The sequence below is a fragment of the Pantoea allii genome, from assembly GCF_046529425.1.
Taxonomy (GTDB): domain Bacteria; phylum Pseudomonadota; class Gammaproteobacteria; order Enterobacterales; family Enterobacteriaceae; genus Pantoea; species Pantoea allii.
In genome coordinates this window covers 1-461,373 of sequence record NZ_CP125958.1, presented here as the reverse complement: position 1 = coordinate 461,373, position 461,373 = coordinate 1, and the positions used below count along the sequence as shown (strand labels likewise).

Below are 461,373 nucleotides of genomic sequence, written 5' to 3'. Positions count from 1 at the left end.
CCGGCACGTTGCTCTTTGCAACTTTGCGGACGCGTGGTTTGCGAACCAGCTGGTTAACTGTTGCCATTAAATAGCTCCTGGGATTTAGCTTTTTGCTTCGTAAACACGTAATAAATCACCTCGTAGAATTACGAGGAGGCAGAATTTTAGGGCTGTGTCAAAAGGGTGTCAAGAAATAACCAGGGGGTCAGCGAATTACCAGGCCATTTGTTGTCGATGTTTTACCGTTAACGCAACGAAAAAAGTATAGTCTACTGGCTGCACAATGGGAGAAATTTGCTCACTCAGCCCGCGTGCGCTCAGATCGTCTTGCAGCGCCCAGAGTTTTACACCGCAGGCGCTCAGTTTTTCCAGCGCCCTACTGCCCTGGATCGCTGCCAGCACGCCATCCTGCAACAATAACAGGTCGTCGTCCGGGCTCAACAGTAAGGACAGCGTATCAATGTCGCTGTAAGCCGGCGAATGAAATAAAGTATGCAGCATGACTCGCTCTTAAAAAGTCAGGATTCGGTCAAAGCCAGCCAGTTTTTGACGCAGTAACGGCGCATCTAAAATCTCAGCATCCAAAATACGCGGAGCACTTTCCGCTAAACCGCGAACCCGCAACGCGTCCCGACACAGGTAACATTGCTCGATATCATACAGCGCCAGCACACCAAAGGTCGCAGCATAATGACGACTGTGAATGTTTTCTGGCTGTTGCCCGCTGTTGAGCTGAAGTACACCGTCACCAATAAAAAACAGGCCGATGTCATCGCTTAATGCACCGGTCGCCAACGCAGCATCCAGCCCTTCACGACCTGCACTGGTGCCATGCGGCGCACGGGTAAAGACAAACGCAACACGATTCATCAGAACTGCACCATGCGTTCGCACCGCAGTGCCGCTTCAGCCAGCGCACCTAAGCCGGCCAGCGTGAAGCCGGGTTGCAGATTGGCGCCGGGCAAGGCCAGCCTTGACGCTTCCTGTTGATCGGTCACGCCGCGCCGTAATGCTGCTGCGACACAGATATTCAGCGCGACGCCCTGTGCCTGGCTCAGTGACTGCCACGCCCGGACCAGATCAAACTCATCACTGGCCGGTGCCGTCAGCTGATTCGCATTCAGCACGCCTTCCCGGTAAAAAAACACACTGTCCAGTTGATGGCCGGCTGCCAGCAACGCGTTGGCAAACAGCAGAGCGCTGGTCGCCTGTTGCGTGCCATAGGCGGGGCCCGTGACCAACAGCGCGTAACGCATTAGCGATCCTGCCCCTGGAAGTCACCGTTTTTAAACTGACGGATGTAGAGATACACGGTGTGCTTGGAAATATTTAAGCGGTCTGCAACCTGGTTGATGGCATCTTTGATGTCGAAAATACCTTTCTCATACAGGTTTAATACGATCTGACGGTTCTTGGCATTATTCGACACATTGCGATCGGCGCTCACTTCTTCAATAGTAAATTCCAGCGTTTGCATGACCAGGTCGTCTACCGAACTGGCAAAGTTAACGTTAGAGTCAACCTGCTGCATTTCAGGCGGCAGAAATGTCGACATAATCTGTGAAAACGGCACATCAAGGTTCATGTTGATACACAACAGCCCAATAACCCGCTGCTGACGATTGCGAATCGCGATTGTCACTGACTTCATCAACACACCGCTTTTCGCACGGGTAAAGTAAGCGCGGGAAACATTGCTGTCTGCGCCCTGCATATCATGCAGCATGCGCAACGCTAAGTCCGTAATGGGCGATCCGACTTTACGACCAGTGTGCTCACCGTTAGCAATACGCACAGCCGAACAGTTCAAATCCTCCAGTGAGTGCAGGACGATTTCACAATGCGAGCCGATCAGCATGGCAAGGCCATCTACGACAGCCTCATACGACTTTAAAATATCGTAATCAGTTTGCTCGAACGGATGCTGCTCCAGAAGATCGAAGTCGCTCAGTTCACCGGGATTGAATGGATTAGACATTGAAGACATCACCCTACATGGCTGGAGCCTGTCACAGCGGCTTACGGGCAGACTCAATATTGGGATAATTATGCAGGCGATAGTCTGGCAAATGTCGCGGGCTTATGCCAGAGGTTTGTCATAATGCGCAGAAACCGCCACCCGAAGGTGGCGGCAGACAGATTACTGGGATTTCTTCGCGTCAGCAGCAGGTGCCTGCGTTTTTTCATCTGCTTTTGGTGCAGGTTTGATATCAAGCAGTTCAACATCAAAGACCAGGGTAGAGTTCGCTGGAATACCCGGAACGCCGTTCTTACCATAGGCAAGATTCGGTGGGATAACCAGTTTGATCTTACCGCCTTTCTTAACGTGCTTCAGGCCTTCGGTCCAGCCTGGGATCACGCCATCAAGACGGAATGACAGTGGCTCACCGCGGGTGTAAGAGTTATCGAACTCCGTACCGTCGATCAGCGTACCTTTGTAGTTAACGACCACGGTATCGCTGTCTTTCGGCGCATCACCGGTGCCTTCTTTCTCTACTTTGTACAGCAGACCGCTGTCGGTTTTCTTCACGCCGCTCTCTTTGGCAAACTTAGCGCTGTAAGCTTCACCTTTCTCGGCATTTTCTTTCGCATCTTTTTCCATCTTGGCTGAAGCCGCGCCTTTCACACGCACTTCAAACGCCTGCAGTGTTTGCTCGATCTCTTCGTCAGACAGTTTGCTCTTGCCACCAAACGCATCCTGAACACCGGCAATCAGCTGCTGTTTGTCCAGTTTGATGCCCAGCTTCTCTTGTTCTTTCAGAGAGTTGTCCATATAACGGCCCAGTGACGCACCCAAAGCATACGCAGATTGCTGATCTTCATTTTTGAAGGCTGCATTTTTTGGAGCCTGAGGAGCAGTCTGAGGCGCATCGGCTGCTGCCGGTGCCGCTGCAGTTTCTGCAGCCATTGCCAGCGGAGCATTCAGCGCGACGGCCATGGTGGTAGCTAACAATGTGACTTTGAACAGTGATTTCATCCTTTCTCCAAAACCGAAGCCTGACACCTCGGGAATCATTGCGGACTGCGGGCCCACACTATAACTTTACGTGGCAGTGGCGAACACTCCCACAGCGTAATTATCTGGTCTACTTCCGACCTTTTTTGCGTCAGGAAGTTTCACCAGAGATGATGCCATCTGGGCCTTTTTCAAGCTAAACGCTAAATAAAACATAAAAAATAGGGCAATTCTGCAACGTCAGCCTTTAGAATTATGCGCTGAGTAGCACCTTAACAGGAGAACAGGTCATGCAACAGTCAGAGTGGGAACAACGTATTGAAACGCTTGAAAGCAAACTGGCTTTTCAGGAGATGACTATCGATCAACTGAACAATACCGTGGTCCAGCATGAACTTGAAATGAGTAAGATGCGCGAACATATGCGTCTGTTGCTTGAGAAGTTTAAAGCCAGCGCGCCATCGATGATTGCCGATCCGTCAGAAGAAACCCCACCGCCGCATTACTGATACAGGCCTGGGTCCCCGAACATCTGGCGCGATCCGAAAGACGCAAAAAAATAAGGCCACCCGGAGGTGGCCTTGAAATGCAGAGTCGAACTTAGTGGCTGCAACCACAACCGCCAGTACCGCAACCACCCTGACCGTGGTCATGATCGTGGTCGTGGTCATGGTCGTGATCGTGGTGATGGCCATCAGCACCGTGAACGTGGCCATGAGCCAGCTCTTCCGGTGTGGCTTCACGAATCGCAACCACCTCAACATTGAAATTCAGGTTCTGACCCGCCAGCATGTGGTTACCGTCAACCACAACATGCTCGTCTTCAACTTCGGTGATTTCAACCGGCACTGGACCCTGGTCGGTTTCCGCCAGAAAACGCATGCCAACCTGTAATTCGTCAACGCCCATAAAGACGTCTTTAGGTACGCGCTGTACCAGGTTGTCATCGTACTGACCGTAAGCGTCGTTTGCCGGGATATGCACGTCAAACTTATCGCCCGCTACGTGGTTTTCCAGCGCGTTTTCCAGACCAGAAATCAGGGAACCATGACCGTGCAGATAGTCTAACGGTGCACTCACCGGTGACTCGTCAACCAACACACCGTCTTCTGTACGTACCTGATAGGCCAGGCTTACCACCAGGTCTTTTGCTACTTTCATGATATCTCCTAACCGTTGAGAACTAAGATCCCGTCTCATTGGTCTATTCTTGCGTGCAATAACACCAACCAGAAAGGTTCGGGGCTGAGTACAAGAGGCTGTCTTTTTCTCTTGCGACCACAGCGTTAATGGCGTCAATTGTAACGGAATTCAATCCCGCTGTGTGGTTAAGCTTAAAAAAAGCTGGGCCATTTCGCTACTCTGGATGGAAAATGCCTATCACTTGCTCATTGCCACGAACCTGATCGCGCGCCTGTTTATCCGCTTCGCGCATTTGATGGCCGCACTTCACACACTCAACGACATCGACATTGTTTTCGCGCCACATAGCCAGCGTGTCTTTTTCCTGGCAGTGCGGACAAACCGCACCGGCAATAAAACGTTTACGCATGATGCTCTACCTGCCTCTTCTGATTACTCATCGTCGTCCCAGTCATGGATCTGACGCCTTTCGTGCTGCATTTCGCGCTGAAAAATATCTTCAAGTTCACGCCGAGCTTCACGTACCCGAGAAATCTGTGCCTTGTCAGATTGGGCGGGCACCAGTTCCCGCAACATACGCATATCCAGCCGACGGAAGTGCTGCTGCGCACGGTGCGCCTGATGCGGATGCATCCCCAGCGACATCAATGTCTTGCGGCCCAGCTCCAGCGCACTGGAGAAGGTTTCACGCGAGAACTGCGTGACGCCTGCCTGCAGCAGTTCATGGGCTTCTACGCGGCCGCGAGCCCGCGCCATGATATGCAGATGCGGAAAATGCTGCTGGCAGAGATGCACAATCGTCATGGCATCTTCAGGATTGCTACAGGTAATTACGATGGATTGCGCACTGGCCGCACCCGCCGCACGTAGCAGCTCCAGCTCGGTGGCATCACCATAATAAACCTTGTAGCCATATTTTCGCATCAGGCTCACTGCGCTGATATCCCGCTCCAGTACCGTGATACGTTTATTGTTCGCCATCAGTAAGCGGCCAACGACCTGACCAAAACGACCAAAGCCCACCACGATGACCTGGGGCTGATCGTCCTCGACGAACGGCTTTTCGGCATCTTCGTCAATTTCATTAAAACGACGCGCTAACAGCCGATCGATGACCTGCATCAGAAGTGGCGTGGTCATCATGGACAGGGTTACGGTAACCAGCAGGAGCGGCAGTTGATCGCCCGAAAACAGTTTGGCCGATGAGGCCGCAGAAAACAGCACAAAGGCAAACTCTCCGCCCTGGCTCAGTACACCGGCAAACTGCTGGCGCTCCGAGCTGCGCAAACCATAAATCCGTCCCAGCACATACAAGACCAGGATCTTCACCGCCACCAGCACCAGTACGCCCAGCAAGATCGCGATAATATGGGTATAGAGCACGCCAAGATTCAGCGCCATGCCTACCGAAATAAAAAACAGCCCCAGCAGTAAGCCTTTAAACGGCTCGATCGCCACTTCCAGCTCGTGCCGGTATTCACTTTCCGCCAACAGGATGCCGGCGATAAATGTTCCTAACGCCATGGATAAGCCCAGCGCATCCATAAACAGCGCCGAACCCAGCACCAACAGCAATGACGCCGCAGTAAACACCTCGCGTACGCCCGAAGCCGCGATATAGCGAAAAATGGGGCGCAGCAAATAGCGGCCCCCAATTAACATGCCGGCAAAGGCCAGCACCTTCATGCCCACTTTCATCCAGTCGATGCTGCCGCTGTCATTTCCTGCCAACAGTGGAATCAACGCCAGAGCCGGTATCACCGCCAGGTCCTGAAACAGCAGCACCGAAAAACCTAACTGCCCGGATTCGCTGCGATTCATGCCTTTATCGCGCATCAGCTGGAGCGCCATCGCCGTGGATGACATTGCCAGGCCAATACCGCCAATGACCGCGGCTCGCCAGTCAAACTTCGTCAGCCACAGCAGCGTGCCCAGAATCGCCGCTGAAAAAATGACCTGCGCCGCGCCAATACCAAAAATGGAACGGCGCAGCGCCCACAGCTTTGCCGGATTAAGTTCCAGCCCGATGATGAACATCAGGAACACGACGCCCAGCTCGGAAAAGTGCAGAATCTCGTCAACGTCGCTAATAAAACCCAGTCCCCAGGGTCCGATAGCAATACCGGCCAGCAAATATCCCAAAACAGCGCCAATACCGAGGCGCGCCGCTACCGGTACGATCAGTACCGCCGCGACCAGATAGATCACTCCCGCGGTCAGCAGCGTTTGTCCTTCCATTTATAACCCTCCATTCGGCAGCGGTGCTGCCAGCCAGTCGCTGTATGCGCGGGCATAATTTTTCAGTAAATCGGGGTGCTGGCGGCGGGCCCAGTAGATAATCATCGGCGGCATCCAGTGCATACGGCACATCTGCGCCGTCAGCTCAAAGGGGCGCAAAATGTCATTCATGGAATAACGGTTAAGCCCGTGCTTCTGGAACGCCGTTTCTGGCTCTCCTGTAGTCACAATGCTACGCCAGTATTTTCCTTCCAGCGCATTACCATCTACGCCGTTGGCAAACCCCCGCGACAGTACGCGATCCAGCCACTCTTTTAACAGCGCCGGACAGCTATAGGTATAGAGCGGATGTTGAAAAATAATCACATCATGCTCACGCAGCAGTTGCTGCTCGTGGTAGACATCGATAAAAAAATCCGGGTAGGCAGCATAGAGATCGTGAACGGTGACATGTTCTGTTTTCTCAGCCGCCTCCAGCAAAATGCGATTTGCTTTCGAATCCTGTGCTTCAGGATGAGCAAATAGCAGCAAAATCTTAGGTGGCTGCGACATCCTTTCCCTCCAAAGCGTCGTCATTGGTGCAGATTTCCGCTACCATGCACAACGCAACAAGAACCCAATTATGTTGCAGGTAAATTAACATATTCTGACGATACGGCGCTTATGATTGTCTTCTCTGCCCTACAAATTCGCCGCGGTATTCGCGTCCTGCTCGATAACGCGACCGCTACCATCAATCCCGGCCAAAAAGTCGGGCTGGTGGGTAAAAACGGCTGTGGAAAATCCACGCTGCTGTCGTTGCTGAAAGGCGAGATCAGCAGCGATGCTGGCTCCTTCACCTTTCCCGGCAACTGGTCACTCGCCTGGGTTAATCAGGAAACCCCTGCCCTGAGCCAGGCCGCCCTTGACTATGTCATCGATGGCGATCGCGAGTACCGCCAGCTTGAAGCGGAACTGGCAGAGGCGAACATCAGCAATGACGGAAATGCCATCGCCCTGTTGCACGCTAAGCTCGACACCATTCAGGCATGGACGATTCAGTCACGTGCCTCAAGCTTGTTGCACGGGCTGGGATTTAGTCAGGAACAGCTTCAGCGTCCGGTGAGTGATTTTTCTGGCGGCTGGCGCATGCGACTTAACCTGGCGCAGGCGTTGCTGTGTCGTTCAGACCTGCTGTTGCTGGATGAACCGACTAACCACCTCGATCTGGATGCGGTTATCTGGCTGGAGCGCTGGCTGAAAAGCTATGAAGGCACGCTGATTCTAATCTCGCACGATCGCGACTTCCTTGATCCTGTGGTGGATAAAATTATCCACATCGAGCAGCAAACGATGATCGAGTACACCGGCAACTACAGCTCCTTCGAACGCCAGCGCGTAGCCAAGCTGGCACAGCAGCAGGCGTTATATCAGAGCCAGCAGGAAAAAGTGGCTCACCTGCAAAAATATATTGATCGCTTCCGCGCTCAGGCGACCAAAGCGAAGCAGGCCCAAAGCCGCATTAAGATGCTGGAGCGCATGGAGCTGATTGCGCCTGCGCACGTCGATAATCCCTTTAGTTTCAGCTTCCGCGCACCGGAAAGTCTGCCTAATCCGCTGCTGAAAATGGAAAAAGTGACCGCAGGCTATGGCGATCGCATTATTCTTGATGCCATTAAGCTTAACCTGGTGCCCGGCTCACGTATTGGCTTGCTGGGCCGCAACGGTGCCGGTAAATCCACGCTGATCAAGCTGTTGGCTGGCGAGCTTAGCGCGAAGGCGGGCGAGATTGGCCTGGCAAAAGGCATTAAGCTGGGTTACTTCGCCCAGCATCAGCTCGAATTCCTGCGTGCCGACGAATCGCCTTTACAGCACCTTTCCCGTATCGCACCGAAAGTGTTAGAGCAGCAGCTACGTGATTACCTTGGCGGCTTTGGCTTTCAGGGCGATAAAGTCACGGAGATCACCGAACGGTTCTCCGGTGGAGAAAAGGCTCGCCTGGTGCTGGCGCTCATCGTCTGGCAGCGCCCTAACCTGCTGTTGCTGGATGAACCCACCAACCATCTGGATCTGGATATGCGTCAGGCATTAACCGAGGCGCTCATCGATTTCGAAGGGGCGTTAGTGGTGGTCTCGCACGATCGCCATCTGTTACGCGCCACAACGGACGATCTCTATCTGGTTCACGATGGCAGCGTCGATGTGTTCCCCGGCGATCTGGAAGATTATCAGCAGTGGCTGAGCGATCTGCAAAAACAGCAGACGCAGCAGGACGCGGCACCTAAGCAAGACAATGGCAACAGCGCCCAGGCCCGTAAGGATCAGAAGCGCCGTGAGGCGGAGCTACGGACGCAAACCCAGCCGCTGCGCAAAGAGATAGAGAAATTAGAAAAGCAGATGGCGAAATGGCAAAGCCAGCTCGCCGACGCCGAAGCACTCCTCTCGGACAGCGCCATCTACGAACAACAGCGTAAGGCCGATCTCACTGCCGCGCTACAGAAGCAGGCCGAGAGTAAATCGGCGCTGGAAGAGGTGGAGATGGCCTGGCTGGAGGCGCAGGAGCAACTGGAAACGATGCTCACCGCCTGATCCAGGCGGCTGCGCGGGGACGTCTTCATCTCATCTGAATTTACACCGCCGTACCGGCTCAGCGTCCGGTACGGTTTAATAGGGTTTATCGCCCAGCACCGTTGCCCGTTGCATCACCCGCCGTGTTGGATAATAGTCCGCATTCGCATAGTGCTGTGTGACCCGGTTGTCCCATATGGCCAAATCGTTTGGCTGCCAGCGCCAGCGCACCTGAAACTCCGGTTTCGTCACGTGGGCAAACAAGAAGCCCAGTAGCGCCTCGCTCTCTTTCTGACGGATATCCATGATTCGGGTAGTAAATCCCTCATTCACAAACAGGGCTTTTTTGCCGCTGACGGGATGCGTACGGATCACCGGATGGTACACCGGTGGGTTTTTCGCAACGGCCTGTTGCCAGCGCTGATGCTCCTCTGGCGTGTTGCGGTGCTTGTATTCGGGAAAGGATTTTGTAAAGTCATGTTCAGCCTGCAGTTCAGCCAGTAAGGTTTTAAAAGGCGCAGACAGCGCCTCATACGCCGCGATGCCGCTGGTCCACAGCGTGTCACCGCCACACTCCGGCAGCACTTTGGACGCAAGCAACGCCACGGCTGGCGGCGTTTGAATAAAGGTTACATCGGTGTGCCAGTTATCATTATCTGGCGGATTATCCTGGTGCGTATCCAGAACAATGATCTCTTCAACGCCTTCCGCATGCGGATAAACCGGATGGATATGAAGATCGCCAAAGCGAATCGCCAGCGCACGATGCTGTTCGGGCGTAATAACCTGCTCACGCAGGAACAGGACCTGGTGGCGCAGCAGCGCATGATAGAGCTGTTCAAACTGCGCGTCACTGAGCGGACGGGATACATCAAGGTTGCCAACCTGGGCACCAATAAAAGGCCCGAGTGGCTTAATCTCTAACTTTTCGTTCATTTTTGCTCTCCATTCCAGGGCGTCAGGCGGCGCTGCAGCGCACGCAGACTCAGCTCTAAACTAAACGCAACCACGGCAATAACCGCGATCCCCGCCAGCACCACATCTGTCGCCAGAAACTCACCCGCCGACTGCACCATAAAACCTAAACCCCGGGTGGCCGCGATAAGCTCGGCGGCCACCAGCGTTGACCATCCCACACCAAGGCCAATTCGTAATCCCGTCAGTATCTCTGGCAAGGCGCCGGGTAAAATGACCCAACGTAGCTGCTGCCAGCGGTTCGCTCCCAGCGATGCCGCCGCGCGCAGACGCACCTGCTGCGCATTGCGCACGCCAGCGACCGTCGACAGCACCACCGGGGCGAATATCGCCAGAAAAATCAACAATATTTTCGATGTCTCACCAATACCGAACCAGATGACCATCAGGGGCAAATACGCCAGCGGCGGCACGGGCCGGTATAGCTCAATCAGCGGGTCGACCAGCGCACGCACCACCGGGCTGATGCCCATAGCAATCCCCACCGGGATGCCGATCGCCGCTGCCGCAGTTAAGGCGATCAGCATACGTGTCAGGCTGGCGGACAAATGCTGCCACAGCGTGGCGTCCATAAAGCCTTGTGGACCGGCAACCAACAGCAGCTTTCGCACCACCTGCTGTGGCGAAGGTAAAAACAGTGGTGCAATCAGCCCCAGCGCGGTCACACTCCACCAGATGAACAGCAGCAGGAGCAGGCTTAGCGCGCTCAACGTAAACGGGGTGGAAAAAGGCCAGCGCAGGCGACGCTGGCGCACGCTTGTCGGCTCGTCATTGAGCAGCGCACTCATACAAATGCCTCCCGTTGTTCAAATACCCGACTCAGTACATATTCCCGCTGAGCAATAAAATCAGGATCGGATTTGATGCTGCGGCAGGGTTCGCCCTCCACAAAACGCTGACCGAAATTAAGCGTCAGTTTTTCCTGTACCCGGCCCGGCGCCGGAGAGAGCAGTACCAGCTCGCTGGCCAAAAAGATGGCTTCTTCAATGTCATGGGTGATAAGCAGAATCTGCTTACCGCTGTTACGCCACAGCGTTAATAGCAGCGTTTGCATTTGCTCGCGGGTGAACGCGTCAAGCGCGCCGAAAGGCTCATCCAGCAGCAATAACTGTGGATCGGCCGCCAGCGCCCGGGCGATACCAACGCGCTGACGCTGACCACCGGATAGCTGCCAGATCTGCCGTTTTTCCGCGCCTTCCAGCCCAACGCTTTTGATAAAGCGCCGTGCAATCACCTCACGCGGCTGGCGCGCCATGCCGGCGAGCTGTAAACCGAAAGCCACATTATCCAGTACGTTACGCCATGGCAGCAGGCCTTCACTCTGAAACACCACGCCACGCTCTGCGCCCGGCCCGAGAACAGGCTTTTCGTCCAGGGAAATCGCGCCGGATTCGACCGGTAAAAACCCGGCAATCAGGTTAAGTAAGGTGGTTTTGCCGCAGCCTGACGGCCCCAGAACCACCATCAGCGCTTTTTTATCAAGCTGCAGCGTGATGTCCTGTAACACAGGCTGACCGGCATAACTCGCGTTCAGGTGAGCGATACGTAACATGCTGTTCTCCTCAGGGTTTAACCAGGGGCGCAACAAAACGGCTGGTCACATAACTGCTGTAATCATTGCCCGCCTGCGGCACTTTGCCCTGCGCTTTCAAAAACTGCGCCGTATCCACAATGGCTTGATTAACAGGCTGTTCCAACTGCGTAACCTGTTGCGCGGCGGTGAGGTAGGTATTGCCCTTAACCAGCGCCGGAACCTGCTGTTCTGGCACGCCGCTTAAACGCGCGAGTTTGCGCAGATTGTCGGGCTGTTTAAGCCACTGCTCAGGATTGTCGAGATAGGCTTTCTGCGCCTCAAGGGCACTGCGGGCAAAGGCGGTAACGATATCAGGATGCTGCTGAGCGAAGTCTTTGCGCACGACCCAGACATCCAGCGTGGGCGATCCCCAGCGGCCAACCTGTGAAGAGTCCGTTAAGACGTGGCCGTCCTTTTCCAGCGCATTCACTGCGGGCGCCCAAACGTACGCACCGTCAATGTCGCCGCGTTGCCAGGCTGCCACAATGGCGGGCGGTTGTAGATTCACCAGTTGAACCTGGGAAGGCTTGATGCCCCAGTGTTTTAAGGCGGAGAGCAAGCTGTAGTGCGTGGTGGAAATGAACGGGACGGCGATGCGTTTACCTATCAGGTCCTGAGGACTGGCGAGGTTTTTTTTGACCACCAGCGCCTCTGAATTCCCCAACTGTGAAGCCAGTAAGAAAGCTTCGACAGGCAGCTGTTGCGTCGCCGCCACGGCTAACGGACTGGACCCAATATTGCCGATCTGGACATCACCCGAGGCCAGTGCCCGCAGTACGCCCGCGCCGCTGTCGAATTTGCGCCACGCAACCGTCGCACCGCTCTCTTTGGCAAAGGTGTTATCTGCCTGCGCCACTTTGGCCGGTTCCGCCGAGGTTTGGTAAGCCACCGTCACGTTGACCGCGCAGGCCTGGAAGGCCAGCAGTGACAGCACAGAAGCCAGAATCGTTAATCGCCCTTTCAACATGATTTTTTCCCATCACTTTTATGATGTGGGGAGTGTTGCTGGCGAGATTAATTTCACAAAGGAATTAAAAGTTATCCCTAATAGAAAGAAATTCTTAGATCATCATCTGCAATAGATTGCCGTTATATGCAAATTAAAATTCAGACAAAAAGCCATAAATTTGTCAGGCGCTCACATGCAGGTTGTGCTATTGATATGCGCTATTATTTACTCCCTGGTGAGGCCTGCGAGTTCGATGTCGATCGACAAAGTTGCCCTGTTAGCTGGCGTGTCTAAGGCCACGGTATCCCGCGTGCTTAACGCTCACCCAGGTGTGAAGGCGGATACGCGTCAGAAAGTGCTGGATGCCATTTCCACAAGCGGCTATCAACCCAACCTGTTAGCCCGTCAACTGCGTACCTCGCAAAGCCATATGTTGCTGGTACTGATTTCAGATATCACCAATCCCTTTTGCGCCCGGGTGGTGCAAGGCATTGAAGCGGAAGCAGAAATGCACGGTTACCACATCCTGCTGTGTAATTCTGCCTCACAGTTTAAACGTGAGGCCGCTTACCTGACGCTGTTAACAGGCAAAGTGGTTGATGGCGTCATTACGATGGACGCGGCGGCCGGCCTGCAAAGCCTTATTGATATCATCGGCGATTCGCCCTGGATTCAGTGCTGTGAGTTTGATCCACAGATTGCGGCCTCCTCGGTCTCCATTGATCATCTTGAAGCCGCCCGTGACACCATACATTACCTTGCCGCCAGGGGCCGCAAGCGCATCGCGCTGGTGAATGGCGACCTGCGTTATCTGTATTCCCAGTATCGTGAGCAGGGCTATCGCCAGGCCATCGAACAGTCGGATTTGGGCTGGGCAGAGGTGGTGTATACCGAAGGCATTTCCTGTGAGGAAGGCAGCCGGGCGTTACAGGAGATGTTACGCCTGCCAGAACGACCGGACGCCGTCTTTGCCGTTTCCGATGTGCTGGCAGTTGGCGTGGTCCATGCGGCGCTGGAAGCTGGCTTGCGCGTACCGGACGATCTCGCCGTGGTCGGTTTTGACGGTATCCCGTTTACCAGTAGCCTGAATCCGCCGTTGACCACCATAGAGCAACCGATGTATCAGTTGGGTGCCCGCAGCGTACAGTTGCTCCTGAAGAAAATTCGCCAGCCGCACGCGCCGGTTGTCAGGGAAGTGTTACCCTGGAAACGCCTGGAGCGTGCGTCCAGTTAGGATCAGTGCCAGATCAGCAGTACGCACGCCGCCGTTAACAGTCCCATGCTGAGGTTAAATATTTTCCACGCGCGCGGACTGCGTAAAATGCGGCCGATCATGGCGCCAAAGCCCATCCAGATAATGCCCGCCACCAGATTGACCATAAACATCCCCCCGCTGATTAACAGTACAGAGTGATGATAACCGGCACCGGCCAGGCTAAAGCTCGCTATCGCCCCCAGGGCCATTAACCAGGCTTTGGGATTGATCAGCTGCAACAATCCTCCCTGCCAGAAAGGCATGGGCGCGACCGGCACCGCATCGGTCTCGAGCTTTTCATAGGCCGCGGTGGCGATTTTCCATGCCAGCCACAACAAATAGAGGCTACCGGCCACTTTCAGAATCAGGTGCAATGAGGGATAGAGCAGAATCAATCCCCCTACGCCAAACGCCACCATGAGGAGCATCAGCTGCATACCAATCATGATGCCAACCATCAACGGAATGGTGCGAATGAAACCAAAGTTGGCACCTGAGGCGGTGAGTAACATATTATTAGGTCCGGGTGTAATCGCCGCGACCCAGAGAAACCCTAACAGTGATAAAAAAAGACTGAGTTCCATTTAACCGGGTTCTCCCTCCATTATGTAAAAACTTATCGAAGCTAACAGTGTGATATGGAACAGACAAGCCTTTACAACATGAAATTTTCGGGCCCGGATGGCGCGGCGTTTATCCCTGTGCGCGGCCTGGCGAATCCTCATCTACAAACCCTGCTGCCGCGCCTCATCCGCCGCACGATAAGAGTCACGCCTCACTGGCAACGGCTTGATTTACCCGATGGTGATTTTGTCGACCTGGCCTGGAGTGAAGATCCGCAGTTTGCACAGCATAAACCGCGCGTGGTGTTGTTTCATGGTCTGGAAGGCAGTTTCCACAGTCCCTATATCCACGGCCTGATGCAGGTCTGCAAACAACGTGGCTGGCTGGCCGTAGTGATGCACTTTCGCGGCTGCAGCGGCGAGCCGAATCGTCTGAACCGGATTTATCACTCAGGAGAAACCGAGGATGCACGCTTTTTTCTGAACTGGCTGACGACGCGCTGGGGCCGCGTTCCGACCGCCGCGGTGGGGTTTTCGCTGGGCGGGAACATGCTGGGTTGCCTGCTGGGGCAACAGGGCAATGATGCCGTCATTGATGCCGGCGTTATTGTTTCTGCGCCGCTGTTGCTTGAGCCCTGCAGCGCCCGACTGGAACGTGGATTTTCCCAGGTTTATCAGCGTTACCTGCTGAGCCAGCTTAAAAAGAATGCTCAGCGCAAACTGCACGCATGGCCTGACACTCTACCGATTGATCTTAAACAGCTCAGCGCGCTGCGCCGCCTGCGAGACTTTGACGACGCGATCACCGCCCGCGCACATGGCTTTGCCGATGCCACGGATTATTATCGCCGCGCCAGCGCCATGCCGCTGCTTCGCTCGGTGGCAAAACCGTTGCTGATCATCCATGCGAAAGACGACCCGTTTATGAGTGATGAGGTGATCCCGCAGAATGACCAATTATCTGCCACTATTACCTATCAGCTGACGCGCCATGGCGGTCATGTTGGCTTTGTTGGTGGCACCTTGCGCCAGCCTCAGTTGTGGCTGGAACAGCGCGTGCCACAGTGGATTTCCCCTTATCTGGATAGCTAACCCTGTGATGATTCCCTGGCAACAGGTTTCCCCCGAAACCCTCGAAAATTTAATTGAAGCCTTTGTCCTGCGCGAAGGCACCGACTACGGTGAACAGGAGCTCAGCCTGACGGAAAAAGTCGCCGATGTGCGACGTCAGCTGCAGCAGGGTGAGGTGGTACTGGTCTGGTCTGAGCTTCACGAATCGGTAAACATCATGCGCAAAAGCGAGTTTCGCGGCTGATGCACAGAATGAAAAATCGTGCTAACAATGCTCATCGCCCGACTTCACAGGGAGTTTTACTATGTCTGCACGCCATCCGATCATTGCGGTAACGGGTTCCAGTGGCGCGGGAACCACCACCACCAGCCTGGCATTCCGTAAAATTTTTCAGCAACTCAATTTGCACGCTGCCGAGCTGGAAGGTGACAGCTTTCACCGTTTTACCCGGCCAGAAATGGATATGGCGATTCGTAAAGCACGCGATCTGGGTCGCCACATCAGCTATTTTGGCCCGGAAGCGAATGACTTTGGCCTGCTGGAACAAACCTTTATTGAATACGGTGAGCACGGCAAAGGCCAGTCACGGAAATACCTGCACACCTACGACGAAGCCGTGCCCTGGAATCAGGTGCCGGGCACCTTTACGCCGTGGCAGCCGCTGCCCCCGGATACGGACGTGCTTTTTTATGAAGGACTGCACGGCGGGGTGATGACGGCTCAGCATAACGTCGCTGAAAAGGTGGATTTACTGGTCGGCGTGGTGCCGATTGTCAACCTGGAGTGGATTCAGAAGCTGGTCCGCGATACCGGTGAACGCGGCCATTCCCGTGAGGCCGTCATGGATTCGGTTGTGCGCTCAATGGAAGATTACATCAACTTCATAACGCCACAATTCTCACGCACCCATATCAACTTTCAGCGCGTCCCTACCGTGGATACCTCCAACCCGTTTGCGGCCCGCACCATTCCTTCGCTGGATGAGAGTTTTGTCGTCATTCACTTTCAGTGTCTGGAAGATATTGATTTCCCTTATCTGCTGGCCATGCTGCAGGGATCGTTCATTTCCAATATCAATACGCTGGTGGTACCGGGCGGAAAAATGGGGCTGGCGATGGAGTTGATTATGGCGCCGTTGGTGAAACGGCTCATGGAAGGCAAACGCATTGAATAAAATCAGAGGCCGCGCGGGCCTCTGAGAGATCACAGCTCGATAACCTCGTAGCTGTGGGTGATCGCGACCCCTTTGCCTAACATAATGGCAACCGAGCAATATTTTTCCGCCGACAGGTCGACCGCACGCGCCACGGCTTTATCTGAAAGTGCTTTTCCACTCACGATAAAATGCAGGTTGATACGGGTAAAGATGCGAGGGGCTTCTTCCCGACGCTCTGATTCGAGTTTTACTTCGCAATCAGCCACATCGTTGCGGCCTTTTTGCAAAATTGAAACCACATCGATTGCGCTGCAACCACCGGCCGCCATCAGCACCATTTCCATAGGACTGGGCGCTTTATCACCGGAATTACCATCCATTAAGACCTGATGGCCGGATGATGATTCGCCGAGGAATGTTAACCCTTCAACCCATTTGACTCTTGCCTGCATAATTTCGCCCCCAGAATACCCTGTTTTTGCGCCAGAGTACGCTTTTGCCTGGTAAACAGCAATCCAGAGAAATCAGCCTCATTGCTGAAGCGAGACAACACAAGACAGTCGGCGAAAGCTGTGCTACAAACAGTGCTGAAAATATTTTTTCGTCATCCGAAGATGAAGCCGGGAAGAATTATGCGCTCTGCGCCGAATGCAGCCCGAATAATTTCCTGAATGGAAACACGCTTAACGCTTTCATCGCCTGGCAGGGAAACAGAGCCCTGTATTTTGGGCACGATTACAATAGAGGATAATAGCGAATGGTTCTCGGCAAACCGCAAACAGACCCTACACTTGAATGGTTCCTGTCCCATTGCCATATTCACAAGTATCCATCCAAAAGTACGCTGATTCATCAAGGTGAAAAAGCCGAAACGCTTTACTACATCGTGAAAGGTTCCGTCGCGGTACTGATTAAGGATGAAGAAGGCAAGGAGATGATTCTTTCTTACCTGAATCAAGGCGATTTTATTGGTGAGCTTGGCCTGTTTGAAGAAGGTCAGGAACGCAGCGCCTGGGTACGTGCGAAAACGGCGTGCGAAGTAGCAGAAATTTCCTACAAGAAATTCCGTCAGCTCATCCAGGTTAACCCGGATATTCTGATGCGTCTTTCTTCACAGATGGCGCGCCGTCTTCAGGTGACGTCAGAAAAAGTGGGAAATCTCGCGTTCCTGGATGTCACCGGACGCATTGCACAGACGTTGCTTAACCTGGCTAAACAGCCTGACGCCATGACGCATCCTGACGGCATGCAAATTAAAATTACTCGTCAGGAAATTGGCCAAATCGTTGGTTGTTCACGTGAAACCGTGGGCCGTATCTTGAAGATGCTGGAAGATCAGAATCTGATCTCCGCACACGGCAAAACCATCGTTGTTTACGGCACCCGCTAAGCCTTATTATTCACGGCGTGATGGCAACATTATGCCGTGAATATCTTGTGTTGAGCCCATGTGGCGAAGAATAATTTATCACCCCGAAGTTAACTATGCGCTGCGCCAGACTCTGGTGTTGTGCCTTCCGGTCGCGCTCGGCTGGCTGTTTGGCGATCTGCAAAAAGGGTTGCTGTTCTCATTAGTTCCCGCCTGCTGCAATATTGCTGGCCTGGATACACCGCACAAACGTTTCTTTAAGCGCCTGATTATTGGCGGCAGCCTGTTTGCCTTTGGCAGTTTGCTGATGCAGTGGCTACTGCTCAAAGACGTCCCTCTGCCGTTGATTCTGTTTGCGATGCCGTTACTCCTTGGCGTCACAGGTGAAATCAGCCCGCTGCACGCCCGACTGCTGCCCGGTACGCTGATTGCCGCGATTTTTACCATCAGCCTGATTGGCCGTATGCCCATTTACGTGCCTCCGCTGCTCTATATCGGCGGTACGCTCTGGTACGGATTATTCAACTGGTTTTGGTTCTGGCTGTGGAAAGAGCAGCCGATGCGCGAAAGCCTGAGTTTAATCTACCGTGAGCTGGCAAATTACTGTGACGCAAAGTACAGCTTGCTGACGCAGCTTACCGATCCTGAAAAAGCCCTGCCGCCCCTGCTGGTGCGTCAGCAAAAAGCGGTCGACCTGATTAACACCTGCTACCAACAGATGCATATGTTGTCCGCAAGCCGCGATCACAGCCATAAACGTCTGACCCGGGCATTTCAGGTGGCGCTGGATTTACAGGAACATATCTCCGTCAGCCTGCATCAGCCGGAAGAAGTCCAGAAGCTGGTGGAACAAAGCCATGCGGAAGCCGTTATCCGCTGGAATGCCAGGACGATTTCAGCCCGACTGCGCGAGCTGGCCGACGATATTCTGTATCACCAACTCTCCAGCCGTTTTGATATGGACAAACAGCTGGGTGCGCTGGAAAAAATCGCCCGCCAGCATCCGGACAATCCGGTGGGTAACTTCTGCCTCTATCATTTCAGCCGCATCGCCCGGGTACTTCGTACCCAAAAGCCGCTTTATCAACGTGACCTGATGGCCGATCGCCAGCGTCGTTTGCCGCTGCTGCCCGCGCTGCGAAGCTATCTGTCGTTGCGTTCTTCCGCGCTGCGCACCGCCGGTCGTTTTGCCGTCATGCTGATGCTGGGCAGCGCCCTGGCGGTGTTTTTCTCCATTCCAAAGCCCTACTGGATTTTGATGACAATCATGTTTGTCAGCCAGAGCAACTACAGTGCAACCCGGGTTCGTATCCAGCACCGGGCCCTGGGCACCTTTGCCGGGTTGGTCATTGCGGCAGCCTCGCTGCGCCTGGATGTGCCAGAGCCGCTGGTGTTGAGCATCATGCTGGCCATTACCTTTATCAGCTATCGCTTTACCCGACAGTTTTACGGCTGGTCGATGGTAGGATTTACGGTCACGGCCGTTTATACGCTGCAACTGCTCTCCCTTAACGGGGCACAGTTTTTATTGCCCCGCCTGCTGGATACGCTGATGGGTTGCCTGATCGCCTTTGGTGGCATGTTATGGCTGTGGCCGCAGTGGCAGAGCGCGCTGTTGCGTCAGAATGCGCATGATGCACTGGAGGCCTGTCAGGACGCACTGCGGATGTTACTCGGCCCGGAGCAGTCTCCAGATAAGCTGGCTTACCAGCGGATTAAGGTCAACCAGGCCCATAACGCGGTGTTTAATTCCCTGAATCAGGCGATGCAGGAGCCGGGATTTAACTCACGCTACCTGCAGGATATGCGCTTATGGGTCACGCACTGCCAGTTTATTGTTGAACACATCAATGCCATGACAATTCTGGCGCGCGAACACACCATGCTGCCACCCACGCTGGCCGAGCACTATCTGCAATGGTGCGAGATTGCACTGCAACGTTGCCAGCAACGACTGGAATATGATGGGGAAAGTTCGCAGACGGATCTGCTGCAGGGCGTTGAAGATATTAACGAGGGGCCCGTCACGGTGCTGGAGCAGCACGTCCGGCGCATTCTTGATCATCTGAAAGTGATGCACACGATCTCATCTTTGGCCTGGAACCAGCGGCCTCATCATGGCCGCTGGCTGATGCGCAGTCTGCGCCGGAAATAACTCAGGCCGACAGCACCTTCTCTACCGCGTTGGCAAAGCGCGTCATGCCCTCTTCTATATCGGCAGGCTCGATAATCAGCGATGGCGCAAAGCGCATCACATCAGTCCCGGCCACCAGCACCATCACGCCTTCTGCGGCTGACGCATTCAGGATATCGCGCGCCTTGCCCGCATGTTGCGGTTTCAGGGCTGCACCAATCAGTAGACCTTTACCCCGGATATCGCTGAACAGATCGTGACGCGCATCAATCGCCTTAAGGGCCTCCACAAACTGCTGACGACGGATTTCCACGCCATTCAACACCTCTGGTGTATTGATGATATCCAGCGCGGTTTCTGCAATCGCACAGGCCAGCGGGTTTCCGCCATAGGTGGTGCCATGAACGCCAGGTGCCATGGTTGAGGCCACCTCATTCGTGGTCAGCATCGCACTGACCGGAAAACCACCGCCCAGCGCCTTCGCCGAGGTCAGAATGTCTGGCGTCACGCCATAGTGCTCATAGGCAAACAATTTACCGCTACGTCCCATGCCGCTTTGTACTTCATCCAGTACCAGCAGCGCCTGGTGTTTGTCGCACAGTTCACGTAAGCCCTGCAGAAACGCTGGCGTGGCCGGCATCACACCGCCCTCGCCCTGAATCGGCTCCACCACAATCGCGCAGGTATGATCGTCAATGACGGCTTTTACCGCATCCAGGTCGTTGAAAGGCACGTGAACGATATCGGCGGGTTTCGGACCAAAACCATCGGAATACTTTGGCTGTCCACCCACCGTTACGGTGAACAGCGTCCGGCCGTGGAAGGCATTATGAAAGGCAATAATTTTACTTTTAAACGGGCTGTGGCGTTTGCAGGCATAATAACGAGCCAGCTTAAAGGCGGCTTCATTGGCTTCCGCACCGGAATTAGCAAAAAAGACGCGCTCCGCAAAGGTCGCGTTGATGAGTTTACTGGCCAGCCGCAGCGCAGGTTCATTGGTGAACACATTGCTGGTATGCCACAAGGTTTCACCCTGTTTCTTCAGGGTTTCAACCAGCGCCGGGTGACAATGGCCCAGTGCGGTGACGGCAATCCCGCCAGAGAAGTCGATATACTCTTTGCCCTGCTGATCCCAGACTCGGCTCCCTTTGCCTTTTACCGGTACAAACTGTGCAGGTGCATAAACAGGCAAAATAACCTGATCGAACGTCTCCCGCGTTACCGCCATATTTTCCGCTGCCATTGACAACCTCGTTAACTGGTTCGTTGAGTCAAGATGAAATAATAATCATGAAATATGCATAAAAAATCACTTAAAGGCAAACACAACTTCATTGATTCAGGAAATTAGCTAACAGCAGGTGCCCCTGCTCACTGAGGATGCTCTCGGGGTGAAACTGCACGCCTTCCAGCGCCAGGGTTTTATGGCGAATCCCCATAATCTCATCCGGCTGACCATCGCGCACGCTCCAGGCCGTGACATCAAATTCATCAGGCAGCGTATCCGCTTTAACGATAAGAGAGTGGTAGCGCGTCACGGTCAACGGCTGATTAAGGCCACGGAACACACCACCACCATTGTGCTGTATCGCCGAGGTTTTACCATGCATCACGTTGCGGGCACGCACGATCTGCGCACCGAAAACCTGAGCGATGGCCTGATGACCCAGGCAAACACCTAACACCGGAAGACGACCGGCGAAGTGGCGAATGGCCTGCAACGAAATACCGCTCTGATCGGGCGTACAGGGGCCGGGCGAGATCACCAAATGGCTCAGCGGCAGGGCGCACATCTCATCAAGAGTGATGGCATCATTTCTCACTACCCGTACGTTAGCTCCCAGTTGGCAAAAATACTGGTAGAGGTTCCAGGTAAATGAGTCGTAGTTATCAATAAGCAGCAGCATGGTTATGGTTTCAGGCAGACCGGGAGGATGCGCGCATCGCTCGGCATCCAGAGTGATGTCCAGAGCGGCATCTTACCATGCTGTTCAGGGTGAGTGTGATGCGGGGAAGCAGGAAAGCCCATGTCGCACAGGGAGGCACACTGCTGGCGTCTCCCTTGTGCTGCAACGGTTCAGACAGCTTTGACTTCACTGACGATGCTGGCGAAAGCCTTTTCAAGCAGTTGCACATCACCGGACGCCCCGGCCTGATTTGCCGCAACCCATGCTTCCGCGCTCAGACTGTCCCATGCCAGCAGGTAGCCGGCATGCAGAGCCAACTGCTCGAAGAAAACACGCTGCGCCCTGCCGTTACCTTCGCGGAAGGGATGCAACATATTGATTTCACAGTAGTACCAGGCAATCCGCTTCGCGAAATCAGCCAGAGGGAGATCGGCCAGGCCCTTTTCGTCTTCCAGTGCTGCCAGCAACGCATTCCCCTCTTTTTCGATGTACTCGAAATGGCAGAAAGGGGTTTCGTCGCGCCAGATGTCGAGCGTACGCAGTTCGCCAGCCCAGCTGTAAACGTCCTGAAACAACGTACGGTGGATATGGCAAAGATAGGGTAATCCGGCGTTGCGCGGGCCCAGTTCAAGCGTGGCGAGTCGTGCGGCACTGAAGCTTAACTCGGCTTTACGCAGCTGTGCCGCATCGTGAATACCGAGACGGTTTTTCAACACAGTGTCGTTTTGCCACAGGTAGGGGTCCTGAGTAACGGCAGTATTAGCAGCCATATTGCCTCCTCAGTGAGGCCAGGCGCTCTTCTGCATCTTCACCCTTGATTTCAGGTTCTGTCAGGGTAAAGCCTTCGAGTCGGCAACTTGCCCGATAGCTGGCATGTCGCCGCTGTTGCCAGAGCACTGCTTTTTGTTTATCTGTGAGTGTGTTTGCCATACCGCCTCCTGCTCAGGTTTGCCCTAAGTATAAGAGCAAATTTCCCCTTTGCCGGAGACGAGATGGCATTACACCGAATTAGGGTAAAACTTTAGCCGACAGAATGACCACGGGCTTGATGGGGACATTCTGATAGGGGCCCACGTCTTTGGTCGGCACCTGAGAGATTTTGTCCACGACGTCCTGGCCTTTTACAATCTTACCAAACACGGCATAACCGAAATCGCGTTGACCATGATCCAGGAAAGCGTTGTCAGTAACGTTCAGGAAGAACTGGCTGGTTGCGCTGTCTTTATCGGCGGTACGCGCCATAGAGATAGTGCCACGCAGATTGCGTAAGCCGTTATCCGCTTCGTTTTTGATCGGCGCGTTGGTCTGCTTTTGCTGCATTTCACTGGTGAAGCCACCACCCTGGATCATAAAGCCAGGAATCACGCGATGAAAAATCGTGTTGTTGTAAAAGCCGTTGTTCACATAGTCCACGAAGTTTTTAACGGAAACCGGCGCTTTTTGATTATTCAGTTCGAGTTCGATATTGCCGGCAGAGGTGTTAAGCAGGACATGCGTATCACCTTTAGCCGCTAAAGCTGAGACGGAAACAGAAGAGAGCGCTAACAGGGCAACTGCCGCTGTCAAAGTACGTTTAAACATGAGTAATTCCTTACTTTGGAGAGCTAGCTCAAAAACGATATTGATTGTAAAGAGCATGTAATACAAGAGCCAGCGTTTTACCTATATTTACGCTAACAATGCGCACTATAGCTGGAATAAAGTTGCTTCCGCTTCGTGACTAAAATCACAGTATTGATGAAATGAATGACATCTGTTTTCACTGTTAGTTTATTAAGATCACGGTTACGTTTACAATTTCTGACGCTTCAGGCCCTCCGGCTTCTCAACAGGTTCAGAACATGACAAATCGTAATCGTATCGGCCTTACCTGGATTAGCTTTCTCTCGTACGCGCTTACCGGCGCACTGGTGATTGTCACCGGCATGGTAATGGGCGATATTGCGAAAGATTTCCAGATTCCTATCGACAGTATGGGTAACACCTTCACCTTCCTGAACAGCGGCATTCTGGCTGCGGTTTTCCTTAATGCCTGGTTGATGGTGATTGTACCGCTCAAACGGCAACTGATTTTTGGCTTTGTACTCATGGTATTAGCCGTTATCGGCTTAATGACCAGCCGTGATCTGTCGGTATTTTCACTGTGCATGTTCGTACTTGGCGTGGTCAGCGGCATTACCATGTCGATTGGGACGTTCCTGATTACCCACATGTATGAAGGCCGTCAGCGCGGTTCACGCCTGCTGTTCACGGATTCGTTCTTCAGCATGGCAGGCACCATTTTCCCTGTGCTTGCCGGTATTCTGCTGGCGCGCCATCTGCCGTGGTACTGGGTTTACGTCTGCATTGGTGTGATTTACGTCGGCATTTTCATCATGACGCTGTTTGTTGAGTTTCCCGTGCTGCGTAAGCCAGAGAACAGCCCGACCGTCGAGAAAGAAAAATGGGGCGTTGGCGTACTGCTGCTGGCTATTGCAGCGCTATGCTACATCCTGGGTCAGTTAGGCTTTATTTCCTGGGTGCCAGAGTACGCGACGAAGGTCATGGGCATGAACATCGACGATGCCGGCCAACTGGTGGGAAGTTTCTGGACTGCCTATATGGTGGGCATGTGGGCGTTCAGCTTCCTGCTGCGCTTCTTCGATCTGCAACGTATTCTGATGGTTCTGGCTGGCCTGGCGACGGTGTTGATGTACTGGTTCGTGAGCAGTCACGACGCGGGCATGCTGAGGTGGATCATCTTAACGCTGGGCTTTAGCTCTAGTGCGATTTACACCACGATTATTACCCTGGGCTCGCTGCAAACCAAAGTCGCCTCACCCAAGCTGGTTAACTTTATCCTGACCTGCGGCACGGTCGGCACCATGCTGACCTTTATTGTCACGTCACCAATTGTGAAAAACAGCGGCGTTCACAGCGCGCTGTTAACCGCAAATGGCCTGTACGCGGTCGTGTTTATTATGTGCGTACTGTTAGGTCTGGTGACTAAACACCGCACCCACGGTCACAACACGCATTAATCCCGTCGGGCGGCGTTACCACGCCGCCCACGTGTTTTAGCGTTTAAAGGTCACGTCTTCCCACTGTTCTAAACAGATGGCGCTGTTGGCAGGCTGTGTCGCGGCGATAACGTTTCCGCGACGAAGCGAATAACGCACCGGCACTTGCCTTCTCACCGCGTCGAAACCATTCTCCGCTGGCAGAATAATCAAGCTGGCATCATGACCGCGCTGAATGCCATATCCTGAAAGATTCATCGTTCTGGCACTGTTGTGAGTGATCATATCGAGCCCGGCATTGATTTGTTCATAGCCCATCAACTGACACACGTGTAATCCCATATGTAGCACCTGGAGCATATTTCCCGTGCCCAGCGGATACCAGGGATCGAACACATCGTCGTGACCAAAGCAGACGTTGATGTCCGCCTCCAGCAGCTCTTTGACGCGGGTAATGCCACGGCGTTTGGGATAACTGTCGAAGCGGCCCTGTAAATGAATATTGACCAGCGGATTGGCGACAAAGTTAATGCCGGAGAGCTTCAGTAGCCGAAACAGACGCGATGTGTAAGCCCCGTTATAGGAGTGCATCGCCGTCGTATGGCTCGCGGTCACCCGCGCGCCCATGCCGTCGCGGTGTGCCAGCGCAGCCACGGTTTCGACGAAGCGCGACTGCTCATCGTCAATTTCGTCACAGTGCACATCCACCAGCCTGTCGTAACGGTTAGCCAATGCAAAGGTTTTATGCAGGGACTCCACGCCGTATTCCCGGGTGAACTCAAAATGGGGAATGGCCCCAACGACATCGGCACCGAGTCGAAGCGCCTCTTCAAGCAATGCTTCGCCATTGGGATAAGACAGGATGCCTTCCTGTGGAAACGCCACAATTTGAAGAGTAATCCAGGGTGCCATCTCGGCCTTAAGTTCCAGCATCGCCTTGAGTGCCGTTAAGGTAGGATCGGACACATCGACATGGGTGCGAACACACTGTATGCCGTTGGCTATTTGCCACTTCAGCGTCTGCATCGCCCGCCGTTTGACATCTTCATGACTCAGCAAGGCTTTGCGCTCTGCCCAGCGTTCAATGCCCTCAAACAGCGTACCAGACTGATTCCAGGCAGGCTCTCCCGCAGTTTGCGTCGTATCCAGGTGAATATGGGGTTCAATAAAGGGCGCGAGGGCCAGGCCGCCTTCCGCATCCAGCGCTGCGCCGTCGGCGGCTATCTGCTGAGGCTGTGCCGAAATACGGGCGATTTTTCCTTCATCAATTTCTATCTGCCACAGGCCGTCACGCGTGGGCAAACGCAGATTATTGATCCAGCGAAGTGGTGCGGTTGTCATACCTGGCTCCTGATGAGTTAAGCGCTACTGATTAAAGCTAACACGTTAGCGCTGCCCTGCTCCAGATGACTTTGTGAACTGAACGCGCAGGACGCTGAATCGTGACACTCACCCTGAAGAGGTATATCGCATTACGATTGATGTACATCAATAAGCGCCAGACAAGCCGCGCTATTGTAGCCGCAGATATCGCAAATTTGAGGCAAAAATGAGCAATCACAGTGTCGTCATTATCGGTAACGGCATGGTCGGCCACCGCTTCATCGAAGAACTCATGGATAAAGCCGCGCCTGGTCAGTTTTCCTTAACGGTTTTTTGTGAAGAACCCCGTGTCGCCTACGATCGCGTTCACCTCTCCGCTTACTTCGCTCACCATACCGCTGAAGAACTTTCCCTTGTCCGGGAGGGCTACTACGAAAAACATCAGGTCAATCTGCTGCTGGGCGAGCGTGCCATGACCATTAACCGTGATGAAAAGCGGGTTCACTCCAGCACCGGGCGCGCCGTGCATTATGACACGCTGGTCTTTGCGACCGGTTCCGTCCCGTGGATTCCGCCTGTTGCGGGCGCAGAGGGCAGTGATTGCTTTGTCTACCGTACGATTGAAGATCTGAATGCCATTGAAGCCTGTTCGCGTCGTAGCCAGCGCGGTGCGGTAATCGGTGGTGGCCTGCTTGGCCTTGAAGCGGCAGGCGCGCTGAAAAATCTGGGCGTCGAAACCCACGTGATTGAATTCGCCCCCGTGTTAATGGCTGAGCAAGTAGACCAACAGGGCGGTGAGCTGTTACGTCATAAGATCGAGCAGATGGGCGTGCAGGTTCACACCGGCAAAAATACCCAGCAGATTGTGCATCATGATAACGGCGGCAAGACATTGCTGTTCGCTGATGGCAGCCATCTCGATGTCGACTTTATCGTGTTCTCCACTGGTATCCGCCCACAGGATAAGCTGGCCAAACAGTGCGGTCTGACGCTGGGTACGCGCGGCGGTATCGCCATCAACGACCAGTGCCAGACCAGCGATCCGGCTATCTACGCCATCGGTGAGTGCGCCGCCTGGCAAAATCGTGCCTATGGACTGGTGGCGCCAGGTTATAAAATGGCGCAGGTGGCCAGCGATGTACTGTTGGGGCGCACTAATGCGTTTGCCGGTGCCGATATGAGTGCCAAACTGAAACTGCTGGGCGTTGACGTGGCCGGTATCGGTGACACCCGCGCCAGCACGCCGGGTGCCCGCAGCGTTGTCTGGCTGGACGAGGCGAAATCCATCTACAAACGACTGATTGTGAGTCAGGACCACAAAACTCTGCTGGGCGCGGTGTTAGTGGGCGATACCGCCGATTACGGTAATCTGCTGCAGTTGGTGCTGAATGCCATTCCGCTTCCGGCCAACCCGGAAACGCTGATCTTACCCGCAGGCAGCGGTGAAAAACCGTCGATTGGGGTGGATGCCCTGCCTGCCAGTGCGCAAATCTGCTCCTGCTTTGATGTCAGTAAAGGCGATATCGTTAACGCCGTGAAAGGCGGTTGCCACACTGTCGCCGCGCTCAAGGCCAAAACCCGAGCCGGCTCCGGTTGTGGCGGCTGTATTCCCCTGATCACTCAGGTCCTGAACAGTGAGCTGAGTCATCAGGGCATTGAAGTGAGTAATCATATATGTGAGCACTTCCCCTACTCTCGTCAGGCGTTGTATCACCTGATTAAGGTAGAAGGGATTAAAACCTTTGATGCGCTACTGACGAAGCACGGCCATGGCTATGGCTGTGAAATTTGTAAACCAACTGTTGGCTCGCTGTTGGCGTCCTGCTGGAACGAGTACATTCTGAAACCCGAGCACGCCTCTCTGCAGGACAGCAACGACAACTTCCTGGGCAATATCCAGAAAGATGGCACCTATTCTGTCATTCCACGTTCACCGGGCGGGGAGATAACGCCACAGGGACTTAAGGTCATTGGCGACATCGCACAGCAGTATCATCTCTACACCAAAATCACCGGCTCCCAGCGTATTGGCCTGTTTGGTGCGCAAAAAGATGATTTACCCGCCATCTGGTCGCAGTTAATCGCCGCCGGATTTGAAACCGGTCAGGCCTATGCCAAAGCGCTCCGTATGGCAAAAACCTGTGTAGGCAGCAGCTGGTGTCGCTATGGCGTGGGTGACAGCCTTGGCTTCGGCATCATGCTGGAGAACCGCTATAAAGGCATTCGCACGCCGCATAAAATGAAGTTCGGCGTGTCGGGTTGCACCCGTGAATGCGCCGAAGCCCAGGGCAAAGATGTTGGGATTATCGCGACGGAAAAAGGCTGGAACCTGTATGTGTGCGGTAATGGCGGCATGAAACCCCGTCATGGCGATCTGCTGGCGGCAGACCTTGATGACGCGACGCTGATTGCTTATCTGGACCGCTTTATGATGTTTTATATCCGCACCGCCGATCGGTTACAGCGGACCTCACTGTGGCTGGAGAGCCTTGAAGGTGGTATCGACTACCTGCGCAGCGTCATCGTTGATGACAGCTTAGGGCTTAACCCGCAGCTCGAACAGGATCTGAGCATTCTGCGCGCCAGCGCCGAATGTGAGTGGCAAACGGCGCTGCAGGACCCGCAAGGCCTGGTGCGTTTTGCCCATTTCATCAATACACCTCAGCGCGATCCCAACGTTCAGGTCGTTGCCGAACGCCTTCAGCATCGTCCGGCGCGCCCGGATGAGCGTATCGCCGTCACGCTAATCGAGGAGAACACACTATGAGTGAATGGACCCGCGTCTGCCCGTTAGCGCAGATCCTGCCTGCCACCGGCGTCTGTGCCTGGGTCAGTGGTCATCAGATTGCCGTCTTCCGCCCCAGCGCTGACGATCGCGTATTTGCTCTCAGTAACCTTGACCCTTTTGCAGACGCCAGCGTTCTGTCTCGCGGGATTATCGGTGAACATCAGGGCGAACTGTGGGTCGCCAGCCCGTTGAAAAAACAGCGTTTCCGCCTGCGTGATGGATACTGCATGGAGGATGCATCACGCTCTGTGCCGGTGTATCCGGTCCGCGTCAATGCAGGCCAGGTTGAGGTTAAGGCACTGCCCGCGCGGATTTAGCGCCACCTGTTCCCCAAAACGATTATCATCGTTTATCCCTCTCAAGCCAGCCCGTGAATACGGGCTTTTAGCAGGACTGGCTATGGACTATTTCCCGCTTTTTTGTCGCCTGCAAGGCAAACGCTGCCTGTTGGTGGGTGCCGGCGACGTCGCCGAGCGTAAAGCCCGGCTGCTGCTGGCCGCCGGGGCCAGCCTCAGCGTGGGCGCACTGACCTTTTCTTCTGCGTTTCAGCACTGGGCGCAAGCGGGAGAGCTGACCTTGATACACGGTGATTTTCACCCGGACTGGCTGGCGGGCTGTTGGCTGGTCGTCGCGGCCACCAACGATGAGGGGGTTAATCAACAGGTCGCCGACGTGGCTGAAACGCAGCAAATCTTTTGTAATCTGGTCGATGCGCCCGAGCAGGCCAGTGCCATCATGCCCTCCATTATTGACCGCTCGCCGCTGATGATTGCCGTGTCCTCCGGCGGTCGGGCCCCCGTGCTGGCAAGGCTTCTGCGTGAAAAACTGGAGGCGATGTTGCCGCAGCACCTGGGAAAACTGGCCCAGCGAGCCGGAACCTTGCGCAGCAGGGTGAAAAAGCAGTTCACCGCGATGGCGCAACGTCGCCACTTCTGGGAACGTTTTTTTAGCAGCGACAGGCTGGCGCAAAGCCTGGCGAATGGCGACAACACACGGGCAGATGAACTAACCGAAACCCTGTTCGCAGAGGATCGGCGAACACAAGGTGAAGTGGTGCTGGTCGGTGCAGGGCCGGGCGATGCGGGGTTACTGACGCTCAAAGGTTTACAGCAGATCCAGCAGGCGGATGTGATCGTTTACGACAGGCTGGTTTCCGATGCCGTTCTCGATCTCGTGCGCCGTGATGCGGAACGTGTCTTTGTGGGTAAACGTGCAGGTCACCACTGCGTGCCCCAGGATGAGATCAACCAGCTGTTGCTCCAGCAGGCCCAGCGCGGTAAACGGGTCGTACGTTTGAAAGGTGGCGATCCCTTTATCTTTGGCCGGGGCGGTGAAGAGCTGGAGATTCTGGCACAGCATCAGATCCCCTTTAGCGTGGTGCCCGGCATTACGGCAGCATCGGGCTGTGCCGCCTACAGCGGTATTCCCCTCACCCATCGCGACCATGCGCAAAGCGTACGGCTGGTCACTGGCCATCTGCAAAAGCAGGGCTCACTGGCCTGGCAGACGCTGGCGGCAGAACAGCAAACGTTGGTGTTTTATATGGGCCTCACGCAGGCAGCAGAAATTCAGCAACAGCTTATTCATCACGGCATGCGCGCCGATATGCCCGTAGCCCTGGTGGAGAAAGGCACCAGCACAGACCAACGCGTTCTCACCGGTACGCTGCAAGCGCTCAGCGATTTAGCGCAACAGGTTACCAGCCCCAGTCTGATTATCGTGGGCAGCGTGGTCAGCCTGCGCGAAACATTACGTTGGTTTTAAAACAATAACGGCGAGCTTTCGCTCGCCGTTGAGGTTATGCCAGCACTGACTAAGGCTGAGAAACAAAACCCACGGCGGCATACACCTTTTTCAGGGTTTCCTGCGCCTGAGCACGGGCTTTTTGTGCGCCCTCACGCATCACCTGCTCCAGCAACGCTTCATCGTTACGGAAGCGATGATAACGTTCCTGCAGATCAGTCAGCATGCCAGATACCGCATCCGCGACCGCGCCTTTCAGGTGCCCGTACATTTTGCCTTCAAATTCCTGCTCCAGCTCCGCTACCGGCTTGCCGGTCACGCCGGACAGGATGTCCAGCAGGTTTGACACGCCCGCCTTCTCTTTAACGTCATAGCGAATGACCGGTGGCTCTTCAGAGTCAGTCATCGCACGCTTGATTTTTTTAACCACGGATTTGGGATCTTCCAGCAGGCCGATAACGTTATTGCGGTTATCGTCCGACTTAGACATCTTTTTCGTCGGTTCCAGCAGGGACATCACGCGTGCGCCAGATTTAGGAATGAACGGCTCAGGCACTTTAAAGACATCGCCATACAGGGCATTAAACCGGCTGGCAATGTCGCGACTCAGTTCAAGATGCTGTTTCTGATCTTCACCCACCGGCACCTGCGTCGTCTGATAAAGCAAAATATCTGCGGCCATCAGCACCGGATAGCTGAACAATCCCGCGTTAATGTTTTCTTCATAGCGCGAGGATTTGTCTTTGAACTGCGTCATACGGTTCAGCTCACCAAAATAGGTGTAGCAGTTCAGAATCCAGCTCAGCTGCGTGTGCTCTGGCACATGAGACTGAACGAAGACAGTGCTCTTCTTTGGATCAATACCGCAGGCAAGGTACAGCGCCAGCGTATCTAAGGTGGCTTTACGCAGTGCTGTCGGGTCCTGGCGAACGGTGATCGCGTGCAGGTCGACGATACAGTAAATGCAGTGGAAATCGTCCTGCATCTGCACCCACTGACGCAGCGCACCCATATAGTTGCCAATGGTCAGTTCGCCGGACGGCTGTGCGCCGCTGAAAACGATGGGTTTGCTCATGCTTATGTCCTGATAAATTACCGCCCGATAGCGGGCAAAAGTTCGTCAAAAGAGTCAAGGGTGAGATCGGGCTGGCTGGTGGCAATAGGTTCGCCATAGTTATAGCCAAAAGTCATACCGATATTGGGTACACCAGCCGACTGCGCAGCCAGAATATCATTGCGCGAATCGCCAACAAACAGCAGTTGGTCAGGCAACAGGCCAAATTTACCCAGCACCAGAAAAATAGCAGCAGGATGGGGTTTTTTAACCACCACATCGTCACCGCCAATAATCAGTGAAAACGCGCCATCGATCCCCAGTGAGGCCAGCAAGGGCGCAACGAATGGCGTGGGCTTATTGGTGACAATCGCCATCGGGATGTTCAGCGCCTGAAGTTTTGCCAGCGTTTCTTTAACCTGAGGAAACAGCGTACTGCCGGCGTCCACCGTATTGGCGTAATGTTTGTCAAATAATACTCGGGCATCGCGCTGCTCATCCTGCTGAGGCTCGCGTCCCAGTGCCCAGGTCAGGGCGCGCGACATCATGATATCCGCACCGTTACCAATCCAGGTGGACACGCGCCCGACGCCAGCAGCAGGCAAACGCAGGTCCGCAAGCGTCAGATCGATAGCATCAGCCAGGCCCGGCGCGCTGTCGACCAGCGTGCCATCAAGGTCGAACGCCAGCGCGTGAATATCAGTGAAATGAGCCATTCGCTTTCTCCAGCTCGTTCCGCATGTCGTCGATCACTTTTTTATAGTCCGGATGCCCAAAGATGGCTGAACCGGCCACAAACATATCCGCACCCGCGGCGGCGATTTGGCCAATGTTATCAATCTTCACACCACCATCCACTTCCAGACGAATGCTGTAGCCGCTCTGATCGATACGTTTACGCGCTTCACGAAGTTTATCCAGGGTGCCCGGAATAAATGACTGTCCACCGAAACCGGGATTCACCGACATCAGCAGAATGATATCCAGCTTATCCATCACGTAGTCGAGGTAGCTGAGCGGCGTGGCGGGGTTAAACACCAGACCGGCCTTGCAACCGTGCTCTTTAATCAGCTGCAGCGTACGGTCAACATGCTCGCTGGCTTCCGGGTGGAAGGTGATATAGGTGGCGCCGGCTTTGGCAAACTCGGGAATTAACGCGTCCACGGGCTTCACCATTAAATGCACATCGATCGGGGCCGTAATACCGTAGTCACGCAGTGCTTTCAGTACCATCGGTCCCATCGTCAGATTAGGAACATAGTGGTTGTCCATAACGTCGAAGTGAACCACGTCGCCTCCAGCCGCCAGTGCTTTCGCAGTGTCTTCACCCAGGCGGGCAAAGTCTGCCGAAAGGATTGAAGGGGCCAGCAAATATTGTTTCATCCGATTCTCCACTGTTGTGCGCCAGCATCACTGCTGGCGAAATACCCTGGCCGCGGACGAAACAGACTAGCGATAAAGTGCCAGTAGTTCGTCGACCTTGGTGCGGCCGGTTATGCTTCGGCTAATAGAACGCCGGACTTTAACCACATGTAACACGGCATCCTGATACCAGCAACGCGTCAGTTCAGTATCATGGTTAGAAATCAGCACCGGGATTTTACTCTCCGACGCCAGCTTCGCAGCCAGTTGCGCCAGATGTTGCTGCTCATTCAGACTGAAACTATTTGTATGGTAAGCCGTAAAGTTAGCCGTCGCGGACAGTGGCGCGTACGGCGGATCACAATATACCACAGAGCCTTTCTGGGCATTGTTCAGGGTAACATCGTATGATTCGCAGACAAACGTCGCTTTTTGCGCACGTTCAGCAAACCAGAGCAGCTCGGCTTCCGGAAAGTAAGGTTTGCGGTAACGACCAAAAGGCACATTGAACTCGCCGCGCAAATTGTAACGACACAGGCCGTTGTAACAATGGCGATTGAGATAGAGGAATAACAGCGCACGCTGATAAGCGTCTTTGCTGAGATTAAATTCAGTACGGAGCTGATAATAGCAGGCTTCGTTATTGCCTTCAGGCGTGAACAGCAAACGCGCATCGCGAATAAAATCCGCCGTACGCGTTTTCACGATGTTGTAGAGATTGATGAGATCGTTGTTGATGTCGGCCAGGTGATAGCGATCAAAATCGGAGTTGAGAAACACTGAGCCAGCGCCGACAAAGGGTTCGATCAGGCAATCACCTTGCGGCAAATAACGGTGGATCTCTTCGACTAAGGGAAATTTTCCCCCCGCCCATTTTAAAAAAGCGCGATTTTTTTTCATGCTGTCGTGGTATTTACATCTTATTGTGAGGCTGTGGTTGAACCGACAGCAGATCTGCGCTTAAAACGGGACCAGCAGCTGCCGGCCCCATATCATTTATTGGCTGGCTTCTTTCCTGACCTGACTAACCGGTTTCACCCATGGATTCTGTGCGCGCACTTCAGCAGGCAACGCAGCTACGGCACGTTTCGCGTCTGCCGGTGTTGCATATGCACCACTTACCAGCACATACCAGGGCTGGCCGTTACGCGTTGTTTTATACACGTGATACGCGCTCAGATTTTGTTTCTTCGCCCAGGCATTCAGGCTCTCTGCCTTCGACGCACCGCTCAGCTGCAGCGTATAATTACCGCCAGGCAGGGATTTACTCGCCGTTGCACCGTTGCCAGCGGCTTTAGCAGGCGCATTATTCACTGCGGTGTGCGCTGGCGTGGTGTGGGTTTTATGTTCACTGGCCGTTGGCTTAGCGGCGGTTTTCGCCGGCTGCTCACGCGTATGGCGTGGCGTCAATGCGGCCTGGCCTGCGTTGGTTCGGCCTGCTGCGGGCGCATTGGCTGTGGCGGCGGAACCGGCTTTGCCACTGACCGTTGCGGGAGCCGTAGGCAGTGAGCTGCTGTTTTCTGCCCCCTGAGCCGCGCCATCAACTTGCTGCTGTTGATTCGTCAGGGCGGTGTTCAGATCGCCAGGTAAAGTAACACGCTGCTGATTCGCCGGAGTTTCAACAGTCGCGGCCTGCGTCGGCGTGGACGCAACTGGCGGCATGGAAATGTCGCGTGGCGCATTCGTCGCCTCCGGAGAAGATGCCGTGCCAGGTGCATTCTGGGTTGTCGCAGACGGTGATGGCGTCCCGGCGGCATTCTGTCCACCGCTCATGGCGGTTGAGCCACTCAGGTCAATATTTTTTTCGCTGCCAGAACCTGTCGAGCCAGGAGCAGGCGTGCTCTTGTTGCCATTGGCCGAAGAAGACTTACTGTCGTCAGAACCATTCAGCGCAGAGCCAATTCCCAGCACTACCAGCAGTAACACCAGAATACCAACGCCCATCATGACATGCTGACGCGATACCGGTGCTTTCGTCGCAGAAGACGATTTACGTGGGCGCGAGGGACGGCGGTCGCTGGCGTCAGGTTTTAACTCATCATCCGGTTTGAATTCATCATCCGGTTTGAACTCATCCATTCTGCCTCCTCCGTAAAGCGGCATCCCGCACTGCGCACCCGCGCGCCGCGTCACCACTTACCTGCTTAATATCAAGATTTCTGGCAATCATTAATTGCAGCCATCACCATATCATGAGCTACGCCACCGCGCACTTCAGCACGTCCAATCGACAGCGGCAGTATCAGACGCAATTCACCAGCCAGAACCTTTTTGTCACGCATCATATGCGGCAAATAGTCTTCTGCCTGCATCTCTACCGGCCCGTTCACCGGTAAACCGGCACGTTGCAGTAAAGCAATGACGCGATCGCAGTCCTGTGCGCTGAACTGGCCCAGACGTTGCGCCGTGCGCGCCGCCATCACCATCCCAGCGGCAATCGCCTCACCGTGTAACCAGTTGCCATAGCCCATATGGGCTTCAATAGCATGACCAAAAGTATGACCAAGATTAAGTAATGCGCGCTGGCCGTGCTCGCGCTCATCTGCGGCGACGACCTCAGCCTTTAACTCACAGCAACGGCGGATACACCAGGCCAGTGCGGATTCATCCAGCGCCAGAAGACGATCAAGATTCTGCTCAAGCCACTGAAAGAATTCACCGTCCAGAATAATGCCGTACTTGATGACCTCAGCCAGACCGGAAGCCAGCTCACGCGGCGGCAGTGAGCGAAGACACTCGGTGTCGATCACGACAGACGCGGGCTGATAAAACGCGCCAATCATGTTTTTGCCAAGAGGATGATTAACGGCCGTTTTGCCACCAACCGAGGAGTCAACCTGGGACAGCAGCGTTGTCGGCACCTGAATAAAACGCACGCCACGCTGATAGCTTGCCGCCGCAAAACCCGTAAGATCGCCAATAACACCACCGCCAAGCGCCACCAGCGTGGTATCACGACCATGGGGTTTTTGCAGTAGTGCAGTAAAGACCTGATCCATCACGGCAAGCGTTTTAAATTGCTCACCGTCGGGCAAAATCACCTGATCCGTTTTCACCCCCGCCGCCTTCAGCAGAGCCGATACCTTATCAAGGTAGAGCGGTGCCAGCGTCTGGTTAGTCACCAGCATGGCATTATCACCCGCTTTTAACGGCCAAAAAGAAGCCGGATCGTTAAACAGTCCGGCGGCGATAGTGATGGGGTAACTACGTTCCCCCAGTGAAACGGTGATCTTCTCCATGGTGCTCGATACCTGTCAAAGAGCCTTCAAACGTTGGATCAACTTTTTTCCAACATGTTGATAATCTGATTCGCCACCACTTTTGCACTTTGATCGTCAGTGCGGATGGTAACATCGGCGATCTCTTCATAAAGCGGGTTGCGTTCATCTGCCAGCGCTTCAAGCACTTCACGTGGCGGCGACTCTACCTGCAGTAAGGGGCGTTTTTTATCACGCTGTGTACGTGCCAGTTGTTTCTCAATAGTGGTTTCAAGATAAACCACGACGCCGCGGGCGGAGAGACGATTACGTGTTTCCCGGGATTTTACGGAGCCGCCACCGGTCGCCAGGACGATGCCCTGCTTCTCGGTCAGTTCATTGATGATTTTTTCTTCACGATCGCGGAAGCCAGCTTCGCCTTCAACGTCAAAAACCCAGCCCACATCCGCTCCGGTGCGTCGCTCAATTTCCTGATCGGAATCGAAGAACTCCATATTGAGTTGCTGAGCCAACTGACGGCCAATAGTGCTTTTGCCGGCACCCATCGGCCCAACCAGAAAGATATTGCGTTTCTCTGCCATTTTGTCGGTATTACTAAGAATTCGTTAATGATACCCCGCTTTCAGCATTTTGCTGGCGGGACAGGAACTGAGACCTCATGAGCGTTAGCAAGAGTCAGACGAAAAATTATCTCAACACTCAAGGCTGTTTGGCAACCGATTATATTGCTAACAGCACATCCATTTCTGAATTGGCCCGTCGTTCGCGAAACTGTAATGCGTCAGTACAGCGTTGTGACATCACTGCTTACAGAGGAATTCTCTCATCTGTTTGCCTGGTTTTTCCAACACAGACGCTTACAACGTGTTAAAAATCGCTAAACCTTGTAAGCTAATTCCAGCCCTGCGTCAACGCAGTTGGACTTTATGGGCACATTTTCCGTTTTATCGTGCCGTAAGCGCTGCTTCCCTGACCAATCGCGGCGTCATAAAAATAACCAGCTCACGTTTCTTATGTTCTTCGGACTGCTGTCGAAACAGGTGGCCCACAGCGGGAAGATGACCAAGCAGTGGAACCTGGCGCTGCCCGCGCGTGCGCTGCTGATGGAAAATCCCGCCCAATGCCAGGGTTTGCCCGTCGTTGACGGTCACCTGGGTTTCAATTTCCTGCTTATCGATAGACAGGACCTGTGAATCACCGGTCTGAATCGCGCGCCCCGGTACGTTCTGGCTGATACGAATTTTTAGCTGAATGCGGCCATTGCCTAAAACGGTTGGCGTCACTTCCATGCCCAGCACCGCCTCTTTAAACTCGATACTGGTCGCCCCGCTGTTGCCCGCGGAGACTTCATAAGGGATTTCTGTTCCCTGTTTGATGGTGGCGGTTTGTTGATGCGAGGTAAACAGGCGTGGGCTGGCGATAATTTCGACCTGATTCTCCTGCTCCAGGGCGCTGAGTTCTAAATCCAGGAGTTTACCCCCAATTCGCGACAGTGTGACGCCAACCGAGACGGCGGGCGAATTCAGTCCTAACGGGATATCAAGCAGAGGATGACGTAACGCACGGTCAACGACGTCGCCCGCATTGTACAGCCGCCAGTTAACGCCCAGCTCATGCAGGTGATCTTCGCTGATGGTGACGATATGTGCCGCCAGTTCCACCTGCTCCAGCGGCACATCGAGCGCGCGCACCCAGCGCTCGGTTTCTTTCAGGGCCGCCGCGCTGTCGCGCAGCAGCACGCTGTTCGTCCGGCTGTCGACCGTGGCGCTTCCTCTTGCTGTCATCAGCGACTGACGTTCGCCCTGCAGGCTGCGATGAACCTCACTGGCACTGGCATAGTGCAGGCTTATCCTGCGCTGTTGTAGGGGCTGTTGCTGCAACACCTCTGCTTGCTTCGCCTGTTCTGCCTCGCGCCGCTGCTGTTGCCAGTGCTCTGGATAAACCAGCAGAACGTTGTCCTCTTCCAGCAAGGTCAGCCGCGCCATGCGGGCGACCAGCGACAGCGCCTGCTGCCAGGGCACGTTATCCAGCCGCAGTGAGAGCGTCCCCTGAACCTCGGGGGAAATCATCAGGTTGATCTGTTGATAATCGGCCAGTGCCTGTAAAACCCGCTCAATGGGCGCATCGTCAAAGGCCAGGCTCAAGCCCTCATCATGGCTGGCGCGGGCGGACGTCAGGCAGATCAGCAGAAACGTCAGAATCGATATCCTTATCATGCGGGCTTCCTTTGAGATGAAAGGTGAAATATTGAGACGAACAGCTACCGGGCACCGACAGCTTCAGTGTGCGCGACGTAAACTGGTCTGTTTGCCAGGGAAGCAGGGGAAAGGGTTGGTCGCTGAGCACTTTCACGGCGTTACCCTGCGGGGTCAGGAGCCAGCCCTGAAACCTCGGCGCGCGGCCGATAATTCCCTGTAAGCGCCATTCGCTGAGCGGTTCAACTTCTGCCACACAAGCCACGCCGGTAAGAGGACGAAACGGATCGCGCGCCTGCGCAACACCGCAGCAGAGCAAGAGCAGCATGACGCTAAAAGGTTTCATCAGCGTCCAGCCAGAGCTGCGCCACCAGGTGCGCCGGGTGTGCGGTGAGTTGAAAACGGCCAGGGAAAGCCGTCGCAGATTGGGACAGCGCTGTAAAAAGGGGCTGAAACTGCGACCACTCCAGGTGGAGCGTCAGCGCCCGCGGCTGTTCATCGCTAAGCCACGCCTCCAGTTGTGCGCCTCGCTCTGCGATAATGGCCTCCAGCGTCAGTTGCGCTGCGGGTTGCCTCGCCGCCGCCTGCGCCAGCTCAGCCTGTAACGCGTCAATGTCAGGATGCCGGGCCAGTTGCACCTGCTGCTGTTGCAGGCGTTGCTGCTGTTGTGCCAGCTGGTGCATGGCAGCGTCTAACGCTTGCCGCTGTGGCGCTAACAACGTCCACCAGGCAACAAAGAACAGGCCGGAAGCCGCCGCCAGCAGGCTGCCATAGCGAAACGGCACGGCTAACTGCAGCCAGAACTGAAACCCGTTACTCACTGTTCTCCTCCTTCAGCCTGATGCGCAACGTGAAGTGGTAATCCCCTTCTGACTGGCGCTGCACATTGCCCTGCCTAATCTGTGAAAAAAGCGCCACGCCCGTTAAACGCTGGCGAAAATGGCGGATATCCTGCATCTGCTGCGCCTTGCCCTCCAGAAGCAAATCCGTATTGCGCTTCTCCAGCCGGGTTAACCACAGCCCGTCGGGCAGCAAGCCGGGCAAGTCCAGCCAAAGCTGTTGCCAGACGCTAAACTGCCTGGCCTGCTGACGCAGCCAGCTGCGGCGTTGCTGTACCTCGGCCAGCTGTTGCAGCAGCAGTTTTTGCTGTTCCACGCGCTGCACAAGCGTCTCAAGGGCACGCGTAAGCCGGATATGCTGAAGCTCAACCTGAATGAGCGCCTGATGCCCTTGCCAGAACCGCAGTGCGACCGCTGACACTAAAATCAGTAACGTTATGGCCAGCGCAACAAGGCCCTGGCGTCGTTGGCGTTGCCAGCGCCAGCGACGCCAGGGTAAAAGGTTAACCGCGACCATTAGCGGTCCTCGTGTCGCAGCGCCAGGCCGGTCGCCAGTACAAATGCAGCGGGGTTGTCAGGCAAAGGCGGCGACGGACAGCGCAACAGCTGCAAAGGTGAAAAAGGAACCGTACCGGCGGGGGATGAAACGCTATCAGCATCACAATAAAAAACGCGGCTTGCCTGAGGAAAAGCCTGCTTATGCAGCGCCGCCAGCCCGCCCTGATCGGCAAAAGATGCGGCGTTGATGCCGTCACTCCACAGGTAGCGTGCATCCTGTCGCAAAACCACTACACTTCCCGCAGTTAATTGCGCCTGTTCAGTAACGATATTGAGCGCCTGGGTGGCAAGTTCAAATACGCTGGGTTTCAGTCCTGCCTGTGCCAGCGGAGCGTGCCACTGTTTAACCACATCCAGCCGGGCGGCCGTGACACACAGTTGGCCATGTGCGGGATCGAGACGGTAATCCAGCGCCAGTTCGCGTGGATCAACGGGAAAAAGACGTTGGGCAGCCGCCCGGACAAAACGGCTTAATGCCGGTTCTTTTAACGGCGGTTCGGGAAGCGAAAGCGGCTGCTGCAGTACCAACTGGGCAGGAAGCCCTACGCGCAGTGAGTAGCGCTGGGGTAAGCACTTTCGCCAGCGGTCTAACACTGACAGCAATTCAGGGGAAGATTGCAGCACGCCGTTTCTTAACGTATCTTGCGCCAGCCGCTGCTGCCACCAGTGGCATAATTGCCAACCCTGGCGGCGACGCAGGATGGCAAGGGCACAGCACTGCCTGTTCTGGATATCCAGCCCAATTTGCCAGGTGTGAAAAGCCATGCGCGCGATCTCCTTATCGTCCGGAAAAATGGACATATCAAAGCGTCTGGCTTGCCTTTATACTACTGCGCGGTTGCTTATAAACTGCCCAAACGACAACAGATGGGAAATCTCAGGTGAAGTTCGTAAAGTATTTATTAATCCTTGCAGTGTGTTGCATCTTGCTGGGAGCTGGCTCGATTTATGGTTTGTACAAATATATTGAGCCGCAGTTACCCGACGTTAACACGCTGAAAGATGTGCGTTTGCAAACCCCTATGCAGGTTTACAGCGCTGAGGGCGACCTTATCGCCCAGTATGGTGAAATGCGCCGTATACCGCTTAGCCTGCAACAGGTTCCGCCTGAGATGGTTAAAGCATTTATTGCAACGGAAGACAGCCGCTTCTATGAGCATCACGGTGTAGATCCCATCGGGATTTTCCGTGCTGCCAGTGTTGCGCTGGTGTCGGGCCATGCTTCGCAGGGGGCCAGTACGATTACCCAGCAGCTGGCACGTAACTTCTTCCTTAGCCCAGAACGCTCCCTGATGCGAAAAATCAAGGAAGCCTTTCTGGCGATTCGCATCGAGCAGTTGCTGAATAAAGACGAGATTCTTGAGCTTTACCTGAACAAAATCTACCTCGGCTACCGGGCTTACGGTGTGGGTGCCGCCTCACAGGTTTATTTTGGTAAGCCCGTTAATGAGCTGTCATTGAGCGAAATGGCGACCATCGCCGGTCTGCCTAAAGCCCCGTCGACCTTTAACCCGCTTTATTCACACAGCCGCGCCGTCGCACGTCGCAATGTCGTTCTGGCCCGTATGCTGGATCAGCATTACATCACCCAGCAACAGTACGATGAGGCGCGTAACACACCGTTAGTCGCCACCTATCATGGCCCTAAAATCGTCTTCTCTGCGCCTTATCTCAGTGAGATGGCACGCCAGGAGATGGTAAAACGCTATGGTAATAATGCTTACACCGATGGCTACAAGGTTTACACCACCGTCACACGACGTCTGCAGCAGTCTGCGCAGGAGGCCGTGCAGAACAACGTAATGGCTTATGATATGCGTCATGGCTACCGTGGCCCGACCAGCGTGCTGTGGAAAGTCGGTGAACCTGCATGGGGACAGGCGCAGATTGTTAAAGCGTTAAAAAATCTTCCTCTGTACGGTCCCCTTCATCCGGCCGTTGTTACTCATGCGCAGAGCGATGAAGCCACCGTCATGATGAAAGATGGTAGCAACGTGTCACTGACCATGGCTGGTGTTCGCTGGGCGCGTGCCTTTAAGTCTGACACGGTGCAAGGGCCAACCCCTAAAAGCCTGACTCAGGTTCTGCAGCCAGGCCAGCAGGTTTGGGTACGCCAGGTCGGCGATACATGGTGGCTGGGCCAGGTCCCGGACGTGAACTCGGCACTGGTTTCGTTAGATCCGACCAACGGTGCCGTGCGCGCACTGGTGGGCGGTTTTGACTTTAACCAAAGCATGTTCAACCGCGCCACTCAGGCACTGCGCCAGGTGGGCTCGAACATTAAGCCGTTCCTGTACACGGCCGCGATGGATCGGGGGTTAACGCTGGCATCCATTCTTAACGACGTGCCTATTTCCCGCTGGGATGCAGGTGCCGGTGCGGACTGGCGTCCGAAGAACTCACCGCCTACCTACGATGGCCCGATTCGCCTGCGCCAGGGGCTGGGTCAGTCGAAAAACGTTGTGATGGTTCGCGCGATGCGTGCGATGGGCGTGGATTACGCGGCCGAGTACTTACAGCGCTTTGGCTTCCCGGCACAGAACATTGTGCATACTGAATCACTGGCCCTTGGGGCAGCCTCGTTTACCCCTCTGCAGGTGGTGCGCGGTTATTCCGTCATGGCGAATGGCGGCTTCCTGATTGATCCTTACTTCATTAGCAAAATTGAAAATGAACAGGGACAAACCATTTTTGAAGAAAAACCGAGAATTGCCTGCCCTCAGTGCAACTTACCGGTGATTTACGGTGAAACCAAAAAAGCGCTGACGCTGAACGCCGAGAGCGTTGAGAACGTCGCGCCTTCGGCTCAGCAGCAAAACCAGACGGTGCCGCAGCCTGAGCTGGAGCAGGTACCTGCGCAGCCGCAGCCGGGTGGTGAACAGCAGTATGCGCCGCACGTGATTAATACGCCGCTGTCATTCCTGATCAAAAGTGCGCTGAACAGTAATATTTTTGGCGAACCGGGCTGGATGGGCACGGGCTGGCGTGCCGGGCGCGACCTGAAGCGTAATGATATTGGCGGAAAAACGGGCACAACCAACAGTTCCAAAGATGCCTGGTTCTCGGGCTACGGCCCCGGCGTCGTCACCTCGGTGTGGATCGGCTTTGACGATGCGCGTCGCGATCTGGGTCGCAGTACCCTTTCTGGCGCAATTCCCGATCAAATATCGGGTTATGAAGGCGGCGCGAAGAGTGCACAGCCTGCCTGGGATGACTTTATGAAGGTCGCTCTGGATGGCGTGCCGGTTCAGCCGCTCACGCCACCGGATGGCATCGTGACCGTCACCATCGATCGGAGTACGGGCAAACTGGCAAACGGCAGTGGTAATACGCGCCAGGAGTACTTTATCAACGGGACGCAGCCAACCGAGTATTCGGTGCATGATGCCGGCACCACCATCATGGACAATGGCGAGAGCCACGAACTGTTCTGATGATCCTCAGGGGCGGCGCGAGTCGCCCCTGGTTATCCGGCCTGTCTTGCGCGGATGTTAATAGCTGATACGTCCCTGCTTCACCAGCCACTCACGTACCATAAACAATGCACTGACGTTGCGCGCTTCGCGAAAATCAGGCTCCTGCAATAATGCCAGCATGTTGCTTAACGGCCAGTGATGCACCACCAGCGGCTCAGGCTCATCGCCTTCCAGCTTCTCCTGATAAAGCCCTTCTGCCACGACAATATTCATCTTGCTGGAAAAGTACGACGGCGCCATGGTCAGTTTGCCCAGGGTAGTCAGCTGGCCCGCACCGAATCCCGCCTCCTCTTTGAGTTCACGGTCCGCAGCCTGGTTTACGGTTTCACCCGGATCGATCAAGCCTTTAGGGAAGCCCAGTTCGTAGGTCTCCAGACCCACCGCATACTCTTCAATCAGCACCAGGTGATCATCGATAATCGGCACAATCATCACTGCTTCACGTTCCGAGGGCTTCATGCGCTCGTAAATACGCCGTGCGCCATTACTGAAGGCCAGGTCTACCGCTTCAACAGTAAACAATCGTGACCTTGCCACGGTTTCTACATTGAGGATGTCAGGTTTTTTTAACGACTTTTTCATATCAGCCTCAAACTTGCTGCGCCAGCACTCAGGAGCGAATTAGCATACCTAACGATCCGCCTTTGTGCGACTCTCCAACCGCACGCAGCGCGTATGCCGCTTTTTTCTACGATAACACTGGTTTCCTGAGTACAAAAAATTTGTGTTAGTCAATATCCCGCTTCAAAATTCAGATAATGCCGATACAATAACGGGTGCACTGTCGTTACTATTCTGGCAGTGTGTGATGTCATAACGCCTAATTAAATGATTTACAGAACTATTTCGTTTATTGTTAAACGTGTAAGAGTTGTTTAACCTCCCATAAATCGTCTTGCATCGTGGGCGAATCTGGGGATGTAAGTTTAAAGTGAAGGCAGTATTTTGGCTGAATTGAGCAAAGCATGAGCACAATAATTATTATATTGGCCGTAGTGCTAACCTGTTCAATTCTGGCAGGTATTGGATTTTGGTACGCTATGCGGCGCAGGCCCCCGTTGGCGAGACCGCTGCCATTCATTAGCCCGCCCTGCCGTAAGCTGTCTGAACGGGAGCGCAAGGCGGTTGAACAGTACCTTGCTGCCCTTGAAAAACAGCCCCGTATCCTCAGTCCCGGTGAATCCCGCCGTCAACATGACAAGCTGGTGCTGACCGCGCAAAGCAACAATGTCTATCCTGTCACGCGGGCGATTACCCGTTATGGCCTCTCCACCGACGATCCCCATAAGTGGCGCTACTATCTGGATGAAGTCGAAGTCCATTTGCCGCCGCTGTGGGAACAGTACATCACGGATGAAAACTACGTTGAGCTCATCCGCACCCAGTCCGTTCCATTAATCATCTCTTTGAATGGACACTCGCTGGTGGATTACGCCGTTGATCAGCAGTCGCTACCCAGTCTGATACGTCCGGCTTCCACCAACGCGTCGATCCGCAAAGCGGAAAGTGAAAACGTGGAATTAGTGCGGGTGCGCAAAGAAACGCTGGAAGAGTACCGGCTGTCTCGCCCTGACGGCACGCGGGAAGCGGTCATTATTTCTTTTGCCTTGATGTTGTTTTTTATCGGCTTGCTGTTGCCAGCCAGTCTGATGATCTGGCTGTCGGTGATTGCCGGCATCATGATCGTCGCCAGTCTGTGGCTGATGTATCGTGTGCCTGGTGAGAATGGCCTGCGTGAAATTCACTGTCTGCGCGGCGCGCCCAAGCGCTGGGGCTTATTTGGTGAGTCAAATCAGGAACAGAGCAACATTACGCTGGGGATTATCGATCTGGCTTATCCTGCCCACTGGCAGCCCTACGTTGCTCACGATCTGGGTCAGGTGACGGACGTCGATATTTATCTGAATCGCCAGGTGGTGCGCCAGGGGCGCTTTCTTTCACTGCAGGATGAGGTCAGAAATTTTCCGCTGCAACGCTGGCGTAAAAATGTCGTGCTGGCCTGTGGCTCGCTGATTGTTCTGGCTTTGTTAATCACCTGGATTCCGCTCAGCATGCCCATCAAGCTGAGTCTGGCCTGGGCTAAAGGCACCGACAGCCTGGATGTCAGCAGCGTTAACCAACTGAGTAGCGTGGATCTTAAAGTCGGCGACAGCCTGAAGGTCACAGGGACCGGCATGTGTGCGGTGCCGGACAACTACCAAAGTAATCGCACCTATACCTATATGCCGTTCGATTGCTCACAAATTTACTGGAATAACGCAACGCCCCTGCCGCTGCCCCACTCAGATATTATTGAGAAAGCCTCGGCGTTGCTGGATACCACGACGAAACAGCTGCATCCCGAAACCAACACCGATCCCAAACTGAATCCTCAGTTAGCCTCGGCAATCCAGAAATCGGGCATGATTCTGCTGGATGACTTTTCAGACCTGGTGCTGAAAACGCAGGCGCTCTGCAGCCAGGCACAGGACTGTATGCGCCTTAAAAATGCCCTGGTGAACCTGGGTAATGCCAAAGACTGGGACACCTTAGTCAGCCGCGCCGATTCCGGTCAGCTTAACGGGATGAATGTCCTGCTGCGTCCGGTCAGTGCTGAAGCGCTGGAAAACCTGGTGCACACCGCGACCTCCACCTTCTTCTTCCGTGAAACGCGTCGCGCCGCTGAGAACCTTAACAGCCCACCGCCGGGCGGATTCGTTATCGCCAGCGATGAAGGGCACCAGCTCGTCAATCAGCCCCAGCCTGCTGTTCCGCTGTTTGATCTGGAGGCGTCGTCACAGTGGCAAGAGCTGCAACGTCTGTCCTCACTGTTGCTGCATACGCCGTTCAGCGCCACCGGCATCATTACCAATATCTATACCGATGCAAACGGCACACGCCACATCGCCCTGCACAATGAGCCTGATGCCATGGCAAAATGGCGCTATCTGGGTGCCGCGCTGTTGCTAATGGTGCTGCTGGCCTGCGGCATCGTGAACGGCCTGCTGGCATTGCGGCGCATTCATCTGAATCGTCAGCGTATGCATGCTATCCAGCAATATTACGATAAATGCTTTAATCCTACGCTGAGCACTATACAGGGCGTGCGCTCCATATTTTGAGCCCCCTGCAACTGTGCTACCCTGTTGCGCTAACTGGCAACGGGTAAATTCACCATGATGTTCAACCGGTCTGACTTTGACACCGTGCTGCTCGATATGGACGGCACGTTGCTCGATCTGGCGTTTGACCACTTTTTCTGGCTGGAGCTTGTCCCTGACACCCTGCGTACCCAACGCGGTATTTCTGCTGCTCAGGCGCGTCAGATTATTGAAGAAAAATATCAGGCCGTGGCGCATACGCTAAACTGGTATTGTCTGGATTACTGGTCGCAGGCGCTGCAGTTAGACATTCATGCCATGACCTGGGAACAGCGCCATCGCGTCAGCTTGCGTGTTGATACGCTGCCTTTTTTACAGGCTTTACGTCAGGCGGGTAAACGCACCATCCTGCTCACCAATGCGCATCCCTGGTATCTGGACGTTAAACTGAAACAAACAGGTTTAGCATCACACCTTGATTTATTACTTTCCACCCATACCTTTGGCTATCCGAAAGAAGATCAACGTTTGTGGCAGGCGGTTGAGCAGCACACTGGCTTTGATGCATCACGGACAGTGTTCATCGATGACAACGAAACCATTCTTGATGCCGCCAAATTATGGGGAATCGGCTGGTGCCTGGGCGTCAGTAATCCTGACTCCGGTCGTCCTGAACAACACTTTCAGCGTCACGGTGCAATAAGCGACTACCGCACACTGATTCAGGCCTGGGAGCAGCAATGAAAGAAAAACCAAGCGAAGGCGTTCGTCTTGATAAATGGCTTTGGGCGGCGCGTTTCTACAAAACCCGTTCTATCGCACGCGAGATGATTGAAGGTGGCAAGGTTCATTACAACGGCCAGCGCAGTAAACCCAGCAAGCTTGTCGAGCGGGATGCTGAGTTAACCCTGCGTCAGGGTAATGATGAGCGCACCGTAGTGATCGCCGACATCAGCGAGCAGCGCCGTTCTGCCAGTGAAGCACAGCTGCTTTACCGCGAGACGGAAGCCAGTATTGAAAAACGTGAAAAAGTAGCCCTGGCGCGCAAGATGAATGCGCTGACCATGCCCCATCCCGATCGTCGGCCCGACAAGAAAGAACGCCGCGATTTGATGAAATTTAAGTTATCGGGTGATGAATAAGCAGGTTACTGAACCTGTCACCGCCCGCCAAAAGAGAGAAAATTATGTCTGAGCACGATCAACTGCGTCGTTATCTGTTTGAAAATGCGTCCGTTCGCGGCGAACTGGTCAATGTTTCAAACACCTGGCAAGCCATCCTGAAAAATCACGACTATCCGCCTGCGGTACAAACCCTGCTGGGCGAATTGCTGGTGGCGACCAGCCTGCTTACCGCAACGCTAAAATTTGATGGTGAAATTACCGTTCAGCTCCAGGGCGATGGTCCCCTGACGTTAGCCGTGATTAATGGCAACAATCAGCAGGAGTTACGCGGTATCGCACGGATGAAAGGTGACATTCCTGACGACAGCACACTGAAGAGCATGGTGGGCAATGGCTATTTGGTCATTACCATCACGCCTGAAAAAGGCGAGCGCTATCAGGGCGTGGTCGGTCTGGAAGGCGACACGCTAAGTGAATGTCTGGAAGACTATTTTATGCGCTCCGAACAGTTGCCGACCCGCCTGTTTATTCGCACCAGCAACGCAGGCGCAGCCGGGATTCTGTTGCAGGTTTTACCGGCTCAGGACACCGATAAAGAAGACTTTGCGCATCTGGCTACGCTGACCGAGACGATTAAAACGGAAGAGCTGATCGATTTGCCCGCGACCGATGTGCTGTGGCGTCTTTACCATCAGGAAGAAGTGACCGTTTACGACCCGCAGCCGGTTGTCTATAAATGCACCTGTTCGCGCGAACGTTGCAGCGAGGTACTGAGAACGCTGCCGCAGGAAGAAGTCGACGAGATTATTGCTGAAGATGGCAAAATCGATATGAACTGCGACTACTGCGGATCACATTACGTGTTCGATGCGGTAGACATTGCCGGGATTCGTAGCCACTCCCTTGAGAACAGCAATCGCCTTCACTGATCCGACCAGGGCGGTCAGGCCGCCCTGCCTGCCCCATCGCTATGCCCTTAATTTACTTAGCAAATTATCTTTTTTTACTTTCTTAACATCTTAAAAACGTTCGAAACATACCCTTAACGCGCCCTGAGTCTCATTTTTAACGAACAAGCCTTTCTCGCCTGACACAGTAGCGTAAACTGCGCGCGATCGTGTTTCCGCACCTGGCCGTGCGGCATGTTACAGACGCGATCCCACACTCTCTTTGCCCTACAGAACAGACACCGATTTAAGGAGCAGTAAAATGCGCGTTAACGGCCTGACCTCGAAAGCCCTTGCCGATCTGGGCATCACCGATACCACTGAAGTGGTTCATAACCCTGATTACGATACGTTGTTTCAGGAAGAGATGCGCCCGGAGCTCGAAGGTTTTGAGCGCGGCACCCTGACGCAAAGCGGCGCCATCGCAGTGGATACCGGGATTTTTACCGGGCGCTCGCCTAAGGATAAATATATTGTTCGTGATGACACCACGCGCGATACGCTGTGGTGGAACGATCAAGGCACCGGCAAGAACGATAACCAACCGCTGTCCCAGGAAACCTGGCAGGCGCTGAAAAAATGCGTCACCCAGCAGCTCTCCGGGAAACGCCTGTTTGTTATTGATGCCTTCTGCGGTGCCAACCCGGATTCACGTCTGAGCGTACGCTTTGTGACTGAAGTTGCCTGGCAGGCGCATTTCGTTAAAAACATGTTCATTCAGCCGAGCGCAGCCGAACTGGATAACTTCACGCCTGATTTTGTGGTGATGAATGGCGCGAAATGCACCAATCCTGACTGGCAGGCCCAGGGGCTGCATTCTGAGAACTTCGTCGCCTTTAATCTGACCGAACGTATGCAGTTGATTGGTGGCACGTGGTACGGCGGAGAAATGAAAAAAGGGCTGTTCGCGGTGATGAACTACCTGTTGCCGCTGAAGGGCATTGCCTCCATGCACTGCTCCGCTAACGTGGGTAAAGCAGGCGACGTTGCGGTGTTTTTTGGGCTTTCCGGTACGGGTAAAACCACGCTGTCTACCGATCCGGATCGCCAGTTAATCGGCGATGATGAACACGGCTGGGATGACGATGGCGTGTTTAACTTCGAAGGCGGTTGCTACGCCAAGACGATCAACCTCTCCGAACAGGCTGAGCCAGAAATCTATCGCGCTATTCGTCGTAATGCCCTGCTGGAAAACGTGGTGGTGCGTGAAGACGGGAGCATCGATTTTGCGGATGGTAGCAAAACCGAAAATACCCGCGTGTCTTATCCGATTAACCACATCGACAATATCGTGCAGCCGGTTTCCAAAGCAGGCCATGCGAAGAAAGTCATTTTCCTGACTGCCGATGCCTTTGGCGTGCTACCGCCGGTCTCCAGGCTGACGCCAGAGCAGACCCAGTATCATTTCCTGTCTGGATTTACCGCGAAGCTGGCCGGCACGGAACGAGGTGTGACCGCACCAACCCCGACCTTCTCAGCCTGTTTTGGCGCAGCCTTCCTGACGCTGCATCCCACACAGTATGCAGAAGTGTTGGTGAAACGCATGGAAGCGGCGGGCGCGCAGGCTTATCTGGTTAATACGGGCTGGAACGGCAGTGGCAAGCGTATCTCATTGAAGAATACCCGCGCTATCATCAACGCCATTCTCGCAGGTGAGCTGGACGATGCGCCAACGGAGACCCTGCCGGTGTTCAACCTGCAGGTGCCAAAAACCCTGGGCGATTTGGATGCCGAAACGCTCGACCCGCGTCGTACATGGGAAAGCGAGGAGAAGTGGCACGCTGCCGCAGATGATTTAGCACAGCGTTTTATCACCAACTTTGAAAAGTATACCGATAATGCGGCCGGTGCCGCGTTGGTAAAAGCAGGTCCACAGCGCTAATAACAACGGCGCGGCTTAACCGGCCGCGCCGTTGTTGCTCAACTCAGCGTCAGGTTGCCGCTATGTGGAACCACCTCAGGATTTTCCGCTAAGGGTAACCAGGCACGGATGCGTAATCCGCCTCGTTCACTGTCACCTATCTCCAGCGACCCTTGATGCGCATCGATGATGCGTTGCACTATCGCCAGCCCCAGGCCCGTGCCGCTGGTGCTTCGTGCGCTGTCACCGCGCACAAAAGGCTGAAACAGATGGGCCAGCTGGTCAGGCTTAATGCCGGGACCGTCATCTTCAACCTGGAACCAGGCCCGGTGCAGTTCCCGTCCACTGCTGACCTTAATCCAGCCGTTGCCGTAGCGCGCGGCGTTCACCACCAGGTTAGCCAGGGCGCGCTTGATCGAGAGCGGATTGATCTCCAGCATGAGCTCTTCCGCCATGACCGCATTTTCAATTTCGCGTTCGTAACCGCTTTCTGCTGCCACCACCTCACCCAGCACGCTATTGAGATCGGCCAGCTCAGTCTGCATCTCCTGCCCGGTGCGCAGGTAATCAATGAATTGCTCAATGATGGCGTTACACTCTTCGATGTCTTTGTTAATCGACTCGGCCAGGTAGCCATCCTGCTCATTCATCATTTCGGTCGCAAGGCGAATACGTGTTAACGGCGTACGTAAATCATGACTGACGCCCGCCATCAGCAGCGTTCTGTCATCGGCAAGCTGCTTGACGCCCGCCGCCATTTGGTTAAAGGCTCGCGTGACCGATCGCACTTCCGACGCGCCGTATTCACGTAACGGTGGCGGAATGATGCCTTTACCCACCTGAAGTGCGGCATGCTCTAAATCGACCAGCGGGCGGTTTTGAATTCGGATAAAAAGCCAGGCACCGCCTATCGCCAGCAACATAATCGCCAGGGTATAGCGGAACAGCGGGGAGAAGTCACCCTGATGGATTTCGGTTAACGGCACCCGTACCCAGATATCAGGCGATAGCCAGGTCTTTAACCAGACAACGGGGGAGTTTTTGTTTACCTCGACGCGAACGTCCGTGGGGCCGCCAAGCTGCTGGCCCATCTGATCGCTAAGAAACTTATAGTGCTGCGCCCAGCGCAGTCCGCTCTCCTCTGCTGCCGCATTGGTATAGAGCGAAATACCCAGTTCACGATAAATTTCGCGGCGAAAAGCGGGCGGCACTTCAAGCTGCGTGCCATCTTCCAGCTGTAAACGGTCTGTCATCAGCATACGCACTTCGTACGCGAGGACTTTATTAAACTGTTGCAGGCTGGGAAGAATGGCAAAGTTCAGCACCACCAGGTAGGTCGTTACCAGGCTGACAAACAGCAAGGTAACGATCAACAACAGGGTGCGGGCAAACGAACTTCGTGGCGAGAAGCGCAGCCGCCTCATGCTTTACTGCCGTCCGGAACAAACACATAACCCAGGCCCCAAACGGTCTGGATATAGCGTGGGTGAGCAGGATCTTCTTCCACCATACGGCGCAGACGAGAAATCTGAACGTCGATAGAACGTTCCATGGCGCTGTATTCACGACCACGGGCCAGGTTCATCAGTTTGTCGCGCGACAGCGGCTCACGTGGGTGGCTGACCAGCGCCTTGAGCACGGCGAATTCACCGCTGGTCAATGGCATAGGTTCATCTTCACGGAACATCTCGCGCGTGCCCAGGTTGAGTTTGAACTTACCAAAGGCAATGACCGCTTCTTCCTGAGAAGGCGCGCCTGGCAGTTCGTTGGCCTGACGGCGCAACACGGCACGAATACGCGCCAGCAGCTCACGCGGGTTGAACGGTTTTGGAATATAGTCGTCAGCACCGATCTCCAGTCCGACAATACGGTCCACTTCTTCACCCTTGGCTGTCACCATGATGATAGGCATCGGGTTGCTCTGACTACGCAGACGGCGGCAGATGGAAAGGCCATCTTCGCCCGGCAGCATCAGGTCAAGCACCATTAAATGGAAGGATTCGCGGGTTAACAGACGATCCATTTGTTCGGCGTTGGCGACACTGCGCACCTGAAAGCCCTGCTCGGTAAGATAGCGCTCCAGTAGTGCACGCAAACGCATATCGTCATCGACGACCAGAATCTTGTAGTTTTCTTGCATTTTTAACTCCCAAAGGCGCGATTGCCTGAGCCGATATTGTTAAAAAAAGATGCGGCACAGTGACAGTGTTTAATGGTTTATATTCTAGTCAAAATTGTTACAAAGCATATTAAACAGCAGCTTATATTTAAATTTCGGTCTGACTGCCTGAGAAGCTGTGTCATCACCACCTGCGTTGAACAGAATACGGCAAATCTGAAATATTAGGTAAAATTCCGCTATTGCCTGGTTTAAACAGGATGCACTGGCTGACAGAGCTTGTAAATTCAACTGCTTGCCAGAAAATTTGCCTTAAATTAAATCAGTGACGGATGACATATCTGGCATGTAGCGGTTTTCCCCTCTGATAACAGCATAATATCCCGCAAAAAAACAGGTTAATACGCGACCTCTCTCGGATTAGTTTGAGATCCACCCCCAATAAGGCCAGTTACAGGTAAAGAGAGATAAATCAATCAGTAAAGCCCGCTTTGCGCCCGGATAAATATCACCCAGACTGTAGCGACACCAATTTGCCGTTTTACGGGGAAACCATAATGAAAAAAACGATTTTACTGCTGAGCGCGCTGGCTTTATTCAGTGTGGGTCAGACTTATGCCGCAACCGCAACCGGTGAAGCTGCGGGCGCACAGGCCACCACCACAGCCCAGGGTAACTCAAATGCTATCGGTATTGGCGCAGTCGGCGCACTGTTAGGCGTAGCACTGGCAACGGCGGGCGGCGGCGGCGGTGACGGCAACGGAAGCAGCACCTCGACCACGACATCGACCAAGGCCGGTAAGTAAGACTTGCCCCTCAGGGGAGCGCATTGGTCTGACTAAGGCCGTGCCGTCCCCTGCAAAAGCCGTACAAGGGTTTTTTGATCCGTAAAAAACCCTTTTCCCACCTCTTTTTCGCCACGCCTGATTTGCTTTACACTGAAGCACTTTCGATTTTACCGGCTGCTGTACCATGAGAACCCGACTGATTACGCGTGAAGGTTTTAATACCTTAAAAGCAGAACTCGATCACCTGTGGCGTGAAGAGCGACCTGAAGTCACCAAAAAAGTGACCTGGGCTGCCAGCCTTGGCGACCGCAGTGAAAATGCGGATTATCAATACAACAAGAAGCGCCTGCGTGAAATTGACCGCCGTGTCCGTTATCTCAGCAAAAGCATTGAGCAACTGCGCATTGTGGATTACTCGCCGCAGCAGGACGGCAAAGTGTTTTTTGGTGCCTGGGTTGAAGTCGAAAACGACGACGGCGACATCAAGCGCTTTCGAATCGTGGGTTACGATGAGATTTTTGGCCGCAAGGATTACATCTCCATTGACTCGCCCATGGCCCGCGCACTGTTAAAAAAAGCGGTCGGCGACGCAGCTGTGGTCGAGACGCCAGCCGGCCCGGCATGCTGGTATGTTAATGAAATTAGTTATATTGAAGCCTGATTCAGAATATCGCTGAAAGCGGGCCACTTCTCTGGCAATTTCAGCCATCAATCCGTATAACTATCGGCTATTTCTCAACCCAGAAAGCAAAATAGTCCGATGATGAATGTTCTTAGCCAGCTAATTGCAAGTGAGCTACAGGCGCGCCCCGAGCAAGTTGATGCGGCCGTCCGCCTGTTGGATGAAGGGAATACCGTGCCGTTTATTGCACGTTATCGTAAAGAGGTGACGGGCGGCCTGGATGACACACAGCTCCGCCAGCTCGAAACCCGCCTCAGCTACCTGCGTGAATTATCCGAGCGTCGGCAGGCCATCCTGAAATCCATTGAGGAACAAGGAAAACTCACCGACGAACTGGCGAATGCCATCAATACCACCCTCAGCAAAACCGAACTCGAAGATCTCTACCTGCCCTATAAACCTAAGCGCCGTACACGTGGACAGATTGCGATTGAAGCCGGGCTGGAACCGCTGGCCGACACGTTATGGCAGGACCCGTCACAAGATCCTGAGCAGGTGGCGGCAGGCTATGTCAATGCAGATAACGGCGTCGCTGATGTCCGCGCCGCGCTGGATGGCGCGCGTTACATTCTGATGGAACGCTTCGCTGAAGATGCCGCGCTGCTGGCTAAAGTCCGTCACTATCTGTGGAAAAACGCCCACCTGGTTTCAAAAGTGGTGGAAGGGAAAGAGGAAGAAGGCGCTAAATTCCGCGACTATTTCGATCACCATGAGCCGCTGCACAGCGTTCCATCACATCGCGCGCTGGCCATGCTGCGCGGTCGCAATGAAGGTGTGTTACAGCTGTCGCTGAATGCCGATCCCCAGTTTGATGAGCCTCCGCGCGAAAGCCACGGCGAAACCTTGATTACAGAGCACCTGAATCTGCGACTGAATAATGCACCGGCCGACAGCTGGCGCAAAGCCGTGGTCAGTTGGACATGGCGCATCAAGGTTATGCTGCATCTGGAAACCGAGCTGATGGGCACCGTACGTGAGCGCGCTGAAGATGAGGCCATCAACGTCTTTGCCCGTAACCTGCACGACCTGTTAATGGCGGCACCTGCGGGCATGAGAGCCACGATGGGCCTGGACCCCGGCCTGCGTACCGGTGTGAAAGTTGCCGTGGTTGACGCGACCGGCAAGGTGGTTGCTACCGACACGGTCTATCCGCATACCGGACAAACCGCCAAAGCAGCCGCTGCGGTCGCGGCGCTGTGCGTGAAACATCAGGTCGAACTGGTGGCCATCGGCAATGGCACGGGCTCACGTGAAACCGAGCGTTTCTTCCTGGATCTGCAAAAGCAGTTCCCACAGGTCACGGCACAGAAAGTTATCGTCAGCGAAGCCGGCGCTTCGGTTTACTCTGCGTCTGAATTAGCCGCGCTGGAATTCCCGGATCTTGATGTCTCACTGCGTGGCGCGGTCTCGATCGCCCGTCGTCTGCAAGATCCCCTGGCCGAGCTGGTGAAAATCGATCCGAAATCGATCGGCGTAGGTCAGTATCAGCATGACGTCAGCCAGAGCCAGTTAGCGAAAAAACTGGATGCGGTGGTAGAAGACTGTGTGAACGCCGTCGGTGTCGATCTGAATACGGCCTCGGTTCCGCTGTTGACGCGCGTGGCCGGGTTAACCCGTATGATGGCGCAAAATATTGTGGGCTGGCGTGATGAGAATGGCCGTTTCCAGAACCGCCAGCAGCTACTCAAGGTCAGCCGTTTAGGGCCTAAAGCGTTTGAGCAGTGCGCGGGCTTTCTGCGTATTAACCACGGCGACAATCCACTGGATGCTTCAACGGTGCACCCGGAAGCCTATCCGGTAGTCGAGCGTATTCTGGCGGCGACCGAGCAGGCGCTGAATGCGCTGATGGGCAATCCCACCAGCCTGCGTAACCTGAAAGCGGTGGACTTTACCGACGACCGCTTTGGCTTACCGACCGTTACCGACATCATGAAAGAGCTGGAAAAGCCGGGCCGCGATCCTCGTCCTGAATTTAAAACGGCGCAGTTTGCCGAGGGCGTGGAAACCATGAACGATCTGATGCCGGGCATGATACTGGAAGGTGCCGTCACTAACGTCACGAACTTTGGTGCGTTCGTCGATATTGGCGTGCATCAGGATGGCCTGGTGCATATCTCTTCGCTGTCAGACAAGTTTGTGGAAGATCCTCATCAGGTCGTCAAAGCGGGCGACATCGTTAAAGTCAAAGTGATGGAAGTGGATCTGCAACGTAAGCGCATTGCCTTGACCATGCGCCTTGACGAGCAGCCGGGTGAAGGGAATGCCCGGGGTGGTAAGAGCAATACGGCACGTGAAGAAAAACGTCCGGCCGCCAATAAGGGCCGCCCACGTCCCGTCAGCCAGCCCGCAGGCAATAGCGCCATGGGTGACGCTCTCGCGGCGGCACTGGGTAAAAAACGCTAGATAAAAACCACGCAGTCACCTCTTATCCCTGCTGTCGGGGTGGAGGTGACTGTCATTGCTGCCCCCACCGTCATTATCCCCTGTCTCGCGGCTGATTCGGTTTACCTGAACGCGCTAAACCCAGCAACCAGACGTGGTTTACCGCGCGATGCCTGCAGTATTTGTGATGGATCGTCCGCTTCACGCTGACGGCTTTTCAGCGGTTTTTCAGACCGACCTTGCACGATTAAGTTGAAAATCCCCACCCTGACGCTACGCTAAAAAGACGCCCGTCATAATAACGACACCTGCTGTGGCACCCTTTTACATGGAAAAGATCACTGCTTTAATCGATAAGATTTATGACGATGCCTTTCCTGAGGCCATGCGTGAACGCCTGCTCGCCGCGATCGTCGAGGCCCGCGACACGAACAAGCTGCCAAGAAAGGCGCACTGGGATGAGCAGGACGTGGTGCTGATTACCTATGCCGATCAGTTTCGCGAGCCGGGTAAACCCACACTCAACACCTTTTCGCGTTTTTATCAGCAGCATCTGCAATCCACCTTTCCGCTGGTGCATCTCCTGCCGTTTTATCCCTATTCGTCCGACGACGGTTTTTCGGTCATTGATTACCATCAGGTCGATCCGCTGTGTGGCGACTGGCACGACATTGCCTTGCTGCATCAGGAAACACGCCTGATGTTCGATTTTGTCTGTAACCATATGTCGGCACACAGCGCGTGGTTTAAACATTATCTGGCTCAGGATGAGGGCTGGGATGATTTTTTTATTAGTCTGCCGCCCAGCACCGATCTCAGTGCAGTCACGCGACCCCGTACGTCGCCGCTGCTGACGCCGTTCACGCTGGCGAACGGTGAAATCCGGTTTATCTGGACCACGTTCAGCGCCGATCAGATTGACCTGAACTTTGCCAGTCCCAGAGTGCTCATGCGCATGGTTGAGGTCTTACTCGACTATCTGAAACGTGGGGCGGACTATGTGCGGCTGGATGCGGTGGGCTACATGTGGAAAACGCCAGGCACCCGCTGTATTCATCTGGAAAAAACCCATCTGCTGGTCAAACTGTTTCGCGCCATTGCCGATGTCGTCGCACCAGGCACTGTTATCATCACGGAAACCAACGTGCCACATAAAGACAACATCAGCTACTTTGGTAACGGGCAAGACGAAGCCCAGATGGTCTATCAGTTTTCTCTGCCGCCGCTGGTACTGCACGCCATTCACACCGGCTCGGCTCGTGCACTGCGTCAATGGGCCAGCACCCTGGAAGTGGGCAAGGGCAACACAACCTTTTTTAATTTTCTGGCCTCGCACGATGGCATAGGCCTGAATCCGGCTCGCGGAATTTTATCTGAAGTCGAGATTACGGCCCTGGTGCGCGATCTGGCGCTGGAAGGCGCACTGATTTCCTATAAAAATAACCCCGACGGCACCACCAGCCCCTATGAAATCAACGTCACCTATTTCGACGCGCTTAACCGTGAAGATGATGACGATGAAACGCGCCTCAGACGCTTTATGCTGGCACATGCTATTTTACTGGCCTTCCCCGGTGTGCCAGCGATCTATATCCAAAGCATACTGGGTTCACGTAATGATTATGACGGCGTGCGTGAGGCAGGGCATAACCGCGCGATTAACCGGCAAAAGTACCCGCTCTCCGTGATCGAAGACGCGCTGGTAAACAGCAGCGGCTTACGCCATCAGGTTTATACACAGCTAAGCAAACTGATTCAGCAGCGTCGGCGTTTGTCGGCCTTTCACCCAGATAATCCAGTGATGATATTTCAGAGCGACAATGCGCTACTGATGATGAAACGCTATCATCCAGACAGTGGTGAGGGATTGCTCTGTGTTTTCAATCTTAGTGGCAGGCAGGTCAAGGCGCAGTTACCGGAGGCGCACCTTTTTCAGGATGTGATAAGGGGTGAGAAGATTGATGGCACCCAGCCAGTAACGCTGGATGCCTGGCAATTCATGTGGCTACGATAATTACTTGTAAACTTCCGCTGTCGCACTGAACTTACCGTGCTCACGACCGGCGATCACCAGGAAATACTTGCCGCCCTTCTCGTCAGCTGCTTCGGACAGCTTCTTCTTGGCATCCATCGGCGAGGTGGTTTCTGCCGTGGTATTCACGGTGCCGATTTTGGTCAGGTTCATCTTCTGCACTTCTTCTTTGGTGACTTCTTTCGCCGCAAAAGCAGAGAATGACACTGCGCCCATCATCATTGATGCAACGACCCATTTCATAACCTTCATTTGTCTACCCTCATTCATGATCCATTGTTGAGATGTAAGCAGCCGCAAATCGCTTAAGGCTATATCGAACGGCATAGTCATCTCCCTGACTAATCGCATAGAAGTGCAGCGGCCTTGCTCACTCATGAAGTATTGTCGCTGTGCAGAAATTTGCCAGTTACGGCAGCGGTTATCTGTCTAATTGGCTGATAAAAGACACAATCTGCTGGCAGAACGCATCAGGATGCGAAATAAAGGGCGCGTGGGCGGCTTTGTCCATCACGACAGAAGGCGACATCGGCAGCAACGCGTCCAGTTGTTGCGCGATACGGCGCGGTACCAGACCATCCAGCGCGCCATATATCCGCAGAAAGGGCAGCCTAATGGCGGTAAGCCTGTCCCGTAAGTCGTCGTCGCTCAGTATTGTCAGCCCAGCGTTGAGTACCGCCACGTCAGGCACAGGCTGCGACAAAACAATGTCTTTGAGTTTGCGCGCATCGGCACGTGCGGTTTCTGTTCCCATCGTCTGCAGCGCCAGAAAACGCTCCACGGTGCGCTGAAAGTCGTGGCTGAGCTGCTGCTGGAAGTTATGCAAGGTTAAGGGAGCAATACCTGGCCAGTCATCACGGGCGGTAAAACAGGGCGAAGAGGCCACCGTGATCAGCGCACGCAACCGTTCTGGCTCGCTCAACGCCAACTGCGTGGCGACCAGCCCGCCAAGCGACCAACCCAGGACAACGGCGCGCGGCGGCAGACGGGGCAACAGTGCCTGCGCCATCTGTTCCAGCGACAGGGCGCTGAAGCCCTGGCTGCGGCCATAGCCTGGCAGATCGACCATGTGCAGACGATATTGTGCGCTGAGTCGCGGCACAATGTTTTGCCACACTTCCGCATTCAGTCCCCAGCCGTGCAGCAGCACAAGATCGTCATCGCCTTCGCCACAGGTATGCCAGTAAAGTGAGCTCATCCGTTACTATTCCATGATTGATAAGGAGGTCACTATGCTACCAATGCCTGCCCTGTGTTGGCTATGTCAGTTGCCGCTGCGCATCGCGCTGCATGGCCTGTGCTGCGTCTGTATGCGTCAGTTACCTCGCCTGCCGTCACGCTGTCCACGCTGCGGCCTGCCAGCCGCATCAGGCAGCCTGTCCTGCGGCCGCTGTTTGCGTAAACCGCCGCCCTGGCAGGCGTTAGTCTGCGTCAGCCATTATCAGCCACCGCTCAGTTCCTGGGTGAATCAATTAAAATTCTCGGGCATTACCGCACTTAGGGTGATGCTGGCCCGGCTGCTTTTGCTAAGCTGGTTGGATGCGTATCGCAGAGGACAGGCCATTCGTCCCGACTTACTGATGTGTGTTCCGCTGCATTCACAACGCTGCTGGTGGCGCGGTTACAATCAAACAGCCCTGCTGGCAACACCGCTGTCACGCTGGCTGGGCTGCGAATTCAGCCAGGCGTTATCCCGTCAGCGCGCAGCCGCCATTCAGCATCAGTTAAGTGCCCGTCAGCGTCGCCGCAATTTACGCGGCGCGTTTTGCCTTGAAACGGATGTGACCGGCCGCCATATTGCCTTAATCGATGATGTGGTCACGACCGGCAGCACGGTAAGAGAAATTAGCCGCCTGCTACACAGGCGAGGCGCAGCCAGCGTGCAAGTCTGGTGCCTGTGCCGTACCTTGTAGAGCCTGGATGATGGGCGTATTATAACCAACTAAATTAGTCAACTATTGAGCAAATGACATGATCCGAATTACTGATTCTGCCCAAGAGCATTTTTCAAAACTGCTATCCAAACAAGAAGATGGCACCCAGATTCGCGTATTCGTGATTAACCCGGGTACGCCAACTGCCGAATGCGGTGTGTCCTACTGCCCACCTGATGCGGTGGAAGCGACTGATACTGAACTGAAGTTTGAAAAGCTGTCAGCCTATGTTGATGAGCTGAGCGCGCCTTATCTGGAAGACGCTGAAATCGACTTCGTGACGGATAACCTGGGTTCGCAACTGACGCTTAAGGCGCCTAACGCTAAAATGCGCAAGGTGTCCGATGATGCGCCCATGGTCGAGCGCGTTGAATACCTGTTACAGGCTCAGATTAACCCGCAACTGGCCGGTCATGGCGGTCGCGTTTCGCTGATGGAAATCACCGAAGACGGTTTTGCGATTCTGCAATTCGGTGGCGGCTGTAACGGCTGTTCGATGATTGACGTCACCCTGAAGGATGGCATTGAGAAAGAACTGCTGGCGGCCTTCCCACAGCTGAAAGGCGTGCGCGATATCACCGAACACCAGCGCGGCGAGCACTCCTTCTACTGATGTATCCGCGCGACAGCCTCGCTGTCGCGCGTCCTGACACTATCCCGCCTTACGTCGTTTGGTCACGGTTTTCAGCAGTTTATTCACCTCTTCATCGGCAAAGATGCTTTCCAGCGGTTGGGCCAGCTTACGCCGCCAGTTGGGATATTGCTCCACCGTTCCCGGCACATTCACCGGCGTGGTCATCCCCAGCCAGTCCTCTGGCTGCAGCCCGAGCAGGGCACTGTTTGTGTCCGCCAGAAAACGGTGAACGGACTGATTCAGTTCAGCCGTCATCGCCAGAGAATCCGCCCGTTTTGCGCTACGCGCCGGCACGGCTCCCGCTTTATGCAGCGCGTCGAGTAACGCCTGTTTCTGTTTCATCCGCTGCTGCTGCAAATTGAGTACCGTTTGCGCGTCAGGATACAGCCCGATTTTCTCACCAAGCTGCAAATCGCCTGCACTCCAGAAGCCGGTCAGCGTAGGGAGATCGTGCGTACTGGCACTGGCGATGGACTGGCGTGGATAATGCTGTGGCGCGCGATAATCGCCCTGTTTTTCCTGCTCAAACCACAACACTTTCCAGGAAAACACGCCGCTGTCGCGGAGCAGACTGACGATCTCTTTGGGTACGGTGCCTAAGTCCTCGCCAATCACCATGCAGCGCTGGCGCTGGCTTTCCAGAGCCAGAATGCCAAGCAGGTCGTGCACCGGGTAAGCGACGTACGCGCCTTTATCCGCCGTTTCCCCTGCCGGGACCCACCAGAGACGTAGCAGAGCCATCACGTGATCGATACGTAATGCACCGCAGTCACGCATATTGGCGCGCAATATATCGATAAAAGGCTGATAGCCCCTGGCCTGCAATACGTGAGGGTCCATTGGCGGCAGTCCCCAGTTTTGTCCCAACGGGCCAAGTCTGTCAGGCGGCGCGCCGATGGACGCCTTGAGGCGATAAAGCTCGGGATCGTGCCAGGTTTCGGCACTGCCCTCCGCCACGCCGACGGCCAGATCGCGATACAGCCCCACGCTCATTCCCAGCGCCTGGCTCCGCGCCCAGCACTGAGAAAACTGTTGCTGAGCCAGCCACTGCAACCACTGCCAGAAGGCAATCTCATCCGCGTGCTGTGCGCACCAATCCTGAACGTCAGAAGACTGGCTGTTACGCCAGCCCTCAGGCCATGCCGGCCAGCCGGCGTGCGCGGCACCTTTGCCCTGCATTTCAATCTGCAGGCCATCATAGGCAGCCTGATAACGCAGGCTGTCCCCGCCCTGCTGGATAAACGCTGCAAACTGCCGCTTCTGCTCATCGTCTGCACCCCGGGCCTGAAACTGTGCCCAGCCGTGACGTAATGCCGTAATTTTCAGTGCCATGACGGCGTCGTAATCCACCCACTCGGTTTCGCGGGCCTGATTTAACGCCTTTTGGGTTTTGGCACTTTTCCACCACTTCTGACCTGCGCTGCTTTGTTGAAAATCGGCAACCTGTGACACATCGATGTAGATGATATTCAGCCAGCGACGCGATGAGGGGCTGTAAGGACTGGCAAAAGCGGGGCTGGCCGGATAGAGCGCATGCAAGGGGTTGAGTCCGACAAAGTCGCCGCCGCGAGCGGCAAGCTGCTCCAGCAGGGTTTCCAGATCGCCAAAATCACCGATGCCCCAGTTTTTACCGGAACGCACGGTGTAAAGCTGAACCAGCGCGCCCCAGCGTTTCTCTCCGGCGCGCAAGGCCGGAGGCAGATAGCAACGGCGCGGTGTAATGATCACGCGCGTGTGCCACTGACGTTTCCCCTTGCTCAGGGTAAGTTGGTGATAGCCCTGTCCCAAAGGGGAAGGCAACGTAAAGGCTTCACCGCCCGTCAGCGATCCGCTAAAAGTCTTTCCTTTTTCCGTCTGTAACTGCCAGTTTATGCTGCCGTCGAGCTCAGGCGTGAGCACGCGTTGACGATTGCCACTGAAGACAACGACGGGCGGCAGCGGGGATTTACCGGCTTTCTGCGGGTTCTCCATCACGGCCAGTAAGGCGCGCTTGGTGTCATCACTGATGGCTTCGGGTTCACCGTTCGCATCGAAATACGTGAGCGCGATTCCCGCCGCCAGTGCGGCTTTATCAAGTGACGTAGATTTCATCGCAATTCCTTAGCGTTGCGCCTGCCAGATGCGCTGTTGGTAGTCCCGAATCGATCGATCCGAACTAAAAATACCGGTTCGCGCCGTATTAAGAATCGCCGCGCGCGTCCAGGCTTCCTGATCACGCCACAAGGCCTCAACCCGTTTTTGCGCATCGATATAAGCCTGATAATCCGCCAGCACCAGCCAGGGATCGCCATTTTTTGTCAGGCTATCCAACATTAGGTCGAATGCATGCTTATCGCCATGACTGAACTTCCCTTTTTTCAGTGACGTCAGCAGCGCATCCAGTTCTTTGTTGTGCTTACGGACTTTTTGCGGCTTATAACCTCCGGCTTTCAGGGCTTTAACGTCATCCACGGTATTGCCGAAAATAAAAATATTTTCTGCGCCGACCTGCTCCGCAATTTCCACGTTTGCGCCATCCAGCGTGCCAATCGTCAGCGCGCCATTTAGCGCCAGCTTCATGTTGCCGGTGCCGGACGCTTCATAGCCCGCCGTTGAAATTTGCTCTGACAAATCGGCAGCGGGAATCAGATATTCGGCTGCCGTGATGCGGTAATCAGGAATGAAAACCACTTTGAGTTTGTCGCCGACAAGCGGGTCGTTATTCACCACCTCAGCCACCTTGTTGATGGCATAGATAATGTTTTTTGCCAGGTAATAGCCCGGTGCAGCTTTAGCGCCAAACAGAAACACGCGGGGGATAATACTGGCATCGTTGGGGTTGTCGCGGACGTTTTTATAGCAGTGCAGGATATGCAGCAGGCCGAGATGCTGGCGTTTGTATTCGTGCAGACGTTTGATCTGCACGTCAAAAATCGCGTTCGGGTTAACCACAATGCCGGTGCGCTGCGCAATGTAAGTGGCCAGACGCGCCTTGTTATGTTGCTTAACGGCACGAAAGCGCTGACGGAAAGCGGGATCGTCGGCGAAAGGCTCCAGCCCCTGCAACGCGGTCAGGTTATTGACCCATTCACGCTTCAGGGTTTCATCAATCAGCCCCGCTAACGCGGGATTACACTGCTTGATCCAGCGGCGTGGCGTAATGCCGTTGGTGACATTATGAAACTTCTGTGGCCAGAGCTGATGGTACTCGGGGAAAAGATCCGTCACGACCAGCCCGGAATGCAGTGCAGCCACGCCATTCACCGCAAAACCACTGACGACGCAGAGGTTGGCCATTCTGACCTGACCGTCGGCGACCACCGCCAGCTTGTTCCAAAGCGCTTTGTCATCAGGCCAGCGCTGCTTTATCTGCTGCTTCAGGCGACGATTGATCTCTTTGATAATCATCATGTGGCGCGGCAGCAGGCTGCGCATCAGCTTCTCATCCCAGCGCTCCAGGGCTTCGGGCATTAAGGTGTGATTGGTGTAAGCAAACACGCGGCTGGTGATATGCCAGGCTTCATCCCAACTTAACTGGTGCTCATCCAGCAGCAGACGCAGCATCTCCGGAATGGCGATAGTGGGATGCGTATCGTTAAGCTGAATCACTTCAAAATCCGGCAGGGCATGAATGCTTCTGCCCGCCTGATGATGGCGACGCAGAATATCGGCAACCGCACAGGCACACTGAAAATATTGCTGCATCAAACGCAGGCGTTTACCCTGGGGATGATTGTCATTGGGATAGAGCACTTTGGTCAGGCTGGCGGCATCAATCCCCTGCTTCTCAGCCTGTAAAAACTTACCGTCGTTGAACAGGGTCAGGTCAAAGGGATGCTCACTGGTGGCTTTCCACAGCCGCAACGGCAGGGTGACGCCATTGCGATAACCCGTTACCGGTAAATCCCAGGCTTCTCCACGAAGATATATGGCGGGCTCCCACACTTTACGCCCGTCATCCTGCTTTATGATTTTTCCGCCCATCGCGACGCGGACATCCAGCGCGGCGTTATGACGAAACCAGGGATAGGTCTCGCGCTCCCAGTCATCGGGTGCCTCAACCTGTTTCCCCTCTTCAAAGCGCTGACGAAACAAACCGTACTGGTAGTTAAGCCCATGCCCAGTGGCGGGCTGCCCAACCGTCGCCATCGAGTCCATGTAACAGGCCGCCAGCCTGCCGAGGCCGCCATTGCCCAATGCCGGATCGACCTCTTCTTCCAGTAATTCGCTTAATTCAACCTGATATTCAGCCAGCAGGGATTTGACCTCATCATACCAACCTAAATTCAGCAGGTTATTTCCCGTAAGACGTCCCAGCAGAAACTCCATGGAAAGATAGTTCACGTGGCGCTGTGGTGTCGCGCCCCGGACGGTCGGTTGCGCATTGAGCAGTTCACTTACTGTGGCACTGATAGCCTGCCACCACTGGTGGGATGTCATTTGCCTTGCGGAGGAGAAACCAAGATGCTGCCAGTGACGGGTTAACGCAGCCTGAAAACGGGATTTGTTGAATTTCTGCTGTGGCATATCACTCCCTTCTGTATCCATATGGGTGAAGCAAAAATGGAATGCACATGGGCCAGCAATATTGCCAGCGACCCTATTCATTAAATACGTGAGTGGAGAAAAAAGCGACAGGCAGGTTTGAAAAACGCCAGTTGTCTAACTGGCGTAGAGGGGTCAGCAAAGCTCAAGATGAACCTCATGCTGTTCAATAACTTTCATAATGCTGTCAGGCGGCATTTTATCGGTGTAGAGATAATCAAGCTGGCTCATGTTGCCCAGATTGACCATCGCATTACGGCCAAATTTAGAGTGGTCGACGACCAGCATGACGCAGCGCGAGTTTTCGATAATGGCGCGTTTGGTGCGGACTTCGTGATAGTCGAACTCCAGCAATGAGCCGTCCATATCGATACCGCTGATGCCGAGGATGCCGTAATCGAGGCGAAACTGTGAAATAAAATCGAGCGTCGCTTCCCCCATGACCGCACCATCACGGGTACGCACTTCTCCGCCAGCGATAATGACCCGGAAGTCTGGCTTGCCCATCAACAGCATTGCCACGTTCAGGTTATTGGTCACCACGCGTAAATCACTGTGATTTAGCAACGCATGAGCCACGGCTTCCGGCGTGGTACCGATATCGATAAACAGCGTTGCGCCGTCCGGTATCTGGCTGGCAACCCGCTGTGCAATACGCGCTTTCTCTGCTGACCACATCATCTTGCGATCCTGCCAGGCGGTATTCTCTGAACTGGAAGGCAAGGCCGCGCCGCCGTGATGGCGCTGAATTTTATTTTGATCGGCAAGGTCGTTTAAATCACGACGAATCGTTTGTGGGCTGACCTCAAAATGATCGACCAGCTCCTCAGTACTGACATATCCCTGACGCCGAACCAGATCAATAATGGCGTCATGACGTTGCGTCTGCTTCACATTCCTCTCCTGTTTCGGGCTTATTCTTATTCGTTGTGACTACCGTTTACGCTTGCGTGTGTCGACAAACGCCATTGCCAGTCCGACAAGCAGTCCACCAACGTGTGCTGCGTTAGCGATAGCCAGACCAAATGCACCAAACCAGCCCAGTACCAGCCAGACAAGTGCAAAACCGATTAACCCACGCTCCAGATAAATACCGCTGTCCGGATCGCGTTCGCCGCGCAGCCAGCAGTAACCCATCAGGGCATAGATCACGCCGGACAAGCCGCCAAACCAGATGCCGCTAAATTTCGACTGCAACCAGCCGCTGAGCAACGCTGAAATGATAAAAATGACAAAAAGCTTACCACTGCCCAGCCGTTTTTCTACCGCACCACCGAGATACCACCACCACATCAGATTAAACAGGATGTGAAGCAGAGAGAAGTGAAGCAGCACATGGCTGAACCAGCGCCAGACTTCAAAATGCTGATCGCTATCTGGCCATGCCAGCCAGTACATTACGGTGCGATCGCCCAGGACCTGCATCAGCACAAACACCGCAATACAGGCGAACATCACTACCATGGTCAGTGGCCCGGCACGCTCACGGATATTTGCCCAAATATTGCCTCGCTCATAGCGCAAGCCGCTGTCGGTTTTGCCACTGTGCCAGCTTGCAGCCTGATAGCGAGGATGGTTGGGATCGCGCACAAACTGCTGAAGTTCGTTTTCGACCATCGAAAGCTGACTTTCATCATCCAGCATAATGACGTACTGACTTTCACGCTCTATACGCAATTTCACGCCGCGCGTTGCCATGTAGTCAACAAAAGCCTGCGCAATGCGCGGCTGATTAAATTGGGTAATGCGCATTGCTCACTCTCCGTGTTACGCCTGACCAGTCACTCAGCGCCACTGATCACCTGTTGGGGGAAGGCGGCGCGCCAGGCATCAAACCCGCCATCAATACTGTAAGCCGTCGTAAATCCCTGGCTGTGCAAATAATCTGCTGCACTTTTACTGCTGTTGCCGTGATAGCACATGACCAGCACCGGCAGGCTCGTGTCGGTTGAGCTGATAAAATCATTGAGGTTGGCGTTCGACAAATGCAAGGCGCCGCTGGCATGACCAAGAGCAAAGCTTTGCGCATCGCGGATATCCACCATCACTGCGCCTTGTGCCAGACGCTGCTCAGCCTGATGAACATCAATACATTGGTAGGTTTCCATGGTGTCTCTCATCACATCGTCAAAATGACGTCTAGTGTAACCCGATAATCCTCGCCAATAACCTGACAATGACTACGGCTATTCACCTTTACGCCGACATAATGTTATCCATATCACGCAAAATTGTTTTTAGGTGGTTAAATACTGGCGTCAATGTTGGTTTGCGATTATGATTATGCTCGAAAACGAACATAAGTGAACTATTCCGAACATCGGAGGAGACAACGTGGAAACCAAAGACCTGATCGTTATCGGCGGCGGCATCAACGGTGCTGGCATCGCAGCAGACGCTGCAGGACGCGGACTGTCGGTGTTAATGCTAGAGGCGCGGGACCTGGCTTGCGCGACCTCTTCCGCCAGTTCAAAACTGATTCATGGTGGCCTGCGCTACCTTGAACATTATGAATTCCGTCTGGTGAGTGAAGCCCTGGCAGAACGCGAAGTGCTGTTAAAGATGGCGCCTCATATCGCGTTCCCTATGCGCTTTCGCTTACCGCATCGCCCGCATCTGCGTCCGGCATGGATGATCCGCACCGGGTTGTTTATGTACGACCATCTGGGCAAACGTACCAGCCTGCCGAGCAGTAAGAGCCTGAGCTTCGGTGCAGAGTCAGCACTCAAGCCCGAAATTAAGCGCGGTTTTGAGTATTCCGACTGCTGGGTGGACGATGCCCGCATGGTGGTACTGAACGCGCAGGAAGTGGTTAAGCATGGTGGTGAAGTGCGTACCCGCACGCGTGTGACCCGCGCCTGGCGTGAAAAGGGTTTGTGGATGGTGGAAGCTGAGGATATCGACAGCGGCAAAACCTTCACCTGGCAGGCTAAAGGCCTGGTCAACGCCGCAGGCCCGTGGGTTAAGCAGTTCTTTGATGATGGCCTGGAACTGAAATCACCTTATGGTATTCGTCTGATCAAAGGCAGCCATATCGTGGTGCCGCGCGTACACAATGAGAAGCAGGCTTATATTCTGCAAAACGAAGACAACCGCATTGTGTTTGTTATTCCGTGGATGGACGAGTTTTCCATCATCGGTACCACCGACGTGGAATACAAAGGCGATCCGAAAAACGTTGCCATTGACGATAGCGAAATCGACTACATCCTGAAGGTGTACAACGGCCATTTCAAAAAGCAGTTAACGCCTGATGATATCGTCTGGACCTATTCCGGCGTGCGCCCACTGTGTGACGATGAGTCAGATTCGCCGCAGGCTATTACGCGCGATTACACACTGGATGTGCGTGATGACAACGGTGAAACGCCGCTGCTGTCCGTTTTCGGCGGTAAATTAACGACCTATCGTAAGCTGGCCGAACATGCGATGGAGAAGTTGTCGAAGTATTATCCTGACGCGGGTGCGGCCTGGACTAAAAACTGCGTGCTGCCCGGCGGTAATATTTCCGGCAGCAGCGACGATTACGCTGCCAGCCTGCGCCGTCGTTACCCGTTCATTACTGAAAACATGGCACGTCACTACGCCCGCACTTACGGTAGCAGCACCGAGGTGTTGCTTAAAGATGCGACATCGCTGGAAGATCTGGGTGAAAACTTCGGTCATGAGTTTTATGAAGCTGAGTTGCGTTACCTGGTGCAGCACGAGTGGGTGCGTGAAGTGGATGATGCGATCTGGCGTCGTACCAAACAGGGTATGTGGCTGAACGAAGCCCAGCAGGCACGTATTGCCGAATGGCTGGCGGTCAAGGCGAAACCAACGCTTTCACTGGCATCGTAATAGCGCGTCAGCGCTGAGAAAGCGGTACAACGGGTTACGGCCTGTTGTGCCGTTTTTTTTTGCCTGCGCGGCATCCAGTTATGTAACTCTGAGAAGGTTTCGCTCGCCAGGCGGCGGGCAGTTTCAGTCCGCCCCGTGCGGGCGACCGACAAGGGGCCGCCAGTCGCCGCGGCCCCTTGACCCCGGGCTCCCGTCCTGCCCACCCGCCGCTGCGCGGTCCCTTCGCGGCTTCAGGATTTCTCCCGGACCGCCAGGACGCGCCGTCCCTGGCGCGGCCTGACTTTCGCCGACGTCCTGTCGGCTCATCCGGAAATCCTGCATCCGCTCAGCGGGACGGGAAGGCCGGCCCAACTCCCCCGCTTTGATAACTGTGTTAAAACCAACTCTTGTATCGCTTCAGATGCCAGAAAATATCGCTTCAGATGCCAGAAAAGCATCACAGCTTATTGCTGTTGATTTTTTCATTTTCGTCAGGCTTCCCTGTCTTCAGTTCTGATTGCGCACGTTAATAACAGGCGAAGCAGTATTTCGGAAAAATATAAGCCCTCACAGGCGGGGGGTTTCCGGAGGCATCCGGCGCGCTGAGGAAAGAACGGAGGCCAGGACGGCGCGGCAGGGACGCCGCGACGAGGACGGCTGCGCCACGGAGGGCGCATCCGGACGGTCCGTCAGGCCGCAGTGAGTGACGAAGGGACAGCGACGGCTGCCGGACGCCGGGATTGTTAAGGGGCTGGCGCGAGCCCCTTAACCCGACCGCCTGCTCGGGCAGGCTGAAACTCCCTGCCGCCTGGCGGGCGGAACCTGCACAGTGCAAAACCGCATCCCCACCGCCTCACAGGCAGAACATCCCTGAAGCAGGATCAGAGCGCCTCCCGCATGTCAGCCGGAACACGTCCGATACAAAACAATATTCACCTGCCCACAGGCAGAGCCAAACCAAAGGAGGAATAAGCCCTCACAGGCGGGGGGTTCCGGAGGCATCCGGCGCGCTGAGGAGAGAGCGGAGGCCAGGGCGGAGCGGCAGGGATGCCGCGACGAGGACGGCTGCGCCACGGAGGGCGCATCCGGACGGTCCGTCAGGCCGCAGTGAGTGACGAAGGGACAGCGACGGCTGCCGGGCGCCGGGATTGTTAAGGGGCTGGCGCTAGCCCCTTAACCCGACCGCCTGCACGGGCAGGCTGAAACTCCCCGACGCCTGGCGGGCGGAATCCTCTCAGAGCAGAAACGCTACCGCCAAACTACAACCTTACCGGCGAAATATTCCAAATCTCATCCGCGTACTCCTGAATCGTACGGTCAGACGAGAAATAGCCCATACCAGCAATGTTCATCGCCGCGCGGTACTGCCATTCATCCGGCTGGCGATACAGCTCATCAACCTTATCCTGGGTATCCACATAGCTGCGGTAATCCGCTAACAATTGATAGTGATCGCCGAAGTTAACCAGCAAATCGAACAGATTCCGATAGCGACCAGGGTCCTGCGGGCTAAAGACACCTGAGGCCAGCTGCGTCAGCACCTGATGCAGCTCGGCATCTTCTTCATAGTATTTACGCGGGTTATAGCCTGCTTTACGCAAGGCTTCGACCTGCGGCGTGGTATTACCAAAAATGAAGATGTTTTCTTTGCCCACATGATCAAGCATCTCAACGTTAGCACCGTCCAGCGTGCCGATAGTCAGCGCACCGTTGAGCGCAAACTTCATGTTACTGGTGCCCGATGCTTCAGTCCCTGCCGTGGAAATCTGCTCGGAGAGATCGGCGGCAGGAATAATAATCTGCGCCAGGCTCACGCTGTAGTTAGGAATAAACACGACCTTCAGTTTGTTTTTAACCTGCGGATCGTTATTAATGACCTTAGCCACATCGTTGATCAGATGAATAATGTGCTTGGCAACGTAGTAAGCCGATGCCGCTTTACCCGCAAAAATGTTAACACGCGGTACCCACTCGGCGTCAGGATCGGCCTTGATGCGGTTGTAGCGCGTAATCACGTGCAAAACGTTAAGTAGCTGACGCTTGTACTCATGAATGCGCTTAATCTGCACATCAAACAGCGCATTCGGATCGATAACAACATCCAGATTCTTCGCTACCCAGGTCGCTAAACGCTTTTTGTTTTCGAGTTTGGCTTCCGCCACTTTCTCAATAAACGCCGGGTAATCAACACACGTCTTCAGCTCGCTGAGCTGGCTTAAGTCTGTACGCCAGTTACGACCGATTTGTTCGTCCAGTAATTCTGACAGCGGCGGGTTAGCCAGCGCCAGCCAACGACGCGGTGTCACCCCGTTGGTTTTGTTACAGAAACGGCCAGGGAACAGACGGGAGAAATCAGCAAACAGGGACTGAACCATCAGGTTCGAGTGCAGCTCAGAAACGCCGTTAACTTTATGGCTGACGACCACAGCCAGCCAGGCCATACGTACACGGCGTCCGTCGTTCTCATCAATGATTGAAATACGCGCCAGCAGATCCCAGTCATCAGGGTAGTATTCCTGAATCGTTTTCAGGAAGAAGTCGTTAATTTCAAAAATAATGCTGAGGTGACGCGGCAGGATCTTACCGATCATATCGATCGGCCAGGTTTCCAGCGCTTCGCTCATTAACGTATGGTTGGTGTAAGAGAACACCTGGCAGCACACATCAAACGCATCATCCCAGGTAAACTTGTGCTCATCAATCAATAAGCGCATGAATTCCGGAATAGCCAATACCGGGTGCGTGTCATTGAGGTGGATAGCAATTTTGTCCGCCAGGTTGTCCCAGGTACGATGCATCATCCAGTGACGATTCAGGATATCCTGCACGGTGGCTGACACCAGGAAGTACTCCTGACGCAAGCGCAGTTCACGGCCGGAATAGGTCGAGTCATCGGGATAGAGCACACGCGACACGTTTTCTGAGTGGTTTTTATCTTCCACTGCCGCAAAATAGTCGCCCTGATTGAATTTACCCAGGTTGATTTCGTTACTGGCCTGCGCGCCCCACAAGCGTAACGTATTGGTCGAGTCTGTGTCGTAGCCAGGGATAATTTGATCGTAGGCCATGGCCAGAATTTCTTCGGTTTCCAGCCAGCGCACCTTGGCACCTTCGTGCTGAAGGCGACCACCGAAGCGGACTTTATAGCGGGTGTTGAAACGCTGAAACTCCCACGGGTTACCATATTCCAGCCAGTAATCCGGGGATTCTTTCTGCTCGCCATCGACAATGTTCTGTTTGAACATGCCGTAATCATAACGGATGCCATAGCCGCGTCCTGGCATGCCCAGCGTCGCCAGAGAATCCAGGAAGCAGGCAGCCAGGCGGCCTAAACCACCGTTACCCAGCCCAGGATCGTTCTCTTCTTCCATCAGCTCGGCCAGATCGAGACCCATTTCGTCCAGCGCCATATTGAGATCGTCGTAGATCCCCATGGCCAACAGCGCATTGCCCAGTGTGCGGCCCATCAGGAATTCCATCGACAGATAATAAACCTGACGAACGTCCTGAGAAAGTTGAGCGCGGTTAGAACGCAGCCAGCGCTCGACCATGCGATCGCGCACGGCAAGCAGCGCAGCATTCAGCCACTCATGTTTGTTAGCAATTGAAGGGTCTTTACCAATGGTGAACATCAGCTTGTAAGCAATTGAGTGCTTTAAAGCATCAACCGTCAACGTAGGTGAAGCGTAAGTGAATGGTGTAGTCATTTTCTGTTTCCCAGTCCGTTACAACAAACGTTGGTAAAGATCGCGGTAGGCTTGTGCGGCGACCTGCCAGCTAAAGTCCATGCCCATCGCCTGACGCTGCACGTAGCGCCAGAGTGAAGGACGAGACCACAATACGAACGCGCGACGAATTGCCCTCAACAGTGACCAGGCATTACTGTCTTCGAAACTGAAGCCGCTGGCAATGCCATCTGCCAGATTTTCTAATGAGCTGTCGTTAACCGTATCAGCCAGTCCGCCGGTCCGGCGAACCAAGGGCAACGTACCATATTTCAGTCCATACAGTTGTGTCAGACCGCAGGGCTCAAAGCGGCTCGGCACCATAATGACGTCGGCGCCGCCAACAATACGGTGAGAAAAGGCTTCGTGATAGCCAATCTGTACGCCTACGCTGCCGGGATGTTCCGCCGCCGCGGCCAGAAAGCCTTGCTGCAGCTCGGCATCGCCCTGCCCTAACAGCACCAACTGTCCGCCCTGCGCCAGTAAACCCGGCAGCGCTTCCAGCACCAAATCCAACCCTTTTTGCCGCGTCAGACGGCTGATAACGGCAAATACCGGTGCTTTGTCATCGACCTTCAGGCCCATCGCAACCTGTAACTGGCGCTTGTTTTCTGCTTTCGCTTCCAGCGTATCCCGGTTGTAACGGGAGCTCAGCAGGAGATCGTGTGAAGGGTCCCAAATCGCTGGATCGACCCCGTTCAGAATCCCACTCAGCCGGCCTTCGCGCATGCGTTGTGCCAGCAGCGTTTCCATGCCATAGCCATACTCTGGCGTGGTGATTTCATGTGCGTAGGTCGGGCTGACCGCCGTCACGTGATCGGCGTAAAATAAGCCGGCTTTCAGGTAAGAGATCTGACCGAAGAATTCGAGTCCAAACATATTAAAAAAGGCGCGCGGCAGTTGAATCTCGTCCAGATGGTGCGCTGAGAACAGTCCCTGATAAGCCAGGTTATGGACGGTGAAGACAGATTTGGCCGGTCGGCCGCGTGCCTCCAGATAAGCACAGGTCAGGCCGGCATGCCAGTCGTGCGCATGAACGATATCTGGCCGCCAGTAGCTATCCAGCCCGCAGCCCAGCTCACAGCCCATCCATCCCAGTAAAGCAAACCGTAAATAGTTGTCGACGTAGGCAAACTGCGATTCATCATGGTAAGGGCTTCCCGGCCGATCGTAGAGATCGGGGGCGTCGATAAGATAGATGCCCACCCCATCGAAGCGCCCAAAAAGCAGGCGAACCGGACCGGCAAAGGTTTGCAGCTCCGCGACCACCTGAGTATCCGGTATTCCTTTACGCAATGCAGGAAACGCGGGCAATAACACACGCGTATCTGTTCCACCCGCAATTTGTGCCTGAGGTAATGCTCCGACTACATCAGCCAGCCCGCCCGTTTTCAGCAGCGGGAAAAGTTCTGAACAGACATGTAAAACCTGCATCCTCGACCTCATTAAGTTACCAGGCACGATCCTCGTGCCGATTGGGTGTGTGCCGCTTGTCGTTTATGATCCCGCACTATTTAATTTGGCAAGCATGGTGCGGGTGACCAGTACAATGCCTTCTTCTGAACGGAAAAAACGGCGGCTGTCTTCATCAGGGTTTTCACCAATCACCATCCCTTCTGGCAGCACACAAGCACGGTCAATGACACAGCGGCGCAGACGACAGGATCGGCCAACTACCACATCAGGTAGCAGTACCGTTGAATCAATATTGCAAAATGAGTTCACCCGCACGCGGGAAAACATGACCGAATTCACCACCACCGAGCCCGAGATAATACAGCCCCCAGACACCAGTGAATTCATCGTCATACCATGGCTACCAGAACGGTCCTGGACAAACTTTGCCGGTGGCAAAGGTTCCATGTGCGTACGAATCGGCCAGGTGCTGTCGTACATATCCAGTTCAGGTGTCACTGAAGCCAAATCAAGGTTGGCGCGCCAGTAGGCTTCCAGCGTCCCAACATCCCGCCAGTAAGGCGGTGCCTCGTGATCGTTTTGCACACAAGAGATCGCAAACGAATGGGCGTAACCTTCACCACTTGCGACCACTTTGGGCAGAATATCTTTGCCGAAGTCGTGGCTTGAACCCGCCTCGTTCAGATCGTCTTCCAGTAAGCCATAAAGGTAATCGGCATCGAACACATAAATCCCCATACTGGCCAGCGATTTTGTGTCGTCACCCGGCATGGTCGGTGGCTTCGGCGGTTTCTCCACGAAATCGATTACTTTATTGTTTTCGTCTACGGCCATCACGCCAAATGCGGTCGCCTCATGCACCGGTACGGGCAGGCAGGCAATGGTGCATCGGGCTTCATTCAGCACGTGATCCAACAACATCCTTGAATAATCCATCTTGTAGATATGATCGCCGGCAAGGATCACCACGTACTGTGCGCCGTAGCGCCGAATAACATCGAGGTTCTGTGTGACGGCATCGGCTGTACCGCGATACCACTGCTCAGTGGAAAAGCGCTGCTGAGCCGGTAGCAGATCGACAAATTCATTCATCTCTTCGTTGAAGATAGACCAACCGCGCTGAATATGTTGGGTTAACGTATGAGATTGATACTGCGTAATGACCCCAATACGGCGAATGCCTGAGTTAACACAGTTGGAAAGGGCAAAGTCGATAATACGGAATTTACCACCAAAGTGAACGGCGGGCTTGGCACGCTTAGCGGTAAGATCCACCAGACGCGTACCGCGTCCACCAGCCAGTACAAGGGCAACAGTTTGTGTAGGGAGCTGGCGCGCCAGCATAAGATGTTCTGCTCTTTCTAATTTGACCATGTCTGACTCCTTATCATTGCTTTTGGAACACACACACAGCGTGTGCGGGACCATGCCAGACAGTTAACCGGATGGGGTGACTTTCCCCGGTGAAAGGAGGAAGGACTTGCCATTCTCCGTCTGGTAAGGCGATATCACATATCGAATCTGTCGCATTTATTGTTATTAACCAGCGGCCTGAGAGCAGAATTTGCAACCTGCGCACGCGCTGCTTCCAGCCATCTTCTTCTATAGGTTTACCCTGGTCGTCCAGCCACTGAACGTTGCCGTCATCGTTCTGCCACCAGCGATCCGAGGTAAGTGCCGGGATGCGCTTACGCAGTTGAATCAGTGATGCAGTAAAATCGACCAGTCCTTTTTCTTCTTCGTCCCAGTTGATCCAGCTCAGCGGGTTGTCCTGGCAATAGGCATTGTTATTACCCTGCTGACTTTGACCGCGTTCGTCCCCTGCCAACAACATGGGCGTTCCCTGTGAAAGCAGCAACGTCGTCAGCAGCCCTTCCATGCTGCGCCTACGGCGTTGTGCCACCTCAGCACTGCTCTCCAGACCTTCTGTACCATGATTGTGACTATAGTTGTTACCGTGCCCGTCACGGTTTTCTTCACCGTTACCTTCATTATGTTTGCCATTGAAGCTCACCAGGTCGCGCAGCGTAAAACCATCATGGGCGGTGATCAGATTGATGGTCGCGTGCGGCTTGCGATCGTCATGCTGGAAAAGATCGCTTGAAGCGGCAAACCGGCAGGCAACATCACCGTTAGTGACATCGCCATGCAACCAGGCACGCCGGGCTGTATCGCGAAACTGATCGTTCCACTCTGCAAAAGGCGAAGGGAATTTTCCCACCTGATAACCACCCGGGCCGATATCCCAGGGTTCCGCGATCAGTTTGACCGTTGACAGGATTGGGCAGGCGCGAATGGCCTCAAATAAGGCAGCGTCACGGTGATAGTCAGGTTCGCGTCCCAGTACGGGAGCAAGGTCAAAACGAAAACCATCAACGTGGCAGGTGCGTACCCAGTAACGCAGCGCCTCCAGTATCCAGTTCATGACCTGCGGATGACTGAGATTCAAGGTATTGCCGCAGCCGGTCCAGTTCTGATAAGCGCCTTGATCGTCCAGCCAGTAATAGCTGGCGTTATCAATGCCGCGAAAGGAAAGGGTTGGCCCGGTGTCATCCAGTTCTGCCGTATGGTTAAACACCACATCCAGCAGCACCTCAATACCGGCAGCGTGCAGGCGTTTGACCGCCTGTTGGAACTCCTGCAGCGGAGACAAGCCGTTCTGACCAGACGCATAACGGGGATCGACAGCCCAGAGCGCAAAAGGGTTATAGCCCCAGTAGTTGGTCAGGCCCAAACGCAGCAGGCGGGGTTCGCTGGCGAAGTGGGCGATGGGCAGTAGCTCAATGGCGGTAATACCCATCTTAAGCAGATAATCCACCATCACCGGATGGCCAAGCGCCGCATAGGTGCCGCGCAGCGCTGTTGGAATGCCGGGATGCTGCTGCGTCAGACCGCGTACGTGCGCTTCGTAAATGACACTGCGGCCCCATGACGTGCGTGGCGGCACATCGCCTTGCCAGTCGAAATCATCCGTCACCACCACACATTTCGGTGCCAGTGCGGCGTTGTCGCGACTGTCAGGTTCAGTGTAGCCACAGTGAAAACGCGGGTCATCGGGCACATCGCCCTGCACCGCTCTGGCACAAGGATCGACTAACAGTTTGGCAGGATTAAAAAAGTGTCCCTGCTGGGGCGCCCAAGGCCCGTGTACCCGATAGCCATAACGCTGTCCGGGTTTGAGTCCGGGAAGATAGCCGTGCCAGATATCGCCGCTCCGGTCAGTGAGTTCAACGCGCTGCTCAATGCCGTTCTCATCGAACAGGCACAGTTCAACGCGCTCAGCATGGTGAGAGAACAGCGTAAAGTTGACGCCCTTCCCGTCATAGCTTGCACCCAGCGGTTGGGGACGTCCGGCACCTAATGTCATTCCCCCTCCCGCACTAACCATACCGTAGAGAGCGGTGGTAAATTCAGGCTCAGTGACTGCGGGCGACCGTGGCTTTCCTGTTGATCGGTGTGCACCAGATGATTACGCACGTCACTGCCGTGGTACTCATGTTGGTCGGTATTGAGCACCTCGCGCCAGCTGCCAGCCTGATTAACGCCAAAGCGATAAGCAGGGCGCGGCACAGGCGTAAAGTTGCTGACAACGATCACTTCGTTGCCGTCGCGGTCACGACGAACAAAAGCAAAGACCGAATGTTCAGCATCGTCCACCACCAACCATTCAAATCCTGACGGATCAAAATCAAGCTGATGGAGCGGCGTGTAATATTGATAGGTGTGGTTCAGGTCGCGTACCAGACGCTGCACGCCGTGATGCCAGTTGTCCTCACCTTCCAGCAGGTGCCAGTCAAGACTGACATCGTGATTCCACTCTCTGCCCTGGGCGAACTCATTGCCCATAAACAGCAGTTTTTTACCTGGGAAAGCCCACATCCACCCGTAGTAGGCACGCAGGTTGGCAAATTTCTGCCAGGCATCGCCTGGCATGCGGTCAAGGATAGATCGTTTACCGTGCACCACTTCATCGTGCGACAGCGGTAATACGAAGTTTTCGCTGTAGTTATACATGATGCCGAAGCTCATCAGATTATGATGATAGCGGCGATGTATTGGGTCGAGCTTCATGTAGTCGAGCGTGTCATGCATCCAACCCAGGTTCCACTTATACCAGAACCCCAGACCGCCACCTTCCGGGGGCCGTGAGACGCCAGGATAGTCCGTCGACTCCTCAGCCATGGTTACGGAGCCAGGTGCGACATGCCCCAGCGTGCGGTTGGTATAGCGCAGGAAATTGATGGCTTCGAGATTTTCCCGACCGCCGTACTGATTGGGAATCCACTCACCCTCGGCGCGGCTGTAATCGCGGTAAATCATTGAAGCCACGGCATCGACACGCAGGCCATCAATACCAAAACGTTCCATCCAGTAAAGCGCGTTGCCCGCCAGGAAGTTACTGACTTCACGGCGGCCAAAGTTGTAAATCAGCGTATTCCAGTCCTGATGATAACCTTCGCGCGGATCGCTGTGCTCATACAGTTCGGTGCCATCAAACTTCGCCAGGCCAAAGTCATCGCTGGGGAAATGGCCCGGCACCCAGTCCAGTAGCACATTCAACCCCGCCGCATGGGCGCTTTCGATAAAGTAGCGGAAATCATCACGGGTGCCGAAACGTCGTGTTGGCGCATACATACCCAGCGGCTGATAGCCCCAGCTGCCGTCAAACGGATGTTCGTTGATGGGGAGCAGTTCGATATGGGTAAAACCCATCTCTTTGACGTAGGGCACGAGCTGCTCAGCCAGCTCTTTGTAGCTGAGCCAGAAGTTATCGTCGGTATGACGACGCCATGACCCCAAATGAACTTCATAAATGGAGATGGGTTTATCAAACGCATTCGCCGCTCTGCGCGAGGCCGGCATCTCCACCTTTTCTGGCAGGCCGCAAATCATTGAGGCGGTTTGAGGACGCATTTGGGCTTCAAACGCTAAGGGATCGGCCTTGATGCGTAACTGGCCATGCGCATCGATGATTTCAAATTTATAGAGTTGCCCGTTAATGGCACCGGGAACAAACAGCTCCCAGACGCCCATCTCCTGACGCAGACGCATCGGATGGCGGCGGCCATCCCAAAAGTTGAAATCACCGACAACGGAGACACGACGAGCGTTGGGTGCCCAGACAGAAAACCGCGTACCAATAACACCATCGATCACATCGCCGTGCGCGCCTAAGGTTTCATAAGGTCGCAGGTGAGTGCCTTCACCCAATAACCACAAATCCATCTCTTGTAACAACGGGCCAAAACGATAAGCATCATCAATCAGATTTTGCTGGCCATGCCAGTTAACCGCCAGTTGATAGCGAAAAGGATTTTTACGGCGAGGCACCACGCCACTGAAAAAGCCACGGGAATCATCGCACTTCAGTTGGACAAGTTTGCGCCCTGTTGAGGTTTCAATGACCCAGACTTCAAGTGCTTCAGGAAGCAGCGCCCGCACTTCGAGTCCGTTGTCTGTTTTGTGCATCCCTAGTAGTGAAAAGGGGTCGGAATAATTACCCGCAAAAAGGGCATTGATCGCCTGGCGATCGGGTAGCTCTGACATGACTTTCTTCCTGTGATAGTTGGCAGGCGAAAAGACCACGATGCAGATTTATCGCGAGTCTCGTGCGCTGCTCTTCATTGAGCCATGAGTACAGCGGCGTGGGTGCCAGAACGAAACGCCTGTCACCACGCGCCTCCTTGAATCACAACCAGTTCGCATTAAGCCTGTCTGCTTGATGCAAGGCCCGAAGTTGCGCCAGACACTTGTCCGGCAACGACCCAGACCTTAAATGATATTCACGCGACGTCTCAGGCGGATGCCGTCTACCTTAAACGTGATTTGCCCACTTGTGCTGCTTGCATTCCGTCCGGTTTAAGGTTGAAAACCCGTCACCGTCGTTTCTGCGCGAATCGGGTACACCATTAAAGGATATTTATGTATAGCGGATCTGCGTTTCACATTCTTTAATAAAATACGGCGTTTTTCTCCTGCAAGGATAAATCAGCACGTTTACCGCATCATTTTTGCCAGGAGAGGCCAGACTGAGAGAGGAACGTTTCACTGCCCGCCAGTCTGCCGTGCTGAGGCCTTCTGCCTCATAAGCATTTCACCCGTCAGTTTCAGCGCAGAGTAAAACAGTCACAGTTGTTGGTGTGCTGCCAGCGAGAGACGCTTTTTGTCGCCTCGCGAGACCGATGCACGTTGCTAAAAACGGCACCACATCATGTCTTGTCAACGTCTCTTTACCCACTACGCCAACCCTGTCGTTGATAAAACAAAATCCTTAACTCACGTTACGCCTTTGTTAAAGGATAGCTTGATGGCGGACGTTATCAGTGCAGAAAAGCAAAAATTTATTTCTAAACAGGCAAAAAGGGGAAGCGGATCACTTCGTGATCGTAACGGTAGAACGGTTTGCAGTGATTTGTGGGAAAAAGACCGGGAAAGCCCGGTCTTATAGGTAATTCAGATTTAGTCGATCAGCAGGCGCAACATACGACGCAGTGGCTCCGCCGCGCCCCAAAGCAACTGATCGCCCACGGTAAAGGCAGAAAGGTATTCTGGCCCCATATTCAGTTTGCGCAGACGACCGACCGGCGTGCTCAACGTGCCGGTAACGGCGGCAGGCGTGAGTTCACGCATCGTGATCTCACGGTCGTTAGGCACCACTTTCACCCATTCATTATGGGCGGCCAGCAGTTGCTCGATTTCCGCCAGCGGCAGGTCCTTTTTAAGCTTCAGCGTAAAGGCCTGGCTATGGCAGCGCAGCGCACCCACGCGGACACACAGCCCGTCGACAGGAATCACGCGTTGGGTTGCCAGAATCTTGTTGGTTTCAGCCTGGCCTTTCCACTCTTCGCGGCTCTGACCGTTTTCGAGTTGCTTATCGATCCAGGGAATCAGGCTGCCCGCTAACGGCACGCCGAAGTTATCCGTCGGCAATGTGCCGGAGCGAGTGAAATCCGTTACGCTACGCTCGATATCCAGAATCGCTGAAGCCGGATTTTGCAGAGAGGTGGCGACGTGATCGTGCAACATGCCCATTTGCGTTAACAGTTCACGCATATGACGCGCACCGCCGCCAGAGGCCGCCTGATACGTTGCCACAGACGCCCACTCCACCAGATCCTGCGCAAACAGGCCGCCCAGCGACATTAACATCAGGCTGACGGTGCAGTTGCCGCCCACAAAGGTTTTCACGCCGCTGTCGATGCCCTGACGGATAACCTGGTGGTTAACCGGGTCCAGAATAATGATGGCATCGTCTTTCATGCGTAATGTGGAGGCCGCATCAATCCAGTAACCGTTCCAGCCGCTGGAACGCAGCTTTGGATAGACCTCAGAGGTATAGTCGCCGCCCTGGCAGGTAATAATGATATCCAGCGCCTTCAACGCCTCAATATCAAAAGCGTCCTGCAATGTCCCCTGCTGTTTACCGGCAAATGCCGGGACCGCCTCACCGTGCTGTGAAGTGGAGAAGAAGACCGGATTGATCACATCAAAATCACGCTCTTCGCTCATGCGGGACATCAGCACTGAGCCAACCATTCCGCGCCAACCAACTAAACCTACATTCTTCATGTCATGTCCGTTTCAGGATGATCTACACCTGACTTTCTTATCGAAGGGAAAAGTGTCGTGGTACTCTCACGCCACTCTGCGTAATAATCAGCATTGCCTGTGTTGATTAACTCTACAAAATGCAGCTTTTCTGGCAAGTGAATTAATGTAATCAGGCCAACTTTTTCAGCAACAGTGCTAATAACCTGACTTTATCTATAACGAGAAGACCTAAAACGAATGACTGAAATGATCTCGGCAACAATATTATTGTTGTTAATAATGGATCCATTAGGCAATTTGCCGATTTTTATGTCGGTTTTAAAGCATCTGGAACCGAAACGTCGGCGAGTTGTGCTTATTCGCGAAATGTTGATTGCGCTCATTATCATGTTGCTGTTTTTGTTCACCGGCGAGCGAATCCTGGCCTTTCTAAACCTGCGCACCGAAACCGTGTCTATTTCCGGTGGCGTTATCCTGTTTTTAATCGCCATCAAAATGATTTTCCCGTCCCCTGAAAGCAGCAGCACAGGCTTGCCTGCCGGGGAGGAGCCTTTTCTGGTGCCGCTGGCGATTCCCCTGGTCGCCGGCCCCTCACTCCTGGCAACCCTGATGCTGCTGTCGCATCAGTATCCTCATCAAATGTCGCATCTGGTGGGGGCACTGCTGATTGCCTGGGGCGTGACGGTCATGATTCTGCTGTTATCGGGGCTGTTTCTTCGCCTGCTGGGAGATAAAGGCGTAAACGCGCTGGAGCGCCTGATGGGATTGATTCTGATCATGCTGGCAACGCAGATGTTTTTAGATGGGATTCGCGTGTATCTGAAGTTATAGCGATGGCCGGTTTCAACCGGGCAGCCCTGCCCGGTTGAAACGCATCAGGAAAGCAGCGTGAAGGCGATCATGCCCACGACGGCACCGACGGTGCCCAAAATGGTTTCCATGAGCGTCCATGTCTTTAAGGTTTCCCCTTCTGTCGCCCCGGTAAATCGCCCAAACAGCCAGAAGCCTGCATCGTTAACGTGGCTGATAATAATGGAACCGCCACCGATACAAATGGATAAGGCCGCCAGCTGCGCGCCGTTATAATGCAGCGGCTCAATCACAGGCATGATTAACCCTACCGTCGTCAGACAGGCAACCGTTGCCGATCCCTGAATCACACGCACCGCGCCTGACAGAATAAAACAGGCCAGCGCAACGGGCAGACCGGCACCGGTCAGGGCATTCCCCAGCACCGGGCCGACGCCAGAATCGACCAGCACCTGTTTAAAGACGCCGCCCGCACCAATCACCAGCAAAATAATGCCCGCAGGCTGCAGGGCGCTGCCGCATATCTGCATCACTTTCTCTTTGTCCATGCCCTGACGATAAGCCAGGCCGTAAATGGCAACCAGGCAGGCCAGCAGAATGGCGATGAAAGGATGTCCGATGAACTCCAGCCACTGGTAAAGCGTGGAGCCTTCGCGGGTGAAGCGCGCGCCAATGGTTTTAAGTCCAACCAACACCAAAGGAAACAGGATTAAGGACAGGCTGAAACCAAAAGAGGGCAGCTTGTTTTCATCAATATCGGGCTGATGATCTTCAGGTGGCGCGCTGAACGACACGCGCTTAGCAATAAAATTACCAAACAGCGGTCCTGCAATCAGCATCCCAGGCAGGGCGGCACACAGGCCGATTAAAATCATCCAGCCGAAATCTGCATGCATTTGCGAGGCTAACAGCATGGGCGCCGGCCCCGGCAGCAGAAAGGCCGCGGCTGCCGCCACACCGGCAAACAGCGGAATCACCAGCTTCACCAGATTGTCGCCCGTGCGTCGCGCAACGGCGAAAGCGATGCTGATGAGCAGCACTACGGCGACTTCAAAGAAGAGCGGTAAGGCGCAGATTAACCCGGCGATGCCCATGGCAAAGTGAGCGCGGTTTTCGCCAAAGGTTTTCAGCATACGAATGGCAATCTGGTCAACGGCCCCGGTTTCATGCAGGATTTTGCCAAACATCGCGCCCAGCGCCACCACGATAGCCAGAAAGCCGAGCGTACCGCCCATCCCTTTCTGCATGGTTTCTGCGATTTTCTCCAGCGGCATACCGGATAACAGCCCGGCCCCAACCGATACCACCATCAGGGCGAGAAAGGCATGCATACGGGCTTTCATCACCAGAAAAAGCAGCAGCAGGACAGAGCCTGCTGCGGTCAAAATAAGTGTTGCGGTATTCATGGCCTAGCCTTGATTGATAGCGTCCTTGATAGTCGCAACCGTAGCCGCCACAACCTCGTCCAGCGGGTTCGCGATATCCACGACCAGCACATCTGTCTCGTCACTGCCCGGCTCTTCCAGGGTGGCAAACTGTGTTACCAGCATTTGCGGCTTAAAGAAGTGACCTTTGCGCGCTTTCAGGCGGGATTCGATGGTATCGAAATCCCCTTTCAGATAGACAAAACGCAGGTTGTCATTGCCCTGGCGCAGAATATCGCGGTAATGCTTTTTCAATGCAGAACAGACGATGATCGAGATGGCCTGAGTCCGCTGCATGGCGAAAGCCGCATCGTTCAGCGCCTGTAACCATGGCAAACGGTCATCATCATTCAGCGGATGACCTTCTGCCATCTTCAGAATATTGGCGCGCGGATGGAGGAAATCACCATCCAGAAAAGCGGTGTTTAACTGGTGGGAAACCTGGTTGGCGACAACGGATTTACCGCTGCCTGAAACACCCATCAGAATAAAGACGTGATGTGGCGTGGATTGCGTTGTCATTTTTTCACTCCGGCAAGTTCAGCTTGCCATGTTACCGATAACAATGATGGATGACATTGTCCTGGCGGTATTACACGCTGGCAACCTTTTTACTTCACAAAGCGTTAAAGTGTGAGCTGACTCATAAAATCGTGTTAATCAGATACTGCCACCTTCCAGAATCTCAAATCCGATATCCAGCGGTTGGGTGACGCTGTGTTCACCGGCGATACGCGCCAGTAACAACGCGGCAGACTCACGTCCCATTCGGTCACGTGGCGTTAATACGGTCGCCAGCTGTGGCGTCACAACCTGACTAATATCATGGCCGTGGAAGCCAGCAATCGCCATCTGAGAAGGCACCTTAAGGCCCTGTCGCTGGCACTCAAACATCGCGCCAACCGCCAAATCATCATTGGTGCAGAACAGGCTGTCTGTTTGGGGATAACGGCGCTGCGCTTCACGCAGGAGATCGCCACCGGCACTAAAAGAAGAGGCTTCTTCCATCATCACGCTGCGCGGCGTTAAGCCGGCTTCACGCATTGCGGCTTCATAACCACGTTGCTTTTGCAGCGTACGCTCATCCAGGCGCGCGCCCAGATAAACGGTGTGCCGATGACCTTTGTTTAAAATCGCCAGCGTCATTTGCCGGGCCGCTTCGACATTGTCAAAGCCCACCGCCATATCAAGACAGGGGGTGACGCTGTCCATCATTTCAATAACCGGAATACCGGCCACTTCCAGCATGCGCAACGTTCCCGGCGTATGGGTTCGCTCCGTGAGAATAACGCCGTCGATGTTCCAGCCCAGCAGCGAACGGAGCTGGCGCTCCTCTTTTTCCGGGTTATAGCCAAAGTGCGCCACCAGCGTCTGGTAACCGGCTTCATCGGTAACGGCTTCAATGCCACGCAGTACGTCGGCGAAAACCTGATTGGTCAGGGAAGGCAGCAACACGCCAATGGCCCGGCTGGTCGCATTCGAAAGCATATCAGGGGCACGATTCGGGATGTAACCCAGTTCATCCAGCGCCACGGCAATCTTTTCCCCCAGCGCAACAGACACTTGATCGGGATTGCGCAGATAACGACTGACAGTCATTTTGGTGATACCGATACGATCGGCAACGTCCTGTAAAACCGGTCTTTTCTTCTTCATCGTAAGCGCCTGGGTAGACCTGAAAGCAAATTACGACGAGTCTATCACTTTTTTACGGCCAGATTGCCAGTGGGGCGAGATATGCCCGCCCCACACAGCCTTACACCGGCGGCAGATCAAACAGCAGAACTTCTGCGTCGCTGTCGGCCTCAAGCACAAGACGGCTTTCATCCCAGACGGCAAAGGCATCGCTGTTTGAAGCTGGCTGACCATTCACCTTCACCTCGCCCTTCACGACCTGGACCCAGATACGGCGGCCCGCATCAAGAGTCACGCTGTCGCTATCACCCGCAGCAAACACCCAGCGCGACAATGTCATGTCCTGCCAGACTTTGAGCGAGCCATCACGCGCGTCCGGCGTCAGAATAAACTGACGGCCCTGTACGTCCGGGAAGCGACGCTGAGCGTAGCGCGGCTCAATACCGGTGCGCTCTGGAATAATCCAGATTTGATAAAGGTGCAGGGGTTCGGTTTTGCTGGCGTTATATTCTGAATGACGCACGCCCGTACCGGCACTCATAATCTGAAATTCGCCCGCCGGAATCTGCTCTTTATTCCCCATGCTGTCCTGATGTTCAACCGTACCCGACAACACATAGGTCAAAATTTCCATGTCTTTATGGGGATGCGTACCAAAGCCCTGGCCCGGGTCGATCACGTCTTCGTTAATGACGCGCAACGCCGAGAAGCCCATAAAATTCGCGTCGTGATAGTTGGCAAATGAAAAGGTATGCCAGCTGTCCAGCCAGCCATGATTCGCGTGACCACGTTCTTCAGCTTTACGTAAATAGATCATGTTCAAATCTCCTCAATGTTTTTTATAGTGTGGTATCAGGTGGAAAAGATTGATAGCTGAAAAACTTCACCTCTCTGTTCAAAAATTATGAACATTGAATGAAAGGTTGTTGAAAGGCGCTGAAGAAGGTGTCGCGGAAGAGCGGGCAAAAAAAAGCCAGCACGTGGCTGGCTAAATAATACTGGAAGCAATGTGAGCAATGTCGTGCTTTCTAAAGTGTCGCTGACACCGGAGAACGCATGGCAATAATAATCATTATCATTCGCGTCTGTAAAGTCTTTTTGCGCATTATTTTCATTGACGCCCAACGTGAATTCCTTGATGTTTAAAGGGTTTATCGCGCCACCCACAAGGAAAACAGCCATGAGTCCAGTGACCATCCGTCATGCCATTCCCACGGATGCGCCCGCATTAACGCGCCTCTATAGTCAGCCGGAGACCCAGGCGGCGACGCTGCAGTTGCCCTATCCATCGCCCACGCTGTGGGAGCAAAAACTTAACCATCCGCGCGCGGGCGTCCACATGCTGGTGGCATGTCTCGATGAGCAGGTTGTTGGGCAACTGACGCTTGAGGCCATGACGGCTGCACGGCGTCGGCACTGTGCCACACTTGGAATGGGCGTCGATCCGGCGTTTCATCGTCGGGGCATTGGCAAAGCTCTGATGGCGGCCATGATCGATCTCTGCGACAACTGGCTACAGATTACGCGTATTGAACTCTCGGTCTTTACCGACAATGACAAAGCGATAGCGCTCTATCACGCGTTCGGTTTCCGGATTGAAGGCACCGCGCAAGGCTATGCCATGCGCGACGGTGCCATGATTGATACACATTATATGGCGAGACTGAAAGTATAGCGTGACGGGCAACCCCAAGGTTGCCCTTTTAAATCAATATCCTGCACTCAGATCGTCTACAGAGCGCGGATCAGAAGCCCCGTAGAGCGTCCCGTCAGGTCCAATCATAATACTTTGTGTACTGCCCATCGACGGCAGCACTTTCACATGCTGACCTTTGGCTTCCAGCAACCGCAAGGTATCCGGGCTGAAACCCTTCTCAACCCGCAGTTGATCAGGCAGCCACTGGTGATGGAAGCGTGGAGCATTGGTTGCCTCTGCCACGTTCATACCGTAATCAATGCTGTTTACCACCATCTGTAATACCGTCGTGATAATGCGGCTACCGCCAGGGCTGCCCGTTACCAGCCAGGTTTTCCCGTCTTTCGCCACGATAGTCGGTGACATCGAAGAGAGCGGACGTTTCCTGGCCTGCACGGCATTGGCTTCGCCACCCACTAACCCATAAACATTTGGCGTACCCGGCTTGGCTGAGAAATCATCCATCTGGTTATTCATCAGAATGCCGCTGTTACCGGCGACGATACCGCTGCCGAAGTAGGTGTTAAGCGTGTAGGTGACTGCGACCGCATTGCCACTTTTGTCCACAACCGAAAAATGGGTGGTTTGGTTGCTTTCATACGGGGCCAGTTTACCCGGCTTGATGTCGCTGGACGGGCGGGCTTTGGCAATATCAATCTGCTGCGCCAGGGACTTCGCATAAGCTTTACTGGTCAGCGCCTGCCACGGCACCTTAACGAAATCCGGGTCGCCGAGATATTCTGAACGGTCCGCGTAGGCATATTTCTCCGCTTCCGCCATGACCTGCATCGCGTCCGCACTGCCGAAGCCCATTTTGCCCAGGTCAAAATTTTCCAGGATATTCAGGATCTGCACAATATGAATACCGCCCGATGAAGGCGGTGGCATGGAGAACACCTCATAGCCACGATAGGTGCCGCTGACAGGCTTGCGTTCAACCGCGTGATAGGCTGCTAAATCGGCTTTATTGATTAACCCACCATGCTGGGCCATTTCGGCAGCGATTTGATCGGCAATTTTCCCTTTATAGAAGGCATCCGGGCCTTGCTGAGCAATCAACTGTAAGCTGTGGGCCAGATTTTTTTGTACCAGACGGTCGCCCTTTATCCACGGCGTGCCATCCGGCTTATAGAAAATGGCTTTGCTGTTGGGATGGGTGATCAGCACTTCCTTTCCGTAGGTTTTCAGATCATCAGCCAGCGCATCGTTGACGACAAAACCGTCACGCGCCAGTTTAATGGCGGGAGCCAGCAGCTTGCTGAGCGGCAGCGTGCCATATTTGTTGACGGCTAAAGCAAAACCCGCCACGGTGCCGGGCGTACCTGAGGCCAGATGTGAAGTGAGTGAAAGCTTGCTATCGGCATTTCCCTGCTTATCCAGGAACATGTCGCGTGAAGCCGCCGCCGGGGCCATTTCACGAAAATCGATGGCCGTGGTCTGTCCTGATGCCGTGCGCAGCAGCATAAAGCCCCCACCGCCCAGGTTGCCCGCCTGCGGATGCGTCACCGCTAGCGCAAAACCTACCGCAACGGCGGCATCCACCGCGTTACCGCCCTGGCGCAGGATATCAACGCCGACCTGGGTTGCCAGCGCATCCACTGAGGCCACCATACCGTTATGCGCCTTAACCGGATGAAACGTATCGCTGTCGATACCATAAGAGACTGGCGGTGCCTGAACCGGCGCGGCACCCGCCCCGGTCACAACAGTAAAACTCATCAATAATGACCAGCCCAGCTGGCGAAGTTTGCCTTGCATCATCATGTTGTTTCCACTCTCCACTTTTATTTACATTTCTTTATTCTTTATGTAACTGACTACAAACACAGTCGAATATCAAGAAGTAACGCAAATTCAGCGCACTCCTGGAGCAGTAATTTGAACTCGTGCATAAACTTATCTGCACGACCCCGTGACCCGATTCGGGCATGCGCACACAGCATCCGGTCGTTTACTGGAGGATAAAAATGAAAAAGTGGCTTATGGTTTTCGCCGCCCTGTTGCCGTTAACCGGCATGGCAAACATGTTGAATAACACCAACAATCCTAATCAACCTGGCTATAACCCCAGCCAGCAGCGAATGCAAACGCAGATGCTCAATCAGTCGCAGCAACAGCAGAATAAACTGCAGCAGGACCAGCAGCGTCAGAACCAGGATTTACAGCGGAAATTGCAGGAACAGCGGGACAGTGCCCAGCAGCGCGTAATTAAATCGCAGCCGGGCCAGCAGCAGAATCAACAGACTCAACAGAATGCGTATTAACTAAAATCGGGGCCAATCAGGTCGATGCTGTCGGTACAGATGGCATCGACGCCCCATTTCAGCAACGTTCTGGCCCGGTCAGGGCTGTTGACGGTGTAAACCAGAATACGCAGATCGGCCTCTTTTAGCTCTGCCACCCGCGCTTCGGTTAAAACCTTGTGATTCAGATGAATTGAGGTGCAGTCCAGCGCGCCAGTTTTCTCTTTCCATGCCGTATCCCAACTGTGAGATAACAGCCCACGCGGTAGCTGAGGCTCAGCCTGCATAGCGGCTTCCAGCGCCGCATACGAAAAAGAAGAAAGCAGCGGCAAGGTTTGCCCCTGCCATAGCGTTGCCGCCGCCTGAGCGATAGCGCGCCCGGTTTCCGCGTCCGTTCCTGTTGTGGGTTTAATTTCGATGTTTGCCATCATGCCATGCTGACGGCAGCGTTCTGCCACCTCATCCAGCCGGGCCAGTTTTTCGCCCTGGAAGACGTCACTAAACCAGCTGCCAGCATCGAGTTGCGACAGCTTGTCCCATGGCAGCTCACCGGCAACGCCCCAGCCGTTACTGGTGCGATCTAACGTATCGTCATGCAGCAGGAAGATGTGCGCATCGGCCGACAATTTGGCGTCAAATTCAATCATCAGATGGCCATATTTTGCCCCCACATCAATCGCCGCAAGGGTATTTTCCGGGGCGAGTTTGCCACCGCCACGATGGGCGACGATCGACGGATAAGGCCACAGTTTTTTGCTCATTCCAGACGTTTCCCGTGCGTTGAATCGAAGAAATGTAGCGACCCTACAGGCAGATGTAACCATAAGGTACTGCCTGCTTCAGGGCGCTCGCTGTGTGGCAAGCGTACCACTAAACGCGCCTCACCGATGCGGCCGTGTGCCAGATTATCCGCACCCAACATTTCCAGAGTTTCCACCCGGAACGGAATGCCGCCCTGCTCCTGGCTGGTGATCTGAATATGTTCGGGTCGGACGCCCAGTACCACAGGACGATTGGCCCACTTCGCTTTCCCCTCGCCAACGGCGATGCTGTGAGAGGCATCAACCGTAAAGCGTGAGCCATCCTGGCTGATATTGCCATGGATCAGATTCATGGCCGGTGAACCCATAAATGAAGCCACAAACTGGCTTGCTGGTCGTTCATAGACCTCAACCGGTGTGCCGATCTGCTCAAGAATCCCTTTATTCATGACCATAACGCGCTGGGCCAGCGTCATCGCCTCTACCTGATCGTGCGTCACGTATAAGCTGGTGGTTTGCAAACGACGATGCAGCTGCTGAAGCTCCAGCCGCATCTGAACGCGCAGGCGGGCATCAAGGTTAGAGAGTGGCTCATCAAACAGAAAGACGGCTGGCTCGCGCACAATGGCGCGTCCCATGGCAACGCGCTGGCGCTGCCCACCGGATAACTCGCGTGGACGGCGCGTCAGCAGATGATCCAGCTCCAGGCTCCGCGCGGCTTCCAGCACCCGTTGACGAACCTGTTCTTTGCTCATGCCGCGAATTTTCAGGCCATAGGCCATGTTCTCTTCAACGGACATATGGGGATAGAGCGCATAGTTTTGGAACACCATGGCAATGCCGCGATCTTTCGGCTCTTCATGGGTCACGCGTTTATCGGCTATATAGATATCACCAGAGGTTACCCGTTCGAGTCCGGCGACCATGCGCAACAGCGTGGATTTGCCGCAGCCGGAGGGGCCAACCATAACCATAAACTCACCGTCATTAATCGTGACGTTGAGCGGTTGGATGATCTGATTTTTACCGTCGTAAGACTTGGTCACCGCCTGAAGGGTTACGCCTGCCATCTCTATTTCTCGCTCTCAACCAGACCACGCACAAAGGCGCGCTGCATAACAAATACCACCACTACCGGTGGAATCAGGGTTAATAACATTGCCGCCATCACTTCGTTCCACTGGGTCGGCGAACCACTGGTGGAGATCATGCTTTTGATCCCGGCCACGGCGGTGCCCAGGTTTGCGTTATCGATAATTAACAGGGGCCAGAGATACTGGTTCCAGCCGTAGATAAAGGTGATAACGAACAGCGCCGCCAGGTTGGTTTTCGACAGGGGCAGCACAATGTCCCAGAAAAAACGCATCGCGCTGGCACCGTCAATGCGCGCCGCTTCGATTAACTCATCCGGCAGCGACATAAAAAACTGCCGAAACAGAAAGGTGGCGGTGGCCGAGGCCATCAGTGGCAGGGTCAGCCCGCTGTAGCTGTCCAGCAGGTTGAGATCGGCAATAACCTGCACTGTCGGGAAAATACGCACTTCGACCGGCAGCATCAGGGTGATAAAGATCATCCAGAAGAACAGTGAGCGCAGCGGAAAACGAAACCACACCAGCGCAAAGGCCGACAGAATCGACACCAGGATTTTGCCAATGGTTATCCCCAGCGCCATGATAACGCTGTTCATCAGCAGCACACTAAAGGCCGGACCGTTGCCGTTCACGCCCCGCGTCCAGATGTGCGAAATGTTTTCCCACAGGTGCGTGCCGGGAATCAGCGTCATCGGGACGTTATACACGGCGTCGTTATCCAGCGTTGCCGCCACAAAGGCAACATAGAGCGGAAACAGGATGGTCAGGATGCCGAGCACCAGCACCACATGGCTGAAAATGTCCAGCCCGCGACGATTTTCAATCATTGGTATTGCACCTTACGCTCAACGAAGCGGAACTGAATGACCGTCAGGCCAATAACCAGCAGCATTAACACCACGGACTGTGCCGCTGAAGAGGAGAGATCCAGGCCGGTAAAACCTTCCCGATAAATTTTATAGATAAGCGTCGTCGTCGCCTGTACCGGGCCACCGCCTGTCGCGGCATCAATGACCGGGAAGGTATCGAAGAAGGCATAAATCAGGTTGACCACCAGCAGGAAGAAACTCACGGGCGTGATCAACGGCAGCGAAATCGAGAAGAAGCGACGCACCGGGCCTGCACCATCAATGGCGGCAGCTTCAACCAGCGACTTCGGTATCGACTGTAATGCGGCGAAAAAGAACAGGAAGTTGTAGCTCATCTGTTGCCACACCGAGGCCAGCACCACCAGAAACATGGCCTGTCCGCTGTTCTGAGCAAAGTTCCAGTTATAACCCATGTGGTTAAGCAGATAGCTTAATAAACCCAGACCGGGGCTGAACAGGAACATCCACAACACGGCAGCAATAACCGGCGCCACCGCGTAGGGCAGCAGCAGCAGCATCTGATAGAGCTTACGCAGGCGCACCACGTAGTCCACCAGCGCGGCCAGCAGTAACGATGACACCATGCCAAAGAAAGCCACCATGCCGCTAAACTTGATGGTGGTCCAGAAGGTATCCAGATAAAGACCGTCGGCAAACAGCCGTTTGAAGTTGTCCAGCCCGACAAAGGTACTGGAGATACCGAAGGGATCAAGATTTTGCAGGGAATACCACAGGGCTTCACCGGCCGGCCAGACAAAGAAAATAGCGGTGATCAAGAGCTGCGGCAGCACCAGAAAATAGGGTAACAGTCGATTGCGAAACACCGGGCGAGAGGGAGACATAGCGTTCTCTGACTTTTAAGGAAAAAAGGCCAGCCGCAGCTGGCCCTGCAGAATGGATTACTTATTCTGTTGCTCGAAACGACGCAGCAGTTCGTTACCCCGCTTCACTGCACTATCCAGCGCGGCCTGCGGCGACTGCTTGCCGGTCCAGACGCCTTCCAGCTCTTCATCCAGGATGGTACGGATCTGCGGCATATTCCCCAGACGCATGCCTTTGGTATAAGGCAATGGCGGCTTGTTCATCATCTGGCGAATCGCAATATCGGCACCTGGGTTTTTCTCGTAGAAGCCTTCTTTCTTCGTCAGCTCATAAGCGGCAGTGGTAATCGGCAGGTAGCCGGTTTTCTGATGCCATTCCGCCGCAATTTTTGGCTCGGTGAGGAATTTCATAAATTCCGCTGCGCCTTTGTAGGTATTGGCATCTTTGCCCTTCATGACCCACAAGCTGGCGCCGCCGATAATGGCGTTCTGCGGTGCATTCGGGATATCCGCATCGTAAGGCATCATGCCGACGCCGTAGTTAAATTTGGCGTAATGGCGAATATCCGCCAGCGAGCCCGATGAGGCGGTGGTCATGCCGCAGTCACCGTTATAGAACTTGGCGGTCGATTCGTCTTTACGACCAAAATAGGTGAAGTCCCCTTTCTTGTTCATATCTTCCAGTAGCTGGATATGACGAACCTGAGCCGGTTTGTTGAACTCCAGTACCGCATCGGTGCCGTCGAAACCGTTGTTTTTGGTGGCAACCGGCAGGCCGTTCCAGGCGCTGAAGTTTTCAATCTGAATCCAGCCCTGCCAGCCGCTGGCATAACCACAACTCATGCCGGATTTACGCAGTGCGGCCGCATCCTTAGCCAGTTCCTGCCAGGTTTTGGGGGCCTGGTCCGGATTCAAACCTGCTTTTTTAAACGCATCTTTGTTGTAATACAGCACCGGCGTGGAGCTGTTGAAGGGCTGAGAGATCAGCTGACCTTGTGCGTTGCTGTAGTAGCCGGCGACCGCAGGGACAAACTGCTTCTCATCCATTGGGATGCCAGCATCTTTGAACACCTGGTACACCGGCACGATGGCTTTGGAGGCCATCATCGTGGCGGTGCCCACTTCATAAACCTGTAACAGGGCCGGGGCTTTTCCTGTGCGGACCGCAGCGATACCTGCCGCCAGACTTTGTTCGTAGTTCCCTTTGTACACCGGGACGATTTTGTAATCCGGGTGTTCCTGGTTAAAACGTTGCGCCAGTGAGTCAACCTCTTTGCCTAACTCGCCTTCCATTGAGTGCCAGAAAGAGATCTCAGTAGCGGCCATTGCATTACCACTGATCGCCAGACCGAGCAGTGCGCTCATCAGGCTACGACGAAAAGTAACAACGGACATAGAATTTTCCTGTTCAGGTAGGTACGCGCGTTATCACGCATTTTTTGCTCGCGAAGTAACATGACACGCTGAAATGACGGAAAAATAACAGTCAGATGACGGAAAAATGACAGCGGAATGTCAGAAGATGACAGGGATAAGCGGGATTAATGCATGAGGACGATACGACGAGGGTAGGAAAGTTGAGCCAGATAACTGAAGTGTGACAGCGCCCCACCCTCGAAACCCAAAAAAGCGATAACGAGAGTGAGCGCTGCCCGACATGCGCCAGGCCTGAGAGCCAGGCCTGCCACCTATGCGCCCAGATATGCGCTGCGCACGGCCTCATTGGAAAGTAACGCCTCGCCGCTGTCCTCCAGCACCACGTGACCGTTTTCCAGCACGTAACCCCGATCGGCCAGTTTCAGAGCCTGGTTAGCATTCTGCTCTACCAGGAAAATCGTCATGCCTTCGCTGCGTAACTGCTCAATCGTATCGAATATTTGCTGAATAATAATCGGCGCCAGGCCCAGGGAAGGCTCATCCAGTAACAACAGGCGCGGTTGACTCATCAGTGCCCGGCCAATCGCCAGCATCTGCTGTTCGCCACCCGACATGGTGCCTGCCCGCTGAATTTTACGCTCAGCCAGACGCGGAAACAGCGTATACACCCGTTCGATGCGTTGCAGATACTGCTGGCGGCTGGCAAAAAAACCGCCCATTGCCAGATTCTCTTCCACGGTCATGCGTGAAAACACGCGGCGTCCTTCGGGCACGATGGCAATGGCTTCGCGCATAATCCGCGCCGTTTGCCAGTCGGTGATGGCTTTACCGTCAAAGGTGATGGTGCCGCTGGTCGCACGCGGTTCACCGCATAGCGTACCCAGCAGCGTGGTTTTGCCCGCCCCGTTTGCACCAATCAGGGTCACAATTTCACCCTGGTCAATATGCAGGCTAACGCCGTGCAGGGCCTGGATTTTTCCGTAATGCGCACTGACGTTATCAATGGTTAACATGGCCATATTACGCCTCTCCTAAATAGGCACGGATCACATCCGGGTTATTACGAATCTCTTCCGGTGTGCCGTTAGCCAGCGGCGTTCCCTGATTCACCACATAGATACGATCGGAAATCCCCATGACCAGCTTCATATCGTGTTCAATCAACAACACGGAAACCTTATGCTCACCACGTAGCTCGGCAATCAACTCATCCAGCTCGTGCGTCTCTCGCGGGTTAAGCCCGGCAGCCGGCTCATCCAGCATTAAAATCTCCGGGCGCGTCACCATGCAGCGGGCAATCTCCAGTCGGCGCTGCTGACCATAGGCCAGATTACCGGCCTGACGATTGGCCATGTCCAGCAAGCCGACGCGCTCAAGCCAGGTGGCAGCACGATCCAGCGCGTCGCCTTCACTGCGGCGAAAAGCGGGCGTTTTAATCAGGCCTGAAAAGACGCCGCTTTTCAGATGCTGATGCTGCGCGACCAGCAGATTTTCAATCACCGTCATTTCGCGGAACAGACGTACGTGCTGGAACGTACGCACAATCCCCATGCGGGCGATCTTCTGCCCGGATAAACCGGCCAGATTCTTGTCACGCAGCGTAATGCTGCCGCCAGTGGGCTTGTAAAAGCCGGTCAGGCAGTTGAAGACGGTGGTTTTACCCGCGCCGTTTGGCCCGATAAGCGACACGATTTCCTGGGGTCGCAGTTCCAGCTTTACGTTGTTCACGGCTAACAGACCGCCGAAGCGCATCATCAGGCCCTCAACGGCTAACAAAGGCTGACTCATGCCTGCTCTCCTTGTTTACCCTGCCTGAGTTTCAGGTGCGGACGCTTCATGGGCAGTAAGCCCTGTGGACGCCAGATCATCATCAGCACCATCAATCCACCCAATACCAGCATGCTGTACTCATTGAGATCACGCATCAGTTCACGTGAAACCACCAGCAAAATGGCGGCCAGAATAACGGCGAACTGCGATCCCATCCCGCCCAGCACGACGATGGCTAAGACAAAAGCAGATTCGACGAAGGTAAAAGATTCCGGGCTGACAAATCCCTGACGGGCAGCAAACAGCGTACCGGCAAACCCCGCAAAGGCAGCACTGATGGTAAAGGCCGTGAGTTTAATACGGGTCGGGCTTAAGCCCAGCGAGCGACAGGCAATCTCATCTTCACGCAATGCTTCCCAGGCCCGGCCGAGCGGCATACGCAGCAGGCGGTTAATCACAAACAGCGTCAGCACCACCAACAGTAATGCCACCAGATACAGGAAAATCACCCTGTCACTGGGATCGTATTTCATGCCAAAGACGTCGTGAAACGTGCCCCATCCACCTTCACTGACGCGGCGGCCAAACTCCAGGCCGAAGAACGTGGGTTTGGGAATCTGGGCAATACCGTTTGGCCCACCAGTAATCGCGGTGTTATTCAGCAGCAGGATACGGACGATTTCGCCGAAGCCGAGCGTCACAATCGCCAGATAATCACCACGCAACCGCAACACCGGGAACCCCAGCAGCAGACCAAACGCGGCAGCCACTAAACCAGCCAGCGGCAGGCTCTGCCAGAAACCGAAACCATAGTAATGATTGAGCAGGGCAAAGGTATAAGCGCCTATCGCGTAGAACCCGCCGTAACCCAGAACCAGCAGCCCTGACAGCCCAACCACCACGTTCAACCCCAGGCCCAGCATGATGTAGATGAGCGTCAGCGTCGCGATATCAACGCTGCCGCGCGAGACCAGGAACGGCCAGATAACGGCGGCGGCGATCATCAATGCCATGACGAGCTTTTGCTTTGGCGTGGAACCATCAAAGCCGGGCAGCACCAGGCCGCCGCTGCGTTTCAGCTTGCCCTGAAACAGCGGGCGCAGCAGCTGGAACAGGAACACCACCGCACAACCGATAAATATCCAGTTCCAGCGCACGCTACCGGCATTCACCACCTGCAGCTTCGTACCATTCAGATCGAGGCGCATTCCCATAAAGAACGCGGCCAGAACCAGCAGCATGACCGTAGAGATCAGTGCATTGACCAGACCAAGGCGTTTCATACTTTCTCTACCTCCGGACGGCCCAGAATACCGGTCGGCATCACCAGCAGCACCACAATCAGTAAGGCAAACGACACCACATCTTTATATTCGGTTGAGAGATAAGCCGAGGTCAGGGCTTCAGCAATGCCCAGCACCAGACCGCCAATCATCGCGCCGGGAATACTGCCAATGCCGCCCAGTACCGCTGCGGTAAAGGCTTTCATGCCTGCCATAAAGCCGATAAACGGGTTGATCGAGCCATAAAACTGGCCTAACAGCACACCGGCCACTGCCGCCATCGCCGCACCAATCACGAAGGTGAGCGATATCACGCGGTCCGTGTTAATCCCCAGCAGACTGGCCATTTTCAGGTCTTCAGCACAGGCCCGGCAGGCGCGGCCCATGCGGGAATAGCGAATAAACAAGGTCAGTGCCAGCATGGTCAGGAACGTCACCACCCAGATCACCACCTGCATGGTCGACAGCGTGGCCGCAAAACCATTGCTTTCGCCCAGCGTCCACTGGCCGGTAATGAGACTCGGCAGCGCAAGATCGCGTGAGCCCTGGGTCAGGCTGACGTAGTTTTGTAGAAAGATAGACATCCCGATGGCGGAGATCAGGGCAATGAGGCGCTTGGAGGAGCGGACCGGCCGGTAAGCCACCCGCTCAATGCTCCAGCCATAGGCGCTGGAAATAATCACCGCCATCACAAAACCGGCGGCAATCATCAGCCATGTGGTATCAATGCCCATCATCATCAGGGCGGCAATCACGATAAAAGAGACATAGCTGCCGATCATATAGACCTCGCCGTGGGCGAAGTTGATCATGCCGATAATGCCGTAAACCATGGTGTAGCCAATGGCGATCAGCGCGTAGGTGCTCCCGAGGGTTACCCCGTTGAACATCTGCTGAATGAAATAGAGAAACTGCTCGGACATAGTGAGGACCTACTCAGGAACCAGAAAACCCCTCTCCTGCCAGCAGAAGAGGGTTAGCAAGGCGAAGGCGGCACGACAGCGTGCGCATGGCCTTCGCCTGCTTCCCCGATCACCGATCACCGATCACCGATCACGGGGAAGAGTCATTGCCTTATTTAACAGCGGTAGACGAACCGTCTTTGTGCCATTTGAAGACACCAAATTCAAAGCCCTTCAGATCGCCTTTCTGATCCCAGCTCAGGTCGCCCATAACCGTTGGAACAGGTGCGCCGGTTTTAAGGTTCTTCGCAATCGCATCGGGTTCATCGCTCTTGCTGCGCTCGATGCCGGTGACCAGAGACTGGATAGCCGCATAGGTGGTCCAGACGAAAGGTCCGGTAGGATCTTTACGGTTAGACGCGGTGTTGGCTTTAATGGCTTCAACAATCGCCTTGTTCTGTGGCAGCTGGTCGTAACGTTTTGGTAATGTGACGTACAGCCCTTCAGACGCATCGCCCGCGATGTTAGACAGCGAGGCATTGCCCACGCCTTCTGGTCCCATAAAGCCGGCCTTCAGGCCTGCGGCTTTAGCCTGGCGCAGAATCTGGCCCAGCTCCGGGTAGTAACCGCCGTAATAAACGAAATCCACGTTTTCTTTCTTCAGACGGGCAACCAGGGTAGAGAAATCTTTATCGCCTGCGGTGATCCCTTCAAACATCACCACGTTGCCACCTTTGGCTTTCAGGGTTTTCTGGACGGATTCCGCCAGGCCCTGTCCGTACTGCTGTTTGTCATGCACAACAGCGATACGTTTTGGTTTAATCACATCCAGGATGTAGTTCGCTGCGGTTGGGCCCTGATCAGAATCCAGACCGGTGGTGCGCATCACGTCTGCATAACCCCGTGCGGTCAGTTCAGGTGCCGTGGCGGCCGGGGTAATCATCAGCACGCCTTCGTCATTGTAGATGTCTGAAGCAGGCTGCGTTGAGGAAGAACACAGGTGTCCGATGACATATTTAATGCCGTCGTTAATCACCTTGTTGGCCACTGCAACCGCTTGTTTTGGGTCACAGGCATCGTCATATTCCACACCGACCAGTTTGTCGCCGTTTACGCCACCTTTGGCATTAATATCTTTAATCGCCTGTGCAGCGCCGGTAAATTCCATATCACCATACTGCGCGACCGGGCCAGTAGCGGCACCTACGATAGCTATTTTAATATCTTTCGCCATTGCCGCATGGCTCATCGCCAATGCAACGCATCCTGCCAGTAACGCGCGACCTGTCATTTTCATGCGAACTACCCCATCAGTTATGTCGTGTTTGTTGTGAGTGATGTTATTTTCTGCCAGATAAAGTGGAAAACTGATTTAACAATAATGAGTTAGCACGCTTTTCTGGCTTTTATTAGTAATAAGGCTTTATATTTCAGACTATTAAACAGGAAGTATATTCTGTAAAGCAACTGACATATTCATGATTCGCAATGTTAAGCAGCATAATCATCTGGAGGCAATGCACAGCTTTTGCTTACCAGGCCAGCGCGTTATGCTGTCTTTAAAATCGGAATACCTGTTTATCACTATTATCCTGGCACTCGGTCGCGGTTTTGACCTGTTTTATTGCTTAAAATGTGTCGGGGTTCCGGTTACGGGAATTGACTACATTATCGGCTTTTTACACATACAGGTGTTTGTTATGAAGCTCACCATTATGCGTCTGACCTCGCTGACGCAGCAGGACCGGACAGACCTGGGGAAGATCTGGCCTGAAAGGGATATCGCGCAGTTGGAGGCGTCGTTAAATGAAAGCCATCGTCTTTATGCCGCGCGCTTCAACGATCGTTTGCTGGCGGCATTGCAGTTAGAAATTTCAGGGATTCATGGCAAGGTGCATCATCTGACGGTAAGAGAGGCCACCAAACGGCGTGGTGTCGGTCAGTATCTCCTGGAAGAAACGATGCAGCAGAATCCATCGCTGAACGACTGGTGGATTGCCGATGACGGGAGTGACGATCAACGCATCCGGGCGGCGTTTATGCAGGCGTGTGGTTTTCGTGCGCAGGTTGACGGCTGGGTGAAATAACGTGCAGGCAGTAAAAAGGGCGACCTGAGGTCGCCCTGTCTCGTCAGGCTTCGATCGCCATTCGAAGTTTTTTCATCGCGTTCTTTTCAAGCTGTCGGACGCGCTCTGCGGAAACGCCGTAACGATCGGCCAGTTCCTGCAGGGTCGTTTTGTTGTCCTCATCCAGCCAGCGGGCACGGATAATATGCTGGCTGCGCTCGTCCAGGCCTTCCATTGCGTATGTCAGCTTATCGGCCGCATGGGATTCCCAGTTATCCTCTTCAATGCCGTCGGCAAAATCAGAGGTTTTATCCTGGAGATACAGCACCGGGGCCATGGATTTGCCTTCGCCGCTTTCATCGTCAGCGGACATATCAAAGGTCATATCCTGAGCCGCCATGCGCGATTCCATTTCTCGCACATCTTTGCTGCTTACGCCCAGCTCACGCGCGACCATTTCCACTTCATCCTGATTAAACCAGCCCAGACGCTGCTTGGTTTTACGCAGGTTAAAGAACAGCTTACGCTGTGCCTTGGTGGTCGCCACTTTCACGATACGCCAGTTACGCAGCACGTATTCGTGAATTTCCGCTTTGATCCAGTGAACGGCAAAGGACACCAGACGGACGCCAACTTCAGGATTAAAGCGACGAACGGCTTTCATCAAGCCGATGTTACCTTCCTGAATCAGGTCAGCCTGAGGCAGGCCGTAGCCTGAGTAGTTACGAGCGATATGAACAACAAAGCGTAGGTGAGACAGGATCAGCGTCTTTGCCGCATCCAGATCGCCCTGGTAATGCAGCCGTTCAGCCAACGCCTTTTCCTCTTCTGCCGACAACATCGGCCAGGTATTGGCAGCCCGAACATAAGATTCCAGGTTGCCCAGAGGAGCAATAGCTAAAGTTTGCATTTCTTTGGTCATTCAAACCCTCACAAAATCAGTGGAATTGCCGCATCTTTCCTTAAGCGCACGTCACATTATGTCAACGTCGCAGGAAAACCAAAAGCAATCTGTGCTACTTGGAAAACAAAGTTATCCACAAGTTCAATTATAGCAGTGTATATTTTACACACAGATGACAGCGGGGCAACATCCTCTGCACCCATTGTCGGCAGCAGAGGATGATTATAACAAAAAAATGTTGCAGCAGTTTACTGGGGCGTAAATCGGCGTAAATGTTGTACCGTCGCCAGCCAGGCCGCAATCCATCCGATGATGGCCGCAATCAGCAGCAGCAGTAGCGCCTCATCCCAGGAAAAACCTTCCAGAGAGAATGTCGTGCCAAACACCGACGCAACATGCGCCACGACGGACTGCAGACGCAGGACCAACACTTCAGACAGAATCAGCGATAATACCGCCCCGGTGAAACCTAATAACGCCCCGCCATACAGGAACGGACGCAGGATAAACCCATCGGTGGCCCCGATCAGCTTCTGTACGTTGATCGTATCGCGCCGGGCAAAAATGCTCAGCCTGACGCTGTTGCCAATCACCAGGAACACCGCCACGATCATTAAGATACCGATCATGGAGGCAATTTGTCCCACCAGCCCGGTCAGGGCCGCAAGACGGGCGAACCAACTGTCATCCATGCGTACTTCGTCTACGCCCTGCACTTTTGCCACCCTGTCGCGCAGGGTTTGCAGAGTGTCCGAATTCTGGAAGTTGAGCTTAGGCGTAATAATGACAACGGCCGGCAGAGGATTCTGCTCCAGCATATCCATCGCGCCACCAAAGCCTGACCAGTTACGGAATTCGTTCAGGGCCTCTTCACGCGTCAGATAGTTGACGTGCTCCACGCCATCGACCTGCTTTAGCTGGGCCGTCACGTTTTCCGCCGCGGTGTCGTCCAGGGTTTTAGAGAGATAAACCGTAAGCTGCGGAGCCGGATACCATTGCGTGGCGGCCTGGCTGACGTTTTTCCACACCATATAACACACGCTGGGCAGCGTCAGAGAAATGGCGATAACCATCACCGTCAGCAACGTCGCCAGTGGCTGACGCCACATGTCAGACAACGTACCGCGCAGCGCATAGCGCCACTGCTCCTGCATGCCGCCGCGTAACGCTTTGCTTTTCGACGGTTGCTTCGCCTTCGGCGCTGTCGCGCGTTTATTGCGTTTATTGACCATCGTGGCCTCCGTGCAGGCGTCCTTTGTTCAGCGTCATCACCCGATAATTTCGGCGACCGATAAGCGCCACATCATGTGTCGCCATCAAGACAGTCACCCCAACGCGATTAAACTCTTCAAACAGCCGCAGAATGTCTTCAGACAGGGCCTCATCAAGGTTACCCGTCGGTTCATCCGCCAGCAGTACCGCAGGTTTATTCACGACGGCACGCGCAATGCCGACGCGCTGCTGTTCACCACCAGAAAGTTGAATAGGATAACTTTTCGCTTTGTCGAGCAGGCCCACTTTGTCTAAGGCCGCAGAAACACGACGCCGGATATCCTCACCGCTGGCCCCGGATATGATCAACGGAATCGCCACGTTGTCGTACACGGAACGATCCATCAGCAGGTGGTGATCCTGAAAGATCATCCCAATCTGACGGCGCAGAAACGGCACCTCGCTGTTACGCAGACGTGAAATATCATGCCCGCTAAACCAGATTTGTCCGGCGCTGGGACGTTCAATGCCACAAATCAGCTTCAGCAAGGTACTTTTCCCTGCGCCAGAATGGCCGGTCAGAAACGCCATTTCACCAGGACGCAGATGAAAATCTACTCCCTGCAGCGCCTGACGTCCGCCGAGATATGCCTTACTGACCTCTTCAAAGCGAATCATCCTAATTAGTCCTCTCGGGCAAACAGTGCCTCAATAAAATCCTCGGCCTTGAAGGGCCGTAAATCTTCGATGCCTTCTCCAACACCGATATAACGGATAGGTATGCCAAACTGATCCGCCACCGAGAAAATCACGCCACCTTTGGCCGTGCCATCCAGTTTCGTCAGGGTAATGCCGGTCAGACCGACGGCTTCATTGAACAGTTTGGCCTGGCTGATGGCATTCTGCCCGGTGCTGGCATCAATTGTCAGCATGACTTCATGCGGCGCCTGCTCATCCAGCTTTTTCATCACGCGTGTGATTTTCTTCAGCTCTTCCATCAGGTGCGATTTGTTTTGCAAACGCCCCGCGGTGTCGGCGATTAAGACGTCAACGCCACGGGATTTGGCAGCCTGAATGGCGTCGAAAATCACCGAGGCAGAATCCGCGCCGGTGTGCTGTGCCACCACAGGAATGTTGTTGCGCTGGCCCCATACCTGAAGCTGTTCAACGGCCGCCGCACGGAAGGTATCGCCCGCCGCCAGCATGACCGACTTCCCTTCAGCCTGATACTGACGAGCCAGCTTACCGATGGTGGTGGTTTTACCCACACCGTTTACACCGACCATCAAAATGACGAACGGGGTTTTACCTTCAAGGTTGAGCGGTGCTTCGACTTTCGCCAGAATCCCGGCCATTTCGCTTTTCAGCAGGCCATAAAGCGCCTCTGCATCGCGAAGCTGTTTACGATCGGCCTGCTGCGTCAGGCTGGTAATAATGCGGCGCGTCGTTTCAACCCCCACATCCGCAATCAGCAGTTGCTCTTCCAGCTCTTCGAAAAGCTCATCATCGATCTTCTTGCCACGAAACAGGCCGATAAAACCCGAGCCCAGATTCTGGCGGGTTTTCACCAGGCTACGTTTCAGGCGGGCAAAGAAGCCTTCTTTCGTCGGACGATCCTGCTCCTGCGTCACTAGCGGCGCGGCGGCCAGGGGAAGATCGCTGACGGTATCGGTAGGTTCTGCCTGACCCGCATGGTGAGGCGCTTCCTCAACGGCATCCGCGCCCGCTAAAGCCAGCGCGGTCAGTTCGTCATCGCTCAGCGGTGCGTCGTCTGCAACAGGGGCAGGTTCTGACGCCACAGTTTCAGGTTCGTGAGGCGTAACCTCCACGATATCCGCATCGGCCAGCGCCAGCGCGGTCAGTTCGTCGTCGCTCAGCGGTGCGTCGTCTGCAACAGGGGCAGGTTCTGACGCCACAGTTTCAGGCTCGTGAGGCGCGACCTCAACGATATCCGCATCGGCCAGCGCCAGCGCGGCCAGTTCATCGTCGCTCAGCGGTGCATCATCTTCCGTGGGAACGGGCGCAGGCTCAGTGGTTTTCGCCGGTGCAATCCCGCCCTCCTGCTGAGTCAACGCACGTTCAGCGTCTGACGCAGGGGGCGTGGGCTCTACTGTGGCGCCGGGAGCGAGGGGGCGTTGCGGTTCAACGACGTGTTCAGGGGTTGCAACGGTCTCTTCCGCATGGGTTTTCGCCTGACTTATTGCCGGGGCTTCCTGTTCTGGCTGCTGGACTTCCGATTGTGCAGTCTGTGATGTCTGCTCTTCCGTTGAGGGTTGTTTCTCTTCTTCTTTGCCAAATCCCAGCCAGGAAAAAAAGCCTCGTTTTTTCTCTTTTGCCATTGTGTAACCACACTCCTCGATGGCTTCATCCCGGTAGCACAATGTACCCAGGGTTAAAAACAGTAATGGGTGATAAACGCCAGATGAGCGTCAAACCGCAGAATTATGCATAACAGCAGCAACGCTGTAGTCTAACACTTTCCAGCCAGCTCACCACAGCACCCTTTTTTAACGTTTCTTCTCATCGTTTCGCCCGTTAAACTACGCAACAAATTATGAAGATTTGTGAGCAAAATGATAAAACCTCCCCGTAAGACTGGTGGTGCAGGCCAAATCCGCATCATTGGCGGACAGTGGCGCGGCCGCAAATTGCCGGTGCCGGACAGCGCCGGGCTCCGGCCGACTACCGACAGAGTGCGCGAAACCCTGTTTAACTGGCTGGCGCCCTCTATTCAACAGGCCGACTGCCTGGACTGCTTTGCCGGTAGCGGCGCGCTGGGGCTGGAAGCCTTGTCGCGTTTTGCCGCATCGGCAACCTTACTGGAGCTGGAACGCCCGGTGGCGCAGCAGCTGTCAAAAAATTTACAGACGCTACAGGCTGCTAACGGCAAGGTTGTGCAGACAAACACCCTCACCTGGCTGGCTCAGGACGGTAAACCCTTTCATATCGTGTTTATCGATCCCCCCTTTCGCCAGGGCCTGCTGGAACAAACGCTGCAACTGCTGGAGAATAACGGCTGGCTGACTGCTGATGCACTCATCTACGTTGAAAGTGAAGTCGAGCGCGGCGCACCGCCAGTTCCGGCGCACTGGAATCTTTACCGCGAAAAAATTGCCGGCCAGGTGGCCTATCGCTTATATCAGCGCCAACAGGAGACACACGATGTTACTTAATTTAGGACGCCTGCTGATGCTGTGCGTGTGGGGTTTTTTACTGTTTAACCTGATTCATCCTTATCCAAAGCCATTGACCTGGTTTATCAATGTGGCCCTGATATTTATGATTCTGATGCATGGTTTGCAGTTGGTTTTGCTGCGCACCACACAAGGCAAAGATGCACCGCCGATCGATCGTGTCACCCAGATAAAGGTCTTTTTGTTTGGCGTTTTCGAACTGGTTGCGTGGCAGAAAAAAAATTTCCCACGTAAGTAATATCAGTAACATCGTCACGGCGGGCACCAGACCCGCCGTTAACGCTGGGTGGGCGTAAAACGAATAAAACGCGTGCCCTGCAGGGTAAGCTCCCCTTCCGTGCCCTTGTCCATCAAATGGTAGTCGCCCTCGCTCACCCGCATTTTGATATCGCTTTCGCCGTTCAGCGGATGAAACCAGGCTTCATAGCGCATTTCGTCTCCGGCGATAACTTCACGCTCACGCGACCGGCGGCTGGAAACCGAAAACTCACGTTTGGTTTTCACTTCGACCGCCAGCGTACGTACCGGCGAAGCATCGTTAACGGCGGCCTCACGCCGCTGCTTGATGAACTGGCGGGTCGCTAAAACCGCAATAACAGCCAGTACAATAATTAAAAGGAGCGGTGGTTTCATACTATCCCAGCTTTATCAGGTTACAGAGGGTGCAGGTTACGTGCTAAAGCATACAACCAGACTTCACCGATTGTCACATCGTGCTGGCGTAACCTAGACTGATAGGAGTTTTTCAGGAACTGTCACCATTTTTGGTAAAAAGGGAGAAGCAATGCTCTGGTCCTTTCTCGCTGTACTTTTCTCCGGCTGGCTGTATGTGGATGCCTCTTACCGGGGGCCGCAATGGCAACGCTGGTTATTCAAACCGGTCACCTTACTGCTGTTAGTCGGGCTGGCCTGGCAAGCGCCGACGCGTAGCACCTCTGACTATCTGATTGTGGCCGGACTGGTCGCCACCCTGATCGGCGACACGTTGACGCTGCTGCCACGGCAGCAAACGCTCTATGCGCTGGGGGCGTTTTTCCTGTCGCATCTGCTCTATACGCTGTGCTTTGCCGCCAACATGACCATGAGTTTCTACTGGCCTATTCCGCTGACCTTTTTGATTATCGGGGTTGTCGTGATTGGTGTGCTGTGGAGTAAGCTGGAAACGCTACGCTGGCCGGTCTGTACGCTTATCGGTATGACGCTGGTCATGAACTGGATGGCAACAGAGCAGTATTTTTTCCGCCCGAGCGATTACAGCTTCTCGATTCTTGTCGGTTCTGCTCTGCTTCTGCTGGCCAATATTGTGTGGTTTATCAGCCATTACCGCCGCCGCTTTAGCGCGGACAGCGCCATCGTCGCCGCCTGCTATTTTGCCGGTCACTTTATGATTGTCCGTTCCCTGTGGATCGCCTAAGAAACCGTCACAATAAATCTGGAGATGGATGAAACCGTCGGGTGTAAGATAAGTCGTGGGCATGTTGCCCACGACTTCCGGAGGTTATATGCATCAACATCATGCTTGTGGCTGCGGTAAGCCCTGCGGCACGCACCGTGCCGCGAAACCGCTTTGTGCAATTCGCCCTGTCCGTTCCGGCACTCTCTCTATTATTGCTGCGACGCCCGAAACCGCTGACGGTAACGGTGGTGGTAGTGACTGCCCGTGTGCTGGCTCATCCGGCAGCGAAGCCGATGACGAAGGTGACCGACGACGGTCCTCTGATGCCTTTCAGTTCAGCTGGCTGGTCAGCGGTATGGACTGCCCCAGTTGCGCCCGCTCCATCGAAACCGCCGTTCGCCAACTGCCCGACGTTACTCAGGCCCGCGTGCTGTTCACCAGCGAAAAACTGGTCGTTGACGCCCGTGCGCCGGTTCAGTCTGCAATAGAAGACGCCGTCAGAAAAGCCGGCTTCCAGCTCTCCTCAACCTCGGTTTCCGCCCCTGTGCCATCCCCATGGCAAACCTGTTTCCCCCTGATACTGCTTGCCGGGTTGATGCTAGCCAGTACGGCGCTCAGCCAGGTCAGTGCTGTGTGGGGCGATCGATTATTTATTCTGACCACGCTGGTTGGTCTGATTCCGGTAGCGCGTAAGGCATGGCAACGCCTGCGAACGGGTTCCGCCTTTACCATTGAAACCCTGATGACCCTGGCATCGGCAGGGGCGCTGTTGATTGGCGCTCATGCGGAAGCGGCTATGGTCCTGCTGCTGTTTCAACTGGGTGAACGACTGGAAGCCTATGCGGCAACCCGCGCACGCAGTGGTGTGAGCCAGCTGATGGCGCTGCGCCCCGAATCAGCCGTGCGCCTGCAAAATGGCATTCGCACTGAGGTTCCGCTGGCGGCGCTGCAGCCCGGCGACCGGATTGAGATTGCCGCCGGTGGTCGTCTGCCGGTAGATGGATGTTTAGTCGCTGAAAGCGCCAGTTTCGATGAAAGTGCCTTAACCGGGGAGTCGTTGCCGGTTCTGCGCTCGCGGGGCGAAAAGGTGCTGGCAGGCGCCACCAGCGTGGATCGCCTGGTGGAACTGGACGTGGTGTCAAAACCCGGCGAGAGTGCCATTGACCGCATCTTGCAACTGATTGAGGAAGCGGAAACCCATCGCGCGCCGGTGGAACGTTTTATTGACCATTTCAGTCGACTTTACACGCCAGCGATTATGCTGTTGGCCCTGCTGGTCATGGTGTTACCGCCCCTGTTCGGCGCGGGCCCCTGGCTGCCATGGATCTATAAAGGCCTGACGTTACTCCTGATTGGTTGTCCCTGTGCGTTGGTGATCTCAACGCCCGCCGCCATTACCTCCGGCCTGGCGGCGGCGGCACGTCGTGGCGCACTGATCAAAGGTGGCGCGGCACTGGAGCGCCTGAGTACGGTGCAGACGATTGCGTTCGACAAAACCGGTACGCTGACAGAAGGTAAACCGCAGCTAACCCAAATTTTGCCGTTCGGCGATCTCACTGAAGAACAGATTCTGCTGCTGGGCGCAGCCGTGGAGCAGGGTTCAACGCATCCGCTGGCGACGGCCATCGTGGCCGCCGCACAGGCCCGAGGCTTGACTATCCCGTCTGCCACTCACCAACAGGCGATGGCCGGAAGCGGTATCAGGGCAGAGATTGAAGGCCAGCGCGTTGAACTGCTGGCACCGGCGCACGTCAGCCTTCTGGACCCGCAGCAACAACGCCTGATTAGTGAGCAGGAAGCGCAAGGCGACACGCTCGTTATCCTGCTGCGTGAGGGCAAAGCGCTGGGTGCGCTGGCATTGCGCGATCGCCTGCGCAGTGAAACCCCTGCCGCTTTGCAGGCGTTAAAAGCGCTTGGCATCAACAGTATTATGCTGACAGGGGATAACCCACGCGCGGCAGCCGTGGTGGCGCAGCAACTGGATATCACATGGCACGCGGGCTTATTACCTGCCGATAAAGTTGAGAAGGTTCGCCAGCTCAGTCAGCAGCAGGTCGTCGCGATGGTGGGTGACGGCATCAATGATGCACCCGCCATGAAGGCGGCAACGCTGGGCATTGCGATGGGCAACGGCACCGATGTCGCGCTGGAAGCGGCCGATGCGGCTTTAACGCGCAATCAGCTTAGCCACCTGGCCCCGATGATCAGGCTGGCACGTCGTACCCGGGGCATTATTCGCCAGAATATTGGTATTGCACTGGGGCTTAAGGCACTGTTTCTGGTCACGACGCTGCTCGGTCTGACCGGATTGTGGCTGGCGGTGCTGGCTGATTCAGGTGCCACCGCGCTGGTCACGGCGAACGCGTTGCGGCTGTTGCGCTCGCGGGATTAAGCCTCTGACGGCGGCAAACGCCGCCGTTATTCGCCCATCCCTTTCTTGATCAAAAACTGATAGGGCAGCGTTTCCGTTTGCGCGGCCAACAGACGATGCTCCATAAAACGGCAAAAACCGGGAATATCCCGCGTGGTTGCCGGATCGTCAGCGACGATCAGCAGCGTTTCCCCCTCCTGCATGCCGCGTACGGTTTTGCGCACCATCATGACCGGTTCGGGACAGCGCAGGCCTTTGGCATCCAGTTGATGGTCGGCGGAAGAAAATACATCACTCATGACGATCTCAATTCAGGTTGGCGGGCGCCTATTCTAGCGCGTCGGCCCTCTGACGCAAGGCGGTAACGATTGCGTTAAAATTAGCCATTGCATTAATAGCACAACAGGGTAAGATGCGGCCGTTTTTTGTTCATGAAACCGCCGGGCGCTGAATCCTCTACGCACGGCAATGGGTTCCCTCACCCCACCATTAAAAAGGCTTATTATGCTCGCATTTACACCGCGTCAGCGCACCTACGCGCTTCTTTGGCTGTCCCTGTTTCACCTGTTGGTGATTACCTCCAGTAATTATCTGGTGCAGTTGCCCGTTTCCCTGTTCGGCTTCCATACCACCTGGGGCGCGTTTAGCTTCCCGTTTATTTTCCTGGCAACCGATCTGACCGTTCGCATTTTTGGTGCGCCGCTTGCACGACGAATTATTCTGGCGGTGATGGTTCCTGCCCTGTTTATCTCCTATACCATTTCCAGCCTGTTTTATCAGGGCGAGTGGCAAGGCTGGCAGGCACTGCAACAGGTGAATCTGTTTGTCGCCCGTATCGCCTGTGCCAGCTTTATGGCTTATGCGCTGGGCCAGATTTTGGATGTGCACGTATTTAATCGCCTGCGCCGTTTGCCGCAGTGGTGGGTAGCGCCGGGCTGCGCCATGTTTTTAGGAAATATCAGCGATACGCTGGCGTTCTTTTTTATCGCCTTTTACAAAAGCTCCGACCCGTTTATGGCGCAGCACTGGGTGGAAATCGCCCTGGTGGATTACAGCTTCAAGGTGCTGATCTGCATGGTGTTCTTCCTGCCCGCCTACGGCGTGTTGCTGAATGCGGCGCTGAAACGTCTGGCCGAACGCCAGGCTCAGCCACAGATACATTTCGGCTAACCGGCCATTCAGCCTTTCCTGACAATCCGCTAAAATCTTCTGACAATACTCAGGTTGCGTTTGCAACCTGATTCCTGTTGTATAAACGCCTGAGCGGAAATTTAAAAAGGGATTCTGATGCGTAATTTAGTGAAATATGCGGGAATTGGTTTGCTGGTCCTCGGCCTCGCGGCCTGTGACCAAAAGAAAGATGAAGCGGCAAACGACAACGGCGCATCTGCCAGTCAGTCGGCACAAACCGTGACGCTGATGGATGGCAAGTTAAGCTTCTCCTTACCACCGGGCATGTCCGACAAGAGCGGCAAGCTGGGTTCACAAAGTACCAACATGCACGTTTATGCTGATGAGAGCGGCGCGCGGGCAATTATCGTGATTGCGGGTGATCCCACCAACGAAGGTCTGGATGTTTTATCTCAACGTATGGAACAGCAGCAGCGTAACCGCGATCCGCAGCTACAGGTTGTCTCGAACAAAGCGGTGACGCTGGGCGGCGAACCTGCACAGCAGCTGGATACGGTGATTTCAGCTAACAACCAGACTTCATGGTCTTCGGTCGTGTTGGCCAAGGTGGACGGTAAGCTGATGACCATGCAGATTACACTGCCGGGTCAGAATCAGCAGCAGGCACAAAGTGATGCTGAAACGGTAGTGAAGAGCATTGCACTGAAATAATCGCGGACGGGCGCTTGCCCGCCCTGCGCGTTATTGCCTGTTCCTGAACGCTAAGCCACGCACCGTGCGGAAGACATCACTCCGCACGGTGCGCAATCATCCTGCCTGCTTTGGCTATCGCACCTGCTCGCGCGCCATGCGCCAGTATTCAATCAAACGCAGATAATTCTCTTTTACCGCCGTCACCAGCGCGTCGTCACCGATCTCATCCTGCAACCACTGGCGTGAAGGCTGAGCAAAGATAGTGCGTCCCACCGCGAAACCTTTTACCCATGGCGCTTGCGCAGCCTCGGCAAAACCGGCTTTCAGCTTCTCTTCTGGCGCATCCAGCCCAAGTAACAGGATGCCGCGACAGTGAGGGTCCTGCTCCTCAATCAGGGTGCCAATGGCCTGCCAGCTTGCCGTCGACAGAGGGGGTAATTTCCACCAGTCCGGCTTAATCCCCAGTCCATAAAAGTGACTCATCAGCATCAGATAAAAGGCTTCATTATGATCCGGCTGGCTGTCTGGCAGAATCACCTCAAGCAGCAGTTCGTGCCCGCTTTTGTTGCAGCTTCTCCAGACATCCAGTAACAGGGCATCCTGCTCTTCCCGCAGTTCTGCACTGTCGTGAGGATGATAGAACACCAGACATTTCACCACGTGCTCTAACGGCCAGCTAATAAGCTGGGTGCCGATATTGCCGTGTTCAAGACGCAGGGGGCGCGATCCCGGTAACTCTACCGGCCGCCCGATCCATCTGTTCTTGCCGGTAATGGCGTTAAGCGCCCTTTGACCAAAGGTCGTATCGGCCAGAATCCCGCTTTTCGTCTCTATGCCCGCCTGCTTTACCGCCTGCTCTGCGGCCTGCAACAGCAGAAGCTTGAGCTGCGAAATGCGGCTAACGTCAGCGCCCGCGGCCAGGGCCATATCGACCAGTTGCTTGCGATGGTCAAAGGCGAAAATATTGAGCTCAGGCCAGGCTTGCTGCCGGGACGTTACCCGGTGCAGGTGGGTCAGTTGGCTATCCAGATCCGGGCGTTTTACTGCCTTTTCACGGCTCAGGAAATCGTCCAGTTCCTCTCGGGTTGGCATCGCCGGGGCGCAACCGTGGCGTGAAACCACCAACGCACCACAGGCGTTGGCATAACGACAGGCCTGCTCCCAGCCCTCATCGTTTAGCCAGCCACGCAGCAGACCCGACATAAACGCGTCTCCGGCCCCCAACACATTTAACACCTCGACGCGTACGCCGCTGTGCAGCTTAACCTGATCCCAGCTTTCCGGAATCTCGTTTTCAAAGACAACGCATCCCATTGCGCCCCGTTTGCAGACCAGCGTGGCACGACTGACCTCGCGCACCTGTCTGAGTGCCGTCAGCGTGTCAGTGCTGCCGCCCGCAATATGAAACTCTTCTTCGGTGCCGACGATAAGATCGAAGTAATGGACGACCTCCTGCAGTTGCGCCGTCACCTCGGACGAGGCAATGAAACGTGTTTCACCATCACCCAGCGAGGTTAATCCCCACAGCACCGGGCGATAGTCGATATCCAGCGCCGTGCGCAGACCGTTTTTGCGGGCAAAATCCAACGCTTTCAGCACGGCGGCACGCGTTTGAGGATGCGATAAGTGAGTGCCGGTGACCGCCACTGAGCGTGAAGAAGCAATAAAGGCCTCATCAATGTCCTCTGGCACCAGCCCCATATCGGCGCAGTTATCGCGATAAAAGATCAGGGGAAAGGTCTCTTCATCTTTAATGCCGAGAATGACCAGTGCGGTCAGGCGCTTTTTATCGGTTATCAACGCATCCGTATTGCAGCCCACACGTTGCAGGCTCTCACGTAAAAACCGGCCATTATGCTCATCGCCAACGCGCGCCAGCATGGCCGATCGCAACCCCTGAATGGCCGTGCCGTAAGCGACATTACCCGACGAACCACCAAGATATTTGGCGAAGGACGTAGTGTCCTCCAGCCGCGCGCCAATTTGCTGACCATAGAAGTCGACGGCGATGCGTCCAATACAAATCACATCAAGACGCTTCTGTTGTGTACTCATACTTCTGGTTTCCTTCTGTGATGAGCAGACACTGCGGACAGGTTGGGGATCGAGGTCTGAAGGTGTCTGGTTAACGATAAATGCAGTATGAGGAACAAATATTCCAAATTCAATTCAAAATGAAACTTACAATGCGATTATGTGAACCAGTTAAAAATCTATTATTCCCTGACGACCGATCGTACAGCCAGGCAACTTATCTCGCGATGCCCGTGCCACAAGGCGAGCGGCTTTGCGCTCGCTTTCGTGACGCGACAGCGGGGATGAAATGAAACGCCATAAAAATATGTAACTATTACTAAACATTCCAGTTACCCCTGTTATCTGATTCGCCACAGATGATTCAGGAATGTAAATTTGATCCCACTCGCAAAATGAAATATTTCTTCTGTAATGGTGTTTTATGAAAAATGCATTTGTTTATAATCCACTGACATTTCAGTTTTCCAGATCGCGTTCTCCGTTCCGCCTCACCCGTTGCAGCGGATGGGCATAAACCGCCGGGCAAGAACGAGCACGGCATGTGGCATACGCATCTGGCGCAGGCCAAAAAAGCGTGATTTCCGGGCCGTTTAACGGCTCATGTGTCTTATCTCCGATTTAACCCTACAGGTGTAATTATGACGTTGAAACTTGGTGTGATTGGAACAGGTGCGATTGGTCAGGAACACATTCGCCGCTGCAACAATGTCTTACAAGGGGCAAAGGTAGTGGCGGTATCCGATATCAACGTTGAAGGGGCTAAGGCTGCGCTGCAACGACTGAATATTGATGCAGAAGTGCACCAGGATGGCTTTGACGTGATTCACTCACCCAATGTCGATGCGGTGCTGGTGACCTCATGGGACCCGACCCATGAAGAATTTACCCTGGCGGCCATTGCGGCCGGTAAGCCGGTGTTTTGTGAGAAACCGCTGGCGATGAGCGCAGAAGGCTGTCGTCGGGTGGTAAACGCAGAAATCCAACACGGCACGCGGCTGGTTCAGGTGGGGTTTATGCGACCTTACGATGCCGGTTACCGTGCGCTGAAGAAAGTGATTACTGACGGTGAAATCGGCGAGCCGCTGATGCTGCATTGCGCGCACCGTAACCCGACGGTGCCGGAAAATTACAACACCGAAATGGCCATCACCAATACCTTAATTCATGAACTCGACGTCCTGCGCTGGCTGACGAGTGATGATTACAAAAGCGTGCAGGTGGTTTTTCCACGCGTCACCGCCAAAGCCCATTCGCATCTGAAAGATCCACAAATCGTCCTGTTTGAAACGCAGAAAGGCGTGCGCATTGACGTAGAAATCTTTGTGAACTGTGCCTATGGCTACGATATCCAGTGTGAGGTTGTCGGTGAGGAAGGTATCGCCAGACTGCCAGAGCCTTCATCGGTGCAGCTGCGTAAGCAGGCCAAACTGTCCAACACGATTTTAGTCGACTGGAAAGACCGCTTTATTGAGGCTTACGACGTCGAGCTGCAGGCGTTTATCAACGACGTGAAAGCGGGCCAGTTAACCGGTCCTTCTGCCTGGGATGGCTTTGCTGCCTCGGTGGCTGCGGATGCCTGTATCAAAGCACAAAAGAGCGGTGCCATTGAACCTATTGAAATGCCCGCCCGTCCGGCATTTTACAACTAATCCCTATCGCCATAAGCAGGTAACCGATGAACAACGATAACGTTAAGCTGGCGATAGCGCCCATTGGCTGGACAAATGACGATATGCCGGAGCTGGGCAGCGAAAACACCTTTCAGCAAACCGTGAGTGAAATGGCGCTGGCAGGCTTTACCGGCAGTGAAGTTGGCAGCAAATACCCACGCGATCCTGCCATTTTGAAACCGATGCTCGACATTCGTGGCATTCAGATCTGCAATGCCTGGTTCAGCACTTTCTTTGCTCAGGGTGATAAAGCTGAAACCCTTGAGGGATTCACGGCCCACATGAATTTTCTCTATGACATGGGTGCCCGCGTCATCGGCTGTTCCGAACAGAGTAAAAGTATTCAGGGCACAACGCTTGCGGTGCTGGACCATAAGCCTGTCTTTAATGACGATGAGTGGCAGCGCACGGCGGAAGGTTATAACGAACTGGCCGCGCTCGCGGCCGCCAAAGGTATGCGTGTCTGCCTGCATCATCATATGGGTACGGCTATTCAGACGCCCGCCGAAATCGATCGTTTTATGGCGTTAACCCATGACGAGGTGGGCTTGCTCTATGACACCGGCCACATCTACTACTCCGAAGGTTCACAGGACGTCATGCTGACGGTGCTGAAAACCTACATGCCGCGCATTTTTCACGTTCATCTAAAAGATGTGCGGGATGAGATTGTTGCTGAAGTACGGGACAAGCATCTGTCATTTCTGGATGGGGTAAAAAAGGGCACGTTTACCGTACCGGGCGATGGTGTTATTGATTTCAAACCGGTTTTCAAAATTCTTGATGACTACGGCTATAAAGGCTGGATGGTCGTTGAGGCCGAGCAGGACCCCGCGCTGGCCAATCCGTTTGAGTACGCGGTTAAAGCCAGAAAGTATATTCGCGAGAACACCGGGCTGTAAGCCGGTATCGGTGCCTGAGCAACGCGTTATACGGTTATCAGGCTGCGCCCAATGTTGTCTCCGGGCGCAGCCTTTTCACGTCGGTAGAGCTGAAACCGCCGCTTTCGCCAGTGACGGCGAATCTGTGAGTCATTTCATAAACTAATGAAATAAATTCCGCCTATAAAACAAACAAATGAAATTTTCCAACCATCTGATATCATAACGTCCATTATCCAGCCACGCGTTACGCAAATGAGCAGACTTCATGAGCAATAATCCTTCCCAACTTTCACAGCTGCAGGACGAAATCCGCCGCCGTTATGAAACGCTGAGCAAACGGCTGAAGCAGGTGGCTCGCTATATTCTTGATAACAGTAACAGTATTGCTTTTGATACCGTGGCCTCCATTGCACAGCAGGCGGATGTACCGCCTTCTACCCTGATTCGCTTTGCCAATGCGTTTGGCTTTAGCGGGTTCAACGAAATGAAACAAGTTTTTCGTCAGCACCTGATGGAAGAAACCGTTAACTATACTGAGCGTGCGCGGCTATTCCGTCAGACAGCGGCCGATGATGCCGCCAACTCACCCGAAAGCCCAGCCGAAATCCTGAATGTGTTCACCATGGTTAACAGTCAGGCACTTCAGCAGTTGGCGATGCAGGTGAGTCCTGAGCAGTTAAACAAAACCGTAGAACTCCTGAATCAGGCCGAGAACGTTTACGTTATCGGCCTGCGCCGTTCGTTTAGCGTCGCCTCCTATTTGGTTTATGCCCTGCGCCATCTGGAACGCCGTGCTTTTCTGATTGACGGACTGGGCGGCATGTTTACTGAACAGCTTAATCTTGTGACCCCAAAAGACGTGGTGATAGCCATCAGCTGTTCGCCTTATGCCAGGGAAGCCGTAGAAGTGGTAGAACTGGGGGCGAAACGGGGTGCCAGCTTAATTGCGATTACCGACAGCCAGGTTAGCCCGCTTGCAGCGTTTAGTGACGTCTGCTTTGTGGTACGCGAAGCCCAGGTCGACGGCTTCCGTTCTCAGGTTGCCTCGCTATGCCTGGCGCAGACGCTGGCAGTGTCCCTGGCATTGGCTAACGCCCAGACCGGTCAAATCTCCTGACAGGCCGCCGTCTGCGACGGCATGGCTTGCCTGTTATACCTGTACGACTGACCCCACCTGAATAAAGCCGGGCGCATCCTGCCATCGCGCGTACAGCCTTTTGCGTCACAAAAAAGGCAGCCCGCAGGCTGCCCGTTGCTATCCGCAGTGATTAACCCGCCGGATAGTGATCGCTGTTAATCCAGGCGTGATCGCTTTCCCAGCTGAATTTCCACAAGCGAACCGGCCCTGCCATCACATTAAGATAGTAGTTGTTGTAACCCGCTATCGTCGCCACGGGATGGTAACCGCGCGGCACCGTGACCACATCCCGGTTGTAAACGGCCATGCACGCATCCAGCGAACGATCGTCCGTGTAAACGCGCTGCATAGCGAAGCCCTGTTCGGGTTCAAAGCGGTGGTAATAGGTTTCTTCGAGATAGGTTTCGTTCTCGCTGTTTTCCTGATCGTGTTTGTGACTCGGATAGGAACTGGTGTTGCCCTCGTCGGTAAACACTTCTACCACCAGCAAGCTGTTTGCCGGTTCACTGTCCGGCAGAATGTTATGCACCAGGCGCTGGTTGTGTCCTTTGCCACGCCGTTCAACGCCGACATCTTCTGGCGCAATCAAGCGGGCGGGCAGTTTGTCGCCCTGGCCCGGAGCCTGACACACGGCCAGTTCCAGATCGCTGTCAGCCGTTACCGTCACGGCATCATCATGCGGGACGTACACGGAATAAGGCGGTATACGTTCAAACGGCGACATCCGCTTGCCAAGCCCCGGAAAGGTCGCATGGCGCGTGGTGACGGAAGCCAGGCCCGCGACCAGCACCAGACAAAGTTCAGTATCGCCGCTAGTGAGGTTGAGCGTTTGCCCTTTTTTCAACAGGTAAGACTCGAAACCTACATAGCGCCAGCCCGCACTTTCCGGCGTCACCTGCTGTATGCGCCCCTGGTTATCAGGCTGTTTTACCTTCGAGAGTAATGACATCCGCCGTCTCCTTATCCGCCGTCCTTCAGAGTAAACATGCTGTTAGCCAGCGCCCACGATCAGGCTAACTGGCCCATCCACTTAACCTAACGTTGGCATACTAAATTCAGAAACCGTTTGCTGACCGCTCGGCCAACGTACGGTAGCCGTTTTCATGCGCGTATAAAAACGCACGCCATCTGGCCCGTGGACGTTGAGCGCCCCGAATACCGACCGCTTCCAGCCACCAAAACTGTGGAACGCCATCGGCACCGGAACCGGCACGTTGACGCCGACCATGCCAGCTTCGACATCCTGCACAAACTCACGCGCAGTGTGACCATTACTGGTAAAAATGGCGCTACCGTTACCAAATTCGTGACTGTTAACCAGTTTCAGCGCACTGTCGTAATCCGCCGCGCGCATGATGCTCAGCACCGGGCCAAAAATCTCTTCGCGCCAAATCACCATCTCTGGCGTGACATTATCGAATAGCGTGCCGCCGACGTAGTAACCGTCCTCAAAACCCGCGACCTTTTGGTTACGCCCATCGACGACCAACGTTGCCCCTTCCTGCTCGCCACTATCGATATAGCCCAGCACTTTTTTCTGATGGGCGGCAGAGACGACAGGACCCATTTCATTTTCGTCGCTGCCCTTGTTGATGCCGGGACCGATGCGTAATGCTTTAATCAGCGGCGTCAGGCGCGAAATCAGCTTATCCGCCGTGTCATCACCTACCGCCACCACCACCGGCAGGGCCATACAGCGCTCACCCGCAGAGCCAAATGCACCGCCCATGATGGCATTGACCGTGGCATCCAGATCCGCATCTGGCATCACAATGGCGTGGTTTTTTGCCGCGCCAAATGCCTGTACGCGTTTACCATGCGCACTGGCCGTTTTATAAATGTGCTCAGCCACACCCGACGAGCCGACAAAGCTGACGGCCGCGATACGGGAATCTTTGTAGAGCTGTTCTGCGTTGTCATTCGAACTGTGGACAACGTTGAAAACGCCGTCCGGCAAGCCCGCTTCCTTCAGCAGCTCCGCCATGCGTACCGCGGCTGACGGGTCCAGTGCCGGTGGCTTAAGAATGAACGTGTTACCGCAGGCCAGCGCAATAGGGAACATCCACAGCGGCACCATGGCAGGGAAATTGAAAGGTGTAATTCCGGCGACCACACCCACAGGCTGCATGAGCGAGTAGCTGTCTACCCCGCCTCCCACATTGGGTGAGTTCTCACCTTTAAGCAGGTGGGGAATGCCGCAGGCGAACTCAATCACCTCGATGCCGCGCGTCAGTTCGCCTAACGCATCGGACCAGACTTTACCGTGCTCAGACACGATCAATGCCGCCAGTTCATCACGATGTTGTTCCATTAAGGCTTTAAAGTTGAACATCACCCGGGCGCGACGCAGCGGTGAGGTTTTGGACCAGGCAGGAAAGGCAGCATGTGCCACGTCAATCGCCTGGGCCACTTCATCTGCGCTGCTTTGGGTCAGTTCACGGATAACCTTGCCGGTCGCCGGATCGAACACAGGAATGGTTTCGTTGCTGGCACTGAACGTGGTTTTACCGCCAATAAAATTTCCTAAGATAGTCATGATGTTGCCTCTTTGGTGTGTACGGTTCCAGCAGGCAAAGCACAAGAAGTGGCATGCTGGCTGGGCAGATGAAGCCAAAAGCATGCTATGAAGCTATTACAATGAAACAAATTTTTCAAATAAATGTTTTTGGAAAATTACTTTTTAGTGGAGCAGATCGCATTTCTTCATTTTATCTCCGATGAGCCGCCAGCAAAGGCTGTTCTTTTGCTCGCCGCAGCGTCACCTCTGCCGACGCGGCACATAACGAAACGCCCACCTGTTACGCTTTTTATCGATCTCTCAGCGAAGATGCCGGTTGCGGTCAGACAGACTGAAGCGAAAAAACACTCTTTTAAAATTTCAAATTTAACTAATTCGAAATAAAAGTTTCCTTTAGCGCCGTATTTCTTCCTTATCGGTGTGAGGAGATAAGCGTGCAGCATGCCATCGCGCTCCTTATGGATCGCCTCGTGACGCACTTCCATGGTGCAAAAAAACGGCTTAATGGCGATTTCATGAACCCATAATTTCTTACATGCCCAGTCAGGAATCATCTGTTTCATGTGCATCCGGGCGTAATGCACCAGGCAGAACCGCCCTATCCTGTTGATTTACTAACGTTAAAAGCATTCAGACATGATGAGTCAAAAAGCTGGCCTGCTTTATGCAACATCGAACAACTTCCCCGCACTGAGATGAGATAACCGTGTCTGACGAAAAAAACAGCGGCCTGCTTTACGGTCTGGACCAACGTATTCCGCCACTTCAGGCTTTTTTTAGCGCGTCACAGCATGTGCTGGCCGGCCTGGTCGGCATCATTACGCCCCCGTTGCTGATCGGCACGGCGCTGGGTCTGGACGCGTGGCTGCCGTATTTGATCAGCATGTCGTTGCTTGCCTCCGGCATCGGCACCTTCCTGCAGTCAAACCGCGTTTGGGGCGTGGGTGCGGGCATGATATGCATGCAGGGCACCAGCTTCGCCTTTCTCGGTGTGGCCATCTCCGGTGGCCTGTGGGTCAAAGCGCAAGGCGGCAAGCCAGAGGACATTATGGCGATGCTGTTTGGCGTCAACTTTGTGGCGGCGCTGGTTCCGGTTATCGTCAGCCGCTTTATCGACACCTTAAAGCGGGTCTTTACTCCCGTGGTGACGGGCAGCGTTATTGCGCTCATTGGTATCAGCCTGATTAAGGTCAGCGTCATAAACTGGTGCGGCGGTGAAAAGGCACCGGATTTCGCCAGCCTCAGCAACCTTGCACTCGGTGCGTTAACCCTGGGGGTGATAGTGCTGCTAAGTTGCGCCAGCAACCGTTGGCTGCGACTGTCCTCCATCGTAGTGGGCATCGTCACGGGCTGTATCGCCGCCGCGCTGAGTGGCAAATTTCATATTCAGGGTCTGGGTGACAGCACCTTCCGTTTACCGTCCCTGTTTCCGTTTGGCTTCCACTTCAGTAGCACCATTTTCATCCCCGTGGTGCTGGTCTCTCTGGTCTGTATTATCGAGGCGGTGGGCGACCTTACCGCGAACAGTTTGATCTCCGGCAAGTCGATTACCGATCGGACCTTCAGCGCCCGTCTCAAAGGGGGCATTCTGGCTGACGGGCTGAGCTGTATGATTGCAGCGATGCTCAGTGCCTTTCCCAATACCACATTTGCGCAAAATAACGGCGTGATCCAGATGACCGGCGTAGCAAGTCGTTTTGTCGGTCGCTATGTCGGTGTGATACTTATCCTGCTGGGGCTGTTTCCCCCCTTTAGCGAGGCGCTGCGACAGATCCCCACGCCGGTGCTGGGTGGCGCAACGATGGTGATGTTCGGCTGTGTGGTCACGGCAGGCATCCGCATCCTCAGCCAGACCGCGCTGACGCGCAGGGAGATGCTTATTGTCGGGCTGGCTTTTAGTTTCGGCCTGGGGATTGAATCCGTTCCTGCCTCGCTTTCCCATCTGCCGCCCATGATTGAGAACCTGTTTGGTTCGGCAGCCACCAGCGGCGGCCTTGTCGCCATTGTCCTGAACCTTCTTATTCCGGGTGGCGAAACCGCTGTGCGTGAAGAGGTAAAACAGGGTGAATCCGCGCAGTCGCTTTAACGCCGCATCCGCACCTACGCCAGCGTTGTCGTGGGTGCGTCGCCGTGCGCGCAGACGCACAGTGTCATAACGTGGCGTGCCTCACTCAGCGCCGATAGCGCGCTTTTATGCGCAAGCGTGAAGCCAGGTTATCGTGCCCGTAGCCAACCAGCCGCAGCGCCTGGTTTACCGTTTCCCTTAATGAATCAGACGGTTACTTTTCCTTCAGCTACACTTTCATCAGTTATTTATGCGTAGAGATAAAGAATGAACGCGTTGCAGCAGGAAAAAATTGGACAAAACATCTTAATTAAACTGGCGATGCTGGTGATTATTCTTGCGGGGATACGAGCCGCCTCAGACATTCTGGTGCCGCTACTTCTGGCGGCCTTTTTTGCCATCGTACTGAATCCGCTCGTGACGATACTGATGCGGCGCGGGCTACGACGCGGGATGGCGATCGGGCTGGTGATTACGGTGATTTTTATCGTCATTCTGCTGCTGGGAGCCGTGCTGGCCAGCTCCATGAGTGAGTTTTCCGATCTTTATCCTCAACTGCGCACCATCCTGGAAAAGAAAATGGTGGTGGTTCAGCACCTGGCGGCCAGCATCCATCTTAATATCTCGACTAACTCCCTGGTTCAACGCTTTGACCCTAACACCGTTATGAACCTGGCCAGCGTGGCGCTGAGTGGGTTTTCCGGTGCCATGACCAATACCGTTTTACTGGTCCTCACCGTGGTCTTCATGCTGTTTGAGGTGCACCATTTGCCTTATAAAATGCGTAACTCCTTTGTGAACCCCAAAATTCGCATTGCCGGATTACACAAGGCACTCAAAGGTGTGACGCACTACCTGGCACTGAAGACGTTGATCAGCCTGATCACCGGGATAGCAGTGTGGCTGACGCTCTACCTGCTGGACGTGAAGTTTGCGTTACTGTGGGGCGTTGTGGCCTTTATTCTTAACTTTATTCCCAATATCGGACCGATTATCGCCGGTATTCCGCCTTTCCTGCAGGCGCTGCTGCTCAACAGCGTCTTTGACGCGGCGATGGTGGCGGCGCTGTTCACTGCCATTCATATGGTATTTGGCAATATGCTGGAGCCGCGCATCATGGGGCGCGGCCTGGGTTTATCAACGCTGGTGGTGTTTTTGTCGTTGATATTCTGGGGCTGGCTGCTGGGCCCGGTCGGGATGTTGCTATCGGTTCCCCTGACCAGCATCACCAAGATCCTGATGGAAACCACGCCGGGCGGCAGCCGTCTGGCTATCATGTTGGGCACCGGCCGGCCCAAACCTTCGCGACTGTTAACCAAGTAAGCGCTGCTGCACATGTTGCAGATGATGCCTCATCGCCGCCTGTGCAGCCTGCTCATCCCCGGCAACAATCGCCTCAGCGATACGCTGATGGTCGGCATTCATTTCCTCCGCAAAGGTATTGTCTGCATAGTGACTTTCCAGTCGGCGGACATGCGCGCTCTCGCGTTTGTTCCACAAATTTTCCATCATCTCCCGCAGCAGATCGTTGCCGCTCATCTCGCTAATCAGCAGATGAAACCCCTTGTCCTGCTCAATAAAAGCCGCGTCGTTTTCATTAAATGCCTGCAGCGCTGCGCTGAGGGATAGCAGTTGCTGACGCTGGGCTTCACTGCCGTTTCGCGCCGCCAGCCCGGCCAGCATACTCTCATAGGCTTCGCGCGCCTGTAGCAGGTCCTGCAGGCTGAAACTCTCCGTTTCTTTGCCGGATGAGGGCTGGGGTAAGGTCTGAGCGACAAAAACCCCGGTGCCGGTGTAAATGTTGACGTAGCCTGTCATCTCAAGCGCAATCAGCGCTTCGCGCACCGACGATCGGCTGACGCCAAGCTGCTTAGCGAGTTCCCGCTCCGGCGGCAGCGCCCCGCCCGGCACGAAATCGCCACGATTAATGCCGTCAATAATGGCATTAGCAATCTGCCGATAAAGCCGCTCAGTTTTTAAGACCGGTAGCGCCATAACCCTCTCCTGTTGTCGACACGCTTTTAGGCTTTGGATGATACGTATTTACTATGCTGCGATCCGGATCACGGCCTTAATTTACGCGCTATCTTACTCTTGGTCCAGCGGCCTGACCACTGGGCCACACGTTCACCAAGGAGTAATAATGGAACATACATGGCGCTGGTACGGCCCAAACGACCCTGTGTCACTCGACGATGCTCGCCAGGCAGGTGCAACCGGGATTGTCACAGCACTTCACCACATCCCGAACGGCGAAGTATGGCCTGTCGCCGAAATCAAAGCACGTCAGGCGCTGCTGGCAGAAAAAGGGCTCACCTGGTCTGTCGTTGAAAGCATTCCCGTTCATGAAACCATTAAGACGCAACGCGGCGATTATCAGCACTATATCGCCAACTATCAGCAGTCGATTCGCAATCTGGCCGCGTGCGGGATTGATACCGTCTGCTACAACTTTATGCCGGTGCTGGACTGGACGCGTACCGATCTGGCCTGGTCACTGCCGGACGGTGCGAAAGCGTTACGCTTTGATGCCGATGCGTTTGCCGCCTTTGAACTGCACTTGCTACAACGCCCCGGTGCAGAAAAAGATTACAGCCCCGCCGAGCAAAAAGTTGCCGCAGAACGGTTTGCTGCGATGAGCGAAGAAGAAAAAACCACGCTGGTGCGCAATATCATCGCCGGCTTACCTGGCGCGGAAGAGGGTTACACGCTTGAGCAGTTTCAGGCTCAGTTGGCCCAGTATGACGGTATCGACAAAGCCAAACTGCGCGAACACATGGCCACCTTTTTGCGGGCCATCGTCCCCGTAGCGGAAGAGGTCGGCATTAAGCTGGCCGTCCATCCTGACGATCCACCGCGTCCAATCCTTGGCCTGCCGCGCATCGTCTCTACCCAAGAAGATATGCAGTGGCTGAAAGAAACGGTAGACAGTCTGCACAACGGATTCTGTTTCTGTACCGGTTCCTACGGCGTCCGTGAAGATAATGCCCTTGTCGCAATGGCAGAAGCCTATGCCGATCGCATTAACTTTGTGCACCTGCGGGCGACAAAACGAGAAGCGAACCCCAACAGCTTCCACGAGGCGGGCCATCTGACCGGCGATGTGGATATGGTTGGCGTCATCAAGGTGATCCTTGCCGAGGAGCAGCGTCGTCGCCGGTCGGGCGAGCAACGTGCCATTCCGATGCGTCCCGATCACGGTCATCAGATGCTGGACGATTTGCACAAGCGCACCAACCCGGGCTACTCCGCGATTGGGCGGCTTAAAGGGCTGGCAGAGCTGCGCGGTGTGGAAGTGGCACTGAAGCAGATTTATTTTCAGGATTAACAGGTCGTTGCCCCGCGCTGTTCAGGCTGTCGGGGCACACATCCGTCTGACCTCGTTTTTATTTCACGGTTATCGCCTTATCCGCGCCCGCTATTTACCCGATTATCCGACGGCAACCGCCCTCCCGCCGTAAAAAGACAGTGCGCATTTTACCCCGCCGGGTTTGGGTTTCGCTCTGTGTTGCCGCCCCACCGCGACCGTTTACAGGTCAGTCACCGTCCGTTCTTCCGCCTTATGCGATCACCGTTTTGCTGCAGCCATCAAACTAATCGCTGAACTTTCACCAATAGTATGAATTTTGTGTCAATTAAATGCCCACAAGGTCGATAATTGACCTTATCGGATGATAAGGGATTTCCGACCGTTCACCCGCGGCGTGAACTGGCGTGCTATGTTGCAGTGACCCTTAGCACCTCGCAAAACATCATAACGATTCAGAGGTTTTTACGGTGCCGCTAATAAAAAGAAAGCGCGATCACGCCAGATCGCTCATCGTCCTTGCAGGGCTTCTGCCCCTGCTTTTGGGTTTGCTATTTACTGCTATCGATGCCAGAAAGACAGTTAAAGAACAACAAGTGAATACGGCAGCGACCTTGCTGTCTCAGGCAGAAAAAATCAGCGATAACGCCTGGAGTATGATCGCTTCGCTTCGTCAATATGACGATCAATCATGCGATCAGGTCGAGAATACATTGCGCATCAATGGCACCCTTCATCCCTATTTTCGCGGTATCGGCAGGCTGGAAAGCGACATGGTCAGCTGCTCTTCCGCCTATGGCAACAAACCCGCGACCCTTGAAGCCATGATTGGTACTGCACCGCCGGTGACGGGCAAAGACCGGTGGAGTTTATCCCTCACCGGTTCTTACAGCGTGCCGGATCGGCCTGCGGTGATATTCGTGCGCCAGATTTCTGCGGACAAAGCACTTTGGGTGATGGTGGAAGGACAGTACCTGATTGATTTTATGAGTGCCCTGGGCAGCACACATGAGTACAGAATCACCATGCGTTTTAATAACGGCGCGCCAATAGTGTCAGGCAATAGCGAAATGCCAGGCAACCACTGGCTTTTACCACAGATATACAAGGCGGCTTCCTCTCGTTATCCCATTAGTGTCACCCTGATTGCGCCGAGCGCCGAGCGGGTCAAGACGTGGGCACAGTTGCTTTTCGTGTTTATGCCAATGGCGGCGATTTTTTCCGTTCTGTTTATGATTCTGACGACATCCTGGTTACGCAGGCGCTTTTCATGGGGAGATGAAATGCGTCGCGCTATCCGCTCCCGGCAATTCAGCGTGCATTACCAACCAACCTACAGCTGCACATTGCAACGCTGTTCCGGTGCAGAGGCACTGCTGCGCTGGACGCTCCCCAATGGTGACAGCGTGCGCCCTGACACATTTATTACCGCCGCCGAAGCAGAAGGCATGATTATCCCGGTGACGCACCATCTGATGGATCTGATTGTGGAGGACACGCAACACTGGAAGCCCAATCCAGGCTTTCATCTGGCGATTAATGTGGCAGCCGAACATCTGCAGCACCCAGACTTCGTCAATGACATGCTGAACTTTGCTAAAAGGATGGCGAAAACGGAGTTTAACATTACCCTGGAACTGACGGAGCGCAGCCTGATTAAAGAAGGGAACGTGGTCGCCACTAAGCTGGCTCAGCTGCGCCAGGCCGGGATGAAAGTGGCGATTGATGACTTTGGCACAGGTCATTGCTCACTTAGTTACCTGCAAACCTTTGCGCTGGACTATCTTAAAATCGACCAGGGTTTTATTAACGCAATCGAGTCGCTGGAGGGGGAAACGCCGGTGCTGGATGCCATTATCAGCCTGAGTCATAAACTGAAGCTGCAGGTGCTGGGAGAAGGCGTGGAAACGGCATTGCAGTTCCGCTATTTGCAGCAGCATGGCGTCACCTTCGTCCAGGGCTATTTTTATGCCCGACCCATGGATAATACGGCGACGATTGCGTGGATGGCGCAGTATGGTCATCTGCCCGTTGAGGTGGATAACCCCTGAGCCGCGGGCGCTACACGCAGAATCAGCCTGATGGCGACGGCGTTGACTGGCTTATTTTCGCTGCGACGCCCGTTGTTTACTCGCCGCCCGCAATGCCACCGCCACCGCGTCTTCCTGTTGGTCGCAAGAGGCAGCATCAGACGCACGCCCGGCACGCTGATTCAGGCGTTGCAGCGTCGGCATCGACTGCTGTAACAGCTGCTGGCACACCTCATAGTCCGAGCACTGCTTGCCCGTTACCGTCGACGTTTGCAGCGTCTCGCTCAACTGCGTCAGTCGATCAATCCAGTATTTAGCCCGGCAGCTTAGCCATCCTGAATGGAGCGGCGCGTGAGTGGCGACGTCAGTCTGCCGGGGAGCGCGACCCACCTCAGAAGAATCCATTAATTTTCTTTCTACACTATCGATCTGCGCCACCCAGGGGCTCTGGCAAGTGTTGGATGCTTTCCTTGACATTCTTCCTCCAAATCAAGGTGAAAGAGTATTGCCGAAGGCGCTCCATTAGGCAAGTTTCAAACCCCATCCCGAAAAATGCTTAAAATTTATTAATAACTTAAGCCAGGCGGTGACTGTCGTTCAACATCGAAGCGCTTATTTACCAGGCAAACGCGCGGGAAGCCTGACTTTTTTTCGCGTCGTTTCCTGCTACAAACCGCAGGTGAAACTGCTCGTTTTCAGTTCAAACATGACAAATATCACACAAAAACGTTATACTCTTCCGCCGATAAACCAGATGACGGCAGTATTGGTTGTATTGGTGAGTCGACAGAGAATGCTGTTTTACGGCTATGCTTAAATTTCCTCAACGAAGCGGTCTGAACGCTATTTTCGGTTCGCGCCGTTGAGGACTTTCATGTTCCATTACAGGGTAATTCTATGAAATTGCGTAGGAAGCGTGTAAAACCAATTGGGATAGATGATGTCACCATCATTGATGATTCCCGTTTACGTAAAGCCATTACCGCCGCCTCTTTGGGTAACGCCATGGAGTGGTTCGATTTTGGTGTTTATGGCTTTGTGGCTTATGCCTTGGGTAAAGTGTTTTTCCCGGATGTCTCGCCAGGGATTCAAATGATTGCCGCCCTGGCAACCTTCTCCGTTCCATTCCTGATTCGTCCTTTAGGCGGCCTGTTCTTCGGCATGCTGGGTGACAAGTACGGTCGTCAGAAAATACTGTCGATTACCATCGTCATTATGGCGATCAGTACCTTCTGTATCGGCCTGATTCCCTCCTATGCCTCCATTGGCATCTGGGCACCGATTCTGCTGCTGCTGGCTAAAATGGCCCAGGGCTTCTCGGTCGGCGGGGAATACACCGGCGCGTCTATCTTCGTCGCCGAGTATTCGCCTGACCGCAAGCGCGGCTTTATGGGAAGCTGGCTGGACTTCGGTTCGATCGCCGGTTTCGTGCTGGGTGCCGGCGTTGTCGTGTTGATCTCGACCATTATCGGTGAACAAAACTTCCTTGAATGGGGATGGCGTCTTCCGTTCTTCCTGGCGCTGCCGCTAGGGATTATTGGCCTGTATTTGCGCCATGCGCTGGAAGAAACTCCCACGTTCCAGCAGCATGTGGATAAACTGGAGCAAGGCGACCGCGAAGGTCTGCGTGACGGCCCGAAAGTCTCTTTCAAAGAGATCGCCACCAAACACTGGCGTAGCCTGTTAGCCTGTATCGGTCTGGTTATTGCAACCAACGTGACCTATTACATGCTGCTGACCTACATGCCTAGCTACCTGTCGCACAACCTGCATTACTCCGAAGATCACGGCGTTCTGATTATCATCGCCATCATGATAGGAATGCTGTTTGTCCAGCCGGTCATGGGGCTGCTGAGTGACCGCTTTGGCCGCCGTCCGTTTGTGATTATCGGCAGCATCGCCCTGATGATCTTCGCTATTCCCGCGTTCATGATGATCAACAGTGGCGTGCTGGGATTGATTTTCGCCGGACTGCTGTTGCTGGCCGTTATCCTTAACGCCTTTACCGGCGTGATGGCCTCATCACTGCCTGCCATGTTCCCCACCCATATCCGCTACAGTGCACTGGCCAGCGCCTTTAATATTTCAGTACTGGTTGCCGGTCTGACACCAACCGCGGTAGCCTGGCTGGTTGAGACCACCAATAACCTCTACATGCCGGCCTACTATCTGATGGTGGTCGCGGTGATTGGCCTGATTACTGGTCTTTATATGAAAGAAACGGCGAACAAGCCCCTGAAAGGTGCCACACCTGCCGCCTCTGACATGGAAGAAGCGCGCGAAATTCTTCAGGAGCATCACGATAACATCGAGCAGAAAATCGAAGATATCGACGAAGAAATCGCCCGACTGGAAGCGAAGCGTAAAAACCTGGTGCAGCAGCACCCGGATATCAACGAGTAACCTCCTCGTCTCCCGCCCCTGTGGCGGGAGACACATTTACTGTCTCGGCACACCGCACACAAACCTTCATCGCCTGCGCCTAATCGGAGTAGACTAGCCGTCTTATTTAATTTGGCCAGGTGAGTAACAATGTCTGATTTTTCCCTTACCCAACGTCCCAGAAGATTGCGCGCCAGCGCGTCACTGCGAGCAATGTTCCAGGAGTCCAGCCTTAGCCTGAACGATTTGGCGCTGCCCATTTTTGTTGAGGAAGGTATTGATGACTATAAAGACATTCAGGCGATGCCTGGCGTAAGACGTATTCCGGAAAAACGTCTGGCCTATGAAATTGAACGTATTGCTAAGGCGGGTATCCGCTCGGTGATGACCTTCGGGATTTCCCATCATACCGATGCGACCGGCAGCGATGCGTGGAATGAAAACGGTCTGGTGGCGCGCATGTCGAAAATTTGCAAAGACACCGTGCCTGAAATGATCGTGATGTCGGATACCTGCTTTTGTGAGTACACCAGCCATGGTCACTGTGGCGTGCTCTGTGATCACGGCGTCGATAACGATGCCACCCTGATCAACCTGGGCAAACAGGCCGTTGTCGCGGCCGCAGCGGGGGCAGATTTTATCGCGCCCTCTGCCGCAATGGATGGTCAGGTAAAAGCGATTCGTCAGGCGCTGGATGCCGCAGGCTTTACCCAAACGGCAATCATGTCCTATTCCACCAAGTTTGCGTCATCTTTCTATGGCCCCTTCCGCGAAGCAGCCGGCACGGCGCTGAAAGGCGATCGTAAAACCTATCAGATGAACCCGATGAACCGTCGTGAGGCCATTCGCGAGTCACTGATTGACGCCGCGGAAGGTGCTGATTCGCTGATGGTTAAACCGGCGGGTGCCTATCTGGATATTCTGCGCGATATTCGTGATCGCAGCGAACTGCCGCTGGCGGCCTATCAGGTCAGCGGTGAGTACGCGATGATCAAATTCGCCGCTCAGGCGGGTGCCATTGATGAACGCAACGTCGTGCTGGAAAGTCTGGGGGCGATTAAGCGTGCTGGCGCAGATCTGATTTTCAGCTATTTTGCGCTTGAGCTGGCTGAAAACAAGCTGCTCTAGAGGCTAAATGACGGGCCTTCTGCGGCGGTGCTTGCGCCAGCGCAGAAGGTGTTCTTCCCGTCCTGCAAGGCAATAAATTAACCACCCTCACAACGCTCATAATACAATAACATTACGCCTCGCCCTTCCTCATCTCAGAAACAAAAAGCACACATGCGGCTACCTAATATAATTATTCGACCTATAGTTCCACATGGCAGGAAATAACCATTCACTTCCTTAAGAATCTTTACGTTCGTAATGTTTTGAGAAACATAGGATAATTTACAATCGCCTTCAAAATTTAAGGGGGTGTTATGAATGAGAATAAATACAATGAGAGCGTGATTATTTCTGTTACCGAATGGATTAATAAAAATTTGGATCAGCGTTTAAGCATCGATGATATTGCCGAAAAAGCCGGTTATTCAAAATGGTATCTGCAAAAATTATTTTCCCGTTACAACAATGAAACTCTGGCGCGTTATATTCGCAGAAAGAAATTAATTGCCTGTATTAATGATTTAAAATACAGCCGCGCGCCCATCATCAGTCTGGCGGTGAAATACCATTTCGAAAGCCAGCAGTCATTTACACGTTCATTTAAGCAGATGATGGGCTGTACGCCGAGCGTATGTCGTAAAAGACAGCTATTGGACGACAGCAATCAGGATGCGAATACGCATCCTTGCAGCTTATGTAGTCGGGGGGAAAACAGCGCAAAAAAGAAAGGATCTGGCGGAATAAAGGAAACCCGCGGTTTCGACAATATAGCCCGCCTGCTTTAACAAAAACCGTTAACGCGCGTTATCGTCAGGTTGATAGTACTGTACGCCAATCTGAATCCGCTCGCGGCCACTGGCGACACGATGACGATTTGTATCACGCAAGGAGTAAACACATCCGCAATATTCTTGCTGATAAAAACTCTCACGCTTACTGATTTCAATCATGCGCGCCGATCCCCCGCCTTTACGCCAGTTAAATTCCCAGTAGGTCAGATCGGGATAGTGGGCGGCAGCGCGTACGCCACAGTCATTAATTTGCTGCATGTTCTTCCAGCGGGAAATCCCCAGGGAACTGGTTATCACCGGGAAGCCATTTTCGTAGGCGTACAGCGCCGTGCGCTCAAAACGCATATCGAAGCACATGGTACAGCGCTCGCCTCGCTCGGGTTCCCACTCCATGCCTTTGGCGCGTTTAAACCAGTCGTCACGATCGTAGTCCGCATCCACAAAGGGCACACCAAACTTTTCGGCAAAGCGAATGTTTTCTTCTTTGCGCAGCTCGTACTCTTTGAGCGGATGAATATTCGGATTGTAAAAATAAATGGTGTACTCAATGCCGGATGCCAGCATGGCCTCCATAACTTCTCCCGAACAGGGCGCGCAGCAGGAGTGCAACAGAACTTTCTTGTGACCGCCGGGCAGCGGTAGCGGTTCACGCTGGTAGGGCTGAGACATAAGCACCTTCAATCAATGGAATCAAAGAGGCAGTGTAATGCCGGGACGTAAATGTTGCAAAATTTCGCATAACAACGGGCTGACATGCGCCAGCCCGCCGGTCACGCCTGAGCGATGTGCTATCACCACTGCAGCGTTTTACCTGCATAGTCAAGATAGTGGTGGCCGCCATGTCCACGGTGGGTGGTCAGCTGGGTAAAGATGCCGTTGGCACTCTCTTCAGGCGTCAGTGGCGCTGCATCGCCGCCCATATCTGTTTTGACCCAGCCGGGATGCAAGGTGATTAACGTCCCGTTCTGGGCATCCACCGTTCTGACCAGCGAGCGAGTGAGCATATTCAGGGCCGCTTTACTGGCAGAATAAAGCGGCGCGTCTGCGCTGCGATTCTCATTCAGGCTGGCAAGTTGAGAGGAGGTGAGTGCGAGTACGCCGTTTTGTTGGTTCAGTAACGGCAGCAGAATTTCCGCACTCCGAATCGGTGCCACGGCATTGGTCATAAACAGCTGGGCCAGTTCAGCGTCGTCGCTTTCCGACAGCTTTTGATGGGACGGGCCATAAATACCGGCATTAATCAGAATGGCGTCAAAAGGCTGTCCGCTCAGTCCAACAGCAAAATGCTTAACCGCCTCGGTCTGCGTCATATCAAGCCGGTGCCAGTCAACCTGAGGGATATCACCTTGCGGTGGATGATCCCCGCGATGGGTCGCCGTCACCTGCCAGTCATGGGCGGCAAACGCCTTTACGACGGCCAGTCCTATGCCACGTGATGCGCCAATCACTAAGATTTTCCCTTGATAAGCCATACGGTTTCCTCGTTGATGAAGTCAGTAATCAGAGTAGATGTTGATCGACGAACACACTGCATCCTGAATGCTTTTTGGATTAACACAGCAACACTGGCGCCGCGTTAACGCCCAGCTGCATTCTCCCTGGGTTATTCGATTTGCTGATCTGGCGGTGATGACTTGTCACCTTCACGACTCTTCTCGACGCTCTGCGGATGGTCTTCCCCCATTGTGAGGGCGGTAGCGCTGGCGGGATCGAATAGCGAGAAGCTTTCAATCTGGTCCACCATAATGACTTTGCGGAATGCCATCGCATTCTTCGGCTCAGAATCCAGCGTAATGCCGTGCTCGGCGTACCAGCTGCTGTAATTGTGTTCCACCGACAGCTTCAGCGTATGGCTGTCGCGGTAGCCACTCAGCATCGGAATAAGCACGATATTGGCTGTGCTTTCGTATTCAAAGGTGGCGGCATGCACCATACCGATATAAATCCGTCGGGATTTTAAGGTGATCCACGCCAGCTCCCCCTCTTCCATACACTGAAACAGCATCTGTTCGACACCATTAGATCGAGAGAGTTTTTGATAGAGATCTTTTCGGCCTGAAACGTTCAGTTGCGCACTGCCCGCCCAGTTTGATCGATAAAGGCAAAACAGGATGGCAAAGGCCAGCATAATCACCACAGGTGCCTGGATACCCAGAAAACTCCAGTTCATAAACTTCATTTGCAGCTGCAGATGATCGCCGGGAAACACATACAGGAAATTAGAAACGGTTGAAATAATAAACAAGATAAACCAGATAAAGGCGGTGACGAAAACGCCCTGAAGCACAAAAATACAACCGTAAAGTGCGACCAGAAAATAGACATCCCAGCCTGAAGAACGGCGCATTTTAAAACGGCTGGACAGATCCCGGCTGGTATACCAGTAACCACTCACCATCAATACCATAAAAATTGCGGTTCCCACCTCAGACTCCTTTTAAGGTATTGACGTGTCGATTGAAATCGTCTTTCACTTCATCACTGAGAATATTGACGGCAGCATTGCCGTTTTCATCGATAATTATGCGTTCACCATCCGCAATGGAGTCGTTTATGTCCTGGCGGCTCATTATCTGGAGGAATTTATCCGGGCTGGCGAACAAAGAACGAACAAAGCTAATCATGGTGTGTCACTTAACGAGTTAAAAGAACAAGTATGTGACCGAATCGTGTTTACTGCCATTTTATAGTCGGTAAACATTCCTAAAAGATGATTAACGAAGCGGTAAAAAAGCATAATTATTGCGGCCAGTCATTTGTGCCACATTGATAAAATCCTGCTGAGAAACTCAATATTTCATTCTTGTTTCGATAATTGTGGCAGGCCCGTTTCTGTTAACACCGAGGCGTGCGCATCTCTGCATATTCATGAGAATCCTCGCGGTTTCAGCGTAGTGCCCTGCCGACTTGCCTTCCCTACGGTCAGTCAGCGGTTACCGCCCCGTGCGACCTCAACCTCACCGGCTCTGCGTTACGGTGGAAAGGCGCGTCGGTTTATCCACCTGCATCACATATCCTGGCGATATTGTTGCACTAGTGTGATGCAGGTTTTAATTATGTTGCACCCCAATTGCGCTTACCTGATGAACGGGATATCAACTTCTCGCAAACCCCTTTACTGAATCATCTGACGTGCGGCCTGTTTTTATGCACCTCAGAAAGATGGCATGCATTGTGCTTGTTACTTAACTAACAACATGGCGATCAATGACAGCCAGGTAACATTGAGGACGAGATGAGCGCTAACGCAGACCTGTTCAAAAAGATTGAGGCCGCTTTTAGCCTGCAAACGCCAAGCGAAAAGCGGATTAGTTCGTGGCTGTTAAGTCATCCCGAGCAAATACCGTTTGAAACGGCCGACAGCATTGCCCAGTCAACCGGGACCAGCGGTATTACCGTAGGGCGTTACCTGCGCAAGCTGGGTTTTAAAAATCTTGATGATGTGAAAAACCTGCTGCGCGATGTGCCTAACACGCCTTACAAGCAATGGGGCGTTATTGATCGTCTTGACTCATGGGAACAGCAACGCACGCTGCCCGATCCCTCCAGTCAGTCGCTACAAATGGAGTTAGATGCTATCCGCTATGTCTATCAACTGGCTCAGACAGATACGTTTCGCCATATCAGCCAGCAAATCGCGGATGCCGAAACGGTCATCGTGCTGGGTATTCAGTCTACCCGCGGTATCGCTAACACCTTTTTCAGTCATCTGGAATATTTACGCCCGCGCGTGACCTACGCCGATGGCAGCTCAGGCAGCTGGCTGGAGTCGCTGAATTCTGAGTCTGCCAAACCTTATGTGATTCTGACGGATACGCGCGCCTATTCCACCGTGGCAAGACAGTTTTGCCGGGTTGCCACCGAGCGCAAGGTTGCAACGGCACTCGTCACCGATATCTGGTGTCCCTGGGCACGTGATTACCCGGTGGATTTGCTTCAGGTCAAAACGGACACCGCCAATTTTTGGGACTCACTCGCGCCCCTGAGTTGCCTGTTTAACCTGCTGCTTTCCGCCGTTGTTGAACGCCTTGGCCCCGCGCTTTCTCAGCGACTGGCACAAAACCGACTGTTACAGCAGGAATTTGGTCAATTTGAACATTAATAAAACAGGGATCACCGCATGATGCAGGAAACAGAGTTGGTCGATATTGCAGCAGCCTTTCCTGAGCTCAGTATCGACCTCAAATATGCCACCGCCGACAACATCACGGGCCAGCCTATCTACAGCGTCGCCCGCTGCCTGCTGCACCCTGATGCCGTGAAAGCGCTGGAGAAAAGCATGGCGATTGCAAAAGTGGCCGGATTCACCCTGCTGGTGCTGGATGCCTATCGCCCGCAAAAAGCGCAGGAGCTGCTGTGGCACGCCTGCCCTGACCAGAATTATGTCGTGCCGTTATCGCAAGGCTCCAACCACAGCCGTGGCACCGCCATTGACGTCACGCTGGTCGATGCGACAGGACAGACGCTGGATATGGGCACCGGGTTCGATGACATGCAGGCGCTATCCCATCCTTATCATCCCGACGTACCGCTTGCTGCCCAACGCAACAGACTGCTGCTTAATGCCGTGATGTTTGGCGGCGGCTTTACTGGCATTGCCACGGAATGGTGGCATTTCGAATTACCGGAAGCGGCCCGTTACCCGCTTCTCAACGATGTTTTCACCTGCATATCCCCAGCCCAGACTGACGGAGTATTACCATGAAAATGACGCACACAGCCCCCGGCTATTTTCGCCCTTTGTTACTCGCCATCACCCTGGCCGCCACAACGACGTCCGTTTTGGCGGCGGTACCCAAAGATATGTTAGTGATTGGTAAAGCTGCCGATCCTCAGACGCTTGATCCTGCCGTCACCATCGATAATAACGACTGGACCATTACCTACCCTGCCTATCAGCGATTGATCAAATACAAAACCGAAGGCGGTAAGGGTTCTACAGACGTTGAAGGCGATCTGGCGGAAAGCTGGCAGAGCAGCGAGGAGGGTAAGGTATGGACGTTTAAATTACGCCCAGGCGCTGCGTTTGCGGACGGTTCAGCCGTGAATGCTGAGGCCGTTAAGCTGTCGTTTGAGCGCCTGCTGCGTATCAAACAGGGCCCTTCCGAAGCCTTCCCGGCCGATCTTAAAGTCGAAGTGGTAGATCCGCTAACCGTGCGCTTCACCCTGAGTACGCCTTTTGCGCCTTTCCTGTACACCCTCGCTAACGACGGTGCCTCCATCATTAACCCGGCCGTGCTCAAGGCTAACGCGACTGACGACGCGCGCAGTTACCTGGCGGAACATACTGCAGGCTCGGGCGCTTATATGTTGCAGCGCTGGCAGAAAGGTCAGCAACTTGTGCTGGTGCCTAACCCACACTTTGCCGGGCCAAAACCGGCGTTTAAACGGGTGTCGGTGAAGATCATCAGTGAAAGCTCAGCCCGACGCCTGCAGTTGGCCAAAGGGGATGTGGATATTGCTGATGCCTTGCCGGTGGACCAGTTTGCCGCGCTGAAAAAGCAAAATGATGTGGCCGTGATGGATTATCCCGCCCTGCGGGTCACCTATCTCTACCTGAACAACAGCAAAGCGCCGCTCAATCAGCCAGATTTGCGCCGGGCGATATCCTGGGCCACCGATTATCAGGGGATGGTGCAAGGCATTCTGGGTGGCAACGGAAAACAGATGCGTGGACCGATCCCGGAAGGCATGTGGGGTTACGACGCGAAGGCCATGCAGTACAGCTTCAATATCGCAAAAGCCAAAGCTGAACTGGACAAGGTTGCCAGTAAGCCACAGTCGCTGTCGTTTCTCTATTCTGACAGCGACCCAAACTGGGAGCCGATTGCCCTGTCAATGCAGGCCAACCTGCAGGCTATTGGGATCAAGGTAAAGCTGGAAAAACTGGCTAACGCCACCATGCGCGAGCGCATCGGCAAGGCGGACTATGACATTGCGATTGGTAACTGGAGCCCAGACTTCGCCGACCCCTATATGTTTATGAATTACTGGTTTGAATCTGACAAAAAAGGGCTGCCAGGTAACCGCTCGTTTTATTCCAACCCGGACGTGGATGCGCTGCTGAAAAAAGCGGTATCGACCCCGAATCAGGCTGAACGGACGACCGACTACCAGCAAGCGCAAAATATCGTGATTAAGGATGCGGCTTACGTTTATTTATTCCAGAAGAATTATCAGGTGGCGATGAATAAATCGGTTAAAGGCTACGTGTTTAACCCGATGCTGGAGCAAATTTTTAATATCGCCACCATGCACAAAGAATAACACCCCTCACGCCCGTTCATGCAGGGCCTGCCCGGCCCTGCTGAGGAAGACATGATGAGTTACTGGAGTTTAGTAAGACAGCGTAGCTGGGGACTGCTGTTGGTGGTCGCCGGCGTCTGCGTCATTACGTTTATTATTTCGCATCTTATTCCCGGGGACCCAGCCAGGCTTCTGGCAGGTGACCGCGCCAGTGATGAAATCGTCCAGCATATCCGTCAGCAGTTGGGGCTGGATTTACCGTTATGGCAACAATTTATTCGTTATGTGGAACAGCTGTTACATGGCGATCTGGGAACCTCTATCCGGACAGGCCGCCCTGTGTTAGAGGATTTACGGGCGTTTTTTCCCGCAACGCTGGAGCTGGCCAGTTGCGCCCTGTTGATCGCCCTGCTCGTTGGCGTGCCGTTGGGCGTGCTCTCTGCGGTGTATCGTAACCGCTGGCTCGATCATCTGGTGCGCCTGCTGGCGCTGACCGGGATTTCAACCCCGGCGTTCTGGCTGGGCCTGGGCGCGATTGTGCTGTTTTATGGCAAGTTAAACCTGCTGCCCGGTGGCGGACGACTGGATGACTGGCTCGATCCCCCCACGCGCATCACCGGTTTCTATTTGGTTGATGCCCTGCTGGAAGGCAACATCGAGGTCTTTTTTAATGCGCTTCAGCATCTGATTCTGCCTGCCACCACCCTGGCCTTTGTTCATCTGGGCATCGTGGCGCGCCAGATTCGCTCGGCCATGCTGGAACAACTGAGCGAAGACTATATTCGCACCGCGCTGGCCAGCGGCCTGCCGAAATGGACGATCGTCGTGCGTTATGCCCTGCCCAATGCCCTGATTCCCTCCGTGACGGTCCTGGGGCTGGCATTAGGCGACCTGCTGTATGGCGCGGTATTAACCGAAACCGTGTTTGCCTGGCCTGGCATGGGCGCTTATGTGGTGTCCTCTATTCAGGCGCTCGATTTCCCGGCGGTGATGGGCTTTGCCATCGTGGTTTCCTTTGCGTACGTATTGGTAAATCTGTTCGTGGATCTTCTTTATCTGTGGATTGACCCGCGCATGGGTCGGGGAGCGTAGGACATGATGATAACGCAAGAACAGCCTGCCGTGCGTCAGGTCAAACCCGGCCTGTTCGCCTGGAAACGCCGCCTGTGGATGCTGAGCAAAAGCCCGCTGACGCTGCTGGGAGCCGCCATCATCATTCTGATGCTGGGGTTAATGGTGTTTTCACCCTGGATTGTCCCCCACGATCCCAATGCCATCAGTTTGACCGATCGCCTCCAGGCACCCAGTGCCGCGCACTGGTTCGGTACTGATGAAGTGGGCCGGGACTTGTTCAGCCGGGTACTGGTCGGCAGCCAACAGTCGGTGGCGGCAGGACTGGCTGTCGTGCTGCTGGCAGGCATAAGCGGGTCGTTACTGGGCTGCCTGTCCGGTGTGTTAGGCGGTCGCAGCGATGCGATGATTATGCGCCTGATGGACATCATGCTGTCGATTCCTTCGCTGGTACTGACCATGGCGCTGGCTGCGGCGTTGGGGCCGAGCCTGTTTAACGCCATGCTGGCTATCGCCATTGTGCGCATCCCCTTTTATGTCCGGCTGGCGCGGGGTCAAACGTTAATCGTCAGGCAGCATACCTTCGTGGAAGCGGCAAAAACCTTTGGTGCCTCGCGCTGGCACCTGATTAGCTGGCATATCCTGCGCAATGCCCTGCCGCCGCTGGTGGTGCAGGCCTCGCTGGATATTGGCAGCGCGATTTTGATGGCGGCTACGTTGGGTTTTATTGGCCTGGGCGCTCAGCAACCCACAGCGGAATGGGGCGCGATGGTGGCTAACGGCCGCAACTACGTTCTGGATCAGTGGTGGTACTGCACCTTTCCCGGGGCCGCGATTTTAATCACGGCCGTGGGATTCAATCTGTTTGGCGATGGCATCCAGGACCTGCTGGATCCGAAAGCGGGAGGACGTAACTGATGCAAGAGAGAATCCTGACGATTGAGGATCTACGGCTGAGTTTCCCGGTTTTTCAGGGAGAGGTGAACGTGCTGAACAGCGTATCGATGCACATCAATCGTGGCGAAATTGTGGGCGTGGTTGGCGAATCGGGTTCGGGAAAATCCGTCACCGCCATGCTGGCGATGCGGCTGATTCCAGAACACAGCTATCACATCAAGAGCGGCAAGCTGGAGCTGGCTGGGCAGGATGTGCTTGCCGCCAGTGAAGTCGACATGCGCAAGCTGCGCGGTAATCGCGTTGCCATGATTTTTCAGGAGCCCATGACCGCCCTGAATCCGACCCGTCGCATCGGCAAACAGATGGTGGATGTGATTCGTCAGCATCGTCCTCTGTCTGCCCGTGAAGCAAAAGCCCGCGCGCTTACACTACTGGGCGATATGCAAATCGCGGACGCGAAGAACGTCATGGAGCGCTATCCTTTTGAACTTTCAGGCGGAATGCGTCAGCGCGTCATGATTGCCCTGGCTTTTTCCTGTGAGCCTGACCTGCTGATTGCGGATGAACCCACAACCGCGCTGGACGTTACCGTTCAGCGCCAGGTGCTGCGCCTGCTGAAACAAAAAGCCGAAGCGACCGGCACCGCCGTGCTGTTTATCAGCCATGATATGGCTGTGGTTTCCCAACTGTGCGATCGGATTTACGTCATGTATGCCGGGGCCGTCATTGAAAGCGGCGTGACTGACACCGTCCTGCGTTCACCGTGCCATCCCTATTCCATCGGCCTGCTGGCCTGCTCGCCGGACGCCATTGAACCGCGTGCGCCGCTGGCATCAATTTCCGGAACCGTACCCAATCTGGCCTGCTTGCCCGCAGGCTGTGCCTTTCGCGAGCGCTGTTTTGCGGCGGGAGAACGCTGCAGCAACCCGCCGCGACTTCATGCCACAGGCGACACCGCCCAGCAGGTCGCGTGCTGGTATCCACAACAGGAGACGCGTCATGTCTGATGCTCTGCTTACGCTGCAAAACGTGCATGTCACCTTCCCTGCCAAAAAGAACTGGCGCGGCAAAGTAACGGAACGGGTTCATGCGCTGAATGGCCTGGATATTCAGGTCCGACAGGGCGAAACACTGGGGATTGTTGGCGAATCCGGCTGTGGGAAAAGCACCCTGGCGAAACTGTTGATGGGCATGCTGAGTCCGACCTCAGGCCAGCTTGAACTGGCAACGGCCCCCGCCGGTCATCGGGGACGTCGTATGCAGATGGTGTTTCAGGACCCCCTCTTTTCCCTTGATCCTCGCCTGCCCGTGTGGCGCATCATCACCGAGCCGGTGTGGATTCAGTCGCGTCCGTCAGAAAAAGCGCGGCGGGCGTTGGCGGAATCACTGGCAAACCAGGTCGGTATTCGTCCCGAATACCTGGACCGGCCGCCGCATGCGTTTTCCGGCGGGCAGCGTCAGCGCATCGCCATCGCCCGGGCCCTGTCATCCGAACCCGATATTATCGTCCTGGATGAACCGACCTCCGCGCTGGATATTTCTGTTCAGGCGCAGATTCTGAATCTGCTGGTGGACCTGCAAAAACAGCAAAACCTCACCTACATCCTGATCTCGCATAACGTGTCGGTGGTGCGCCATATGAGCGATCGCGTCGCGGTCATGTATCTGGGGCAGATTGTGGAGCTGGGCGAAACACAGCGTGTTCTGGATGCGCCCCAGCATCCTTATACCCAGTTACTGATGGAGTCGGTACCACGCATCGGCGCGGCGCTGGACGGCGCGCCGACCAACACCGAGCTACCGGGTAACCGTCACCTGCCGACGGGATGCTATTTTCGCGATCGCTGTCCACAGGCAACACGCGGCTGCGAGTCGCCCCAGCCACTGTTATTACAGGAAAAAGGCAGTGCGGTGAGATGTTGGCAGGCGCAAAACCCCATCCAGGCCTAAGCCATACCGAACACAGACCGCGCGGACAATGCCAGCGCGGTTGAGCGATAACGCGTTCAGGATAAATATCAAGATGAAAATTATTGTACTCGGTAGTGGTGTCGTGGGCGTGACAACCGCCTGGTATCTGCAACAGGCCGGGCATCAGGTGACCGTGATTGAAAAAGAAGCCGGTCCGGCATTAGACACCAGCGCCGCCAATGCCGGGCAGATCTCCCCGGGTTACGCCGCGCCCTGGGCCGCGCCGGGTGTCCCCTTAAAGGCAGTGAAGTGGATGGTACAACGCCACGCGCCCCTTTCCGTGCGTCCGGACGGCTCCCGCTTTCAGCTCGCCTGGATGATGCAAATGCTGAAAAACTGCAATCCGCAAAGCTATGCCGAAAATAAGGCCAGGATGGTCAGGCTGGCAGAGTACAGCCGCGACTGCATCAGAGCACTGCGGGCCAGCACGGGCATTGAATATGAAGGACGTCAGGGAGGCACGCTGCAGCTGTTTCGCACCGCTCAGCAGTTTGACAATGCGGCACGCGATATCGCCGTGTTACAAGACGCCGGCGTTCCTTATCAACTGCTGGAAGCCTCACAACTGGCCGAGGTTGAACCGGCGCTGGCGGCGGTTAAGCATAAGCTGACCGGCGGGCTGCGACTGCCTAATGACGAAACCGGAGATTGCCAGTTATTTACCCAGCAGCTTGCGGCGAGGGCGCGCAAGGCTGGCGTCGACTTCCGTTATCACACCAACGTCGATGCGCTGCTGACACAGGGAGACAGGATAAGCGGGATTGTTTGTGGCGCTGAAACGCTGACGGCGGACGGATACGTCATGGCTTTGGGCTCCTACTCCACGCAATTGCTCCGGCCGCTGCTGTCTGTTCCGGTTTACCCACTAAAAGGCTATTCACTGACGATTCCGATTGTCGATGCGTCCGGCGCACCGGTATCCACGGTGCTGGATGAAACCTATAAAATTGCTATTACGCGTTTTGATAATCGTATTCGCGTGGGCGGTATGGCGGAAATCGTGGGATACAGCAAAACCCTGCTGCCCGCCCGGCGGCAAACGCTGGAGATGGTCGTCAACGATCTCTTTCCACAGGGCGGACAGGTGAGTCAGGCAACCTTCTGGACCGGATTACGCCCAATGACGCCGGACGGCACGCCCATCGTTGGTCCGACGCATTTCACCAACCTGTGGCTGAATACCGGGCACGGCACGCTGGGCTGGACGATGGCCTGCGGCTCCGGCCAGCTGTTGAGTGATGTGATTTCAGGCAAACCGCCGGCGATTGCCCATGCGGACTATGCCGTGTCGCGCTATGCCTGAGCCGCGCGGTTTGTGGTGATGTTACAGAGCCTGGGCGCAAGCCCAGGCCGAACTCCAGGCCCACTGGAAATTGTATCCCCCCAGCCAGCCGGTCACATCGACCACCTCGCCGATGAAATAGAGCCCCGGCACGTCGCGCGCTTCCATGGTTTTGGATGAAAGCTGAGTTGTGTCAACGCCGCCGAGGGTGACTTCGGCGGTGCGGTAACCTTCCGTGCCGTTAGGCTGCACCTGCCAGCCGTGCAGCGTCTGCACCAGTTCTGTCTGCTGTTTGCTATTGAGTTGCTTCAGCGTGACATCCGGCACGACTTTCATTTCCTGCAAGACTTCGACCAGGCGCTTAGGCAGAATTTTGGCCAGGCTGTTTTTCAGGCTCAGATTCGGATGCGCCTCTCGCTGAATCGTCAAAAAATCATCCAGACGGGTGGCCGGAGAGAGATCCACCGTGAGGAACTCGCCGGGCTGCCAGTAGCTGGAAATCTGCAACACTGCCGGGCCGGACAGACCGCGATGGGTGAACAGCATCGCCTCTTTAAATAGCGTGCCGTCCTTTGCCGCAATGGTCGTATCCAGCGCGACGCCAGACAGCGTCTGCAGTTGGTCTAATAGCGGTTTGTGCAGGGTAAAAGGCACCAACGCCGCGCGCGTTGGCAACACACTAAGCCCAAACTGCTCAGCAATTTTATAGCCGAACGGCGATGCGCCCAGGCCCGGCATGGAAAGCCCGCCGCTGGCAATCACCAGCTTCTCTGCCTGCACCGCGCTGCCGTTGAGCTGCAGATGGTAGCCCGCGTCATCCCGGGATACGCTCAGAATGTCGCTGCGCAGGCGAACGGTGACGCCACCGTTGTCACACTCTGCGATTAATAAATCCACCATCTGCTGGGCAGAATCATCGCAGAACAGCTGTCCCAGGGTTTTCTCATGCCAGGCAATGCCGTGACGATTCACCAGATCGATAAAATCCCATTGGGTATAGCGCGCAAGGGCCGACTTACAAAAGTGGGGATTATTCGACAGATAGGCGGCGGGTTCAGTGTAGAGATTGGTGAAATTGCAGCGCCCGCCGCCGGACATCAAAATCTTGCGGCCCGGCTTCTTGCCGTTATCCAGCAGTAATACACGGCGACCACGCTGTCCTGCCTGCGCAGCACAAAAAAGCCCGGCAGCGCCTGCCCCAATTACGATAACGTCAAACTGTTCCACTGCAATTGCCCACCTGGTAAGAGAGGGGCAGATTGTAGTGATCTGCTCCTGTGGATGCCAGTGTCAAAATTTTGCCGTAAATATGTCACAATGTAACTGGTTAATTTATATGGACTTTGTACCTGTTAACCGGGTTAATTGACATTTTTAGTCCAAATCATGACTATATTTTCCTTTCCCAGACCGCATGTTGTCGCGGATAATGCGCCGCGTTCATGTCCTCCAAAATGGCGTAACGTCTATGCTACATCTGTTTGCTGGTCTAGATCTTAGCACCGGCCTGTTACTGATACTTGCTCTGCTGTTTGTATTGTTTTACGAAGCAATTAACGGCTTTCATGATACGGCCAACGCGGTTGCGACGGTCATCTACACCCGTGCCATGCGTGCTCAGCTTGCCGTTTTGATGGCGGGGGTTTTCAACTTCTTTGGTGTATTGCTCGGCGGATTAAGCGTGGCTTACGCTATCGTGCATATGCTGCCTACCGATCTGCTGCTGAATGTTGGCTCGGCTCACGGTCTCGCCATGGTGTTTTCCATGCTGCTGGCGGCGATTATCTGGAACCTGGGCACCTGGTATTTGGGGCTTCCGGCTTCCAGTTCCCACACCTTAATCGGCGCGATTATCGGCATCGGCCTGACCAATGCATTAATGAACGGCACCTCGGTCGTCGATGCGCTTAACATTCCTAAAGTGCTGAATATCTTCCTGTCTCTGATCCTTTCTCCCATCGTCGGCCTGGTGATTGCGGGCAGCTTAATCTTTCTTCTTCGCCGTTACTGGAGTAACACCAAGAAGCGTGCGCGTATTCATATGACGCCCGCAGACCGGGAGAAAATTGATGGCAAGAAAAAGCCGCCTTTCTGGACGCGTACCGCCCTGATTATCTCCGCCATTGGCGTCAGCTATTCACACGGTGCAAACGACGGGCAAAAGGGGATTGGCCTGATCATGCTGGTTCTGATTGGCGTTGCGCCAGCAGGCTTTGTGGTCAATATGAATTCATCGGGTTACGACATCACGCGCACGCGCGATGCGGTTAACCACCTTGAGCAATATTACCAACAGCATCAGGCGTCATTGACCCACATCATCCAGATGGCCCCGCCTAAACTGCCCACGCCAGAAGAAGTCGCCCCGGCAACGTCAACCGAGTTTCATTGCGACAGCGCGCGTGCGCTGCAGGCCGTGCAGCGTGCTCAGGTGTTGCTGAACAATCTGCAAAGCTATGGCGATCTGTCCGTCGATCAGCGTAGTCAGATGCGCCGCCTGTTGCTGTGTATTTCCGACACCGCCGATAAAGCGGCGAAGCTGCCGGAAACCTCCGCTGACGATAAACGCTTCCTTGGCAAGCTCAAAGGCGATCTACTGAACACCGTTGAGTACGCGCCGGTATGGATTATCATGGCGGTTGCGCTGGCTTTAGGCATCGGCACCATGATTGGCTGGCGTCGTGTTGCCACCACCATCGGTGAGAAAATTGGTAAGAAAGGCATGACCTATGCGCAGGGCATGTCCGCGCAGGTAACAGCCGCCGTATCGATAGGCATTGCCAGCTACACCGGCATGCCGGTCTCCACCACGCATATCCTGTCCTCTTCCGTTGCCGGTACAATGCTGGTAGACGGCGGTGGATTGCAGAGCAAAACCATCAAAAACATCGCCATGGCGTGGGTATTTACGCTGCCGGTCTGTATTTTGTTGTCGGGTTCGCTCTACTGGATCGCGCTCAAGCTCATCTGAGACAGCGGCAAATCAGGGCGACTTCGGTCGCCCTTTTTAATGCCAGATGGCCAGCGCAATCAGGCTGATCACCACTAATCCGCACAGCGAACTGGCCAACATAAACAAGCCTCTCACCCGCTCACACCGGCGAATAAATTCGTCATCATGATGATCAAGATAGCGTCTTGCCCAGATATAGCGCACCAGCCTGACCTGCTTGCCGGGCTGACCATGGGCGGTGAAAAACCCTGCGCCGTCAACGTACTGATACAGCAACGGATCGCAGCCACGCAAAACTACCAACAGCGCACGCAACGAAGAGAAATAGCGCGCCATATTCACAATACATACCACACAGAGAGCCCAAAAAAGCGCGATAGTGCTGATCATCTACCCCTCCTTACCGGCACTGCAGAAAAGTGCTGAACGCGCACCCTGCTGAACAGTCCCTGCAGAATTAGCCAACAACCCCATTAAATGATTTGTAGTTTTATTTTTGAAATATCTGAACAGACGCAGCAATGTGACGAAGGCTGCTTTTTCAGTTTAGGAGCAATGTTCAATTTTTTACCAGCAAGGATTTTCGTTTTATACGAGTAAAAATCGTTCATCATTGATCTTATTCACAACCCAGACGGCTTCAGACGCATTTGTTAACACAGATGACTATACTTTCAGGTATAACAACATTATCGCCTGTGCTGTACGTTAACCATTTCGGTGGCGCGCATCGCCCGTTCGCGCAATGGATTTCGCAGCTATGACGCGTCTGGAAACCGCTGCCATTCTGAATCTCGTGGAAGGAGTTATATCATGGCTTACAAACATATCCTGATTGCAGTCGATCTTTCGCCAGAAAGCCAGTTGTTAGTCGATAAAGCTGTCTCGCTCGCGCGTCCTTATGACGCAAAAATTTCGTTGATTCATGTCGATGTAAATTACTCTGATCTCTACACCGGCCTGATTGATGTCAACCTGGGCGATATGCAAAAGCGGATTTCTGAAGAGACACATCAGGCGCTTAAAAGCCTGTCGGATGCCGCGGGCTATCCTATCACCGAAACCCTGAGCGGCAGTGGCGATCTCGGTCAGGTGCTGGTGGATGCGATTAAGAAATACGATGTGGACATGGTGGTGTGCGGTCATCATCAGGACTTCTGGAGCAAACTGATGTCGTCTGCCCGCCAGTTGATCAATACGGTGCATATCGACATGCTGATTGTGCCGCTGCGCGACGAAGAGGAAGAATAATTCGCCTGCGTTAAGCCGGTGCGGCTGACGTGCCCACCGGCTTCACAAACCCCGCTATTCAGCCAGTGGCGGATAGATATCGAAGCGGTGACTTTTGGTAAGCACCGCAGACTGCGTAACAACCCCTGCCAGCGGTGGCGCGTAATCCGGGCGTTTCACCACGATACGTTTCTTTGCCAGACGGCGAGCCGGTGCCAACAGAGCATCAGCGTCCTCATCCGCCCCAACCAGCGACTGAAAGACCCGCATCTCTTTTTTCACCATGGCGCTTTTTTGCCGATGGGGATACATCGGGTCGAGATAAACCACATCCGGCTGCAGGGTGATATCGGTTAAGGCCTGAACGCTGGAGGCATGAATCAGCGTCAGGCGCTCACGCAGCCAGTCGCCAATCTCTGCATCCTGATAACCGCGCGTGAGTCCATCATCGAGCAGTGCGGCGACCACCGGATGACGCTCCAGCATCCGTACCCGGCAACCGAGCGCAGCCAGCACAAAAGCATCCCGGCCTAATCCGGCGGTGGCATCCACGACATCGGGCAGATAATCGCCTTTTATCCCGACCGCTTTGGCTACCGCTTCCCCGCGGCCGCCACCAAAACGGCGACGGTGCGCCATCGCGCCAGAGACAAAATCCACGAAGATACCGCCCAGTTTAGGCTCATCCCGTTTACGCAGTTCAAGATGTGTGGCGGTTTTGACCAGCGCCAGCGTCGCGTCTTCACAGTGCGTCAGTTGCCAGCGCGCGGCTAAAACAGTTAAGGCGCCGTCACCGGCGCCTGTCTCATCAAGTAAACAGATTTTCACGTACGGCTTATCCCTGAATACCGTAGTGTTCCAGCATGGCATCCAGCTGTGGTTCACGACCGCGGAAGCGTTTAAACAGTTCCATCGGCTCTTCTGAACCGCCGCGCGTCAGAATGTTGTCGAGGAAGGACTGCCCGGTTTCCCGGTTGAAAATCCCTTCTTCTTCAAAGCGCGAATAGGCATCCGCCGCCAGCACGTCGGCCCACAGGTAGCTGTAATAGCCTGCCGCATAACCTCCGGCAAAGATATGGCTGAAGGCATTAGGGAAGCGGCCCCATTCCGGGCTGGGCACGACGGCCACTTTGCTTTTCACCTCACGCAGGGTTTCCAGAATCTGTGCACCTTTTTCCGGGTTGAACTCGGTATGCAGGCGGAAGTCGAACAGGCCGAACTCCAGCTGACGCAGAATAAACAGCGCCGCCTGGTAGTTTTTCGCCGCCAGCATTTTATCCAGCAGCGCTTTGGGCAGCGGCTCACCGGTTTCGTAGTGACCCGAAATAAACGCCAGTGCTTCTGGCTCCCAGCACCAGTTTTCCATGAACTGGCTTGGCAGCTCAACAGCATCCCAGGGCACACCGTTGATGCCGGAAACGCCTGCCGCTTCAATGCGCGTCAGCATATGGTGCAGGCCGTGACCGAACTCATGGAACAGCGTGATCACTTCGTCATGCGTAAACAGCGCAGGCTTACCACTTACCGGACGATTGAAGTTACAGGTGAGGTAAGCCACCGGTTTTTGCAGGCTGCCGTCCGCTTTACGCATTTGTCCAACGCAGTCGTCCATCCATGCACCGCCGCGTTTGTGCTCGCGAGCATAGAGGTCGAGGTAGAAACTGCCGCGCAGCTCGCCGCTTTCATCGAACAAATCAAAGAAGCGGACATCCGGATGGTAAACATCGACGTCAGTGCGCTCTTTGGCGGTAATACCGTAAATGCGCTTCACCACTTCAAACAGGCCGGACACTGCACGAGATTCCGGGAAGTAAGGGCGCAGCTGCTCATCGCTGATGGTATAAAGATGCTGCTTCTGCTTTTCGCCGTAGTAGCTGAGATCCCATGGGTTCATGGTTTCTACGCCAAACGCTTTTTGTGCAAAAGCGCGCAGCTGAGCCAGCTCTTTCTCACCCTGTGGACGGGCGCGATCGGCCAGATCGTTCAGGAAATCGATCACCTGTGCCGGGCTCTGTGCCATCTTGGTGGCCAGGGATTTATCCGCGAAGGAGTCGAAGCCCAGCAGTTGCGCCAGCTCGTGCCGCAGCGCCAGCTCTTCCGCCATAATCGGACCGTTATCCCATTTACCCGCGTTAGGGCCTTGATCGGAGGCACGGGTCGAATAGGCGCGGTACATCTCTTCACGCAGAGCGGCATTATCGCAGTAGGTCATCACCGGCAGATAGCTCGGGATATCCAGCGTCAGCAACCAGCCTTCCTGCCCTTTGGCTTCCGCCTGGGCTTTGGCTGCGGCCAGCGCGCTTTCCGGCATGCCGGCCAGCTCGCTTTCGTCCGTAATCAGCTTGCTCCAGCCCATTGTGGCATCAAGCACGTTGTTACTGTAGGCCGAACCCAGCTCGGAAAGGCGGGCCGCAATTTCGCCGTAGCGTTTCTGCTTGTCTTTTTCCAGACCAATACCGGAAAGCTCAAAATCACGCAGGGCGTTATCGACGGCTTTCTGCTTTGCCTGATCCAGCGAAGCATAGTGACTGCCTTCTTTCAGATTGCGGTAGGCCTGATAAAGACCTTCGTGCTGGCCAACCCAGGTGCTGTATTCAGAAAGCAGCGGCAACGTTTGTTCATAGGCTTCGCGCAGTTCCGGGCTGTTTTTGACCGAGTTCAGATGGCTGACCGGCGAAAAAATCCGGCTCAGGCGATCGTCGGTCTCCGCCAGCGGCTGTACCAGATTGTCCCAGGTGTAAGGTGCGCCTTGCGCCACTACTTTTTCCACCATTGCACGGCATTCATTCAAAACGTCGGTCACGGCGGGCACCACATGTTCAGGCTTAATCGCTGAAAACGGGGGAAGTGTGAACGAGGTGAGTAACGGATTGGTCATAGCGCAGTCCTTTAACAATGTGTGGGGCGCGATGAGTCGCGCAACGCAATTCAATTAACATGCGGTCGGATACCGCGAAAATCAATGGCGCGACTTGTCGTGATGTAAACAATGGCGCGGATTATGATCCTACAGACGATGAGATCAAGCATAGCTGAGGACAACGCAGGCTATCACTTTCCTGTCGCGGCATGGTTAACAGATGTTAACAGCCTGTGTCAGCATCCTGATTTGAGTGTAAAGCGGACTGAACAGCGCAGGCAGGACGCGCGGACCACGGCTGCGCGCGAAATGCCAGCAATTATTCCTGTCTGTCGTTATAATCGGGCCAACGTTATCATTTTTAGCTTCAACCGCGGACATCCCCTTTTTTATGCTGAGTTATCGCCACAGTTTTCACGCCGGCAACCATGCCGATGTGCTTAAGCACACCGTACAAAGCCTCATCATCACCGCCCTGAAAGAGAAAGAAAAACCCTTTCTCTATCTTGATACCCATGCCGGTGCAGGCCGTTATCAACTGAGCGGCGAGCATGCAGAGCGTACCGGCGAATATCTGGAAGGCATTGGCCGCGTCTGGCAGCAGCCGGATGCGCCCGCATTGCTGCAACCTTATTTTGATGCCATTCATGCCCTGAACCGGAGCGGTACGCTGCGTTACTATCCGGGCTCGCCGCTGATCGCCCGTCATTTGCTGCGTCCAGAGGATAAGCTTCAGCTTACCGAACTGCACTCCAGTGATTACCCCCTGCTGCGAACCGAATTCAGTAAAGACAGCCGCGCGCGCGTTGAAAAGGCCGATGGTTATCAGCAGTTAAAGTCAAAGCTGCCGCCGTTGTCACGTCGTGGTCTGGTACTGATCGATCCCCCATACGAAATGAAGAGCGATTATCAGGCGGTCGTCAAAGGCATTCAGGAAGGCCACAAGCGCTTTGGCACGGGCGTTTTTGCCCTGTGGTATCCGGTGGTTATGCGTCAGCAAATCAAACATATGCTGCGCGATCTGCAGGCAACCAACATTCGTAATATCCTGCAAATTGAGCTGGCCGTGCGTCCTGACAGCGATCAGCGCGGTATGACGGCTTCCGGGATGATTGTGATCAATCCACCGTGGAAACTGGCCGATCAGATGAATACATTGCTGCCGTGGTTGCACCAGAAACTGGTGCCAACCGGTACAGGCCATTTCAGCGTAAACCAGATCGTACCGGAATAACGCCCTTCTCAGATTAGCGCCGCCGCTTCTGGTGCAGCGGCGTTATATCTCAGGTCATTTTTATGTGGATCATCCTGGCAGGTGCACTGGCTGCCCTGCAACCGGCGAAACGCCTCTCACTGTTATTACTGGCACTGGCAACGGCGCTGGGGGTTTACCAGAACGTTCTCGACTGGCCTGTTACCCTCGTTTTTGCTGCTGTTGCCGCACTGGTCGCGTTTCGTATTTACGACCGTCGGAGCCAAGTGTGGCAGAGCATCAGCGAGGCGCTTCTGGTGTTGATTGCCCTCGCGCTAATGCTGCATCTTATTCCTGGCTTCAACAACCCACGCCAGATTGATGCCGTTCGGGCTGGCGCGCACAGCCTGCCCTTCTCTTTTTCATTTAATTTCGATAAAGCCCTGATTCCTTTCTTGCTGCTGGCCTGTATGCCAACGCTGTTTAAAGCCGAGGCGCACCCACCGCGCACGCCTGTGTTATGGCTGCTGCCCGTAGCGGCGATTCCACTGCTGTTAGTCAGCGCGGTATGGCTGGGTGGCCTGGCGTTTGAGCGACACGTTCCTGACTGGCTGGGGGCCTTTGCCCTGGCAAACCTGTTTTTTGTGTCGCTGGCTGAAGAAGCATTTTTCCGCGGCTACCTGCAGCAGCGCCTGCGCCAGAAATGGGGCAGCACAGTTGCCCTGCTGGTCACCGCCTTGCTGTTTGGCCTGGCGCATGCGCCAGGCGGCGTGCTGCTGATGGTCTTTGCCGGGCTGGCCGGGCTGATTTATGGCCTGGTCTGGCACTGGAGTGGTCGCTTATGGCTGGCCACGGCGTGCCATTTTGCGCTCAATATGGTCCACCTGCTGTTTTTTACCTATCCGGCACTGGCGCACTGACCATCACAGCCTGAATACCGCCAGGTCCTGGGCCATCTCCGTTTCAGGGAAGATGGCCTGGCACTCGGCCAGTAAACGGGCCATATCTCTGGCAAGATAGCGCGAACTGAAATGGGTGGCGATCATCCGTTTTGCACCGGCCTGCTTTGCCACTTTTGCGGCCTGCACGGTGGTTGAGTGACCGCGTCCGTTGGCTTTTTCAGCCAGTGCATCCTCCAGCGTGGTTTCGTGTACCATCACATCCACATTCGCGGCCAGCTGTAACGCCACCTCGGTAGGTGCGGTATCGCCAAAAATCGCCAGCGTTTTGCCTTTGGTGGGCGGCCCTAAATACTCAGCACCATGAACCGTGCGACCATCCTCCAGCGTGATGCTGTCCCCCAGCTTTAGCTGTTGATACCACGGGCCACGCGGCACACCTTCTGCCTTCAGACGTGCGGCATCCAGAAAGCCGGGCTTGTCTCGCTGCTCAATACGATAGCCAAAGCAGGCAATGGTGTGATTCATCGGCCAGGCCGTAACACGAAACTCGCCATCATCCAGCACCTCGCCCGCCTCGATTTCAATCACCTCCAGCGGATAGTCGGTGTACGAGCTGGACAGAGACAGAGCGTTATCGACAAAGGCTTTCAGGCCTTTGGGGCCATAAACCGTCATCGGCGTGGTAAGTCCCGCCATTGAACGGCTGGTAAGCAGGCCGGGCAGACCAAAAATATGGTCACCGTGCAGATGCGTAATAAAGATTTTATCGAGCTTGCCGGGTTTAAGATCGGAGCGCATAAACTGAAGCTGTGTCCCTTCACCGCAGTCAAACAGCCAGGTGTCGCCACTGTCTGCATGGGTAAAGGCAATGGCAGTGACGTTACGCTGCAAGCTCGGCGCGCCACCGCCCGTGCCAAGAAAAGTCAGGTGCATGCTATGCTTCTCTGTAAGTAGTGGAAAACAATGGCCTGTTACAATCATAGGCGCAATTTTTGCGACACCCTGCCCTGCGGCGTTACACTCTATGTCAATTTCCATGTAACCGGATGATACTTCAATGACCCGACATTATGACTATCTCGCCATCGGCGGCGGCAGCGGCGGTATTGCCTCGATTAACCGTGCAGCAAGCTATGGCCAGAAATGTGCCCTGATAGAAGCCAAAGCACTGGGCGGAACCTGCGTCAACGTGGGCTGTGTGCCGAAAAAAGTCATGTGGCATGCCGCGCAAATCGCCGAGGCGATTCATCTTTACGGCCCCGATTATGGTTTTGACACCACGGTAAACCGCTTCGACTGGGGCACGCTGGTCAAAAACCGTAGCGCCTATATCGACCGTATTCACCAATCATACGACAATGTGCTGGGGAAAAATAAGGTCGATGTCATCCACGGCTTTGCCCGTTTTATCGATGCGCATACCGTTGAAGTCAATGGCGAAACCATTACGGCCGACCATATTTTGATCGCCACCGGCGGACGTCCAGGCCATCCCTCTGTCCCCGGTGCGGAATACGGAATTGATTCAGACGGTTTCTTTGAACTGGACGCGCTGCCAAAACGCACCGCGGTGATTGGCGCCGGTTATATCGCCGTCGAACTGGCGGGCGTGGTGAACGCACTCGGCTCCGAAACCCATTTATTCGTTCGTAAACATGCCCCGCTGCGCAGCTTTGATCCGCTCATCACCGAGACGCTGGTTGAAGTCATGAACGCGGAAGGCCCGACGCTGCACACTCAGGCGACGCCAAAAGCGGTGGTAAAAAATGCCGACGGCAGTCTGACGTTACAGCTGGAAGATGGCAGCGACTACACCGTCGATTGCCTGGTTTGGGCCATTGGTCGTGTACCGGAAACCGACAGCCTGAATATCCAGGCGGCAGGCGTTACGCTGGATGAGAAAGGTTATATCAAGGTCGATAAATTCCAGAACACCAATGTGTCAGGCGTTTATGCCGTAGGCGATAACACCGGTGCCGTTGAGCTGACCCCGGTGGCCGTGGCAGCAGGTCGTCGCCTGTCTGAGCGTTTGTTTAATAACAAACCGGATGAGCATCTGGATTACAGCAACATTCCTACCGTGGTATTCAGCCATCCGCCGATCGGCACCGTGGGCCTGACGGAACCGCAGGCGCGCGAACAGTACGGTGATGATCAGGTTAAAGTCTACAAGTCGTCCTTTACCGCGATGTACACCGCAGTCACCCAACATCGCCAGCCGTGCCGCATGAAATTAGTCTGCGTCGGCCCGGAGGAGAAGATTGTCGGTATTCACGGTATCGGTGGCGGAATGGACGAGATGCTGCAGGGCTTTGCGGTGGCGTTGAAAATGGGCGCAACCAAAAAAGACTTCGATAATACCGTGGCGATTCACCCGACCGCAGCGGAAGAGTTTGTGACGATGCGTTAACAGGGCAATCCTGATTCGTTCGCGACTTACCCTGACTCACTGACCCAAAACGGGCAGTGAGTCAGGGCCTTAATTAAAATAGGTTTCCCGCAACGGCGTTAACGCCGCGCCCAGCGCCGAACTGTCCCCTTCGATCTCGCTCAGCAGGATATCCGGATATTCCGCAGAAATGTCCCAGCGTTTACCCGAACTCACCCGTGGCATGGCTAAAAACATTTCTCCCAGCTTACGGGGGATCTCTCCGCCTAATATAATGGCACCGGGATCGATCACCGCGTTTAGCGCATCCATCGCCCGATGCAGATTCGGAGTCACCTCTTCCACCCACTGCTGAGCGATCGGCCATGCCGGATCGAATTGATGATTGAGATCGCGAATATCTTTAATTTCAATGCCGCCGCTGCGTAGTCGATCGATCAAGATCCCCAATGCAGGACGCAGCTTGCCCTCTTCCGGCGTAAAAATACGGCTGATCTCCCCCGCATTACCAAAAGCCCCCTGAAACGGTTTACCGTTGATCACGATGCCGCCGCCAAAACCGTAATTAAAGGAGAGGTAGCCAAACGTATCGTATTTCAGCCCGGCACCTAAAAAAGCCTCAGCGTGCGCCGCCGTGGTGGCGTTATTTTCAATCCATACCGGGCGGTCAAATAACCCCGTAATTTCACGACGCAGATCGATGCCCATCCAGCTTTTTAACGGTTCAGGCGGATTAAAATATTTACGCGAGTCATAAAGAAAGCCCGCCATGCTGTATCCCACACCGCACACTTTTTCTGGCGAAATACCCTGTTGCTTTAAGGTATCCAGATAGTGGTGTTTGATATCCAGTAAGGTACGGGCAGGATCGCGGGGATGCGTATCCAGCACGCTGTATTCAGTAATACCGCCACGAAAATTAATCAGGCTGGCGGCAACGCTGTCCGAATTAATTGAAATACCATAGCCGTAACGTGCGTCCGCATTAAGCGATAATGACGGACTGGGCTTGCCTCTTCCCTGGGACGGCGATTCCCCCAGGCTGAGAAAGCCATTTTCGGTCAGCGTATCAACAATGCGGTGCACAGAAGACTGATTCAGAATCGTTTGTGAAACCAGAGAGGAGCGAGAAATCCCATCGTTACGGCGGACAAGTTCAAGAATAAGTTTTTCACTGCGATTAAGTTCTACTTCATGATGACCTGAATTTCCATGAACCACAGCATTGTCCTCACCGTATTTAATAATGGGTTCTGTTAACACCCTAGCATGCTTTTATGCATCACGAATAGTAAAGGGAATGGCCTTTACGTTTTAATAAAATGTGCTGAATAGCGGCTGATTCTGACTGACATGCCTCGATCATAAAATCGTCATAATAGTGAAACTTAACAGAGAGACACTCTAATATCATGCAGTAAGCATTATATTAAAGGCGATGCCTTATGTGGCGTATTTATACTCATGCTACATAAACGGATGGGTCGCACATCCCCTTCTTCTTTCTCTTTGCATCAGGTAAACAATGGATACGCGCTTAAAAGTTGCTGAACGCATCGCACAAGAAGCTGCACTACTGGCCCTGGATTATTTCAGGCAGCTGAGTGAATTAGCGATCTGCGAAAAAAGGCCACAGGATGTCTTCAGTGAGGCAGACCGGGAAGTGGAAAACCGTATACGCCAGCGTCTGGAACAGCATTTCCCCCAGGATCGTGTTATCGGTGAAGAACAGGGAGGCGAACTCAGCGCCAGCTACTGGTCAGTCGACCCCATTGACGGTACGAGCAATTTTTTACGCGGCTCGTCATTGTGGGGCATTTCTATAGGTTATGTGCATAACGGCGAGCCGCTAATCGGCGTCATCATCCATCCAGCATTAAATATCATGGTGAGCGGCGGTAAAGAGGCGGGCGTTTATCTGAATGGCGAGCCTTTTGAACGGCCCGTGATCGCTGAGGCGCTTAAAACCGTTGCCATTGGCGACAGTCCTTCATGGGATTTTACTCACCAGCTCTGCATTGAGAAAGCCTACCGGGATGATGGCTGGAATGTGGTGCGCTATCGTTGCGCCACGATCGGTTTAACCTTTAGCGTGCTCGGTTATGTGGACGGTTATCAGGAATGTTTTAGCAGCATGTGGGACGTTTCTGCGGGTTATGCGCTCTGTAAAGCGGCAGGCCTGGAAGCGCACCTTGCCGGTACACAGGAAAAAAGCATGACGCATGTCAGTGTCGGAACCGCAGAAATGAACCGCCTTTCTGCCCAGTTTATCCCCCATCCCCGCTTTACCCCCGCCTGAAAAACAGACTGCCCACGGCTTATCTCATCACTGCACGTTCAGGACAGCGTTTCGGCGCTGTCCTGCCCTCTTTTTTAATTTTGCCACTCAGCCATACCACACTGCCTCTGCGCTCAATATTATCCACTACGCATTAAAATAGTTAGCACGTTAAATGTAAGAACTCAAAGCATTAACCTATCTCAATGTTAAATATGGGTTTTAAAAACTTAACGAATTCTTAACCTGCCTGAAATTGCTTAAATTAACATCCGACAATTATTATGCACATCGCATTAATTGCAAGGCACACATGCAGACTAAGACGGGGCAGCCATACGTGAACACACTCGAGATCCATAATGCCATGCTGACGTTCGACGATTTTGTCGCACTGAACGGCATTTCACTTCAGGCCAAAAAAGGGCAGTTTGTCTCCCTGCTTGGCCCATCTGGATGTGGCAAAACCACGCTGCTTAAAGTTATTGCCGGCTTTCACAGTCTTGATAGTGGCGACGTGCTGATCCATCAACAGGACATGCATCATGTTAAGCCTGAACATCGCGACACGGCGATGTGCTTTCAGTCCTATGCGCTTTTTCCTCACCTTTCCGTTGCTGAAAATATCGGTTTTGGCCTGAAGCAGATGAAGATGGCAAAAACGGACATCCAGCAGCGCGTGGCGCAAACCGCCTCTCAAGTATCGCTCAATGCGCATTTGCCTAAGCTGCCTGCCCAGCTATCCGGCGGTCAGCAGCAGCGCGTTGCGCTGGCCAGAGCGCTGGCGGTACGGCCGGAAATCGTTCTGTTTGATGAGCCACTGTCGAACCTGGATGCCAAATTACGCGACAGCGTTCGGTTGGAGATCCGACAGCTACAGCGTTCACATGGCTTTACCGCTATCTATGTCACGCACGATCGTGCCGAAGCCCTGTCGATGTCTGACGTCGTGGTGGTCATGAATGCGGGAAAGATTGAGCAAACCGGCACCCCTGACGATATCTATTATTCGCCGGTGAACCGCTTTGTCGCGGGGTTTGTCGGTCAGGCTAACTTCATGAAAGCCCGCGTACTGGACGGGGACAGCAGCACGGGTATTTATCGTATTGCGTGTGTCATGGGCGAAATGGAAATACACAGTCACCAGCCGCCCGTCTCAGACTCTGTCTATACCTTCTGGCGTCCTGAGGATGCCCTGCTGAGCGAACACAGCACGGGGAAAAACACCCGCGCTTTCGAGATCGGTGCAGTGAGTTTTCTTGGCAATATTTCTGAACTCCAGGTCCATCCGATTGGGCATGAAGAAACGGAATATCAGTGGTGTATCCAGTTGGTCGGCAAAAACCACATACAGGAAGGTGACCGGGTTAACTTCTCCATTGCGCCTGACAGAATCCGTTTTTTACAGGAAAGCTGTTCATGAAAACGCGCAACCGGAACAGGCTGTGTTGGCTGTTGGTTCTGCCTGCCGTCGCGCCGGTGGTGCTCACGCTGGTGCTGATTGTCATCATGGCGTTGGCGCAGTCCGTTGGCCTGTTTAATTTTGGCGCTCCGGCCCACTTCACGCTTCAGTACTGGCAAACCATCCTGAACGACAGTCAGCTGTGGCGCGCGACAGGCTATTCACTCAAGATTGGCGTCATCAGTGCCGTTCTGTCCGTCGCGCTGGCGCTCCCGTTGGCGTTGTGGCTGAGAAAGCCCTTTCCCGGCTCAATGCTGATGGGCGGCTTGCTGAAAGCCCCGCTGATGGTGCACGGACTGGTCGCCGCGCTGCTGTTCATCAATCTGATCTCCTGGCAGGGCTTTATTAACCTGGGGTTGCTTAAACTGGGGATCATCTCTCACCCCATCAGGATGCAGAATGACCGCTGGGGAATTGGCGTGATTATTTTGCAGGTCTGGAAACAGCTTCCCTATGCCTTGCTGATTATTACCGGCAGCCTGCGCGCCATTGGTGATGAACTCTTTGATGCCGCGCGAGATTTGGGTGCCGGCAACGCTGCCCGGCTGTTACAGATCATTCTGCCTTTATCCATTAAATCCGTTCAGGTGTCGCTGGTGCTGATTTTCATCGGCGCATTGGGTGACTTTTCATTTCAGGTGGTTGCAGGGCCGACCAGCGTCTTTTCCCTGTCGCAATACATGCTGCGTTTCCCCGAAATCAGCGCCCAGGGCTGGAATCTTGCGGCGGTTGTCGCGGTTATTTTAATGCTGGCGGCTTTTGTCGGTGCGGTCGTGCTTGCCGGTCTGGCGAAATGGCTACAACAAGCCGGAGAAAACAAATAATGCAAGCCAGAGAGACCTTGTCCCCGCTGCGGGTCATCATGATGATCCTGATCACCGCCCTGTTTATGCTGTGGCTGGTTATTCCCTTTATGTTGACCGTACTGTGGTCACTCGTCGACAAAACCCATCCCTGGGCATGGCCAGATGCCCTGCCGCCCGTTCTCTCGCTGGGCCGTTGGGTCGAGGTATGGACCACGACCGCGCTACCTCAGGCACTCAGGAACAGCTATCTACTGGCGGCAACCGTGTCCATCTGCACCCTGGTGCTGGCCCTGCCTGCGGCGTGGGCGTTCGGCAGAATGTCATTCTCCGGCAAGCACCTGTTACAGAATGCGATTTTACTGCCGCTGATCGTACCAGGGTTTGTCGTCGCGCTGTTTTTTTCCATGCTGTTGAACGTCGCGGGCATCCACACCCGATTTGGCGGCATTTTGCTGGGACATACCATTATATTAATGCCCTACGCCGTGCGAATTCTGACCATCTCTTTCTCTCAAATACGCCAGGACACGCTCGATGCGGCACGCGATATGGGCGCCTCTGTTATTAATCGTTTTATTGTGGCTTGTTTACCCACCATCCGGCCCGGAATATTTGCCGCATTAATTATCGTCTTTACGTTATCAATAGAAGAATTCGCGATAAGTTTTATTGTCGGCTCACCCGATTTTATTACCGTGCCGACCATTCTGTATTCCTATCTGGGTTACAACTTTATCCGACCCAATGCTGCGGTTATTTCTTTAATGCTGGTTGTGCCAAATGTCATTTTAATGTTGATAGCAGAAAAATTACTGACTAAAAACCCTGTTGCCTCCTTTGCAGGAAAAGGCTGACAGCCATTATCACTCGTTATTGGGGACTATTATGTTCAGACTATTTGCCGCAATGTTATTGCTGGCCGGGGCTTTCTGTAGCCAGGCTCAGGATCTGACCACGATGAACTGGCAACAGATTGTCGAGCAGGCTAAGAAAGAAGGGACATTAACCTGGTATCACTGGTATTACCAGGATCGTTTAAAAGAACAGGTCAGCCTGTTTGAAAAACAGTATGGCATTAAGGTCACGCTCTCTGAAGGCCCATTGCAGGGCAATATTAATAAACTGATGGCTGACCGCGGACGTGAAGCGGGCGATATCGATCTGTTTTCCATTGGCGGTGGCGCCTTCGGTACAGTATCACCACAGCAGACGTTTTTTGGTCCGATTAATACATTACTTCCTGAAGGTAAAACCCTAAATTATTCGATTGAGGGAACCGACAGCAAAGGCTATGGCGTGGCGTTTTGGGGCAACCAGACGGGCCTGGCTTATGATTCCCGTCGCATGAAAGAAAGCGAGCTGCCCAGAACCCTGCCGCAGATAACGGCCTTCCTGCAAAGTCATCCACAGGAATTTGGTTTTAACGTCGAAAACGGTGGGTCGGGTCCGGCGTTTATTGAGTCAGTTACTCGCACGCTGGTGCCGGGTTTTGATTTTACCAAAGGCGATGCCGATGTAAAAAGCCTGACGGCGCTCCAGCCCGCCTGGAACTGGTTCAAACAGCAACGTCCCAATTACATCATTACCGCGTCTAACGCTGACAGCGTTACCCGACTGGTCAGCGGCGAGTTTCTGCTGGTGCCGGCCTGGGAAGATTATCTGGTGGGCTTAGAAAACCACGGTGAAGTCCCTAAAACCATCAAACTTTATATTCCTGACTTCGGCATGCCCGGCGGCGGAAATATGGTGGCCATTCCTAAAAACGCACAACACAAAGCCGCAGCCTTGCTGTTTATACACTGGCTGACGCTGCCCACCACCCAACGGCTGTTTCAGCAGGTTTATGGCATCACGCCGCAAAATAAAGAAGTGAATCGTGATGCCGGGCTAATCAACAGCAAAGAGCGCATTCATGGTACCCAGTTCATGCCTAAGCCGCTGGGTGATGAAGTCAGAACAGAATTTTCTAATCAGGTCTTACTCAAGTAGATCGGCGACACACCCATAACAGAAGGTAAAGCGAAGAATGTCGAAGAAAAAACATCCTGTGCGCGTGGTGAACTCGCACCTGATTGCCCACCGTGGCGCGCCCCTGTTAGCGCCAGAAAACACGCTGCCTTCGTTTCAGGCGGCCGTTGAACACGGGGCAACGTGGATAGAGGTGGATGTCAAACTGACCAAAGATATGCACCCGGTCATTATTCATGATGATGCTGTCGACCGAACCACCAATGGTAAAGGTTATGTGGCGAACTTAACGCTGGATGAGATCCGCTCGCTGGATGCTGGCGTGCGTTACGGTCACATCTTTAAAGGCGTCAAAGTGCCCACGCTGGCTGAAACAGTGGGCTTTGTGCTGGATAAAGGCATCGGGCTGCAGCTGGAAATTAAGCCGACCTCAGGACAGGAAATTGAAACGGCGGAGATTGCGATTACCCAGTTGAAGTCGCTGTGGCCCGCAGGCGAGAAGAAGTTATTTATTAGCAGCTTCTCTGAACTCTCGTTACAGGTTGCTGCAAAGATTATGCCGGACGTCCCACGTGGACTGGCGGTGTGCGTGCCGCCGAAAGATCCTGCAGCGCTGCTCGCCAGAACAGATTGCCAGATCCTGCATTTCCTGGGCGACTTCGCCACGGACGATGACCTGCAGCGCCTGTCCCATTCAGGGATTGAGTTCGCGATTGCCACCATTAATGACCCGGCACTGGCCCGCAAATATATCGACGCGGGCGCGCAAACGGTGTTAAGCGATATACCCGACTTAGCATTTTAATAAAAAGTATTTTAATAAAAAACCATAAGGCATTACCTGCCTGACGGGCTGGCACCAGGGAAAACCATTATAAAAAATGGCCATGTTATTTATGGCCAGATAATTAATTTTATTGTTTCGCTATTCGACAAAACGAATGTGACGTTGAAATAAATGCCGCCCTGCGCGGTCACATCCTCACGCTTCAATGACTAGATAAGGGTAGATGATATGCACAACAAAATAAAAACAGTCGCGCCGTATGCAATATGTTTTCTGGTTTCATTTTCTGCATGCTCCGCCGAAATTTATAATAAAGACGGTAATAAACTCGACCTCTACGGTAAAGTCGATGCACGCCATGTGTTTTCCGATAATATCGCGGAAGATGGTGACAACTCTTATGCACGTCTGGGCTTTAAAGGTCAGACGCAAATTAACGATAAGCTTACCGGCTATGGTCAATGGGAATATAATTTCCAGTTGAATCACAGTGAAGGCGCCACCGACGCCCAAACAGGTAATGCCACGCGGTTGGGGTTTGCCGGTCTGAAGCTGGATGACTTCGGTTCATTCGATTATGGTCGCAGCTTTGGCGCACTGTATATTGCCTCTGCCTACACAGACATGGCGCCAATCTACGGTTCTGGCACCATGACCACCAACGATAACTTCCTGTCAAAACGCTCGACCGGTCTTGCGACCTGGCACTCCCCGGACTGGGGCGGATTAAAGTTAACCCTGCAGTACCAAGGGAAAAATGATCGTTCAACCGCCAAACTGGCGAACGGGGATGGCTACGGTGCCGGTCTGACCTACAGCATCACCGATGGCCTGAGCATTGCCGCCGCGGGCATGAAAGCAAAACGTACCCTGACTCAGCAAACTGACGGCCAGGGAGACGAGGCGACCGCCTGGGTAACGGCGGCGAAATATGATGCCAACCAAATCTATCTGGCCGCCATGTACGGTGAAGCCAACGATGTGACACCTTATGGACAGCTGGCACAGGTCGCCGATAAAACCCATAACTTTGAGGCGATTGCGCAATACCAGTTCCTGAACGGCTTGCGTCCCTCTGTTGGGTTTGTGACACAGCGTGGCGAAAACCTGCAGGGCGCGGGGAATTTTGCCGGTGGTAGCCAGACTATGCAGAAATATATTGCGGTGGGCACCTACTACTATTTCAACAAGAACATGCTGACCTATGTGGATTACCGCATTAACTTGCTGAAAGAAAATGACTTTACGCGTGCAACCGGCATTACGACAAAAAACAGTATCGGTATGGGCCTGACTTATCAGTTTTAACAGGCGGCCCCTGCCTGCACACGTGCTTTAACCTGTATCGCTTCAATCCTGAGAATCGCTACTGTCGCGAGGCCGGCGAATGCCGGCTTTTTTTACGTCAGTCCGCAGAGAAAATGGCTAAAGGGCGGAGGTGGCAGCGTGCCTGACGGGTGACGTGCCCTGACCCAGGTTTTCCAGCCATTTCACGTAAGCCTGATCCCACAGGGCGGCAGGCGTACCGGCTTTACCCAGTCCAAAACCATGTCCACCGCTGGAAAGCTGGATCAGCTGTACTGGCACACGATTGCGACGGCAGGTGTCACGCATTAACTGGGTATTAAAGGGTTTTGAGGTGTGATCGTCGCCGGCCTGGGCCAGAAATGTGGGCGGATACAGATTCGTCACGTAGTTTTGTACGGACCAACTGGCTTCTTCCTGCGGGCTGGCGTCGTTGCCCACCATCATCAGGTGAGTATTGGTATGTTGATACGGCGCTTCCAGCGTAATCACCGGATAAATCAGCCCTACGCTGTCGGCTTTTGGCACTTCCTGATCCAGCCTGTCAACGGGCGTGTATGACTGAAACTCCGGGCGCGCCGCCGCCATGCCCAGTAAATGTCCACCGGCTGAAAAGCCTAAGACATGCACTTTACGTTCAAACGATCGTATCAGGCGCAGGGCACGCTGTGCATCCTGCAAGGGCGCAAGATTGCCCGCCTGCCATTTCTCGCGCGGCAAACGATAGCTCAGCACGTAGGCGGTATAACCATTGGCATTTAACCAGTGCGCGACGGGCCAGGCTTCGCGGCCCATGCCAATCCAGCGATAACCGCCACCGGCCGCGATTAATACCGCTTCGCCGTTGGGATTTTCTGGCCTGAAACGTTGAATCGCCGGGCTGACAATATTGGACCATGAACCCCATGCATCAACATGCAGGGTGCCAGACGGACCGCCGCCGCCGGGCGGTTCGTCCGGCCAGAGGGGAATAATATCATCGCGGGCAAACAGTTTGCTGGTAGCCAGTGAGAGCGCAAGCGCTCCTGTGCCGAAAATAAAGCGTCGACGCGTAATCATGATGCCTGTTAAATCAATGCCATAAAGGTTAGCCGACCTTTTCGGCCCGCTGCGTTGTTATTATGTATCGCACATTTGGTTAAGACGCTGGCGATTATGTACGCAATCGGTAGTGAAAATCCATTAAAAAACGCGCCATTTTAGCGCGTTTATTGACGATTTAACGGCGGTTAATCTTCTTGCTGAAACTGCGTCATTACCGTTTGCTCACACTGCTGTGAATTGGTACGCAGTTTGGCGCGTTCTTCATCGCCCAGTTGTAGCCATGCACTCGCCACTTCGTTTGCCAGCTCTTCATCAAATTCAGGCTTACTGACGGCAGAGGAGGACTGCGATCCTGCCACGCTGGCTTTCATTTTTTCGACATACTGGTCAGCTGTCGAAACGCTTTTTTCACTGCTGACAATATGGCACAGCTGGCTGGCATACACGCTTTCTTCACTGTTCTCTGCCGCCAGTGCACTGCCAGAAGCCAGCATGCTCAGCAACAGTATCTGAGATATCTTCATCATCTACTCCTGTTATCAGTTAACTCACTCTCATGACTGGCGCTGTTTCGCCTCCAGTCGCGCCTGGCGCCAGTTGAGCAGCGGCGTCACAGAAATACCGTGGACCACGATGCTGCACACCACCAGCGTCAGCGCCATATCAACCATTATCTTTGCCTCTGCCCCGACCATGCCATGGACCCAGGCAAACGCAATATAGTTAAGACTACCAATACCACGGATACCCAGCCAGCCAATCAGCAACCGCTGAGGAACCGGCATGCCGGTGCGCAGGGTCACCAGCCAGACGGCAAGCGGTCGCACCACCGCAAACAGCAACAGCCCAAGCAGGACGCCCTGCATGTTCCAGTGATGCGCCATGGTCACGCCAAGTACCACCATCATCATGGCAGCCAACAGGCGTTCGATAGTATCGCCAAAAGAGAGCGCATCGCCTACCACTAAACCGACCGATTTCACCATGCCACTGCTACGTTGCTGTAACCGTTTGTTGGGATTTACCAGCGCCTCGGCAGGCAGCAGCCGATCGTCATCGGGCATATCGTCTGGTTGGTAGCGTTTAAAGACGCCCAGCTCCGCGCGGCGCAGGCCCAGACCGGCCGCAAAGGTGGCCAGAAAGCCCGAGGCACCGACCCATTCGGCCAGCGCATAGCTGAGCGCGATCAGCGCCAGCGCGAGGAAGTCATTGGGTGCCACATCGCCGTGGGCATTGCGCAGCCGGGTGGCCAGCAGACCGATCAGGCGACCCAGTCCAAATCCCAACAGGATACCGCCGCCAATGGCCCACACGACATCGACAGCAGCCCAGTGCGCCACCATGCCCGTGCCCAGGCTTTCGCCGTTAAACAGCAGCAGCGCCAGAATCAGTAAGGGCAGTGCGGAACCATCGTTCATGCCCGCCTCACTGGAAATGGCTACGCGCAGGGCATCATCATCCTGAGCATCGCTCACGGAGATCAGGCTCGCCAGCACGGGATCGGTGGGCGCAACAATCGCGCCAAACGCCAGGGCAATGGGCCACGACAGCCCCACCAGCCAGTGAGACAGCAGCGTCATGGCCGCGACCGTCATCAACATCGCCGGGAACGCCAGTAAGCCGCCAGCGCGCCAGCTCCGGGCCTTAAGCGGCAGGCGCAGCTTTAGGCCGGTAATGAACAACGACGCGGCCATGGTGATTTCAGTAATGTGCGTGACCAGTTCAGCATGGCGAAGGATATCGATTTCGATAACATCAAATACCCACGGCCCGCAGGCTATCCCGGCTAACAAGAAAAGACCAAAAGAGGTCACCGGGCCACGGTGTATCCACCCTGATGCCAGCGACATTAATAACAGAAGACAGCCCGTCGCAGCTGTCCAGGCAATAAAGTTCATAACGCACCGTTTTAATTGAGTTTATGACTAAGCCTGGCACATTTGCTGACGGGCGGAAGGATCAGTCCTTGAGGTGGCGACTGGCGAGACGCACGATCAGGCTGACAGCCGCGGCCAGCGTCGACAAGACCACAACGCCATTCCAGCCCCAGTGAGCAAGCGCCAGACTGCCCAGCGCCGCACCGCTCGCCATGCCGATAAATACGATGGTAAACAGCAGGGCATTCAGTCGGCTGCGCGCGTCGGGTACCAGGCCATAAATCAGGGTTTGATGCGCGACCAGCGTGGCTTGCACGCCTAAATCGAAGCCAATGGTGCAGATAATGATTAATACCAGCTGACCGGGGAGCGGCAGCAGCGGCAACAAAAACATCAGAGCGAAAGAGAACGTGACCAGAGCGGCACCAAACTGGGTGACACGCGCCGGGCCGATACGATCGGCGACGTTACCTGCCAGCGGCGCGGCCAGTGCACCTGCTGCCCCCGCCAGGCCAAAGGCACCGGCGATAGCACTGTCAAAGTGAAAACGTTCGCTGAGCATGATCGCCAGTGTGGACCAGAAGGCGCTGAAGCTCACAGAGAGCAGCCCCTGAGCCAGCGCGGCTCGTCGCAGGGTTTGATGTTCACGCCACAGCTGCACCAGCGATAAAAGCAGACGGGGATAGCTCACTGACGTGCCGGGCGTAAAGCGTGGCAGCACGCGCCACAAGGTCAGGCTGATCAGCAATACGGCCATGGCCGCTATCATGTACATCGTGCGCCAGCCAAAATACTCCGCCACCACGCCGCTCACGACCCGGGATAATAAAATCCCCACCAGTAACCCCGTCATTACCGTGCCAACGATTTTACCCCGACGTTGTGCCGGAGCCAGCGCGGCCGAGGCCGGAACAATGTCCTGCGCCACGGTCGCCGTCAGCCCGGTCACAAAGCTGGCGATAAGCAGCGCGCTGATGCCGCCGGAGAACCCACACAACAGCAGCGCCATCACCAGCAGCAATCCCTTAACTAAAATGATGGTGCGCCGATCGTGGCGATCGCCAAGCGGGGCCAGCAACAGAATGCCTAAGGCATAACCGGCCTGCGTTAACATCGGCACCATGCCAACAGTACCGACGCTGATCTGGAACTGCTTACTGATGATATCCAGCATCGGCTGGCTGTAGTAAATCGAGGCGACGCTCAGGCCCGCGCCGGCAGCCAGCGTAAAGACCAGGGGCGTGGGCAGACGTTCGGTGGCAGGTGGGGTGATATTGTTTACCGCTGACATGGTGGCATCCTCAAAAAATAGTGTGACAAGTAAAGCCTGTTTTCGACATACGCGGTAGACTCATAAAAGACAAAACGGTTATACGTGGGACGCATGAGCAATTTCAATAACAGCGATCGTATCGAATTGATGCACACTTTTATTCGCATTGTCGAGAGCGGCAGTTTGACCGCAGCCGCGTTACAACTGGGCATTACGCAACCGACAATCAGCCGCCGCTTGCAGTCCCTTGAGCAGGGGCTTGGGCTGAAGCTGATTCTGCGCACCACGCATGCGCTGAAGCTCACCGATGATGGGGAACGTTGCTATGCTCAGGCCCGGCAGCTCATGGCGACCTGGCACGCGCTGGAGGATGAACTGACCGGCGCGGGCAGTGATCCGGTCGGGATATTGCGGGTGCGGGCGCCTCATGCATTCGGTCAGGATCAACTGGTCGCACCGCTGGTGACTTTTATGCGCCGCTATCCCCGTTTACGCATTGAATGGATGCTGAACGACAGGACGCCAGACTTCGTCGCCGAGAACGTGGACTGTGCGATTCAGGTTGGCGCACCGACCGATCCTTCTGTGGTGGCTGTGCTGCTGGCTGAAGTGCCACGCATTGTCGTTGCCGCGCCCGCGCTACTCTTGCAGCATCCGCCGGTCAGGCAGGTGGAACAACTGGGGGATTTGCCCTGGCTGGCGTTGACCAGCTTCTACCGTAACGAGATAGCGTTACAGAATCAGGACAGGGATGAACCGGTGAATCTGCCCATCGTTCCCGTGCTCAGTAGCGACAGCCTGTATGCCGTGCGCAAGGCCGCCCTGGCGGGCCTGGGTGCGGCTATTATGTCGACATGGGTCATACAGGAGGATTTGGCGCAGGGCAATCTGGTTCAGTTGATGCCGGAATGGCAGGCTCCCCCGTTGCCGGTGTGGCTGACCTATCCCTGGGCGAGCTACTATCCTGCCAAGCTGACCGCGTTTTTTGCCATGATCAAAGCGGTATTTCCGCACCTGACGGGCGCGCGCCCCGCGTCAGGCTGAACCGGGCTTCCCCCAACGGGGAAGCCGTATAACCGGACAGCGTTCGGCGATGTTGCGGTCGGTCAGACGTTTTTCTTTTCCGCTCGCGACATGTTGTCCAGCCAGCCCATCACGAAGGCCGACAGGACAAAGGTCAGATGGATGATGACGTACCACATCAGCTTGTCGTTTTCGACATTGCGCGCATCCATAAATACCCGCAGCAGGTGGATGGAGGAAATCGCCACAATCGAGGCCGCGACTTTATTTTTCAGCGAGCCGGAATCCATTTTACCCAGCCAGCTCAGCTTCTCTTTGCCCTCGTCAATGTCGAGTTTGGACACAAAGTTTTCATAGCCTGACAGCATGACCATCACCAGCAGCCCGCCCACCAGCGTCATATCCACCAGCGACAGCAGCAGCAAAATCAGATCGTTTTCTGCGATGCTAAAAATGTTGGGCAACAGGTGAAAAATTTCCTGGAAAAATTTGACGGTGAGCGCCAGCAATCCCAGCGAAAGTCCAATGTAAACCGGAGCCAACAACCAGCGCGATGCATACATCAGGTTTTCGGTAAAACGTTCCATAATTTCCCAATCATAATCAGTAAGGTCGCGCATTATAACCGATCATCTGTGAAGTTATTTCAAGCCTTCAGGAGAAATTTCAGGAACCGGTGGCAGCGGTAAAGAGAGGCGGAAGCAGGCACCGCCTTCCGGGCGATTTTCCGCCCAGATCTGGCCGCCATGGCTCTCGATAATCGTTTTACAGATCGCCAGCCCCAGGCCGACACCCGGCACCGCCGATTCTTTATCCCCGCGCGAAAATTTGTCGAAAATTCGCGTCAGGTCATTGTCGGCTATGCCTGGGCCACCATCCCAGATGGCGATTTCCAGCCGCGTATTTTCACACCAGGCCCGAATGCCACGAGGCGCGCAGTTGCCTGCGTACTTCAGGCTGTTTTCAATCAGGTTGGTAAATACCCGCTCCAGGAGCGTGCTGTCGCCTTTAATCAGAACGATATCCGTAGGCAGATCGAGCTCAACCTCCCGTCCCTTAAGCGACGGAGCCATGCTGCTGAGCGCGCCGCCAATCACCTCTTCCAGCGCCAGCCACTCTTCGCGTAAATTCAGACCACCCGACTGGATACGCGCCATATCCAGCATGTTACTGACCAGGCGAATGGTACTCAGGGTTTGTTCACGAATCTGGCTGGCCTGCGGTACATACTTTGAGTCATCACTGGCCAGGTCCAGCATCAGCATTTCGGCCTGACCAAACAGCACCGTCAGCGGCGTGCGTAAATCATGGGACAGGGCTGACAACAAGGCATTGCGCAGTTGTTCCCGTTCCGCAGACAGTCGCGAAGCCGCCTCACTTTGCGACAGCGCCATCCGCTCCAGGGCGTTGGCAATCAGTACGGTGAAGGTTTCCAGTAGCCGCTGCTGTTCCGGCACCATCAGCTGACGCACATTTTGCGGTTCAACGACCAGCAATCCGCGACACAGATCGCCCACTTTCAACGGAAGAATTTGGTAGGGCACCGCCGGTAAGGTATCCGTGCCTGCACCAGCAGGCTGGCCCTTACTGAAGCTCCATTTCGCAATTGCCCGATCCGGTTCATTGCCCGGCAGCGCATTGCCCAGGGTTTGCAGTTCACCCTGTTCATCGGGCAACAGCAGCAGGCAGCGCGCCTGTAACGTCGCCTCCAGCACCCGCTGGCTGGTTGCGGCGATATCTTCGGGCGTCAGGCCGCTTCCCAGTGACTTAGCCATTTCGTACAGATGCCGCGTGCGCTGCTCACGGTAACGCGCAACCCGCGCCTGATAGCGGACACCGGCCGTCAGATTACCCACAATCACCCCCACCGCCAGCATGACGCCAAAGGTCACTAAATATTGCAGATCCGACACCGCGACCGTGCCGGTTGGCGCGACGAAAAACAGGTCAAAGGCAATGATGTTCATCACCGTGGCAATGACCGACGGCCAGCGCCCATAGCGCAACGCGACGATCACCACCGCCAGCAGGTAGATCATCACACAGTTGGCCGGATCGAAGCTGATCAGCACCGACTGCCCTGCGGCGGTGACCAGAATACACAGCACCAGCGCCATCAGAACGCCGCGCAGCTGCAGCCGCCATTTATCGCTGTTAACCCGATCCTCGGCTAACGGATGGGGTGCATCCTGAATCGGCTCATTCAGCGCCACCACCAGCAGATCCAGATCGGGCCCCAGTTGCCCCAGACGTTCGGCAAAGCTGTCACGACGCCAGCGCCGCACCGGGCGTCGCCCCGTCACGATCTTACCGAGGTTGTGTTCACGTGCGTAACGCAGGACCGCCTGCGCCTCATCCGGGTCGGAGAGCGTCGCGGTTTCGGCCCCCATATCCTGCGCCAGCTTCAGCGTGCGTAAAATAGCCCGACGCCGCGCTTCCGGCAGCCGGTTGAGGCGAGGCGTTTCCACGTAAACCGCATGCCACTCGCTGCCCAGTCTGGCGGCCAGCCGCGCCGCCGTCCGCACCAGTTTTTCACTGCCGGTGTCATCACCAATACACAGCAGAATGGCATCACGCGTATGCCAGACACGATCCCGTCCCTGGCTGTCGCGCCAGGCGCGCATCTGGTCATCTACCCGATCGGCCGTGCGGCGCAGCGCCAGCTCACGCAGGGCAAACAGATTGCCTTTACGAAAGAAATTTTCGATGGCCCGTTCGGCGCGATCGCCAATGTACACCTTGCCCTCTTTCAGGCGTTGGCGGAGGTCGTCGGGGGGAAGGTCGACCAGCACCACTTCGTCGGCACCGTCGAAAAAGGGATCGGGTACGGTTTCGCGTACCTGAATGCCGGTGACGCCACCGACAACATCATTCAGGCTTTCCAGATGCTGAACGTTCACTGTAGTCAGGACATCAATGCCGGCCTCCAGCAGTTCTTCAATATCCTGCCAGCGTTTGGGATGACGTGATCCTTTCACGTTGGTGTGCGCCAGCTCATCCATCAGAATGACCGCCGGATGGCGTGCCAGCGCGGCATCAAGGTCGAACTCTGCGTGCCGCGAACGGCCAGTAGCGCGGCGCGGCAACAGCACCAGTCCATTAAGAAGCTGGGCCGTTTCCGGGCGGTCGTGCGTTTCCACCACGCCCACCAGCACATCCAGTCCCTGGGCACGCAGCCGCTGCGCTTCCTGCAACATGGCATAGGTTTTCCCTACGCCCGCGCAGGCACCAAAATAGATTTTCAGTTTGCCGCGATGGCTGTCACTGCTGGCCTGCAGCAGGGCATCCGGATCGGGGCGCAGCGGTTCGTGGTTCATAGCTTCCTTAAACTTATTTGAGGTCATTCAGCGCCAGGTTAAGCTGCAGCACGTTCACAGTAGGTTCACCGATGAAGGGCAACAGCGGACGCTGCGTCATGCTGTCTACCAGTGCGTCAACTTTCGCCAGCGGTAACTGACGTGCTGCCGCAATGCGCGGGGCCTGCCACAGCGCGGCTTCAGGCGAAATCTCCGGGTCCAGACCACTGGCGGATGTGGTAACCAGTTCCACGGGTACCGCGCCGTTGGCCTGCGGATTCGCCGCCCGTAACGCCGCTACGCGTTCTGCCACGGCTTTATCCAGCGCCGGATTGCTGGCGGCCAGATTACTGCCGCTGGATGCCAGCGGATTGTAAGGTTTATCACCGGTTGCAGAAGGCCGCCCCCAGAAATTACCGGGTTGGCTAAAATTCTGACCAATCAGCGCAGAACCCCGTTCTTCGCCATCCACTTTTAACAACGACCCGTTGGCCTGCCAGGGAAACAGCCACTGCGACAGGCCAGTGGTGAGCAAAGGATAAACCACGCCGCACACAATCGTTAGCAACAAAAGCAGGAAAACCGCCGGACGTAACTGACTCATTTTATTCTCCTCAGGCCATACCAGACAGCACGAGCAACATATCAATCGCCTTGATGCCCACAAACGGCACCAGCAGCCCACCTAATCCATAAATCAGTAAATTACGGCGCAACAGCGACGCGGCACTCAAGGGGCGATAGCTGACACCTTTAAGCGCTAAAGGGATCAGGAACACAATCACCAGGGCGTTAAAGATAACGGCCGACAGGATGGCTGATGCGGGTGAGTGCAGATGCATCACATTGAGCATATTTAACTGTGGATAGGTCGCCGCAAACGCCGCCGGGATGATGGCGAAATATTTGGCGACGTCATTAGCGATACTGAAGGTGGTCAGAGAACCGCGCGTCATCAGCATCTGTTTACCAATGTGTACCACTTCCAGCAGTTTGGTGGGGTTCGAGTCCAGATCGACCATGTTCCCCGCTTCTTTAGCCGCCTGAGTACCGGAGTTCATGGCAACCGCCACATCCGCCTGTGCCAGTGCCGGCGCATCATTGGTGCCGTCGCCGGTCATCGCGACCAGGCGCCCTTCCGCCTGATACTGACGAATCAGCGCCAGCTTGGCTTCCGGCGTCGCTTCTGACAAAAAGTCATCCACACCCGCCTCTGCCGCAATGGCGGCCGCCGTTAGTGGGTTATCACCGGTGATCATCACGGTTTTAATGCCCATCTTGCGCAGTTCTGCGAAACGCTCTTTGATACCGCCTTTCACAATGTCTTTCAGCGCAACCACGCCCAGCACTTTTGCGCCCTCGGCTACCACCAGCGGTGTGCCACCGGCCCGCGCCACCTCTTCAACCCGGGCGTTTACTTCTGCCGGAAAAGCACCGTGGCTGGCTTCAATATGACGGCGCACCGCATCGACCGCACCTTTACGGATCAGACGGTCCTGTACGTTGACGCCGCTCATGCGGGTTTGGGCAGAGAAGGGAATAAAGCTGGCGCCCATGCTGCTCAGATCGCGTTCACGCAGGTTAAACTTTTGCTTTGCCAGTACCACAATACTGCGCCCTTCCGGGGTTTCATCCGCCAGTGACGCCAGTTGCGCAGCATCTGCCAGCTGCTCTTCCGTTACGCCGGGTGCCGGTAAAAACTGCGTTGCCTGACGATTACCCAGGGTGATGGTGCCGGTTTTATCCAGCATCAGCACATCTACGTCCCCTGCGGCTTCGACTGCCCGGCCACTGGTGGCAATCACGTTAGCGCCCAGCATACGGCTCATCCCGGCCACACCGATGGCGGACAGCAGGCCGCCAATGGTGGTTGGGATCAGGCACACCAGCAACGCCACCAGCACCGTGATGGTAACCGGCGTGCCGCCCCAGGCTGAAAAAGGCCACAGCGTCACAGTGGCTAACAGAAACACGATGGTGAGCGACACCAGCAGAATAGTCAGGGCAATCTCGTTCGGGGTTTTACGGCGCTGCGCGCCTTCGACCATGGCGATCATCCGGTCCAGGAAGGTTTCCCCTGGGTTGGCGCTACAGGTGATGACCAGCCAGTCGGACAGAATGCGTGTCCCGCCAGTCACCGAGGCAAAATCCCCCCCCGACTCACGGATCACCGGTGCCGATTCGCCGGTGATCGCGCTTTCATCCACCGATGCGCCCCCTTCAACGACCTCGCCATCACAGGGGATGACATCACCGGCTTCCACCAGCACCGCATCACCTTTGCGCAGTTGGTCAGCCGCAACCTGCTGCCATTTTGCGCCGTAGTGCGCTGCCGACAGTTTTTTGGCGAAGCTGGTCTTTTTAACCCCTTTCAGACTGTTTGCCTGGGCTTTACTGCGCCCTTCCGCCAGCGCTTCTGCCATGTTGGCAAACAGCACGGTGAACCATAACCACAGGGCAATGGCACCGGTAAAACTGGCGCTGCCGCTCTGGTGTCCGGTAAACATCATTAAGGCCAGAATCGTAGTCAGGATGCTGCCCAGGTAAACCACAAACATGACCGGATTGCGAAACTGCACGCGGGGATCGAGTTTTTTTACGGCATCGATCGCTGAGGCACGTAACAGCGCTGCGTCAAACACCTGTTGTTGACGACTCATGATGATTGTCCCTGAATAAGTTGCAGATGCTCGGCCACCGGACCCAGCGCCAGAGCAGGAATAAAGGTCAGTGCGCCGACCAGCAAGACGGTACCGATTAACAGGGCGATAAACAGAGGCCCGTGCGTAGGCAGCGTACCGTTACCGACCGGTTGCACTTTTTTCACCGCCATGGCACCGGCAATCGCCATGACCGGAATGATGATGCCGAAGCGTCCCAGCAGCATGCACACCGCCAGCAGCAGGTTCCAGAACGGCGTATTGGCGCTCAGGCCCGCAAAGGCGCTACCGTTGTTATTGGCAGCCGACGAGACGGCGTACAGCACTTCACTAAAGCCATGCGTTCCCGGGTTTGCCATGCCGGCGCGTCCCGCATCGGTCATCATCGCGATCGCCGTGCCAATCAGCACCAGCGCGGGGGTGACCAGAATCGCCAGGGCGGTCATTTTCATTTCCCACACGTCGATTTTCTTGCCGAGAAACTCTGGCGTGCGGCCAATCATCAACCCGGCAATAAACACCGCCAGCAAGACAAACAGCAGCATGCCGTACAGACCGGCACCGACTCCGCCAAACACCACTTCGCCCAGTTGCATCAGCAACATGGGCACCATGCCGCCCAGTGCGGTAAACGAGTCGTGCATGGCGTTCACTGCGCCACAGGAAGCCGCCGTCGTAATCACCGCATACAGGCTGGAGTTAAGGATGCCGAAGCGCGTCTCTTTGCCTTCCATATTGATAGCGCTGTCAGCGCCGAGCGTCAGGAAGTGCGGATTACCATGCAGTTCGGCCCACATCACCAGCGCCGCGGCCACCACGAACATCAGCGTCATTGACCACAGCAACATATTTCCCTGACGACGGTCTTTGACGCTTTCGCCAAAGGCAAAGCAGAGAGCCGCCGGGATCAGGAAGATACTTAGCATCTGGACAAAATTGGTGAGTGCGGTGGGATTCTCAAACGGATGGGCGGAGTTGACGTTGAAGAAACCGCCGCCGTTGGTCCCCAGCATTTTGATTGCTTCCTGAGAGGCAACCGGCCCCATTGCCAGCGTTTGCTGCGCCCCTTCCAGACTGGTGAGGTTGTGATAAGGCAGGAAGTTCTGGATGCTGCCCTGGCTGACAAAAAACAGCGCCATCAGCAGGCTAATCGGCAGCAGAACGTAGAGCGTCACGCGCGTCAAATCACGCCAGGCGTTGCCCAGCGTGGCGATAGATCGATTCGCAAAACCGCGAATCAATGCAAACGCGATGGCAATACCGGTGGCAGCGGACACGAAATTCTGCACCGTCAGTCCGACCATCTGACTGAAATAGCTTAAGGTGCTTTCGCCCGCATAAGACTGCCAGTTGGTGTTGGTGACAAAACTGATGGACGTATTCAGCGCCAGATCCCAGCTCAGTCCGGGCAGATGCTGCGGATTAAGGGGCAACTGTCCCTGAAACATCAGCATGGCCAACAGCACAGCCATGCCCAGCAGATTGAACACCAGGATCGCCAGCAAGTATTGCTGCCAGCGCATATCGCCTTGTTGGGTTCCTGAGATGCGCCACAGAAAGGCTTCTGCACGCGTAAACAGGGGCTTGTCCGCGACTAACGCGGCCAGCCCGCGCCCCAGCGGCTGCGCCATCACCATCAGTAACAGCAGATAAACCGCTATCAGTAAAAACGCATTGGCCGCCATCAGAAGGCCTCCGCATTTAACAGGGCATAAATCAGATAGCCCAGTAACAACACCACCAGCACAATGCCGGTTATTACGCCTGCGCTCACAGCAACCTCCAGAGGTTTGGATTTGCTGAGTAGCTTGCGCCTGGGCACATAAAGAAAGGGTTAAAAAGCGGGTCGGGGATATAAAAAATGTATAAAAATAGCCGTACTATCAGGCGGCTTCCAGCTGCCAGATGCGGCTCAGATCCACGCCGTCCCAGCCACCGTTATCTTCGGCACAGACAATACTGTCAGTACAGAAACTGTCGCCCAGATCCAGTACCTCAGGTTTAATTTCCCGCTGCGCATGCAGTGACCAGAAAACATGCACCTTGGGTCGCTGTAATGACTTATCTCCGCCCTTCACCACCAACGCGATGCGGCCTGATGCCAGGCGGACCAGCGAACCGACAGGATACAGACCGATGGTACTGACAAAAGCGTGCAGTAAGGTGGTGTCAAAATGCCCCTGCCAGCTCAACATCATCTGCAGCGTTTTGGCGGGCGTCCAGCCTTTACGGTAGGGCCGCGTTGAGGTCAGCGCATCATAAACGTCGCAGATGGTCGTCATGCGGGAATACACGCTAATCTCATGGCCCTTCAGGCCATAGGGATAGCCAGTGCCGTCATATTTTTCATGATGATGCAGCGCTATATCGACCAGATCGTCGCCCGCATGGGCATCCATCAGCATCTGCGCACCGGCAATCGGATGTTCACACATCACCTGAAACTCATCGTCGCTGAGCTTATCGGGTTTATTGAGAATAGAGAGCGGCACCGCCGCCTTACCCAAATCATGCAGTAATCCGCCCATGCCGACCCGTTGCAGTTGCTGAGCATCCAGCCCCAGCTTTTTACCAAAGGCGATCATGAGCCCACATACCGCCATAGAGTGCAGATAGGTGTAATTGTCATGATCTTTAAGCTGCGCCACACGTAACAGCGCCGAAGGCTCACGTTCGATGGAACCGGCAATCTGATCGACAATCGCAATCATATCGCTGAGATTCAGGCCATAGCCCAGGCGTGCCTCGTTGAACATGGCCAGCACCTTTGGCTTGCCCTGTTCAAAGATATGCTGTGCCTGCTCCATTTCCTGAGAGAACGGCGCGCGGATGCCTGAATCGACTTTTTTCGGCGCAGATGGCGTCAATGAAATCGATTTCTCCATATCGATCCATAAACGCGTTATGCCTTCATGACGAAACATCAAAACCTGACGTTGATCGGTGATCAACATCTGGTTGCGAATGCGTTTGTCTTTAAACCACCAGACTTCGAGTTTGTGGACGAACATACCCGGTTTCAGTTCGTCGATTGTTATGAGTTTAATCACAATCTCCCTCCAGAGTATCAGCGGGTGATATCGTGATATCGGCAGGCACTCGGTTTTATGCAGGTCATTTTGTGCGAACTGTGGTGCAGCACAAATTTTAGACGCCAGAGGGAGAGTTTTCCCGTTCACCGGTAAAAGAAAACGGGCGTGGTTACGCTTTCTCAGTGAGCAATATTGCCATCATCACCACATCGTGAAGTTTACCTTCACGCAGCGATGCCTGACGACGGACGCCCTCACGCTCAAAGCCCAGTCGTTCATAGAGCGCTAACGCCCGATGATTATCGTGGAACACTTCCAGCTCCATGCGGGTGATGCCCAGCCAGTTACGGGCATAATCCATGGCGTTACGAATTAAATGCGCGCCGACGCCGCGACCGGAAAAGGCAGGATTGACGCCAATACCGAAACTGATGCAGTGCCGGGTACGCGGATTATGATTAGTGAACAGCGTGAGTTCGCCCACCATTTCACCGTCAACTTCGGCGATAAAATTGATAAAGCCTTCCGCATCCATCTTTGCAAACTTCTTCTCCCAGGTGGCTACGCTGGGAAAAGGCAACTGTAGCGTCCAGGGATAAACGTCCGGATGACCGTAAAGACGTTGATAAGCCGCCGCATCGTGCGGCTCACGGCCGCGCAGAGTGATATCCATATTTAATCCTTTTTAATCGGGCATACACATGCACTAAGCTGTAACTCTTATCGAACGGAAAGAGTGCCTCTATGTTGTATCGTCGTTTCGAACGTTTTATCAATATTTTTCAGGATGCACCGACCGACATGCCGCCCTCGCGGGTTTGGCCGTTTTATTTTTACTATCTGCGCCAGGTATGGCCGAGCTTTGCCGCGTTGCTGGTGGTGGGATTAATCGGCGCGCTGATTGAGGTAGCGCTGTTCAGTTATCTGAGCCGCATTATTGATTTGGTGAACCACTCTACACCGGCCACGTTGTTCCGGGATAACTGGCAAACGTTGTTGTGGATGGGCTGTGTTGCGCTGATACTGCGGCCGGTTTTTATTGCGCTGCACGATATGCTGGTTCATCAGAGCATCAACCCCGGCATGACCAGTATGATCCGCTGGCAGCATCATAATTATGTCCTGCGGCAGAGCATGAACTTTTTTCAGAACGACTTTGCCGGGCGGATTGCGCAACGTATTTTGCAAACCGGTAACTCGTTGCGCGACTCTGCGGTGCAACTGGTGGATGCGATCTGGCATGTGCTGATCTATGCCGCAACGGCGCTGGTACTGTTTGCAGAAGCCGACTGGCGCCTGATGATTCCATTGATTATCTGGATTGTGGCCTATGTTGCCGCGCTGCGCTATTTTGTGCCACGGGTTAAAGCCCGTTCGGTGGTGTCGTCAGAGGCCCGTTCGAAGCTGATGGGCACCATTGTTGACGGCTATACCAACATCGCCACCATTAAGCTGTTCGCGCACAGCGATCTGGAACGTCAGTACGCCCGCGAAGCGATTCAGGAGCAGACGGATAAGACGCAGCAGGCTAACCGGATGGTGACCAGCATGGATCTGACGCTGTCGACGCTGAACGGGATGTTGATTGTCTCAACCTCTGGCCTGGCACTGTGGCTGTGGAGCGAATCGCTGATTAGCGTAGGGGCGATTGCCCTGGCAACCGGCCTGGTGATCCGCCTGGTCAACATGTCCGGCTGGGTGATGTGGGTCGTCAACGGTATTTTTGAAAACATCGGCATGGTGCAGGACGGACTCAACACCATTTCACAGCCGCTCAGCGTGCAGGACGCTCCCAAAGCAACCCAGCTAAAGGTGGCGCAAGGTGAGATTCGTTTTCAGGACATCCGTTTTGACTACGGTGGGGGCCGTCCGGTCATTGATGGCCTGAATCTGACCATCAAACCCGGTGAAAAGATTGGCCTGATTGGGCCTTCCGGTGCGGGTAAATCCACCCTGGTGAACCTGTTGCTGCGCCTGTACGACCTCAACGGCGGTCGTATCCTGATTGACGGTCAGAATATTGCTGAGGTGACGCAGGAGAGCCTGCGCAGCCAGATCGGGATGATCACCCAGGATACCTCACTGCTGCACCGTTCCATCCGCGAAAACCTGCTGTACGGACGACCAAATGCCAGTGAAGAGGCGCTTCAGTTAGCCATCCAGCGCGCCCGCGCCGATGAGTTTATCCCGTTGCTGTCCGATTCACAGGGCCGTTTTGGCCTGGATGCCCATGTGGGCGAACGCGGCGTGAAACTGTCAGGCGGTCAGCGCCAGCGCGTGGCCATCGCCCGTGTGCTGCTGAAAGATGCGCCGATCCTGATTATGGATGAAGCGACGTCCGCGCTCGACTCGGAAGTGGAAGCCGCGATTCAGGAAAGCCTGGAATCCTTGATGAAGGGTAAAACCGTGATTGCCATTGCTCACCGTCTGTCCACCATCGCCAAAATGGATCGTCTGGTGGTGCTGGAAAAAGGCCAGATTGTGGAAATCGGTAGCCATCATGCGCTACTGGCACAAAACGGCCTTTATGCCCGTCTGTGGCAGCACCAGACGGGGGGATTTGTGGGCGCAGATTAATCGCCGCGTCGATAGGGCAAGGCGTCACGGGCTTCATCGGCCCACAGGTGGACGCCTTGCCGCTCCTGCTGCAAAAAATCCTCTACGGCGGCGCGCAGGCCGGGATGGCACAGATAGTGCCAGGAGTGGGTAATCTGAGGCTCAAAACCCCGCACCAGCTTGTGCTCGCCCTGCGCGCCAGCATCAAAGCGTTGCAGCCCTTCCGCTATAGCGAAATCCATCCCCTGATAAAAGCAGGTTTCAAAGTGGAGCCGGTCAAATTCCGCCAGGCATCCCCAGTAGCGGCCATACAGGCTTTCGCCATCTTTAAGATAGAAGGCCATCGCCGCAGGTTGCTGCTGTAAACGGGCGATCACGACGCGAATATTGTCCGGCATCCTCTCAGCCATCAGGCTGAAGAAGGCACGGGTCAGATAGGGACGCTGACCGCGCACCGCATACGTATTGGCATAGCAGGTATAGACAAAATCCCACTGATCCTCACGCAGTTGATCGCCGCGATACCAGTCAAATGCAAAACCGCTCTGTAGGACCTGCTCGCGCTCTTTACGCAACTGTTTGCGTTTACGCGACATCAGCGTATCCAGAAAGTCCTGAAAGTCGCGATAGCCCCGATTGTGCCAGTGATACTGGCAGCCCAGTCGTGCCAGCCAGTCAGGTTGCGCCGCCAGCAAGGCGTTCGCTTGCGGATCGGTGAAGTTGATATGCGCACCACTTAACCCCTGCTCCGCCAGCGCGTCCGGTAACGCAGCAAGAAGTCGGGCGGCGGCATCCGGTGCACCAAGCACGCGTGCGCCAGTGACCGGGCTGAAAGGAATCGCGCCCAGCCATTTTGGGTAGTAAGGAATGCCGGCACGCTGGCAGGCATCGGCCCAGGCGTGATCGAACACGTATTCACCCTGAGAATGGAATTTTTGATAGCCGGGAAGGACGGCGCGAAGCTCGCCTGCCTCACGCCAGAGGAGATGATCGGACTGCCAGCCCCTTTCTGGCCTGACGCTGCCGCTTTCCTCCAGGCTCAGTAGAAATGCGTGACGTAAAAAGGGCTGTTGATCGGTCAACAGGGCATCCCATTCAGCGGCAGGAATGTCTGAAAGCGAACTCAGGTGAAACAACGACATGCATAACTCCAGACGGCAACCGGTGACACAGTAGTCAAGCAGGTTTTAGGTTTCAGGGAAAGGAGGAGGGCACGGAATGCTTCATGCAGACCCCGCTCAGGCGCACGCGCTACCTGAAGCGTAGTTTGGTTTTGACGTTAATCCCGTCACCTGTTCAAATGCCTGCAGAATCTGACAAAAAACAGCGAAGGAACGGGCATGGCTAAAGCATTGGTGATCTTTCTACACGGCGTGGGCAGTAACGGAGACGATCTGGCCCCGATTGGCGACTACTGGACCACCCTGCTCCCGGATGTCGCCTTTGCGTCACCGGATGCGCCTTACGCCTTTGAACATGGCGCGGGCTATCAGTGGTTCAGCCTGGCCGATATTACGCCAGAAAATCGTCCGGGTCGGGTGCGTGACGCCCGCGAGGCCTTTGACAGCGTTATCCGTCATCTGATGTCTCAGAACGGGATGGCAGACCGCTGGGAAAACGTCATCCTGGTGGGCTTTTCCCAGGGGTCAATTATGGCGCTGGACCTGCTGGCTTCCGGGCGTTATCCCCTGGCGGGCGTGGTGGCGTTTTCGGGGCGACTGGCCTTTGACGGCCCGATCACGCCACAGGCTCACACGCCAGCCCTGTTGATTCACGGCCGGGCTGATACGGTGATACCGGCCAGTGAAAGTGAGTCGGCGGCGACTCGCCTGAAAGCGGTGGGCGTCCCGGTCGAAGCGGTGTTTGAACCTCAGACCGGCCACACCATCTCAGCCCAGGGCGCAATGCACGCCGCCGGATTTATTGCCCAGTGCTTACAGGACTAAACACGCTTTCGCCACCGCAGGCACGCCGGTTTCGCCGCTGCGTTAGCCCAACAGGTTAACGAGCGCAAAACCGGCAAAGCACATCAGCAATGAGCCAATGACATGAATCAGCGCACTGCTCATTGCCCACAGGTATTTGCCAGACTGCAACAATGTCATTAACTCCGCCGAAAACGTCGAGAACGTGGTGAGTCCGCCACATAAGCCGGTGGTAATTAATAATTTCCAGGCCGGGTCGAGCTGGGGATGCCTGACGAACCAGGCCATGGCACCGCCAATCACAAATCCACCAATCAGGTTCACTAACAGCGTGCCCGGCGGCAGATTGGGAAATAACGCGTTAAACCGCATGGCGAACCACCAGCGCAACACACAGCCAATACTGCCGCCCAGAATCACAGCGAATAGCGGTTTTAACATCACAGACTCCATTTCAGGATTGGCGCAGAAGACGGTGGAGGGCAAGAAAAAAGCATACACCTGACACACCGACTCCCGCGAAAGGATTAAGGATAATGTCAGGCGTCATCAGCCGCAGGTTACGCCTGCAGGCGGTTGGGAAAGGTGGAACGCCATCACCTTATGCGGGCCATCATACGATGCCTTTTTCTGGCTGGCAACCGTGGTTGAGCGGAGAGAATCGTTACGTGAACTGACGTCAGCGCAGCACCTTGTGCCGCCGCAAAGCAGAAGGTCCAGGCGGGCATGATTCAGGTTTCCCCGGTTGCCGTTTTGCGCTTAAATGTTTATCCGGCAGCGGCGTTGTAGAGCCGTTGAATGCCTTTCGCCAGCGGCGAAGGGGTAAACTCTCTTCTGGAGCGGCCTGTGCGAACTGTCATTTTTGATACTGATATCGGTGTAGACGATGCCTTTGCCCTGGCTTATGCCGCCCGCACCCAACATTTGCTGGGCATTACCACCGTGTTTGGCAACGTTGCCGTCGGACAGGCCGTGAGAAACGCCAGGCTGTTTTGCCAGAAAATGGCGATTGATGTGCCGGTTTACCGTGGCTGTTCCCGTCCGCTGGTCCAGGCACCCAGTGCGCCCGCCCGGCTGCACGGCGAAGATGGCCTGGGCGATGCCTTTGACAATCCCTTCAGCGACGAGGCACCCGGTGCGGTGCAGTTTATTATCGACAGCGTGCGGGCCAACCCAGGTGCGGTCACCCTTGTCGCCATTGGTCCGCTGACCAATATCGCCAGCGCAATCAATCAGGCACCCGATATCATTCCGTTGGTAAAAGAGTTGGTCGTGATGGGCGGCGCATTTGGCACGGACGGGCACTGCGGAAATGTGACGCCCTTTAGCGAATTTAATATCTGGAAAGATCCGCACGCCGCCGATCAGGTTTTTTCCTCCGCCTTACCGATCGTGCTGATCCCGCTTGATGTGACCCATAAAGTATTGATCCACAGTGAAGAGGTGGATCGGCTTAATCAGCCAGTGCTGCGTGCCATCTGTCGCCCTTATCTGGCCTACAGTCTTGAGAAAGAAGGATTTTCTGGCATGGCGCTGCATGACACGCTGACCCTCTCCTGGCTCTGCCTGCCAGAGGCGTTCACGCTGGTGGAAAGCCCGCTTCGGGTCATTACGGAAGGCATTGCCCGCGGTCAGACGGTGCGTCAACAGAGTACGCTGGCTTCCCGGCATAATCCCTTCCGCGATCTTCCCCGGCAGCGCATCGCATTAGGCGTCGACGCGGAGGCGGTGCGACAACACTTTTTTCAGGTACTCAGTCGATAAACCTGGCGGCCACCGTTAGCGATCAAAATCGATAACGCCTTTAATCAACTCACGATTGTTAATGACCGCTTCCTCAAACTGCTCTGCCAGCGTCGAGAAGGCGAAACGCCGGTTGAGCATCATTTCTGCACGCAGTTTCCCTGCGGCCATGAGTTCACGCACCCGGTCAAAATCTTCGCGTGTGGCATTCCGGCTGCCCATTAGCGTGCTCTCTTTTTTGTGGAATTCGCTGTCGGGGATGACCAAATCGCCTTTATGCAGGCCCACATAAACCACCGTGCCGCCGTGACGAATCAGGCTAACCGCCGCGTTCATCGCGGCCGGATTACCCGTGGCATCGATCACGGTTAACGCCAGTTGCCCGTTAAACCCGGCACGCAGTGCGGCAATAAAATCAGCTTCCGCCGGATTCAGCGCAAGGAGGCCGAGCTGCTGACTGACGTGCTGGCGACGGTAATCACTGGTGTCGGCCACGATCACCTGCGCGCCATTGGCTGCGGCGATAGCCGCCGCACCCAGGCCAATGGGACCGCCGCCCACCACCAGCACCTGATCGCCCTGTGCCACCGCTGCTCGCCGTACCGCATGGGCGCTGATCGCAAAGGGTTCGATCAATGCCGCCGCCTCGGGTGCCAACTCATCCACCGCCAGCAGGTTTGCGGCGGGCACGCTGAGATAGTCGCAAAAGCCGCCATCCTGATGCACGCCAATCACCGAAATTTTTTCACAGCAGTTGGTTTTACCGCTTTGGCAGGCATCGCACTCATAGCAGGAGAGGTAAGGAATCAGCGCCACCCGCTGACCGACGGCAAAACCCTGCATGGCGCTGCCCGTTTCAACAATGTCTGCACAGAGTTCATGCCCGAGTACGCGTGGATAGCTAAAAAAAGGTTGGTTTCCTGCCCAGGCGTGGATATCGGTGCCGCAAATGCCGGCACTGACGAGTTTAATCAGCGCCTCCGCAGGCGCAGGACGGGGGACGTCGCGCGTGGTCCAGACCATGTTGCGTGGTTCGGTGATGACTAGTGCTTTCATTGTTGTCATGGTAATTCTCCCGTTAGCGTTAGCGCAGTTATGGCGAATCTTGCCGCAATAACGGTTTTCCTTTGCTCAATCTGTGAAGCGTGACGGTTTTTTTGGGACTTCAATGGTTTTTAATGCTTAAAAAACCGGAGCCGCTCATGAGCCGTAGCCAGAATTTACGCCATAACGTGATTAACCATATGCTGGAGAGCATTGCCCAGGGCCATATCCAGTCGCCACTTCCGCCCCAGGCCGCGCTGGCTGAGATGTTCAACATCAGCCGTACCACGGTGCGCCATGCTTTGCGCTATCTGCATGAGCGTGGCGTTCTGGAAACAGTGAATGAGAGCTGGGTTATCGTACGCGAGCCTGAAGCAGAAGACAGCCTCAGCGCCGTTGCCCCCGCCATTGAGCAGCAGGCCAGCCAGGTGGAAAAACGCTTTTTTGATATGATCAATCAGCGACTGCTACAGCCCGGCGATACCTTCAGTGAATTACAGCTGGCCAGGCAGGCCAACGTCAGCCCGGTGGCGGTTCGCGAATTCCTGCTGCATTTTATGCGCTATAACCTGCTGGAGCCGGTAAAACGCGGTCACTGGCAGATGAAAAAGTTTTCGCAAGAGTACGCTGAAAAGTTATTTGAACTACGTGAAATGCTGGAAACCCATGCGCTTACCCGCTTCCTGAATTTGCCCAGGGAGGATGAGCGCTGGATTCAGGCGCGAGATCTGCTGGATCGGCATCGATCGATGCGCGAAACCATCGCCAGCAACTATCGCCATTTTGCTGCACTGGATAAAGAGCTGCACTGGCTGATTCTGTCGGCCGCCAATAACCCCTTCTTTAATCAGTCACTGGAGATTATTTCGGTGATTTTCCATTCGCATTATCAGTGGGATGAAAGCGATCTTAAGCAGCGAAATATCGTCGCGCTGGAAGAGCATATGGCGATTCTGTCTGCCTTGATTGGCAGCCGGGATGTGGATGCGCTGTGCGCGTTGCATAACCATCTGGCGACCGCCAAGCGTTCAATGGTGCGGAGTATTAATCAGTACAATTAAAACCCGATTAAAAACCACAAAGCATTAGCTCCCGCACGATTTTCAAACAACTTTACAACATCTCGCTTTTATTCCCCTTACTCTCAGCGCAACGCACCGACGGCCCTGTGCCGTTGGGCGACATTGCTACTCATCATAATGATAAATCGCCTGTCCAGGGAGATTGCCATGGAACACAGATCGGTTGTTGATCACGCGAATCCGCCCGACACCTCGCCCGGCGAGGCGTTTGTGCCGTTGCGCAGTGATATCGTGCGCTCGCCGCGCATTCGTAAAGTCCAGATTACCGCCATGCTGCTACTGCTGTTTGCTGCCATCATTAACTACCTGGATCGCAGCTCACTGTCTGTGGCCAACATGACCATTCGGGGTGAAATGGGACTCAGCGCCACCGAGATCGGCGTGCTGCTGTCGGCGTTCTCGCTGGCTTATGGGCTGGCGCAGCTGCCCGCGGGTGCCCTGCTGGATCGTAAAGGGCCGCGCATTATGCTGGCCCTGGGAATGTTTATCTGGTCGCTGTTCCAGGCCGCGTCCGGTCTGGTGCATAACTTTACCCAGTTTGTGCTGGTGCGTATTGGGCTGGGCATTGGTGAAGCCCCCATGAATCCTTGTGGGGTAAAGGTCATCAACGACTGGTTTAACATTAAAGATCGCGGTATGCCGATGGGGATGTTTAACGCCGCCTCCATGATTGGCTTGTCCATCGCGCCGCCCATACTGGCTGCCATGATGCTGGTTCTGGGCTGGCGTGGCATGTTTGTTACCATCGGTATTCTGGGTGTGTTTCTTGCCCTCGGCTGGTACCTGGTTTATCGCGATCGCGATAATAAACAGCTAAGCGCTGAAGAGATCCACTACCTGCAGGCAGGCAGCGTGGCATCGCGTAAAGAGCCGATCAGTTTTCGCGAATGGCGCGGATTGTTTAAACAACGCACCATGTGGGGCATGATGATTGGCTTCAGCGGCATTAACTATACCGCCTGGCTGTACATTGCCTGGCTGCCGGGCTATCTGCAATCGACGTATCATCTTGATTTGAAAAGCACCGGTTTACTGGCGGCGATTCCTTTCCTGTTTGGTGCTGCAGGCATGTTGCTAAACGGCTATGTGGTTGATGCGCTGGTCAGACGCGGTTGGGATGCGGTAAAAACCCGTAAAGCCTGCATTGTGAGCGGCATGATCCTGTCGGCAGGTTTTACCGCCATCGTGACGCGCGCCACCGACACCACCAGCGCAGTGACGCTGATCGGTATGGCGCTGTTTTGTATCCACTTTGCCGGCACCTCCTGCTGGGGCTTGATCCATGCCAACGTCACCGCCCGCATGACGGCGTCCGTGGGCAGCATTCAAAACTTTGCCAGCTTTATCTTTGCCTCTTTTGCGCCAGTCATCACCGGTTGGGTGCTGGATACCACTAAATCATTCAGCCTGGCGCTGATGATTTGTGCCTGTGTCACGCTGGTCGGTGCGCTGGCGTACCTGCTGCTGGTGCGCAACCCCATTACCGACGGCACCTGATTCAGGTCAGCGCCTGGAGGGTGACGCCGTGGCGCGCACCGTAACGCTGAATCCCCGCAATCACGTTATCGACACTGAGTGGCGGCGGGACAGGCAGCAGCGGTGCGCGTTCCCGGAGCGCCGAATCGAACCGTGAAAAGGTGGAAAAATCGTGAGGGAAGCGCGTTTCATCTACCCCGACGAATGCCCCCTCTTCCCTGGCAAAGGCTAACAGCTGTTTCCAGCGATCGATGTCCGCCAGGCCGATACTGTCAGTGCCATGGGAATAGAGCATCATGTCGATATGGTTAAAAGGCGGCTGCTTCTCAAGAAAGCGTTGCAGTGCATCCGCAGACGGCACGGACGGAAACATCAGCCAGAAGGGAATCGCGTGCTGCTGCATGCTGCACCAGGGGTCCATCAGTAAAAAGCTGTCTACCGTCAGCCGGGCTGGCAGTATGCCCGCCGCCAGATACCAGTCACGGTAAATTTCGGCGACCACAAAACTCAGCGCCTCCGGGTCATCGTAACGAATCTCCATCAGCGTCCAGCGCTGGGCTTCTGCCAGTTTTTTCAGCGGAGAAATCAGGTAGCCGTCCAGCCCCCATTCCGCGTCAGGGACATGATCGGTGATGGCAGGTGGCTCCCAGCGCGCGCGATCCACGCCTGCCCGCGCCAGGTATTCGGCGACTCTCGGCCCGCCGCGCAAATACTCGTTTTCGGTTGCACCGCCGGGTGCGCCAAACTGAAAGAAAGAGCGATCACTGGTGCGCGTTACCGGCCACTGTCGCGTGCAGTGATTAATGAACAGCGTTGCTCCCGCCGGTAATCCGCCCAGCAGAAACTCATTGAAGGCCAGCGGCATGTCGCGCAACTTAAGGCGAAAGTCGTGCATTTTCTCCAGCAGGAGGCGATCCTGACTCGGATCTTGCATGTGATGTACCGCCAGCTTCGGCCAGGTCGCCAGCAGTGCCGCCGCCACGGCCTTACCTTCTTCGAATCCTGACTGGGCATCATCCGGGTCGTTCTGCTGCATGCGTACCGGGCACAGAAAGGTTTGCGGCAGCCACGGCGTTCCCATCGCCGCGGCCAGGTGCACCAGGGCACCATTGGTGGCCCCCACAAACGCAGCCGGATAGTCGCGTTGAGGATAGGTGCTGACCATCCATTCGGCGATACCTTCTATATCCAGCTCGCTGGCCTGTTTATGACTGATGCCCTCGGCCAGACCGCTGACCGCATAGCCCCACTCACGCAACCGGGTCGGTAAACGATCAAACGAAGGCAATAAGCGGTCTAACATCGGTGACTGGCTCGGGCTGGCAAAAGGCCCATCGTGAAGTGCATTCGCTAAGGTCAGCAACATTGTGGCGGCTGAATCAAACCGGGCGATGCCCTTGGGCGGTTTACTCATGCTGGCTCTCCTGCTGAATACGCGCTAAAAAAGGCCGGATGGCGTGGCAGAAACTCCACGGATAAACGTAGTGCAGTCTGTGCGTCCCGCCGCGTAAGGTGATTTTTTCGCTGTGCGGTAACAGCCCCGCCAGCTCATCCAGCCAGCGCGCCGGGCAGACCGGATCGCGTGAGCCTCTCAGCAGTAAGGTTGGTGCAGTGACATAGGTAAGATGGTGTTCGATGGGATCGTTCAGCATGGCTCGCATCGTGCCAACGGCGCGCGGCAAGCCGGCTTTGGCCCAGTCGATCCGGGCCAGCGCGCCCGGCGAGCGATGCGCTTCCATCCGGCTGTTACGCCAGCCTCGCCACATCTGACGTACCAGGCTGCGCGCATGGCGATCGGCGGTGGGCCCCTGTAGCACCAGTCCCGCCACCGCTTCAGGGTATTTATCCGCCAGCGCCGCCAGTACCTGACAGCCAAAAGCGCTGCCCACCCAGATTGCTCGCTGAAAACCGTTGTGCTGCAACCACTGCCACAGGATATCGGCCAGTTCATTAACCGACAGAACAGGGGCCGATGCGGGCAATGCGCTGCCGCCGAAGCCCGGCAGGTCGGGAACCAGGACGTGATAATCCCGTCCCAGCGCCAGTGCGAGCGGCTCCATTGAGCGCCCCGACATCACCAGGCCGTGGATCAGTACAACAGGCAAGCCGTGGGGTTCCTCAGGCGTCACGCGGGTAAACATGCGCCAGTCGCCGATCTGTTGATAGTAACCCGCTAATCCTGCGTGATGGCTGCGTGGTGAAACGGGTGGCGTTTGCTTCATTTGCTGCCAGCGTTTCGTGCCCCATACGACCGCCGCGACACCTAAACCAATCCCGGCGGCTAGCGCCATGCCCTGCCGCTTTTTACACTGGATGGTACGCCTCATCAGCTGCTCCTGTTCCTGGGTATCCATTGAGTGTAGGACGGGAATCGCAGAGACAGGCGGTTAATGCATGCTGTCAGGCAATGGTGTTACGCAGGCGACCGATTTTTTCGATCTCCACTTCAATCACATCACCACTAAACATGAACAGCGGCGGCGTACGTTTTTTGCCCACGCCGCCCGGTGAACCGGTAATGGTGAACCGGTAATAATGACATCCCCTGGCGACAGCGGACTAAAGGCGGAAATGTATTCAATAATTTTGGCGACCGGATGCACCATGTTGGCGGTGGTATCGTTTTGCACTTCCCGACCATTCAGCACCGTTTTAATGGTTAACTGCTGTGGGTCAGGAATGTCGTCGGCGGTGGTCATCCAGGGCCCGAAGCCCCCGGTCTGCGGCCAGTTCTTCCCGGCGGTAAACCAGGTAAACTGCATAGCTGCATTACTGCCTCGTCATGGCTACGGGTGATAACCCTATGTTTTAAAAGAAATCGGTGCGCAGCGTAGCAAAAAACGCATAAAAATCGTACATCGATTGGCACAGTGGATGTCCAGATGTATCACGTTATGTCAGCAGGAAGTGTGTGGATAACGAAAGCTGAAAAAGTCGCCGTTACGGCGCTATGCAATCAAAGCGGGGAAGCGAAAACGGGGGTGATAATCACCGGTCTGTCCCTGACCGCGACTATCGAGGGTATTCGGTGGGCGCTTAGTTGAGCGCGCCGGGTGGTACGTGTTTAAAGGTTTCAACATAAGCGTGGAACACGTACTTAAAAAAACGTTTCATACATCATCCGGTTAAAATTTTGTTGAATAACTACAGGAAAAGTATAGCGCCTGCTGTTTTAATCAGCAATAAATTTTGAACCAGATCACAAAATTCACGTTTACACCCGTTACTGAAACAGGGCCAAATGCTCAATAAGGATGGTTGAACCGATAGCGATCAGAACCAGCCCGCCCAGGACTTCAGCCCATTTGCCTAAAACCGGCCCGATGAAACGACCAATCAGCACGCCCGTGGTCGCCATTACGGTGGTGGCGGCCCCGATAGTCAGCGCCGTGGTGACGATATTGACCTGCAGAAACGCCAGTCCGACCCCTACCGCCAGAGCATCAAGGCTGGTCGCGACTGCGGTGGTGGCCAGTACCATAAAGCCATGACTTTGCGGCGCTTCGCACGGCTCGGCGGCGGTTTTGCGGAAGCCTTCCATCATCATACGCGCGCCCAGGAAGGCCAGCAGGAAAAAGGCGATCCAGTGATCCCATGCGGCAACATACTGGCTGGCAGCCAGACCCAGCGCCCAGCCGATAAGGGGCGTCAGGGCTTCAATACAACCGAAAATCAGACCGGTCCGCACGGCTTCTTTCAGGCCAGGACGATGCAAGGCCGCACCTTTGCCCAGCGCGGCGGCAAATGCGTCCATTGACATTCCAAGAGCAAGAATAAGGGTGGCAATAAAGGTCATGATTTGTTCACTTGGGATGAAAAAGCACGGCTTCATGCTAAATCCATCACACAAATTGCTCGGTAATTTAAAAAGTGCGCGCAGTCTACCACGCGATTATCGTTATAAAAAGACAATAAAATCAGGGATTTAAGTATAGCCAAGGCTATAACTCATAACATACGCTATGAATGCAGCTAAGTTAATGTCATTTAAGCCTTTTCTGCGCCGTTTCGACATAACCATGACAGGCACAGACATCCCGTGATTGAACCCTGGCACGGAATACCGGAAAATATCGGGCTGATAAACAGGGAACACTGCTCATGAATAACCCTTTCGAGTCCTTAATCCTTCCCGGCGGCATTTTGCTGCTGGGCTTTCTGTCTGCCCTGCTGCTGCCCGCACCGGCTTTTAGCCTGACGGTAGCGCAGCATTTGCAGCAGATGTTCCATTTGCAGGATCTCAGCCAGCTGTACACCCTGGTATTCTGTCTGTGGTTCTTGTTACTGGGCGCGCTTGAGTTCTTTGTGATCCGCTTTGTCTGGCGGCGCTGGTTCCGCGTGTGAAGCTGACGCATCCCGGCACATCGGCCAGCTGAACCTGCGTTCTGGGGTTTAAGGCCCTGCGCTGTTTTCTCTTCTGAAGAAAATCTGAAAGTGGGATGAAAACCGCATGTCGTTCACCTCGGGGCGTAACGGTATCGCGGCGTCAAGGCCGCATCCATAGGTCACAAAAATGTAACATTTGTTTTACACAAACGGGCCCATTCTGCCTGCGAGTACAAATTCATCGACAGGAATAAAATTAAATAAAGTCTATTTTTCATTAATTTAAATTATTCCTTCCGCCTGGTGAAATTTTCAGCCTGCACCATTACAAAGCAATCCCGCAACATCTCATTTTATTTAACCTGCTAATCTACAAGGAAAAATCACTTATGGCGGACTTGCCATTATGATTATTTCTTATGCTGAATCATTTCTGCATTTAAAAAATAAACAAATGTTTAAATCGGATGCGAGAATGTTATATTTGAGCAACAAAGCATAACGTTCAGTTAACTCGTTATCGTCGCTTTAACCCATACCTGAGTCTTAACCCGGAAGTAGCGCAACGCGCTCATCAGAAGCGTGACTATTTCGCCTGCAACACTGTTGAGCTTCAGGTCAACAGAAGAGGAGATGTCGCCTCATGTGCAAATCAGCTGTAAATCTTGCGCTCACAATGAGTGTTAGCGGAAAGGACACCACCAGGGCGCAGGAGCGTAAAGACGTTGATGTACTGCTTATTGGCGCAGGCGTCATGAGTGCTACGTTAGGAACCTGGCTTCAGGATCTTGAACCAGACTGGTCCATTGAAATGGTGGAGCGGTTGGGGCATGTGGCTGAAGAGTCCTCAAATGGCTGGAACAATGCAGGTACAGGCCATGCGGCGCTGGCCGAGTTGAACTATACGCCGCAGAAAGCCGATGGCAGTATCGATATCGCGAAAGCGGTGGCGATCAATGAGTCATTTCAAATCTCTCGTCAGTTCTGGGCTTACCACGTTCAGAAAGGCAATCTGCACACACCAAAAAGCTTTATTCACAGCACGCCACATATGAGCTTTGTCTGGGGCGATGACAATGTGGCGTTTCTGCGTAAGCGCTTTAATGCCTTACAGAAAAGCACGCTATTCCGTGGCATGGCTTACTCTGAAGATCCGCAGCAAATCGCGCAGTGGATTCCACTGGTGATGAAAGGCCGGGCCGACAGTCAAAAAGTGGCGGCGACCTGGACAGACATGGGCACCGACGTGGATTTTGGTGAAGTGACGCGGCAGCTGATTAGCTCACTGGAGAAAAAAGCCAACTTCCGTTTGCGCATGAATCAGGAAGTCCGCGAAATCACTCGCCTTAACGATGGTCGTTGGCAGGTGACGCTTGTCTGCCTGACGGACGGGACGCGCCGCACGTTGACGGCCGGTAAGATTTTTATTGGCGCAGGCGGGGCGGCGCTGCCGCTGCTGCAGAAGGCCGGTATTCCGGAGGCCAACGGTTACGCGGGCTTCCCGGTCGGCGGTTCCTTCCTGGTCACCGAGAATCCTGAGGTCGTGAAACAGCACATGGCGAAGGTGTACGGCAAAGCGAGCGTGGGCGCACCACCGATGTCTGTGCCCCACGTCGACACGCGCGTGCTGAACGGCAAGCAGGTTCTGCTGTTTGGTCCTTTTGCGACCTTCTCGACCAAATTCCTGAAGCAGGGCTCGCTGCTGGATATGTTTGCCTCGCTCAACAGCACCAACGTGATGCCGATGATTAAAGTCGGGCTGAAAAGCTTTGACCTGGTGAAATATCTGATGGATCAGGTACTGCAAAGTGACCGTGATCGTATGGATGCGCTACGTGCTTATGTGCCGCAGGCGAAACAGGAAGACTGGCGCCTGGTGACGGCCGGACAGCGCGTACAGATCATCAAGAAAGATGAGAAAGAAGGCGCGGTGCTGCGTTTAGGTACGGAAGTGGTGTCGTCCGAAGACGGCTCAGTCTCTGCGTTGCTGGGTGCTTCGCCAGGTGCCTCCACTGCGGCACCTATTATGCTGGAGCTGCTGCATAAGGTGTATCCAGAGCAGATGGCTTCGCCGGAGTGGCAAAATAAAATTCGTGCCGTGGTGCCGTCCTGGGGACGCAGGCTGAATGGTGATGTGGCCCTGACCGAAAAAGTGCTGGCAGAAACCAGCCGCATCCTGCAGCTTGAGTACACGCCGGTTACGCCGGTGGCCGCAAACGATGAGGGCCGTGAAACCGCCTTTGTTATCGGCAAATAAGCCGCCCTTGATACAGAAGGCCTCGCACTGCGAGGCCTTTTTGTTTACCGCTTGCCTGGTTGACTGCCACATTCTCTATTAGGGTTAAATCTGCCTTAATGCAGGAGGACATGTCATGGCCCAACCGAACACTGAACACGAACTCGCCTTGCTTGACCGCTACTGGCGCGCCGCTAACTATTTGTCTGTCGGGCAGATTTATTTAATGGATAATCCATTATTACGCGAGCCGTTAACACCACAGCATATTAAACCGCGTTTACTGGGGCACTGGGGCACAACGCCCGGGCTTAATTTTATCTATGCCCATTTAAACCGCATCATTCGTCAGCGCGATCTGAACCTGATCTATATCTGTGGCCCCGGTCATGGCGGTCCGGGCATGGTGGCGAATACCTGGCTCGAAGGCAGCTACAGCGAAATCTATCCGCATATCAGTCAGGATGCCGCGGGCATGCAGAAACTGTTTAAACAGTTTTCCTTTCCGGGCGGCATCCCCAGCCATGCCGCGCCGGAAACCCCGGGCTCGATTAATGAAGGGGGTGAACTGGGCTACTCCCTGTCACATGCGTTTGGTGCAGTCTTTGATCATCCCGATCTGATTGCGCCCTGCGTAATTGGCGACGGCGAAGCAGAGACCGGTCCGCTGGCTTCCAGCTGGCACGGTATTAAATTTCTGAACCCGCAACGGGACGGCGCCGTGCTGCCAATCTTACACCTGAATGGCTATAAGATTGCCAACCCGACCATTCTGGGCCGCGCCAGTGACGACGACCTACGCCAGCTGTTTCGGGGCTACGGCTATGAGCCCCTGTTTGTCTGCGGTCATGAACCCGAGACAATGCACAAGCTGATGGCCGACACGCTGGATCGCGCATTTTCTGAGATTGCGGCATTTCAACAGGCGGCACGCAGCGGTTCGCCGACGCAGGCGATTCCCCACTGGCCGATGATTATTCTGCGCAGTCCCAAAGGCTGGACCGGACCCAAAACGGTCGACGGCAAGAAGGTGGAAGATTTCTGGCGGGCACATCAGGTGCCGGTTGCCGCCTGTCGGGAAGATGACGGTCATCGGGACATCCTGGAAAACTGGATGCGCAGCTATCACCCGGAAGACCTGTTTGACGAACAGGGACGCCTGATGCCGGAACTGCAGGCGCTGGCCCCTCAGGGTGAAAAACGCATGGGCGCGTCCCCGTTCGCAAACGGCGGCTTACTGCGCCGTGAGCTTGCCACGCCCGACATTCGCGAATTTGCCTTCGACACGCAGCAGCCCGGCTCACAGGCAGGACAGGCGACAGAACAGTTTGGCCGCTACCTTAACGTCATATTCCAGCGCAACCAGGATAATTTTCGGCTGTTTGGCCCGGATGAAACGGCCTCTAACCGGCTGACACCGGTCTTTGAGACCACCAGCCGCACCTGGCTCGAAGCCATGGAGCCTTACGACGAGCAGTTAGCTGCTGATGGGCGAGTGATGGAGATTCTGAGTGAGCATCAGTGCCAGGGCTGGCTGGAAGGCTACCTGCTTACGGGCAGGCACGGTTTATTTAACTGCTACGAGGCCTTTATCCACATTATTGACTCCATGTTCAACCAGCATGCCAAATGGTTGAAGGTGACGCGCAAACTGGGCTGGCGTAAGCCCATTTCTTCCCTTAACTATCTGCTCTCTTCCCATGTCTGGCGTCAGGATCACAATGGTTACAGCCATCAGGACCCGGGGTTTATTGACCACGTTGCCAATAAAAAAGCCGATATTGTGCGTATCTACCTGCCACCCGATGCCAACACCTTGCTGTGGGTGGGCGATCACTGCCTGCGCACCTGGGACCGCATCAACGTGATTGTGGCAGGCAAGCAGCCTTCGCCTCAGTGGCTGGATATGGACAGCGCCATCACCCATTGTGAGGCCGGGATGGGTGAATGGCGCTGGGCCGGAACAACCCCCGAGAACGCAGAGCCGGATGTGGTCATGGCCTGTGCGGGCGATGTCCCCACCATGGAAACCCTGGCGGCGGTAGATTTACTGCGCACCTTCCTGCCTGACCTGCGCATTCGGGTGGTAAACGTGGTGGACCTGCTGGCACTGCAAACCCAGAAACAGCATCCGCACGGTAAGTCAGAAGAGGACTTTGACGCACTGTTTACCGCCGACAAGCCCGTGATTTTTGCCTTTCACGGTTACCCCAGCTTGATTCATCGCCTGACCTGTCAGCGCAATAACCATCGTAATTTCCATGTGCATGGCTTTAATGAAGAGGGCACGACGACCACGCCTTTCGATATGACGGTGCTTAACGAGCTGGATCGCTATCATCTTGCCCAGGCCGCTATTCGTCACGTCCCGGGGCTTGCCGAACGTCACCCTGAGCTGCTCGACGACCTGGAGCAGCGACTCGCCGAGCATCATCGCTACGTGCGGATTCATGGCGAAGATGTCCCGGAAGTACAGAACTGGAAGTGGCCCTCAGCGACCGCGTCAGGCGCACCGGATTAAAAGGTCCTGAAGGCATCAACCAACATCCAGATCGTGGTTGCCACCAGCGACAGTGCCATCAGGCTGTTAAACAACTGACGTTTCCAGTGAATTTGCAGGTGACCGCGCAGGCGGTCACCCAGTGCGGCCCATAATAAAATGCACGGCAGATTCAGCAGCATGAAAGCGCCCATCACGGTCAGCACGCCACTGCTGGCGCTGTACAGCAGTGCCACGTTGCTGGCCATTAACCAGGCTTTGGGATTGATAGCCTGAAAACAGGCACCGCCCACTAAGGTCATGGGCTGCGGCTTTACCCGGGCTTCGGGTGCATTCGCCCTGAATATTTTCCAGGAGAGCCATAGCAGATAACCACATCCCACCAGCGTCAGCGGCAAACGCACAGAGGCCATCCAGTGCAGCAGAAGTTCCAGCGCCAGTCCTGCAATCGCGGTTTGCAGCGCACAGCCGATCAGAATGCCAAACACCATCGGTAGCGTACGCCGCATACCAAAATTGACACCCGACGTGGCAAGCAACAGGTTATTCGGCCCCGGTGTAATCGACATCACGGTGACATAACTGAAGAATGAGGGATCGAGCATAGTGGCGTTCCTGATAATCGAAAGTACCCTCATGCTACGATGAGAAAAGTTATGGTAACAGAGACAAGAAATCGCTATTTTGATGGGTACAATCACAACTGATTTCAACTGTACCTGTCGCGCCCGGAGGCAATTGTGTCCCCTGAAACCCCATCCGATCAAACGCTCTACCAGCAGTTGGCCGACAGCTTTGCCGAGGCGATTCATAAAGGCACATTGAAACCGGGAAAGCGTTTGCCCGCCATCCGGCGCGTCGCGCAGTCACATCAGGTGAGCGTGAATACCGTACTGAACGCCTGGCAACTGCTGGAAAACCGTGGGCTGATTGAGGCGCGTCCGCAATCAGGCTACTACGTGCGCGGCGTGCTGCCGATGGTGACGCGAAATGCACAGCACTCTGCCCGGGTGGTCCGCGATCCCAGTAATGAAAAGCTGGATTTGATTGATAAGGTGTTCGCCGCGCAAAATCACCCTGATTACACCAATATATCGCTGGCCTGCCCGCAGGACAGCGATCTGTTTCCGTCAGCCAGACTGGCGCGCATTACGGCATCTTTACTGCGGCGTGATCCACACCTTATTGGACGCTACGCGCTTCCGCCGGGTAGTGAGCGCTTACGGGAGGAGATTGCGCGTCGTGCATTGCATGCCGGGCAATCGCTTACCGCCGACGATATCACCCTCACGCATGGCTGTATGGAGGCGCTACAACTGGCACTCAGGGCGGTAACGAAGCCAGGCGATTGCGTCGGACTGGAATCCCCTACCTATTTCTTTCTGTTTCCCCTGCTGGCGTCCCTGGGCCTGAAGGCGCTGGAAATTCCTACCGATCCCCAGCGCGGCCTGTCGCTGGACGCGCTTGAGATGCTGCTTCAGGAAAACCGTCTTCAGGCGCTGGTCGCCATGCCTTCGGCGCAAAATCCGCTGGGATTTTGTATGTCATTGACCGACAAGAAAAGGCTCGCGAAGTTAGTGAATACTTACCAAGTACCACTGATTGAAGACGGTCTTTATGATGAGTTGCAGTTTGACTGGCCGCTCTCTCCTGCAGTTAAGTCGTTCGATCAGCATGGCTGGGTGCTCTACTGCACCAGCTTTACCAAAACCGTGGCGCCCGATTTTCGCATCGGCTGGATTGCAGCCGGACGCTTTCACGATGCCATTGCACGCCTGAAAGCCGTGTCATCAATGGCGGAATCGGCGCTGCTGTCGGAAACGCTGGCGGAGTTCCTTGCCAACGGGGGCTATGACCATCATCTGCGCAGCCTGCGCCGCAGCTATGCCAGCAATCTGGATGAGGCGCGCGGTTTGATTGCGCAGCATTTCCCTCAGGGCACCCAGGCCACATTACCGCGCGGTGGCTTTGTATTTTGGGTCGAACTGCCCGGCAAGGTGGATACGACGGAGATGTTTTCCCGTCTGTTGAAAGAGCAGATTTGCGTTACGCCCGGTGCGCTGTATTCGCTGAGCGAGCGCTATAACCATGCATTGCGCCTTTCATGCTGCTATCCGTTTGATCAGCGCTACGTTCGCGCCATCATCCGGGCCGGGAAGGTGGCCTGCGAACTCGCGGGCCTGCCGCCGGGTCAGGATCAGGGCGTGCCGTTACGTCCCCAGATGGTATAGCCATGGCGCTCGGTCAGGCGTTCGTAGTAGGTGCGCACGGCAGGCAGGTCTGGATGATCAAGCGGCGTTTCGAACCAGCGGTTGACGGCAAGACCAATCGGTATATCCGCCAGACTGAAGTTCCGTCCGGCAACATAGCGACCGGTATGTTCGAGCTGCTGATTGAGAATACCCATGGTGTGGGACCAGCCTTTGCAGGCAGCGGCCAACAGCCTTGGGTCCTGATGGGCCGGTGAATTGCGCACCAGCGACATGAACGCATAGCGCCATGAGGTGTTAAGTTCTGTCGATTGCCAGTCCATCCACTGATCCACTGGCGCACGTGAACGCGGATTGTCGGGATAGAGCCAGTCGCCACCGTAGGCGGTCGCCAGATAGCGCAGGATGGCATTGGATTCCCACATAATCAGGTCTTGATCAATCAATACCGGGATCATGGCATTGGGATTCAGCGCGATAAATTCGGGAGAGTGCGTGGATTTGTACCCTTCCCCCCACTCTTCACGTTCGTAGAGCAGGTCCAGTTCGTCACACAGCCAGAGTACTTTGCGCACGTTGATTGAGGAGGCGCGTCCAAGAATTTTTAACATAGCAGGCTCCATCCAGTTGCTTAACTTATTCATAGCCCTGTTAACTGACATAAGCAATTGCCCGGGCAAGAAAAAACATCTTTACCTTATTCAAAAGGAGTGACAATGAACGTTGCGTTTAAACAAGTGGATGTGTTTACCTCGACCGCGTTTAACGGTAATCCACTGGCGGTCATCATGGACGCACAAGGTCTGGACGACAGCCAGATGGCGGCCATCGCACGCTGGACCAACTTATCGGAAACCACCTTTGTCCTGCCGCCGCAGGATAATCAGGCTGATTACCGCGTGCGTATCTTCACCGTTGAGGGCGAGCTGCCTTTTGCCGGTCATCCCACGCTCGGTACCGCTCATGCTTTACTGGAAGCGGGCTTCCAGACAAAAACGCCGGGGGTGATTATTCAGGAATGCGGCGTGGGCAACGTGAAGATAAAAATTGCCGACGATACCACCCTGGCCTTTGCCGCCCCGACGGCCACCTTAACGCCTTTCCATGATGCACTCATTAGTGCGGCACTCAACAGTAACGCCGTCGATACAGCCCAGGAGGCCGTCGTGGTTGATATGGGCATTCGCTGGCTGCTGATCCCTATGGTCAGTGCAGAGGCGGTCCTGTCGATTACGCCTGATATTGCCGATTTACAGCGACTCATCCATCACGCTAACGTGAGCGGCATCATGCCATTTGGTCCGCTGCCTGCAGGGGAAGCTGAGCACTATGAGGTTCGTGGTTTGCTGATTGAGCACGGAAGCCTGACCGAAGACCCGATCACCGGCAGCGCCAATGCCTGCCTGGCACGCTACTTCGCTGCTCAGGGCAAGACGCAAGATTACCGCGTCCGTCAGGGCACCCGGGTAAACCGAGAGGGACGCGTGACGGTGGAATATCAGGGCGATACGATCTGGATCGGTGGCAAAACCGTGACGGTGATAGAAGGCACGATTAAAGGCTAGTCGAGCGCTGAAATAAGGGCGACGGCGTCGCCCTGAATAGCTACAGCGCCTGACCGCCCGATGCTTCGATACGCTGCGCGGTGATCCAGCCAGTTTCATCACTGAGAATGGCACAAACGGCATCGCCGATATCGTCAGGCAGACCAACCCGGCCCAGGGCGGTAAAGGCCGCGATGGTGTCATTAACGGCTTTATCATCGCGCACGCGCCCACCGCCAAAATCGGTCTCAATGGCGCCCGGAGCCAGAATATTCACGCGAATGCGTCGCTCGCCCAACTCTTTGGCCTGATAGCGAGTGAGCACTTCCATCGCACCTTTCATCGACGCATAAGTTCCTGAGCCGGGGTAAGTCAGGCGCGTTAATCCGCTGGAGATATTCAGAATGCGCCCGCCGTCCGCGATCGCTGGCAACAGTTTCTGGGTCAGGAAGTAAGGCCCTTTGAAATGCACATTCATCAGCGCATCAAATTCAGCCTCGGTGGTTTCACTAAAAGGTTTATAGTGACCCTGTCCGGCATTGTTCACTAAATAATCAAACGTCTCACGCTGCCAGTGCTGCTGCAGTGCATTTTTTACCTCAGAAATGAAACGATCAAACTGGCTCAGGTCGCCCACATCCAGCTGTAGCGCCAGCGCGCGGCCACCTGCCCGTTCAATTTCCCTGATCACGTCCTGCGCTTCATGTTGATGGGTGCGGTAAGTAAAAATAATATCCCGGCCTTTAGCTGCCAGTTTTACCGCTGCATTCCGGCCTAAACCGCGATTAGCCCCCGTAATCAAGACGATTTTACGACTCATGTTGGTTTCCTGTTGCAAAATTGAACACAGGTTGAGGATATTCGTTAATAATTGTTCTATAAACGCCTGAGAACGTGCAGCACTGTTCCACTTACAACAACAATCGGCAGGCCATATGGATAAAATTCACGCAATGCAGGTTTTCGTCAGAGTTGCAGAGATGGGCAGTTTTACTGCAGCAGCAGAAAGTCTTGGGCTCCCGAAGGGAAGCGTATCGCGGCAAATTCAGGCGCTGGAAAATCAGATGGGCACGCGCCTGCTTCACCGAACCACACGGCGGGTGCAACTGACTCAGGATGGCTTAGTGTATTACGACCGCTGTCTTGATTTGCTGGCGATGATTGGTGATATGGACAGCCTGTTCCAGCACGATCCCGCCACCTTAAGCGGCAAGCTGCGGGTGGATATGTCCACAGCGATGGCGACCGACCTTATCCTGCCCCGCCTGCCGGAATTTCTTCAGCACTATCCCGGCGTTGAAATTGAACTCAGCAGCAACGATCGCCAGGTGGACGTTATTCGCGAAGGGTTTGACTGTGTGATTCGCGTTGGCGAGCTGAAAGATTCGGGGCTTATCGCCCGCCGAATCGGTACACATACCTTGATTAACTGCGCCAGTCCTGGCTACCTTTCGCGTTTTGGCCGGCCGATTCGGCTTGAAGAGCTGTCGCAGCATGCCATGGTGCATTACAGCCAGCAGCTTGGTCAGCCTGCTCAGGGCTTTGAATACTTCGATGGTAAGCAGTGCCACTACGTGCACACCGGCGGTGTCGTCACCGTTAACAGCACCGAAACCTATCGCGCGGCCTGCCTCGCAGGGCTGGGTATTATTCAGGTGCCGACCGTGGGGATTCATAAATATCTGGAAAGCGGTGAGTTGGTGGAGGTGCTTCATGCCTTCCCGGCCAGGCCGATGCCGATTCATTTACTTTATCCCCATCGTCGTAATGTGGCACGGCGCGTTCGGGTATTTATGGAGTGGTTAAGTCAGGTGCTTCAAGAGTATGTCACCTGACAGGCTATAATGTGTTTTTTACGTTTAACAGGAAGTGAATGTCTATGACAGACGAGCAGGATAACGCAAAAGACGCAAAGTCCCCCAAACCCCTGATCGACATCAAAACGGGCAACAAGTCCGTCGATCGTTCCATCGTGCGCGTTTCACGTTTTGCCACCTGGTTTCAGGCGATACCCGCTGTGGCCCATTTTATCCGCGCACTTGAGCGGTTTAACGATCGTCTCGGCAGCCAGTTTGGCGCTGCCATTACCTATTTTTCTTTTTTATCGTTAATCCCGATTTTAATGGTGTCTTTTGCAGCCGTGGGTTTTGTGCTGGCATCGAATCAGGATCTGCTGACCGATATCATCAACAAAATCGTCAGCAGCATCAGCGATCCTGCCCTGGCAACGACGCTGAAAAACACGGTGAATACGGCTATCCAGCAGCGTGCTACCGTCGGTATCACCGGTCTGCTATTGGCGCTTTATTCGGGACTGAACTGGATGGGCAATTTGCGAGAGGCCATTCGCGCCCAGTCGCGTGATGTCTGGGAGCGACAGCCCGACGATCAAGAAAAGTTCTGGAAACGCTACATTCGCGACTTCTTATCCCTGACCGGCCTGATGCTGGCGCTGGTGATTACCTTGTCACTGACCTCTGTCGCGGGCTCCGCCCAGGCCATGATTGTGAGTGCGTTAGGGCTGGATGGCATTGAGTGGTTACGTCCTGCGCTCACCATTATTGCGACCTCCATTTCTGTCATGGCGAACTATCTGTTGTTCCTGTGGATTTTCTGGATTCTGCCTCGCCATAAACCCCGTAAAAAGGCGCTGCTACGCGGCACCCTGCTGGCGGCAGTGGGTTTTGAAGTGATTAAATTTGTGATGACGCTGACCTTACCAAAACTGGCCAGTTCGCCGTCGGGCGCTGCGTTTGGATCGGTGCTGGGGTTAATGGCTTTCTTTTATTTCTTTGCGCGCCTGACGCTGTTTTGCGCTGCGTGGATCGCCACCGCGAAGTACAAAGACGATCCGCGCATGTCGGAAAAAGGTTCTCTGACCACCAGCAAATAAAATCACGGCGCTAAACCAGCGAAAAACACCGCCCTCCGGTTATTTATTCGTCAATTTACAGGATGAATAACTGGGGGGTCACTTTTCTTCAGCGCTTTCTCAGAGTATCTCGCCATTTTTGCGCCACTTCACCCTGCCATTCCCCAACATTTAACACATGACAAAAATTTTCCACTTTTGACGGCGCAACACCACTGACCACGGGGTTTTCAGCCATTGAATGCCGTTATACAGGTGCGTAAGATTCCCTATCTGTCATTAAAAATAAGAAACATTTATGCAAGCCTCTTTCTCTGAACCGCTTGATCAGCAAAACGATCCCACGCCAGTCAACTCACGGAGTAAAGTGGTGGTCGCCTCGCTGGTCGGCACCGCTATCGAATTCTTCGATTTCTATATTTATGCCACGGCTGCCGTGATCGTTTTTCCTCATATCTTCTTTCCTCAGGGTGATGCCACCGTTGCCACACTGCAGTCGCTGGCCACCTTTGCTATCGCGTTTATCGCACGCCCAATCGGCTCTGCCCTGTTTGGTCACTTTGGTGACCGCGTAGGCCGCAAAGCTACGTTAGTTGCCTCACTGCTGACCATGGGCATCTCAACCGTGGTCATCGGTTTGTTGCCCAGCTACCAGAGCATTGGCGTACTGGCGCCGCTGCTGCTGGCGCTGGCGCGCTTTGGTCAGGGTTTAGGTCTGGGCGGTGAATGGGGCGGTGCAGCCCTGCTGGCCACCGAGAATGCCCCCGCCAAAAAGCGTGCGCTATATGGCTCCTTCCCGCAGCTCGGTGCGCCCATCGGCTTCTTCTTTGCCAATGGCACCTTTCTGTTGCTCTCATGGCTGCTGACCGACGAGCAGTTTATGCAGTGGGGCTGGCGCGTGCCGTTTGTCCTGTCTGCCGTGCTGGTGTTGATTGGTCTGTATGTGCGCGTATCGCTGCATGAAAGCCCGGTGTTTGCCAAAGTGCAGAAAGAGAAGAAGCAGGTGCGTGTCCCGATTGCTTCGCTCCTGAGTAAACATCTGACGGCAACGATACTTGGCACCTTCATCATGCTTGCCACCTATACGCTGTTTTACATCATGACCGTGTACTCCATGAGTTACGGTACCGCCGCCGCGCCTGCCGGCCTGGGGATCTCACGTAACAGTATGCTGTGGATGCTGATGATGGCGGTCATTGGGTTTGGCGTGATGGTGCCGATTGCGGGCCTGCTGGCCGATCGCTTTGGTCGCCGTAAGACCATGATCGTCATTACGCTGATGATTATTGGCTTTTCGTTTCTGTTCCCGGTGATGTTGGGATCGGGCTCACAGGCGCTGGTGATGGCTTTCCTGCTGCTGGGCTTGAGCATTATGGGACTGACCTTTGGCCCGATGGGGGCGCTGCTGCCTGAGCTGTTCCCGACAGAAGTGCGTTATACCGGTGCATCCTTCTCTTATAACCTGTCGTCGATTCTGGGCGCCTCGGTTGCGCCCTATATCGCCACCTGGCTGAATGCGCATTACGGCTTGTATGCCGTCGGTTTGTATCTGGCCTCGATGGCGTTTCTGACGCTGCTGGCGCTGATTGCCTGCAAAGAAACGCGGCATCAAACGCTGTATGAAGTGTAAATTCCGCCAGCATTGATTAAACCCGGCGCAGGCCGGGTTTTTTTATGGGTTTCAGGTCACGCTATTTCGCTTTCAGCCAGGCCATAAAATCGTCAATAAACACACGGGTTTTTAGCGGCAGCAGACGGTTAGGTAAGGTGATGGCGTAGGTGGTCATCGAGAGCGTATTTTCAATCCGCCAGTCCGGTAACACGCGACGTAACTGCCCATTGAGCAAATAGCCATTCGCGATAAAGGTGGGGATTAACGCAATGCCCACGCCCTGCAATATCGCATCGATCATGGCATCGCTGTTGTTTATCATCAGCCGGGGCGTAAGCATGACGCTCTCCAGCGTGTCGTTTAACCAGAAACGCCATTCCCCGCGAAACTGTGCGTCGTCTGGGAAGAAAATATTATGCTGTTTGAGCTCGCCCGGCATATCCGGCAGTTTCTGATCATAGTGCTCGGCACACACTAAAACATAATCAACAGGCATTAATGCACGCGCCACCATATTAACAGGTGGTGTGTCCGTTACGCGCAGTGCCAGGTCGTACGACTCGTGTGTCAGGTTAACCAGATGGTCAGTCAGATTTAATTCAATATTGATTTCAGCATAGCGCCGCAGAAAGCCGGGCAGAAAAGGAGTCAGTAAAATTTTCCCAAGCGTTGTGGGCGCGGTAATACGCAGCAATCCTTTAGGCGCGTCACTGTAACTGTCTGCCTGGGAAAACAGGGATTTAGTTGCGGCGATAACTGATAAAGCCTGGTGATATATTTCTTGTCCCGCCTCGGTCACAGCGAGCGCGCGCGTCGAGCGGGTAAAAAGTAAGACATTTAACCTTTTTTCCAGCCTGTCTATCATACGACTCACTGAAGATGGCGTCATGGACAGCGCTCTTGCAGCCGAAGAAAAACTACCACTTTCAACAACCTGAACAAATAAAACCAACCCAGGCAAGACTTCCGTTAATTCATTTATGTTCTTCACGCACAGCTCTTTTGCATCTCAACTATCTAGCCAAGCTAGCACCGAACAGTATGATGTTCAACAGAGGTTTGCTGACATGAAACCTTATTATTCTTAATACTTTATTCACAGGCTAGCTATGTTTGAACACTCGGTAATCAAACGCATTGAACAGCATGATGTATTAAATGTTGGTGTTAGTTTAGGTTTCAAGGGCCTTTCGCAGCGAGATCCCCTCCATAATCAATGGAATGGGTTTGATATCGATCTGGCACGCGCTGTGGCTATCGCCGTGCTAGGCGACGCCGGCAAAATTCACTTCGTGCCCTTGCAGTCTGCCGATCGCTTTCAGGCGCTACGCGATGGTGTGATCGACCTTGGCACCTTTAACGCTAGCGTGACCTTTCAACGCGAAGCGGAATTCGGTATCCACTTTCTGCATCCTATGTTGTTTGATGGGGAAGTACTCATGACATCGCTCAGTAACCTGACAGAAGAAGCACCACAAGCCAGGTTTACTCGTCAACGTCGTATTGCCGCTATGCGTGGCTCAACAACCGAAGAAAATCTTACCCGTTATTTTGATGCACTCGAATTGCCCTGTGAGATTCTGCTCTTCAATTCCCCGCAGCAGGCTAGACAGGCCTATGAATCAGGAGAATGTGATATCTACTGTCTGGATGGCTATCTGCTAGCCGGTGAGCATCAGCAGTTAACAGACAGCACTCAACATCTTATCCTGGACGATCGCATTTCTCTGGAGGCAATGGCCCCCGCAGTCAGCGCCGCTGACCCACAGTGGTATATTGCGACAAAATGGATTATGCGTGCGCTCATTGAAGCCGAGAACCTGGGCATTACGCAAAATAACATTATTGAAAAGAGTAATAACGCTGAGGGTTATTTAAAAACCTTTCTTTATCCTGATGTGAATTTATGTTCACAATTAGGCCTACAGCCTGACTTTATTCGACAAATCATTCGTAAAGTTGGCAATTATAGCGAAATATTTGAGCGTAACCTGGGGAACAAGTCGGAATTAAAACAACACCGACGCGATAATAAACCCTGGGCTGAAGGTGGAATGCTCTGGTCACCGCTTTTTATTTAAATTTTATCCAAATGGCATGGAAACGGAAATACTATGACTGATTTACTGGCCTTAGAGCCGACGCAAAGCACATTAACCGGATCGCAAAAAAGTAATTTTGGCTACTTAGAATCGTCGGACGGTGTGATTAATTTCTCTGTAGTTAAAAACATCATTCTTAATGGCCATCATCACGGTAATGTTTTATATATTATCCGTAATTATGCATCCAAAGCCGTATGTGGAAAACTGGCGACAAGTTTTGACGACAGCGTTACGCAAAGTGGCGGCAATCGCGCTGACGATGGTTTTGTTTTAACTAACCAGATTGGCGCAACGCAATTTTCACGTAATGGTGAACAATATATCAGTGAGGTCAATCGTGTAAATCAAAGCGTCACTGACCTGATGGGAACAACGACTGAAGAAGACAGCGAATCACTTTTTCTGAACCGAACACTGGAAAACGGGTTTCTTGAGCGAGGCATTCATTTTGGCCCGGCCCGCTTTAAGAACGGCTATGCCTGTTTTGCCACATTTCGTCGCTGGCTTGATAACGGTGTTATGTCACTTATGCCACATGAAGATATGGCTCAGGTTGATTTCGCGAAGGAAGATGGTTTTGAGATTGCCCATACCCAAACCGTAACAGCCTATAATGTATGTCTGGAAGCCGCACAGGGCGGAGGACAACTTAAAATCTGGAATCTGATCCCCGATCAACGCTGCCGTGAAAAACTGGGTGTAACCCGTACAGGCTATCCTTATCCGCCGCATCTTCTAAATGATATAGACTCACTTTCTGTTCAGTTGAATGCTGGCGACCTTTACTTTATGAATGCCTGCCACTTACATGGCGTGAGCAGCGTCAGTGAAGGAAGCCGACTCACTGCAGGGCGCTTTATTGGTAAATTGAACGATCGTAAAGTTGTTTACTGGACATAGTCCACGGACTGAATTTAAAAAAACAACCCTGTTTTCATTCAGAGATAATATAAATAATGGAATATGCAACGCATCTCTCCAGGCAAGGCTATGCCTTCATCCCTGGTGATTATTATCATTCAATTGACGCCATGCAGTTTTCAAATAAAGAAGCCTTCTTAGATGCGCTGGAGGGATTTAAAAAAGGTTATGAGAATTTACTTCTTGATCCTTACTCTGCAGGCAATCGCTGGCGCGGCTATGCTCAATGCAAAAGAAATGAAAAGGGAGAGTTAACGTTCGGAAAATTCAACCCTTATAAACAAACCAAAGCCTATAATCCCGATACTGGCGATATTATTCGTGATTATCCGCTGCTGCCTGAAGAGATTACTGGCAATCGTCTGTTTCAAACGCTGTTACATGATGATTTTTCGTTGGTAGACGCTTATGAACGCATCGGACCTGCTGACAGCCTGACCGTAGGCATTCACCTGTTTCGTTATCAGGCTACGGAAGATGCACCGGCGTACAGTTCACCCGTGTGGCTGCATAAAGACGATGAAGACGTGGTGTTTGTGCATATGATTAATGCCTCACCAAATATGCTGGGCGGAGACAGTCTGATTGCCAGTCATCCACGCAGCATTGACCGTGTGCTGCGGTTAGAACAGCTCTTCGACACATTAGTGGTTAATCACGACAAACTTCATGCCGTCACTCCCGTTGGCGCACGTGAAAACAGTGGCCCTGCTCAACGCGACATCATTCTGATCACGTTTCAGAAAAACGAGGAGAAGACAGCATGTCCGGTCTGAAGCTTAAAGCCATCATTACGGGGGCATCCAGTGGAATTGGCCGCGCGCTGGTCAAGGCTTTCCTGGACAAAGGTTATCAGGTTGAGGGTATCGATCGTTCATCATCGGAATTTAACGATACGTCAGCCTATCGCCATCATCAGTTAGACGTGACTGACTCGGCCCGTTTAGCCGCCCTGTTCGAAACCCTGGAATACGGCGAGGCTAATAACGTTCTGGTTAACTGTGCAGGTACCCGTGAAATCTGCAGTATCGCCGATTTAACGCTGGCACAGTGGGACGCCGTTTTTGCCCTCAATGTTACAGCCAGCTTTATTGCAGGGCGTGCTTTTTGCCAACAATTGGTAAACCAGAATCGCCCTGGAAATATGGTCAATCTGGCCTCCGTTTCAGGATTGATGGGTGAGCCTGATCGAACCGCTTATGTCTCATCAAAACACGCCGTCATTGGCCTGACGAAACAACTGGCACTCGAATACGGCAAACACTCTATTCGTGTCAATGCGATTGCGCCCGGCGTTATTCGTACGCCACTGACGGAGTCTTATTACCACAATGACTCGCAGCTTGAAAAAATTAAGCGTGGCCAGTTTTTACCGGTACTGGGTGAGACAGGTGACGTTGCCGAAGCGGCACTTTATCTGACCGCCCCGGAGAATCGTTTTGTCACAGGTTCAACATTGGTCATCGATGGTGGCTGGACGCTGGGAAAAGATCTTTAACTTTCTTGGGTCAGATAAACGGCCCAACCTCTTTGCAGGAGAAGCAACATGGATAAGCGTTATATATTAATTTTAGGCGGCGAGTTTTCCCTTCGTGAACGTGTATTAGCCGGTGCACTGCGCGCATCAGGCGGAATGCAGGTGCTCACCATGGCAAAAAATCGTACCAATGCCGCAATCAAATTTTTTGACGGCTATTTGTCAGGTGATGTCGCCGATGAAAACGCCGTATTGGATGCGGTAAAAGCCCATGAAGCTTCAACCGGATTCAAACCCGCCGCCGCCATTCCTATGAATGATTTCACTGTCCGCGCCGCCAGTCTGGTGGCTGAACATTATCAGTTGCATGGTAATAGTCGTCAGACTATTCACAATTGCCGTGACAAGTTTGTCATGAAGCAACTGCTGGAGAAGGCCGGATTACCGGTGCCACGTTTTGCCGCATTCAGTACGCTGGAAGAACTCAGACACCATATTCGTGATATTGGGCTGCCTGTCGTTATTAAGCCCCGTGAAATGGCCGGCAGCCTTGGTGTCTTAAAGATTACCCGAGAAGAGGAGATTGAACCGAGCTTTGCCCGAAGCGTGGCTGATGTGATCTCACTCAACGGCGAATCTTATGCCCCAGAGGATCTCTTCCAGGTAGAAGAGTATATTCCCTCCCTTCAGGAAGTCAGCGTCGAGGTGATAAACCAAGGTGACTACCATCGCGCTATTGCCGTAACCGACAAATACCTGGGTGAGGAACCCCATTTTGTCGAAGTGGGGCACAGTGTCCCTTCCGTTCATGCCAGTAACGCACAGTTGCGGGATATCGCGGAGCGCGCCTGTCATGCCCTGGGTATTCATTATGGCGTGGCGCATTTTGAAGCACGAATCACGCCTGCAGGAGAGATCAAAATCATTGAAGTGGGTGCCCGCACCGGCGGCGACACGATTATGGATCTGGTTGAACGGAGCTATGGCATTAATCCTTATGAGCTTCATGTCTTGAGCCATTTGAACGCCCTTAAACCACTGGCAGAGCCTTTGTTGCCGAAAGGGCTGAGTGCAGTGGCCTTTATCAAAGCGCCTGTCGGAACAATTGAAAAAGTCACGCTTCCTTCCAGCCTCCCCGATCACATTGTGAATATGCAGATCACCGCAAAACCGCTGGATACATCGAAGAAGCTCGAATCCTGGAAAAACCGCGAGGGATCGGTGGAGTTTTTCTGGCCCAGCCGGAAGCCGGAAGCCGGTTTCAATGAGCATCTACGTACCGCTGATGACCTGGCTAATACGCTCTTTACCTTACGCCAGGCGTGATCATCCTTGAGCCGCTGCAAAGCGGCTCTCAAGCAGGAGTACCGTTATGTCTGCCGAAAACTTCGGTTTAAAGCGCTTCGTCTTTTCCCGTTTTGTCGGTGCGTTGTGCGATCAGTTTTTACTGTTTGCCGTTCCTCTGGCCATTCTCAAGGCCACCGGATCGCTTACGCTTTCATCCCTGGCCTTTGTGATTGAATGGCTGCCCCGCATTATTTTTTTTCCGTTATCGGGATTTATGGCTGACCGCATCAAGCCGCGTTTCATCTTTTTCAACGTAGATGCGCTTCGTGCCGTGCTAATGGTGGCTGTTTTTACCCTTCTCTACTGGTATCCGGGGTCAACTTTTCCCGCGCTGGCCGCGATGATGGCTTTGTTGTCTGTCGCCTATGTGCTCAACTTTGTGGCCACTGACGCCCTGCTTCCTCGTCATTTGTCCAGTCAGGCGTTGCCAAAAGCTCACTCCATGCTGCAGGGCGTCGATCAAATCACTATGGTGCTGGGGCCTGCTATCGCAGTGGCGATTTCGTCATGGGGCGGCATCAATAGCATTTTGGTCGTCGCAGCGGTGCTGTTTGCCATATCGGCTATTAATTATCTTTTCCTGGAAACACATGACCTGGAGGTCACGGAAAAGCTTGGGTTTCATACTTTACTCGCGTCTAACCGAACGGCATTGCAAGTACTCAAGAAAAACAAAATTCTGCTGCACCTGTGTGCGCTGACCTGGGTCGTGAATCTGGTTTACGGCGCGGCGCTGGTCGTGAGCGCAGCGGTCATTTTGAAAGAGTTCAACCTGTCAGATCGCTATTTTGGTGCTTTGCAGACAACGGCTGCCCTCGTCACTATTGTGACATTCTTCTTTGTTCCACGGTTTGCCAGCCGCTTTGGTCTGTCAACGCTGGGCACCTTTTCGTTTTGCGCCATGATTCTTGCGGGCGCGGTGATGTCGTTTTCCATGGATTATGCGATGTACCTGGTGGGCTATGCAGTCTTAATGGCTTTTGATGGTGCTTTCAGCGTCTACCTGCGTACGCTACGGAGCCAGGTGATTCCTAAAGAACATTTAGGTAAAACCATGGGGATAATTGGCTTAATGAACATGTGTTCCGTACCGGCAAGCGGTGCTGTGGTATCTCTCCTGTCCGGCCATTTTATGCCGCTACAAATCATTAGCATTATTCTGGTCGCCGCACTGGTGTTTGGCCTGGTTTTGATTTTCTTTGGCCGCCGCGTCTTCGGTTACAAAAGCCTGCTGCCGCCTGTGATTGCGGCAGAATCTTCCTGCTAAATGAAAAAGGGCGCAGCCAGATGGCTGCGCCCTTTTCACGTCTAACGTTTTGCTGAAAACGGTGTCGCTCTGATTTAGCCCGCAACCGCGATACGTTTCATATCGGTCATGTAGCCACGCAGTTTGCGGCCAACCTGCTCGATAGGATGCTGACGAACGGCTTCGTTAACATCGCGCAGCTGGGCGTTATCAACCTGAGTGCCTTCAATCGCTTTGCCCAGATCGCCTGGCTGCAGCGTGGTCATGAACTCTTTCAGCAATGGCACCGCAGCGAAGGAGAACAGGTAGTTGCCGTATTCAGCGGTGTCTGAGATTACCACGTTCATTTCGTACAGACGCTTACGCGCAATAGTGTTCGCAATCAGCGGCAGCTCGTGCAGTGATTCGTAGTACGCGGACTCTTCGATGATGCCTGCATCAACCATGGTTTCAAACGCCAGCTCAACGCCCGCTTTTACCATCGCGACCATAACAACACCTTTGTCATAGTACTCCTGCTCTTCGATTTTACCGTCGAACTGTGGTGCGGTTTCAAACGCGGTTTTGCCGGTCTCTTCGCGCCAGGTCAGCAGTTTCTTATCGTCGTTAGCCCAGTCAGCCATCATGCCGGAAGAGAACTCGCCAGAAATGATGTCATCCATATGTTTCTGGAACAGCGGTGCCATGATGGTTTTCAGCTGTTCAGACAGCGCGTAAGCACGCAGTTTTGCCGGGTTAGACAGACGATCCATCATCAGTGTGATACCACCAAACTTCAGGGATTCGGTGATGGTTTCCCAGCCAAACTGAATCAGTTTTTCGGTGTACGCCGCATCGTGCCCTTCTGCCACCAGCTTGTCGAAGCACAGCAGAGAACCGGCCTGCAGCATGCCACACAGGATAGTCTGCTCGCCCATCAGGTCAGATTTAACTTCGGCAACAAAGGACGACTCCAGCACGCCAGCACGATCGCCGCCAGTTGCAGAAGCCCAGGCTTTAGCGATGGCCATGCCCTCGCCTTTAGGATCGTTTTCCGGGTGAACCGCGATCAGCGTAGGGACACCAAAACCGCGTTTGTATTCTTCACGTACTTCGGTGCCCGGACACTTCGGTGCAACCATCACGACGGTGATGTCTTTACGAATCGTTTCGCCCACTTCCACGATGTTGAAACCGTGTGAATAGCCCAGTGCTGCGCCATCCTTCATCAGCGGCTGAACGGCCTGCACGACTGCAGAGTGCTGTTTGTCCGGCGTCAGGTTAACCACCAGATCGGCCTGTGGAATCAGTTCTTCGTAAGTGCCAACTTTAAAACCATTTTCTGTTGCTTTACGGAATGAGGCACGTTTTTCAGCAATGGCTTCTGCACGCAGCGTATAGGACACATCCAGACCCGAATCGCGCATGTTCAGGCCCTGGTTCAGACCCTGAGCACCGCAGCCAACGATGACAATCTTCTTGCCTTTCAGGAAGCTGGCACCGTCCGCGAATTCGTCACGTCCCATAAAACGACACTTGCCCAGTTGCGCCAACTGGTTGCGCAGATTCAATGTGTTGAAGTAATTAGCCATGCGAACTCCGGTTAAATGTTGTGTTTGCTTTTGTTTGATGACGGCATCAGGTTCAGCGCCGCGAATGACCCCATCATATGACAGGATTTCTGTTGCTTAAATTGATATATTAACAACGTTACATTGCAATAATTGCAATGTCGTCCTAAGGTGAGACTCACATGGATCTACGCGATCTCAAATTGTTTCTTCATTTGGCAGAAAGCTGCCATTTTGGCCGCACCGCACGCGCTATGCATGTCAGTCCTTCCACGCTGTCGCGTCAGATCCAACGGCTGGAAGAAGATGTCGGCCACGCCTTGTTTCTGCGCGATAACCGCACCGTGGCGCTCACCGAAGCGGGCGAAAGACTCAAACTGTTTGCACAACAAACCTTACTGCAGTATCAGCAATTGCGCCATGCCATGGATCTCAACGGCCCCTCACTCAGTGGTGAACTACGGCTGTTTTGCTCGGTGACTGCTGCATACAGCCATCTTCCGCCTATTCTGGATCGCTTTCGCGCCGAACATCCGCAGGTTGAAATCAAACTGACCACCGGGGATGCGGCGGATGCGATTGAAACGGTGCAGTCTGGCAATGCGGATCTGGCTATCGCCGGCCGCCCTGAATCGCTGCCTGCCAGCATAGACTTCACCACGCTGGGGCTGCTTCCGCTGGGCCTGATTGCGCCTGCACTGCCGTGCCCGGTGCGCACTCAGGCAACAGAAGCCGCACCTGACTGGTCACAGATTCCGTTTATTCTGCCCGAGCAGGGGCCCGTTCGTCGGGCTATTGATCTGTGGTTCCGTCGTCACCGCATCGTCAACCCGCTGATTTACGCTACGGTAGCGGGCCATGAAGCGATCGTTTCGATGGTGGCGCTCGGTTGTGGCATTGCCTTGCTGCCGGATGTAGTGCTGGAGAACAGCCCTGAGCCGGTACGAAACCGGGTGCTGCCCCTGGAAAATGTGGAGTCGGTCGCGCCGCTGGAACTGGGCGTTTGTGTACAAAAAAAGCGGCTCGGTGAGCCGCTGATTAATGCGTTCTGGCATCTGCTGTAATTACTGACCCGCCAGAAAAAAACGAAAAGCCGGGTTATGGGTTTCGTCATGGAAATCATAACCCAGGTCGGTAAGATGCTCTTCAAAACGCGGCTCATCGTTACCCAGCTCAAATGCCGTGAGCACCCGGCCATAATCGGTTCCGTGGCTACGGTAATGAAACAACGAGATATTCCAGTGCGTACCCAGCGTTTGCAGAAATTTGAGTAACGCGCCAGGCGCTTCCGGGAATTCAAAGCTGAACAAACGCTCACGCAGCGGCTTGGAAGGACGCCCACCGACCATGTAACGCACATGCAGCTTTGCCATTTCATCATCAGAGAGATCAACCACCTGATAACCGTTTTCCGTTAACTGGCTGATGATCTCAGCGCGTTCTTCCATTCCACGAGTCAGGCGCACGCCAACGAAAATGCAGGCCTTATCGGTGTCGGCATAGCGGTAGTTGAACTCAGTAATAGAGCGACCGCCCAGCGTCTGACAGAACTTCAGGAAACTGCCCTGTTGTTCCGGGATGGTGACGGCCAGAAGCGCTTCGCGCTGTTCTCCCAGTTCGCAGCGTTCAGATACGTAGCGCAAGCCGTGGAAGTTGACGTTAGCACCTGACAAGACGTGCGCCAGACGCTCGCCTTTGATGTCATGCTGCTGAACATATTTCTTCATGCCCGCCAGCGCCAGCGCGCCTGAAGGCTCTGCCACGGCGCGCACATCTTCAAACAGGTCTTTCATTGCCGCGCAGATAGCATCGCTGTCCACGGTGACGATATCGTCAAGGTATTCCTGGCACAGACGGAAGGTTTCATCACCGATGCGTTTTACCGCCACGCCTTCGGCAAATAATCCCACGCGCGGTAAGTCTACCGGCTCCCCGGCATCCAGCGCCGCCTTCAGGCAGGCTGAATCTTCGGACTCTACGGCAATCACTTTAATTTGCGGCATCAGCTGCTTGATGAGGACCGCCACGCCGGCCGCCAGACCGCCACCGCCCACCGGGACAAAGACCCGATCAAGATGAGCGTCCTGCTGCAGCAGCTCCATCGCCAGCGTGCCCTGCCCGGCGATAACCGCCGGATGGTCAAAAGGTGGCACAAAGGTGTAACCCTGTTGCGACGCTAATTCGATGGCTTTGGCTTTGGCTTCGTCAAAGTTGGCACCAAACAGGAAGGCTTCTCCACCAAATGCGCGTACGGCATCCACCTTAATGTCGGCGGTAGCCAGTGGCATCACGATCAGTGACTTAATCCCTAGCTTCGTGGCAGATAACGCCACGCCCTGAGCATGGTTACCGGCAGACGCGGTGACGACACCGCGGGCTTTCTGCTCTTCATTAAGTCCGGCGATCATCGCGTAAGCACCGCGCACTTTAAAACTGTGCACCGGCTGGCGATCTTCTCGCTTTACCAGAATGGTGTTGCCCAGGCGCGCAGAGATTTTTTCCATCTTCTGCAGCGGCGTAACCAGAGCCACTTCGTAGACCGGTGAACGCAATACAGCGCGCAAATACTCGGCGCCGCAGGGCGCCTCGGGTAGCGGTTGAGCCTCAGCCATTTTAGCCTCCCAGCTTACTCTTATCGCGCACTGCACCTTTGTCGGCACTGGTGGCGAGCGATGCATAGGCACGCAGTGCAAACGACACTTCACGCTGACGATTCACCGGCGTGTAAGCCTCGTCGCCACGAGCCTGCTGTTCTTCACGGCGCGCGTGCAGTTCATTATCCGGCACGGCCAATTTGATACCGCGGTTCGGGATATCGATTTCAATCGTATCGCCATCTTTGACCAGAGCGATGGTGCCGCCGTTCGCGGCCTCCGGTGAGGCGTGGCCAATTGACAGGCCGGACGTACCGCCTGAGAAGCGACCGTCGGTGATCAGCGCACAGCTTTTACCCAGCCCCATTGATTTCAGGTAGGTCGTGGGATACAACATTTCCTGCATGCCCGGTCCGCCTTTAGGCCCTTCGTAGCGAATCACCACAACGTCACCCGCAACCACTTTGCCGCCGAGAATAGCTTCGACTGCATCATCCTGGCTCTCATACACTTTGGCCGGGCCGCTGAAGGTCAGAATCTCTTTGTCTACGCCCGCTGTTTTCACGATACAGCCATCTTCGGCGATGTTGCCGTACAGCACAGCCAGACCGCCGTCCTGCGAGTACGCGTTTTCGCGCGTACGGATACAGCCTTCAGCACGGTCATCATCCAGCGTGTCCCAACGGCAATTCTGTGAGAACGCCTGTGTGGTGCGAATACCGGCCGGGCCCGCGCGGAACATGTCCTTCACTGCCTGATCCTGGGTCAGCATGATGTCGTACTGATCGATCGTTTCACGCATGCTTTGCTGCAGGATGTTGCGTGCGCTGGTGTCGATAAGTCCGGCACGATCCAACTCGCCGAGAATACCGATCACGCCACCGGCACGGTGCACATCTTCCATGTGATATTTCGGGGTACTGGGTGCGACTTTGCACAGCTGAGGCACTTTGCGCGACAGGCGATCGATATCAGAGATATTGAAGTCGATCTCGCCTTCCTGCGCGGCAGCCAGCAAGTGCAACACGGTGTTGGTGGAGCCGCCCATGGCGATATCCAGCGTCATGGCGTTTTCAAACGCGGCCTTGTTAGCGATGTTACGCGGCAGCATGTTGGCATCGTCCTGCTCGTAATAGCGTTTAGTCAGGCTAACGATGCGCTTACCGGCGTTGATAAACAGCGTTTTACGGTCGGCGTGGGTGGCCAGCAGAGAACCGTTACCCGGTTGAGACAGGCCCAGCGCTTCAGTCAGGCAGTTCATGGAGTTCGCAGTGAACATGCCCGAACAGGAACCGCAGGTCGGACAGGCGGAACGTTCGATCTGCTCGCTGTCGGCATCGCTGACGTTCGGGTTGGCGCCCTGAATCATCGCATCAACCAGATCTAACTTGATGATCTGATCGGACAGCTTGGTCTTACCGGCTTCCATCGGGCCGCCGGACACAAAGATAACCGGAATGTTCAGGCGCAGTGACGCCATCAACATGCCTGGGGTGATTTTGTCGCAGTTTGAGATGCAAACCATGGCATCGGCACAGTGTGCATTTACCATGTACTCGACGGAATCAGCAATCAGTTCCCGGGAAGGCAGAGAATACAGCATGCCGCCATGGCCCATGGCAATACCGTCATCCACCGCGATCGTGTTGAACTCTTTGGCCACGCCACCAGCCGCTTCGATTTGCTCGGCAACCAGCTTACCCAGATCACGCAGGTGAACGTGGCCCGGTACAAACTGGGTGAAGGAGTTCACGACGGCGATAATCGGTTTGCCGAAATCATCGTCGGTCATTCCTGTTGCGCGCCAGAGGGCACGGGCACCGGCCATGTTGCGGCCGTGGGTGGTGGTAGCGGAACGGTACTTAGGCATGCTCTTTACTCCAGTGAAAATAAGTTCGCGGACATCCAGCGACATCCGCGCAGGTCTGGTTATGCGTTAACCGGGTCCAGCCAGCCCCATTTGTCTTCAGTCTCGCCGGTGAACAGGCCGAAGAAGGCCTGCTGAACGCGTTTGGTCACTGGTCCACATTTGCCTGCACCGACCTGAATACGATCCACGCTGCGTACTGGGGTGATTTCTGCTGCGGTGCCGGACATAAAGACTTCGTCGGCCAGGTAGAGCGATTCACGAGACAGTGCCTGTTCACGCACTTCGATGCCCATATCCCGCGCCAGCGTAATGATGGCATCGCGGGTGATGCCCGGCAGTGCAGATGAGGTAAACGGCGGGGTGAACAGCACACCGTCTTTCACTTCGAACAGGTTTTCGCCTGCCCCTTCTGAGATCAGGCCATTGGTATCCAGCGCGATCCCTTCCTGGTAGCCATGGCGACGTGCTTCGCTGCCCACTAACAGTGAGGAAAGGTAGTTGCCGCCTGCTTTCGCCGCGGTTGGCAGCGTGTTTGGCGCAACACGGTTCCATGAGGAAACCATCGCATCAATACCGTTTTCCAGCGCTTCAGCACCCAGATAAGCGCCCCACGGGAAGGCCGCAATGATCACGTCGGTCGTAAAGCCATCCGGCGGGTTCACGCCCAGTCCAACATCACCGACGAAAGCCAGCGGACGGATATAGGCGCTTTTCAGGTTGTTGACGCGAATGACTTCACGGCAGGCTTCCATCAGTTCATCAACGCTGTGTTTGATTGGGAAACGGTAGATTTTGGCGGAATCGTGCAGGCGCTGCATGTGCTCGCGGTGACGGAATACAACCGGCCCTTTATGGGAGTCATAGCAGCGAACGCCTTCAAATACCGATGTGCCGTAGTGCAACGCGTGAGACATCACGCTGACTTTTGCCTCTTCCCATTTAACCATTTCGCCGTTGAACCAAATAAAGTCTGCTTTCTTCGTGCTCATTATTATTTCCTATAGCGACTACGCGCGTATTTGTTGTGATGTCTGTTGTTGAATCTGGACGCAGGCGACATCCATCAGTTTTCTTAGCTGGGAAGACAGTAAATCGACAGAGCGCTGGCTGGCAACGGTCATTTCGATATTAATGTTTTCAGAGTTAGCGACAGTGGCCATGTTCATGGAACACACCTGAAAGCCACGATGGCGTACAACACGTAAAATACGTTCCAATATTTCAGGTCGAAAGCGCGCTTCGATAGACAATTGATGCTGGTTCATACGGTTTTCTCCATCATGTTGGCGTTGCTGGCACCAGGCGGTACCAATGGCCAGACGTTTTCATGCTCATCGATTGAAACATGCAGGAAGTAAGGGCCTTCACTGCTCAGCAGAGCATCGAGCGCGGCGTCGACTTGATCTTTACGGGTGATGCGCTGGCCGGGGATATCAAACGCGCTGGCCAGGGTAAGAAAGTCGGGGTTATCGGTCAGGATGGTTTCGCTGTAGCGGCCATCAAAAAACAGCTGCTGCCACTGGCGGACCATACCCAGGCGTTGGTTATCCAGCAGTAAGATTTTTACCGGCAGCTTACCGCGTTTGATCGTGCCCAGCTCCTGGATGTTCATCATGATTGAGCCATCGCCCGAGACGCAGATCACCGTATCGTTGGGACGCGCAACCTGCGCACCGATCGCCGCGGGCAGGCCAAAGCCCATGGTGCCTAATCCGCTGGAGGTGATGAAATCTTCAGGCGCGTCACAGGAGATATGCTGGGCCGCCCACATCTGGTGCTGACCGACGTCGGTCGTGATCACGGTGTTGGCAGGCTTGCGGTCGGACAGTTGTTTCAATAACAACGGCGCATAGATCGCTTCGCCGGGATGATCGTAGCGCCATGCATGCTGTACCTTCAGTGCGGTCACTTCGTCACGCCATGCCTGAATCTCTAAAGGCTGGCTCAGGGCGGGCAGAACGTGGTTAAGATCGCCTTGCAGCGAGACATGCGCACGGCGCAGCTTGTTCAGTTCTGCCGGGTCGACATCAAGGTGAATCACGCTTGCCAGCGGTGCAAAGGTGTCCAGCTTGCCTGTTACACGATCATCAAAACGTGCGCCAACCGCAATTAACAGATCACAAGATTGTACGGCCAGATTCGCAGCCTTGGTGCCGTGCATGCCCAGCATACCCAGATATAAATCGCTGTCTGCATCAATACTTCCCAGCCCTTTCAGCGTGGCGACCGCGGGTATGCCGGTTTCCTGCGCCAGGGCGCGCAGTGCCGGTACCGCCTGCGCCATTCCCACGCCGCCGCCCACGTATAACATCGGCTTTTTGGCCTGAGCCATCATCGCCCGTGCTTCCACTATCGCCTGATGCGGCATCGACATAACTTCCTCGACCGGCATCAACTGTGGTGAAGGCTCGCCTTTTGCCATCTGGATATCTTTTGGAATATCCACTAAAACCGGGCCGGGGCGACCGGACTGAGCGATAGCAAAGGCTTCAGCCATGACGGAAGGCAACTCGTCCAGCGACTCAACCATAAAACTGTGTTTCGTACAGGCTAATGACAGGCCAAGAACATCGATTTCCTGAAAGGCATCTGTACCGATAAACGCGGAAGAGACCTGACCGGTTAGCGCGACAACCGGAACGGAGTCCATCATAGCGTCGGCAAGTCCGGTGATCAGATTCGTCGCACCGGGGCCGGATGTTGCAATGCAAACGCCCGTTTTGCCGGTTGAACGGGCATAGCCGATAGCGGCCATGACGGCGCCCTGCTCATGACGGCACAACAGGTGTTCCACGCCGCCGTCGTATAGCGCATCGTATACTGGCATGATTGCACCGCCAGGATAGCCAAATACGATATCAACGCCCTGTGCGCGTAAAGCCTGAACTACCCATTGTGCACCTGTCATCGCTATTCTCCTGTGTCCTTAGGGGAACAACAGAATTTTATGCTACTGTTCATTGTTTGTTCCTTGCAGATTTACTAAGTTTTTGCCAGGCCAAAAAAAAACCCCCGGACCTTTCGGTGCGGGGGGTTTTTTAGAGTTCTGGCTTGATTTTTAAGCCTTTCTTGCTCCAAGCGTTGCCCCGCACAGTGGGTTAATAATCACCACCACGCTAATCACGACAAGGCTAATCACTAGTAGAAGGGCTTTCATAACGTATTCGATTCTTTCACTCGTTCGAAGTAATGCCTACAGAGTTATCATAGTTAGCAGGCTAAATACAACATTTTTTATCAGGTTTTTTATTCCATCAGACTGCACTCTTTCGTTATCAATTTGTTATTAAAAGAGTATTTCATCAGGTGCTGCTGCTGACAAAAAATGACGCTGATCGCATCCTCGTCGTTTCACAGCACGCTTCTGCAAAATAAGAAATCCAATGTATGACGAAGGAAAAGTTTGCGAGGGAAGGTACATTTCGCTGTTTTACCCTTCGCCGTACCTGAATCCCGCATGCAGAATTACCGTATTTGGGAGCGGCGATGTCATTATCAAAGGTGCTGACGCGGGCAGCCATCGGTGTTGAAGCACCGCTGGTTACGATTGAAGTGCATATCAGTAACGGGTTGCCTGCACTGACACTGGTGGGTTTACCCGAAACCACCGTCAAAGAAGCGCGTGAGCGCGTCCGTAGCGCCATCATAAACAGCGGTTTTGACTTCCCTGCCCGACGCATCACCATCAACTTAGGCCCGGCAGATTTACCTAAAGAAGGCGGCCGTTATGATTTGCCCATGGCTATCGCCATTCTGGTGGCCTCTGAACAGCTTCCTGCGGACAAGCTCGACCAGCACGAGTTTCTGGGTGAACTGGCCCTTAACGGTGCCCTGTGCGGCGTTCAGGGTGCCATTCCGGCGGCGTTGGCGGCGATTGAGGGCAACCGACAACTCATCCTTTCGGCAGAAAACCAGGCTGACGCGGGTTTGATCCGCAAAGGTGCGACCTTAGTCGCTGCGCACTTGATCGAAGTCTGTGCCTTTTTACACGGTAAGTGTGAATTAGCTGTTGCAGCCGCCCATACGGAACACGATGAAATCATCACAGACGATCTCCGCGATATTGTGGGTCAGGAACAGGGTCGGCGCGCCCTGGAAATTACCGCCGCAGGGGGACATAACCTGATGCTGATTGGGCCGCCAGGAACAGGCAAAACCATGCTCGCCACGCGCTTACCCGGCATCATGCCGCCGTTAAGCGATCAGGAAGCCTTAGAGTGCGCAGCCATTGCCAGCCTGAGCAATGCCGGACCGTGGCATCAGCAATGGCGTAAGCGGCCTTTCAGAGCGCCACATCATAGTGCTTCACTGTATGCTCTCATCGGTGGCGGTGCGTTACCCCGTCCAGGGGAGATCTCGCTGGCCCATAATGGCGTGCTGTTTCTGGATGAATTGCCTGAATTCCAGCGCAGCGTTCTGGATGCATTACGTGAACCCATTGAATCCGGTGAGGTGGCGATTTCACGGGCCAGGGCAAAAGTTGTTTATCCCGCACGCTTTCAGTTAATCGCCGCGATGAATCCCAGCCCAACCGGGCACTATCAAGGCCAGCATAACCGTACGTCGCCGCAGCAGATTCTGCGCTATCTCGGCAAGCTTTCTGGTCCTTTCCTCGACCGCTTTGATCTGTCCCTGGAAGTGCCCTTGCTTCCTGCCGGAATGTTGAGCCAGCAACGTCATGCCGGGGAAAGCTCTGCGGAGGTGCGTGAACGGGTACTCGCCGCACGTCAGATACAAATGGCGCGCTCAGGAAAGATCAACGCCCAGTTGGCGAATTCGGATGTACTACAGTGGTGTGAGATTACGCCGCCGGATGCCAAATGGCTTGAGTCGGTTTTAAATCAGTTGGGCTTATCGGTACGGGCGTGGCAACGTATTCTGAAAGTGGCTCGGACAGTGGCCGATTTAGCGGGTGAAGAGACGATTACGCGTCACCATCTTCAGGAAGCCGTCAGTTATCGTAGCATTGACCGGCTGATGATCTATCTTCATAAAAGCATGCAGTAAAAAGGGGCTTTCGCCCCTTCTCATCAATCGTCGCTTTCGGTGTAGTCTTCAACGGTGTCCATCTGTGGCTTACCGCCTGACAGCGTGTGAAAACGCTTAGGACGCTTGATACGTGTCATGTATTTGGACCATACACGTTCTGCTTCCGTTTGCGGCTCACGCACGCCACGACAAACCTCAATGAACAAACGTTCTTCTTCTGTCGTCGGCTCGCGTTTAGCAAGATCCAACTCATTAAAAGCAACACCGTGGCGTTCAAGTAGCTGTGCTTCTTTAATCGTAAAGTCACCATGACGCGAAAAACCGCGTGGGTAATGTTTGTTATCAAAGAAACGATTTTCCGTTGAGAAGCTTTCCGCCATGTTACACGCTCCTGTTTCTCTTATGGCCGTGCGATTTATGGCGCGGAGTATTAGATAGGCTTGACAGAGTGTAAAACAAAACATTTAAATCTATACGACAAACAAATTTTGGGAGAACGATGTGGATACGGAATTACTGAAAACTTTCCTGGAAGTGAGCAGAACTCGCCATTTCGGGCGCGCTGCAGAAGGACTTTACTTAACGCAGTCTGCTGTCAGTTTTCGCATCCGCCAGTTAGAAAACCAGCTAGGGGTTAATCTTTTTACCCGACATCGCAACAATATACGTCTGACTTCTGCAGGAGAGCGCCTGCTGCCCTATGCCGAAAGTCTGATGAATACATGGCTGATGGCCAAGAAAGAAGTGTCACATACGCAGCAGCACCATGAGCTGTCTATCGGTGCCAGTGCCTCGCTATGGGAGGCCTACTTAACACCCTGGCTTAAGACGCTCTATGAGAACCGTGAGAGCCTGCATCTGGAAGCGCGTGTGGCACAGCGTCATTTGTTGGTTAAGCAGCTACACGAGCGTCAGCTGGACTTATTGATTACGACTGAAGCACCGAAGATGGATGAATTAACCAGCCAGCAGATCGGTCATATTTCACTGGCGCTTTTTCGCTCACGGCAGACAGAAAAGCGTGAGAAATATGACTACATTAAAGTGGAATGGGGAGCAGACTTTCATCAGCATCAAAGCTATCTCTCCGGCGGAGATGATGTACCGGTGTTAACAACGACATCAGCGCAGGTTACGCGGGAATTGTTGCATACCACGGGAGCCTGCGCGTTCCTGCCCGATTTCTGGCAAAGCCTGCACAGCGATCTGATGGTGATGCCTGATACTTCTGTCGCAGTGCGACCCCTTTATGCGGTGTGGCTACAAAACAGCGATCAGCAAACGTACATTCGTCAGTTGCTAAAGTTTCCTGTCGTGCCGAACTAAGGGTATGAGGGAAAGAGGATTAAGCCAGTATCTGCTGGCTGATTTTCTTTTTTAGTTTTCTTCAGGCAAAAAAAAATCCTTTGCCGAAGCAAAGGATTTTTCTCTTTCTGGCAGGGGCGGAGGGACTCGAACCCCCAACACCCGGTTTTGGAGACCGGTGCTCTACCAATTGAACTACGCCCCTAAAAAGGGTGGCGGAACGGACGGGGCTCGAACCCGCGACCCCCTGCGTGACAGGCAGGTATTCTAACCAACTGAACTACCGCTCCACCGATTCTGTACTGACGTCAGAAAAACGTTCTGATATCAGGTGTTTCGCCCTTCCGCGTCACCGGTAAGGTCACGACCAGCGTACTGGTCTTAATTTGATGCCTGGCAGTTGATGAATCACGCGGTGATTCACCCTTCGGGCCGCTGCTCTGCAGCGTTCAAAAGCATTCGCTTTTGTCCTACTCTTCAGAGTAGAGAACTGCCCGAAGTAACGTGCAGGTTTTCAATTTGATGCCTGGCAGTTCCCTACTCTCGCATGGGGAGACCCCACACTACCATCGGCGCTACGGCGTTTCACTTCTGAGTTCGGCATGGGGTCAGGTGGGACCACCGCGCTACAGCCGCCAGGCAAATTCTTTGTGCCCGAAACGACTCTTTTACGCCATGAACGCGTTGCATTCGCTCTGCCGCACCGGTCACATACTTCAGTATGCTCCCGCTGACGTCATCGCTCTGCGCCTTCTCATGCCGCAAAATCTGTCGTTTCCGCAAATTCTTTTCCGGTAAACAATGCTGAAAATTCAATCGTCTCTCAACCAAAACGCCTCTGGCGTTGTAAGGTTAAGCCTCACGGGTCATTAGTACCGGTAAGCTCAACGCATCGCTGCGCTTACACACCCGGCCTATCAACGTCGTCGTCTTCAACGTCCCTTCAGGACCCTTAAAGGGTCAGGGAGAACTCATCTCGGGGCAAGTTTCGTGCTTAGATGCTTTCAGCACTTATCTTTTCCGCACTTAGCTACCGGGCAGTGCCACTGGCGTGACAACCCGGACACCAGCGGTGCGTTCACTCCGGTCCTCTCGTACTAGGAGCAACCCCCCTCAATTCTCCAGCGCCCACGGCAGATAGGGACCGAACTGTCTCACGACGTTCTAAACCCAGCTCGCGTACCACTTTAAACGGCGAACAGCCGTACCCTTGGGACCTACTTCAGCCCCAGGATGTGATGAGCCGACATCGAGGTGCCAAACACCGCCGTCGATATGAACTCTTGGGCGGTATCAGCCTGTTATCCCCGGAGTACCTTTTATCCGTTGAGCGATGGCCCTTCCATTCAGAACCACCGGATCACTATGACCTGCTTTCGCACCTGCTCGAGCCGTCACTCTCGCAGTCAAGCTGGCTTATGCCATTGCACTAACCTCCTGATGTCCGACCAGGATTAGCCAACCTTCGTGCTCCTCCGTTACTCTTTAGGAGGAGACCGCCCCAGTCAAACTACCCACCAGACACTGTCCGCAGCCCGGATTACGGGCCTACGTTAGAACACCAAACATTAAAGGGTGGTATTTCAAGGTCGGCTCCACGCAGACTGGCGTCCACGCTTCAAAGCCTCCCACCTATCCTACACATCAAGGCTCAGTGTTCAGTGTCAAGCTGTAGTAAAGGTTCACGGGGTCTTTCCGTCTTGCCGCGGGTACACTGCATCTTCACAGCGATTTCAATTTCACTGAGTCTCGGGTGGAGACAGCCTGGCCATCATTACGCCATTCGTGCAGGTCGGAACTTACCCGACAAGGAATTTCGCTACCTTAGGACCGTTATAGTTACGGCCGCCGTTTACCGGGGCTTCGATCAAGAGCTTCAGCTTGCGCTTAACCCCATCAATTAACCTTCCGGCACCGGGCAGGCGTCACACCGTATACGTCCACTTTCGTGTTTGCACAGTGCTGTGTTTTTAATAAACAGTTGCAGCCAGCTGGTATCTTCGACTGCCTTCGGCTCCGTCAGCAAGTGACTTCACCTGGTGGCAGCGTGCCTTCTCCCGAAGTTACGGCACCATTTTGCCTAGTTCCTTCACCCGAGTTCTCTCAAGCGCCTTGGTATTCTCTACCTGACCACCTGTGTCGGTTTGGGGTACGATTTTGTGTTACCTGATGCTTAGAGGCTTTTCCTGGAAGCAGGGCATTTATCACTTCAGCACCGTAGTGCCTCGTCGTCACGCCTCAGTGTAAAGTGAACCGGATTTGCCTGGAACACACACCTACACGCTTAAACCGGGACAACCGTCGCCCGGCTGATATAGCCTTCTCCGTCCCCCCTTCGCAGTAACACCAAGTACAGGAATATTAACCTGTTTCCCATCGACTACGCCTTTCGGCCTCGCCTTAGGGGTCGACTCACCCTGCTCCGATTAACGTTGAACAGGAACCCTTGGTCTTCCGGCGACAAGGTTTTTCACCTTGTTTATCGTTACTTATGTCAGCATTCGCACTTCTGATACCTCCAGCATGCCTCACAGCACACCTTCAACGGCTTACAGAACGCTCCCCTACCCAACAACACATAGTGTCGCTGCCGCAGCTTCGGTGCATGGTTTAGCCCCGTTACATCTTCCGCGCAGGCCGACTCGACCAGTGAGCTATTACGCTTTCTTTAAATGATGGCTGCTTCTAAGCCAACATCCTGGCTGTCTGTGCCTTCCCACATCGTTTCCCACTTAACCATGACTTTGGGACCTTAGCTGGCGGTCTGGGTTGTTTCCCTCTTCACGACGGACGTTAGCACCCGCCGTGTGTCTCCCGTGATAACATTCTCCGGTATTCGCAGTTTGCATCGGGTTGGTAAGCCGGGATGGCCCCCTAGCCGAAACAGTGCTCTACCCCCGGAGATGAGTTCACGAGGCGCTACCTAAATAGCTTTCGGGGAGAACCAGCTATCTCCCGGTTTGATTGGCCTTTCACCCCCAGCCACAGGTCATCCGCTAATTTTTCAACATTAGTCGGTTCGGTCCTCCAGTTAGTGTTACCCAACCTTCAACCTGCCCATGGCTAGATCACCGGGTTTCGGGTCTATACCCTGCAACTTAACGCCCAGTTAAGACTCGGTTTCCCTGCGGCTCCCCTATACGGTTAACCTTGCTACAGAATATAAGTCGCTGACCCATTATACAAAAGGTACGCAGTCACCCCCATAAAGAAGGCTCCCACTGCTTGTACGTACACGGTTTCAGGTTCTGTTTCACTCCCCTCGCCGGGGTTCTTTTCGCCTTTCCCTCACGGTACTGGTTCACTATCGGTCAGTCAGGAGTATTTAGCCTTGGAGGATGGTCCCCCCATATTCAGACAGGATACCACGTGTCCCGCCTTACTCATCGAACTCACAACCTGTGCACCTTTGTGTACGGGAGTATCACCCTGTACCCTGCGACTTTCCAGACGCTTCCACTGATGCACAAGCTGATGATGGTTCTGGGCTCCTCCCCGTTCGCTCGCCGCTACTGGGGGAATCTCGGTTGATTTCTTTTCCTCGGGGTACTTAGATGTTTCAGTTCCCCCGGTTCGCCTCATACAGCTATGTATTCACTGTATGATAGTGTGACGAGTCACACTGGGTTTCCCCATTCGGGTATCGCCGGTTGTTGCGGTTCATATCACCTTACCGGCGCTTATCGCAGATTAGCACGCCCTTCATCGCCTCTGACTGCCAGGGCATCCACCGTGTACGCTTAGTCGCTTAACCTCACAACCCACAGGCGTTTATCTGTATTACCGTAACGGCTGCGCGTAAAGAATGCGTCGTTGCGCGGTGCTCGCCATGCTCACGTACTTCAGTACGTTCCGCTGGCTGCGCGCCGACGCGCCTTGCTTTCTTCACTGCTCGCGCGCTACTGCATAACAGTTAGCTTGTAAGCTGTAAGCTTTTGAGAGACTCGAACACACGTCATCATTCTTTATTACGGAAGAATGCGACCATGTGTCGTTTCAAATTTTCAGCTTGTTCCGGATTGTTAAAGAGCATAATACTTCGCAGCACACCGTTGCCGGTACGCTCTGAAGTATTTTTCAGAAATACAGTAATATCAGTATGGTGGAGCTAAGCGGGATCGAACCGCTGACCTCCTGCGTGCAAGGCAGGCGCTCTCCCAGCTGAGCTATAGCCCCATACAGTTACTGCAGAGACCACTACTACCACTCAACCGAGTACACTTCATGAGAAATGTAATTCGTGCTCAGGCAAGGCATGTTTTCGCGAAGCATAGTGAACTATGCGAGCCGGAAACATAACGCAGCATGAGACGAATTTGGTAGGCCTGAGTGGACTTGAACCACCGACCTCACCCTTATCAGGGGTGCGCTCTAACCACCTGAGCTACAAGCCTGTAGAGGTTTTTTCTGCTCGTTACTTTCTATCAGACAATCTGTGTGAGCACTTCGCGGGAAGGTATCTTCAGGTAAGGAGGTGATCCAACCGCAGGTTCCCCTACGGTTACCTTGTTACGACTTCACCCCAGTCATGAATCACAAAGTGGTAAGCGCCCTCCCGGAGGTTAAGCTACCTACTTCTTTTGCAACCCACTCCCATGGTGTGACGGGCGGTGTGTACAAGGCCCGGGAACGTATTCACCGTGGCATTCTGATCCACGATTACTAGCGATTCCGACTTCACGGAGTCGAGTTGCAGACTCCGATCCGGACTACGACGCACTTTATGAGGTCCGCTTGCTCTCGCGAGGTCGCTTCTCTTTGTATGCGCCATTGTAGCACGTGTGTAGCCCTACTCGTAAGGGCCATGATGACTTGACGTCATCCCCACCTTCCTCCGGTTTATCACCGGCAGTCTCCTTTGAGTTCCCGACCGAATCGCTGGCAACAAAGGATAAGGGTTGCGCTCGTTGCGGGACTTAACCCAACATTTCACAACACGAGCTGACGACAGCCATGCAGCACCTGTCTCACGGTTCCCGAAGGCACTAAGGCATCTCTGCCGAATTCCGTGGATGTCAAGAGTAGGTAAGGTTCTTCGCGTTGCATCGAATTAAACCACATGCTCCACCGCTTGTGCGGGCCCCCGTCAATTCATTTGAGTTTTAACCTTGCGGCCGTACTCCCCAGGCGGTCGACTTAACGCGTTAGCTCCGGAAGCCACTCCTCAAGGGAACAACCTCCAAGTCGACATCGTTTACGGCGTGGACTACCAGGGTATCTAATCCTGTTTGCTCCCCACGCTTTCGCACCTGAGCGTCAGTCTTCGTCCAGGGGGCCGCCTTCGCCACCGGTATTCCTCCAGATCTCTACGCATTTCACCGCTACACCTGGAATTCTACCCCCCTCTACGAGACTCAAGCCTGCCAGTTTCAAATGCAGTTCCCAGGTTAAGCCCGGGGATTTCACATCTGACTTAACAGACCGCCTGCGTGCGCTTTACGCCCAGTAATTCCGATTAACGCTTGCACCCTCCGTATTACCGCGGCTGCTGGCACGGAGTTAGCCGGTGCTTCTTCTGCGGGTAACGTCAATCACTGCGGTTATTAACCACAATGCCTTCCTCCCCGCTGAAAGTACTTTACAACCCGAAGGCCTTCTTCATACACGCGGCATGGCTGCATCAGGCTTGCGCCCATTGTGCAATATTCCCCACTGCTGCCTCCCGTAGGAGTCTGGACCGTGTCTCAGTTCCAGTGTGGCTGGTCATCCTCTCAGACCAGCTAGGGATCGTCGCCTAGGTGGGCCGTTACCCCGCCTACTAGCTAATCCCATCTGGGTTCATCCGATAGTGAGAGGCCCGAAGGTCCCCCTCTTTGGTCTTGCGACGTTATGCGGTATTAGCCACCGTTTCCAGTGGTTATCCCCCTCTATCGGGCAGATCCCCAGACATTACTCACCCGTCCGCCACTCGTCACCCGAGGAGCAAGCTCCTCTGTGCTACCGTCCGACTTGCATGTGTTAGGCCTGCCGCCAGCGTTCAATCTGAGCCATGATCAAACTCTTCAATTTAAGTTTGATTTGCTGAAACCAGTTCAGCGGTGCTCATCTGTAAAACGTCATAATGAATTTCATTATGTGTTCACTCGTGAGACTTGATATTTTTTACGTCCGAGGACGCTGATATCAATCCTGCGAGTGCCCACACAGATTGTCTGATAAATTGTTAAAGAGCAGTGCCACACTTCTCTGTGGCGCGGGCTGCATATATTACGCTTTCCGCTTTATCAGTCAAGCACTTATTTTTGCTTAACTGACCGGTTCGAATCGTTCTGAACCCTACTTAACCCGGCGCTTCGTATTCCGTTGTGCCGTGTCAGTGGAGGCGCATTATAGGGAGTTCTTTTCGGCTGACAAGGGCTAATTTCAATTAATTTTCCGAGTGCTGTTTTTTTCAGCGAAAAGCCGCTAAAGCGCCAGTTTTTCAAGCAATGGGAAGCCATAACGCTGCAAAACCGGTGATAATTGTACGGCCTCACCATCAAGCTCGGTACAAAACGCCACGTTTTGCTGTGACGATCGGACTTCAGGTGCTTCATTTTCCAGTAACCAGGCCGTACGTCTGGCAATGGCTGCCCCGGAATCAATTAAACGCGTGCCTTCCGGCAGGATGTGCTGCAGCTCATCGCGCAGTAAAGGAAAGTGCGTGCATCCTAATACCACCGTGTCCGGCGGCTCGGCCATGCGTAACCAGGGTTGCACGATGCGCCTGACTTCATCCAGCGACACATCATTACCATGGAGCTTGGCCTCGGCAAGCTCAACCAGTTCGGCTGAACCCAGCATTTCAATCTTGCAGGTGCTGGCAAACTGCGACACCAGTTCATGCGTGTACGAACGCCGAACCGTCGCGCGGGTTGCAAGCAGCCCCACCACACCATTACGCGTAAGACGTGCTGCAGGTTTAATAGCCGGAACAACACCAACGACCGGGAAGGCAAAGCGCTCACGTAATGCGGGCAAGGTTACGGTGCTGGCGGTATTACAGGCGATGATGACCAGGGAAATGGGATGGCGGCGAGTAATGGCATCAACAATCGCGACCACACGTTCGACAATAAAGGTCTCGGTTTTTTCTCCATAAGGAAAACCGGCATTATCGAACGCATAAAGATAATGCAGGTTCGGCAGTAACTGCCGAACCTCATCATAGACAGAAAGCCCCCCTACGCCGGAGTCAAACACCAGCACAGTAGGACGCAGGTCAGAAGCTGTAGCTTCCGTTGAGGTAATACTCTCTTCCTGGAGTCTGATAGCCATACGCTGTCTCGTAATCTTTATCGAACAGGTTGGCGATTCTACCACGAACGGTCAGATGTGATGTGACCGGATACGATACCGCGAGATCAACTGTGCTGTAACTCGGTAAACGACGTTGCTCGCTTGCGTACTGGCTGGTGTTATTGTCATAACGCTTGCCAAAATACTGGTAAATGACATCAATATCAGCTTCATAAACCGTGATGCCTAACTGATATTTCATCTGTTGGCGAGCACGGCGAGCCAGGACTTCGTCATCGGCATCCCGCCGGGCATCAAGGTAGCCTAAGGTTATTTGATGGTGCAGGAAGCCAGTATCGAAGTCAGCCGTTGCTTCGATACCTTTTAGCGTGACCGCTTTTTGATTGAAATAGCCGCCCTGGAATGTCACCGGATCTGAAGCATAGTCAATCAAGTCCGTGACGCTATTACGATAAGCCGCAACGCGCCAGTTAACCGGTCCGCTTAACCCTTCAAGCGCGGCTTCCCACTGCTTTGACTTCTCTGGCTGGAGATCGGGATTAGCGCTAATGCCAAAATGTTTTTGGCCATACAGCTGACCCAGAGTGGGTGCCTGGAAGCCTGTACCGTAGGAGAGCGAAGCCTTGTAGCCTGGCACAAATTCCCATCCCGCCGCCGTTTGCCAGGTACCATGACGACCATAATCCTGGTTATCGTCTCCCCGTAAAGCGCCTTCAAGGGTAACCGTGCCCAACTGCTGCTGCGTCGTCAGATAAGCGCCGGTGTTATCTTGCTTATAGCTGTCCGTATCTCTGGGTTGACCAGAAAAAAGCTGCCCGACCGAACTCAACGTTTGACGCTGCCAGTCCAGGCCAGCACTTACAGTGCCATAACCTATCGCGAAAGCGTTCCCCCACTGCAGGTTACGCTGCTCCATATCATCCAGCGTATTAGAATCTGCGTAACGTCCGTCAGCACCGACATAGTTATAAATTTTGTACTTTTGGTCACTGGCCACCAGCTGTGATGAATAATCACCTTTATTGAAGCGCAAGCCGGTATCGAAGGAATGGTTATAAATTTGCTGCTCATCCGTTCCGCCTGGAAAACCGGCATCGTAGTCAGCATTCGCAGCGTAACCATAACCCCGAAAGAAGCCGGAAAACAGGTCATTAAACGTGTGCTCAACACCTGCCCAGAAAGCGTTGTTGCGCCAGCCATCACGATCGCGATCAGTTGGCGATGTTGAATCTGGCTGAATATTATAGCCATTTGTCGCCTGGTAAGACCCTGCGACGGTAAGGCGAGTTTGATCGGTCACATTCTGGTTTACGCTTCCGCTGTACTCCTGGTATCCCTTCGAACCCATCCCTGCTGAAAGTTCATTATGATTCTCTGGATTTTGGGTAATGACGTTAACCACACCGCCAATGGCATCCGCACCGTATACTGACGATCGTGGCCCACGAATAAACTCCACGCGCTGGATAATGGAGACCGGAATCTGATTGAAGTCTGCCACCCCTGTGATGCCAGGCTTAGCAAAAGGGACGCCATCAACCAGAATCAATGTCTGGCGGGCTTCGGAGCCGCGCACATACATTGAAGCGCTCTGCCCAATACCACCACTTTGCGCGATATCAACGCCCGGCAGGCGACGAAGGACCTCGACAAGGTTTTTCGCTTGCCACAGTTCAATCTCATCCCGTGTCACCACTGAGGTAGACGCCAGCACCGACGAAACCGGTTGTTGAAAACGGTTGGCGGTCACGATTTGCGTATCATCACTTCCCTGCGCAACACCGTTTTGCGCCCAGAGGGAAATCGCCGTTGCGCTGAAGGCAAACAGCGAGGCTTTTGTTTTACTCATTTTTATCGCATCCAAAAGAAAAAGGATGCCGCAGGCATACAATCGATAGCACGCGATGACTGTACGAGTGGCGACGTCACACCGGCAGGTCTTCGGGCTGGGAACCATAGCAGGTGATGACTTCCCATCCCGCAGGACAGTGTCTGCAATTGCAATCACCCTGACATTCCTTACCGCTGCGCGTCAGCTCCAGATTCACACTGGATTCCCTATTAACTCAAGGCTGAGGCCGGTGCCAGCAGTCTACGAAGAGCGCATGGGCAAGTCCAGACCTCCACACATCGTATCTTTGTGCCAGCGCACAAGACTGGACATCGGCAGGTGAATGCCTACAATCGCCCGGCAAGTAAGCTCTTAACCAGGATTAAACATGACACCCGAACATCTCCCTGTTGAACAGTATGACGCGCAGCTGGCGGAAAAAGTCAGTCGGTTAGAAACGATGATGACGCCGTACGCTGCGCCCGCCGTGGAGGTGTTTCGTTCACCCGTCAGTCACTACCGCATGCGTGCAGAATTCCGTATCTGGCACGATGGCGATGACCTCTACCACATTATCTTCGATCAGGAGACTAAGCAGCGCATACGCGTCGATCAGTTTCCTGCTGCCAGTGCATTGATCAACCTGGTGATGCCAAAGATGATGGCGGCCATGCGGGATAACCGTCTGCTGCGCCACAAGCTGTTTCAGATCGACTATCTGTCCACGATGAGTGATCAAATCGTGATTTCCCTGCTCTACCATCGCAAGCTGGATGATGAGTGGCAGCAGGCCGCCAGCACATTACGCGATCAATTACGGGCTGAAGGTATAGATGTCCAGCTGATTGGCCGCGCGACCAAGACCAAAATCTGTCTCGATCGGGATTATGTGGATGAGCGGCTGCCCGTGGCCGGTAAAGAGATGATTTATCGTCAGGTAGAAAACAGCTTTACTCAACCCAACGCCGCCATGAACATTCAAATGCTGGAATGGGCACTGGACGTCACCACGGGTTCTCGCGGGGATTTACTGGAGCTCTACTGTGGGAATGGCAACTTCTCGCTGGCGCTGGCCAGAAATTTTCGTCGCGTCCTGGCAACGGAAATCGCCAAACCTTCAGTGGCTTCCGCACAATATAATATTGCGGCGAACCAGATTGATAACGTCCAGATTATTCGAATGGCGGCCGAAGAGTTTACGCAGGCGATGAACGGGGTGCGCAGCTTCAACCGGCTGGAAGGGATCGACCTGAACAGCTATGACTGCGAGACGATCTTTGTCGATCCGCCGCGCAGTGGGCTGGATGACGAAACCGTTAAGATGGTGCAGGCTTACCCCGCCATCCTCTACATTTCCTGCAATCCGCAAACCCTGTGTGACAATCTGCTGGTGCTGGCGCAAACGCATGATGTGACACGGCTGGCGCTGTTCGACCAGTTCCCGTACACCCATCATATGGAATGCGGCGTGCTGCTGACGCGTAAAGCGTAAAAAAACGGGAACCTGATGGTTCCCGTTTTCGTTATTACCGATTGCGGTTGCGCTTGTAACGCAGGGCAATCCAGAACACCAGCCCGACCATCAGGATGGTCGGGATAAAATTAGAACCGATTTCCGGGTATTCAGCCCTGACCAGCGCGCTATACACCAGAATGCCCAGCAGGAAAAAAGCGGCTGCCAGGCCTGGTACGCCATCCGGCATGCTTTTGTTCAGATAGCGCTGATGCAGGCACCAGGCCGACAGCCCCAGCGCAATCAGTGGGAAAATAGAAAAAGGGACAAAAGCACTAAACAGCACGGAGAACGAGCCGTTCATAGCAAGGCCGGTAATAAAAGCCAGCAACATCGTGCCTTTATCACGGGAGCTTGGGTGGGTCATGTCGGGGTCCTTATTCATAACTCTTCAGGTTTATCCAGGGTTACCGCCAGGCGTTCTTGCTCCCGGCGATACCAGTAATAAGCGCCTTTGGCGATCATACGTAACTGCAGTACCAAACGATCTTCCAGCTTACGTCGCTGTTCAATATCGATGTCCACCGCTTCGGCACCCGCGCTGAAAACGATAGTGACCATCGCTTCAGCCTGCGCTTCGGTAAAACTGCGCGGCATGCGATTTTCGACCTCAAGATAATCAGCCAGTTCAGCAATAAAATGTTGAATTTCACGTGCCACGGCCGCGCGAAAGGCAGCAGAGGTTCCGGAACGCTCACGCAGCAGCAAACGAAACGCGTTAGGGTTATTCTCAATGAACTCCATGAACGTCGCGATGGAGGTTTTAATGATGCTGCCGCCTTTGGCGATACGCTGGCGCGCCTGGCGCATCAGCTGGCGCAACATCAGCCCACTTTCGTCGACCATCGTCAGACCCAGCTCATCAACATCTTTAAAATGCCGATAAAAAGAGGTGGGTGCGATACCGGCTTCACGGGCGACCTCACGTAAACTCAGGCTGGCAAAACTGCGTTCGGCGCTGAGCTGGCTGAAAGCAGCTTCGATGAGTGTACGCCGTGTACGTTCTTTTTGTTGCGCTCTGACGCCCATTCTGTCTGCCTTGTGAGGTTCTGAAACAGCACTATAACAAAATATTCAGCGTACAGTCGGGCAAACTTTGTGACGGCTTGTTAAACACCACTGAAAGGCAAAACGTGATGAAAATCGCTGTTAGAATTTAGAAGTGCGCGGCGAGATGTTAGAATCTCGTTGTAAAAATGTATAAATAATAGGACGTATCGGTATGCAAAAGTCTTACGATTACGATGTCATAGTGATTGGCTCAGGACCGGGCGGCGAAGGTGCGGCGATGGGACTGGTCAAGCAAGGCGCACGCATCGCGGTTATCGAACGCTATCACAACATTGGCGGTGGCTGTACTCACTGGGGAACCATCCCCTCAAAAGCCCTCCGTCACGCCGTTAGCCGCATCATCGAATTCAACCAGAATCCCCTCTACAGCGACCATACCCGACTGCTTCGCTCATCCTTTGCCGATATCCTCAATCACACAGAAAGCGTGATCAGCCAGCAAACGGCGATGCGTCAGGGCTTTTATGAGCGCAACCGCTGTGAACTTTTTCAGGGCGATGCCCACTTTGTTGATGCCAATACTGTTGAGGTGGAACATCACGACGGGACACGCGAAAAACTGACCGCCGAGAAATTTATTATTGCCTGCGGTTCACGCCCTTATCATCCCCATGACGTCGACTTTACGCATCCACGCATTTACGACTCCGATTCGATTCTCAACCTGCATCATGAACCCGGCCACGTCATTATTTATGGCGCTGGCGTGATTGGCTGCGAATATGCGTCAATTTTCCGTGGGCTCAACGTCAAAGTCGATCTGATTAACACCCGTGACCGTTTGCTGGCGTTTCTTGATCAGGAGATGTCCGATTCGCTGTCTTATCACTTCTGGAACAGCGGTGTGGTGATTCGTCACAACGAAGAGTTTGAGAAGATTGAAGGCGTTGATGACGGTGTGATCATGCACCTTAAATCGGGCAAGAAAGTGAAAGCGGATTGCCTGCTTTACGCGAACGGTCGTACCGGTAATACCGACTCACTGTCGCTGGACAATGTCGGTCTGGAAGCGGACGGACGTGGCCTGCTGAAAGTGAACAGCATGTACCAGACAGCACAGCCGCACATCTATGCAGTGGGCGATGTGATTGGTTATCCAAGCCTGGCGTCAGCCGCTTACGATCAGGGCCGTATTGCCGCGCAGGCGATCATGAAAGGTGAAGCCTCGGCGCATCTGATAGAAGACATCCCGACCGGTATTTATACCATTCCGGAAATCAGCTCTGTAGGTAAAACCGAGCAGCAGTTGACCGCGATGAAAGTCCCCTACGAAGTCGGTCGGGCACAGTTCAAGCATCTGGCGCGTGCGCAAATCGTCGGGATGAATGTGGGCAGCCTGAAGATTCTGTTCCATCGTGACACCAAAGAAATCTTAGGGATTCACTGCTTTGGGGAACGTGCGGCGGAGATCATTCACATCGGCCAGGCGATTATGGAGCAAAAAAATGGTGGCAACACAATTGAGTACTTTGTGAATACCACCTTTAACTATCCGACTATGGCCGAAGCCTACCGCGTTGCTGCATTAAACGGCTTAAACCGCCTGTTTTAACGTCGTGTCGAAATAGCCTTGCATGTGCGTTCGGATTGCCTCTGCCAGTTGTTCATAACGACTGCGCAGGGGTGAACCGGGACGGTACACCAGCGCGATAGTACGTTGTGGTACTGGCTTGTAACACGGCAGGTAACAGACACCGTCGCGAATGCGCTGCTGGGGCACGGCTAATGCTGGCAGTAGCGTAATCCCACTTCCCGCCGCGACCATATTGCGCAATGTTTCCAGACTGGTGGCACGAAAATGCGTATCTTCGTCCGCGCCCGCTTCAAAGCAAAAGCCCATCGCCTGATCGCGCAGGCAGTGACCGTCTTCCAGCATCAGTAGTTTTTCGCCGGCCAGATCGGACATCGGTACGCGGTCACGATCACGCCATGGATGATCCTCATAGACCGCCAGCTTCATCGGCTCATCAAACAGCGGAACTTCAATAAAGGCTTCGCTCTCTTTGACCAGCGCCAGAATCGCGCAATCCAGTTTACCGCTGTCGAGTTGAGCCAGCAGCTGCTGCGTTTGCGCTTCATGCAGATACATTTCCAGCTTTGGAAAGGTCTGATGCAGCATAGGAATGATTTGCGGGAGCAAATAAGGGCCGGTCGTGGGGATAAGCCCAATATGCAGTGGCCCTGACATCGCTTCACCTTGCTGACTGGCCATCTCTTTCAGCACTTTGACTTCACGCAGAACGGTACGTGCCTGGTCGACCAGCAACAGGCCAGCCTGAGTAAACAGCACTTTGCGGCTGGTGCGTTCCAGCAGCATGACACCTAATTCGTCTTCTAATTTACGGATCTGTCCGCTCAACGTGGGCTGACTGACATGGCAGGCATCCGCAGCACGTCGGAAATGACGATGTTCAGCAAGCGAAACCAGATATTCAAGATCACGGATATTCATTATTACCCTCCATTCCACGATAGCTCGTGGCGATAGATAGAATAGCAACCAACGATTGGCCCTATCAAGAGCGGATGGGAATAATGCCCATATCAATTCAGATTCATTGCCACCCAGGGAAATGTTTTCTGAACGTTGAAAACGGTGTTTCTCCTGTTTTCAACTGTCGTGAGCCCTTCGCCAAAAAAAAGACGAGAAGCGCTGTCAGGCTTCCCTAAAACGCGTAGAGGGTACACGTTACGAATCTGAGCATCGGCCGGGAGCGCTGCGGCTCTGATGATGTGCCTAAAATAAAAGTAGTTTCTGAAGCTAGAGGTTGGCGGGCATTTGATGCCCGCTCTTTTTTTGCCTGCCGTTTACGCTAAGCGTGTTTTAGCATCCGCGATAGCACGGGCAACCTGTTCGGGCGAAACGCCACCCTGCGCATTACGCTTATCCAGACAGGATTTTAGGGCCAGAACAGGATAGACATCGTCCTCTATCACGCTACTGAACTGCTTTAACTGCGCCAGCGTCAGTGCTTCCAGTGCTACGCCCTGCTTAATTGCCTCAACGACCGTTTCACCCACAATATGGTGCGCCTCACGGAACGGCACGCCTTTGGCAACGAGGTAGTCAGCCAGCTCGGTTGAGTTAGCGTAGCCCTGCTCTGCCGCTTCCTGGCAGCGAGGACGTTTCACCTGCAGGCCATCCAGGACAAGAACCGACATATGCAGGCAGTCCAGCCAGGTATCCAGCGCATCAAAGAGCCCTTCTTTGTCTTCCTGCATGTCTTTATTGTAGGCGAGCGGCAGACCTTTCAGCGTCATCATCATTCCGGTTAATGCGCCCTGAACACGGCCACACTTGCCGCGGATCAGCTCCAGCGCATCGGGATTTTTCTTCTGTGGCATCAGGGATGAACCTGAGGTGACTTTATCCGCGAGTTCGATAAAGCCAGCTTCACCCGTATTGAAGAAAATCATGTCTTCCGCAAAGCGCGACAGATGTACCATACTGATTGACGCATCAGAGAGCAGCTCCAGAACATGGTCGCGATCGGACACCGTATCCAGGCTGTTACGGGTGGCAGAGGCAAAGCCTAACCAGCCAGCTAACTGCTCACGGTCAATATCATAAGCGGTTCCGGCCAGCGCGCCACAACCCAGCGGACTGACGTCAAGACGCTTTAGCGTATCCTGCAAACGGCTTTCATCGCGCGCCAGCATTTCAACATAGGCGAGGCACCAGTGAGCAAAGGTCACCGGCTGCGCACGCTGCAGATGCGTATAGCCCGGCATCACCGCATCCTGGTTCACTTCCGCGGTGGCCACCAGCGCCTGCTGCAGTTCACGCGTAGCGCCCAATAACGCGGCAACCTGCTCTTTACACCACAGTTTCAGGTCAGTCGCCACCTGGTCATTACGACTCCGACCGGTATGCAGTTTTTTGCCTAACGCGCCGACTTTATCGATCAACTGGCCTTCAACCCAGCTGTGAATATCTTCGGCATCGCTTTGCAGAATTTGCTCAGGATTAGCACGTACTTCTTCCAGTAACGCGTTGAGCGCCGCTTCCAGCTGCTGCTGCTCATCACGGGTCAGTACGTTGACGGTCACCAGCGCTTTGGACCAGGCCACAGAGCCAATGATGTCCTGCTCAGCCAGGCGATAATCAAAGCGCAGCGAGTCGTTGAACTGTTTGAAACGTTGATCTGCTGCCTGGGTAAAGCGTCCACCCCAAAGTGCCATGTGAATCTCCTTCAAGTCGTTAAACCAGGGGCGGCATAATAGCCGCCCCTGATGTCATACCGAGAGGCGAGGCGATCCTCGCCTGCTTATTACTTCTTCTGCTCGTTCAGTGCGCGGATGCGTGAAGAGAGCGAGAACAGACGGATAAAGCCGCCTGCATGACGATGATCGTACACTTCATCTTCGCCGAAGGTCGCGAACTCTTCAGAATACAGGCTGTTGGCTGAACGTTTCTGGGTCGCGGTAGCCTGGCCTTTGTAGAGTTGCAGTACCACTTCGCCGTTCACCTCTTCTGCCAACGACTCTGCCGCCGCCTGAATAGACTTACGCAGCGGTGCAAACCAGCGACCATCGTAAACCACATACGACATTTCATGGCCCAACTGCTCACGCCATTTAAAGCTGTCACGATCCAGAACCAGCTGTTCAACCGCACGCAGCGCGTTAACCATAATGGTGCCGCCCGGGGTTTCGTAACAGCCGCGTGATTTAATGCCCACCAGACGGTTCTCAACGATATCAATACGACCCACACCGTGTTTAGCGCCCAACACGTTCAGTTTTTCCAGGCACTGGAACGGACTCAGTTTCTCGCCGTTCACCGCGACTACGCGGCCTTTTTCAACGGTCACGGTCACGTCTTCTGGCTGATCGGGGGCTTCCAGTGGATCAACGGTCCAGACCCAGCAATCTTTGTTTGGTGCATTAGACGGGCTTTCCAGCACGCCACCTTCGGTAGAAATATGCCAGGCGTTTTCATCACGGCTGTAGATTTTTTCCAGCGAGGCGGTGGTAGGGATATTGCGTTCTTTCAGATAATCCAGCAGCGCTTCACGTGAACGCAGGTTCCACTCACGCCATGGCGCAACGACTTTCAGCTGGGGGGCCAGTGCGGTATAGGTGGTTTCAAAACGGACCTGGTCATTGCCTTTACCGGTCGCACCGTGGCACAGGGCATCCGCACCCACTTTCAGCGCCAGCTCAACCTGCGCTTTAGCGATGATAGGACGCGCCATTGAGGTGCCCAGCAGGTAAGTTCCTTCATACAGCGCACCGGTCTGCAGCACCGGATAAACGTACTCGCTGATAAACTCTTCACGCAGATCAACAACGTGACATTCTGATGCACCCGACTGCAGCGCTTTCTTCTCAACGCCTTCCAGATCGCTACGTTCCTGACCAATATCAGCCACGAACGCGACCACTTCACAGCCGCCATAGTTTTCTTTCAGCCATGGAATAATGGCGGAAGTATCCAGACCACCAGAGTAAGCCAGAACGATTTTTTTGATGTTTTGCGTTTGCATTTCGTAATCCTTGAATCTGAGTCGTTAAGCGAGAATCCGGGTGCCAATGGACACACCGTTGAAAAGGTCAGGCAGTTGCTCGGCATGACGCCAACTGGCGATATCGACCGGGCGGCCCAGTGTGCGCGCAGCATCCAGCGCGGCGTTCACTTTCACAATCATGCCATCGGTAATGATGCCCTGCGCAATCAGCTGCTCTGCTTTGTCAGCGGTCATTTCTTCAATGCGCTGGCCTTTACCGTCAAGAATGCCACTGACATCCGATAACAAGACTAAATCAGCACCCAGCGTAGATGCCAGCGCCGTTGCGGCCTGATCGGCATTGACGTTCATTAACTGGCCGTCATCGGTGATGCCGATTGAGCTGACCACAGGCATATATCCCGCAGCCAGCAGCGTGTTGACCAACGCAGGATTACCCGGTGTGGCATGACCGACATGACCCAGCGCTTCATCCAGCTGCGTCACATTCACCAGGCCCGCATCACCCAGGCAAAGGCCAACCGCATGAATGCCATATTTTTTTGCCCATGCCAGCAGGGTTTTGTTTGCCGTACCCGCCAGCGCACCGGTAATGATGTCAATCTGGTCGGCAGGCGTCACGCGTAAGCCGTTCTTTTTTTGCACTGGCAGCGCCAGTTTTTTCATCAGTTCATCGACCAGGCAGCCGCCGCCGTGAACGACGATCAGTGGGCGCTGATGCGCTGAGCGATAGGCCAGCAACGCGTCAAATAAACGGGCCAGCGCTTCTTCGCTGTCTAACAGCACGCCGCCCAGCTTGATAATCAATGGATTGGTCATGGTTTACTCGTCCGTTAAATCAGTGACTGCGTTTCAGGGAAACCGAAACGAATATTAAGGCACTGCACCGCCTGGGAGGCCGCCCCTTTGAGCAGGTTATCTTCTGCAGCCACGACAATCAGATGTTCGCCCTGAACGGCAAAACCGATATCGCAGTACGGCAGTCCGACCACTGCCTTCAGTGCCGGCACGCCCTGTTCGTAAACGCGTACCAGCGGCTTATCGTGGTAGGCATTGTGAAAAGCTTCAGCCACATCATCACGGCTTACACCAGCCTTCAAACGGCAGGTGACCGTCGCCAGAATCCCACGCGGGAAACTGCCCAAATGCGGCGTAAAAATCACCGGTGTGCCCAGGTGCGCCACAATTTCAGGATAATGACGATGATTAAAAATACCGTAAGGTTGCAGGCTGACTTCGCAGAAGCTGGTGCCGATGTTGGCTTTACGTCCCGCACCACTCACGCCGCTGGTGGCGTTAATCACCGGCCACTGCGCGTCATTCAGCAAACCCGCATCTAACACGGGCTTCAGCGCCAGCTGGGAGGCGGTTGGGTAGCAGCCCGGAACGGCCACCAGCTGGGCTTCTTTGATTTTTTCCTGCTGAAACTCTGCAAGGCCGTAAACGGCTTTATCCAGCCAGTCACCATGCTGGTGAGTGAAGCCATAAAACTGCGTGTAAAAGTCGCCATCGTTGACGCGAAACGCGCCTGACAGATCGAACACCACACAGCCAGCTTTGAGAAATTCAGGGGCCAGATCGTGACTGACTTCGTGGGCGGTCGCCAGAAACACCACATCCACTTTGTCTGCCCATTCGGCGGCATTGCTCAACGGCTGCAGTGGCAAATCCACCACGCCTTTCAGCTGTGGATGAAGATCAGACAGGCGCTTACCCGCATCGGGACTTTGCGCAGACACCGCCAAAGCGGTTATGTTGATATGTGGATGGCGATTAAGGAAGGTGGCAAGCTCTACGCCAGCATAACCACTGGCACCAACGATCAGCGTATTCAACATCAGGCTGTATACCTTTATTACAGTCACACGTTCCGGGTCGCGGCCTTGCCCCGTTGCCCACGATGTCGTTTGCAGCGATTTAAGGTTCACATGCACACGACGTTAATGTATTTTTATTCACTATTAATGCATGAATATTGATACATCCTAACTCAAGGACCGTCAACAGTGAAGACAAAATTACCGCCTTTTATCGAACTATACCGCCAGTTGATCGCAACGCCGTCAATCAGCGCAACCGATGCCGCGCTCGATCAGAGCAATGAAACTTTAATCAATTTACTGGCGGGCTGGTTCCGCGACCTGGGTTTTACTGTGGACGTGCAGCCCGTACCGGGAACGCGTCATAAATTTAATATGCTGGCCCGTACGGGAAGCGGTGCGGGCGGCCTGCTGCTTGCCGGACATACCGATACGGTTCCGTTTGATGATGGTCGCTGGACCCGCGATCCTTTTACCCTGACCGAGCACGACAATAAGCTTTACGGTCTGGGCACCGCCGATATGAAAGGCTTCTTTGCGTTTATTCTGGACACACTCCGTGATGTGGATGTGACAACCCTGAGTAAGCCGCTCTATATTTTGGCGACCGCAGATGAAGAAACGACGATGGCGGGCGCAAAATACTTTGCAGAATCCACACAGCTCCGTCCCGACTGCGCCATCATTGGTGAGCCGACCTCGCTGAAGCCGGTACGGGCGCACAAAGGCCACATTTCCAATGCAATTCGTATTCAGGGGCAATCAGGCCATTCGAGCGATCCCGGACGCGGCGTCAATGCCATTGAGCTGATGCATGAGTCGATCACCGAACTTATGCAGTTGCGTAATACGCTCAAATCACGTTATCACCACGATGGCTTTGCGATCCCCTATCCGACCATGAACTTTGGTCATATTCACGGCGGCGATGCGGCAAACCGTATTTGTGCCTGCTGCGAGTTGCATATGGATATCCGACCGCTACCGGGACTGACCCTGAGCGATCTCGACGGCCTGTTAAATGAGGCACTGGCTCCCGTTAGCGAACGCTGGCCGGGACGGATTACCATTGAAGAGCTGCATCCACCGATCCCCGGCTACGAGTGCCCTGCTGACCATAAACTGGTCAAGGTCGTCGAAACACTGCTGGGTATCCAGACGGAAGTGGTCAATTACTGCACCGAAGCGCCTTTTATTCAGCAACTCTGTCCGACGCTGGTGCTGGGCCCGGGTTCGATCAATCAGGCCCATCAGCCAGATGAATTTATCGATACCGCATTTATTAAGCCAACACGCGCACTGATAAGCCAGGTTGTGCAGCATTTCTGTCACTAATTGTCATCAATCGGGGCATTTCACTGAATTAACAGCAAAATGCCCCGCCATTCTGCGGGATTTAATAATAAGAATAACTTATCCCACTTCTCCCCCATCAAATTCCATGAATTTCCGGCAGTTAGCTGCACGTTTCCTTCACTTTAAGTCAATTGACGAACGGAAGATTACGTGGCTAGATAAAAGACGATGTTATACCCGCAGGGCAATCATCCCACTTTATTCAGCTTGCGACAGGCAGCAACTGAAGAACCTCGGTCAGAGCCGAGAGGACAACGTTGCTGGCTTTTGTGCTGCCTGAAAAGGCCGGGTATAGAGGTTTATCAAGACGATAAGGGTGTCAGGGTCACATGAACGAACAATATTCCGCAATGCGAAGTAATGTCAGTATGCTCGGCAAACTGCTCGGGGATACGATCAAGGATGCGCTGGGAGAGAATATCCTGGACCAGGTGGAAACCATCCGTAAGCTCTCTAAATCATCCCGTGCAGGCAATGACACTCATCGTAAGGAATTGCTGAACACACTGCAAAACCTGTCAAACGACGAGTTATTGCCCGTGGCACGTGCATTCAGTCAGTTCCTTAACCTCACTAACGTGGCGGAGCAGTATCAAACCATTTCCCGCAGCGGCGACGGCGCAAACCATCCCGAACTGTTGAAAAAGACCTTTGAAACGCTCAAACAAAACAATCTCAGTGAAAGTGCCATTCACGCCGCTATTGAATCACTGTCACTGGAGTTGGTGCTGACCGCCCATCCCACCGAAATCACCCGTCGTACGCTGATTCATAAACTGGGTGAGGTAAACAGCTGTCTTGAACAACTCGACCACAGCGATATTTCTGATTACGAACGTAACCAGATTATGCGCCGCCTGCGCCAGTTGGTTGCTCAGGCCTGGCATACGGATGAGATCCGTAAATATCGCCCAACGCCCGTGGATGAAGCCAAATGGGGCTTTGCCGTGGTTGAAAACAGCCTGTGGGAAGGCGTACCTGCATTTTTGCGTGAGCTGAATGAGCAGGTCGAAGAGACATTTGGCATCAAGCTGCCAGTGGATTTCGTGCCAGTGCAGTTCACCTCCTGGATGGGCGGTGACCGTGACGGCAACCCAAATGTCACCGCATCCATTACCCGCCATGTGATGCAGCTCAGCCGCTGGAAAGCCACTGACCTGTTCCTGCGTGACATTGGTGTCTTAATTTCAGAACTGTCGATGTCCGAATGCAGTCAGGAAGTGGCCGATCTCAGTGGCGATCCCGAAGCACTGGAACCTTATCGGGTGATTTTAAAGCGTCTGCGTAGCCAGTTGATGACCACACAGGCTTACCTTGAGCGTCGCCTCAAAGGTGAACGTTTACCGCGCCCTGCTGACTTACTGGTTTCTAACGCTCAGCTTTGGGAGCCACTGTACGCGATCTATCAGTCCCTGCAGCAGTGTGGCATGAGCATCATTGCCAACGGTCAGCTGCTGGATACGCTGCGCCGGGTGAAATGCTTTGGTGTGCCGCTGGTCCGTATGGACGTTCGTCAGGAAAGCACCCGTCATACCGAAGCGATTGCGGAAATTACCCGCTATCTGGGGCTGGGAGATTATGAAAGTTGGTCAGAAGCCGACAAGCAGGCATTTCTTATCCGTGAGCTGAACTCTAAACGCCCGTTGCTGCCGCGTAGCTGGGAACCCAGTGATGAAACCCGCGAAGTGCTGGAAACCTGCAAAGTCGTCGCCGAAGCACCGCAGGGTTCTATCGCTGCCTATGTGATTTCGATGGCCAAAACGCCGTCAGACGTGCTGGCAGTGCATCTGTTACTGAAAGAAGCCGGCATTCCTTTTGCGATGCCGGTCGCCCCGCTGTTTGAAACGCTTGATGACCTGAATAATGCCAATGACGTGATGAGCAAGCTGCTTAACATTGACTGGTATCGCGGTTTTATCCAGGGCAAACAGATGGTCATGATTGGCTATTCAGACTCAGCAAAAGATGCCGGGGTGATGGCCGCCAGTTGGGCGCAATACCAGGCGCAGGACGCGCTGATTAAAACCTGTGAGAAAGCCGGGGTTTCCCTGACGCTGTTCCACGGACGTGGCGGCACTATTGGTCGCGGTGGCGCGCCGGCACATGCTGCGCTGCTGTCTCAGCCGCCAGGCAGCCTGAAAGGCGGCCTGCGCGTTACCGAGCAGGGCGAAATGATTCGCTTTAAGTACGGCCTCCCGGAAGTGACCATCGCCAGCCTGTCGCTCTATACCGGTGCGATACTGGAAGCTAACCTGATGCCACCACCGGAACCTAAACCGGAGTGGCGTAGCATTATGAATCAGCTTTCCGCCGATTCCTGTGCCATGTACCGTGGCTATGTGCGCGAAAATCCCGACTTCGTGCCCTACTTCCGTTCAGCGACGCCAGAGCAGGAACTGGGCAAGCTGCCACTGGGTTCACGCCCGGCCAAACGTCGTCCTACCGGCGGTGTGGAATCTCTGCGCGCCATCCCGTGGATCTTCGCCTGGACACAAAACCGTCTGATGCTCCCGGCATGGCTGGGTGCGGGTGCTGCACTGCAGCAGGCAATGATGGCAGGTCATCAGGATCAGCTGGAAGCGATGTGCCGCGACTGGCCGTTTTTCTCCACCCGTCTCGGTATGCTGGAAATGGTGTTCTCCAAAGCCGACCTGTGGCTGGCGGAATATTACGACCAGCGCCTGGTGGATAAGTCGCTGTGGCCGCTGGGTAAACAGCTACGTGAACAGTTAGATGCGGATATTAAAGCGGTACTCACCATCGCTAACGATTCCCACCTGATGGCGGATCAGCCGTGGATTGCCGAATCCATTGCCCTGCGCAACGTGTATACCGATCCCCTCAACGTGCTGCAGGCTGAGCTGCTACACCGTTCACGTGCGCAGGAAGCGCGCGGCGATGAGCCCGATGCCCGCGTCGAGCAGGCGTTAATGGTGACCATTGCCGGCGTCGCGGCGGGTATGCGTAATACGGGCTAAAAACCCGCCAGGGCGGTTGCGGTTGCTGCGTGACCGCCCTTTTTTACGATGGCCTTAAACGGGCAAACCACACTGCAGGTTACTCTTACGTTCGTGTTCACCTTACTTCTCTGATATGCCCCGCGAAGCCCAGGCCACCTTTCAGTATCAACAGAACATTCTTACCTGAGATTTTAACTCAGCAATTATTACAATTTAATTACAACTCAAATATAAACCTTCCTGCTTTGAGGTCGTTACTCTTTCTACGGGTTAAAAAACACCCGTTCGATGAATAAATACCAAAACATTCTTTACAGCCCTCTCTGTTGAGGGCTGAACAGGTGTCGTAGCTTCTCCATGCTGGCGATTAATATCAGGAAAAAATTATGAATAACATCAGAATAGGTATAAGGCTCGTGGCAGCATTTGGCTTCATGGGCATGCTCGTCATCTTCATGGTCCTGATTGGCATTACGAAAACAAGTTCGCTGGGAGATGCAAACAGCGAGATCGCCGGAGGGTTGTACTCAAAAGCCTCGGCCTCTGCTTTACTGGGCTTTTATACACAGGACATGAGCCGTCTTGCGCGCATTGCGGTGCTCCAGCAGGATGATCCCGCGCAGGTAGAAAAGACCATCGCCAGCTATCAGTCACAAAGGAACAAAGCCAACAGTCTTATTCAACGGCTTGATAAAGAAGTCGCCTCAGCCTCCGGCAGACAACTTTTTACACAGCTGCAGTCCCACGCTGCGCTTTATCAGCCTTTTATGGACAAGGTTGTCGCGCTTGCCCAACAGGGTAAAAAAGAGCAAGCGGAGAAGCTGCTGTCGGACTCTGGAGACACGATTCAAAATGAATACATGGCGTCGTTGCAGGCGTTAAAACAGCATCAGGAAACGCGGATGAAGGTTGCGGAACAAACGTCCCACGAAGACAGGACCGACGCGCTGAGGTTACTGACGGGTGCCGGTGCGATTGCTCTGGTACTGGCCGGGTTATCCGCCTGGCTCATCACCCGCAGCATTATACGGCCGATTAATATGGCGCTGGTTGCCGCACAGCGCGTGGCGCGCGGTGACCTTAGTGAGCCCGTACTGGTGACTCACAACGATGAGACAGGCAAGCTGCTGTCGGCGATACGTGATATGCAGGATGCACTGGTTCAAACCGTCAGTCTGGTCAGATCCAATGCAGAGAGCGTTGCCTCTGCCAGTAACCAGATAGCCCAGGGCAATGCCGATCTGTCGCAGCGAACAGAAGAACAGGCCAGCGCGCTGGAACAGACCGCCGCCACGATGACGGAGCTGGGAATGACGGTGAAAAACAATGCCAGCAACGCGCAACAGGCAAGCCAGCTTGCGACTAACGTCCGTAATGTCGCGCACAAAGGTAACGAAGCGACAGAAGCTATCACTGGCACGATGCGAACAATCAAAGACAGCTCGGGAAAAATCGCTGAAATTACCACGGTTATTGACAGTATCGCTTTTCAAACCAATATTCTTGCCTTAAACGCTGCGGTTGAAGCTGCGCGAGCAGGTGAGCATGGCAAAGGCTTTGCCGTGGTGGCAAGCGAAGTCCGGACGCTGGCTCAACGTAGCAGCACCGCAGCTGGCGAGATTCGTCAGTTAATTGAGGCTAATGCTCGCAGTGTGGGACAGGGCGATGAGCTGGTTGCCAATGCCTCCGCAACGATGCAGAGCATTGTGACTGCCGTTGGGCATCTCAGTGACACCGTAGAAGAAATTACGTCTGCCAGCGCTGAGCAGGCCAGAGGTGTGGAACAAGTAGGCATTGCCGTAACCGAGATGGACAGTACGACGCAGCAGAACGCCGCGCTGGTTGAAGAGTCCGCATCGGCCGCTAACAGCCTCAGGGAACAGGCCAAACAGCTGTTGCAGGCGGTTTCTGTTTTCCGCCTCAACTACGATCAGAAGCGAGTTCATGTCCCGCAAACGAGTAAAACACCAACATTGCCAAAATCGAATCAGCCATTGACTGATGAGGGCTGGACGCATTTTTAATGCACGGCACTCGCGGTGGGAGACACTATGCATAAAACGCGGGCGGCCATCGGTTCTGTCCGTCTTTTATTCATACCTTAATGCGGTTTATCTCTCTGTTGCTGCCTTTCTAAACCGACGCACCCGCGTCGGTTTGTATGCGTCTGCCACTATCAGGCCGCCAGTGTAGGACGTACACCTAACGTATGACATATGGCATAGCTCATTTCTGCCCGGTTCAGAGTATAGAAATGGAAATCTTTTACGCCTTCGCGTGACAGAATTTTCACCATGTCCATGGCGATATTCGCCCCCACCATTTTGCGCGTTTCAGGATCGTCATCCAGCCCTGCAAACATTGCATTCATCCAGCCCGGCACACGCACGTTAGTCATGGTGGCGAAGCGCTGCAATTGTTTGAAGTTAGAGACGGGCAGAATGCCCGGCACAATCTCGACATCAATACCGGTGGAAACGCAGCGGTCACGGAAACGCAGGTAGCTTTCAACATCAAAAAAGAACTGGGTGATGGCACGGTTAGCGCCAGCATCGATTTTGCGTTTCAGGTTGATCAGGTCGGCCTGTGCACTCTTCGCTTCCGGATGGACTTCCGGGTAGGCTGCAACGGATATATCAAACTCCCCCACGTCTTTGAGCAGAGACACCAGATCGGAGCCATACATGTCCGGCTTGCCGCTGCCCGGAGGCAGATCACCACGCAGCGCAACAATATGGCGAATGCCGTTGTTCCAGTAATCCTGAGCAATACCACGTAGCTCATCCCGGCTGGCATCAACACAGGTCAGATGCGGTGCCGCTTCCAGGCCGGTACGATCTTTAATGCCTTTGATAATGCTGTGCGTGCGGTCGCGCTCACCCGAGTTCGCACCATAGGTCACGGAGACAAATTTGGGTTTCAGGCTGCTCAGGCGATGGATGGAGTTCCACAGCGTTTCTTCCATTTCGCTGGTACGTGGCGGAAAAAATTCAAAAGAGACATTAATCCGACCATTTAGCTCTGCCAGGCTCTGATTGAGTGCCTCGCGCTGATTGGCATGAAAGAAACTCATCCTGCTACCTCCGACCACATCGGTTAACTATTCACCCGAACACATCTATACGTTTAGACGTCCAGACATTCAAAATGAACGATTCCCGCATTAGCGTCAACATATAAATCATCACTGCAGGTGACAAATCTTCACGCAACGTGAAAAGGCTTCATGTAGGAGGATTCATTGCAGGACAGGCGCCGAAGCGCCTGAAGAAAAGTGGGGTCAGAGCAGGTGTGCGAGGCGATTAATATCAGACTGGATAGCGCCGGCAGTGACATCACGGCCCGCACCAGGCCCGCGAATCACCAACGGGTTATCGCGGTACCAGCGGCTGTCGATGGCAAACACATTATCGCAGGGCAGTAATGCAGCCAGCGGATGCTCCAGGCGCACCGCTTCGACGCCCACGCGTGCTTTGCCGTTGGCATCAAACCGCGCCACGTAACGCAGAACCAGCCCCATTTCCTGCGCGGCTTCAAACCGTTGCAGCATCTGTTCGTTCAGCTCATCCGCATTCTCGAAAAAGTGATCGACTGATTCACCTTCGCAATTCTGTGGGACCAGCGATTCGACGCGCACCTGATCCGGCTCGATGTTATACCCGGCCTCACGGGCCAGAATAACCAGTTTACGCATCACGTCCTGACCCGACAGATCGACGCGCGGGTCCGGCTCTGTTAATCCCTGCTGCCACGCCTGATCCACCAGCTCGGTGAACGGTACCGTGCCATCAAACTGTAAAAACAGCCAGGACAGGGTGCCGGAGAAAATGCCGCTAATCGACAGAATGGTATCGCCGCTTTCACGTAAATCGCGCACCGTATGGTTTATCGGCAGCCCGGCTCCCACGGTGGCGTTATACAACCAGTGACGACCGGTTTTTTCAAAGGCATCCCGAATCTCACGCCAGGTTTGCGTATCCGATGCGCCCGCCACCTTATTCGCGCTGATCACATGAAACCCATGGCTGGCAAAATCCAGGTACTGCAGTGCCAGCGGCTGACTGGCCGTCACATCCAGCACCACCAGGTCATCATACGGATGGGCCCGCATCCACAGAAACAGCGATTCTTCATCGCGCGCTTCGGCTTCATCGTCAAAGAAGGCCAGTGCACGGCTGGCATCCAGACCGTCATAGCTCAGCAGGCTGCGTTGACTGTCCACGACACCTGCCAGCACAAACTCAAAACCGGTGCGTGCCGACAACGTTTCCTGCTCACGGGCAAACAACTCCAGCCAGCGTGAACCGATATTGCCCTTGCCGAACAGCATCAGGCCAATGCGTTTTTCCGCACGAAACAGCGAGCTGTGCAGCCCCTGAATGAGATGCTGAGTGGGGCCAACGCGCAGCACCGCAACCACGCTGATGTGCTCCGGCGACTGGCTGATGAATTCCACTGGCTGATCTTTCAACTGCTGCCAGAAACGGTGCGTGTGCAACGGATTGCGGGTAACGCCAGCTCCGACCAGGGCGACCAACGCTAAACCCTCGCGTAACTGCAAATGTCCGGGCAAGCCTGCATCCTGCAACAGGGCAAAGGCACTGTTTACCACTTCAGAGGTGTAGCAAAGTTGCAGCAATTGACGGTCAGGATGGATGCCCATCGCCAGCGGTCGCATCTGCGCGCGCGTCAGGAGTTGATCGATCTCTTTTTTGAAGAGAGCAAAATCGTGCTGCCCGGGAAGCTGGATCTCAACCAGGCACACATCGTCGTGACTGGTGACAATGCGGGCACCCGTGCCGGACGCAAGGACGCGCTCGATGCGGGTTGAGCCTTGCTCAGGCTGATAGCTACAGCGCAGTTGCAAATCAATATCACTGCCCGAAACCGGTTGTAAGGTGCGGGTGTGCAGCACTGGCGCGGCAAGGCGCGCCAGCTCACTGGCCTCATCCAGACGCAGCAGCGGCAGCAGACAGGCATCAGAGACTTTGCGTGGATCGGCGCTGTAAACGCCCGCCACATCACTCCAGATAGTGACGCGTCCCACGCCCGCCAGCGCACCAATTTGAGTGGCTGAATAGTCAGACCCGTTGCGCCCCAGCAGGACCGTTTCACCGGCATCGTTGCCGCTGATAAAACCGGTCACCACAATGCGTTTATGCGGATGCTGGGCCAGCAGCGTTTGTAACAATGGCCAGGATTTACCTTCGTCCACCTGAGGCTGCGCGGCACGTTCCGCTCGCAGAAAATCGCGCGCGTCCAGCCAGCAGGCATGGAGATCCTGCTGGTTCAGCACCGCTGACATTAAACGTGCCGACCAGATTTCACCATGTCCAACCACTTCCGCATACACCGCTTCTGTGATGTCACCATCCAGTAGCGCGGCCAGTTTTTCGAGATCGCGAATAAAGGCGGTAATTAACGGCTCGGCTATTTCAGCAGGCAACAGTGCACTGATTAGCTCACTCTGATAGCGACGTAATGTCTGCTGCACCTGATGTGCGGACAGGCGGTCACTTTGGCTCAGTTTCAGCCAGCTAATCAGCTGATTGGTCGTCGACCCTGCGGCCGATACCACCATCATATCGCCAGGCTGGCTGTAATCCGCCATGATGCTGGCAACACGCTGATAGCAGCGTGCATCTGCAAGGCTGCTGCCACCAAACTTGTGGAGCTGTCTGTTGTTTGGCGTTCCTGCGCCTGCTGAAATCGTCATGATCAATCCTCGGCTGCGATCCGGAATGCATTATCCAAATCGGCAATTAAATCGTCGTGGTCTTCAATACCTACTGAAATACGGAGCAAGGTTTCAGAGATACCTGCTGCGGCACGGGCCTCTGCAGACATGCCTGCATGCGTCATGGTCGCAGTATGTGAAATTAAGCTCTCAACGCCACCCAGCGATTCCGCCAGCGTAAACAGCTCAAGTGCTTTAAGAAAACGGCGCAACCGGGCTTCATCACCCTTCAGCTCAAAGCTGAGCATGGCACCGAATCCGCGCTGCTGACGCGCAGCGAATTCATGGCCCGCGTTTTCCGGCAGTGACGGATGATACAACTTTTTCACCAGTGGCTGTTGCTTGAGATAGTCAACAATGGCTAACGCATTACGCTGCGCGGCTGCCATACGCGGCCCCAGGGTGCGCATTCCGCGCAACAGCAGATAGCTGTCAAAGGCGGAACCGGTGACGCCAATGTTATTTGCCCACCAGGCTAAATCGGTCGCCACCTGCGGATCTTTGGCAATCACGGCACCGGCCACCACATCGGAATGACCATTTAAGTATTTAGTGCAGGAGTGAATCACCAGATCGGCACCCAGTGCCAGCGGATTTTGCAGGGCCGGACTCATAAAGGTGTTATCCACGACGCTGACGGCACCCGCAGCCTGCGCGGCTTCGCAAATCGAGGCAATATCAACGACGCGCAACAAAGGATTGCTGGGACTTTCAATCAGCACCAGTTTAGGTTTCTCGTCCAGCGCCGCCTGCAGTGCGGCTTTATCGCCTTGATCGACAAATTTCACCCGGTAGGCACCGCGTTTGCTCAGACTGTCGAACAGACGATAGCTGCCACCATAGCAATCGTGTGGCGCAACCAGCAGATCGCCTGGCTTCAGGAACACCGTGGTGACCAGATGAATGGCCGACATGCCGGTATTGGTGAGTACCGCCCCCGCTCCGCCTTCCAGTTCTGCCAGCGCGCGTTGCACCACATCGCGCGTTGGGTTACCGCGCCGGGAATAATCATGGGCACGGGGTTCATTGAAGTCATGAAAGTTATAGGTGCTGGAAAGGTGGATGGGCGGGACAACGCAGCCGTATTGCTCGTCGTCATTCAAACCGCTGCGCACTGCGATGGTTGCCTGTTTACGCGTCATAGGGCTAACTGTTCCTGAAGTGTGAAATAATCTGACGACAGGATATCACCTTGCTTTTAGACGTCAATACATCTGGACATCCAAATGTCTTTGCGTATAGATTGAGCATCGTCGCAATAACCGCTAAAATTATGCGCCCATACCTGGCGTTCAACCACATTTGTCGCAGAAGTTGAACGAAGAAACCCGCCAGAGAAGGGGTCAGGTAGAAGAAAATCAGGCATAATCGGCTGATTTCGTAACTTTTAACATTTATTGATTAAGGTATCCCATGGCTGAATGGAACGGCGAATATATCAGCCCGTACGCTGAGCACGGCAAAAAGAGCGAACAGGTTAAAAAAATTACGGTGTCAATTCCGTTAAGCGTGCTGAAAATTCTGACTGACGAACGCACACGTCGTCAGGTCAATAACCTGCGTCACGCAACGAACAGTGAACTCCTGTGCGAAGCCTTCTTGCATGCTTTTACCGGGCAACCGTTACCCAATGATGTCGATCTTCGTAAAGAACGTAACGATGAAATACCGGAAGCTGCGAAAAAAATCATGCGCGACATGGGCATCGACCCGGATACCTGGGAATACTGATTTTCAGACATAAAAAAACCCAGCCTGAGCTGGGTTTTTCTTGCCGCCGAACAGATGTTCGAATGCCGTTTCTTATTTTTTGGTGCCTGGCACGCTGAAACGCTTGTTGAAGCGGTCAACGCGGCCACCAGTGGCAACTTCACGCTGCTTACCGGTGTAGAACGGGTGGCACTTACCACAAACGTCCAGGTTCAGTTCGTGAGTCAGCGTAGAGCGAGTGTGAATCACGTTGCCGCAAGTACAGTTGATGGTAACTGCTTCGTATTTTGGGTGAATACCTTGTTTCATGGGAAACCTCATATAAGGCCGTGTCGCTCTCCGCGCCAGGATTTGAACCTGCGCAGCACCACACGCGATTGAACATTAATGGTGTACTCCGGCAAGGTCTTTCTTACCGAAGGCGGCATATTATACAGGCTAATGTTTGATGCTGCAAATGTCACCTGAGATACACCCCGCGCGTGCCAGCGTGTACACTAACCGCCCTGCTAGATGAACCGGAAAGAGATTGCTATGCCCGTTGTTCAGGTTGCCCTGCCCGTTCCCCTTCCTCGCCTGTTTGACTATCTGCCTCCTGACGGCGTGCAGCCAGTCATCGGTGGTCGGGTGATCGTGCCTTTTGGCAACCGAAAAATGACCGGCATTGTGGTCGCGTTACCTGACAAAAGCGACCTGCCGGCAGCACAGCTCAAGCAGGTCATTGCCGTACTGGACAGCGAATCGCTATTTCCGCCCTCACTGTGGCGGATTCTTCACTGGGCCGCGAACTACTATCATTCGCCTCTCGGCGAGGTACTGAGCCATGCCATACCGGTGCTGCTGAGGCAAGGTAAACCCGCTCAGGATAATCCTTTATGGCGCTGGGAAATTACCGAACAGGGCCGCGCTACCGCGCCGGAAAGCCTTAAGCGGGCGCCTAAACAACAGCAAGGGCTTGCAACGCTCAGACAGCAGCCGCTTTATCGCCACGAAGTGAGTGAGCATGACCTTACCGATGCTGCCATGCAGGCACTGCGCGCCAAAGGATTGTGTGAACTGCATGAGCATCAGCCACAGATGCATGACTGGCGCAGCAGCTTTGCCGTTAAAGGTGAACGTCTTCGGCTGAACACCGATCAGGCGACAGCGGTCGGCGCGATGCGGAGTGAAGATGAACATTATGCTGCCTGGCTGCTGGCAGGGATTACCGGTTCAGGTAAGACCGAAGTGTATCTCAGCGTACTGGAAAACGTGCTGGCCAGAGGCAAGCAGGCGTTGGTGCTGGTGCCGGAGATCGGGTTGACGCCACAAACGATTGCCCGTTTCCGCGAGCGTTTTGATGCCCCGGTGGATGTGCTGCATTCCGCCCTGAATGACAGCGAGCGCCTTTCTGTATGGTTGCGGGCGCGCAGGGGCGAAAATGCCATCATCATTGGCACACGTTCAGCCCTGTTTACACCGATGGCACGTCCGGGCGTGATCATTATTGATGAAGAGCACGACAGCTCTTACAAACAGCAGGAAGGCTGGCGCTATCAGGCACGCGATCTGGCCGTGTTCCGCGCCCATGAAGAAAATATTCCTATTATCATGGGTTCCGCCACACCGGCGCTGGAAACGCTGCATAACGTTCGTAACGGGAAATACCGTCAGCTTGACCTGATGAAACGCGCCGGTAATGCCAAACCCGCTCTGCAGCAGCTTATCGATTTGAAAGGCGCACAACTGGTCGGCGGCCTCGCGCCTGCCTTGATCGCTAAAATGCGTCAACACCTGAAAGCAGATAACCAGGTCTTGCTGTTTCTTAACCGCCGTGGTTTTTCACCAGCGCTGCTCTGCCACGATTGCGGCTGGATTGCTGAGTGCCAACGCTGCGATCGCTATTACACCCTGCATCAGCATCATCGCCAACTGCGCTGCCACCATTGCGACAGCCAGCGGCCGTTGCCCAATCAGTGCCCACAATGTGGTTCCACCCATTTACTCCCCGTGGGCGTCGGGACAGAACAGCTTGAGCAACAATTGGGAACATTATTCCCCGGCGTGCCGGTTTCGCGTATCGATCGTGATACCACCAGCCGTAAAGGTGCGCTCGAACAGCACCTGGCCGATGTGCATCGCGGTGGCGCGCGTATTCTCGTGGGGACGCAGATGCTGGCAAAAGGGCATCATTTTCCTGATGTCACCCTGGTGTCGCTGCTGGACGTGGATGGTGCACTGTTTTCCGCTGACTTCCGGGCCGCGGAACGCTTCGCTCAGCTCTATACTCAGGTTGCCGGCCGCGCAGGGCGAGCCGGTAAGCAGGGCGAGGTCTTGCTGCAAACTCACCATCCTGAGCACCCGCTTCTGCAAACCCTGCTTCACAAGGGTTACTTCGCTTTCGCACAACAAACCCTGCTGGAACGTCAGTCGGTATTTTTACCACCGTGGACGCATCATGCCCTGTTCCGTGCAGAAGATTTAGATAATCATCAGGCTGCAGAATTTCTGCAACAGCTACGCAATATGCTGGAATCCAGCCCGCTTAAAGACGCGTCAATGTGGTTCATGGGGCCGCTGCCTGCGCTGCAACCTAAGCGAAGTGGCCGCTGGCGTTGGCAGTTACTGGTACAACATCCGTCCCGGAAACGCCTGCAACAGCTGTTGAGCAGTTCGTTACCGCTGATAAGTACGTTACCTGCATCGCGCAAGGTAAAGTGGACGCTGGATGTTGATCCGACCGAAAGCTGAGTCCGGTGAGGTTGTGAGAGGGATCGAAATACGTCGCATAAGTCACAATTTTTATGCAAATTAAGTAACGGCCCTGCCGCCCAATCGATAACAATAGTGCCAGGCTTGTTTTCACATCAGACGATACGAACGTTGAATGCGCGATTACGCATCAGGAGCATGTGTTGGATCAGAATCAACCGTCGGCCGCCGCCACGATGAAAGACGTCGCAGAAAAAGCCGGCGTCTCGACCGCCACCGTGTCGCGTGCGCTAATGAATCCGGAAAAAGTCTCTTCGGCGACGCGTCAGAAAGTCGAACAGGCCGTCGCTGCCGTCGGTTATACCGCTCAGAGTGTAACCCGCAATGCCCGACGCAACGACACACAAACTATTCTGCTGATCGTCCCCAACATCTGCGATCCCTTTTTTAGTGAAATTATTCGGGGCGTCGAGATAGCCGCGTCGAAGGCCGGCTATCTGGTGCTTATCGGCGACTGTGCTCATCAAAAGCCGCAGGAATGGACGTTTTTAAACCTGATGCTGACTCGTCAGATCGACGGCATTGTGCTGCTCGGCGCGCAGTTACCTTTCGATGTGAGTCCTGATGAACAGCGCAATCTCCCGCCGATGGTGATGGCAATTGAATTTGCGCCCGAAATGTCATTGCCAACAGTCAATATCGACAACCTGACGGCCTCGTTTGTAGCAGTCAATCATCTGCTACAGCTTGGTCATAAACGTATTGCCTGTCTGACCGGCCCGGAAGACGTTGCGCTCTGTCAGTATCGCCTGCAGGGCTATGTACAGGCGTTACGCCGCAGTGGGATCAGCGTGGAACCGACTTATATCGTCCGAGGCGACTTCACCTTTGAATCGGGTGTTGCCGCCATGAATCAGCTGCTGGCTTTACCGCAACCGCCGCGCGCTCTGTTTTGTCATAGCGATATCATGGCCATCGGCGCTATCAGTCAGGCAAAACGCATGGGCCTGCGCGTGCCCGAAGACCTGTCGGTAGTGGGTTTTGATGATATTGAACTGTCGCGCTACTGCGAGCCACCGCTCACCACGGTGAAACAACCGTGTTTTGAAATTGGTCGTGAAGCCGTACGGCTGTTACTGAATGAATTACAGGGTCATGGCGTTCACAATGGTTCGACATTGCTGGATGCTGAACTGGTGGTCCGTGGTAGCACAACATTGGCAAAAAAGGATGAGTGATAAGTAAAATGTTCCGCTATTTTCAGGGGATTCTTAAGGCTATCATTGCTGGTCAAAGTTCCAGCCCTTAAGTAACATGGCGGGCTCCTTGCCGGGCGTGCAGTAACAACGGATTCGCCTACGTGGCATCATATTTTCAAGGGTATCAGGACGAGAGTGGCACAAAAAGATTATGTAGGCCGCGGGCGTTCAACAGGGACGCGTCGCAAAAAAAGCCCCAGCCGTGGCAAAAAAACAAAAAGCGGTTCAGGCACCTCTAAAATAATGATTGTACTGGCGGTTGCTGTATTAGTGACCTTTGCCGGTGGTTTATGGTTCCTGGCGCATCATAAAAAAGAAGATGTGCCGGTTATTACGGATCATAAAGCCAACGGGAATGGCTTACCGCCAAAGCCTGAAGAGCGCTGGAAGTACATAAAAGAGCTGGAAAACCGCCAGGTCACTGTACCGACGCCAAGTGAACCGACCTCCGGTGGCGAAGTGCAGTCACATACACAGCTCACCGATGAGCAACGCCAGCTGCTTGAACAAATGCAGGCGGATATGCGCCAGCAACCCACCCAACTGAATGAAGTGCCGTGGAACGAGCAGACGCCTGCACAACGTCAGCAAACGCTGCAACTCCAGCGACAACAGCAACTTCAACAGCAGCAACTGCAGTCGCAGCAGCGTCAGCAGCAGATACAACAACAGCAGCAGCAACGCCAGCAGCAGGTACAACAACAGCAACAACAACGCCAGCAACAGGTACAGCAGCAGCATCAGCAGCCGTTGCAGGAACAGCATACTCAGCGTCAGCAACAGCCCACGCAGAACGTGCAACAGACACAACCTGCTCCTGTCACGCGTGAACCTGCCGCTCAGCCTAAAACGCAGGAAACCGCGAAAGCGAAACCGGCCGAAAAAGCCGCTACGCAGCGCTGGATGGTGCAGTGTGGCTCTTTCAAGGGAACAGAACAGGCGGAATCGGTGCGCGCTGCGCTGGCGTTTGAAGGTTTTGAAAGCCGTCTGACGTCCGGCGGCGGATGGAATCGTGTCGTGGTAGGGCCCTTCAAAGACCGCGCCAGTGCAGACAGCACGCTAAAACGTCTGCGCGCTTCAGGACATTCCGGCTGCATTCCGCTCGCCGTTGGGGGTTGAAACCCGTCAAACCTACCCCATATCTGTCTGCATGATCCTCCGCGCCTTGGGCGCGGAGCTTTTTTCCGACAGTAAAAGGGGTCTGCCCGTGACAACAATAGTAAGTGTTCGACGCAACGGCCAGGTAGTGATTGGCGGTGATGGCCAGGCTACGCTCGGTAATACCGTAATGAAAGGCAACGTCAAAAAAGTGCGTCGTCTTTACAACGATAAAGTGATTGCCGGCTTTGCTGGCGGCACCGCAGATGCCTTTACCCTGTTTGAACTCTTCGAACGCAAACTTGAAATGCATCAGGGCCATTTGGTGAAAGCCGCCGTTGAGCTGGCCAAAGACTGGCGCACCGACAGAATGTTGCGCCGTCTGGAAGCCCTGCTGGCAGTGGCGGACGAATCGGCATCACTGATTATCAGTGGTAACGGTGACGTCATTCAGCCTGAAAACGACCTTATTGCTATCGGTTCTGGCGGTCCCTTCGCCCAGGCAGCTGCGCGTGCGCTGTTAGAAAACTCTGACTTAGGCGCACGCGACATCGTTGAGAAATCGCTGAATATCGCTGGCGATATTTGCATCTACACCAACCACAACGTTAATTTTGAAGAATTAACGTCCAAGTCGTAAGGATCTAAACATGTCTGAGATGACTCCACGCGAAATCGTCAGCGAGCTGAACCGCTTTATTATTGGCCAGGACAGCGCCAAGCGCGCCGTGGCTATTGCCCTGCGTAACCGCTGGCGCCGTATGCAGCTGGACGAAGAGCTGCGTCACGAAGTGACACCCAAAAATATTCTGATGATCGGCCCGACCGGTGTCGGTAAAACCGAAATCGCCCGTCGTCTGGCGAAGCTGGCCAACGCGCCGTTTATCAAGGTTGAGGCCACGAAATTCACTGAAGTGGGTTACGTGGGTAAAGAAGTTGATTCCATTATTCGTGACCTGACTGACTCCGCCATCAAAATGGTGCGCAGCCAGGCTATCGAAAAGAACAAGTACCGTGCAGAAGAAATGGCCGAAGAACGCATCCTTGATGTGCTGATTCCACCGGCTAAAAACAACTGGGGACAAGCCGAACAAGCCAGCGAGCCCTCTTCTGCTCGTCAGGCTTTCCGTAAAAAACTGCGTGAAGGCCAACTCGACGACAAAGAAATCGAGATCGACTTAGCCGCAACCGGCCCTGGCGTTGAAATCATGGCACCGCCGGGAATGGAAGAAATGACCAGCCAGTTGCAGTCGATGTTCCAGAATCTGGGCGGTCAGAAACAGAAGCCGCGTAAGCTGAAAATCAAAGAAGCGTTGAAGCTGCTGATTGAAGAAGAAGCCGCCAAGCTGGTGAACCCGGAAGAGCTGAAACAGGATGCTATCGATGCAGTTGAACAGCACGGTATCGTCTTCATTGATGAGATAGACAAGATCTGTAAGCGCGGCGGACAAAACGCGGGCGGCCCGGATGTATCTCGTGAAGGTGTACAGCGCGATCTCCTGCCACTTGTGGAAGGCTGTACCGTATCGACCAAGCACGGCATGGTCAAAACTGACCATATCCTGTTTATCGCGTCGGGTGCGTTCCAGGTTGCCAGCCCGTCAGATTTGATTCCTGAGCTGCAAGGCCGTTTACCGATCCGTGTTGAACTCCAGGCGTTGACGGTTAATGATTTCGAACGCATCCTGACCGAACCTAATGCCTCGGTTACGGTACAGTACAAAGCACTGATGAATACCGAAGGCGTGAGTATCCATTTCACGGATGACGGTATTCGCCGTATCGCCGAAGCGGCATGGCAGGTAAACGAAACCACCGAAAACATCGGTGCACGTCGTTTACATACCGTGCTGGAACGCTTGATGGAAGACGTCTCCTATGACGCCAGCGATCGTAGCGGCGAATCCGTCACCATCGACGCAGAGTACGTCGGCAAGCATCTGGACGAACTGGTGGCAGATGAAGATTTGAGCCGCTTTATTCTGTAACGCTCGCCTGTCCATGTGTTGTATCAAGGCCCAGCCCGTTTGGTTGGGCTTTTTTCTGCATGCGCTTGATGCAATACAGGTCTTTTAAAGCTGATGATTTTGCCAACAATTGACATAAAGCGATATACTTAGCGCTCCTGTGGCAAACAGACGAAACCCTTATGAAATACGATACTTCTGAACTCTGCGACATCTACCACGAAGACGTGAATGTTGTTGAACCGCTTTTTTCAAATTTCGGTGGGCGGACCTCATTCGGCGGTCAGATAACCACAGTGAAATGTTTTGAAGACAACGGTCTGCTTTACGATCTGTTGGAAGAAAACGGTCGGGGCCGCGTGTTGCTGATTGATGGCGGTGGTTCGGTACGCCGCGCCTTAGTGGACGCACAACTTGCCCGGCTGGCGACGCAAAACGAGTGGGAAGGCATCGTGGTTTACGGTTCAGTGCGTCAGGTGGACGAGCTGGAAGAGCTGGAGATTGGCATTCAGGCTATCGCCGCTATTCCGGCAGGCGCCGCAGGTGAAGGCATTGGCGAAAGCGATGTGCGCGTCAATTTTGGTGGCGTCACCTTCTTCTCAGGCGACCATCTCTATGCCGACAATACCGGAATGATTTTATCGGAAGATCCGCTCGACATAGAATAATGTCGGCAAACGAAAACGGGTGCTTAGCACCCGTTTTTCGCATTAGTTGAGGCTTATACCTCTTCCATTTTTCCCAACAGCGCACGCAGGCGTTCTTGCCAGACATGCTGCTCCTCTTTCAGATGCTGATTTTCGCGCACCAGTGCTTCATGGTTGCCAGCAGCATTCTGCGCGTCGTTACGCAGGTTGTTATTCTGCTCTTTCAGCTCTTCAATTTCCATCTGCAGCAAGGTGATAGTATCAATCGCCTGCTGTACTTTTGCTTCCAGTTTCTCAAACACTTCAAATGACATCTTTCTGACCTCTCCTAAAATCCTGCAAGGCGTTGATGATGCCAGCTTTCGCACAAAAGGCGTTTACCAGCAACGTTGTCCCGATTGTATGTAGCCTCATCACGCAAGTCCAGCAACGCGGGCCTGCAGACCGCCGTCAGTAACATTTTTCAGCCTATCCCTAAAATGTTCCTTTTCCGTACGTTTGCTTAGCGAAGCCGGAATAACGCTGCTGAAAACGGCCTGAATGGCGCTTAAGGAAAACCAAAACACGCGAAAACGCGCATTTTTTTGACAGACCACACAAAAATCGATTTCGCTATTTCTCGTTTATGCTCGTTAACGATAAATTAACATCAGCCCTACATTAAAGATGGGCGGCTCAAGGAATGAGAACAAAAACTGATAAAATTTAACCTCGCTTCAGGAACAACTATCATGAGTCAGACTACAACCACACTCAAAGGTCAGTGTATTGCCGAATTTCTGGGTACCGGTTTGATCCTGTTTTTTGGCGCGGGTTGCGTTGCCGCGCTTAAGCTGGCTGGTGCCACGTTTGGCCAATGGGAAATCTGTATCATCTGGGGGCTGGCCGTTTCTATGGCGGTTTACCTCAGCGCAGGTGTGTCAGGTGCCCATCTCAACCCCGCCGTTACTGTCGCACTCTGCCTTTTCGCGAATTTCGAAGGTCGTAAGGTATTGCCTTATATCCTGTCTCAGGTTGCGGGTGCCTTCTGTGGCGCGGCGCTGGTTTACGGACTTTACTACAGCTTGTTTATCAATTTCGAACAAAGTCATAACATGGTACGGGGTTCAGTTGAAAGCCTGAGCCTGGCGGGCATTTTTTCTACCTACCCTAATCCACAGATTGGCGTAGGTCAGGCCTTCCTGGTAGAGATGGTGATCACTGCTGTCTTGATGTCCGTGATTATGGCCCTGACCGATGATGGCAATGGCGTACCGCGTGGCCCGATGGCACCGCTGTTGATTGGCCTTCTGGTTGCCGTTATTGGCGGCTCTATGGGTCCCCTGACCGGCTTTGCCCTTAACCCGGCACGTGACTTCGGTCCGAAAGTATTTGAGTGGCTGGCTGGCTGGGGCACCATTGCCTTCACTGGCGGTCATCAGATTCCTTATTTCCTTGTGCCAATTTTTGGCCCACTGGTCGGTGCTTGCCTGGGTGCCTTTGGTTATCGCGCCCTGATTGGCCGCCATTTACCGGGTGCGGTGATCGCCACACCAACCAGTGACAAACCGATTGCGTCCGCGCATGAACGTAAAGCGTAAGTTCCACTTTTTATCATCAGGAATGAATTTATGACTACCACCGATAAAAAATACATCGTCGCTCTCGATCAGGGCACTACCAGTTCACGTGCTGTTGTGCTGGATCATGACGCGAACATTGTGGCGGTATCGCAACGCGAATTTACCCAAATCTATCCGAAAGCGGGCTGGGTAGAGCACGACCCAATGGATATCTGGGCATCACAGAGTTCTACACTGGTTGAAGTCCTGGCCCATGCCGATATTCGTTCTGATGAAATTGCGGCCATTGGTATTACGAACCAACGTGAAACCGCCATTGTCTGGGATAAAGAAACCGGTAAGCCGGTCTACAACGCCATCGTCTGGCAGGACCCGCGTACTGCTGACTACTGTAATAAGCTGAAGAAAGAAGGTCTGGAAGAGTATATTCAGAAAACCACCGGTCTGGTGATTAACCCTTACTTCTCCGGCACCAAAGTTAAGTGGATTCTGGATAACGTTGAAGGCGCGCGTGATCGTGCAAAACGTGGCGAGCTGCTGTTTGGTACGGTTGACACCTGGCTGGTGTGGAAGATGACCCAGGGCCGCGTCCATATCACCGATTACACCAACGCCTCACGTACCATGCTGTTCAACATCCATAAGCTTGAGTGGGATGAGCGCATGCTGGAGATCCTTGATATTCCGCGTGAGATGCTGCCAGAAGTGAAATCCTCGTCTGAGGTTTACGGGCAGACGAACATCGGTGGTAAAGGCGGTACGCGTATTCCTATCGCGGGTATTGCAGGCGACCAGCAGGCGGCGCTTTACGGCCAGTTGTGTGTCCAGCCGGGTATGGCGAAAAACACCTACGGCACCGGCTGCTTTATGCTGATGAATACCGGTACCGAAGCGGTTACCTCAACGCATGGCCTGCTGACGACTATCGCCTGCGGTCCACGTGGCGAAGTCAACTACGCACTGGAAGGCGCGGTCTTTATCGGTGGCGCGGCCATTCAGTGGCTTCGCGATGAGATGAAGCTGATCAGCGATTCCGCTGACTCTGAATACTTTGCAATGAAAGTGAAAGATTCTAACGGTGTGTATATGGTTCCCGCCTTCACCGGCCTGGGCGCACCTTACTGGGACCCCTATGCACGTGGCGCGCTGTTCGGCCTGACTCGTGGTGCCAATGCTAACCACATCATCCGTGCAACGCTGGAGTCCATTGCTTACCAAACGCGTGACGTCCTGGAAGCCATGCAGAATGATGCCAACACGCGCCTGCAGGCACTGCGTGTGGACGGTGGTGCGGTTGCCAACAACTTCCTGATGCAGTTCCAGTCAGACATTCTTGGTACACGCGTTGAGCGCCCTGAAGTGCGTGAAGTGACTGCACTGGGTGCCGCGTATCTGGCGGGTCTGGCCGTGGGCTTCTGGCAGGATCTGGAAGAAGTCCGCGCCAAAGCCGTTATTGAGCGCGAATTCCGTCCAACACTGGAAACCACAGAGCGTAACTTCCGTTATGCTGGCTGGAAGAAAGCGGTTGCTCGCGCGCAAGCGTGGGAAGAACAAGAGTAATACGCACTACGCCCGCGACGTCCACCGTCGCGGGTCTTTTCCCCGCCTCCTCCCTCCGCTAAACTGCCAGCCTGTTTTTTGTCAGGTACATGCAATGAAACGAGAACTTGCCATTGAATTTTCCCGCGTAACCGAAGCTGCTGCACTGGCTGGTTATAAATGGTTAGGGCGCGGCGACAAGAATGAAGCCGACGGTGCAGCCGTCCACGCCATGCGCCATGTTTTAAATACCATCCAGATCGACGGCCAGATTGTGATTGGCGAAGGGGAAATTGATGAAGCCCCGATGCTCTACATCGGCGAAAAAGTCGGTACCGGCCAGGGCGATGCGGTGGATATTGCCGTTGATCCTATTGAAGGCACCCGTATGACGGCCATGGGACAGGCGAATGCACTTGCCGTTATGGCTGTCGGTGACAGAGGCAGTTTTCTTCATGCGCCTGACATGTATATGGAGAAGCTTATCGTCGGCCCGGCGGCGCGCGGTCATATCAATCTGGATCTGCCGCTTGAGATCAACCTGCGCAATATTGCCATCGCCATGAATAAACCGTTGTCACAGCTCACCGTGTCCATTCTGGCAAAGCCGCGCCATGACGCCGTTATCCAACAGCTTAAGCAGCTGGGCGTACGGATATTCGCTTTCCCGGATGGGGACGTGGCGGCCTCCATTCTTACCTGTATGCCCGACAGTGAAGTTGACGTGATGTACGGCATTGGCGGTGCGCCTGAAGGCGTGGTGTCCGCTGCGGTGATTCGTGCGCTGGATGGGGATATGCAGGGCAGATTACTGGCCCGGCATGATGTAAAAGGTGACAGCGAAGAGAACCGGCGGATTGGGGAATATGAGCTGAAGCGTTGTGCTGGCATGGGGATTGAAGCCGGCAAGGTGCTGCCACTCCAGGCGATGGCGCGTAACGATAACGTGATCTTTGCCGCCACCGGCATCACCAGCGGCGACCTGCTGAAAGGCATTACCCGTCAGGGCAATATGGCCACCAGCGAAACCCTGTTAATTCGCGGCAAATCGCGCACGATTCGCCGCATCCAGTCAGTGCATTATCTTGACCGCAAAGATCCCGCACTGCATCCCTTTATCCTGTAACCGCATGATTTTCGCCGGCTGGCTGCCGTGAAAGCGGGAGCCAGCATAGCAACATCACCAGGGCAGTAATAAACATCAGCATGCCAAGGCTGAACTGATCGCGCTGTGGCATGAGCGCCGACAGCGAAGCCACCAGCCCGGAACCCAGGTTCTGCAGACCACCAATCAATGCGCCCGCGCTTCCTGCCAGCCAGGCATAAGGTTCCATTGCGCCGGATGTCGCCAGGGGAAACAACATACCCGCACCAAAGAAGAACAGCGATGCCGGTACCAACAGTGTCCAGATAGTCATGATGCCAAACCAGGCCGGTACCCACATGAGCACCGCCGCCAGCAGGCAACTGTTTACCCCAAACCACATCAGGCTGTGCCAGGAACGCTGCTCGCGCCCGGCGAACCAGGCACCAAAGAAGGCGGCCGGGATAGGCAAGATAAACAAAATACTCACGGTGAAACTGTTCAGGCCAAGCACGCCACCGAGAAGTACGCCACAGCTGGCCTCAAATACGGCAATGCCCGACAGCGCGCCAACCAACAGCAGCAGATAGCGAACGAAATTCGCATCGCGTAACAACCGGATATAGCGCGTAAAGAACGGCGTGACTTCGGTAGTGACGGGGCGCGTTTCCGGTAGCCAGCGCGCCATAGCAATCGTCACGATCAGACACAGCACCAGCAGAAAAGCGAAACAGGCATGCCAGCCAAACAGCTGCGTTAACAGCGCGCCAATAACCGGTGCGACTAAGGGGCTGGCGAGCACGCCCATGTTGAGCCAGCTGTTCGCCTGACGTAAGGCATGACCGTTATAGAGGTCGCGCGGCATAGTACGCGCCATCACGCCAGCCACGCCGGTGCCCGCGCCCTGAATCGCACTGCCGAGCACCAGCATATCCAGCGACGAGGCCATCATGGCGGTGATCGAGCCGATCATAAAGATCGCCATTCCTGCCAGGATCACCGGGCGACGTCCAACGCTGTCAGACAGCGGTCCGTAGATCAGCTGCGATCCGCCATAGGTGATTAAATACGCCGCCATCACATGCTGCATCATGCCATTACGCACCTGCAGCGCATCCGCCATCGCCGCCATGGCGGGCACGTAGATGGTCTGCGCCATTTGCCCTACTGCAACCAGCGCAATGAGCATGACCAGCAACGGACGATTTTCTATTTTTTTCATCATGATTGAACAAAAGGTCTGTATGAACATGAACGTTTAAGCAGCACAAATAACGGCTGAAACGGGTTGTGGCAGGAAAATATCAGGATTTCATGACAAAGCGAGTCATTAATGAAAAGTGAGTGTTCAATTCACGTCAATAATGGCTACCAGGTTGTAAACTTAACAATACAGTTTGTCGATTAGAGCCTTTGCAGCCTGACAGACTGGTAATCTGCCAGTGCAGTAGAGAAGATGCTTATTCGCCTGACGATTCAACGCTGAAGGAGTAACCATGGCCGAGTGGATCAATGCTCAAGTAAAGGAAGTGAAAAACTGGACCGACGCGCTGTTTAGCCTGCGGATTAAGGCCCCCATTGCTCCGTTTAGCGCTGGCCAGTATGCAAAGCTGGCGCTGGAGATCGAGGGCGAACGCGTGCAACGTGCCTACTCTTACGTCAATGCACCGAATGACGACCTGCTTGAGTTCTACTTAGTCACCGTGCCTGACGGTAAGCTAAGCCCCCATCTTCAGGCGCTGCGTCCCGGTGAGCAGGTCATGATTACCAAAGATGCTGCAGGCTTTTTTATCCTGGATGAAGTGCCGGACTGTCAGACCTTATGGATGCTGGCAACCGGTACGGCCGTCGGTCCTTATCTGTCGATTTTGCAGCAGGGCGACGGTCTGGATCGCTTCGATAACATCGTGTTAGTGCATGCCGCGCGTTACGCAGCCGACCTCAGCTTTTTGCCTCTCATGCAGCAACTTCAGCAAATCTACAACGGCAAGCTGCAGGTGATTACGGTCGTCAGCCGTGAAGAAAGTATGGGCTCATTGACCGGTCGTGTGCCGGCATTAATCGAAAGTGGCGAGCTGGAGCGGGCGGCCGGTTTACCTATAGAGGCAGAAACCAGCCACGTGATGGTCTGCGGCAACCCGCAGATGGTACGTGACACGCAGCAGTTGTTGAAAGAGACACGTGGCATGCGCAAGCACCTCAAGCGCAAGCCCGGTCATATCACCAGTGAGAACTACTGGTAACTCGCACGTTTCAGACGTAAAGGCACCGGCGTGGCACCAAAGCGGTTATCGCCGGCGGTGCCACGAAACACGCCAAGGTCCAGAATGAATCCTGCCAGAATGATAAAAGGCAGCACGCGCCCGATCACCCACTGCAGGATATCGCCGGTCATGCTCCAGTTGCCCGCCATCAGCAGCCAGGCGGCAATCAGTAACAGCGCCCAATAACCCCGGCGATCGCGATCGTGCAGGCGCTTAACCAGGATGGCGCTGGCGGGCCACAATAAACACACGATGCCAAACGCGGCCATTTGTGTATCTACCAGATCGTTACCGGCCAGAAAAAACAGCACGCTGGTTAACAGTAACCAGATCGCCTGCCAGAGCCAGAAATCCCGGCGCCCGATGCGGCCCCGAAAAGAGAAAAACCATTGCTGTAATATCATGCACCTTCCTCCAGACAAAATTTTACGCTGCACGCTTTTGACCTTGAAGGTAAAAACCGTTCTAATTTGATATCGAGTTTATTGGTCAGGGCCGACAACATGAAGAATTTGCCAGGCGTACTGTTGCTGAGTCTTGCGCTAACGGTTCCGGTTTTTGCTGCCGATCCGCCACCCCTCGACAAGGCAGAACATATGCCTACCGCGCCCTACCTGTTAACGGGTGCGCCCACGCTGGATATGACTATCGGCCAGTTTCGTGAAAAATATAATCTGGCGAATCCACAACTGCCGCTGCTGGAGTACCGCGCCATTGATTCCCGCGATGAAAAAACCGATCTGACGCGGGCAGCCACCAAGATTAACGAAACGCTTTACTCTTCCACGGCGCTTGAGCCTGGCACGGGTAAAATTAAAACGCTGCAGATCACCTGGCTCCCGGTACCGGGCCCTGATCAGAGTGCGTCCCAGGCCAAAGCCATGGATTATATGACCGCTCTGTTACGTTTTTTTGTGCCGGGACTCACGCCAGAAGAGGGACGTAAAAAGCTGGAAACGCTGCTTAAATCGGGCAAAGGCTCACGATACTACGAGCACGTTGAAGGTGCACTGCGTTTTGTGGTTTCCGACAACGGGGATAAAGGATTAACCTTTGCCATTGAGCCGGTAAAACTTGCGCTCGCCGCGCCCTGATGGTCGGGGCAAAAATGACGAAAAGCAAAGCCACGACGTTATTTGATCTCTATACTGTCTGGCAGACAACGTTGCCCCGGGGCAGCGCCATTTCATGTATCGCGTTATGCGGAGGATAGAATGCGACATCCACTGGTTATGGGTAACTGGAAGTTGAATGGCAGCAAGCATATGACAGCCGAACTGATCGACGGTCTGCGTAAAGAACTGTCGGGCGTTGAGGGTTGTGGCGTTGCTATCGCCCCGCCCGCGCTCTATCTTGATCAGGCGAAACATGCCATCTCCGGTAGCCACATCGCACTGGGTGCTCAAAACGTTGATGTGAACCTCTCTGGCGCATTCACCGGCGAAGTGTCCGCTGAAATGCTGAAAGATATTGGCGCGAAATACATCATCATTGGTCACTCAGAACGTCGCACTTATCATAAAGAGAGTGACGAGTTCATTGCGAAAAAATATGCCGTGTTGAAAGCGACGGGCCTGGTGCCGGTTCTTTGCATCGGTGAAACCGAAGCAGAAAACGAAGCGGGCAAAACGGAAGAAGTCTGTGCACGTCAGCTTGATGCCGTGCTGACCACTCAAGGCGCTGAAGCATTTAAAGACGCGGTCATCGCTTACGAGCCGGTATGGGCGATCGGTACCGGGAAGTCAGCCACTCCTGCTCAGGCGCAGGCGGTTCACAAATTTATTCGTGACCATATTGCCAAAAAAGATGCTGCCATCGCTGAGCAAGTGATTATTCAGTACGGTGGTTCAGTTAACGATAAAAATGCTGCCGAGCTGTTTACTCAGCCGGACATCGACGGTGCACTGGTTGGTGGCGCATCACTGAAAGCCGATGCGTTTGCCGTGATCGTTAAAGCCGCTGCGGCGGCTAAACAACGCTAACCGGCGATTAAGCACAGCATAAGCGGCCTCATCAGGCCGCTTTTTTTATGGGTTGTAGCAGGGCGCAGTCGTGATCCTGCACCTCCTCTGCCGATCCCTTATTCAGCAAAAGCCAGTTGCGCTCTACCGCCATCAGCACCAGACGACCATCGGATAAGCCAGTCAGTGCCATGCCGTATTTCCCCATTGCATTCTTAGCATCCGGGACTTCAGACGCTAACCGGATAAAGACACTCTGTTGATCCAGTTCCGCCTGACTGAGCACCCGCACAATATAGTGATGGTTCAGAAAGGTAACATCCTTCCACTGCGCATTGAGAGTCGGTGCCAGTCCATCCAGTTGCTGACGGACATCGGGCCGTAAGCAGGAAATATGAATATGCAGCTGGTTTTGGGTACGCCCGTATTCGGAATTGATCGCCAGCGACAGCACCGTGTCTTTAATGGGCGAACCGAATTTCTGCGCCACTACGCCTCTGTCCTGCCAGGCAAAGCTGAAAAAATTGGGTGTGGCTGTGCTGAGCAACCGCGGGCTTTCGATGCCGGTTATCTTATCAACGGGAATTAACAGGTATTGCAAGGGGCCGTTACGGTCTTTGAGCAGTGTATAACGCTGCTGCAGATCGACTCGCTCGCAAGGCGCGGGTTGCCCGTTATTCTGCTGATTGGGTACGCACTTTTCGCTGACGATCTGCCAAAGCGCATCGGCATTGCCTTTAACATGAAGGGAAGCTATCCCCATTCCTGTCACGACAAGCACCAGCAGAAACGCAATGATGATGAAGGCCCGACGATTTGCCTGCATAGTTACCCTCTCCATACTGAATCAGTCAGCATCCTCGCCTGACAGTGCCGGAATGTCACGCATAAAAAAACCAGCGTTTCCGCTGGCTTAGATTGTGTCAGTCAATCGTTACGGCTTCATGACCTGGTCATAGGTGCCGCCGTCCGCGAAGTGGGTTTTTTGTGCTTTAGCCCAACCCCCGAATTTGTCGTCCACGGTAAACAGTTTTACAGGGGCAAAGGTGCTGGCGAACTTCTTCGCAACCTCAGCATTGCGCGGACGATAGTAGTTTTCGGCGGCAATCGTCTGTCCCTCGGTCGAGTAGAGGTACTTCAGATAGGCCTCAGCCACGGGACGAGTTCCCTTCTCATCAACCACCTTATCCACCACGGAAACCGTTGGCTCTGCCAGAATAGACTCGCCTGGGGTGACGATCTCAAATTTGTCTTTGCCCAGCTTATTCACGGCCAGGTACGCCTCATTTTCCCAGGCGATGAGAACATCACCGATGCCGCGCTCAACAAAGGTGTTGGTCGCGCCGCGCGCGCCGGAGTCCTGTACTTCGACATTTTTAAACAGGGCTTTCACATAACTCAGTGCTTTTGCCTGATCGCCGTTGTTGTGATCCAGCGCCCAGCCCCAGGCTGCCAGGTAATTCCAGCGAGCACCACCTGAAGTTTTGGGATTAGGCGTGATGACGGAAACACCGGGTTTAATCAGATCGTTCCAGTCATGAATCCCTTTGGGGTTGCCTTTACGAACCAGGAACACAATCGTGGATGTATAAGGTGCCGAATTATCCGGCAGACGCTTAATCCAGTTCTTATCAATACGACCGCGTTCAGCAATAGCATCGATATCAGACTGCAGCGCCAGCGTCACAACGTCAGCACGAATGCCGTTTATGACGGATGTCGCCTGTTTGCCTGAACCACCATGCGACTGGCGGACCACCACGTCATCGCCCGTTTCCTGTTTATAGTGCGCACTGAAGGCCTTGTTGTATTGCTCATACAGTTCACGGGTGGGATCGTAAGAAACGTTTAACAGCTGGATATCCTTCGCCAGAACACTGCCTGATGCCAGTAACAAGCTAATACCAATGGCCCATTTATTCATTACGCACTCTCCCAGTTCATTATGGGACAAGCGTGACATAAACTTTTTCAGAGCTAAAAGAATTAAAAATAAGCGGTTATAACTTTGGGGAATATAGGAAAGGCGTAAGGGCATACCGTTAAGCATGCCCGTTAAGGCTGAGAAAATCAGTAAAGCTGTTTCGCCGTATCCATCCAGTCACGTTTGAACGGACGCTTCATGTTCTCAATCGCATCGATGATATCGTGATGAACCATCTTGTCGTTCTGGATACCTACGCAACGGCCACCGTAGCCCTGCATGAGCAGTTCGATGGAATAGGCACCCATACGTGACGCCAGAATGCGGTCATAGGCACAAGGTGCGCCGCCACGTTGAATGTGGCCCAGAACCGTGGCGCGCGTTTCGCGTTTGGTTTCAGTCTCAATAAAGCGCGCCAGATCGTCGATGTCACAAATGTGCTCAGTGATGGCAACAATCGCATGCTTTTTGCCTTTCGCAATACCGGCTTTAATTTCTGCCACAAGCTCTTCGCGGGTGTATGGAATTTCTGGCAACACGATAAATTCGCACCCGCCGGCAATGGCGGCAGCCAGGGTCAAATCACCACAATAACGGCCCATCACTTCGACGATGGAGATACGCTGGTGTGATGAAGAGGTATCGCGCAGGCGGTCAATGGCTTCAACCACCGTCTCCAGTGCCGTAAAGTAGCCAATGGTGTAATCAGTACCGGCAACATCATTATCGATAGTGCCTGGCAGGCCAATACAGGGGAAACCCATCTCGGTCAGTCGCTTCGCCCCCATATAGGAGCCATCTCCGCCAATAACGACGAGCGCATCAATACCGCGTTTTTTCAGGTTTTCAATGGCCACCTGGCGAACATCATCATTACGAAACTCAGGAAAGCGCGCTGAACCCAGAAAAGTGCCGCCGCGATTAATCATATCGGACACGCTGTAACGGTCGAGATTGATCATGCGATCTTCGTACAAACCCTGATAGCCGTCATAGATACCAAAAACTTCCAGCCCTTCACTTAATGCGGACCGAACTACGCCGCGAATGGCTGCGTTCATGCCTGGGGCGTCACCGCCGCTGGTCAGTACACCAATTTTTTTGATCATGACAACCTCTGGATTGTTCAAAGCTAAGGGTTAATCCGGCCTGTTCAACGCTGATAAACACGATTGTGATGAGCGCGACATATGATGGCAGATAGTATATCAAAGGCCTGCGGCTGAATTGATTCAGGTCAGACAACTTTTCACTAATTTTTTGCAGTAATGTTAACGATATGCCGTTTCCATTTTGTTAACTTAATTCATGTAAGTTAAAAGTTAAAAGAATCCTGCTTTTCAAACGGTACCACAGAACAGGGATCCTGATGAATAATGACGTCCGAACCGGGAAAAGCTTTTCGCAGCGCTTTCTCTACCTGATCGGCGATACGATGTGCCTGGACGAGCGGTAGTTGATCTTCAAGCTCAACGTGAAGCTGGATGAACTTTGTCGGGCCAGACTGACGCGTTCGCACATCGTGTATCCCCTGCACGCCCGGCCAGTTGGATGAAATCGAAATGATTTGTTGCCGCTCTTCGTCGGGTAAGGCTCTGTCGAGTAACGACTGTACCGCCTCATAACCCATACGCAATGCACTAAAAAGAATATAGACACCAATGCCGAGCGCAAACAGCGCATCGGCACGCGTGAAACCGTAGCTGCTTAATATCAGCGCCACCAGAATAGCGCCGTTCATAAACACATCGGACTGATAGTGCAGCATATCTGCCCGAATGGCCTGGCTGCGGGTTTTTCGCACGACCCAGCGTTGAAAGGTGACCAGAAATAACGTCGAAACCAGAGCCACCAGGGTCACAATGATCCCGATGCCGGGCGAGCGCAGTTCATTGGGGGACGCGAGATGCTGAATACCGGTGAGAAAGAGGAAAAGTGCTGAACCCGAAATAAACATGCTTTGTGCCAGTGCCGCCAGTGATTCGGCTTTACCATGACCAAACGTATGGTCCGCATCGGCAGGCTGTAAGGAATAACGCACCACCAGCAGGTTAGTAAGAGAAGCGGCGATATCAACCAATGAATCCACCAGCGCTGCCAGCAAACTCACCGATCCTGTGTACCACCAGGCAAAAATCTTCACGATCAACAGGATGGAAGCAAGCAGCGTCGCCGCAACTGCCGCAGATTGTATTAACTTTCCGTACGAAGCCTGCATGCCATCACTCCATGGACATCATTACTGAGAACGTAAAGCAGAATGAGAGAAGGGATAAGTTTAACACCATAGGCAGCGTCGCGCCTGACTGTTCAACTGCCATGGAGAGTCATGAGGAAGGTGTATTTCGGAAGGGAATTAGCCTGGTACTTCGCCCCATCCTGATGTAAGACGGGGCGAATTGCCTGTCTGGACAGGCGCCAAATCAACGTGCAGATTTGGTTCAGTGCTTAGCAGCCGTTACTTTTTGCCGCCTTTCTTGCCCGCTTCGGAGGCTTTTTCGGGGTTATTTTTGAAATTACCGCCGCCGCCGCCATTGCCGCTGCTCTTACCGCCTTTCTTACCGGCTTCAGACGCTTTTTGCGGGTTGTCTGCGAAATTACCTGAACCACCACGATGCTCTGCCATAATTTACTCCGTTAATAGATTAATTCGGACTACATGATGTGGTTGCTGCTCTCCGTTAATTTCGTAAGTACATCGGCGTCCATGCTGAGACAATTTAAGTGTAGGTGGGGGCAATTAACGTGCAAGCGGAACGGGATATTTCCAGCTAATTGAAATATAAATGAAATTAAATCGAATTCGAAAATAACACATAAATATCAGCAAGTTGAAAACCATAAAGAGAAATGAAATATGCGCAATGAGGGAAAGCAGCAAAAAGCGGAATGAATAAAAAACAGGAAGAAAACCAAAGGCATTTCATATTTACCCGGTTCGGGGCAGGAATTGTAAGTTTATCGTAAATGATAAATAACAGATAAAAAAAACCCCCTCATCATGAGGGGGAAGACAGGGATGTGTCTATGGCAAGGAAAACAGGGATACTATTTACTACTGGTCACTACTGGTTACTACTGGTACGACTCACGGGTTGCAGCGATGATGCTGGCTGCAGATTCGAGAGCTTGCGTAATGTGTTTAAACGCTGCTCGTAATTCTTCTGTAACGCGGCTTGCTGATCGGGCGTTAACAGGTGATACATCTGATTACGGACCCGCGCCATCTCAACCTGCTGTTCGACCTGAACTCTGGCAATGGCTTCGGCTTTATTGCGGATGGCCGCTTCGTTAAATTTATCTGCAGTCACCAGATCATGCATGGCTGCGATATCATCAATGTTCGTTGCAGGACGCTCATGTCGGGCTTGCTGCATAAGGTCACGCATCTGCTGTCTTTGATGTTCCGTCAACTCAATGCCGTCGAACATGTGACTTTGCGAATTTTGCGTCATACTGCCTGTCGTAAATCCGCCGTGATGCACCTCATCAAGCGCCATCGACTCTGCTGCTCTTGCGCTGGCGTTACAGAGAACCATCGCTGAGGCAATAACGACGGCGGTTAATTTGCGCATCGTTTACTCCAGTTCGTTCTGTTTTGCGATTCAACGATAGCCAGTGTACGGCGACAGCTGCAAACATCCGTCAGGGGGTGTAAAAGTACGTAAAGCGATGGATTGGTATCATAGGAACACGCTATTTTGCCTGCGGAGGGCTACAAAAATGAATAAAATCCTGTTGGTAGATGATGACCGCGAATTAACTTCGCTTTTGAAAGAGCTGTTAGAAATGGAAGGGTTTGAAGTCGTGGTCGCCAGTGATGGTGAGCAAGCGTTGAACCTGCTCGATAACTCAATTGATTTGCTTTTACTGGACGTCATGATGCCGAAGAAAAACGGTATCGACACCCTGAAAGAATTACGCCAGCAATACCAGACGCCCGTCATTATGCTCACCGCACGTGGAAGCGAGCTGGACCGCGTGCTGGGCCTTGAACTGGGTGCTGATGACTATCTGCCAAAACCCTTCAACGATCGTGAGCTGGTCGCGCGTATCCGCGCTATCCTGCGCCGCTCGAACTGGAGTGAACAACAGCAGCAACACGACAACAGTTCACCGACGCTCGAAGTTGACTGTCTGCGCCTGAATCCGGGTCGTCAGGAAGCCAGTTTCGACAGTGAAACGCTGGATCTCACCGGCACGGAATTCACCCTGCTTTATCTTTTGGCACAGCATTTGGGTCAGGTTGTCTCTCGCGAGCACCTTAGCCAGGAAGTTCTGGGTAAGCGCCTTACGCCTTTTGACCGCGCCATTGATATGCACATCTCCAACCTGCGTCGTAAGCTTCCCGAACGCCGTGACGGCCATCCGTGGTTTAAAACCTTACGTGGCCGCGGCTACCTGATGGTTTCTGCATCATGATAGGAAGTTTGACTACCCGCATCTTTGCTATCTTCTGGCTGACGCTGGCGCTGGTATTGATGCTGGTGCTCATGGTACCCAAGCTCGACTCACGTCAGATGACGGCGCTACTGGAAAGCGAGCAGCGTCAGGGGACGATGATAGAGCAGCACGTTGAAGCAGAGCTATCGCGCGATCCCCCGAATGATTTGATGTGGTGGCGGCGCTTATTTCGGGCTATTGAGAAATGGGCACCGCCCGGTCAACGCTTGCTGTTAGTCACCAGCGAAGGCCGGGTCATTGGCGCGCAGCATAATGAAATGCAGGTTATCCGTAACTTTATCGGTCAATCAGATAATGCCGACCATCCGCAAAAGAAAAAGTATGGTCGGGTCGAGATGGTCGGCCCCTTCGCTGTACGCGATGGGGAAGATAATTATCAGCTCTATCTGATCCGTCCCGCCAGCAGCTCTCAACTGGACTTTATTAACCTGCTGTTTGACCGGCCTCTGCTGTTGCTTATCGTTACCATGCTGATTAGCTCACCGCTTCTGCTCTGGCTGGCATGGAGCCTGGCGCGTCCAGCGCGAAAACTCAAATACGCGGCGGATGAAGTTGCCAGCGGCAACCTGCGTCAGCATCCAGAACTGGAATCTGGCCCGCAGGAGTTTCTGGCCGCGGGTTCCAGCTTCAACCAGATGGTCAGTGCGCTGGAACGTATGATGAACGGTCAGCAACGCTTACTGTCCGATATCAGCCACGAATTGCGTACGCCACTGACGCGATTACAGCTGGCTACGGCTCTGCTGCGTCGCCGTCATGGCGAAGGCAAAGAGCTGGAGCGCATTGAGATGGAAGCTCAGCGACTGGATGGCATGATTAATGACCTGCTTGTGCTGTCGAGAACGCAGCACAAGAATGCGCTGGTCAGTGAAGCCATGAAGGCGAATCAACTCTGGAACGACGTGCTGGAAGATGCCAGGTTTGAAGCGGAGCAAATGGGCAAAACCCTGGAGATTCCTTATCCTCCTGGCCCCTGGCCGCTTTACGGTAATCCGCATGCGCTCGAAAGCGCCCTGGAGAACATTGTGCGTAATGCTTTACGCTACTCACATACGCATATCAGCGTCAGTTTTTCAGTTGATATTTCGGGCATTACGGTGCACGTTGATGACGATGGTCCTGGCGTGAGCCCGGAAGATCGCGAGCAGATATTCCGCCCTTTCTACCGAACGGATGAAGCCCGGGACAGGGAATCCGGCGGCACAGGTCTGGGGCTGGCGATTGTGGAAACGGCCATACAGCAACATCGTGGATGGGTCAAAGCGGATGACAGCCCACTCGGTGGCTTGCGTCTTACTATCTGGCTCCCACTCTACTCCTCTGCAAGGCAATAATTTGCTATGCTTCGGCCCTCGTTATCGGGGGCCTTATGCTTAACATCGTATTATTTGAACCAGAAATCCCACCTAACACAGGCAATATTATTCGCCTGTGTGCGAATACCGGTTTCCAGCTCCACCTGATTGAGCCGCTTGGCTTTGCCTGGGACGATAAACGTCTTCGCCGTGCGGGGCTGGATTACCACGAATTTACCGCCATCAAATTTCATGCTGATTATCCGGCTTTTCTCGCAACAGAGCAGCCTGGGCGCCTGTTTGCGCTAACCACGAAAGGCACACCGGCACACAGTGCGGTCAGCTATCAGCGAGGTGATTATTTGCTGTTTGGCCCGGAAAGCCGTGGGTTACCTGCAGAGGTGTTGCAGGCATTGCCTGCAGAGCAAAAAATACGCATTCCCATGATGGCGGAAAGCCGCAGCATGAACCTGTCTAATGCGGTATCGGTTGTGGTGTACGAAGCGTGGCGCCAACTCGACTATGCTGGCGCACTGATCAAATCCTAAATACCATCACCAAACTGGAAGCCGGCACCATTGCCGTTAAAGTGTTGATCCATATCCATTGACGGCTTTTCACTGCCGGGCTTACCGACGATGCGGGCAGGGACACCGGCAGCAGTCGTATGCGGTGGAATAGATTGCAATACGACAGAACCGGCCCCAATTTTGGCACCGCGCCCTACCTCGATATTGCCCAGGATTTTTGCACCAGCACCAATCATCACGCCTTCACGAATTTTCGGATGGCGGTCTCCGCTGGTTTTACCGGTGCCGCCAAGCGTGACTGACTGCAAAATTGAGACATCGTTTTCCACAACGGCTGTCTCACCGATCACAATGCCGGTCGCATGATCCAGCATGATCCCGTGACCGATTTTTGCAGCCGGATGAATATCCACGGCAAACGAGACAGACACTTCGTTCTGCAGATATACCGCTAAGGCGCGTCGACCTTCATTCCACAGCCAGTGTCCAATGCGATGTGCCTGAAGAGCATGAAATCCTTTCAGATAAAGCAGTGGCGTGGAATATTTATCAACCGCGGGATCGCGCAGGCGTACCGCCTGAATATCACAGGCCGCAGAGGCAATCATTGAGGGATCTTCACGGTATGCTTCTTCGACCACTTCACGAATAGCGATAGCAGGCATAATTGGATTAGCCAGTTTATTCGCCAGCATATAGCTCAGGGCACTGCCAAGATTCTCGTGCTTGAGCAATGTCGCGTGGTAAAAGCTGGCCAGCATCGGCTCGCAGTCTGCCAGCGCTCGTGCTTCTGCCTTGATATTATTCCAGACCAGTTCTAACTCATCAGACGACATGCTGTTTTCTCCCGATAAAAAAAGCGCCTTAACCGGCGCTACAGGTGATGATGCCTGGCTCCCTGCTTTAGTTTGTACTGTTTTCGTCCTTCCTTGAACGCCCCAGCAGGCTTAATGCTGCATCTCGTGCCGGTTTTCCGCAATAGAGCACCTGATAAATCTGTTCGGTAATCGGCATTTCGACCCCGACGCGTGCGGCCAGTGCTTTGACTTCTTTGGTGTTTCTGTAACCTTCTACAACTTGTCCGATAATGCGCTGCGCACCATCAACATCTTCGCCCTGTCCGAGCATCATGCCAAAACGGCGGTTTCGCGACTGATTATCGGTACAGGTTAGCACCAGGTCACCCAGACCGGCCATGCCCATAAACGTCGTCGGATCGGCACCCAGCGCCGCGCCAAGACGACTCATCTCAGCCAGTCCGCGGGTAATTAAGGCTGTTCGGGCGTTTGCGCCAAAACCGATGCCGTCTGACATCCCGGCACCAATCGCAATCACGTTTTTCACTGCGCCGCCCAGCTGAACCCCAATAAAATCGGGATTACTGTATACGCGAAAGCTTTTGCCGCAGTGCAGTCGCGCCTGCAAATCATCCGCAAATTGTGAATCGGTGGCCGCCAGAGCAATCGCCGTCGGTAAACCCGCAGCCAACTCTTTCGCAAACGTTGGGCCGGAGATCACCGCCAGTGGAATCGCCTCACCCAGGATTTCCCGTGCAACGTCCTGCAGCAGACGACCGGTTTCTTTTTCCAGCCCTTTCGTCGCCCAGACAATGCGTGAGTCATCGCGCAAACCGGGTTTGATCTGCGTCAGCACATCGCCAAAAACGTGGCTGGGCACGACAACCAGCAGATCGCGGCTGGCAGCGATGACACTCGCCAGATCGGGTTCAACAGTCAGATTATCGGGAAAAGGAACATCAGGCAGGAAAGCAAGATTGCAGCGGTCGGACTGCAGTTGTGCCATATGAGCGGGATTGTGGCCCCACAACAACACCGGATGGCCATTGCGGGCCAGCGTAATCGCCAAAGCGGTGCCGTATGAACCGGCACCGATGACGCTAATCGAAGCGTGAGTACTCATCAGGCATCCTGATGTTGCGCAGCACCTTCTTCGCCTTGCTGCTGCAGATAGTTCATGAACAGCGCATCAAAGTTCACTGGCGCAAGGTTGAGTTGCGGGAACGTTCCACGGGAAACAAGGCTGGTGATACATTCACGGGCATACGGGAACAGGATATTCGGACAGTAAGCGCCCAGGCAATGCGCCATCTGAGTACCGTCAATGCCGCCGATGGTGAAAATACCGGCCTGCTGAACTTCACACAGGAAAGCGGTCTCTTCGCCAACGGTCGCGGTTACGGTCACACGCAGCACCACTTCATACACTTCATCAGCCAGCTGCGAAGAAGCAGTATCCAGATCCAGCTTAACGTCTGGTTCCCACTCTTTCTGAAACACTTGTGGCGCGTTCGGCGCTTCAAAAGAAATATCTTTCGTGTAAACGCGCTGAATCTGGAATTGCATTTCGTTAGTGTTATGTTCTGACATGTGACTAAGTCCTGTAAGTTAAAATGTCTGGCGTAAAACTACGCCTGAAGTAACGGATCTAAACCTTCACGATCGTTCAGCGCCATCAGATCGTCGCAGCCACCAATATGCTGACCGTCGATAAAAATCTGCGGGACGGTAGTCCGACCACTGCGCTTAATCATCTCTTCGCGTTTTGCCATGTCCCCATCGATGGGAATCTCCTGGAACGCCACGCCTTTTTGACTCAGTAGCGCTTTTGCCCGGTGGCAATAAGGACAGGTTGCTTTAATGTAAATCTCAACGTTTGCCATAGGGACCTCAGGATGATTATTTACCGCGAACCAGCGGCAGATTTTCGCCGCTCCAACCGCTGATACCGTCTTTCAGAACGGACACCTGGTTGAATCCGGCCGCACTCAGATGTGCAGCAGGATCGGCTGCGCTTTGTCCGGTTGCACATACCACAATTATGGGCTGTGCTTTGTGCTTTTCCAACTCACCCAGACTGCCTTTCTTGATATCTGCGGCAGCCACATTAATCGCGCCCGAAATATGACCCTTGCGGTAATCGTCACGCGAACGCACGTCTACTACCACCGCGTCCTCTTTGTTAATAAGTCGGGTTGCTTCACCTCGACTGATCGTTTTTACTTTAGAGAACATTCCTTTAACGGTGGTCACAATCACCAATATAAGTAATACGACCCATGCCAGACTCAGGACGGGGTGATTGCTTGCAAACTGCATAATTTCTTGCATGAGGGGTAACGACTCCAGACCGGGCTAATAAGCTAAAACAAGGCTTCTGAGTATACCTGCGCCACTTCGCATGTACAGACGCTAAGCGGACAGAGTGAAGATTTGTGCGTCATTTTCCAAAAAAATGAGCGGAATGGCAAAAATGACGTGACGCTGGTGCCTTGTCCTGATGAAAATGGATCACTCTGGGAAAGCAAAAGCCGGTCGGCAATGCTGGTAAGCAACTGTTCATCGTGGAATAATCATCGACCTATGAAGGGAAAGATAACCGTTCTACCAACATGGACTCGTTACAACGGTCGCATCCTGCCGTTGTTCACCCGCTTGTCCGCCCTGTCTTTTAGCCTGCTTTATGCGGGCATGTTGCTTTTCCCTGTGCCCGGCGTGGCTGCGGATGACAATAAAGCGCAACTGAAATCTATTCAGCAAGAAATTGCAGAAAAAGAAAAAAGCGTAAAAGCGCAAAAAGTTCAGCGTAGTCAGTTGCTCAATCAGTTGCAGAGTCAGGAAAAAATCATTGCTCAGGCAAGTCGACAGTTGCGGGAAACCCGTAACAGCCTGTCGGCCCTGAATGGTGAAATCACGCAGGTCACCGCCTCGGTTTCCCGCCTTGAGAAACAGCAGGCTCAACAGGAAAAACTGCTTGCAGAACAGTTGGACGCGGCTTTCCGCCAGGGTCAGCATAAAGGCCTGCAACTCCTGTTAGGGGGCGAAGAGAGCCAGCGCAGCGAACGTATTCTGGCTTACTTTGGTTATCTGAATACCGCACGCCAGGAAAATATCACCGCCCTGCAAACTACCCGTCAGGAATTAGCCCAACAGCGCGCGTCACTGGAACAAAAGCAGCAACAACAGAAATCGCTGTTAACACAGCAGCAAGAACAACAAGACAAACTCCAGCAAGCCAGCGCAGCCCGTAAAAAAACTCTGACCTCTCTGGAAAGTGCGCTGCAGAAAGATCAGGCTGACCTGGTTGAGATGCGTCAGAACGAAAGCCGTCTGCAAGATAAAATTGCCCGTGCCGAACGTGAAGCCCGTGAGCGCGCAGCCCGTGAAGCACGCGAGGCAGAAAAAGTGCGTCAGCGTCAGGTGCAGGCTAAAGCCAAAGGCTCCAGCTATCAGCCAACACAAAGCGAGCGCGAACTGATGGCGCGAACAGGTGGACTGGGCCGCCCCAACGGTCAGGATATCTGGCCAGTACGGGGCCGCGTCGAGCATCGCTTTGGCGAGGAGCTGCAGGGTGAATTACGCTGGAAAGGCCTGGTCATTGCCGCCCCAGAGGGTACAGAAGTCAAAGCCATTGCCGATGGTCGTGTGTTGATGGCCGACTGGTTGCAAGGTTATGGTCTGGTCGTGGTCATCGAGCATGGTAAAGGGGATATGAGCCTGTATGGTTATAACCAAAGTGCGCTGGTCAGCGTGGGTGCCCAAGTGAAAGCAGGCCAGCCTGTTGCGCTGGTCGGCACCAGCGGTGGTCGCGGAACGCCTTCGCTCTACTTTGAAATCCGACGTCAGGGCAAGGCGGTCAACCCCATTCCGTGGTTAGGGAAATAAGTGCTACATCATCGTCATAAGATCACCGCGTTGTTGTGCGGCTTGCTGCTCAGTTGCGCGGCCCAGGCTGCTAAGCTCGCCATCGTTATTGATGATTTCGGCTATCGGCCGACGGAAGAGAATAAAGTACTGCAAATGCCGCAGGCGATTTCTATTGCCGTGCTTCCCGATGCGCCTTATGCCCGCCAGATGGCGACTAAAGCGCATAACGGCGGGCGTGAAGTGCTGATTCACCTGCCTATGGCACCGTTAAGTAAGCAACCGCTTGAAAAAAACACCTTAACGCCCGAAATGAGCAGCGCGGAAATTGAGCGCATCATTCGGAGTGCGGTGAATAATGTCCCCTATGCGGTGGGACTGAATAATCATATGGGCAGCAAAATGACTTCCAGCCTGCCCGGTATGCAAAAAGTCATGCAGGTGCTTAATCAGTACAACCTGTATTTCCTCGACAGCATGACGATTGGTAACAGCCAGTCACTGCAGGCCGCGCAGGGAACGCACGTCAGAGTACTCAAGCGCCGCGTATTCCTGGATGACAGTCAGGACATCAATTCGATTCGTCAGCAATTTAGCCGGGCAGTCAAGCTAGCCCAGCGGGATGGCTACGCTATTGCGATCGGTCATCCGCATCCTAATACCGTGCGTGTGCTGCAACAAATGTTGCCCTCCTTGCCGGCGGATATCACCCTGGTGACACCGGGCCAGTTACTGAATGAGCCGCTGCGCAACGGCAACACCTCGCCGACTAACACTCCGCCACGCAGCAAGCCATCGCAGGGTTTCCAGCCGCCGGGTGAATGTAAAGTGAAGCAGCCGCTGGCGCCCGTACCGGCTACGCGCGCGCTGGGCGTGATTGGAGAAAGCATCACAGAAAGTCCGCTTTATCACCGGCTCGATGAATTCTTCTGAAATATGCTGCACCCGGCATTAAACCGGGTGCAGCATATTTACACTACGCAAACTTACGTCATCTCACCCTGTGTTTGATGAGCACTCACGGGCTCAATTATGCCCAGTTCAAAATCACTTTTCCCGACTGCCCTGAGCGCATTTCGTCGAACCCCTGCTGGAAATCATCGATAGCATAACGATGGGTAATGATCGGTGTAAGATCTAACCCTGACTGAATCAGTGCGGCCATTTTATACCAGGTTTCAAACATCTCTCGTCCGTATATCCCTTTGATAAACAGCCCTTTGAATATCACCTGGTTCCAGTCGATGGCCATTTCTCCGGGAGGAATGCCAAGCAAGGCGAGCCGACCACCGTGATTCATCACCTCAAGCAGGGTTCGAAAAGCAGGTGGTGCGCCTGACATTTCTAATCCCACGTCGAAGCCTTCTTTCATATCCAGTGACTGCATGACCTCACGCAGATCTTGTTTTGCGACATTGACTGCGCGGGTTACACCCATTTTGCGGGCCAGCTCAAGGCGATAATCATTGATGTCGGTAATCACGACATTACGCGCACCGACATGCCGGCACACGGCCGCGGCCATAATACCGATAGGGCCGGCACCGGAAATAAGCACGTCTTCCCCGACCAGGTCGAAGGATAAAGCGGTATGTACCGCGTTGCCGAAAGGATCAAAAATCGCCGCCAGTTCGTCGGAGATATTGTCGGGAATTTTGAACGCATTAAAGGCGGGAATAACCAGATATTCAGCAAAACACCCTTGCCGGTTAACGCCCACGCCTTGGGTATTGCGACACAGATGGGTACGACCGGCACGGCAGTTGCGACAGTGCCCGCACGTTATGTGGCCTTCGCCAGAAACCCGATCGCCAATGTTAAATCCCTTTACCTCCTGACCGATAGCGACGACCTCGCCCACATATTCATGGCCGACAATCATAGGCACCGGAATCGTTTTACGTGACCAGTCGTCCCAGTTATAGATATGTACGTCAGTCCCGCAGATGGCGGTTTTGCGAATTTTTATCAATAAATCGTTATGACCCGGCTCGGGAACCGGCGCATCAGTCACCATCCAGATGCCCTGCTCTTTTTTCAACTTAGCCAGTGCTTTCATGGTCAATCCTCAGGCGATGACGCCAAGTTGTTTACCAATACGCGTGAAAGCCGCCACCGCCGTTTCCAGTTGCTGCTGGCTGTGTGCTGCTGAAATTTGGGTTCGGATTCGCGCCTGACCTTTTGGCACAACCGGATAGAAAAACCCGGTAACATAGATACCTTCATGTTGTAACAGCTGAGCAAATTCCTGCGCGACGCTGGCTTCTCCCAGCATGACGGGAATGATGGCGTGATCGGCACCAGCCAGCGTAAAGCCTGCCGATGTCATTTTTTCGCGGAAGAAGCGTGCGTTGTCCCACAGGCGCTGACGCAGACCGTCGCCTTCGCTTAATAAATCCAGTACGCGAATAGAGGCCGCCACAATCGCCGGTGCCAGGGAGTTAGAGAACAGGTAAGGTCGTGAGCGCTGGCGTAGCCATTCCACTACCTCTGCTTTTGCCGCGGTGTATCCGCCCGATGCACCGCCCAGCGCCTTGCCCAGAGTGCCGGTGATAATGTCTACCCTGCCCATGACCTCGCAATACTCGTGGGTGCCACGACCGGCGTTACCCACAAAACCCACCGCATGGGAATCATCCACCATGACCAGCGCTGAATATTCGTCTGCCAGATCGCAAATGGCTTTCAGATTGGCGATCACGCCGTCCATTGAAAACACACCATCCGTCGCAATCATCACTGTCTGCGCACCGTTATCCCTGGCTTCCTGAAGGCGGGCGCGCAGTTGGGTCATGTCATTGTTGGCATAACGATAGCGCTGTGCTTTGCACAAGCGGACACCATCGATAATCGACGCATGATTAAGCGCATCTGAAATGATGGCATCTTCCGCGCCAAGTAAGGTTTCAAACAGCCCACCGTTGGCATCAAAACAGGAGGAATAAAGAATGGCGTCCTCCATGCCAAGAAAGTCAGCCAGTTTTTTTTCCAGTTGTTTGTGCATATCCTGCGTACCGCAGATAAAGCGCACCGACGCCATGCCAAAGCCGTGTGAATCCATGCCCTCTTTAGCGGCCTGAATTAAGGCTGGATGGTTAGCCAGGCCAAGATAGTTATTGGCGCAAAAGTTAATGACAGGATGGTTATGTCCGACCTCAATCTCCGCCTGTTGCGCGGAGGTAATGATGCGTTCTTTTTTAAATAAACCTTCACGCTGGGCGGCGTCGAGTTGCTGTCGGATATGTTGGTAAAAATGCACTGGCATTATTCTGCTCCTGATAAGGTAGGAATGAGGCAAATATTACTGAACATATCGCCTTTCTACGCTTAATCGACCAACAGAATGTTAATTTTGCAGCATAGTTCACGTCGTTAAGAGGTATGAGTAACGCCTTACAGAGTCATCTGGCTGTCTGTGACGGGATGAAATGTTATGATGTAAGCATTACGTGTGAAACGTCCCGTTTCACCCCAAAACTTCAAAGGTAACAGTATGATTATCGTCACCGGTGGCGCAGGAATGATCGGCAGCAATATCGTTAAAACGCTGAACGATCGCGGTCACAACGACATTCTGGTCGTGGATAACCTGAAAGATGGCACCAAGTTCGTGAATCTTGCCGATCTGGACATCGCTGATTACATGGATAAAGAAGAATTTTTGACCTACATCATGTCCGGTGAAGACCTCGGTACGATTGAAGCGGTTTTCCATGAAGGTGCCTGCTCAGCCACCACTGAGTGGGATGGCAAGTACATGATGGACAACAACTATCAGTACTCTAAAGATCTGCTGCACTTCTGTCTGGAGCGTGAAATTCCGTTCCTTTACGCGTCGTCGGCCGCCACCTACGGCGGACGTAACGAGAATTTTATTGAAGAGCGTCAGTACGAGCAGCCGCTAAACGTTTACGGCTACTCCAAAATGCTGTTCGACCACTATGTTCGTCAGATCCTGCCTGAAGCCACCTCGCCGGTATGCGGTTTTCGCTACTTCAACGTTTACGGCCCGCGTGAAGGTCACAAAGGCAGCATGGCAAGCGTGGCATTTCATCTGAACACGCAGATCAGTAATGATGAAAATCCAAAACTGTTTGAAGGCAGCGACAGCTTCAAACGTGATTTCATCCATGTTGATGATGTGGTGTCCGTGAATTTGTGGTGCTGGGAGAATGGGATTTCCGGCATTTATAACTGCGGAACAGGCCGTGCCGAATCCTTCCAGGAAGTGGCCGATGCCGTGCTTAACTTTCACCAGAAAGGCCAGATTGAATACATTCCATTCCCTGACAAATTGAAAGGCCGCTATCAGGCTTACACACAGGCCGACCTGTCAAAATTACGCGCAGCGGGTTATGACAAACCGTTTAAAACCGTGGCACAGGGTGTGTCTGAATATATGGTTTGGTTAAACCGTAACGTCTAAAGGAACGGATACCCGCGATGAAAATTCTGGTGATCGGCCCATCGTGGGTCGGCGATATGATGATGTCGCAAAGTCTCTATCGCACGCTCAAGGCCGAACATCCTGATGCGGTGATCGATGTGATGGCACCGGCCTGGTGCCGTCCTCTTCTTTCACGGATGCCTGAAGTTAATCAGGCGCTGGCGATGCCGCTGGGTCATGGCGCATTGGGGATTGGCGAACGCCGCCGACTGGGCAAATCGCTGCGAGCCAGCGGTTACGATCGCGCCTATGTTCTCCCCAACTCTTTCAAATCCGCGCTGGTGCCCTTTTTTGCCGGGATTAAACGCCGTATCGGCTGGCGCGGAGAAATGCGTTATGGCCTGTTAAACGATCTTCGGGTGCTGGATAAAGAGGCGTTTCCGCTGATGGTCGAGCGGTATGTGGCTTTAGCTTATGACGCGCCAGTCCGTTCAGCCCGGCAACTGCCCCAGCCCTTGCTAACGCCTCAACTGCAGGTTAGCGAACAGGAAAAAACAGAAACTGCCGCGCAGTTTCAGCTCGCTGCTGAGCGCCCGACGATTGGTTTTTGCCCCGGTGCAGAGTTTGGCCCGGCGAAGCGCTGGCCACATTTTCATTATGCTGCCCTTGCGCAGCAGTTAATCAGCGAAGGTTTTCAGGTCTTGCTATTCGGTTCGGCGAAAGATCATCCGACCGGTGAAGATATCATCTCTTCTCTGCCTGAAGATAGCCGGGCACACTGCCGTAATCTGGCTGGCGAAACTCAGCTTGAGCAGGCCGTTATTCTTCTGGCACTGTGCCGCGCAGTCGTCAGTAATGATTCGGGCCTGATGCACATCGCCGCAGCGTTAAATCGACCGCTGGTCGCCTTATATGGCCCCAGCAGCCCTGACTTCACGCCACCACTCTCCGATCGGGCGCGGATTATCCGTTTGATTAGCGGCTATCACCGCGTACGTAAAGGGGATGCCGAGCAAGGCTACCATCAAAGTCTTATCGATATTCAGCCCGCACAGGTCCATGAAACACTGAGCACGCTATTGCGTGAAGCCCAGGAGGGGACATGCACGTCCTGATTGTTAAAACCTCTTCTATGGGCGACGTGCTGCATACGCTTCCGGCACTGACCGATGCCATGTATGCCTTACCCGGCATACGCTTTGATTGGGTGGTAGAAGAAAACTTTGCGCAAATCCCGTCCTGGCATCCGGCAGTGGAAAAAGTTCTGCCCGTCGCCATCCGTCGCTGGCGTAAACATTGGTTTGGCAGCCAACAGCGTGAAGAACGCGTTCAGTTTAAACGTGAGCTGCAGTCTCGTGAATATGATGTGGTGATCGATGCTCAGGGCCTGATTAAAAGTGCCGCGCTCGTCACCCGACTGGCTAAAGGCGTTAAGCACGGCCTGGACAATCGCAGCGCACGTGAACCTTTTGCCAGTTGGTGGTATGACAAAAAACATGATGTCAGCAAGAAGCAACATGCGGTTGAAAGAACGCGTGAGCTGTTTGCAAAAAGTCTGGGTTACGATAAACCGCACACTCAGGGCGATTATGCGATTGCCGAACATTTCCAGAAACACTTAGCATCGCGTGAAAACCCTTATCTGGTATTTCTTCATGCTACGACACGTGATAATAAACACTGGCCTGAAGCCCATTGGCGAGACTTAATTGAACGCATCCAGCCAACAGGTTTACGCGTGAAGTTGCCGTGGGGTGCCGAACATGAGCACCAGCGTGCGCTACGTCTGGCTGAAGGTTTTGAGCACGTAGAAGTCTTGCCTAGGCTTTCTCTTGAAGCTGTGGCACAGCAGTTGGCAGGTGCGGATGCCGTGGTGTCAGTGGACACGGGCCTGAGTCATCTGACAGCCGCGCTGGACAGGCCTAATATCACTTTATATGGTCCGACCGACCCGGGTTTGATTGGCGGTTACGGGCAAAATCAGCATATTTTGCGCCCTGTTGAGGGCAGCAAATTAGCAGACATCAGCGCGAAGGACGTCGCAGATATGGTCTTTGAGATTCTTGCATGAAGAAACTCCACATAATTAATCTTGGCAAAATGGGTGGCGTTGAGCGTCTGTTCTTGCAGTACATCAATGACTTTTCTGACGGGCATGACGATGTGATTTGCATCAGCAATGAGATAGACGACGACATTCGTCGCCATATTCCTCAACAAAAAATCACCTTTGCCAATCGTTGGATTAATGGCCTGAAATTAAAAGTCCCACAATTTCTTCGGAAATATGTACTACAAAAACGGATAGAAGCCAGCGATGCCGATGTGATTGTAGTTTGGGATTTGATTCCGGGACTGGCAGCCAAACCCAGGCGTGCTGCTCTGGTCTATTACGACCACGGCTGCTCATGGCGCTATCCCAAGAATAAAAAAACGCTTAACTTTATGGCGATGCTGGATGGCGTTATTTCAGCCTCTTATGCTTCAAACCGCGTGATGCAGCATCGTTTTAATTTGCCTTGCCCACATCATGTCGTTATTAACCGAATCATGGTGCCACAGGGAATTAACCCCGCAACCAGAACGCTGAAAAATCCGATCAGACTGGGAACCGCATCACGCCAGGTTAGCCTTAAAGGTATTAGCGTAGCGCTACTGACGTTAAAAGAATTACATCAACGTGGGCACAATGTTGTGCTGGAAATCGCGGGTAAAGGACCTGACCACGACGCCTTTGTGGGGCTCGCAGAGCGTTTAAATATTAGTGAGTTTGTCACCTTTAGCGGTTTTCAGCATGACATAAGCACCTTTTTCAACCGTATTGACCTCTATCTCAGTACGCCCGTCACTGAGCCATTTGGTCTTTCTTGTATGGAAGCGCTTTATTTTGGTGTACCAGTCATTTTTCCAATGATCGATGGCCAACCAGAAGTCGTCAGCCATCAACAGTGTGGAATAGGTTTAATGCCCTCAGTGACGATTGATGAACATGAGAAATTAACTGGCATACGCGTTGATTTCCCTTATCAGATCTACGATCCTGTCCACGATGTTATGGAAGAGGCCAAACTGGTTTCTCATATTGATTGCGCCAACGCGGTTGAAATCTTATCCGGACATGAAACCTACCAACGATTTAGTGAAACCGCCAAAGCCTGGACAGCAGAGCATTTCGACTATGCGCTGTTTAAGACAGAATTCAATGATGCTTTGATGGACGTAATCAGTAAAAAATGAAACTTAATCATTTAATCTTAAAAAAAGATGCACCTGCCAACGTTCTTAACCAGCTGATTTTTATCGGATGTGCGATAGCCTTTATTACATCGCCATTTGGGGGAGATTTTGGCAAGAATGTTTTTTATCTATCGAGCTATCTGGCCTTTCTGGTCGTCATTTTCCATTTCAGATTTTACACCACCAATAAAAAAAATTTGATTCTTCCCGGTGCTCTTTTGGTTGTCGGTATCATCAGTATTATCTGGACAGCCATATATAAACAGCCTGGCGATTTCATCAGCCTTTACCGACAGTATCAGTCAACCGGAAGATTGCAGATCGCCGCAGCGTTTATCTTACTGACAATGCTCAATATTAAAATCGCACTGCAAAAACACACCGTGTTGACCGCCATTATTTGCGGACTTGCGGTAAATGGCTATGCCATTTACCAGGGTGTTTTCTTACATATAGACCGTGTAGAGCTTAATTTTGATCGGGCGACGGTTGCCGCCTATATTATTAGCTCGGTTAATCTAATTTTTATTAAAGCCGTTTTACTCTTAAAGAACCGACATAGAGTGCTGCTTTTTTTAGCCGCTTTCGCCTTTACCTATGCTTCCATTGTGCTGACCGGAACGCGTGCAGCGATGCTGGCTTATCCTGTGTTGACCTTAATGATTGTACTGATGAGTACACATGTCATTAGTCGTCGACATAAAATGACGCTGTTCTCTTTGGTGCCGGTGATGATTTTGCTGAGCGCCGCGCTATTTCATAACCTCATTGCGACACGTATACAGCAGTTCAATCAGGACATTGCTCACATGCATGAGAAAACTGGTGAGAATTCAATAGCTTCTCGCTTAAGCATGCAAATCATTGCATTTCGTACCGGCTCAGAGGCCCCATGGGGAGAGTCCGCTGAGCAACGCGCGGAAGAGGCAAAGGCAATCGTGGCAAAAGAGCCTTCGCTTTATGGGGCGTTAACCTATCTTACCGTTCACATGCACAATGAACTGATGGAAAATTTCTCAATTAAAGGTATTGTGGGGCTGTTGGCGATGGTCGGTTTATATCTCTGCTTAGTGCGTAATGCATTCACACCTTGCCATAATCCTGCACTCCTGGCCGTGACTGTATCATTAATAACATATGGCTTGAGCGACGTGATCTTTTTTAGTACTGAGGGCACACTAGCCTATTGTCTGGCTGTGATTATTAGCGGCTTGTTGGTCAATACCTCCGTTACATTACAGGACGCAGCATAATGCAAACCCGCGACTGGCTGCTAAGCGTAATTATCCCTTTGTACAATAGTGAACGTTATATTATCCCCTGCCTGAATTCACTATTTACGCAGATCGATGACGATATTCAGGTCATCATTATCGACGATGGTTCGACAGATCTTTCTGCACAGCGCGTAAAAGATTTTCTGAGCGGTTATCCCTCAGCTTCAGTCGAATTTATCCAACAGGCTAACCAGGGCGTTGCCGCAGCCCGAAATGCCGGACTGCTCAAAGCCAGAGGAAAATTCATTACCTTCCTGGACGCTGACGATCTCCTCAGTAAAAACTATCTGTCGATTATCAAGCCATTATTATTATCCGATCAGGACGATCTGATTGATTTTAATTATGCCCGATTTGAACATACGGTGCCTGAAGCATCAGAAAACGAATCGCCTCAGCGTGTTGCTTATGATTTTTCAGGGCGGGGACTGGATTGTCTTCATCCTCTTTTTATCCGATCGATGTGGCATCTGTGGAACCGGGTATACAGAAATAGCTTACTGGAAGGAGACGCGTTTGAGGTGGGAAGGCGCTATGAAGACGTTATCTTTACGCCTTTTCAGTATCTGAAGACGCAGAAGATCGCTCATCTTGAGAATACGCTCTACTATTACCGCGATAATCAGCAAGGTATTACACGTAATGTTCGTGAGAGCGATATTCAGGACATGCTGTTCGCCATGAATAAAATGTGTGCCATCGCGCAGACAAACAGTGAACGGCGTCGGTTGGCGGCAGGCATGATAGTGAACTGTTTTAATGAAGTAAAAAGCATGTCGAAAGCGGTTTTTGGCTATTACCATTACGATAAACAAACAAAACTGGCGCTTAAGTCAGCAGCACGCCTTTGTAAGGGCCATTGCAAAACGAAAAAGTTTTGGCAAATGCGCTATCCCGAAGTCGACACGCTTTTTTCGTGGTTGCGATTTAAAACCCGTAAACCGGCTACTGGTGTGAATCGGTGACGGCACCGAGTGCCGTTTTTTTCTTCAGGGCATATTCGGTCAATGTCATGCCCTGAGTGCGCACCTGAAGCCAGCTAAACAGCTGCTCTAAATCATCATAAAGACGGTCAATATCTGCGTCATTTTTAAACGTTGGACTGCCATCAGGCATAAACTCAGAAGAGTGCAGCATAAATTCAACATAATCGTTTCCCTGCGACAGTGTTTGTTCAACTACCTGCTTCATTTGCGCCAGATTTCCGCCTATGGGTCGTAACCAGTTGACCCGAGCCCCTCTCGATTTACCCCGAACAGTGTCCCAGGCTTTTTTAAACTGATTTTTCAATGGGCCATGTCGATACTGAATGCTCATCGGCAATTCCAGTAAGGTTGAGTGGCCAGGTTTTGAAATATCGTTGATATCGACGTAATAGGCACAGTCCGGAAACCGGCTGTAATCTGTACCACCTTTACCCTGGGGTGCACCAGGTGAGCCATGCCAGTCGACACGCGGCGTAACGGAGCAGTCAACCAGATAACCATTATCGATCAATGCGCGCGCATAAACTTCATTAAAGGCCCAGCGACCAGCACGATGACTGCGCATTTTGGTATCAAATGCCGTTTCAAGCAGATCAGTCATGTAGGCGACTTTATCGCGCAGGACCGCCTCTGGGTACTCAATCAGATAAGGCTGGTAACGCCAGTCATCCTCCGTGAGTGCGAAATCAGGAGGGCTGTACCAGGCATGTAAATGCATGCCTATTTCACCCTGATTACGAGCAAGGAGGTCGCGGCCAAACTCCACATAGGCAGGATCGCTGACCATCTCATAGTTAGTGAGCCAGGTGGGTTTGAACGCATATTTTTCGCACAACGACTGAAAACGCGGTAAAAAGCGAACATTATGCGTGGTGACATTGCCGCTGCGATTGCGCCAGAGGTTGTCACCTTCTGTATCAAGGGTAATTAAAAATGCTGGTTTATCCATGACTTATCCAACAATCAGTAGAGATTCTCTTTACCATGTTACGCAGGGTGCGCAATCCGCGCAAAAATATAATTGCGGTGAGTTTGGTTTTTATTCGTAGTCATCTATGCGTCGATAACCTAAAATCATTACCTTAATCCAAGGGGCGTTTCGTTTATAAGTCATTGAATAACAGAGCGTTGTAATGTTTTTTATATTTGAAAAATTATTTGAAACTGCACTCACTATTTTACTCTGTTACGACTTGTTTAATGCCTGTGAGTCACATAATTAAGACCACGCACAGCGCAGGCGAGTCTTTGAGGTGAAAATTTGTCCAAGCGTATTTTGATGATAATTGACGGGCTGCCAGGCGGCGGTGCTGAAAAGGTCGTGCTGACGCTGGCACAGGGCCTGATAAATGACGGGCACCAGGTAGCACTTTTTTCTTTGCGTAACGTCTGCGATTATCCCCTACCTGCAGAACTCGATTACCAGATAATTAACGACGCTAGCCGTAGCCCATGGCGTAAGCTCACTGAAACATCGCGTCGTGCCACACTCCTGGATAAGGCCGTCCGTGCCAGTGAGACCCGGTATGGCAAATTTGATTTGGTACTGTCCCATCTGCATAAAACTGACCGCATTGTATCTTCCTCGCGTGCGCTCGATCCGTTAAAAACCTGGTACTGCATCCATGGCGTTTTTTCGGCCTCTTATCTGGCGCGCAAATCAGGTTTTGCGTTTTGGCTTAAGCGCCAGAAAATCCGTCACGTCTACCGTAATCGTCAGGTGGTCGCGGTTTCTCAATATGTACTGGATGATTTGATCCGTTGTGTCGGCGTGAAACCCTCGCGAACCAACGTGATTTTTAACCCTTTTGATTTTGATGAAATCCGCCAGCTTTCTCAGGAACCTTGTCCGCTCGCAGGCACAGATTTTCTGGTACATGTTGGTCGTTTTCATGAAACAAAACGGCATGATCGCCTGTTGGAAGCTTACGCACAAAGTGGCATCCAGGCTCCTCTGGTCTTACTGGGGCAAGGCAGCCCTGCAACGAAAGAGAAGTTACATCGACTGACTGAACAACTGGGCATTTCAGATCGCGTGCGCTTTGAAGGTTTCCAGCGTAATCCCTATCCCTGGATTCGTCATGCCAGGATGTTGATTCTGAGCTCAGACAGTGAAGGGTTTGGCAACGTTTTGATTGAAGCGATGAGTTGTGGAACACCGGTAGTGAGTACGCGTTGTCCTGGCGGACCAGCAAGTATTTTAACCGGTGACCTGGGACGCGGACTGTCTGAGATGAATGCAGCCTCTTTAGCGGAAAAAATGCGTGAAATCCACGATAATCCCCCTGATTTGCATCAACTTAATTTGAACATCTATAGCCTGTCGGTTATTTGCCAGCAATATTTGCATCTGGCTGACACCTGATCTGAACGCCCACATTTCTGCCGTTGAGCACACATCCTGTTAACCAGCCGTTCCTTAAATCACCGAACAGATTAAGGGAACGGCAGGTTTGACCGTTGTTTGCGCAACGAAAGACGCCTTTAGTCTCAGACGTTCAGTAAATGATAAGATTGCTACGCGACAACGGCTTCTGGACTGCCTTTGAGCTGTTGCCACGCATCAATAACGCTTTCCAGCGTCACGTCATTACATTCCCCGGAAGGCGTCTGCAGGATTTTATATTCACCTGACCATGGGTGCCATCCGGGGGCATTAGTATCGCCAAAAAACACCACCTGCTTTTTATGTAAACCTGCAGCGATATGCATTTGGCCACCATCGCTACACAGAATTTGGTCACAGCAACTAAAGCCCGCCATTAAATCACGCACCGACGTTGTCGAGTAGGCGGCGACACGAGAGGAATTGATTAACTCAAGGAGGCTCTCTGCACGGGCATCATCCCCCCTGTCATCCGGCCCCAGTGCACCCTGCGGAGACCAAAAGATCAGCACACGCGCTTGCTCATCCTCTAACAGATAATGGATAAAAGCCGCATAGCTTTCCAGGTCCCAACGTCGCTTCGGGCTACGGCTGCTGATATGTATACCGTAAGTTTGGCCGGATACGGAAAACATGGAATTGATACGTTTTTTCGCCTGGTCTCGCTCTTTATGAGTTAAATAAACTCTCACCGGCGGAACTGCAGGCAAATGATCGGTCAGCGCTGAGAGATACGAGTAAGTGTGTTCGACCTGGTGGTTGCCAGAAAAATCGTCTCTGTAAAAGATTCTTGTCAGCCCGTTACTGGCTTCACCCGCGCCAATAATATGGGTGGCTCCCGCCATACGCGCCAGACGTAAGCTGTATTTACAGGGGACCGGGTTCGCCAGTACCGCCGCATCAAACTTCGTTTTACGTAAAGCCCAAAAAATTTTTAAACGGTGCCAGTAAACGCCAATTGCGGTCTCGTTCTTGCCACGGTGCTTGGCTTTCTTATAGACATGAAGCGCGTCAACATGGGGGTTATGCAGTATCACATCCTGCGCCACTTTATTTACCAATAGCGTCAGTTTAGCTTCGGGAAAGGCCGTTTTGATGCCTTCGAGCAACGGTGTGGTACAAACCATATCACCAATATTGTCGCGCCTGATGACGAGGATATTTTTCATATAATACTCAGTTTAGGAAAGCACGGCCGGGCTATAGCATACCTGGCGTTAAGAGTGGCGAAAAAATAAATTTCTGCTACACAGAGTATTTGACCCATATTGCAAAAAAAGTTCTGAATGCTTTCGTAATAATGTCCGCAAACATCCGCTCAATTTTCATTTGAATTTATGATGCCGTGTCACAGAATTTGCCTTTATTATCAATAATCACACCAATGTTTAACGCTGGTGCCATGTTTGAGACATTTATCCAGTCTTTGCTGGCTCAGACGCTGACATCCTTGGAAATCATCCTCGTTGATGATGGCTCCACAGACGGCTCAGGTGAGAAGGCAGACGGCTATGCACAGTGCTACCCCCACATTCAGGTCATCCACCAGCCCAACGGTGGCGTCTCACGTGCGCGCAATGCAGGGCTGGCGGTCGCTCGCGGCAAGTACGTGACCTTTCCGGACGCTGACGACACCATGAAGCCTGAGATGTACCAGACGCTGGTAGATATGGCAGAGTCAGACAATCTGGATGCAGCACAATGTAACGCCGAGTGGTTTTTCCAGGCGGATGGGAACGTTCAGCCACTTATTCCCCCGGACAGGCTCACCAGCACAGCCGTGTTGAGCGGACCAGAATGGCTCAACAAGGCGCTGAAGACTCATCGCTATAAACATGTTGTCTGGCTCGGTATTTACCGACGCGAACTGATTGAAAAACTGAAGCTAAATTTTGAACCCGGCCTGCACCATCAGGATATTCCGTGGACCACAGAGTTCATGCTGAATGTAGAGCGCGTACGCTATACCGATAAACAGCTGTATCGCTACTATCTGCACGATGCTTCAATCAGTAACCGTAAGCGTACCGGCCTGCGCAATGTTGAATATCAACGTCACTACCTGAAAATTGCCCAAATGCTGGAAGCGATCAATGCGCGCTATCGCCATAAAGTCAAAATCTACCCGGCATTCCACTATCAGATCACTTACGAAGCACTCAGCGTATGCCACAGTATCCGACGCGAACCTGAGGAATCAGCCCGTCAGGCGATGATTGCGGATCTCTTCGCTACCCAGACACACAAACGTATGCTGCGTAATGCGCGTGGTGTAAAACAGTGGTATCAGCTGCTACTCTGGCTGAGCCGTATTTATTACTGGCGCAGGAAATAAGCGACGTCACTTGCTTTAACCCCTTCAGGGTTTGCCCTACAATCAGCTCACTGAATTCTGAGAGCATTTGAGTATGACAAGCCCGATTCCAGCCCAGTTTGCACCGAAAAAAATTCTGTTAATCAAACTGCGTCATCACGGCGACATGCTGCTGACTACGCCTGTCATCAATGCTTTGCATCAGCATTATCCGCAGGCCACCCTTGATGTCCTGCTTTATAAAGAAACACGCCCCATGCTGGAAGCGCATCCTTCCATACATCACCTGCATATCATCGATCGCAACTGGAAAAAGGAAGGCGGCTGGCAGAAGTTGCGCCATGAAATGGCCCTGCTCTCAGCAGTGCGATCCCGTCATTACGATGTGGTGATTAACCTTGCCGATCAGTGGCGCAGTGCGATTATTACCCGGCTGTCTGGCGCGCCGGTGCGCATTGGCTTTGCGTTTAAGAAACGCGATAACGCCTTCTGGAGCTGGTGCCACAATCATTTGGTCACCACAGAAAATCACGATCGGTTGCACACGGTGGAGCAGAACCTGTCAGCCCTGTCACCGCTGCAGATTTCAACCGAGGGCGCCAAAGCCTCTATGCATTTCAGCCCGAACGACGATCGGAAAGTGCAGGATATGCTGCTCCAGCAACAGATAAATAGCCCTTTTATTGTACTGCAACCTACGTCGCGCTGGCAGTTTAAATGTTGGGAAGAAGATAAGGTTGCAGCCACTATCGACCAACTGGCTCAAGCCGACCGAAAAGTCATCCTGACAGCAGGACCGGATGATAGCGAGCTGGCGATGGTTGAGCGGATTCTTGCGCAGTGCCATTCTCCGCATGTTATCTCCCTGGCAGGCCAGCTGACGCTGCCTCAGTTGGCCGCGCTTATCGCTCGCGCCAGGCTTTTTATTGGCGTGGACTCGGCCCCCATGCATATGGCCGCCGCGCTGGACACACCGTGCATTGCGCTGTTTGGTCCCACTAAGCTGCAACACTGGCGTCCATGGGGTGACAACAATCGGGTCATCTGGGCTGGCGATTATGCTCCCCTTCCTCCGCCAGACTCCATTGATACGCGCACCGAGCAACGTTATTTATCCGTTATTCCGGTTGAGGACGTGGTGACCGCCGCAAGGAGCTATTTAAATGAGTAAGTTACGTCTGGCGATTGTCCGGCAAAAATACCGCCCCGATGGCGGGGCCGAGCGTTTTATTTCACGCGCACTGGAAGCCCTGGGTAGCGAACAGTTAGATCTCAATATCATCACCCGAAGCTGGCAAGGAAAACCCAATCCGGACTGGCATCTGCATATCTGCAATCCTGCTAAACTGGGACGGGTTTCGCGTGAACGGGGTTTTGCCCATGCTGCACGGGCCTGCTGGGAACGGGAGAAGTTTGATATTGTCCAGAGCCATGAGCGTATAGCGGGCTGTGACATATTTCGGGCTGGTGACGGTGTACATCGTGTCTGGCTTGAGCAACGGGCACGCATTGTTTCTCCGCTGCAGCGCTTGAGTGCCGCAATAAGTCCTTATCATCGCTACGTCCTGCAGGCGGAAACGGATATGTTTCATTCCCCCTCGCTGAAAGCGGTGATATGTAATTCTGAGATGGTGAAAAAAGACATCCTGCGCTGCTTTACGCTGCAGGCAGAGAAAATACATGTCATTTACAACGCTATCGATTCAACGCGCTTTCAGCCGGCCACTGAGGCCTCTCGTCATGCTGTGCGTACACAGCTGAACCTGCCCACTAACGCAACCGTACTGATTTATGTGGGTTCTGGATTTGAACGTAAAGGCCTGAAAGCCGCCATTGAAGCGCTGGCCAAAAGTAATCGCTATCTGATTGTGGTCGGTCAGGATAAACAGGTGAAACGTTATCAGCAGTTAGCCAACCAGCTCAACTGTCTTGAACGGTTACGTTTTGTCGGCGTACAGCAGGATGTGCAGCCCTTTTACCATGCTGCTGATGGTTTGCTACTGCCAACGCTCTACGATCCTTTTCCCAATGTTGTGCTGGAAGCGATGGCATGTGGTTTGCCCGTGATTACCAGTACGGGCTGTGGCGGCGCGGAATTTATTCGCGAAGGCCAGGAAGGCTTTGTGCGCGATGCGCTAGACATCACAGGCCTTAACCAGGCTATTAACGCCCTTTCTATGCTGACCGTCGATATGAGGATGGGAGAAGCGGCGCGGCGCAGGATCGAACCCTACAGTCCACAGAACCTGGCGAATTCACTGAATACGCTTTATCAGCAGGTGCTGAATAGCCACTCATGATGTGGGATGAGTGATTATGCTGTTTCTGATAAGATGCAGTAATCTGACTTTAATCTGTTTTTTTGACGCCAACGTGTCATAACGGTAACTATGACGACCATTTACACCGCATTGCTCTATTTTATTCAGCCACTGATTTGGCTGCGCCTGTGGCTGCGTGGTCGTAAAGCCCCTGCCTACCGTAAACGCTGGGCAGAGCGTTATGGCTATTGCGCCGGAAAAGTAAAACCTGAAGGCATAGTTTTGCATTCCGTCTCCGTGGGTGAAACCCTGGCGGCGGTGCCTCTGGTGCGCGCACTACGTCATCGTTATCCTACGCTGCCTATTACCGTAACAACCATGACGCCAACCGGCTCTGAACGCGCGCAGTCTGCATTTGGCAAAGATGTGCATCACGTCTATTTGCCCTACGACCTGCCAGGCTCCATCAATCGCTTTCTTGATACGGTTAATCCGCGCCTGGTGATCATTATGGAAACGGAGTTGTGGCCAAACATCATCCGCATTCTGCATGAGCGCCATATTCCGCTGGTGATCGCCAATGCCCGGCTGTCGGAACGTTCTGCAAAAGGCTATCGCAAGCTGGGCAAGTTTATGCGTAACCTGTTACAGAGCATCACGCTGATTGCCGCTCAGAACGCCGAGGACGGGGAGCGTTTTCTTCAGCTCGGCCTGAAACGTTCTCACCTGTCGATTACCGGTAGCCTGAAGTTTGATATTTCTGTTACGCCAGAGCTGGCCGCAAGAGCGATAACGCTGCGGCGTCAATGGGCGCCCCGCCGCCCGGTTTGGATTGCCACCAGCACTCATGAAGGCGAAGAGGCGATTCTGCTGGATACGCACCGCCGTTTATTACAAACCTTTCCGGATCTGCTGCTTATTCTGGTGCCACGTCATCCGGAGCGTTTCAACGATGCCCGCGAGCTGACGCAAAAACGCCAGTTCAGTTTTACCTTGCGCAGCAGCGGTGAAATCCCATCCAGTTCAACGCAGGTCGTCATTGGCGACTCGATGGGGGAACTGATGCTGCTGTATGGCATTGCCGATCTGGCATTTGTGGGCGGCAGTCTGGTTGAGCGCGGCGGTCATAATCCGCTTGAACCTGCAGCCCATGCTATTCCGGTGCTGATGGGCCCGCACACCTGGAACTTCAAAGATATTTGCAGCAAGTTGCAGCAGGCACAGGGACTGATCACCGTCACCGATGCTGCGTCACTGGAAAAAGAAGTGACGAATCTGCTGCAGGACGATGATTATCGTCGCTACTACGGACGCCATGCCGTAGAAGTGCTCCACCAAAATCAGGGAGCCATACAGCGTCTGCTACAGTTACTTGAACCCCATTTACCGCCACGAGCTCATTGATGACTTCAACGCGCCAACGCCTGTCAGTGGTGATGATTGCCAAAAATGAAGCAGAGCTGCTGCCTGACTGTCTTGCATCCGTACATTGGGCCGATGAAATCATCGTGCTGGATTCCGGCAGTACGGATAACACCATAGCGCTGGCCCGTGAAGCAGGTGCTCAGGTTTATCAGGCGACGGAATGGCAGGGCTATGGCAAGCAGCGTCAGCGGGCGCAGAGTTTTGCCCGTTGCGACATGATTTTGATGATCGATGCCGACGAGCGTGTAACGCCAGCGTTACGTCGGGCGATTGAGCAGGTACTGGACGCGCCGCCGGGCCGCACCGTTTACAGCCTCAGCCGAAGTAATCTTTTTTTAGGGCGTTTCATGCGCCATAGCGGCTGGTACCCTGACCGGGTAATGCGACTGTATCCGCATACGTTACGCTATAACGACAATCTGGTGCATGAGTCGCTGAACACCGAAGGCGCGCCAGTCAAGGTCCTTGACGGGGATTTGCAGCACCTGACCTGCCGCGACCTGATGGCATTTCAACGCAAACAGCTGGCCTACGCGGAAGCCTGGGCACAGGAAAGATTCCTGCGCGGAAAAGCGTGCAGTCTGTTTTCTGTCTTCACGCATACGCTGGGTGCCTTCATTAAAACGCTACTGCTGCGTGCCGGGTTCCTTGATGGCAAACAGGGTTGGCTGCTGGCGGTCGTTAATGCCCAGTACACGTTCAACAAATATGCGGCGCTATGGGCGCTGAATAATGCTTCGGCGAAAGGGCGCACATGACCACTAAAGCTATCTATCCAGGCACCTTCGATCCCATCACATTAGGCCATATTGATATTGTGACGCGTGCTGCACAGATGTTTGACTGGCTTGTCGTGGCGATTGCGGCCAGCCCAGGCAAAAAACCCTTGTTTACGCTGGATGAAAGGGTTGCGTTGGCGCGTCAGGCAACCGCCCATTTATCGAATGTTGAGGTGGTGGGTTTTAGCGATCTGATGGCCAATTTTGCCCGCGCGCAGCAGGCAAATGTCTTAGTACGCGGATTACGTGCGATATCGGATTTCGAGTATGAGATGCAGCTGGCGCGTATGAACCGGCATTTGTTGCCGACGCTGGAAAGCGTGTTTTTGATGCCGTCAGAAGACTTTTCTTTTATCTCTTCTACGCTGGTAAAAGAAGTGGCGCGGCATGGCGGCGATGTTTCGGCCTTCCTCCCCGCGCCTGTTCACCAGGCGTTACTGGCTAAGCTACCTTAGCGCTGACAGTTTGGGCACCAGTAAGTACTGCGTTGCCCATGCTTACCGCTGACAATGGGCGTGCCACATGCCCGGCACGGCTCACCCGCACGACCATAAACCTGTAGCTCTTGTGCAAAATAGCCGGGCTTACCATCACTTTGCAAAAAGTCGCGTAATGTCGTCCCACCCTGCTCGATTGAGCGTAGCAACACCGCTTTGATGGTATTAGCCAAAAGCGCGGCGTCTTCATGGGACAGACTCATTGCGGGGCGATCAGGAACGATCCCGGCGGTAAACAGCGACTCACTGGCATAAATGTTACCCACGCCAACCACAACTTTATTGTCCATCAGCCACTGCTTAATCACCGTTCGCTTACCACGGGATTTTTCGAACAGATAGTCGCCATTGAACAGTTCACTCAGCGGCTCTGGGCCGAGGTGTGCCAGTACGCTACTGCCGGCCAGGTCACTGCTCCACAGCCAGGCCCCAAAACGCCGGGGATCGGTATAGCGCAGCACTTTACCGTTGCTCATCACCAGGTCGACATGATCGTGTTTGGCGGCAGGCAACTCTTCTGAAAGCACGCGCAAACTGCCAGACATACCCAGATGGATAATGATCCAGCCGTGCGGCAACTCCAGCAAAAGGTATTTGGCGCGACGTTGAACACTCAGCACAGGCTGATCGCTTAGCGCCAAAATTTCTTGTGAGACCGGCCAACGCAATCGCGCGTTACGCACAACCGCGTGAAGAATTGTTTGACCAACCAGATGTGGCTCAATGCCGCGTCGGCTGGTTTCTACCTCTGGCAACTCAGGCATAACCTCTCCCCTGCGCATTACACAAACAAAAAACCCGGCCTGAGCCGGGTTTTTTGCAGAAAACCAAAATTACTTAATTTTGGCTTCTTTGTAGATCACATGCTGACGTACAACCGGATCGAACTTTTTCAGTTCAAGTTTCTCTGGTTTAGTACGTTTGTTCTTCGTGGTGGTATAGAAGTGACCTGTACCAGCAGAGGAAACCAGCTTGATCTTCTCACGAATACCTTTAGCCATGATTCAGTTCCTTAGTACTATTAGTACTTCTCACCACGGGCACGCATGTCGGCTAACACCGTATCAATGCCCTTTTTATCAATAATACGCATACCTTTTACAGATACACGCAGAGTAACGAAGCGCTTCTCGCTCTCAACCCAAAAACGGTGTGAGTGCAGGTTCGGAAGGAAACGGCGTTTCGTCGCGTTCATTGCGTGGGAACGGTTGTTACCGGTCACCGGACGCTTTCCAGTTACCTGGCAGACTCGTGACATGTCTATTCTCCAAAAATCAAATCAGCTCGAGCTTTAAAAATTAGGTTTTGGCCGCCTCGTCAGGCTTACAGCCCGCCAGGCGAGTTCCATGGAACCCGCTAAGCTGGCCTAACCGCCAAACCCGAGATTCTCAAAGGTGGCGTAGTATACGCCGCTCGGCCCAAGTGCTCAAGTCCCGAACAGATAAAGATCCCGAATGATCGTGTAAAAAGCCGTCATCTGGACCAGATTTTCAGGCTCAGAGCCATCCCCGTTCGGTAAATGAGACAGATTCACCATGTCCAATCACCAGATGATCGAGCACGCGAATGTTTACCAGGCGACAAGCTTCGCAGATTTTCACCGTAATGTCGCGGTCAGCCTTACTGGGCTCGGCTTTTCCCGACGGATGGTTATGCGCGATGATCAACGCTGCAGCGTTAATTTTAAGCGCCTCGCGCACAATCTCTCGTGGATGAACCTCCACACTATTAATGGAGCCAGAGAACATTTGCCGGGCGGTTATCACCCGATGTTGATTATCTAAAAACATCACGATAAAAATCTCACGTTCCTGTTCCGCCAACAGCATTTGCAGATACTGGCGTGTTGCAATGGGGCTATCGAGCGTATTTTCACGGGCCAGTTGGCTGGCAAAAAAGCGTTTAGCCAGCTCAGCAACGGCCCGGAGCTGGATTAACTTAATTTCGCCCGCCCCTTTAATGCCTTTAAAATCCTCGGCACTGGCGTTCACGATGTTGTATAGCGAGCCCAACTCTTGCAACATCTGCTGTGCCAGCTTCATCACCGGTACGCCTCTTGAACCGGTGCGCAAAAAGATGGCTAACAGTTCTGCATCACTTAATGCATCTGCGCCCAGTAGCTTAAGTTTTTCCCGTGGTAGAAAATGATTCATTGCTGCTCTCCCTGTCGCCCCCTGTATCATCCCCTGTCAGTGAAAACGCCACCAGTGAGCAAACGTGATTCTTCGGCACATCTCGCAAACGCAGTCATTGAAAAGGTGCCTGAGAGGTTTTGTGATAAAATTCGACCATTCCGCCGTCCCGAAACGGCAATTGAAAATGAGGTTAGCTGCATGATGGGATTAGCCGGTAAAAAAGTGCTGTTAGGCGTAAGTGGTGGTATTGCGGCCTATAAAACACCCGAGCTGGTGCGCCGTCTTCGCGATCGCGGTGCCGATGTGCGCGTGATGATGACCCATGCAGCAAAAGCGTTTATTACGCCGCTCAGCCTCCAGGCGGTATCGGGCTATCCGGTAATGGACGATCTGCTCGACCCAGCAGCCGAGGCAGCAATGGGTCATATTGAGTTGGCCAAATGGGCCGATCTGATTCTACTGGCACCGGCATCAGCAGATGTAATTGCGCGAATGACGGCCGGTATGGCGAATGATTTAGTGACGACCGCCGTGCTGGCTACCGCGTCACCTGTCGCGATTGTGCCCGCAATGAATCAGCAGATGTACCGTGCAGCCGTCACGCAAGCAAACCTCGCGACGCTTCAGTCGCGTGGCGTGTTGATCTGGGGGCCTGACAGCGGCAGCCAGGCATGCGGCGATGTCGGGCCGGGTCGTATGCTCGACCCGCTGGCTATCGTGGACTACGCGGTGCAGTGGGCAAGCCCCGTCAACGATCTGCAACATCTCAACATTATGATTACCGCCGGTCCTACCCGTGAAGCCATCGACCCTGTGCGTTATATCAGCAATCACAGTTCCGGAAAAATGGGCTTTGCCATTGCGACAGCCGCCGCCAGCCGTGGTGCAAATGTCACGCTGGTTTGTGGCCCGGTGACCTTACCTACACCCACCGGAGTTAAGCGGGTTGATGTGACATCGGCACTGGACATGCAGGCGGCAGTGATGGGCGAGATAAACAAACAACATATTTTCATTGCAAGCGCTGCCGTGGCAGACTACCGGGCAGCCAACATTGCGGATGAGAAAATCAAGAAACAGGATGACGATAATGATGATAATGTCACCCTGCAACTCATCAAAAATCCCGATATTGTCGCGGGCGTTGCCGCGTTACCGCAGGGCCGGCCGTTTGTGGTTGGATTTGCGGCTGAAACCCAGAATGTGGAAGAATACGCCCGGAAAAAACGCGCGCGTAAAAAGCTGGACCTGATCTGTGCTAACGACGTGTCAAAAGCAGGACAAGGGTTCAATAGCGACACCAATGCTCTTCACCTTTTTTGGCAGGAAGGAGAAAAGACCTTACCGCTCAGCGATAAGTCACTCCTTGGTCAACTTTTAATAGACGAGATTGTCAGCCGTTATGATGAAAAAAATAGACGTTAAAATTCTCGATGCGCGCGTCGGCAAGGATTTCCCATTGCCGACTTATGCGACACCGGGTTCCGCTGGGTTAGATCTGCGTGCCTGTATTGATGATGCGATGGAAATCGCACCGGGCACCACAACACTGGTCCCTACCGGACTGGCTATTCACATTGCCGATCCGAGCCTTGCTGCTGTTATTCTCCCGCGCTCAGGCCTGGGTCATAAACATGGCATCGTACTGGGTAACCTGGTCGGCCTTATTGATGCCGATTATCAGGGTCAACTGATGGTATCGGTATGGAATCGCGGGCAGGAAAGCTTTACGCTACAGCCGGGCGACCGCATGGCCCAGCTGGTTTTTGTACCTGTCGTCCAGGCCGAATTCAATCTGGTGGAAACGTTTGACGCCAGCTTGCGCGGCGAAGGTGGCTTCGGTCACTCAGGCCGTCAGTAACCAGCACTACCGATTTTCACTTACGCCAATCATTTTATTTCTCATCGCCATAAGTCTTTCTCTTGTGGCTGATGCGTAGGTGTTGCCTGTTTATGGTGAAATTCAGGGGTTTTTAAGGGCATGGCAGAAAAAAAAGTCGTAAAGCGGAATCGTCGCGAAGAGATTTTGCAGGCGCTGGCACAGATGCTCGAATCCAGCGATGGCAGCCAACGTATTACTACCGCAAAACTCGCGGCTAACGTCGGTGTTTCGGAAGCGGCGCTTTATCGTCATTTTCCCAGCAAAACACGCATGTTCGACAGCCTGATCGAATTTATTGAAGACAGTCTGATTACCCGCATCAATCTCATCCTTAAAGATGAAAAAGAAACGATGGCGCGCCTGCGTCTTATCGTGCAGCTGATTCTGGGGTTTGGTGAGCGTAATCCGGGGTTGACGCGTATTTTAACGGGTCATGCGCTGATGTTTGAACAGGACCGCCTTCAGGGGCGTATTAATCAGCTGTTTGAGCGGATTGAAGTCCAGCTACGTCAGGTGATGCGTGAACGAAAAATGCGAGAAGGTGAAGGCTTTCACACTGATGAAGCATTATTAGCCAGTCAGTTACTGGCGCTGTGCGAAGGATTATTATCGCGTTACGTTCGTTCCGAGTTCCGCTTTAGTCCTACTGCCGAGTTCGACACCCGCTGGCCGCTGATCGCGGCACAACTGGTGTAATACGCTGGCGGGCTCTGGCCCGCCGGCGATCAGACGCCGTACGCTTTTTGATACGCACGCACCTGGGCTAAGTGGTCAGCCATGTGCGTTTTTTCAGCCAGGTAGTCAATCAGGTCGTTGAGCGTAATAATGGCGGTCACCTTGCAGCCGTAGTCACGTTCCACTTCCTGAATGGCGGAAAGTTCACCACGGCCACGCTCCTGGCGATCCAGTGAAATCAGCACCCCAGCCAGACTCGCATCATGTGCATTAATGATATCCATGGATTCACGAATCGCGGTTCCTGCCGTGATGACGTCATCGACCAGCATAATTTTACCCTGCAGCGGGCTTCCTACCAGCAGACCGCCCTCACCGTGATCTTTGGCCTCTTTCCGGTTAAAGCAGTAAGGCACATCCCGGTCATGATGATCGGCTAAGGCAACAGCCGTTGTGGTCGCGATAGGAATCCCTTTATAGGCCGGCCCAAACAGCAAATCGAAATCCACACCGCTGTCGACTAATGCCTGCGCATAGAAACGCCCCAGCAACGCTAAATCCCGCCCACTGTTAAACAGACCAGCATTAAAGAAATAGGGACTTTTACGACCCGACTTTAACGTAAACTCACCAAATTTAAGCACCTGCTTATTCAGTGCGAATTCAATAAACTGCCGTTGCCAGGCTTTCATGTCTTACTCCTCAGATAAAAAAGGCGACTCTGTGGTCGCCTGTTACTTTACTTTTCCAGCGCTGCTTTTTGCGCCTGAATTAATTCTTCGATACCGCCGCGCGCTAACGCCAGCAGTGCCAGTAACTCTTCATGACTGAAAGGTTCGCCTTCGGCAGTGCCCTGCACTTCGATCATGCGCCCATCTTCCATCATTACCACGTTCATATCAGTTTCAGCGGCGGAGTCTTCGACATATTCAAGGTCGCACAGGGCTTCACCGTTAACGATGCCCACGGATACGGCCGCGACCATCCCTTTCATCGGGTTCGCTTTCAGCTTACCGCTGGCCACCAGCTTGTTTAGCGCGTCGGCCAGTGCCACACATGCGCCGGTAATCGAGGCTGTCCGGGTACCGCCATCGGCCTGAATCACGTCGCAATCAAGCGTGATGGTGTATTCACCCAGTACCTTGAGATCGACAGCGGCACGCAATGACCGGGCAATAAGTCGTTGAATCTCAAGTGTGCGCCCGCCTTGTTTCCCTTTTGCGGCTTCACGCGCCATACGGCTGTGCGTTGAACGCGGCAACATGCCATATTCGGCGGTGACCCAGCCCTGGCCCTGCCCTTTGAGGAAACGCGGAACACCTTCATCCACCGTTGCAGTGCAGAGCACTTTGGTTTCACCGAACTCCACCAGAACGGAACCCTCTGCGTGTTTGGTGTAATTGCGGGTCAATGTGACGGGACGCACCTGATGTGCGCTACGGCCTGCTGGACGCATGGTTATCTCCGGCTTGCAAATGGTTGGCTGCGTATTATACGGACTTCCTGGCCTGCTGTCTCTTGCCCTGGCCCGTCAGGCTCATGATGAAATTCATGTTGGAGTATGGCTAAATGCCTTACCTTTTGCCGCATATTTGCTAACTGATAAAACTATGGCCGCTATTTTTCATTTCCTGCTGGCGCTGGTGGTGATTTTCGCCCTTGCGTTACTGGTCAGTCATGACCGTAAACACATTCGCCCACGCTATATTATTCAACTTATTGTCGTTGAAGCCGCACTGGGCTGGTTCTTTCTTCATTCTGCCGGTGGACTGGCGCTCGTGGGTGCGGTGGGCCGCTTTTTTGAAACGCTGCTTGGTTTTGCAGCGCAAGGCACGGAGTTTGTTTTTGGCGGCATGAGTCAACAAGGCCTGGCCTTTATCTTTCTTGGCGTACTCTGCCCGATCGTTTTTATTTCCGCACTGATTGGTATTTTGCAGCACTGGCGCATTCTGCCATTGCTGATCCGGCTCGTGGGAACAGTCCTGTCTAAAATCAACGGCATGGGAAAGCTGGAGTCCTTTAACGCAGTCAGTACGCTGGTACTGGGCCAGTCTGAAAACTTTATTGCTTATAAAGGTATACTGGCCGATATCCCACCTAAGCGCCTTTACACGATGGCCGCAACCGCCATGTCCACCGTTTCGCTGTCCATTGTCGGTGCTTACATGTCGATGATTGAGGCTCGATATGTTGTGGCTGCGTTACTGCTCAATATGTTCAGCACCTTTATCATCCTGTCGATTATTAATCCCGGCAAGGAAAGTGATGAGCAGCCTGTCGCACTGGACAAGTTGCATGAAGAACAGAGTTTCTTCGAAATGTTGGGTGAGTACATCCTGGCAGGCTTTAAAGTGGCCATGATCATCCTGGCGATGCTGATTGGTTTTATTGCCTTAATCGCGGCCATCAACGCCCTGTTCGCCGCCGTGTTTGGATACAGTTTCCAGCAGCTCCTTGGCTATGTTTTTTATCCCTTTGCCTGGCTAATTGGTATTCCTGCCGCCGACGCCCTCCAGGCTGGCAGCATTATGGCAACCAAACTGGTCGCCAATGAATTCGTCGCTATGATCGAGCTGAAGAAAGTCGCGGCAGGCATGACGCCACGAGGATTAGGCATCCTGTCGGTGTTCCTGGTGTCTTTTGCTAACTTTGCGTCAATTGGCATTGTGGCAGGCGCGATTAAGGGGCTGAACGAACGGCAGGGGAACGTCGTTTCCCGATTTGGCTGGAAACTGGTTTATGGTTCAACCCTGGTAAGCCTGCTTTCGGCGGCCTTCGCCGGACTGTTTATCTGATTCATTCACGGCGGCCAATGCCGCCGTGAATGGCATCAGAAACTCACGCAGGAAGGCGAATCGACGCGCATGACCGATTCCTGGCCAAACTCTTTTTTATACTGCTCGCGCAGTGCTTCAACACGGCTGTTGCTATCGCTGTCAAAATTATAAATGAGCACCAACGCTTTACTTTTCTCACGCGCCAGTTGACCGTTTTCAGTCAGCCATTGCCCCTGGGCATCATAAACCGACAATCCAGATTTAAAGCGCGGGGTCACTTCTTTATCGATAAAACGCATCCAGTCCTGTGAACTCACGCTGCCCCCTTTTGGCTTGCTGAGACCAAACCACAATGTGGTTTGCATCATCACTTCACCGCCAGCACAAATGGGAACAGGCCGGGTAGAGGGCGCAAGTTGCAGTGCAGACGGCGGAGGCGGCGAGTGGCAGCCAGCCAACAGCAAGGTCAGCAGTACAGGAAAGCACAATACACGAGACATAAAAGGGATCCTCGATGAGTAAACCAGTAAACAGCATAAGTGCCTGTTGCTAAAAGCGGAAATAATTTGTTATCTCATCCTGTTCACGCTTACACCTGTTATGGTTAGCCTTGCCTCGTTATACTGACGCTAATCTTTCTGAAAATGAGTAACGCTTATGATCCGCAGTATGACCGCCTATGCCCGCCGTGAAGTCAAAGGCGACTGGGGCAGCGCCGCCTGGGAGCTGCGTTCCGTTAATCAACGTTATCTTGAAACCTACATCCGTCTGTCGGAGCAGTTCCGCGGGCTGGAGCCGATGATTCGGGAACGCATTCGTCAGCGTCTGACGCGCGGTAAAATCGAATGTAATCTGCGCTTTGATGCTGACCCGGGCGCGCAAGGCGAGCTGATGCTGAACGAGTCGTTGGCTAAACAGCTGGTGCAGGCCGCTAACTGGGTAAAAATGCAGAGCGACGAAGGCTCGATCAATCCGCTGGATATTTTGCGCTGGCCGGGCGTGATGTCTGCGCAAGAGCAGGATCTGGATACGATCAACACACAGCTGATCCAGGCACTGGATGGCGCGCTGGATGATTTCATCGACGCACGCGAAAGCGAAGGTAGTGCATTAAAAGCGATGATTGAGCAGCGGCTGGAAGCGGTGACGCATGAGGTAAGTAAAGTGCGTGCTCAACTGCCCGACGTGATCAAGTGGCAGCGTGAACGTCTGATCGCCAAACTGGAAGACGCCGAAGTACAGTTGGAAAACAACCGTCTGGAGCAGGAACTGGTCATGATGGCGCAGCGTGTGGATGTCGCAGAAGAGCTGGATCGTCTGGATGCGCATGTCAAAGAGACGTACAACATTCTGAAGAAAAAAGAAGCCGTAGGACGTCGCCTCGACTTTATGATGCAGGAATTCAACCGCGAGTCGAATACGTTGGCCTCTAAATCAATCAATGCAGAGATCACCAACTCAGCGATTGAGTTAAAAGTGTTGATTGAACAGATGCGTGAGCAGATTCAAAATATTGAGTAACTTCTCGCTGGCTTTTTTATAACATCATAGTACTAATAAAACCCGTAATATGCGGGTTTTATTGTCGAATCCAGACTTCTCGCAAAATCGCTATCATCTGCTGTATCACGCGGTGTATCAATCACCTTATTAACCGCTACCCGACAAAAAACCGTTATTCAAATTGCCCACCGTGTTCAACGAAACCGTCGCCACGGAGAGCGTTGAGGCACTCCGCCACAGCCAGGCTAAAACGGAGCAGGCAGGCCTGGACAACCGGGCGCGCTTTCGTGAGCTGCTTGGAGCAGAACGGCGGCACCGTCACGCCGAAGATGAAGGTGCTGCGTGCGGAGTATCTGGAGCCGCAGGAAACGGCGACCGAGCTGGCCGGGCTGATTACCCAGAGGGAAAAGCAGCTGCCGGGGATGGCCGACGCAACCGGGCAAAAGGCTCACGCTTACATCACCTGCCATGAGCGCATCATGGACAAGCGCATCGATGCGCTCATTGATCAATTCTTTATCTTCCACGCCATTGAGCTGACCAGCCTGCTTAGAATGAAGTACAGCCAGTTTGAGCGGTATGGCTCACCCCATGCGCTGGGTGTACTTGAAGGGGCAAACGATGCAGACACGCTCTACCGTGGATATATCATGAATCTGATGCTGAGCTGGACGAATACAAAGCTGCCGCTGATGTTCCGTGATGACGTCATCAACCTTGCAGGCGCGTACCTCTTCCGGGGAGCCTGGCAGGACCGGCGCAAGCGTAAACGGTTTCCCGGCCAGAATTAAAAGCCCCTCAGCCCGGTTCATGCCAGGCTTTTTTACGTCTGCTGTGCGAGTGCATGTCTATGCTGCATGAAAACGCATGAGTCTCAGGCACCCAAAAACGACAGCAAAGGCCAGCAGCGGCGCGGCCCGGAGCCACTCATGCAGGTGCATGAAAACCACTACATGAAGTGCGCAGGCGTGGCGGGGCTACGAGTGCGCGCGCAAGCTTAAAAAGAACCGTAACCAATAAATCGCCAAGACAACAGGATTTGACCTAAGTCACATTTACATGGCTTCCAAGATGCCCGCAATTTTAAAGTTTGCAAAATTTTATGTTTTCATTAGCATCTAGAGAGTATCATTCATAGCAAAAACCACATAAAGACAATAAAAACAATGTCATGAAAGGAACACTCAAGAGAAAGCGCGGGTGAACTTAAAAACCATACATAAGTTAAACTAATTAAAAAACCAGTACTATTTAATAATCGAGCGCGAGTGTGCGTAGGGAGAAGAAAAATGATTGGTTCAGTGTGGAGTAAGTGGGATTTACATATTCACTCTCCGCTTACTAATATTAATAATCAATATAAAGAAACAGATCTAGATAACTTCGCAAAAGAGGTCATTGCTAATGACATAGAGCTTTTAGGAATTACAAACTATTGGTATCTTAGTGAAGATGAGCTTGAGAAATTAAGAGATAAATTTAGAGAGTTACATTATCCCATTACTATTCTTGGTAATGTTGAATTCAGAATATCACAACCAAATAAGGAAGGTGAGTGGATTAATATCCATGTGATTTTCTCTGAAAGCATCAGTACTAAAAAGATAAATAGTGCACTTGAAAAGATAAAGATATCAAATACAACTGACGAAGGAAAAAGCATTTGGTGTTGCAAGTCATCAATCATTGAATCCAAGATAAAATTACATGATGCATTTATTGACTTTGCAAGTTTAATCAAGGGCTTAGATGAGTCTTTTACTCTTGGAAAAGATTATTTAGTGGCAATTTGCCCTAATGGCTATGGCGGCTTTCAACCTGAAAGGAATGAAGGACGATCAGTAGCTGTTGCTAAGGAGATAGATAAGCTAGGGCATATTGTATTAGGGAGAGAGCGTGACAGAGATTTCTTTCTATGGGGAGAAAGATTTGAAAATGCTCCCCTAAAACCTGTTTTTGTATGTTCTGATGCCCATGACTATCAAAAAATAGGCACCAAGTATACTTGGGTAAAGGCAAAACCAAATTTCCAAGGCTTAAGACAAACATTATTTGAGCCAGATGAAAGAGTTCAACAAAACGATAGCTTTGTTGAAAAAGAACTAATAAAACCATATTTTAGCAAGATAAATATCTCTGGAAATATTTTTTCTGAAGGTGGACTTAAATTTAAAGAACAGTCTATCCCATTGAATAAAAATATGGTTTCAATAATTGGTGGAAGGGGTACAGGGAAAAGTATTTTTCTTGATGCAATCAAGGTAAAATTAATTCGAGACATTTCTTTAAAGAAAATAAAAAAACTGGATTGTAGTGAAATATCCGTGTCTTTGAATAAAGGTTTTGGTGAGGAGGCTGAACTTTTTTTTAACGAGGAATCCGAGTCTCCATACAGCTACTTGCATGTATCACAAGGTGATATCATGAACGCCACCGTAGATCCTGTAAGGTTGAGTGATGAAATAAAAGAAATGCTGGGATTGAAATCCCAATCCTTTGATCCGATAACTACTCAAGCAATAGCAGAGAACCTTTCAAGATATCGTGATTTTGTAGATTTTTGGCAAGAAAAGGATTCCAATAACAACTCGATCAACACGCATCAGTATCAAAACAGTATTATTGAGACAAATCAGAAACTTATAGACACACTAACAAACCCTAAAAACAAACAACTTATAGATCTTTACCAAAAGAACACTGAAAAGCTCAACAAAATACAAATACTACATGAAAAAACAAGAGGTTTAATTTCTTATTTCAAAAGGAGTTTTGAAGAAATCAATAGCAGAGTCAATGAATATAATTCACTTGAGGGATTGGTAAACAAATCACCTACCATAAACATTGATTTTTTTGTTCCCCCATTAATGACTAACATTGTTAACTTTGATGAATCTATCAAAGCTTGCTTTGAAGAAAACCAAAAAATAAGAGATGAATTTCACAATCAAGGTATTAACCAAGATGTCTCATCACTCCTTCAAAAAATAGCAGAATATCAACGGAACATCGACAATGCTAAAAAAGAGCTAGCTTCTATATCAAGTAAAACGGAAAGCTATCATGGATATGTAGCAGAAAGAAGCAAACTCACACTGGATTATGAGACTTTTTTAGATGAAGAAGAAACTAAAATAAACGATTCTTTCAAACGTCTAAAGCACGACAATCCTGATTGGAACCTTGAACAAAACAAAATTGTACAGAGCATCCTTTCTGAAATTGATATAAAAGGGCAAATATCTTTTGACACTGATAAGTTTTATACAGGATTTGACCTGCCCCCAGTATTAGATACAACCATCAGTTAGTAATGTCGGTTTGTTTACCTTCACATTTTCCATTCCGCCACCGTGCTGCAAACTCTGATGGCGTCTGATAATTCAGTGCTGAATGCGGACGATACTCGTTATAATCCTGCCGCCAATCTTTAATGACTTTCCTGGCGTGAACGATATCGCTGAACCAGTGCTCATTCAGACATTCATCGCGAAATCGTCCGTTAAAGCTCTCGATAAATCCGTTCTGCGTTGGCTTGCCCGGCTGGATTAAGCGCAACTCAACACCATGCTCAAAAGCCCATTGATCCAGTGCGCGGCAGGTGAACTCCGGCCCCTGGTCAGTTCTTATCGCCGCCGGATAGCCTCGAAACAGCGCAATGCTGTCCAGAATGTGTGTCACCTGCACGCCTGAAATCCCAAAGGCAACAGTGACCGTCAGGCATTCCTTCGTGAAGTCGTCCACACAGGTCAGGCACTTGATCCTGCGACCGGTGGCGAGCGCGTCCATGACAAAATCCATCGACCAAGTCAGGTTGGGCGCCGCCGGGCGGAGCAGCGGCAGACGTTCTGTTGCCAGCCCTTTACGACGACGTCTGCGTTTAACGCCCAGCCCGTTCAGATGATAAAGGCGGTACACGCGCTTGTGATTAACCAGAAGCCCTTCACGGCGCAGTAACTGCCATATGCGGCGGTAGCCAAAACGCCTGCGCTCCAGTGCCAGTTCAGTAATGCGCCCTGATAAATGGGCATCATCCGCCGGACGCTGAGCGTCATAGCGGCAGGTCGACAGGGACAAACCTGTGAGTCTGCAGGCACGACGTTGCGACAGACCGGTCGCACCACACATAAACTCAACGGCTTCCCGCTTCTGGTCTGTCGTCAGTACTTTCGCCCCAGAGCCACCTGGAGTGCCTCCTTATCCAGCATGGCTTCGGCAAGCAGCTTCTTGAGTCTGGCGTTCTCTTCTTCAAGCGACTTCAGGCGCTTAACCTCGGGCACCTCCATACCACCATACTTCTTACGCCAGGTATAAAAGGTGGCGTCGGAAATGGCGTGCTTGCGGCAGAGTTCACGGGCAGAAACCCCGGCTTCAGCTTCGCGGAGGATACTGATGATCTGTTGGTCGGAAAAACGCTTCTTCATGGGAATGTCCTCATGTGGCTTATGAAGACATTACTAACATCGCGGTGTATTAATCAACGGGGAGCAGGTCAGATTAGAGGCATGTATAAACAGGGGTAAATTTAGGAATACGTCTGAAAAAACGACCAGAGAAAGACTGATTGAAACTTTCAACATAAGAAATAACAATGATTTCTTTTCATTAATTCGTGGGGATGAATTAATAAATATTGAAGGTGAAGATACCAAAGTAAATATAGAAAATTTATTTTGGCGGCAAGAATTTTTTAACCAAGGAGGCAGATACGATTTAATGCATTATCTTTTCTCACCCCATAAAATAAAAGAATACCTGAATGTTAATGCTGTCTTCACTTACAGAGGCAGGACTATTGATAAGTTATCAGTGGGGCAAAGAGGGACATTTTATGTTAGTTTAAAGCTAGCGACAGATCCTTTCGGAAGTCCTTTCGTTTTTGATCAGCCTGAAGACGACCTTGATAATGACTTCATAATGAGGCAACTAGTGCCTTTGTTCAGGGCTATAAAAAAATACAGGCAGGTAATAATTGTTACTCATAACGCTAACTTAGTAATCAATAGTGATTCCGAACAAGTTATTGTTGCGAGTAATGATGGAGAAATTATAGAGTATAATTCTGGAGCGATTGAAGATGGTAATATTAAAAGCCAGACAGGAATTAGACACTATATATGTTCGATTCTTGAAGGTGGTCACATAGCCTTCTCAAATCGAGAGAAAAAGTATGGGATCCTTTAGAGTCGCTGAGAGTACCGGATGTACCAATACATGTACCAAAATAAGGGATCTATTATAAAAATACTTTAAAATCAGCATAATATACTTTATGTTGTGATTAGATTCAAAATATCGAGTAATCTCCACTACTGGCCAAAAACCTCTACAAGCCCATGTTACATGGGCTTTTTTTACACTCATTCATTTCCATTAGTGAACATGACTGTCCAATGAAATCCACGGATTTCGGAGAGAGAATTGGTAAGTATGTAAGTATCCCTGCAAACCGACACAAACGTCTTTGTTAAGTGCCTTAACCGAACATACCGGACAGAAATCATGGATTTTTATCTGTTCAGAACGCTGAATGAAGCACGGGAGATAAAGGAGCGCTGGCTGAACATAACAACGAGCGACCTCATGAGCCCCTGAACAACCTGACGCTGGAAGAATACCCGTTGATGGCTTGAAAGCCGGAGATCTCAAAAAGTGCCTGGAACTGAACCCAGGATACCTACAATACCAGTAATTTTAGAAAAAGATGAGATTCTCCACACTTCCCTTTCTCGAATATGAAGTTTATTATTACACGAATGGGCTAAAGGTTATGAAGGAGCAAAAAAGAATTAGCCTGTAAGAACAAGGAGATGAGTTTACAGACATGACGATATTTAAAGACTTAGGACTAGTTTTAAAAAAATGAGTTCAGTCTGAAAAATTAATATCATAAATAAGGAAGTTATTATGTCACCCTTGATTTTCCCAGTCACACTTTATCAGACTAAACATCAGTTTAATGACTACAGTTCTGATGATATGCAATGTGGCGACCTTACTGAAAAACAACTTAGACGTGATTTAAATCTTGAGGATGTTTCTGATATTGTCGATCCCTGGACAGGAGAGGAAGTTTCAGTATTTGGTTCATTCCGTAAATCGCAACCAAAATCCACAACGGAAATGGCTGAGCTTCTTTTTGATGAGTTTCTTCGGGTTTCTATGCCTGCCTATTATCTTGGACAGCACCAAATATTCAACAATCTTGTTAAGCACTTCTATCACGGCAATGGGAAAAGTTATTCCAGCCCCTTTCTTAATAAAGCATATGAAAATTTAATATTAAATGGACAATCATCTTCGTCTTCTCCCCTTTCAATAATTAAGGCACAGCTCGACAAGCTTACCATCGATGCAAAAAATGGCTTATCTGATTCTTCCAGAAATGAAATAACTAAAGAGATCGGTAATGCAAAACTTCCTAAGTTCAATCGTTGGGCAGACAGCTTCAACGGGTTAGGAATGTCAATACATGATATATATGCTACTAATATTGAGCTTACAGAACTTAATATAAGTGATAATGGTTATGTAGCAAAGATAACTTTTACAGGACAAGATCATTTTGGTCTCGACAAAACTGACATTATGAACATGAAATTTCATTATATCAGGGCATTTCGCATTTGGTTTGTACTTCAACGGTGGGAAAAGTTTGCTTTTAAACCTTTTTTTACCAACATGAAAGCTGCATTTGAGGTTAGTGGTAGGAGGAACGGGTGAGTATCAAAAAAATCATAATTTTTATTATTGCAGTGTTCATGCTTACATTCTTTTATTTGTTTTTTTTCAACTCTCCTAAGGTCCTTGCCATTCACGGTTCAGGTTATAACAAAGAATTGTTAGTTAAAAACATGCCTTTCACTGATAGTGATAAAATCAAGTGGTGGGATAATAATGGTGCTAAAACCATATCTTCTCCTGAAACGTACAATGTTTCAATCTGGAAATTTGATGGCAAGTATCAAAAGCTAGCGCCTAAGAACTCTGGGTTGTTTCCAGACCATGATATCGATTACTTGCTATGCTTTGACGACATGAAAACAGAAGAAAACTGTATAGACAAGTCAAACTGGATCATGGATATCACTAAAACAAAGGATGGCTACACTTATTACCGTCTTGATGGTGAGTCTTACTATCGAAAACCTTCTGGTGAACTGATCAAAGGTGATAGATTTACGACAACCATTAAACCTGTAAGCTGAATAGCTTGTGATTATGCTTAACGGTGAGTGGATTTGTAAGTGGAACAGAAATGCACTACAAAGTAAACCACTAACCCCATGATTTATAATCATTAATTATTTCAATCGATATTCAAATCCAGAACATGAGCAATATCCATACAACTGCATTAACAAATGCAAGCCCATATTAAGTGGGCTTTTTTATTTCTCATGTATATTAATTATCGTTAGTATTTTTTTAAAATTATGCACAGATGGTGAGCAATGTCTTAATGAGAAAACTAAGCTCCATCCTGTCAAGCAGGATGGTGGCGATATTTAAACCCTGCCTACCGATAGATTGATATCATGACGTATTAACGTATCAGGAGTCTGTATAACGCCATCTTCATTTATCACCCTTGAGGTGAAAATAATTAAGCATGCATAACGCTATCTATCATGCGACTTCCTAACCTTACAGCGACTAATTCTATACGCTTGCTAAAAGTTATTGTATTCACACGATATAAGCAACCATTCCATTATAAGCATTTACGCTTCATCTCGTTAACCTCCCGAAAAGAAAAACTCCCTGTTAAAAAACGTCATCATCAATCATAGAAGCCTGACAGCCGACAACTCAGGTAAAAAATAAGAATGAGGAAAATTCTTATGTATGTAAGATCAGTACATGACGTTACGTGTCAGCACGTGTAATCGTGCCTACCTCATTGAGTTATCACTCAGACTGCGTATGTAAGGAATTTTATACGCGTTGATAAGTACGATTAGTTTTAAGTTGCCTTTCATTACCCAAAATGCGTTATTCCGAAAGAAATCATTAATTAAAAGCCAGATACGCAAAAACTTTCAGAAACGATAAGCCTGCTTATTTTTAATGCTCGGTATTATAACACAACAAAAAAACACCAATTCGCTCACATTTTCGTATTAAAAAAGCAAAGATGAGAAATAAAAAACGAATGTTCTACTAAAGTTTTATTTTTAAATGCCGTTCTTTCTTTGTGAAACCAATCAGAGACTGAAGCCATGAAAAAATTAACTTTTGTGTTTGTATTAATGACGTTATCGCCATTGTCTTTTGCCACTGGCGGACAAATCAATTTCAAAGGTTCAATTGTGGAACCCGGTTGTGACACACTTATTGTTAATTCTCAGATTAAACAAAGTTGCACGAGAGGAGGTAAAACTGAAGCCACAACCCTGCGTATGAATGACAGCCAACAATCTTTGCCGCTTAAGCTGGGTAAGGTGCAGTTAAAAAAAGTCGGTGATTTTCGCCTGATGACGATTACCTATAACTAGGATTTTTCTTTTCCAGGCTCGGTTTTTCTCTTAAGCCATACACGTTACATATGTGGGTAAACGTGTATCGCTTGTGAGGATAATTTCCGCTGAATTTCCAGTTCTCAAACATCCTGAACAGTGCGCACGCATTCATCATGTAGCTTTTCACAAGAAGCCTGTGCATACTCATGCATAGTCATTTTTTAGATTTTTGCCACTAAGAATGTAAATTTATCGAAAAGATGGTGGCTGTTGAGTACAGAACTGTCTTAATTTCCAGACGCCTGTTTTGCTACCCTCAACACACAACCGAAAAAATAAGACATTGTTTTATAACAATAAAATCTTTTCACACCACCATTTCTTGCTCGATGACGCGCCGATGCAATCGATCATCCTAATCCTGAAGATGACGAAAGCTCACTGTGACAGAGGGCACTTTTTGATAAAGTGCTGGTCGTAGTTAGTACAGCCGTACCGCTTGGGAACTTAAGGAATGGGTCTTTTTGCGTTACATCCATCAATCCTTTAAGGTCAATGATGAAAAACACCAGGCAGTTCAGCAGCACCCTTTTACATCCCCGTTATTGGTTTACATGGTTTGGTCTTGGCATTCTCTGGCTCTTAGTTCAACTTCCCTATCCTGTCCTGATGCGACTTGGCGCAGGTGCCGGTAAACTTTCCCGTCATTTCCTTCAGCGTCGAGAGCGCATTACCCGTCGTAACATTGAACTTTGTTTTCCTGGCATCAGTGATGAAGACAAAGAAAGCATGATTGCGGGAAACTTTGCTTCTCTTGGTATGGCGCTGCTTGAAACGGGCATTGCCTGGTTCTGGCCAGACCACGCCGTTAAGCGCCTGTTTACTGTCTCAGGGCTTGCAAACCTCTATTCTGCTCAGAATGAAGGCCGGGGCGTGATGTTAATCGGCATCCATTTTATGTCTCTGGAGCTGGGTGGCCGCATCAGCGGATTGTGTCAGCCGATGATGGCAATGTACCGACCACATAATAACCGCGCGATGGAGTACGTTCAGACCAAAGGCCGCATGCGATCCAATAAAGCGATGATTGACCGTCGCGATCTGCGCGGGATGGTACAGGCGCTTAAGCAGGGCGAATCCGTCTGGTTTGCACCGGACCAGGATTACGGCCCAAAAGGCAGTACTTTCGCACCGCTGTTCGCCGTTGAGAAAGCAGCGACAACAAACGGCACATACGTTTTATCTCGCCTGGCCAAGCCTGCGATGGTGCCGATCATGCTGATTCGTAATCCAGGCAACGATGGTTATAAACTGATTATCGAACCGATTCTGGAAAACTACCCCCATACGGATGAATCAGCCGCCGCTGCCTATATGAATAAAGTGATTGAGAGCCAAATCATGCGAGCGCCTGACCAGTACCTTTGGCTGCATCGCCGATTTAAAACGCGTCCACCAGGTGAAGCGTCTCTCTACGTATAACGATAAAGCAGGCTCAAGCCTGCTTTATTTTTTCATACTGCCGCTATCGCTCTTTCCCCGTTACGACTCACAGCACTTGCTCATCCAGCGTGCAGATATCAATATTCTGTCCTGACCATAAAACGGCCGCACCCGCATCTGCCATACCTCCTCTTATGACGTTGTGCCTCTCTACCATGAACATATTTTGACGTCTGGGAAATTTTTACGTTCAGAATGGATAAGCGCTACGACCATTGCTTACATAACCACCTTGCACTTTCTTTGCCCCGGCTTAAGTGTTTCATACGGGAAAAATCCTGGGTCATCGCCTTAAAACGACGCTATGTATAACGTTTCAAAGCCTTTTTTATTTTGTATTGTTTACTACTGAATAGTCATACGTGACTTTGCCACAAGTCGTTATGAAGCGTTTATTTAGCAAGTGAGAAATATCATCCAGACAATAAACATTATCGCCTTTCTCAAATCACATATCAGATTTTCCTTATGATGTTAACCTCATTAAAAAGCGTTATAAATTATCTACACACAGCAAAACCTTTATAACGATATAACAGGGATCGTTTTTAATGTTCATCGTTAAATGAAGAAAAGAAGAACAGGTTTGGGCATTAAACATAAAAAAGCATTTAGCACTACGCGTGATTTTTATGCAGTGCTGATGTGCTCAAGGCCGTGTTAACTGAAAAACCACAATAAAATATAAATAACCCCGAGGGTAAGCAGGCATCACTGTCTGCTTACCGTCATAACAATTTACCCGGCGGGAATATTATGGCGATACGTAAAATAAATCTTATACACGTTAATTGGCCGCTTCTTTCATCGTTTAAAATATTAAGCATTGGCGTATTGCAACTTTCCCTGCTGGGTAAAATTCTGCAGGCTGAAGCCTTTAATTTATTGGCTGTTGTCATTGCTGGATTGCTGGTCATTGACACACTGGCGGATCGCGGGTTCTCAAACAGCGTGATTCGTTATTCGACACTCTCAGTCAATAGGTTATCGGTTATTTACTGGGGCAACATACTGCTGGGACTGATCATTTTTGCTGTTTTTTTTATTTCCGGCATTGTTGTCGATCGGCTGTTTAATCAGCCACAGATAACCATGATGCTTGAGATGGCTGCCGTCATCTTTATCATCATTCCTCAGGGGCAACACTATCGCGCGATATTGCAGCGCGAAAAACAATTTTCCGATATCGCATTTTGCGAAATATCATCCGTATTCGTGGGCCTGGTCATTACACTGCTGACGGTATGGAGCACACCTTCGGTTTTGTGCGCACTATGGGGCTACCTGGCAATGGTGTCAGTAAGAATGCTGGCTTACTGCTGTTATGGCCGTATATGGTTTCAACCGGTATATCAATTCAGTCTGAAAACATTCTTCCAGATCTGCCTCAGGAATATATAATGCGCTTGCTGGGTGCCGGACACCTGAAAAGCGGTCTTGCCGTGTTGTCGATCAGCACGGTTTTTATAAGACCTGGCACGTTGCATCAACAGCCTTCTCCGCTCGCTTAACCCACACTTCACTTGCGCTCACCCCGCATACGGGCTGCCATTAACCAGCCCTGTAGATTCCCGGCTTACACTGTTTCCTTTCTCTGTTTATACCAACATAATGTCGTCTCAAAGAGCCTGAGCCGTGCAATATGTCAACGGGGAGTAAGGCTGACCCGGTTTATCCAATAGAATTTGTGTTGATACAGGCCCTTAATTTTCCATAAATTATTGATTAATAAAAGTTTACCCTAAAAGGGTGAGTTTTACTGATACTTTTAAAGCTATTAACAGAAAATCTCAGTCGCGCCGTTCTCTTCAGTGGCGTAGCCTTGCCGCCGTCTTCCTGGAGCCTGCTATGTTACTTACTGTTCTCTATATCCTTGGTATCACCGCTGAGGCAATGACGGGGGCGCTTGCCGCTGGCCGTCGTAAAATGGACCTGTTTGGTGTGATCATCATTGCTTCTGTGACCGCGATAGGCGGGGGTTCAGTGCGCGATATTCTCCTTGGTCATTATCCGCTGGGTTGGGTAAAGCATCCTGAATACATCATGATCGTAGCCGCTGCTGCCGTGGTGACCACGTTTGTCGCGCCGTTAATGACCCATCTACGAAAGGTGTTTCTGGTACTGGATGCGCTTGGTCTGGTGGTGTTTTCTATTATCGGTGCGCAGGTCGCCCTGGATTCGGGCCATGCCATGATTATTGCCGCGATCAGTGCGGTTATTACCGGCGTCTTTGGCGGCGTTTTGCGCGATATGTTTTGTAATCGTATCCCGTTGGTGTTTCAAAAAGAGTTATATGCCGGTATCGCGTTCGCATCAGGCTGGATGTACATCCTGCTGCTGAAAACCCCTCTGGCACATGAGGTTGTGATTATTATCACCTTACTCTTTGGCTTTTTTGCCCGCCTGCTGGCCCTGCGATTTCGCCTCGGTTTGCCCATCTTCAATTATCCCCATCCCGATCATTGATGAGGAAGGGATACCCTGCTGCTGTAAAAAGGTAATCAACGTTCGCAGCTCGGCATCCTTAAGATGTGAGGTAATACGTTCTGCCCGCAATGCGCCCACGCCGGGCAGAGATTGCCAGCCTTTTACATCCCGAGTCAGCACAGCGTCCCACGCTTTATCGTCTAGTGCGCGCAGTGCCTTTTGCGGCAGTTCAATGCCTAACGCATTGAGCCAGCGACGCAAAGGTTGTTTCCGGGTCAAATCAAACCGATGCCAGATGTGTTGTGCTCTCTCGGATGAAATACCCGCTGCGGTGGCGATTTGTTCTGGCGTAATGGTCAGCCAGGAAAACAGATGCGTAATACAGCCGGTTTCCAGTAGCCGTTGCCAGGTACTGCGTTGCACACCAGGAATATCGAGCACTGACTTTTGGCTCAGCCAACTCAAACGCGCCAGTAACTGGCGATGGCAATCCGGCGTTAAGGTATAACAACTTAGTCGCGTGAATTGCTCAGGTTCAGGCGGTTCAGGGTAATCCCGCTGCGCCACGCGCCAGATAACGCGATCAAGCCGTGGAATGCCCTGACCCGCAAGGCTAATCGTCACCTGATCGCCTGCGATAATATCCTGCTCACGCCAGCGTTTTAGCGACCCTATACTGACTCGCCTGACGGTTTTATCATCCAACTGCACAGGTTGCAGGTTCAGTACCACTGCGACTTTTCCCGTGCGCCCTATCGAAAAATCAACGGAGCGTACCTCACTGCTGACCGCCGGTGGCTGGTATTTCCAGGCGATAGCCCATTCTCCCTCACCTGGCTGCCAGTATTTTCCCGCCGGACGAGTTGCCTGATGCACGACAACGCCATCGGTGACAAAAGGCAAAGGTGCATGAAACCAGCGATCACGCCAGCTTTCAGCCTCCTCTTCATCCTGAACGGGTTGGGTCCAGTGACTGGCAAGATCGAATCCCCATGCAGCCAATCGGGTCAGGCGTTCATGCATACTGGCTGGCCCGTCAGGCCAGCCCCAGATAAAAATATCCAGTTGTTCCAGCAGCGGCGAGTCTTCCTGACTCATCATTGCCCCCGCAACGCGGGCTCTGGCGTTCTTGCCGCCATTGGTCGCCTGTTGATGACCGGTCATCCGCAAAAAAAGCTCGCCCTGTAAGACAACGGTAGCGTCATCACTGTCAATCATCGCCGGAATGGCAGGAATCCGTCTGGCTTTCGCCAGCCACTGCTCACCGTGTAAACCATCTCCACGGCTAATTAACGACACCAGTTTTCCCTGTCGATAGATTAGCGAGACGGCAACACCATCGATTTTCGGTTGGACCCAAAGGTCTTGCCGCGTCTGCATCCAGTAACCCAGTGCACGTTTATCCTGTACTTTTTTTACGCCCGTATGCGCAACCGGATGCCACAAGGTACCGTCCCCCGGCAAAGCAGGCACATAGTCGCCCGCCGTCTGCGTAAAACAGCGCTGCCAGTGGTTAAGCCGTTGCTGCAAACTATCGTAATCTGCATCCGCAACCAGCGAATGCCCCTGCTGGTAATACGCGTTATCCCAGTGCCGAAGCTGTTGTTGCAGGTGACCGATCTCACTCACCGCACGTGCAGGCGTCCATGCAGGACACAAGGCCCCAAAGGAATAAATAGGGCTGAATAACAGCATCAGCCCGGCAGTTAACATCCCTTTCATCCGTCACCTCCTGATTTTTTATCATTCAAGCGCTGAACGTCAGGCTGAGCCAGCTGCATTCGCGCATTCTGGGACGGCTTGTGTGAACATTGAGGTGTGTTTTCAGATGCGAAAAGCGGCTTTGCGTACCTGGTCGCATAAACTTTTCGCCGCGATGGCGGCGCAAACGCTGCGTGGCGCGGGGAAGCTGTGTATACTGTGCAGGAAATCGACTCCGCACTTAATCAATTCAAGAAAATCATGGCCCAAGGTACGCTCTATATTGTTTCTGCTCCCAGTGGCGCAGGGAAATCCAGTCTGATTCAGGCGCTGTTAAAAACGCAGCCGCTGTATGATACGCAAGTGTCTGTTTCACATACCACGCGCGGCATGCGGCCGGGCGAGGCACATGGTGAACATTACTTCTTTGTTCAGCAGCATGAGTTCGAAAAGATGATCGAGGAAGATGCCTTCCTTGAGCACGCGAAAGTTTTCGACAACTATTACGGCACCGCGCGTAAGACGATTGAACAAGTTCTGGCGACCGGCGTAGACGTTTTTCTTGATATTGACTGGCAAGGTGCGAAGCAAATTCGCGCTAAAATGCCCGACGCGCGCAGTATATTTGTATTGCCTCCTTCTAAAGAAGAGCTGGATCGTCGCCTGCGTGGTCGCGGTCAGGACAGCGAAGAGGTCATTGCACGTCGTATGGCACAGGCCGTGGCAGAAATGAGCCACTATGCCGAATACGACTATTTAATCGTGAATGATGATTTTGATTTGGCGTTATCCGATCTGAAAACCATTATTCGCGCAGAACGTCTGCGCATGGCCCGTCAGAAAGCGCGCCATGACGCTTTGATCAGCAAACTGTTGGCAGTCTGAACCCAGTTTCAGTATGATGCCGAGTCATTTCTTCATCTGTGGAGTAGCACACCTATGGCACGCGTAACCGTTCAGGACGCAGTAGAAAAAGTGGGTAATCGTTTTGACCTGGTGTTGGTCGCTGCACGTCGTGCACGTCAGATGCAGGTAGGCGGAAAAGATCCGCTGGTTCCCGAAGAGAACGATAAACACACCGTTATCGCATTGCGCGAAATCGAAGAAGGTTTGGTCACCAATCAGATTTTAGATGTGCGTGATCGTCAGGAGCAGCAAGAGCAGGAAGCCGCGGAGTTACAGGCCGTTACCGCTATCGCTGAAGGTCGTCGTTAACAGCTAGCTGCAGGTCAACCTTGTATCTGTTTGAAAGTCTCAATCAACTGATTGAACAATACTTGCCTGAGGACCAGATTAAGCGCCTCAAGCAAGCCTATCTCGTATCACGTGATGCCCACGAGGGACAGACACGCTCCAGCGGCGAGCCTTACATCACGCATCCTGTCGCGGTAGCCTGTATTTTGGCAGAAATGAAGCTCGACCATGAAACCCTCATGGCCGCGCTTTTGCATGACGTCATTGAAGACACGCCTGCCACCTATCAGGATATGGAACAGCTGTTTGGTAAGAGCGTTGCCGAGCTGGTTGAAGGCGTTTCAAAGCTGGATAAGCTGAAATTCCGTGATAAGAAAGAGGCGCAGGCAGAGAACTTCCGCAAGATGATTATGGCGATGGTGCAGGATATCCGCGTCATTCTCATCAAGCTGGCTGACCGCACCCACAACATGCGTACGCTCGGGTCGTTACGTCCTGATAAACGCCGTCGCATCGCGCTGGAAACGCTGGAAATATACAGTCCTCTGGCACATCGCCTGGGGATTCATCACCTAAAAACGGAACTGGAAGAGCTGGGTTTTGAAGCGCTCTACCCCAATCGTTTTCGGGTGATTAAAGAGGTCGTGAAAGCGGCCCGTGGCAACCGTAAAGAGATGATTCAAAAAATCCTCTCTGAGATCGACGGTCGCCTGCAGGAAGCCGGTATTCCCTGCCGGGTAAGTGGGCGCGAAAAGCACCTTTACTCGATTTACCGCAAAATGACGCTGAAAGAGCAGCGTTTTCACTCGATCATGGATATTTACGCCTTTCGCGTTATCGTGAAAGATCTGGATACCTGCTACCGCGTCCTGGGCCAGATGCACAGCTTATACAAGCCACGTCCGGGGCGGGTAAAAGACTATATTGCCATTCCCAAAGCTAACGGCTATCAATCTCTGCATACCTCTATGATCGGGCCGCATGGCGTACCGGTTGAGGTGCAAATCCGTACCGAAGATATGGATCAGATGGCCGAAATGGGGGTTGCCGCGCACTGGGCTTATAAACAAGCTGGCGAAAGCGGCACCACGGCGCAAATTCGTGCCCAGCGCTGGCTGCAAAGCCTGCTGGAGCTGCAACAGAGCGCCGGTAGCTCATTTGAATTCATTGAAAGCGTGAAGTCCGATCTCTTTCCGGATGAGATCTACGTCTTTACGCCAGAAGGCCGCATCGTCGAATTGCCGACCGGCTCCACACCGGTCGATTTTGCCTATGCAGTACATACCGATATTGGTCATGCCTGTGTGGGCGCGCGCGTTGACCGTCAGCCTTATCCGCTGTCCCAGACGCTCACCAGCGGCCAGACCATTGAGATTATTACTGCGCCCGGCGCACGTCCTAACGCCGCCTGGCTCAACTTTGTGGTCAGTTCCAAAGCGCGCGCTAAGATTCGTCAGCTTCTGAAAAACCTCAAGCGTGAAGACTCGGTAAATCTGGGACGTCGCCTGCTCAGCCATGCGATGGGCGGCAGTCGTAAACTGGCGGAAGTGCCGGCTGAAAACATCAAGCATGAGCTTGACCGCATGAAGCTGACCTCACTGGACGATCTGTTAGCAGAAATCGGCCTGGGGAATGCAATGAGCGTGGTGGTGGCCAAAAACCTGCTTCAAACTGACACTAACGCGCTCAATAACAACAAAAAACAGGGCAAGCTGCCCATCAAAGGCGCAGACGGCGTACTCATTACCTTTGCGAAATGCTGTCGTCCTATTCCCGGCGATCCGATTGTTGCACACGTCAGTCCGGGTAAAGGCCTGGTTGTTCACCATGAATCCTGTCGAAATATTCGCGGCTATCAAAAAGAGCCAGAAAAATTCATGCCGGTGGAGTGGGATAAAGTCACGGAGCAAGAGTTTGTGGCTGAGATCAAGGTCGATATGTTTAATCACCAGGGCGCACTGGCGAACCTGACGGCAGCGATCAACACGGCGGGCTCCAATATTCAGAGCCTGAATACTGAAGAACGCGATGGCCGCGTTTACAGTGCCTTTATCCGTCTGACCGCACGCGATCGCGTCCACCTGGCGAATATCATGCGTAAAATTCGTGTGATGCCGGATGTGATTAAAGTTCACCGCAACCGTAACTAGTGCATGAATCCTCAACGCTTTTCTCGTATTCAGGAAATGCTGGCCCTGCGTCAGCATGACCTTACCGTCTGCATGGAGCAGGTGCATAAACCGCACAACGTTTCCGCGGTGATCCGCACTGCGGATGCGGTGGGGATTCATGAGGTCCATGCCGTGTGGCCAAGCCAACGCATGCGAACTCAGGCTTCGGCTTCGGCCGGCAGCAATAGCTGGGTAAAGGTTGTGACGCACCGTTCAATCACCGACGCTATTGGCCATCTTAAAACGCAAAAGATGCAGATACTGGCGACAAACCTCTCTGCTGACGCTGTGGATTTTCGTGAGATTGATTACACCAAACCCACGTGTATTTTGATGGGTCAGGAAAAAACCGGTATCACAGATGAAGCCCTGGCTCTGGCCGATCGTCACATCATTATTCCGATGGTGGGAATGGTTCAGTCACTCAACGTTTCTGTTGCGTCCGCGCTGATTCTTTATGAAGCCCAGCGCCAGCGGCAAAATGCCGGTATGTATCAACGCCAGTCCAGCCTTCTGGATTACGAAGAACAACAGCGCCTGCTGTTTGAAGGGGGGTATCCTGTTCTGGCGCGCGTGGCAAAACATAAACGGATGCCCTATCCCCATATCAACGCGCAGGGCGAGATAGAAGCCGATGACAGTTGGTGGGCAACGATGCAAGCAACAGGCAGAAGTAAGAAATGAAAGGCCGTCTGCTGGATGCCATACCGCTCAGTACCCTGACCGGCGTCGGCGCCAGCCAGGCAGCAAAGCTGGCTAAAATTGGCCTGCATACTATCCAGGATTTACTGCTACACCTTCCTCTGCGTTATGAAGATCGCACCCAGCTTTATGCTATCAACGACCTGTTACCGGGAATTTGGGCAACGGTCGAAGGCGACGTGCTGCATACCGACATTACTTTTGGCCGCCGACGTATGATGGTTTGCCAGATCGGCGATGGCAGCGGCGTGTTAACCATGCGCTTCTTCAACTTCAATGCCGGTATGAAAAACAGCCTCGCCCCCGGCCGCCGGGTAACCGCCTGGGGCGAAATTAAACGCGGGCAGCGCGGCGCAGAAATTATCCATCCGGAATACCGCGTACAGGGCGAGCACAGCCATGTGACGCTGGAAGAAACCCTGACGCCAGTCTATCCCACAACCGAAGGCATTCGTCAGGCAACACTGCGCAATCTTACCGACCAGGCATTAACTCTGCTGGAAAACTGCCCTATTACGGAACTGTTGCCGCAGGCGTTAAGCGGCGGACTGATCAGCCTGCCCGACGCCTTACGCACGCTGCATCGTCCCCCACCCGATGTCAAACTCAGCGAACTTGAAAGTGGGCAGCATCCCGCTCAGCGCAGGCTGATTCTTGAAGAACTGCTGGCGCATAATCTCAGTATGCTGGCGGTTCGGGCCGGTGCGCAGCGCCATTACGCGCTGCCGATGCCCGCCCGTCATACGTTGAGTGACCGCTTACTGGCCGCCCTGCCTTTTTCCCCCACTGCCGCCCAAAAACGCGTCGTGGCGGAAATTGAAAAAGACTTAGCGCACGATTATCCCATGTTGCGGCTTGTCCAGGGTGACGTGGGATCGGGTAAAACGCTGGTCGCGGCCCTTGCGGCCCTGAACGTTATCGCCCACGGCAAACAGGTGGCGCTGATGGCACCGACAGAGTTGCTGGCTGAGCAGCATGCCAATAATTTCCGTCAGTGGCTTGCGCCACTTGGCCTGGAAGTTGGCTGGCTGGCGGGCAAACAAAAAGGGAAAGCGCGTCAGGCGCAGCAAGATGCTATTGCCAGCGGCAACGTAGCCATGGTGGTCGGTACGCATGCCCTGTTTCAGGAGCAGGTGAAGTTCAACGGTCTGGCGCTGGTGATTATTGATGAACAACACCGTTTTGGGGTTCACCAGCGGCTGGCGCTGTGGGAAAAAGGGGAAGAGCAGGGTTTCCATCCTCACCAGTTGATCATGACCGCCACACCAATTCCGCGTACCCTGGCGATGACCGCTTATGCCGATCTCGATACCTCAACCATTGATGAGCTGCCGCCGGGCAGAACGCCGGTGACGACCGTGGCCATTCCTGACAGCCGTCGCAGTGAGATCATTGCCCGGGTGCACAGCGCTTGCCATGAAGGTCGTCAGGCTTACTGGGTCTGTACGCTGATTGAAGAGTCCGATCTGCTCGAAGCCCAGGCCGCAGAAGCGACATGGGAAGAGTTAAAAATCGCGCTGCCGGACTTGCAGGTAGGGCTGGTGCACGGACGCATGAAGCCAGCGGAGAAACTGGCGGTGATGCAGGCCTTCAAAGCGAACGAGATACAGCTGCTGATCGCCACGACCGTTATTGAGGTCGGCGTGGATGTGCCAAACGCCAGCCTGATGATCATTGAAAATCCAGAACGCCTCGGTCTTGCCCAGCTTCACCAGCTGCGCGGACGCGTAGGCCGTGGCGCGGTCGCGTCTCACTGCGTACTGCTTTATAAAGCGCCGCTAAGCAAAACGGCACAGAAGCGTTTGCAGGTGCTGCGCGACAGCAACGACGGCTTTGTGATTGCCCAACACGATCTGGAGATCCGCGGGCCGGGCGAACTGCTGGGTACGCGCCAAACCGGTAACGCGGAGTTTAAGGTCGCCGATCTCCTGCGCGATCAGGCTATGATTCCTGAAGTACAACGCGTCGCGCGGCACATCCACCAGCACTATCCCGAACAGGCCCAGGCACTGATCGAGCGCTGGCTACCGGAAACCGGCCGCTACAGCAACGCCTGATGCCTTTTTTTGCACTACCAGGCAAACGTTTGCTTTTGATCCGTAGACGATTACAATCGCCACACTTTTTTTTGGGAACCGTTACGATGTCAACCAATCAGCAGCTTAACCCGACTACCGCCAGTAAAAGTGAACTGATTTACCGTCTGGAAGATCGTCCGCCACTTACGCAAACCCTGTTTGCGGCCGGTCAGCATCTGCTGGCCATGTTTGTCGCCGTGATTACGCCCGCGCTGTTGATCTGCCAGGCATTGGGTTTACCGGCGCAGGACACGCAGCACATTATCAGCATGTCCCTGTTCGCCTCTGGCGTGGCATCCGTTCTGCAAATCAAAACCTGGGGGCCGGTCGGCTCAGGCTTGCTGTCCATTCAGGGCACCAGTTTTAACTTTGTGACGCCGCTGATTATGGGCGGCATGGCGCTGAAAAATGGCGGCGCAGATGTGCCCACCATGATGGCGGCGCTGTTTGGCACCTTGATGGTGGCATCCTGCACGGAAATGGTACTGTCGCGGGTGCTGCATCTGGCACGCCGTATCATCACGCCTCTGGTGTCTGGTATTGTCGTGATGATCATTGGATTGTCCCTTATTCAGGTTGGCCTGACGTCCGTCGGTGGTGGTTTCGCCGCCATGAACGACCACAGCTTCGGCGCGCCTAAAAACCTGCTGCTGGCCGGTGCGGTTTTGTTGGTTATTATCCTTCTGAACCGTCAGAAAAATGCTTACCTGCGCGTCGCCTCACTGGTGATTGCCATGGCGGTTGGCTACCTGCTCGCCTGGGCGCTGGATATGCTGCCATCCATCAATACGCCCGCAAACCAGCCACTGATTGCGCTACCGACTCCGCTCTATTACGGCCTGGGGTTTGACTGGAACCTGCTCATCCCGCTGATGCTGGTGTTTATGGTGACCTCGCTGGAAACCATTGGTGATATCACCGCCACCTCTGACGTGTCGGAGCAGCCGGTGAGCGGTCCTTTGTATATGAAGCGACTGAAAGGCGGCGTGCTGGCGAATGGCCTTAACTCGTTTGTGTCTGCCCTGTTTAATACCTTCCCCAACTCCTGCTTTGGACAGAATAACGGCGTTATCCAACTTACCGGTGTTGCCAGCCGCTATGTTGGTTTTGTCGTGGCGCTGATGCTTATCCTGCTGGGCCTGTTCCCGGCGGTCAGTGGACTGGTACAGCATATCCCTGAGCCGGTTCTGGGCGGTGCCACTATTGTGATGTTTGGGACCATCGCAGCATCCGGCGTGCGTATTGTCTCCAGAGAGCCGCTGAACCGACGCGCCATCATGATTATCGCCCTCTCGCTGGCCGCAGGACTTGGCGTGTCACAGCAACCGCTGATTCTGCAGTTTGCGCCTGACTGGCTGAAAACCTTACTCTCCTCGGGTATTGCCGCAGGCGGTATTACGGCGATTGTGCTTAATCTGATCTTCCCACCGGAAAAGTGATTTTTAAGGCAGGTCAGGACCTGCCTGCTATTTATGCTGATTTACATCCAGGCGGTTGAGCTATAACGCTAATTCAGGCATAACAACCTTTCAGCGGACTGAACCCGGGAAGGATACGATGAAATTTATAGGAAAGTTTTTCCTCACCTTATTGTTACTGCTACTGTTTGCGTTAGTGGTGCTGTATGTACTGCTGCAGACACAGTGGGGCGCGGGCTGGTTTAGCCGTTGGGTGAGCGATAAAACGGAATGGCATCTGTCGCTGAGTAAAATCGAACATAACTTTTCATCACCTTCGCACATTATTCTGGATGATTTCAGTTTTGGCCATGATGGACAGCCGGCTGTGCTGGTCGCCAGGCGCGTCGACTTGGGCATTGCCCTGTTGCAGTTCAGCGATCCTTTTCACTTTGCCAGCATAGAATTACGTGACGGTGAGGTTAATCTTGCTAACCTGGCAACGAATAGCGCATTACCCGTGCAGGCTAACCGCCTGCAACTGAACAATATGCGCATCGACAGCCCCTCTTCGGCGTTACCGCTTTCAGCCCTGCAGGTGAATGGCGGTATAGTGCCGTGGGCCCCGTTGACTGGCGATGTGCTGGGACGGGATGCGCAGTTCCAGATGAGCGCAGGCAAGATGACGCTAAACAGCGTTGCGGGTGAAAATGTGCTGATTCAGGGCAATGTGTCACAGGGCCGTATGGTGTTTAGCAACATCGGTGCTGATTTAGCCCGCGGTTCCATGACCGGTAACGGGGAACGTGATGCGCAGGGAAACTGGAAGATCAATCAACTCCGCCTGAACGATATCCGTTTGCAAACCGCCAGCACGCTTGTTGATTTCCTGAAACCCTTTGAAGAAGTGCAGTCGGTGACGCTAAACCGCGTCGACATTACCGATGCCCGGCTGCAGGGCCCTGACTGGGCGGTAACCGATCTCGATCTGACACTGAAAAATCTCAGCTGGAAAGGCCGGGACTGGCAGAGTCAGGATGGGTCACTGGCGATGAACGCCGGTAACTTTATCAACGGCAAATTCGAGCTTAACGATCCCATCATCAACATGGACTTCTCGCCACAGGGGATTGCCCTGACCCAGTTCAGCTCGCGCTGGGCCAACGGCGTCATCCGTGCCGACGGAAACTGGTCGCGTAACGACAAGCAATTGACGCTGAATAATCTTGCCGTCGCGGGCCTGGAATATACGCTGCCGCAGAACTGGCGGGCGTTATGGCAGACTTCCCTTCCCGACTGGCTGGGCGGCCTTACCGTGAACCGTTTCACCTCAAACCGTAATTTGATCATCGATATCAACCCTGCGTTTCCTTTCCAGCTCACCTCACTGGATGGCAGCGGGGAGAATCTGCAGCTGGCCCGTCAGCATCAATGGGGAATCTGGTCAGGTAAACTCAGCCTGAACGCTGCGGAATCGACCTTTAACCGCACCGATCTGCGCCATCCGTCCATTGCGCTGGAGGCTGACGATCAACAAATCAAGGTGACGGAACTGAGCGCGTTTAGTGGTAAAGGTTTACTGGAAGGCACGGCAACGGTAGGACAGCAAGCCGTCCGCCCTCTCAGCCTGAATCTCACGGGGCGCGGCGTACCGGTCAATGTCTTGCAGAACTGGGGCTGGCCCGCGCTTCCACTGGAAGGTGACAGCAATTTTCAGTTGCGACTCAATGCCTCACTGAAGGACGGGCAGCCGTTAGCCCCCTCAGTTAATGCCACGCTGTCGGTCAATACAGACAGCCAGCAACTGCAGCAAACCATGCAGGCAGGACAGGTGAAGTAAAAACACACAGGGCCGCAATCGCGGCCCTGTTGTTTAATTGATGCGTGCCCCTGAGCCGCCTTCTTCCAGCGGCCCGTCAGGGTCAACGGGCAACACGATGTAGACCGCTTCAAACACCGCGCCACACTCATCATCACCAAATAACTGCACATCAAGCTGAACCCGGGCTTTACGGCCTCGCGCCAGGCGATCGAGATCGCCACTCAATGATCCGAGGTCGGCAATGGCACCCGGCCTGCCCGTAATCGGACGGCTGTAGCGTATGTGCGCATCAGCCAGAATAATGGTGCCGCCCAGGTGGCGCTCACGCAGCAACAGCCAGATCAGTCCCCAACCGGTAAGCGTTGCCAGCGAAAACAGACTTCCGGCAAACAGGGTATGGTGCGGATTTTGGTTGCCGGTTTCCGGCATGGTGGTAATAAATTTTTGCCCGGTGTATTGCAGGATGCGCACGCCCATTTTCTCACTCAACGGAATGTGCTCATACCAGGCCTGCTGCAACTGCCCGCACCAGTCAGCGCGGTGTAAAATATCATCCAGCGTGACAACCGGTTTAATCATCAGGAAGTGACGCACCGGCGTGGTTTGCGGTGCGGTAATCTCGCCCTGATTGACGTATCCGAGCTTGGCGAAGAACGCCACCGCGTCCTCACGCGCGCTGCACGTCACGCGCTTTACGCCTTCCTGACGCGCTACCGACTCCAGCGTCATCGCCACCAGCGTGCCCAGACCTTTTCCCTGGACGGTAGGATGTACAGCAAGGAAGCGGATAGCCGCCTCATTATCCGCATTGATGTAAAGTCGCCCTACCGCAACGGGTTTACCTTGTTCATCCACCACCATTTGATGATGCGCTAACGCATCCCAGGCATCACGCTCAGAACCCTGCGGCTGATGCAGCGGCTTTCGTAACATTTCCCAGCGGAACTGATAATACACATCCAGCTCTTCCGCCGTTTGTGGCACACGAAGATGATACATAAAGTGTTTCTCTCGTTCTGATGCGGGGTTGCGGATGTTTAGCCGCGCGGTATGCGGCGTCATACCTGTAACCAGAAGGTTACCGGCCCGTCGTTAACCAACGCCACCTGCATATCAGCAGCAAAGCGGCCATTGGCGGTCGTCACATCATGGCGACGGCAACACGCGCTGAAATAGTCGTAGAGACGTTCCGCTTCTTGTGGCTCTGCCCCACCAGAAAATGAGGGGCGCATGCCCTTTTGCGTATCGGCAGCCAGCGTAAACTGCGACACCACCAGTGCACTCCCGCCCGCCTGTTTGACGTTCAGGTTCATCTTGCCCTGTTCATCACTGAAAATGCGATAACCCAGTACGCGCTCCGCCAGCCGCTCGGCGTGCTTTTCATCATCACCTTTTTCAACACCCAACAGAATCAACAACCCCTGTCCGATTTCACCCACAACCGCGTTATCGATACTGACGCTGGCACGCTGTACGCGTTGAATTAAAGCAATCATCCGTCCTCTCGTTCTTTTTCTCTTTCCTGCCGTTTGAACTGGCGGTAGTCATCTAAGGTGACGGTAATCTCTGCGCCGAGGAGTACGATACACCAGGTCCAGTAAACCCACAGGAATAAAATGGGGATCACCGCCAGCACACCATAGATCAGTTGGTATGACGGGAACATCGTAACATACAGCGCAAAGCCCTTTTTCCCCAGTTCAAATAACAGCCCGGCGACCAGCGCCCCCGTAAGCGCATCGCGCGCGGGCACCCGCTGTGTCGGGACAATACTGTATAGCAGCCAAAACGATAGCCATGATAAGAGCAACGGAAAGAAACGCAGCATCTGATCGACCAGACTGGTTACCCCCGTCACATTTATCCACTTCAACGACAGCAGATAAGAGCTGATGGCTAAACTGGCACCCGCCAGTAACGGCCCGAGCGTTAATATCATCCAGTACACCGCAAAGGAATAGACCAGCGGCCGCTTTTTGTCGCTGCGCCAGATAGCATTCAGGGCAGAATCAACGGAATGCATCAGCAACAGCGCCGTCACGATCAGGCCGACGGCACCCACGGCCGTCATACGATGGACGTTGGCCACAAACTGCTCAAGATAACGTTGTAGCGTATTACCTGCAGCCGGCATGAAGTTGGTAAAAATAAAATTCTTAAGCTGGACGCTGATGTCAGAGAACACAGGAAACGCCGCAAACAGCGCAAAGACCACGGCAATCAGCGGAACCAGCGCCAGTAACGACACAAAAGCCAGGTTACCGGCCTGCGTCGTCATGGCGTCATTATCAATGCGTTTCCACAGCAGCTTGAGCCACAGCCAGAACGCATGAAACCCGGGGCGAAAATGACGTAACTTCATGGCTTAATGCCGACCCGCGAACCAGTCAGGTACGGTGGTGCTATCGGTCACCAGCACTGTCTCAATCCCCAAGGCGCGTGCACCCTCAATGTTCTGCGCGTTGTCATCGAAGAACACGGCCTGATCGGCGCTAAAGCCTTCAGCGGCCAAAACATGCTGATAGATTCTCGCTTCGGGTTTGCGCATGCCTAGCTCCTGCGACAAATAGATCTTGTCGGCCGCCTGCTGCACGTCAGGATACTGCGTCGGCCAGAAGCTACAATGCAGCGCGTTGGTGTTGGAGAGAATCACCACTCGATGTCCCTCCTGCCGCAGTTGATGCATTATCGCCAGCGTATCCGGGCGGACGCCAACGAATATTGCCTGCCAGCCTGCCGCAAACTGTTCATAGCTCAGTGCGATATCCAGCTTTTCACACAGGGCTTCAGCGAAGGCTTCGTCACTGATTTCACCGCGCTCATGCTGCTCAAATGCCTCATCCATATGGAAGTGACTTTGAAGCGATGCCAGTGGCACGCGGCTAAGGTCACTCCAGACACCTAACACGCGGTTAAAGTCGATATCAATAATCACATTGCCCAAATCAAAGATATAAAGCATGGTGCCTCCTCGGGTTCCCTGGATCATTCACTCTAGCGGTAAAAGCGCAGCCTGAACAGGCAGCCTGGACGAGAAAAATATAAACGCTAAGTTAAGGCACGACGGCACGACGTTGAAAGGGGATAGAGAAGAAGTTACGGGCTGGTTTAGGCTGTATTTAACTCTGTATGACAATCGGGCAGGCAAAAAAAAAGCCCCGTTAAACGGGGCTTCTTACATGCATTTACGCGTCTTTAGGACCGCGTGAAGCACGCTTACGATCGTTCTCGGTCAGGTGACGTTTACGGATACGCACGGACTGAGGGGTAACTTCGACCAGTTCGTCGTCATCAATGAACTCGATAGCCTGCTCAAGTGTCATTTTGATCGGTGGAACCAGTGTCGTTGCTTCGTCTGTACCGGAAGCACGCATGTTAGTCAGCTTCTTACCGGTCAGGCAGTTTACGGTCAGGTCGTTAGAACGACTGTGAATACCGATGATCTGGCCTTCATAGACTTCTGCACCGTGACCCAGGAACAACTTACCGCGATCCTGCAGACCGAACAGGGCGAAAGCAACCGCTTTACCCTGACCGTTGGAGATCAGAACGCCGTTCTGACGCTGGCCCACTTCGCCCGGACGAATATCATCGTAGTGGCTAAAGGTGGAGTACAGCAGACCGGTACCTGATGTCATGGTCATAAATTCGTTACGGAAACCGATCAGACCACGGCTTGGGATCACGTAGTCAAGACGTACGCGGCCTTTACCATCTGGGTCCATGTTTTTCAGGTCGCCTTTACGCTCGCCCATGGCTTGCATAACGGAACCCTGATGCGTTTCTTCGATATCCAGCGTCACGTTCTCGAACGGCTCTTGCTTACGGCCTTCGAATTCGCGGAAGATAACTTTCGGACGGGATACCGCCAGTTCGAAACCTTCACGACGCATGTTCTCGATCAGAACAGACAGGTGCAGCTCACCACGGCCCGATACACGGAACGCGTCAGCATCTTCAGTTTCTTCAACTCGCAGTGCTACGTTGTGAACCAGTTCTTTGTTCAGACGCTCAAGGATCTGACGTGACGTCACGTACTTACCTTCTTTACCGCAGAACGGTGAGGTGTTGACGTTAAAGAACATCGTGACCGTTGGCTCATCCACGCTCAGTGCTGGCAGGGCCTGCACATTCTGCGGATCACAAATGGTGTCAGAAATGTTCAGTTCACCCAGACCGGTGATAGCAATGATATCGCCCGCTTCTGCCATGTCGCTGTCAATACGCTCCAGGCCCAGATGAGTCAGCACTTTACCGACTTTACCGTTACGCGTTTTACCTTCGCTATCAATGATAGTGACTTGCTGGTTAGGCTTCACTTTACCGCGCTTGATGCGGCCGATGCCGATAACGCCCAGGTAGTTGTTGTAGTCCAGCTGAGAGATTTGCATCTGCAGCGGCGCGTCAGCTTCAACCTGTGGAGGCGATACGTGGTCAACGATAGCCTGATACAGCGGGGTCATATCGTCAGCCATGTCTGTATGCTCAAGACCGGCAATACCATTCAGCGCAGAGGCAAAAATGATAGGGAAGTCCAACTGCTCGTCAGTCGCATCCAGGTTAACGAACAGGTCAAATACCTGATCAACAACCCAGTCAGGACGTGCGCCAGGACGGTCGACTTTGTTGATAACCACAATCGGCTTCAAACCATGCGCGAACGCTTTTTTGGTTACGAAGCGGGTTTGCGGCATAGGGCCATCCATCGCATCTACAACCAACAGTACCGAATCCACCATAGACATTACGCGTTCAACTTCACCACCGAAGTCGGCGTGTCCTGGGGTATCAACGATGTTGATACGGTAGTCGTTCCATTTAATGGCGGTATTTTTTGCGAGGATGGTAATCCCACGCTCTTTCTCCAAATCATTGGAGTCCATCACACGCTCGGTGGCTTCAGTACGGGCATCAAAAGTACCAGACTGTTGCAGCAGTTTATCAACCAGGGTGGTCTTTCCATGGTCAACGTGCGCGATGATGGCGATGTTACGCAAATTTTCGATCACAGCTTTTTTGCCTCAGGCATTAGAAATAACGCGGTATTGTACACGGATTAAGCGGGAGACTGAACACGATCACACTTTTCACTGAAAGTTTATTGCATTGTCGCAAAATCGCACTATTAGCCGTGCAAAATTTGCACTGCATCGAGGTTTTGCACCAAAAAAGTGCTCACTTTCAACTCAGATGCACACAAACAGTGCGTTGCGACTATCATGGTGCATGACTTATATGACAAAAAGGTGCATGACAGCGCGATTTTGTGCAAAGAAATAAAGTTGGCACAGAATTCGCTTTGTATTATCCAGACGAAAACGATGTAAGACAACGGTTGCAGAGCTGGTCAGGATCAGATTCAGGAATGGTCGTTAACAGTCGTTCATTCCGTAACCCGGTTCTCACTATGTAGACAATGACCATTTCCAGGAGAGTTGAGTATGTCCGCTGAACACGTTCTCTCGATGATGAACGAGCATGAAGTTAAGTTTGTTGACCTGCGTTTTACCGATACCAAAGGTAAAGAACAGCACGTTACTATTCCGGCTCACCAGGTTAACGCTGACTTCTTCGAAGAAGGCAAAATGTTCGATGGCTCTTCCATCGGCGGCTGGAAAGGGATTAATGAATCAGACATGGTACTGATGCCTGATGCAACCACGGCGGTGATGGACCCTTTCTTTGAAGATTCTACGCTGATTATTCGTTGCGACATCCTTGAGCCAGGCACCATGCAGGGCTATGACCGTGACCCACGCTCTATCGCTAAGCGTGCTGAAGACTACCTGCGCGCTTCAGGCATTGCGGACACCGTTCTGTTTGGCCCAGAGCCAGAATTCTTCCTGTTCGACGATATCCGTTTTGGTTCTTCAACGTCTGGCTCACATGTTGCCATCGACGATATCGAAGCGGCATGGAACACCAGTAAAGAATATGAAGGCGGTAACAAAGGTCACCGTCCAGGTTTGAAAGGCGGTTACTTCCCGGTGCCACCGGTTGACTCATCACAGGACATCCGTTCTGCCATGTGTCTGACCATGGAGCAAATGGGCCTGGTGGTTGAAGCCCATCACCATGAAGTCGCAACAGCAGGTCAGAACGAAGTGGCAACGCGCTTCAATACTATGACCAAAAAAGCTGACGAAATTCAGATCTACAAATATGTCGTGCACAACGTCGCTCATGCCTACGGCAAAACCGCGACCTTTATGCCAAAACCTATGTTTGGTGACAACGGTTCCGGTATGCACTGCCACATGTCGCTGTCTAAAGGCGGTCAGAACCTGTTCTCTGGCGATAAGTACGGCGGCCTGTCTGAAATGGCACTGTTCTACATCGGCGGTATCATCAAACACGCTAAAGCCATTAACGCCCTGGCGAACCCGACCACCAACTCGTACAAACGTCTGGTGCCCGGTTATGAAGCCCCGGTCATGCTGGCCTACTCAGCACGTAACCGTTCAGCCTCAATCCGTATCCCGGTGGTTGCCAGCCCGAAAGCGCGTCGTATTGAAGCCCGCTTCCCGGACCCGGCTGCTAACCCATACCTGGCGTTCACCGCCCTGCTGATGGCTGGCCTTGATGGCATCATCAACAAAATCCATCCTGGTGACGCGATGGACAAAAACCTGTATGACCTGCCACCGGAAGAAGAAGCTGAGATTCCAAAAGTTGCAGGTTCACTGGAAGAAGCGCTGATTGCCCTGAACGAAGACCGCGAGTTCCTGACCCGTGGCGGCGTGTTCACTGATGATGCTATCGATGCCTACATCGAACTGCGTAAATCAGAAAACGATCGTGTTCGCATGACGCCGCACCCGGTTGAGTTCGAACTGTACTACAGCGTTTAATTTCAGAGTAAGCAAATGGGTGCCGCAGATAAACATTGCAAAGGCGGCACCGAGAGTCTGAAACGTTTTTTTGTTGCCGTGGAAACTTTAGCCCATCTTCGGATGGGCTTTTTTCTCCGCGAATTCATCGTTCATTCGCTTTAATTCCGGCTTAAAGATTACAATGCACTAAATTAGTGCAGAGGAACGCTGTATGGCAACTGCCTCACTGCCCGATGCAGGGCAGATTCTCAATACCTTAATCAACAGTATTTTGTTGGTGGATAACGATTTGGTTATTCATTATGCCAATCCTGCGGCACAGCAATTACTGGCGCAAAGTTCACGTAAATTATTCGGTACGCCGTTACCTGAATTGACCGGCTATTTTTCGCTGAATGTCGAGGTAATGCGCGAGAGTCTTGAGGCGGGCCAGGGCTTTACTGACAGTGAAGTCACTCTGGTGGTCGATGGCCGGGCACACATTATGTCACTCACGGCACAACGGTTGCCTGATGGCTTAATTTTGCTGGAAATGGCGCCCATGGATAATCAGCGTCGTTTGAGTCAGGAACAATTACAGCATGCTCAGCAGGTTGCGGCTCGCGATCTGGTGCGTGGACTGGCCCATGAGATTAAAAATCCGTTAGGGGGATTGCGTGGCGCCGCTCAGCTGCTGTCCCGCGCCCTGCCCGATCCCGCGCTGAACGAATATACCAAAGTTATTATCGAACAGGCCGACCGCCTGCGGAATCTGGTCGATCGCTTATTAGGGCCTCAACAACCGGGTATGCACATTACCCAGAGCATTCATCAGGTCGCTGAACGGGTGGTTAACCTGGTCTCGATGGAGCTGCCCGAAAACGTGTCTCTGGTCCGCGATTACGATCCCAGTCTGCCGGAGTTACCTCACGATCCTGACCAGATTGAACAGGTTCTGCTGAATGTCGTGCGTAATGCGCTACAGGCGTTAGGCGAGGACGGCGGCACGATCGTGATTCGCACCCGTACGGCCTTTCAGCTAACGCTGCATGGCACGCGGTATCGTCTGGTCGCCCGTATTGATATTGAAGATGACGGCCCCGGCATTCCGGCCCTGCTCCAGGATACGCTGTTTTATCCCATGGTGAGCGGACGTGAAGGCGGAACCGGTTTAGGTCTTTCTATTGCCCGTAGCCTGATTGATCAGCATTCAGGAAAAATTGAGTTTAACAGTTGGCCGGGTCATACCGAATTTTCGGTTTACCTGCCTATTCGCCAGTGAGGTTTCTATGCAACGAGGGATAGTCTGGATCGTCGATGACGATAGCTCCATCCGCTGGGTGCTTGAACGCGCGCTCACTGGAGCCGGTTTGAGCTGTGCGACCTTTGACAGCGCGAATGACGTGCTGAACGCATTAGCGACGAAAACCCCGGACGTTTTATTATCAGACATTCGTATGCCAGGTATGGATGGTCTGACGCTGCTAAAACAGATTAAACAGCGTCATCCTATGCTTCCGGTCATCATTATGACGGCGCACTCCGATCTGGATGCCGCAGTCAGTGCCTATCAGCAAGGGGCATTTGATTATCTGCCGAAGCCGTTCGATATCGACGAAGCTGTCGCGCTGGTTGAGCGCGCCATCAGTCACTATCAGGAACAGCAGCAGCCACGCAATCAACCCGTCAGCGGCCCAACGACCGATATTATCGGTGAAGCACCCGCCATGCAGGACGTGTTTCGTATCATTGGCCGTCTTTCCCGCTCGTCGATCAGCGTTCTGATCAACGGTGAATCCGGGACGGGTAAAGAACTGGTTGCACATGCGCTGCATCGCCACAGCCCTCGTAGTAAGGCTCCTTTTATTGCCTTAAACATGGCTGCGATTCCAAAAGATTTGATTGAATCTGAACTCTTTGGCCATGAAAAAGGGGCGTTTACCGGTGCCAATCAAATCCGCCAGGGCCGTTTTGAACAGGCAGATGGCGGCACGCTGTTTTTAGATGAAATCGGCGATATGCCGCTGGATGTTCAGACTCGCCTGCTGCGCGTCCTGGCTGATGGACAATTTTATCGTGTTGGCGGCTATGCGCCGGTCAAAGTTGACGTACGTATCATTGCCGCAACTCACCAGAACCTTGAACTGCGGGTGCAGGAAGGCAAGTTCCGTGAGGATTTGTTCCACCGCCTGAACGTTATTCGCGTGCATCTCCCGCCTTTGCGTGAGCGCCGTGAAGATATTCCCCGTCTGGCCCGTTATTTCCTCCAGGTGGCGGCACGGGAGCTTGGCGTTGAAGCCAAGATCCTGCACGCGGAAACCGAAACCGCGCTAACGCGTCTGCACTGGTCGGGTAACGTGCGTCAGTTGGAGAACACCTGCCGTTGGTTAACCGTTATGGCAGCGGGGCAGGAAGTGCTGATCCAGGATTTACCGCCTGAACTGTTTGAATCCAGCACGCCAGAAAGCCCGACGCAGTCGTTGCCTGACAACTGGGCGACACTGCTGGCGCAGTGGGCGGATCGCGCGCTGCGTTCCGGTCATCAAAATCTGCTGTCTGAAGCTCAGCCGGAGATGGAGCGCACATTACTCACCACTGCGCTACGTCATACCCAAGGGCACAAGCAGGAAGCAGCACGTTTGCTCGGTTGGGGAAGAAATACCCTGACGCGTAAGCTTAAAGAACTGGGCATGGAATAAGAAACCAACCCGCCGGGACAGCCTGTGCTGTTCCGGCTTTTATATCACGCGTGAAAACGGCTGTTGCCGCGCTTTTTGTCGTAAACAGGCATCGAAGCACATACAAATATTACGAATCAGTAACCGTCCGATCCCCGTCACTCTCAGGCCGGTTGCGTCCTGCTCCACCAGCCCGTCAGCCACCAGCGGTTTTAACAGCGCCAGGTCTTGCGCAAAATACGTTTCAAAGTGAAGGTTCCACTGGGCTTCCACCGCGCTGAAATCGAGCGAGAAGTTGCAGATCAGCGCTTTGATCACATCACGACGTAAGCAATCATCATCACGTAGCGTTAAACCCCGCCACAACCCATGCCCCTGTTTTTCGACCTGGCTGTACCAGTCGTTAAGGCCTTTCTGGTTTTGTGCATAGCTGTCGCCAATCATGCTAATGGCAGATACGCCGAGACCCAGTAAGTCGCTGTCGCCCTGGGTGGTATAACCCTGAAAGTTACGGTGCAGTTTCCCCTCGCGCTGTGCCACTGCCAGCTCGTCCTGGGGTTTCGCAAAGTGATCCATGCCGATGAACTGGTAGCCATGCTGAGTCAGCGTTGCGATAGTTTGTTGCAGGATGTCCAGCTTCTGCTGTGGCGACGGCAGCTCATCGTCTTTAATTTTACGCTGTGCGGCGAACAGTGCGGGCAGATGGGCGTAATTGAAGACGCTGAGACGATCGGGATTGAGTGCGATAACGCGCTGCAAGGTATAAGCAAAACTTTCGGGCGTTTGCAGCGGCAGCCCGTAAATCAGATCAATGCTGGTTGAACGAAATCCCTGCTCGCGTGCCCGCGCCATTAAGGCAAAAATAACCGCTTCATCCTGAACCCGATTAACCCGCTCCTGCACCGCTTTATTAAAATCCTGTACGCCCATGCTCAGGCGATTGAAACCGCACGCACGCAGATGATCGATCACATCCAGTTCAATTTCACGCGGATCGACCTCAATCGACATCTCCGCGTCATCGACAAAGGTAAAGTGCTGTTTCAGCAGCGCCACCAGCCGGCTGATCTGCTGTTTATTGAGAAACGTGGGCGTCCCGCCGCCCCAGTGCAACTGGCTGACCTGACGACCACGAAACAACGGTGCGCGAGCAACGATCTCCTGCTCAAGCGCATCCAGATAACGGTCGGCTTTGTGCAGCTGACGCGTGACAATTTTATTGCAGCCACAGAAATAGCACAGGCGATGACAGAACGGGATGTGGATATACAGCGATAACGAACGTTGTGGATAGCGCTCAGTCGCACGTCTGAAGTCATCGGCGGTAAAGTTATCGCTGAACGCTAATGCGGTGGGATAAGACGTGTAGCGCGGCCCGGCATAGTTATACTTTTCAATTAACGCCGGGTCCCACTCAAGCTGCATTGCTGACATGCTTACTCCTTCCGTTTACGTCGCCGTTGTAAAGGTCGCGATACAGAAGGAAAGAGAGGAGAGCGGGCGGAAACCCGACGTAAACGCTGCTTCAGACGCGACAGTCGTTGTAGTTTAAACATTAACCACAGCAGATAACATGTCATCAACAACCATAAAATTGATCCAGGCCAAAACATTGTCGTTTACCTGTTAAGCGGGGCATGCGGATTAACGCATGCCGATCAAAAATGCTTAATTACCTTTAAGCAGGCGGTACATATCTTCTTCCGCCTCCTTGTCCTCTTCTTCGTCCATCTCAATGCCAAGCTGTTCCATCAGTTCGTCAATGCGATCCAGGGTGACGTCGAGCCAGCCCTGATCATCAGATGACAGCGTCTCACCTTTTTCAAGACGATCCAGCAGCGCATCAAGGCGCTCACTGTTCTCCAGCTGCGCCAGCTCTTCTTCAGGCGTAAGCGCGGTTTTTTTCTCTGCGGCCGGTTTAGCCGCGACTTTTTTCACTTTCGCCGGCGTGGCGTTTTCGCCAGCAATCAATGCCACCGGCTTTTTGCTGCCAATGCGTGGATCTTTCGCGGCGTCACTTTGTTTGCTGGTGTTGCTCTGAGTTTGCGGGTTAGCACGGCTACCAGACGCATGACCGCGATGCTTTTTGTCGCGTTTACGATCGCGCGCTTCATGATTGATATCGTCACGCGATTTGCGTTTAGCTTTGGCGACAGGCTTACCTTTCGCAGCGCTTGCAGGTTGCTTCATAATATTGGGTCCCGGTGTTTTTTATTCAGTATAGAATTGCGGCGAAATCTAGCAGAAACCAGACAAAGAAAAAAGGCGACAGCTCAAGCTGTCGCCTTATTTCATACCTTCGGCAGAAGGAATCATGTTTCAAATCCGTTTCGGCTCACAACATCCCGGTTAATCCTGCGCCTGCTCAACTCTTGAGCCTGTCCTTTTCCTTTTCCGGTCCGACATCCCTGACCATTTCCACTCCAGCCGCTCTTCGTCATCCCGACGTTCCTGAGCGCATCATCCTGATGAGTGCGTCCTGCACTGCTGAATAATGTAGACCATCTGGTAAAACCCTCAAGTAACACTTGCGGGGTATTTGAGCGTAAAAACCTATACTTAAGTATAATGCCCTGAATTTTAATCATTTATTTTTTTAATTATTTAATTAAAAAGAGACATAACTGGCAAGATTTATGGCAAATGTCTCACAACCTTACCTGACCAATGGTATTGAGCACTTTCACGCCATAACGCGTATAATCAGCGCCATTGCCCTAATGCGTTCCTGGAGTATCACCTTGTCTGAACTGAATTACCATGTCACCCGCTTCATTCTTAGTGCACCGGACATCCGCCATTTGCCTTCTGATACCGGCATCGAAGTGGCGTTTGCTGGCCGTTCAAACGCGGGTAAATCCAGCGCCTTAAATACGTTGACCAATCAAAAAGGCCTGGCGCGAACCAGTAAAACGCCCGGTCGTACGCAGTTGATTAACCTGTTTGAAGTCACAGAAGGTAAACGCCTCGTCGACTTACCGGGTTATGGCTATGCCGAAGTGCCAGAAGAGATGAAACTTAAATGGCAGCGGGCGTTAGGTGAATACCTGCAAAAACGGCAGGCGCTCAAAGGCCTGGTGATACTGATGGATATTCGCCATCCGCTTAAAGATCTGGATCAGCAAATGATTCAATGGGCGGTAGAGAGCGGCATCCCTGTTTTACTGCTGCTGACTAAAGCTGACAAGCTTGCTTCCGGCGCACGTAAAGCCCAGCTCAATGTGGTGAAAGAAGCCTCAATGGCGTTTATGGGTGATGTGCAGGTAGAGATTTTCTCATCGCTGAAAAAAATTGGCGTTGATAAAGTGCGTCAAAAGCTGGATAGCTGGTTTAGTGAGCTTGAGCCTGCTGTAGAAGATCAGGACACTGAGGCATAAGCGAAGCGATGTGCTACGTATTTTTAGCGTTTTTCCAATAAAAAACGCCCCAGTCACAGAATGACTGGGGCGGCTAAATTCAGCCAAATCCGATTACGTGAAGTAAAAGGTCTGAAAGATAGAACATCTTACCTCTGTACCCTACGCCTCGAACTTTACCTGATTTTTTGTGAGCGACAAAGGGTTTTTTGTTGCTCCCTTTCATTTTTAATCACTTTTTTTTACCGCACTCGTCACAAAAACGAGAGTGGGATGTAGTTAAATTACAAAAAAAGTGCTTAGGCCATAATAAGTTACTGCACCGTTTTGCGGCTTCAGCGAGGGCCGACGCCTGTTCCCTGCCTGCCCACGGGACATCGCATAACAGGTGGCGCGTTAACGCCACCTGTTATGGCCGTATCAGTGCGCTTGTTCCCAATTATCTCCGACACCGATTTCGACCAGTAAGGGCACATCTAACGCCATACTGCCTTCCATAAGCGTGCGAATCTGCTTGCTGGCCTCATCAACGGCATCGGCTTTAATTTCAAACACCAGTTCATCGTGCACTTGCATGATCATCCTTACCGCATCATCGTTCTGCTTCTGCAGCCAGCTATCAACCGCAATCATGGCGCGTTTGATGATATCTGCAGCCGTCCCTTGCATCGGCGCATTAATCGCCGCGCGTTCAGCCGCCTTACGACGAATGGCGTTACTGGACTTGATGTCAGGCAACCACAGACGACGTCCATCCAGCGTTTCAACATAACCGTTGCTGGCCGCGAGCTGGCGCGTGTTTTCCATATAACGCAGCACGCCGGGATAGCGTTCAAAGTACAAATCCATATACTTTTTCGCTTCGCCTGCGCCAATGTTTAGCTGGCGAGATAACCCAAATGCACTCATGCCATAGATGAGACCAAAGTTGATGGCCTTGGCACTACGGCGTTGTTCGCCCGTAACCTTACTGAGCGGCACGCCAAAGACTTCTGAGGCGGTGGCGCGGTGGATATCCTCACCCTGGGAAAAAGCATCCAGCAGGCCTTTATCCTGCGACAGGTGCGCCATGATGCGCAGTTCAATCTGCGAATAGTCCGCCGCGACAATGCGGTTGCCCTTGTCTGCGATGAAGGCCTGACGAATGCGGCGTCCTTCATCGTTGCGCACCGGAATGTTCTGCAGATTAGGATCGGTTGAAGAAAGGCGTCCGGTTGCCGTCACCGCCTGATGATAAGACGTGTGCACGCGCCCGCTAACGGGATTTATCATCAGCGGCAGCTTGTCGGTGTAAGTTGACTTCAGTTTCGAGAGTCCACGATGCTCCAGAATCACCTTCGGCAGGGGATAGTCCAGAGCCAGCTCTGCCAACACTTCTTCACTGGTAGAGGGCGCGCCACCCGGTGTTTTTTTCGTGGGCTTAATTCCCTGCTTTTCAAACAGAATGACCTGCAGCTGTTTCGTCGAAGAAAGATTGAAGGGCTCACCCGCCAGCTCATGTGCTTTAAGCTCAAGCTCAGCCAGACGCGATGTCAGCTCTTTCGAGTGCTGCGCCAGGATAGCCTGATCGATCAATACGCCATTACGTTCTATACGTGAAATCACTTTAAGCAGCGGCATTTCAATCTGTTCAAAAACCTTTTTAGGTCCGGCTTCTTTTTCAAGCTCTGGCCACATCTTCAGATGCAGCTGTAAGGTCACATCGGCGTCTTCTGCTGCGTAGTGCGCGGCCTGCTCAAGGGCTATCTGATTAAAGGTAAGCTGATTTTTACCTTTACCGGCGATCTCTTGAAAGGTGACGGTTTTATGATTCAGCCAGCGCGCAGAGAGGCTGTCCATATCATGCTTGCCTACCACGCTATTCAGGATGTAGGACTCCAGCATGGTGTCGTATTTGATACCGGCAAGTTCTATATCGTAGTTTTTCAGGACGCCACGATCGTATTTGAGATTTTGGCCGACTTTGCTGGCGTTAGGATCTTCCAGCAGCGGTTTGAGTTGCGCCAGTACGGCATCGCGGTCGAGTTGCTCCGGCGCATCCAGGTAATCATGTGCCACAGGCAGATATGCCGCATCACCCGGCGCTACCGCAAAGCTGAGGCCGATAATGTTGGCCGTTAACGTGTCCAGCCCATCGGTTTCCAGATCAAACGCAAAGACCTCGCTGTTTTTCAGCTTTTCAACCCAGGTGTCTAAGGTTTGCTGATCCAGAATGGTGACATAGCCGTCAGTTGATAACAGGCTGGTCGCCTCAACGCTCGCCGCCGGCTCATCAGCAAGGGCCTGCTGGGATTGTCGGTTGCTCTTATTACCTTGCAACCATTTTCCCTCTTGCAGGTCAGTCAACCAGCGCTTGAATTCGAAACGGCTAAACAGTGCCTGCAGTGCTTTGACATCAGGTTCACTGACCGTGAGCGCTTCGCACGGCTGCTCAAGCTCAACGTCAGTTTTGATGGTGGCAAGCTGATACGAGAGAAAAGCAACATCGCGATTCTGTTCCAGCTTAGCGGCCATGGTTTTTGCACCACGGAATGAGAGATCGGCGACTTTATCGAGATTATCGTAAATCGACTGCATCCCACCTAACCCCTGCAGCAGCGCCTGGGCCGTTTTTTCACCCACGCCCGGCACGCCAGGAATGTTATCTGAGCTGTCCCCCATCATCGCCAGAAAATCGATGATTAAAGCGGGCGGCACACCATACTTTTGTTCCACTTCTTCCGGCCCGAGAATGGTGTTGGTCATCGTATTAATCAGGGTAATCGCCGGCGTGACCAGTTGCGCCATATCCTTATCGCCTGTACTGATCAGGACAGAATAGCCTTTTTTCTCCGCCTCTAACGCCAGCGTGCCAATCACATCATCCGCTTCGACACCGCTTACGGCTAACAACGGTAATCCCATCGCGCGCACCATTTCATGCAGCGGTTCTATTTGTGACCGCAAATCATCGGGCATCGGTGGGCGGTGGGATTTGTAATGTTCAAACAGCTCATCCCTGAAAGTTTTGCCTTTAGCGTCAAAGACCACAGCAACATGTGTAGGGCTGTATTGTGCCAACAGGCTTTTCAGCATGTTCAGCACACCATACATAGCACCAGTAGGCTCACCTGCAGTGTTGGTTAGCGGCGGGAAAGCGTGGTACGCGCGATAAAGATAGGATGAGCCATCAACCAAAATCAGGGGGTTTTCTGCTATTTGCGCCATATGTCTGTGTATTCTTCATTGCCATGGATTGGTCTATAAGGATGCCACACCTTGGCGAAAAGGGTTAATCAAGACAAACCGAGATCGGCGTTTTTCGTGCTTCTGTAATCGGGATCGCAACGATCTTTCTGTGGATAACTTTGTGCGTAAAAATTATATCAATAGTTTATTTATAGTATAAAAAAGATTGAGGCTAAATTTAATCACATAAAAACAATGAGTTAATTTAAATCCGTGATGCGATCGTGATTTTTAATGGCATGTTTGCTTGTGTGGATAGAAAAACTGTGCTTCCTCAACCTGCCAGCGATGTGCGTAGTGATTACAAATGAAAACGCCAGCGTATGCTGGCGTTATGCAGGGTATTCAGCGTAAAACGCTTATTTTTTCTCAACCAGGAACTTAACCACGTTGGCATAATCCGCCACAAAGTTCGCCATCGAGCTGGTATCCAGACCACCGTTATTAACCATGTATTTACCGTTAATAAAGATCGCTGGCACACCGCGCAGATCAACATCAGAGGCCGCTTTTTGCTGCTGGGCCACCAACGCTTTTACCGCAAAGCTGTTCCAGGCCGCATCGTATTGCTCAGAGGAAATGCCCGCTGCTTTGATGAATACCTCTTTCAGGCTGGCTGCGTCAGTAATCGTCTGGGTTTTCTGGATGCCATCAAAAATAGGTGACGTGACTTTATCTTCTACGCCCAGCGCCATAGCCACTGCCCACGCATGGGTAACAACCGGACCTAAGTCGCCACCAAGGAAATCGACATGGTATTTAACCATCTTGGTATCAGCTGGCAGATTTTTTTTCACTGCATCACTGACATGGTAGATTTGCTCGAACTGGTAGCAGTGCGGACAGAAAAAAGAGAAAAACTCCATGACCTGCGGCTCACCTGCTATAGGCTTAGGCAGGCTAACATACTGTTTACCTTCAGAAAACTGTGCAGCAGATGCGCTAAACGCCAGCACCAAACCAATCAGTGCAAAAAATATTTTCTTCATTGGGGAAAACTCTCCTGACTTTTCATTAAAATTGCGGGGCCAGCTGCAACGGCGGTTCCCGTAACACCTTTTCCTGCTCGATAAACTGCAAAATTTGCCTGCGCCAGAAATCCTCATCCGTCATCCAGGGGAAGGCGCGCGGAAAAGCAGGATCCTGCCAACGGCGAACCACCCAGGCCAGATAATAAATCATGCGCATGGCACGTAAAGGCTCAATCAGTGACAATTCATTAATATCGAAGTCGCTGAATTCACTGTAGGCGTCCAGTAAAATATCCCACTGAATACGCTGTTCCTGTCTGTCGCCACTGATTAACATCCACAAATCCTGAATGGCCGGACCATTGCGGGCATCATCAAGATCGACAAACAGCGGACCATCACGCCACAGAATATTACCCGGATGGCAATCACCATGTAATCGTAGCGGCTGCCAGTCACTGTGCCAGCTTTTGCGCAACGTCACGCCGAGTTTATCGACGGCTTCGAGCAGTGCATTGCGAAGTGAGGCTGGCACGAGCCTGGTTTTTGCCAGTTCCTCCCGCGGCTGATCCAGATATTCTTCAAGCCCTATCGATGGACGTTGCTGAAACAGGCTTTTGCGGCCAGTTTGATGAATACGTCCCAGGAAACGGCCTACCCATTCCATCTGATCTTCGTTGTCAGTTTCATACTGCCGTCCACCCAGGCTGGGAAAGACTGCATAGTAAAAGCCAGCATGACGTTGCAGCGTATCGCCCTGCAAAACTAACGGCGCGGCAATCGGCACCTCATCGTCCAGCAAATCCTGGGAAAACCGATGCTCTTCGGTGATCTGTTCTGCACTCCAGCGCTGAGGGCGATAAAACTTGGCAACGTAGCGGCGTTTTTCATCGTCGCTAAACTGATAAACACGATTTTCATAGCTGTTCAGGGCGGTTAAACCAGAATCCACCCGAATACCCGTTTCCCAAAGCGCATCCAACAGGACATCAGGATTGAGCGTCTGGAAGTTAAAGGCGGCATCACTCATGGTTATCCCTGTGCTTATCTTTACGGTTAATCGCCAAGGATAACACTACTCGTCATTTTTGATGACACCGCGTGCTCGTAGCAGGGCTGTTTTAAAATCAACTTCATAATCTTTTTTCAGGCCTGGAATCTGATCGTCGCTGGCTGAATCACGCATTTTTAGATGATAAATCAATACGTCATCGCTTAATTCACTTAATGGGCCAATGAAACCGGACTCTTGTGCCAGTTTTTGTAAAAATGCCAACAGGTTAAGATCGGGTTCTTTTTCCCACGCCGGTAGCAGGAGTTCAAGCAATTCAGTCAGCCGATGCGTTTTCATGACGATTCCTTAATGCAGGGTGCGTTATATCCAGAATGAAGCAAGGAGACAAAAATGACAGCATTCACCGGTGTAATCCTTGCTGGCGGACAAGGTAGCCGTATGGGTGGGCAGGATAAAGGGTTACTCATCATGCGAGGTGAACCACTTTATCAGCACGTTTTGCAGCGGTTGAGGCCACAGGTAGACATTGTGTTAATAAGTGCTAACCGCAACATTGATCATTATCAGCTAAGTGGTTGTCAGGTCGTAACAGATTCGATTAAAGACTACCCTGGACCGCTGGCAGGTATGCTGAGTGGTTTGCGGAACAGTCCCACAGAGTGGGTGGTATTTTGTGCCTGTGATACACCCAATATCCCTGGCGATCTTGTCGCACGTCTATGGCAGCAGCGTAACAACGCTCTTGTCGTGTGGGTCAAATCGTCACAGCGAGATCATCCCACCCTCGCGTTAATGAATAAGGCGATCGCCGACGATCTTGAAGCCTGGTTGATGCGCGGTGAGCGCCGACTGATGCAATTTATGCGTGAGCATGGTGGGCATTCGGTGTCGTTTAGCGACCCGGAGTCGGCTTTTAGCAACATCAATACGCCTGACGACCTTGTGGAGCAGGAGAAATCATAATGTGTGTTCCGTTGTTGGCCATTGTCGCCTGGAGTGGGACCGGTAAAACCACACTTCTTGAGCAGGTTATACCCTTGTTAAGGGCGCAGGAGATACGTGCAGGATTGATTAAGCATACCCACCATGACATGGACGTAGATACGCCAGGCAAAGACAGTTATCGACTGCGCCAGGCCGGAGCCGATCAGGTTATTGTCGCCAGCGACCGTCGTTGGGCGCTGATGTGTGAAACGCCTGAGCAGCCTGTGAGTTTAATGGCGTTAGCACGGCAAATGGACAGCAGACAACTGGATGTGGTGTTGGTAGAAGGATTTAAAGGTGAACCAATACCAAAGATTGTGCTTTGGCGATCGGGCGTGAAAGGTGAGCTTGCAGCACTACTGGATGAGAACGTCGTGGCTGTCGCCACTGACGACATGAGACTAAAGCTGGACGTGCCTGCCATGAATATCAACCAGCCAGAAGCAGTGGCCGCGTTTATCATGACATGGCTGGGTAAAAAGAAGCATTAAGGGCAGAGAGGTAGGGAGTGAGAGCGTCTGTAAGCAAGTTTTACCCAGATCAGCGGCGTTCTCTGCAGGGTTTTTTCATCTTCGGACGGAGAAAGTGACGTAAATACCGTTATGGCGGACATGCCATCCGGCTTTCTCACGCGCCGTTTTATCCCGGCCCGGCGGTTTGAATGACGCAGGCCGCGCAGGACAGCCGGCCTGACGCCCCGCTTTTCACCGGTTACGGACGTAAAAAAGCCCTGAACTTTCGTTCAGGGCTTCTTCACTTGTTTGATGCCTGGCAGTTCCCTACTCTCGCATGGGGAGACCCCACACTACCATCGGCGCTACGGCGTTTCACTTCTGAGTTCGGCATGGGGTCAGGTGGGACCACCGCGCTACAGCCGCCAGGCAAATTCTTTGTGCTCTGTCCTGTGTCTTTTACGCTGCTGCTGCGTTGGCTGTGCGCGCGCTGCTCAGTCACATACTTCAGTATGCTCCTTCACATCGTCTTACACGCCGCCTTGCTTCAGCGCAAAATCCTTCGGACTCTCGTCCGCAGAACAGAACTAAATGCTTTTCCGGTAAACAATGCTGAAAATTCAATCGTCTCTCAACCAAAACGCCTCTGGCGTTGTAAGGTTAAGCCTCACGGGTCATTAGTACCGGTAAGCTCAACGCATCGCTGCGCTTACACACCCGGCCTATCAACGTCGTCGTCTTCAACGTCCCTTCAGGACCCTTAAAGGGTCAGGGAGAACTCATCTCGGGGCAAGTTTCGTGCTTAGATGCTTTCAGCACTTATCTTTTCCGCACTTAGCTACCGGGCAGTGCCACTGGCGTGACAACCCGGACACCAGCGGTGCGTTCACTCCGGTCCTCTCGTACTAGGAGCAACCCCCCTCAATTCTCCAGCGCCCACGGCAGATAGGGACCGAACTGTCTCACGACGTTCTAAACCCAGCTCGCGTACCACTTTAAACGGCGAACAGCCGTACCCTTGGGACCTACTTCAGCCCCAGGATGTGATGAGCCGACATCGAGGTGCCAAACACCGCCGTCGATATGAACTCTTGGGCGGTATCAGCCTGTTATCCCCGGAGTACCTTTTATCCGTTGAGCGATGGCCCTTCCATTCAGAACCACCGGATCACTATGACCTGCTTTCGCACCTGCTCGAGCCGTCACTCTCGCAGTCAAGCTGGCTTATGCCATTGCACTAACCTCCTGATGTCCGACCAGGATTAGCCAACCTTCGTGCTCCTCCGTTACTCTTTAGGAGGAGACCGCCCCAGTCAAACTACCCACCAGACACTGTCCGCAGCCCGGATTACGGGCCTACGTTAGAACACCAAACATTAAAGGGTGGTATTTCAAGGTCGGCTCCACGCAGACTGGCGTCCACGCTTCAAAGCCTCCCACCTATCCTACACATCAAGGCTCAGTGTTCAGTGTCAAGCTGTAGTAAAGGTTCACGGGGTCTTTCCGTCTTGCCGCGGGTACACTGCATCTTCACAGCGATTTCAATTTCACTGAGTCTCGGGTGGAGACAGCCTGGCCATCATTACGCCATTCGTGCAGGTCGGAACTTACCCGACAAGGAATTTCGCTACCTTAGGACCGTTATAGTTACGGCCGCCGTTTACCGGGGCTTCGATCAAGAGCTTCAGCTTGCGCTTAACCCCATCAATTAACCTTCCGGCACCGGGCAGGCGTCACACCGTATACGTCCACTTTCGTGTTTGCACAGTGCTGTGTTTTTAATAAACAGTTGCAGCCAGCTGGTATCTTCGACTGCCTTCGGCTCCGTCAGCAAGTGACTTCACCTGGTGGCAGCGTGCCTTCTCCCGAAGTTACGGCACCATTTTGCCTAGTTCCTTCACCCGAGTTCTCTCAAGCGCCTTGGTATTCTCTACCTGACCACCTGTGTCGGTTTGGGGTACGATTTTGTGTTACCTGATGCTTAGAGGCTTTTCCTGGAAGCAGGGCATTTATCACTTCAGCACCGTAGTGCCTCGTCGTCACGCCTCAGTGTAAAGTGAACCGGATTTGCCTGGAACACACACCTACACGCTTAAACCGGGACAACCGTCGCCCGGCTGATATAGCCTTCTCCGTCCCCCCTTCGCAGTAACACCAAGTACAGGAATATTAACCTGTTTCCCATCGACTACGCCTTTCGGCCTCGCCTTAGGGGTCGACTCACCCTGCTCCGATTAACGTTGAACAGGAACCCTTGGTCTTCCGGCGACAAGGTTTTTCACCTTGTTTATCGTTACTTATGTCAGCATTCGCACTTCTGATACCTCCAGCATGCCTCACAGCACACCTTCAACGGCTTACAGAACGCTCCCCTACCCAACAACACATAGTGTCGCTGCCGCAGCTTCGGTGCATGGTTTAGCCCCGTTACATCTTCCGCGCAGGCCGACTCGACCAGTGAGCTATTACGCTTTCTTTAAATGATGGCTGCTTCTAAGCCAACATCCTGGCTGTCTGTGCCTTCCCACATCGTTTCCCACTTAACCATGACTTTGGGACCTTAGCTGGCGGTCTGGGTTGTTTCCCTCTTCACGACGGACGTTAGCACCCGCCGTGTGTCTCCCGTGATAACATTCTCCGGTATTCGCAGTTTGCATCGGGTTGGTAAGCCGGGATGGCCCCCTAGCCGAAACAGTGCTCTACCCCCGGAGATGAGTTCACGAGGCGCTACCTAAATAGCTTTCGGGGAGAACCAGCTATCTCCCGGTTTGATTGGCCTTTCACCCCCAGCCACAGGTCATCCGCTAATTTTTCAACATTAGTCGGTTCGGTCCTCCAGTTAGTGTTACCCAACCTTCAACCTGCCCATGGCTAGATCACCGGGTTTCGGGTCTATACCCTGCAACTTAACGCCCAGTTAAGACTCGGTTTCCCTGCGGCTCCCCTATACGGTTAACCTTGCTACAGAATATAAGTCGCTGACCCATTATACAAAAGGTACGCAGTCACCCCCATAAAGAAGGCTCCCACTGCTTGTACGTACACGGTTTCAGGTTCTGTTTCACTCCCCTCGCCGGGGTTCTTTTCGCCTTTCCCTCACGGTACTGGTTCACTATCGGTCAGTCAGGAGTATTTAGCCTTGGAGGATGGTCCCCCCATATTCAGACAGGATACCACGTGTCCCGCCTTACTCATCGAACTCACAACCTGTGCACCTTTGTGTACGGGAGTATCACCCTGTACCCTGCGACTTTCCAGACGCTTCCACTGATGCACAAGCTGATGATGGTTCTGGGCTCCTCCCCGTTCGCTCGCCGCTACTGGGGGAATCTCGGTTGATTTCTTTTCCTCGGGGTACTTAGATGTTTCAGTTCCCCCGGTTCGCCTCATGCAGCTATGTATTCACTGCATGATAGTGTGACGAGTCACACTGGGTTTCCCCATTCGGGTATCGCCGGTTATTGCGGTTCATATCACCTTACCGGCGCTTATCGCAGATTAGCACGCCCTTCATCGCCTCTGACTGCCAGGGCATCCACCGTGTACGCTTAGTCGCTTAACCTCACAACCCACAGGCGTTTTATCTGTAATACCGTAACGGCTGCGCGTAAAGAATGCGTCGTTGCGCGGTGCTCGCCATGCTCACGTACTTCAGTACGCTCCGCTGGCTGTGCGCCGACGCGCCTTGCTTTCTTCACTGCCCGCGCGCTACTGCATAACAGTTAGCTTGTAAGCTGTAAGCTTTTGAGAGACCCGAACGCGTTGTGCTGTGTTCCTTATTACGGAGGAACACGACAATGCGTCGTTTCAAATTTTCAGCTTGTTCCGGATTGTTAAAGAGCAATATCTTAAACACGACTCGTAAGTCATCTTTAAGATATGTGGGCAACACCTTTCACCTGTCACCAAGCAAGTGGCGTCCCCTAGGGGATTCGAACCCCTGTTGCCGCCGTGAAAGGGCGGAGTCCTAACCGCTAGACGAAGGGGACACAGACGTGTCTCGACTTCGCAGCCGTCTTGCTTCTTTATCTTTCTATCAGACAATCTGTGTGAGCACTTCGCGGGAAGGTATCTTCAGGTAAGGAGGTGATCCAACCGCAGGTTCCCCTACGGTTACCTTGTTACGACTTCACCCCAGTCATGAATCACAAAGTGGTAAGCGCCCTCCCGGAGGTTAAGCTACCTACTTCTTTTGCAACCCACTCCCATGGTGTGACGGGCGGTGTGTACAAGGCCCGGGAACGTATTCACCGTGGCATTCTGATCCACGATTACTAGCGATTCCGACTTCACGGAGTCGAGTTGCAGACTCCGATCCGGACTACGACGCACTTTATGAGGTCCGCTTGCTCTCGCGAGGTCGCTTCTCTTTGTATGCGCCATTGTAGCACGTGTGTAGCCCTACTCGTAAGGGCCATGATGACTTGACGTCATCCCCACCTTCCTCCGGTTTATCACCGGCAGTCTCCTTTGAGTTCCCGACCGAATCGCTGGCAACAAAGGATAAGGGTTGCGCTCGTTGCGGGACTTAACCCAACATTTCACAACACGAGCTGACGACAGCCATGCAGCACCTGTCTCAGAGTTCCCGAAGGCACCAAAGCATCTCTGCTAAGTTCTCTGGATGTCAAGAGTAGGTAAGGTTCTTCGCGTTGCATCGAATTAAACCACATGCTCCACCGCTTGTGCGGGCCCCCGTCAATTCATTTGAGTTTTAACCTTGCGGCCGTACTCCCCAGGCGGTCGACTTAACGCGTTAGCTCCGGAAGCCACTCCTCAAGGGAACAACCTCCAAGTCGACATCGTTTACGGCGTGGACTACCAGGGTATCTAATCCTGTTTGCTCCCCACGCTTTCGCACCTGAGCGTCAGTCTTCGTCCAGGGGGCCGCCTTCGCCACCGGTATTCCTCCAGATCTCTACGCATTTCACCGCTACACCTGGAATTCTACCCCCCTCTACGAGACTCAAGCCTGCCAGTTTCAAATGCAGTTCCCAGGTTAAGCCCGGGGATTTCACATCTGACTTAACAGACCGCCTGCGTGCGCTTTACGCCCAGTAATTCCGATTAACGCTTGCACCCTCCGTATTACCGCGGCTGCTGGCACGGAGTTAGCCGGTGCTTCTTCTGCGGGTAACGTCAATCACTGCGGTTATTAACCACAATGCCTTCCTCCCCGCTGAAAGTACTTTACAACCCGAAGGCCTTCTTCATACACGCGGCATGGCTGCATCAGGCTTGCGCCCATTGTGCAATATTCCCCACTGCTGCCTCCCGTAGGAGTCTGGACCGTGTCTCAGTTCCAGTGTGGCTGGTCATCCTCTCAGACCAGCTAGGGATCGTCGCCTAGGTGGGCCGTTACCCCGCCTACTAGCTAATCCCATCTGGGTTCATCCGATAGTGAGAGGCCCGAAGGTCCCCCTCTTTGGTCTTGCGACGTTATGCGGTATTAGCCACCGTTTCCAGTGGTTATCCCCCTCTATCGGGCAGATCCCCAGACATTACTCACCCGTCCGCCACTCGTCACCCGAGGAGCAAGCTCCTCTGTGCTACCGTCCGACTTGCATGTGTTAGGCCTGCCGCCAGCGTTCAATCTGAGCCATGATCAAACTCTTCAATTTAAGTTTGATTTGCTGAAACCAGTTCAGCGGTGCTCATCTGTAAAACGTCATAATGAATTTCATTATGTGTTCACTCGTGAGACTTGATATTTTTTACGTCCGGAGACGCTGATATCAATCCTGCGAGTGCCCACACAGATTGTCTGATAAATTGTTAAAGAGCAGTGCGAACAGCGGGTTAACCGTCTGTCGCGAGGTGGCGTATATTACGCTTTCCTCCTTCAGAGTCAACCTCTTTTTCAGAAATTTTTCTCCGGCGGCTCAGTTTCCTGAACCTCTCAACACCGCATTCCGTAAGCCGTTGTGCCGTGTCAGTGGAGGCGCATTATAGGGCGTTCTCTCTGAGTGACAAGCATTAATTACAAAAAAATGACTGAGCGGTTTATTTTTAAACGAACGCGATAAAAACCAACACTTCCTGCCTAAAGAACGCACGGAAATCACCACACAGTCATGAAAAGAGGCGTATTGTGCATTTCTGCCAATGCTATTCTTCTTCATTATCTTTGCTGAAAACATTACGAAGGACGCTCAATGATCACATCCGCGCGCAGTATGGCCGGTCTGCCATGGATTGCCGCTATGGCATTCTTTATGCAATCACTGGATGCCACCATATTGAATACCGCTCTGCCCGCGATCGCCACCAGCCTTGAGCGTTCCCCCCTTGCCATGCAGTCCGCCGTGATCAGCTATACCTTAACTGTTGCCATGCTCATCCCGGTTAGCGGTTGGCTTGCAGATCGTTACGGTACACGCAAAATCTTCATGATTGCCGTCTCTCTCTTTACGCTGGGGTCGTTAGCCTGCGCCTTATCGCCCTCTTTATCGGTTCTGGTCACTTCACGCATCATTCAGGGTGTCGGTGGCGCAATGATGATGCCGGTGGCCCGCCTGGCACTCCTGCGTGCTTATCCGCGCAGTGAACTCCTGCCCATCCTTAACTTTGTGACGATGCCAGGTTTAGTGGGGCCAATCCTTGGGCCTCTGCTGGGCGGTGTTATGGTGACGTATGCCACCTGGCACTGGATATTCCTGATTAACATCCCTATTGGCATACTTGGCATATTCTATGCGCGAAAATATATGCCTGACTTCACCACGCCAAAACGCCGCTTCGACTTTCTGGGCTTTCTACTGTTCGGAATTGGATTGGTGATGCTCTCTACAGGTATCGAGCTATTTGGTGAGCGCATTGTCTCGCCCTGGATTGCGGCAGCGGTACTGTGCGGCGGTATTGTGTTATTGCTTCTCTATATAGCACATGCCCGGCGCCATCCTTCTCCCCTGATCAATCTGCCCATGTTTAAGACCCGCACCTTCTCGGTAGGTATCATTGGCAATATCGCTTCACGACTGGGTACAGGCTGTGTTCCATTTTTAATGCCGCTGATGCTTCAGGTGGGATTCGGTTATTCAGCGATTCTGGCAGGATGCATGATGGCACCAACGGCCGTTGGCTCTATTCTCGCGAAACAGAGCGTGACGCAGCTGCTGCGCTGGTTTGGTTATCGCCGCTTGCTGGTGAGCATTACGGTAATCATCGGGTTTATGATCGCCAGCTTCTCCCTGCAGTCGCCTTCTGAAAGCATCGCGTTATTGTTGATACCGCTCTTTCTGCTGGGCATGGCGATGTCCACCCAGTTTACAGCGATGAACACGATTACTCTGGCCGATTTAGATGACGACAACGCCAGCGGTGGAAATAGCGTCTTAGCCGTAACGCAACAACTGGCTATCAGTTTTGGCGTCGCAGTCAGTGCTGCCGTACTGCGTTTTTATCAGGAATTTGATGGCACGACGGTAGAACAGTTCCATTCTACCTTCCTGACGATGGGCATCGTGACCGTGCTGTCGGCGCTGACATTTATGATGCTGCGCAACGGTGACGGACGTAACCTGATTAGCAATCGGGACAAAAAGAAGAAAGCTTAGACCGAGCCTCGCGGAACTAACTCCGGCGTCAGCACCAGCGTTTGCTGACTGACGTCGGGATTGCTCAGACGATGAATCAGCGTATCTATCGCCAGTTCACCCAGTTCGTCTTTGGGTTGATGGATGGTACTGAGCGGGGGTGACATATAGCGCGCCAGTTCAATGTCGTCATATCCCATCACCGCCATATCTCGTGGAATCTGCAATCCGGCCTGATGCAACGCGTGATAAACCCCGACCGCCATCGCGTCATTGCTGGTAAAAACGGCATGCGGGGGCCTGTCCAGCGCCAGCAATTCAAACATTGCGTTGTAGCCGCCTGAAAACTCAAAGTCGCCACTCACAACATACTCGGGCAGGACATCCAGACCGTTTTTCTGCATCGCCTGGTAATACCCTTCCAGTCGCATACGCGCCGGTGTTTTATCAAGCGGCCCTGAAATACAGGCGATACGTGAATAGCCACTATCAATAAGATGCTGTGTTGCCAGTTCACCGCCCAGAAGCGCATTGTCCTGAATAATATCGCCCCGGCCTTCAAAAGGTGCCCAGTCCATCATCACCATTGGGATAGAAGGATAACGATTAAGGATTTCAGCCGAGGGTAGATGGCTTTCAGTGCACATGATAAGTAAACCATCCACGCGTTTTTGCAGCAGCGTTTCCAGACTGCGGTTCATGCGCGCTTCATCGCCAGCGGTATTACACAGAATCAGGCTGTATCCACGCTCATAGCAACTGTCTTCTACGCCGCGCACGACTTCAGCATAAAAAGGGTTACTACTGGCGGTCAGTAACATACCAATGGTATTGGTTTGGTTAAGCTTAAGGCTACGTGCTAATGCCGACGGCGCATAATTAAGATCGCGGATCGCCTGTTCGATTTTTTCACGCACGCCATCACTGACAAAACGGTTCTTATTGATAACGTGTGAAACCGTTGAAGTTGACACTCCCGCCAGTCTGGCAACATCTTTCATCGTAGCCAAGCGCTTAACCCTGCTGCTGTAAAAAGTCGTCGATCTCCGCACGCCAGGGTACAGAAGGCTGGGCGCCAGAACGGGTTACCGCAATTGCCGCTGCGGCGTGGGCAAAGCGAACGGCATCATGCATGGCCTTACCTTCAAGACGAGCTGTGATAAATGCCCCGTTAAACGTATCGCCAGCCGCAATGGTGTCGACCGCGTTAACGTCAAAACCCGCAATGCGCTGTCCTTTACCATTTTCACTCAACCAGACGCCGCGACGGCCAAGGGTGATCAAGACGGTCGCAATACCTTTGTCATGCAATGCGGCGGCGGCACGTGCGGCATCGTCATCATTATTAACCGCGATGCCGGTGAGAATTTCTGCTTCAGTTTCATTCGGCGTAATGATGTCGATAAGCGCTAACAAACTATCGGACAGTTTTGTCGCCGGGGCGGGATTTAAAATTACGCGGGTCTGATGCTGTCTGGCTAAGGTCGCCGCAGCTAAAACACTGTCCAGTGGCGACTCAAGCTGCATCAGCAAGGCATCGGCCTGCGCAATCACCTGCTGGTGACGTTCGACATACTGCGGCGTTAACGCCGCGTTAGCACCGGAATAGATGCCAATATTATTCTCACCTTCGCCGTTGACGAAAATCATCGCGACACCGGTAGATTCACCTTCGACCGCTTCTACTGGATGGGTATCAATATTGTCCTGCGCTAACTGCTGGCAGATGCGTTCACCAATGTCATCGGCACCGACACAGGCTATAAAGGCAATATCGGCACCCGCACGGCCCGCGGCGACAGCCTGATTTGCGCCTTTACCGCCAAACGCAATCTGATATTTCTGCCCGATCACCGTTTCGCCGGGGCGGGGAAAGTGAGCCAGATTAAGGATATGGTCAGCATTGATGCTACCGAGAACGGCCAGTTTTGCGTTTTTGCTCATTGGGAGAGTCCGAAATAAGTGCGCCACCGACGGGTGACGCAGTGCCCTGCTTTTCTTCGATTTATTTGGTAACCAGTTTCAGGTCGACCGGATTGATCGCCTGCACTTTTTCACCTTTCAGCACTTTATCAGCAGTCTGAACGCCGATCATGCCAATTTTCTCTGGCATCTGAGCCACGGTCGCGGCCAGTTTTCCGCCTTCAACCGCTTTCACACCATCTGGCGTGCCATCAAAACCCACAACCATTACATCGGTTTTGCCCGCCGTTTGCAGCGCACGCAGTGCACCCAGCGCCATTTCATCGTTCTGAGCAAACACAGCCTGCACATCCGGATGCGCCTGCAGCAGGTTCTGCATAACGTTCAAACCTTTAGTACGATCAAAGTCAGCCGGCTGGCTGGCCAGAATCTGGAATTTATGTGCATCAGCGGCCTGTTTAAAACCTTCGCCACGTTCACGTGCAGCCGAGGTACCCGCGATGCCTTCTAATTCGATAATTTTCGCGTTATCACCCAGTTTACGTGCGATGTAGTCACCCGCCATTTTACCGCCAAAACGGTTATCAGATGCCACGTGACTGACCACAGTGCCCTGTGCAGCGACACGGTCCAGGGTGATCACCGGGATCTTCGCCTGGTTAGCCATTTTGATTGCGTTGCCGACAGCATCAGAATCGGTAGGGTTCATCAGCAGCACTTTCGTCCCGCGCACGGTTAAGTCCTGAACGTTAGCCAGTTCTTTTGCCGGGTTGTTCTGTGAATCCAGCACGACCAGGTTGTAGCCCAGTTTATCGGCTTCTTTCTGTGCACCCTCTTTCAGTGAAACGAAAAACGGGTTGTTCAGCGTAGAGATAACTAAGGCAATGGTATCTTTAGCCATTGCGCTGGCGCTGAGCGTTGCACCAAGGATCACAGCTAATGCAGTTAACTTTTTCATCATTTTATCCTGTATAAAGGTCTGAGTTATTTGCTGCTTTTATTGTCCACCAGCACCGCCAGCAGAATGACTACCGCTTTTACGATCATCTGGTAGTACGAAGATACACCCATCAGATTTAAACCATTGTTCAAAAAGCCGAGGATTAATGCGCCAATTAAGGTGCCAACAATCCGGCCCTTTCCGCCCGCCAGGCTGGTACCACCCAGAACAACGGCGGCAATGGCATCCAGTTCATAACCTGTTCCGGCCGTCGGCTGGGCGGAAGAAAGACGGGCGACTTCGATAGAACCCGCCAGCGCCGCCAGCATGCCGGACAGTGAGTAAACAATCACTTTTACCCGGTTAACATTAATGCCGGAAAGACGTGTTGCGGCTTCATTACCACCCAGCGCATAGATATAGCGGCCCAACCGCGTGTGGTGCAGCATGTACCAGGCTGCCACGAACACCACCGCCATCAGCCATACCGGTGTAGGAATGCCCAACGGACGACCGATACCAAACCAGCCAAACAGGTCGGCATTGTCATTAAAGCCGGTATTCACAGGGCTGCCGTTGGTGTACACCATGGTGACACCGCGCAGTAACAACATCATCACCAGCGTGGCAATAAAAGCCTGCACCTTACCGCGCGCCACAATGGTGCCGGTGACCGCACCAATAGCGGCCCCCAACGCCAGCGAAGCCGCTACGGCAACAAAGGCATTTACCTCCATCCCCACCAGCGATGCCGCCACCGCGCCCGTAAGCGCCAGCAGCGATCCCACAGACAGATCGATACCGGATGTCAGAATAACCAGCGTCATGCCCACCGCCATGATGGCGTTGACCGATGTCTGCTGCAGGATGTTGAACAGGTTTGCCACCGTAAAGAAATTTGGGCTCTGGCTCGCGACCACGGCAATCAACACAATTAACGCAATCAGCGACTTTTGCTCAAGCAACCAGGCTTTGCTGAACCAGCGACGGTTAGACGGAACGGTTTGGGTGGTCATACAACTAAATCCTCACTGTGTTGCTTACCGACGGCTGCCGCCATCAGGCTTTCCTGAGTAGCGTCTTCACGGGTAAATTCGCCGCTTAAACGGCCTTCATGCATCACGACAATGCGATCACTCATGCCCAGAACTTCTGGCATTTCTGACGACACTAAAATAATGCTCAGCCCTTCGGCCTTGAACTGGTTAATAAGCTGATAAATCTCTTTCTTTGCTCCCACGTCGACACCGCGCGTCGGTTCATCAAGAATCAACACGTTAGGGCGCGTCATGAGCCCGCGGGCAATCGCGACTTTTTGCTGATTACCGCCTGACAGCAGGCCAATCGGCTGCTCCATTGACGGCGTTTTAACGTTAAATAAGCGGATAAAGTCGCTGACGGCGAGTTGTTCTTCAGCGTGCCTGAGTCTGCCGCCCATGTGGCTGAAGTAGCGCAGTGCGGTCAGAGACATGTTCTCTTTTACTGACATGCCCAGCACCAGGCCATCGCGCTTACGGTCTTCCGAGATATACACGATGCCATTGGCAAGGCCATCCTGTGGTGAGCGAGTCACCACTTCACGTCCACTCAGCCAGATCTGCCCGGCGCTGCGGGGCGCAGCACCGTAAAGAATTTTCATCAGTTCGGTACGTCCGGCGCCCATCAGTCCAGACACGCCCAGAATTTCACCTTTACGCAGGGTAAACGAGACGTTATCGACGCCAGGCCCGCTAAGGTTTTCCACTTTAAGACGCACTTCGCCCGGAGCATCGTCAACATGGGGATACTGATCTTCCAGTTTACGGCCCACCATCATCTCAATGAGGCTATCTTCACTCAGATCGCTGACGGCACGTTCAGCAATAAACTGGCCATCACGAAACACCGTGACGTCATCGCAAATCTCGAAAATCTCTTTCATGCGATGGGAGATATAAACGATACCGCAGCCTTGCGCTTTCAGCTCATTGATGACCCGGAACAACGACAGGGTTTCGGTATCCGTGAGCGCGTCAGTCGGCTCATCCATAATGATGACTTTCGACTCAAAACTCAGGACCTTGGCAATCTCAACCATTTGTTGATCGCCGATGGATAAATCGCCCACCAGCTTATGGCTGTTAAAACGCAGATTCAGACGTTTCAGCAGCGCGTCGGCCTCGGCATACATCCGCTTCCAGTTAATACAGCCAAAACCATTGACGAATTCACGCCCCAGGAAAATGTTTTCCGCGACGGTTAACTGAGGGATCAGGTTAAGTTCCTGATGGATAATACCAATGCCCGCTTCCTGCGATGCTTTGGGTCCGCTAAACGTGGTTTCTTCACCAAGCCATAACAGCGAACCGGCGTCACGGCTGTAAATACCGGTGAGCACCTTCATCATGGTGGATTTGCCGGCGCCGTTTTCACCTACCAACGCCATTACGCGTCCCGGCCAGACTGACAATGACGCACCATTCAGCGCTTTAACGCCGGGAAATGATTTTTCGATGCCTTTAAGCTGCAGTAAGGGTTGCATAATGGCCTCAGAAGGTCACACCTGCGCTCAGGATGACATTCGCAAACGGAGAACACTCTCCGCTGCGAATGACCGCCTGGCTACGTTGTGTTTGTTGTTTGAACTGTTCATGACTGATGTAGCGGGTAGTGATGGTGTTTCCCTGGTGCTGTTGCAATGCGTCGAGCACGGCGATCAGTTCGCTGTGGAGCTGCGGATTGTGCTGCTTAATCTCTTCCGCAATAAAGGCGCTTTCCACCTGCATCTCAAGCGTAACGGCTTCTACCACCTGCATAAATCCCGGCGTACCCGGCGTCAGCGCCAGATCGATACGTTGTGGTCCTGCCGGAATCGGCAAGCCCGCATCGGCGATCGTTAACGTGTCCGTGTGGCCCAGGCGGGCGATAACGTGAGAGAGTTCAGCGTTTAACAAGCGACCTTTTTTCATTTTTACACTCCATAGCGAAACGTTTCGCTTTCTGGAGTGTATAAAAAACAGGTTACAATTCAACCACAGGATCAAAAATTTGTGATCGCTATCGAAACGTTTCGCTGTTGCAGAAAAGAATTTGAGTTAGGCGCATGGCCAAAGCGGAAAATGGACCGCCGGGGCGGTCCATTTGGGGGGCGTTATGGCAGCTTCTTGACCTGTTTAACGTCCAGCTCAATGCTGTTGAAATCTTTATCCAGTTCACCCGTCAGTTCGACGCGATCTTTTGGCGAAACGGTCAGGCCGTTCCAGCGCTTGTGGTCAATTTCTACCTTCATCGTGCCGGTCTCGTCACGGAACAGGTAATCTTCGTCGCCAACCTGCTTTTCAAGCTGGCCACGAACGGTAATCCAGCTGTCATCTTTCATTTCTTCAGCCTGTTTCACCGTCACAACGCTGCTTTGACCGGCTTTAAAACCGCCTTGCTGATGATGTGCTGCCGGTGCTGACGCATTCGGGTCAACGAATCCGCCCTGTTGAGCGGCAAATACCGGCGCAGAAGCCAGCATAGTCACGGCTAATAGTGCAGCATACTTTTTCATTTTGTCACCTCTTGTCCATGAAGCTGTTATGTCAGTGGCTGTAGTAAAACATAGAGTTCTTAACAGGATCTTAAGGCGAAAATAACCTCAGTTTTTAGCCAAACTCGCTGTACAACGGTCACCCAGCTTCGTATAAATCGCTTATTAAAAGGGAGAGAGAATGCGAATTTTACTCATTGAAGACGATCGCCTGATTGGAGATGGCATCAAAGCAGGGCTCAGTAAGCTGGGGTTCAGCGTCGACTGGTTTGTCTCTGGTGAGGCGGGTTTTCAGGCATTAACGGCGGCACCGTGGGATGCGGTCGTACTTGATTTGTCCCTGCCGGAGCGTGACGGGCTGGACATATTGCGCCAGTGGCGTCAGCAGGGGCACGATGTGCCGGTCCTTATCCTCACTGCCCGCGATGCCCTGGATCAACGCGTTGAAGGATTACAGATGGGGGCTGACGATTATCTGTGCAAACCCTTTGCCCTTACAGAAGTTGCCGCACGGTTACAGGCATTGATTCGCCGCCGCCACGGGCAACTTCAGCCCGAACTGCGCCACGGGGATGTGGTATTGGTTCCCGGCAATCTCAGCGTAGAAAGAAACGGCGAAAACATTGCGTTAAAAAGCCGTGAGCTGGCGCTGCTTGAGCTGTTTATGCGTAACCCGGGTCGGGTACTGACGCGTAGCCAGCTTGAAGAAAAGTTGTATACCTGGGATACCGAAGTGTCGAGTAACGCGGTGGAAGTGCATATTCATCATCTGCGTAAGAAGCTCGGCAATCGCTTTATCCGCACTATCCACGGCGTGGGTTATACGCTGGGAGAAAGCGAATGCGATCGATGAGTTTGTTCCTGCGTCTTGGCATTGGCCTGGTGCTGATCCTGGGCATTTGCTGGGGAACAGCGACGCTCAGCGCCTGGTATAAAACGCGTGACACCATTAATGAGCTGTTTGATACGCAACAAATGTTGCTCGCTAAACGCCTGCTGACGCTGGACTTTACCTCGCTCAACGGCACGTCGCTGCCAAAAACGAAAACGCTGTTACACCATAACCGTGGTGAACAGGACGATGACGCGCTGGCCTTCGCGGTATTCGACCGCGCGGGGAAACAGATCCTCAACGATGGCGATAATGGCAAAGATCTGCCCTTTAATGCGGATCATCAAGGTTTCCAGAATGGCCAGCTTAACGGGGATGACGATCTCTGGCGTTTTGTCTGGCTGACCACGCCCGATCAACGTTACCGTGTCGTCGTCGGCCAGGAGTGGGAATACCGTGACGATATGGCAAAAGATCTGGTCAATGCCGGCATGGTGCCCTGGCTGATTTCCTTGCCTTTTATGCTGCTGATGTTGACGGGCCTGGTCTGGTACGAACTTCGTCCACTAAAAAAACTGAGCCAGCAGCTTGCCGCGCGCGCGCCTGATGATGACGCGTCCTTGCAGGCCCAGCGCGTTCCTAAAGAAGTCCGCCCGTTGATTGATGCACTTAACGGCCTGTTCAGCCGCATTCATACCATGATGCAGCGGGAACGCCGCTTCACATCCGATGCGGCTCACGAATTACGCAGCCCGCTGGCCGCGCTGCAGGTGCAAAGCGAAGTCATTCAGTTGGCCGCCGATGACGAGGCGATGCGCACCCACGCGCTGCAGCAGTTGGATGCCGGTATCGTCCGGGCCACCCGCCTGGTTGATCAGTTGCTTACGCTGTCGCGCATTGAAGCCGATGATGTCCGCAAGGCGTTCCAGCCCGTTATGCTGAAAAAGGTGGCACAGGACACGCTGGCTTCACAGTTATCGCTGGCAGATAAGGCTGACATTAAGTTATGCCTTAACGCTACCGCCGATCCGGTTATTTCGGGACATGCGCTGCTGCTGTCTCTGCTGATCAGAAATCTGCTGGATAATGCTATCCGCTATACACCATCAGGCAGCCGCGTTGACCTTACCCTTAGCCAGAATACGTTAAAGGTGGAAGATAACGGCAACGGTTTATCTGCAGATGAACTGCAACGCCTGGGGGAACGTTTCTGGCGTCCGCCGGGGCAGGAAAAAAGCGGCAGTGGGCTGGGTTTATCGATAGTGCGCAATATTGCACAGCTGCATGGCATGACACTGCTCTTTGCTCCGCATCCCGGCGGCGGATTATGCGTCACGCTACGTTGGTAACATACTGCGCCTGACCGGCAGGCGCAGTCGTCGTCTAAATCTCGACCTGCGTACCCAGTTCTATTACCCGGTTTGGCGGGATCTCAAACTGATCGGGCGCACGCAGCGCATTGCGTTGTAGCGTCATAAACAACTTGCCGCGCAGACGCAAATACCAGGGCCGTTTACCGATAATCAGCGATTCATGGGACATAAAGAAAGACGTCTCCATCATCCGGCAGTTAAGTCCTTCCAGACCGCAACGGTGGAAAATCTCTTCCACGTTCGGTGTTTCGCGCCAGCCGTAACTAGCCACCACGCGCCAGAAGGTGGGCGACAGCTGTTCGATGGTGACGCGCCGAACGTTATGCACGTAAGGAGCCTCTTCAGTACGCAGGGTTAACAGCACGACGCGTTCATGCAGCACCTTGTTGTGCTTCAGGTTGTGCAGCATGGCAAAAGGAATAACGTTCAGTGCACGCGACATGTAAACCGCGGTGCCCGGCACGCGCACAGGCGGCGATTTTTCCAGAGACGCAATCATCGCCTCCAGGGAGTTACCGTGTTCATGCATGCGGCGCAGCAAACGAAAACGTTCGCTCTTCCACGTGGTCATCACGATAAACATCATCAGCGCCAGCGTCAGCGGCAGCCAGCCACCAGAGAAAATCTTGATCAGGTTGGCCGAGAACAGCGACACATCAATACACAGCATGGCAATTAAAATCAGCCCCACCAGATACCGATTCCAGTGCCAGTTCAGTATCGCGACGGTCGCGCAAAGAATAGAGGTCAGTACCATTGTCCCCGTCACCGCAATACCGTAAGCCGCGGCCAGGTTACTGGAGTGCTCAAAGCCGATGATGACAATCACAACAGAGAAATAAAGCAGCCAGTTAATTACCGGAATATAGATCTGCCCAGACTCATTTTCTGATGTATGAACGATGCGCATAGGGGGTAAATAGCCCAGGCGCACGGCCTGGCGGGTTAACGAGAAAACCCCGGAAATCACCGCCTGTGAGGCGATGACGGTGGCTAACGTCGCCAGAATTAACATGGGAATCAGCGCCCAGTCGGGTGCCAGCAGGAAAAACGGGTTTTTGATCGCTTCAGGATGCTTCAGTAACAACGCGCCCTGACCGAAGTAGTTGAGCACCAGCGAAGGCAGCACCACCACAAACCATGCCAGCCGGATAGGGAATTTACCAAAATGCCCCATATCCGCATACAGTGCTTCGACGCCCGTAATCGCCAGTACCACCGCGCCGAGCGCAAAAAAGGAAACTGTCTTATATTCCACAAAGAAGTGCAGCGCCCAGTAGGGGTTTAACGCCTGTAATACCTCAGGGTTATTAAGAATGCTGCGCGCACCCAGTACGGCCAGGACGATAAACCACAGCAGCATGACGGGCGCGAACAGTTTACCCACGATACCGGTGCCATGTTTTTGAATGACAAACAGCAGGGTCAGCACGGCAATGGCCATCGGCACAATATAGCTGTCGAGGCTTGGCGCAGCGATTTCCAGACCTTCAATCGCCGACAATACGGATACGGCAGGGGTGATCACCACCTCACCATAGAAAAAACTGCCGCCAATGAGCCCCATAATCACCAGGATCGCAGTGGCACGTCCGCCCGTATTTCGCCCCGCCAGCGACATCAGCGTCAGAATACCGCCTTCTCCGGCATTGTCGGCACGCATCACGTAGCTGATATATTTCAGCGACACCACCAGCACCAGCAGCCAGAAAATCAGCGAAAGAAAGCCAAAGACCGCATCCCGTTCCACGCCAAAGCCAAACTGCCCCGAAAGACATTCGCGTAAGGTGTAAAGCGGGCTGGTGCCGATATCTCCGTAGACGACACCAATGGCAGCCAGCGTTAATCCGCCTAGTGAGTGCTTATTATCCGAGCTCATAAAATTATCTTTTGTTGGAGTCTGAGAGGCGCACAAGCCATCAAAAAGCGCACAGTATGCACGTATTCACAAAAATTCCTACCTCCGTCGTGGTAACAGACGGCCATCCCCTGTTTTTTCTGTTGCCTGCAATCTTTAAAGCCGTGTTGTCGAACCTTCTGAAACAAAAAAGCTGACATCGATTAACGCTTTCGCGCATCATACCCTATAGAGTATTGCGTTCGCTAAAACGCGGCGGCTCGACGATTGTAAGGACATTGATGTGATTATGGCTCAACCCCATCTTTTGGCAGAAAGAATTTCTCGTCTCAGCAATGCGTTAGAAAAAGGTTTGTATGAGCGTCATCATGCCATTCGCCTTTGCCTTCTCGCCGCCCTCAGCGGCGAAAGCGTGTTTCTGCTGGGGCCGCCGGGCATAGCAAAAAGCCTGATTGCCCGCCGCCTGAAGTGCGCCTTCCAGCATGCCCGCGCCTTTGAGTATCTGATGACCCGCTTTTCCACGCCGGAGGAAGTGTTTGGTCCACTGTCGATTCAGGCGTTAAAAGATGAAGGCCGCTACCAACGGCTGACCAAGGGCTATCTACCGGATGCAGAAATCGTATTTCTGGATGAGATCTGGAAAGCAGGCCCGGCAATCCTCAACACGCTGCTCACCGCCATCAACGAACGCCGTTTCCGCAACGGTGATAGCGAAGAAAAAATCCCCATGCGCTTGCTGGTCACGGCCTCGAATGAGCTACCGGAAGCCGACAGCGGGCTCGAAGCCCTCTATGACCGTATGTTAATTCGTCTGTGGCTGGATAACGTGCATGAAAAGCAGAACTTCCGCAGCATGCTGACTCATCATCAGGATGAAAATGACAATCCGGTCGCCGAATCGCTGCGCATCAGTGACGAAGAGTATGTGCAATGGCAACAAGGTATCAGTCAGGTCACGCTGCCCGATAACGTGTTCGAACTGATCTATCAGCTACGTCAGCAGTTGGAAAAGCTGCCAGATGCGCCTTACATCTCCGATCGTCGCTGGAAAAAAGCCATACATCTGCTGCAGGCCAGCGCCTTTTACAGCGGGCGAAACACCATTGCTCCGCTGGATCTGATCTTGTTGAAAGACTGTTTGTGGCACGACGTCACTTCGATGCAACTTCTGGATCGCGAAATCGATCAGTTGATGACGCAACATGCCTGGCAACAGCAGGCCATGCTACTCAGGCTTCAGCAACTCAAGGCGCGACGTCTGGCACTGCAACAGCAGCAAAGCGTGGCCGTCGCCATTACGCTTGAGAAACACAGCGGCATGTTCAGCCGTAAACCGCATTACGATATGCCCGAAAGCTTTACCGATGCGCAGTTAACCCTGATGCTGCAAAAGCCGCTTACACTGCATGATATGCAGGTCACGCATCTGGTTATTGAGCGTGAAGCGCTGAATCACTGGCTACAGAAAGGTGGTGACGTTCGCGGCAAATTAAACGGCATTGGCTTTGCACAAACACTGGATATGCTGGTGGATGCTCAACATTGTCTGGCCGTGCGTGATGTCAGTCTGCAAACGTCCAGGCTGACTCTGCCTGGCGCAGGCAGCAGTGATGCGCTGCCTGAGGAAATCCGCGAAGCGCTGGATGAACTCGACAGCCAGCTACGTCAGCAGCGCCATCAGTTCAGCCAGCAACAACGTTGCCTGTTTATCAGTGATGACTGGCTGGCTCGCGTCGAAACCAGCCTGCAGGACGTGGCGGAACAACTTAAACAGGCGCGTAAATGATCTCTCTGGAGACGCTGAGTACCCTGCTGTCAATCGGTGAAACCGAACTGATTGAAGAGTTAATTCTGGCACTCCTCGCGTCCCCACAGCTGGCCCTGTTCTTTGAAAAATTCCCCGGCATGAAAAAGGCGCTGTTACGCGACGTTCCTCGCTGGAAGGCGGAGATTGATGCCGAACTCAAAGCTACGCCCGTACCGGAAGCGCTGGCGGAAGAGTTTCAGTTATTCCAGCGTATTCAGTTACTCAGCGATCGTGAATTCAGCCAGCAGCTTGATGAAACCCTTTATCACCTTGAACGTCTGACGTCCCCTTTTCTGGAAGAGGCACAACGCCTGCTGCTTCATAACGATCCCGGCAATCTTAGCAGCGCCCAGCATACGCTGTTCCTGCAACGCTGGCGGCTCAGCCTTACGCTGCAAACGCTCACGCTTAATGAGCAGCTTCTTGAGCAGCAGCGCGAACGTCTGATGGCCGAGTTACAGCAACGTATGGCATTGAGCGGTCAACTGGCGCCGGTTCTGGCAGACGATGACGAAGCCGCAGCCGGACGCTTATGGGATATGGGCAAAGCCCCGCTTCAGCACGGCGACTACCAGCTGATGCTGCAGTACGGTGAGTTTCTGGCGCAGCAGCCTGAATTAATGAAGCTGGCCCAGCAGTTAGGCCGCAGCCGTGAAGCAAAATCGGTTCCCTCGCAGGACGCACCGATGGAGGCCTTTCATCACCTGGTGCGCGAACCTGATGCCGTACCGGAAGAAGTCAGCGGCATTCATCAGAGTGATGATGTGCTGCGTTTGCTGCCGCCCGAGCTGGCGGCGTTAAGCGTCAGCGAGCTTGAACTTGAGTTCTACCGCAGGCTGGTAGAGAAGCGACTGCTTACTTACAAACTTCAGGGTGATGCCTGGCATGAAAAAATCACCCAACGTCCCGTCAGCCACCAGCAGCACGAAGAACAGCCACGAGGTCCGTTTATCGTGTGTGTTGACACCTCCGGTTCGATGGGCGGTTTTAATGAACGCTGCGCAAAAGCCTTTTGCCTGGCACTTCTCAAGGTCGCACTGGCCGATCGCCGCCGCTGTTACATCATGTTATTCGCCCATGACGTAATTGGTTACGAATTAACAGGTGATGACGGACTAGAGCAGGCCATCCGTTTTCTCAGCCAACGTTTTCGTGGCGGAACCGACCTTGCGGCCTGTCTTTCAGCCGTGGTCAAGCGGATGGAAGGCACGTTATGGCACGATGCCGATGCCGTGATAGTGTCGGATTTTATTGCGCAGCGCCTGCCAGAAGAGGTGGTACGCAGCGTTAAACACCGTCAGCAGCAACAGCAGCAGCGCTTCCATGCCGTCGCCATGTCTACGCATGGAAAACCCGGCATTATGCGCATCTTCGATCACATCTGGCGTTTCGATACCGGCTTAAAGAGCCGCCTGTTACGTCACTGGCGCCGTTAAGCGAGGCAGCAGAAATTCCATTTTGCTTTATAGTAAATATCTGCAATTACTTATTCAGCAATCAGGAGTGTCCTGTGAATACCGTTCAACCCCATCGCGATTTACCTGCGCCGACCCGTACGCTGATGCTCTCTGGCCAAAATGTCGAACAAAAACGTGCAGAGCTGCTGGCTTACTTCAATCAGACCTGGGCGCTGTACGAAGACCTGTTTACCTGTCTTAACGATCAGCGCGCCTGGTTTACCAAAGCGATTCCCCTGCGCCATCCGCTGATCTTCTATTTCGGTCACACCGCCACCTTCTACATTAATAAGTTAATGGCGGGCCGTTACATCGATGACCGCATTGATGACCACATTGAAGCCATGCTGGCCATCGGCGTGGACGAAATGAGCTGGGATGACCTCAACGACAACCATTATGACTGGCCTACAGTGGAAGCCGTGCGCGACTATCGCGGCAGCGTAAAAGCATTAGTGACGCAATTTATTCAGGAGATGCCGCTTGAACTGCCCATTCGTTGGGACAGCCCGGCCTGGGTGATCCTTATGGGCATTGAGCATGAGCGAATCCACCTCGAAACCTCTAGCGTACTGATTCGTCAGTTGCCGGTTGAATGGGTGAAATCCCAGCCGCAGTGGCCTGCGTGTGCTGAAGCGCGCCATGACCGACAGTCAGTACCCGCGAATACGCTGGTTCCCCAGCCCGGCGGTCACATCACCCTTGGCAAGACAGATGAGACCTATGGTTGGGACAATGAATACGGTACTCAGCAAATTGAGCTAAAACCGTTTAAAGCCAGCAAAATGCTGGTCAGTAATGCAGAATTTTATGAGTTTGTGCAGGCTGGTGGCTATCGGGAAACCCGCTGGTGGGATGAAGAAGGTTTGGGCTGGCGTCAGTTTGCGCAGGCAGAGATGCCCACCTTCTGGGTGGGCGACGCTACGATGCCCGATCAGCTAAAACTCCGCCTGATGTGTGAAGAAATTTCCATGCCCTGGGACTGGCCAGCGGAAGTCAATCAGCTGGAAGCCGCTGCTTTCTGTCGCTGGAAAGCAGAAGAAACCGGTAAATCAGTGCAGCTACCCTGTGAGGCTGAATGGTACCAACTCCGTGGGCAGGTAGAAGGCGATCAGCCAGACTGGCAGCAGGCTCCGGGCAATATTAACCTGGCTTACTGGGCTTCTTCCTGCCCGGTCGATCGTTTCCCTCAGGGTGAGTTTTACGACATCGTGGGGAATGTCTGGCAATGGACAACGACACCGATCAATGGTTTTGAGGGGTTTAAAGTCCATCCGCTGTATGACGATTTCTCTACGCCCACCTTTGATGGTAAGCACTCACTTATAAAAGGTGGAAGCTGGATTTCAACCGGCAATGAGGCGATCAAATCGTCACGTTATGCTTTCCGTCGCCACTTTTTCCAGCATGCCGGTTTCCGCTATGTGGTCTCCTCGCATCAGGAAACCATGGCGCTGAATCCTTATGAAACAGACAGCATGGTTTCGCAGTATCTCGATTTCCAGTACGGTCCGCGCTATTTCGGTGTCGATAACTACGCTGAAGCACTGGTCAAACTGGCACTGCCGCACAGTCAGAATCGAGGTGAAGCACTGGACATCGGTTGTGCAACCGGCCGCGCCAGTTTCGAGCTTGCCCGCCACTTTGAACATGTCACCGGGATGGATTACTCGGCGCGCTTTATCGATGTGGCGCTACAGCTCACTACCGGCGAAGATTTCCGTTACGTGGTGCCAGAAGAAGGCGAGCTGGTGGAATATCGGCAGGTACGGCTCAAGGACTTTGATGTCAGTAACGAACAGGCGAAGCGTATTCAGTTTGTACAGGGCGATGCCTGTAATATGAAGCCTCAACCCGCGCGTTACGATCTGGTGCTGGCTTCGAACCTGATCGATCGTCTGCGTCAGCCGGCGCGCTTCCTTCAGGATGTAACACCGATGCTGCGTCCGGGTGGTGTTTTAGTGCTGTCATCGCCTTATACCTGGCTGGAAGAGTTTACACCGAAGGAAAACTGGCTGGGCGGCGTGCGTGAGAATGGCGAAGCCCTGACCACTCTGCAGGCGTTACAACGCCTGTTGGCCGCGGACTTCGAGCAAATTGGTTCTCCACAGGATGTGCCGTTTGTCATCCGTGAAACGGCCCGTAAGTTCCAGCACACGCTCGCTCAGGTGACGCTGTGGCGTAAGCGTTAAGATAACCGGCAGCGGCATCAGCCGCTGCCGGTGAGTTGCCAGTTTGATTATTTTGCTGCACATTCTCCTCAGTTCATTGAAGAAAAACGATAACGAGGATGACAATGCCCGAACATCTGCAACTGGATAATCTCGACCGGGGTATCCTGAATGCATTACTGGAAAATGCGCGCACCGCTTACGCCGAACTGGCAAAACAGTTCAATGTCAGCCCGGGAACCATTCACGTCCGTGTCGAAAAGATGAAGCAGGCAGGCATTATCCTGGGCACGCGGGTTGAGATCGATCCCCGCCAGCTGGGCTTTGATGTCTGCTGTTTTATCGGCATTATTCTTAAAAGCGCCCGTGATTACCCGTCGGCACTGAGCAAGCTGGAAGCCCTGGATGAAGTTGTTGAAGCCTGGTACACCACCGGGCACTACAGTATTTTCATCAAGGTAATGTGCCGATCTATTGATGCCCTGCAGCAGGTATTAATTAACAAGATCCAAACTATTGACGAAATCCAGTCAACGGAAACCCTGATTTCCCTGCAAAACCCCATCATGCGAACCATCAAGCCCTGATCTTTCCACCAGCTTGTGCACAATCTTATCCTTAGACGATCGGCCGCCTGACAACGGCTGCATCGACATCATCTAAACTAATAACCCTGTTTTCCACAGGTGGATCACCGCTTGATCACAGCGTACAATGCTTTCCTTGATCTCAGGAGAGCACGATGGCCGACATTACGTTAATCAGTGGCAGCACCTTAGGCAGCGCCGAATATGTTGCTGAACATCTCGAAGGAAAACTGCAGGAAGCGGGCTTCTCAACGCAGATGCTGCACGGCCCTGAGCTGCATGACGTGCCGCAACAGGGCATCTGGCTGGTGGTGAGTTCTACCCACGGTGCCGGAGAGTTGCCGGATAATCTGCAACCTTTTTATGAGGCCATTGATGAGAGCCGTCCCGATCTGTCAGCCGTACGTTTTGGCGCAGTTGGCATCGGCAACCATGAATACGATCTGTTTTGTGGTGCAATACGCAACCTTGATGCCCTGTTAATTGCCTGTGGTGCACAGCGCATCGGTGAAAGGCTCGAAATTGATATTCTGGAACATGAGATCCCTGAAGATCCGGCTGAAGAGTGGGTGATGACCTGGAAAGACGCGATCTAAGCTGGTTGGGGATCGGGAAATAGCTACGATCCCCAGCAGAAGATACTGTTTTTCACACGATCCTGCCGTTTGTTTTGTGGATAACTACCCTGTTTAGTTGCGTATAACCGGTAGTTATCCAAAGAACAACCGGAGTTCACTTTGTTAGCTGTGGATAACAAGCCATTTTGATCCCAGCTTATACGGATCAGGATCACCGATCATTAACAGGTATCGATCCTCTCTATACGCTTGTTTACGCTGTGCTTTTCGCAGATATCCACAGGGAACCGCGATCCTAATAAGAGATCTAACAGAAAGATCATATAAAGAATTAAGATCTTTTCTTTTAATACCTGACGATCCCGCTGCTTTCACCTCAGCCATAATTTCAGTAGAATCCACGGCCCAGAGAGAACGATCTCTGACTATTCATCAACGAGGTACCACTTCATGTTTTATCAAGATCCTTTTGACGTCATCGTAATTGGTGGTGGTCATGCGGGCACGGAAGCTGCCATGGCAGCAGCCCGAATGGGTCAGCAAACCCTGTTACTGACCCATAACATCGATACGCTGGGACAAATGTCTTGTAATCCTGCAATCGGTGGAATTGGCAAGGGACATTTGGTAAAGGAAGTGGATGCCTTAGGCGGTTTGATGGCCGGTGCAATCGACCAGGCAGGTATTCAGTTTAGGATACTAAACGCGAGCAAAGGCCCTGCTGTACGGGCCACTCGTGCTCAGGCAGACCGCGTGCTCTACCGCCAGGCCGTGCGTAAAGCGCTGGAGAATCAGCCAAACCTGATGATCTTCCAGCAGGCCGTGGACGATCTCATCGTCGAAAACGATCGTGTCGTCGGTGCGGTAACCCAAATGGGCCTGAAATTCCGTGCCAAAACGGTCGTATTAACCGTGGGAACCTTCCTCGACGGTAAAATTCATATCGGGCTGGATAACTACAGCGGTGGCCGTGCAGGTGATCCGCCGTCGATTCCTCTGGCAAAACGCCTGCGCGCTTTGCCACTGCGCGTTGACCGCCTGAAAACCGGTACACCGCCGCGCATTGATGCACGCAGCATCGATTTTAGCGTACTCGCCCCGCAGCATGGCGATAACCCGATGCCGGTATTCTCTTTCATGGGCAATGCCGGACAGCACCCCCAGCAGGTGCCGTGCTGGATGACCTACACCAATGAAAAAACACATGATGTGATCCGTAATAACCTCGATCGTAGCCCAATGTACGCCGGGATCATCGAAGGGATCGGTCCACGCTATTGTCCGTCGATCGAAGACAAAGTGATGCGCTTTGCCGATCGTAATTCACATCAGATCTTCCTTGAGCCTGAAGGGCTGACCAGCAATGAGATCTACCCTAACGGTATCTCTACCAGCCTGCCATTCGACGTACAGATGCAGATCGTTCGTTCTATGCAGGGTCTGGAAAATGCGACGATCGTGCGTCCGGGCTATGCCATTGAGTATGACTTCTTTGATCCACGCGATTTGAAACTCACGCTGGAAAGCAAATTTATCGACGGTCTGTTTTTTGCCGGTCAGATCAACGGCACCACAGGCTATGAAGAAGCCGCAGCACAAGGTTTGCTGGCTGGCCTTAATGCGGCACGCCAGTCTGCTGACAAAGAAGGTTGGGCGCCGCGTCGCGATCAGGCTTATCTGGGGGTTCTGGTCGACGACCTGTGCACGCTGGGTACCAAAGAGCCTTACCGCATGTTTACCTCGCGTGCGGAATATCGCCTGATGCTGCGCGAAGACAATGCTGATTTACGTTTGACGGAAACCGGCCGTGAACTTGGCCTGGTGGATGATGCGCGCTGGGCTCGTTTTAATCAGAAGCTGGAAGCCATTGAGCAGGAACGCCAGCGGTTGCGTGATATCTGGGTGCACCCCAAGTCAGAACATGTCGATGCGGTTAACGCCATCACCAGCTCGCCACTGACGAAAGAAGCCAGTGCGGAGGATCTGCTACGTCGTCCTGAAATGACCTACCTGAAGCTGATGGCGCTTGATGCGTTCGGTCCGGCTTTAGCGGATGATCAGGCTGCCGATCAGGTTGAAATCCAGGTTAAATACGAAGGCTACATTGCACGTCAGCAGGAAGAGATCGATCGTCAGCTGCGTAACGAAAATACGCTGTTGCCCGCGACGCTTGATTATCGCCAGGTCAGTGGCCTTTCAAATGAAGTTATCGCCAAGCTGAACGATCACAAACCGGTTTCTATCGGCCAGGCATCACGTATCTCAGGCATCACGCCTGCTGCCATCTCGATTTTACTTATTTACCTGAAAAAACAAGGTCTGCTGCGCAAAAGCGCCTGATCTGAACCGGGGCGGGTTATCCCGCCCCCGCTGACTGGACTGATGCTGTGATCAACAAACTCACTTCGCTGCTGCAAGCGGCTAACATTTCCCTCTCCGATCAACAAAAACAGCAACTGGTCGCTTATGTCGGGCTGCTGGATAAATGGAATAAAGCCTATAACCTGACCTCGGTGCGCGATCCTCAGCAGATGCTGGTTCGCCATATCCTCGACAGTATCGTGGTGGCGCCTCATCTTGAGGGGGCACGCTTTATTGATGTCGGCACCGGTCCTGGTTTACCGGGCATTCCACTGGCCATCGTCATGCCGGATGCGCATTTCACCCTGCTGGACAGCCTGGGTAAGCGGGTACGATTTTTACGGCAGGTCCAACATGAGCTGGGGCTGACCAATATCGAACCGGTACAGAGCAGGGTAGAAGCGTTTCCTTCTGAGCCACCCTTTGACGGTGTGATCAGCCGCGCCTTTGCTTCACTGGAGGATATGGTGAACTGGTGTCACCATTTGCCGGCGAAGAACGGCCGTTTTTATGCCCTGAAAGGGGTCCGGCCCGATGATGAAATTACCAGCCTGCCCGCAGGCTATTCGCTGGGCAGGGTTATCTCGCTCCAGGTTCCACAACTGGACGGTGAGCGTCATCTGGTTATTATTACACCGCCAGGAAGCGTTCAGGCACCGTGAAAGCCTGGCGTTTCATCGTGCCTGTGTTACCAAAGATGCGATAGTTTGAGGGGCGAACCCGGCGATGTTGAGTGTCACATTGTTAAATTTCGCCCCGGAAATTATCTGAAAAACTTTTTCACATTTAACTTTTATTTCACAAAGTTTTATCAAAATAATCACTAATCCGCTGGGTATTAAACGCGTGCATCGCGATTAATCCTATTTAAGGGCAATAAAATTTTTGCATGAGTAATAGGCATTTTACGATTCTGAAGCAGACTTCGATGTCAATAGACCATTTTCATCGACAACAAAAATTATCAAGGACGTTTTTCTTTTTAACGTGATGATTATCAATGTTTTTATCCTTCATACCTTAGTTGGATAATGGCTCCTTAATAAAAGTTACTGTGGTGTGAATGCTTATTATGTGATCTAAAGCACGCTTTAAAATTGAGCCGCTGCAGAACTTTTCACAGCTTTATCCATAAACGGCTGCTCCGTATCTTTGGAAAAATAGTCATTCGGAAAGAAATTTAGATAATTGTTCACCTTTTCGTTACTTAACGATTGAAATCACAGGGACGGCCCGTATAATTTGCACGGCTTTTGCTACTTGACTCAAATGCACAAAGGCAGTCTTATACGACACGCGACATACCCCTAAAGGGCAGGAGAGTATCAGCGTCATGTCAGTGTCTCTTTACAGTGTAAAATACGCCCGAACGGTGCTGATGATTCAGCTAGTGACCATTGTCATCGTCGGTGCACTCTTTGCCTTGAAAGATGTCACCTGGGGCAGCTCTGCTCTTGCTGGCGGGATGGCAGCCTGGCTGCCAAACGTGTTGTTCTTGTTTATAGCCTGGCGCCTGCAAGGGCAAACTCCGGCTTCGGGGCGCGTCGCGTGGAGCTTCGCTTTGGGTGAAATAGCCAAAGTGTTCGCGACCATTATTTTGCTCATTGTGGCGTTGGGCGTATTCGATGCGGTCTTTTGGCCGGTCGGGATCACCTGGTTATCGGTGCTGGTCGTTCAGATGTTGGCACCGGCGGTAATTAACAACAAAGGGTAAGAGGCATCATGGCTGCAGGAGAAATCTCTACTCCGCAAGAGTACATTGGTCACCACCTGACTCATCTTCAGTTGGACCTGCGTACCTTCGAGTTAGTGAATGCTCACGACGCTCCCGCGACGTTCTGGGTATTAAATATCGATTCCATGTTTTTCTCTCTGGTGCTGGGAGTTATCTTCCTGGTGTTGTTCCGTAGCGTGGCGAAAAGCGCCACCAGCGGTGTGCCAGGGAAAATGCAGGCGGCTATCGAACTGGTTGTCGGTTTCGTTGATAGCAACGTGCGCGACATGTATCACGGTAAGAGCAAACTTATCGCCCCGCTGGCTCTGACAATTTTTGTCTGGGTCTTTCTGATGAACTTCATGGATCTGCTGCCAATCGATTTGCTGCCCTATATTGGTGAGCACTGGTTGGGGTTACCGGCGCTGCGCGTGGTACCTTCTGCAGACGTGAACATCACGTTATCAATGGCGTTGGGCGTCTTTATTTTGATTCTGTTCTACAGCATCAAAATGAAAGGCATTGGCGGCTTCACGAAAGAGCTGACGCTGCAGCCTTTTAATCACCCGATCTTTATCCCCGTTAACCTTATTCTGGAAGGTGTTAGCCTGCTGTCCAAACCGGTTTCTCTCGGTCTGCGACTGTTCGGCAACATGTATGCGGGTGAACTGATCTTTATCCTTATTGCCGGTCTGTTGCCGTGGTGGTCACAGTGGATTCTGAATGTGCCTTGGGCCATTTTCCACATCCTGATTATTTCGCTACAGGCTTTCATCTTCATGGTCCTCACGATTGTCTATCTGTCGATGGCATCTGAAGAACATTGATTTTTTTCTCAACAATACGCGTTTAACTGAAACAAACTGGAGACTGTCATGGAAAACCTGAATATGGATCTGCTGTACATGGCTGCCGCTGTGATGATGGGCCTGGCGGCAATCGGTGCTGCGATCGGTATCGGCATCCTCGGAGGAAAATTCCTGGAAGGCGCTGCTCGTCAGCCTGACCTGATTCCTCTGCTGCGTACGCAGTTCTTTGTTGTAATGGGTCTGGTGGATGCAATCCCAATGATCGCTGTTGGTCTGGGCCTCTACGTGATGTTCGCTGTCGCCTAAAGCCCCCGTGTTCACTCCGCACCTGGTGTGAGAGTGAACGGATTCTGCCGTTTATCGTTGATAGCGGCAGAAAAGTTAAATACTTAATTAGAGGCATTGTGCTGTGAACATTAATGCAACAATCCTCGGCCAGGCCATCGCGTTCATCCTGTTTGTCGCGTTCTGCATGAAGTACGTATGGCCACCGATTATGGCTGCCATCGAAAAGCGCCAGAAAGAAATTGCTGAAGGCCTTGCTTCTGCTGAACGCGCGAAGAAAGATTTGGATCTCGCGCAGGCTAATGCGACCGACCAGCTGAAAAAAGCGAAAGAGGAAGCTCAGGTCATTATCGAGCAGGCGAACAAGCGTCGCACGCAGATTCTGGACGAAGCCAAGACTGAAGCTGATAACGAACGCACTCGCATTGTTGCACAAGCGCAGGCCGAAATTGACGCCGAACGCAAACGTGCACGTGAAGAACTGCGTAAGCAAGTCGCGTTGCTGGCTATGGCTGGTGCCGAGAAGATCATCGAACGTTCCGTGGATGAAGCTGCTAACAGCGACATCGTTGATAAACTGGTCGCTGAACTGTAAGGAGGGAGGGGCTGATGTCTGATCTGATTACTGTAGCTCGCCCCTACGCCAAAGCAGCTTTTGACTTTGCTGTTGAGCATCAAAGTATTGAACGCTGGCAAAAGATGCTGGCGTTTGCCGCAGAAGTGGCTGCCAATGAACAGATGGCCGACCTGCTTTCTGGTGCTTTAGCACCTGAAGCACTGGCTGCCTCGTTTAATGCAGTCTGTGGTGATCAACTGGATGAACCCGCACAGAACCTGATTAAGGTGATGGCGGAAAACGGACGTTTGACAGCGCTTCCGGCTGTTCTGGCGCAATTCATTCAACTGCGAGACGCTTATGAAGCGACTGCCGAAGTGGATGTTATTTCTGCCAGCACGCTGAGTGACGACCAGCTGACTAAAATCAGCGCCGCGATGGAAAAACGTCTGTCACGCAAAGTTAAGCTGAATTGCAAAATTGATAAGTCTGTGATGGCAGGCGTGATCATCCGTTCGGGTGATCTGGTTATTGATGGCAGCGTACGCGGCCGTCTTGACCGTCTGGCTGACGTCTTGCAGTCTTAAGGGGACTGGAGCATATGCAACTGAATTCCACCGAAATCAGCGAACTGATCAAGCAGCGCATTGCTCAGTTCAATGTCGTGAGTGAAGCTCACAACGAAGGTACTATTGTTTCTGTAAGTGACGGTATCATCCGCGTACACGGCCTGGCCGATGTTATGCAGGGTGAGATGATTTCCCTGCCGGGAAACCGTTACGCTATCGCCCTGAACCTCGAGCGTGACTCTGTAGGTGCGGTGGTGATGGGTCCGTATGCTGACCTGGCCGAAGGCATGAAGGTCAAGTGTACTGGCCGTATTCTTGAAGTACCGGTTGGCCGTGGCCTGCTGGGCCGCGTGGTGAACACCCTGGGTGCACCTATCGACGGTAAAGGCGCAATCGACAACGACGGCTTCTCGCCAGTTGAAGTCATTGCACCTGGTGTTATCGACCGTCAGTCTGTCGACCAGCCTGTTCAGACCGGTTACAAATCTGTCGATGCGATGATTCCAATCGGCCGTGGCCAGCGTGAGCTGATCATCGGTGACCGTCAGACCGGTAAAACCGCAATGGCAATCGACGCCATCATCAACCAGCGCGATTCAGGCATCAAATGTGTCTACGTTGCGATTGGTCAGAAAGCGTCAACCATTTCCAACGTGGTTCGTAAACTGGAAGAGCACGGTGCGCTGGCTAACACCATCGTCGTCGTTGCGTCTGCGTCTGAGTCTGCTGCACTGCAGTATCTGGCTCCGTATGCAGGTTGCGCCATGGGCGAATACTTCCGTGACCGCGGTGAAGATGCGCTGATCGTATACGATGACCTGTCTAAACAGGCTGTTGCTTACCGTCAGATTTCTCTGCTGCTGCGCCGTCCACCAGGCCGTGAAGCTTTCCCAGGCGACGTGTTCTATCTCCACTCTCGTCTGCTGGAGCGTGCATCACGCGTGAGCGCTGACTACGTTGAGCGCTTCACTAATGGTGAAGTGAAAGGCCAGACCGGTTCTCTGACCGCGCTGCCAATCATCGAAACTCAGGCGGGTGACGTTTCTGCGTTCGTTCCGACCAACGTAATCTCGATTACTGATGGTCAGATCTTCCTGGAATCTAACCTGTTCAACTCCGGTATCCGTCCGGCTGTTAACCCGGGTATCTCTGTATCCCGTGTTGGTGGTGCTGCACAGACCAAGATCATCAAGAAACTGTCCGGTGGTATTCGTACCGCGCTGGCACAGTATCGTGAACTGGCAGCATTCTCCCAGTTCGCTTCTGATCTGGACGATGCAACCCGTAAACAGCTGAGCCACGGTCAGAAAGTGACCGAGCTGCTGAAGCAGAAACAGTATGCGCCGATGTCTGTCGCGCAGCAGGGTCTGGTTCTTTTCGCAGCGGAACGCGGCTATCTGAACGACGTTGAGCTGGCAAAAATTGGTAGCTTCGAAGCTGCTCTGCTGGCGTTCGCAGATCGCGATCACGCCGAGCTGATGGCTGAAATCAACCAGTCTGGTAACTTCAATAACGACATCGAAGAGAAGCTGAAAAGCCTCCTCGAGACGTTTAAAGCAACCCAGTCCTGGTAATGTCTGGCGGCTTGTCTGAAAAGGCAGGCCGCAAGGCTTTGAGGAGAAGCTAATGGCCGGCGCAAAAGAAATACGTACCAAGATCGGAAGCGTAAAAAATACGCAGAAGATCACCAAAGCGATGGAAATGGTCGCCGCCTCCAAAATGCGTAAAACGCAGGAACGCATGGCGGCCAGCCGTCCGTATGCAGATACCATGCGCAAAGTGATTGGTCACCTTGCGTTAGGTAATCTGGAATACAAGCACCCTTACCTGGATGAGCGCGACGTTAAGCGCGTCGGCTACCTGGTCGTTTCGACTGACCGCGGGCTTTGTGGTGGTTTGAACATTAACCTGTTCAAAAAATTGCTGGCAGAGATGAAGGCCTGGTCCGACAAAGGCGTCCAGAGCGATCTGGCGATTGTGGGATCTAAAGGCGTGTCATTCTTCGGCGCTGTTGGTGGCAACGTTGTGGCACAGGTCACTGGCATGGGCGATAAGCCTGCGCTCTCTGATCTTATCGGCCCGGTAAAAGTGATGTTGCAGGCCTATGATGAAGGCCGCATCGACAAGCTGTACATTGTCAGCAATAAGTTCAACAACACCATGTCTCAGACTCCGACCATTACCCAACTGCTGCCGTTACCGCCAGCGGAAGGTGAAGAAGAGATGAAGGCGAAGACCTGGGATTACCTGTACGAGCCCGATCCGAAAGCGCTGCTGGATACGCTGCTGCGTCGCTATGTCGAATCGCAGGTTTATCAGGGTGTGGTGGAAAACCTGGCCAGTGAGCAGGCCGCACGTATGGTGGCAATGAAAGCTGCAACCGATAACGGCGGAAATCTGATCAAAGAGCTGCAGTTGGTTTACAACAAAGCTCGTCAGGCCAGCATCACCCAGGAACTTACCGAGATCGTCTCGGGAGCCTCCGCGGTTTAACCAGGTTTGGAATTAGGTAGAGGATTCAAGATGGCAGCTGGAAAGATTGTCCAGATTATCGGCGCCGTAGTTGACGTCGAATTCCCTCAGGATGCAGTACCGCAAGTGTACAGCGCTCTTGAGGTTATGAATGGTGATGCTCGTCTGGTGCTGGAAGTTCAGCAGCAGCTGGGTGGTGGCGTGGTTCGTACCATCGCCATGGGTACTTCTGACGGCCTGAAGCGCGGTCTGAACGTCACCGACCTGAAAAAACCGATCCAGGTACCGGTTGGTAAAGCAACCCTCGGCCGTATCATGAACGTGCTGGGCGAGCCTATCGACATGAAAGGCGACCTGAAAGAAGAAGACGGCAGCGTCGTAGAGGTCTCCTCTATTCACCGCCCTGCGCCTTCTTATGAAGATCAGTCTAACTCGCAGGAACTGCTGGAAACCGGCATCAAGGTTATCGACCTGATGTGTCCGTTCGCTAAGGGCGGTAAAGTCGGTCTGTTCGGTGGTGCGGGTGTAGGTAAAACCGTAAACATGATGGAGCTTATCCGTAACATCGCGGCTGAGCACTCAGGTTATTCGGTCTTTGCTGGCGTGGGTGAACGTACTCGTGAGGGTAACGACTTCTACCACGAAATGACTGACTCCAACGTTATCGATAAAGTCGCGCTGGTGTATGGCCAGATGAACGAGCCGCCGGGTAACCGTCTGCGCGTGGCGCTGACCGGTCTGACCATGGCGGAGAAATTCCGTGATGAAGGCCGTGACGTTCTGCTGTTCATCGACAACATCTACCGTTATACCCTGGCCGGTACGGAAGTATCAGCACTGCTGGGTCGTATGCCATCTGCGGTAGGTTATCAGCCAACGCTGGCAGAAGAGATGGGTGTGTTGCAGGAGCGTATTACCTCCACCAAGACAGGTTCAATCACCTCCGTACAGGCCGTTTACGTGCCAGCGGATGACTTGACTGACCCGTCACCAGCAACCACCTTTGCTCACTTAGACTCAACAGTCACCCTGAGCCGTCAGATCGCCTCTCTGGGTATCTACCCGGCAGTTGATCCGCTGGACTCCACCAGCCGTCAGCTGGACCCATTAGTTGTGGGTCAGGAGCACTATGACGTTGCACGTGGCGTACAGTCACTGCTGCAGCGTTATCAGGAACTGAAAGACATCATCGCCATCCTGGGTATGGACGAACTGTCTGAAGAAGACAAACTGCTGGTGGCACGTGCGCGTAAGATCCAGCGCTTCCTGTCTCAGCCGTTCTTCGTAGCAGAAGTGTTCACCGGTTCTCCAGGTAAATACGTGACGCTGAAAGACACCATCCGTGGCTTTAAAGGCATCATGGAAGGTGAATTTGACCACCTGCCAGAGCAGGCCTTCTACATGGTTGGCGCCATCGAAGAAGCGGTCGAAAAAGCGAAGAAACTGTAATAACGGTTTCCCAGGAGGAAAATTATGGCTATGACTTATCACCTGGATGTTGTCAGTGCAGAGAGCCAACTGTTCTCTGGTCTGGTGCAGAAAATTCAGGTGTCAGGTAGCGAAGGTGAACTGGGAATTTTTCCTGGTCACGCCCCGCTGCTGACTGCCATTAAGCCTGGAATGATCCGTATCGTGAAACAGCACGGCGAAGAGGAGTTTATTTACCTCTCTGGCGGCGTGCTGGAAGTGCAGCCTGGCAGCACCACTGTTCTGGCCGATACCGCGATCCGCGGTACCGATCTGGATGAAGCGCGTGCGCTGGAAGCAAAACGTAAAGCAGAAGAGCATATGAACAGCAGCCACGGCGACGTGGACTACGCTCAGGCCTCTGCGGAGCTGGCGAAAGCCATTGCGAAACTGCGCGTGATCGAGCTGACCAAAAAAGCGATGTAATCCGGCTTTATGCGTCACGAAATGCCAGCCCTTTGGGTTGGCATTTTTTTTGCCTGCCGTAGGGGTAACAGGATTCTGGCTAATTTCGGGACAAGAAAAATGTAGTAATCTCAGTGCTAAATCGTTTAACTTTCTTCAGTCTACAATCAGTCAGGATGGATATGTCTAACAGTGCGATGAGCGTGGTAATTCTTGCCGCTGGCAAGGGCACCCGTATGTATTCCGATCTGCCAAAAGTGTTGCATACGCTGGCAGGTAAACCGATGGTTCAGCACGTGATTGATGCCGCAAAAGGGCTGGGTGCACAGCAGGTGCACCTGGTATACGGACACGGCGGCGATCAACTCAAAGCAACGTTAACTGACAGCGCAGTCAACTGGGTGCTGCAGGCAGAGCAACTGGGTACGGGTCATGCTATGCAGCAGGCGGCCCCGCACTTTGCTGATGACGAAGACATCATGATGCTCTATGGTGACGTTCCGCTGATTTCTGAAGCCACCTTACAGCGTTTGCGCGAGGCTAAACCCGCGGGCGGTATCGGATTGTTAACGGTTGTACTGGATGACCCGACAGGTTACGGCCGCATCGTGCGTGAAAATGGCACCATCGTCGGTATTGTTGAGCAAAAAGATGCTAACCCTTCTCAGCTTACTATCAATGAAATTAATACCGGTATTCTGATCGCCAACGGCGGTGATCTTAAGCGCTGGCTGTCCAGGCTAAATAACAATAATGCCCAAGGCGAGTATTACATTACTGACATCATCGCATTAGCGCACGGTGAAGGTCGGGTAATTAATGCCGTCCATCCGGCCCGCAATAGCGAAACTGACGGCGTCAACAATCGCCTGCAACTGGCTACGCTTGAGCGTACTTATCAACACGAGCAGGCTGAAAAACTGCTGTTGGCTGGCGTTATGCTTCGCGATCCTGCACGTTTCGACCTGCGCGGAACGCTGCAGCACGGTCGGGATATTGAAATTGATACCAACGTCATTATTGAAGGCCAGGTGACGCTGGGCAACCGGGTTAAAATTGGCGCGGGCTGTATTATCAAAAACAGCGTTATCGGGGATGACTGTGATATCAGCCCTTATTCGGTGATCGAGGATGCAAATCTGGCCACTGACTGTACCGTAGGACCATTCGCGCGTCTGCGCCCGGGTAGTGAACTTGCTCAGGCTGCGCACGTGGGCAATTTTGTTGAGATGAAGAAAGCCCGTCTCGGCAAAGGGTCCAAAGCGGGTCACCTCTCTTACCTTGGCGATGCTGAGATTGGTGCCAATGTGAACATTGGCGCCGGGACAATCACCTGTAATTACGATGGTGCCAACAAATTTAAAACGATCATTGGCGATAACGTCTTTGTCGGATCGGACACGCAACTCGTTGCGCCGGTCACCGTGGCGGCAGGCGCAACGATTGCGGCAGGTACCACGGTGATGAAAGATATTTCCGGCGCTGATCTGGTCTATAACCGTAAAGAGCAGAATCACAAAGCCGACTGGCAGCGTCCGCAGAAGAAAAAATAATTTTTACGGCCCGTGTTAACGGGCCGCTGTAGTACCAAAACTATAATCCCCACTCTCTACAAGGCTCGGGGAACCGGCAAAGCCGGACTATCAGGTCATATGACAACGCAATGGCTTAACGCCATGAAGTCAGGAAATAACTATGTGTGGAATTGTTGGTGCAGTAGCACAACGTGATATCGCAGAAATTTTATTAGAAGGTTTACGCCGCCTGGAATACCGCGGTTATGACTCAGCCGGTCTGGCCGTCGTCGATCAGCAGGGGCACATAACGCGCCTGCGTCGCCTGGGTAAGGTGCAGATGCTGGCTGCTGCCGCAGAAGAACAGCCCCTGGTGGGTGGAACCGGTATTGCCCACACGCGCTGGGCAACGCATGGCGAGCCCTCAGAAGCCAACGCGCATCCGCACGTTTCTGAGCACATCGTTATCGTACATAACGGCATCATCGAAAACCATGAGCCTCTGCGCGAAGCGCTGATGGCTCAGGGTTATCACTTTGCCTCAGAAACCGATACTGAAGTCGTGGCGCATCTGGTCCATCTGGAACAGAAACAAGGTGGCTCGTTGCGTGAAGTCGTGCAGCGCGTGATCCCTCAACTGCGCGGTGCCTATGGCATGGTGATCATGGACAGCCGCGATCCGTCGCTGCTGGTAGCGGCCCGTTCCGGTAGTCCGCTGGTCATTGGGCGAGGTGTGGGCGAAAACTTTATCGCGTCTGACCAACTGGCACTGCTACCGGTCACCCGTCGCTTCATCTATCTGGAAGAGGGCGATATCGCTGAAGTGAGTCGCCGTGATGTCACCATTATTGATGGTGCCGGTAACCAGGTCCGTCGCGAAGAGATCGAATCCAGCGTGCAGTACGATGCCGGTGACAAAGGTCTGTATCGTCACTACATGCAGAAAGAGATTTACGAGCAGCCTAACGCGATTAAAAACACCTTAACCGGTCGTTTTAATCACGGCGAAGTGGATCTCAGCGAGCTCGGCCCGCATGCAGAAACGCTGCTCAGCAAAGTTGAGCATATCCAGATCATTGCCTGCGGTACGTCTTATAACTCAGGCATGGTTTCACGCTACTGGTTTGAAGCACTGGCTAATCTCCCTTGTGATGTCGAAATCGCGTCTGAATTCCGCTATCGCAAATCGGCGGTGCGTAAAAACAGCCTGCTGATTACGCTGTCTCAGTCGGGTGAAACTGCGGATACGCTGGCTGCGTTGCGCCTGTCAAAAGAGCTGGGTTATCTGGGATCGCTGGCTATCTGTAACGTCGCCGGTTCGTCCCTGGTACGAGAATCTGATCTGGCGCTGATGACCAAAGCGGGCACGGAAATTGGTGTCGCGTCGACCAAAGCCTTTACCACCCAGCTCACCGTGCTGCTGATGCTGGTGGCAAAACTGGGTCGCCTGAACGGTATGCCAGCGGAAAAAGAGCATGAGATTGTTCATGGTCTGCAGGCACTGCCAAGCCGCATTGAACAAATGCTGGCGCAGGATAAGCTGATTGAAGATCTGGCAGAAGATTTCTCTGATAAACATCATGCGCTGTTCCTGGGCCGTGGCGATCAATATCCGATTGCGATGGAAGGCGCGCTGAAGTTAAAAGAGATCTCTTATATTCATGCCGAGGCTTATGCTGCTGGTGAGCTCAAACACGGGCCGCTGGCGCTGATTGATGCCGATATGCCGGTTATCGTCGTGGCACCGAATAACGAGCTGTTAGAGAAGCTGAAATCGAATATCGAAGAAGTGCGCGCGCGCGGCGGTCTGCTGTACGTGTTTGCTGATGAAGATGCTGGTTTTAGCGACAGCGATGGAATGAAGATCATTCCCCTGCCGCACGTGGAAGAAGCGATTGCGCCTATCTTCTATACCGTGCCGCTGCAGCTGCTCTCCTATCACGTGGCCCTGATTAAAGGGACCGATGTGGATCAGCCGCGTAATCTGGCGAAATCGGTGACGGTCGAGTAATGCGTCTTACGCGTGAATCCCTGGCGGGATTCACGCGTTTCTTTTATTTAATTTTGCTGCTGACTTGCTCAAGTGCGCGCTGCTGATCGCTGATTTTGCGGTTAGCCTCATCGAGTGAACGTTGCAGGTTAGTGATCACATCTTCATTTTTGCTTAGCTTTTGTGAGAGCGTATTGAGGGTATCAGTCTGGTTTTCTTGCGTTTTTATTAACGCTTGTACTTGCTTCTTCGTTTCACTCACATCCTCAGCATTGACAGACGCTTGTCTGACCGCGCCACTACTGTCAATTGTGGCCAGAGTGCCTCTGTTATCTGTCATTGCAAAAGATTCATTCGAATGAATCTGCGGTACGTCGTACGCATGGGCGCTGGCCAGCGTACAGAGGAGGACAACATTGCATACCAGAAGCTTCTTCATAAATGTCATTGAACATGTCCTTTTCAATAGTGGGCTTGTAAAAATGAGCAATAAGTGTGTCTGTCATATAACTGTAATATTAACTACATTTTTCTGTCACTAAACTGTCCTATTTTCCCTCCTGCAGCAATCACTGACTCTTACTAAAAAGGCATTGAGCCTGAATTTTCTCCCCTGGAGGGAACATGACACTGATGCGTAGCACCGTAGCCCGAATCCTTGCCGCCTCTTTTGCCGTTAGCGCGGTTTCTGCCTTTGCAGCCACCGATCTGACGGGTGCGGGCGGGACTTTCCCGGCGCCGGTTTATGCCAAGTGGGCAGCAGAATATCAGCAAGCCACCGGTAGCAAAATCAACTATCAGGGCATTGGTTCATCTGGCGGTGTAAAACAAATTATCGCCAAAACCGTTGATTTCGGTGCGTCTGATGCGCCTATGAAAGACGAAGATTTGCAGAAAAATGGCCTGTTTCAGTTCCCAACCGTGATCGGTGGTGTGGTGCTGGCGGTTAACCTGCCGGGCATCAAATCAGGTCAACTGACGCTGGACGGTAAAACCGTTGGCGACATCTATCTGGGTAACATCAAAAAGTGGAACGATCCTGCGATTGTTAAACTGAACCCAGGCGTGAAACTGCCAGACACTAACATCAACGTGGTACGCCGCGCGGATGGTTCCGGTACCTCTTTCGTGTTCACCAGCTATCTGGCAAAAGTGAACGAAGAGTGGAACAGCAAAATTGGTAAGGGCAATACTGTTAACTGGCCAACCGGTCTGGGCGGTAAAGGTAACGACGGCGTCGCCGCCTTCGTACAGCGTCTGCCAGGCTCAATCGGCTACGTTGAATATGCTTATGCCAAACAAAATAATCTGACCTACACCAGGCTGGTGGATGCGGATGGTAAAGCGGTTGCGCCAAGCGAAACCAGCTTCTCTAACGCGGCGAAAGGCGCGGACTGGAGCAAATCTTTTGCTCAGGACCTGACTTTCCAGAAAGGCAACGACGCATGGCCAATCACCTCAACCACGTTTATCCTGATTTACAAAGACCAGGCTAACGCGGCGAAAGGTGCCGAAGTGCTGAAATTCTTCGACTGGGCTTACAAAGACGGCGGCAAAACGGCAAACGCGCTGGATTATGCCACCCTGCCTGACAGCGTAGTTCAGCAGATCCGCGCTGCATGGAAAGCCAATATCAAAGACAGTTCAGGTAAAGCGCTTTATAAGTAAGTGAATGACCCTGGCCAGACCGACGTCTGGTCAGCCTTCAGGGGCGGCGTCTGCCGCCCTGATAACTTCTGAGGACTGAGACTTCTATGGCTGCAACGAAGTCGGCATTCAAAGCCCCAGGCAAGCAAGGCGACAGAATTTTCGGTGCACTGGTAAAACTCGCTGCGCTGATCGTCCTGTTACTGATGGGCGGCATCATTGTCTCCCTGATCTTCTCTTCCTGGCCAAGCATACAGAAATTTGGTTTCGCGTTTTTGTGGACCAAAACCTGGGACGCCCCTAACGAACAATTTGGTGCGCTGGTACCGATTTACGGTACGCTCGTCACCTCAATTATTGCCCTGATTATTGCGGTACCGGTCAGTTTCGGTATTGCGCTTTTCCTTACTGAACTCGCACCAGGCTGGTTACGTCGTCCACTGGGTACCGCCATTGAGCTGTTAGCGGCGATCCCCAGCATTGTTTACGGCATGTGGGGCTTATTTGTTTTTGCGCCACTGTTCGCACAGTACTTCCAGACGCCGGTTGGCGATGTGATGTCGGGCATTCCTGTCATTGGCGAGCTGTTTTCTGGCCCCGCATTTGGTATCGGTATCCTGGCCGCAGGCGTTATCCTGGCCATCATGATCATCCCGTATATCGCCTCGGTAATGCGTGACGTGTTTGAACAGACGCCGGTGATGATGAAAGAGTCGGCTTATGGCATTGGCTGCACGACCTGGGAAGTGATTTGGCGCATTGTTCTGCCCTTCACTAAAAATGGGGTGATCGGCGGTGTCATGCTCGGTCTGGGACGTGCACTGGGTGAAACCATGGCCGTGACCTTTATTATCGGTAACACCTACCAGTTAGACAGCGCCTCGCTGTTTATGCCTGGCAACAGTATCACCTCAGCGCTGGCGAACGAATTCGCTGAAGCAGAGTCAGGCGTACACGTTGCGGCCCTGATGGAGCTGGGCCTGATTCTGTTTGTTATCACCTTTATCGTGCTGGCGATTTCAAAGTTAATGATTATGCGGCTGGCCAAAAGTGAAGGAACGCGATCATGACAACGATGGAAGTGCAGGCTCGCGCAGAACTGGAAGCGTCACGTCGTAAGATGCAGTCATGGCGCAGTACCAAGAATAAAATTGCGCTGACGATGTCGTTACTGACCATGGCTTTTGGCCTGTTCTGGTTAGTGTGGATTCTGTTTACTACGGTAAGCCGTGGCATCGATGGTTTGTCATGGTCGCTGTTTACGGAGTCCACTCCGCCGCCAAACACCGCGGGTGGTGGCTTAGCCAACGCCCTGGCAGGAAGTGGTTTACTGATTTTCTGGTCTACCTTCTTCGGTACGCCGCTGGGCATTATGGCCGGCGTTTATCTGGCGGAATACGGACGCAAATCAGCACTGGCAGAAGTGATTCGTTTTATTAATGACATTCTGCTGTCAGCACCGTCGATTGTGGTTGGCCTGTTTGTCTACACCATCGTCGTGGCGCAAATGCACCACTTCTCCGGCTGGGCGGGCGTGATTGCGCTGGCGCTGCTGCAGGTTCCGATAGTGATTCGAACCACGGAAAACATGTTGCGACTGGTACCAGACAGCATGCGCGAAGCCGCCTATGCGTTGGGTACGCCGAAATGGAAGATGATCTCGGCTATTACGCTTAAAGCGTCGGTTTCCGGCATCATCACCGGTGTGCTGTTAGCGATTGCCCGTATCGCTGGTGAAACCGCGCCGCTGCTGTTTACTGCGCTGTCGAATCAGTTCTGGAGCACCGACATGATGCAGCCCGTGGCTAACCTCCCGGTCACCATATTTAAATTCGCCATGAGCCCGTTTGCCGAGTGGCAAAATCTGGCCTGGGCTGGCGTACTGATTATTACCCTGTGCGTGCTGCTGCTGAATATCGTAGCAAGAGTTGTTTTCGCCAAGGGCAAACACGGTTAACTACCGACACTGCCCTGCGCGGTGTTGATTAAGAGAGAAAAACAATGAGTACTGCGACTGCATCAGCCGGAAAAATCGAGGTTCGTAATCTGAATTTCTATTACGGCAAGTTTCACGCTCTGAAAAATATCAACCTGGATATTGCTAAAAACCAGGTCACGGCGTTTATTGGGCCATCAGGCTGTGGTAAGTCCACCCTGCTGCGCACTTTCAACAAAATGTATTCGCTCTATCCGGATCAGCGAGCAGAGGGTGATATTCTGCTGGATGGCGACAATATTCTGGCGTCGCATCAGGATATCGCACTGTTGCGCGCCCGGGTTGGCATGGTATTCCAGAAGCCGACGCCTTTCCCGATGTCGATTTATGACAATATCGCTTTCGGCGTGCGCCTGTTCGAGAAGCTGTCTCGTGCCGACATGGATGAGCGCGTGCAGTGGGCGCTGACCAAAGCGGCCCTGTGGAACGAAACCAAAGACAAGCTGCACCAGAGTGGCTACAGCCTGTCTGGTGGACAGCAGCAGCGTCTGTGCATTGCCCGCGGCATCGCTATCCGTCCGGAAGTGCTGCTGCTGGATGAGCCATGCTCTGCACTGGACCCCATTTCTACCGGCCGTATCGAAGAATTAATTACCGAACTGAAGCAGGATTACACGGTGGTGATCGTGACCCATAACATGCAGCAGGCTGCACGTTGTTCCGATCACACGGCGTTTATGTATCTGGGCGAACTGATTGAGTTCAGCGACACTGACACGCTGTTCACCAAGCCGGCACAGAAACAAACAGAAGACTACATCACAGGTCGCTACGGCTGATTCGACAGGAGATCGCCATGGACAGTTTAAATCTGAATAAACACATCTCCGGTCAGTTCAATGCTGAGCTGGAGCACATACGCACTCAGGTGATGATCATGGGCGGGCTGGTCGAACAGCAACTGACCGATGCGATCACCGCGATGCATAATCTGGACGGTGATCTGGCCCAGCGTGTCATTGATGGCGACCAGAAGGTCAACATGATGGAAGTGGAGATTGATGAGGCCTGCGTCCGCATCATCGCCAAACGTCAGCCTACCGCTATCGACCTGCGCCTGGTGATGGCAATTATCAAGACCATTTCCGAGCTGGAACGCATTGGCGATGTGGCCGAGAAAATCAGCCGTACCGCACTGGAGAAGTTTGGTCAGCAACATCTGCCGCTGCTGGTTAGCCTGGAATCCCTGGGCCGCCACACCGTACAGATGCTGCATGACGTGCTGGACGCGTTTGCGCGTATGGATCTTAACGAAGCCGTTCAGATCTACCGCGAAGACAAAAAAGTGGATAAAGAGTACGAAGGTATTGTGCGTCAGTTGATGACTTACATGATGGAAGATCCGCGTACCATCCCCAGTGTATTAACGGCACTGTTCTGCGCCCGCGCCATTGAGCGTATCGGTGACCGCTGCCAGAACATCTGCGAAATCATTTTCTACTTCGTTAAAGGACAGGATTTCCGTCATGTCGGCGGTGACAGGCTTGATGAGCTGTTATCCGGCGACGACGGCAGCAATAAGCCGTCTTGATCCTGGGCAACCGTGTGCGATTCCGGCACACGGTTGCGGCTATTCTGCATAGACCCCATCATCGTAGCTCTTTATACTTGCGCCAGTTTTTTAACCAACGGGTGCTGACTCATGTCCTCTTCTTCCCCTTCTAAACAGAGCATTACGCCTGCTAAAGCGATGCTGGCCGCCATCAGTGGTTATGCCATGGATGGATTCGACCTGCTTATTCTGGGGTTTATGCTGCCCGCGATTAGCTTGTCTCTGGCACTTGATCCCTCCCAGGCCGGTTCACTGGTGACCTGGACGCTGATTGGTGCCGTAATTGGCGGCATTGTGTTTGGTCATCTCAGCGATCGCTATGGTCGTATTCGTGTGTTAACGCTCACCATTTTGATGTTTTCCCTTTTTACCGGTCTGTGTGCGGTGGCTCAGGGGTACTGGGATCTGCTGGCCTATCGCACGCTGGCGGGAATGGGGCTTGGCGGTGAGTTTGGCATCGGCATGGCGCTGATTGCGGAAGCCTGGCCGGCAGAGAAACGCAACCGCGCCTCGGCGTGGGTCGGGATCGGCTGGCAACTGGGTGTTCTGCTGGCGGCATTTATCACGCCACCGCTGCTGAGTGTCATTGGCTGGCGCGGGATGTTCCTGGTGGGACTGCTGCCCGCGCTGGTGTCGTTTGTCATTCGCCGCAGTATGGGCGAGCCTGAGAGCTTTACCCGTCAGATCCAACATGTTCCCTCACTGTCCTTTCCCGCCCGACTGAAACTGCTGTTTAAAGACCGCGCCACCAGTAAAGCCAGCCTGGGGATTTTTATTCTCTGCTCCGTCCAGAACTTCGGTTATTACGGCCTGATGATCTGGATGCCGAGCTACCTCTCCTCAAATTTTGGTTTTAGTCTGACGAAATCCGGCATCTGGACGGCGGTCACTGTCGTAGGTATGACATTCGGGATTTGGTTGTTTGGCGTGCTGGCAGATCGCTTTGCGCGCTGGAAAATTTTCCTGCTATATCAGTTCGGCGCAGTTGTGATGGTGGTGGTTTATGCGCAACTGCGCGATCCCACTGTTATGCTGTTTACGGGCGCGCTGATGGGGCTGTTTGTTAACGGCATGATCGGCGGTTACGGAGCATTAATCTCGGATACCTTTCCACCGCAGGTGCGCGCCACCGCGCAAAATGTGTTGTTTAACCTGGGACGTGGCGTCGGTGGGTTTGGCCCGCTGGTTATTGGCCTGCTGGCAGGCAAGTTCTCTTTTGTGGCGGCCATTACCTTACTGGCGCTTATCTACCTGCTGGATATTGTGGCAACGCTGTTCCTGCTGCCGAAGAAGCAGAGCCAGGACGATGCACTGGGGGCAATTGGCTAAGTAACCTGACTGACGTAAACCGGCCTCACAAAGAAGCCGGTTTACGTGGTGATCCAGGGCGATACCAGATGCACCTCTCGCCATTTCAACTTTCAGGCTACTTTTTCGCATGAATCGCGCGATTTGCATCGTTGGTCGCGCAGGGTCAGATTCTGCTGCAACAACCTTTATGAACCCTCAGGAAATGATGAGGGCAAGATAGCCCGACAGTGCCACTGTGGCAGATTGTTGTGAGCATGACGGGAGACATCGCTCAAATAAAAGGGCAACGTCGTTGCCCTCGGGTTGGATTACTGCTGCATCAACGGCAGCAGTTGCTGATACAGCCGGCTGAACGTCTCACGTCTCGGCTGATAGTGCGCATGACGCGCCGGGTTGGGCTGGTGGCGCTGCACCTGCTTCAGGGCAGGCACGGTCAGATTCTCATCCAGCGCCATTTGCGCCAGACGTGCAGCGCCCAGTGCGGGTCCGACATCGCCGCCTTCGCAGTAATCCAGCGTCTGTCCGCTGATATCGGCCAGCATCTGTCGCCAGTAACCGCTTCGGGCACCGCCGCCAATCAGCATGATGCTGCTGGGCGTGACGCCGCAGTCGTGTACCACATCCATCCCTTCGGCCAGTGCAAACCCCACGCCTTCCAGCACCGCCCGCGCCAGTTCGGGTCGTCCATGCTGGTGGGTAAAGCCAAAGAAGCTGCCGCAGGCGTGCGGATTATTATGCGGGGTGCGTTCTCCCGACAGATAAGGCAAAAACCACAGCGACGGCGCATCCTGTTTTGCCCGCTCTGCCTCCGCCAGCAGATGCGGAACATCGTCACAGCCGGTCAGCGCAGCCGCCCAGTCAAGGCAGGACGCGGCACTGAGCATCACGGACATCAGATGCCAGCGCTGCGGCAGAGCGTGGCAAAAGCTGTGAACAGCACGTTGCGGATTACTGAGATAGCCGTCGCTGACGACAAAATAAACCCCGGATGTCCCCAGCGACAGCATGCCTTGTCCCGGCGATGTCATGCCGACGCCAACTGCACCTGCCGCATTATCACCACCGCCCGCCACCAGGGGCACCTGCGGCAGTGTCCAGCGCTGTGCAATAGCCGCCGACAAGGTACCGGTAATCTGATTACCTTCAAACAGCGCAGGCATCTGGCGTCGTTCCAGCCCGCAGGCTGCCAGCATCACATCGCTCCAGTCACGCTTTTCTACGTCCAGCCACATTGTGCCCGCCGCATCCGACATATCGCTGGCAAATTCGCCGCTCAGCCGCCAGCGTAGGTAATCTTTGGGCAACAGCACTTTTGCGACCTGAGCAAAGACGTCAGGTTCATGCTCTTTTACCCACAGCAGCTTTGGCGCAGTGAAACCCGGCATCATCAGGTTGCCGGTGATCTGACGCGATTCAGGCACGCGCTGCTCCAGCGTATGGCACTGATCGCCGCTGCGCCCGTCATTCCAGAGAATGGCCGGGCGCAACACCTGATGTTGTGCACCAAGCAGCGTAGCACCGTGCATTTGCCCGGTCAGGCCAATCGCTTTTACGCCACTCAGGTCATGCTGGTGGGCCAGGGCCTGTACGGCGCGGTCCGTGGCCAGCCACCAGCTTTCGGGATCTTGTTCGCTCCACAACGGATGCGGGCGGGAAACCGTCAAGGGGGAGGTTTCCACTGCCACAACCTGCCCGTGTTCATCCAGCAGCACCACCTTGACGCCGGATGTGCCGATATCGATCCCGATTACCATGTCGCGCTCCTTACGGATTAAAAGTCATAAAGATAGTGATTCACCAGGTTTTCCAGCTGTTCCTGGCGTCCACTGTTGTGCTGCGGATTAAACTGCTGCTGATGTGCATGAGCCGCCAGCGCATCCAGCGAGAATTCACCTTTCAAAATCTGCTGACCAAATTCGCCGTTCCAGCCGCTGTAGCGCTGTGCTACGCGTTTATCCAGCTCACCGTCAGCTAGCATGCGTGCCGCCACTTTCAGCGCCAGCGCCATGGTGTCCATCGCGCCGATATGGCCATGGAACAGGTCATATTTATCGGTGCTCTGACGGCGTACTTTGGCATCAAAGTTTAGGCCGCCGGTAGTGAAACCGCCTGCTTTGATGATTTCGTACATCACCAATGCGTTTTCTTCCACGCTGACCGGGAACTGGTCTGTATCCCAGCCGCACTGCGGATCGCCACGGTTAGCATCCACCGAACCAAACACGCCAAGGGCAATTGCCGTCGCAATTTCATGATGGAAAGAGTGGCCGGCCAGCGTCGCATGGTTCGCTTCGACGTTCACCTTAATCTCTTTTTCCAGACCAAACTGCTTCAGGAAGCCATAAACCGTGGCCACATCATAATCATACTGGTGTTTGGTGGGTTCCTGCGGCTTAGGTTCGATCAGCAGCGTGCCCTGGAATCCGATTTTGTGCTTGTGCTCAACCACCATCTGCATAAAGCGGCCGATTTGCTCGCGCTCCTGGCGCAGGTCAGTATTTAACAGGGTTTCGTATCCTTCGCGACCGCCCCACAGCACATAGTTTTCGCCGCCCAGCGTCTGGGTCGCTTTCATGGCACTGCATACCTGGCTGGCTGCCCAGGAAAAGACTTCCGGATCGGGACTGGTCGCAGCACCTGCACCGTAGCGCGGATGCGTAAAGCAGTTCGCCGTGCCCCACAGCAGTTTAATTCCGGTTTCCTGCTGTTTTTCCTGCAGTTTATCGGTCATGACGGCCAGGTTTTCGCGATAGCTTTTCAGCGAATCCCCTTCTGGTGACACGTCTACATCGTGGAAGCAGTAATAGGGCACATTCAGTTTGTGAAAAAACTCAAACGCCACGTCCGCTTTCAGTTTTGCCAGATCCAGCGCTTCGCCCGTTTTTTGCCACGGACGATCAAACGCGCCCGCGCCAAACATATCCGCACCGTTCCAGCAGAACGTATGCCAGTAACAGGCGGCGAAGCGCAGATGCTCGGCCATGGTTTTACCCATGATCACTTCATCCGGATTGTAATGGCGGAACGCCAGGGGATTGGTGGTTTTTGTTCCTTCGTAGCGAACGCGATCAAGCTGGTCAAAATAAGCGTGCATGGTTGGCTCCTTAGCATCGGCCCCGAATGGGTTACCCAGAAGCGTTATTGTGCGTACCCGCTCTCAGCGCGCTCAATTACGATATTTCACACAGCCAGTAAGATAATTATTTATTGTGCACTTGCTCGCAAAAAAATATGAAGGCTTTATGACGCCTGACAGGTTTTATGTCGCGATCGGCGAGTCTGAAAATGTAAAATTTTCGATCGCGCTCAAAAATACAGAAATAAACCAAAAAACGTAATAGCGGGATAAAAATCAGTAATTGCTGGCAGCTGAAAATAAGGTGAACAATTCATCCGCCTGGTTCATAGCCTTACAACGACAATAACCGTTCCCTACAGGATGACCATGATGAAAATGAAACCTGCATTACTCGCTGCCTTTGCGGCGCTGGCCCTGTTCAGTCAGGCCAGTCTGGCAAAAGAAGTCAAAATCGGTATGGCAATCGATGATTTACGCCTGGAGCGCTGGCAAAAAGACCGTGACATCTTTGTTAAACAGGCTGAGGCGCAAGGCGCAAAAGTATTTGTGCAGTCAGCCAATGGCAACGAAGAAACCCAGATGTCGCAAATAGAAAATATGATCAACCGCGGCGTTGATGTGCTGGTTATCATTCCCTACAACGGTCAGGTATTAAGTAACGTGGTGGCAGAAGCCAAACGTGAAGGGATTAAAGTGCTGGCCTATGACCGTATGATAAATAACGCCGATATCGACTTTTATATTTCCTTTGATAATGAAAAAGTGGGTGAAATGCAGGCGGAAAGTCTGGTGAAAAAGGTGCCAAAAGGAAATTACTTCCTGATGGGCGGATCACCTGTAGACAATAACGCGCGCCTGTTCCGCGAAGGGCAGATGAAGGTGTTAAAACCCTATATCGATAACGGCAGCATTAAAATCGTCGGCGACCAGTGGGTTGATGCCTGGCTACCGGAAAACGCGCTGAAGATCATGGAAAACGCCCTGACTGCCAATAAAAACAATATCGATGCGGTTGTCGCCTCTAACGATGCCACCGCGGGCGGCGCGATTCAGGCGCTGAGTGCTCAGGGGCTGGCCGGTAAAGTCGCTATTTCCGGGCAGGACGCGGATCTGGCCGCCATCAAGCGCATTATGAACGGCACCCAGACCATGACCGTGTACAAACCCATCAAAGAACTGGCTACCGAAGCCGCGAAGATTGCCATCGAGCTGGGCAATGGTCAGACGCCAGCCAGCAATGCCAAACTCAACAACGGCCTGAAAGATGTGCCAGCGCGCCTGCTGACACCGATTGAGGTGAACAAAGACAACATTGACAGCACCGTGGTGAAAGACGGTTTCCACAAGAAAAGCGAACTCTAATCGCGCTACGCGAAGGAGAGTAAACGATGTTGCTGGAAATGAAGAACATCACCAAGCGCTTTGGCGCGGTGAAGGCGCTGGATAACGTCAGCCTGCAGCTGGATGCGGGTGAAGTGCTATCGTTGTGCGGTGAAAACGGATCGGGCAAATCAACGTTGATGAAAATCCTGTGCGGACTCTATCCGCACGGGGATTTCGACGGGCAGATCCACTTTGCCGGGGACGCTATTCAGGCGCAGACCATTCGCGATACCGAGCGCAAAGGTATTGTGATTATCCACCAGGAGCTGGCGCTGGTGCGGCAACTTACGGTGATGGAGAACATCTTTCTCGGCGCAGAGCTGGGGCGCTTCGGCATGGTGGATGATGAAACCATGACGCTGCGCTGCCAGCAGCTGCTGGAGCGCGTCAAACTCAACGTCTCCCCGGATACGCGCGTGGGCGAACTGGGCCTTGGGCAACAACAGCTGGTGGAGATTGCCCGTGCCCTTAACAAGCAGGTGCGCCTGCTTATCCTGGATGAGCCCACCTCTTCGCTGACCGAGCAGGAGACGACAGTGCTGCTCAGCATCATCCAGAACCTGCGCGAACATGGCATTGCCTGCGTGTATATCTCGCACAAGCTCAACGAAGTGAAGGCTATCTCGGACACGATCTGTGTCATTCGCGATGGTCAGCACATTGCCACCCGACCCGCAGCGGGCCTGAGTGAGGATGACATCATCACCATGATGGTCGGACGCGAACTCACGGCGCTTTATCCCCATTCGCCCCACGAGATTGGCGACACGGTGTTGCAGGTCGATAACCTGACGGCCTGGCATCCGGTTAACCGTCACGTGAAGCGGGTAAACAACGTCTCTTTTACCCTGCGAAAGGGGGAAATCCTCGGCATTGCCGGATTAGTGGGCGCGGGTCGAACGGAAACCGTGCAGTGCCTGTTTGGCGTCTGGCCCGGCCGCTGGCAAGGGGAGATAGCGATTCACGGCAAAAAAGTCACGATTCGCGACTGCCAGCACGCCATCGCGCACGGCATTGCCATGGTGCCGGAAGATCGTAAAAAAGACGGCATCGTGCCACTGATGGGCGTAGGCAAAAACATCACGCTGGCCGCGCTGGACCAGTTCAGTCATCGGCTTTCCACCATTGATGAGGCCGAAGAACTGCACGCCATCAACGCCGCCATTGCACGACTGCGGGTGAAAACCTCTTCGCCTGAGCTGCCGATTGGTCGCCTCAGCGGCGGCAATCAGCAAAAAGCGATTCTGGCGAAGTGCCTGCTGCTCAACCCAAAAATCCTGATTCTGGACGAGCCGACGCGCGGCATTGATGTTGGGGCGCGCCAGGAGATCTATGTGCTGATCAACGCCCTGGTACAGCAGGGCATCTCGGTGATTGTGATTTCGTCTGAGCTGCCTGAAGTGCTGGGCCTGAGCGATCGCATTCTGGTTATGCATGAAGGGCAAATCAAAGCCGATCTGATTAACGACAATCTGACTCAGGAGCAGGTGATGGAAGCCGCCCTACGGAGTGAACATTATGCTTAACAGCGAGAGTAAACCTGCCGTAGCGGCACCAGCTAACAAGCACGTATCCAGCAAGCTCGGCCTGCGTAACCTGCAGGTGTTGGTGATGCTGGGGGCGATTGTCTTGATTGCACTGTTCTTTACGTGGACGACCGACGGTGCCTGGCTCAGCCCGCGCAACGTCTCTAACCTGCTGCGCCAGACGGCGATCACCGGCATTCTGGCGGTGGGCATGGTGTTTGTAATTATCTCCGCCGAGATCGATCTGTCCGTCGGCTCCATGATGGGGCTGTTGGGCGGCGCGGCGGCAATCTTTGACGTCTGGCTGGGCTGGCCGCTGCCGCTGACTATCGTGGTCACGCTGGTGCTGGGGCTGTTGCTCGGCACCTGGAACGGCTGGTGGGTGGCTTACCGCAAGGTGCCATCATTTATTGTGACCCTGGCCGGCATGCTGGCGTTTCGCGGCATTCTGGTGGGCATCACCAATGGCACCACCGTGGCCCCAACGAGCCCGGCGATGTCGCAGATTGGGCAAAGTTATCTGCCCGGCGGTATCGGTTTTGGCTTTGGTGTTGCGGGCCTGGCGCTGTTTATTCTGTGGCAGTGGCGCCTACGACTGCGTCGTCAGCAACTGGGTCTGGCTCAACCTGCCGCCTCCGGCACCGTAGCACGACAGGCCATTACCGCCGTTCTGGTACTGGGCGCGATCTGGCTGCTGAACGACTATCGTGGCGTACCGACACCGGTTCTGTTGCTGGCATTGCTGCTGCTGGTGGGGATGTTTATGGCCACTCGCACTGCCTTTGGACGCCGTATCTATGCCATTGGCGGCAACATTGATGCCGCGCGGCTCTCCGGTATTAACGTGGCGCGCACCAAGCTGGCGGTGTTTGCCATCAACGGCCTGATGGTGGCGATTGCCGGGCTGATCCTCAGCTCGCGGCTCGGCGCGGGTTCCCCTTCCGCCGGGAACATTGCCGAGCTGGATGCCATTGCGGCCTGCGTGATTGGCGGCACCAGCCTGGCGGGTGGCGTGGGGTCGGTAGCGGGCGCCGTGATGGGCGCGTTTATCATGGCCTCACTGGACAACGGTATGAGCATGATGGATGTGCCGACCTTCTGGCAGTACATCGTCAAAGGGGCCATTTTACTGTTAGCGGTGTGGATGGATACCGCCACGCGTCGCCGCCTGTAATCGTGTGAACGATCACACTGTGGCGCAAACCATTTCTGTGGCGCATCCAGCTGTGTTATGCAATGCGCTGGGAGTTAAAGGGACTGTGCCACTATGCATGAAAAACGATACCGCATTACCCTGCTGTTTAACGCCAACAAGGTTTACGATCGTCAGGTAGTAGAAGGCGTTGGCGAGTATTTACAGGCTTCGCAGACCAACTGGGATATTTTCATTGAGGAGGACTTCCGTTGCCGCATTGATAATATTCAGGAATGGCTGGGTGACGGGGTTATTGCGGATTATGACGATAGTTCGATTCAGCGCTCTCTGGCCGACGTGGCTGTGCCGATTGTCGGCGTGGGCGGTTCGTATCACAGGGAAGAAGACTATCCACCAGTGCACTATATTGCCACCGATAACACTGCGCTGGTGGAAAGCGCCTTTCTGCATCTGAAAGAGCGCGGCATCAACCGTTTCGCCTTTTACGGTTTACCGGCCTCCAGCGGTAAACGCTGGGCGCAGGAGCGTGAACTGGCGTTTCGCAAAATGGTGATGCGCGAGCGTTACATGGGCGTGGTCTATCAGGGCATGGAGACTGCCTCTGAGAACTGGCAGCACGCACAAAACCGTCTGGCCGACTGGCTGCAAACGCTTCCTCCCCATACCGGCATTATCGCCGTTACCGACGCCCGTGCGCGCCATCTGCTGCAGGCCTGCGAATACCTGAAGATTCCGGTGCCGGAGAAGCTGTGCGTCATCGGAATCGATAACGAAGAGCTGACGCGTTACCTGTCCCGCGTGGCGCTGTCCTCAGTCGTTCAGGGATCGCGGCAGATGGGTTACCAGGCCGCTAAACTGCTGCATCGCCTGCTCGATCAACAATCTCTGCCGTTACAGCGCATCTTAGTGCCGCCGGTAAAAGTCATTGCCCGCCGTTCCACCGATTTCCGTTCGTTGCACGATCCCGCTGTCATTCAGGCGATGCACTTTATCCGCTTCAACGCCTGCAAGGGCATCAAGGTTGAGCAGGTGCTGGATGCCATTGGCATGTCGCGCTCAAACCTGGAGAAGCGTTTCCGGGATGAAACTGGCGATACGATTCACGCCATGATCCACCGCGAGAAGCTGGAGAAGGCCAGGGAACTGCTGGCGGGTTCGTCGCTGAGTATCAATGAGATCTCCCAGATGTGCGGCTATCCGTCGTTGCAGTATTTCTATTCGGTGTTTAAGAAGAGCTATGCCACGACGCCGAAGGAGTACCGCCAGGAGAATGGCGAGGTGGTTTGAGATTTGTGAAACTTTTAATTTTTTTCGACTAATTAAAATAATTCCAACCTTTTTTTAAAAATAAAATAAGTGCAGTTGATTACTGCACTTATTTGATTTACAAACCTTCATGTATCTTAAATATGGAGTGTGACATTCTAGTACCTGCTCCAACAATCCTTGCGAAAACTTTAAGCTGTTCTTTAATAACCATATCTTTGCTTTCAATAGGATAATTTACAGTGTGATCAATCTCGCCCCATACCTCTTCAAAAAGTGTCCTCACTTGAACTTCACATGTTAATTTACTTTCAGCATTAGCTTTAAAAACGTAATGTACGCTTGTATAAAAACTTTCTTTTTGTTCAGTATGAATCAACTTTTTTCGGAAAAAATCCGCATATTCTGGATCCCAAGTGTAAGCTTTAGGATCCTCATACAACGATAAATCACCATCATTTACATATTTCATTAATTGATCGTGGATTAATTCAAACTGTCCTTGATGCAAATGAAGGATTCTTATTCCTACAATATCAGTTATCACATCCATTACATTGTTTTTAGTTATTAATGGTTTTTTTTCTTTCCTGTTTTTTTTATTCTTTCTGCTTATTTTTTCGTCAAGATGTTCTAAGTCTTTTGTCCTTCTTTTAAAGGAGTGGACATTTTCTAATAATACGGGATTCCTATTCAAATAAGAAATTATTCTGTCAGAAAATATCTCATATTCATGCATTTTGTTTTTTATGACGCTTACGATCTTTTCGTTTTTCATCATTTTTTTACCTCGTCCAATCTTTTTAATAAGGCTTTAGAAAATGAAGAGTACATTTTTTTTGTTTCTAAATATTCTTCTCTCCTGCCATTGATCGTACTTCTGTCTTTAGAATCTGTTACAGAATCGCTGGAAGGTAATAACCACATTGGTTTTTTGTATTTCTGAGCGTTGGCTGGCATAGTAGCATGACCATATATAATTGATTTTCCACCAATAAATTCTTTTATTTTTGATTTTGTCATCGGTGAATAACACTCTTCAGGAATGTAATCAAGTATTTTTTTCGGTAGTTTTTCAGCCCAATTAAAGTGAGCTTTAGCAATTTTTAAAGGATTAGAAGCATCCTCTCTTTTTTTTGCATTGTAGATTGTATAGCCTAAAAGTTTAACGAACTTATTCGGTAATTGTTGCTTTTTGGAGTCTGGAAGTAATGAAAGCATTGTATCAAAATCTTTTTTCCAAGTTTTTAAAGCGTTACCTATATTTTTTATCCCGTAACCTGAAAACATATCAGGTGCGCAAGGAATTAAAAAACCATCAGAATTAGATATTATTACTTTGTTTAATATGCCTAAGCTAGGAGATGTATCAATTAATATAATATCGAAACCCAACTTTTCTGAATATATTTTACAAATCCTTCTTATGGCAGTAACCACCCTAAGGGCTTGAGGATCTCCAAGGAATGCCTCACTCCATTGCTTAGATAACTTATTTTCGAATAGATGAAGTGTCAATCTTCCAGGAATTAGATAAAGGTTTTCACTAACCCTAATACTGGGAGGTATGTTTTCTTCCTCTGATTGACCATCTTCAGAGGGTTTTAGCATATAGTGAATAGATCTTGGGGAACTGTGTATTGAATTGAACTTCTCTGGCGTAGATTGAATTTTTGCTTTTTCATAGTCCTCAATAAAATCATCTTCATCGTCCCATATCTTTTCAATCTCTTCGTCATTTAACGCAAATAAGCTTAAGTTTGATTGAGGATCAAGATCAATCATTAGCGTCTTCTTACCTGATTCAGACAAAGCACATGCTAAATGATAGGTTAATGTTGATTTTCCAACACCGCCTTTGTTATTAAAAATAGCTACAGATGTCATTTAAATCCCTCTATAAATTGAATTTAACTTTAAAAAATGATTTTATTTACGATTGTTAATTTAATATGGGTTAATCTTGCAATCCTCCTTAAAAAATTTACTAAAATGCCATCTACTTACAACTATCAGTGTTTCAGAACAGTTCATTCTCAAAAATATGTTCTAACTAGTACTTTTGAGCTGTCAAATTTTCTCATTTGGTTACGTATAAAATAGATTATGTTGTAAATATAGGATATCTAGCATACGTAAGAGAATGACGTGAAGCCACAAAATATTGGAAAAACTTAAGATTCTCTAATGATACTAACTATAGAGTAGTTTGTCATTACCCGCATTTACAATATCCCTGCCTGGCTAATCCTCTAGAAGGTGATCTGCATTTTTATCAACAGGAGCTGGAGGACGCCGTCACCTTATCCACCTGACGGAGAATACAGTCGCCCGAATCAGCGTTAATGTGTTGGCTGGCCGAATTTGATGGCAAGGTGACGGGCTTCGTGGCCTGCGTGATACATGAAGGCACATGGTTTACACAGCCCGTATGCTATCTGGAAGATCTCTTCGTTGAAGAAAATGCGCGTGGCGTGGGAGCGGGAAAAGCGCTCATCATGAGGGTCTGCGATGAAGCCCGTGAGGCGGGCTGGGCAAAGGTGTACTGGGTGACAAATGAAAATAACCCCGCGCGTAAACTCTACGACAAGCTAGCCCAGGTTGATGATGTTGTTCGCTACAACATCAGGTTCTGAAAACCGACCTCTCAGCACCCTCCCAATCGTACAAGATACTGCCCTTATTAAAATAATCAGGGCAGAGATTAATAACCTCTCTCCCTTTTTATTGGAATCTGCCAATAATAAAAATAATCTGTGATAAATATCTCAATATTATAGTATTAAGATTCATTGCGACCCTTATTCATTTTTCCTCTGTTTTCAACGGCGCAGAAAGGCTTCTCCAACGGCTGGTATCCCGAAAATCGAAAAAGCCCATTGAAATAAAATGGGGCCGATCACAATATGAATGGGTTTACTAAACAATAACAATCAGTAAATTCCGAGGCCGATTATGCAACGCACTCTGTCACCTACAGTCTTCCAGCTTCACAAGTCTTTTTTCCGTACTCAACCCCTGGAGATCGTCAATGCTGCGGGATGCAGCGCGGAACTTTTTATCTATGAATCAGGCATTGAGGCCGTGCGGCTGAAAAACGCCTGTGGCTATCTGGTGGTGCTCCCTTACTATGGACAGATGATCTGGCAGGCCATGTTTGATGGCGTCGACCTGACAATGCAAAGCCGTTTTACCGAGCCGCGTCCTGCCAGCGACATTGTTGGAACCTATGGCTGCTTTATGTATCACTCCGGGCTGCTGCGCAACGGTAACCCAACAGCGGAAGACAACCATGCCCTGCACGGTGAAATGCCCATCGCACCGATGCAGCGGGCGCGCATTGAAACTGGCGAGGATGCGCAAGGGCCCTGGCTGGCGCTGGTGAGCGAGCGCGAGTACCTGATGGGGTTTGGCGACCATTATCTGGCCCAGCCTCGGGTGGTTATCCGTCCGGACAGCGCCACCTTTGAGGTATGCATGGCGGTAGAGAACTTATCGCTCAACGCCATGGACCTGATGTACATGTGCCATGCCAACTTTGCCTATGTTGAAGGTGCACGCATCATTCAGCCCGCTGCTTTTACCGCGGCCGACACGGTTATCCGTTCGTCAGTGCCCGCCATCGTGAAAGCGAATGATGCCTATCTGGCAAGGCTTAAGCAGCTTAAGCAAGATCCCGCCAGCACAGAAGTCATCACTGCCGAGTTGCAGCCCGATCCCGAACTGGTTTTCTACATTAAAAATCTGCGTAAAGCGCAGGATGGCCATGTGCACGTCATGCTACGTCGGCCGGACGGCGATGCTTTTACGGTGAACTACAACCCCGACAATTTCCCCTTTCTGACACGCTGGATTCTGGCAAACCCTATGCAGAAGGTGTGCGCTTTTGCGATGCCGGCGACCTGCGGCGTTGAAGGCTATCAGGCCGAAAAACGGGCCGGGCATGTACGGTCACTGGCTGGCGGGGAAAAGGCCTTTTTCAGCATGACGCTCGGCTATCTTAATGCGCAGGAAAGCCAGCACGAAGAGGCACTGATCCGTGCGTCGGTGTGATCGGCACACCGTAATTGTTAATGGAATGTGTGAGCTTTATCAAAGAAGAGATCTTTATTGGCATCAGGTAATTTACTTTACTTTTCTTTTCAGTAAATTCGGTGCTGCACCCGGACAATTTATGCGGTTTGTTTTGGGAAACGGGAAAAAAAGATTAACCGGCTGAACGGTTTATTTTCTCATTTTTATTAATACGAATACCCAGTGTTCAGAAATGATTATTTATCTGCTGTTTTATTGCTGGCAGCGGCATCTTTATATCAATTTCTGGCAAGAGAAAATCTCATCATATTAATGATAACCAGGGGTAGTAAAATGAATCGCCGCAATCTAATTAAAATGTTAAGCATCTCTACGCTGTTATCGGTCTCTGTGAGTTTAGCGTTTCCCATGTCCGCGCTGGCCTCCGAAACCAAAACCATGGTGACGGTGGTCAAAGAAGCCGGTGTGCCCTGGTTCAACATCCTTAATCAGGGACTCAAAGAGGGCGGAGAAAAAAATAATCTTAAAACCTCTATGGTGGGGCCCACGCGTGCCGATCCTGCGCAGCAGGTGAAACTGATTGAAGATCTGATCGCCAAGAAAGTCGATGTGATTGGTCTGGTACCGCTCGATACCAAAGTGACGGCGCAGGTGGTGAAGCGCGCGCGTGACGCGGGCATCATGGTGATCACGCAGGAAGGCCCTAACCAGGAAGGCAAAACCTGGGATGTGGAGCTGATGAGCGCGAAAGCCTACGGTGAAGCACAGATGAAAGCCCTGGCGCGTGAAATGGGTGAAAAAGGCGAATACGTCGTGCTGGTCGGCACGTTAACCACCACCGGTCATAATCAGTGGGCCGATGCCGCGATCGCGTATCAAAAAGAGCACTACCCGAATATGAAACTGGCCGCCGACCGCTTTCCTGGCGCGGACTTTATCGATGAATCCGAACGCGTTACTCAGGATATCCTGAAAGCGCATCCGAACGTGACAGGCATTATGTCGATGGGCTCGAACGGGCCAATCGGGGCGGGCAACGTGCTGAAGAAACGCCATCTGGAGAAAAAAATCGCCCTGGTGGGCACCACTATTCCCTCACAGGCGCGCGCATACATTATGTCTGGCGTGATTCGTGAAGGTTTCCTGTGGAGTCCAAAAGAAGCCGGACTGGCGATGACCGATGTCGCACGCCTGGCGCTGGATAACGCGGAATTTAAAACCGGCATGACCATCCCTGGGCTGGGTGAAGCCACCGTGGATAACGAAAACAAAGTGATCATGGTGGATCGCATCCTCCAAATCACCAAAGCCAACGTCAACGATCTCGTCAAGCTCGGCCTGTAAGTCACACCATCAATGTTGCTGCTGGCCGGGTTCAACTGAATCCGGTCAGCCTCCCCGTATTCTGATTAGATAAGGGATAGTGCTATGCCTGCATTTTTACAACTCGATGGCATATCGAAAATATTCGGCGGCGTCCACGCGCTTTCGGATGTCAGCCTCACGCTGGAAGAAGGCGAGGTACATTGTCTGTGCGGACAGAATGGATGCGGTAAGTCGACGTTGATCAAGGTGATGTCTGGCGTGCACCAGCCCGAGCCGGGCGGCCGTATTATTATTAACGGTAATGAAGTCTCGCCGCTGACGCCCGTGGAAAGTACTCGCCTGGGCGTGCAGGTGATCTATCAGGACCTGTCGCTGTTCCCCAATTTAACCGTGGCGGAGAACATTGCCGTCGGCCAGCATACCGGCCGCTTTAAACGGGTTAACTGGAAAAAGATTTATGAGATAGCGGCCGAAGCGGTTGCGCGCATTGGCGTTTCGCTCGACCTGAATGACAAAGTGGCGGATATCTCTATTGCTCAGCGTCAGCTGGTGGCAATTTGCCGGGCGATGGCGGCGAATGCCCGGCTGGTGATTATGGATGAACCTACATCCTCCCTGACGCGCCATGAAGTGGACGCCTTACTGAAGCTCACCCTGCAGCTTAAACAACGCGGTATCACGATTGTTTTTGTCAGCCATCGTCTGGATGAAGTGCTGGAAATTGCTGACCGCGTTACCGTGATGCGCGATGGCGTGAAGCTGGGCACCTACGATGCCCGCGAGATGTCAGACCGTAAACTGGCCACGCTGATGACGGGGAAAGAGTTCCATTATGAATCCGTTGCCAAAGACAGACCGCAAACCGAAACGGTGCTCGAAGTCAGCAACCTGTCCCGTAAAGGCGAGTACCGGAATATTTCATTTGATATTCGGCGGGGCGAAATTCTCGGCCTCACTGGCCTGTTGGGATCGGGGCGAACCGAATTAGCGCTGAGCCTGTTTGGCCTGACGCGTCCGCATCAGGGCGAAATAAAACTTCACGGCCAGGCCGTGCAGATGCGATCTAACCGCGATGCCATTGAGTACGGCATTGCCTATTTGTCAGAAGACCGTCTGGGACTGGGCTTAGTTCTGGAGCAGTCAATCAGCGCCAACATCACGCTCTCCGTGGTGGAGAAGCTGGTGAATAAAGCCGGACTGATTCGTGACGATCTCTATGAGCAAACGGTCAACGAGGCAATTGCCTCACTGTCTATTAAAGCCGGTAATCCCGACAACAAAGTTAAAACCCTGTCAGGCGGTAACCAGCAACGAGTGGTGCTGGCAAAATGGCTGGCGACCCAACCCAAACTCCTGATTCTCGACAGCCCCACTGTGGGCGTTGATATCCATGCCAAAGACGGTATTTACGCCATTGTGCGCAAACTCGCCGCCAGCGGTATTGCCATCATCATGATTTCCGATGAGATTCCCGAAATTTATTACCACAGCGATCGGGTGTTAGTGATGCGCGGCGGCAGGCTTAATGGGGAATATTTCCCTGGCCGCTGTAGCGAAGAAGAATTAAAGGAGGCAGTAAATGCGTGATTTCCTCCAGCGCTTTATTCATACCCACGAATGCCGCCTGCTGGCGGTGATGACACTGATGATTGTGTTCCTGACCGTATTCACCACGGAGTTCGCAACGTTACAAAATCTCTTAGACGTTTCAGGTGCAACGGCCTTTATTGGCATTATGGCCGCAGGCCTGTTGGTGGTGATTATTACTGGCGGCATCGATCTCTCTTTCGCCGCTACCGCCTCTATCACCCAGTACGTTGCCCTGACCTTAGCGAACAATATGGGCCTGGGCTGGGTGGGCATTTTTGCCGTCGCCATCGGCCTGGGCATCGTGCTGGGTTTTATCAATGGCATGCTGGTCAACGTACTTCGAACCTCCGCGCTGATTATCACCATTGCGACCCTGAACGTTTTCTTCGGCATCCTGCTGACGGTAACCAGCGGCCAGGACATCTTCATGCTGCCTGACTGGTTTAACGCCGGCTTTGAACTGGTGTTCTATACCGATGCACAAGGTGCCACCTATGCGCTGAACTTCCAGATTATCGCCCTGGTCCTGGCGTTTGTTTTGACGTGGCTACTGCTCAACAGAAGCAATACCGGCCGACAAATTTATGCCACCGGTGGCAATCCGGATGCCGCGCAACGCGTCGGCTTCAACGTATTCAAACTGAATATGCTGGTTTATGGCTACATGGGAGCGCTGGCTGGTCTGGCGTCGCTGGTTCAGGCACAGCTTGCCCAGTCGGTATCCCCGACGGCGCTGGTTGGCAGGGAACTGGATGTGGTGGCTGCGGTGGTTATCGGCGGGGCCAGCCTCACTGGCGGTAAGGGGACGGTGTTGGGCACCGTACTGGGCGTGGTACTGATTGCCGTGATGCAGAATGGCCTGATCCTGCTGGGTGTTTCATCTTACTGGTCGTTATTCAGTACCGGCCTGGTGATCATCGCCGCCATGATCATGATGGCCAGAGAAACCCGCAAACAGAACAAGCTCGTCGATGAAGGGGCAATATCATGAAGCAGACTGGCAATGTGTTAGCGCAGGTGGAAAAACGGTTGGGAACGACCAACGTCCGGCTGCTGTTTATTCTGATAGTCATGGTGATCGGTCTTGGGCTACTTGAGGGCGACAAGCTGTTTGCGGCGGCGGGATTGCGATCGATGGGCTTCCAGTTGCCGGAGCTGGGGTTTCTTGCGCTCGCCATGATGATTCCTATGCTTTCCGGCGGTATCGATCTTTCCATCATCGCCACCGCCAACCTGTGCGCTTTAACGGTCGCCTACACGTTAACCACCTTCATGCCTGAGATGCAGGGCGCATCCGGGGATCTGCTACAAATTGGCGCACTGTTGCTGGGCCTGGTGTTGTCGGCCCTGGTGGGGTTACTGAATGGCGTGCTGGTGGCTTATCTGCGCGTGCCGCCGATGCTGGCGACGCTGGGTACGATGACGGCGGTAAAAGGCATTGCAATCGGATTCAGCCATGGGGATGTTATTTCCGGTTTTCCGGCACCGATTGTGTTTATCGGTAACGGCACCCTGTTCGGCATTCCTTTCGCCCTTATCATCTTTGCCCTGGCGATTATTCCGTTAAGCATTTTCGTCAACAAAACCCCGCTGGGTAAGTCGATAGCCATGATCGGTTCCAATGAGCGAGCGGCCCATTATTCCGGCATTAACACGCGTAAAAGCCTGGTGTGGGTGTATCTGATTTCTGGCTTATTTGCCGGTATCGCGGGCATCATCATGATGGCACGCTTCGACTCGGCCAACGCGGCGTACGGTGAAAGCTACCTGTTGGTCGCTATCCTGGCTGCGGTACTGGGCGGTGTCGATCCGTTGGGGGGATTTGGCCGGGTCAGCGGCGTGATTCTGTCACTACTGATTCTGCAGTTGGTCTCTACCGCCTCGATTTTGCTGGATCTCAGTCAGTTCATCACGCTGGCGCTGTGGGGCGCAATTTTGATTGTGGCATCGGGCGGCGTCGTGCTCAAAGAATGGCTCTCTGAGCGGCGGAAACTGCGTAAAAAAGTGCCCGCGATGACACGAAAGGCGTAAATTCTGTAAACCCTGTTACTGCATCACCACGTCGCACCTGAGGCGGCGTGGCTATCGGGCCTCATGACATGATAGATTTAAAAAATAATCATTCAATAAGGTATGTCATGAGTAATCGAGCTGATGATGTCAGTGCTATAGGTCCCCGGTTACGACTAATGATCGCCTCATTAACCTCTCTGGAAGCCCGGTTGGTTCATGCCGTGTTATCAAGCGATTTTGATGAGAATGTCTCAATCAAAGCCATTGCCAGCCGTTGTGAGATGTCTGAGGCGATGGTGGTGAAAACAGCAAAGAAGTTGGGTTTTTCCGGTTTCAAAGAGTTACGTATAAAAGCCGCCCTGTATAACCGCCTGCCCATCACCGAAATGCATCAGGAGCTTTCTCCCAGCGATACGACACGTGAGATCGTCAGTAAGGTGTTTCGCACCTCCGTTCAGGCGATTGAGGAAACGCTGGCCATTCTGGATATGGCGGCTTTTGAAAAAGCCGCGGATCTGCTGGCCAGGGCACGTCAGCGTGATTTTTACGGCTTTGGCGGTTCGGCGCAAATCGCGCGGGATGCGGTGCATAAGTTTCTGCGTATCGGTACCCGTTCGGCCGCTTATGACGATCCCCATATGATGCTGATGTCGGCTGCGTTACTGAACGAGCAGGATGTGGTTGTCGCTATTTCCCATTCCGGCCGGACGAAGGACATCATCGAAGCGGTAAAAGCCGCGCAGCTTCAGGGCGTACCGGTGATTGCCATCACCAATTCCATTGGCTCGCCGCTGGCTAACCTTGCCGACACCGTGATCTGCTCCACCGCTCAGGGCTCGCCGCTGACCGGTGAAAACGCGGCTGCGCGCATTGCACAGTTAAATATTCTGGATGCCCTTTTTGTTGTGGTCGCACAGCGCGACTATGCACAGGCCGAACGCCAGCTGGGCCGCACCATGCTGGCCGTCGCCCATAAACGAAAATAGCCAGAGCAACCACTTTCACTATCCTCAACGATTCCAAAGGAACATCGAATGGCAAAACGGGAGCATCACTACCAGGTCAACGTGCGCTGGAGCGGTAATCGCGGGGATGGCACGCAGTCCTATACCGCTTATGATCGAAACGGCGAGCTGTCGGTGGAAGGTAAAGCCACGGTTGCGCTCAGTGCCGATCCCGCTTTTCGTGGTGATGCCACGCGCTGGAATCCAGAGGAGCTCTTACTGGCGTCAGCGTCGGCCTGCCATAAGCTGTGGTATCTGCATCTTTGCGCCGATGCGGGCATCATTGTGGAAGCCTATGAAGACTCGGCAGAAGGCACCATGGTTGAAGGCGAAAGGGGCCATTTCACTCAGATCACCCTGAAACCCGTGGTGACATTGCGTAATAAGGACGACGCAGCCCGAGCCGAAGCGCTGCATCATCATGCCCATGAAGCCTGCTTTATTGCGAACTCGCTGAATTTTCCGGTGCGTTTTGAGCCGATGTTTATTTAACGGTGAAATTTCGCCTGTCGGCAGTTAGTGATAACGCGGGATCTAACCAGCATAAGAACAGGCGAAACAGCGTTTCGCCTGTGAATGTCAGTACATAATCAAAATCGGTACTGCAATCCTGCTGTCACGGTATAGTTATGGTTGGCAATACCTGCCGCATCGCCGTCAATCGTTCCTGACTGGCCGCTGACGTTATCAAAAATCTGTGTACCACCTTTGCCTTCTTCGTATTTACTGTAGGTAAATTCAGCAAAAACTTTAGCATTAGGGGTAACGTAATAACCTGCGTCAACTGAAGCACCGTAGTAACGCGAACTTGATGTTTTTTCACGGAACGTCAACTGGCGAACATAGTGTTCGTCGTTATCATGGGCATTAACCCAGTCGCTGAATTTAAGCAGAGTACCGAATTCAAAGTTATTTATTCTGTAGCGCCCGGTCAGTCCTACGTACGGCATTGAAAAGCGCTGACTGTAACCTATGCCTGTTTGATCACGTGGAAAATCACCTACCAGAGTGCCATTATTGTAATCAAATGAGCCGCCAATAGCAGTCCAGCTGAAGCGGGTCTCCTGATAGCCAGCCACCGCACCTATCCGATAGCTGTCTCCCTGTATAAACCAGCCTTTCAGATTAAGATCGTACTCATTAGCATGATTCATACGCGTATAGGGATGTGAAGAATGGTCGGTCCAGTTACCCTGATTACTGTTTTGCCAGTCATAATCGTCCAGATGACCAGAACCGCTGGCAAGAGAAGTCCATCCACGTGCATTGAGTGTCAGGAATGAGTAGGCATCCCACGAAATGTCGCCTTTCAAAATGGCCACATTTTTGATCTTCCAGTCCAGCTGACTAATTTTACGACCCGTGTCAGGGTCGTAAACAAGTTCCCCGGATTTCCCACCTAGCATACCTGTTGAGGCAGATATACTAAGACTATCCGCGGAGAGATTAGGTGAAAGTGATATCTCTTTAGCCTGAACGCCAGCTGAAAACCCTGCCATCATCATTACAAAAAAGCATTTTTTCATTTTTACCACCCTGTTTTTTTATTAGAAAAAATCCTAAAAGCAGTTTCAGAATAAAATAGAGATGTCTGCTTAAACAAGTAAAAAATTGTGGTTGATGGCAGGGTTTAATAACTTTCAAACAACGTAAATCAAAAAAATATTCAACCCTACACCTGAGTCTGGCACCGAAAATGAAGAGTTAAATAGGCTGTTTTACCGTGTTGCCCTTTATTCTACAAATGAATATCACTCTGTTTAATCATGGAATTTTCACCCTTACATCGTAAGTTTGACGCTCAACATGCTAATTAAACGTAGTTAAGAAAGTCAGGATTAAAGCTTAAAGTGATTGAATTCATAACGCTTAAATTAACTTTTACGACGACCAGCCGCAGGCGTCAGCCATTGATGAGGCGTCTATACCCAGTTGCGTAAGAAATGCACCCATTAGCACTAATTCGCCGATAAACGCAGCGCCATCGGTTGCTAACAATGCCACCGCTTGGGCAGTAATCACGGTTGCCATGAGCACCCAGTTATACCAGGCCATGTTATCCTCAATTGCTCCCAGGATTTGGCGGATACCTGTTAATTTATAAATGGCAGAAATAAGGTTGAAGATTGCCGTTGCAGTATTCAGTGCCCCCTCTGCATTACTGATTGCCTGGAATAAACTGGAGAGTCCGTCCAGTTGAGTTCGGGTAAGGCCGTTAACAACTTCTGTAGCGGCTTCACCACAAACTTTACCTGTGATGCCAAGAAACTGAAAAAAAACGGTAAAACAATCAATCGCCACGATTATTTCTTTACTTGTGCATTCACTAATCGCAACCGATCTTCCGGCTGTTGATACAGAACGCGAACCTGACGAATCCGACCATGGAATATCATACTGACCGTGAACCAAGTCAAACATGTCACGAATTGCTTTATCTTTATCCAGCGTTTCACCAGCGGGAGGCGGATTTTCTGCAACGATTTTGTCGAGAAAAGGCGATGTTACGTTTTGAAATGTTAAAAAGTCTAATTCTTTTAAACTGTTATCAGAAAGAGGCTGGCTCATGAGTGACTATTCCTTTTGATATTTACTAAGAAAGTGGCTGTTTCCGGGTATGCTAACGGGTAATCCTGTTCGTAATTTTATTTAAAGTTAGCCCTTTTCTTTAAAAATTAAGATGGTTGTTTGCCTATTAATTTTTCAATATCAATAGGTGTTTTTTATTTTTTATGCGTTTTTGAGCATTAGTTAAGTTTAGATAGTTTAATGTTTTTAAAGAGTGTGGGAAAATAAAAAAATATAGTTTATTATTCTTTTTAAAATTTTTTATTTATTTCATTCAGTTGGTTGCGCCTTTTTGTACGACGATGGTGGTTAAGGTGGGTAGAGTTTTTCGCTCATAATTTTCATATTTTATATAAGTTTATTTTTTCAGAATCTCAATTTCACGAAAGTACTATGAGCGGCGCTGATATCACTATCCTAAAATCCTGTGTGGTGCTTAAATCTGGAAGAAATTTTCCTCTTTTCGTATTCATTCGTCAGAGTTATTAAAGTATTTTAGCCCCAGGCCGATACTTTATGCGCAACTGGCGAAATCCGTCGCCGGTATTATGTGACCCCCGTCTGGGGCTCAGTCAACATAAGGAGCAACTGCATGGATATACAGCAACTCACCACTCTGTCTGCAGGTTTAGAACAATGGCAGGCTCGCGGTGAAGCCAATGCGAATCTGTTGAAAAAAACGCTGAATCAACAGGCAGATACCATCACTACGCTTGTTGAGGGTGTGACAGCTCTTCCCTCTAATCCGGCTGTAGGGCGTAACATCAACACCACCGCCTGATCATGCCGTTACGGATCTCCGGGCGGCTTTCGCTGTGCCGCCCGTTTTAATGCATGGCGCGGTTTATTCCCTTGTCTGAATCTGGCTGAGTCAACGGCCTTGACTCAACGCTTTTATCACCGCAATTTCTTCCAGTATCCGTGAACCTCATCTGGATTAAATAGGGCATCGCTCATCTGTTGCCTGGGAATGCGATGTCTGCGCGCCTGTTATCGATTGGTTATTCAATGCCTAAAATACGTTTATTCGCGACGTACCCTTTAGATGTTCTTCGCACGACATTGAGGGGTTTTTTGACCGCTTTATGCTTCTTCACTATCACGGCCCACGCAGAGCGCCTTAAATCTGAGGAGCCATTGTTATGATGTCTTTTTCAACGGGTTTCCTGTTGAGCCTGTCGCTGTGCCTTGATATCGGCATTGCCAACATTGCCATGATTACGCTGGCGATGCAGCGTGGCTATTTTCAGGGGTTCTGGTTGGGAGTCGGCACCTGTGTGGGTGATTTGATTTATGCCGTTCTGGCGCTGGCTGGCATGGCGGTGTTGCTGCAGTTCGAGGTCGTACGGTGGATCATCTGGATAGGTGGTGGTGCTTTGCTGGTGGGGTTTACCATCAAAATGCTGCTGTCCGCCTTTCGTAACGTCAACGATATCGATACCACGCTGAGTGCGCCCAGACGGTCAATGTGGCGTGAGTTCCGGCACGGTATCGTGCTGGCAATGTCGTCGCCGACTGCCATTGTGTGGTTTGCCACGGTGGGTGGTGCATTGATTTCCCGATTCGGGCAGCAAAGCATTACGGGATCGGCACTGTTTCTGAGCGGTTTTTTTCTGGCGGGGATCGTATGGACAGCGGCCCTGTGCCTGGTCGGTAGCCTCGGCGGCAGGTTGTTAGGGCAAAAGCTATTGAGATATTCCTATATGGCTTCCGCGCTCATCTTTGCCTACTTTGCCTTATATGTGATCGTGTCAGGATATAAAGAATTTATTCTTTAGCACGAGTTGGCATTAGCAACAGGTTGTTAGTCCTGTCACGGCTTGTCCGTTTGCAAAGACGTTTTCTCACGCCACCCACTGTGCCTTGATAGATATCCCGTTCAGCGACGGCCAACATGATCTTCTGCCAGGCCACGCGGCACCGATCACAGGCGAGAGCTATCAGTGCAATAGATAGCATGATCACAATAACTGCACTTATTGTTAACTTTGTATTAATAACATTGGTTATCATAACCCCATCGAAAGCGAATTGCTTTCACACTTACAACATTAAGGAACAGGATTATGAAAACCATTAAAACACTGTCGATTGCTGCCGTTGCTGCACTGTCATTCATGTCGGCCTCAGCTTTTGCACAAACCGTTACCGCAACGGGTTCAACGCTGGACGGTACAGAAGCCAAAATTGCCGCTCAGGCCGAGCAGCAGGGCGCACAGTACAAAATCATCGAAGCCAATACGAACGATCGCGTTCACATGACAGCTGAGCTGTATAAATAAGCGTTACGGATGCGCCGGCGCGAAAAAGGGCTGCTTAATGAGCAGCCCTTTTTGTGTCTGCACAGACAGCAGCGCACCAACCTTGTCAGATTGAATCGCCGCCGTGCGCCGTTTGCGCTCTGCAAGCAGCGTCATGAATAAAAGGTCAGGCTTCCCCGCACATAAACCGCGCCAGATCAGCGTAATCTTGATGCCGTACCCGCTTCATTCAGACATAACGTAAATTTTACAGAAGAGGGTTAGCCCGGTCACAATCTTATGGTTGTTTATTCGCCATTGTCTCAAGCCCGTTCTTTATCCTGCCGATAAACCCTCCAGACCACTCAACATGGCAGTATAAAAAATGACAATTTTTAAAAAAATATTTTCTATTTTTCCTAAACACCAGCATAAACACGCCGCCGATTCGCTCAGAGCTTTGGACGATGCGGTTCCGATCATCGAATTTACCCCGGATGGCACCATCCTTCGGGCCAATGCACTGTTTCTAAGCAAGATGGGTTACGAAGCGCAAGAGATCGTGGGCCATCACCACAGTATGTTTTGCCCGCCATCAATGGTGAACTCATCTGAGTACCGCCAGTTCTGGCAGCGCCTTGCCAGCGGCAAGAGCTTCAGCGGCAAATATCTGCGTCTGGGCAAAGACAGTCATCCGGTCTGGCTGGAAGCCAGCTATGTCCCGGTGAAAGACAAACATGGCCGCGTCATCAAGGTCATCAAGCTGGCGGCAGATATCTCCGAGCGCATCAGTGAGGCACAGCAGCAGGATGCCCTGGTACAGGCGATCAGCCGCTCAATGGCGGTCATCGCATTTAACAAAGCCGGGGAAGTGTTAGAGGTTAACGAAAACTTCCTCAAAGCAACGGGCTATAAAGCCGACGAGATTCTGGGCAGGCATCACCGTATGTTCTGTTCCGAGGAACTGCGCAGCAGCAAGGAATACCAGCTGTTTTGGCAGCGTCTCAATCAGGGCGAATTTTTCTCTGGGCAGTATCCGCGACTTAATCGTCATGGCGAAACTATCTGGCTGCGCGCGACGTATAACCCGGTTTTCGATGCCGATGGCCGGTTATATAAGATTGTAAAATTCGCCAGCGATGTTACCGAGCAGGTGCTGCAAAACCAGCAAGAAAATGAAGCGGCTCAGCACGCGTGGAAGATGGCGCAGCAAACCCGCGAAAGCTCGGTAACGGGTGCGGATGTGATTGAAGACAGCGTCAGAACCATGGCCGAGATCGCCAAAGAGATGAACAGCGTTTCCGCTGACGTCTTTGGGTTAAACGGCCAGTCAGATCGCATTGCCGATATGGTGCACACCATTCGCAACATCGCTGAGCAGACGCGATTTATCGCATTAAACGCGGCAATTGAGGCAGCCCGTGCCGGCACGTCCGGCCGCAGTTTTGCCATCGTGGCCGCCGAGGTGCGTACTCTGGCTGCCCGCATCAATGAAGCCACTGAAGAGATAGGTCGCGTGGTATCCAGCAATAATCAGCTGGCAAAAAAGGTGCTGGAAGATATCGAAAATAACCTGAAAAACACCGCTCGCGGCGTCAACCTGATGCGCCAGGCCGGAGAGGTTATCGCCAGCATTCAGAGCAATTCGGAGCGGGCAGAAGAGGCGGTCAGAAACGTTTCACGCTCGACGTCGCCTATTTAGCGCTTAACCCTGCAGCAGCAGGTCATCCGTCTGCGCGGGTGACCTGCTGCCTGTCCGGCTGTTTTCTGTCAGGCGCTCCGCCAACATTTCACTTTGTTTGCCGCCATTCGATAAGGCACTATTAGCCCTCTCTGTCCCTGCCAGATCATTGTTGAAAGGAACGCCAGCCCACATGCCCGTCAATTTCGATCTTAACGATCTGTATGCGTTTCGCGCCCTGGTTGAATATGGCAATTTCCGTATCGCCGCGGAATCCATCTGCCTGTCCCAGTCGGCGCTGAGCCGCAGGATTGAGAAGCTGGAAACGGCGTTGGGGATAAAGCTGTTTGACAGGACCACCCGCCGGGTCACGCTGACGCTTTACGGCCAGACGTTCGCCGCGCGTTCCGAGCAACTGCTGACCAACTTTGAAGAAGTGATGGCGGATATCAGTAAAGTCAGCCAGGACAGAACCGGACTGGTGACGGTTGCCACGGTGCCTTCCGCCGCCTATTACTTTATGCCGGATGTGATTCGCCGCTTTCAGGTGCGCTATCCTCGGGTGCGGGTCAAGATTATTGACAGTAGCGCAGGCAACGTTATTGAAGCTGTCACCAGTGGTCAGGCAGATTTTGGCATTTGCTTCTCGGGCAACCCGCCGCCCAATACTGAGTTTTTACCGCTGGTGGAGGATGTTTACGTCGTGGCGTGCCGACACGATCATCCCCTTGCTAACCGCAAAAGCCTGACGTGGCAGGAGTTTTACCAGCAGGATTATGTCGGGCTGGATAAGACCTCCGGCAATCGAAATCTACTGGATTCCGCACTGGGCCATGTTGTTCCGGCGCGCCCGAGCATCTGCGAAACCCGGCATGTAACAACGATGCTGGGCATGGTCGAAGCGGGAATCGGCATTGCTGCCGTTCCCGCGATGTCGATGCCGTCATCAGGCCATTCGGTGCTGGTTCACCTGCCGCTTACCGATCCGGTCGTGAAACGCACCGTTGGCCTGATCAGGCGCAGTGGACGCATACAGTCTTATATCGCTGCAGAGCTGGAAAAGCTGATTACTGAACAGTATCACTCTGCTTAACGGGTTGCTGCGCGTTGACCGAGTGCAAACCCGTGGCATGGACGACTTCCTGAGCCGGGGCAGACGCCAGGAAATCCAGTAACGCTTTGCCTTCCTCAGGATGGTCTGCTTTGGCAGGAACCGCGCCGGCAAACCGGGTGATGTACTGCACGTCCTCAGGCAGTTCACCTACAAAGGTCACGCCCGGCACGGGCAGGAGTTCACTGACCTGCTGGAAGCCCAGCGCATAGTGGCCTTTTGCCACTTCAGACGCTACCGGGATGCGTTCCACCTCGTGCGCTTTGTCTTTCACCTTGTCTTCAATGCCTAACTTTTTAAACAACTGGCTGCTAATGTACTGACCGCTGGCGCTGTCTGAGTAGGCAATCGACTTCGCATTTAACAGGGTTTTACGCAGATCGGCATCCGTTTTGATATTGGGTTTAGCATCCCCTTTCTTCACGACAATCCCGATCGGCGAGTCAGCCAGCTCAACGCGGGAGTCCGGTTTTATCCACTTACCTTTTTCCAGCTGACTAAGCGCATCGCCGACCATAATCACCACATCGGCTTTTTCCCCGCGCGCCAGACGGTTGGGAATCGCCTGCGGTGTTTTACCCATCGACGGCCCGGACACCAGAATAATGTTGTCGCCACTTTTAGCTTCAAACTGCGGTGTGAGTTTTTCCAGCGCGGCTTTAAAGCCGCCAGAAATCATCACGGTCACCTCTTTTGCCAGCACACCGGTGCTGACGGAGGAAAGGACCAGCGTGGCAAGGAGTGAACGGTAAATTATTTTCATTATGGAATCCCTGACTTAGTGTTTAACGGCGGTTTGAAGATTTACAGTGCTGCGACGGTACAGATACAGCGTTGCCAGTAAGGCGCAGACGGCAGCAAAGCTCATCCAGTAACCTGGGGAGGCTTTATCGCCTGTGTACTCAATCAATGCGGTTGAAATCACCGGTGTAAAGCCGCCAAAGACGGCGGTTGCCAGGCTGTAGGCCAGTGAAAAGCCCGCCACCCGAACTTCCGCTGGCATGATTTCAGTCAGTGCCGGAATCATCGCGCCGTTATACAGACCATAGATAAATGACAGCCACAGCAGAACGCTGAGCATCATGGAAAAGCTGGGTGCAGCAGCCAGCATCGACAGGGCTGGGTAGGCGGTCGCCAGCGCGATCAGCGTCATGGTAACCAGTACAGGTTTACGTCCGAAACGGTCAGACAGCGCCCCGCCAACCGGTAACCAAAGGAAGTTAGAGATGGCAACCAGCAGCGTGACTAACAGGCTATCGGAGGCGCTGAGCATCAGCACTTTCTTGCCGAAGGTCGGCGCATAAACGGTGATCAGATAAAACGCTGTGGTGGTCATGGCCACCATCAGCATGCCTGCAATCACAACCTGCCAGTTGGCCAGCAGGGTTTTAAACACGTCGCGCATCGCCAGATGATGACGGCGGGCGTTGAACTCCTGGGTTTCTTCCAGCTTGCGGCGCAGGAAGAAAATGAAAGGCACAATCATGCAGCCAAACAGAAACGGAATCCGCCAGCCCCATTCACGAATCGCGCTTTCTTCCAGCACGGCGTTCAGGGCAAAGCCCATCGCGGCGGCGACCATAATGGCCACCTGCTGGCTACCTGACTGCCAGCTGGTATAAAAGCCTTTGCGGCCCGGCGTGGCGATCTCAGCCAGATACACAGAAACGCCACCCAACTCCGCTCCGGCGGAGAAACCCTGCAGCAGGCGGCCGATTAACACCAGCATCGGTGCCCAAAGCCCAATGCTTTGATAAGACGGAATCAGGACGATCAGAAAAGTACCTGCCGCCATAATCGACAGGGTGACGATCAGGCCTTTACGTCTGCCGACCTTATCAATGTAGGCGCCCAGCACCACTGCGCCGACAGGACGCATCAGAAAGCCCGCGCCGAAGACGGCGAAGGTCATCATCAGCGAGGCAAATTCACTGCTCGCCGGAAAGAAAGTGTGGGCGATATAGGTGGCATAGAACCCAAACAGAAAAAAGTCGAACTGTTCCAGAAAGTTGCCCGAGGTAACGCGTAATATTGCGCCGGCTCTGGCGCGGGTGGTCATCGGTGAAGTCGAGGAATGCATCGGTATCTCCAGTTTATCGTTGACGCTTTTTGCCGCGTCTGTTGCTGAAGACTGGATCAGGTAAATAAAGTAAATAAGCGCAATAAACTCATCGACTAATGCGCATTGTGCATCAATGGCAGTTAACAATTACCTGAGGCTATGCGCAACAAGCCTTTAACAAGATGGCGAGATAAGCGCTTACAGATCAGGGCCGGGAAACTTAATGCGCGTTTTGTGACAGGGTTCATACGGGTATTTGAATCAGAAAGCACAGCGTAAAGCGTTTGTAAGGCTATATCAGTCGATGCGGGCGCTCAGGGCGTAATGGCCGCAAAAAAGGGAGAGCAGTAAGACGTGCCAGCGCCGCTAACCAGGCGATCAGCGCGGCTGAAAAAGCGCCGTTTCCACGGTGCCTCGCGCTATCAACGTTCTGCCCAGCCCTGACCACACAGGCGAGAAAATCCCCGTATGTCGACATATCTGGCTTCGCTGTCCTGAATAGCCTGAACCGATGACGTTGTTGCTGATAGCCATCAGGGTACATTTCTTATCTGAGGTCATGATGTGAAACAGCAGGGATACCGTTGAGACAGCAGGGCGTAACAGCAAGCGTGATCCTGACGACATAAAAGCCGATCGGGCATACGGCAGAAACGCCCGAACGGGGGGGTTTATCAACGTTGCTGATAAACTTCTGTGCCTGTCATTCGTGAGAACGGGGTTATAAGGCTTGTCGCCTGTCCTCAGAACCAGGCTTCCCACATTGCACCCAGATTGAAGTCGTCCTGGATGTCGTTTTCACGACCACTCACGCGCGCGGTGCGCGCATCGTCGACTTTGCCGCCGGTGACATAGAAGCGCAGCATGGGGCGAAACTCCGGTCCCATATCAATGGCGATGTTTTGCGACAGGGTCAGTTTCCAGCCATTGTTACTGCCGCCTTCATCATAGTTTACGCGCTGATAACCGGCTTCCAGCCAGGTCGAATGGACGTCATTCCAGAAATACATCGGGCGAACAATCGCGGCGTAGTTTTTCCGATTGTCGCTTTTCAGTCGACGGTTGTCGTAATCGTGATAACCCAGCAAATACTCCACCTGTGCCTGCTGGGTAAACTGATGCTTACCTTCAAAGCTGGTGTAGACAGTGCGAAGGCCCTCGGTTTTGCTGAAAACGCTGTTATCCGAGTTGTCAGAGTAGCGGGTAATCACTTTATTCACGCCGTGGTCGTTGGTGTGGCTCAGCACAAACGCGCCCTGCCAGGCTTTCAGGCGATCGTCACTGTCCACCGCTTTGGAGTCGAAACCGTAATTAGCGTAGATCTCCAGATCCAGTGCGCCCAGCTTCATGCCGTGAATTTTAGACGTCGCGGCGTAGTTGCCTTTATCCCCGGTACCCGAACCGCCCGTACAGGTGATGCGCGACGGATTGGACTCGTCGCTGAGCACTTCAGGGCTACAGGATTCCACGGCAGCAACAGCAGCAACGTCAAATTTTATCCCGCCCACGTCGAAGTTTTTTACCCCCGCGCCCTGACCATCATGGTTCATCCAGAAATAATCATTGATGTTCTGCTGTGGACGCTGATGAAAGTCCCGTCCGGCCCAGAGATAGGCGTCAGGATTTGATGCCAGCACATTGGTGACGCCGGCATAGGCTTTTTTCAGGTTAACTTCATCGCCCCAGTGATCGATCATCACATTGACGTCCCAGAGGGCGCCACTTTGGCTCTTAAATGCTTTGGAGAGCTGGAACTCGCCACCGTTGCCTTCGTTGCCCAGACGGCCGATACCGGAAGCCCCGTTGTAAGAGCCGTCCACGCCAACATATTTCTGATCGCCGCTTTGGTAATGCGCACCGTAGCGTGCGTAGCCGCTGAACGTCACCCCAAACGGAATAGCCCGGTCCGGTGACTGAACCGGACTTTGTGGTTCGGTCACCTCATCCGTTGTCTTCGCCACTGCCGCATCCCTTTTTGCCTGACGTTCTGCCAGGGCTTTATCGACGGCTTTGGCGACGATGGCGTCGATTTGTTCCTGCGTAAATTCCTGTGCTGCGCTCACAGCAGGGCACAGCGCGGCGACCACCGCCAGAGGTAATGGAAGGTTTCGAATAATATTCATGGTTGTCTCGTTTGCACAGCGTCCTTCAGGTTGATTATGTTCAACCCGAATAACGGCGTGTGTTAATGAACAGACAATAACCATCCTGCACCGGTTAATTGATCACCAGAACAAGTTGATTTTTATATTATGTTATTTTCCAGAGGACGCTTATTTTTCCGTTTTTCTCCTGTGATATATCTTTTATTGCCGTTGATAGAGATGAATAATTTCTTCTGACAGTTCACGCGCCAGTAACGACGTCATTAAATGATCCTGAGCATGAACCATAATTAACGTCATAGGCTGTCGCCCTTCGCCAGCGTCCTGCTCAATTAATCGGGTTTGCATTTGATGAGCCAGGCGAGAATAGTCATCGGCTTCCCTTAGCCGATCTTTGGCCTCGTCGACGTTACCCTTTCTTGCCGCCTGCAGGGCTTCGAAACACAGGCTGCGGGCATGTCCTGCATTGACGATGATCGTCATTACGGCCTCTTCAAGTTCAATCATAATCGCTGCTCTCAATTAAAACCGTTATTTGCGGCAACCTCAGCAAACCATTTGCCGCTCTTTTTAATCGTACGTTTTTGCGTTGCCAAATCTAACTGCACAAAACCGTAACGGTTTTTATAGCCGTTCAGCCATGACCAGTTATCGATAAATGTCCACATATGATAACCCAGGCAGTTACAGCCTTCGCTAATGCCTTTATGGAGCCATTTAAGATGTTCGGAAACAAATTCGATACGATAATCATCCAGTATTTCACCGTTCTGGATAAAACGCTGTTCATTCTCTACGCCCATGCCATTTTCAGAAATAAAACAGCGTGGATTCCCATAATTAACGCGTAGGTTGGTCAGAATATCGTAAATACCGGGCGCGTAAATTTCCCATCCGCGGTATGGATTCATTTTTCGTCCTGGCATTTCGTAATGCTCGAATAACCATTCCGGCATAAAAGGTGCCTCAGGATTGACGGCGCTATCCCGACACTTAACACGGCGCGGCTGATAATAGTTAACGCCCAGCAGGTCGATGATGCCATCGGCCATGACTTCGCGGTCCCCGGGCTGGCAGCGCGGAAGCTGATGGTACTGACTCAGTAAACTCATCAGATCCATTGGGTATTCGCCCTTAAGAACCGGATCTAAAAAGCTGCGGTTAAACAGCAGGTCTGCATGATGCGCGGCTTGTACATCTGCCGGATTCGCCGAGCGCGGATAGGACGGCGTGAGATTCAGCACTACGCCAATCTCGCCGTCATAACCGCCGTTACGCCAGGCCCGCACCGCCAGCGCGTGAGCCAGCACAGTGTGCCAGGCCACGGTCGCGGCGCGTCTGAAATCCACCACGTTCGGGTAGTGAAAATCATACAGATAGCCACCTTCGACCGGCACAATCGGCTCGTTAAAGGTAAACCAGTGCTTCACCCTGTCACCGAACAGGTCGAAACAGCGCTGGGCGTAGCGGCTAAACGCTTCCACTACTTCACGGTTCTCCCAGCCGCCTTTTTCCTGCATGGCCAACGGCATATCGAAATGGAACAGGGTGATAAAGGGCGTAATGCCCTGCGCCAGTAACGCATCGATCACCTTGTTATAAAAATCCACGGCTTCGGGATTCACTGTATCGGTGCCGTCAGGCATCAGGCGCGCCCAGCTCAGCGACGTGCGAAAGCTGTTGTGTCCTAACTGCTTCAGTAACGCGATATCGTGCTGCCAGTGCTGGTAAAAGCCAGAGGTGTTCTGCGGGCCAATGCCCTGATGGAAACGGTGGGGTTGCCGTGCAAACCAGCGATCCCAGGTGGTCGGGCTTTTACCGCCATTCAGGCTGTCACCTTCGGTTTGCAACGCCGAACTGGCGCTGCCCCACCAGAAATTTTCAGGAAAACGGTAGTTCATGTCACTGGCTCCTTAAGCGTGTGGATGACCGTGCACGGGATGGCCTGCAGGCGCGGCATCCTTGATTTTTTTCTCTTCTGCCTTAATCAGACTGCGTTCATAGGCTCGCAGGAAGGGTAGGTACATCAGCGCCGACATCAGCATACAAATAAGGCACATTACCAGCGGGCTGAGCGCCCAGTTGGCTGCCCAGGATGCACCAATCGGGGCGGGTGTGGTCCAGGGCGTGAGCGAAACCACCTGAGCGATCCAGCCGAGTTTTGTCGCGGTGTACGCCAGCACGGCGTTAATCATCGGAACGCACACGAAGGGGATAAACAGCAGTGGATTCATAATGACCGGGGCACCAAACAGGATCGGTTCATTGATATTAAAAAAGCTGGGTACCACGCCCATTTTACCGATGGTGCGCAGATGCAGCACCCGGCTACGCAGCAGGAGGAAGGCCAGGGGTAAGGTGGAACCCACGCCGCCAATCAGCAGGTAGTGATCCCAAAAGCCCTGCAGGTAAACATGCGGCAGGGCGGCACCGGCGGCCAGGGCTGCCTGGTTAGCAGACAGGTTAGCCATCCAAAAGGGGTTCATAATGCCGGTGACGATCAGGGCACCGTGAATACCGGCAAACCAGAATATCTGACAGAGCAGTACGGAAAGTAAAATGGCGGGCAAGGAGTCCGAAGCAGAGACCAGCGGCTCCAGTAAATGCATGATGGCCTGCGGCATAATCATGCCGGTTTGCGCTTCGATAAACAGGTTGAGCGGATGTAACGTTGCGATAATCACCAGGACTGGGATCAGAATCTCAAAGGAGCGGGCCACGCCGGTGGGCACTTCTTTAGGCAGTCGGATAGTGACATTATTTTGCTTTAGCCAGGCATAAACCCGGGTGGCGTAAATGGCGGTAATCAAGGCAGTAAAAATCCCCTGACCGGAAAGATACTGGGTTGAGATCTTTTCATCCGCATAGGGTGCGGCCACCAGTAAAAACGCCATAAACGCCAGCAAACCCGACATGATGGGATCAAGGTTAAACTGACGGCCCAGGCTGGCACCAATCCCGACCGAGATGAAAAAGGTCATAACGCCCATGCTGAGATTAAATGGCAGCATCAGCTGTTGGCGATAGGTGATGGAAAAGTCGAGCCACGCACGGGCAACGCTGTTAGTGGTGTCCGCTGAAAATGGCGGGAAGATAAATACCAACATAAACGACCCGATAATCATAAACGGCAGTGCCGCCGTAAAGCCGTCACGAATCGCTATCACATACTTTTGCTGACCTAACTTTCCGGCGAGTGGCGTAATGGACTGTTCAATTACCGTCACCATCGACTGATATAACGAACTCATAATGACACCTTTCTAGTGTGCCGCTTCAATAAGCGACAGAGCGTAATCCAGCACCTTGTCACCGCGTTGCATGCCGTAATCCGTCATATCAATAGCCCGGACAGGAATGCCGTGGGTGGCAGCTTTTTCAGAGAGCATGGCTAACATGTACTTTACTTGTGGGCCGAGCAGGACAACCTGATAGTGTGGAAACTGCGTATCAAATTCTGAAACGCCCCAGGCATCGATCTGCACACTGAGACCACGCTGTTCCGCAACCTCTACCATTTTACGTACCAGCAGGCTGGTGGACATGCCCGCTGAACAACACAACATAATCCTGATCATGAGTAACGCTCCTTTAAATGAAAACGTGGACGGATATGATTTGATACGATAAGGAAATCGGTTTCCATTTGTCGCAAAATGAACTGTGACAGGCGTCATGATCTTAAGGAAACGAGGTGTTTTATTACGATTCAGATCACGTAATTGGGGATTTTTGTCGAAGATTGAGAAGAGATGGAAAATCGGTTTCCACAAAAAAATGAAAACGCTATACTGCCAATGGTGATAATTTGAGCCGCAGCGTTAGTCAGTAATTCAGGGATCCTGTGGGTTCTTTTAGGGGAAAATGATGTCTACTATCAACGATGTATCGCGTCTGGCTGGTGTGTCAAAAGCCACGGTGTCACGCGTGTTGAGTGGGTCACGCGGCGTAAAAGAAGCCAGCCGCGTCGCAGTATTAAAAGCGGTGGACGAACTGAATTATCGTCCAAACGTGATCGCTCAGTCATTGCTGAGCCAGTCCACCGGTTGCATTGGCGTAATTTGCGCGCAGGACAATATTAACCAGACGACCGGTTATCTTTATGCGCTGGAAAAACATCTTAGTCAGCACCAAAAACACCTGTTGCTCCGTTTCGCGAACAGCAAATCAGAAGTGATGCACTGTCTGAATGAGCTGACCTGTGGCTTGTGTGATGATGTATTGATTATCGGCGCTCGCTTCCCGCTCAATCTTCAGCAAAAAAACGTGATTCTGGTGGATTGTCTGGAAACAGGGGATGACGTGAGCAGTATCCAGTTCGATCACGCTTTCGCTGCGGAAACCGCCTGTCACTATCTGATAAGCCAGAATCGCCGCCAGATCGCCCTGATCCATCCTGACGGAATGGGTTTTTCCGAGCAGGTGCTGCTGGGCTATAAGCACGCCCTGGAAAAAAACTTTCTGCCTTTTAACCGTAACCTGGTGTTTATGGACTCCACATCCTCCTCGGTCGCCCTACAGGAGTTGTTGAATAACGCGTCCACGCTGAACTTTAGCGCATTGCTGGTGGCGGATGAACAGCAGGCCCAAAAAGTCATTCCACAGCTGCAGGCATTCAACAAACAGGTTCCCACCGATATTATGGTTTTTAGCCTGGCTGGATCGCTGAATTTACCCGGCATCCCAACCATTCCGGCGATTGAGTATTCGATGGACGCCATGGCTGCGCGCATCGTTAAGGCACTGACGGAACAGACGCGAAGCGTGCTGAACGCCTATGTGATGCGGGGTGACCTGATTATTCCCGATTTTCGCCAGCGCGAGCACCGTTAATCCATACGTTGCTCCATCTGCTCAATGATTGCCAGCGCCAGTCCTGTTGCCGGCGCAAGATGTGAGGTCAGGAAATGCACCTGAGTATGGGCGGCAATAAACGCCAGTTTGTTTGCCTGCGTCTGATTCAGTACGGCCTGGCAAAATGTCGGACTGATGCTCCAGGGGCAATCAATAATGATATTGGCGGGATTCAGTAACAGCATGATCTGGCTGAGCGCGATGCCCAGATAGTTGCCCGCCAGCTGCATGACTTCGTTCACCACGTTAGGTGCGCTGTCACGGCTTTGCCAGGTCAATCCCGGCTGACGCTGAGCCAGTTGCTGATTAATGGCGGGTTTGCTGATCATGGCTTCCAGACAACCCTGACGGTTGCAGCTACAGCGAGGGCCATTAGGTTGCACGGTAAGGTGACCGGCTTCACCTGCGGTCCAACTGTTGCCCGTGAAAACGACACCGTGCTGTACCAGCGCACCGCCAATGCCTTCAGCGATACGTAAATAAAAATGCCCGCTCTCGGCGGGCAATTTGAGTTGTTGTACAGACAGTAGCGCAGCCGCTCTGACGTTATTCATAATGCGAATCGGCAACTGTACCTGTTTGCGTAGGTTGCTCGCCAGGTCAACGTCCTGCCAGCCCAAATGGGTGGATAAATGCATCCAGCCCCGCCTGGGATCAACGACGCCAGGAAAACCCAGCCCGATGCCTAACAGACCCGGCCACTCCTCGGTAAGTTTGTCACATAAGGCGGCCACCTCGGCCAACAGCGGCCCCGGCCTGCAGGTATCTGTACGCAGGGTTTGCTCGGCAATCGTCTGGGAAAAATAATCACACACCTGCCAGTGAATCAGGTTCTTTTCCACCATGATGCCGGCGCTGACCAGCTTTTCCGGGCGCAGGGTGATATGAATTTTAGGGCGGCCCGCCGCAGAAACGCTGGCCTTTCCCAGCTCCTGCACTAAATCCTGTTCCAGCAGGTCATCAATAATCTGCGACACGGTATTTTTACTGATTGCCAGTATGTGTGCCAGATCCTGACGCGACGTGATACGCAACTGACGCAGTTGTGCCATCACCCGCTTTTGGTTATTCAGCCGCATTAATGCAGGCCCTTTGCCAGTTACTTTCATGGCGGCTTACCCCAGATGTGAAAATCGGTAGCGGACCTACCAACGATGAAGTCTTATTAGTTTGATGTCTAATCAAAACTTAGCATTGGGCAGATAGGCTGCCAAACGGCAATAGCATCTGGACGGGGGAATTAAGTCAGAAATGGGTGCCAGGCCACACGATCGTATAATGGCAGGATAACGTGCTGGCCCGCCTTAGCGGGCAGCACATATCAGTATTCATCACCGCGAACGCGGCTGCGATAGCTTTCCCAGTCAAAGCGAACCCACAAACTGTTGCCCAGGCGCATACGATCCATAACGCGCTCACCCAGCAACGCATTCATACCGGCGTGATCAAGGTTAGAGAGCATACCTGTGGGGCGTTTTGAGGATGAACGGCGGTCCACGATCTGGTTAATAATCACTTTCTCGTAGCGCGATTCACTTTGCATACCGATCTCATCGATCACCAGCAAATCAACGCTGCTGAGATCCTGAATCAGTCGCTCTTCCGTGATTCCGCTGCTGCCGCTAAAGGTGCCTTTCATGCTCGACATCAGGTCAGCTACCGTGACGATGAGCACGCTCTTACCGCGTAAAATCAGGTCGTTACCAATGGCTGCCGCCAGGTGATTTTTACCGGTACCGGGACGGCCTGAGAAAACGAAGCTGGCAATACTGCCGTCAAATTCGGCCGCGTACTGGCGAGCAAGTTCCAGGGCTTTGCGCTGGCCTTCGTTTTCAACCCGATAGTTATCGAACGAGCAATTGATGTGTAACTCGCGAATACCAGAACGGCCCATGATGCGCTGCATTTTCATGGCGCGGTTCTCACGCACAATGGATTCTGAGCGCAGGCGGCCTTGTTCCTGATTCCAGGCCAGTAACTCTTCACCATTGGTGAACTTTGGGCGAGTGCCCGCGGGCATCATCCGTTTCAGACGGTTAAACAGATCGTTCGGCGTTTTCATTATTCACCCCGGAAACCATCAGGAATTGTGCTGTCAGGATTCGGCAACTGTGTAATATCGCGTCTGGGCTGTCCGCCATTCGCGGCGCGGTTCATCTGCAGGCTGCGCGCCAGTTTCTGCTGCCACTGCACATGATGAAACAGACGGCCTTCGGCCTGCCAGTAAGCCACAAAAGCAGCCAGTTCGGCCGCCGTAACCGGCTCGCTTAGCGCCACGCCCCAGATGGCCGCCTGACGCGTAAAGTCAGCGTCCGGTTGCCAGCCATCATACATGGCGAATTTACCCACCGGCGTATGCAGCGTAGCAGAAACATCGTCATACAGGCTGTCATCCAGCGCCACATCAGTGGGTTGCTGAGAGGCTGCCTCAAGTGCCAGCAGCCGTGCCAGACGTGCTGGCGTGATGGCGTACATCACGGGCGTGTAATTTTCCAGCACCGCCAGCGTGCCGTCTTCAGCCTGCTGCAAGGCGCTGAGTGGATCCTGACGGAAAGCCTCAAGACCAATAAGCGTTGACGTTAAGATTTTGACTGACATGAAAAGACCTGCGGTTAACTTACACCGAACACCGGATAAAATAACCCAGTGCAGAAGCGCATATTGTACCTTTTTTAACGCGCAGGATCGCTGAAAAAGCGTTGTGGATAGCAACCCAACTTAATGCGTTAGCACAACCGTTGGGTTGACGTGGCAGTGTTTACCTGGCGCGTTTAGCGCCGGGTTTGCCACAGATAGCGAAGCCCGGCCAGCCAGCACAGGCTGTAACCCAGCAGTTCAACGCCTTCTTCAGCCATATTTTTGACGCCTCGATTATAGTGATCGGGCATCAGGTGCTCCCACAGCGCGTTCATACCAAACAGCCGGGAGAAAACCAGCACAATCATCAATCCGGCCGCCATGACGGGCCAGCGATTGTGATTCAGCAGATCCGCCAGCGCGCTGATGGTTTGCTTAGGTGTTCGCATGGCTACCGCTAAACTGCCCAGCGCAATCGCCAGCGCAAACCACACCCAGCTACCATGACGGATGAGATCGAAGAAAAAATCCAGTTCACGGATAAGCATACAACTGTAAAAACCGGCAATTAAGGTTAAACCACCCCGTTGTTCGGGCCGATGACGAGCGGCAATAAAAAACAGCGCGGCAAGACTGACCAACAACAGTTCCTGCACGGTTTCGGTAAAAGACGCTTCATGCAGCGCATTATCCATCCAGACCACATCCACATAGAGGGGGCAGATCATTAAGGTGATAAACAGAGAAGTAAAAAGAAATACCGTGAGCTCACGGCCAATAAGGATTACATCGTTACGCATGGAGTTACCTGAAAATGACTATCGTTATCATTATATTTTTATTCGTCGCACCTGCCTTCGCTTTTTATGCGTGATCGATTCAGCGAATAACATAACCTGCGTCGATAGCTGAAGCGGCCTCGCAAATTACGCGGCTTAGGGTTCAAAACGTCAGGGATTGCCTCTACTATCGGGGAAATCAAAATAGCGCGCTATATAAGGACTAATGCAATGCAACGATGTGGCTGGGTAACGCAAGATCCTGTCTATCTGGCCTACCATGACAAGGAGTGGGGCATCGCGCAGAGAGATAAACAGGCGCTGTTTGAAATGCTGTGCCTGGAAGGCCAGCAGGCGGGGTTGTCCTGGATTACCGTGCTGAAAAAACGCCAAAATTACCGCGCCGCGTTTCACCAGTTTGATCCGCAGGCCATTGCGTTGATGGATGAGCAGGATATCGCGCAGCTTATGCAGAACAGCGGCATTATCCGTCATCCAGGCAAAATTGCGGCGATTATTGCAAATGCCCGAGCCATGTTGGCAATGGAAGCAGAAGGCGAGGATTTTGCCCGTTTTGTCTGGCAGTTCGTCGATAATCAGCCTATTGTCCACCACTTCGCCGACTATAAACAGAGCCCGACAACCTCCGCGCAGGCCATTGCGCTTTCAAAAGCACTCAAAACGCGTGGTTTTAAATTCATCGGCCCGACAATTTGTTATTCATTTATGCAGGCCTGCGGCCTGATTAACGATCATCAAACCAACTGTTTTTGCCATCCTGACAACATTTAACGCCGATCCTTTACAAAATAAGACATTGTCTCAGGATTTTCCTCACTTTTGCGCGGCATAATCAGTACCACTTAGGGGATAAGATGCCTCGTTGTGATGAACGTAAGGGATAAATAATGCAGAAAAAGTTAATTGCTCTCACCCTGTTGTTAAGCGGTAGCCTGGTGATATCGGGTTGTACCACCAATCCTTACACTGGCGAATCTCAGGCCGGTAAATCCGGTGTAGGTGCAGGCCTTGGCGCATTAGTGGGCGCAGGCGTTGGCGTAATTTCTTCCTCGAAGAAAGATCGCGGTAAAGGGGCATTAATTGGTGCGGCCAGCGGCGCGGCATTAGGCGGCGGCGTGGGTTATTACATGGATGTCCAGGAAGCGAAACTGCGCGACAAAATGAAAGGAACCGGCGTTAGTGTGACCCGTCAGGGCGATAACATCGTGCTGAACATGCCAAACAATGTGACCTTTGATTCCAGCAGCAGCAGCCTGAAACCGGCGGGGGCCAATACACTGACCGGTGTGGCAATGGTGCTGAAAGAGTATCCCAAAACGGCCGTCAATGTTGTGGGACATACTGACAGCACCGGCTCGCGTGCGTTAAACATGCGTCTGTCGCAGCAGCGTGCCGAGAGCGTTGCCAGTGCCCTGATCGTTCAGGGTGTCGCAGAGAATCGTTTGCATACTCAGGGCGCAGGGCCAGACAGCCCGATTGCCACTAACAGTACTGAAGCCGGTAAAGCGCAGAACCGTCGCGTTGAAATTACGCTCAGTCCGTTGAATTGATTATCCCGCCCCCGTCTCCGGGGGCGAAATACGGCTCGCTGTCATTTTTTCGACAATTTTCGGTAATAAAATTGGCAAGGGTTCCAGTTGGGAACCTGCGCACGGTGCCTGTCAACGCTTTATGCCAGAATGATTCAAATTGAACAATGGATAACGCATAATGTCACTGAAAGCCATTGCGTCAGTATTAGGTCTCTCCGTTACCACAGTGAGCCGTGCACTCAACGGTTATGAGGATGTGGCCAAACAAACACGCCAGCGTGTGGAAGAAGAAGCACAGCGACGCGGCTACCGTCCCAATGTTGCCGCCCGACGTTTAAAAACCGGGCGTGCCAACGCGGTAGGACTGGTTTATCCGATGAGCGCTCCGCCACTCAGCGACACGCACTTTAACAAGATATTAGTGGCGCTCGATCAGCGTCTTTCTCACTACGATATCGATCTCCTGTTATTAACCGATAAACCGCATGACGGGCAGCGTTCACTGATTCGCATGCTGCGCAGCCGGGCGGTCGATGCGATCGTCGTAACGCACACCTTACCTCATGACGAGCGCCTGCTCAGCCTGCAGCAGAAAGGTTTTAATTTTCTGACACTGGGACGGAGTGATGCACAGCAGGATCATGCCTGGTTTGACGTCGACAATGCCGCCGGTTCGGTTCTGGCCGTGAAGCACTGTCTGGCGCTTGGCATGCAACGTATCGCCTGGCTCGGTGGCAACGAGACCTGCACGTTTGTGCGCGATCGCCGTCAGGGTTATCTGAATGCGCTGGATTCCGTGCCACCTTATGCCACCGCCGTGGTTGAACCGTCGCGTCGGGCGGGTTATCAACAAATTACAGACTGGCTGGCGCAAGGGCTGCAACCTGAGGCAATTATCACCGATTGCAGCGCGCTGGCGGAAGGCGCGCTAATGGCATTGCAGCAGGCGGGTCGCCTGCAGGGTAAAGACGCCATCACCTTAATTGCGTGGGACGGGCTACCGGCTGATGCCATTATCGATTACCCGATTATCGCCATTCGCCAGGCCAGCGAGCAGCAGAGAGGGGAGCAGGTAGCGACGATGATAATGCGCCTGCTTGAAGGCGCGCCGTTGGCGCAACTGCAGGTACTGTGGCAACCCTGGCTGCAACTTCCCCAATGACGCTATCTTTTTTGCCATGTTGTATGCCTGTGGTAGTCTCGCCAAATGCTTAATTTGCGGAAGACTTTATGAAAAGCAGGCCGTCTCGCGCCACGATCAGCGATGTTGCTCACGCGGCAAAAACCGGTAAAACCAGCGTCTCACGCTATTTAAACGGTGAGCAACATTTGCTCTCTGCCGATTTAAAAGCGCGCATCGAGCAGGCGATTAGCGATCTTAACTATCGGCCAAGTCAGATGGCGCGTGGCCTGAAACGCGGGCGTACCCGACTGATTGGCCTGATCATCGCCGATATTACGAATCCCTATTCTGTGGACGTGATGTGCGGCATTGAAGCCGCCTGCCGCGAATGTGGCTTTACATTGCTGATGTGTAATACCAATAACGAAGTCGATCTGGAGCAGCATTACCTGCAGTTGCTGAGCAGTTATCAGGTTGAAGGCATTGTGGTCAATGCGGTTGGCATGCATGAAAAGGTCCTGAGCCGGTTACAACAGTCGTTGCTGCCCATGGTACTGATCGATCGAAAAATCCCTGATTTCCCGTGCGATGTTGTCGGGCTGAATAATGCCGAAGCGGCAGAAACGGCCACCGGCCATCTTATTGATAACGGCTATGAGGCACTGCTGTTTCTCAGTGAACCGCTTGGAAGCGTGAATACGCGTCGGGAACGGCTACAGGCGTTTCGCCAGCGTTTGGCTGCGCATCCCGCGATCGTCCATGAGAACGCCGAGGTCGCGCTGCACCAACCGGAGCTGATGGATAACGTCCTGCGCGACTTTCATCAGCGCCATGCGGGAAAACGCTGTGCGGTAATGGTTGCCAATGGCGCGCTAACCCTGCAGGTGGCCCGCTCTCTCCAGCGTCTTGCGCTGCACTGGGGCAGCGACATTGGTCTGCTGGGATTTGACGAGCTTGAGTGGGCTGCATTGGCCGGGGTGGGTATTACTACCTTAAAGCAGCCGACCTGGCAAATCGGTTATCACGCGCTTGAGCGTCTTATTTCCCGTATCGACGGTCACGATCATCCCCCTTGCGAACAGGTTTTCTCGGGCGAACTGATTGTTCGCGGTTCCAGCCAACGCCTGCGCTGATTTTCAGACTCTTCCTTTCGATTACGTGCTCACTTCGTGAGCACGATCATAATTCCGCGTTTTGCCACTTTGCTTTGGAACCGGTTCCATTTAACGTTTTTGTAACGCAAATGCCGATTTTCACATCAGGAGCCCGTAATGAAGCCCGAAATCATCGTCGTGACCGCTGCTTATGGTCATCAACAGGTTGCTGCACTGGGCGGGCAGTTAGCGCTTTTGCCCATTATCCAGCAGGCCGGTGCCGACGGTGTGGAAATCCGCCGTGAACTGTGTGATGACACCACGCTAACGCATTTACCCGCGCTGGCGCAGGCGGCGCGGCAGCACCAGTTACGCGTCAGTTATTCGGTGCCCGACACCTTGTTCAGCGAGGACGGCAGGCTAAACCCACTGTTGAAAAGCTACTTTAGCGAAGCACTTCAGCTCAATGCACAACGGTTGAAAGTGGCGCTGGGAAACTTCACAGGTGCGCTGTACAGCGAAATGCTGCGTAAGCTTATGACGGAATATGGCATTCCCCTGACCGTAGAAAATGATCAAACGCGCTTTGGTAAGCAGCAGCCTATGTTGCGTTTCTTCAACGCTGCCCAGGAGGCGGCGCTGCCGATCGGCATGACGTTTGATATGGGCAACTGGTACTGGACGGATGAAGACCCGCGCCAGGCGGCGGACCTGCTGGCGGGCCATGTGGGTTACGTGCATGTCAAAGCGGCGGCGCCGCAGGGGACCAGCTACCGCGCGATAGCGCTGGATGACGCTCCGCCTGGCTGGCAAAGCCTGTTACACCGGTTACCTGCAACAGCGCCTCGCGGCATTGAGTTTCCGCTGGAAGGCAACGATTTGATTGCGGTTACGCGCCATTATGTGACGCTGCTGCGTAACGTCTGAGGAGTACATATGACGACCCATCCAAACGGCACGCTTGATGTGATCACCATCGGTGAGGCCATGGCCATGTTTGTCGCCCGTGAAACGGGCGATTTGGCCGCTGTAGAAACTTTTGTTAAGCGCGCCGCTGGCGCTGAACTGAATGTGGCAATCGGTCTGGCGCGCCTTGGCCTGAAAGTGGGCTGGGTAAGCCGCATTGGGCAGGACGCCTTTGGTCGCTTTATCTGTCAGGTGCTGGATAAGGAAAATATTGACCACCGCCAGGTGATCGTCGACTCGCACTATCCCACCGGTTTCCAGCTTAAATCCAAAGTCGATGACGGTTCAGATCCGCTTGTGGAGTACTTCCGTAAAGGCTCCGCTGCCAGTCATCTGTCGCCAAAGGATTTTGACCACGACTATTTCGGTTCCGCGCGCCATTTGCATCTTAGCGGCGTGGCGGCGGCGATTTCAGACAGCTCGCTTGCGCTGACAAAGCATGCGGCTAAAGAGATGCGGGCACGAGGCAAAACTATTTCGTTTGACCCCAATCTGCGACCTGTGTTGTGGCGCAGCGAAGATGAAATGCGCAAGCAGCTCAATCTGTTAGCGGAATACGCTGACTGGGTACTGCCTGGAGAAAAAGAGGGCTATATCTTAACCGGCTATCGTCAGCCGCAGGATATCGCCGATTTTTATCTCGATAAGGGCGTGAAAGCGGTCATCATTAAAACCGGTTGTGACGGTGCCTGGTACAAAACGGCCAGCGGTGAGCAGGGCCAGGTTGAGGCGATGAAAGTCGATAACGTCGTTGATACTGTGGGGGCGGGAGATGGTTTTGCCGTGGGTGTGGTGAGTGCGTTGCTGGAAGGGAAGCCACTGGTACAGGCGATTCGCCGGGGTAACAAAATAGGTTCACTGGCGATTCAGGTTATTGGCGATAGCGAAGGTTTGCCGACACGTCAGCAGTTAGGCGATGCGTAGCCCAGCCCGCAAACACAGACAGAGGAGTTTCCGATGAAAACGCAGACTATCGCGCCCAAACGCTGGTGGTTCATCATGCCCATCGTGTTTATTACTTACAGCCTTGCCTACCTTGACCGTGCAAATTTTAGTTTTGCGTCGGCAGCGGGCATTAATGACGATTTGGGCATCACGAAAGGCATGTCATCATTACTGGGCGCCCTGTTCTTTCTGGGGTATTTCTTTTTCCAGATCCCCGGGGCAATTTATGCCGAACGCCGCAGTGTAAAAAAACTGATTTTCTGGTGCCTGATTCTGTGGGGCGGCTGTGCTTCACTGACCGGTATCGTCAGTAACATTCCCATGCTGGCGGCCATTCGTTTTGTTCTTGGCGTTGTCGAAGCCGCCGTGATGCCCGCCATGCTGATTTATATCAGTAACTGGTTTACTAAATCTGAACGCTCGCGGGCCAATACCTTTCTGATCCTGGGCAATCCGGTCACAGTATTGTGGATGTCAGTGGTGTCCGGTTATTTAATCGAGGCCTTCGGCTGGCGGGAAATGTTCATTTTTGAAGGCATTCCCGCGGTTATCTGGGCCGTGGCCTGGTGGTTCTTAGTGCAGGACAAACCGTCGCAGGCGCGCTGGATGAGTGATGCAGAAAAAGCCGCGCTGCAGGCTGAGCTGCAAAAAGAGCAGGAAAGTATTAAGGCGGTACGCAACTACGGCGAAGCCTTCCGCAACCGCAATGTCATCATTCTCTGTTTGCAATATTTTGCCTGGAGCATTGGCGTTTACGGTTTCGTACTGTGGTTGCCTTCAATTTTGCGTAATGGCACTCAAATGGGCATGGTTGAAGCCGGCTGGCTGTCAGCCGTACCTTATCTGGCGGCCACCATTGCGATGGTGCTGGTTTCCTGGGCCTCAGACAAAACGCAAAACCGTAAGCTGTTTGTCTGGCCACTGCTGCTGATTGGTGCACTGGCGTTCCTGGGCTCGTATCTGGTCGGCTCCGGCAATTTCTGGCTATCCTATACATTACTGGTGATTGCGGGGGCGGCGATGTACGCGCCATATGGACCGTTCTTTGCCATTATTCCGGAAATGTTGCCGCGTAATGTCGCGGGTGGTGCAATGGCATTGATTAACAGTATGGGCGCGCTGGGTTCCTTTATCGGTTCCTGGATTGTGGGTTATCTGAATGGTGCGACCGGCAGTCCTTCTGCCTCCTATATCTTTATGGGCGGCGCGTTACTGCTGTCAGTGGTACTGACGCTTATCGTCAAACCCGCACAGAATAAGACGCCGCCGCTTCACGGGGCGAAACCGGCCTGAAAGCGTAAGCGTTAGCACCTTCTCCGGGCGACCTTAGCGTTGCCCGTCATTCATTTACAGGGAGCTCTCTCATGAAACCCGCCGTCATTCTCTATAAAAAATTGCCTGACGATCTGCGTGCGCGCCTTGCAGAACATGCCACGGTGACCGAAATCGACGATCTGTCGCCAGAAAGCCAGCAGCAGCATGAAAAGGCGCTGCAACAGGCCGAAGGATTATTAGGCTCGGGCGGTAAAGTCAATGGGGCGCTGCTGGCAAAAATGCCTAAGCTACGGGCCTGTTCCAGCGTTTCTGTGGGCTATGACAACTTTGATGTAGATGCGCTAAATCAACGTGGCGTGGTGCTAATGCATACGCCAACGGTGCTGACAGAAACAGTCGCCGATACCATTATGGCGCTGGTCCTCAGCAGCGCACGACGCATTCCGGAACTGGATGCCTGGGTAAAGGCGGGTAACTGGCAAAAAAGCATTGGCCCGGATCGCTTTGGCACCGATGTGCACCATAAAACCTTGGGAATCCTTGGGATGGGCCGCATTGGAATGGCGCTGGCCCAGCGGGCGCATTTCGGTTTTGGCATGAAAATTATCTACCAGGCTCGCCGCCAGCATGAGCAGGCCGAATCACAGTTCGCGGCGCAACGCTGTGAATTGGAAACGCTGCTAAAACAGAGCGACTTTGTGTGCATCAGCCTGCCGCTGACCGAAGAAACCCACCATTTGATTGGCGCGGAACAGTTAAAGCTGATGAAGCCTGATGCCATACTGATCAATGCCGGTCGTGGCCCGGTGGTGGATGAAAAGGCGCTGATTGCCGCCCTGCAGGACGGTACTATTCGTGCCGCCGGACTGGATGTGTTCGAGAAAGAGCCCTTACCCACTGACTCGTCACTGCTGTCGTTGCCGAATGTGGTGACGCTGCCGCACATTGGTTCAGCAACCCATGAAACCCGATACGGGATGATGCAGGATGCGGTAGAAAATCTGATCGCAGCGCTGAACGGCAAGGTAGAAAAAAACTGCGTTAATCCGCATGTGCTGACGTAATCCCTACGGCTTTCCATTGCGCCCGCCGGGAGCGGGCGTTATGGTGGTTCACCCATTCTTTATTACAAATTTTTAACCGTTATGGCCTTTTCTCAGTTCGGCGACAAATTTACTCAGCATTCTGGCATCTCACGTCTGATGGAAGACATGGGCGCAGGCTTACGTACGCCTGGCACTATCATGCTCGGCGGCGGCAATCCTGCGCAGATCCCGGCAATGAACGACTATTTTCAGCAGTTGCTGCAGCATATGCATGATGAGGGCAAGCTGAGTGAGGCCCTGTGCAATTACGATGGCCCACGCGGTAAAGCGGTGCTGCTGGATGCGCTGGCGGCGATGCTGCGCGAGCAGCTTGGCTGGTCCATCACTGCACAGAATATTGCCCTGACCAATGGTAGCCAGAGCGCGTTTTTCTATCTGTTTAATCTGTTTGCGGGCCGCCGCAGTGACGGCAGCAAAAAACGTGTGCTGTTCCCACTGGCACCAGAATACCTGGGTTATGCCGATGCGGGGCTGGATGAGGACCTGTTTATTTCGGCTAAACCGAATATTGAGTTGTTGCCGGAAGGACAGTTCAAGTATCACGTCGATTTTGAACATTTACCTATGAATGACGACGTCGGCCTGATTTGTGTCTCACGCCCAACGAATCCCACCGGCAATGTGATTACTGATGATGAACTGCTGCAGTTGGATGCGCTGGCGCAGCAGCATGAGGTTCCGCTACTGATCGATAATGCTTATGGTGTGCCGTTTCCGGGCATTATTTTTAGCGATGTCCGGCCTCTGTGGAATCCCAATATCATTCTTTGCATGAGTCTGTCCAAGCTCGGTCTGCCTGGCGCGCGCTGCGGCATTATTATCGCTGATGAAAGCACCATTGCGGCGATTGGCAACATGAACGGCATTATCAGCCTGGCACCAGGCAGTATTGGCCCGGCCATCGCCTGTGAAATGATCCAGCGTGGCGATTTGCTGCGACTGTCTGAAGCGGTGATCAAGCCTTTCTATCAGGACAAGGTTAGGCAGACGATCGCCATTATTCGTCGTTACTTAACTGCGGATCGCTGCCTGATACATAAACCCGAAGGGGCAATTTTCCTCTGGCTGTGGTTTCGCGATTTGCCGATCAGTACGGAGTTGCTGTATCAACGACTTAAGGCGCGAGGCGTGCTGATGGTACCCGGACACTTTTTCTTCCCTGGGCTGGAACATGACTGGCCGCACACACATCAGTGCATGCGTATGAACTATGTGCCGGAGGCTGAAAATATTGAAAAAGCGGTACAGATCCTTGCAGAAGAAGTGGAAAACGCCTGGCGCGACAGCTGATTTTGCGCCTGCATCATCATAAAAGGCCGCCGTGTGCCCATGGCTAACCTGTGCTTTAACGTGACGCTGCCACAACCTGGTGTTGCCGGGCAGTAGACGACTATTTTTGCATTATCGGTCAACGCGGTTGGGCTCATGGCTGTTGTGGCCTGAGACGAGCAAAAGGAGTGTGCTGTGTCGGGAAAAGATATGCTGTTGGCCCTTTGCGTGGTGGTTGCCTGGGGCGTGAACTTTGTGGTGATCAAACTGGGCCTGCAGAATATGCCGCCCTTCTTGCTGGCCGGACTGCGTTTCGCTCTGGTCGCCTTTCCCGCCATTTTGTTGGTGCGTCGTCCTGCCGTACCACTGCGCTGGATTTTACTGTACGGCATGACCATCAGTTTTGGGCAGTTTGCGTTTCTGTTTTTGGCGATCAAGCTGGGCATGCCGGCAGGCCTGGCCTCGCTGGTGCTTCAGGCACAGGCGTTCTTTACGTTGCTACTCGGGGCACTGTTTCTGGCAGAGAAACTCCGCTGGAATCATATCGTGGGTATTATTATCGCCACTCTGGGTATGTTTTTGTTGGCGACCTCGGGAATGGCGGGCCAGAGTGCAGCCGGTATTACGCTGACGACGATGATGCTGATGCTGGCGGCGGCGTTCTCCTGGGGACTGGGCAACATCACCAATAAGATCATTACGCGTCACTATCCCGTACCGGTGATGTCATTGGTGGTCTGGAGCGCCCTGGTTCCGGTTCTTCCTTTTATTGGCTGTTCGCTGCTGTTTGACGGTGAATCGGCGATAATGAGTAGTCTGACGCAGATTAACCTGCAAACGATACTGGCGCTCGTTTATCTGGCGTTTGTCGCGACCATTATGGGCTACGGCATCTGGAGTACCTTGCTCAGCCGCTATGAAACATGGCGCGTTGCGCCGTTGTCTCTGCTGGTGCCTGTGGTGGGGATCGTCAGTGCGGCCTTGTTGTTGGGGGAAACGCTATCACTCCAGCAGGTTGTGGGCGCAGCGGTAATTATTGTCGGGCTCCTGGTGAATATGTTTGGTGGCATGATCAGGCAGCGATGGTTTATGCGTTCGCAAACATAAATCATCCGGCTGAGATTGCAGGCATCTGACGAGCGTACCATCTCCTTTACTGCATGTTTATCCGAGGGCGCGGTTATCAAAGCCGTAGAGCTCAGATGGGTTATCACGCAGAATTAACATCCTGTCTGCGGACGAGGGTGCCCAGCGCGCCAGTAAATCGAGTATGGCGGCATCATCGGGCTTATCGTGTTCTTCTTTTGTAGGATGTGGCCAGTCACTTCCCCACAACAGGCGGTTAGGCCGAATCCTTACCAGTTTCGCGGCGACCTGACCCACGTCCTCATAGCCCGGTGGGCCGACGCGGGACTTGATGTATGGCCCAGACAGTTTTACCCAGGTGTTACCTGCTTCAAGGAGACGGGTTACTGTCTGGAAACAAGGAGACGTGATTCCCTCTGGTTGCGGAATATGCCCCAAATGATCGATAACCAGTTTTGTGGGCAGCGCCGCCAGGCGCGATTCCAGCTCAGCCAGTTTTTCGCCGGGCGCAACGACCTGAATATGCCATCCCCACTGTGCTATTCGGGAAGCAAGAGGCTCCAGATTATCCAGAGATGTTCCTCCTCTGCTCAGATTAAAACGAATACCACGTACGCCATGCCGATCCATTTCTTGTAGCTCTGCATCACTCACTGACGTATCGATAACGGCCACGCCCCTTGCCTGGCCTGCACTCTGCTTAAGGCCCTCCATCAACAGCCGGTTATCTGTGCCGTAGGTTGAAGGCGTGACAATGACCATGCGGTGAAGTCCCAGGCGGGCTTGCAACGAGGAGTAATCGGCAAGCGATGCATTGGCGGGTTGTAAGCTTGCACCGGGTACAGCAGGATATTTATCGTCATAAAGGTGCATATGGCAGTCCACGCTGCCTACGGGGACGTTCAACACAGGTTGTTTTTCCCCTGAGCTAAAAGGCGTGTTGCTGAGGGCGTTAAAAACGGTAAGCGCACTTAGTGCACCTCCGGCTTGTAAAATAAAGCGTCGGGTTATTGCCATAAAGAGACTCCACGTATGTCGGAAAGGACGTTTAATGCAGTGTCGTATTCGATAATAATCTAACCTGTCCTTTTGGTAGCCTCTAGCAATAAGCGTTTTTCGTCAACACGATTGATCCGGCTAAACGTGATCCTGTATGAGCCTATGGGAATTAAACAGTATAATTTTTTTCAAAAAATTAATTCTTATGATCAACTTCTGAATAAGTTGTTATTACATACACATGATTTACATGAAAATATAAATTGAGTTATCTAAGCATTATTCATCATGGAATTTTTTGTGATGTATCTGCTTTTTTAAAATCATGGAGGCGCTGGTCTTTTTTAGTAGAACCCGATTGGCAAGCGCTAATATGGAACCCATTACTCATAAAAGAGCGTTAACCTGGACACCTCGCCCTCTGCATGAAAGTATCACCCTCCCTGGCAAGATAAAAGACCAGATACATCGCACGACGCTCTCAACCTTTTGCGTTATTCCCGGGTTGAGAAACGCTGATTCTTATCATTCAGGCCCGATGCCATGAAGAAGAAAAACTCAACGCCAACACCACACGATGCGACTTTCCGCCAGTTTTTAACCCAGCCTGAGATTGCGCGCGATTTCATGGATCTTCATCTTCCTGACGAGCTGCATGCTATTTGTGATCTGAGTACCTTAAAGCTGGAGTCAGGTTCCTTTGTCGAAGCGGATCTGCGTCAGTATTTCAGCGATGTGCTTTATAGCCTGAAAACCGCATGCGGTGAGGGGTATATTCATGTGCTGATTGAGCACCAGTCTTCACCCGATAAACATATGGCGTTCCGGCTTCTGCGCTATGCGGTTGCGGCGATGCAGCGCCATCTCGACGCCGGTCATAAAAAGCTGCCGCTGGTTATACCGGTGCTGTTTTATATGGGTAAACGCCGGCCCTATCCTTATTCCACCTGCTGGCTGGATGAATTTATCCAGCCGGCGCTGGCCAGCAAACTGTACAGTACATGTTTTCCCCTGGTTGATATCACGGTTATACCTGATGATGAAATCGCGGGCCATCGCAGTATGGCCGCACTGACCCTGCTGCAAAAGCACATCCATCAGCGCGATCTCGCCGATCTGATGGACAGACTTGTCCCTGTGCTGCTGTCCGGTTATCTTTCATCATCACAGGTCGTATCCTTAGTACATTATATTATGCAGGCGGGGGAAACCCTGGCCGTCGAGGCTTTTATCCAGGAACTCGCCCGGCGGGTACCGCAACACGGAGACGCGCTAATGACTATCGCACAGCAGCTTGAACAAAAAGGCATTCAGAAAGGCATTGAGCGAGGGATTCAGCTCGGACGACAGGAAGGCCGCAATGAAGGTAAACGCGAAGTCGCGCGAACCATGCTGCAGAATGGTCTCGATCTCTCTACCGTAATGAAAATGACGGGCCTGAGCGAAGAAGAGCTGGCACAGATTCAGCACTGAGTTTAACGCCACCGCAACGTGTTCCATGAGGCTATTGCAAACCTGATGCCTCATTATGCTTCGCTTTGCCCGTTCCCGCGTCAGTCGCCGCATCGCCCTGATACACGCTTCAACGAGGCAGGGCTGCAAAACGTCTTTATTGCCAATGTCATCCATAAAAAAACGGCCACAGCAGCAATGCTGTGGCCGTTCTCCAGAATGACTCAGCCGTTACGGCCGTTTTATTTCAGAATTTCAATCCGGCGTGGTTTTGCTTCTTCAGGCACCAGACGCTCAAGATCGATGCTCAATAACCCATTTTCCAGACGCGCATCACGCACGACGATATGGTCAGCCAGCTGGAATTTGCGCTCGAAATTACGCTCGGCGATGCCCTGATAGAGATACTTACGTTCAGTCTGCTCTTCTGGATGGGCACCACGCACGATCAGCACGTTATCGTGGGCAGTAATATCAAGTTCACTCTGGGCAAAACCGGCCACCGCGATGGTAATGCGATAATGGTTTTCATCAACCAGTTCGACATTATAAGGAGGATAACCCCCGTTGCTCTGATTTTGATTGGACTCAAGCAGGTTGAACAAACGATCAAAACCGATAGCAGAGCGATAAAGTGGAGACAGATCAAAGTTACGCATAAAAATACTCCTGAATGTCAGCAAGTTTTGGCAACCTTCCAGCAGTGGACAGGTTGTGTCGTACCGCATTGCCCCTTACGGCGGCAACCTTAACGGCCTGCTATAAAAATGGGTGCAGGTAACATGCTTTCAAGGTGCCGTACGTAATTTTTTCGCCAAATCGGTGAAATGACATACACTCAGGGGTACATAGCCGGACCAGAACGGACTTCACTAGCGGGTGATAAGGTATTCTGGCGAGCCAACTCAGTCAGGTGTTGCCAGGACTGAAGGGATGACGATATGAAAATGATGAAAAGGTTACCGCTGGCAGGCGTGATGTGCTGCGCGGTCGTTTCAAGTGGATGTTCCAGTGTGATGACGCATACCGGGGCAAGCCAGGGCTATTATCCGGGCACGCGCGCCAGCGCTGATATTCTTACCGACAGCAATGCCAGTTGGGCGCTTAAGCCGCTGGCGCTGGTTGACCTGCCTTTTTCTGCGGTAATGGATACGCTGTTGTTACCCTGGGATTATTATCGTAGCGATAGCGACCAACGTCTGGATTCACCGCGCGCCCGGGTGCTGCAGAGCGAAAAGCTGGCGCACACCGAGGAAAACCTGGCCCATGCTCAACCCATGCCCGCTATGCAACCGCAACGGTAAACAGTTGCCGCCAGCCCTCTTTTTCACGCATAAAAGCAATCTGCTTTCCGTCTGGTGACCAGACCACGGCCTCACCGGACGGTGCCTCACGACGTCGTACCGTTAAGCGTTGACACTCACCGGTTGCCACGCGGCAAAGCATAACGCTGTTATCGCAGATAAAGGCAATGGCTTCGCCACAGGGCCGCCAGCTAAACGCCGACTGAATGCTGCTGGGCAGGCGGGTTACCTGACGGGGTTTGCCGCCGTTAGGCGACACGCGCCAAAGCTGGATCACCTGCTGGCTGTCTGCCATTAAAAACGCTATCGCACTGCCATCTGGCGAACTTCGCAGCCAGTGGCGAGGTTGTAACGCCAGTCCTTGAGTCGTCGTTATGCGGCGTTGCCGAACACCAGCCGGCGGCGCAGGTAGATGATCGTTATCACCTTCCAGCGGTAAACCTCCCGGCATTGCATACGCTTCCAGCGATTCAGGCAGATCGACGACAAACACTTCGGGACACTTTTCCCCTGTAGCGGAAAGGGTGTCACCGATAAAGGCGATGGCCCAGCGTTGCCAGCTACCGTCAGGTTTTTGATAGCCCTGGTTGCCAATCCAGCACTCTTCATATGCCCGGTTGATGTGGTCGCTACCCGGCTGCGGACTGGCGGTTGTTTCACTAATTAACACGCAAAAATGGCTGCCATCGTATTCGCGCGGGTGCTGCTTTTCTGGCTTAACCGATCGCAGTGGTACGGCGATGCCGACATTACGCAGGTCAAGACGCTGATCCCGTTCGTGCATTACGTGATCGTTATAGGTGAAGCTAATGCGTGTGCCATCCGGGCTAAAAACATGCACGTGGGAGCCGCCACGCAGGGCACCTGGCGTGAAGGGCGGCGTGATATCGCATGCATCCAGGTTTTCGGCCTGGCCCTCTGCCACGATCACGCCGCGCCGATGATGAAAATCGTAATGCCAGCTTTCGTCAGGATGCTCAGGTCCATGGATACAAACGTAACGTGGGGGCAATGTCGGACTTACGGTGACGACGCCAACGTGCGCGCCATCCTTTGCCTGATATACCACCTCCACTTCGCCCGTGTTCACATTCACGCGCTCAATGGTCTGGCTGGTAAAAGAAGCGCCGGAAGGCCGCACATCAAATGCCAGCCACTGGCTGTCAGCGGTCCAGACGTTGATGTTCGTCAACTGATGGTGGCGCGATGCAAAGGTGATCTGTTTTTCAGACATAGCAAAATCCAGTGAACAGGAGGGCGGCAAATTACGCGCGTGTATTTATGGATGAAACAGCCTCATAAGAGGCAATCAACGGCGGCCTCACCCTGCGTCAGAACAGGCTAAAGCACCCATTTTTCAATCGCGTGCGCAACACCATCTTCCCTGTTGGTTTTGGTGACGAACTGCGCAATCTGCTTAACCGATTCAATGGCATTGCCCATTGCCACACCGGTGCCTGCGTATTCAATCATGGCCAGATCGTTTTCCTGATCGCCTATCGCCATCACTTCTTCCGCTTTAAGTCCCAGTTTTTCGGCCAGCATTTTTACACCGTAGCCTTTATTCACCCGGCGATCGAGAATCTCCAGGTAATAGGGCGCGCTCTTCAGGATGGTGTAAGTTTGATGTGCATGTTGAGGTAACTTTGCAATCGCTGCATCGAGCAGGGCGGGCTTATCAATCATCATCAGTTTCGGGAAGCGAGTGGTCGGGTCCATCTCTTCCACGGCGCGATAGCGTACCGGAATACCGGTCAGGCTGGATTCGTGAATAGTGAATTCGCTGATGTCTTTGTTTGGTGTATAAAGATGCGACTTATCAAAGGCTTGGAAATGCACGCCCAGTTCCCGAGCCAGCTTCTCGACATACAAATAATCGTCATAACCCAGCGTCACATCCGCGACCACCTCGCCATCTTCGGCCCGGTGAACCAGGGCACCGTTATTGCTGATGCAGTACTGTCCGCTGGTTTGCAGATCCAGCTCCATCAGATAACGTTCAATGCCAACGAAAGGCCTGCCGGTCGCTAACACAATGGAAACACCCTTTTCCCGGGCGCGGTTCAGCGCTGTTTTTACCCTTGGCGTGATCTCATGCTGCGGATTCAGCAGCGTGCCATCCATATCAATTGCGATCAGTTTTATAGCCATAGCATCCTCGTTGTGTCAGGTTTGCTGCAATGCTAGCGCGATTCAGCGCATATTGACCAGTTCGTCGGCGCTTTATCGCACGCTTACACCATAATCTGGCCACCGCCCGTCTGGCGATGCGCAAATCGGGCAGCGGTATCAGGCAAAAAAAAACCCTTCCAGAGGAAGGGTTTTGCTCATCGCAGGGCGATTAGATATCAATATTTGCGGCTTTCAGCGCATTCTCTTCGATGAAGGCACGGCGTGGTTCAACCGCGTCGCCCATCAGTGTGGTGAACAGCTGATCGGCGGCAATCGCATCTTTGATTGTCACGCGTAACATACGGCGGCTGTCCGGGTCCATGGTCGTTTCCCACAGCTGCTCCGGGTTCATCTCGCCCAGACCTTTATAGCGCTGGACCGACAGACCGCGACGCGACTCTTTCTCCAGCCAGTCAATCGCCTGTTCAAAACTGCTGACAGGCTGACGGCGTTCGCCGCGTTCGATATAGGCATCTTCTTCCAGCAAACCGCGCAGTTTGCCGCCCAGAGTGCAAATCTTGCGGTATTCTGCACCCTGCAGGAACTCGGCATCCAGAGGATAGTCGGTATCCACGCCATGCGTACGGACGCGTAAAACTGGCTCAAAGACGCTCTGCTCACGGTTTTCACGAACCTGTGCCAGATAGGTGCTGCCGTGCGCTTCGCGTTCGGTCAGGTAGCTAACCAGGCCATTGATCCACAGGGTCACTTGCGCTTCGTTGCTGATATCGCTCAGGGTATCGTGATAAATCAGCGCACGCAGCATGGCGACCGGATAACGGCGCTCCATACGTTTGATCATCTTCTGGGTGCTGTTGAATTCAGCCACCAGCGTTTCCAGTGGTTCGCCGCCTAACGCCGGTGCGCTGGCGGTGGTGTGCAGCGAGGTACCGTCAAGGGCAATAGCAATCTGGTACTGAAGCATTGCCTCATCATCCTTGATGTACTGCTCCTGCTTGCCTTTTTTCACCTTGTACAGCGGCGGCTGCGCGATATAAACGTGGCCACGCTCGATAATTTCTGGCATCTGGCGATAGAAGAAGGTCAACAGCAGCGTACGAATGTGTGAGCCGTCGACGTCCGCATCGGTCATGATGATGATGCTGTGATAACGCAGTTTGTCTGGATTATATTCATCGCGGCCGATGCCGCAGCCGAGCGCGGTAATCAGCGTTGCCACTTCCTGAGAAGCCAGCATCTTATCGAAGCGCGCCTTCTCGACGTTCAGGATCTTACCTTTAAGCGGCAGTATGGCCTGATTCTTACGGTTACGGCCTTGCTTGGCAGAACCGCCTGCGGAATCACCCTCCACCAGGTAGATTTCTGACAGCGCCGGATCGCGCTCCTGACAATCCGCCAGTTTGCCTGGCAGGCCAGCCAGATCCAGCGCGCCTTTACGGCGGGTCATCTCACGGGCACGACGTGCAGCTTCACGGGCGCGTGCAGCATCAATAATTTTGCCGACAACGATTTTTGCATCGCCCGGATTTTCCAGCAGATATTCAGCCAGCAGTTCGTTCATCTGCTGTTCAACGGCCGATTTTACTTCTGAAGAAACCAGTTTGTCTTTGGTCTGTGAAGAGAATTTCGGATCCGGTACTTTTACCGAAACCACTGCAATCAGCCCTTCACGCGCATCGTCACCGGTCGCGCTGACTTTGGCTTTCTTGCTGTAACCCTCTTTATCCATATAGGCATTCAGGGTGCGCGTCATCGCCGCGCGGAAACCGGCAAGGTGCGTACCGCCGTCGCGCTGTGGAATATTGTTGGTAAAGCAGTAAATGTTTTCCTGGAAGCCGTCATTCCACTGCAGTGCCACTTCTACGCCAATGCCATCTTTCTCGGTAGAGAAATAGAATACGGTGGGGTGAATAGGCGTTTTGTTCTTATTCAGATACTCAACAAAAGCGCGAATGCCGCCTTCATAGTGGAAGTGGTCATTTCTTGCATCACGCTTGTCTTCCAGACGAATCGACACGCCAGAGTTCAGGAAGGACAGTTCACGCAGGCGTTTCGCCAGAATGTCGTATTCGAAATCGGTAACGTTGGTAAAGGTGTCATGACTTGGCCAGAAACGGATGCGGGTACCGGTTGCGTCGGTATCGCCAGTGGCCGCCAGTGGCGCTTCAGGCACCCCGTGCACATAGATCTGCTGATGCACTTTGCCTTCGCGACGAATGGTCAGCTCCAGCTTCTGCGACAGGGCGTTAACAACGGAAACACCCACGCCGTGCAGGCCGCCAGACACTTTATAAGAGTTGTCATCAAACTTACCACCGGCGTGCAGGACGGTCATGATGACTTCCGCTGCCGACACACCTTCTTCTTCGTGGATGCCGGTTGGGATACCTCGTCCGTCATCCTGTACGGAGACAGAGTTATCCGCATGGATGGTGACGACGATATCTTTACAGTGACCGGCGAGCGCTTCGTCGATTGCGTTATCCACGACCTCGAATACCATGTGATGCAGACCGGTTCCGTCATCGGTATCGCCGATGTACATGCCCGGGCGTTTGCGTACCGCATCAAGCCCTTTCAGGACTTTGATACTTGAAGAGTCATAAGAATTCGACATCAACGTTTCTCGCTCATTTAATCTTTAGGTTGAACCGCTATTTTACCCTGTTCCACGCGGAACATCTTGCCCTTTTCGTCAGTCATGTCGATTACATGCTCCGAAGAGATGGCGCTGACAAAGACCTGTGCCTGGGTAGCTTTCAGTCGTTGCGCCAGCAGGCTACGACGGCTGTCATCCAGTTCAGAAGCAAAGTCATCAATGAGGTAAACACAACGGCGTCCGCTCTGGCGGGTCAGGAACTCGCCCTGCGCCAGACGCAATGCACACATCAGTAGCTTAAGCTGACCGCGTGAGAGTAAATCTTCCACCGGCGTACCTTCGGCACGAATACGGAAATCCGCTTTGTGCGGGCCGCTGGCGGTATAAGTCAGGGCACGATCGCGTTCGAAGTTGCGTTCAAGCAGCTCGCCGTAATCGCTTTCTTTGTCCCAGCCACGCTGGAACGAAAAACGCAGATCAAATTCGGGTAAGAACTGTCCACAGGTGGTGACAATTTCGGCTGAGATGGCCGCGCTGTATTCAGCGCGCCACTGGCTGATCTGCTCGGCCAGCGGGACCAGTTCCTGATCCCAGGGGCGAATCTGGCTGTAGCGCGTGACCTGACGCAACGCCGCATTGCGTTGCTTAAGCAGGCGGCGGAGGTTGCTCCAGGCATTAAAAAAGCCTGGCGTATTATGAAAACAGCCCCAGTCCACATAGGCTCTGCGATATTTGGGGCCACCGTTTAGTAGAGTAAAACCTTCTGGCGTAATTAACTGCATCGGCAACAGCTGCGCCAGCTCAGCGACTTTGTGACCATCGCTGCCATCAATGCGGACTTTGCTTTCTCCGGCCCGGTTTTTACTCAGCCCCACCGAGAGCTCGCGCTCCTGACCTTCGAGCCGACCGTGCAGCACAAACGCCGCCTGATCGTGACGAATCACCCGGCCCGCCTGTAAACTGCGGAAAGCACGGCCGTGTCCCAGTGTATAAATCGCCTCAAGCACGCTGGTTTTACCGCTACCATTCGCACCCACCAGAAAATTAAACCCTGGCGCTAACGCTAAGTCGGCCTGTTCAATATTACGAAAATCTTTTATCAGCAGGCGGGTTAAAGCCATGAATCAATCCAGCGTGAAGGGCAAATGAGGTTTATCAAATCTCAGTGGTTCCGGACGTTAGCGGTTCTGCTTGTTTTCACACGCTCAGCGCGCCTGGCGCATACAACGTATGTGACCAGAGAGGCGCACTGAACGGATGAAAATAGCGAACCGATTAGCCCGTGTTCTACAAACGCATTGGCATGACGACATAGGCCGCTGCCGGACTCACCACATCTTCGATCTGCACGCTTGATACCGAATCCGTCAGCAGCAGACGCACATTCTCGCACTTAAGGGCATTCAGCACATCCAGTACGTAACTGACGTTGAAGCCAATTTCGAGTTCGCTGCCGTTATAGCTGACATCCAGCATCTCTTCCGCTTCTTCCTGCTCAGGATTATTGGCGGTAATTTTCAGCTGATTTTCGGTGATATGCAGCCGAACGCCGCGAAATTTCTCATTAGAGAGAATCGCCGCACGGGCAAAAGCCTGTTTCAGCAGATCGCAGCCTGCTTCCAGGACTTTATCCGGGTTCTTAGGCAATACCCGACGATAATCAGGGAAACGGCCATCCACCAGCTTGGAGGTAAAAATATAGTCGCCAACGTGCGCGCGGATATTACTGCTGCCAATCTGCACCTGAAGCGGCGTATCGCCGCCGTCCAGCAGGCGTAACAGCTCGATGACCCCTTTACGCGGCACAATCACTGAATGGCTTGGCAGCGCCTGGCCAATGGGCATTGAGCAGACCGCCAGACGGTGACCGTCGGTAGCAACCGTACGCAGCTCTTCGCCTTCCGTCTCAAACATCATACCGTTCAGGTAATAACGTACGTCCTGGTGGGCCATAGAGAACTGGGTGGCTTCGATCAGGCGTTTTAGCGTGGCCTGAGGCAGCGTGAATTCAACTTCGTTCTGCCAGTCATCCAGATTTGGGAAATCGCTGGCGGGCAGCGTAGAGAGCGAAAAGCGGCTCCGGCCAGAGCGCACTAACATGCGCTCGCCTTCCAGCGTTACGTTTATCTCCGCGCCTTCCGGCAGGCCACGGCAAATATCCAGGAATTTGCGTGCCGGAACGGTCGTCGCGCCGGTCTCGTGCGCCTGGGTTAGCGCAACCCGTGCGACCATTTCCATTTCTAAATCGGTGCCGGTCAGCAACAAAGAGCCTTCATTAACCTGCATCAGCAGGTTGCCGAGGATTGGCAGCGTCGGGCGACCACCTAATGGACCACTGACTTGCTGCAGCGGCTTTAGCAACTGTTCACGTTCAACAATAAATTTCATAGCGTCACGAAGATAATGTTCTGATGAGATTTGAGAAATCTTCTTTGATGTCGTGGCTTTCTTCACGCAACTGCTCAATCTTACGGCAAGCGTGAAGCACCGTGGTATGGTCGCGACCACCAAAAGCGTCGCCGATTTCCGGCAAACTGTGGTTGGTCAGCTCTTTAGCCATCGCCATCGCCATTTGACGCGGACGTGCTACCGAGCGCGAACGGCGCTTAGAGAGCAGGTCTGCGACTTTAATTTTGTAGTACTCAGCAACGGTCTTCTGAATATTATCAATAGTGACCAGCTTCTCTTGCAACGCCAGGAGATCCCGCAGCGCTTCACGAACGAAATCGATCGTAATCGCCCGGCCGGTAAAATTGGCGTTGGCGATGACCCGGTTCAGTGCCCCTTCCAGCTCGCGCACATTGGAACGTAAACGCTTGGCAATAAAGAAGGCTACTTCGCCCGGCAGGCGGATATCGTTTTCATCCGCCTTTTTCATCAGGATCGCGACGCGGGTTTCCAGTTCTGGCGGTTCGATCGCTACCGTTAAGCCCCAGCCAAAGCGCGACTTCAGACGATCTTCGACGCCGTTGATCTCTTTAGGATAACGATCCGAGGTCAGGATGATCTGCTGATTGCCTTCTAACAGGGCATTAAAGGTATGGAAAAACTCTTCTTGAGAACGCTCTTTGTTGGCAAAGAACTGAATGTCATCGATCAGCAGCGCGTCAACCGAACGGTAGTAGCGCTTAAACTCTTCGATAGCATTATTTTGCAGCGCTTTAACCATGTCCTGCACAAAGCGCTCGGAGTGCATGTAAACCACTTTGGCATTGGGTTTACGCGCAATAATGCCGTTACCTACCGCATGCAACAGGTGGGTTTTACCCAGGCCCGTACCGCCATAGAGAAACAGTGGGTTATAGGCCCCGCCAGGATTGTCAGCCACCTGGCGTGCCGCCGCGCGTGCCAGCTGGTTCGATTTACCTTCGACAAAGTTATCGAAGTTATGGCGATTATTGACGTTAGAACGATAAGTCACATCCGCTGGCGCAGGCACATTATCCCAGCTTGGGCGCATAATCTGCGCAGGCGCCGGGCGGTTTTGAACGGGTGCAGCCGGAGCGCTGACGCTGGCCATGACAGGCTGATTGACCGCTGCGGCTTGTTGAACCGGGCGCGTGCCCACCTCAAAACGCAACAACGGCACGTTGACACCGCAGAATTCATTCAGCAATGCATTGATGCTGTTAAGGTATTTATCCCGAACCCAGTCGAGTACGAAGCGGTTAGGAGCATATAAGGCAAGCGTATTGTCGTTTAATTCAGCCTGAAGTGGACGGATCCACATGCTGAATTCGGTGGCAGGAAGCTCATCCTGCAAACGGGCAAGACACTGTTGCCAAAGCGTAAGTGACACGGCGGACTCCACTCGTACAAATTCGATAAGAAAAGTAGGCGCTAATCTAAGAAACGT

General features: G+C 53.2%; 411 protein-coding genes, 5 tRNA genes, 6 rRNA genes, 4 pseudogenes and 2 riboswitches (1 of these 428 only partly in view). Of the genes and pseudogenes, 209 read left to right on the top strand and 217 right to left on the bottom strand.

The window, feature by feature from the left end; translation table 11 throughout:
* The 6 genes from rpsL to fkpA form a co-directional block, all read right to left on the bottom strand.
* On the bottom strand, positions 1 to 67 hold the 5' portion of the coding sequence (gene rpsL, locus QNH99_RS02130) for a 30S ribosomal protein S12 (RefSeq protein WP_006120575.1). 308 nt of this gene lie to the left of the window's left edge; only the first 67 of its 375 coding nucleotides appear in the window; it begins with the start codon at positions 65 to 67; its stop codon lies beyond the left edge, outside the window.
* Positions 68 to 195: 128 nt separating this feature from the next.
* The gene (gene tusB / locus QNH99_RS02125; RefSeq protein ID WP_063877472.1) at positions 196 to 483 is read right to left on the bottom strand and encodes a sulfurtransferase complex subunit TusB; all 288 of its coding nucleotides are present in this window, start codon (positions 481 to 483) and stop codon (positions 196 to 198) included.
* 9 nt (positions 484 to 492) lie between these two features.
* Positions 493 to 852: a sulfurtransferase complex subunit TusC gene (gene tusC / locus QNH99_RS02120; protein WP_063877473.1), complete on the bottom strand. Its 360-nt coding sequence runs from the start codon at positions 850 to 852 to the stop codon at positions 493 to 495.
* A complete protein-coding gene (tusD, locus tag QNH99_RS02115) occupies positions 852 to 1,238 on the bottom strand; it encodes a sulfurtransferase complex subunit TusD (protein WP_096011084.1) in 387 nt (128 codons plus the stop codon). The genes tusC and tusD overlap by 1 nt, the downstream gene beginning before the upstream one ends.
* Positions 1,238 to 1,960, bottom strand: a complete 723-nt coding sequence (locus tag QNH99_RS02110) for a helix-turn-helix transcriptional regulator (protein ID WP_063877475.1) — start codon at positions 1,958 to 1,960, stop codon at positions 1,238 to 1,240. Before QNH99_RS02110 ends, tusD begins: the two co-directional genes overlap by 1 nt.
* 162 nt (positions 1,961 to 2,122) lie before the next feature.
* The gene (gene fkpA, locus QNH99_RS02105; RefSeq protein ID WP_024471368.1) at positions 2,123 to 2,959 is read right to left on the bottom strand and encodes an FKBP-type peptidyl-prolyl cis-trans isomerase; all 837 of its coding nucleotides are present in this window, start codon (positions 2,957 to 2,959) and stop codon (positions 2,123 to 2,125) included.
* Positions 2,960 to 3,228: 269 nt separating this feature from the next.
* Here fkpA and QNH99_RS02100 point away from each other — a divergent pair, with 269 nt between their 5' ends.
* The gene (locus QNH99_RS02100; RefSeq protein ID WP_013027478.1) at positions 3,229 to 3,447 is read left to right on the top strand and encodes a protein SlyX; all 219 of its coding nucleotides are present in this window, start codon (positions 3,229 to 3,231) and stop codon (positions 3,445 to 3,447) included.
* A 91-nt stretch (positions 3,448 to 3,538) separates the two neighbouring features.
* Here the strand turns inward: QNH99_RS02100 and slyD are convergent, their stop codons facing one another.
* The 4 genes from slyD to kefG all read right to left on the bottom strand — a co-directional run bounded on the left by slyD (position 3,539) and on the right by kefG (position 6,871).
* Complete coding sequence (gene slyD, locus QNH99_RS02095; protein ID WP_096011083.1) at positions 3,539 to 4,099, bottom strand: peptidylprolyl isomerase; 561 nt, start codon at positions 4,097 to 4,099, stop codon at positions 3,539 to 3,541.
* A gap of 196 nt (positions 4,100 to 4,295) precedes the next feature.
* Positions 4,296 to 4,490: a YheV family putative zinc ribbon protein gene (locus QNH99_RS02090; RefSeq protein ID WP_063877477.1), complete on the bottom strand. Its 195-nt coding sequence runs from the start codon at positions 4,488 to 4,490 to the stop codon at positions 4,296 to 4,298.
* A gap of 23 nt (positions 4,491 to 4,513) precedes the next feature.
* A complete protein-coding gene (kefB, locus tag QNH99_RS02085; RefSeq protein WP_063877478.1) occupies positions 4,514 to 6,319 on the bottom strand; it encodes a glutathione-regulated potassium-efflux system protein KefB in 1,806 nt (601 codons plus the stop codon).
* Complete coding sequence (gene kefG / locus QNH99_RS02080; RefSeq protein WP_063877479.1) at positions 6,320 to 6,871, bottom strand: glutathione-regulated potassium-efflux system ancillary protein KefG; 552 nt, start codon at positions 6,869 to 6,871, stop codon at positions 6,320 to 6,322.
* Positions 6,872 to 6,982: 111 nt separating this feature from the next.
* Between kefG and QNH99_RS02075 the strand changes: the two genes are divergently transcribed.
* On the top strand, positions 6,983 to 8,887 hold the full coding sequence (locus QNH99_RS02075; RefSeq protein WP_241568164.1) for an ABC transporter ATP-binding protein: 1,905 nt from the start codon (positions 6,983 to 6,985) through the stop codon (positions 8,885 to 8,887).
* Between the two features lie 75 nt (positions 8,888 to 8,962).
* On the opposite strand, the gene tauD is transcribed toward QNH99_RS02075, so the two are convergent.
* The 4 genes from tauD to tauA are packed head-to-tail and all read right to left on the bottom strand — an operon-like array spanning position 8,963 to position 12,381.
* The gene (tauD, locus tag QNH99_RS02070; RefSeq protein WP_063877481.1) at positions 8,963 to 9,802 is read right to left on the bottom strand and encodes a taurine dioxygenase; all 840 of its coding nucleotides are present in this window, start codon (positions 9,800 to 9,802) and stop codon (positions 8,963 to 8,965) included.
* Complete coding sequence (gene tauC / locus QNH99_RS02065) at positions 9,799 to 10,629, bottom strand: taurine ABC transporter permease TauC (RefSeq protein WP_410517246.1); 831 nt, start codon at positions 10,627 to 10,629, stop codon at positions 9,799 to 9,801. The genes tauD and tauC overlap by 4 nt, the downstream gene beginning before the upstream one ends.
* On the bottom strand, positions 10,626 to 11,393 hold the full coding sequence (gene tauB / locus QNH99_RS02060) for a taurine ABC transporter ATP-binding subunit (RefSeq protein ID WP_096011078.1): 768 nt from the start codon (positions 11,391 to 11,393) through the stop codon (positions 10,626 to 10,628). The genes tauC and tauB overlap by 4 nt, the downstream gene beginning before the upstream one ends.
* 10 nt (positions 11,394 to 11,403) lie before the next feature.
* Positions 11,404 to 12,381: a taurine ABC transporter substrate-binding protein gene (gene tauA / locus QNH99_RS02055; protein WP_256853260.1), complete on the bottom strand. Its 978-nt coding sequence runs from the start codon at positions 12,379 to 12,381 to the stop codon at positions 11,404 to 11,406.
* 235 nt (positions 12,382 to 12,616) lie between these two features.
* Between tauA and QNH99_RS02050 the strand changes: the two genes are divergently transcribed.
* Complete coding sequence (locus tag QNH99_RS02050) at positions 12,617 to 13,597, top strand: LacI family DNA-binding transcriptional regulator (protein ID WP_096011076.1); 981 nt, start codon at positions 12,617 to 12,619, stop codon at positions 13,595 to 13,597.
* A 2-nt stretch (positions 13,598 to 13,599) separates the two neighbouring features.
* Here the strand turns inward: QNH99_RS02050 and QNH99_RS02045 are convergent, their stop codons facing one another.
* Entirely contained in the window at positions 13,600 to 14,202 is a 603-nt protein-coding gene (locus QNH99_RS02045) for a LysE family translocator (protein WP_063877486.1), read from the bottom strand.
* A gap of 54 nt (positions 14,203 to 14,256) precedes the next feature.
* On the opposite strand from QNH99_RS02045, the gene QNH99_RS02040 reads away from it, so the two are divergent.
* From QNH99_RS02040 to QNH99_RS02030, 3 genes are all read left to right on the top strand, one after another.
* Complete coding sequence (locus QNH99_RS02040) at positions 14,257 to 15,273, top strand: hydrolase (RefSeq protein ID WP_063877487.1); 1,017 nt, start codon at positions 14,257 to 14,259, stop codon at positions 15,271 to 15,273.
* Positions 15,274 to 15,277: 4 nt separating this feature from the next.
* Positions 15,278 to 15,496, top strand: coding sequence for a YheU family protein (locus QNH99_RS02035; protein WP_063877488.1), 219 nt, complete (start codon positions 15,278 to 15,280; stop codon positions 15,494 to 15,496).
* Between the two features lie 61 nt (positions 15,497 to 15,557).
* Positions 15,558 to 16,427, top strand: coding sequence for a phosphoribulokinase (locus tag QNH99_RS02030; RefSeq protein ID WP_063877489.1), 870 nt, complete (start codon positions 15,558 to 15,560; stop codon positions 16,425 to 16,427).
* A 29-nt stretch (positions 16,428 to 16,456) separates the two neighbouring features.
* Here QNH99_RS02030 and QNH99_RS02025 read toward each other — a convergent pair whose 3' ends face one another.
* The gene (locus QNH99_RS02025; protein WP_063877490.1) at positions 16,457 to 16,861 is read right to left on the bottom strand and encodes an OsmC family protein; all 405 of its coding nucleotides are present in this window, start codon (positions 16,859 to 16,861) and stop codon (positions 16,457 to 16,459) included.
* A gap of 305 nt (positions 16,862 to 17,166) precedes the next feature.
* Between QNH99_RS02025 and crp the strand changes: the two genes are divergently transcribed.
* Entirely contained in the window at positions 17,167 to 17,799 is a 633-nt protein-coding gene (gene crp, locus QNH99_RS02020) for a cAMP-activated global transcriptional regulator CRP (protein ID WP_000242758.1), read from the top strand.
* Between the two features lie 58 nt (positions 17,800 to 17,857).
* A complete protein-coding gene (locus tag QNH99_RS02015) occupies positions 17,858 to 19,933 on the top strand; it encodes a YccS/YhfK family putative transporter (RefSeq protein WP_063877491.1) in 2,076 nt (691 codons plus the stop codon).
* A 1-nt stretch (position 19,934) separates the two neighbouring features.
* Here QNH99_RS02015 and QNH99_RS02010 read toward each other — a convergent pair whose 3' ends face one another.
* The 5 genes from QNH99_RS02010 to ppiA form a co-directional block, all read right to left on the bottom strand.
* Positions 19,935 to 21,155: a bifunctional acetylornithine/succinyldiaminopimelate transaminase gene (locus tag QNH99_RS02010; protein WP_063877492.1), complete on the bottom strand. Its 1,221-nt coding sequence runs from the start codon at positions 21,153 to 21,155 to the stop codon at positions 19,935 to 19,937.
* An 88-nt stretch (positions 21,156 to 21,243) separates the two neighbouring features.
* Entirely contained in the window at positions 21,244 to 21,819 is a 576-nt protein-coding gene (locus QNH99_RS02005) for an aminodeoxychorismate synthase component II (protein WP_172897044.1), read from the bottom strand.
* A gap of 170 nt (positions 21,820 to 21,989) precedes the next feature.
* On the bottom strand, positions 21,990 to 22,589 hold the full coding sequence (locus QNH99_RS02000) for a putative adenosine monophosphate-protein transferase Fic (RefSeq protein WP_410517245.1): 600 nt from the start codon (positions 22,587 to 22,589) through the stop codon (positions 21,990 to 21,992).
* The gene (locus tag QNH99_RS01995; protein ID WP_074180980.1) at positions 22,579 to 22,749 is read right to left on the bottom strand and encodes a YhfG family protein; all 171 of its coding nucleotides are present in this window, start codon (positions 22,747 to 22,749) and stop codon (positions 22,579 to 22,581) included. Before QNH99_RS01995 ends, QNH99_RS02000 begins: the two co-directional genes overlap by 11 nt.
* 78 nt (positions 22,750 to 22,827) lie before the next feature.
* Positions 22,828 to 23,400 (bottom strand): peptidylprolyl isomerase A, encoded by a 573-nt coding sequence (ppiA, locus tag QNH99_RS01990; RefSeq protein WP_063877495.1) that lies wholly within the window; start codon positions 23,398 to 23,400, stop codon positions 22,828 to 22,830.
* A gap of 260 nt (positions 23,401 to 23,660) precedes the next feature.
* Between ppiA and tsgA the strand changes: the two genes are divergently transcribed.
* Positions 23,661 to 24,839 (top strand): MFS transporter TsgA, encoded by a 1,179-nt coding sequence (gene tsgA / locus QNH99_RS01985; RefSeq protein WP_063877496.1) that lies wholly within the window; start codon positions 23,661 to 23,663, stop codon positions 24,837 to 24,839.
* Between the two features lie 36 nt (positions 24,840 to 24,875).
* On the opposite strand, the gene QNH99_RS01980 is transcribed toward tsgA, so the two are convergent.
* Positions 24,876 to 26,159, bottom strand: coding sequence for a cytosine deaminase (locus QNH99_RS01980; protein WP_410517244.1), 1,284 nt, complete (start codon positions 26,157 to 26,159; stop codon positions 24,876 to 24,878).
* Between the two features lie 208 nt (positions 26,160 to 26,367).
* Between QNH99_RS01980 and nirB the strand changes: the two genes are divergently transcribed.
* The 3 genes from nirB to cysG all read left to right on the top strand — a co-directional run bounded on the left by nirB (position 26,368) and on the right by cysG (position 30,693).
* Positions 26,368 to 28,908 (top strand): nitrite reductase large subunit NirB, encoded by a 2,541-nt coding sequence (gene nirB / locus QNH99_RS01975; protein WP_410517243.1) that lies wholly within the window; start codon positions 26,368 to 26,370, stop codon positions 28,906 to 28,908.
* Positions 28,905 to 29,246 (top strand): nitrite reductase small subunit NirD, encoded by a 342-nt coding sequence (gene nirD, locus QNH99_RS01970; protein ID WP_063877499.1) that lies wholly within the window; start codon positions 28,905 to 28,907, stop codon positions 29,244 to 29,246. Before nirB ends, nirD begins: the two co-directional genes overlap by 4 nt.
* An 82-nt stretch (positions 29,247 to 29,328) precedes the next feature.
* Positions 29,329 to 30,693 carry a siroheme synthase CysG gene (gene cysG / locus QNH99_RS01965; protein WP_063877500.1) on the top strand — a complete coding sequence of 455 codons (1,365 nt, stop codon included), beginning with the start codon at positions 29,329 to 29,331 and terminating at the stop codon, positions 30,691 to 30,693.
* Positions 30,694 to 30,742: 49 nt separating this feature from the next.
* Here the strand turns inward: cysG and trpS are convergent, their stop codons facing one another.
* The 12 genes from trpS to pilM all read right to left on the bottom strand — a co-directional run bounded on the left by trpS (position 30,743) and on the right by pilM (position 40,663).
* Complete coding sequence (gene trpS / locus QNH99_RS01960) at positions 30,743 to 31,747, bottom strand: tryptophan--tRNA ligase (RefSeq protein ID WP_063877501.1); 1,005 nt, start codon at positions 31,745 to 31,747, stop codon at positions 30,743 to 30,745.
* A 17-nt stretch (positions 31,748 to 31,764) separates the two neighbouring features.
* The gene (locus QNH99_RS01955; RefSeq protein WP_172897039.1) at positions 31,765 to 32,442 is read right to left on the bottom strand and encodes a phosphoglycolate phosphatase; all 678 of its coding nucleotides are present in this window, start codon (positions 32,440 to 32,442) and stop codon (positions 31,765 to 31,767) included.
* Positions 32,426 to 33,109 carry a ribulose-phosphate 3-epimerase gene (rpe, locus tag QNH99_RS01950; protein ID WP_014594778.1) on the bottom strand — a complete coding sequence of 228 codons (684 nt, stop codon included), beginning with the start codon at positions 33,107 to 33,109 and terminating at the stop codon, positions 32,426 to 32,428. Before rpe ends, QNH99_RS01955 begins: the two co-directional genes overlap by 17 nt.
* Before the next feature lie 66 nt (positions 33,110 to 33,175).
* Entirely contained in the window at positions 33,176 to 33,988 is an 813-nt protein-coding gene (gene dam, locus QNH99_RS01945) for an adenine-specific DNA-methyltransferase (protein ID WP_283355569.1), read from the bottom strand.
* 96 nt (positions 33,989 to 34,084) lie between these two features.
* Positions 34,085 to 35,191 (bottom strand): SPOR domain-containing protein, encoded by a 1,107-nt coding sequence (locus QNH99_RS01940; protein WP_283356306.1) that lies wholly within the window; start codon positions 35,189 to 35,191, stop codon positions 34,085 to 34,087.
* Between the two features lie 47 nt (positions 35,192 to 35,238).
* Complete coding sequence (gene aroB, locus QNH99_RS01935) at positions 35,239 to 36,327, bottom strand: 3-dehydroquinate synthase (RefSeq protein WP_063877504.1); 1,089 nt, start codon at positions 36,325 to 36,327, stop codon at positions 35,239 to 35,241.
* Positions 36,328 to 36,365: 38 nt separating this feature from the next.
* Positions 36,366 to 36,887, bottom strand: a complete 522-nt coding sequence (gene aroK / locus QNH99_RS01930; protein ID WP_063877505.1) for a shikimate kinase AroK — start codon at positions 36,885 to 36,887, stop codon at positions 36,366 to 36,368.
* Between the two features lie 363 nt (positions 36,888 to 37,250).
* Positions 37,251 to 38,522 carry a DNA uptake porin HofQ gene (gene hofQ, locus QNH99_RS01925; RefSeq protein WP_410515945.1) on the bottom strand — a complete coding sequence of 424 codons (1,272 nt, stop codon included), beginning with the start codon at positions 38,520 to 38,522 and terminating at the stop codon, positions 37,251 to 37,253.
* Positions 38,458 to 38,847, bottom strand: a complete 390-nt coding sequence (locus QNH99_RS01920; RefSeq protein ID WP_410515944.1) for a HofP DNA utilization family protein — start codon at positions 38,845 to 38,847, stop codon at positions 38,458 to 38,460. Before QNH99_RS01920 ends, hofQ begins: the two co-directional genes overlap by 65 nt.
* Positions 38,834 to 39,322: a hypothetical protein gene (locus QNH99_RS01915; RefSeq protein WP_410515943.1), complete on the bottom strand. Its 489-nt coding sequence runs from the start codon at positions 39,320 to 39,322 to the stop codon at positions 38,834 to 38,836. Before QNH99_RS01915 ends, QNH99_RS01920 begins: the two co-directional genes overlap by 14 nt.
* Positions 39,315 to 39,857, bottom strand: a complete 543-nt coding sequence (locus QNH99_RS01910) for a PilN domain-containing protein (RefSeq protein WP_109717801.1) — start codon at positions 39,855 to 39,857, stop codon at positions 39,315 to 39,317. Before QNH99_RS01910 ends, QNH99_RS01915 begins: the two co-directional genes overlap by 8 nt.
* Positions 39,857 to 40,663: a pilus assembly protein PilM gene (pilM, locus tag QNH99_RS01905; protein ID WP_410515942.1), complete on the bottom strand. Its 807-nt coding sequence runs from the start codon at positions 40,661 to 40,663 to the stop codon at positions 39,857 to 39,859. Before pilM ends, QNH99_RS01910 begins: the two co-directional genes overlap by 1 nt.
* Positions 40,664 to 40,779: 116 nt before the next feature.
* On the opposite strand from pilM, the gene mrcA reads away from it, so the two are divergent.
* Positions 40,780 to 43,332: a peptidoglycan glycosyltransferase/peptidoglycan DD-transpeptidase MrcA gene (gene mrcA, locus QNH99_RS01900; RefSeq protein WP_410517242.1), complete on the top strand. Its 2,553-nt coding sequence runs from the start codon at positions 40,780 to 40,782 to the stop codon at positions 43,330 to 43,332.
* A gap of 57 nt (positions 43,333 to 43,389) precedes the next feature.
* Here the strand turns inward: mrcA and nudE are convergent, their stop codons facing one another.
* Positions 43,390 to 43,956 (bottom strand): ADP compounds hydrolase NudE, encoded by a 567-nt coding sequence (gene nudE / locus QNH99_RS01895; RefSeq protein WP_063877511.1) that lies wholly within the window; start codon positions 43,954 to 43,956, stop codon positions 43,390 to 43,392.
* Between the two features lie 383 nt (positions 43,957 to 44,339).
* Here nudE and QNH99_RS01890 point away from each other — a divergent pair, with 383 nt between their 5' ends.
* From QNH99_RS01890 to pckA, 5 genes are all read left to right on the top strand, one after another.
* Positions 44,340 to 46,475, top strand: a complete 2,136-nt coding sequence (locus QNH99_RS01890) for an intracellular growth attenuator family protein (RefSeq protein WP_283355573.1) — start codon at positions 44,340 to 44,342, stop codon at positions 46,473 to 46,475.
* A gap of 57 nt (positions 46,476 to 46,532) precedes the next feature.
* Positions 46,533 to 47,198, top strand: coding sequence for a GMP/IMP nucleotidase (gene yrfG / locus QNH99_RS01885; RefSeq protein WP_410517652.1), 666 nt, complete (start codon positions 46,533 to 46,535; stop codon positions 47,196 to 47,198).
* Complete coding sequence (gene hslR, locus QNH99_RS01880; protein WP_063877514.1) at positions 47,195 to 47,596, top strand: ribosome-associated heat shock protein Hsp15; 402 nt, start codon at positions 47,195 to 47,197, stop codon at positions 47,594 to 47,596. Before yrfG ends, hslR begins: the two co-directional genes overlap by 4 nt.
* 44 nt (positions 47,597 to 47,640) lie before the next feature.
* Positions 47,641 to 48,507: an Hsp33 family molecular chaperone HslO gene (gene hslO / locus QNH99_RS01875; RefSeq protein ID WP_096011058.1), complete on the top strand. Its 867-nt coding sequence runs from the start codon at positions 47,641 to 47,643 to the stop codon at positions 48,505 to 48,507.
* A 280-nt stretch (positions 48,508 to 48,787) separates the two neighbouring features.
* Positions 48,788 to 50,407 carry a phosphoenolpyruvate carboxykinase (ATP) gene (pckA, locus tag QNH99_RS01870; protein WP_172897033.1) on the top strand — a complete coding sequence of 540 codons (1,620 nt, stop codon included), beginning with the start codon at positions 48,788 to 48,790 and terminating at the stop codon, positions 50,405 to 50,407.
* A gap of 38 nt (positions 50,408 to 50,445) precedes the next feature.
* Here the strand turns inward: pckA and envZ are convergent, their stop codons facing one another.
* Both envZ and ompR read right to left on the bottom strand, forming a co-directional pair.
* A complete protein-coding gene (envZ, locus tag QNH99_RS01865) occupies positions 50,446 to 51,810 on the bottom strand; it encodes a two-component system sensor histidine kinase EnvZ (RefSeq protein ID WP_063877517.1) in 1,365 nt (454 codons plus the stop codon).
* Positions 51,807 to 52,526, bottom strand: coding sequence for a two-component system response regulator OmpR (gene ompR, locus QNH99_RS01860; protein ID WP_001157751.1), 720 nt, complete (start codon positions 52,524 to 52,526; stop codon positions 51,807 to 51,809). Before ompR ends, envZ begins: the two co-directional genes overlap by 4 nt.
* A gap of 536 nt (positions 52,527 to 53,062) precedes the next feature.
* Here ompR and yjbE point away from each other — a divergent pair.
* From yjbE to QNH99_RS01840, 4 genes are all read left to right on the top strand, one after another.
* Positions 53,063 to 53,311: an exopolysaccharide production protein YjbE gene (gene yjbE, locus QNH99_RS01855; RefSeq protein ID WP_063877518.1), complete on the top strand. Its 249-nt coding sequence runs from the start codon at positions 53,063 to 53,065 to the stop codon at positions 53,309 to 53,311.
* 166 nt (positions 53,312 to 53,477) lie between these two features.
* On the top strand, positions 53,478 to 53,954 hold the full coding sequence (greB, locus tag QNH99_RS01850; RefSeq protein ID WP_096011057.1) for a transcription elongation factor GreB: 477 nt from the start codon (positions 53,478 to 53,480) through the stop codon (positions 53,952 to 53,954).
* Between the two features lie 99 nt (positions 53,955 to 54,053).
* Positions 54,054 to 56,378: a Tex family protein gene (locus QNH99_RS01845; RefSeq protein ID WP_410517241.1), complete on the top strand. Its 2,325-nt coding sequence runs from the start codon at positions 54,054 to 54,056 to the stop codon at positions 56,376 to 56,378.
* Positions 56,379 to 56,685: 307 nt separating this feature from the next.
* Complete coding sequence (locus QNH99_RS01840) at positions 56,686 to 58,371, top strand: alpha-amylase family glycosyl hydrolase (RefSeq protein WP_063877521.1); 1,686 nt, start codon at positions 56,686 to 56,688, stop codon at positions 58,369 to 58,371.
* On the opposite strand, the gene QNH99_RS01835 is transcribed toward QNH99_RS01840, so the two are convergent.
* Positions 58,372 to 58,641, bottom strand: coding sequence for a YdgH/BhsA/McbA-like domain containing protein (locus QNH99_RS01835; protein WP_063881049.1), 270 nt, complete (start codon positions 58,639 to 58,641; stop codon positions 58,372 to 58,374). It abuts the gene before it with no gap.
* Positions 58,642 to 58,810: 169 nt separating this feature from the next.
* Positions 58,811 to 59,587 carry a pimeloyl-ACP methyl ester esterase BioH gene (bioH, locus tag QNH99_RS01830; protein ID WP_283355578.1) on the bottom strand — a complete coding sequence of 259 codons (777 nt, stop codon included), beginning with the start codon at positions 59,585 to 59,587 and terminating at the stop codon, positions 58,811 to 58,813.
* A 34-nt stretch (positions 59,588 to 59,621) separates the two neighbouring features.
* Here bioH and gntX point away from each other — a divergent pair, with 34 nt between their 5' ends.
* Positions 59,622 to 60,302, top strand: coding sequence for a DNA utilization protein GntX (gene gntX / locus QNH99_RS01825; RefSeq protein ID WP_109717811.1), 681 nt, complete (start codon positions 59,622 to 59,624; stop codon positions 60,300 to 60,302).
* A 58-nt stretch (positions 60,303 to 60,360) separates the two neighbouring features.
* A complete protein-coding gene (nfuA, locus tag QNH99_RS01820) occupies positions 60,361 to 60,936 on the top strand; it encodes a Fe-S biogenesis protein NfuA (RefSeq protein WP_063877524.1) in 576 nt (191 codons plus the stop codon).
* Positions 60,937 to 60,975: 39 nt separating this feature from the next.
* Here nfuA and malQ read toward each other — a convergent pair whose 3' ends face one another.
* From malQ to glpE, 5 genes are all read right to left on the bottom strand, one after another.
* Positions 60,976 to 63,048, bottom strand: a complete 2,073-nt coding sequence (gene malQ / locus QNH99_RS01815) for a 4-alpha-glucanotransferase (RefSeq protein WP_410517240.1) — start codon at positions 63,046 to 63,048, stop codon at positions 60,976 to 60,978.
* A gap of 9 nt (positions 63,049 to 63,057) precedes the next feature.
* Positions 63,058 to 65,463, bottom strand: a complete 2,406-nt coding sequence (malP, locus tag QNH99_RS01810; protein WP_109717813.1) for a maltodextrin phosphorylase — start codon at positions 65,461 to 65,463, stop codon at positions 63,058 to 63,060.
* 153 nt (positions 65,464 to 65,616) lie between these two features.
* Complete coding sequence (locus tag QNH99_RS01805) at positions 65,617 to 66,375, bottom strand: DeoR/GlpR family transcriptional regulator (RefSeq protein WP_063877527.1); 759 nt, start codon at positions 66,373 to 66,375, stop codon at positions 65,617 to 65,619.
* A gap of 39 nt (positions 66,376 to 66,414) precedes the next feature.
* A complete protein-coding gene (glpG, locus tag QNH99_RS01800; RefSeq protein ID WP_410517239.1) occupies positions 66,415 to 67,233 on the bottom strand; it encodes a rhomboid family intramembrane serine protease GlpG in 819 nt (272 codons plus the stop codon).
* A 29-nt stretch (positions 67,234 to 67,262) separates the two neighbouring features.
* Positions 67,263 to 67,589 carry a thiosulfate sulfurtransferase GlpE gene (gene glpE / locus QNH99_RS01795; protein WP_063877529.1) on the bottom strand — a complete coding sequence of 109 codons (327 nt, stop codon included), beginning with the start codon at positions 67,587 to 67,589 and terminating at the stop codon, positions 67,263 to 67,265.
* 226 nt (positions 67,590 to 67,815) lie between these two features.
* On the opposite strand from glpE, the gene glpD reads away from it, so the two are divergent.
* Positions 67,816 to 69,321: a glycerol-3-phosphate dehydrogenase gene (gene glpD, locus QNH99_RS01790; protein WP_063877530.1), complete on the top strand. Its 1,506-nt coding sequence runs from the start codon at positions 67,816 to 67,818 to the stop codon at positions 69,319 to 69,321.
* A 1,238-nt stretch (positions 69,322 to 70,559) separates the two neighbouring features.
* On the opposite strand, the gene glgP is transcribed toward glpD, so the two are convergent.
* From glgP to asd, 6 genes are all read right to left on the bottom strand, one after another.
* Positions 70,560 to 73,007, bottom strand: a complete 2,448-nt coding sequence (glgP, locus tag QNH99_RS01785) for a glycogen phosphorylase (protein ID WP_096012664.1) — start codon at positions 73,005 to 73,007, stop codon at positions 70,560 to 70,562.
* A gap of 18 nt (positions 73,008 to 73,025) precedes the next feature.
* Complete coding sequence (gene glgA / locus QNH99_RS01780; RefSeq protein WP_283350466.1) at positions 73,026 to 74,459, bottom strand: glycogen synthase GlgA; 1,434 nt, start codon at positions 74,457 to 74,459, stop codon at positions 73,026 to 73,028.
* Between the two features lie 63 nt (positions 74,460 to 74,522).
* Positions 74,523 to 75,815 carry a glucose-1-phosphate adenylyltransferase gene (glgC, locus tag QNH99_RS01775; protein WP_063877533.1) on the bottom strand — a complete coding sequence of 431 codons (1,293 nt, stop codon included), beginning with the start codon at positions 75,813 to 75,815 and terminating at the stop codon, positions 74,523 to 74,525.
* 13 nt (positions 75,816 to 75,828) lie between these two features.
* Positions 75,829 to 77,808, bottom strand: coding sequence for a glycogen debranching protein GlgX (gene glgX / locus QNH99_RS01770; protein ID WP_410517238.1), 1,980 nt, complete (start codon positions 77,806 to 77,808; stop codon positions 75,829 to 75,831).
* Complete coding sequence (glgB, locus tag QNH99_RS01765) at positions 77,805 to 79,988, bottom strand: 1,4-alpha-glucan branching enzyme (RefSeq protein ID WP_096012666.1); 2,184 nt, start codon at positions 79,986 to 79,988, stop codon at positions 77,805 to 77,807. Before glgB ends, glgX begins: the two co-directional genes overlap by 4 nt.
* A 912-nt stretch (positions 79,989 to 80,900) precedes the next feature.
* Positions 80,901 to 82,010, bottom strand: coding sequence for an aspartate-semialdehyde dehydrogenase (gene asd, locus QNH99_RS01760; RefSeq protein ID WP_410517237.1), 1,110 nt, complete (start codon positions 82,008 to 82,010; stop codon positions 80,901 to 80,903).
* Between the two features lie 219 nt (positions 82,011 to 82,229).
* Here asd and QNH99_RS01755 point away from each other — a divergent pair, with 219 nt between their 5' ends.
* On the top strand, positions 82,230 to 82,823 hold the full coding sequence (locus QNH99_RS01755) for a YhgN family NAAT transporter (RefSeq protein WP_063877537.1): 594 nt from the start codon (positions 82,230 to 82,232) through the stop codon (positions 82,821 to 82,823).
* Positions 82,824 to 82,867: 44 nt separating this feature from the next.
* Here QNH99_RS01755 and gntU read toward each other — a convergent pair whose 3' ends face one another.
* From gntU to QNH99_RS01730, 5 genes are all read right to left on the bottom strand, one after another.
* Positions 82,868 to 84,208 carry a gluconate transporter gene (gene gntU, locus QNH99_RS01750; RefSeq protein WP_109717817.1) on the bottom strand — a complete coding sequence of 447 codons (1,341 nt, stop codon included), beginning with the start codon at positions 84,206 to 84,208 and terminating at the stop codon, positions 82,868 to 82,870.
* A gap of 3 nt (positions 84,209 to 84,211) precedes the next feature.
* Positions 84,212 to 84,748 carry a gluconokinase gene (gntK, locus tag QNH99_RS01745; protein WP_063877539.1) on the bottom strand — a complete coding sequence of 179 codons (537 nt, stop codon included), beginning with the start codon at positions 84,746 to 84,748 and terminating at the stop codon, positions 84,212 to 84,214.
* 138 nt (positions 84,749 to 84,886) lie between these two features.
* Entirely contained in the window at positions 84,887 to 85,882 is a 996-nt protein-coding gene (gntR, locus tag QNH99_RS01740; RefSeq protein WP_063877540.1) for a gluconate operon transcriptional repressor GntR, read from the bottom strand.
* 100 nt (positions 85,883 to 85,982) lie between these two features.
* Entirely contained in the window at positions 85,983 to 86,678 is a 696-nt protein-coding gene (locus tag QNH99_RS01735) for a pirin family protein (protein ID WP_063877541.1), read from the bottom strand.
* Positions 86,679 to 86,713: 35 nt separating this feature from the next.
* A complete protein-coding gene (locus tag QNH99_RS01730) occupies positions 86,714 to 87,043 on the bottom strand; it encodes a hypothetical protein (RefSeq protein ID WP_410517236.1) in 330 nt (109 codons plus the stop codon).
* On the opposite strand from QNH99_RS01730, the gene QNH99_RS01725 reads away from it, so the two are divergent.
* Positions 87,042 to 87,536 (top strand): GNAT family N-acetyltransferase, encoded by a 495-nt coding sequence (locus tag QNH99_RS01725; protein ID WP_410517235.1) that lies wholly within the window; start codon positions 87,042 to 87,044, stop codon positions 87,534 to 87,536. The genes QNH99_RS01730 and QNH99_RS01725 overlap by 2 nt on opposite strands.
* A 33-nt stretch (positions 87,537 to 87,569) precedes the next feature.
* Here QNH99_RS01725 and ggt read toward each other — a convergent pair whose 3' ends face one another.
* A complete protein-coding gene (gene ggt, locus QNH99_RS01720; RefSeq protein ID WP_109717818.1) occupies positions 87,570 to 89,321 on the bottom strand; it encodes a gamma-glutamyltransferase in 1,752 nt (583 codons plus the stop codon).
* Positions 89,322 to 89,524: 203 nt separating this feature from the next.
* Here ggt and QNH99_RS01715 point away from each other — a divergent pair, with 203 nt between their 5' ends.
* Positions 89,525 to 89,821, top strand: coding sequence for a DUF2756 domain-containing protein (locus QNH99_RS01715; RefSeq protein WP_145394631.1), 297 nt, complete (start codon positions 89,525 to 89,527; stop codon positions 89,819 to 89,821).
* Here QNH99_RS01715 and ugpQ read toward each other — a convergent pair.
* From ugpQ to QNH99_RS01665, 10 genes are all read right to left on the bottom strand, one after another.
* Positions 89,818 to 90,561 carry a glycerophosphodiester phosphodiesterase gene (gene ugpQ, locus QNH99_RS01710; RefSeq protein WP_063877546.1) on the bottom strand — a complete coding sequence of 248 codons (744 nt, stop codon included), beginning with the start codon at positions 90,559 to 90,561 and terminating at the stop codon, positions 89,818 to 89,820. The genes QNH99_RS01715 and ugpQ overlap by 4 nt on opposite strands.
* On the bottom strand, positions 90,558 to 91,631 hold the full coding sequence (locus tag QNH99_RS01705) for a sn-glycerol-3-phosphate import ATP-binding protein UgpC (protein ID WP_410517234.1): 1,074 nt from the start codon (positions 91,629 to 91,631) through the stop codon (positions 90,558 to 90,560). The genes ugpQ and QNH99_RS01705 overlap by 4 nt, the downstream gene beginning before the upstream one ends.
* Positions 91,632 to 91,633: 2 nt before the next feature.
* Entirely contained in the window at positions 91,634 to 92,479 is an 846-nt protein-coding gene (gene ugpE, locus QNH99_RS01700; RefSeq protein WP_096012672.1) for a sn-glycerol-3-phosphate ABC transporter permease UgpE, read from the bottom strand.
* A complete protein-coding gene (ugpA, locus tag QNH99_RS01695) occupies positions 92,476 to 93,363 on the bottom strand; it encodes a sn-glycerol-3-phosphate ABC transporter permease UgpA (RefSeq protein WP_063877549.1) in 888 nt (295 codons plus the stop codon). Before ugpA ends, ugpE begins: the two co-directional genes overlap by 4 nt.
* Before the next feature lie 57 nt (positions 93,364 to 93,420).
* Positions 93,421 to 94,737, bottom strand: coding sequence for a sn-glycerol-3-phosphate ABC transporter substrate-binding protein UgpB (ugpB, locus tag QNH99_RS01690; protein ID WP_410517233.1), 1,317 nt, complete (start codon positions 94,735 to 94,737; stop codon positions 93,421 to 93,423).
* Positions 94,738 to 95,030: 293 nt separating this feature from the next.
* The gene (livF, locus tag QNH99_RS01685) at positions 95,031 to 95,738 is read right to left on the bottom strand and encodes a high-affinity branched-chain amino acid ABC transporter ATP-binding protein LivF (RefSeq protein WP_063877551.1); all 708 of its coding nucleotides are present in this window, start codon (positions 95,736 to 95,738) and stop codon (positions 95,031 to 95,033) included.
* Between the two features lies 1 nt (position 95,739).
* Positions 95,740 to 96,507 carry a high-affinity branched-chain amino acid ABC transporter ATP-binding protein LivG gene (gene livG, locus QNH99_RS01680; protein WP_063877552.1) on the bottom strand — a complete coding sequence of 256 codons (768 nt, stop codon included), beginning with the start codon at positions 96,505 to 96,507 and terminating at the stop codon, positions 95,740 to 95,742.
* Complete coding sequence (locus QNH99_RS01675; protein WP_063877553.1) at positions 96,504 to 97,772, bottom strand: high-affinity branched-chain amino acid ABC transporter permease LivM; 1,269 nt, start codon at positions 97,770 to 97,772, stop codon at positions 96,504 to 96,506. Before QNH99_RS01675 ends, livG begins: the two co-directional genes overlap by 4 nt.
* On the bottom strand, positions 97,769 to 98,695 hold the full coding sequence (livH, locus tag QNH99_RS01670) for a high-affinity branched-chain amino acid ABC transporter permease LivH (RefSeq protein ID WP_063877554.1): 927 nt from the start codon (positions 98,693 to 98,695) through the stop codon (positions 97,769 to 97,771). The genes QNH99_RS01675 and livH overlap by 4 nt, the downstream gene beginning before the upstream one ends.
* Before the next feature lie 151 nt (positions 98,696 to 98,846).
* The gene (locus QNH99_RS01665; RefSeq protein WP_063877555.1) at positions 98,847 to 99,971 is read right to left on the bottom strand and encodes a branched-chain amino acid ABC transporter substrate-binding protein; all 1,125 of its coding nucleotides are present in this window, start codon (positions 99,969 to 99,971) and stop codon (positions 98,847 to 98,849) included.
* A 403-nt stretch (positions 99,972 to 100,374) separates the two neighbouring features.
* On the opposite strand from QNH99_RS01665, the gene panM reads away from it, so the two are divergent.
* Positions 100,375 to 100,761, top strand: coding sequence for an aspartate 1-decarboxylase autocleavage activator PanM (gene panM / locus QNH99_RS01660; protein ID WP_063881050.1), 387 nt, complete (start codon positions 100,375 to 100,377; stop codon positions 100,759 to 100,761).
* A 43-nt stretch (positions 100,762 to 100,804) separates the two neighbouring features.
* On the opposite strand, the gene rpoH is transcribed toward panM, so the two are convergent.
* The 4 genes from rpoH to ftsY form a co-directional block, all read right to left on the bottom strand.
* Positions 100,805 to 101,662: an RNA polymerase sigma factor RpoH gene (gene rpoH / locus QNH99_RS01655; RefSeq protein WP_013027559.1), complete on the bottom strand. Its 858-nt coding sequence runs from the start codon at positions 101,660 to 101,662 to the stop codon at positions 100,805 to 100,807.
* A gap of 230 nt (positions 101,663 to 101,892) precedes the next feature.
* On the bottom strand, positions 101,893 to 102,876 hold the full coding sequence (gene ftsX / locus QNH99_RS01650; protein ID WP_063877556.1) for a permease-like cell division protein FtsX: 984 nt from the start codon (positions 102,874 to 102,876) through the stop codon (positions 101,893 to 101,895).
* The gene (gene ftsE / locus QNH99_RS01645) at positions 102,866 to 103,534 is read right to left on the bottom strand and encodes a cell division ATP-binding protein FtsE (RefSeq protein ID WP_063877557.1); all 669 of its coding nucleotides are present in this window, start codon (positions 103,532 to 103,534) and stop codon (positions 102,866 to 102,868) included. The genes ftsX and ftsE overlap by 11 nt, the downstream gene beginning before the upstream one ends.
* Before the next feature lie 5 nt (positions 103,535 to 103,539).
* On the bottom strand, positions 103,540 to 105,195 hold the full coding sequence (gene ftsY, locus QNH99_RS01640) for a signal recognition particle-docking protein FtsY (protein WP_410517232.1): 1,656 nt from the start codon (positions 105,193 to 105,195) through the stop codon (positions 103,540 to 103,542).
* Positions 105,196 to 105,429: 234 nt separating this feature from the next.
* Between ftsY and rsmD the strand changes: the two genes are divergently transcribed.
* Together rsmD and QNH99_RS01630 are read left to right on the top strand one after the other, a co-directional pair.
* Positions 105,430 to 106,029 (top strand): 16S rRNA (guanine(966)-N(2))-methyltransferase, encoded by a 600-nt coding sequence (gene rsmD, locus QNH99_RS01635; RefSeq protein ID WP_145394637.1) that lies wholly within the window; start codon positions 105,430 to 105,432, stop codon positions 106,027 to 106,029.
* Positions 106,019 to 106,288, top strand: a complete 270-nt coding sequence (locus tag QNH99_RS01630; RefSeq protein ID WP_013027564.1) for a DUF1145 family protein — start codon at positions 106,019 to 106,021, stop codon at positions 106,286 to 106,288. Before rsmD ends, QNH99_RS01630 begins: the two co-directional genes overlap by 11 nt.
* A 38-nt stretch (positions 106,289 to 106,326) precedes the next feature.
* Here the strand turns inward: QNH99_RS01630 and QNH99_RS01625 are convergent, their stop codons facing one another.
* Positions 106,327 to 106,683 carry a DUF2500 domain-containing protein gene (locus QNH99_RS01625; RefSeq protein WP_410517231.1) on the bottom strand — a complete coding sequence of 119 codons (357 nt, stop codon included), beginning with the start codon at positions 106,681 to 106,683 and terminating at the stop codon, positions 106,327 to 106,329.
* A gap of 151 nt (positions 106,684 to 106,834) precedes the next feature.
* Between QNH99_RS01625 and QNH99_RS01620 the strand changes: the two genes are divergently transcribed.
* Complete coding sequence (locus QNH99_RS01620) at positions 106,835 to 107,464, top strand: lysoplasmalogenase (protein WP_096012677.1); 630 nt, start codon at positions 106,835 to 106,837, stop codon at positions 107,462 to 107,464.
* A gap of 88 nt (positions 107,465 to 107,552) precedes the next feature.
* Entirely contained in the window at positions 107,553 to 109,838 is a 2,286-nt protein-coding gene (locus QNH99_RS01615; RefSeq protein WP_172896989.1) for a zinc/cadmium/mercury/lead-transporting ATPase, read from the top strand.
* Between the two features lie 26 nt (positions 109,839 to 109,864).
* Here QNH99_RS01615 and tusA read toward each other — a convergent pair whose 3' ends face one another.
* Positions 109,865 to 110,116, bottom strand: coding sequence for a sulfurtransferase TusA (gene tusA / locus QNH99_RS01610; protein ID WP_063877562.1), 252 nt, complete (start codon positions 110,114 to 110,116; stop codon positions 109,865 to 109,867).
* A gap of 205 nt (positions 110,117 to 110,321) precedes the next feature.
* Between tusA and QNH99_RS01605 the strand changes: the two genes are divergently transcribed.
* Both QNH99_RS01605 and QNH99_RS01600 read left to right on the top strand, forming a co-directional pair.
* Positions 110,322 to 110,987, top strand: a complete 666-nt coding sequence (locus QNH99_RS01605; protein ID WP_063877563.1) for a 7-cyano-7-deazaguanine/7-aminomethyl-7-deazaguanine transporter — start codon at positions 110,322 to 110,324, stop codon at positions 110,985 to 110,987.
* Positions 110,988 to 111,104: 117 nt separating this feature from the next.
* A complete protein-coding gene (locus tag QNH99_RS01600; RefSeq protein WP_063877564.1) occupies positions 111,105 to 111,659 on the top strand; it encodes a DcrB family lipoprotein in 555 nt (184 codons plus the stop codon).
* A gap of 114 nt (positions 111,660 to 111,773) precedes the next feature.
* Here the strand turns inward: QNH99_RS01600 and QNH99_RS01595 are convergent, their stop codons facing one another.
* Positions 111,774 to 113,696 (bottom strand): bifunctional 5-dehydro-2-deoxygluconokinase/5-dehydro-2-deoxyphosphogluconate aldolase, encoded by a 1,923-nt coding sequence (locus QNH99_RS01595; RefSeq protein ID WP_145394640.1) that lies wholly within the window; start codon positions 113,694 to 113,696, stop codon positions 111,774 to 111,776.
* A gap of 620 nt (positions 113,697 to 114,316) precedes the next feature.
* Here QNH99_RS01595 and QNH99_RS01590 point away from each other — a divergent pair.
* The 3 genes from QNH99_RS01590 to QNH99_RS01580 all read left to right on the top strand — a co-directional run bounded on the left by QNH99_RS01590 (position 114,317) and on the right by QNH99_RS01580 (position 117,349).
* Positions 114,317 to 115,327 carry a Gfo/Idh/MocA family oxidoreductase gene (locus tag QNH99_RS01590; protein ID WP_410517230.1) on the top strand — a complete coding sequence of 337 codons (1,011 nt, stop codon included), beginning with the start codon at positions 114,317 to 114,319 and terminating at the stop codon, positions 115,325 to 115,327.
* A 26-nt stretch (positions 115,328 to 115,353) separates the two neighbouring features.
* The gene (gene iolE / locus QNH99_RS01585) at positions 115,354 to 116,250 is read left to right on the top strand and encodes a myo-inosose-2 dehydratase (RefSeq protein WP_410517229.1); all 897 of its coding nucleotides are present in this window, start codon (positions 115,354 to 115,356) and stop codon (positions 116,248 to 116,250) included.
* Between the two features lie 247 nt (positions 116,251 to 116,497).
* Positions 116,498 to 117,349 (top strand): MurR/RpiR family transcriptional regulator, encoded by an 852-nt coding sequence (locus QNH99_RS01580; protein WP_063877569.1) that lies wholly within the window; start codon positions 116,498 to 116,500, stop codon positions 117,347 to 117,349.
* Between the two features lie 151 nt (positions 117,350 to 117,500).
* On the opposite strand, the gene iolB is transcribed toward QNH99_RS01580, so the two are convergent.
* The 3 genes from iolB to QNH99_RS01565 form a co-directional block, all read right to left on the bottom strand.
* Positions 117,501 to 118,319, bottom strand: a complete 819-nt coding sequence (gene iolB, locus QNH99_RS01575; protein ID WP_063877570.1) for a 5-deoxy-glucuronate isomerase — start codon at positions 118,317 to 118,319, stop codon at positions 117,501 to 117,503.
* Positions 118,320 to 118,400: 81 nt separating this feature from the next.
* The gene (locus QNH99_RS01570; protein WP_410517228.1) at positions 118,401 to 119,906 is read right to left on the bottom strand and encodes a CoA-acylating methylmalonate-semialdehyde dehydrogenase; all 1,506 of its coding nucleotides are present in this window, start codon (positions 119,904 to 119,906) and stop codon (positions 118,401 to 118,403) included.
* A gap of 167 nt (positions 119,907 to 120,073) precedes the next feature.
* Positions 120,074 to 120,451, bottom strand: a complete 378-nt coding sequence (locus QNH99_RS01565; RefSeq protein ID WP_410517227.1) for a hypothetical protein — start codon at positions 120,449 to 120,451, stop codon at positions 120,074 to 120,076.
* A 143-nt stretch (positions 120,452 to 120,594) separates the two neighbouring features.
* On the opposite strand from QNH99_RS01565, the gene QNH99_RS01560 reads away from it, so the two are divergent.
* Positions 120,595 to 121,974 carry a nucleobase:cation symporter-2 family protein gene (locus QNH99_RS01560; RefSeq protein WP_241568187.1) on the top strand — a complete coding sequence of 460 codons (1,380 nt, stop codon included), beginning with the start codon at positions 120,595 to 120,597 and terminating at the stop codon, positions 121,972 to 121,974.
* Between the two features lie 246 nt (positions 121,975 to 122,220).
* Entirely contained in the window at positions 122,221 to 123,276 is a 1,056-nt protein-coding gene (locus tag QNH99_RS01555) for an AI-2E family transporter (protein WP_096012684.1), read from the top strand.
* Here the strand turns inward: QNH99_RS01555 and QNH99_RS01550 are convergent.
* Complete coding sequence (locus QNH99_RS01550; RefSeq protein ID WP_283379205.1) at positions 123,265 to 123,948, bottom strand: FadR/GntR family transcriptional regulator; 684 nt, start codon at positions 123,946 to 123,948, stop codon at positions 123,265 to 123,267. The genes QNH99_RS01555 and QNH99_RS01550 overlap by 12 nt on opposite strands.
* 148 nt (positions 123,949 to 124,096) lie before the next feature.
* Between QNH99_RS01550 and uxuA the strand changes: the two genes are divergently transcribed.
* Together uxuA and QNH99_RS01540 are read left to right on the top strand one after the other, a co-directional pair.
* Entirely contained in the window at positions 124,097 to 125,281 is a 1,185-nt protein-coding gene (gene uxuA / locus QNH99_RS01545) for a mannonate dehydratase (RefSeq protein ID WP_410517226.1), read from the top strand.
* A gap of 449 nt (positions 125,282 to 125,730) precedes the next feature.
* Positions 125,731 to 127,311, top strand: a complete 1,581-nt coding sequence (locus QNH99_RS01540; RefSeq protein WP_410517225.1) for an EAL domain-containing protein — start codon at positions 125,731 to 125,733, stop codon at positions 127,309 to 127,311.
* A 51-nt stretch (positions 127,312 to 127,362) separates the two neighbouring features.
* On the opposite strand, the gene QNH99_RS01535 is transcribed toward QNH99_RS01540, so the two are convergent.
* On the bottom strand, positions 127,363 to 127,695 hold the full coding sequence (locus tag QNH99_RS01535) for a hypothetical protein (RefSeq protein WP_410517224.1): 333 nt from the start codon (positions 127,693 to 127,695) through the stop codon (positions 127,363 to 127,365).
* A 492-nt stretch (positions 127,696 to 128,187) separates the two neighbouring features.
* Here QNH99_RS01535 and proP point away from each other — a divergent pair, with 492 nt between their 5' ends.
* The 3 genes from proP to QNH99_RS01520 all read left to right on the top strand — a co-directional run bounded on the left by proP (position 128,188) and on the right by QNH99_RS01520 (position 131,567).
* Complete coding sequence (proP, locus tag QNH99_RS01530) at positions 128,188 to 129,693, top strand: glycine betaine/L-proline transporter ProP (protein WP_410517223.1); 1,506 nt, start codon at positions 128,188 to 128,190, stop codon at positions 129,691 to 129,693.
* Positions 129,694 to 129,822: 129 nt separating this feature from the next.
* Positions 129,823 to 130,800, top strand: coding sequence for a porphobilinogen synthase (gene hemB / locus QNH99_RS01525; protein ID WP_241568191.1), 978 nt, complete (start codon positions 129,823 to 129,825; stop codon positions 130,798 to 130,800).
* Positions 130,801 to 131,096: 296 nt separating this feature from the next.
* Entirely contained in the window at positions 131,097 to 131,567 is a 471-nt protein-coding gene (locus QNH99_RS01520) for a helix-turn-helix domain-containing protein (RefSeq protein WP_256853400.1), read from the top strand.
* A 9-nt stretch (positions 131,568 to 131,576) separates the two neighbouring features.
* Here the strand turns inward: QNH99_RS01520 and QNH99_RS01515 are convergent, their stop codons facing one another.
* The 4 genes from QNH99_RS01515 to QNH99_RS01500 form a co-directional block, all read right to left on the bottom strand.
* The gene (locus tag QNH99_RS01515) at positions 131,577 to 132,242 is read right to left on the bottom strand and encodes an epoxyqueuosine reductase QueH (protein ID WP_145394646.1); all 666 of its coding nucleotides are present in this window, start codon (positions 132,240 to 132,242) and stop codon (positions 131,577 to 131,579) included.
* A gap of 122 nt (positions 132,243 to 132,364) precedes the next feature.
* Positions 132,365 to 133,045, bottom strand: a complete 681-nt coding sequence (locus tag QNH99_RS01510) for an SDR family oxidoreductase (protein WP_283350452.1) — start codon at positions 133,043 to 133,045, stop codon at positions 132,365 to 132,367.
* Between the two features lie 131 nt (positions 133,046 to 133,176).
* Positions 133,177 to 133,998: a hypothetical protein gene (locus tag QNH99_RS01505; RefSeq protein WP_410517222.1), complete on the bottom strand. Its 822-nt coding sequence runs from the start codon at positions 133,996 to 133,998 to the stop codon at positions 133,177 to 133,179.
* Between the two features lies 1 nt (position 133,999).
* Complete coding sequence (locus tag QNH99_RS01500; RefSeq protein WP_074180982.1) at positions 134,000 to 134,197, bottom strand: hypothetical protein; 198 nt, start codon at positions 134,195 to 134,197, stop codon at positions 134,000 to 134,002.
* 611 nt (positions 134,198 to 134,808) lie between these two features.
* On the opposite strand from QNH99_RS01500, the gene QNH99_RS01495 reads away from it, so the two are divergent.
* From QNH99_RS01495 to QNH99_RS01460, 8 genes are all read left to right on the top strand, one after another.
* Positions 134,809 to 135,675, top strand: a complete 867-nt coding sequence (locus QNH99_RS01495) for a MurR/RpiR family transcriptional regulator (protein ID WP_063877586.1) — start codon at positions 134,809 to 134,811, stop codon at positions 135,673 to 135,675.
* An 18-nt stretch (positions 135,676 to 135,693) separates the two neighbouring features.
* The gene (gene ddpX / locus QNH99_RS01490; RefSeq protein WP_063877587.1) at positions 135,694 to 136,278 is read left to right on the top strand and encodes a D-alanyl-D-alanine dipeptidase; all 585 of its coding nucleotides are present in this window, start codon (positions 135,694 to 135,696) and stop codon (positions 136,276 to 136,278) included.
* The gene (locus QNH99_RS01485) at positions 136,275 to 137,840 is read left to right on the top strand and encodes an ABC transporter substrate-binding protein (RefSeq protein ID WP_063877588.1); all 1,566 of its coding nucleotides are present in this window, start codon (positions 136,275 to 136,277) and stop codon (positions 137,838 to 137,840) included. The genes ddpX and QNH99_RS01485 overlap by 4 nt, the downstream gene beginning before the upstream one ends.
* Positions 137,841 to 137,894: 54 nt before the next feature.
* Entirely contained in the window at positions 137,895 to 138,911 is a 1,017-nt protein-coding gene (locus tag QNH99_RS01480) for an ABC transporter permease (RefSeq protein ID WP_109717878.1), read from the top strand.
* 3 nt (positions 138,912 to 138,914) lie between these two features.
* Entirely contained in the window at positions 138,915 to 139,808 is an 894-nt protein-coding gene (gene ddpC / locus QNH99_RS01475) for a D,D-dipeptide ABC transporter permease (RefSeq protein WP_063877589.1), read from the top strand.
* A complete protein-coding gene (locus QNH99_RS01470) occupies positions 139,808 to 140,794 on the top strand; it encodes an ABC transporter ATP-binding protein (RefSeq protein WP_063877590.1) in 987 nt (328 codons plus the stop codon). The genes ddpC and QNH99_RS01470 overlap by 1 nt, the downstream gene beginning before the upstream one ends.
* Positions 140,787 to 141,737 (top strand): ABC transporter ATP-binding protein, encoded by a 951-nt coding sequence (locus QNH99_RS01465; protein WP_410517221.1) that lies wholly within the window; start codon positions 140,787 to 140,789, stop codon positions 141,735 to 141,737. The genes QNH99_RS01470 and QNH99_RS01465 overlap by 8 nt, the downstream gene beginning before the upstream one ends.
* 73 nt (positions 141,738 to 141,810) lie before the next feature.
* Entirely contained in the window at positions 141,811 to 143,061 is a 1,251-nt protein-coding gene (locus tag QNH99_RS01460; RefSeq protein ID WP_410517220.1) for a D-amino acid dehydrogenase, read from the top strand.
* Between the two features lie 21 nt (positions 143,062 to 143,082).
* Here the strand turns inward: QNH99_RS01460 and QNH99_RS01455 are convergent, their stop codons facing one another.
* Positions 143,083 to 144,267, bottom strand: coding sequence for an NAD(P)/FAD-dependent oxidoreductase (locus tag QNH99_RS01455; RefSeq protein ID WP_241568198.1), 1,185 nt, complete (start codon positions 144,265 to 144,267; stop codon positions 143,083 to 143,085).
* A gap of 241 nt (positions 144,268 to 144,508) precedes the next feature.
* Between QNH99_RS01455 and pitA the strand changes: the two genes are divergently transcribed.
* The gene (pitA, locus tag QNH99_RS01450; RefSeq protein WP_063877595.1) at positions 144,509 to 146,011 is read left to right on the top strand and encodes an inorganic phosphate transporter PitA; all 1,503 of its coding nucleotides are present in this window, start codon (positions 144,509 to 144,511) and stop codon (positions 146,009 to 146,011) included.
* A gap of 36 nt (positions 146,012 to 146,047) precedes the next feature.
* Here the strand turns inward: pitA and uspB are convergent, their stop codons facing one another.
* A complete protein-coding gene (gene uspB, locus QNH99_RS01445; protein WP_063877596.1) occupies positions 146,048 to 146,383 on the bottom strand; it encodes a universal stress protein UspB in 336 nt (111 codons plus the stop codon).
* A 423-nt stretch (positions 146,384 to 146,806) separates the two neighbouring features.
* On the opposite strand from uspB, the gene uspA reads away from it, so the two are divergent.
* Complete coding sequence (gene uspA / locus QNH99_RS01440; protein ID WP_063877597.1) at positions 146,807 to 147,244, top strand: universal stress protein UspA; 438 nt, start codon at positions 146,807 to 146,809, stop codon at positions 147,242 to 147,244.
* 54 nt (positions 147,245 to 147,298) lie between these two features.
* On the opposite strand, the gene rsmJ is transcribed toward uspA, so the two are convergent.
* Complete coding sequence (gene rsmJ / locus QNH99_RS01435; protein ID WP_283355498.1) at positions 147,299 to 148,051, bottom strand: 16S rRNA (guanine(1516)-N(2))-methyltransferase RsmJ; 753 nt, start codon at positions 148,049 to 148,051, stop codon at positions 147,299 to 147,301.
* Between the two features lie 7 nt (positions 148,052 to 148,058).
* Positions 148,059 to 150,101, bottom strand: a complete 2,043-nt coding sequence (gene prlC / locus QNH99_RS01430; protein WP_410517219.1) for an oligopeptidase A — start codon at positions 150,099 to 150,101, stop codon at positions 148,059 to 148,061.
* Positions 150,102 to 150,474: 373 nt separating this feature from the next.
* Here prlC and QNH99_RS01425 point away from each other — a divergent pair, with 373 nt between their 5' ends.
* Positions 150,475 to 151,317, top strand: a complete 843-nt coding sequence (locus QNH99_RS01425; protein ID WP_063877600.1) for a 23S rRNA (adenine(2030)-N(6))-methyltransferase RlmJ — start codon at positions 150,475 to 150,477, stop codon at positions 151,315 to 151,317.
* Between the two features lie 62 nt (positions 151,318 to 151,379).
* Positions 151,380 to 152,195: a CPBP family intramembrane glutamic endopeptidase gene (locus QNH99_RS01420; protein WP_109717840.1), complete on the top strand. Its 816-nt coding sequence runs from the start codon at positions 151,380 to 151,382 to the stop codon at positions 152,193 to 152,195.
* A gap of 3 nt (positions 152,196 to 152,198) precedes the next feature.
* Here the strand turns inward: QNH99_RS01420 and rnz are convergent, their stop codons facing one another.
* A complete protein-coding gene (gene rnz, locus QNH99_RS01415; RefSeq protein WP_096012699.1) occupies positions 152,199 to 153,110 on the bottom strand; it encodes a ribonuclease Z in 912 nt (303 codons plus the stop codon).
* A gap of 124 nt (positions 153,111 to 153,234) precedes the next feature.
* Here rnz and gorA point away from each other — a divergent pair, with 124 nt between their 5' ends.
* Positions 153,235 to 154,587 (top strand): glutathione-disulfide reductase, encoded by a 1,353-nt coding sequence (gorA, locus tag QNH99_RS01410; protein ID WP_096012700.1) that lies wholly within the window; start codon positions 153,235 to 153,237, stop codon positions 154,585 to 154,587.
* A 69-nt stretch (positions 154,588 to 154,656) separates the two neighbouring features.
* Here the strand turns inward: gorA and QNH99_RS01405 are convergent, their stop codons facing one another.
* Positions 154,657 to 155,787 (bottom strand): ROK family transcriptional regulator, encoded by a 1,131-nt coding sequence (locus QNH99_RS01405; RefSeq protein ID WP_241568202.1) that lies wholly within the window; start codon positions 155,785 to 155,787, stop codon positions 154,657 to 154,659.
* A 304-nt stretch (positions 155,788 to 156,091) separates the two neighbouring features.
* On the opposite strand from QNH99_RS01405, the gene QNH99_RS01400 reads away from it, so the two are divergent.
* The 7 genes from QNH99_RS01400 (at position 156,092) to QNH99_RS01370 (ending at position 163,175) form a co-directional block, all read left to right on the top strand.
* The gene (locus QNH99_RS01400; RefSeq protein WP_096012706.1) at positions 156,092 to 156,865 is read left to right on the top strand and encodes an inositol monophosphatase family protein; all 774 of its coding nucleotides are present in this window, start codon (positions 156,092 to 156,094) and stop codon (positions 156,863 to 156,865) included.
* Between the two features lie 346 nt (positions 156,866 to 157,211).
* Entirely contained in the window at positions 157,212 to 158,267 is a 1,056-nt protein-coding gene (locus QNH99_RS01395) for an ABC transporter ATP-binding protein (RefSeq protein WP_371872037.1), read from the top strand.
* On the top strand, positions 158,264 to 159,130 hold the full coding sequence (locus QNH99_RS01390) for an ABC transporter permease (RefSeq protein WP_063877606.1): 867 nt from the start codon (positions 158,264 to 158,266) through the stop codon (positions 159,128 to 159,130). Before QNH99_RS01395 ends, QNH99_RS01390 begins: the two co-directional genes overlap by 4 nt.
* Positions 159,130 to 159,966, top strand: a complete 837-nt coding sequence (locus tag QNH99_RS01385; RefSeq protein WP_096012707.1) for an ABC transporter permease — start codon at positions 159,130 to 159,132, stop codon at positions 159,964 to 159,966. Before QNH99_RS01390 ends, QNH99_RS01385 begins: the two co-directional genes overlap by 1 nt.
* Positions 159,967 to 159,997: 31 nt before the next feature.
* Positions 159,998 to 161,101: an extracellular solute-binding protein gene (locus QNH99_RS01380; protein WP_063877608.1), complete on the top strand. Its 1,104-nt coding sequence runs from the start codon at positions 159,998 to 160,000 to the stop codon at positions 161,099 to 161,101.
* A gap of 37 nt (positions 161,102 to 161,138) precedes the next feature.
* Positions 161,139 to 161,885, top strand: a complete 747-nt coding sequence (locus QNH99_RS01375) for a glycerophosphodiester phosphodiesterase family protein (protein WP_063877609.1) — start codon at positions 161,139 to 161,141, stop codon at positions 161,883 to 161,885.
* A 210-nt stretch (positions 161,886 to 162,095) separates the two neighbouring features.
* The gene (locus tag QNH99_RS01370) at positions 162,096 to 163,175 is read left to right on the top strand and encodes a porin (protein WP_410517218.1); all 1,080 of its coding nucleotides are present in this window, start codon (positions 162,096 to 162,098) and stop codon (positions 163,173 to 163,175) included.
* 117 nt (positions 163,176 to 163,292) lie between these two features.
* Here the strand turns inward: QNH99_RS01370 and QNH99_RS01365 are convergent, their stop codons facing one another.
* From QNH99_RS01365 to QNH99_RS01350, 4 genes are all read right to left on the bottom strand, one after another.
* A complete protein-coding gene (locus QNH99_RS01365; RefSeq protein ID WP_063877611.1) occupies positions 163,293 to 164,231 on the bottom strand; it encodes an alpha/beta hydrolase in 939 nt (312 codons plus the stop codon).
* 170 nt (positions 164,232 to 164,401) lie between these two features.
* A complete protein-coding gene (locus tag QNH99_RS01360) occupies positions 164,402 to 164,740 on the bottom strand; it encodes a hypothetical protein (protein ID WP_063877612.1) in 339 nt (112 codons plus the stop codon).
* 30 nt (positions 164,741 to 164,770) lie between these two features.
* Positions 164,771 to 166,114: a cation:proton antiporter gene (locus QNH99_RS01355; protein WP_410517217.1), complete on the bottom strand. Its 1,344-nt coding sequence runs from the start codon at positions 166,112 to 166,114 to the stop codon at positions 164,771 to 164,773.
* A 61-nt stretch (positions 166,115 to 166,175) separates the two neighbouring features.
* A complete protein-coding gene (locus QNH99_RS01350) occupies positions 166,176 to 167,384 on the bottom strand; it encodes an MFS transporter (protein WP_410517216.1) in 1,209 nt (402 codons plus the stop codon).
* Between the two features lie 93 nt (positions 167,385 to 167,477).
* On the opposite strand from QNH99_RS01350, the gene QNH99_RS01345 reads away from it, so the two are divergent.
* Entirely contained in the window at positions 167,478 to 168,410 is a 933-nt protein-coding gene (locus QNH99_RS01345) for a LysR family transcriptional regulator (RefSeq protein ID WP_410517215.1), read from the top strand.
* Between the two features lie 62 nt (positions 168,411 to 168,472).
* On the opposite strand, the gene QNH99_RS01340 is transcribed toward QNH99_RS01345, so the two are convergent.
* From QNH99_RS01340 to QNH99_RS01305, 8 genes are all read right to left on the bottom strand, one after another.
* Entirely contained in the window at positions 168,473 to 168,976 is a 504-nt protein-coding gene (locus QNH99_RS01340; RefSeq protein WP_014604798.1) for a TIGR00645 family protein, read from the bottom strand.
* Between the two features lie 54 nt (positions 168,977 to 169,030).
* Positions 169,031 to 171,706 carry a two-component system sensor histidine kinase KdpD gene (gene kdpD / locus QNH99_RS01335; RefSeq protein WP_063877616.1) on the bottom strand — a complete coding sequence of 892 codons (2,676 nt, stop codon included), beginning with the start codon at positions 171,704 to 171,706 and terminating at the stop codon, positions 169,031 to 169,033.
* 13 nt (positions 171,707 to 171,719) lie between these two features.
* Complete coding sequence (kdpC, locus tag QNH99_RS01330) at positions 171,720 to 172,289, bottom strand: potassium-transporting ATPase subunit KdpC (RefSeq protein ID WP_063877617.1); 570 nt, start codon at positions 172,287 to 172,289, stop codon at positions 171,720 to 171,722.
* A 10-nt stretch (positions 172,290 to 172,299) separates the two neighbouring features.
* Positions 172,300 to 174,345 (bottom strand): potassium-transporting ATPase subunit KdpB, encoded by a 2,046-nt coding sequence (gene kdpB, locus QNH99_RS01325; RefSeq protein ID WP_283355504.1) that lies wholly within the window; start codon positions 174,343 to 174,345, stop codon positions 172,300 to 172,302.
* The gene (gene kdpA / locus QNH99_RS01320; protein WP_063877619.1) at positions 174,342 to 176,030 is read right to left on the bottom strand and encodes a potassium-transporting ATPase subunit KdpA; all 1,689 of its coding nucleotides are present in this window, start codon (positions 176,028 to 176,030) and stop codon (positions 174,342 to 174,344) included. Before kdpA ends, kdpB begins: the two co-directional genes overlap by 4 nt.
* Positions 176,030 to 176,119, bottom strand: coding sequence for a K(+)-transporting ATPase subunit F (gene kdpF, locus QNH99_RS01315; RefSeq protein ID WP_015699348.1), 90 nt, complete (start codon positions 176,117 to 176,119; stop codon positions 176,030 to 176,032). Before kdpF ends, kdpA begins: the two co-directional genes overlap by 1 nt.
* 109 nt (positions 176,120 to 176,228) lie before the next feature.
* Complete coding sequence (locus tag QNH99_RS01310) at positions 176,229 to 177,395, bottom strand: HD-GYP domain-containing protein (protein ID WP_410517214.1); 1,167 nt, start codon at positions 177,393 to 177,395, stop codon at positions 176,229 to 176,231.
* Positions 177,396 to 177,546: 151 nt separating this feature from the next.
* A complete protein-coding gene (locus QNH99_RS01305; protein ID WP_283379220.1) occupies positions 177,547 to 178,050 on the bottom strand; it encodes a GNAT family N-acetyltransferase in 504 nt (167 codons plus the stop codon).
* Positions 178,051 to 178,121: 71 nt separating this feature from the next.
* Between QNH99_RS01305 and QNH99_RS01300 the strand changes: the two genes are divergently transcribed.
* Entirely contained in the window at positions 178,122 to 179,954 is a 1,833-nt protein-coding gene (locus QNH99_RS01300) for an ABC transporter ATP-binding protein (RefSeq protein ID WP_109717852.1), read from the top strand.
* Here the strand turns inward: QNH99_RS01300 and QNH99_RS01295 are convergent.
* A complete protein-coding gene (locus QNH99_RS01295; protein ID WP_109717853.1) occupies positions 179,951 to 181,075 on the bottom strand; it encodes a GNAT family N-acetyltransferase in 1,125 nt (374 codons plus the stop codon). The genes QNH99_RS01300 and QNH99_RS01295 overlap by 4 nt on opposite strands.
* 198 nt (positions 181,076 to 181,273) lie before the next feature.
* On the opposite strand from QNH99_RS01295, the gene QNH99_RS01290 reads away from it, so the two are divergent.
* Positions 181,274 to 181,879 (top strand): alpha/beta hydrolase, encoded by a 606-nt coding sequence (locus QNH99_RS01290; RefSeq protein WP_109717854.1) that lies wholly within the window; start codon positions 181,274 to 181,276, stop codon positions 181,877 to 181,879.
* A 42-nt stretch (positions 181,880 to 181,921) separates the two neighbouring features.
* On the opposite strand, the gene crcB is transcribed toward QNH99_RS01290, so the two are convergent.
* Positions 181,922 to 182,299 carry a fluoride efflux transporter CrcB gene (crcB, locus tag QNH99_RS01285; RefSeq protein WP_109717855.1) on the bottom strand — a complete coding sequence of 126 codons (378 nt, stop codon included), beginning with the start codon at positions 182,297 to 182,299 and terminating at the stop codon, positions 181,922 to 181,924.
* A 92-nt stretch (positions 182,300 to 182,391) separates the two neighbouring features.
* Positions 182,392 to 182,468: riboswitch (Fluoride riboswitch) on the bottom strand.
* Between the two features lie 236 nt (positions 182,469 to 182,704).
* Between crcB and QNH99_RS01280 the strand changes: the two genes are divergently transcribed.
* Complete coding sequence (locus tag QNH99_RS01280) at positions 182,705 to 183,622, top strand: nucleoside hydrolase (protein WP_410517213.1); 918 nt, start codon at positions 182,705 to 182,707, stop codon at positions 183,620 to 183,622.
* A 15-nt stretch (positions 183,623 to 183,637) separates the two neighbouring features.
* On the opposite strand, the gene QNH99_RS01275 is transcribed toward QNH99_RS01280, so the two are convergent.
* The gene (locus QNH99_RS01275; RefSeq protein ID WP_410517212.1) at positions 183,638 to 184,666 is read right to left on the bottom strand and encodes a zinc-binding alcohol dehydrogenase family protein; all 1,029 of its coding nucleotides are present in this window, start codon (positions 184,664 to 184,666) and stop codon (positions 183,638 to 183,640) included.
* 137 nt (positions 184,667 to 184,803) lie between these two features.
* Here QNH99_RS01275 and QNH99_RS01270 point away from each other — a divergent pair, with 137 nt between their 5' ends.
* Together QNH99_RS01270 and QNH99_RS01265 are read left to right on the top strand one after the other, a co-directional pair.
* On the top strand, positions 184,804 to 185,706 hold the full coding sequence (locus QNH99_RS01270) for a GntR family transcriptional regulator (RefSeq protein WP_410517211.1): 903 nt from the start codon (positions 184,804 to 184,806) through the stop codon (positions 185,704 to 185,706).
* Positions 185,707 to 185,874: 168 nt separating this feature from the next.
* Positions 185,875 to 187,224 carry an MFS transporter gene (locus tag QNH99_RS01265; protein ID WP_109717859.1) on the top strand — a complete coding sequence of 450 codons (1,350 nt, stop codon included), beginning with the start codon at positions 185,875 to 185,877 and terminating at the stop codon, positions 187,222 to 187,224.
* Position 187,225: 1 nt separating this feature from the next.
* On the opposite strand, the gene QNH99_RS01260 is transcribed toward QNH99_RS01265, so the two are convergent.
* The 5 genes and pseudogenes from QNH99_RS01260 to mntP form a co-directional block, all read right to left on the bottom strand.
* Positions 187,226 to 188,617, bottom strand: a complete 1,392-nt coding sequence (locus QNH99_RS01260; protein WP_410517210.1) for a hypothetical protein — start codon at positions 188,615 to 188,617, stop codon at positions 187,226 to 187,228.
* Complete coding sequence (locus tag QNH99_RS01255; protein ID WP_241568215.1) at positions 188,610 to 189,530, bottom strand: alpha/beta fold hydrolase; 921 nt, start codon at positions 189,528 to 189,530, stop codon at positions 188,610 to 188,612. Before QNH99_RS01255 ends, QNH99_RS01260 begins: the two co-directional genes overlap by 8 nt.
* A 73-nt stretch (positions 189,531 to 189,603) precedes the next feature.
* Positions 189,604 to 189,965, bottom strand: a pseudogene (locus QNH99_RS01250) (fumarylacetoacetate hydrolase family protein); the annotation flags it as partial.
* A 274-nt stretch (positions 189,966 to 190,239) separates the two neighbouring features.
* Positions 190,240 to 190,317 (bottom strand): stress response protein AzuC, encoded by a 78-nt coding sequence (azuC, locus tag QNH99_RS01245; protein ID WP_112900613.1) that lies wholly within the window; start codon positions 190,315 to 190,317, stop codon positions 190,240 to 190,242.
* A gap of 109 nt (positions 190,318 to 190,426) precedes the next feature.
* A complete protein-coding gene (gene mntP, locus QNH99_RS01240) occupies positions 190,427 to 190,999 on the bottom strand; it encodes a manganese efflux pump MntP (RefSeq protein ID WP_063881056.1) in 573 nt (190 codons plus the stop codon).
* 305 nt (positions 191,000 to 191,304) lie between these two features.
* On the opposite strand from mntP, the gene QNH99_RS01235 reads away from it, so the two are divergent.
* The 3 genes from QNH99_RS01235 (at position 191,305) to QNH99_RS01225 (ending at position 196,286) form a co-directional block, all read left to right on the top strand.
* The gene (locus QNH99_RS01235; protein WP_063877631.1) at positions 191,305 to 191,547 is read left to right on the top strand and encodes a DUF1158 family protein; all 243 of its coding nucleotides are present in this window, start codon (positions 191,305 to 191,307) and stop codon (positions 191,545 to 191,547) included.
* Positions 191,548 to 192,172: 625 nt separating this feature from the next.
* Complete coding sequence (gene mqo / locus QNH99_RS01230) at positions 192,173 to 193,786, top strand: malate dehydrogenase (quinone) (protein WP_063877632.1); 1,614 nt, start codon at positions 192,173 to 192,175, stop codon at positions 193,784 to 193,786.
* A gap of 115 nt (positions 193,787 to 193,901) precedes the next feature.
* A complete protein-coding gene (locus QNH99_RS01225; RefSeq protein ID WP_410517209.1) occupies positions 193,902 to 196,286 on the top strand; it encodes a phosphoketolase in 2,385 nt (794 codons plus the stop codon).
* Here QNH99_RS01225 and QNH99_RS01220 read toward each other — a convergent pair.
* A complete protein-coding gene (locus QNH99_RS01220) occupies positions 196,283 to 196,870 on the bottom strand; it encodes a LysE family translocator (RefSeq protein WP_063877634.1) in 588 nt (195 codons plus the stop codon). The genes QNH99_RS01225 and QNH99_RS01220 overlap by 4 nt on opposite strands.
* Positions 196,871 to 197,005: 135 nt before the next feature.
* Here QNH99_RS01220 and QNH99_RS01215 point away from each other — a divergent pair, with 135 nt between their 5' ends.
* On the top strand, positions 197,006 to 198,496 hold the full coding sequence (locus QNH99_RS01215) for a PLP-dependent aminotransferase family protein (RefSeq protein WP_410517208.1): 1,491 nt from the start codon (positions 197,006 to 197,008) through the stop codon (positions 198,494 to 198,496).
* On the opposite strand, the gene QNH99_RS01210 is transcribed toward QNH99_RS01215, so the two are convergent.
* Positions 198,463 to 199,086: a glutathione S-transferase family protein gene (locus QNH99_RS01210; protein ID WP_063877636.1), complete on the bottom strand. Its 624-nt coding sequence runs from the start codon at positions 199,084 to 199,086 to the stop codon at positions 198,463 to 198,465. The two genes, QNH99_RS01215 and QNH99_RS01210, sit on opposite strands and share 34 nt — an antisense overlap.
* Before the next feature lie 105 nt (positions 199,087 to 199,191).
* Between QNH99_RS01210 and QNH99_RS01205 the strand changes: the two genes are divergently transcribed.
* Positions 199,192 to 200,040, top strand: coding sequence for a PhzF family phenazine biosynthesis protein (locus QNH99_RS01205; protein ID WP_241568218.1), 849 nt, complete (start codon positions 199,192 to 199,194; stop codon positions 200,038 to 200,040).
* A 40-nt stretch (positions 200,041 to 200,080) separates the two neighbouring features.
* Here QNH99_RS01205 and QNH99_RS01200 read toward each other — a convergent pair whose 3' ends face one another.
* Positions 200,081 to 200,839 (bottom strand): SDR family NAD(P)-dependent oxidoreductase, encoded by a 759-nt coding sequence (locus QNH99_RS01200; protein WP_109717865.1) that lies wholly within the window; start codon positions 200,837 to 200,839, stop codon positions 200,081 to 200,083.
* 115 nt (positions 200,840 to 200,954) lie between these two features.
* Here QNH99_RS01200 and QNH99_RS01195 point away from each other — a divergent pair, with 115 nt between their 5' ends.
* The 3 genes from QNH99_RS01195 to QNH99_RS01185 all read left to right on the top strand — a co-directional run bounded on the left by QNH99_RS01195 (position 200,955) and on the right by QNH99_RS01185 (position 204,521).
* Positions 200,955 to 201,854, top strand: coding sequence for a LysR family transcriptional regulator (locus tag QNH99_RS01195; protein ID WP_063877640.1), 900 nt, complete (start codon positions 200,955 to 200,957; stop codon positions 201,852 to 201,854).
* A gap of 38 nt (positions 201,855 to 201,892) precedes the next feature.
* Complete coding sequence (yhjD, locus tag QNH99_RS01190; protein WP_172823883.1) at positions 201,893 to 202,912, top strand: inner membrane protein YhjD; 1,020 nt, start codon at positions 201,893 to 201,895, stop codon at positions 202,910 to 202,912.
* A 277-nt stretch (positions 202,913 to 203,189) separates the two neighbouring features.
* The gene (locus QNH99_RS01185) at positions 203,190 to 204,521 is read left to right on the top strand and encodes an MFS transporter (protein WP_410517207.1); all 1,332 of its coding nucleotides are present in this window, start codon (positions 203,190 to 203,192) and stop codon (positions 204,519 to 204,521) included.
* A gap of 61 nt (positions 204,522 to 204,582) precedes the next feature.
* Here QNH99_RS01185 and QNH99_RS01180 read toward each other — a convergent pair whose 3' ends face one another.
* Entirely contained in the window at positions 204,583 to 205,494 is a 912-nt protein-coding gene (locus QNH99_RS01180; protein WP_109717866.1) for a LysR family transcriptional regulator, read from the bottom strand.
* 118 nt (positions 205,495 to 205,612) lie between these two features.
* Between QNH99_RS01180 and QNH99_RS01175 the strand changes: the two genes are divergently transcribed.
* The 6 genes from QNH99_RS01175 to QNH99_RS01150 are packed head-to-tail and all read left to right on the top strand — an operon-like array spanning position 205,613 to position 211,620.
* Entirely contained in the window at positions 205,613 to 206,584 is a 972-nt protein-coding gene (locus QNH99_RS01175; protein ID WP_109717867.1) for an amino acid ABC transporter substrate-binding protein, read from the top strand.
* A 33-nt stretch (positions 206,585 to 206,617) separates the two neighbouring features.
* Positions 206,618 to 207,508, top strand: coding sequence for an L-isoleucine 3(1)-dioxygenase (gene hilA, locus QNH99_RS01170; RefSeq protein ID WP_172897022.1), 891 nt, complete (start codon positions 206,618 to 206,620; stop codon positions 207,506 to 207,508).
* Between the two features lie 53 nt (positions 207,509 to 207,561).
* Complete coding sequence (gene hilB, locus QNH99_RS01165; protein ID WP_109717869.1) at positions 207,562 to 208,305, top strand: 3(1)-hydroxy-L-isoleucine 4-dioxygenase HilB; 744 nt, start codon at positions 207,562 to 207,564, stop codon at positions 208,303 to 208,305.
* Positions 208,293 to 209,027 carry an SDR family NAD(P)-dependent oxidoreductase gene (locus tag QNH99_RS01160; protein ID WP_283350899.1) on the top strand — a complete coding sequence of 245 codons (735 nt, stop codon included), beginning with the start codon at positions 208,293 to 208,295 and terminating at the stop codon, positions 209,025 to 209,027. Before hilB ends, QNH99_RS01160 begins: the two co-directional genes overlap by 13 nt.
* Before the next feature lie 48 nt (positions 209,028 to 209,075).
* Positions 209,076 to 210,332, top strand: coding sequence for an ATP-grasp domain-containing protein (locus QNH99_RS01155; protein WP_410517206.1), 1,257 nt, complete (start codon positions 209,076 to 209,078; stop codon positions 210,330 to 210,332).
* 46 nt (positions 210,333 to 210,378) lie between these two features.
* On the top strand, positions 210,379 to 211,620 hold the full coding sequence (locus QNH99_RS01150; RefSeq protein WP_109717872.1) for an MFS transporter: 1,242 nt from the start codon (positions 210,379 to 210,381) through the stop codon (positions 211,618 to 211,620).
* A gap of 74 nt (positions 211,621 to 211,694) precedes the next feature.
* Here the strand turns inward: QNH99_RS01150 and ilvC are convergent, their stop codons facing one another.
* Positions 211,695 to 213,170 carry a ketol-acid reductoisomerase gene (gene ilvC / locus QNH99_RS01145; protein ID WP_063877644.1) on the bottom strand — a complete coding sequence of 492 codons (1,476 nt, stop codon included), beginning with the start codon at positions 213,168 to 213,170 and terminating at the stop codon, positions 211,695 to 211,697.
* 161 nt (positions 213,171 to 213,331) lie between these two features.
* On the opposite strand from ilvC, the gene ilvY reads away from it, so the two are divergent.
* Positions 213,332 to 214,213, top strand: a complete 882-nt coding sequence (ilvY, locus tag QNH99_RS01140; RefSeq protein WP_063877645.1) for an HTH-type transcriptional activator IlvY — start codon at positions 213,332 to 213,334, stop codon at positions 214,211 to 214,213.
* Here ilvY and ilvA read toward each other — a convergent pair whose 3' ends face one another.
* The 6 genes from ilvA to ilvL form a co-directional block, all read right to left on the bottom strand.
* Complete coding sequence (gene ilvA, locus QNH99_RS01135; RefSeq protein WP_063877646.1) at positions 214,214 to 215,761, bottom strand: threonine ammonia-lyase, biosynthetic; 1,548 nt, start codon at positions 215,759 to 215,761, stop codon at positions 214,214 to 214,216. It lies immediately after the preceding gene.
* Between the two features lies 1 nt (position 215,762).
* Positions 215,763 to 217,613 carry a dihydroxy-acid dehydratase gene (ilvD, locus tag QNH99_RS01130; RefSeq protein ID WP_410515907.1) on the bottom strand — a complete coding sequence of 617 codons (1,851 nt, stop codon included), beginning with the start codon at positions 217,611 to 217,613 and terminating at the stop codon, positions 215,763 to 215,765.
* A gap of 59 nt (positions 217,614 to 217,672) precedes the next feature.
* Positions 217,673 to 218,602, bottom strand: a complete 930-nt coding sequence (locus tag QNH99_RS01125) for a branched-chain amino acid transaminase (protein ID WP_063877648.1) — start codon at positions 218,600 to 218,602, stop codon at positions 217,673 to 217,675.
* Between the two features lie 18 nt (positions 218,603 to 218,620).
* Entirely contained in the window at positions 218,621 to 218,878 is a 258-nt protein-coding gene (ilvM, locus tag QNH99_RS01120) for an acetolactate synthase 2 small subunit (RefSeq protein WP_410517205.1), read from the bottom strand.
* Complete coding sequence (gene ilvG / locus QNH99_RS01115) at positions 218,875 to 220,521, bottom strand: acetolactate synthase 2 catalytic subunit (protein WP_172897024.1); 1,647 nt, start codon at positions 220,519 to 220,521, stop codon at positions 218,875 to 218,877. The genes ilvM and ilvG overlap by 4 nt, the downstream gene beginning before the upstream one ends.
* Positions 220,522 to 220,671: 150 nt before the next feature.
* Positions 220,672 to 220,770: an ilv operon leader peptide gene (gene ilvL / locus QNH99_RS01110; protein ID WP_071785161.1), complete on the bottom strand. Its 99-nt coding sequence runs from the start codon at positions 220,768 to 220,770 to the stop codon at positions 220,672 to 220,674.
* Between the two features lie 329 nt (positions 220,771 to 221,099).
* Here ilvL and QNH99_RS01105 point away from each other — a divergent pair, with 329 nt between their 5' ends.
* A complete protein-coding gene (locus QNH99_RS01105; RefSeq protein WP_096012728.1) occupies positions 221,100 to 222,620 on the top strand; it encodes a YifB family Mg chelatase-like AAA ATPase in 1,521 nt (506 codons plus the stop codon).
* 23 nt (positions 222,621 to 222,643) lie between these two features.
* On the opposite strand, the gene QNH99_RS01100 is transcribed toward QNH99_RS01105, so the two are convergent.
* Entirely contained in the window at positions 222,644 to 222,982 is a 339-nt protein-coding gene (locus QNH99_RS01100) for a DUF413 domain-containing protein (protein ID WP_063877652.1), read from the bottom strand.
* Positions 222,983 to 223,103: 121 nt separating this feature from the next.
* On the opposite strand from QNH99_RS01100, the gene hdfR reads away from it, so the two are divergent.
* Positions 223,104 to 223,928, top strand: a complete 825-nt coding sequence (gene hdfR / locus QNH99_RS01095; protein ID WP_410517204.1) for an HTH-type transcriptional regulator HdfR — start codon at positions 223,104 to 223,106, stop codon at positions 223,926 to 223,928.
* 108 nt (positions 223,929 to 224,036) lie between these two features.
* On the opposite strand, the gene QNH99_RS01090 is transcribed toward hdfR, so the two are convergent.
* The 9 genes from QNH99_RS01090 to btuB all read right to left on the bottom strand — a co-directional run bounded on the left by QNH99_RS01090 (position 224,037) and on the right by btuB (position 232,995).
* Positions 224,037 to 224,112, bottom strand: a tRNA-Trp gene (locus QNH99_RS01090).
* Between the two features lie 8 nt (positions 224,113 to 224,120).
* Positions 224,121 to 224,197, bottom strand: a tRNA-Asp gene (locus QNH99_RS01085).
* A 234-nt stretch (positions 224,198 to 224,431) separates the two neighbouring features.
* Positions 224,432 to 224,547, bottom strand: a 5S ribosomal RNA gene (gene rrf / locus QNH99_RS01080).
* A 208-nt stretch (positions 224,548 to 224,755) separates the two neighbouring features.
* Positions 224,756 to 227,661, bottom strand: a 23S ribosomal RNA gene (locus QNH99_RS01075).
* 346 nt (positions 227,662 to 228,007) lie between these two features.
* A tRNA-Ala gene (locus QNH99_RS01070) sits at positions 228,008 to 228,083 on the bottom strand.
* Between the two features lie 141 nt (positions 228,084 to 228,224).
* Positions 228,225 to 228,301 (bottom strand) — tRNA-Ile (locus QNH99_RS01065).
* A 73-nt stretch (positions 228,302 to 228,374) separates the two neighbouring features.
* A 16S ribosomal RNA gene (locus QNH99_RS01060) occupies positions 228,375 to 229,916 on the bottom strand.
* Together the 16S, 23S and 5S rRNA genes with 4 tRNA genes alongside form the textbook arrangement of a ribosomal RNA operon.
* 396 nt (positions 229,917 to 230,312) lie before the next feature.
* The gene (gene murI / locus QNH99_RS01055; protein WP_063877655.1) at positions 230,313 to 231,164 is read right to left on the bottom strand and encodes a glutamate racemase; all 852 of its coding nucleotides are present in this window, start codon (positions 231,162 to 231,164) and stop codon (positions 230,313 to 230,315) included.
* Positions 231,109 to 232,995: a TonB-dependent vitamin B12 receptor BtuB gene (gene btuB / locus QNH99_RS01050; RefSeq protein WP_241568459.1), complete on the bottom strand. Its 1,887-nt coding sequence runs from the start codon at positions 232,993 to 232,995 to the stop codon at positions 231,109 to 231,111. The genes murI and btuB overlap by 56 nt, the downstream gene beginning before the upstream one ends.
* A gap of 65 nt (positions 232,996 to 233,060) precedes the next feature.
* Positions 233,061 to 233,244: riboswitch (cobalamin riboswitch) on the bottom strand.
* Positions 233,245 to 233,365: 121 nt separating this feature from the next.
* Here btuB and trmA point away from each other — a divergent pair.
* Entirely contained in the window at positions 233,366 to 234,469 is a 1,104-nt protein-coding gene (gene trmA, locus QNH99_RS01045) for a tRNA (uridine(54)-C5)-methyltransferase TrmA (RefSeq protein WP_241568460.1), read from the top strand.
* Between the two features lie 34 nt (positions 234,470 to 234,503).
* Here the strand turns inward: trmA and QNH99_RS01040 are convergent, their stop codons facing one another.
* Complete coding sequence (locus QNH99_RS01040; protein WP_063877658.1) at positions 234,504 to 234,857, bottom strand: YijD family membrane protein; 354 nt, start codon at positions 234,855 to 234,857, stop codon at positions 234,504 to 234,506.
* A gap of 14 nt (positions 234,858 to 234,871) precedes the next feature.
* On the bottom strand, positions 234,872 to 235,519 hold the full coding sequence (fabR, locus tag QNH99_RS01035; protein ID WP_063877659.1) for an HTH-type transcriptional repressor FabR: 648 nt from the start codon (positions 235,517 to 235,519) through the stop codon (positions 234,872 to 234,874).
* A 193-nt stretch (positions 235,520 to 235,712) separates the two neighbouring features.
* On the opposite strand from fabR, the gene sthA reads away from it, so the two are divergent.
* Positions 235,713 to 237,113, top strand: a complete 1,401-nt coding sequence (gene sthA, locus QNH99_RS01030; protein ID WP_096011088.1) for a Si-specific NAD(P)(+) transhydrogenase — start codon at positions 235,713 to 235,715, stop codon at positions 237,111 to 237,113.
* On the opposite strand, the gene oxyR is transcribed toward sthA, so the two are convergent.
* The 5 genes from oxyR to argC all read right to left on the bottom strand — a co-directional run bounded on the left by oxyR (position 237,096) and on the right by argC (position 242,870).
* Entirely contained in the window at positions 237,096 to 238,013 is a 918-nt protein-coding gene (gene oxyR / locus QNH99_RS01025; protein ID WP_063877661.1) for a DNA-binding transcriptional regulator OxyR, read from the bottom strand. The genes sthA and oxyR overlap by 18 nt on opposite strands.
* 356 nt (positions 238,014 to 238,369) lie before the next feature.
* Positions 238,370 to 239,743 carry an argininosuccinate lyase gene (gene argH / locus QNH99_RS01020; protein WP_410517203.1) on the bottom strand — a complete coding sequence of 458 codons (1,374 nt, stop codon included), beginning with the start codon at positions 239,741 to 239,743 and terminating at the stop codon, positions 238,370 to 238,372.
* Positions 239,744 to 239,832: 89 nt separating this feature from the next.
* A complete protein-coding gene (locus QNH99_RS01015) occupies positions 239,833 to 241,050 on the bottom strand; it encodes an argininosuccinate synthase (protein ID WP_063877663.1) in 1,218 nt (405 codons plus the stop codon).
* Between the two features lie 24 nt (positions 241,051 to 241,074).
* Positions 241,075 to 241,851: an acetylglutamate kinase gene (gene argB / locus QNH99_RS01010; protein WP_063877664.1), complete on the bottom strand. Its 777-nt coding sequence runs from the start codon at positions 241,849 to 241,851 to the stop codon at positions 241,075 to 241,077.
* Between the two features lie 14 nt (positions 241,852 to 241,865).
* Complete coding sequence (gene argC, locus QNH99_RS01005; protein WP_063877665.1) at positions 241,866 to 242,870, bottom strand: N-acetyl-gamma-glutamyl-phosphate reductase; 1,005 nt, start codon at positions 242,868 to 242,870, stop codon at positions 241,866 to 241,868.
* Positions 242,871 to 243,038: 168 nt separating this feature from the next.
* Between argC and argE the strand changes: the two genes are divergently transcribed.
* From argE to QNH99_RS00990, 3 genes are all read left to right on the top strand, one after another.
* Entirely contained in the window at positions 243,039 to 244,187 is a 1,149-nt protein-coding gene (argE, locus tag QNH99_RS01000; RefSeq protein WP_096011090.1) for an acetylornithine deacetylase, read from the top strand.
* A 350-nt stretch (positions 244,188 to 244,537) separates the two neighbouring features.
* Entirely contained in the window at positions 244,538 to 247,186 is a 2,649-nt protein-coding gene (ppc, locus tag QNH99_RS00995; protein WP_410517202.1) for a phosphoenolpyruvate carboxylase, read from the top strand.
* Between the two features lie 368 nt (positions 247,187 to 247,554).
* Positions 247,555 to 249,192, top strand: a complete 1,638-nt coding sequence (locus QNH99_RS00990; RefSeq protein ID WP_410517201.1) for a methyl-accepting chemotaxis protein — start codon at positions 247,555 to 247,557, stop codon at positions 249,190 to 249,192.
* 152 nt (positions 249,193 to 249,344) lie between these two features.
* Here the strand turns inward: QNH99_RS00990 and metF are convergent, their stop codons facing one another.
* The 3 genes from metF to metB all read right to left on the bottom strand — a co-directional run bounded on the left by metF (position 249,345) and on the right by metB (position 254,047).
* Positions 249,345 to 250,241, bottom strand: coding sequence for a methylenetetrahydrofolate reductase (metF, locus tag QNH99_RS00985; protein WP_063877669.1), 897 nt, complete (start codon positions 250,239 to 250,241; stop codon positions 249,345 to 249,347).
* A 207-nt stretch (positions 250,242 to 250,448) separates the two neighbouring features.
* The gene (locus QNH99_RS00980) at positions 250,449 to 252,884 is read right to left on the bottom strand and encodes a bifunctional aspartate kinase/homoserine dehydrogenase II (RefSeq protein ID WP_063877670.1); all 2,436 of its coding nucleotides are present in this window, start codon (positions 252,882 to 252,884) and stop codon (positions 250,449 to 250,451) included.
* A 2-nt stretch (positions 252,885 to 252,886) separates the two neighbouring features.
* On the bottom strand, positions 252,887 to 254,047 hold the full coding sequence (gene metB, locus QNH99_RS00975) for a cystathionine gamma-synthase (protein ID WP_063877671.1): 1,161 nt from the start codon (positions 254,045 to 254,047) through the stop codon (positions 252,887 to 252,889).
* Between the two features lie 271 nt (positions 254,048 to 254,318).
* Between metB and metJ the strand changes: the two genes are divergently transcribed.
* Positions 254,319 to 254,636, top strand: coding sequence for a met regulon transcriptional regulator MetJ (gene metJ, locus QNH99_RS00970; protein WP_013027687.1), 318 nt, complete (start codon positions 254,319 to 254,321; stop codon positions 254,634 to 254,636).
* A gap of 72 nt (positions 254,637 to 254,708) precedes the next feature.
* Here the strand turns inward: metJ and rpmE are convergent, their stop codons facing one another.
* Complete coding sequence (gene rpmE, locus QNH99_RS00965; protein WP_006121308.1) at positions 254,709 to 254,924, bottom strand: 50S ribosomal protein L31; 216 nt, start codon at positions 254,922 to 254,924, stop codon at positions 254,709 to 254,711.
* A gap of 225 nt (positions 254,925 to 255,149) precedes the next feature.
* On the opposite strand from rpmE, the gene priA reads away from it, so the two are divergent.
* The 6 genes from priA (at position 255,150) to rraA (ending at position 262,298) form a co-directional block, all read left to right on the top strand.
* Positions 255,150 to 257,345: a primosomal protein N' gene (gene priA / locus QNH99_RS00960; RefSeq protein ID WP_063877673.1), complete on the top strand. Its 2,196-nt coding sequence runs from the start codon at positions 255,150 to 255,152 to the stop codon at positions 257,343 to 257,345.
* Between the two features lie 164 nt (positions 257,346 to 257,509).
* On the top strand, positions 257,510 to 258,544 hold the full coding sequence (gene cytR, locus QNH99_RS00955) for a DNA-binding transcriptional regulator CytR (protein WP_063877674.1): 1,035 nt from the start codon (positions 257,510 to 257,512) through the stop codon (positions 258,542 to 258,544).
* 156 nt (positions 258,545 to 258,700) lie between these two features.
* A complete protein-coding gene (ftsN, locus tag QNH99_RS00950; protein ID WP_172896832.1) occupies positions 258,701 to 259,684 on the top strand; it encodes a cell division protein FtsN in 984 nt (327 codons plus the stop codon).
* A gap of 88 nt (positions 259,685 to 259,772) precedes the next feature.
* The gene (hslV, locus tag QNH99_RS00945) at positions 259,773 to 260,303 is read left to right on the top strand and encodes an ATP-dependent protease subunit HslV (RefSeq protein ID WP_063877676.1); all 531 of its coding nucleotides are present in this window, start codon (positions 259,773 to 259,775) and stop codon (positions 260,301 to 260,303) included.
* A gap of 10 nt (positions 260,304 to 260,313) precedes the next feature.
* A complete protein-coding gene (gene hslU / locus QNH99_RS00940; protein WP_063877677.1) occupies positions 260,314 to 261,651 on the top strand; it encodes an HslU--HslV peptidase ATPase subunit in 1,338 nt (445 codons plus the stop codon).
* Positions 261,652 to 261,812: 161 nt separating this feature from the next.
* Complete coding sequence (gene rraA / locus QNH99_RS00935) at positions 261,813 to 262,298, top strand: ribonuclease E activity regulator RraA (protein WP_063877678.1); 486 nt, start codon at positions 261,813 to 261,815, stop codon at positions 262,296 to 262,298.
* A gap of 53 nt (positions 262,299 to 262,351) precedes the next feature.
* On the opposite strand, the gene zapB is transcribed toward rraA, so the two are convergent.
* Positions 262,352 to 262,591, bottom strand: coding sequence for a cell division protein ZapB (zapB, locus tag QNH99_RS00930; protein WP_063877679.1), 240 nt, complete (start codon positions 262,589 to 262,591; stop codon positions 262,352 to 262,354).
* A 417-nt stretch (positions 262,592 to 263,008) separates the two neighbouring features.
* On the opposite strand from zapB, the gene QNH99_RS00925 reads away from it, so the two are divergent.
* From QNH99_RS00925 to glpX, 3 genes are all read left to right on the top strand, one after another.
* Positions 263,009 to 263,857 (top strand): MIP/aquaporin family protein, encoded by an 849-nt coding sequence (locus QNH99_RS00925; protein WP_063877681.1) that lies wholly within the window; start codon positions 263,009 to 263,011, stop codon positions 263,855 to 263,857.
* Between the two features lie 30 nt (positions 263,858 to 263,887).
* On the top strand, positions 263,888 to 265,399 hold the full coding sequence (glpK, locus tag QNH99_RS00920) for a glycerol kinase GlpK (RefSeq protein WP_109718192.1): 1,512 nt from the start codon (positions 263,888 to 263,890) through the stop codon (positions 265,397 to 265,399).
* Positions 265,400 to 265,493: 94 nt separating this feature from the next.
* Complete coding sequence (gene glpX, locus QNH99_RS00915; RefSeq protein ID WP_063877683.1) at positions 265,494 to 266,504, top strand: class II fructose-bisphosphatase; 1,011 nt, start codon at positions 265,494 to 265,496, stop codon at positions 266,502 to 266,504.
* Here the strand turns inward: glpX and emrD are convergent.
* Entirely contained in the window at positions 266,494 to 267,687 is a 1,194-nt protein-coding gene (gene emrD, locus QNH99_RS00910; protein ID WP_063877684.1) for a multidrug efflux MFS transporter EmrD, read from the bottom strand. The two genes, glpX and emrD, sit on opposite strands and share 11 nt — an antisense overlap.
* A 271-nt stretch (positions 267,688 to 267,958) precedes the next feature.
* Between emrD and fpr the strand changes: the two genes are divergently transcribed.
* A complete protein-coding gene (gene fpr, locus QNH99_RS00905; RefSeq protein ID WP_096011098.1) occupies positions 267,959 to 268,705 on the top strand; it encodes a ferredoxin--NADP(+) reductase in 747 nt (248 codons plus the stop codon).
* Here the strand turns inward: fpr and QNH99_RS00900 are convergent.
* Entirely contained in the window at positions 268,696 to 269,130 is a 435-nt protein-coding gene (locus QNH99_RS00900; RefSeq protein ID WP_063877686.1) for a DUF805 domain-containing protein, read from the bottom strand. The two genes, fpr and QNH99_RS00900, sit on opposite strands and share 10 nt — an antisense overlap.
* 99 nt (positions 269,131 to 269,229) lie before the next feature.
* Here QNH99_RS00900 and QNH99_RS00895 point away from each other — a divergent pair, with 99 nt between their 5' ends.
* Both QNH99_RS00895 and tpiA read left to right on the top strand, forming a co-directional pair.
* Positions 269,230 to 269,820: a DUF1454 family protein gene (locus tag QNH99_RS00895; protein ID WP_096011100.1), complete on the top strand. Its 591-nt coding sequence runs from the start codon at positions 269,230 to 269,232 to the stop codon at positions 269,818 to 269,820.
* 120 nt (positions 269,821 to 269,940) lie between these two features.
* Positions 269,941 to 270,708 carry a triose-phosphate isomerase gene (tpiA, locus tag QNH99_RS00890; RefSeq protein WP_063877688.1) on the top strand — a complete coding sequence of 256 codons (768 nt, stop codon included), beginning with the start codon at positions 269,941 to 269,943 and terminating at the stop codon, positions 270,706 to 270,708.
* A gap of 31 nt (positions 270,709 to 270,739) precedes the next feature.
* On the opposite strand, the gene QNH99_RS00885 is transcribed toward tpiA, so the two are convergent.
* The 6 genes from QNH99_RS00885 to cpxP form a co-directional block, all read right to left on the bottom strand.
* Positions 270,740 to 271,513, bottom strand: a complete 774-nt coding sequence (locus tag QNH99_RS00885) for a CDP-diacylglycerol diphosphatase (protein ID WP_283379236.1) — start codon at positions 271,511 to 271,513, stop codon at positions 270,740 to 270,742.
* A gap of 108 nt (positions 271,514 to 271,621) precedes the next feature.
* Complete coding sequence (locus QNH99_RS00880) at positions 271,622 to 272,611, bottom strand: sulfate ABC transporter substrate-binding protein (protein ID WP_096011136.1); 990 nt, start codon at positions 272,609 to 272,611, stop codon at positions 271,622 to 271,624.
* Positions 272,612 to 272,757: 146 nt separating this feature from the next.
* On the bottom strand, positions 272,758 to 273,720 hold the full coding sequence (pfkA, locus tag QNH99_RS00875; RefSeq protein WP_006121288.1) for a 6-phosphofructokinase: 963 nt from the start codon (positions 273,718 to 273,720) through the stop codon (positions 272,758 to 272,760).
* A 206-nt stretch (positions 273,721 to 273,926) separates the two neighbouring features.
* Positions 273,927 to 274,829 carry a CDF family cation-efflux transporter FieF gene (fieF, locus tag QNH99_RS00870; RefSeq protein ID WP_063877690.1) on the bottom strand — a complete coding sequence of 301 codons (903 nt, stop codon included), beginning with the start codon at positions 274,827 to 274,829 and terminating at the stop codon, positions 273,927 to 273,929.
* Positions 274,830 to 275,069: 240 nt separating this feature from the next.
* Complete coding sequence (locus tag QNH99_RS00865; RefSeq protein WP_109718197.1) at positions 275,070 to 275,237, bottom strand: KGG domain-containing protein; 168 nt, start codon at positions 275,235 to 275,237, stop codon at positions 275,070 to 275,072.
* Positions 275,238 to 275,676: 439 nt separating this feature from the next.
* Positions 275,677 to 276,186, bottom strand: coding sequence for a cell-envelope stress modulator CpxP (gene cpxP / locus QNH99_RS00860; RefSeq protein ID WP_096011102.1), 510 nt, complete (start codon positions 276,184 to 276,186; stop codon positions 275,677 to 275,679).
* A 148-nt stretch (positions 276,187 to 276,334) separates the two neighbouring features.
* On the opposite strand from cpxP, the gene cpxR reads away from it, so the two are divergent.
* The 3 genes from cpxR to trmL are packed head-to-tail and all read left to right on the top strand — an operon-like array spanning position 276,335 to position 278,918.
* Positions 276,335 to 277,033, top strand: coding sequence for an envelope stress response regulator transcription factor CpxR (gene cpxR / locus QNH99_RS00855; protein WP_063877692.1), 699 nt, complete (start codon positions 276,335 to 276,337; stop codon positions 277,031 to 277,033).
* Entirely contained in the window at positions 277,030 to 278,409 is a 1,380-nt protein-coding gene (gene cpxA, locus QNH99_RS00850; protein ID WP_063877693.1) for an envelope stress sensor histidine kinase CpxA, read from the top strand. The genes cpxR and cpxA overlap by 4 nt, the downstream gene beginning before the upstream one ends.
* A gap of 35 nt (positions 278,410 to 278,444) precedes the next feature.
* Complete coding sequence (gene trmL / locus QNH99_RS00845; protein ID WP_063877694.1) at positions 278,445 to 278,918, top strand: tRNA (uridine(34)/cytosine(34)/5-carboxymethylaminomethyluridine(34)-2'-O)-methyltransferase TrmL; 474 nt, start codon at positions 278,445 to 278,447, stop codon at positions 278,916 to 278,918.
* On the opposite strand, the gene cysE is transcribed toward trmL, so the two are convergent.
* The 5 genes from cysE to QNH99_RS00820 form a co-directional block, all read right to left on the bottom strand.
* Positions 278,915 to 279,736: a serine O-acetyltransferase gene (cysE, locus tag QNH99_RS00840; RefSeq protein WP_063877695.1), complete on the bottom strand. Its 822-nt coding sequence runs from the start codon at positions 279,734 to 279,736 to the stop codon at positions 278,915 to 278,917. The genes trmL and cysE overlap by 4 nt on opposite strands.
* 67 nt (positions 279,737 to 279,803) lie before the next feature.
* Positions 279,804 to 280,820: an NAD(P)H-dependent glycerol-3-phosphate dehydrogenase gene (gpsA, locus tag QNH99_RS00835; protein WP_181377168.1), complete on the bottom strand. Its 1,017-nt coding sequence runs from the start codon at positions 280,818 to 280,820 to the stop codon at positions 279,804 to 279,806.
* Positions 280,820 to 281,287: a protein-export chaperone SecB gene (gene secB / locus QNH99_RS00830; protein WP_109718199.1), complete on the bottom strand. Its 468-nt coding sequence runs from the start codon at positions 281,285 to 281,287 to the stop codon at positions 280,820 to 280,822. Before secB ends, gpsA begins: the two co-directional genes overlap by 1 nt.
* 38 nt (positions 281,288 to 281,325) lie before the next feature.
* Positions 281,326 to 281,580 carry a glutaredoxin 3 gene (grxC, locus tag QNH99_RS00825; protein WP_063877698.1) on the bottom strand — a complete coding sequence of 85 codons (255 nt, stop codon included), beginning with the start codon at positions 281,578 to 281,580 and terminating at the stop codon, positions 281,326 to 281,328.
* Between the two features lie 16 nt (positions 281,581 to 281,596).
* Positions 281,597 to 282,028 (bottom strand): rhodanese-like domain-containing protein, encoded by a 432-nt coding sequence (locus QNH99_RS00820; protein ID WP_096011105.1) that lies wholly within the window; start codon positions 282,026 to 282,028, stop codon positions 281,597 to 281,599.
* Between the two features lie 252 nt (positions 282,029 to 282,280).
* Here QNH99_RS00820 and envC point away from each other — a divergent pair, with 252 nt between their 5' ends.
* Together envC and QNH99_RS00810 are read left to right on the top strand one after the other, a co-directional pair.
* The gene (gene envC, locus QNH99_RS00815) at positions 282,281 to 283,582 is read left to right on the top strand and encodes a murein hydrolase activator EnvC (RefSeq protein WP_109718224.1); all 1,302 of its coding nucleotides are present in this window, start codon (positions 282,281 to 282,283) and stop codon (positions 283,580 to 283,582) included.
* Positions 283,583 to 284,494: a divergent polysaccharide deacetylase family protein gene (locus QNH99_RS00810; protein WP_410517200.1), complete on the top strand. Its 912-nt coding sequence runs from the start codon at positions 283,583 to 283,585 to the stop codon at positions 284,492 to 284,494. It begins immediately after the preceding gene.
* 97 nt (positions 284,495 to 284,591) lie between these two features.
* On the opposite strand, the gene tdh is transcribed toward QNH99_RS00810, so the two are convergent.
* Positions 284,592 to 285,620, bottom strand: a complete 1,029-nt coding sequence (gene tdh / locus QNH99_RS00805; protein ID WP_063877701.1) for an L-threonine 3-dehydrogenase — start codon at positions 285,618 to 285,620, stop codon at positions 284,592 to 284,594.
* A 9-nt stretch (positions 285,621 to 285,629) separates the two neighbouring features.
* A complete protein-coding gene (locus tag QNH99_RS00800) occupies positions 285,630 to 286,826 on the bottom strand; it encodes a glycine C-acetyltransferase (protein WP_063877702.1) in 1,197 nt (398 codons plus the stop codon).
* 228 nt (positions 286,827 to 287,054) lie between these two features.
* On the opposite strand from QNH99_RS00800, the gene rfaD reads away from it, so the two are divergent.
* The 6 genes from rfaD to QNH99_RS00770 are packed head-to-tail and all read left to right on the top strand — an operon-like array spanning position 287,055 to position 293,427.
* On the top strand, positions 287,055 to 287,987 hold the full coding sequence (rfaD, locus tag QNH99_RS00795; protein ID WP_241568466.1) for an ADP-glyceromanno-heptose 6-epimerase: 933 nt from the start codon (positions 287,055 to 287,057) through the stop codon (positions 287,985 to 287,987).
* A 17-nt stretch (positions 287,988 to 288,004) separates the two neighbouring features.
* On the top strand, positions 288,005 to 289,063 hold the full coding sequence (gene rfaF / locus QNH99_RS00790; RefSeq protein WP_063877704.1) for an ADP-heptose--LPS heptosyltransferase RfaF: 1,059 nt from the start codon (positions 288,005 to 288,007) through the stop codon (positions 289,061 to 289,063).
* On the top strand, positions 289,051 to 290,019 hold the full coding sequence (gene rfaC / locus QNH99_RS00785; RefSeq protein WP_096011108.1) for a lipopolysaccharide heptosyltransferase RfaC: 969 nt from the start codon (positions 289,051 to 289,053) through the stop codon (positions 290,017 to 290,019). The genes rfaF and rfaC overlap by 13 nt, the downstream gene beginning before the upstream one ends.
* Positions 290,016 to 291,185: a glycosyltransferase family 4 protein gene (locus QNH99_RS00780; protein ID WP_109718201.1), complete on the top strand. Its 1,170-nt coding sequence runs from the start codon at positions 290,016 to 290,018 to the stop codon at positions 291,183 to 291,185. Before rfaC ends, QNH99_RS00780 begins: the two co-directional genes overlap by 4 nt.
* A complete protein-coding gene (locus QNH99_RS00775; protein WP_410517199.1) occupies positions 291,182 to 292,438 on the top strand; it encodes an O-antigen ligase family protein in 1,257 nt (418 codons plus the stop codon). The genes QNH99_RS00780 and QNH99_RS00775 overlap by 4 nt, the downstream gene beginning before the upstream one ends.
* Positions 292,438 to 293,427: a glycosyltransferase gene (locus QNH99_RS00770; protein ID WP_096011111.1), complete on the top strand. Its 990-nt coding sequence runs from the start codon at positions 292,438 to 292,440 to the stop codon at positions 293,425 to 293,427. Before QNH99_RS00775 ends, QNH99_RS00770 begins: the two co-directional genes overlap by 1 nt.
* Here the strand turns inward: QNH99_RS00770 and QNH99_RS00765 are convergent.
* Positions 293,408 to 294,397, bottom strand: a complete 990-nt coding sequence (locus QNH99_RS00765; protein ID WP_410517198.1) for a deacetylase — start codon at positions 294,395 to 294,397, stop codon at positions 293,408 to 293,410. The genes QNH99_RS00770 and QNH99_RS00765 overlap by 20 nt on opposite strands.
* 330 nt (positions 294,398 to 294,727) lie before the next feature.
* Between QNH99_RS00765 and QNH99_RS00760 the strand changes: the two genes are divergently transcribed.
* A complete protein-coding gene (locus QNH99_RS00760; RefSeq protein ID WP_241568483.1) occupies positions 294,728 to 295,813 on the top strand; it encodes a glycosyltransferase in 1,086 nt (361 codons plus the stop codon).
* 152 nt (positions 295,814 to 295,965) lie between these two features.
* Here the strand turns inward: QNH99_RS00760 and QNH99_RS00755 are convergent, their stop codons facing one another.
* The gene (locus QNH99_RS00755) at positions 295,966 to 297,003 is read right to left on the bottom strand and encodes a glycosyltransferase family 9 protein (RefSeq protein WP_410517197.1); all 1,038 of its coding nucleotides are present in this window, start codon (positions 297,001 to 297,003) and stop codon (positions 295,966 to 295,968) included.
* A gap of 176 nt (positions 297,004 to 297,179) precedes the next feature.
* On the opposite strand from QNH99_RS00755, the gene QNH99_RS00750 reads away from it, so the two are divergent.
* From QNH99_RS00750 to coaD, 6 genes are all read left to right on the top strand, one after another.
* Positions 297,180 to 298,169, top strand: a complete 990-nt coding sequence (locus tag QNH99_RS00750) for a glycosyltransferase (RefSeq protein WP_096011114.1) — start codon at positions 297,180 to 297,182, stop codon at positions 298,167 to 298,169.
* A gap of 73 nt (positions 298,170 to 298,242) precedes the next feature.
* Positions 298,243 to 299,319, top strand: coding sequence for a putative lipopolysaccharide heptosyltransferase III (gene rfaQ, locus QNH99_RS00745; protein ID WP_109718205.1), 1,077 nt, complete (start codon positions 298,243 to 298,245; stop codon positions 299,317 to 299,319).
* Positions 299,312 to 300,448: a glycosyltransferase family 4 protein gene (locus QNH99_RS00740; RefSeq protein WP_145395137.1), complete on the top strand. Its 1,137-nt coding sequence runs from the start codon at positions 299,312 to 299,314 to the stop codon at positions 300,446 to 300,448. The genes rfaQ and QNH99_RS00740 overlap by 8 nt, the downstream gene beginning before the upstream one ends.
* A 90-nt stretch (positions 300,449 to 300,538) precedes the next feature.
* Positions 300,539 to 301,813 (top strand): lipid IV(A) 3-deoxy-D-manno-octulosonic acid transferase, encoded by a 1,275-nt coding sequence (gene waaA / locus QNH99_RS00735; RefSeq protein ID WP_063877714.1) that lies wholly within the window; start codon positions 300,539 to 300,541, stop codon positions 301,811 to 301,813.
* Positions 301,813 to 302,592, top strand: coding sequence for a glycosyltransferase family 2 protein (locus tag QNH99_RS00730; protein WP_109718207.1), 780 nt, complete (start codon positions 301,813 to 301,815; stop codon positions 302,590 to 302,592). Before waaA ends, QNH99_RS00730 begins: the two co-directional genes overlap by 1 nt.
* On the top strand, positions 302,589 to 303,068 hold the full coding sequence (gene coaD / locus QNH99_RS00725; RefSeq protein WP_063877716.1) for a pantetheine-phosphate adenylyltransferase: 480 nt from the start codon (positions 302,589 to 302,591) through the stop codon (positions 303,066 to 303,068). The genes QNH99_RS00730 and coaD overlap by 4 nt, the downstream gene beginning before the upstream one ends.
* Here the strand turns inward: coaD and mutM are convergent.
* From mutM to radC, 4 genes are all read right to left on the bottom strand, one after another.
* A complete protein-coding gene (mutM, locus tag QNH99_RS00720) occupies positions 303,065 to 303,874 on the bottom strand; it encodes a bifunctional DNA-formamidopyrimidine glycosylase/DNA-(apurinic or apyrimidinic site) lyase (protein ID WP_096011118.1) in 810 nt (269 codons plus the stop codon). The genes coaD and mutM overlap by 4 nt on opposite strands.
* Positions 303,875 to 303,943: 69 nt before the next feature.
* On the bottom strand, positions 303,944 to 304,111 hold the full coding sequence (rpmG, locus tag QNH99_RS00715; protein ID WP_001051798.1) for a 50S ribosomal protein L33: 168 nt from the start codon (positions 304,109 to 304,111) through the stop codon (positions 303,944 to 303,946).
* 20 nt (positions 304,112 to 304,131) lie between these two features.
* On the bottom strand, positions 304,132 to 304,368 hold the full coding sequence (gene rpmB, locus QNH99_RS00710) for a 50S ribosomal protein L28 (RefSeq protein WP_006121249.1): 237 nt from the start codon (positions 304,366 to 304,368) through the stop codon (positions 304,132 to 304,134).
* A 238-nt stretch (positions 304,369 to 304,606) separates the two neighbouring features.
* Positions 304,607 to 305,263, bottom strand: coding sequence for a RadC family protein (gene radC, locus QNH99_RS00705; protein ID WP_063877718.1), 657 nt, complete (start codon positions 305,261 to 305,263; stop codon positions 304,607 to 304,609).
* Between the two features lie 180 nt (positions 305,264 to 305,443).
* Here radC and coaBC point away from each other — a divergent pair, with 180 nt between their 5' ends.
* The 3 genes from coaBC to slmA all read left to right on the top strand — a co-directional run bounded on the left by coaBC (position 305,444) and on the right by slmA (position 307,823).
* Positions 305,444 to 306,670 (top strand): bifunctional phosphopantothenoylcysteine decarboxylase/phosphopantothenate--cysteine ligase CoaBC, encoded by a 1,227-nt coding sequence (gene coaBC / locus QNH99_RS00700; protein WP_063877719.1) that lies wholly within the window; start codon positions 305,444 to 305,446, stop codon positions 306,668 to 306,670.
* Positions 306,648 to 307,106: a dUTP diphosphatase gene (dut, locus tag QNH99_RS00695; protein ID WP_063877720.1), complete on the top strand. Its 459-nt coding sequence runs from the start codon at positions 306,648 to 306,650 to the stop codon at positions 307,104 to 307,106. The genes coaBC and dut overlap by 23 nt, the downstream gene beginning before the upstream one ends.
* 120 nt (positions 307,107 to 307,226) lie before the next feature.
* On the top strand, positions 307,227 to 307,823 hold the full coding sequence (gene slmA / locus QNH99_RS00690; protein WP_063877721.1) for a nucleoid occlusion factor SlmA: 597 nt from the start codon (positions 307,227 to 307,229) through the stop codon (positions 307,821 to 307,823).
* Between the two features lie 29 nt (positions 307,824 to 307,852).
* Here the strand turns inward: slmA and pyrE are convergent, their stop codons facing one another.
* Positions 307,853 to 308,494, bottom strand: coding sequence for an orotate phosphoribosyltransferase (gene pyrE / locus QNH99_RS00685; RefSeq protein ID WP_063877722.1), 642 nt, complete (start codon positions 308,492 to 308,494; stop codon positions 307,853 to 307,855).
* A gap of 47 nt (positions 308,495 to 308,541) precedes the next feature.
* Positions 308,542 to 309,258: a ribonuclease PH gene (gene rph / locus QNH99_RS00680; RefSeq protein ID WP_013027743.1), complete on the bottom strand. Its 717-nt coding sequence runs from the start codon at positions 309,256 to 309,258 to the stop codon at positions 308,542 to 308,544.
* A gap of 154 nt (positions 309,259 to 309,412) precedes the next feature.
* On the opposite strand from rph, the gene QNH99_RS00675 reads away from it, so the two are divergent.
* The gene (locus QNH99_RS00675; protein ID WP_063881061.1) at positions 309,413 to 310,597 is read left to right on the top strand and encodes a NupC/NupG family nucleoside CNT transporter; all 1,185 of its coding nucleotides are present in this window, start codon (positions 309,413 to 309,415) and stop codon (positions 310,595 to 310,597) included.
* Between the two features lie 35 nt (positions 310,598 to 310,632).
* Here the strand turns inward: QNH99_RS00675 and QNH99_RS00670 are convergent, their stop codons facing one another.
* A complete protein-coding gene (locus QNH99_RS00670) occupies positions 310,633 to 311,079 on the bottom strand; it encodes a DUF3574 domain-containing protein (protein ID WP_172896814.1) in 447 nt (148 codons plus the stop codon).
* A gap of 157 nt (positions 311,080 to 311,236) precedes the next feature.
* Here QNH99_RS00670 and QNH99_RS00665 point away from each other — a divergent pair, with 157 nt between their 5' ends.
* The 3 genes from QNH99_RS00665 to QNH99_RS00655 all read left to right on the top strand — a co-directional run bounded on the left by QNH99_RS00665 (position 311,237) and on the right by QNH99_RS00655 (position 315,396).
* The gene (locus QNH99_RS00665; protein WP_410517196.1) at positions 311,237 to 312,100 is read left to right on the top strand and encodes a YicC/YloC family endoribonuclease; all 864 of its coding nucleotides are present in this window, start codon (positions 311,237 to 311,239) and stop codon (positions 312,098 to 312,100) included.
* Positions 312,101 to 312,369: 269 nt separating this feature from the next.
* Positions 312,370 to 312,873 carry a hypothetical protein gene (locus QNH99_RS00660; RefSeq protein ID WP_410517195.1) on the top strand — a complete coding sequence of 168 codons (504 nt, stop codon included), beginning with the start codon at positions 312,370 to 312,372 and terminating at the stop codon, positions 312,871 to 312,873.
* Positions 312,874 to 313,371: 498 nt separating this feature from the next.
* Positions 313,372 to 315,396: an ATP-binding protein gene (locus QNH99_RS00655; protein WP_410517194.1), complete on the top strand. Its 2,025-nt coding sequence runs from the start codon at positions 313,372 to 313,374 to the stop codon at positions 315,394 to 315,396.
* On the opposite strand, the gene QNH99_RS00650 is transcribed toward QNH99_RS00655, so the two are convergent.
* Positions 315,389 to 316,509, bottom strand: a protein-coding gene (locus tag QNH99_RS00650; protein ID WP_109718365.1) for an IS3 family transposase whose coding sequence is annotated in 2 segments (ribosomal slippage) — positions 315,389 to 316,251 and positions 316,251 to 316,509 — 1,122 coding nt in all. Because the reading frame shifts where the segments join, the coding sequence is not laid out codon by codon here. The two genes, QNH99_RS00655 and QNH99_RS00650, sit on opposite strands and share 8 nt — an antisense overlap.
* Positions 316,510 to 316,582: 73 nt before the next feature.
* Between QNH99_RS00650 and QNH99_RS00645 the strand changes: the two are divergent.
* The 8 genes and pseudogenes from QNH99_RS00645 to QNH99_RS00610 all read left to right on the top strand — a co-directional run.
* A pseudogene (locus QNH99_RS00645) lies at positions 316,583 to 317,269 on the top strand (TrlF family ATPase); the annotation flags it as partial.
* Positions 317,270 to 317,557: 288 nt separating this feature from the next.
* Positions 317,558 to 317,718: pseudogene (locus tag QNH99_RS00640) on the top strand (integrase core domain-containing protein); the annotation flags it as partial.
* 274 nt (positions 317,719 to 317,992) lie between these two features.
* Positions 317,993 to 318,808 carry a DUF3289 family protein gene (locus QNH99_RS00635; protein WP_410517193.1) on the top strand — a complete coding sequence of 272 codons (816 nt, stop codon included), beginning with the start codon at positions 317,993 to 317,995 and terminating at the stop codon, positions 318,806 to 318,808.
* Positions 318,805 to 319,293, top strand: a complete 489-nt coding sequence (locus QNH99_RS00630; protein ID WP_218995945.1) for a DUF943 family protein — start codon at positions 318,805 to 318,807, stop codon at positions 319,291 to 319,293. Before QNH99_RS00635 ends, QNH99_RS00630 begins: the two co-directional genes overlap by 4 nt.
* 1,014 nt (positions 319,294 to 320,307) lie before the next feature.
* The gene (locus QNH99_RS00625; protein ID WP_063877727.1) at positions 320,308 to 320,583 is read left to right on the top strand and encodes a hypothetical protein; all 276 of its coding nucleotides are present in this window, start codon (positions 320,308 to 320,310) and stop codon (positions 320,581 to 320,583) included.
* A gap of 522 nt (positions 320,584 to 321,105) precedes the next feature.
* Positions 321,106 to 322,029 (top strand): kdo(2)-lipid IV(A) palmitoleoyltransferase, encoded by a 924-nt coding sequence (gene lpxP, locus QNH99_RS00620; RefSeq protein ID WP_063877728.1) that lies wholly within the window; start codon positions 321,106 to 321,108, stop codon positions 322,027 to 322,029.
* Positions 322,030 to 322,806: 777 nt separating this feature from the next.
* Positions 322,807 to 323,451, top strand: coding sequence for an oligosaccharide flippase family protein (locus QNH99_RS00615; protein WP_063877729.1), 645 nt, complete (start codon positions 322,807 to 322,809; stop codon positions 323,449 to 323,451).
* Positions 323,452 to 323,898: 447 nt separating this feature from the next.
* A complete protein-coding gene (locus QNH99_RS00610) occupies positions 323,899 to 324,516 on the top strand; it encodes a trimeric intracellular cation channel family protein (RefSeq protein ID WP_063877730.1) in 618 nt (205 codons plus the stop codon).
* Here QNH99_RS00610 and ligB read toward each other — a convergent pair.
* Complete coding sequence (ligB, locus tag QNH99_RS00605) at positions 324,430 to 326,199, bottom strand: NAD-dependent DNA ligase LigB (RefSeq protein ID WP_256853273.1); 1,770 nt, start codon at positions 326,197 to 326,199, stop codon at positions 324,430 to 324,432. The genes QNH99_RS00610 and ligB overlap by 87 nt on opposite strands.
* 240 nt (positions 326,200 to 326,439) lie before the next feature.
* Here ligB and gmk point away from each other — a divergent pair, with 240 nt between their 5' ends.
* From gmk to QNH99_RS00570, 7 genes are all read left to right on the top strand, one after another.
* Positions 326,440 to 327,063: a guanylate kinase gene (gene gmk / locus QNH99_RS00600; protein WP_410517192.1), complete on the top strand. Its 624-nt coding sequence runs from the start codon at positions 326,440 to 326,442 to the stop codon at positions 327,061 to 327,063.
* A gap of 54 nt (positions 327,064 to 327,117) precedes the next feature.
* Positions 327,118 to 327,393, top strand: coding sequence for a DNA-directed RNA polymerase subunit omega (gene rpoZ, locus QNH99_RS00595; RefSeq protein WP_063877733.1), 276 nt, complete (start codon positions 327,118 to 327,120; stop codon positions 327,391 to 327,393).
* Between the two features lie 20 nt (positions 327,394 to 327,413).
* Entirely contained in the window at positions 327,414 to 329,522 is a 2,109-nt protein-coding gene (spoT, locus tag QNH99_RS00590) for a bifunctional GTP diphosphokinase/guanosine-3',5'-bis pyrophosphate 3'-pyrophosphohydrolase (protein ID WP_063877734.1), read from the top strand.
* Between the two features lie 3 nt (positions 329,523 to 329,525).
* Positions 329,526 to 330,227 (top strand): tRNA (guanosine(18)-2'-O)-methyltransferase TrmH, encoded by a 702-nt coding sequence (gene trmH / locus QNH99_RS00585; protein ID WP_063877735.1) that lies wholly within the window; start codon positions 329,526 to 329,528, stop codon positions 330,225 to 330,227.
* Complete coding sequence (recG, locus tag QNH99_RS00580; protein WP_283350722.1) at positions 330,224 to 332,302, top strand: ATP-dependent DNA helicase RecG; 2,079 nt, start codon at positions 330,224 to 330,226, stop codon at positions 332,300 to 332,302. Before trmH ends, recG begins: the two co-directional genes overlap by 4 nt.
* Before the next feature lie 86 nt (positions 332,303 to 332,388).
* Positions 332,389 to 333,762, top strand: a complete 1,374-nt coding sequence (locus tag QNH99_RS00575) for a nucleobase:cation symporter-2 family protein (RefSeq protein WP_241568479.1) — start codon at positions 332,389 to 332,391, stop codon at positions 333,760 to 333,762.
* Between the two features lie 118 nt (positions 333,763 to 333,880).
* On the top strand, positions 333,881 to 335,560 hold the full coding sequence (locus QNH99_RS00570) for an AsmA family protein (RefSeq protein ID WP_410517191.1): 1,680 nt from the start codon (positions 333,881 to 333,883) through the stop codon (positions 335,558 to 335,560).
* Between the two features lie 33 nt (positions 335,561 to 335,593).
* On the opposite strand, the gene fabY is transcribed toward QNH99_RS00570, so the two are convergent.
* The 5 genes from fabY to typA all read right to left on the bottom strand — a co-directional run bounded on the left by fabY (position 335,594) and on the right by typA (position 340,551).
* Positions 335,594 to 336,541: a fatty acid biosynthesis protein FabY gene (gene fabY, locus QNH99_RS00565; RefSeq protein WP_026020958.1), complete on the bottom strand. Its 948-nt coding sequence runs from the start codon at positions 336,539 to 336,541 to the stop codon at positions 335,594 to 335,596.
* Positions 336,542 to 336,600: 59 nt separating this feature from the next.
* Positions 336,601 to 337,038: a D-aminoacyl-tRNA deacylase gene (gene dtd, locus QNH99_RS00560; protein WP_063877738.1), complete on the bottom strand. Its 438-nt coding sequence runs from the start codon at positions 337,036 to 337,038 to the stop codon at positions 336,601 to 336,603.
* Positions 337,035 to 337,904: a virulence factor BrkB family protein gene (locus tag QNH99_RS00555; RefSeq protein ID WP_096011127.1), complete on the bottom strand. Its 870-nt coding sequence runs from the start codon at positions 337,902 to 337,904 to the stop codon at positions 337,035 to 337,037. Before QNH99_RS00555 ends, dtd begins: the two co-directional genes overlap by 4 nt.
* A 3-nt stretch (positions 337,905 to 337,907) precedes the next feature.
* Positions 337,908 to 338,504, bottom strand: coding sequence for a glucose-1-phosphatase (gene yihX / locus QNH99_RS00550; protein ID WP_109718217.1), 597 nt, complete (start codon positions 338,502 to 338,504; stop codon positions 337,908 to 337,910).
* Between the two features lie 223 nt (positions 338,505 to 338,727).
* Entirely contained in the window at positions 338,728 to 340,551 is a 1,824-nt protein-coding gene (typA, locus tag QNH99_RS00545) for a ribosome-dependent GTPase TypA (RefSeq protein WP_063877741.1), read from the bottom strand.
* A 432-nt stretch (positions 340,552 to 340,983) separates the two neighbouring features.
* Between typA and glnA the strand changes: the two genes are divergently transcribed.
* The 3 genes from glnA to glnG all read left to right on the top strand — a co-directional run bounded on the left by glnA (position 340,984) and on the right by glnG (position 345,053).
* Positions 340,984 to 342,393, top strand: coding sequence for a glutamate--ammonia ligase (gene glnA, locus QNH99_RS00540; protein WP_063877742.1), 1,410 nt, complete (start codon positions 340,984 to 340,986; stop codon positions 342,391 to 342,393).
* 193 nt (positions 342,394 to 342,586) lie between these two features.
* Positions 342,587 to 343,636 carry a nitrogen regulation protein NR(II) gene (gene glnL / locus QNH99_RS00535; RefSeq protein ID WP_063877743.1) on the top strand — a complete coding sequence of 350 codons (1,050 nt, stop codon included), beginning with the start codon at positions 342,587 to 342,589 and terminating at the stop codon, positions 343,634 to 343,636.
* A 7-nt stretch (positions 343,637 to 343,643) separates the two neighbouring features.
* Positions 343,644 to 345,053, top strand: coding sequence for a nitrogen regulation protein NR(I) (glnG, locus tag QNH99_RS00530; protein ID WP_014332989.1), 1,410 nt, complete (start codon positions 343,644 to 343,646; stop codon positions 345,051 to 345,053).
* Between the two features lie 39 nt (positions 345,054 to 345,092).
* On the opposite strand, the gene hemN is transcribed toward glnG, so the two are convergent.
* Entirely contained in the window at positions 345,093 to 346,466 is a 1,374-nt protein-coding gene (gene hemN, locus QNH99_RS00525) for an oxygen-independent coproporphyrinogen III oxidase (RefSeq protein ID WP_145395149.1), read from the bottom strand.
* A gap of 234 nt (positions 346,467 to 346,700) precedes the next feature.
* A complete protein-coding gene (gene yihI / locus QNH99_RS00520) occupies positions 346,701 to 347,222 on the bottom strand; it encodes a Der GTPase-activating protein YihI (protein WP_096011130.1) in 522 nt (173 codons plus the stop codon).
* Positions 347,223 to 347,773: 551 nt separating this feature from the next.
* On the opposite strand from yihI, the gene yihA reads away from it, so the two are divergent.
* Positions 347,774 to 348,409: a ribosome biogenesis GTP-binding protein YihA/YsxC gene (yihA, locus tag QNH99_RS00515; RefSeq protein WP_145395153.1), complete on the top strand. Its 636-nt coding sequence runs from the start codon at positions 347,774 to 347,776 to the stop codon at positions 348,407 to 348,409.
* 399 nt (positions 348,410 to 348,808) lie between these two features.
* Here yihA and polA read toward each other — a convergent pair whose 3' ends face one another.
* From polA to QNH99_RS00495, 4 genes are all read right to left on the bottom strand, one after another.
* Entirely contained in the window at positions 348,809 to 351,595 is a 2,787-nt protein-coding gene (gene polA, locus QNH99_RS00510; protein WP_096011132.1) for a DNA polymerase I, read from the bottom strand.
* 380 nt (positions 351,596 to 351,975) lie between these two features.
* Positions 351,976 to 352,605, bottom strand: coding sequence for a thiol:disulfide interchange protein DsbA (gene dsbA / locus QNH99_RS00505; RefSeq protein WP_063877747.1), 630 nt, complete (start codon positions 352,603 to 352,605; stop codon positions 351,976 to 351,978).
* A gap of 25 nt (positions 352,606 to 352,630) precedes the next feature.
* Positions 352,631 to 353,617: a serine/threonine protein kinase gene (locus QNH99_RS00500; RefSeq protein WP_063877748.1), complete on the bottom strand. Its 987-nt coding sequence runs from the start codon at positions 353,615 to 353,617 to the stop codon at positions 352,631 to 352,633.
* A gap of 45 nt (positions 353,618 to 353,662) precedes the next feature.
* Positions 353,663 to 353,938 (bottom strand): YihD family protein, encoded by a 276-nt coding sequence (locus tag QNH99_RS00495; protein WP_063877749.1) that lies wholly within the window; start codon positions 353,936 to 353,938, stop codon positions 353,663 to 353,665.
* A 54-nt stretch (positions 353,939 to 353,992) separates the two neighbouring features.
* Between QNH99_RS00495 and mobA the strand changes: the two genes are divergently transcribed.
* Positions 353,993 to 354,565, top strand: coding sequence for a molybdenum cofactor guanylyltransferase MobA (gene mobA / locus QNH99_RS00490; protein ID WP_109718222.1), 573 nt, complete (start codon positions 353,993 to 353,995; stop codon positions 354,563 to 354,565).
* Positions 354,565 to 355,077, top strand: coding sequence for a molybdopterin-guanine dinucleotide biosynthesis protein MobB (gene mobB / locus QNH99_RS00485; RefSeq protein ID WP_109718223.1), 513 nt, complete (start codon positions 354,565 to 354,567; stop codon positions 355,075 to 355,077). Before mobA ends, mobB begins: the two co-directional genes overlap by 1 nt.
* A 275-nt stretch (positions 355,078 to 355,352) precedes the next feature.
* On the opposite strand, the gene rrf (QNH99_RS00480) is transcribed toward mobB, so the two are convergent.
* The 4 genes from rrf (QNH99_RS00480) to QNH99_RS00465 form a co-directional block, all read right to left on the bottom strand.
* A 5S ribosomal RNA gene (gene rrf, locus QNH99_RS00480) occupies positions 355,353 to 355,468 on the bottom strand.
* A 226-nt stretch (positions 355,469 to 355,694) separates the two neighbouring features.
* A 23S ribosomal RNA gene (locus QNH99_RS00475) occupies positions 355,695 to 358,600 on the bottom strand.
* A gap of 352 nt (positions 358,601 to 358,952) precedes the next feature.
* A tRNA-Glu gene (locus QNH99_RS00470) sits at positions 358,953 to 359,027 on the bottom strand.
* 90 nt (positions 359,028 to 359,117) lie between these two features.
* Positions 359,118 to 360,659: ribosomal RNA gene (locus QNH99_RS00465) — 16S ribosomal RNA — on the bottom strand.
* Positions 360,660 to 361,193: 534 nt separating this feature from the next.
* On the opposite strand from QNH99_RS00465, the gene mdtD reads away from it, so the two are divergent.
* Positions 361,194 to 362,594, top strand: a complete 1,401-nt coding sequence (mdtD, locus tag QNH99_RS00460) for a multidrug transporter subunit MdtD (protein ID WP_096012541.1) — start codon at positions 361,194 to 361,196, stop codon at positions 362,592 to 362,594.
* On the opposite strand, the gene rbsR is transcribed toward mdtD, so the two are convergent.
* The 7 genes from rbsR to QNH99_RS00425 form a co-directional block, all read right to left on the bottom strand.
* Positions 362,591 to 363,574 carry a ribose operon transcriptional repressor RbsR gene (gene rbsR, locus QNH99_RS00455; protein WP_172897257.1) on the bottom strand — a complete coding sequence of 328 codons (984 nt, stop codon included), beginning with the start codon at positions 363,572 to 363,574 and terminating at the stop codon, positions 362,591 to 362,593. The genes mdtD and rbsR overlap by 4 nt on opposite strands.
* Before the next feature lie 13 nt (positions 363,575 to 363,587).
* Positions 363,588 to 364,517: a ribokinase gene (gene rbsK / locus QNH99_RS00450; protein ID WP_063877754.1), complete on the bottom strand. Its 930-nt coding sequence runs from the start codon at positions 364,515 to 364,517 to the stop codon at positions 363,588 to 363,590.
* A 61-nt stretch (positions 364,518 to 364,578) separates the two neighbouring features.
* Entirely contained in the window at positions 364,579 to 365,454 is an 876-nt protein-coding gene (gene rbsB / locus QNH99_RS00445; RefSeq protein WP_410517699.1) for a ribose ABC transporter substrate-binding protein RbsB, read from the bottom strand.
* 26 nt (positions 365,455 to 365,480) lie between these two features.
* Positions 365,481 to 366,452, bottom strand: a complete 972-nt coding sequence (gene rbsC, locus QNH99_RS00440; protein ID WP_063877756.1) for a ribose ABC transporter permease — start codon at positions 366,450 to 366,452, stop codon at positions 365,481 to 365,483.
* Positions 366,449 to 367,957: a ribose ABC transporter ATP-binding protein RbsA gene (gene rbsA / locus QNH99_RS00435; protein ID WP_410517190.1), complete on the bottom strand. Its 1,509-nt coding sequence runs from the start codon at positions 367,955 to 367,957 to the stop codon at positions 366,449 to 366,451. The genes rbsC and rbsA overlap by 4 nt, the downstream gene beginning before the upstream one ends.
* Positions 367,958 to 367,964: 7 nt before the next feature.
* Positions 367,965 to 368,384: a D-ribose pyranase gene (gene rbsD, locus QNH99_RS00430; RefSeq protein WP_109717959.1), complete on the bottom strand. Its 420-nt coding sequence runs from the start codon at positions 368,382 to 368,384 to the stop codon at positions 367,965 to 367,967.
* 182 nt (positions 368,385 to 368,566) lie between these two features.
* Positions 368,567 to 368,968, bottom strand: coding sequence for a YgiW/YdeI family stress tolerance OB fold protein (locus QNH99_RS00425; RefSeq protein ID WP_109717958.1), 402 nt, complete (start codon positions 368,966 to 368,968; stop codon positions 368,567 to 368,569).
* Between the two features lie 160 nt (positions 368,969 to 369,128).
* Here QNH99_RS00425 and qseB point away from each other — a divergent pair, with 160 nt between their 5' ends.
* Together qseB and qseC are read left to right on the top strand one after the other, a co-directional pair.
* On the top strand, positions 369,129 to 369,800 hold the full coding sequence (qseB, locus tag QNH99_RS00420; RefSeq protein ID WP_410517189.1) for a quorum sensing response regulator transcription factor QseB: 672 nt from the start codon (positions 369,129 to 369,131) through the stop codon (positions 369,798 to 369,800).
* On the top strand, positions 369,788 to 371,128 hold the full coding sequence (gene qseC, locus QNH99_RS00415) for a quorum sensing histidine kinase QseC (RefSeq protein WP_410517188.1): 1,341 nt from the start codon (positions 369,788 to 369,790) through the stop codon (positions 371,126 to 371,128). Before qseB ends, qseC begins: the two co-directional genes overlap by 13 nt.
* Before the next feature lie 34 nt (positions 371,129 to 371,162).
* Here qseC and kup read toward each other — a convergent pair whose 3' ends face one another.
* Positions 371,163 to 373,031 carry a low affinity potassium transporter Kup gene (kup, locus tag QNH99_RS00410; RefSeq protein WP_241568099.1) on the bottom strand — a complete coding sequence of 623 codons (1,869 nt, stop codon included), beginning with the start codon at positions 373,029 to 373,031 and terminating at the stop codon, positions 371,163 to 371,165.
* A gap of 268 nt (positions 373,032 to 373,299) precedes the next feature.
* Between kup and ravA the strand changes: the two genes are divergently transcribed.
* The 18 genes from ravA to glmS all read left to right on the top strand — a co-directional run bounded on the left by ravA (position 373,300) and on the right by glmS (position 393,773).
* A complete protein-coding gene (gene ravA / locus QNH99_RS00405) occupies positions 373,300 to 374,796 on the top strand; it encodes an ATPase RavA (protein WP_410517698.1) in 1,497 nt (498 codons plus the stop codon).
* The gene (gene viaA, locus QNH99_RS00400; protein WP_410517187.1) at positions 374,793 to 376,253 is read left to right on the top strand and encodes an ATPase RavA stimulator ViaA; all 1,461 of its coding nucleotides are present in this window, start codon (positions 374,793 to 374,795) and stop codon (positions 376,251 to 376,253) included. The genes ravA and viaA overlap by 4 nt, the downstream gene beginning before the upstream one ends.
* 74 nt (positions 376,254 to 376,327) lie before the next feature.
* Complete coding sequence (ovoA, locus tag QNH99_RS00395; protein ID WP_410517186.1) at positions 376,328 to 378,466, top strand: 5-histidylcysteine sulfoxide synthase; 2,139 nt, start codon at positions 376,328 to 376,330, stop codon at positions 378,464 to 378,466.
* 104 nt (positions 378,467 to 378,570) lie between these two features.
* On the top strand, positions 378,571 to 379,032 hold the full coding sequence (gene asnC / locus QNH99_RS00390; RefSeq protein WP_063877764.1) for a transcriptional regulator AsnC: 462 nt from the start codon (positions 378,571 to 378,573) through the stop codon (positions 379,030 to 379,032).
* Positions 379,033 to 379,187: 155 nt separating this feature from the next.
* Complete coding sequence (gene mioC, locus QNH99_RS00385; RefSeq protein ID WP_410517185.1) at positions 379,188 to 379,628, top strand: FMN-binding protein MioC; 441 nt, start codon at positions 379,188 to 379,190, stop codon at positions 379,626 to 379,628.
* Between the two features lie 432 nt (positions 379,629 to 380,060).
* Positions 380,061 to 381,950: a tRNA uridine-5-carboxymethylaminomethyl(34) synthesis enzyme MnmG gene (mnmG, locus tag QNH99_RS00380; RefSeq protein ID WP_063877766.1), complete on the top strand. Its 1,890-nt coding sequence runs from the start codon at positions 380,061 to 380,063 to the stop codon at positions 381,948 to 381,950.
* Positions 381,951 to 381,997: 47 nt separating this feature from the next.
* Complete coding sequence (gene rsmG, locus QNH99_RS00375; RefSeq protein WP_410517184.1) at positions 381,998 to 382,633, top strand: 16S rRNA (guanine(527)-N(7))-methyltransferase RsmG; 636 nt, start codon at positions 381,998 to 382,000, stop codon at positions 382,631 to 382,633.
* A gap of 671 nt (positions 382,634 to 383,304) precedes the next feature.
* Positions 383,305 to 383,685 (top strand): F0F1 ATP synthase subunit I, encoded by a 381-nt coding sequence (atpI, locus tag QNH99_RS00370; protein ID WP_063877768.1) that lies wholly within the window; start codon positions 383,305 to 383,307, stop codon positions 383,683 to 383,685.
* Between the two features lie 8 nt (positions 383,686 to 383,693).
* Positions 383,694 to 384,512, top strand: a complete 819-nt coding sequence (gene atpB, locus QNH99_RS00365) for a F0F1 ATP synthase subunit A (RefSeq protein WP_063877769.1) — start codon at positions 383,694 to 383,696, stop codon at positions 384,510 to 384,512.
* Between the two features lie 48 nt (positions 384,513 to 384,560).
* Positions 384,561 to 384,800 (top strand): F0F1 ATP synthase subunit C, encoded by a 240-nt coding sequence (gene atpE / locus QNH99_RS00360; protein WP_003849523.1) that lies wholly within the window; start codon positions 384,561 to 384,563, stop codon positions 384,798 to 384,800.
* Between the two features lie 103 nt (positions 384,801 to 384,903).
* Positions 384,904 to 385,374, top strand: a complete 471-nt coding sequence (gene atpF, locus QNH99_RS00355) for a F0F1 ATP synthase subunit B (RefSeq protein ID WP_013023933.1) — start codon at positions 384,904 to 384,906, stop codon at positions 385,372 to 385,374.
* Positions 385,375 to 385,388: 14 nt separating this feature from the next.
* Positions 385,389 to 385,922, top strand: a complete 534-nt coding sequence (gene atpH, locus QNH99_RS00350) for a F0F1 ATP synthase subunit delta (protein ID WP_006121199.1) — start codon at positions 385,389 to 385,391, stop codon at positions 385,920 to 385,922.
* A gap of 14 nt (positions 385,923 to 385,936) precedes the next feature.
* Positions 385,937 to 387,478, top strand: coding sequence for a F0F1 ATP synthase subunit alpha (atpA, locus tag QNH99_RS00345; protein ID WP_241568102.1), 1,542 nt, complete (start codon positions 385,937 to 385,939; stop codon positions 387,476 to 387,478).
* A gap of 52 nt (positions 387,479 to 387,530) precedes the next feature.
* The gene (gene atpG / locus QNH99_RS00340; RefSeq protein WP_063877770.1) at positions 387,531 to 388,397 is read left to right on the top strand and encodes a F0F1 ATP synthase subunit gamma; all 867 of its coding nucleotides are present in this window, start codon (positions 387,531 to 387,533) and stop codon (positions 388,395 to 388,397) included.
* A gap of 30 nt (positions 388,398 to 388,427) precedes the next feature.
* The gene (atpD, locus tag QNH99_RS00335) at positions 388,428 to 389,825 is read left to right on the top strand and encodes a F0F1 ATP synthase subunit beta (protein WP_063877771.1); all 1,398 of its coding nucleotides are present in this window, start codon (positions 388,428 to 388,430) and stop codon (positions 389,823 to 389,825) included.
* Between the two features lie 24 nt (positions 389,826 to 389,849).
* Positions 389,850 to 390,269 carry a F0F1 ATP synthase subunit epsilon gene (locus QNH99_RS00330; RefSeq protein ID WP_013023936.1) on the top strand — a complete coding sequence of 140 codons (420 nt, stop codon included), beginning with the start codon at positions 389,850 to 389,852 and terminating at the stop codon, positions 390,267 to 390,269.
* A 161-nt stretch (positions 390,270 to 390,430) separates the two neighbouring features.
* A complete protein-coding gene (gene glmU, locus QNH99_RS00325) occupies positions 390,431 to 391,801 on the top strand; it encodes a bifunctional UDP-N-acetylglucosamine diphosphorylase/glucosamine-1-phosphate N-acetyltransferase GlmU (RefSeq protein ID WP_063877772.1) in 1,371 nt (456 codons plus the stop codon).
* Positions 391,802 to 391,943: 142 nt separating this feature from the next.
* On the top strand, positions 391,944 to 393,773 hold the full coding sequence (glmS, locus tag QNH99_RS00320; protein WP_063877773.1) for a glutamine--fructose-6-phosphate transaminase (isomerizing): 1,830 nt from the start codon (positions 391,944 to 391,946) through the stop codon (positions 393,771 to 393,773).
* A 43-nt stretch (positions 393,774 to 393,816) separates the two neighbouring features.
* On the opposite strand, the gene QNH99_RS00315 is transcribed toward glmS, so the two are convergent.
* A complete protein-coding gene (locus QNH99_RS00315) occupies positions 393,817 to 394,200 on the bottom strand; it encodes a hypothetical protein (protein WP_096012546.1) in 384 nt (127 codons plus the stop codon).
* Between the two features lie 176 nt (positions 394,201 to 394,376).
* Here QNH99_RS00315 and pstS point away from each other — a divergent pair, with 176 nt between their 5' ends.
* The 6 genes from pstS (at position 394,377) to QNH99_RS00285 (ending at position 400,276) form a co-directional block, all read left to right on the top strand.
* Positions 394,377 to 395,420: a phosphate ABC transporter substrate-binding protein PstS gene (gene pstS, locus QNH99_RS00310; protein ID WP_063877775.1), complete on the top strand. Its 1,044-nt coding sequence runs from the start codon at positions 394,377 to 394,379 to the stop codon at positions 395,418 to 395,420.
* An 86-nt stretch (positions 395,421 to 395,506) separates the two neighbouring features.
* On the top strand, positions 395,507 to 396,469 hold the full coding sequence (pstC, locus tag QNH99_RS00305; protein WP_063877776.1) for a phosphate ABC transporter permease PstC: 963 nt from the start codon (positions 395,507 to 395,509) through the stop codon (positions 396,467 to 396,469).
* Positions 396,466 to 397,356, top strand: a complete 891-nt coding sequence (gene pstA / locus QNH99_RS00300) for a phosphate ABC transporter permease PstA (protein ID WP_096012548.1) — start codon at positions 396,466 to 396,468, stop codon at positions 397,354 to 397,356. The genes pstC and pstA overlap by 4 nt, the downstream gene beginning before the upstream one ends.
* A 44-nt stretch (positions 397,357 to 397,400) precedes the next feature.
* Positions 397,401 to 398,174: a phosphate ABC transporter ATP-binding protein PstB gene (gene pstB / locus QNH99_RS00295; RefSeq protein ID WP_013023943.1), complete on the top strand. Its 774-nt coding sequence runs from the start codon at positions 397,401 to 397,403 to the stop codon at positions 398,172 to 398,174.
* A 17-nt stretch (positions 398,175 to 398,191) separates the two neighbouring features.
* The gene (gene phoU, locus QNH99_RS00290) at positions 398,192 to 398,926 is read left to right on the top strand and encodes a phosphate signaling complex protein PhoU (protein WP_063877777.1); all 735 of its coding nucleotides are present in this window, start codon (positions 398,192 to 398,194) and stop codon (positions 398,924 to 398,926) included.
* A 111-nt stretch (positions 398,927 to 399,037) separates the two neighbouring features.
* Complete coding sequence (locus tag QNH99_RS00285; protein ID WP_063877778.1) at positions 399,038 to 400,276, top strand: MFS transporter; 1,239 nt, start codon at positions 399,038 to 399,040, stop codon at positions 400,274 to 400,276.
* 290 nt (positions 400,277 to 400,566) lie between these two features.
* Here QNH99_RS00285 and xylB read toward each other — a convergent pair whose 3' ends face one another.
* Positions 400,567 to 402,012, bottom strand: coding sequence for a xylulokinase (gene xylB / locus QNH99_RS00280; RefSeq protein ID WP_410517183.1), 1,446 nt, complete (start codon positions 402,010 to 402,012; stop codon positions 400,567 to 400,569).
* Positions 402,013 to 402,029: 17 nt separating this feature from the next.
* Positions 402,030 to 403,352 (bottom strand): xylose isomerase, encoded by a 1,323-nt coding sequence (gene xylA / locus QNH99_RS00275; protein ID WP_256852969.1) that lies wholly within the window; start codon positions 403,350 to 403,352, stop codon positions 402,030 to 402,032.
* 354 nt (positions 403,353 to 403,706) lie between these two features.
* Here xylA and xylF point away from each other — a divergent pair, with 354 nt between their 5' ends.
* From xylF to xylR, 4 genes are all read left to right on the top strand, one after another.
* Positions 403,707 to 404,699: a D-xylose ABC transporter substrate-binding protein gene (xylF, locus tag QNH99_RS00270; RefSeq protein ID WP_109717948.1), complete on the top strand. Its 993-nt coding sequence runs from the start codon at positions 403,707 to 403,709 to the stop codon at positions 404,697 to 404,699.
* A 26-nt stretch (positions 404,700 to 404,725) separates the two neighbouring features.
* The gene (locus QNH99_RS00265) at positions 404,726 to 406,246 is read left to right on the top strand and encodes a xylose ABC transporter ATP-binding protein (RefSeq protein WP_063877782.1); all 1,521 of its coding nucleotides are present in this window, start codon (positions 404,726 to 404,728) and stop codon (positions 406,244 to 406,246) included.
* Positions 406,239 to 407,420 (top strand): xylose ABC transporter permease XylH, encoded by a 1,182-nt coding sequence (gene xylH, locus QNH99_RS00260; protein ID WP_283379372.1) that lies wholly within the window; start codon positions 406,239 to 406,241, stop codon positions 407,418 to 407,420. The genes QNH99_RS00265 and xylH overlap by 8 nt, the downstream gene beginning before the upstream one ends.
* Before the next feature lie 93 nt (positions 407,421 to 407,513).
* Positions 407,514 to 408,689, top strand: a complete 1,176-nt coding sequence (gene xylR, locus QNH99_RS00255; RefSeq protein WP_096012553.1) for a D-xylose utilization transcriptional activator XylR — start codon at positions 407,514 to 407,516, stop codon at positions 408,687 to 408,689.
* A gap of 97 nt (positions 408,690 to 408,786) precedes the next feature.
* Here the strand turns inward: xylR and QNH99_RS00250 are convergent, their stop codons facing one another.
* On the bottom strand, positions 408,787 to 409,449 hold the full coding sequence (locus QNH99_RS00250; RefSeq protein WP_410517182.1) for a RelA/SpoT domain-containing protein: 663 nt from the start codon (positions 409,447 to 409,449) through the stop codon (positions 408,787 to 408,789).
* On the bottom strand, positions 409,446 to 410,555 hold the full coding sequence (locus tag QNH99_RS00245) for a ParA family protein (RefSeq protein WP_410517181.1): 1,110 nt from the start codon (positions 410,553 to 410,555) through the stop codon (positions 409,446 to 409,448). The genes QNH99_RS00250 and QNH99_RS00245 overlap by 4 nt, the downstream gene beginning before the upstream one ends.
* Before the next feature lie 353 nt (positions 410,556 to 410,908).
* Between QNH99_RS00245 and QNH99_RS00240 the strand changes: the two are divergent.
* From QNH99_RS00240 to QNH99_RS00205, 8 genes and pseudogenes are all read left to right on the top strand, one after another.
* Positions 410,909 to 411,304 (top strand): annotated as a pseudogene (locus QNH99_RS00240) (GNAT family N-acetyltransferase).
* Between the two features lie 319 nt (positions 411,305 to 411,623).
* The gene (locus QNH99_RS00235) at positions 411,624 to 412,721 is read left to right on the top strand and encodes an aldose 1-epimerase family protein (RefSeq protein WP_410517180.1); all 1,098 of its coding nucleotides are present in this window, start codon (positions 411,624 to 411,626) and stop codon (positions 412,719 to 412,721) included.
* Between the two features lie 315 nt (positions 412,722 to 413,036).
* The gene (locus QNH99_RS00230; protein WP_109717946.1) at positions 413,037 to 414,047 is read left to right on the top strand and encodes an autoinducer 2 ABC transporter substrate-binding protein; all 1,011 of its coding nucleotides are present in this window, start codon (positions 413,037 to 413,039) and stop codon (positions 414,045 to 414,047) included.
* A gap of 84 nt (positions 414,048 to 414,131) precedes the next feature.
* Positions 414,132 to 415,616 carry a sugar ABC transporter ATP-binding protein gene (locus QNH99_RS00225; RefSeq protein WP_283355633.1) on the top strand — a complete coding sequence of 495 codons (1,485 nt, stop codon included), beginning with the start codon at positions 414,132 to 414,134 and terminating at the stop codon, positions 415,614 to 415,616.
* On the top strand, positions 415,609 to 416,610 hold the full coding sequence (locus QNH99_RS00220; RefSeq protein ID WP_410517179.1) for an ABC transporter permease: 1,002 nt from the start codon (positions 415,609 to 415,611) through the stop codon (positions 416,608 to 416,610). Before QNH99_RS00225 ends, QNH99_RS00220 begins: the two co-directional genes overlap by 8 nt.
* Positions 416,607 to 417,650 carry an ABC transporter permease gene (locus QNH99_RS00215; RefSeq protein WP_145394546.1) on the top strand — a complete coding sequence of 348 codons (1,044 nt, stop codon included), beginning with the start codon at positions 416,607 to 416,609 and terminating at the stop codon, positions 417,648 to 417,650. Before QNH99_RS00220 ends, QNH99_RS00215 begins: the two co-directional genes overlap by 4 nt.
* Before the next feature lie 68 nt (positions 417,651 to 417,718).
* On the top strand, positions 417,719 to 418,618 hold the full coding sequence (locus QNH99_RS00210) for a MurR/RpiR family transcriptional regulator (RefSeq protein ID WP_063877790.1): 900 nt from the start codon (positions 417,719 to 417,721) through the stop codon (positions 418,616 to 418,618).
* Positions 418,619 to 418,666: 48 nt separating this feature from the next.
* Positions 418,667 to 419,128, top strand: coding sequence for an OsmC family protein (locus tag QNH99_RS00205; protein ID WP_172897256.1), 462 nt, complete (start codon positions 418,667 to 418,669; stop codon positions 419,126 to 419,128).
* 98 nt (positions 419,129 to 419,226) lie between these two features.
* Here QNH99_RS00205 and QNH99_RS00200 read toward each other — a convergent pair whose 3' ends face one another.
* Positions 419,227 to 420,162, bottom strand: a complete 936-nt coding sequence (locus QNH99_RS00200) for an omptin family outer membrane protease (protein ID WP_145394548.1) — start codon at positions 420,160 to 420,162, stop codon at positions 419,227 to 419,229.
* A 355-nt stretch (positions 420,163 to 420,517) separates the two neighbouring features.
* Complete coding sequence (locus tag QNH99_RS00195; protein ID WP_145394549.1) at positions 420,518 to 421,204, bottom strand: hypothetical protein; 687 nt, start codon at positions 421,202 to 421,204, stop codon at positions 420,518 to 420,520.
* Positions 421,205 to 421,796: 592 nt separating this feature from the next.
* Between QNH99_RS00195 and QNH99_RS00190 the strand changes: the two genes are divergently transcribed.
* From QNH99_RS00190 to QNH99_RS00180, 3 genes are all read left to right on the top strand, one after another.
* Complete coding sequence (locus tag QNH99_RS00190; RefSeq protein WP_063877794.1) at positions 421,797 to 421,985, top strand: YjfB family protein; 189 nt, start codon at positions 421,797 to 421,799, stop codon at positions 421,983 to 421,985.
* 361 nt (positions 421,986 to 422,346) lie between these two features.
* Positions 422,347 to 422,982, top strand: coding sequence for a LysE family translocator (locus tag QNH99_RS00185; RefSeq protein ID WP_145394550.1), 636 nt, complete (start codon positions 422,347 to 422,349; stop codon positions 422,980 to 422,982).
* Positions 422,983 to 423,270: 288 nt separating this feature from the next.
* Positions 423,271 to 423,486 carry a YdgH/BhsA/McbA-like domain containing protein gene (locus QNH99_RS00180; RefSeq protein WP_063877799.1) on the top strand — a complete coding sequence of 72 codons (216 nt, stop codon included), beginning with the start codon at positions 423,271 to 423,273 and terminating at the stop codon, positions 423,484 to 423,486.
* A 3-nt stretch (positions 423,487 to 423,489) separates the two neighbouring features.
* Here QNH99_RS00180 and QNH99_RS00175 read toward each other — a convergent pair whose 3' ends face one another.
* Positions 423,490 to 423,621 carry a hypothetical protein gene (locus QNH99_RS00175; protein ID WP_256391432.1) on the bottom strand — a complete coding sequence of 44 codons (132 nt, stop codon included), beginning with the start codon at positions 423,619 to 423,621 and terminating at the stop codon, positions 423,490 to 423,492.
* Between the two features lie 208 nt (positions 423,622 to 423,829).
* Between QNH99_RS00175 and QNH99_RS00170 the strand changes: the two genes are divergently transcribed.
* Positions 423,830 to 425,146: a methyl-accepting chemotaxis protein gene (locus tag QNH99_RS00170; protein ID WP_218995983.1), complete on the top strand. Its 1,317-nt coding sequence runs from the start codon at positions 423,830 to 423,832 to the stop codon at positions 425,144 to 425,146.
* A 172-nt stretch (positions 425,147 to 425,318) separates the two neighbouring features.
* Entirely contained in the window at positions 425,319 to 426,218 is a 900-nt protein-coding gene (locus QNH99_RS00165) for a LysR family transcriptional regulator (protein WP_063877801.1), read from the top strand.
* On the opposite strand, the gene QNH99_RS00160 is transcribed toward QNH99_RS00165, so the two are convergent.
* The 7 genes from QNH99_RS00160 to QNH99_RS00130 all read right to left on the bottom strand — a co-directional run bounded on the left by QNH99_RS00160 (position 426,193) and on the right by QNH99_RS00130 (position 433,981).
* The gene (locus QNH99_RS00160) at positions 426,193 to 426,999 is read right to left on the bottom strand and encodes a substrate-binding domain-containing protein (RefSeq protein WP_145394552.1); all 807 of its coding nucleotides are present in this window, start codon (positions 426,997 to 426,999) and stop codon (positions 426,193 to 426,195) included. The two genes, QNH99_RS00165 and QNH99_RS00160, sit on opposite strands and share 26 nt — an antisense overlap.
* A 15-nt stretch (positions 427,000 to 427,014) precedes the next feature.
* Positions 427,015 to 428,316 carry an MFS transporter gene (locus tag QNH99_RS00155; protein ID WP_063881067.1) on the bottom strand — a complete coding sequence of 434 codons (1,302 nt, stop codon included), beginning with the start codon at positions 428,314 to 428,316 and terminating at the stop codon, positions 427,015 to 427,017.
* 725 nt (positions 428,317 to 429,041) lie between these two features.
* The gene (locus QNH99_RS00150; RefSeq protein ID WP_410517178.1) at positions 429,042 to 430,421 is read right to left on the bottom strand and encodes a carbohydrate porin; all 1,380 of its coding nucleotides are present in this window, start codon (positions 430,419 to 430,421) and stop codon (positions 429,042 to 429,044) included.
* Between the two features lie 183 nt (positions 430,422 to 430,604).
* Positions 430,605 to 430,910, bottom strand: a complete 306-nt coding sequence (locus QNH99_RS00145) for a PTS lactose/cellobiose transporter subunit IIA (RefSeq protein ID WP_063877804.1) — start codon at positions 430,908 to 430,910, stop codon at positions 430,605 to 430,607.
* A gap of 11 nt (positions 430,911 to 430,921) precedes the next feature.
* Positions 430,922 to 432,304, bottom strand: a complete 1,383-nt coding sequence (locus QNH99_RS00140; protein ID WP_410517177.1) for a glycoside hydrolase family 1 protein — start codon at positions 432,302 to 432,304, stop codon at positions 430,922 to 430,924.
* A 12-nt stretch (positions 432,305 to 432,316) separates the two neighbouring features.
* The gene (locus QNH99_RS00135) at positions 432,317 to 433,654 is read right to left on the bottom strand and encodes a PTS sugar transporter subunit IIC (protein WP_410517176.1); all 1,338 of its coding nucleotides are present in this window, start codon (positions 433,652 to 433,654) and stop codon (positions 432,317 to 432,319) included.
* A gap of 12 nt (positions 433,655 to 433,666) precedes the next feature.
* Entirely contained in the window at positions 433,667 to 433,981 is a 315-nt protein-coding gene (locus QNH99_RS00130; protein WP_063877807.1) for a PTS sugar transporter subunit IIB, read from the bottom strand.
* Positions 433,982 to 434,270: 289 nt separating this feature from the next.
* Here QNH99_RS00130 and QNH99_RS00125 point away from each other — a divergent pair, with 289 nt between their 5' ends.
* A complete protein-coding gene (locus QNH99_RS00125) occupies positions 434,271 to 435,236 on the top strand; it encodes a LacI family DNA-binding transcriptional regulator (protein WP_096012587.1) in 966 nt (321 codons plus the stop codon).
* Here the strand turns inward: QNH99_RS00125 and QNH99_RS00120 are convergent.
* From QNH99_RS00120 to QNH99_RS00105, 4 genes are all read right to left on the bottom strand, one after another.
* Positions 435,233 to 436,366, bottom strand: a complete 1,134-nt coding sequence (locus QNH99_RS00120; RefSeq protein WP_410517175.1) for an ROK family protein — start codon at positions 436,364 to 436,366, stop codon at positions 435,233 to 435,235. The genes QNH99_RS00125 and QNH99_RS00120 overlap by 4 nt on opposite strands.
* Before the next feature lie 212 nt (positions 436,367 to 436,578).
* Positions 436,579 to 437,319, bottom strand: a complete 741-nt coding sequence (gene dnaC, locus QNH99_RS00115) for a DNA replication protein DnaC (protein ID WP_063877809.1) — start codon at positions 437,317 to 437,319, stop codon at positions 436,579 to 436,581.
* On the bottom strand, positions 437,319 to 437,855 hold the full coding sequence (dnaT, locus tag QNH99_RS00110; RefSeq protein ID WP_063877810.1) for a primosomal protein DnaT: 537 nt from the start codon (positions 437,853 to 437,855) through the stop codon (positions 437,319 to 437,321). Before dnaT ends, dnaC begins: the two co-directional genes overlap by 1 nt.
* A 173-nt stretch (positions 437,856 to 438,028) precedes the next feature.
* Positions 438,029 to 438,634 (bottom strand): hypothetical protein, encoded by a 606-nt coding sequence (locus QNH99_RS00105; protein WP_283355635.1) that lies wholly within the window; start codon positions 438,632 to 438,634, stop codon positions 438,029 to 438,031.
* Positions 438,635 to 438,844: 210 nt separating this feature from the next.
* Between QNH99_RS00105 and QNH99_RS00100 the strand changes: the two genes are divergently transcribed.
* The 10 genes from QNH99_RS00100 to QNH99_RS00055 all read left to right on the top strand — a co-directional run bounded on the left by QNH99_RS00100 (position 438,845) and on the right by QNH99_RS00055 (position 449,051).
* Positions 438,845 to 439,405: a DNA-3-methyladenine glycosylase I gene (locus QNH99_RS00100; protein WP_063877812.1), complete on the top strand. Its 561-nt coding sequence runs from the start codon at positions 438,845 to 438,847 to the stop codon at positions 439,403 to 439,405.
* A 116-nt stretch (positions 439,406 to 439,521) separates the two neighbouring features.
* Entirely contained in the window at positions 439,522 to 440,184 is a 663-nt protein-coding gene (locus tag QNH99_RS00095; RefSeq protein WP_410517174.1) for an OmpA family lipoprotein, read from the top strand.
* 160 nt (positions 440,185 to 440,344) lie between these two features.
* Entirely contained in the window at positions 440,345 to 441,328 is a 984-nt protein-coding gene (locus QNH99_RS00090; protein ID WP_063877814.1) for a LacI family DNA-binding transcriptional regulator, read from the top strand.
* 68 nt (positions 441,329 to 441,396) lie between these two features.
* Positions 441,397 to 442,422 (top strand): LacI family DNA-binding transcriptional regulator, encoded by a 1,026-nt coding sequence (locus QNH99_RS00085; RefSeq protein WP_256852975.1) that lies wholly within the window; start codon positions 441,397 to 441,399, stop codon positions 442,420 to 442,422.
* Between the two features lie 138 nt (positions 442,423 to 442,560).
* Positions 442,561 to 443,310, top strand: coding sequence for a sugar phosphate isomerase/epimerase family protein (locus QNH99_RS00080; RefSeq protein ID WP_096012571.1), 750 nt, complete (start codon positions 442,561 to 442,563; stop codon positions 443,308 to 443,310).
* 9 nt (positions 443,311 to 443,319) lie between these two features.
* Positions 443,320 to 444,273 carry a sugar kinase gene (locus QNH99_RS00075; protein ID WP_410517173.1) on the top strand — a complete coding sequence of 318 codons (954 nt, stop codon included), beginning with the start codon at positions 443,320 to 443,322 and terminating at the stop codon, positions 444,271 to 444,273.
* A gap of 33 nt (positions 444,274 to 444,306) precedes the next feature.
* Entirely contained in the window at positions 444,307 to 445,587 is a 1,281-nt protein-coding gene (locus QNH99_RS00070) for an MFS transporter (protein WP_172898134.1), read from the top strand.
* 71 nt (positions 445,588 to 445,658) lie between these two features.
* Positions 445,659 to 446,633 carry a glyoxylate/hydroxypyruvate reductase GhrB gene (gene ghrB, locus QNH99_RS00065; RefSeq protein ID WP_410517172.1) on the top strand — a complete coding sequence of 325 codons (975 nt, stop codon included), beginning with the start codon at positions 445,659 to 445,661 and terminating at the stop codon, positions 446,631 to 446,633.
* An 81-nt stretch (positions 446,634 to 446,714) separates the two neighbouring features.
* A complete protein-coding gene (locus QNH99_RS00060) occupies positions 446,715 to 447,965 on the top strand; it encodes a valine--pyruvate transaminase (protein WP_283355637.1) in 1,251 nt (416 codons plus the stop codon).
* A 174-nt stretch (positions 447,966 to 448,139) separates the two neighbouring features.
* Complete coding sequence (locus QNH99_RS00055) at positions 448,140 to 449,051, top strand: EamA family transporter (protein WP_063877821.1); 912 nt, start codon at positions 448,140 to 448,142, stop codon at positions 449,049 to 449,051.
* Between the two features lie 57 nt (positions 449,052 to 449,108).
* On the opposite strand, the gene QNH99_RS00050 is transcribed toward QNH99_RS00055, so the two are convergent.
* Complete coding sequence (locus QNH99_RS00050) at positions 449,109 to 450,047, bottom strand: amidohydrolase family protein (protein ID WP_410517171.1); 939 nt, start codon at positions 450,045 to 450,047, stop codon at positions 449,109 to 449,111.
* A 525-nt stretch (positions 450,048 to 450,572) separates the two neighbouring features.
* On the opposite strand from QNH99_RS00050, the gene QNH99_RS00045 reads away from it, so the two are divergent.
* Positions 450,573 to 451,502, top strand: a complete 930-nt coding sequence (locus QNH99_RS00045) for an Rpn family recombination-promoting nuclease/putative transposase (protein WP_145394562.1) — start codon at positions 450,573 to 450,575, stop codon at positions 451,500 to 451,502.
* Between the two features lie 221 nt (positions 451,503 to 451,723).
* On the opposite strand, the gene ibpA is transcribed toward QNH99_RS00045, so the two are convergent.
* A complete protein-coding gene (ibpA, locus tag QNH99_RS00040) occupies positions 451,724 to 452,140 on the bottom strand; it encodes a small heat shock chaperone IbpA (protein WP_014332924.1) in 417 nt (138 codons plus the stop codon).
* A 282-nt stretch (positions 452,141 to 452,422) separates the two neighbouring features.
* Between ibpA and QNH99_RS00035 the strand changes: the two genes are divergently transcribed.
* Positions 452,423 to 452,785, top strand: a complete 363-nt coding sequence (locus tag QNH99_RS00035) for a YceK/YidQ family lipoprotein (protein WP_096012575.1) — start codon at positions 452,423 to 452,425, stop codon at positions 452,783 to 452,785.
* On the opposite strand, the gene QNH99_RS00030 is transcribed toward QNH99_RS00035, so the two are convergent.
* The 6 genes from QNH99_RS00030 to dnaA all read right to left on the bottom strand — a co-directional run bounded on the left by QNH99_RS00030 (position 452,766) and on the right by dnaA (position 461,316).
* Positions 452,766 to 454,019: a DUF3748 domain-containing protein gene (locus QNH99_RS00030; RefSeq protein ID WP_410517170.1), complete on the bottom strand. Its 1,254-nt coding sequence runs from the start codon at positions 454,017 to 454,019 to the stop codon at positions 452,766 to 452,768. The genes QNH99_RS00035 and QNH99_RS00030 overlap by 20 nt on opposite strands.
* Before the next feature lie 107 nt (positions 454,020 to 454,126).
* A complete protein-coding gene (yidA, locus tag QNH99_RS00025) occupies positions 454,127 to 454,936 on the bottom strand; it encodes a sugar-phosphatase (protein ID WP_410517169.1) in 810 nt (269 codons plus the stop codon).
* Between the two features lie 190 nt (positions 454,937 to 455,126).
* Complete coding sequence (gene gyrB, locus QNH99_RS00020) at positions 455,127 to 457,535, bottom strand: DNA topoisomerase (ATP-hydrolyzing) subunit B (RefSeq protein WP_109717929.1); 2,409 nt, start codon at positions 457,533 to 457,535, stop codon at positions 455,127 to 455,129.
* A 17-nt stretch (positions 457,536 to 457,552) separates the two neighbouring features.
* Entirely contained in the window at positions 457,553 to 458,638 is a 1,086-nt protein-coding gene (recF, locus tag QNH99_RS00015; RefSeq protein WP_283355639.1) for a DNA replication/repair protein RecF, read from the bottom strand.
* Between the two features lie 166 nt (positions 458,639 to 458,804).
* The gene (gene dnaN / locus QNH99_RS00010; RefSeq protein WP_096012578.1) at positions 458,805 to 459,905 is read right to left on the bottom strand and encodes a DNA polymerase III subunit beta; all 1,101 of its coding nucleotides are present in this window, start codon (positions 459,903 to 459,905) and stop codon (positions 458,805 to 458,807) included.
* Positions 459,906 to 459,909: 4 nt separating this feature from the next.
* Positions 459,910 to 461,316 carry a chromosomal replication initiator protein DnaA gene (gene dnaA / locus QNH99_RS00005; protein WP_063877830.1) on the bottom strand — a complete coding sequence of 469 codons (1,407 nt, stop codon included), beginning with the start codon at positions 461,314 to 461,316 and terminating at the stop codon, positions 459,910 to 459,912.
* Positions 461,317 to 461,373: the final 57 nt, after the last annotated feature.

Excerpts from the sequence above, each read along its gene's own strand:
- tusB (WP_063877472.1), bottom strand. The coding sequence starts at position 483 with ATGCTGCATACTTTATTTCATTCGCCGGCTTACAGCGACATTGATACG.
- tusC (WP_063877473.1), bottom strand. The coding sequence starts at position 852 with ATGAATCGTGTTGCGTTTGTCTTTACCCGTGCGCCGCATGGCACCAGT.
- tusD (WP_096011084.1), bottom strand. The coding sequence starts at position 1,238 with ATGCGTTACGCGCTGTTGGTCACGGGCCCCGCCTATGGCACGCAACAG.
- QNH99_RS02110 (WP_063877475.1), bottom strand. The coding sequence starts at position 1,960 with ATGTCTAATCCATTCAATCCCGGTGAACTGAGCGACTTCGATCTTCTG.
- fkpA (WP_024471368.1), bottom strand. The coding sequence starts at position 2,959 with ATGAAATCACTGTTCAAAGTCACATTGTTAGCTACCACCATGGCCGTC.
- QNH99_RS02100 (WP_013027478.1), top strand. The coding sequence starts at position 3,229 with ATGCAACAGTCAGAGTGGGAACAACGTATTGAAACGCTTGAAAGCAAA.
- slyD (WP_096011083.1), bottom strand. The coding sequence starts at position 4,099 with ATGAAAGTAGCAAAAGACCTGGTGGTAAGCCTGGCCTATCAGGTACGT.
- QNH99_RS02090 (WP_063877477.1), bottom strand. The coding sequence starts at position 4,490 with ATGCGTAAACGTTTTATTGCCGGTGCGGTTTGTCCGCACTGCCAGGAA.
- kefB (WP_063877478.1), bottom strand. The coding sequence starts at position 6,319 with ATGGAAGGACAAACGCTGCTGACCGCGGGAGTGATCTATCTGGTCGCG.
- kefG (WP_063877479.1), bottom strand. The coding sequence starts at position 6,871 with ATGTCGCAGCCACCTAAGATTTTGCTGCTATTTGCTCATCCTGAAGCA.
- QNH99_RS02075 (WP_241568164.1), top strand. The coding sequence starts at position 6,983 with ATGATTGTCTTCTCTGCCCTACAAATTCGCCGCGGTATTCGCGTCCTG.
- tauD (WP_063877481.1), bottom strand. The coding sequence starts at position 9,802 with ATGAACGAAAAGTTAGAGATTAAGCCACTCGGGCCTTTTATTGGTGCC.
- tauC (WP_410517246.1), bottom strand. The coding sequence starts at position 10,629 with ATGAGTGCGCTGCTCAATGACGAGCCGACAAGCGTGCGCCAGCGTCGC.
- tauB (WP_096011078.1), bottom strand. The coding sequence starts at position 11,393 with ATGTTACGTATCGCTCACCTGAACGCGAGTTATGCCGGTCAGCCTGTG.
- tauA (WP_256853260.1), bottom strand. The coding sequence starts at position 12,381 with ATGTTGAAAGGGCGATTAACGATTCTGGCTTCTGTGCTGTCACTGCTG.
- QNH99_RS02050 (WP_096011076.1), top strand. The coding sequence starts at position 12,617 with ATGTCGATCGACAAAGTTGCCCTGTTAGCTGGCGTGTCTAAGGCCACG.
- QNH99_RS02045 (WP_063877486.1), bottom strand. The coding sequence starts at position 14,202 with ATGGAACTCAGTCTTTTTTTATCACTGTTAGGGTTTCTCTGGGTCGCG.
- QNH99_RS02040 (WP_063877487.1), top strand. The coding sequence starts at position 14,257 with ATGGAACAGACAAGCCTTTACAACATGAAATTTTCGGGCCCGGATGGC.
- QNH99_RS02030 (WP_063877489.1), top strand. The coding sequence starts at position 15,558 with ATGTCTGCACGCCATCCGATCATTGCGGTAACGGGTTCCAGTGGCGCG.
- QNH99_RS02025 (WP_063877490.1), bottom strand. The coding sequence starts at position 16,861 with ATGCAGGCAAGAGTCAAATGGGTTGAAGGGTTAACATTCCTCGGCGAA.
- crp (WP_000242758.1), top strand. The coding sequence starts at position 17,167 with ATGGTTCTCGGCAAACCGCAAACAGACCCTACACTTGAATGGTTCCTG.
- QNH99_RS02015 (WP_063877491.1), top strand. The coding sequence starts at position 17,858 with ATGTGGCGAAGAATAATTTATCACCCCGAAGTTAACTATGCGCTGCGC.
- QNH99_RS02010 (WP_063877492.1), bottom strand. The coding sequence starts at position 21,155 with ATGGCAGCGGAAAATATGGCGGTAACGCGGGAGACGTTCGATCAGGTT.
- QNH99_RS02005 (WP_172897044.1), bottom strand. The coding sequence starts at position 21,819 with ATGCTGCTGCTTATTGATAACTACGACTCATTTACCTGGAACCTCTAC.
- QNH99_RS02000 (WP_410517245.1), bottom strand. The coding sequence starts at position 22,589 with ATGGCTGCTAATACTGCCGTTACTCAGGACCCCTACCTGTGGCAAAAC.
- QNH99_RS01995 (WP_074180980.1), bottom strand. The coding sequence starts at position 22,749 with ATGGCAAACACACTCACAGATAAACAAAAAGCAGTGCTCTGGCAACAG.
- ppiA (WP_063877495.1), bottom strand. The coding sequence starts at position 23,400 with ATGTTTAAACGTACTTTGACAGCGGCAGTTGCCCTGTTAGCGCTCTCT.
- tsgA (WP_063877496.1), top strand. The coding sequence starts at position 23,661 with ATGACAAATCGTAATCGTATCGGCCTTACCTGGATTAGCTTTCTCTCG.
- QNH99_RS01980 (WP_410517244.1), bottom strand. The coding sequence starts at position 26,159 with ATGACAACCGCACCACTTCGCTGGATCAATAATCTGCGTTTGCCCACG.
- nirB (WP_410517243.1), top strand. The coding sequence starts at position 26,368 with ATGAGCAATCACAGTGTCGTCATTATCGGTAACGGCATGGTCGGCCAC.
- nirD (WP_063877499.1), top strand. The coding sequence starts at position 28,905 with ATGAGTGAATGGACCCGCGTCTGCCCGTTAGCGCAGATCCTGCCTGCC.
- cysG (WP_063877500.1), top strand. The coding sequence starts at position 29,329 with ATGGACTATTTCCCGCTTTTTTGTCGCCTGCAAGGCAAACGCTGCCTG.
- trpS (WP_063877501.1), bottom strand. The coding sequence starts at position 31,747 with ATGAGCAAACCCATCGTTTTCAGCGGCGCACAGCCGTCCGGCGAACTG.
- QNH99_RS01955 (WP_172897039.1), bottom strand. The coding sequence starts at position 32,442 with ATGGCTCATTTCACTGATATTCACGCGCTGGCGTTCGACCTTGATGGC.
- rpe (WP_014594778.1), bottom strand. The coding sequence starts at position 33,109 with ATGAAACAATATTTGCTGGCCCCTTCAATCCTTTCGGCAGACTTTGCC.
- dam (WP_283355569.1), bottom strand. The coding sequence starts at position 33,988 with ATGAAAAAAAATCGCGCTTTTTTAAAATGGGCGGGGGGAAAATTTCCC.
- QNH99_RS01940 (WP_283356306.1), bottom strand. The coding sequence starts at position 35,191 with ATGCCGCTTTACGGAGGAGGCAGAATGGATGAGTTCAAACCGGATGAT.
- aroB (WP_063877504.1), bottom strand. The coding sequence starts at position 36,327 with ATGGAGAAGATCACCGTTTCACTGGGGGAACGTAGTTACCCCATCACT.
- aroK (WP_063877505.1), bottom strand. The coding sequence starts at position 36,887 with ATGGCAGAGAAACGCAATATCTTTCTGGTTGGGCCGATGGGTGCCGGC.
- hofQ (WP_410515945.1), bottom strand. The coding sequence starts at position 38,522 with ATGATAAGGATATCGATTCTGACGTTTCTGCTGATCTGCCTGACGTCC.
- QNH99_RS01920 (WP_410515944.1), bottom strand. The coding sequence starts at position 38,847 with ATGAAACCTTTTAGCGTCATGCTGCTCTTGCTCTGCTGCGGTGTTGCG.
- QNH99_RS01910 (WP_109717801.1), bottom strand. The coding sequence starts at position 39,857 with ATGGTCGCGGTTAACCTTTTACCCTGGCGTCGCTGGCGCTGGCAACGC.
- pilM (WP_410515942.1), bottom strand. The coding sequence starts at position 40,663 with ATGGCTTTTCACACCTGGCAAATTGGGCTGGATATCCAGAACAGGCAG.
- nudE (WP_063877511.1), bottom strand. The coding sequence starts at position 43,956 with ATGAAAAAGTCGTTAAAAAAACCTGACATCCTCAATGTAGAAACCGTG.
- QNH99_RS01890 (WP_283355573.1), top strand. The coding sequence starts at position 44,340 with ATGAGCACAATAATTATTATATTGGCCGTAGTGCTAACCTGTTCAATT.
- yrfG (WP_410517652.1), top strand. The coding sequence starts at position 46,533 with ATGTTCAACCGGTCTGACTTTGACACCGTGCTGCTCGATATGGACGGC.
- hslR (WP_063877514.1), top strand. The coding sequence starts at position 47,195 with ATGAAAGAAAAACCAAGCGAAGGCGTTCGTCTTGATAAATGGCTTTGG.
- hslO (WP_096011058.1), top strand. The coding sequence starts at position 47,641 with ATGTCTGAGCACGATCAACTGCGTCGTTATCTGTTTGAAAATGCGTCC.
- pckA (WP_172897033.1), top strand. The coding sequence starts at position 48,788 with ATGCGCGTTAACGGCCTGACCTCGAAAGCCCTTGCCGATCTGGGCATC.
- envZ (WP_063877517.1), bottom strand. The coding sequence starts at position 51,810 with ATGAGGCGGCTGCGCTTCTCGCCACGAAGTTCGTTTGCCCGCACCCTG.
- ompR (WP_001157751.1), bottom strand. The coding sequence starts at position 52,526 with ATGCAAGAAAACTACAAGATTCTGGTCGTCGATGACGATATGCGTTTG.
- yjbE (WP_063877518.1), top strand. The coding sequence starts at position 53,063 with ATGAAAAAAACGATTTTACTGCTGAGCGCGCTGGCTTTATTCAGTGTG.
- greB (WP_096011057.1), top strand. The coding sequence starts at position 53,478 with ATGAGAACCCGACTGATTACGCGTGAAGGTTTTAATACCTTAAAAGCA.
- QNH99_RS01845 (WP_410517241.1), top strand. The coding sequence starts at position 54,054 with ATGATGAATGTTCTTAGCCAGCTAATTGCAAGTGAGCTACAGGCGCGC.
- QNH99_RS01840 (WP_063877521.1), top strand. The coding sequence starts at position 56,686 with ATGGAAAAGATCACTGCTTTAATCGATAAGATTTATGACGATGCCTTT.
- QNH99_RS01835 (WP_063881049.1), bottom strand. The coding sequence starts at position 58,641 with ATGAAGGTTATGAAATGGGTCGTTGCATCAATGATGATGGGCGCAGTG.
- bioH (WP_283355578.1), bottom strand. The coding sequence starts at position 59,587 with ATGAGCTCACTTTACTGGCATACCTGTGGCGAAGGCGATGACGATCTT.
- gntX (WP_109717811.1), top strand. The coding sequence starts at position 59,622 with ATGCTACCAATGCCTGCCCTGTGTTGGCTATGTCAGTTGCCGCTGCGC.
- nfuA (WP_063877524.1), top strand. The coding sequence starts at position 60,361 with ATGATCCGAATTACTGATTCTGCCCAAGAGCATTTTTCAAAACTGCTA.
- malQ (WP_410517240.1), bottom strand. The coding sequence starts at position 63,048 with ATGAAATCTACGTCACTTGATAAAGCCGCACTGGCGGCGGGAATCGCG.
- malP (WP_109717813.1), bottom strand. The coding sequence starts at position 65,463 with ATGCCACAGCAGAAATTCAACAAATCCCGTTTTCAGGCTGCGTTAACC.
- glpG (WP_410517239.1), bottom strand. The coding sequence starts at position 67,233 with ATGCGCATTACCCAATTTAATCAGCCGCGCATTGCGCAGGCTTTTGTT.
- glpE (WP_063877529.1), bottom strand. The coding sequence starts at position 67,589 with ATGGAAACCTACCAATGTATTGATGTTCATCAGGCTGAGCAGCGTCTG.
- glgP (WP_096012664.1), bottom strand. The coding sequence starts at position 73,007 with ATGACTACACCATTCACTTACGCTTCACCTACGTTGACGGTTGATGCT.
- glgA (WP_283350466.1), bottom strand. The coding sequence starts at position 74,459 with ATGCAGGTTTTACATGTCTGTTCAGAACTTTTCCCGCTGCTGAAAACG.
- glgC (WP_063877533.1), bottom strand. The coding sequence starts at position 75,815 with ATGGTCAAATTAGAAAGAGCAGAACATCTTATGCTGGCGCGCCAGCTC.
- glgX (WP_410517238.1), bottom strand. The coding sequence starts at position 77,808 with ATGACATTAGGTGCCGGACGTCCCCAACCGCTGGGTGCAAGCTATGAC.
- glgB (WP_096012666.1), bottom strand. The coding sequence starts at position 79,988 with ATGTCAGAGCTACCCGATCGCCAGGCGATCAATGCCCTTTTTGCGGGT.
- asd (WP_410517237.1), bottom strand. The coding sequence starts at position 82,010 with ATGAAGAATGTAGGTTTAGTTGGTTGGCGCGGAATGGTTGGCTCAGTG.
- QNH99_RS01755 (WP_063877537.1), top strand. The coding sequence starts at position 82,230 with ATGACTGAAATGATCTCGGCAACAATATTATTGTTGTTAATAATGGAT.
- gntU (WP_109717817.1), bottom strand. The coding sequence starts at position 84,208 with ATGAATACCGCAACACTTATTTTGACCGCAGCAGGCTCTGTCCTGCTG.
- gntK (WP_063877539.1), bottom strand. The coding sequence starts at position 84,748 with ATGACAACGCAATCCACGCCACATCACGTCTTTATTCTGATGGGTGTT.
- gntR (WP_063877540.1), bottom strand. The coding sequence starts at position 85,882 with ATGAAGAAGAAAAGACCGGTTTTACAGGACGTTGCCGATCGTATCGGT.
- QNH99_RS01735 (WP_063877541.1), bottom strand. The coding sequence starts at position 86,678 with ATGATCTATTTACGTAAAGCTGAAGAACGTGGTCACGCGAATCATGGC.
- QNH99_RS01725 (WP_410517235.1), top strand. The coding sequence starts at position 87,042 with ATGAGTCCAGTGACCATCCGTCATGCCATTCCCACGGATGCGCCCGCA.
- QNH99_RS01730 (WP_410517236.1), bottom strand. The coding sequence starts at position 87,043 with ATGGCTGTTTTCCTTGTGGGTGGCGCGATAAACCCTTTAAACATCAAG.
- ggt (WP_109717818.1), bottom strand. The coding sequence starts at position 89,321 with ATGATGATGCAAGGCAAACTTCGCCAGCTGGGCTGGTCATTATTGATG.
- QNH99_RS01715 (WP_145394631.1), top strand. The coding sequence starts at position 89,525 with ATGAAAAAGTGGCTTATGGTTTTCGCCGCCCTGTTGCCGTTAACCGGC.
- ugpQ (WP_063877546.1), bottom strand. The coding sequence starts at position 90,561 with ATGAGCAAAAAACTGTGGCCTTATCCGTCGATCGTCGCCCATCGTGGC.
- QNH99_RS01705 (WP_410517234.1), bottom strand. The coding sequence starts at position 91,631 with ATGGCAGGCGTAACCCTTCAGGCGGTGACCAAGTCTTACGACGGTAAA.
- ugpE (WP_096012672.1), bottom strand. The coding sequence starts at position 92,479 with ATGATTGAAAATCGTCGCGGGCTGGACATTTTCAGCCATGTGGTGCTG.
- ugpA (WP_063877549.1), bottom strand. The coding sequence starts at position 93,363 with ATGTCTCCCTCTCGCCCGGTGTTTCGCAATCGACTGTTACCCTATTTT.
- ugpB (WP_410517233.1), bottom strand. The coding sequence starts at position 94,737 with ATGTCCGTTGTTACTTTTCGTCGTAGCCTGATGAGCGCACTGCTCGGT.
- livF (WP_063877551.1), bottom strand. The coding sequence starts at position 95,738 with ATGGCCATGTTAACCATTGATAACGTCAGTGCGCATTACGGAAAAATC.
- livG (WP_063877552.1), bottom strand. The coding sequence starts at position 96,507 with ATGAGTCAGCCTTTGTTAGCCGTTGAGGGCCTGATGATGCGCTTCGGC.
- QNH99_RS01675 (WP_063877553.1), bottom strand. The coding sequence starts at position 97,772 with ATGAAACGCCTTGGTCTGGTCAATGCACTGATCTCTACGGTCATGCTG.
- livH (WP_063877554.1), bottom strand. The coding sequence starts at position 98,695 with ATGTCCGAGCAGTTTCTCTATTTCATTCAGCAGATGTTCAACGGGGTA.
- QNH99_RS01665 (WP_063877555.1), bottom strand. The coding sequence starts at position 99,971 with ATGAAAATGACAGGTCGCGCGTTACTGGCAGGATGCGTTGCATTGGCG.
- panM (WP_063881050.1), top strand. The coding sequence starts at position 100,375 with ATGAAGCTCACCATTATGCGTCTGACCTCGCTGACGCAGCAGGACCGG.
- rpoH (WP_013027559.1), bottom strand. The coding sequence starts at position 101,662 with ATGACCAAAGAAATGCAAACTTTAGCTATTGCTCCTCTGGGCAACCTG.
- ftsX (WP_063877556.1), bottom strand. The coding sequence starts at position 102,876 with ATGGTCAATAAACGCAATAAACGCGCGACAGCGCCGAAGGCGAAGCAA.
- ftsE (WP_063877557.1), bottom strand. The coding sequence starts at position 103,534 with ATGATTCGCTTTGAAGAGGTCAGTAAGGCATATCTCGGCGGACGTCAG.
- ftsY (WP_410517232.1), bottom strand. The coding sequence starts at position 105,195 with ATGGCAAAAGAGAAAAAACGAGGCTTTTTTTCCTGGCTGGGATTTGGC.
- rsmD (WP_145394637.1), top strand. The coding sequence starts at position 105,430 with ATGATAAAACCTCCCCGTAAGACTGGTGGTGCAGGCCAAATCCGCATC.
- QNH99_RS01630 (WP_013027564.1), top strand. The coding sequence starts at position 106,019 with ATGTTACTTAATTTAGGACGCCTGCTGATGCTGTGCGTGTGGGGTTTT.
- QNH99_RS01625 (WP_410517231.1), bottom strand. The coding sequence starts at position 106,683 with ATGAAACCACCGCTCCTTTTAATTATTGTACTGGCTGTTATTGCGGTT.
- QNH99_RS01620 (WP_096012677.1), top strand. The coding sequence starts at position 106,835 with ATGCTCTGGTCCTTTCTCGCTGTACTTTTCTCCGGCTGGCTGTATGTG.
- QNH99_RS01615 (WP_172896989.1), top strand. The coding sequence starts at position 107,553 with ATGCATCAACATCATGCTTGTGGCTGCGGTAAGCCCTGCGGCACGCAC.
- tusA (WP_063877562.1), bottom strand. The coding sequence starts at position 110,116 with ATGAGTGATGTATTTTCTTCCGCCGACCATCAACTGGATGCCAAAGGC.
- QNH99_RS01605 (WP_063877563.1), top strand. The coding sequence starts at position 110,322 with ATGCTCGCATTTACACCGCGTCAGCGCACCTACGCGCTTCTTTGGCTG.
- QNH99_RS01600 (WP_063877564.1), top strand. The coding sequence starts at position 111,105 with ATGCGTAATTTAGTGAAATATGCGGGAATTGGTTTGCTGGTCCTCGGC.
- QNH99_RS01595 (WP_145394640.1), bottom strand. The coding sequence starts at position 113,696 with ATGAGTACACAACAGAAGCGTCTTGATGTGATTTGTATTGGACGCATC.
- QNH99_RS01590 (WP_410517230.1), top strand. The coding sequence starts at position 114,317 with ATGACGTTGAAACTTGGTGTGATTGGAACAGGTGCGATTGGTCAGGAA.
- iolE (WP_410517229.1), top strand. The coding sequence starts at position 115,354 with ATGAACAACGATAACGTTAAGCTGGCGATAGCGCCCATTGGCTGGACA.
- QNH99_RS01580 (WP_063877569.1), top strand. The coding sequence starts at position 116,498 with ATGAGCAATAATCCTTCCCAACTTTCACAGCTGCAGGACGAAATCCGC.
- iolB (WP_063877570.1), bottom strand. The coding sequence starts at position 118,319 with ATGTCATTACTCTCGAAGGTAAAACAGCCTGATAACCAGGGGCGCATA.
- QNH99_RS01570 (WP_410517228.1), bottom strand. The coding sequence starts at position 119,906 with ATGACTATCTTAGGAAATTTTATTGGCGGTAAAACCACGTTCAGTGCC.
- QNH99_RS01565 (WP_410517227.1), bottom strand. The coding sequence starts at position 120,451 with ATGAAACAGATGATTCCTGACTGGGCATGTAAGAAATTATGGGTTCAT.
- QNH99_RS01555 (WP_096012684.1), top strand. The coding sequence starts at position 122,221 with ATGAACGCGTTGCAGCAGGAAAAAATTGGACAAAACATCTTAATTAAA.
- QNH99_RS01550 (WP_283379205.1), bottom strand. The coding sequence starts at position 123,948 with ATGGCGCTACCGGTCTTAAAAACTGAGCGGCTTTATCGGCAGATTGCT.
- uxuA (WP_410517226.1), top strand. The coding sequence starts at position 124,097 with ATGGAACATACATGGCGCTGGTACGGCCCAAACGACCCTGTGTCACTC.
- QNH99_RS01535 (WP_410517224.1), bottom strand. The coding sequence starts at position 127,695 with ATGGATTCTTCTGAGGTGGGTCGCGCTCCCCGGCAGACTGACGTCGCC.
- proP (WP_410517223.1), top strand. The coding sequence starts at position 128,188 with ATGAAATTGCGTAGGAAGCGTGTAAAACCAATTGGGATAGATGATGTC.
- hemB (WP_241568191.1), top strand. The coding sequence starts at position 129,823 with ATGTCTGATTTTTCCCTTACCCAACGTCCCAGAAGATTGCGCGCCAGC.
- QNH99_RS01520 (WP_256853400.1), top strand. The coding sequence starts at position 131,097 with ATGAATGAGAATAAATACAATGAGAGCGTGATTATTTCTGTTACCGAA.
- QNH99_RS01515 (WP_145394646.1), bottom strand. The coding sequence starts at position 132,242 with ATGTCTCAGCCCTACCAGCGTGAACCGCTACCGCTGCCCGGCGGTCAC.
- QNH99_RS01510 (WP_283350452.1), bottom strand. The coding sequence starts at position 133,045 with ATGGCTTATCAAGGGAAAATCTTAGTGATTGGCGCATCACGTGGCATA.
- QNH99_RS01500 (WP_074180982.1), bottom strand. The coding sequence starts at position 134,197 with ATGATTAGCTTTGTTCGTTCTTTGTTCGCCAGCCCGGATAAATTCCTC.
- QNH99_RS01495 (WP_063877586.1), top strand. The coding sequence starts at position 134,809 with ATGAGCGCTAACGCAGACCTGTTCAAAAAGATTGAGGCCGCTTTTAGC.
- ddpX (WP_063877587.1), top strand. The coding sequence starts at position 135,694 with ATGATGCAGGAAACAGAGTTGGTCGATATTGCAGCAGCCTTTCCTGAG.
- QNH99_RS01485 (WP_063877588.1), top strand. The coding sequence starts at position 136,275 with ATGAAAATGACGCACACAGCCCCCGGCTATTTTCGCCCTTTGTTACTC.
- QNH99_RS01480 (WP_109717878.1), top strand. The coding sequence starts at position 137,895 with ATGAGTTACTGGAGTTTAGTAAGACAGCGTAGCTGGGGACTGCTGTTG.
- ddpC (WP_063877589.1), top strand. The coding sequence starts at position 138,915 with ATGATGATAACGCAAGAACAGCCTGCCGTGCGTCAGGTCAAACCCGGC.
- QNH99_RS01470 (WP_063877590.1), top strand. The coding sequence starts at position 139,808 with ATGCAAGAGAGAATCCTGACGATTGAGGATCTACGGCTGAGTTTCCCG.
- QNH99_RS01465 (WP_410517221.1), top strand. The coding sequence starts at position 140,787 with ATGTCTGATGCTCTGCTTACGCTGCAAAACGTGCATGTCACCTTCCCT.
- QNH99_RS01460 (WP_410517220.1), top strand. The coding sequence starts at position 141,811 with ATGAAAATTATTGTACTCGGTAGTGGTGTCGTGGGCGTGACAACCGCC.
- pitA (WP_063877595.1), top strand. The coding sequence starts at position 144,509 with ATGCTACATCTGTTTGCTGGTCTAGATCTTAGCACCGGCCTGTTACTG.
- uspB (WP_063877596.1), bottom strand. The coding sequence starts at position 146,383 with ATGATCAGCACTATCGCGCTTTTTTGGGCTCTCTGTGTGGTATGTATT.
- uspA (WP_063877597.1), top strand. The coding sequence starts at position 146,807 with ATGGCTTACAAACATATCCTGATTGCAGTCGATCTTTCGCCAGAAAGC.
- prlC (WP_410517219.1), bottom strand. The coding sequence starts at position 150,101 with ATGACCAATCCGTTACTCACCTCGTTCACACTTCCCCCGTTTTCAGCG.
- QNH99_RS01425 (WP_063877600.1), top strand. The coding sequence starts at position 150,475 with ATGCTGAGTTATCGCCACAGTTTTCACGCCGGCAACCATGCCGATGTG.
- QNH99_RS01420 (WP_109717840.1), top strand. The coding sequence starts at position 151,380 with ATGTGGATCATCCTGGCAGGTGCACTGGCTGCCCTGCAACCGGCGAAA.
- rnz (WP_096012699.1), bottom strand. The coding sequence starts at position 153,110 with ATGCACCTGACTTTTCTTGGCACGGGCGGTGGCGCGCCGAGCTTGCAG.
- gorA (WP_096012700.1), top strand. The coding sequence starts at position 153,235 with ATGACCCGACATTATGACTATCTCGCCATCGGCGGCGGCAGCGGCGGT.
- QNH99_RS01400 (WP_096012706.1), top strand. The coding sequence starts at position 156,092 with ATGGATACGCGCTTAAAAGTTGCTGAACGCATCGCACAAGAAGCTGCA.
- QNH99_RS01395 (WP_371872037.1), top strand. The coding sequence starts at position 157,212 with ATGCTGACGTTCGACGATTTTGTCGCACTGAACGGCATTTCACTTCAG.
- QNH99_RS01390 (WP_063877606.1), top strand. The coding sequence starts at position 158,264 with ATGAAAACGCGCAACCGGAACAGGCTGTGTTGGCTGTTGGTTCTGCCT.
- QNH99_RS01385 (WP_096012707.1), top strand. The coding sequence starts at position 159,130 with ATGCAAGCCAGAGAGACCTTGTCCCCGCTGCGGGTCATCATGATGATC.
- QNH99_RS01380 (WP_063877608.1), top strand. The coding sequence starts at position 159,998 with ATGTTCAGACTATTTGCCGCAATGTTATTGCTGGCCGGGGCTTTCTGT.
- QNH99_RS01375 (WP_063877609.1), top strand. The coding sequence starts at position 161,139 with ATGTCGAAGAAAAAACATCCTGTGCGCGTGGTGAACTCGCACCTGATT.
- QNH99_RS01370 (WP_410517218.1), top strand. The coding sequence starts at position 162,096 with ATGCACAACAAAATAAAAACAGTCGCGCCGTATGCAATATGTTTTCTG.
- QNH99_RS01365 (WP_063877611.1), bottom strand. The coding sequence starts at position 164,231 with ATGATTACGCGTCGACGCTTTATTTTCGGCACAGGAGCGCTTGCGCTC.
- QNH99_RS01360 (WP_063877612.1), bottom strand. The coding sequence starts at position 164,740 with ATGAAGATATCTCAGATACTGTTGCTGAGCATGCTGGCTTCTGGCAGT.
- QNH99_RS01355 (WP_410517217.1), bottom strand. The coding sequence starts at position 166,114 with ATGAACTTTATTGCCTGGACAGCTGCGACGGGCTGTCTTCTGTTATTA.
- QNH99_RS01350 (WP_410517216.1), bottom strand. The coding sequence starts at position 167,384 with ATGTCAGCGGTAAACAATATCACCCCACCTGCCACCGAACGTCTGCCC.
- QNH99_RS01345 (WP_410517215.1), top strand. The coding sequence starts at position 167,478 with ATGAGCAATTTCAATAACAGCGATCGTATCGAATTGATGCACACTTTT.
- QNH99_RS01340 (WP_014604798.1), bottom strand. The coding sequence starts at position 168,976 with ATGGAACGTTTTACCGAAAACCTGATGTATGCATCGCGCTGGTTGTTG.
- kdpD (WP_063877616.1), bottom strand. The coding sequence starts at position 171,706 with ATGAACCACGAACCGCTGCGCCCCGATCCGGATGCCCTGCTGCAGGCC.
- kdpC (WP_063877617.1), bottom strand. The coding sequence starts at position 172,289 with ATGAGTCAGTTACGTCCGGCGGTTTTCCTGCTTTTGTTGCTAACGATT.
- kdpB (WP_283355504.1), bottom strand. The coding sequence starts at position 174,345 with ATGAGTCGTCAACAACAGGTGTTTGACGCAGCGCTGTTACGTGCCTCA.
- kdpA (WP_063877619.1), bottom strand. The coding sequence starts at position 176,030 with ATGGCGGCCAATGCGTTTTTACTGATAGCGGTTTATCTGCTGTTACTG.
- QNH99_RS01305 (WP_283379220.1), bottom strand. The coding sequence starts at position 178,050 with ATGGATATCACTCTGCGCGGCCGTGAGCCGCACGATGCGGCGGCTTAT.
- QNH99_RS01300 (WP_109717852.1), top strand. The coding sequence starts at position 178,122 with ATGTTGTATCGTCGTTTCGAACGTTTTATCAATATTTTTCAGGATGCA.
- QNH99_RS01295 (WP_109717853.1), bottom strand. The coding sequence starts at position 181,075 with ATGTCGTTGTTTCACCTGAGTTCGCTTTCAGACATTCCTGCCGCTGAA.
- QNH99_RS01290 (WP_109717854.1), top strand. The coding sequence starts at position 181,274 with ATGGCTAAAGCATTGGTGATCTTTCTACACGGCGTGGGCAGTAACGGA.
- crcB (WP_109717855.1), bottom strand. The coding sequence starts at position 182,299 with ATGTTAAAACCGCTATTCGCTGTGATTCTGGGCGGCAGTATTGGCTGT.
- QNH99_RS01275 (WP_410517212.1), bottom strand. The coding sequence starts at position 184,666 with ATGACAACAATGAAAGCACTAGTCATCACCGAACCACGCAACATGGTC.
- QNH99_RS01270 (WP_410517211.1), top strand. The coding sequence starts at position 184,804 with ATGAGCCGTAGCCAGAATTTACGCCATAACGTGATTAACCATATGCTG.
- QNH99_RS01265 (WP_109717859.1), top strand. The coding sequence starts at position 185,875 with ATGGAACACAGATCGGTTGTTGATCACGCGAATCCGCCCGACACCTCG.
- QNH99_RS01260 (WP_410517210.1), bottom strand. The coding sequence starts at position 188,617 with ATGAGTAAACCGCCCAAGGGCATCGCCCGGTTTGATTCAGCCGCCACA.
- QNH99_RS01255 (WP_241568215.1), bottom strand. The coding sequence starts at position 189,530 with ATGAGGCGTACCATCCAGTGTAAAAAGCGGCAGGGCATGGCGCTAGCC.
- azuC (WP_112900613.1), bottom strand. The coding sequence starts at position 190,317 with ATGAAACGTTTTTTTAAGTACGTGTTCCACGCTTATGTTGAAACCTTT.
- mntP (WP_063881056.1), bottom strand. The coding sequence starts at position 190,999 with ATGACCTTTATTGCCACCCTTATTCTTGCTCTTGGAATGTCAATGGAC.
- QNH99_RS01235 (WP_063877631.1), top strand. The coding sequence starts at position 191,305 with ATGAATAACCCTTTCGAGTCCTTAATCCTTCCCGGCGGCATTTTGCTG.
- mqo (WP_063877632.1), top strand. The coding sequence starts at position 192,173 with ATGTGCAAATCAGCTGTAAATCTTGCGCTCACAATGAGTGTTAGCGGA.
- QNH99_RS01225 (WP_410517209.1), top strand. The coding sequence starts at position 193,902 with ATGGCCCAACCGAACACTGAACACGAACTCGCCTTGCTTGACCGCTAC.
- QNH99_RS01220 (WP_063877634.1), bottom strand. The coding sequence starts at position 196,870 with ATGCTCGATCCCTCATTCTTCAGTTATGTCACCGTGATGTCGATTACA.
- QNH99_RS01210 (WP_063877636.1), bottom strand. The coding sequence starts at position 199,086 with ATGTTAAAAATTCTTGGACGCGCCTCCTCAATCAACGTGCGCAAAGTA.
- QNH99_RS01205 (WP_241568218.1), top strand. The coding sequence starts at position 199,192 with ATGAACGTTGCGTTTAAACAAGTGGATGTGTTTACCTCGACCGCGTTT.
- QNH99_RS01200 (WP_109717865.1), bottom strand. The coding sequence starts at position 200,839 with ATGAGTCGTAAAATCGTCTTGATTACGGGGGCTAATCGCGGTTTAGGC.
- QNH99_RS01195 (WP_063877640.1), top strand. The coding sequence starts at position 200,955 with ATGGATAAAATTCACGCAATGCAGGTTTTCGTCAGAGTTGCAGAGATG.
- yhjD (WP_172823883.1), top strand. The coding sequence starts at position 201,893 with ATGTCTATGACAGACGAGCAGGATAACGCAAAAGACGCAAAGTCCCCC.
- QNH99_RS01185 (WP_410517207.1), top strand. The coding sequence starts at position 203,190 with ATGCAAGCCTCTTTCTCTGAACCGCTTGATCAGCAAAACGATCCCACG.
- QNH99_RS01175 (WP_109717867.1), top strand. The coding sequence starts at position 205,613 with ATGTTTGAACACTCGGTAATCAAACGCATTGAACAGCATGATGTATTA.
- hilA (WP_172897022.1), top strand. The coding sequence starts at position 206,618 with ATGACTGATTTACTGGCCTTAGAGCCGACGCAAAGCACATTAACCGGA.
- QNH99_RS01160 (WP_283350899.1), top strand. The coding sequence starts at position 208,293 with ATGTCCGGTCTGAAGCTTAAAGCCATCATTACGGGGGCATCCAGTGGA.
- QNH99_RS01155 (WP_410517206.1), top strand. The coding sequence starts at position 209,076 with ATGGATAAGCGTTATATATTAATTTTAGGCGGCGAGTTTTCCCTTCGT.
- QNH99_RS01150 (WP_109717872.1), top strand. The coding sequence starts at position 210,379 with ATGTCTGCCGAAAACTTCGGTTTAAAGCGCTTCGTCTTTTCCCGTTTT.
- ilvC (WP_063877644.1), bottom strand. The coding sequence starts at position 213,170 with ATGGCTAATTACTTCAACACATTGAATCTGCGCAACCAGTTGGCGCAA.
- ilvY (WP_063877645.1), top strand. The coding sequence starts at position 213,332 with ATGGATCTACGCGATCTCAAATTGTTTCTTCATTTGGCAGAAAGCTGC.
- ilvA (WP_063877646.1), bottom strand. The coding sequence starts at position 215,761 with ATGGCTGAGGCTCAACCGCTACCCGAGGCGCCCTGCGGCGCCGAGTAT.
- ilvD (WP_410515907.1), bottom strand. The coding sequence starts at position 217,613 with ATGCCTAAGTACCGTTCCGCTACCACCACCCACGGCCGCAACATGGCC.
- QNH99_RS01125 (WP_063877648.1), bottom strand. The coding sequence starts at position 218,602 with ATGAGCACGAAGAAAGCAGACTTTATTTGGTTCAACGGCGAAATGGTT.
- ilvM (WP_410517205.1), bottom strand. The coding sequence starts at position 218,878 with ATGAACCAGCATCAATTGTCTATCGAAGCGCGCTTTCGACCTGAAATA.
- ilvG (WP_172897024.1), bottom strand. The coding sequence starts at position 220,521 with ATGACAGGTGCACAATGGGTAGTTCAGGCTTTACGCGCACAGGGCGTT.
- ilvL (WP_071785161.1), bottom strand. The coding sequence starts at position 220,770 with ATGAAAGCCCTTCTACTAGTGATTAGCCTTGTCGTGATTAGCGTGGTG.
- QNH99_RS01105 (WP_096012728.1), top strand. The coding sequence starts at position 221,100 with ATGTCATTATCAAAGGTGCTGACGCGGGCAGCCATCGGTGTTGAAGCA.
- QNH99_RS01100 (WP_063877652.1), bottom strand. The coding sequence starts at position 222,982 with ATGGCGGAAAGCTTCTCAACGGAAAATCGTTTCTTTGATAACAAACAT.
- murI (WP_063877655.1), bottom strand. The coding sequence starts at position 231,164 with ATGGCTATCAGACTCCAGGAAGAGAGTATTACCTCAACGGAAGCTACA.
- btuB (WP_241568459.1), bottom strand. The coding sequence starts at position 232,995 with ATGAGTAAAACAAAAGCCTCGCTGTTTGCCTTCAGCGCAACGGCGATT.
- trmA (WP_241568460.1), top strand. The coding sequence starts at position 233,366 with ATGACACCCGAACATCTCCCTGTTGAACAGTATGACGCGCAGCTGGCG.
- QNH99_RS01040 (WP_063877658.1), bottom strand. The coding sequence starts at position 234,857 with ATGACCCACCCAAGCTCCCGTGATAAAGGCACGATGTTGCTGGCTTTT.
- fabR (WP_063877659.1), bottom strand. The coding sequence starts at position 235,519 with ATGGGCGTCAGAGCGCAACAAAAAGAACGTACACGGCGTACACTCATC.
- sthA (WP_096011088.1), top strand. The coding sequence starts at position 235,713 with ATGCAAAAGTCTTACGATTACGATGTCATAGTGATTGGCTCAGGACCG.
- oxyR (WP_063877661.1), bottom strand. The coding sequence starts at position 238,013 with ATGAATATCCGTGATCTTGAATATCTGGTTTCGCTTGCTGAACATCGT.
- argH (WP_410517203.1), bottom strand. The coding sequence starts at position 239,743 with ATGGCACTTTGGGGTGGACGCTTTACCCAGGCAGCAGATCAACGTTTC.
- QNH99_RS01015 (WP_063877663.1), bottom strand. The coding sequence starts at position 241,050 with ATGCAAACGCAAAACATCAAAAAAATCGTTCTGGCTTACTCTGGTGGT.
- argB (WP_063877664.1), bottom strand. The coding sequence starts at position 241,851 with ATGACCAATCCATTGATTATCAAGCTGGGCGGCGTGCTGTTAGACAGC.
- argC (WP_063877665.1), bottom strand. The coding sequence starts at position 242,870 with ATGTTGAATACGCTGATCGTTGGTGCCAGTGGTTATGCTGGCGTAGAG.
- ppc (WP_410517202.1), top strand. The coding sequence starts at position 244,538 with ATGAACGAACAATATTCCGCAATGCGAAGTAATGTCAGTATGCTCGGC.
- QNH99_RS00990 (WP_410517201.1), top strand. The coding sequence starts at position 247,555 with ATGAATAACATCAGAATAGGTATAAGGCTCGTGGCAGCATTTGGCTTC.
- metF (WP_063877669.1), bottom strand. The coding sequence starts at position 250,241 with ATGAGTTTCTTTCATGCCAATCAGCGCGAGGCACTCAATCAGAGCCTG.
- QNH99_RS00980 (WP_063877670.1), bottom strand. The coding sequence starts at position 252,884 with ATGACGATTTCAGCAGGCGCAGGAACGCCAAACAACAGACAGCTCCAC.
- metB (WP_063877671.1), bottom strand. The coding sequence starts at position 254,047 with ATGACGCGTAAACAGGCAACCATCGCAGTGCGCAGCGGTTTGAATGAC.
- metJ (WP_013027687.1), top strand. The coding sequence starts at position 254,319 with ATGGCTGAATGGAACGGCGAATATATCAGCCCGTACGCTGAGCACGGC.
- rpmE (WP_006121308.1), bottom strand. The coding sequence starts at position 254,924 with ATGAAACAAGGTATTCACCCAAAATACGAAGCAGTTACCATCAACTGT.
- priA (WP_063877673.1), top strand. The coding sequence starts at position 255,150 with ATGCCCGTTGTTCAGGTTGCCCTGCCCGTTCCCCTTCCTCGCCTGTTT.
- hslU (WP_063877677.1), top strand. The coding sequence starts at position 260,314 with ATGTCTGAGATGACTCCACGCGAAATCGTCAGCGAGCTGAACCGCTTT.
- rraA (WP_063877678.1), top strand. The coding sequence starts at position 261,813 with ATGAAATACGATACTTCTGAACTCTGCGACATCTACCACGAAGACGTG.
- zapB (WP_063877679.1), bottom strand. The coding sequence starts at position 262,591 with ATGTCATTTGAAGTGTTTGAGAAACTGGAAGCAAAAGTACAGCAGGCG.
- QNH99_RS00925 (WP_063877681.1), top strand. The coding sequence starts at position 263,009 with ATGAGTCAGACTACAACCACACTCAAAGGTCAGTGTATTGCCGAATTT.
- glpK (WP_109718192.1), top strand. The coding sequence starts at position 263,888 with ATGACTACCACCGATAAAAAATACATCGTCGCTCTCGATCAGGGCACT.
- glpX (WP_063877683.1), top strand. The coding sequence starts at position 265,494 with ATGAAACGAGAACTTGCCATTGAATTTTCCCGCGTAACCGAAGCTGCT.
- emrD (WP_063877684.1), bottom strand. The coding sequence starts at position 267,687 with ATGATGAAAAAAATAGAAAATCGTCCGTTGCTGGTCATGCTCATTGCG.
- fpr (WP_096011098.1), top strand. The coding sequence starts at position 267,959 with ATGGCCGAGTGGATCAATGCTCAAGTAAAGGAAGTGAAAAACTGGACC.
- QNH99_RS00900 (WP_063877686.1), bottom strand. The coding sequence starts at position 269,130 with ATGATATTACAGCAATGGTTTTTCTCTTTTCGGGGCCGCATCGGGCGC.
- QNH99_RS00895 (WP_096011100.1), top strand. The coding sequence starts at position 269,230 with ATGAAGAATTTGCCAGGCGTACTGTTGCTGAGTCTTGCGCTAACGGTT.
- tpiA (WP_063877688.1), top strand. The coding sequence starts at position 269,941 with ATGCGACATCCACTGGTTATGGGTAACTGGAAGTTGAATGGCAGCAAG.
- QNH99_RS00885 (WP_283379236.1), bottom strand. The coding sequence starts at position 271,513 with ATGCAGGCAAATCGTCGGGCCTTCATCATCATTGCGTTTCTGCTGGTG.
- QNH99_RS00880 (WP_096011136.1), bottom strand. The coding sequence starts at position 272,611 with ATGAATAAATGGGCCATTGGTATTAGCTTGTTACTGGCATCAGGCAGT.
- pfkA (WP_006121288.1), bottom strand. The coding sequence starts at position 273,720 with ATGATCAAAAAAATTGGTGTACTGACCAGCGGCGGTGACGCCCCAGGC.
- fieF (WP_063877690.1), bottom strand. The coding sequence starts at position 274,829 with ATGCAGGCTTCGTACGGAAAGTTAATACAATCTGCGGCAGTTGCGGCG.
- QNH99_RS00865 (WP_109718197.1), bottom strand. The coding sequence starts at position 275,237 with ATGGCAGAGCATCGTGGTGGTTCAGGTAATTTCGCAGACAACCCGCAA.
- cpxP (WP_096011102.1), bottom strand. The coding sequence starts at position 276,186 with ATGCGCAAATTAACCGCCGTCGTTATTGCCTCAGCGATGGTTCTCTGT.
- cpxR (WP_063877692.1), top strand. The coding sequence starts at position 276,335 with ATGAATAAAATCCTGTTGGTAGATGATGACCGCGAATTAACTTCGCTT.
- cpxA (WP_063877693.1), top strand. The coding sequence starts at position 277,030 with ATGATAGGAAGTTTGACTACCCGCATCTTTGCTATCTTCTGGCTGACG.
- trmL (WP_063877694.1), top strand. The coding sequence starts at position 278,445 with ATGCTTAACATCGTATTATTTGAACCAGAAATCCCACCTAACACAGGC.
- cysE (WP_063877695.1), bottom strand. The coding sequence starts at position 279,736 with ATGTCGTCTGATGAGTTAGAACTGGTCTGGAATAATATCAAGGCAGAA.
- gpsA (WP_181377168.1), bottom strand. The coding sequence starts at position 280,820 with ATGAGTACTCACGCTTCGATTAGCGTCATCGGTGCCGGTTCATACGGC.
- secB (WP_109718199.1), bottom strand. The coding sequence starts at position 281,287 with ATGTCAGAACATAACACTAACGAAATGCAATTCCAGATTCAGCGCGTT.
- grxC (WP_063877698.1), bottom strand. The coding sequence starts at position 281,580 with ATGGCAAACGTTGAGATTTACATTAAAGCAACCTGTCCTTATTGCCAC.
- QNH99_RS00820 (WP_096011105.1), bottom strand. The coding sequence starts at position 282,028 with ATGCAAGAAATTATGCAGTTTGCAAGCAATCACCCCGTCCTGAGTCTG.
- envC (WP_109718224.1), top strand. The coding sequence starts at position 282,281 with ATGAAGGGAAAGATAACCGTTCTACCAACATGGACTCGTTACAACGGT.
- tdh (WP_063877701.1), bottom strand. The coding sequence starts at position 285,620 with ATGAAAGCACTGGCTAAGTTGAAAAAAGAGCAGGGCATCTGGATGGTG.
- QNH99_RS00800 (WP_063877702.1), bottom strand. The coding sequence starts at position 286,826 with ATGCCAGTGCATTTTTACCAACATATCCGACAGCAACTCGACGCCGCC.
- rfaD (WP_241568466.1), top strand. The coding sequence starts at position 287,055 with ATGATTATCGTCACCGGTGGCGCAGGAATGATCGGCAGCAATATCGTT.
- rfaF (WP_063877704.1), top strand. The coding sequence starts at position 288,005 with ATGAAAATTCTGGTGATCGGCCCATCGTGGGTCGGCGATATGATGATG.
- rfaC (WP_096011108.1), top strand. The coding sequence starts at position 289,051 with ATGCACGTCCTGATTGTTAAAACCTCTTCTATGGGCGACGTGCTGCAT.
- QNH99_RS00780 (WP_109718201.1), top strand. The coding sequence starts at position 290,016 with ATGAAGAAACTCCACATAATTAATCTTGGCAAAATGGGTGGCGTTGAG.
- QNH99_RS00775 (WP_410517199.1), top strand. The coding sequence starts at position 291,182 with ATGAAACTTAATCATTTAATCTTAAAAAAAGATGCACCTGCCAACGTT.
- QNH99_RS00770 (WP_096011111.1), top strand. The coding sequence starts at position 292,438 with ATGCAAACCCGCGACTGGCTGCTAAGCGTAATTATCCCTTTGTACAAT.
- QNH99_RS00765 (WP_410517198.1), bottom strand. The coding sequence starts at position 294,397 with ATGGATAAACCAGCATTTTTAATTACCCTTGATACAGAAGGTGACAAC.
- QNH99_RS00760 (WP_241568483.1), top strand. The coding sequence starts at position 294,728 with ATGATAATTGACGGGCTGCCAGGCGGCGGTGCTGAAAAGGTCGTGCTG.
- QNH99_RS00755 (WP_410517197.1), bottom strand. The coding sequence starts at position 297,003 with ATGAAAAATATCCTCGTCATCAGGCGCGACAATATTGGTGATATGGTT.
- rfaQ (WP_109718205.1), top strand. The coding sequence starts at position 298,243 with ATGACAAGCCCGATTCCAGCCCAGTTTGCACCGAAAAAAATTCTGTTA.
- QNH99_RS00740 (WP_145395137.1), top strand. The coding sequence starts at position 299,312 with ATGAGTAAGTTACGTCTGGCGATTGTCCGGCAAAAATACCGCCCCGAT.
- waaA (WP_063877714.1), top strand. The coding sequence starts at position 300,539 with ATGACGACCATTTACACCGCATTGCTCTATTTTATTCAGCCACTGATT.
- QNH99_RS00730 (WP_109718207.1), top strand. The coding sequence starts at position 301,813 with ATGACTTCAACGCGCCAACGCCTGTCAGTGGTGATGATTGCCAAAAAT.
- coaD (WP_063877716.1), top strand. The coding sequence starts at position 302,589 with ATGACCACTAAAGCTATCTATCCAGGCACCTTCGATCCCATCACATTA.
- mutM (WP_096011118.1), bottom strand. The coding sequence starts at position 303,874 with ATGCCTGAGTTGCCAGAGGTAGAAACCAGCCGACGCGGCATTGAGCCA.
- rpmG (WP_001051798.1), bottom strand. The coding sequence starts at position 304,111 with ATGGCTAAAGGTATTCGTGAGAAGATCAAGCTGGTTTCCTCTGCTGGT.
- rpmB (WP_006121249.1), bottom strand. The coding sequence starts at position 304,368 with ATGTCACGAGTCTGCCAGGTAACTGGAAAGCGTCCGGTGACCGGTAAC.
- radC (WP_063877718.1), bottom strand. The coding sequence starts at position 305,263 with ATGAATCATTTTCTACCACGGGAAAAACTTAAGCTACTGGGCGCAGAT.
- coaBC (WP_063877719.1), top strand. The coding sequence starts at position 305,444 with ATGATGGGATTAGCCGGTAAAAAAGTGCTGTTAGGCGTAAGTGGTGGT.
- dut (WP_063877720.1), top strand. The coding sequence starts at position 306,648 with ATGATGAAAAAAATAGACGTTAAAATTCTCGATGCGCGCGTCGGCAAG.
- slmA (WP_063877721.1), top strand. The coding sequence starts at position 307,227 with ATGGCAGAAAAAAAAGTCGTAAAGCGGAATCGTCGCGAAGAGATTTTG.
- pyrE (WP_063877722.1), bottom strand. The coding sequence starts at position 308,494 with ATGAAAGCCTGGCAACGGCAGTTTATTGAATTCGCACTGAATAAGCAG.
- rph (WP_013027743.1), bottom strand. The coding sequence starts at position 309,258 with ATGCGTCCAGCAGGCCGTAGCGCACATCAGGTGCGTCCCGTCACATTG.
- QNH99_RS00675 (WP_063881061.1), top strand. The coding sequence starts at position 309,413 with ATGGCCGCTATTTTTCATTTCCTGCTGGCGCTGGTGGTGATTTTCGCC.
- QNH99_RS00670 (WP_172896814.1), bottom strand. The coding sequence starts at position 311,079 with ATGTCTCGTGTATTGTGCTTTCCTGTACTGCTGACCTTGCTGTTGGCT.
- QNH99_RS00665 (WP_410517196.1), top strand. The coding sequence starts at position 311,237 with ATGATCCGCAGTATGACCGCCTATGCCCGCCGTGAAGTCAAAGGCGAC.
- QNH99_RS00655 (WP_410517194.1), top strand. The coding sequence starts at position 313,372 with ATGATTGGTTCAGTGTGGAGTAAGTGGGATTTACATATTCACTCTCCG.
- QNH99_RS00635 (WP_410517193.1), top strand. The coding sequence starts at position 317,993 with ATGTCACCCTTGATTTTCCCAGTCACACTTTATCAGACTAAACATCAG.
- QNH99_RS00625 (WP_063877727.1), top strand. The coding sequence starts at position 320,308 with ATGAAAAAATTAACTTTTGTGTTTGTATTAATGACGTTATCGCCATTG.
- lpxP (WP_063877728.1), top strand. The coding sequence starts at position 321,106 with ATGAAAAACACCAGGCAGTTCAGCAGCACCCTTTTACATCCCCGTTAT.
- QNH99_RS00615 (WP_063877729.1), top strand. The coding sequence starts at position 322,807 with ATGGCGATACGTAAAATAAATCTTATACACGTTAATTGGCCGCTTCTT.
- QNH99_RS00610 (WP_063877730.1), top strand. The coding sequence starts at position 323,899 with ATGTTACTTACTGTTCTCTATATCCTTGGTATCACCGCTGAGGCAATG.
- ligB (WP_256853273.1), bottom strand. The coding sequence starts at position 326,199 with ATGAAAGGGATGTTAACTGCCGGGCTGATGCTGTTATTCAGCCCTATT.
- gmk (WP_410517192.1), top strand. The coding sequence starts at position 326,440 with ATGGCCCAAGGTACGCTCTATATTGTTTCTGCTCCCAGTGGCGCAGGG.
- rpoZ (WP_063877733.1), top strand. The coding sequence starts at position 327,118 with ATGGCACGCGTAACCGTTCAGGACGCAGTAGAAAAAGTGGGTAATCGT.
- trmH (WP_063877735.1), top strand. The coding sequence starts at position 329,526 with ATGAATCCTCAACGCTTTTCTCGTATTCAGGAAATGCTGGCCCTGCGT.
- recG (WP_283350722.1), top strand. The coding sequence starts at position 330,224 with ATGAAAGGCCGTCTGCTGGATGCCATACCGCTCAGTACCCTGACCGGC.
- QNH99_RS00575 (WP_241568479.1), top strand. The coding sequence starts at position 332,389 with ATGTCAACCAATCAGCAGCTTAACCCGACTACCGCCAGTAAAAGTGAA.
- QNH99_RS00570 (WP_410517191.1), top strand. The coding sequence starts at position 333,881 with ATGAAATTTATAGGAAAGTTTTTCCTCACCTTATTGTTACTGCTACTG.
- fabY (WP_026020958.1), bottom strand. The coding sequence starts at position 336,541 with ATGTATCATCTTCGTGTGCCACAAACGGCGGAAGAGCTGGATGTGTAT.
- dtd (WP_063877738.1), bottom strand. The coding sequence starts at position 337,038 with ATGATTGCTTTAATTCAACGCGTACAGCGTGCCAGCGTCAGTATCGAT.
- QNH99_RS00555 (WP_096011127.1), bottom strand. The coding sequence starts at position 337,904 with ATGAAGTTACGTCATTTTCGCCCCGGGTTTCATGCGTTCTGGCTGTGG.
- yihX (WP_109718217.1), bottom strand. The coding sequence starts at position 338,504 with ATGCTTTATATCTTTGATTTGGGCAATGTGATTATTGATATCGACTTT.
- glnA (WP_063877742.1), top strand. The coding sequence starts at position 340,984 with ATGTCCGCTGAACACGTTCTCTCGATGATGAACGAGCATGAAGTTAAG.
- glnL (WP_063877743.1), top strand. The coding sequence starts at position 342,587 with ATGGCAACTGCCTCACTGCCCGATGCAGGGCAGATTCTCAATACCTTA.
- glnG (WP_014332989.1), top strand. The coding sequence starts at position 343,644 with ATGCAACGAGGGATAGTCTGGATCGTCGATGACGATAGCTCCATCCGC.
- hemN (WP_145395149.1), bottom strand. The coding sequence starts at position 346,466 with ATGTCAGCAATGCAGCTTGAGTGGGACCCGGCGTTAATTGAAAAGTAT.
- yihI (WP_096011130.1), bottom strand. The coding sequence starts at position 347,222 with ATGAAGCAACCTGCAAGCGCTGCGAAAGGTAAGCCTGTCGCCAAAGCT.
- polA (WP_096011132.1), bottom strand. The coding sequence starts at position 351,595 with ATGGCGCAAATAGCAGAAAACCCCCTGATTTTGGTTGATGGCTCATCC.
- dsbA (WP_063877747.1), bottom strand. The coding sequence starts at position 352,605 with ATGAAGAAAATATTTTTTGCACTGATTGGTTTGGTGCTGGCGTTTAGC.
- QNH99_RS00500 (WP_063877748.1), bottom strand. The coding sequence starts at position 353,617 with ATGAGTGATGCCGCCTTTAACTTCCAGACGCTCAATCCTGATGTCCTG.
- QNH99_RS00495 (WP_063877749.1), bottom strand. The coding sequence starts at position 353,938 with ATGAAAACGCATCGGCTGACTGAATTGCTTGAACTCCTGCTACCGGCG.
- mobA (WP_109718222.1), top strand. The coding sequence starts at position 353,993 with ATGACAGCATTCACCGGTGTAATCCTTGCTGGCGGACAAGGTAGCCGT.
- mobB (WP_109718223.1), top strand. The coding sequence starts at position 354,565 with ATGTGTGTTCCGTTGTTGGCCATTGTCGCCTGGAGTGGGACCGGTAAA.
- mdtD (WP_096012541.1), top strand. The coding sequence starts at position 361,194 with ATGATCACATCCGCGCGCAGTATGGCCGGTCTGCCATGGATTGCCGCT.
- rbsR (WP_172897257.1), bottom strand. The coding sequence starts at position 363,574 with ATGAAAGATGTTGCCAGACTGGCGGGAGTGTCAACTTCAACGGTTTCA.
- rbsK (WP_063877754.1), bottom strand. The coding sequence starts at position 364,517 with ATGAGCAAAAACGCAAAACTGGCCGTTCTCGGTAGCATCAATGCTGAC.
- rbsB (WP_410517699.1), bottom strand. The coding sequence starts at position 365,454 with ATGAAAAAGTTAACTGCATTAGCTGTGATCCTTGGTGCAACGCTCAGC.
- rbsC (WP_063877756.1), bottom strand. The coding sequence starts at position 366,452 with ATGACCACCCAAACCGTTCCGTCTAACCGTCGCTGGTTCAGCAAAGCC.
- rbsA (WP_410517190.1), bottom strand. The coding sequence starts at position 367,957 with ATGCAACCCTTACTGCAGCTTAAAGGCATCGAAAAATCATTTCCCGGC.
- rbsD (WP_109717959.1), bottom strand. The coding sequence starts at position 368,384 with ATGAAAAAAGGTCGCTTGTTAAACGCTGAACTCTCTCACGTTATCGCC.
- QNH99_RS00425 (WP_109717958.1), bottom strand. The coding sequence starts at position 368,968 with ATGAAAAAGTATGCTGCACTATTAGCCGTGACTATGCTGGCTTCTGCG.
- qseB (WP_410517189.1), top strand. The coding sequence starts at position 369,129 with ATGCGAATTTTACTCATTGAAGACGATCGCCTGATTGGAGATGGCATC.
- qseC (WP_410517188.1), top strand. The coding sequence starts at position 369,788 with ATGCGATCGATGAGTTTGTTCCTGCGTCTTGGCATTGGCCTGGTGCTG.
- kup (WP_241568099.1), bottom strand. The coding sequence starts at position 373,031 with ATGAGCTCGGATAATAAGCACTCACTAGGCGGATTAACGCTGGCTGCC.
- ravA (WP_410517698.1), top strand. The coding sequence starts at position 373,300 with ATGGCTCAACCCCATCTTTTGGCAGAAAGAATTTCTCGTCTCAGCAAT.
- viaA (WP_410517187.1), top strand. The coding sequence starts at position 374,793 with ATGATCTCTCTGGAGACGCTGAGTACCCTGCTGTCAATCGGTGAAACC.
- asnC (WP_063877764.1), top strand. The coding sequence starts at position 378,571 with ATGCCCGAACATCTGCAACTGGATAATCTCGACCGGGGTATCCTGAAT.
- mioC (WP_410517185.1), top strand. The coding sequence starts at position 379,188 with ATGGCCGACATTACGTTAATCAGTGGCAGCACCTTAGGCAGCGCCGAA.
- mnmG (WP_063877766.1), top strand. The coding sequence starts at position 380,061 with ATGTTTTATCAAGATCCTTTTGACGTCATCGTAATTGGTGGTGGTCAT.
- atpI (WP_063877768.1), top strand. The coding sequence starts at position 383,305 with ATGTCAGTGTCTCTTTACAGTGTAAAATACGCCCGAACGGTGCTGATG.
- atpB (WP_063877769.1), top strand. The coding sequence starts at position 383,694 with ATGGCTGCAGGAGAAATCTCTACTCCGCAAGAGTACATTGGTCACCAC.
- atpE (WP_003849523.1), top strand. The coding sequence starts at position 384,561 with ATGGAAAACCTGAATATGGATCTGCTGTACATGGCTGCCGCTGTGATG.
- atpH (WP_006121199.1), top strand. The coding sequence starts at position 385,389 with ATGTCTGATCTGATTACTGTAGCTCGCCCCTACGCCAAAGCAGCTTTT.
- atpA (WP_241568102.1), top strand. The coding sequence starts at position 385,937 with ATGCAACTGAATTCCACCGAAATCAGCGAACTGATCAAGCAGCGCATT.
- atpG (WP_063877770.1), top strand. The coding sequence starts at position 387,531 with ATGGCCGGCGCAAAAGAAATACGTACCAAGATCGGAAGCGTAAAAAAT.
- atpD (WP_063877771.1), top strand. The coding sequence starts at position 388,428 with ATGGCAGCTGGAAAGATTGTCCAGATTATCGGCGCCGTAGTTGACGTC.
- QNH99_RS00330 (WP_013023936.1), top strand. The coding sequence starts at position 389,850 with ATGGCTATGACTTATCACCTGGATGTTGTCAGTGCAGAGAGCCAACTG.
- glmU (WP_063877772.1), top strand. The coding sequence starts at position 390,431 with ATGTCTAACAGTGCGATGAGCGTGGTAATTCTTGCCGCTGGCAAGGGC.
- glmS (WP_063877773.1), top strand. The coding sequence starts at position 391,944 with ATGTGTGGAATTGTTGGTGCAGTAGCACAACGTGATATCGCAGAAATT.
- QNH99_RS00315 (WP_096012546.1), bottom strand. The coding sequence starts at position 394,200 with ATGACATTTATGAAGAAGCTTCTGGTATGCAATGTTGTCCTCCTCTGT.
- pstS (WP_063877775.1), top strand. The coding sequence starts at position 394,377 with ATGACACTGATGCGTAGCACCGTAGCCCGAATCCTTGCCGCCTCTTTT.
- pstC (WP_063877776.1), top strand. The coding sequence starts at position 395,507 with ATGGCTGCAACGAAGTCGGCATTCAAAGCCCCAGGCAAGCAAGGCGAC.
- pstA (WP_096012548.1), top strand. The coding sequence starts at position 396,466 with ATGACAACGATGGAAGTGCAGGCTCGCGCAGAACTGGAAGCGTCACGT.
- pstB (WP_013023943.1), top strand. The coding sequence starts at position 397,401 with ATGAGTACTGCGACTGCATCAGCCGGAAAAATCGAGGTTCGTAATCTG.
- phoU (WP_063877777.1), top strand. The coding sequence starts at position 398,192 with ATGGACAGTTTAAATCTGAATAAACACATCTCCGGTCAGTTCAATGCT.
- QNH99_RS00285 (WP_063877778.1), top strand. The coding sequence starts at position 399,038 with ATGTCCTCTTCTTCCCCTTCTAAACAGAGCATTACGCCTGCTAAAGCG.
- xylB (WP_410517183.1), bottom strand. The coding sequence starts at position 402,012 with ATGGTAATCGGGATCGATATCGGCACATCCGGCGTCAAGGTGGTGCTG.
- xylA (WP_256852969.1), bottom strand. The coding sequence starts at position 403,352 with ATGCACGCTTATTTTGACCAGCTTGATCGCGTTCGCTACGAAGGAACA.
- xylF (WP_109717948.1), top strand. The coding sequence starts at position 403,707 with ATGAAAATGAAACCTGCATTACTCGCTGCCTTTGCGGCGCTGGCCCTG.
- QNH99_RS00265 (WP_063877782.1), top strand. The coding sequence starts at position 404,726 with ATGTTGCTGGAAATGAAGAACATCACCAAGCGCTTTGGCGCGGTGAAG.
- xylH (WP_283379372.1), top strand. The coding sequence starts at position 406,239 with ATGCTTAACAGCGAGAGTAAACCTGCCGTAGCGGCACCAGCTAACAAG.
- xylR (WP_096012553.1), top strand. The coding sequence starts at position 407,514 with ATGCATGAAAAACGATACCGCATTACCCTGCTGTTTAACGCCAACAAG.
- QNH99_RS00250 (WP_410517182.1), bottom strand. The coding sequence starts at position 409,449 with ATGATGAAAAACGAAAAGATCGTAAGCGTCATAAAAAACAAAATGCAT.
- QNH99_RS00245 (WP_410517181.1), bottom strand. The coding sequence starts at position 410,555 with ATGACATCTGTAGCTATTTTTAATAACAAAGGCGGTGTTGGAAAATCA.
- QNH99_RS00235 (WP_410517180.1), top strand. The coding sequence starts at position 411,624 with ATGCAACGCACTCTGTCACCTACAGTCTTCCAGCTTCACAAGTCTTTT.
- QNH99_RS00230 (WP_109717946.1), top strand. The coding sequence starts at position 413,037 with ATGAATCGCCGCAATCTAATTAAAATGTTAAGCATCTCTACGCTGTTA.
- QNH99_RS00225 (WP_283355633.1), top strand. The coding sequence starts at position 414,132 with ATGCCTGCATTTTTACAACTCGATGGCATATCGAAAATATTCGGCGGC.
- QNH99_RS00220 (WP_410517179.1), top strand. The coding sequence starts at position 415,609 with ATGCGTGATTTCCTCCAGCGCTTTATTCATACCCACGAATGCCGCCTG.
- QNH99_RS00215 (WP_145394546.1), top strand. The coding sequence starts at position 416,607 with ATGAAGCAGACTGGCAATGTGTTAGCGCAGGTGGAAAAACGGTTGGGA.
- QNH99_RS00210 (WP_063877790.1), top strand. The coding sequence starts at position 417,719 with ATGATAGATTTAAAAAATAATCATTCAATAAGGTATGTCATGAGTAAT.
- QNH99_RS00205 (WP_172897256.1), top strand. The coding sequence starts at position 418,667 with ATGGCAAAACGGGAGCATCACTACCAGGTCAACGTGCGCTGGAGCGGT.
- QNH99_RS00200 (WP_145394548.1), bottom strand. The coding sequence starts at position 420,162 with ATGAAAAAATGCTTTTTTGTAATGATGATGGCAGGGTTTTCAGCTGGC.
- QNH99_RS00195 (WP_145394549.1), bottom strand. The coding sequence starts at position 421,204 with ATGAGCCAGCCTCTTTCTGATAACAGTTTAAAAGAATTAGACTTTTTA.
- QNH99_RS00190 (WP_063877794.1), top strand. The coding sequence starts at position 421,797 with ATGGATATACAGCAACTCACCACTCTGTCTGCAGGTTTAGAACAATGG.
- QNH99_RS00185 (WP_145394550.1), top strand. The coding sequence starts at position 422,347 with ATGATGTCTTTTTCAACGGGTTTCCTGTTGAGCCTGTCGCTGTGCCTT.
- QNH99_RS00180 (WP_063877799.1), top strand. The coding sequence starts at position 423,271 with ATGAAAACCATTAAAACACTGTCGATTGCTGCCGTTGCTGCACTGTCA.
- QNH99_RS00175 (WP_256391432.1), bottom strand. The coding sequence starts at position 423,621 with ATGACGCTGCTTGCAGAGCGCAAACGGCGCACGGCGGCGATTCAATCT.
- QNH99_RS00170 (WP_218995983.1), top strand. The coding sequence starts at position 423,830 with ATGACAATTTTTAAAAAAATATTTTCTATTTTTCCTAAACACCAGCAT.
- QNH99_RS00165 (WP_063877801.1), top strand. The coding sequence starts at position 425,319 with ATGCCCGTCAATTTCGATCTTAACGATCTGTATGCGTTTCGCGCCCTG.
- QNH99_RS00160 (WP_145394552.1), bottom strand. The coding sequence starts at position 426,999 with ATGAAAATAATTTACCGTTCACTCCTTGCCACGCTGGTCCTTTCCTCC.
- QNH99_RS00155 (WP_063881067.1), bottom strand. The coding sequence starts at position 428,316 with ATGCATTCCTCGACTTCACCGATGACCACCCGCGCCAGAGCCGGCGCA.
- QNH99_RS00150 (WP_410517178.1), bottom strand. The coding sequence starts at position 430,421 with ATGAATATTATTCGAAACCTTCCATTACCTCTGGCGGTGGTCGCCGCG.
- QNH99_RS00145 (WP_063877804.1), bottom strand. The coding sequence starts at position 430,910 with ATGATTGAACTTGAAGAGGCCGTAATGACGATCATCGTCAATGCAGGA.
- QNH99_RS00140 (WP_410517177.1), bottom strand. The coding sequence starts at position 432,304 with ATGAACTACCGTTTTCCTGAAAATTTCTGGTGGGGCAGCGCCAGTTCG.
- QNH99_RS00135 (WP_410517176.1), bottom strand. The coding sequence starts at position 433,654 with ATGAGTTCGTTATATCAGTCGATGGTGACGGTAATTGAACAGTCCATT.
- QNH99_RS00130 (WP_063877807.1), bottom strand. The coding sequence starts at position 433,981 with ATGATCAGGATTATGTTGTGTTGTTCAGCGGGCATGTCCACCAGCCTG.
- QNH99_RS00125 (WP_096012587.1), top strand. The coding sequence starts at position 434,271 with ATGTCTACTATCAACGATGTATCGCGTCTGGCTGGTGTGTCAAAAGCC.
- QNH99_RS00120 (WP_410517175.1), bottom strand. The coding sequence starts at position 436,366 with ATGAAAGTAACTGGCAAAGGGCCTGCATTAATGCGGCTGAATAACCAA.
- dnaC (WP_063877809.1), bottom strand. The coding sequence starts at position 437,319 with ATGAAAACGCCGAACGATCTGTTTAACCGTCTGAAACGGATGATGCCC.
- dnaT (WP_063877810.1), bottom strand. The coding sequence starts at position 437,855 with ATGTCAGTCAAAATCTTAACGTCAACGCTTATTGGTCTTGAGGCTTTC.
- QNH99_RS00105 (WP_283355635.1), bottom strand. The coding sequence starts at position 438,634 with ATGCGTAACGATGTAATCCTTATTGGCCGTGAGCTCACGGTATTTCTT.
- QNH99_RS00100 (WP_063877812.1), top strand. The coding sequence starts at position 438,845 with ATGCAACGATGTGGCTGGGTAACGCAAGATCCTGTCTATCTGGCCTAC.
- QNH99_RS00095 (WP_410517174.1), top strand. The coding sequence starts at position 439,522 with ATGCAGAAAAAGTTAATTGCTCTCACCCTGTTGTTAAGCGGTAGCCTG.
- QNH99_RS00090 (WP_063877814.1), top strand. The coding sequence starts at position 440,345 with ATGTCACTGAAAGCCATTGCGTCAGTATTAGGTCTCTCCGTTACCACA.
- QNH99_RS00085 (WP_256852975.1), top strand. The coding sequence starts at position 441,397 with ATGAAAAGCAGGCCGTCTCGCGCCACGATCAGCGATGTTGCTCACGCG.
- QNH99_RS00080 (WP_096012571.1), top strand. The coding sequence starts at position 442,561 with ATGAAGCCCGAAATCATCGTCGTGACCGCTGCTTATGGTCATCAACAG.
- QNH99_RS00075 (WP_410517173.1), top strand. The coding sequence starts at position 443,320 with ATGACGACCCATCCAAACGGCACGCTTGATGTGATCACCATCGGTGAG.
- QNH99_RS00070 (WP_172898134.1), top strand. The coding sequence starts at position 444,307 with ATGAAAACGCAGACTATCGCGCCCAAACGCTGGTGGTTCATCATGCCC.
- ghrB (WP_410517172.1), top strand. The coding sequence starts at position 445,659 with ATGAAACCCGCCGTCATTCTCTATAAAAAATTGCCTGACGATCTGCGT.
- QNH99_RS00060 (WP_283355637.1), top strand. The coding sequence starts at position 446,715 with ATGGCCTTTTCTCAGTTCGGCGACAAATTTACTCAGCATTCTGGCATC.
- QNH99_RS00050 (WP_410517171.1), bottom strand. The coding sequence starts at position 450,047 with ATGGCAATAACCCGACGCTTTATTTTACAAGCCGGAGGTGCACTAAGT.
- QNH99_RS00045 (WP_145394562.1), top strand. The coding sequence starts at position 450,573 with ATGAAGAAGAAAAACTCAACGCCAACACCACACGATGCGACTTTCCGC.
- ibpA (WP_014332924.1), bottom strand. The coding sequence starts at position 452,140 with ATGCGTAACTTTGATCTGTCTCCACTTTATCGCTCTGCTATCGGTTTT.
- QNH99_RS00035 (WP_096012575.1), top strand. The coding sequence starts at position 452,423 with ATGAAAATGATGAAAAGGTTACCGCTGGCAGGCGTGATGTGCTGCGCG.
- QNH99_RS00030 (WP_410517170.1), bottom strand. The coding sequence starts at position 454,019 with ATGTCTGAAAAACAGATCACCTTTGCATCGCGCCACCATCAGTTGACG.
- yidA (WP_410517169.1), bottom strand. The coding sequence starts at position 454,936 with ATGGCTATAAAACTGATCGCAATTGATATGGATGGCACGCTGCTGAAT.
- gyrB (WP_109717929.1), bottom strand. The coding sequence starts at position 457,535 with ATGTCGAATTCTTATGACTCTTCAAGTATCAAAGTCCTGAAAGGGCTT.
- recF (WP_283355639.1), bottom strand. The coding sequence starts at position 458,638 with ATGGCTTTAACCCGCCTGCTGATAAAAGATTTTCGTAATATTGAACAG.
- dnaN (WP_096012578.1), bottom strand. The coding sequence starts at position 459,905 with ATGAAATTTATTGTTGAACGTGAACAGTTGCTAAAGCCGCTGCAGCAA.